The organism is Streptomyces sp. NPDC058796 (genome assembly GCF_042745235.1).
Lineage (GTDB): Bacteria > Actinomycetota > Actinomycetes > Streptomycetales > Streptomycetaceae > Streptomyces.
In genome coordinates this window covers 768,098-1,160,933 of the sequence record NZ_JBHYOP010000001.1, presented here as the reverse complement: position 1 = coordinate 1,160,933, position 392,836 = coordinate 768,098, and the positions used below count along the sequence as shown (strand labels likewise).

Sequence of the window (392,836 nt, the reverse complement as noted above, 5' to 3'; positions counted from 1 at the left end):
GTTGATAGGCCAGATATGGAAGCGCCGTAAGGTGTGGAGTTGACTGGTACTAATAGGCCGAGGGCTTGTCCTCAGTTGCTCGCGTCCACTGTGTTGGTTCTGAAACCACGAACAACCCCGTCCATGGTCACGGACGGTGCGGTTGAGAGTTTCATAGTGTTTCGGTGGTCATAGCGTAGGGGAAACGCCCGGTTACATTCCGAACCCGGAAGCTAAGCCTTACAGCGCCGATGGTACTGCAGGGGGGACCCTGTGGGAGAGTAGGACGCCGCCGAACAATTATTGCGAGAGAGCCCCGCACCGGGAACGGTGCGGGGCTTTCTGCATTTCAGGGGTAAGAACCGCTGGGGTGGCGGGGCGGGAGGGGCCCGCCGTTTCGCCGTTCACAGGCGTCCTGTCGCCTTGAGCTCCAGATAGGCGTCGGCCAGGGCCGGGGCCAGTTCGTCAGGGGTCGCGTCGACGACCGAGACCCCGTGCCGGCGGAGTTGCTCCGCGGTGCGGTACCGCTCTGCCTGTGCCTGCGCCGCCGCCGCGGCTCCATAGACGGCGTCCGTGTCCCCACGGGCCTTGGCCATCCGGGAGATGTGCGGATCGGCCACCGACGCCACGAGGACGGTGTGGCGCTGGGTGAGTTGCGGCAGGACGGGCAGGAGGCCCTCTTCGATCGGGGCCGCGTCGAGTGTGGTCAGGAGGACGATCAGGGAGCGTCGGGGGGCGGACCGGAGCGCGGTGGCGGTGAGACCGCGTGCGTCGGTCTCCACGAGCTCCGGTTCCAGGGTCGCCATCGTGTTGACCAGGGAAGGGAGTACGTCGCCCGCCGTGCGCCCCTGGACGAGGGCGCGTACGCGACGGTCGTATGCGAGAAGGTCGACGCGGTCGCCGGCGCGGGAGGCCAGTGCGGCCAGGAGCAGGGCGGCGTCCATGGACGCGTCGAGGCGCGGGGCGTCGCCGACGCGACCGGCGGAGGTGCGGCCGGTGTCGAGGACGAGCAGGATGTGCCGGTCACGTTCGGGGCGCCAGGTGCGTACGGCGACGGCGGACTGGCGGGCCGTGGCGCGCCAGTCGATGGAACGGGTGTCGTCCCCGGGGACGTACTCGCGCAGGCTGTCGAACTCCGTTCCCTGCCCACGGGTGAGCACGCTGGTGCGGCCGTCGAGTTCACGAAGGCGGGAGAGCTTGGAGGGGAGGTGCTTGCGGCTGGTGAAGGGAGGAAGGACACGCACCGTCCAGGGGACGCGGTGAGTGCCCTGGCGGGTGAAGAGGCCCAGGGGGCCGAAGGAGCGGATGGTGACCCGGTCGGCCTGCCGGTCGCCCCGGCGGGTCGGGCGCAGGCGGGTGGTGACGCGTCGGCGTTCACCGGCGGGCACCGTCACTCGGTGGCGGGAGGCCGCCGTCTCCGTGCCCCGCTGCCAGCTGCTGGGGGGCCAGGCGTCTCGCAGGTGGGCCCGGAGCGGGCGGCTGGACGGGTTGGTGACCGTCAGGGTGACGTCGGCGGTGTCGCCCAGGCGCGTCGAGGTGTCGCCGGAGCGGGTCAGGCGCAGGCGTCGTACGGGGGCGGCCAGAGCGAAGTCGCAGGCGCAGGCGACGGCGAGCGGACCGTTGACGGCGAGGATGCCGGTCCAGCTCGGGTCCCAGATGCCGACCGGGAGGGAGCCCAGGGCCGCGAGGAGCGCGGCGCGTCCGGTGACTGCCATCAGCGGGGGACGGGGACGTGGGCGAGGATCGCGTTGATCACGGAGTCCGTGGTCACGCCTTCCATCTCGGCCTCCGGGCGGAGCTGGACGCGGTGGCGGAGGGTGGGGAGGGCGAGGGCCTTCACGTCGTCGGGGGTGACGTAGTCGCGGCCCGTCAGCCATGCCCACGCGCGGGCCGTCGAGAGCAGCGCCGTGGCTCCGCGCGGGGAGACGCCGAGGGTGAGGGACGGCGACTCGCGGGTGGCGCGGCAGATGTCGACGACGTAGGCCGTGATCTCCGGGGAGACGGACGTCTTGGCGACCTCCGCACGGGCGGCCTCCAGGTCGGCGGCGCTCGCGACGGGGCGTACGCCGGCGGCGCGCAGGTCGCGCGGGTTGAAGCCGGAGGCGTGGCGGGTGAGGACGTCGATCTCGTCCTGGCGGGAGGGGAGGGGGATGGTGAGCTTGAGGAGGAAGCGGTCCAGCTGGGCTTCCGGGAGGGGGTAGGTGCCCTCGTATTCGACCGGGTTCTGGGTCGCCGCGACCAGGAAGGGTTCCGGGAGGAGGCGGGGGGTGCCGTCGACGGTGACCTGGCGTTCCTCCATGGCTTCGAGGAGGGACGACTGGGTCTTGGGCGGCGTGCGGTTGATCTCGTCGGCGAGGAGGAGGTTGGTGAAGACCGGGCCGGGCTGGAAGGAGAACTCGGCGGTGCGGGCGTCGTAGACCAGGGAGCCGGTCACGTCGCTCGGCATGAGGTCCGGGGTGAACTGGACGCGCTTGGTGTCGAGTTCCGTCGCGGCGGCCAGGGCGCGGACGAGGAGGGTCTTGGCGACTCCGGGGACGCCTTCGAGCAGGACGTGGCCGCGGCACAGGAGCGCTACGACGAGGCCGGTGACGGCGGCGTCCTGGCCGACCACGGCCTTGGCGATCTCGGCGCGCAGGGCTTCAAGGGCGGCGCGGGCGTTGCCCGGGTCCCCGGTCTGCCCGGCGTTGTCAGTGGTCGGGTCCATCATGGACGACGTACCTGCCTTTCGAGGGCGTCGAGTTGGTCGGCGAGGACGATGAGGGCCGCGTCGTCGCCGGGCGGCGGGCCGAAGAGGAGGGTGTGCAGGGACTGTCCGTCGCCGTGTTCGCCGTGGAGGTGGGCGGACAGGGCGGGGAGCAGGGCCTCGGGCGTGTGCGCCTGGGCGACGGGGGTGCCTACGAGGGGGGCGAGACGGGTGCGGGTAGCGGAGCGAAGAGCGGTGGCCGCACGGTCGCGGGCGTTGGCCTTGCGGTAGAGACGGGCGCGGCCTTCGGCGGTTTCGGAGGCGCGGATCGCGACGGGGAGTTTTTCGGGCACCAGGGGGCCGAGCCGGCGTGCCCGCCACAGGGCCGCGAGGGCCGCGGCGATGAAGAGTTGCAGGGTGCCCCAGAGCCAGCCGGAGGGGAGCAGGTCGAAGAAGCTGCGTTCGTCGTCCGGGGCCGTGGTGTCGGAGACCGAGGGGAGGTACCAGACCAGGTGGTCGCGGGAGCCGAGGAGTTGCAGGGCGAGCGAGGCGTTGCCGTGCTCGTCGAGGTGGTTGTTGTAGAGGATGTCGGGGGCGCCGAGGACGACGGTGTCGCCCGGGGCGCCCTCCCCGGCCGCCTCTCCCGACGGGTCGGGGACGCGGAGCAGGGTGGCCAGGCGTCGGCTGGGGTAGCAGGCGTCGGCCTCGATGTGGCTGCTGCTGTAGCGGATGCCGCCCGTGTCGGCGGTGCCGGCGCGGCGGGCGGCGGGCAGGTCGCAGGCGGGGGCCAGTGTCGAGTCGAGGCTGAGGGCGGGGTCGGCGGTGACGCCGGGGGCGAGGCGTTCGACGGCGGGGCCGCCCGGGGCCACGAGGAGGGTGCGGCCGCCGGAGCCTTCGGTGGCGGAGTGCAGCTGTGTCTGCTGGCGTTCGGTCAGGAGGTCGGGGACGGCGACCAGCAGGGTGGTGTCGGGGCCGGCGGCGGCGCGGGCGTCGTCGAGGGTGGTGACCACGCGGGTGGACACGCCCCGGTCGGCGAGGAGTTCGGCGACGGCCCGGCTGCCGTAGGGGTCGGCGGAGCGCGGGTCGAGTTCGCCGTGCCGGGCGTCGGAGCGGACGACGGCGATCGCGACGGCGCCGGCGAGCAGGACGACGAGCGCGAGGGCGATGCCCCGGGCGCGGGTCCACACCTGGCGGGCGCTGGGCGAGGCCGAGGTGGTGGGAAGCGTGGCCTCGGTGGTCATTCGGCGGCTCCCGGGCGGGTGTCGCGGTCCGGGGCGTCGGCCGTCCCGCCGGCCGCGCTGGTCGCCAGTTGCGGCTTGCTGCGTTCCAGGTCGCGGTCGAGTTCGGTGAGTCGCCGGTACGACTGCTCGGTGCCGGGACGTCCGCCGTACGTGACGTCGTCGAAGTCCCGGGCGGCGGCGCGCAGCCGCCCGCCGTGGTCTGGCAGGGCGCGGCCCGCCTCGCGGGCGGCCTCGTCGGCGGTACGGCCGGGACGGACGTCGAGGAGGGCGCGTTCCTCCAGGGCGCGGACGATGGCCCGCATGCGTTCCTGGACGGCCTGGTTCCAGTGGCTCTGGGCGGCGTGCGCGTCGGCCGCGGCCCGGTGGTCGGCGGCGCTGCGGGGGCGGTCGTCGAACAGGGCGGGGGCGGAGACCGGCGTGCGGCGGGGAGTGCCCAGGCGCCACCAGAGGGCACCCAGCACGGCCAGGACGGCCACGATGATGACGATCAGCCCGAGTGTTCCACCGGGTGTCGCGGTGGACGCGCGGTTGAACAGCTCGCCGATCCAGTCCCAGAAGGCGTTCAGGGCCCGTTGGAACCAGCTGGGGTCGTTCTCGTGGTACATCCGCTTGGACAGCTCTCGCCGCGCGGCCTCTCGCGCCGGGTCGCGCGGGACGGTCACCGGCGGTTCGTCGCCGGAGTGCGGCAGCGACAGCACGGGGCGGCCGCCGGTGTGCGGCACCGTCCGTGCGGCGGTGCGGGACAGCACCTCCGTGATGATTCCCCCCGCCCGGCTCACCGCATCAGCTCCCCGGGATGGCGCCGGGAGCGCCGTTTCCCTGGGCTCCGGCGGCGCGGGCCAGCTCCAGGTCGAGGGCCTCGCGGCGGATGCGCTGGTCGATGTAGAGCAGCACGGTGACGCCCGCCGTGATCGGGAACGTGATCATCGAGCCGATCACGGAACCGATCCCGCTGACGATGAGGAAGGTCCAGCCGAGGTTCCCGGTGCCTTCGATGAAGCCGCCGACGCCGTCGCCGCTGAGGGCCGCGGCCAGGAAGGCGAAGGGGATCACGATGATCGACGCGACGACGTTCGCGATGATCGTCGCGAGCAGCTGGATGCCGAAGACCCGCCACCAGGAGCCGCGCACCAGCTTCGTGGAACGGCTCATCGCCTTCTTGATGCCCTGCTTCTCCAGCATCAGCGCCGGGGAAGCCAGCGAGAAGCGGACCATGAGCCACACCGCGACGACGCCGCTCGCGAGGAAGCCCAGGATGGTCAGGGCCAGGCCGGCCCCGCCGGCGCCCGTGGCCGCGACCACGAGGCCCGGGGCCATGCCGGCCGTGACGATACCGGCGACGATCAGCAGGAGCAGGACGATCAGGCCGAACAGCCTGAGCACCTGCGGGCGGGCGTCCCGCCAGGCCTCGCCCATGGTCACCTTCCTGCCGAGTACGGCGCGGCTGGTGACGGTCGTCAGCAGGGCGGTGGCCAGGACGGTGCCGATCAGGGAGATCAGGAAGATGACACCCGAGTTGACCGTGGTGTCGGCCATGGCGTCGCCGAGTTCGCTCAGCGTGGCGTCGGGGTCGTTGAGGGCCTCCGAGCCGACGTCGTCCAGGACGAGGCCCTGGAGCAGCACGACGATGATCTCCGTGAAGACCGCGACGGTCAGCGAGATGCCGAGAACCGTGCGCCAGTAGGTGCGCATGGTGGAGACGGCGCCGTCGAGGATCTCGCCGACGCCCAGCGGGCGGAGCGGGATCACGCCGGGCTTGGCCGCGGGCGGGGGACCGCCCCAGCCGCCTCCCCAGCCGCCGTGGCCACCGGGGGGAACGTAACCGCCGTAGCCGCCGCCGTAGCCGCCGCCGGGACCTCCGGGAGGCGGGGTGCCCCAGCCCGCGTTGGGCGGGGGCGGAGGCGGAGCCTGTCCGGGGCCCGAGGGGGCGGACCACTGGCCGGGGGGCGGCTGCTCCTTGGACCACTTCGTGCCGGGGCCCGTCGCCTCCGTGCCCGGCTGGTCCGCGGGCTGCGCGGGCTGGTCGGGGCGGTCGGCGGGGCCGGACGCGCCGGGCTCCCGCCCGTCGGACGGGGCGGATCCGGGCGAGGCCCAGCCCGGAGTGTCGTTCATCGTCGCTCCTTCACGGTGCCCGTCCGCGGTCGCGGCGGCAGGTTGGCAGCCATCGTGCCATGGGGTGCTCCGGTGCGGACCGGGCGCGGTATGGGGTGCGCACCTTCAATTGTCCGCCGGACAGGGGGCAGACTGACCGCATGGCTGATCAGGACGCGCGAAGCGGCGAGGACAAACGGCCGACCGGGATCCCGGCACTGCGCTGGGAGGAACCTCCCGAGGGCCCGGTGCTGGTCCTGCTGGACCAGACCAGGCTGCCGGCCGAGGAGGTGGAGCTGGTCTGCACGGATGCTCCCGCGCTCGTGGAGGCGATCCGTTCGCTCGCCGTGCGCGGGGCTCCGCTGCTCGGCATCGCGGGAGCCTACGGCGTCGCGCTCGCCGCCGTCCGGGGCTTCGACGTGGCCGAGGCCGCGGACGCGCTCGCGGGGACCCGCCCGACGGCGGTGAACCTCGCCGCCGGCGTACGCCGGGCCCGGGCCGCCCACCAGGAGGCGCTCGCCAGGACCGGTGACGCCGGTCGGGCCGCCGCGGCGGCGCTGGCCGCCGCGCGGGCACTGCACCGGGAGGACGCCGAGGCCAGCGCCCGGATGGCCGCGCACGGGCTGGCGCTGCTGGACGAGCTGCTGCCCGCGGGCGGGCACCGGGTCCTCACGCACTGCAACACCGGTTCGCTGGTGTCGGGAGGCGAGGGTACGGCCTTCGCGGTGGCGCTCGCCGCGCACCGGGCGGGACGGCTTCGGCGCCTGTGGGTGGACGAAACGCGTCCGTTGCTGCAAGGTGCTCGCCTGACGGCTTACGAGGCGGCGCGCAACGACATGCCGTACACCTTGCTCACCGACAACGCGGCCGGTTCGCTGTTCGCGGCGGGTGAGGTGGACGCGGTGCTGATCGGTGCGGACCGCATCGCGGCCGACGGTTCGGTCGCGAACAAGGTGGGCAGCTACCCGCTCGCCGTGCTCGCGCGGTACCACCATGTGCCGTTCATCGTGGTGGCACCGGTCACGACGGTGGACCCGGACACGGCGGACGGGGCGTCCGTCGAGGTCGAACAGCGCCCCGGATACGAAGTGACCGAGGTCACAGCACCGCAGGTGCCGGTGACGGGAGCGGGAGGCGGGATTCCGGTGGCACCCCTGGGGACCCAGGCGTACAACCCGGCGTTCGACGTTACTCCGCCCGAGCTGGTGACGGCCATCGTCACCGAGGAGGGCGCGGTCTCGCCCGTGACCGCCGGGGCCCTCGCCGAGCTGTGTGCCAGGTCACGCCAGGTCACGATTAGCTAATGGGATGATGGCGTTTATGAAGGGACGAGTCCTTGTCGTCGACGACGACACCGCACTGGCCGAGATGCTCGGCATTGTGCTGCGTGGTGAGGGTTTTGAGCCATCGTTCGTAGCCGACGGCGACAAGGCGCTGGCCGCCTTCCGGGAGACCAAGCCCGACCTGGTGCTGCTCGACCTGATGCTGCCCGGCCGGGACGGCATCGAGGTGTGCCGCCTGATCAGGGCGGAGTCGGGTGTGCCGATCGTGATGCTGACGGCGAAGAGTGACACCGTCGACGTCGTGGTGGGGCTGGAGTCGGGCGCCGACGACTACATCGTGAAGCCGTTCAAGCCGAAGGAGCTGGTCGCCCGTATCCGGGCGCGCCTGCGGAGGTCCGAGGAGCCGGCACCGGAGCAGCTTGCGATAGGCGACCTGGTCATCGACGTGGCCGGTCACTCCGTGAAGCGGGACGGCCAGTCGATCGCGCTGACGCCGCTGGAGTTCGACCTGCTGGTGGCGCTGGCCCGCAAGCCGTGGCAGGTGTTCACGCGGGAGGTGCTCCTCGAGCAGGTCTGGGGCTACCGGCACGCGGCCGACACCCGACTGGTCAACGTGCACGTGCAGCGGCTGCGTTCCAAGGTCGAGAAGGACCCGGAGAAGCCGGAGATCGTGGTGACCGTCCGTGGCGTCGGTTACAAGGCCGGGCCGAGCTGACATGAGCAGGGACAGTGCCGCTTCGGCGCCCGGCCGGTCCGGGGCCCGCGCCGGACGGCCTGTCGGCCCCCCGCCCGCAGGTTCCCGCTGGAGCCGTCTGCTGGAGGGCGGGCTGCTGAACGGCGGGGTCCAGGGCAGCCCGGTGCTCCGGCTGTTCATGCGCTGGGTGCGCCGGCCGCTGCTGCCCGTCATGCGGCTGTGGCGGCGCAATATCCAGCTCAAGGTCGTCGTCACCACACTGCTGATGTCGCTGGGCGTGGTGCTGCTGCTCGGCTTCGTCGTGATCGGGCAGGTCCGCAACGGCCTGCTGGACGCTAAGGTGAAGGCGTCCCAGAGCCAGGCCACCGGCGGATTCGCGGTGGCCAAGCAGCGGGCCGAGGAAGATGCGGGCGTCACGGGTGACGACGGCGCGCCCGTCGGGGACGGCCGTCCCTCGCAGAACGTCATCCAGTGGATGAGTGAGCTGGTGAAGTCGCTCTCCAGCGGCGGCCAGGGCGCCTTCGACGTGGTCACCCTGCCCATGGGCGGGGAAGGAGGCAGCGGACGCGGCCCGCGCGCCTCCGGTGTGGTCAACTGGTCGGCCAGTGTGCCGGAGGAGCTCCGGGAGCGGATCGACAGCAGCACGGCGGCGGCACAGAGCTACACCCGGATCGTCTACGACTACGGCCAGCCCTCCCAGCCCGGCCTGGTCATCGGCAAGCAGGTCAACGACCCGAACGGTGAGCCGTACCAGCTGTACTACCTGTTCCCGCTCACGCAGGAGGAGAAGTCCCTCAGCCTGGTCAGGGGCACCCTGGCGACGGCCGGGCTCTTCGTCGTCGTCCTGCTCGGGGCCATCGCCTGGCTCGTGGTGCGCCAGGTCGTCACGCCCGTACGGATGGCGGCCGGCGTCGCCGAGCGGCTGTCCGCCGGGCGGCTGCAGGAACGGATGAAGGTCACCGGCGAGGACGACATCGCGCGGCTCGGCGAGGCCTTCAACAAGATGGCGCAGAACCTGCAGTTGAAGATCAGCCAGCTTGAGGACCTGTCACGGATGCAGCGGCGGTTCGTCTCGGACGTGTCGCACGAGCTGCGGACGCCGCTGACGACCGTGCGGATGGCGGCCGACGTCATCCATGACGCGCGCGTGGACTTCGATCCGGTGACCGCGCGGTCGGCGGAACTCCTCGCCGACCAGCTGGACCGGTTCGAGACGCTGCTCGCGGACCTGCTGGAGATCAGCCGCTTCGACGCGGGCGCGGCGGCGCTGGAGGCCGACGCGACAGACCTCCGGGAGGTCGTACGGCGGGTCGTCAGCGGGGCCGAGCCGCTCGCGGAGCGCAAGGGCACGCGGATACGCGTGGTCGGCGACCAGCAGCCCGTCGTCGCCGAGGCGGACGCCCGGCGCGTGGAGCGCGTCCTGCGCAACCTCGTCGTCAACGCCGTCGAGCACGGCGAGGGCAACGACGTGGTCGTCAAGCTCGCCGCGGCCGGCGGTGCCGTCGCCGTGGCGGTGCGCGACTACGGCGTCGGACTCAAGCCGGGCGAGGCCACCCGGGTCTTCAGCCGCTTCTGGCGGGCCGACCCGGCACGCGCGCGTACCACCGGCGGCACGGGGCTCGGCCTGTCGATCGCCCTGGAGGACGCGCGCCTGCACGGCGGCTGGCTGCAGGCCTGGGGCGAGCCGGGCGGTGGCTCGCAGTTCCGGCTGACGCTGCCCAGGACCGCCGACGAACCGCTGCGGGGCTCGCCGATACCGCTGGAGCCGACGGACTCGCGGCGCAACCGCGGGCTGGGGGACGCCGGTCTCGGTGAGGCCGCCGCGCCGCGGGACGCGGAGAAGGCGGCCACCGTTCCGGCACAGACGTCGGCCGGTCAGGCGACCCCGGCGTCCGCGCGGGGCCCGATTCCCTCGCGGCCGGCGACGGCGGCAGCCACCGCGGACCCGACGGCGCTGCCCGGCAACGGCGCACGCGTGGTGCCCCGGCCCCAGGCGGGCGCCCGGAGGCAGGACGACGGGCCCGCGCCGGAGGCGGCGAGCCGCCCGGACGCCGGGCCGGAGGAACCGAGCAGGCAAGGGGAGGCAACTCGTGGGCGCTGACCGCGGGGAAAGCGGCCGGCGGCCGGCACGCGCGGTGACGTACGCGGTCTGCGGCGTCGTACTGCTGGCGGGGTGTGCGTCCATGCCCGACAGCGGGGACCTGCGCGGGGTGGACTCCACGCCGCGGCAGGACCCCCAGGTGCGGGTGTTCGCGATGCCGCCGCGGGAGGACGCCCCGCCCACGGAGATCGTCCAGGGCTTCCTGGAGGCGCTGACCAGCAACGATCCGCAGTACGAGACGGCGCGCAAGTACCTGACGGGTGAGGCGGCCAAGACCTGGCGGCCCCAGCGGTCGACGACGGTGCTGGCGGGCGGGCCGGGAACGGAGACCGACCACTCGGGGAACCGGGAGGAGGCCAACGACTACTCGGTCACCCTGACCGGCACGCGGGTCGCCACGGTGGACGCGCAGCAGTCGTACACGCCGGCGGAGGGGGAGTACCGGGAGTCGGTCCACCTCACCCGGGCGGGCAAGAACCGGCAGTGGCGCATCGACGTGCTGCCGCAGGGCGTCATCATGGGCAAGTCGGACTTCCAGCGCACCTACATGTCCCTCAACAAGTACTTCTTCGCCTCGAACACCTCTCCCACCACGCGGGCCGGCACCAGCCGGCAGCCGGCGGCCGTCGCCGACCCCGTGTACGTGCGCCGACTCGTGGACCCGATGACCCAGGTGGTGGAGTCCCTGTTCAGCGGGCCGACGCGGCTGCTGGGGCCCGTGGTCAGGTCGAGCTTCCCGACGGGTACGGCGCTTGCGAAGACCGCCGACCCGCTGACGCCCGACGACCACAACAAGCTGACGGTGCCGCTGAACGACAAGGCGGCAGGCGTCGGCAGGGACAAGTGCGACGAGATGGCGGCGCAGCTCCTGTTCACCGTGCAGAGCCTCACTCCGGTGGTGGACGAGGTCGAGCTGCGCGCGGGTGGCGAGCAGCTGTGCTCGCTCACCGAGGACCGGGCCGAGACGGTCGCGATGCGCGGCTCGGCCCACCGGCCCGACTACCTGTACTTCGTCGACGACCGGGACCGCCTGGTACGCATCGCCGCCGGCAGCAAGGGGACGCGGGCCGAGCCCGTCCCCGGGGCGCTGGGCGAGGGCGTGGTGGGCCTGCGGTCGGTCGCGGTCTCGCGCAACGAGCACAGCGCGGCCGCCGTCGGCCTCGACAACAAGTCGCTGTACGTCGGCTCCCTGGTGTCGGGCGGCTCGCTCGGTGAGCCCGTGCTCGTCAGCAAGGGCAAGGCGGAGCAGGACCGGCTCACACCGCCGAGCTGGGACGCCCAGGGCGACCTGTGGATCGCCGACCGCGACCCGGCCGACCCCCGGTTGCTGCTGCTGAAGGAGGGCGCGGGCGAGCCGCTGGAGGTGCGGACCCCGGGCCTGGACGGGCGGATCCAGGCCGTGCGGGTGGCGGCCGACGGTGTGCGGATCGCGCTGATCGTGGAGAAGGACGGCAAGCGCTCGCTGCTCATCGGGCGGATCGAACGGGACGGGAAGACGGGCGGTCAGTCCGCGGTCACCGTCCTCGAGCTGCGCTCCGCGACTCCCGAGCTGGAGGAGGTCACGGCCATGTCCTGGGCCGGTGACAGCCGGCTCGTGGTGGTCGGACGCGAGCGCGGGGGCGTTCAGCAGATCGGGTACGTCCAGGTCGACGGATCCACCCCGGAGGTCTCGGTGCCCGCCGCGCTGACCGGGGTGAAGGAGATCGCCGCGACCGAGGACGAGACGCTGCCGTTGGTGGCGTACTCGGAGGACCTGATCGTGCGGCTGCCGTCCGGGCTGCAGTGGCAGAAGGTGACGGAGGGAACGGCGCCGGTCTATCCGGGGTGACGGTCCCCGCGGGTCAATCCCCCGTTTTCCACAGGCCGTTTTCCACAGGCCTGGTGGAGGCGTGCGGGCGTTGGCACAGTGGGGCCGTGCGGGAATGGTGGCGGGACCTCACGGACCTGGTGCTGCCGGCCGAGTGCGGAGGCTGCGGCAGGGCCCGGTCGGTGCTGTGCCCCCGCTGCCGTACGGCACTGAGCGGGGCCGCGCCGAGCCGGGTGCGGCCGGTGCCGGAGCCGCCCGGGCTGCCGGTGGTGCACGCGGCCGCGCGGTACGCGGACGAGGTGCGGGCCGCTCTGCTGGCCCACAAGGAGCGGGGCGTGCTGGCGCTCACGGCACCGCTCGGCGTGGCCCTGGCCGGGGCGGTGCGGGCGGGGCTCGCGGAGGTGTGGACGCGTGGCCGGGGGGCTCGGACCGGTGCCCGTGCGGAGGAGGCGGCCGTACGCGCGCGGTGCCCGGTGCTGCTCGTGCCCGTGCCGTCGCCCCGCCGGTCGGTGCGGAGGCGGGGACACGATCCGGCGCGGCGCATCGCTCTGGCGGCCGCGGGGGAGCTGCGGCGGACCGGGACCCCGGCCCGGGTGGTGCCCGTGCTGCGGCAGCGCCGCCCCGTGGCCGACCAGTCGGATCTCGACGCCCGGCAGCGCATGGAGAACCTGGCCGGCGCGCTCGCGGTGGTCCCCGGCGGTGGCCTGCCGCTGTGCGGCGGGCCGGTCGTCCTCGTCGACGACCTGATGACGACCGGGGCGTCGCTGACGGAGGCGGCGCGGGCCCTGCGCGCGGCGACGGCCGGAAAAGGGCCCCGCCTGTCTGAGCGGACGACGGGTCCGGGAACGTACTGGACGGCGAAATCGGCTGTGTATCCCCCGGCGGCAGGGGAAGGCAGAGAGGAACGGAAGGCCGGGCCCCGAATGGCGGGTCCGAACGGAGGCGGTGGCGTGATCGGTGAAGTGATCTGCGCGGCGGTGGTCGCGGCTTCGCCAGATTCTTTCGAAATAAACCGGAACTGACTGAGAACTTATGTCGTTGCAGGTGATGAGAGGATCAATTCACCGGAACGGAGGTACCCCGCGGTAGAGGGTGACGACATCCGTCCGGGCGAGATATGTTCGGTTGTGAGGCAAAGCAGCAGGCCACACCTCTTGAATCCGAATGCCGTGCTGCGGGTTTTCACCGTCATCACCCGCACTGGTGGAGTGGAGATCCCGCCCACGGGGGAGGAGGTGGACGTCACCGAGTCCGAGGTCCCGGGATAGACCGGGGCCTGGTGCAAAAGGGAGATGCTCCGCCGTCGAAGCGGAGTGATCCGGGAACGGAGTTCTGCGTGGACATCGTCGTCAAGGGCCGCAAGACCGAGGTGCCCGAGCGGTTCCGGAAGCACGTGGCCGAGAAGCTGAAGCTGGAGAAGATCCAGAAGCTCGATGGCAAGGTGATCAGCCTCGACGTCGAGGTGTCCAAGGAGCCGAACCCCCGGCAGGCCGATCGTTGTGACCGAGTGGAGATCACGCTCCGCTCCCGCGGTCCGGTCATCCGGGCGGAGGCGGCGGCGAGCGACCCGTACGCGGCGCTCGACCTGGCGGCGGAGAAGCTCGGTGCCCGGCTGCGCAAGCAGCACGACAAGCGCTTCTCGCGCCGCGGCGCACGCCGGATCTCGGCGGCCGAGGTCGCCGACCACGTCCCCGGCGCTGCGACGCTCAACGGGAACGGCGAGGTCGTCGCAGAGGAGCAGCAGGACGCGGTACCCACCAAGAAGATCGGCTCGCTCGAGGTCCAGGGCGACGGCCCGCTCGTCGTCCGCGAGAAGACCCATGTGGCCGCGCCGATGAGCCTGGACCAGGCGCTCTACGAGATGGAGCTGGTCGGGCACGACTTCTACCTGTTCGTCGACTCCGAGACGAAGGAACCCAGCGTCGTCTACCGGCGGCACGCCTACGACTACGGCGTGATCCACCTCACCACGGACACGATGGTCACCCAGGCGCACGCTCCCGAGGCGGGCGACGCGCTGGGCGGCTGACGACGCCGGACGACAGCGGAACCGGTGCCCCTGGAGCGTGTGTGCGCCCCCAGGGGCACCGGTGTGCGACGGTGCGCGAGGATGTGCGACCCCTTCGTGGCCCGCTGGTCACCCCGGTGTCGGCCGGGCATGGAATCATGGCGGCAACGGCCCAACCGGTGGGGCGTTGCTCTGGGTTGGCGATGGCTCAGGACCACGGGCCGCAGCCTTCAGGGGGAGGAACCATGGCGGAGACTTTCGGACCGATGCGGGGCGAGGGCGTCGACGACGGGATCGACGACCGGGCGGCCGGCACGGGCCCGGACGCGGCCTCCGTGCGCAAGGAGCCGATCAGGGTCCTGGTCGTGGACGACCACGCCCTGTTCCGCCGCGGTCTGGAGATCGTCCTGGCGGCCGAGGAGGACATCCAGGTCGTCGGGGAGGCCGGTGACGGCGCCGAGGCGGTGGAGAAGGCCGCCGACCTGCTGCCGGACATCGTCCTCATGGACGTGCGGATGCCCAAGCGCGGCGGGATCGAGGCCTGCACCTCCATCAAGGAGGTGGCCCCCAGCGCGAAGATCATCATGCTGACGATCAGCGACGAGGAGGCCGACCTCTACGACGCGATCAAGGCAGGGGCGACGGGTTACCTGCTCAAGGAGATCTCGACGGACGAGGTGGCCACCGCCATTCGCGCGGTGGCCGACGGGCAGTCGCAGATCAGCCCTTCCATGGCGTCGAAACTCCTCACCGAGTTCAAGTCGATGATCCAGCGGACCGACGAACGCCGGCTGGTGCCCGCGCCGCGGCTCACGGACCGCGAGATCGAAGTCCTCAAGCTCGTCGCCACGGGAATGAACAACCGGGACATCGCCAAGGAACTGTTCATCTCGGAGAACACCGTGAAGAACCACGTGCGCAACATCCTGGAGAAACTGCAGCTGCACTCCAGGATGGAGGCGGTGGTCTACGCGATGCGGGAGAAGATCCTCGAGATCCGCTGAAGGCCGAGGCCGCAGCGGTCGGCGCGGTCAGGCGAGCAGGCGGGCCAGTTCTGTCGTGAGTGCCTCGCGCAGCTCCGGAGCGTCGACCCGGTCCACCCGTACGTCCGTGCAGTCCACCCAGCCCGCCGCCTCGACCAGGGCCTGCGCCACCGGCGCCGCGGCCTTGGGGCCGTCCAGTGTGACCTGCTTGGCGACCAGGGTGCGTCCCTCGCGCGCCGGGTCCACTCGGCCGACGAGCCGGCCACCGGCCAGGACAGGCATCGCGAAGTAGCCGTGCACCCGCTTCTGCCTGGGCACGTAGGCCTCCAGGCGGTGGGTGAAGCCGAAGATCCGCTCGGTGCGGGCACGCTCCCAGATCAAGGAGTCGAAGGGCGAGAGCAGCGTCGTGCGGTGACGGCCGCGCGGGGGTGTCAGCAGGGCCTCCGGGTCCGCCCAGGCCGGTCGGCCCCAGCCCTCCACCGCGACCGGGACCAGGCCCGAGTCGGCGATCACCGCGTCGACCTGCTCGGCCTTGAGGCGGTGGTAGTCCGCGATGTCCGCGCGCGTGCCGACGCCGAGGGACCGACCGGCCAGCCGGACCAGGCGGCGCAGGCACTCGGTGTCGTCCAGGTCGTCGTGCAGCAGCGCGGCGGGGACGGCGCGCTCGGCCAGGTCGTACACCCGCTTCCAGCCGCGGCGCTCGACGCAGACCACCTCGCCGTACATGAGCGCGCGCTCGACGGCGACCTTCGTGCCCGACCAGTCCCACCACTCGCTGGTCTTCTTCGCGCCGCCCAGGTCCGTCGCTGTGAGGGGGCCCTCGGCGCGGAGCTGCTTGACGACCTGGTCGTAGACCCCGTCGGGGAGGTGGTGGTTCCAGTGCGGGCGGCTGCGGTAGGCGCGGCGGCGGAAGGCGAAGTGGGGCCACTCCTCGATGGGGAGGATGCAGGCGGCGTGGGACCAGTACTCGAAGGCGTGGGCGTCTCTCCAGTAGGCGTCCTCGACGGTCTTGCGGCCCACCGCGCCCAGGCGGGCGTACGGGATGAGTTCGTGGGAGCGGGCGAGGACGGAGATGGTGTCGAGCTGCACCGCGCCCAGATGACGGAGGACGCCGCGGACGCCCGCGCGGCGGTCGGGGGCGCCGAGGAAGCCCTGTGCGCGGAGGGCGATGCGGCGGGCCTCGTCGGCGGAGAGTTCCGTGCTGGGGGGCGGGAGGGTCGTCATACGTCGGCACGATAGGGGGTGGGTCTGACAGTGGGCGGCGCCGCGGCAGGCGCCGGTCAGGTTCGTGCGGGCAGGTACGGGGCCGTCGACGGGAGGGAGAGGTCCGAGGGGAGGAGGGAGCCGATCCAGGCGTCGCGGCGGGTGCCCTTGTTGTTGATCGCGGAGCGCAGCGTGCCCTCCATGGTGTAGCCCGCGCGCTGGGCCACCGCGCGGGATGCCGTGTTGCCGACCTCGGCACGCCACTCCAGGCGGTCGATCGCGCGCTCGGTGAAGGCCCAGCGGGAGACGCGGACGGCGGCCTCCGTGACGTAGCCGTGGCCGCGGTGTTCCTTGGCACCCCAGAACCCGATCTCGCCGACGCCCAGGGAGATCATCGTGACGCCGAGCATTCCCACCAGGTCCCCGGCGGGGAGGAAGAGGCCGAAGGTGAACATCGAGGCGTTCGCCCAGCCGTCGGGGACCATCTGCTCCGTGAAGCTCCGTGCGTGCTCGTGGAGGTAGGGCGAGGGGATCGTGGTCCAGCGCTGGATGTCGGGATCCTGCGCGGCGGCGTACACGGCCTCGGTGTCCTGGGGGCCCACCGTGCGCAGGACGAGGCGGCCGGTGGTGAGCGTGACAGGTTCCATCGGCCGATTCTGCGCGGCGGTCCGCGGTGGGCGCCAACTTTTTGCCGTGCGTGAACAGACGGTCACTTTTCGCGCGATTCGCCGACGGGTGCGGCACCATCCGCGGTGCCCGGACGTTGAACCCGATGACAGCAGACCGGAAGCTGGATGAAGGAGCACACGGTCCCCGTTACAGCGGGCTCCCGGGCCGGCGGGGTCCTCGCATACGATGGCCGTTGCTCAGTACGTCACAGGAAATCGACCGTCCCAGGCCCGACCGGCAAGGAGACCAACCCCCGTGTCCGTCCTCTCGAAGATCATGCGTGCAGGCGAAGGCAAGATCCTGCGCAAGCTGCACCGCATCGCGGACCAGGTCAACTCCATCGAAGAGGACTTCGTCGACCTCTCCGACGCCGAGCTGCGGGCCCTCACCGATGAGTACAAGCAGCGCTACGCCGACGGTGAGAGCCTGGACGACCTGTTGCCCGAAGCCTTCGCCACCGTCCGCGAGGCCGCCAAGCGCGTCCTGGGCCAGCGCCACTACGACGTGCAGATCATGGGCGGCGCGGCCCTGCACATGGGATACGTCGCCGAGATGAAGACCGGTGAGGGCAAGACCCTCGTCGGCACCCTGCCCGCCTACCTCAACGCCCTGTCCGGCGAGGGCGTGCACATCGTCACGGTCAACGACTACCTGGCCGAGCGCGACTCCGAGATGATGGGCCGTGTCCACAAGTTCCTCGGGTTGAACGTCGGCTGCATCCTGGCCAACCAGACGCCGGCCCAGCGCCGCGAGATGTACGGCTGCGACATCACCTACGGCACGAACAACGAGTTCGGCTTCGACTACCTGCGCGACAACATGGCCTGGTCCAAGGACGAGCTCGTCCAGCGCGGCCACAATTTCGCCATCGTCGACGAGGTCGACTCCATCCTGGTGGACGAGGCCCGTACGCCGCTGATCATCTCCGGCCCGGCCGACCAGGCCACCAAGTGGTACGGCGACTTCGCCAAGCTGGTCACCCGCCTGAAGAAGGGCGAGGCCGGCAACACCCTCAAGGGCATCGAGGAGACCGGCGACTACGAGGTCGACGAGAAGAAGCGCACCGTCGCCATCCACGAGTCCGGCGTCGCCAAGGTCGAGGACTGGCTGGGCATCGACAATCTCTACGAGTCGGTGAACACCCCGCTGGTCGGCTACCTGAACAACGCCATCAAGGCCAAGGAACTCTTCAAGAAGGACAAGGACTACGTCGTCATCGACGGCGAGGTCATGATCGTCGACGAGCACACCGGCCGTATCCTCGCCGGCCGCCGCTACAACGAGGGCATGCACCAGGCGATCGAGGCGAAGGAAGGGGTGGACATCAAGGACGAGAACCAGACGCTCGCCACGATCACCCTCCAGAACTTCTTCCGCCTCTACAAGCGTCACGACCACAACGGCAAGGAACTGCCCGGCCTGTCCGGCATGACCGGTACGGCGATGACCGAGGCCGCCGAGTTCCACCAGATCTACAAGCTCGGCGTGGTGCCCATCCCGACCAACCGGCCGATGATCCGCAAGGACCAGTCCGACCTGATCTACCGCACCGAGGTCGCGAAGTTCGAGGCGGTCGTCGACGACATCGAGGAGAAGCACCGCAAGGGCCAGCCGATCCTCGTCGGCACCACCTCGGTCGAGAAGTCCGAGTACCTCTCGCAGCAGCTGAGCAAGCGCGGCGTCCAGCACGAGGTGCTCAACGCCAAGCAGCACGACCGGGAGGCGACGATCGTCGCCCAGGCGGGCCGCAAGGGCTCCGTGACGGTGGCCACCAACATGGCCGGCCGCGGTACGGACATCAAGCTCGGCGGCAACCCCGAGGACCTCGCCGAGGCGGAGCTGCGCCAGCGCGGCCTCGACCCCGAGGAGCACATCGAGGAGTGGGCCGCGGCGCTGCCCGCCGCCCTGGAGCGGGCCGAGCAGGCGGTCAAGGCCGAGAAGGAAGAGGTCGAGAAGCTCGGCGGCCTCTACGTGCTGGGTACCGAGCGGCACGAGTCACGCCGTATCGACAACCAGCTGCGCGGTCGCAGTGGCCGTCAGGGCGACCCCGGCGAGTCCCGCTTCTACCTCTCCCTGGGCGACGACCTGATGCGTCTGTTCAAGGCCCAGATGGTCGAGCGCGTGATGTCGATGGCGAACGTCCCGGACGACGTGCCGATCGAGAACAAGATGGTCACGCGCGCGATCGCGTCCGCGCAGTCCCAGGTCGAGACCCAGAACTTCGAGACCCGCAAGAACGTCCTGAAGTACGACGAGGTCCTCAACCGGCAGCGCGAGGTCATCTACGGCGAGCGGCGCCGCGTCCTGGAGGGCGAGGACCTGCAGGAGCAGATCCAGCACTTCATGAACGACACGATCGAGGCGTACGTCCGCGCGGAGACCGCCGAGGGCTTCCCGGAGGACTGGGACCTCGACCGGCTGTGGGGCGCCTTCAAGCAGCTCTACCCGGTGAAGATCACCGTCGAGGAGCTGGAGGAGGCGGCCGGTGACCGGGCCGGACTGACCGCCGACTACATCGAGGAGTCCATCAAGGACGACATCCTCGAGCAGTACGAGGCACGCGAGAAGCAGCTCGGCTCCGAGATCATGCGTGAGCTGGAGCGCCGGGTCGTGCTCTCGGTCCTGGACCGCAAGTGGCGCGAGCACCTCTACGAGATGGACTACCTCCAGGAGGGCATCGGCCTGCGCGCGATGGCGCAGAAGGACCCGCTGGTCGAGTACCAGCGCGAGGGCTTCGACATGTTCCAGGCCATGATGGAGGGCATCAAGGAGGAGTCCGTCGGCTACCTGTTCAACCTGGAGGTCCAGGTCGAGCAGCAGGTCGAGGAGGTCCCGGTCGAGGACGCGGCGCCGTCGCTGGAGAAGGGCGCGCAGGACGCCGTCCCGGCCCAGGCGGGCGCGCGCCCGGAGATCCGCGCCAAGGGCCTCGACGCCCCGCAGCGCCGGAACATGCACTTCTCCGCGCCGACCGTGGACGGCGAGGGCGGCGTCGTCGAGGGCGACTTCACCACCGACGAGGAGCCCGCGCGCTCCTCGTCCGACGGCCTCACCCGCGCGGAGCGCCGCAAGCAGGCCAAGGGCGGACGCCGCCGCAAGAAGTGACCGTGCGGTGCCTGCGGGCACCGTGGCCGCCGAAGGGCCGGACGCCTCCGTGCGTCCGGCCCTTCGGCCTTTCCCGGTGAGGGGCTCAGCCGTCGCGCAGGGCTCAGTCGTCGTCCGTGCGCGGCCTGCGGGGACCGCCCAGTTCCACCGCCGTGCAGCGCCAGCGCAGGTCCCGGCCCTGCTCCAGGCGGAAGGCCATCGCGCGCAGCTGGTCGCCCGCGCCGATGCGGGCGAATACCTCCAGGGCGCCCGGCCGCGGCTCGAAGTAGCCGATGTCACGGACGACGGGGAGGGTGCCGCGCGTGCGCAGGGGGCCGCGTTCGGCGAGGTGGGCCAGTTCGTCGTAGGCACGTCCGGCGGTGTGGCGGAGCATCGAGTGGACGGGGCGCCGGCCGCTGAGCACGTTGAGCAGCAGCTCGGCGAAGCGGTCGGTCGGGCGGAGCTGCGGTACGGGGCGGCGAGGGGTCTGGGCGGGCACGACCGGCCCTGCCGCGGGCGGAGCCTCCCGTCGTACGGCCGGGGCGGCCGAGCCCGGCAGAGCGGCGCCGGCAGCCGTGCGCGCACCCGTCCTGGAGGCGCGGCCCGGCCCCGTCGAGGGCGGGCGGGTGTCCGCCGGCCGCGTCCGGGCCCGGGGGGACCTGGCCGGGGAGCCCGGCGGACGGCCACCGGCTGCCGTGGACCGTACGGCGCCGCCGCCGGGCCTGCGGGGCGGGGCGGCGCCGGGGAGGCGCGACGCGGACTCCGTGGGGGCGAGTGCCGTGGCGGTCGGCGCCACGGCGGTGGCCGGTGCGAGGCCGAGCGGGCGGGACTGCGTCCTGGTCATGACCTTGCGCATGGGGGCTCCCCGGTTTGACGGCCCGGCTGGTACCGGGCAGTAACTTGCGGTCGAGGATCTTGTACGGCGCGGCGGAACGGTGCGGCAAGGAGGAGCGTGACCCGGTCGGCGGCCCGGCGGGTTCACCTATCCGGGTGGTCGAGGCCTGGCAGGGCCCGGCGTGGTGCGGGGCCACCGGGTGAGTTCCGGGACGGAAGTGGACGCGTCAGACGTCACGGGTGGGGACTCGAAAGGGGACACCCGCACGTATCCTGAAGGCCCTCCCAGGCCCTTCCGGACACTTCCCGGGCACCCCGGCGGAGTCCCCGACCACGAAAGCGGCAGCCTCATGCGCGTCTACGTTCCCCTGACCCTCTCCGGTCTCGCCGAGGCGCACAGGACGGGACAGCTGGGAACCGGGCCGCTCGTCGCCCACGCCGTTACACCGGCGCTGCGCGAGTGGTACCTCTCGGACGACATCGAGGAGCTGGAGTACGCCGCGCTCAACCGGGCCGCGCTGGCCTCGCTGCGGCTGCTGGCGGCCGACGCCGGGGCGCCGCGGCGCCGGGTCGTGGTCGCCGCCGACGTGCCCGACGGGGCGGTCACCGCCGACCCGGACCGCGGGCCCGACCCCGCCGCGCTGGGCGAGGTGCGGGTGGCCGGGCCCCTGCCGCTGGCCAAGGCGGCCTCGGTGCACGTCGACTCCGCCGACGCCGGGGCGGACGTGGCCGCCGCGGCCGGGGCCCTCGCGGCGGCGGACGGCGGGGACGGCGACGCCCAGTTCGTGGTGGACGGGGCGGAGGACCACGAGCTGCTCTGGTACGCGACGCAGGAGATCGCGAGCCTGGTCGAGGGCGCGGGCGACTGACGCCGCGGCGACCGACGTCGCTGCGCCGACCTCCCTGGGCTGACGTCCGTGTCCGAGGCGGCCCGCCTTGATTGTCAGTGGCGGCGGGTACGTTTTCCGGCATGGGGATGCAGACAGGGGCGCACATCGTCTGGGACTGGAACGGGACGCTGTTCCACGACAACGACGCGATCATCGGTGCGACGAACGCGGCCTTCGCCGAGCTGGGGCTGTCGCCGATCACGCTGGAGCAGTACCGGGCGCTGTACTGCGTGCCGGTGCCGAAGTTCTACGAGCGGCTGATGGGGCGGCTGCCCACCGACGCCGAGTGGCAGCTCATGGACTCGACCTTCCAGCGCCACTACACCGAGCACCGGGTGCGGTGCGGGCTCACGGAGGGCGTGGCGCAGCTGCTCGCGGACTGGGGCTCGGCGGGACGCAGCCAGTCGATTCTCAGCATGTACGGGCACGACGAGCTGGTGCCGCTGGTCAAGGGCTTCGGGATCGAGTCGCACTTCATACGCGTCGACGGGCGGACCGGCCCGTCCGGAGGCAGCAAGGCGGAGCACATGGTGCGGCACATCGCGGAGCTGTCCGGTTCGGCGGGCGTCGATCCCGCCCGCACGGTGGTGATCGGGGACGCCGCGGACGACGCGGTGGCCGCGGGGCGGGTGGGGGCGCGGGCGGTGCTCTACACCGGGGGTTCGCACAGCCGGGCGAGTCTTGAGGGGGCCGGGGTGCCGGTCGTGGACACGTTGGCGGAGGCGGTCGTGGAGGCGGCGCGGTTGGCGGCGTGACGTCCGGGATGCGCCGGGTGCGGGTGCCGGTGCGTGTCGTTGGCTGAGCGGTGACCGGCGTCCGTGTGGGCGCGGGGGCGGTGCGCAGCCCGGCGCTGACGGGGTGCCTCCCCCACTCTCGGCTTCTCCCCCACGCTCGGCTTCTCGCGCGGGAGGGGCCCCAGAGCGGGAGGTGCCCCCACCGCCCGCCCGTGCCGCCCCTGGGGTGCCTCCCGAGGCCGTTCAGGCACCGGGGGAGCGCGACTGCCCGCAGCCAGGCGGGCACGGCCGCTGTCCGCAGTTGCGCCGGGGCGGTGTCTCTGTGCAGAACGTCAAAGTCTGGGTCCTGGTTTTGTACACATACGGGTCGTGACGGGAGCCCGGCGGGGGGCGATAGCCTTGTGGCGTGATCAGCGCGATAGCTCGCGGGGGCACCGTTGCCTCCGCCCTGCGCCCGGTGAGCACGGACGACATCCGTGTCCGGGCGGCGGTCGCTGGTCTTCGCGGGCGGGACGGGGCATCGAAGGCCCCCGGTACGACGTCGCGCACTCCCCGGACGGTGACGACGAGAGCGACGTCACACCTGGTGAACGTGGCGACATTGGCTGATATGCCCCCGCTCCTCTCACCTTGCGGCATAGCGTCTGAACGGACCGGACACCCCGTGTCCCGAGGACGTGCCGGAAGGCAGGAGACCGTACTTCCTTCAACGTCACGCAACGGCGCGCGACAGGAGCCAGAGGACAATGCAGACCAAGCTGGACGAAGCCAAGGCCGAGCTGCTCGAAAGGGCCGCGCGGGTAGCTGAGAACAGCCCGGTCGGGGGGCACCTACCGACTGGGACGACGGACGAGGGCACGCCGGGCACCCCGGACCAGGCATCCGTGTTCGCGTTCCTGAGGCGCTACTACCGGCACACCGCCCCGGAGGACCTGACCGACCGCGACCCGGTCGACGTCTTCGGAGCCGCCGTCTCGCACTACCGGCTGGCCGAGAACCGCCCGCAGGGCACCGCGAACGTGCGGGTGCACACCCCGACCGTCGAGGAGAACGGCTGGACGTGCAGCCACTCCGTGGTCGAGGTGGTCACCGACGACATGCCCTTCCTCGTCGACTCCGTGACCAACGAACTGACCCGGCAGGGCCGCGGCATCCACGTCGTGGTCCACCCGCAGATCGTGGTGCGGCGCGACGTCACCGGCAAGCTCGTCGAGGTGCTCACCGGCGGCCCCTCCTCCGACCTGCCGCACGACGCGCACGTCGAGTCCTGGATCCACGTCGAGATCGACCGCGAGACCGACCGCGGCGACCTGAAGCAGATCACCGCCGACCTGCTGCGCGTCCTCAACGACGTCCGCGAGACCGTCGAGGACTGGGGCAAGATGCGCGACGCGGCCGTCCGCATCGCCGAGCGGCTGCCGGACGAGCCGACCCCCGCCGACCTGCCGCCGCGGGAGCTGGAGGAGGCCCGCGAGCTGCTGCGCTGGCTGGCCGACGACCACTTCACCTTCCTCGGCTACCGCGAGTACGAGCTGCGCGGCGACGACTCCCTGGCCGCCGTCCCCGGCACCGGCCTCGGCATCCTGCGCTCCGACCCGCACCACGCGAGTGACGAGAGCCACCCGGTCAGCCCCTCCTTCGAGCGGCTCCCGGCCGACGCCCGGGCCAAGGCCCGCGAGCACCGGCTGCTGGTGCTGACCAAGGCCAACAGCCGGGCGACCGTGCACCGGCCGTCGTACCTGGACTACATCGGCGTCAAGAAGTTCGACGAGAACGGCAACGTCGTCGGCGAGCGCCGCTTCCTCGGGCTCTTCTCCTCCGCCGCCTACACCGAGTCCGTCCGCCGGGTGCCGGTCATCCGGCGCAAGGTGGAGGAGGTGCTGGAGCGGGCCGGGTTCTCGCCCAACAGCCACGACGGCCGGGACCTGCTGCAGATCCTGGAGACCTACCCGCGCGACGAGCTGTTCCAGACGCCGCCCGACGAGCTCCAGTCCATCGTCACCTCCGTGCTCTACCTCCAGGAGCGGCGCCGGCTGCGGCTCTACCTGCGGCAGGACGAGTACGGGCGCTACTACTCGGCCCTCGTCTACCTCCCCCGCGACCGCTACACCACCGGCGTCCGGCTGCGGATCATCGACATCCTCAAGGAGGAGCTCGGCGGCACCAGCGTCGACTTCACGGCCTGGAACACCGAGTCGATCCTGTCCCGGCTGCACTTCGTGGTCCGCGTCCCGCAGGGCACCGAGCTGCCGCACCTGTCCGACGCCGACAAGGAGCGCGTCGAGGCCCGCCTGGTCGAGGCCGCCCGCTCCTGGGCCGACGGGTTCGCCGAGGCGCTGACCGCCGAGTTCGGAGAGGAGCACGCGGCGGAGCTGCTGCGCCGCTACGGCAGCGCCTTCCCGGAGGGCTACAAGGCCGACCACGGCCCGCGCTCCGCGGTCGCCGACCTCGGTCACCTGGAGCGGCTCGACGAGGACCGGACGTTCGCGCTGAGCCTGTACGAGCCGGTCGGCGCCGCGCCCGAGGAGCGCCGGTTCAAGATCTACCAGAAGGGCGGCACGGTCTCCCTGTCCGCGGTGCTGCCGGTGCTCAGCCGGCTCGGCGTCGAGGTCACCGACGAGCGGCCGTACGACCTGCGCTGCGCGGACCGCACCACGGCCTGGATCTACGACTTCGGCCTGCGCATGCCGAAGTCGGTGGCCGGCGGCGCCGAATACCTGGGCGACGACGCCCGCCAGCGCTTCCAGGAGGCCTTCGCCGCGACCTGGAACGGGCAGGCGGAGAACGACGGCTTCAACGCCCTGGTGCTCAGCGCCGGGCTTACCTGGCGGCAGGCCATGGTGCTGCGCGCGTACGCCAAGTACCTGCGGCAGGCCGGGTCGACCTTCAGCCAGGACTACATGGAGGACACCCTCCGCAACAACGTCCACACCACGCGCCTGCTGGTCTCCCTCTTCGAGGCGCGGATGGCCCCGGAGCGCCAGCGCGCCGGGCGGGAGATCGTCGACGCCCTGCTCGAAGAGGTCGACGCGGCCCTCGACCAGGTCGCCAGCCTCGACGAGGACCGCATCCTGCGCTCCTTCCTCACCGTGATCAAGGCGACGCTGCGGACGAACTTCTTCCAGAAGACGAGCGACGGCAGGCCGCACGACTACGTCTCCATGAAGTTCGACCCGCAGGCCATCCCCGACCTGCCCGCGCCGCGTCCGGCGTTCGAGATCTGGGTGTACTCGCCGCGCGTCGAGGGCGTGCACCTGCGCTTCGGCAAGGTCGCGCGCGGCGGTCTGCGCTGGTCGGACCGCCGGGAGGACTTCCGTACCGAGATCCTCGGCCTGGTCAAGGCGCAGATGGTGAAGAACACCGTCATCGTGCCGGTCGGCGCCAAGGGCGGCTTCGTCGCCAAGCAGCTCCCGGACCCGAGCGTCGACCGCGACGCCTGGATGGCCGAGGGCATCGCCAGCTACAAGACCTTCATCTCGGCGCTGCTCGACATCACCGACAACATGGTGGCCGGAGAGGTCGTGCCCCCGGCCGACGTCGTCCGGCACGACGAGGACGACACGTACCTCGTCGTCGCCGCCGACAAGGGCACGGCGAAGTTCTCGGACATCGCCAACGAGGTCGCCGAGTCCTACAACTTCTGGCTGGGCGACGCCTTCGCCTCCGGCGGCAGCGCGGGCTACGACCACAAGGGCATGGGCATCACCGCCCGCGGCGCGTGGGAGTCCGTCAAGCGGCACTTCCGGGAGCTGGGCGTGGACACCCAGACCCAGGACTTCACCGTCGTCGGCATCGGCGACATGTCCGGCGACGTGTTCGGCAACGGCATGCTGCTGTCCGAGCACATCCGTCTGGTCGCCGCATTCGACCACCGGCACATCTTCGTCGACCCGAACCCGGACTCGGCCACCTCGTACGCCGAGCGGCGCCGTCTGTTCGAGCTGCCGCGCTCCTCGTGGGAGGACTACGACACCGCGCTGATCTCGGCGGGCGGCGGCGTCTTCCCGCGCTCGGCCAAGTCGATCCCGGTCAACGCCCACATGCGCGAGGCCCTCGGGATCGAGTCCGGCGTCACCAAGATGACTCCGGCCGAGCTGATGAAGGCGATCCTCAGCTCCCCGGTGGACCTGCTGTGGAACGGCGGCATCGGCACGTACGTCAAGGCGTCCACCGAGACCAACGGCGACGTCGGCGACAAGGGCAACGACGCCATCCGCGTCGACGGCAAGGACCTGCGCGTCCGGGTCGTGGGCGAGGGCGGCAACCTGGGCCTGACCCAGCTGGGCCGGATCGAGTTCGCCCGCACCGGCGGAAAGATCAACACGGACGCCATCGACAACAGCGCGGGCGTGGACACCTCCGACCACGAGGTGAACATCAAGATCCTGCTCAACGGTCTGGTCAAGGACGGCGACATGACCGTCAAGCAGCGCAACAAGCTGCTGGCCCAGATGACCGACGAGGTCGGCGCGCTGGTCCTGCGCAACAACTACGCGCAGAACACGGCGATCGCCAACGCGCTCGCCCAGTCCAACGACATGCTCCACGCCCAGCAGCGCTTCATGCGCCACCTGGTGCGCGAAGGCAGCCTCGACCGGGCCCTGGAGTTCCTGCCCACCGACCGCCAGATCCGTGAACGCCTCGGCGCCGGACAGGGCCTGACCGGCCCGGAGACGGCCGTGCTGCTGGCGTACACGAAGATCACGGTCGCCGAGGAGCTGCTGCACACCTCGCTGCCCGACGACCCGTACCTCAAGGGCCTGCTGCACGCCTACTTCCCGACGGCGCTGCGCGAACAGTTCCTGGACCAGATCGACGGCCACCCGCTGCGCCGCGAGATCACCACGACCGTCCTGGTCAACGACACGGTCAACACGGGCGGTACGACGTACCTGCACCGGATGCGCGAGGAGACGGGCGCGTCGCTGGAGGAGATCGTGCGGGCGCAGACCGCGGCCCGGGCGATCTTCCGCTCCTCCCCGGTGTGGGACGCGGTGGAGGCGCTGGACACCAAGGTCGAGGCCGCCGTCCAGACCCGCATCCGGCTGCACTCGCGGCGCCTGGTCGAGCGCGGCACGCGGTGGCTGCTCAACAACCGGCCGCAGCCGCTGGAGCTGGCCGAGACGGTGGACTTCTTCGCCGAGCGTGTCGAGCAGGTCTGGGCGGAGCTGCCGAAGCTGCTGCGCGGCGCGGACGCGGAGTGGTACCAGCACATCTACGACGAGCTGACCGCCGCCGGAGTGCCGGACGAGCCGGCCACGCGGGTCGCCGGTTTCTCCTCGGCCTTCCCGACGCTGGACATCGTGTCGGTGGCCGACCGCATGGGCAAGGAGCCGCTGGACGTCGCCGAGGTGTACTACGACCTCGCCGACCGGCTGAGCGTCACCCAGCTGATGGACCGCATCAGCGACCTGCCCCGTAACGACCGCTGGCAGTCCATGGCCCGCGCGGCGATCCGCGAGGACCTCTACGCGGCGCACGCGGCGCTCACCGCCGACGTGCTGGCGGCCGGCAACGGCACGTCGACGCCGGAGCAGCGGTTCAAGGCGTGGGAGGAGAAGAACGCGGCGATCCTCGGCCGGGCCCGCACCACGCTGGAGGAGATCCACAACTCGGAGGCGTTCGACCTGTCCAACCTGTCCGTGGCCATGCGGACGATGCGGACGCTGTTGCGCACGCACTCGTGACGGCGTGATGCCGTAGCCGCACGGCTGTGCGAGGCGCCCCGGGTCGAGTGACCCGGGGCGCCTTCATGTCCGGTACGCCCGTTCTCTTCGGAATCTCCGCATAAGGTGACGGGGTGACTGGGCGTCTCTGGACCGCACGCGTCGCCGCGCTCGTCCTCCTGCTGCTCCTGCTCCTGGCCGTCGTCCGGCTGCCCTGGGCCGGCGACCTCGGCATCCACGCGGCCACCGTCGAACGACTGCGTCACAGCCTGACCGACCCCGGCAACCCCCTGGTCGACGCGGACACGCCGAGCCCGTACTACTCGCCGTGGACGGTGCTGCTCGGTGCCCTGGCCAAGCTGACCGGGTTCTCGGTCTTCGTCGTGCTGCGGATCGGGGCGCTGGTGGCGCTCGGGGTGCTGGTGACGGGGGTGTGGCGGTACGTCCGCACGCTGAGCGGGCACCCGGCGGCGCCGCCGCTCGCGTTGCTGTCCCTGGTGCTGCTGTGGGGCACGGAGGAGTTCAGCTGGAGCGGCTTCCTCGGCCTCCACTCCCTGGCCCTGACGGTGGCCTATCCGAGCGTGCTCGCGCTCGGCCTCGCGTTCCACCTGTGGGCGTGGCCGGCGCGTCGGCCGGCCGGCCGGTGGGTCTGGGCCGGGTGCGGGGTGCTGTGGGCGGTGATCCTGCTCGTCCATCAGTTCTCCGGGGTCGTCGCCACGTTGGGCGTGCTCGCCGTGGTGTCCGGCTCTCGGGCGGGGTGGCGGGTCTGGGGCCGGCTGGGCGGGGGCCTGGTGCTGGGGGTGGTGGTGCTGTGGGCCTGGCCGTACTACGACTTCTTCGCCCTGCTCGGCGCGGGCGACGGGATGAACGCGGTGCACCGGTCGCTGTACCGGGATCTGCCCGGGCGGTACTGGCTGGTGCTGGCGGGGGTGGCGGCGCTGGGGGTGCGGTGGTGGCGGGACCGGCGTGACGTACTGGTGCTGTTCTTCGCGCTGGGCGCCGTGGTCTTCGTGGCGGGCGGGGTGAGCGGGCACTGGTCCTGGGGCAGGGCGCTGCCCGCCGCGCTGATCCCGGCGCAGCTCGCGGTGGCGCTGGAGGTGGTCGGGCCGGGGCGGCGGGCGGCGCGGACGGTGTGGGCGTGCGTGCTGGGCGCGGCGCTGGTGGTGGGGGCGTGGGCACAGGCGGGGACGCTGGGGTACGTGGCGGACCGGGGGCTGCTGCCGGGGGTGGTCGAGGCGAAGTACCGGGAGCCCTGGACGGGGTACCACTGGATCACGCCGTGGGTGGGGTACGGCGACGTGGTCATGGCGCGGAAGTTTCCCTCGCGGCAGATTCCGGCGTACGGGGCGTACACCGTGGCTCCCGGGTACCCCGACTTCTTCCTGCGGGACGAGGGGGAGCGGGCGGGGGCGGTGCGGGCGTACTTCTCGCAGGGGGCGGCGGGTGGTGTGCGGCGGGGGATCGTGCGGGAGTACGGGGTGCGGTGGGTGGTGGACCGGGGGGACGGGCTGCGGGGGGCTGAGGGGTTGCGGCGGGTGGCGCGGGGGCCGGACGGGGAGGTGCTGTACGCGGTGGTGGGGTGAGCGGGGTTGGTGTGGCCGTCGGGCGGGTGCGCGGCCCGGCGTTGCGGGGTGCCTCCCCCACTCTCGGCTTCGCTCGGGCGGGAGGCGCCCCCACCGCCCGCCCGTGCCGCCCTGGGGGTACCTCCCGGGCCGTTCAGGCACTGGGGGAGGCACGACTGCCCGCAGCTACGGCAGGATGCTCGCCGCCAGGCGGGCCGCGCGCCGCACGCGGGGTGTGGCCAGGCGGTGCAGGGCCGGGCGGATGACGGCCGCCGTGGCGCCGACCGGCTGCCAGCGGATCTGGAGCCGCCCCGGGTTGTGGCCCTCCGGTTCCACCGTGACCCGGTGGGGCAGGGCGCCCGAGCGGTAGGGGACCCGGGCGGTGAGGGGTGTGAAGCCGAGCGGGGCCAGGAGGATCCCCGTGTGGGTCCGGCCCTGGTGGCGGAGCCGGAGTACGGGATGGCGGACGCCCTCGAAGCCCTGGAGGGGGAGACGGGCCGCAGCCAGGTCCAGGCGCACGCGGCCCTCGAAGACGCCGGGGCGCACGGGTGAGAGGCGGAAGGGGACCGTGAGGCGACGGCGGCCGGGGGACAGGTGGAGGACGGCGCGTTGGGGGCCGACCGGGAGCCGGAAGGCCGGGTCGTAGGTGCGGACGGTCAGGCGGACCGAGGCGCCGGGACCGCGCGAGACGTCCGTGATCTCATGCCGCAGCAGGGCGCCGAAGAAGGGGCGGGTGTCCGGCTCCAGCTCCGTCAGGTCCAGCTCGCGGCGGGCCCGCTGGGAGCGCGGGACCTCCTCGCCCCAGTAGACGCGGCCGGCCGATGCGTCCGGTGTGATGCGGCGCGGGGCCACGCCGTGGCCGAGTCCCCGGGCCGCGGTCCGTACGTCGGGCAGGCGGTGGTCGCGGACCAGCTGGAGCACCACCCGTTCGTCGCGGGGCAGGCGCGCGTACGCGCCCGGGGCGAGCGTGTCGAGGTACGGGACCATGATGTCCGCGAAGGACGCGAGCCACGTGTCGTCCCGGTACGGCAGGTCACCGGCGTACATCCGGAAGTCGTGCTTGAGGAACTTGAAGTCCTTGTCCTCCCGCAGCGACTCGTGCCCGCTCTCGGCCAGGAACCCGTCGATGAGCCGCTGCACGTGGACGCGGTCGCGGACGTTGGTCAGCTTGTGCCGCTGGTTGGAGATGGAGGCCGTCTCGGTGGCGGCGTACGGGGCGATGTACCAGCGGTAGACCGGCTCGGGCACGACGGTGAACGTCTTGGCCAGGCAGTAGGCCTGCGCCGAGAAGAGCTGGTCCTCGTAGTGGATGCCCTCGGGGAAGCGCAGGTCGTGGCGGTCTAGGAAGGAGCGGGCGTACATCTTGCTGGTCGACAGGTGTTCGAAGAACAGGCGCGGGTCGGCCTCGATGCCGTCGAGTGTGCGGCGCTCGGCGACCAGGTGCGGCATCCACGTCGTGCGGCGTCCGCCGTCCACGCGTATGCGGTGCACCGCGCCCATCGCGAAGTCGAGGTCGCGCTCGCGGTGGGCGGCGAGCAGCACCTCGACGGCGCGCTCGGGCAGTTCGTCGTCGCTGTCCAGGAACATCAGGTACGGGGCACGGGCGATTTCCAGGGCGCGGTTGCGCGGGGCACTGCACCCGCCGCTGTTCTCGGGCAGCCGCAGGTACACCACGCGGGGGTCGCGGGCCGCCAGCTCGCGGGCCACCTCCTCGGTCGCGTCCGTCGAGTGGTCGTCGCTGATGACGACCTCGAGGTTCGGGTGGGTCTGGCGCAGCACGGACGCCACCGCGCGCGGGAGGCGTTCGGCGTCGTTGTAGACGATGACCGTGACGGTCACGTCGGGGCTCGGGTACGTCGCCCGGTCGGTGCTCATGACGTGGTCGCCTCCTCGGGGCTGGGGGCCGGGGTGCGTTCCTCGACGGGCAGGACGGGAGGCAGGGTCCGCTCGTCCTCGCCGAGGAAGACCCGGCGTACGACGCGTTCCGCGGCGCGGCCGTCGTCGTACTCGCAGAACCGGCGGCGGAAGGCGGCCCGTGCCTTCGCCGCGCGCTCGTCGCGCCAGGCGCCGGCCGTGAGGATCTCCGTCAGTTCCGCCTGGTCGCGGGCGACCGGGCCCGGGGCCTCGGCCGTCAGGTCGAAGTAGACGCCGCGGGTGGTGCGGTACGTCTCCCAGTCGTCGGCGTGGATGACGATCGGGCGGTCCAGGTTGGCGTAGTCGAACATGATCGACGAGTAGTCGGTGACCAGCGCGTCGGCGGCCAGGCACAGCTCCTCGACCGGGTCGTAGGAGGAGACGTCGATGATCCGGCCGGTGCGCCGCAGGCCCGCCAGGGGTGAGGCGGCGGTCTCGTAGAAGTAGTGGGCGCGCACCAGCAGGACCGTGTCCTCGCCGAGCCGGTCGGCGAGGGCGGCCAGGTCCAGCCGGGGCGTCCAGCCGGCCTCGTAGTCGCGGTGGGTGGGCGCGTACAGGATCGCCCGGCGGCCGGGCGCGATGCCGAGGCGGTCGCGGACCGCGCGGACCTCGGCGGCGCCGGCCGTGTAGAAGACGTCGTTGCGCGGATAGCCGTGATCGAGGGAGACGTGGCGGGACGGGTACGCCCGCTGCCACATGCGCGTGGAGTGGCTGTTGGCGCTGACGCTGAAGTCCCACCGGTCCACCCGCTCCAGCAGCGCCTGGAAGTCGAGGCCGCGGGCGGCGGCCGGGTAGGGCATCTGGTCCAGGCCCATGCGCTTGAGCGGAGTGCCGTGGTGGGTCTGGAGGTGGACGGTGCCGGGGCGTTTGACCACCGCGTCCGGGAAGTTGACGTTGTTGACGAGGTACTTGGCGCGGGCCAGCACCTCCCAGTAGCGGCGGGTGCCGGGGACGACGTGGTCGGTGCCGGGCGGCAGCAGGGCCGCGTTCGCCGCGGTGACCACCCACACCGGACGCACGCTCGGGGCGAGCTCGGCGAGCTTGGCGGCTATCGCGGCCGGGTTGCAGGCCACGCCGCGCGCCCAGTACGCCGAGAAGACGGCCAGGTGCTGGTCGACCGGCTCGGCGAGCGCCCGGCGGTACTGGAGGGTGCGCAGCCGTGTCCCGGCGTGGTGCCTGGCGGTGCGGGCCGCCGACCGCACCCGGCGGCGCGTGCGGTTGGCGGCCTGGAGCGCTCGGTACTCGGCGTGCGCGTCCCGCTCCAGCAGCGACCGGCGTACGCCTTCGAGGCCGGTGCGGGGCCGGTGGCCCTCGGGGCGGTGGTGCCGGGCGGCCAGGGAGGCGCGGTGGAAGAACTCCCGCGCGACGCCGTCCGGCATCCCGGCGCGGGCGTGGGTGCGCAGGCAGTCGCGGACCATCAGGTCGTACAGGGCCGCGTGGACGGCCGGGCGGCCGGCGGACAGGTCGAGGAGCCGCTCGTAGCGCTCGACCAGGGCGTAGTGCGCCTCGGGCGGGACCGGCGGCAGGCTCTCGGGGCGCAGCCGCCGGTCCTCGTACGCGGGGTGGGGCAGGCAGGCGACGCGGTTGGCGAGCAGCAGGGCGGTGTACGCGGCGAACGGCTCGTCGTCGGTGGTGAGCAGCCGTTCGTGCGCCCGCCAGAACGCGGCGCGCACGGCGCGGTTGCCGAGCAGCGGGGCCGTCGCGAGCAGCGCCGTGTGGTCGTCGAGGGCGAGGGCGGAGCCGGCCGCGCGGGCGAGGCGGGGGCCGTCGGGGGAGGGCAGGCCGGAGGTGCGCCAGGTGCCGCGGACGTGGTCGAGGAGCAGGACGTCCACCGTGCCGGGGAGGTCCGCGGTGTGCTCGGCGACCGTGCGCGGGGCGCCGGCGGGTACGCCGTCCTTGGCGTGGACGAAGTGCAGCCACCGGCCCGAGGCGCGCGCCGCCCCGGCCGCGCGGGCCGCGGCGTCCCCCGCCCCGTCCGGCAGCGGCAGGACGGTGAACGCGGGGGTGTGCCGTTCGGCCGCCTCCCGCGCCCAGTCCCCGACGGCGACGACGATCACCTCGACGCCGGTGAGGGGGTGGGCGTCGAGGGTGTCGAGGAGGGCGGGCAGGTGGTCCTGGACGTTGGGGCCGTGGACGATGACGCTGAGGTCGGGGATCTCGGGCATCTCCGGTATCTCGGACATCGCGGGGACTCCTTCGCCGTCGTCGCTCCCGGCACGCTCCTGTTCGTTCGTTCGGCCATAGTGGCACTAATCGGGCAAAAGGGTTAACCGTGCATAGGCCTCCCGGGGGAGGCGGGCGCTCGGCAGGAGGTCAGGCGGCCGCCTTGGCCTTCGGCGCGGGCTTGGCCGACCGGTCCGGACCGCCGGTGAACTTCTCGTACTCCCGCAGGACCTCCTCCGTCGGCCCGTCCATGCGCAGCTCGCCCCGCTCCAGCCACAGCACCCGGTCGCAGGTGTCGCGGATGGACTTGTTGCTGTGGCTCACCAGGAACACCGTGCCGGCGTGCTTGCGCAGCTCCCGGATGCGTGCCTCGGAGCGCTTCTGGAAGGAGCGGTCGCCGGTGGCCAGCGCCTCGTCGACGAGGAGGACGTCGTGGTCCTTGGCGGCGGCGATGGAGAAGCGCAGCCGGGCCGCCATGCCGGAGGAGTACGTGCGCATGGGCAGCGTGATGAAGTCGCCCTTGTCGTTGATCCCGGAGAAGTCGACGATCTCCTGGTACCGCTCCCTGATCTGCGCGCGGGACATGCCCATCGCCAGGCCGCCGAGGTGCACGTTGCGCTCGCCGGTGAGGTCGTTCATCAGGGCCGCGTTGACGCCGAGGAGGGAGGGCTGGCCGTCGGTGTAGATGCGGCCCCGCTCCACCGGGAGCAGGCCGGCGACCGCCTTCAGCAGGGTCGACTTGCCGGAGCCGTTGGTGCCGATCAGGCCGATGGCCTCGCCCCGGTACGCCACGAAGGACACGTTCTTGACGGCGTGCACCCGGCGTACGCCCGCCGCCTTCTCGGTCTTCCTGCGGCGCACGATGCGGTTGAGGGCGGCGGTCGCCGAGCCCCGGCCCGCGCCGGTGCCGTTGACCCGGTAGACGATGTCGACGCCGTCGGCGACGACGGTCGGGACGCGCTCGGCGGGGGTGTTGTCAGCGGGGGTGTCAGCCACGACCGTACGTCTCCTCGGCCTTCCAGAAGTAGATGAAACCGCCGATGCCGGCGACCAGTGCCCAGCCCAGCGCGAGCGCCCACACGTGGGGCGGCAGGTGGCTGGCGTCGAAGGTGTCGATCAGGGCGAAGCGCATGAGGTCGATGTAGACGACGGCGGGGTTGAGCTGGAGCACGGTGCCCACCCAGGACGGCAGTCCGCTGTCCGGGCCGGTCATGTGGTCGATGCTGAACATGACGCCGGAGGCGTACATCCAGGTGCGCAGCACGAACGGCATCAGCTGGGCCGCGTCGGGGATCTTGGACCCCACCCGGGCCATGAACAGCGACACGCCCGCGTTGAACAGGAACTGCAGCACCAGCGCCGGCACCGCCAGCACCCAGGACGGAGCGGGGGGCACGCCGAAGGCGAGCAGGATGACGACGAGGGCGGCCATCGAGAACAGCAGCTGCTGGAGCTGCTGGAGGCAGAACGAGACCGGCAGCGCGGCCCGCGGGAAGTGCAGGGCGCGCACCAGGCCGAGGTTGCCGGAGACGGCCCGGGTGCCCGCCATGATCGAACTCTGTGTGAACGTCCACACGAACACGCCGGTGACCAGGAACGGGACGAAGTCCTCCACGCCGCGGCTGGTGTTCATCAGCACGCCGAAGATGAAGTAGTACACCGCCGCGTTGAGCAGGGGCGTCATCACCTGCCAGACCTGGCCCAGCTTGGCCTGGCTGTACTGGGCGGTGAGCTTGGCGGTGGAGAAGGCGCCGATGAAGTGCCGGCGCGCCCACAGCTGGCGGACGTACTCGGGCAGGGAGGGGCGGGCACCGCTGACCGTCAGGCCGTGGCGGGCGGCGAGGGCCGCGAGGTCGTGCTCCTCGGCGGCGGCCGGGGCCGGTGTCGGAGGCGGTGTGTGGAGGACCTGGCTCACATCCGCTGCTTTCGCTCGGGGGGAGGGGGGTGGCGGCGCCCGGCGTTCACCCGTGTGTCGGAGCGGGTTCATTTACGTCGGGACGGGACCGTATCGTCCTGACGTGAGCGTAGGGCGTGGCGACGTCGGAACGCAACCGTTTCGTCGTAACGCCCTATGCTTGGCCCGCATGACGACCAACGCCGACGAGCCGCAGCCGCAGCCGCAGCCGCGCCCGCGCCGCCGGGCACCCGCCGGGGCGGCGGTGCTCCGCGAGGACGTGACGGAGGCCATCCGGGCGGCGGTCTTCGAGGAACTGGCGGCGGTCGGCTACGCGCGGATGTCCATCGAGGGCATCGCGCGCCGCGCGGGCGTCGGCAAGACGGCCGTCTACCGGCGCTGGCGCTCCAAGCTGCACCTGGTCCTCGACATCGTCTCCGCGCTCGCCGTGCAGGGTCTGCCCGTGCCGGACACCGGTTCCCTGGAGGGCGACCTGCGGCTGCTGTACGAGGTGACGTCCCGGGCCCTGCGCCACCCCGTGGCCTCGCAGGTGATTCCCGACCTCCAGGCGGAGGCGGCCCGCAATCCCGACATCGCGGAGGCCATGCGGAAGACCCTGCGGGAAGGGCAGGACGGCGTCGCCAGCAAGATCCTCGCGGCGGCGACGGAGCGCGGCGAGCTGAGCCCGGCCGTCGACCCCGACCTCGCCCTCGACCTGATCTCGGGCCCGCTGTACTGGCGCTCGGTGGTCATCCGCAGCCCGAAGCTGCCGAAGGGCTACCTGGGGGCGCTGGCACGGGCCACGGCGGAGGGGCTGAAGGCGCTCTGAGGCCCGGGCGACCGGTCAGGCGCCCCGGACGTACGGGAGCGAGGCGGGCGGGAGGAGTGGCCGTCGGTGGCGCGGGGCTCAGTCCCGCGCCGCCCCCGGATGCAGTCGCACCCAGCCCGCCCACGCCGACGTGATCATGTCCTCGACGTCGTACTTGGCCTTCCAGCCCAGTTCGGCGGCGGCGCGGTCGGCCGAGGCGACCACGCGGGCCGGGTCGCCGGGGCGGCGCGGGGTGACCGTCGGGGGGTGGTCGTGGCCGGTGAGGGCGTTGATGCGGTCGATCATCTCGCGGACGGAGACGCCCTCGCCCCGGCCGATGTTGAGGGTGAGGGAGCGGCCCGGGGAGGACCGGAGGGCGCGGGCGGCGGCGACGTGGGCCTCGGCCAGGTCGATCACGTGGATGTAGTCGCGGACGCAGGTGCCGTCCGGCGTCGCGTAGTCGTCGCCGAAGATGCGGGGGGCCGCTGACTCGGTCAGCTTCTCGAAGACCATCGGGACGAGGTTGTGGACGCCGGTGTCGGCGAGTTCCGGGCTCGCGGCGCCGGCCACGTTGAAGTAGCGCAGGGAGGCCGTCGACAGGCCGGTCGCCCGGCCGGTCGCCCGCACCAGCCACTCGCCGGCCAGCTTGGTCTCGCCGTACGGCGACATGGGCAGGCACGGTGTCTCCTCCGTCACCAGGTCCACGTCGGGCATGCCGTACACGGCGGCGGAGGAGGAGAAGACGAAGGACGGGACGCCGGCCGCGGTGACCGCGTCCAGCAGGACGCGCAGGCCCTCGACATTCTCCCGGTAGTACCGCAGCGGCAGCTCGACCGACTCGCCCACCTGCTTCTTGGCGGCCAGGTGGACGACTCCGGTGACGGAGTGGTCGGTGAGTGCGCGGGCGACCCGTTCGCCGTCCAGGACCGAGCCCACCACCAGCGGGACGCCGTCGGGTACGCGGTCGGCGATGCCGGTGGACAGGTCGTCGTACACGACCGTCCGCTCGCCGGCCTCGGTCATCGTCCTCACGACGTGCGCCCCGATGTAGCCGGCTCCGCCGGTGATCAGCCAGGTCATGTGCGGCCGTCCCCTCGTCAGTGGTCCTCGGTGGTCATGATCCGTCATCCCGGCGCCCGACGGGCCCCGCACACGTCAGGACGCGGTGGGGGCCGCTTCGGTGCCGTACGTGTCCAGGGCCGCCGTGAGGCGGTCGAGGCGGGTGCGCAGGTCCTGGACCTCCGCCAGGTCGAGTCCGGTGGCCGCCGCGATCCGGCGCGGTACCCCGGTCGCCCGCTCGCGCAGTGCCACGCCCTCACCGGTGAGCCGGACCTCCACGGAGCGCTCGTCGCGCGCGCTGCGCTCCCGGCGGACCAGGCCGGCCGCCTCCAGCCGCTTGAGCAGCGGGGACAGTGTGCCCGAGTCGAGGCGCAGGTGCTCGCCGAGCTTCTTCACCGGCAGCTCGCCGTGCTCCCACAGCACCAGCATCACCAGGTACTGCGGGTAGGTGAGTCCGAGGTCCTTGAGGACCACGCGGTAGACGCCGTTGAAGGCGCGCGAGGCCGCGTTCAGGGAGAAGCAGATCTGCTGGTCCAGGCGGAGCCAGTCCGTTGCGGGCGTGGTCATGCACTCCAGGGTAGCCGACGGGGTCTTGTGCACTATTTAGTTATCCACCATTTAGTTGTGCTCAACTGAATAGCGTGCTCTACTTGTCGTCGTCAGGCGTCGTCGCGACGCTTCTCCCGCACCGAGAGGGACGGTTCTCCCATGGACGCCATCTACACCGCCGCCGCCACCGCCACCCACGGCCGCGACGGCCGCACCGTCAGCTCCGACGGCAAGCTCGACCTCGCGCTCGGCGTCCCCGTCGAGATGGGCGGCGACGGGCAGGGCACCAACCCCGAGCAGCTGTTCGCCGCCGGGTACGCCGCCTGCTTCGGCAGCGCCCTCGGTCTGGTCGGCCGGCAGGCCAAGGTCGACGTCAGCGACGCCGCGGTGACCGCCGAGGTCGGCATCGGCAAGCAGGGCGAGGGCTTCGCGCTCGCCGTCACGCTGCGGGTCGAGCTGCCCGAGGGCCTGGACGAGGAGACCGGCCGCAAGCTGGTCGAGCAGGCCCACCAGGTCTGCCCCTACTCCAACGCCACCCGGGGCAACATCCCGGTCGAGCTCGTCATCGAGTAGTTTCGGGACACGCCGGTCAGTCCCCGCCCCCGCCCCCGACCCGCGCCAGCACCTCGCCGGTCCGCTCGCTCCACGCCACCACCACCGCCTCCTCGGGCACCGGCTGCCAGCGCGTGAGCAGAAGCCAGCGGACGTCGTAGCGGCGGACGACCGCGGCGCGCTCGGCGCGGGTCGAGCCGGGGGCGAGGTACGCCTCCACGTCGGCCACCCGCCGCCCGCGCTCCCGCTCGTCCAGTGACGGGTCCGGCCAGGCAGGCGCCGCGAGGTTCGGCCCGTACCCGGCGATGGCGTGCCCGGCGTAGTAGCCGTCGGTGATCACGACCTCGCCGGGGCCGATGTGCCGCGCCGCCCATTCGTACGTCGGCCAGCTGGGCGGCTGCTCGAAGCCGACCGGGTCCAGCGCCCGCGGCACCACCGCCCCCGCCTGGACCGTGAGGAAGCCCAGCAGTGCGCCCGCGGCCGCCGCCGAGCCCAGCGCCCTGCGCCACCACCCCCACGGCCGGGGCGCCGCCAGCTCCACCGCCAGCGCGAACTGCAACGGCACCAGCGTCAGTCCGAGGATCCGGCCGTAGGTGTAATGGCTGCTGAACCAGCCGTACGCCACCACCGCGCAGTCCAGCACGAAGAGCAGCAGCAGCGGATCGCGCGCCGACGCCCGGCCGCGCCGCCACAGCGCCGGCAGTCCGAGCAGCGCCAGCCAGAACTCCCCGGGCAGCTCCAGGTAGAGCACGCGGTGCATCCCGTCCACGCTCTCGTCCCCGGCCAGCGCGAACACGTCGAAGTACGGCCACAGCGCCGCCGACGCCACCGCCACCGCACCCGTCAGCGCCCACCGCCCGACGACCGGCCCTCGCCAGCCGCGCTGCCATCCGGCCACCAGCGCCACCGCGCCCAGCGCCGCCGCCACCGCCGTGATCGGGTGGACGAGGAGGACCAGGCCGTAGAGGATGCCGAGCCCGGCATACCCGGGCAGGCCCCGCAGGCCGCTCGGGCCGACGTACCGCACCCCGCGCTCGTCACGGGCCCGCGCGCCCGTCAGCGCCCACGCCCAGAAGGTGAGCCCGATCGCGAACGCCGACGGGTAGCCGAGGTTGCCCGTCATCGACATCAGCCCGAGGTAGCCGCTCCACCAGGCCCGCTCGGTGCCCCACAGCAGCGTCATCGCGCCCAGCGCCAGCACCGGCGCCCACGGCCGCGGACTCAGCACCCGCGCGAAGCGGCCGAGGCCGGTCAGCAGCACCAGCAGGTTCAGTGGCCCGGCGAGCCGCACCACCTCCCAGCCCCCCAGCCCGGTCAGCCGGGCGAACAGGCCCTGCGCGACCGCGTACGGCGAGTAGTAGGCGCTGCCCGCGCCCGGCAGGTCGGCCATCGGGTGGCGGGGACTGAGGAGGTTCGCCTTCAGGCGCTCGACGACGGCCGCGTGCTGGCCGGCGTCGCAGCACAGCGGCACGGCCCAGTACGCCAGCGTCATCACCAGGAAGAACAGGAAACCGACGGCCTGGTACGGGGTGGGACGCCAGGAACGGCCGCCGCGCAGCGCCGTGGCACCGCGCACGGGCCGCCGGACGAGGGCACCGGCGCTCACGGGACGGACGAAGGGTGGGACATTCGGGGCATTTGCCGTATGTTCCCGGCGGCCGCGCCCAGGTCAACGACACGACCACACGTCACCGCATCGAGTGACCGTCAGGCGGCGGCGAGCGTCCGTTCAGTCGGCCACGCGCGCCCGTTCGGCCTGTCCCTGTGCGGGCAGCGCCACCCGGCCGGCCCGCACCACCGGCTCCAGCAGCAGCGGGATCCCCACCACCGGCAGCAGCCAGGCCAGCACGATCAGCCGCTCGCCCCAGATGTTGATGTCCGGATGTCCCGCCTGCGTCAGGACGCCGGTGAACGCCGCCGCGACCAGGAAGACCCCGACCGCGCCGCCGCGGCGCAGCGCCCCCCACGCCCCGGCGCCCAGCGCCGCCACGAACAGCGGCTCCCATGCCTGCCGCCGCACCCACTCCACCCAGAAGTTGCCCTGCAACTGCCAGAACTCCGGCCACGGGTCCTCGCGGTCCGGCCGGGCGAAGTGCCCGGTCAGCAGGTCCTGGAGGCTGTCGGAGACCGACGGGTAGTGCAGCAGCCGCGACAGCACCATGGTGCCGGCCGCGCCCGCCAGGCCGAGGGCCGCGAGCACGAGCACCTCCCGGCCCGGCGGCCGTCCCCGCCGCCGTCGCCGCAGCGCGAGCAGCGCGCCCGCCGCCGCCAGGCACACCCCGAGGAACAGCGCCTGCGAGTGCTTCACGGTGAACAGCGCGAGCAGCGACCCGCCGACCAGCGCGTACCCGGCCCGCGCCCGCCCCGCCCGCAGCACCAGCGCGCACCCCCACACCGCCGCCAGTGTCAGCGCCATCAGCAGCCCCTCGGTCATCGGCCGCATGGCCGTCGTCCCGCACGGCAGCACGTAGTACAGCGCCTGCCCGGTCAGCGCGAGCGGCACCGGCACGGACAGGGTGCGCAGGATCAGGAAGACCAGGACACCGCCCGCACAGGCGATGACCACGCCCGCCGCCCACAGCCCCCACGTCGCCCCGAGGAGCACGACGAAGGGAACCAGGAACAGCGGGTAGCCGGGCCGCGCCTCGAAGATCCGCATGAAGCGCTCCGTCATGTACGGCACGGTGTGCCCGCCGGTCTGCCCGGCCGCCAGCCTCGGCTCCACCTGCCGCCACTCCCGCTCCCGGCAGTCGGCCGTCACCCGGTCGGTGGGGTCGGGCCGGTGGAAGCGGACCACGTGCACGCTCTGGTCGCGGCGGGCCGTCGACGCCTTGCTCGCGCACACGTAGTCGATGGTGTCCGCGGCCACCCCGCGCTTGCTCCCACCGGCCAGACTCAGGGCGTACGACAGGTAGTTCTTGGTGTCGGGGGTGTCCCGGCCGGTGACGTTCGCGAGCTGGAGCACGGCGAAGACCGCGGCCAGGACCAGCACCCAGGTGCGCGGCCTCATGACGAGGCCAGCAGGTCGTGGCCGGGAGTGGCCGGGACGGACCGGGCGCCGGGCACACCGGCGGGCTCCGGCATCGGTTCGCCCAGCAGCAGCGTCCGCACCACCCGCTCGGCGGCCCGGCCGTCCTCGTACTCGCAGAACCGGGCCCGGAAGGCGGACCTGAGCCGCGCCGCCTCCTCGTCCCGCCAGGCTCCGGAGGCCAGCAGCCACGCCAGCTCCCGGTACGAGCGCGACACGTGGCCCGGTGCCTCGGCGGTGATGTCGAAGTAGGCACCGCGGCTCGCCGTGTAGGCGGCCCAGTCGTCCGCGTGGATCAGCACAGGCCGGTCCAGGAGGACGTAGTCGAACATCAGGGCCGAGTAGTCGGTGATCAGCAGGTCGGAAGCGAGCATCAGGTCCTCGACGTGCGGCTCGTCGGTCGCGTCGATCAGCACGCCCCGCCGGTGCAGCTCCGCCAGGCCCATGCCGCGCGCCGGGCCGGTGGCCAGCGACGGGTGCAGCCGCACCACCAGGGTGTGGCCCTCGCCGAGGTCGGCGGCGAGCCGGGCCGGGTCGAACCGCTCCACGTACCCGCCCCGCCGGTACTCGCGCCGGGTCGGCGCGTACAGCACCACGGTGTGCCCCTCGGGGACGCCGAGCCGCTCGCGCGTCCGGCGGCCCGCCTGCGGACCGGCGTTCACCAGCACGTCGTTGCGCGGGCTGCCGGTGCGCGCGGACGCGAAGTGGCAGGGGTACGCCCGCTCCCACATCCGTTCCGCGTACCGGCCCGCGACCAGGCTGTGGTCCCAGCGGTCGGCCCGCCGCAGCATCTGCGGCACGTCCAGGCCGTGCCGGGCGCCGGGCCGGCCCAGCAGGTCGGCGCCCATGTACTTGAGCGGGGTGCCCTGGTGGGTGTGGATGTGGACGCTGTCCGGCCGCTTGGGCACGGCCCAGGGCCAGTTGACGTTGTTGACGAGGAACGCGGCCCGCTCGACCGCCCGGTGGTAGCCCGCGCTGCCGAGGAGCACGTGCTCGGTGTCCGGCGGCAGCGCCGCCGCCTCCTCCTCACCGCGCACCACCCACACCCCGCGCAGGTGCGGGGCGATCTCGCGGGCCTTGCGGTGGATCGCCGCCGGGTCGCCCAGCACGCCCCGGTGGGAGAAGGCCGAATACACGACGAGGTCCGCGTCGAGCGGGCGGCGCGTGTTCACCGCCGTCCGCACCCGCCCCAGGCGCCCGGCGGCCGCACCGCGCGCCTGCCGCGCCCGGCGTCCCAGCTCCCGGCCCGCCCGGCCGGACTCGCGGCGCAGCCGGTAGGCGGCGTACCCGTGCTCCAGCACGCGCAGTTCGGCCGGGATCTCGGCGCCCTCGGGCCGGTACTCCCGGAACATCCGGGCGGTGCGGCGGAAGAACTCCGCCTTGTCCGACGCCGGCAGCCGGTCCGGCTTGGACAGGACGTCCAGGCAGTGTTCGCCCATCTTGACGTGCAGGAACGGCCGCCAGCGGGCCAGCTCCGGGCGGTCGTCGAGGAACGCGAAGACCCGCTCGTACTGCGCGTGCACGTCGAAGTGCTTGCGGCTGGTGGTGGACAGGATGTTGCCCTGGCGGCGCTGCCGGTAGTTCAGGCAGACGCGGTCCAGGGTGGCGATCCGCCCGGCCGCGAACATGACCGGGAAGGTCCAGGGCGTGTCCTCGTAGTAGCCCGGCGGGAAGGTGAAGCCCTCCCGTTCGACGAAGTCGCGCCGGTAGGCCTTGTTCCACACCACCATCAGCAGGTCGAGGATCTCGGGGCGCTCGGCGGCGGTGAAGGTCTCGTCGGTTTCGCCGAGCACGTGGGCGAGGACGTTGCGCCGGGTGCCGCCCCACCAGTAGGTGCGGGCGTAGTCGAAGACCAGGACGTCGGGGTCGTCCGCCTCCGCCAGCCGGTCGGCCACCGCGCGCAGGGCGCCCGGGGTGAGGGTGTCGTCGCTGTCGAGGAAGAAGAGGTAGTCGCCGGTGGCGTGCGGCAGAGCGGCGTTGCGGGCCCGGCCGAGGCCGACGTTGTCCTCCAGGTGCAGTACGCGCACCCGCTCGTCGGCGGCGGCGTACTCGTCGAGGATGGCGCCGCAGTCGTCCGGGGAGCAGTCGTCCACGGCGACGACCTCGATGTCCCGGTAGGACTGGTCCAGCACGGAGTCCAGACACTCGCGCAGGAAGCCCTGCACCTTGTAGCAGGGGACGATGACGCTGAAACGGGGCACGGCGGGATCAGCTCCTCACGAGGGTGGCGGCGGGGGCCGGGACACGCTCGGCGAGCGGGACCACGGGCGGCAGCGACTCGGGCGGCTCGCCCAGCAGCACCCGGCGTACGACGCGCTCGGCGGCCCGGCCGTCGTCGAACTCGCAGAACCGCTCCCGGAAGGCGGCCCGCAGCGCCGCCGACCCACGGTCCGCCCAGGTGCCGTCGCGGAAGACGCGGGCCAGCTCCTCCGGGGTGCGCGCCACCGGTCCGGGCGGGGCCGCCATCAGGTCGAAGTAGACGCCGCGGGTCTCCCGGTAGACCTCCCAGTCGTCGGCGTACACGACGATCGGCCGGTCCAGGTTGGCGTAGTCGAACATGATCGACGAGTAGTCGGTGACCAGCGCGTCGGCGGCCAGGCACACGTCCTCGGCCGAGCGGTGCGCGGTCACGTCGATGATCCGGCCGGTGCGGGCGCGCCTGCCGCCCCGGTCGTAGAAGTAGTGGGCACGCAGCAGTACGACCACGTCCTCGCCCGCCGCCTCGCAGAAGGCCTCCAGGTCCAGGGCGCCCGCTCCGAACCCGGCCGTCCAGTCGCGGTGCGTGGGCGCGTAGAGGACCGCCGTCTTGCCCTCCGGGACGCCGAGTCCGCGCCGGACGCGGGCGACGTCCTCGGCGGTCGCCGTGCAGTAGACGTCGTTGCGCGGGTAGCCGTACTCCAGCTGCTCGTAGGAGCCGGGGTAGGCGCGCTCCCACATCCGGGTGGAGTGGCGGTTGGCGGAGAGGTTGTAGTCCCAGCGGTCCACGCGGCCCAGCAGCTTGGTGAAGCTGCCGCTCGCGGCCGCCACCACCGGATACGTGGACTGGTCGACGCCCATGGTCTTCAGCGGGGTGCCGTGCTGGGTCTGCACGTGCACGGTGCCGGGGCGCTTGACGACGCCCTCGGCGAAGTTGGCGTTGTTGACCAGGTACTTGGCGCGGGCCAGCACCTCCCAGTAGCGGCGGCTGCCGATGACGGCGTGGTCGACGTCCTTCGGCAGGGTGTGCGCCTGGTCCGGCTCGACCAGGAACACCGAGCGCAGGTGCGGGGCGAGTTCGCGGGCCTTGGCGTGGATCGCGGCCGGGTTGCAGGCGTAGCCACGGCCCCAGTACGCGCAGTACACGACGAGGTTCGGGTCCAGCGGACGGCGCAGGTGGCGGCGGTAGCGCAGGCGGGTGCGCAGCCCGTGCGGGCGCGGCAGGAGCCCTAGGACGCCCCCGGCCGCCCGGTTGGCGGCGCGCAGGGCGCGGAAGCCGGCGTAGGACCCGGACGCCAGCAGCCGGTGCTGCACGCCGAGCCGGCCGCCCGGTGTGCGGAAACCGGCGGGGCGGTGGCGGCGGTAGAGGCGGCTCGCCCGGCGGAAGAAGGTCCGGCGCTCCCGGCGGGTCAGGCGCCGCGGATGGGTGGCCGTCTTCAGGATCGCGGCGAAGAGCTGCTCGAACAGCGGTCCGCGCCGCTCGTCCGGCAGCCCCCGCTCGGCCGCGTGCGCGAGCGCCAGCTCGGCCTGGTCCAGGAGTTCCGCGTGGTGCTCCCCGGGCAGGTTCAGCCGGTTGCCCTGCCGCCGGACCCGGTGGCGTACGACGACGGAGCGCAGCACCGTCACCCGCTCGGCGCGCGCCGCGACCAGGGCACCGAAGCCGACGTCGGTGAAGTGCCCGTCGGGGAAGGCCAGTCGCCGCTCGGTCAGGAAGGTGCGGCGGTAGACCGCGCTCCACGCGGGCAGGTGCACGCCGGTCAGGTGCGGGGCGTCCTCCGGGGCGAAGGCGCCCTCCGGGGCCTTGGCCAGCAGCGGGGCCGCCGGATTGGCCGGTTCGCCCTCCCACCAGGGCATCCGCTCGTGCTCGAAGTACAGCACGTCCACGCCGCCGGTGTCCGCCAGCCGCCCGTCCAGTGCCGCCAGCGCGCCCGGGACGAGGACGTCGTCGCCGTCGAGGAACAGCAGGTACGCGCCGGTCGCCGCCCGCATCCCGGTGTTGCGCGCCCCGGCCAGGCCGGCCGACGGCGGCGAGTGCACCGGCGCCACCCGGGAGTCCCGCTCGGCGCGCTCCCCGACGACGTCCGCCACGGCCCGGTCCGCGGTGTCGGTCACCGGGATCAGCTCGAAGTCGCCGAAGGCCTGGGCGAGTACCGAATCCAGCGCCTGGGAGAGCCGCCCCGCGACCCCATGGGACGGGACGATGATGCTGAAGCGGGGCATGCTGCTCTTTCTCTCGTTGTCCTGGTCCGTCGGGAGCCGTCCCGCAGGGCCGGCCGGCCCGGTCGTCCCGAGGGCCGCCGGACGGGCGGCCGGGACGGAGCGGGCCGCGACGAGCCGCGGGGCATGTGGACTCCCAGTGGACAAACGGCGGTCAGAGGCTGTCGGTGACGGTGCGGGGCCCCGCCGGTTGCGGCACGGTGGCCAGCGGGGCGCGGGCGAGGCCGGCCGCCGCGGAGGGCGCGGGACGGCGCTCGGCGAGCGGCACGACCGGGGGGAGGTCCGTCTGCCCGAGCACCACGCGGCGTACGACGCGTTCGGCGGCGCGCCCGTCGTCGTGCGGGCAGAACCGCTCCCGGAAAGCGGCCCTGAGCTGCGCGGACCGGGCGCCGCGCCAGTGCCCGCCGGCGAAGACCCCGATCAGCTCGTCCTCGTCCCGGACGATCGCGCCCGGCGGGAAGCCGCCGAGGTCGAAGCAGGTGCCGCGAGCCGCCTCGTACGCCTCCGGCTCGTCGGCGTGGATCACGATCGGCCGGTCCAGACCCGCGTAGTCGAACATCAGTGCCGAGTAGTCGGTGACGAGGACGTCCGACGCCAGGCACAGGGACTCCACGCTCGGGTGGCCGCTGACGTCGAGGACCCGGCCGGCGGACTCGGCGAGCGGGCCGCCGTGGCGGGGATGGGCGCGGGCCAGCACCATGAAGCGCGGGCCGAGGCGGGTGACGACGCGCTCCAGGTCCAGGGCGGCGCGCTGGGTGCGCCGGTAGTCGCGGTGGGTGGGCGCGTACAGGATCGCGACCGTGTCCTGCGGGATGCCCAGGGCCTCGCGCAGCCGGGCCACGTCCGCGGGCCTCGCCCGCTGGAACACGTCGGTGCGGGGCTGGCCGTACTCCAGTGTGGTGTAGCGGCCGGGGTGGACGCGTTCCCAGGTCAGGGTGGAGTGGCGGTTGGCGGAGACGACGTAGTCCCAGGAGCCGGCCTCGCGCAGCAGCCGCGCGAAGTCGGTACGGCCCGCGGCGGCCGGGCGTTCCCGGAGGTCCAGGCCCATGTGCTTGAGCGGCGTCCCGGCCTGCGTCTGGATCAGGACCTGGCCCTCGCGCCGGACCAGGCCCGCGTCGAAGGCGGCGTTGTGCACCAGGTAGCGGGAGCGGGCCAGCGCCGTCCAGTACGCGGCCGTGCCGGGGGTCAGGCGGCGGGTGCCGGTCGGGATGGTGTGGTGGTGCGCGGGGGCGGCGGCCCACGCCGTGCGGATGTGCGGCGCGAGGTCGCGGAACGCCTCCTCCAGCGCGCCCGGGTTGCAGCCGTGGCCCCTGTCGCCGCCGGCGGCGAAGACGGCACGGTCGCGCAGGGGCAGGCAGCGCTGGACGCGGTAGTGGGCGCGCAGGGTGAGCGCTCGCGCGGCGCGCAGCAGCCGGGCGGTGGCCTTCACCGTCCGGCGGCGCAGGGACGAGGCCAGCCGCAGGGTCCGCCAGGTGCGGCCGAGGCCCAGCCGGAGCAGGGCGTGGCGCAGCCGCACGGGCCGCGGGGCGGGGGCGCCGGGGACCCGGTAGCGGCGGCAGTGGACGCGGGCCCGGCGCAGGAACTCGGCGCGCAGCCGGCGCGGGACGCGGTCGGGGCGGGTGAACACCGTCGTCAGGTGGTCGGCCATGCGGCGGTAGAGCACGGGCCGCCAGCGGGCCAGCTCCGGGTCCGACTCCAGGAACGCGAAGACCCGGTCGTACTGGGCGAAGACGTCCAGGTGACGCTCGCTCGGTGTGCCCAGGATGCTGCCGTGGCGGCGCTGCCGGTAGTGGACGCAGACCCGGTCCAGGGTGGCGATGGACTCCGCCGTCATCAGGACCGGGTAGGTCCACGGGGTGTCCTCGTAGTAGCCCGGCGGGAAGGTGAAGCCCTCGCGCTCGGCGAACTCGCGCCGCACCGTCTTGTTCCAGGCCACCATCAGCAGCTTCAGCAGCTCCGGCCGGTCGGTGAGCCGGAAGGGCGCCGGGCCCCGCTCCGTGAGGTGGGCGGCGGCCTGGTTGCGGACCGCCTCGCCCGGCCAGTAGGTCCGCGCGTAGTCGTAGACCAGGACGTCCGGCTCCCCGGTCTCCTTGATCCGGTCGGCGATCGCGCGCAGCGCGTGGGCGGTGAGGGTGTCGTCGCCGTCGAGGAAGACCAGGTAGTCGCCGCCGGCCCGCTCCATGCCCGCGTTGCGGGCGGGGCCGAGCCCACCGTTGCGCGGCAGGTGCAGGACGCGCACCCGGGCGTCGCGGGCCGCGAACTCGTCGGCGATCTCGCCGCAGGCGTCCGGAGAGCAGTCGTCGACCACGATCAGCTCGAAGTCCGGGTACGACTGGGACAGCACCGATTCCAGGCATGCGGGCAGATACGCCTGCACCTGGTGCGCGGGGACGATGACACTGAACCTGGGCACGGGGACATCCATGGGTCGGCGGGATCGGCGCGGGCGTTCGGCCCGGGAACGGCCAGTGGAGTGACTTGGTTACGGTCCCTGCGGCATTCGGGGGACCACCCGCAGGCCGGAGAGGGGGCGAGCCGGTGACCGGCCCGCCCCCTCAAGGGTGGTTTTCCTCCGCTTACTTGACCGCGCCCGCCATCACGCCGGAGACGAACTGCCGCTGGAACGCGAAGAACACGGCCAGCGGGATCACCATGGAGATGAAGGCGCCCGGCGCCAGGATGTCGATGTTGTTGCCGAACTGCCGTACCTGCGTCTGCAGGGCGACCGTGATCGGCTGGCTCCCGGCGTCCGAGAAGATCAGCGCGACCAGCATGTCGTTCCACACCCACAGGAACTGGAAGATGCCGAGGCTCGCGATCGCGGGCCCGCCGAGCGGCATCACGACCCGCACGAACAGCCGCAGTTCGCCCGCGCCGTCCAGCCGGGCCGCCTCCAGCAGCTCCCTGGGGATCTCCGCGAAGAAGTTGCGCAGCAGGAAGATCGCGAAGGGCAGACCGAAGCCGACGTGGAAGAGGACCACGCCGACGACCGACCCGAACAGTCCGATCTCGCCGAAGAGTTCCGCGATCGGGATCAGGGCCACCTGGACGGGGACGACGAGCAGTCCGACCACGGCCAGGAACCACCAGTCGCGGCCCGGGAAGTCCATCCACGCGAAGGCGTACCCCGCGAGCGATCCGATGACCACGACCAGGACCGTCGCCGGGACCGTGATCAGCGCGGTGTTGAGGAGGGAGGAGGTGATGTCGCCGTTCTTCAGCAGCTCCTCGTAGCTCTGGAAGGTGAGCTGGGACGGCTTGGTGAAGACCTCCCACCAGCCGCTCCCCGCCATGTCCCGGGGCGTGCGCAGCGAGGAGAGCAGCAGGCCGATCGTCGGGACCAGCCAGAACAGGCCGACGACGATCAGGAACACTCGGACCAGCCCGCCGCTGACGCCCTCGGCGAGTCGCGAGCCCAGTGACCGCCTCGCCCTGACGGCGGCGCCGCCGTCGGGCGCCGGTGCCGCCTCGGTGAGGGAACCCGCCTGAGCGGTCATCGCCGCACCTCCCGCCGCAGCCGCCGTACGTTGAACCACATGACCGGGATGACCAGGAGCAGCAGGAACACCGCGATGGCGCTGGCGACGCCAGGCTGGTCCGAGGCGAAGCCCTTGCGGTACAGCTCCAGGGCGAGGACGTTCGCGTCGTCCTGGGAGGAGCCCGGGGCGATGATGAAGACCAGGTCGAAGACCTTCAGCACGTTGATCATCAGGGTGACGACGACGACCGCGAGGACCGGCGCCAGCAGCGGCACCGTCACCCGTCTGAAGACCTGCCACTCGTTGGCACCGTCGACCCGGGCGGCCTCCAGGAGCTCCCGGGGGACGCCGGCGAGCCCCGCCGCGATCAGCACCATCGCGAAGCCCGCCCACATCCACACGTACGACCCGATGATGGCGGGGGTGACGAGGGACGGGCCGAGCCAGCTCAGGCCGTTGTAGGGCTCCTTGAAGTTGTCGGCGGGGAGCCGGAGCTGCGCCCCGTCGGCCGCCGCGGGGAGGGTGAAGGTGCCGTCGCCGGCCGCCGTGGTGGAGGCGACGACCTCGCCGTCCTTCACCGCCTCGATCTTCATCCCGGCGTAGCCGAGTTCGGCGGCGTCGACGCCGTTGAGCTGCCCGACGCCCTTGCCGCGGGTGAAGTCCTGCCAGGTGGTACCGGTGACCTTCCCGTCCTCGGGCTCCGGGGGTACGGCCTTCTCCGCGCCGTCCGGCATCTGGTCGGGTGCGACGCCGACGAGGGGCAGGACGACGGTCCGACCCGTGCTCACCGGCTCCTTGGTGATGAACGCGCCGCCGCCGGCCGGTTCCAGCGGCGACTCGCGGCCCGGGTGCGCCTTCGGGAACGCCGACGACTCGGCGAACGTGTCGTGCACCCCGACCCACACCGCGTTCGCGACGCCCTTGTCGGGATCCTGGTCGTACACCAGGCGGAAGATGATCCCGGCCGCCAGCATCGAGATCGCCATCGGCATGAAGACGACCAGCTTGAACGCCGTGCCCCAGCGCACCCGTTCGGTCAGCACCGCGAAGATCAGGCCGAGGGCGGTGGCGACCGTCGGCGCGAACACCACCCAGATGACGTTGTTCTTCAGCGCGGTGCGGATGCCGTCGTCGGTGAAGAGCGCCTGGTAGTTGTCGAGCCCGGCGAAGGAGTCGCCGGACTGGTCGTAGAAGCTGCGGATCAGCGAGTACCCGATCGGGTACACCACGAGCGCGCCGAGCAGCACCAGGGCGGGGAGCAGGAACAGGGCCGCCACGGCCTTGCGGGTGCCGGTCACGCTCTTGCGCGACTTGGGGGCGGCAGGGCCCCGGGAGGCCCCTGCCGCCGTGGCCGACGCCATCGCGTCAGCCTCCGTAGGCGGCGGCCGCGTCCGCCTCCAACTGGCGCTGCGCGCCCTCGACGTCGGACGGGTTTTTCAGGAAGTCCTGGAGCGCCTTCCACTCGCCCTTGCCGGGCGTGCCGCCGAAGGCCTGCGGGGCCTGGTCCGACATGTCGAAGCGGAAGTCGTCACCGGCCGAGACCAGCGCTTCGGCGATCTTCTTCTGCACCTCGTTCGGGTACGCCGACGTGTCCAGGTTCTTGTTCGGCGAGAGGTAGCCGCCGAGCCCCGCGTGGATCGCCGCCGCGTCCGGGGAGGCCAGCCAGGTGGCCAGCGCCTGCGCCGCCTTCGAGTCCTGGAGGATCACCGCCGCGTCGCCGCCGGAGACCACCGGCGCGGTGTCGCCGACCGCCGGGAACGGGAAGACCTTCGCGTCGGTGCCGACCTCCGCCTCGGTCTCGCCGATGTTGACCTGCACGAAGTCGCCCTCGTAGACCATGGCGGCCTTGGGCTGGTCGCCGCCGGTGAAGGTCTGCGTCACCGAGGCCGGGAAGTCGGTCTGCAGCGCGCCGGTCGCGCCGCCCGCCACGTAGTCCTTCTTGCCCCAGATCTCGGCGAGGGTGGTCAGGGCCTCCTTCACCGACGGGTCCGTCCACTTGATCTCGTGCTTGGCGAGCTGGTCGTACTTCTCCGGGCCTGCCTGGGAGAGGTAGACGTTCTCGAACCAGTCGGTGAGGGTCCAGCCCTCGGCGCCGCCCACGGAGAACGGCGTGACACCCGAGTCGTAGACCGTCTGGGCGGCGGTCAGCAGCTCGTCCCAGGTCTTGGGCTCGGCCGCGCCCGCGTTCTCGAAGACCTGCGCGTTGTACCAGATCAGGGACTTGTTGGCGGCCTTGTAGTAGACGCCGTACTGCTTGCCGTCGACCTTTCCGATGTCCTGCCAGCCCTGCGAGTAGTTCTCCGCCAGCTCCTTGGTGGCCTCGGCGCCCAGCGGCTTGGCCCAGCCCTTCTCGACGGCCTGCTTGACGGCGCCGGGCTGGGGGAGCATCGCCACGTCCGGCGGGGCGCCGCCGGCCACCTTCGAACCGAGGAAGTTGACGATCGGGTCCTGTGCGGGCACGAAGGTCACCTCGGCGCCGGTGCGCTTCTCGAACTCGTCAAGGACCTTCGTGAAGTTCTCCTGCTCGGCGCCGGTCCAGACGGCGGCGACCTCCAGGCTCTCGCCGTCCAGCTTGGGGAGGGAGACGGTGGCGGCCGGGTCCTTGCCGCCGTCTCCCTGACCGTTCTTGTCGCCGCCGCCGCCATCGTCGTCTCCGCCGCACGCGGTGAGCGAGAGGGCGAGGGCTCCGGCGGCGAGGAACGCGGCGGCCCTGGTGGTCTTCCTCGCGGTGCCGTTCCCGGCCTTGTTGACGGTTCTGCGTGTCCGGATGGTGCTGCTCGTGCGCATCACTGCCCCGTTCTTCGTTCCTCGTCGAACGTTCGGCGCTGTCCCGTGCGCTCTGGTGTACGCCAGGGGGGTGAGGGCGGCAAGAGCGCCTCCGCTGTCGAGCGGGGATTCGTGACCGCGTCGTGACCGGGCAACCGGCTCCGGTGCGGGCCTTGCCGGGGGCTGCCGCCCCGGGCCCCCGCTCCGGCCTGGACGGCCTCGTCCTCGAACTCCCGCGGAGGGGCACCCCCGGGACGGGCTGAGAATCACCGGCGTCACAGGAGTGACGGCACTTCCGCCGCCGACACCTCCCGCGCCGCCCGCTCCAACGCACTGGCCAGCAGCGCCAGATCCGTCGGCCCGTTGCCCAGCTCGCGCACCGGCCGCCGGGTGGGAGGGTCACCCATGCGGTGCCACTCCAGCGGGACCACCGTGGGGCGCAGGGTCGCCGTCCGCGGGATGCGGCCGGTGACCCGGCCGCCCTGGAACGCCGTGGTCGGGGTGTCGGGGCGGGCCAGCCGGCCGCGGCCCGGCGCCGGTTCGTCCGGGCCCGGCACCGGTGCGTCGAGGGTGACCCGCAGGGTGGCGCGCAGGGAAGGCTCCGTCTGGGCCGTGCGGCCCCCGGGGGCGGTGGCGGCCACCAGGTGCACACCGAGGCGCTCCCCTTCCCGCGCGACGGCCTCCAGCGCCCGCATCACCGACCCGGCGGCGGGCCGCCCGGGGGAACCGAGCGGGGGAGTGACCAGTGCGTCCAGGTCGTCCACGACCACGACGAGGCGGGGGAGCGGCGGCACGGCGGCGGTGCGGCGCCGGGCGGCGCCCGGCCGCAGGCGCAGGGTGGAGCTGGGCGGGGAGTCGACGTCGCCGGTCTCCGCCGTCGCGCCGGCCGCGGCGCCGCCCGCGTGGGTGCGCTGGGCGATCAGCCGGCCCGACACCTCGCGTCCGGTGTGCCACTCGGCGAAGTGCGAACGGCCCAGCAGCTCGGCGCGCCGTTTCAGCTCCGCGCTCAGGGACTGTGCGAACTCCCGCATGCGGACCGGGTCGTTGGCGGTGAGGTGCGTCGTGACGTGCGGCACGTCCGTGCAGACGCGCAGGCCCTCGCCGTGCCCGCCGCCCGCGCCCACGTTGTCCCGGCCGTCCATCAGGACGATCCCGAGCCGGTCGGGGCGTTCGGCGGAGGCGAGGGAGGCGACGAGCGCCCGCAGCAGCTCGGTGCGGCCGCTGCCGGGCGGGCCCTCGACCAGCAGGTGCGGCCCCTCGGCGGCGAGGTCGACGGTGACCGGACCGCGCGGCCCGGCGCCCAGGACGGCGTGCGCGCGTCCGCCCAGGGCCTGGGCGTCGTCGGCCGCGTCCGCCCACCGTGCCATCAGGGAGGCCGGAGTGGCCCGGGCGAGTCCCAGTTCGTCGAGGAGGCGGGCGGCCTGCGGCAGCGGTGCGGACACGCGCGCGTGCCGCTCGCCGCCGGGCTGGTCGGTGCGCAGCGGTGCCAGGGCCCGCGCGAACCGCTCGGCCCAGGCGAGGGAGACCGCGTCCACCGTGCCGAGGGTGCCGTGGCCGACCGGGCCGCCCCGGCCGTTCGGGGACGCCTCGGTGCGGGCCACGCGCAGCAGCCGCAGGGCCGTCGCCACGTCGCCGCTGAGCAGTGCCACGGCGCCGCACTCCCGGAACACGGGGGACACCGCGCAGGCCGCCTCGTACGTCTCCGCCACCGGGGACGTCGGGGAGGCGGCGGCCGTCTCGGCGAGGCACACGACGTGGACGCCGGCCCGCGGTCCCTCCACGGCCAGCCTCGCCACCGCCTCCCGCACGTCGGCGCCGCCGGGGTCGCCGTCCACGACGACAACCGTGTACGGGCCTGGGAAACGGGATGCCGGGTCGGACCCGTCGTCCGGCCGCGCCCAGGAGGGCCGCCGGGAGCTGCCGGTGTCCGTGTGCGGGTCCGTCCGCGGCAGGGGACCGGGGTGCCGCGTGTCGTGCTCGGGAGCCGTGGGCTGGGCGGGAATCGCGGTCGCGGGGGCCGCCGGGGCGGGTGGGCGCGCGCCGCCGTTCCGGGCGTCCGCCAGGTGGTCCTCCAGGCGGCGCAGCAGCTCGTGGGAGCGGGCCATGGCCTGTTCCCGGTCGTAGGCGAGCAGCAGGCGGCAGTCCTGGCCGTGTCCCGGGCGCAGCTGCGGCAGCCAGCCCAGCCATGACCACTCGGCCGACCGGTCCGCGAGCGGACGGGAACGGTCGGCGCTGATCAGCACGATCTCCAGCACGTCGGCGGAGTGCAGCGCGGCGAGCTGGGCCAGCACCGCGCGGGCCAGCCCGGCGAGCCGCCCGCGCGGACCGGCCAGCCCGAGGGCCCCGACCTCGCGCAGGCCGGCGGTCACCGGCACCGCGGGCAGCGGCGCGTCACCGCCGGGCGCCACCCGGTCGGCCGTACCCAGCCGCACGGTGAGCGCCTCGGGGTGGCCCGGGCCGCGCTCCCACAGCCGGGGGCCCGGTCCGAGCGCGGTCAGCAGCAGCGAGGCGGGGTCGGGCCAGGTCTCCGGCGCGCTGGAGACTCCGGTGGCCGGGGCCGTCGGCGCGGCGGTGGGCGCCTCGGCCTCATAAGGGTGCGGACCGGGCCCGGCCTCGTCCTGGGCACCGCCGCGTCCTCCGGCCAGGCGCCGCGCCCAGGCCCCGAGCCCGCCGCGCCTGCGCACGCCCTGGGGGACGTCCGTGCCGCGCAGGGGCGTGCCCTTGCGCCGCGTACCGCCGTCCGGGGCGAGGGAGCCCGCGTCGGGAGCGCCCGGGCCGGGGACGCTCGGGCGCCGCGCGGCGGCGGACGCGGCCGTACCGTGCGGCTCCGCGTCGTACGTGCCCGTGCCGTACGTGCCCGTGCCGTACGTCGGCGCCCCGGACGTGCCCGCGCCCGGCCCGAACCCGCCGCCATGTGTCTCGTCGGCCGGTGGGGCCGGGCGGGGTCCGCCCGCCACCGGGCCGGTGCCGTGGCTCTCGATGCGCGGTGCGCCGCCCTGGCCGGGCACCTGGGCGGAGCCGTCGGGGGCCGCGCCGGGCCCGGGGCCCGCCGTGCCGTCGGCGTGGTGGGTCGGCCCGGTGGGGCGCGGCCGGTGCGCCGTCGGGGCGTCCGCCGCGCCGGGCGGGTGGGGGAGACCGTGCGTCCCGCCGGGTGCGGCGCCGTCGTGGCCGGTCGCGCGGTTCCCCGCGGCGCCGGGGGTGCTGCCCTCAGGGGCGCCGTCACCTGCCGCGCCCGGCGCCCCCGCCCCGTCCGCCACGCGGGCGTGAGCCACCCGGTCCCCGGCGTCGTACGAGGACGAGGCCAAGGCCGGCACTCGTACGTGCCCCTCGCCGTCCGCGGTCGTGGCCAGCCGCACCTCCGCCGCCGGGCGGGCCGGCACCAGGCGCAGCGCCGACTCGCCGATCCGCAGCAGCGCCCCCGGGATGAGGCGCACCGGGCGGTCGCCCACGCGGGCGCCGTCCAGGGTGGTGCCGTTGGTCGAGCCGAGGTCGGCGACCGAGACGCGGCCGTCGGCGGCGACGGTCACGGCGCAGTGCATCCGGGAGACGTCCGGGTCGTCGAGCGCCACGTCGGCGTCGGCGGAGCGGCCGAGCCGGATCTGCCCGCCGTGCAGCAGGTGGACGCCGCCCGCGTCGGGACCGGCCACCACGTGGAGCTGGGCCGGGGCGCCGGCCGGGTCGGTGTGCGGGTCGGGCTCGCCGGGGCCGCCCAGACAGAGCACGGCACCGTCGATCAGCGGGGGCTCGCCCAGGAGGCTGCGCTGGGCGTCGAGCCGCTGCGCACCCGCGTAGAGCACCACCTGGCCGGTGCCCGGGCCCTCACCGCCCGGGAGCACCGCGGCCAGGGCGGAGGCGACCGCGGCCAGGGCGGTGCCGGCCGGTGCGGTGACCAGCACGTCGCAGCTCGCGGCGCGGTCCCCCTCCGGAGCAGGCGGGCCCAGCGGGTCTACGACGGTCAGCCGGATCTGCATCGCCGTCAGCGGTCCCTTCGCGCGGGCGCCCGCGCGCCGGGGACAGAAGCCGTTCACCACGGTCCCCCACCGCGGACTTCCCCCACCGCCACACGAGCACGTCGGCCAGTACTGCACGCATCCTCGCACCTGCCACTGACAACGCGCCCGCCGCCCGCCGCCAAATGATCTTGATTGGTCGGCTCTGCCCGCAAAAGTGCCTGACAGGTGCCGTCCCGGTGATCGAACGGCGTCCGCTTGAGATCGGTCACGTCCGGGCTCGGCAACCAAGAGACCGGGTCGCGCGTCTTTCCCTCGCACACGCACCTGAGCAGGTGCCGGATGCGGAACGTAAGACGTACCTGCGGACCAATGGGAACCCACAGAACGACGACAGCCCGGTGCCGGGACCACGGCACTACAGTGGGTCCGAACAGCCAGCAAGCAACAGGGAGCGCATGACGTGCGGCCGGTAGGCAGCAAGTACCTCCTCGAGGAGCCCCTCGGCCGCGGTGCCACGGGCACCGTCTGGCGTGCCCGCCAGCGCGAGACCGCGGGCGCCGAGGCCGCCGTGGCCGGACAGCCCGGCGAGACCGTCGCGATCAAGGTCCTCAAGGAGGAGCTCGCGAGCGACCCCGACATCGTGATGCGCTTCCTGCGGGAGCGCTCCGTCCTGCTGCGGCTGACCCACCCCAACATCGTCCGGGTCCGCGACCTGGTCGTCGAGGGAGAGCTGCTGGCGCTCGTCATGGACCTCGTCGAGGGCCCCGACCTGCACCGCTACCTGCGCGAGAACGGGCCCTTCACCCCGGTCGCCGCCGCCCTGCTCACCGCCCAGGTCGCCGACGCCCTCGCCGCCAGTCACGCCGACGGCGTCGTGCACCGCGACCTGAAGCCGGCCAACGTGCTGCTCAAGCAGGACGGCGGCGAGATGCACCCGATGCTCACCGACTTCGGCATCGCGCGCCTCGCCGACTCACCCGGCCTCACCCGCACCCACGAGTTCGTCGGCACCCCCGCCTACGTCGCGCCGGAGTCCGCCGAGGGCCGCCCGCAGACCTCCGCCGTCGACATCTACGGCGCCGGCATCCTGATGTACGAGCTGGTCACCGGCCGGCCCCCGTTCGGCGGCGGCTCCGCCCTGGAGGTGCTGCACCAGCACCTGAGCGCCGAGCCGCGCCGCCCCTCCACCGTCCCCGACCCGCTGTGGACGGTCATCGAGCGCTGCCTGCGCAAGAACCCCGACGAACGCCCCAGCGCCGAGAACCTCGCCCGCGGCCTGCGCGTCGTCGCCGAGGGCATCGGCGTGCACGCGACCAGCGCGCAGATCGGCGCCGCCGAGAACGTCGGCGCGCTCCTCGCCCCCGACCCGGCGCCCGCGCAGGTCCCGGGCGCCCCCGGCGCCGCCGACCCCACGCAGGTGCTCCCGCACAACGCGCCCGGCGCCCAGGACCCGAACGGCGCCTACGACCCGAACGGCGCCACCAGCGTCCTGCCGCACACCGGCGACCCCGCGGGCGCCGCCGACCCCACCGCCGTACTCCCCAACCGCGGCGCGGCCGACCCGACCGCCGTCATGCCGCCCGTGCCGCCGGGACAGCCGGACGGCCCCGGGCAGGGGCAGGGCGGCGGGCCCGAGGATCCGCACCCCTGGCAGAACCAGCTCCGCGCCGCCCGCGACCGCAACGAGCAGACCCAGGTCCAGTACCTCGACCCGGACCAGGACCCGCTGCGCCGCCGCCCCCAGCGGCAGGTCTCCCGGCCGCAGCAGCCGCCCCGCCAGGCCCCGCAGGGACCGCCGCCCGGCTACGGCTACCCACAGCAGCAGCAGCCGCAGCGGTACGCCACCCCGCAGCCGCAGCCGCAGCAGCCCCAGCAGGCGCCCCGGCCCCAGCCGCAGCGCTACGCCCCGCCGCCCACGCCCGAGCCGCAGCCGCCCCGGCGCGAGCCCCGGCCGCCCCGGCAGCGCAGCGCCAACCCGATGCGCATCCCCGGCCTCGGCTGCCTCAAGGGGTGCCTGTTCACGCTCGTCATCCTCTTCGTGGCCGGCTGGCTGATCTGGGAGCTGAGTCCGCTCCAGGAATGGATCGGTACGGGCAAGGGCTACTGGGAGCAGCTCAGCGACTGGTTCACCACCGTGACCGACTGGTTCGGCGAGCTCGGCGGCGGCAGCGGCTCGGGCGGCGGGACGTCGACCGGCGGCTGATCCGGCGACGCCCCCGGCGGCGAGTCTGGAGATTTGTCGACATCCCACGGGTGATTTCGGCCTCCCCGGTGAAGGCCGGCTCCACGGACGCGTACTTTTAAACGCAACACGCGTCGGTAGGAGCAGTCTTGGCACGGAAGATCGGCAGCCGGTACACCGCCCACCAGATCCTCGGGCGGGGCAGCGCCGGCACGGTGTGGCTGGGCGAGGGACCCGAGGGGCCCGTCGCGATCAAGCTGCTGCGCGAGGACCTCGCGTCCGACCAGGAGCTGGTCTCCCGCTTCGTGCAGGAGCGCACCGCCCTGCTCGGCCTGGAGCACCCGCACGTCGTCTCCGTGCGCGACCTGGTGGTCGACGGCAACGACCTCGCGCTGGTCATGGACCTGGTCCGCGGCACCGACCTGCGCACCCGCCTGGACCGGGAGCGGCGCCTGGCGCCCGAGGCCGCGGTGGCCGTCGTCGCCGACGTCGCCGACGGCCTGGCCGCCGCGCACGCCGCCGGGGTCGTGCACCGCGACGTCAAGCCCGAGAACGTGCTGCTCGACATGCAGGGCCCGCTCGGCCCCGGCGGCTCGCACCCGGCCCTGCTGACCGACTTCGGCGTGGCCAAGCTCATCGACACCCCGCGCCGCACCCGCGCCACGAAGATCATCGGCACGCCGGACTACCTGGCCCCGGAGATCGTCGAGGGCCTGCCCCCGCGCGCGTCGGTCGACATCTACGCCCTCGCCACGGTGCTCTACGAGCTGCTCGCGGGCTTCACCCCGTTCGGCGGCGGCCACCCCGGCGCCGTACTGCGCCGCCACGTCACCGAGACGGTCGTCCCCCTGCCCGGCATCCCGGACGAGCTGTGGCAGCTGCTCATGCAGTGCCTCGCCAAGGCGCCGGCCTCCCGGCTGCGCGCCTCCGAGCTGGGCGCCCGGCTGCGCGAGCTGCTGCCCCTGCTGGCCGGCATGGGGCCGCTGGACGTGGACGAGCCCGACGCCGAGCAGGAGCCGGAGGCGTCCGAGGAGGCCACGGTGTCCCCGGGGCCCGCCGCGCCCGCCGGGGAGCCGGTACGGCGCCGGGGAGCGGTGCCGCTGGTCCCGGGCGCGAAACCGGCCGACTCCAACCGCGACACGCACACCTCCATGCGCGTACCGGCCCCCGACGAACTGGCGGGCGGCGCCCGCGGCACCGCCCGCGCCCCGCGCGCGTCCGGCGCCCCGCGACCCGGCTCGGCCCGCAATCGCGCCACCGCGCGGCGCCGCCGGCTGGCCCTGGGCGTCGGCGCGGCCGCCCTGGTGGCGGCGGTCGGGGTCGGCACCTGGCTGACCACGGACGGCGACGAGGGCGACACCGGCCCCCAGGACACGCGGAACTCGGCACCGGCCTCGCCCTGAGACCGGGCGGGCCGCCCTCACCGTGACGACCCGGCGAAGAGCGGTGGACGGAACCGTTACGCTGGATGCGTGGCAGTCGTCGATGTATCCGAAGAGCTGAAGTCCCTCTCCTCGACCATGGAGTCGATCGAGGCCGTCCTGGACCTCGACAGGATGAGGGCAGACATCGCCGTGCTCGAGGAGCAGGCGGCCGCGCCGTCCCTGTGGGACAACCCGGACGAGGCGCAGAAGATCACCAGCAGGCTCTCGCACCTCCAGGCGGAGGTGCGCAAGGCCGAGGCCCTGCGCGGCCGGATCGACGATCTCGCCGTGCTCTTCGAGATGGCCGAGGAGGAGGACGACCCGGACACCCGCGCGGAGGCCGAGTCCGAGCTCACGGCCGTCCGGAAGGCGCTGGACGAGATGGAGGTGCGCACCCTCCTCTCGGGCGAGTACGACTCCCGTGAGGCGCTGGTCAACATCCGCGCGGAGGCCGGTGGCGTGGACGCCGCCGACTTCGCCGAGAAGCTCCAGCGCATGTACCTGCGCTGGGCCGAGCAGCACGGCTACAAGACCGAGGTCTACGAGACGTCGTACGCGGAGGAGGCCGGCATCAAGTCGACCACCTTCGCCGTGCAGTCGCCGTACGCCTACGGCACCCTCTCCGTCGAGCAGGGCACGCACCGCCTGGTGCGCATCTCCCCGTTCGACAACCAGGGGCGCCGCCAGACCTCCTTCGCGGGCGTCGAGATCCTCCCCGTGGTCGAGCAGACCGACCACATCGAGATCGACGAGTCCGAGCTGCGGGTGGACGTGTACCGGTCCTCCGGCCCCGGCGGCCAGGGCGTGAACACCACCGACTCGGCGGTGCGCCTCACCCACATCCCCACCGGCATCGTCGTCTCCTGCCAGAACGAGCGCTCCCAGATCCAGAACAAGGCCACCGCCATGAACGTCCTCCAGGCCAAGCTGCTGGAGCGGCGCCGCCAGGAGGAACAGGCCAAGATGGACGCCCTCAAGGGCGACGGCGGCAACTCCTGGGGCAACCAGATGCGTTCGTACGTCCTGCACCCGTACCAGATGGTCAAGGACCTGCGCACCGAGCACGAAGTGGGCAACCCGGAGGCCGTGTTCAACGGTGAGATCGACGGGTTCCTGGAGGCCGGTATTCGCTGGCGCAAGCAGCGGGAGAAGTAGGGCGGAGCGCGTACGGCGCTTTGTCGACAAGGCAACTGCCCCCATCTAGGGGGCGGTTGCCTTTTCTTTGACGGTGTTGTCCGGCTTTTACGTCACACTCACACCCTTTGTGTCCGGCATACGCCTCTTACCTGGACATCGCGTACGCAACGGCCTTGACGTTGCTTTGAACATTCGTAAGGGTGAGGCGCGGCATGCGTATTTCTGGGGCGCATGTGAACCGGGGGACTTCAGCAGGCAGCTACCCCCGTCGATCACGGCCCCCGAGTGCGGCCTCACTGACTAATCGGCTACTGGGGGTAGCAACTACATGACGAAGAAGACGCGGATTCGTGTCGCGCGCGTTGCAGCTGGTGCTGTGATCGCCGCTGGCGCTTCGCTGACCGCAGCGGGCGCCGCGTCGGCGCTCGAGTTCAACATCGGCATCACCGCGGGCGAAGAGCCGGACCCGGGCTGCGAGATCGGCGCTGGCCCCGAGTGCCCGGGTGAGGGTGGCGAGAACGGTGGCACTGGCGAGAACGGTGGCACTGGCGAGAACGGTGGCGCCGGCGAGAACGGTGGCGGCGACGGTGGCAACACCGATGGCGGCCTGATCGGTGGCGGCGACGGTGGCAACACTGACGGCGGCAACACCGATGGCGGCCTGATCGGTGGCGGCGACGGCGGTAACACTGACGGTGGCGGCGACGGCGGCAACACCGATGGCGGCCTGATCGGTGGCGGCGACGGTGGCAACACCGACGGTGGTGGCGACGGCGGCAACGCTGACGGTGGCAACGAGACCGGCGGCGGCAACGGCAACAACGGCAACAACGGCGGTAACGGCAACACCGGCGGCAACGGCGGCTCGGACACCACCGGTGGCAACACCGGCGGCTCCACCGGAGGTAACGGCGGCTCCATCGGGGGCAACGGTGGCGACACCACCGGCGGCACCACCCCCGACGGCGGCGGCAACGACAACGTCACCCAGGACGAGGGTTCCTCGGCCCTGACCGACACCGGCGAGGAGGCCCCGGCCTCCTCCGACACCGCCGCCCAGGGCAGCGGTGAGGAGCTCGCCGAGACCGGCGCCGCGGAGACCACGTTCCTGCTGGTCGGCGCCGCGACGATGATCGCCGGTGGCATCGGCTTCCGCATGCTGCCGCGTCTGATGAACGGCCGCGGCGCGGCTGCCTGACGGTAGTCACCCGCGTACGCGTCGCGCACGCACACGAAGGGCCCGGAGCGCTGAGCGCTCCGGGCCCTTCCCTGTCTCCTGGCCGCCCTCCGGGGGCGTCAGACGGTCTGGTGGGCCAGCAGGGCCACCGCCGCGATCAGCACCGCCAGCAGCGCGATCAACGTCGTCGGATTCAGGCCCGCGAAGGGATTCCCCTGCTGCAGCCGCTCGCGGTTCGCCCGGCACACCGGGCACCGGCCCTCACTCACGGGCGCCGCGCAGTTCGCGCACACCAACCGGTCGTACGTCATGCGCTCGCCCTCCTTGCCACCGGCTTCGTCGGAACAACGCCCACACCGCCGTGAACGTTCCCCTTCCACTGTGCCAGGTTCCGAGGGGCCCCGCGCGCCCTCCGTTCAGAGGCGGGCGAGGACAAAACGCGCAACTGATGCGCAACCCCGACCGGTGACTGCGGTCCGCTCCCCGCTTCGCGTATGGTCACGCACATCTACCCCCGGCTACCCGTGGTGCATCCGTGATCCGATTCGACAACGTCTCCAAGGTCTACCCCAAACAGAGCCACCCAGCCCTCAGGGACGTCTCCCTGGAGGTCGAGAAGGGCGAGTTCGTCTTCCTCGTGGGGTCCTCCGGCTCCGGAAAGTCCACCTTCCTGCGGCTGATCCTCCGCGAGGAGCGGTGCAGCCACGGCCAGGTGCACGTCCTGGGCAAGGACCTCGCCCGCCTGTCCAACTGGAAGGTGCCGCAGATGCGGCGCCAGCTGGGAACGGTGTTCCAGGACTTCCGCCTGCTGCCGAACAAGACGGTCGGCGAGAACGTCGCCTTCGCGCAGGAGGTCATCGGCAAGTCCCGCGGCGAGATCCGCAAGTCCGTGCCGCAGGTGCTCGACCTCGTCGGTCTGGGCGGCAAGGAGGACCGCAGGCCCGGCGAGCTGTCCGGCGGTGAGCAGCAGCGCGTCGCCATCGCGCGCGCCTTCGTCAACCGGCCCAAGCTGCTGATCGCGGACGAGCCCACCGGCAACCTCGACCCGCAGACCTCCGTCGGCATCATGAAGCTGCTCGACCGCATCAACCGGACGGGCACCACCGTGATCATGGCCACCCACGACCAGAACATCGTGGACCAGATGCGCAAGCGCGTCATCGAGCTGGAGAAGGGCCGCCTCGTCCGCGACCAGGCACGCGGCGTCTACGGCTACCAGCACTGACGACGAGGAACGGAAAGGCTTAACGAGACGCCATGCGCGCCCAGTTCGTGCTCTCGGAGATCGGTGTCGGTCTTCGCCGCAATCTGACGATGACCTTCGCCGTCATCGTCTCCGTCGCCCTGTCCCTGGCCCTGTTCGGCGGTTCGCTGCTGATGAGCGACCAGGTCAACACCATGAAGGGCTACTGGTACGACAAGGTCAACGTCTCGGTCTTCCTCTGCAACAAGAGCGACGCCGAGTCCGACCCCAACTGCGCCAAGGGCGCGGTGACCGAGGACCAGAAGAAGCAGATCAAGTCCGACCTCGACGAGATGGCCGTGGTCGACACGGTGACGTACGAGTCGCAGGACGAGGCGTACAAGCACTACAAGGAGCAGTTCGGCGACTCGCCGCTGGCCAGCTCGCTCACGCCGGACCAGATGCAGGAGTCGTACCGCATCAAGCTCAAGGACCCGGAGAAGTACCAGGTCATCGCGACCGCCTTCGACGGCCGGGACGGCGTTCAGTCCGTGCAGGACCAGAAGGGCCTCCTGGACAACCTCTTCGAGCTCCTCAACGGCATGAACTGGGCCGCCCGCGCGGTGATGGCCCTGATGCTCGTCGTCGCGCTGATGCTGATCGTCAACACGGTGCGCGTCTCGGCGTTCAGCCGGCGCCGCGAGACCGGCATCATGCGCCTGGTCGGCGCCTCCGGCTTCTACATCCAGGCGCCGTTCATCATGGAGGCCGCCGTCGCCGGGCTCATCGGCGGCGGTGTCGCCTGCGCCTTCCTGGTGACCGCCAGGTACTTCATCATCGACCACGGACTGGCCCTGTCCGAGAAGCTGAACCTGATCAACTTCATCGGCTGGGACGCCGTACTGACGAAGCTGCCGCTCATCCTGGCGACGAGCCTGCTGATGCCGGCGCTGGCCGCGTTCTTCGCGCTGCGCAAGTACCTGAAGGTGTGACACATACCAAGAGGGCCGCACGGGCAAGCGACCGTGCGGCCCTCTCGCGTTGTCCTAGACTCACCGGCATGTCAGGTCGTGACCTGTTCTGTCAGCCCCGCCGCCCACGCCGCGGGGCCGCCCTGGCCTTGGTGTTCACGGGCGTGCTCGTCGCGGGCGCGGCGACCGGGTCGCTCCCCGGGTCCGACCGGAAGACCACCTCCGGCACGCCCCGCCCGGCCGTTCCCGCCGAACGGCACGAGGAGGTCGCCCGCGCGGCGGCCGAGGCGATGGCCGACGGCAAGTCCCCCGTGGAGGCCGCCGAACGCGCCGTCAGCCGCAGCGGGGACCGCTGGGGCGCCGTCTACTCCAGCGGCGAGTACGAGGAGTTGGAGGACGCCCTGGACGGCCGGTACACCGGCGTCGGGCTCTCCGCGCGCCGCGAGCGCGACGGCCGCATCGAGGTCACCGAGGTGCGCGCCGACTCGCCGGCCGCCGAGGCCGGCATCCGCGAGGGCGACCGGCTGCGCAGCGTGGACGGCGAGCGGGTCGACGGGCGTCCCGTCACCGAGGTCGTCTCCATACTGCGCGGCGACGCCGAGGACGACCCCGCCGGCACCGCCGTGCGCCTCGGCCTGGAACGCGGCACGCGCGCGTGGACCGAGACGGTGCGGCGGGCCCGGCTGTCGACCGACCCCGTGACGGTGCGCAGGCTCGCCGACGGTCCCGCCGTCGTCCGGGTCACCTCCTTCACCAAGGGGGTCGGCGAGAAGGTGCGCTCCGAGGTGGAGCGGCTGCCGTCCGGCTCCGGTGTCGTCCTCGACCTGCGCGGCAACTCCGGCGGGCTGGTCAGCGAGGCCGTCACCGCCGCCTCCGCCTTCCTCGACGGCGGCCTGGTCGCCACGTACGACGTCGACGGCGACCAGCGGGCGCTGCACGCCGAGCCCGGCGGTGACACCGCCAGACCCCTGGTCGCGCTCGTCGACGGCGGCACGATGAGCGCGGCCGAACTCCTCACCGGGGCCCTCCAGGACCGCGGACGGGCGGTTGTCCTGGGCTCGCGCACCTTCGGCAAGGGCTCGGTGCAGATGCCGAGCCGGCTGCCCGGCGGCTCGGTGGCCGAGCTGACGGTCGGGCACTACCGCACCCCCCTGGGCCGCGGCGTCGACGGCACGGGCATCACGCCCGACCTGGAGGTCGACCCGGCGGACCCGGCCGCCCTGGAGCGGGCGCGGACGGTGCTGAGCGGTCTCGGGCCGACCGCGTAATCGGCTTTCCCCGGCCCCCCTCCGTAGTGCCAAAATGGATCGCACTATGGCTAAGGAAAAAGGGCGCAAGCTGATCGCGCAGAACAAGAAGGCGCGGCACGACTACCAGATCCTCGACACCTACGAGGCCGGCCTGGTGCTGTCCGGGACCGAGGTGAAGTCACTGCGCCAGGGGCGGGCCTCACTGGCCGACGGCTTCGTGCAGCTGGACGGACACGAAGCGTGGCTGCACAACGTGCACGTACCCGAGTACAGCCAGGGCACCTGGACCAACCACAGCGCCCGCCGCAAGCGGAAGCTGCTGCTGCACCGCGTGGAGATCGACAAGCTGGAGGCCAAGTCCCAGGAGACCGGTCACACGATCGTGCCGCTCGCGCTGTACTTCAAGGACGGCCGGGCCAAGGTCGAGATCGCCCTGGCGCGCGGCAAGAAGGAGTACGACAAGCGGCAGGCCCTGCGGGAGAAGCAGGACCGGCGCGAGGCCGAACGGACGATCTCGGCGATCCGGCGCAAGCAGCGGGCCTGAGCCCCTCGGGAATAGGCTGGCACCCGTACGCGTTGGTCACGTACGATGGTGCTCGCACCCCACGCGGGTGCGGTGGATTGAAGTGTTGAAAATTGAATAGCGCAACATGGGGATGATCGGTTTCGACAGCGGCTGTCGAAGCAGGGGAAGCGTGTCGAGGAAGCGGCCATGATCTCGTAAACCACAGGCCGAAAAAAATAATCGCCAACACCAAGCGCGATTCCTCCCAGCAGGCCTTCGCCCTCGCTGCCTGATCTCAGGTAGCAGAGCGAGCCTCCTACTAAAGGGAGTGTCAGCCCGGGGCTGTTCCCGACCCGGATCCTGGCATCAGCTAGGGGACTAAACCTTGATCCCGGTCACGGGGTGAAGAGGGAAACCAAACAGTGACTGAGCCCGTCGGAGACTTGTCCGCGTGATCTCCGGGGCCGAGAAAATCGAAGCGGACTGCACACGGAGAAGCCCTGATTCCGCACCGTTGGACGCGGGTTCGATTCCCGCCATCTCCACGAGACCGAGGGCGACGTGTGCTCGCGTGAAAGCGCGAGCACACGTCGCCCTCGTCGTTTCTACTTTTGCGCCGTCCGCCGGGGCGTCGGCAGGAGGGTGAGCAGCAGGGCCGTCGCTGCCGCCGTGACCGGGATGCCGTACGCGGTGGCGGGGGAGGCGTGCTCGACCAGCCAGCCGCCCATCGCGCTGCCGCAGGCGATGCCACCGAGCAGACCGGTCACCGCGAGGGTCATGCCCTCGTTCAGCCGGCCCCGCGGGGTGCGGTGCTGGAGCAGCGTCATGGTGGTGACCATGGTCGGGGCCGTCGCCGTCCCGGCGACCAGCAGCGTGAGCGCCAGCAGCGGCAGGGAGCCGGTGAGGGACGCCGCGAGCAGCGGCAGGGTCAGCAGGACCGTCATCGCGGCCACGCACCACGGCAGGCGGTGCTCGGCGGACCCGGCCGGCTTCAGCGCGCCGTACAGCAGGCCGGCCGCGCAGGAACCGGCGGCCTGCAGGGCCAGGACCACGCCGGCCGCCGCGCGGTGTCCCTGTGCGTCCGCGAACGCGATCGTGACCACCTCCATCGCCCCGAACACCCCGCCCGTCGCCAGGCAGACGGCCAGCAGCGGAGGGATGCCCGGCACGCGGAGGGGTGCCTTCGCCGTCGGGCGCGGCCGGGCCGGCGGCTCGGTCGAGCGCTGGGCGGCGAACAGCAGCATGCCGCTCACCAGCAGCACCACGCCCACCAGGGTGCCCGCCTCCGGGAACCACGCCGTGCACAGGAACGCCGCCAGTACCGGCCCGAGCATGAAGCACAGCTCGTCGGCGGCCTGCTCGAAGGAGTTCGCTGTGTGCAGGGCGTCGGAGTCGCCCGGCAGCAGGTGCGCCCAGCGGGCACGGGCCATGCCGCCGGTGTTGGGCGTCGTCGCGGTGGCCGCGTACGCGGCGAACAGGGTCCACGCGGGGGCGCCGTGGCGGACGCACAGCACCAGGGCGAGCGAGCCCAGGGCCGCGAGCAGCGTGGCGGGCACCGCCACCCTCGCCTGGCCGTGCCGGTCCACGAGCCGGGCGATCCACGGGGCGACGAGCGCCGTCGCCGCCAGTCCCGTCGCGGTGACGGCGCCGGCGAGAGCGTACGAACCGCGCGTACCGGCGATCATCACGACCGCGCTCACGCTGAACATGCCCATGGGTGTCCGGGCCATGAGATTCCCGATCGTGAACGCTCGGGCGCCGGGTGTGGACAGGAGCCGCCGGTACGGGCCGGGCGGCCGGTCCCGGGTGCGGGGGCGGAAGTCGGCGGCGACCAGGGCGTCACCGGTGACGACGAGGAGGGGGGACTGCGGGGACGGGTGCGCGGTGTTCGATTGCGGCATGGACTCACCGTCGCCCCGTGACGATCACGGGGTCCAACACCTTCTCCGTACCCATTGACGCACTCCCGTTGTAAATTCGCCGGATGCCCGCACCGGCCCACCTCGATCCCCGCCTCCTGCGCGCGTTCGTCACCGTCGCGGAGGAGCTCCACTTCACCCGTGCCGCCGCGCGCCTGTACATCGCCCAGCAGGCGCTCAGCAGGGACGTGCGGCGCCTGGAGCGGGAGCTGGGCACCGAGCTGTTCGTCCGCACCACCCGGCAGGTGACCCCGACGGCCGACGGCGAGCGGCTGCTGCCGTACGCCCGCCGCGTCCTCCAGGCGCAGGACGATCTCCTGGCCGCCTTCGGGCAGGCCCGCCCGCTGCTGGTGGACCTCAACTCCCCAGGTCTGGTCACCGGCCGCGTGGTCCTGGAGCGCGCCCGGGAACTGGCGCCCGGTCAGGAGCTGATGGCGCGTTACGAGAGCGGACTGACGTACGCCGCCGGGGAACTGCTCGCCGGCCGCCTCGACGCCTCCTTCGGCCGCTTCGCGGGCCTCGCCCCGGCGCTGCGGACCGGACTCGCCCACCAGCCCGTCCGCTGCGAGCCGATGGCGGTCGTCCTGCCGGAGGGCCACCCGCTGGCCGCGTTGCCGGAGGTGCCGCTGGCCGCGCTCGCCGGCGAGACCGTGTACGCCGGGGCCGGGAACCCGCGGACGCCGGAGTGGACCGATCTCGCGCACCACCTGTTCGAGGGACGGGGCATTGAAGTGGCCGCACCCGTTCCGCTGGCCGTCGGGGAGGAGGAGTTCCAGCGGATCATGGACAAGGCGGGCAATCCGGTACTCGCCGTGGTGAGCTTTCCGGCCATGGCCGCGACCGTGGTGCGCCCGCTCGTCGGTCCGGTGCCGCTGTCGCCGGTCTCGCTCGTCTGGCGAAAGGGGCTGGTGCACCCCGCGTTGGACGCGCTGCGCCGGGCGGCGTCCCAGGTCGCGGCCGAAAACGGGTGGCTCCGCCGGCCCGCCGGAGGGTGGATTCCGGCCGCCGACGCCGCTGTGATGTGCGTCCGTAACTGACACGCGGCAACCACACATCCTCCGCGTGCGCTACATTCTTGGCCTGAGCACGGTGTGGTACAGGGGGCGCTCGAACCTGGTGGGGGCCGGTTCGACCGACGGGTGCTCGGGGTCGTATGCGCACCCGGAACCGTCCCGTGGGGGAAGTGCGTGCGCGTGAAGAATTGGCAGAAAGACGCCCAACCGGAGGGGACCGAGACTGTGTCCGGGATGCGTGATTTCCCGGAGGCGGGACAGGACGCCGACGCCACCGAGGTGCTTCCGGCGGACCGCCCCTTCCAGGTGACGGACGAGACCCCGACGACCGGAACGGCCTCCGCCGGGTCCGGCGCGGGGTGGTTCGGCGGGAGCGCCGACGACGCCGCGCGCCGCGGCGCGGGTACTGCGGGAGCGGAAACCCGTCGCCCGGGTACGGGGCCCACGTGGGCGGACGCGCCGCGTACCGCCGGCACTCGCCCCCTCGCCCCCCACGGGAGTACCGACGCGGACCCGACGGAGATCCTCGGTGCCCGAATAGGCCAGGACCCGGGCACGGACCGAATAGGCAGGGGCCGAACGGACCGAGACGGCGCGGCCCGGGGGCGCGACCCGTTGGTCCGGGGACGGATCACCTGGGGCGCGAACCAGACCGGTTCCGCACCGGACCCGGCGAAACCGGACCGCGCGAACCCGCCCCGGACGAACCCGGACGAGGCCGACCCGACCGTCGCGCACCCGGGTGGTGCCGGTGCGGTCCGGACGGCCCCTGGTGGGGCGACCGCGGCCGTGAAGCGGCCGGACGGCGTGAACCGCGCCGGGGCGGACTCCGACGGCGCGGACCCGGTCGGTGGTGCGCACCCCGGCCGCGCGTACCCGGTCGGCGCGGACCTCGACAGTGCGAACCCGAACCGCTGGGTTCCGGGCGGCGGCGCCCCGGAGCGTGCCGAGCCGACCCGGGGCGCCGTCAATCCGGACGACGCCAGGACCGACGTCCTGCCCCCGGTCGCCCCGGCGTCCCCGACCCGAGCGTTCCCCGCGGCCGCCCTCCGCGATCCGTGGCAGGACTCCCCGGACGTCGATGCGGGCGCCGACCACACCCACGACCCGCACGAGGTGACGGTCCAGCTCGACGCCGTACAGCTCGGTGACGGCGTGCTGCGCCGGGCCGACGGCCCGCAGCGCGGCAAGAGCGGCGCCGAGGGCTCCGACGGGCCGGTCTTCGTCGACGCGTCCGGCCGCCGCAGCCGCCTCTATCGCCGGCTCGGCATCGCCGTCGGCGTGGCCTGCGCGGTCTACGCCGTCGTCATCGTCTCCACGCTGCTGTCCGGCAACTCCAACGCGCCCTGGCTCCCCGTGGACGGCCAGCAGGAGGGCAAGCCGGCCGGTCAGGTCGACACCACCCCGCTGCCCTCCCAGTCGGCGCGGCCCTCCGCCACCGCCGGTACCGGCCCGCAGACCAGCCCCTCGGCCGGTACCGGCGTGACCACCGCACCGGGCGCCGACGCGCCCGTGCCGGGCATGTCCGGCAGCGCGCGGCAGCCCGGCACCAGCGCCGACCCCGACCCCTCCCAGACCTCGACCGGCACCGAACCGGGCGGCGACGACGGCGCGACCCGTCCGGACCCGTCGCAGTCGAGTCAGGAACCGCCCCCCGCCTCCACCGGCCCGTCGACCCCGGCGGGCGGCGGCGAGCCCACGGGCGACCCGACTGACCCCACCACCGACCCCACCACGGGCACCGACCCGGGCGGCGACGGCGACACCACCGCCAACGGCGCGAGCGATCCCCTCTCCGCCGCCGGACCGGCCGGTCCGGACATCACCCGCACGTCCTCTTCCCTGTCCCCGGAGAACACCCTCTGATGGCATCCCGCAACCGCCGTCACGGGGCCGCGCGCAGCGCCCGTGAGGGCACCCGGCGCCGCCGCCTGCCCCTGCGCCTGCTGCTTCCGCTGCTCGTCCTGGTCGCCCTGTCGGCGATGCTCATGCTGCGCGGATACGTGCACAGCGAGATCCTCGCCGACCACCGCGTCCAGCCGCCCGCCGCCACCGACCAGGTGCCGGAGAAGATCCTCGAGGGCGGCCCGGTCATCGACGCCCGCGGCGGCCGCACCGAGAGCCTGAGCGTGCCGGACCACCGTCTGGTCCTCACCTTCGACGACGGCCCGGACCCCACCTGGACTCCGAAGGTGCTGGACGTGCTGAAGAAGCACGACGCGCACGCCGTCTTCTTCGTCACCGGCACCATGGCCTCCCGCTACCCGGACCTGGTCCAGCGGATGGTCGACGAGGGCCACGAGGTGGGCCTGCACACCTTCAACCACCCGGACCTCTCCTTCCAGTCCAAGAAGCGCATCGACTGGGAGCTGTCGCAGAACCAGCTGGCGATCACCGGCGCGGCCGGCGTCCGCACCTCGCTCTTCCGCCCGCCGTACTCCTCCTTCGCCGACGCCATGGACAACAAGTCCTGGCCGGTCACCGAGTACATCGGCAGCCGCGGCTACATCACCGTCGTCAACAACACCGACAGCGAGGACTGGCAGCGGCCCGGCGTCGACGAGATCATCCGCCGCGCCACGCCGAAGAACGGCGAGGGCGCCATCGTCCTCATGCACGACTCCGGCGGCGACCGCAGCCAGACCGTCGCCGCGCTCGACAGGTTCCTGCCCGACCTGCAGAAGAAGGGCTACGAGTTCGACAACCTCACCGAGGCCCTGGACGCGCCCAGCGCCATGACCCCGGTGACCGGCGCCGAGCTGTGGAAGGGCAAGGCCTGGGTCTTCCTGGTCCAGGCGTCGGAGAAGATCACCGACGGCCTGGTGGCGGGCCTGGCGGTCATCGGCACCCTGGTCATCGGCCGGTTCGTGCTGATGCTGGTGCTCTCCGGCATCCACGCCCGCCGGGTGCGCCGCAAGGGCTTCCGCTGGGGCCCGCCGGTGACCGAACCGGTGACGGTGCTGGTCCCGGCGTACAACGAGGCCAAGTGCATCGAGAACACCGTCAACTCCCTGATGTCCAGCGACCACCCGGTCGAGGTCATCGTCATCGACGACGGCTCCAGCGACGGCACGGCCCGCATCGTCGAGGCGATGGGCCTGCCCAACGTGCGGGTGATCCGCCAGCTCAACGCGGGCAAGCCGGCCGCCCTCAACCGGGGTCTGGCCAACGCCCGGTACGACATCGTCGTCATGATGGACGGCGACACGGTCTTCGAACCGTCCACGGTCCGCGAACTCGTCCAGCCCTTCGGCGACCCGAAGGTCGGCGCCGTGGCCGGCAACGCGAAGGTCGGCAACAAGGACAGCCTCATCGGCGCCTGGCAGCACATCGAGTACGTGATGGGCTTCAACCTCGACCGCCGCATGTACGACGTGCTGCGCTGCATGCCGACCATCCCCGGCGCCGTCGGCGCCTTCCGCCGCTCCGCCCTCGAACCCATCGGCGGCATGAGCGACGACACCCTCGCCGAGGACACCGACGTCACCATGGCGCTGCACCGCGCCGGCTGGCGCGTGGTCTACGCCGAGAACGCCCGCGCCTGGACCGAGGCCCCGGAGACCGTGCAGCAGCTGTGGTCCCAGCGCTACCGCTGGTCGTACGGCACCATGCAGGCGATCTGGAAGCACCGCCGCGCGGTGATCGAGAAGGGCCCCTCGGGCCGCTTCGGCCGCGTCGGCCTGCCCTTCGTCTCCCTGTTCATGGTCCTGGCGCCGCTGCTCGCGCCGCTGATCGACGTCTTCCTGCTCTACGGCATCGTCTTCGGCCCGACCGAGAAGACGATCGTGGCGTGGCTGGGCGTCCTGGCCATCCAGGCCGTCTGCGCGGCGTACGCCTTCCGGCTCGACCGCGAACGCATGACCCATCTGATCTCGCTGCCGCTGCAGCAGATCCTCTACCGCCAGCTCATGTACGTCGTGCTGCTCCAGTCCTGGATCACCGCGCTCACCGGCGGCCGCCTGCGCTGGCAGAAGCTCCGGCGCACCGGCGTCGTCGGCGCGCCCGGCGGCTCCGTGCCGCGGCAGCGCTCGCAGAGCGGCGACGATCGGAGGCCCGTGGCATGACCCACGGATACACGGCCGGCCCGACCGGCACGGGCCCGGAGCCGTACGGCCCGCCCCACGCCCCGGAGCCGGACACGGCCATGGCCGCGGCGACGCCGTACGCCGTCCCGCGGCAGCGCACGACGGAGCCCGCACCGGACGCCGCGCCCCCGCCCGCCCCCGCCACCGGGAAGCCGGGCCGCGACCGGTACCTCGACCTGCTGCGTTCCATCGCGCTGGTCCGCGTCGTCGTCTACCACCTGTTCGGCTGGGCCTGGCTGTCGGTGGTCTTCCCGTCGATGGGCGTGATGTTCGCGCTGGCGGGCTCGTTGATGGCCCGGTCGCTGAAGCGTCCGGCGCTGAGCGTGATCCGCGGGCGGGTGCGCCGGCTGCTGCCGCCGATGTGGGCCTTCGCCGCGGTCGTGCTGGCGATGCTGTTCCTCAACGGCTGGAACCCGGCGAAGGACCCGGACCACGGCGACACCTGGGGCCTTGTCTCGCTGTTCAACTACATCGTCCCGATCGGCGCCCCGCCCTACCCCTGGCACGTCGGCTCCCAGTCCGGCCTGCTGGAGGACACGTGGGCGGTGCAGGCCGCGGGTCCGCTGTGGTACCTGCGCGCCTACCTCTGGTTCGTCATCGCCTCGCCGCTGCTGCTGTGGCTGTTCCGCAAGGCGCCGTGGCCGACCCTGCTCGCGCCGCTGGGCCTGACCGCGATCGTCGGCACCGGCCTGGTGAAGATCCCCGGCGAGACCGGCAACGCGGTCACCGACTTCGCCGTCTACGGCGGCTGCTGGGTCCTGGGCTTCGCCCACCACGAGGGTCTGCTGAAGCAGATCCCGCGGTACGTGTCGGTGTCCTGCGCCGCCCTGGTGATGGCCTTCGGCCTGTGGTGGGCCTCGAACCACCTCGGTCCCGACGGCTGGGACCTCAACGACATCCCGCTGGCCCAGGCGACCTGGTCGTTCGGCTTCGTGGTGATCCTGCTCCAGTACTCGCCGTCCTGGCGGGAACTGCCCGGCCGGCTGGCCAGGTGGGACAAGCTGGTGACCCTGTCCAACAACCGCGCGGTCACCATCTACCTGTGGCACAACCTGCTGATCATGGCGACCGTCCCGATCATCGACCTCGCCTACCGGCTCCCCTTCATGCAGAGCGAGCGCGCGGTCGGCGCCCTCGACGGGGCGTACACGATCTGGATGTTCGCCCTGGTCTGGCCGCTCATCGGCCTGATGGTCCTGGCGGTCGGCTGGGTCGAGGACCTGGCGGCGAAGCGGAAGCCCCGGCTGTGGCCGAACGGCGCGAAGCGCGCCACCGACGCCGGGACCGCCCGGCGCCGGTGACGGAGGCCGGGGTGGACCCCGACGCCCCGCCGGCGGGAGAGCCCGGCCCGCGCGGCACGCGCGGCACGCCGAAGGGCGTCGGCGGTCTCACGACGGCGCGCACCCGCGCGGGGGCCGAGGGCCGCCGCGCGGGGCCGGCCGCGAAGCTCTCACCCCGCACTCGCGCCGAGTGAGACCGACGTTCCCTTCCGGTCACCCGCAGCCCCACAGGCCCGAAACGCGTCCTCCCTACCTTCGGTGTGATCGAGCCGTGGAGCACCGTGGAGGCGTCATGACAGTCCCTGGCGGCCGCTGGATCCAGCACTGGGATCCGGAGGACGAGACCTTCTGGAAGCAGACGGGGGAGCGGGTCGCCCGGCGGAACCTGTTCTTCTCCGTCCTCTCCGAGCACATCGGGTTCTCGGTCTGGACGCTGTGGTCGGTGCTGGTGCTCTTCATGGGCCCGGAGTACGGGCTGACACCGGCCGACAAGTTCCTGCTGACGTCCGTGGTGACGCTGGTGGGCGCGGTGGTGCGGGTGCCGTACACCTTCGCGGTCGCGGTCTTCGGCGGGCGGAACTGGACGGTCGTGTCCGCCGGGCTGCTGCTCGTGCCGACCGTCGCCGCCTTCGTGGTGATGGAGCCGGGGACGTCCTTCTCGACCTTCCTCCTGGTCGGCCTGCTGGCCGGCATCGGCGGGGGCAACTTCGCCTCCTCCATGACCAACATCAACGCCTTCTTCCCGCTCAGGAGGAAGGGCTGGGCGCTCGGCCTCAACGCCGGCGGCGGCAACATCGGCGTGCCGGTCATCCAGCTGGCCGCCCTCGCGATCATTGGGGCGGGCGGCGGGCCGCGGGTGCTGCTCGGGGCCTACATCCCGCTGGTCCTCGTGGCCGCCGTCCTCGCCGCCTGCTTCATGGACAACCTCGCCTCCGTGAAGAACGACACCGGGGCCGCCAAGGGCGCCGCCCGGGACCGCCACACCTGGATCATGGCCGTGCTGTACGTCGGCACGTTCGGTTCGTTCATCGGCTACAGCTTCGCCTTCGGGCAGGTGCTGACGACCCAGTTCGGGCGGACCCCGCTGCAGGCCGCCTACCTCACCTTCATCGGTCCGCTGCTCGGCTCCCTGATCCGCCCGCTGGGCGGCAGGCTCGCCGACCGGTACGGCGGCGCGCGGATCACGCTGTGGAACTTCGTCGCCATGGCCGCCGCCACCGCCGTACTCGTGGCGGCGGCCGTGGCGGAGTCGCTCGTGCTGTTCGTCCCCGTGTTCGTGGTGCTGTTCGTGCTCAGCGGGCTCGGCAACGGGTCGACGTTCAAGATGATTCCGGGGATCTTCCAGAACCAGGCGCTCGCCAAGGGGCTGACCGGCGAGGAAGCCGTGGCGTACGGGCGGCGGCTGTCCGGCGCCTCCATGGGGCTGATCGGCGCGGTCGGGGCCCTCGGCGGAGTCGCCATCAACCTCGCCTTCCGGCAGTCCTTCCTCTCCGTCGGCTCGGGCACCGGCGCCTTCGTCGCCTTCCTCGCCTACTACGCCGTCTGCTTCGCCGTCACGTGGGCGGTATACCTCCGCCGCCCCGCCGCACGGACGCCGGACGGCCCCGGTGGCCCGCAGGAGACGGCGGACCGGCTCGGTTACGCCCGGGTGTGACGTAACACTGGTGACATGAGGCCGAACCGAGCCCGTCACGCGACGTTGACAGGCTCGGTCGGCACGTGAGTACGCACGCACGTGGGTGTGAGCGTGGTGGTGAACGATCGGAGCGCGGCGAGCCATGGACGACGAACAGCAGCGGCCTGACCACGGCCCCCTGGCCGGATTCACGGTGGGCGTGACCGCCGCCCGGCGGGCCGACGAACTGGGCGCGCTGCTGGAGCGGCGCGGTGCCGCCGTCCTGCACGCACCGGCGCTCCGGATCGTGCCGCTGGCCGACGACAGCGAGCTGCTGGCCGCGACGGAGCAGATCGTCGACCGGGCCCCGGACGTCGTCGTGGCCACCACCGCCATCGGCTTCCGGGGATGGGTCGAGGCCGCCGACGGGTGGGGGCTCGGTGACGCGCTGCTGGAACGGCTGCGCACCGTGGAGCTGCTCGCGCGCGGCCCCAAGGTCAAGGGCGCGGTCCGGGCCGCGGGCCTGACGGAGGAGTGGTCACCGGCCTCCGAGTCCATGGCCGAGGTGCTGGACCGGCTCCTGGAGCAGGGCGTCGACGGCCGCCGGATCGCCGTACAGCTGCACGGCGAGCCGCTGCCCGGGTTCGTGGAGGCGCTGCGGGCGGGCGGCGCCGAGGTGGTGGGCGTGCCCGTCTACCGGTGGCTGCCGCCGGAGGACCTCGGCCCCGTGGACCGGCTGCTGGACGCCGCCCTCGCGCGGGGCGTGGACGCCGTGACCTTCACCAGCGCGCCCGCCGCCGCGTCGCTCCTGGCCCGCGCCGAGGAGCGGGGGCTGCTGTCCGGGCTGCTCGCCGCGCTCGGCCGCGACGTGCTGCCGGCCTGCGTCGGCCCGGTCACCGCCGTGCCCCTCCAGGCGCACGGTGTCGACACGGTCCAGCCCGAACGCTTCCGCCTCGGCCCCCTCGTCCAGCTCCTCTGCCGGGAACTGCCGGCCCGCGCCCGCGTGCTGCCGGCCGCCGGTCACCGGCTGGAGATCCGGGGCCACGCGGTGCTGGTCGACGACGAGTTGAGGGCCGTGCCGCCCGCCGGGATGTCCCTGCTGCGGGCCCTGTCCCGCAAGCCCGGCTGGGTCGTCCCCCGCGCGGAACTCCTGCGCGCCCTGCCGGGCACCGGCCGCGACGAACACGCCGTCGAGACGGCGATGGCCCGCCTGCGCACGTCCCTCGGCACCCCCGAACTGATCCAGACGGTGGTGAAACGCGGCTACCGCCTCGCGCTGGACCCGGCGGCCGACGCCAAGTACTCGGACGGGTGAGGTGCCTGATCCGGTCCTGAGGAGCGGGCGGCCGGCCGAGGGCGGCAGGAGGGGTTCCGGGCGCGGGAACGGGCAGGCACTGTAGAGGGAGCGGTTTCCCTGCTCCCCTCTCCGGCCCGCCCCACCGGGCAACCTAGGCGGTGACAGGAACATGGCACTGGGTACGGCCACCGGCCCGTACGAGCTGCGGTTCGACACCGGGCGGATCTGCCTGGACCTCGTCGCCACCACCCACCCCGCCGAACGCCTCGTCTCCGTCGCGGCGCTCGGCGCCTGGATCACCGGGTCCGGACTCGTCCCGCCCGGCACACCGCTGAGCCACGCCGACGCCTCCTGGCTCACAGGCTTCCGCGAACTGCGCTGCCAGACCGCTCGGTTGGTCCGCGCCCGGCCGGGCCCCGGCGTACCCCCGTACGACCACGCGCTGGCCCGCGTCAACGCCCTCGCCGTCGCCGCGCCCCCCGCCCCGCGCGCGGTGCACGGTGAAGACGGGGCGCTGGTACGGGTGCTGACCGGGCCGCCGGAGTGCGCGGCACTGCTCGGCGCCCTCGCCCGGGACGCCGTGGAGCTGCTCACCGACCCCGTCGCGCGGGCGAGCCTCAGGCAGTGCGAGGGCGACAACTGCCCCATCGTGTACGTCGACACCTCCCGCGGTCGCCGCCGGCGCTGGTGCTCCAGCGAGGTCTGCGGCAACCGCGAACGCGTCGCCCGGCACCGCAGGCGCGCCGCCCTCGCCCGGTAAGTCCGGCTGCGTCCCGTTCGGTACGGCCCTCCCGGGAAAACTGTCGGCCCGCTTTGAACACCCCGCACCCCGCGTCCGTACCGGATGGGCGAGCGACCGACTGGGGGAACCCCCGGACATCGGAGGTGGGCGTGCGCAAGGATTCCGTCGTGGCCAATGATCGAGGTGCGAGGGCCCGACATCGCATGTCCCAGTCGTCCTCGGAACCCGACGAGGAGCTGATGCGCGCCCTGTACCGGGAGCACGCGGGCCCCTTGCTGGCGTACGTGCTGCGGCTGGTCGCGGGGGACCGGCAGCGCGCCGAGGACGTCGTCCAGGAGACGCTCATCCGTGCCTGGAAGAACGCCGGTCAGCTCAACCGTGCGACCGGATCGGTACGCCCCTGGCTGGTGACGGTCGCCCGGCGCATCGTCATCGACGGCCACCGCAGCCGGCAGGCCCGGCCGCAGGAGGTCGATCCGTCGCCGCTGGAGGTCATCCCCGCGGAGGACGAGATCGACAAGGCGCTGTGGCTGATGACGCTGTCGGACGCGCTCGACGACCTGACCCCGGCTCACCGGGAGGTCCTCGTCGAGACGTACTTCAAGGGGCGTACCGTCAATGAGGCGGCGCAGACACTGGGCATACCCAGCGGCACCGTTCGCTCCCGGGTGTTCTACGCCCTGCGTTCGATGAAGCTGGCTCTGGAGGAGCGGGGGGTGACGGCGTGATGAGCGGGTACGGGGGAGTTCAGGGATTCGGCGGGGGATTCGGCCCGGGCGATACGGGTAATTCTGTCCCCATGCAGGGATCACCGGCGCCGAACGAGCACGAGACCGTCGGCGCCTACGCCCTCGGCATCCTCGACGACGCGGAGGCCACCGCCTTCGAGGCACACCTCGCCGGCTGCGAGTGGTGCGCCCAGCAGCTCGACGAGCTGGCCGGCATGGAGCCCATGATGGCCGCCCTCGCCGACCTCCCGGGCACCGGCACGCCCGCGATCGCCGAGTCGCTGACGGCGAAGCCGAGCCCGCGGCTCGCGGAGAAGCTCGTCGACGAGGTCGCCGAGCGCCGGGCGGGCAGGCGGCGCCGCAACTTCTACCTGGTGGGCACCGCCGCCGCGCTGATCATCGGCGGCCCGTTCGCCGCCGTGGCGACCACGGGCGGCGACGGCGGTGACGACGGCGGCGGGAAGAAGACCGAGGCGACGCGGCAGGCCGGCAGCCCCGCCGAGTCGGCCTTCGCCGAGATGCCCGACCGGGTCACCGCCACCGACCCCGCCACCCGGGTCAGCGCGACCGTCGCCCTGGAGAAGAAGGCCTGGGGCACCGAGGCGGTCCTGGAGCTGAAGAACGTCAAGGGCCCCCAGAAGTGCTCCCTGATCGCCGTCGGCAAGAACGGCGAGCGCGAGACGCTCAGCTCCTGGACGGTCCCGGACTGGGGCTACGGAATCCCGGACGCCACCACCGACAAGGCGAAGAAGCCGCTCTACGTACACGGCGGCGCCGCCTTCGCACCCAACCAGATCGACCACTTCGAGGTCATGACCTTCGACGGCGAGCGGCTGGTGGAGGTGGACGCGTAAACCTGGCCGGCGGCTCGGACGGCGTCACGCGCCGGACCGGCCGTCGGGGCGTGGGCGGTGACGTGGCCGAGGCCCCGTCGCCCCCGCGCCGTGGCTTCCGGCGCCCCCTTCGCGTACCTTTGACGGCTGCCCAGCACGTCAGAAGGGGGCCCGGTGGCCGCACAGGCGCAACAGGACTCAGCGGTCGACTCGGTGCACGACTCCGTACGGGAGGACTCCGTACGGGACCGAGAGATCAGCGTGGAACAAGCACACCTGGACCGGGTGTACCGCCGCCTCGAGGAGAAGATCCACGAGGCCGAGTTCCTCATGAACGACGCCGCGCAGCGCGGCCAGGTAGGCACGCCCGGCGCGCTGGCCGAGCGCGACGCGCAGGTCTTCCGGGCCGGCGTCCACCTCAGCCGCCTGAACAACGAGTTCGAGGACTTCCTCTTCGGCCGCATCGACCTGCTCCTCGGCAAGGACGGCAAGAAGGGCCCCGACGGCGCCTACACCGCCGTCGAGCCCGCCGAGGGAGCGCTGCGACCCGACAGCACCGCCGACATCGCCGAGACCCTGCACATCGGCCGCATCGGCGTCCTGGACGAGGACTACGCCCCGCTGGTCATCGACTGGCGGGCGCCCGCCGCGGCCCCCTTCTACCGGTCCACGCCGGTCGACCCGGGCCGGGTCGTGCGGCGCCGGGTGATCCGCTCCAAGGGCCGGCGCGTCCTCGGCGTCGAGGACGACCTCATGCGGCCCGAGGTCCGGGCCAGCCTGGACGGAGAGGAGCTTGCCGTCGTCGGCGACGGTGCCCTGATGGCCGCCCTCGGCCAGGCCCGCACCCACTCCATGCGGGACATCGTCGCCTCGATCCAGGCCGAGCAGGACCTGGTCATCCGCGCCCCCGCCGCCTCCGTGACCTACGTGGAGGGCGGCCCCGGCACCGGCAAGACCGCCGTCGCCCTGCACCGCGCCGCCTACCTGCTCTACCAGGACCGGCGCCGCTACGCCGGCGGCATCCTCATCGTCTCGCCGACCCCGCTGCTGGTGGCGTACACCGAGGGCGTCCTGCCCTCCCTCGGCGAGGAGGGCCAGGTCGCCATCCGCGCCATCGGCTCCCTGGTCGACGGCGCCGAGGCCACCCTGTACGACTCGCCGGCCACCGCCCGCGCCAAGGGCTCCTCGCGCATGCTGAAGGTGCTGCGCCGGGCCGCGCGCGGCGCGCTGGAGCCGGAGGGGTCGCCGACGCTGCTGCGGGTCGTCGCCTTCGGCCGCCGCCTCGAACTGGAGGCCGAGGAGCTGGCCGGCATCCGCCGCACCGTGCTGGGCGGCACCGCGCCCGTCAACCTGCTGCGTCCCCGCGCCCGCAGGCTGCTGCTGGACGCGCTGTGGGCCAAGTCCGGCGCCGCTGCCCGGCACACCGACCCGGAGCTCGCCGCCGAGCTGCGGTCCTCCTTCGACGAGGACGTCAGCTCCGAGGACTCCTTCCTCGCCTTCCTCGACGCCTGGTGGCCCGAGCTGACCCCGGCCGCCGTGCTGACGGCGATGGCGGACGAGCGGCAGCTGGGCCGCTGGTCGCGGCGCGTGCTGAACCCGGGCGAGGTCCGCAAGGTGGCCCGGTCGCTGCGGCGCGAGGGGTACTCCGTGCACGACATCGCCCTGCTCGACGAGCTCCAGGCGGTCCTCGGCGCCCCGGCCCGCCCCCGCAAGCGGCGCGAGCTGGACCCGCTGGACCAGCTCACCGGCCTGGAGGAGCTGATGCCGCAGCGCGAGGAGACCCAGCGGGAGCGCGCCGAGCGCCTCGCGCAGGAGCGCACCGAGTACGCGCACGTCATCGTGGACGAGGCCCAGGACCTCACGCCCATGCAGTGGCGCATGGTCGGCCGCCGCGGCCGGCACGCCACCTGGACGGTCGTCGGTGACCCGGCCCAGTCGTCCTGGTCCGACCCCGACGAGGCCGCGCAGGCCCGCGACGAGGCCCTGGGCACCCGCCCGCGGCGCCGCTTCGAGCTGACCGTGAACTACCGCAACCCGGCCGAGATCGCCGAGCTGGCGGCGAAGGTGCTGGCCCTCGCCATGCCGGGCTCGGCCTCCCCGGCGGCCGTCCGCTCGACGGGCGTGGAACCGCGCTTCGCGGTCGTACGGGACGCCCTGGAGGAGACGGTCCGGGCGGAGGCGGCCCGGCTGCTGGACCTCGTCGACGGCACCGTCGGCGTCGTGGTCGCCATGAACCGCCGCGAGGAGGCCCGGCGCTGGCTGGCCGGGCTCGGCGACCGCGTGGTGGCGCTCGGCAGCCTGGAGGCCAAGGGCCTGGAGTACGACGCCACGGTCGTCGTCTCCCCGGCCGAGATCGCCGACGAGTCGCCCGCCGGGCTGCGCGTGCTGTACGTCGCGCTCACCCGGGCCACCCAGCAGCTGACGGTCGTCTCCAGTGAGCGGGACGAGCCGGACGCGGCGGGGGTGCCGGACCTGCTGCGGGACTGAGGACAGGCTCTGGGGACAGGCCCTGGAGATGCGAGAGGCCCGCGCCGTCGGACGGCGCGGGCCTCTCGTCTTCGTTTAGGTGGCACCGACCCGCCATGCTCGCCTCGCGGCAAGTGGTCGCTCGTAGCGACGATGGTTGGGCCCGGGGGCTTGGATCGAGCCGGTGCCACGTCCAAGGTAACAAACGATCCCCGCAAGGCAATTCCCGTCCCGCCGGTTCCTTCGCGGACCTCTCCGCCGGTTCCGGTGGCCTCTTCCCTCGACGCCCTACTTCTCGTATGGTGGAAGTCGTTTTCCGAAACCGACGGTCTTCGGTGTGCACGGCGCGCGAACATAAAGTTCGCAATCCGGGGCGGCTACCACGTACTCGGTGGTAGGTGCGACGATCGGACGGCACAACCCAGTTACACGGTGAAAGCAGAGGAAGTCGGCCATGGCAACGGCGCCCAGCGTCTCCTACTCGATGACGGTCAGGCTGGAGGTGCCCGCCGGCGGAACAGCGGTCTCACAGCTCACCACGGCGGTCGAGTCCTCCGGCGGCTCCGTCACCGGCCTCGACGTCACGGCGTCCGGCCACGACAAGCTCAGGATCGACGTCACCATCGCCGCCGGCTCGACCGCGCACGCCGACGAGATCGTGGAGCAGCTGCGCGGTATCGAGGGCGTCAGCCTGGGCAAGGTCTCCGACCGTACCTTCCTCATGCACCTCGGCGGCAAGATCGAGATGGCGTCCAAGCACCCCATCCGCAACCGTGACGACCTCTCCATGGTCTACACGCCGGGCGTGGCCCGCGTCTGCATGGCGATCGCCGAGAACCCCGAGGACGCCCGCCGCCTCACCATCAAGCGCAACTCCGTTGCGGTCGTGACGGACGGCTCCGCGGTCCTCGGCCTCGGCAACATCGGCCCGAAGGCCGCGCTGCCGGTGATGGAGGGCAAGGCGGCCCTGTTCAAGCGGTTCGCCGGCATCGACGCCTGGCCGATCTGCCTGGACACCCAGGACACCGACGCGATCGTCGAGATCGTCAAGGCCATCGCCCCGGGCTTCGCCGGCATCAATCTGGAGGACATCTCCGCGCCGCGCTGCTTCGAGATCGAGGCCCGCCTGCGCGAGGCCCTCGACATCCCCGTCTTCCACGACGACCAGCACGGCACCGCCATCGTCGTCCTCGCCGCCCTGACCAACGCGCTGCGCGTGGTCGACAAGCCCATCGAGAACGTGCGGGTCGTCATGTCCGGGGCCGGCGCCGCCGGTACGGCCATCCTCAAGCTGCTGCTGGCCGCGGGCGTCAAAAACGCCGTCGTCGCCGACATCCACGGTGTCGTGCACGCGGGCCGCGCCGACCTGGTCGACGCCGCACCGGAGTCGGCGCTGCGCTGGATCGCCGACAACACCAACCCCGAGGGCCTCACCGGCACCCTCAAGGAGGCCGTGCACGGCGCGGACGTCTTCATCGGCGTCTCCGCCCCCAACGTCCTGGACGGGGACGACGTGGCCGCCATGGCGGACGGCGCGATCGTGTTCGCGCTCGCGAACCCGGACCCCGAGGTCGACCCGGCCGTCGCCCGCCGGAGCGCGGCGGTCGTGGCCACCGGCCGCTCGGACTTCCCGAACCAGATCAACAACGTGCTGGTCTTCCCGGGCGTCTTCCGCGGCCTGCTGGACGCCCAGTCCCGCACGGTCAACACCGAGATGATGCTGGCCGCCGCGCACGCCCTGGCGGACGTGGTGACCGAGGACGAGCTGAACCCGAACTACATCATCCCGAGCGTCTTCAACGACAAGGTCGCCGGGGCCGTCGCGGGCGCCGTCCGCGAGGCGGCCAAGGCGGCCGGAGTGGTGGCGTAGGTCTCCTCCGGGGGAGCCGGGCGGTCCGTGCCGCGGTGGTGAGGATCACCTCGGCGGGCCGCCCCGTCGGCGCGTCGCGGGATGGCGGGCCTCCGATCGCCCTCTAGGGTGGCGCAAGGCTCAGGCCCTCTCCATCGTGTGACTCCCAAGGGTGTTCTCACGACTCCTGGGGGTGCCGGATTGGCTTTACCGCCGCAGGTGGAGGCAGGATGCCTCCCTGGGCGCGAGGGTCTGACGACCGACCCGGGTCCGGGGAGTGTCCGAGGCCCCTGGCAGCATCGGCATCGCTGTGCCCATCATGCGGCTCCGCCGCGTGGCACGCCTCAACGGCAAGAAGAACACGGGAGTAACAACATGAACCGCAGTGAGCTGGTGGCCGCGCTGGCCGACCGCGCCGAGGTGACCCGCAAGGACGCCGACGCCGTGCTGGCCGCGTTCGCCGACGTCGTCGGCGACATCGTCTCCAAGGGCGACGAGAAGGTCACCATCCCCGGCTTCCTGACCTTCGAGCGCACCCACCGTGCCGCTCGCACCGCCCGCAACCCGCAGACCGGCGAGCCGATCCAGATCCCGGCCGGCTACAGCGTCAAGGTCTCGGCGGGCTCGAAGCTCAAGGAAGCCGCCAAGGGCAAGTAAGCGCTCCGCTTGGAGTGCCGGGGACTGTGCGGGCCGTTCGTTCGGGCTGCGGCCGTGCGCGGCTGCGGGTTCGTCGTGGCTGGTCGCGCAGTTCCCCGCGCCCCTGTGGGGGCGCACAGCGCAACGCCGATGGGGCGGTCACCCGAGTCCGGGTGACCGCCCCATCGGCGTGTCCGGGGGAGGTCAGCCCAGGGCCTTGCCCGGCAGTTCCACCTTCGCGCCCAGCTCCACGAGCTTCTCCATGAAGTTCTCGTAGCCGCGGTTGATCAGGTCGATGCCGTGGACCCGGGAGGTGCCCTGGGCCGCGAGGGCGGCGATCAGGTACGAGAAGCCGCCGCGCAGGTCGGGGATGACCAGGTCGGCGCCCTCCAGTTTGGTCGGCCCGGAGACGACGGCCGAGTGCAGGAAGTTGCGCTGGCCGAAGCGGCAGTCGGAGCCGCCCAGGCACTCGCGGTAGAGCTGGATGTGGGCGCCCATCTGGTTGAGCGCGGAGGTGAAGCCGAGGCGGGACTCGTAGACCGTCTCGTGGACGATGGACAGGCCCGTGGCCTGCGTCAGGGCGACCACCAGGGGCTGCTGCCAGTCCGTCTGGAAGCCGGGGTGCACGTCCGTCTCCAGGGCGATGGACTTGAGCTGCCCGCCCGGGTGCCAGAAGCGGATGCCCTCGTCCTCGATCTCGAAGGCGCCGCCCACCTTCCGGAAGGTGTTCAGGAAGGTCATCATCGACCGCTGCTGGGCTCCGCGGACATAGACGTTGCCCTCGGTCGCCAGCGCCGCCGAGGCCCAGGAGGCGGCCTCCAGGCGGTCCGAGAGGGCGCGGTGGTTGTAGCCGCCGAGCTCGTCCACACCGGTGATGCGGATGGTGCGGTCGGTGTCCATCGCGATGATCGCGCCCATTTTCTGCAGGACGCAGATCAGGTCCTCGATCTCCGGCTCCACGGCCGCGTTGGACAGCTCGGTGACGCCCTCCGCGAGCACCGCCGTCAGCAGCACCTGCTCGGTGGCGCCGACGGACGGGTACGGCAGCCGGATCTTGGTGCCGCGCAGCCGCTGCGGGGCCTCCAGGTACTGGCCGTCCGCACGCTTCTCGATCTTGGCGCCGAACTGCCGCAGCACCTCGAAGTGGAAGTCGATGGGCCGGCCGCCGATGTCGCAGCCGCCCAGGCCCGGGATGAAGGCGTGCCCGAGGCGGTGCAGCAGCGGGCCGCAGAACAGGATCGGGATGCGCGACGAACCCGCGTGGGCGTCGATGTCGGCGACGTTCGCGCTCTCCACGTGCGAGGGGTCGAGCACCAGCTCGCCGGGCTCCTCACCCGGGCGGACGGTCACCCCGTGCAGCTGCAGCAGCCCGCGTACGACCCGCACGTCGCGGATGTCCGGCACGTTGCGCAGCCGGCTCGGCGCACTGCCCAGCAGGGCGGCCACCATCGCCTTCGGCACGAGGTTCTTCGCACCGCGGACCCGGATCTCGCCCTCCAGCGGGGTCCCGCCGTGGACAAGCAGTACGTCATCAGCGCCGTTGACGGTCATGAATCTCGCGTTCCGTGGGGTTCGGGCAGGGGCCAGAAGGGAAAGGGTAATCGCCTTGTACCCCAGCCCAGTAAGTCCGCGCAGGGTCGGACGATGTCATAGATTTGTCACAACACGTGGCGTTCACCGGCGCGCACGGGGGGTCACGGCCGTGGAGCGTGCGCGGGGTGCGTGTTCACCCCCGTGCCCCCGATTGCCTCCCCACGACGGGGGAACATGCGGGATCATGTCAGGCATGACCGAGGTGTCCTCGCTCACGGGGCGGCTGCTCGTGGCAACGCCCGCCCTGGCGGACCCGAATTTCGAGCGTGCGGTGGTGCTCCTCCTCGACCACGACGAGGAGGGCTCCCTCGGTGTCGTCCTCAACCGTCCCACACCGGTCGACGTGGGCGACATCCTGGAGGGCTGGGCGGATCTGGCCGGCGAGCCCGGCGTCGTCTTCCAGGGCGGCCCGGTCTCCCTCGACTCGGCGCTCGGCGTCGCCGTGGTCCCCGGCGGGGCGTCCGGCGAGCGGGCGCCGCTGGGCTGGCGCCGGGTGCACGGCGCGATCGGCCTGGTCGACCTGGAGGCACCGCCGGAGCTGCTGGCGTCGGCCGTGGGCGCCCTGCGGATCTTCGCCGGATACGCGGGCTGGGGCCCCGGCCAGCTGGAGGACGAGCTGGGGGAGGGGGCCTGGTACGTGGTCGAGTCCGAGCCCGGCGACGTGTCCTGCCCGATCCCGGAGAAGCTCTGGCGCGAGGTGCTGCGCCGCCAGCGCGGCGACCTGGCCATGGTGGCGACGTACCCGGACGACCCGTCGCTCAACTGAAGCGTGTGAGCTTCAGTACCCTTGGCGGTTATGAGCACTCTCGAGCCCGAGCGCGGGACTGGTACGGGGACCCTCGTAGAGCCGACGCCGCAGACCTCCCACGGTGACGGTGACCACGAGCGCTTCGCCCATTACGTCCAGAAGGACAAGATCATGGCGAGCGCCCTCGACGGCACCCCCGTCGTGGCGCTGTGCGGCAAGGTCTGGGTACCGGGCCGCGACCCGAAGAAGTACCCGGTCTGCCCCATGTGCAAGGAGATCTACGAGTCCATGAGCGGTGGCGGGGACGAGGGCAAGGACGGCGGCAAGAAGTAGCCGCCCTGCCCGTGAAGACCCTCTGAACTTCCCGAAGGCCCCCGGAGTGTGCCCGCGCGCACTCCGGGGGCCTTCGCGTTGTCACGAAGTGGTTGAGACCTCTTGTGGACATGTTCATGTACTCCATAACCTCCTGGATGTTGTGCAGAGCGAAACCGTCATTGCATATGTTGCAACGCACGTCCGGAGGATCACTCCATGAAGCTCGCCCCACGCCTTGCCGTACTGCTGGCCGCCGCCGTCGTCACCGCGACCGCCTGCGCCCCCCAGACCTCCGACAACTCCGCCTCCGGCAAGGACGAGAAGAGCGGCACGCTGAGGGTCTGGCTCTTCCAGGAGGTCAACAACAAGCCGAAGGAGCAGGTCGTCGACGCGGTCCTCGCCGGCTTCGAGAAGGCCCACGAGGACACCGAGGTCACCGTCGAGTACATACCGGTCGAGACGCGCGCCCAGCGCATCAAGGCCGCCTTCAACGACCCCGACAGCGCCCCCGACGTCATCGAGTACGGCAACACCGACACCGCCGGGTACGTGAAGGACGGCGGACTCCTCGACGTCACCGAGGAGTTCGAGGCGTGGGACGAGGCGAAGGACGCCGACCCCACCGCCCGCCAGTCGGTCACCGTGGACGGCAAGGTCTACGGAGCCCCCTACTTCGTCGGCGTACGCGCCCTGTACTACCGCACCGACGTCTTCGACGAACTCGGCCTGGAGGCCCCCGAGTCGATGGACGAGCTGGCGGCCACCGCGAAGAAGGTCCGGGCGGAGAAGCCCGGCCTCTACGGCATCGCCGTCGGCGGCGCATACACCTACGGCGCGATGCCCTTCATCTGGGCCCACGGCGGCGAACTCGCCACCGGCAAGGGCGGCTCGTACGCCTCCGCCATCGACAGCGCCGCCGCCCGCGAGGGCATCGAGGCGTACGCGTCCCTGTTCGGCGACGACAACTGCCCCGCCGCCAAGTGCGCCGGCATGGGCGGCAACGACACCGTCACGGCGTTCGCCTCCGGCAAGGCGGCCATGGCGATCGTCGGCGACTTCAGCCGCCAGGCCGTGGAGGCCGGCGAGGTCAAGGGCGAGTACGCGGTCGTGCCGCTGCCGGGCGTGAAGTCCGGCTCGATCGCCCCGGCCTTCGCGGGCGGCAACAACATCGGCGTGCTCAAGAGCACCTCGCACCGCACCCTCGCCGTGGACCTGATGAAGCGGCTCGCGTCGAAGCAGGCGCAGGGCGAGCTGTTCGACGCGATGGGCTTCCTGCCCACCTTCACGGACGTACGGGAGCGGGTGGCGGCCGAGGAGCCGTTCGTGCAGCCGTTCGTCGACACGCTCGCCGCGGGCACGAGGTTCGTGCCGGCCTCGGCGGCGTGGGCGACGATCGACTCGTCGCAGGTGCTGCCCACGATGTTCCAGGAGGTGGTGAGCGGCAAGAAGGACGTCGGCGCTGCCGCGGGGGATGCGGCTCGGAAGATGGACGACGCGTTTGGCTCCGCCGGATGACGGGGGCGCCCTCCGGCTCGGGGGGTGCGGTGGGTCCGCGGGTGCGGGAGCGTCGTGGTTTCTCGCGCAGTTCCCCGCGCCCCTCGGGGGGCGCTTCCCGTACCCCTTGGATCTACCTCGCCCCTGCTCTCGTCGTCCTCGGCGGGTTGCTCGTCTACCCCGTCTACCAGCTCGGGCTCATCTCGTTCCTGGAGTACACGCAGGCGCAGGTCAGCGGTGGGGAGCCGACCGCCTTCCGGGGGTTCGGGAACTATGCCGAGCTGTTCGGGGACGCGCAGTTCTGGCGGGTGCTGGTGGCCACCGTCGTGTTCGCGGCGGCCTGTGTGGTGTCGACGCTGGCCGTCGGGTGTGCGCTCGCCGTGCTGCTCACGCGGGTGCGGGCCGTCCCGCGGCTGGTGCTGATGCTCGCCGCGCTGGGCGCCTGGGCGACCCCGGCGGTCACCGGGTCGACGGTGTGGCTGCTGCTGTTCGACCCGGACTTCGGGCCGGTCAACCGGCTGCTCGGGCTCGGCGACCACTCCTGGACGTACGGGCGCTACAGCGCCTTCGCCCTCGTTCTGCTCGAAGTGGTGTGGTGCTCGTTCCCGTTCGTCATGGTGACCGTCTACGCCGGTATCCGCGCGGTGCCGGGCGAGGTGCTGGAGGCCGCCGCGCTCGACGGCGCCTCGCAGTGGCGGATCTGGCGGTCGGTGCTGGCGCCCATGCTGCGGCCCATCCTGGTCGTCGTCACCATCCAGTCGGTGATCTGGGACTTCAAGGTCTTCACCCAGATCTACGTCATGACGAACGGCGGCGGCATCGCCGGCCAGAACCTCGTCCTGAACGTCTACGCCTACCAGAAGGCGTTCGCGTCCTCGCAGTACAGCCTCGGCTCGGCGATCGGCGTCGTGATGCTGCTGATCCTGCTCGCCGTGACGCTGGTCTACCTGCGGCTGCTGCGCCGCCAGGGGGAGGAACTGTGAATCTTCCGCTGCGTCTTCCGCGCGTGCGGGTGCGCCGTCCGTGGCGGCTGGCGGCCGAGGCGTCGGCGCTCGTCATCGCCGTCGTGGTGGCCTTCCCGCTGTACTGGATGGTGCTGAGCGCCTTCAAACCGGCCGGGGAGATCGAGTCGAGCGAGCCGCGGCCGTGGACGCTGACGCCCACGCTGGATTCCTTCCGGCGGGTCTTCGGGCAGCAGGAATTTGGCCGTTACTTTCTCAACAGCCTGCTCGTGGCCGGCACCGTCGTGGTCGTCTCGGCGCTGATCGCGTTTCTCGCGGCGACCGCGGTGACGCGTTTCCGGTTCCGTTTCCGGACCACCCTGCTGATCATGTTCCTGGTGGCCCAGATGGTGCCCGTGGAGGCGCTCACCATCCCGCTGTTCTTCCTCATGCGGGACTTCGGGCAGCTGAACACGCTGGGTTCGCTGATCCTGCCCCACATCGCCTTCTCGCTGCCCTTCGCGATCTGGATGCTGCGCGGTTTCGTGAGAGCCGTGCCTCAGGCCCTGGAGGAGGCCGCCTACATCGACGGGGCGAGCCGGGCGAGATTCCTGTGGCAGATCCTTTTCCCGCTGGTTTTCCCGGGGCTGGTGGCCACCAGTGTCTTCTCGTTCATCTCGACCTGGAACGACTTCCTCTTCGCCAAGTCGTTCATCATCAGCGACACCTCCCAGTCGACGCTGCCGATGGCGCTGCTGGTCTTCTACAAGCCGGACGATCCCGACTGGGGCGGAGTGATGGCGGCCTCCACGGTGATGACGATTCCGGTACTGGTCTTCTTCGTACTCGTGCAACGACGACTCGTCTCCGGCCTCGGCGGAGCGGTGAAGGACTGACGTGACTGACGTGACTGACGTGATTCCCCAGCCCCGGCAGACCTCCTCTGCCGGCGGCTTCTTCGAACTGGGGCCGGACACCGAGGTGGTGGCGGGCGACGACACGGAACGGACCACGCGCTGGCTGCGCGCCGAGGTGGGTGCGGCCACCGGCCTCCCGCTCGCGCCCGGGGCGGGGGGCCGGGGCAGCGGCGCCATCGGCCTCGCCCTCGACGGCGTACTCGGGCCGGAGGGCTACCGCCTCGACGTCGAGCCGGCGGGTGTGCGGCTCACGGGCGGGGATCCTGCCGGTCTCTTCTGGGGCGCCCAGACACTGCGCCAGCTGCTCGGCCCGGACGCGTTCCGGCGTGCCCCGCTGCCCGGCCGACGGTGGCGGCTGCCGGCGGTCCGGATCGAGGACGCCCCCCGCTTCGGCTGGCGCGGCCTGATGCTGGACGTCGCCCGGCACTTCATGCCCAAGGACGGCGTCCTGCGCTATCTGGACCTGATGGCGGCCCACAAACTCAACGTGCTGCACTTGCATCTGACGGACGACCAGGGCTGGCGGGTCGAGATCAAACGGCACCCCAGGCTGACCGAGGTCGGCTCCTGGCGTTCGCGCACCAAATTCGGTCACCGCGCGTCACCCTTGTGGGAGGACAAACCCCACGGCGGTCACTACACCCAGGACGACATCAGGGAGATCGTCGCGTACGCCGCCGAGCGCCACATCACCGTCGTGCCCGAGATCGACGTACCGGGGCACTCGCAGGCCGCCATCGCCGCGTATCCGGAACTCGGCAACACGGACGTCGTCGACACCACCGCCCTCTCCGTCTGGGACACCTGGGGGGTCTCCCCGAACGTACTCGCCCCGACCGAGGACACCCTGCGCTTCTACGAGGGCGTCCTCGAGGAACTCCTGGAGCTTTTCCCCTCGGAGTTCGTCCACATCGGCGGCGACGAATGCCCCAAGGACCAATGGCGCCGTTCGGCCACCGCGCAGGCCCGCATCCGGGAACTCGCGCTCGCCGGCGAGGACGAACTGCAGGCCTGGTTCATCCAGCACTTCGACACCTGGCTCGCCGAACGCGGACGCCGGCTCATCGGCTGGGACGAGATCCTGGAGGGCGGGCTGGCCAAGGGCGCCGCCGTGTCGTCCTGGCGCGGGTACGCGGGCGGGATCGCCGCCGCGCGCGCGGGACACGACGTGGTGATGTGCCCCGAGCAGCAGGTGTACCTCGACCACCGGCAGCACGCCGGTGAGGACGAGCCCGTGCCGATCGGTTTCGTGCGCACCCTGGAGGACGTCTACCGGTTCGAGCCGGTTCCGCCGGAGCTGACACCGGACGAGGGCAAACATGTGATCGGCACCCAGGCGAACGTGTGGACCGAGGCGATGGAGAACCAGCAGCGGGTGGACTACCAGGTGTTCCCCCGGCTCGCCGCCTTCGCCGAGGTGTCCTGGAGCGCCCTGCCCGCCCCGGCCGAGCGGGACTTCACCGCCTTCGAGCGGCGGATGGCCGCCCACTACCGGCGACTTGACGCCCTCGGCGTCGCCTACCGGCCGCCCGGCGGCCCGCTGCCCTGGCAGCGGCGGCCCGGCGTCCTGGGCCGGCCGATCGACGGACCGCCGCCGAACAAGTAGGACTTACCCGCCTTTTCGTGCTCCTTCCCGCCCCTTCCCGTTCACCTCCGTTACTTTCCCGATGTCCGTAGAAGCGGTGCTAAAACGGGTCATCTCGCCGCTGAGACGGGCGAATGCCTCCTAGCGGGCCCCCGCGTTCGTGCCCTGCGAAGATGTGCCAGAGTTGCCACGTCCGCCCTGTGAGGCCGTACGGTACGGCCACATGGGCGGGACCAGGTGGGACAGCGGGAAGGGGCAGTCGGTTTGACCACGCACGCACCGCAGGCGGCGCAGGCCGTCACGCTGCCCACGACACTGGACGAGGCCGTGGCGGCTCTGGCCGCCATACCCGCCGCCGTGCCGGTCGCGGGCGGCACCGACCTGATGACCGCCGTCAACTCCGGCCAGCTCAGGCCCGCCGCGCTGGTGGGCCTCGGCCGGATCAGCGAGATCCGCGGCTGGCAGTACCAGGACGGCCACGCCCTGCTCGGCACGGGACTCACCCACGCCCGCATGGGCCGCCCCGACTTCGCCGCGCTCATCCCGGCGCTCGCCGCCGCCGCGCGCGCCGCCGGGCCGCCGCAGATCCGCAACGCCGGCACCCTCGGCGGCAACATCGCCTCCGCCGCCCCCACCGGGGACGCGCTGCCGGTGCTGGCCGCCCTGGAGGCGACGCTGATCATCGCCGGCCCGGACGGCGCCCGCCGGGAGATGCCGGTCTCCCACCTGCTGGCCGGCATGGAGATGCTCCGCGCGGGCGAGCTGATCGGCTACGTGCGCGTGCCGCTGCTGCACGCCCCGCAGGTCTTCCTGAAGGCGACCGGCCGCACCGGCCCGGGCCGCGCGACGGCCTCCGTCGCGCTGGTCCTCGACCCCGCCCGGCGCGGGGTGCGGTGCGCCGTCGGCGCCATCGCGCCGATGCCGCTGCGGCCCCTGGAGGCCGAGCAGTGGGTGGCCTCGCTCATCGACTGGGACAACGGCCGCGCGATCGTCCCGGAGGCGCTGCACGCCTTCGGCGAGTACGTCGCCGCCGCCTGCATCCCCGACGCGGCCCCGGCGGAGGACGGTTCCGTACCGCAGCTGCCGCCCGCCGTACTGCACCTGCGGCGCACCGTCGCCGCGCTGGCCCGACGAGCACTGGGGAGGGCGCTGTCGTGACCGACGACCAGCACGGCGATCAGCACGGAGGGGGCACGCCGCCGAGCGGCGGCCGCTGGGACCCGCTGCCCCAGGGCGACTACGACGACGGCGCGACCGCCTTCGTGAAGCTCCCCGAGGGCGGCGTGGACGCGCTCCTGGCCTCCACCGACAGCCCGCTCGCCGCGCCCGGGCACGGCTACGTGCCGCCGCAGATCACGGTGGCGCCCGCCACCACCGCCGGCACCGACCCGGCGGCCACCGGCACCTGGGCGATGCCGGCCGCGCCCGTGGACGGCACCCAGTGGCACGCCCCGGACGCCGGTCAGGAGCCCGCGGATCCGCACGGGCAGGGGTACGGCGAGTACGCGCAGCAGGACCCCTACGGCGGGGCGGCACCGTACGACGCCGGCGCCGGGCAGGGCGACCGGTTCGCCTACCGGCCCCAGACCACCGGCCAGTGGGACTTCTCGCAGGCCGCGGCCGGCACCGGAGCCGGGGCGGCGGAGAGCGCGGCGCCCCAGCCCGGTACCGCGCCCGGCCAGGACGTGACCGGCCAGTGGTCCATCCCCGTCGCCGGCGGCGACCTGCCCGACGAATCGGGCGAGTTCACCCAGTCGTCCCTCGCCGAGCAGTGGGGCGGCACCGCACCCGCCACCCTGCCCGGCGGTGCTCCCGCGCCCTGGGCGACCCAGTCGGCCGGGCACCCGTGGGGAGACCGCGCGGTCACGCCCCCGCCGGGCACCGGGGAGCGTCCGGGCGAGGCGGTTGCGCCAGGCGACGACCCGTACGCGGGAGCGCCCGCCGGCGAGTACCCGTCGCACGACTTCCGGGGCCCCGACGCGCAGGAGCACGACGGCTTCCGGGAACACGGCGAGTACCAGCGGCCCGACGGACCCCGGGAGGCCGACGAGGCCTCTGAGCGGCCCGCAGGGGACCCGGCGGAGGCTGCCGGAGGTCCAGGCCCGGAACGGGTGCGTGAACCCGCTGAGGAGCCCGCGGAGCCCGCGACGGCCCCCGCGCCCGGCGCCCCCGAGGAGGAGCGGTCGCCGGTCTCCGGGCCGGAGCGGGACCGCCGCCTCGGGGACGGCGGTGCGGAAGCAGGGCGGGGGGCCGGTCCCGCCCCGGCACCCGAACCCGCCCCGGCACCCGAACTCGCTCGGGCGCCGGAGGTCGCTGGTGCGCCCGAAGCGGCTGGGGCGCAGGAAACCGGTGAGGCACAGGAAACCGTCGAGACACAGGAATCCGCGCGGGAATCGGCGGACGCCCGCCGGCCCGGTCACACGGCCGTGCCCGACGCGGCACCGGAGGCGCGCCCCGGCGACGACGACCGGTCCGACCCGACCGACGCGGACGCGGCCCCGACCGCTCCGGCCGACGCGACGGTCGTGGCCGACGCGGCCGGGCAGGGTCCCGGCGGTCAGCCGCATGAGCCGGGCCCGTCAGGCTCTTCCGGCCCGAACGAGGAACACCCCCTCGCCTCCTACGTCCTGCGTGTCAACGGCGCCGACCGGCCCGTCACCGACGCCTGGATCGGCGAGTCGCTGCTGTACGTGCTGCGCGAGCGGCTCGGTCTCGCGGGCGCCAAGGACGGCTGCTCGCAGGGCGAGTGCGGCGCCTGCAACGTGCAGGTCGACGGACGGCTGGTCGCCTCCTGCCTGGTACCGGCCGTGACCGCGGCCGGCAGCGAGGTGCGCACGGTCGAGGGCCTGGCCGCCGACGGCCGGCCCTCCGACGTGCAGCGGGCGCTCGCCCGCCGCGGTGCCGTGCAGTGCGGCTTCTGCGTGCCCGGCATGGCGATGACCGTGCACAACCTCCTGGAGGGCAACCCGGCGCCGACCGAGCTGGAGGCCCGGCAGGCGCTCTGCGGCAACCTGTGCCGCTGCTCCGGCTACCGGGGTGTCCTGGAGGCGGTCAGGGAGGTCGTCGCCGAACGCGAGGCGCACACCGCCGCCGAGGCGCCCGAGACGGACGCCGAGGAGCCCCGCATCCCGCACCAGGCGGGTCCGGGAGCGGGCGGCGTCAACCCGTCGGCCTTCGAGCCGCACGACCAGCCCTACGGTGACCAGCCCCACGGCCAGGACGGAGGCCACGCGTGAGCAACGACGCCGCGACTGCGGAGGCCGCGGGAAGCACGGAGACGGCCCCCGCCCCCGAGCCGATTCCGCACGGCATCGGCGCCTCCCTGCCGCCCGCCGACGCCCGCGCCAAGACGGAGGGCACCTTCCCGTACGCCGCCGACCTGTGGGCCGAGGGCCTGCTGTGGGCGGCCGTGCTGCGCTCCCCGCACGCGCACGCGCGCATCGTGTCCATCGACACCACCCACGCGCGCGAGATGCCCGGCGTACGGGCGGTCGTCACGCACGAGGACGTGCCCGGCGACCCGCTGCACGGACGCGGCTCCCGGGCCGACCGCCCGGTGTTCGCCTCCGAGGTCGTACGCCACCACGGCGAGCCCATCGCCGCGGTCGCCGCCGACCACCCGGACACCGCGCGGATGGCCGCGGCCGCCGTCATCGTCGAGTACGAGGTGCTCGACCCGGTCACCGACCCGGAGCAGGCCTTCGAGGCCGAGCCCCTGCACCCCGACGGCAACCTGATCCGGCACATCCCGCTCCGGCACGGCGACCCGGAGGCGGCCGGCGAGGTCGTCGTCGAGGGCCTGTACCGCATCGGCCGCCAGGACCCGGCGCCCATAGGGGCGGAGGCGGGCCTGGCCGTACCGCGTCCCGACGGCGGCGTGGAGCTGTACCTGGCCTCCACCGACCCGCACGGCGACCGCGACACGGCCGCCGCCTGCTACGGCCTGCCGGCCGAGCAGGTGAAGATCGTCGTCACCGGCGTGCCCGGCGCCACCGCGGACCGCGAAGACCAGGGTTTCCAACTGCCGCTGGGGCTGTTGGCGCTGAAGACCGGCTGCCCGGTGAAACTGACCGCCACGCGCGAGGAGTCCTTCCTCGGCCACGTCCACCGCCACCCCACCCTCCTGCGCTACCGCCACCACGCGGACGCCGAGGGCCGGGTCGTCAAGGTCGAGGCGCAGATCCTGCTCGACGCGGGCGCCTACGCCGACACGTCCTCGGACGCCCTGGCCGCCGCGGTGGCCTTCGCCTGCGGTCCGTACGTCGTTCCCAACGCCTTCATCGAGGGCTGGGCGGTACGCACCAACAACCCGCCCTCCGGCCACGTGCGGGGCGAGGGCGCCATGCAGGTGTGCGCCGCGTACGAGGCGCAGATGGACAAGGTCGCCAGGAAGCTGGGCCTGGACCCGGCCGAGGTGCGCCTGCGCAACGTCCTGGCCACCGGCGACGTCCTGCCCACCGGCCAGACGGTCACCTGCCCGGCGCCGGTCGCCGAGCTTCTCCAGGCCGTGCGCGACTTCCCGCTTCCCGCGCTGCCCAAGGACACGCCCGAGGACGAGTGGCTGCTGCCCGGCGGCCCCGAGGGCGCGGGCGAACCGGGCGCGGTGCGCCGGGGCGTCGGCTACGGCATCGGCATGGTGCACATGCTCGGCGCGGAGGGCGCCGACGAGGTCTCCACGGCCACCGTGAAGGTCCAGGACGGCGTGGCGACGGTACTGTGCGCGGCCGTCGAGACCGGCCAGGGCTTCACCACACTCGCCCGGCAGATCGTGCAGGAGACCCTCGGCGTCGACGAGGTGCACGTGGCGCCCGTGGACACCGACCAGCCCCCGGCCGGCGCCGGCTGCCGCGGACGCCACACCTGGGTGTCGGGCGGCGCGGTGGAACGCGCGGCCAAGATGGTCCGCACCCAGCTCCTCCAGCCCCTGGCCCACCAGTTCGGCATGTCGACCGAACTGCTCCAGATCGCCGACGGCAAGATCACCTCGTACGACGGCGTGCTGTCGACCACCGTCGCCGAGGCGCTGGAGGGCAAGGAGCTGTGGGCCACCGCCCAGTGCCGCCCGCACCCGACCGAGCCCCTGGACGAGACCGGTCAGGGCGACGCCTTCGTCGGAATGTCCTTCTGCGCGATCCGCGCGGTGGTCGACGTCGACATCGAGATCGGTTCGGTGCGCGTCGTGGAGCTGGCCGTCGCCCAGGACGTCGGCCGGGTCCTGAACCCGGCCCAGCTCACCGCCCGGATCGAGGCGGGCGTCACCCAGGGCGTCGGCATCGCGCTGACCGAGAACCTCCGCACGCCCCGCGGCCTGATCCGCCACCCCGACCTCACCGGCTACGCCCTCCCGACGGCGCTCGACGCCCCCGACATCCGGATCGTGAAGCTCGTCGAGGAGCGCGACGTGGTCGCCCCCTTCGGCGCGAAGTCGGTCAGCGCGGTCCCGGTGGTCGCCTCCCCGGCGGCCGTCGCCTCCGCGGTACGCGCGGCCACGGGCCGCCCGGTCAACCGCCTCCCGGTCCGGCCGCAGGCCGCGGTGGTGACGGGAAACTGAGCCGCCCGCGCGCGTGAGGCAACGCGCGGGGCGCGGGGCGCGTCTGTAAGGGAGACGGGCGCGTCCGGTGTGCCGGGCCGTTGTCAGTGGTGCCCCCTAGGCTGCGAAGCAGTGGGGGACGGCTGACGCTCCCACCGCACGGAGCGCGCTCACGCACACTCGGGGGAGAAGATGCACGAGGTCACCAGGGACACGGCGACGCGGACGCCCGCGCGCGTGCCGCTGTTCTGGACGTCGGCGGCGGTGATCGGCTGCCTGCTCGTGTCCGCAGGCCGCCGTACGGCCTCCGGACTCGCCCTGGACCTGTCCTACCGCGCGCTGACCGGCGAGTTCGGCCGGGACCGCGTGGCCCGGTACGAGGACATCGACTTCCCGCCGGCCCTCACCCACGAGCCCACCCGCCGCTTCCTGAGCGAGACGGGCCTGCCGGAGGACGCGTTCCCGCTCGCGGCGGACGACGACGGGATACCGCTGCCGACCCTGGTGGAGCGCTACGGCGACGGGGCCCCGGGCGAGGCGGCCGCCCGGCTGGTCCGGCTCGGCGGGCTGCCCGACGGCAGCGACGTGGTCGTGGACGGCCTGACCGGCACGGTCCTGACCTGGCACCCGTCCGACACGAGCCTGCGCCCGCTCACCCCGGACGTCTCGACGCTCGTCTTCACGCTGTGGCTGCTGCGCCGCGCGGGCGCCAGGGGGCCCGTGGCGGGATTCGGGCCCGCGTAACGTCCCCGGGCGAAAGCCGCCGGCGGGCGGTCGTACGACCAAGGTCCCGGTCCCGTACCGCCTCCCGACAGGGGTCACAGCGTGCTTCGGCCCTTACTCTGGCGGCCATGACCGTCCCTGAGCCCCGCGACACCGATGTCGCCGTCCCCGATCCGGCCCCCGCCGGCCCCACGCCGCCCGCCGAGACCGTGCTGAGCCGCACCTACCGTGCCCTGAGCATCGGCATCGTCTCCGTCGTCGTGCTGATCGCCTTCGAGGCGACCGCGGTGGGCACGGCGATGCCGGTGGCGGCGCGGGAGCTGGACGGGGTGTCGCTGTACGCGTTCGCGTTCTCGGGGTACTTCACGACGAGCCTGTTCGGGATGGTGCTCTCGGGGCAGTGGTCGGACCGGCGGGGGCCGCTGGCGCCGCTGACGAGCGGGATCGCGGCCTTCGCGGCGGGGCTGGTGCTGTCCGGGACGGCCGGGGCGATGTGGCTGTTCATCCTCGGGCGGGCCGTGCAGGGGCTCGGCGGCGGGCTGGTCATCGTCGCCCTGTACGTGGTCGTGGGCCGGGCCTACCCGGAGCGGCTGCGGCCCGCGATCATGGCGGCGTTCGCCGCGGGCTGGGTCGTCCCCTCGATCGTCGGTCCGCTCGCGTCCGGCGCGGTCACCGAGCACCTGGGCTGGCGCTGGGTGTTCGTCGGCATCCCGGCACTGGTCGTCCTCCCGCTGGCCCTCGCGCTGCCGCAGATACGCAGCCGCGCCTCCGCCCCGGTGGGCGGCGGTGCGGACGCCCCGGGCTCCTTCGACCGCCGCCGCATCCGCCTCGCCCTCGCCATCTCGCTGGGCGCCGGCCTGCTCCAGTACGCCGCCCAGGACCTGCGCTGGCCCTCCCTGCTGCCCGGCGCGGTGGGCGTGGCGCTGCTCGTCCCGGCCGTCCTCGGACTCCTGCCGCGCGGCACCTACCGGGCCGTGCGCGGTCTGCCCTCCGTGGTCCTGCTGCGCGGCGTCGCCGCCGGTTCCTTCATCGCCGCCGAGTCCTTCGTCCCGCTGATGCTGGTCACCCAGCGCGGCCTCAGCCCCACCCTCGCCGGGCTCTCCCTGGCCGCGGGCGGCGCGACCTGGGCCGCGGGCTCCTGGATCCAGTCCCGGCCCCGCCTCGAACCCCACCGCGAGCGTCTGATGACCCTCGGCATGGCCCTGGTGGCGGCGGCCATCGCGACCGCGCCCAGCGTGCTGATCGACGCCGTACCCGCCTGGACCGTGGCCGTCGCCTGGGGCTTCGGCTGCTTCGGCATGGGCCTGGTGATCTCCTCCACCAGCGTCCTCCTGCTCAAGCTCTCCGCCCCCGAGGAGGCCGGCACCAACTCCGCCGCGCTCCAGATCTCCGACGGCCTCTCCAACGTCGTCCTGCTGTCCGTCGGCGGAGCGGCCTTCGCCGCCCTCGGCGGCGGCACGGTCAGCCACGCGGCGACGGAGGCCACCGGCTCCTCCCACCCGGCGGCCTTCGCCGTGGTGTTCCTGCCGATGGCGGGCGTGGCGCTGGTGGGTGCGTGGGTGGCCACGCGCGTGCGGCAGCGGTGAACCGGGAGCGGCCGGGGCGGGCGGGCCGGCTGTGACGTCCGTCCCACCCGGGGGCGACCCGCCCCGGTGCTGACGCCGCTCGCCTCGGGGCGCCGGTAGGGTGGCCCGGTTGTCATACGTGGCCGAGCCGTTCTACCCCCTTCGGAGACCGTGACTACCACCGCCAGCTCCAGCACCTCGCACCACCTCTCCCCGGCCTTCCCCGGCCGTGCCCCGTGGGGTACCGCCAGCAAGCTGCGGGCCTGGCAGCAGGGGGCGATGGAGAAGTACCTCCAGGAGCAGCCCCGGGACTTCCTCGCGGTCGCCACCCCCGGCGCCGGCAAGACGACCTTCGCGCTGACGCTGGCGTCCTGGCTGCTGCACCACCACGTCGTGCAGCAGGTGACGGTCGTCGCGCCCACCGAGCACCTGAAGAAGCAGTGGGCGGAGGCCGCGGCCCGCATAGGGATCAAGCTCGACCCCGAGTACAGCGCGGGCCCGCTCAGCCGTGAGTACCACGGCATCGCCGTCACCTACGCCGGCGTCGGCGTGCGTCCGATGCTGCACCGCAACCGCTCCGAGCAGCGCAAGACCCTCGTGATCCTGGACGAGATCCACCACGCCGGTGACTCCAAGTCCTGGGGCGAGGCCTGCCTGGAGGCCTTCGAGCCGGCCACCCGGCGCCTCGCGCTCACCGGAACGCCCTTCCGCTCCGACACCAACCCCATCCCCTTCGTCACGTACGAGGAGGGCAACGACGGCATCCGCCGCTCCGCCGCCGACTACACCTACGGCTACGGCTCCGCGCTCGCCGACGGCGTCGTCCGCCCCGTGATCTTCATGAGCTACAGCGGCAACATGCGCTGGCGCACGAAGGCCGGCGACGAGATCGCCGCCCGGCTCGGCGAGCCCATGACCAAGGACGCCGTCAGCCAGGCCTGGCGCACCGCGCTCGACCCGCGCGGCGAGTGGATGCCGGCCGTGCTGCGCGCCGCCGACCAGCGGCTGACCGAGGTCAGGAAGGCCATCCCGGACGCCGGAGCCCTGGTCATCGCCGCCGACCAGGACTCCGCCCGCGCCTACGCCAAGCTGATCCGTGAGATCACCGGCAGCAAGGCCACCGTCGTCCTCTCCGACGACGTGGGCGCCTCGAAGAACATCGACACCTTCAGCCAGAGCACCGACCGCTGGATGGTCGCCGTCCGCATGGTGTCCGAGGGCGTCGACGTGCCGCGCCTCGCGGTCGGCGTCTACGCGACCACCATCTCCACGCCCCTGTTCTTCGCCCAGGCCGTCGGCCGCTTCGTACGGTCCCGCCGCCGAGGCGAGACCGCCTCCGTCTTCCTGCCGACCGTGCCCGACCTGCTCACCTTCGCCAACGAGATGGAGCGCGAGCGCGACCACGTCCTCGACAAGCCCAAGAAGGAGGGCGAGGAGGACCCCTACGCCGAGTCCGAGAAGGAGATGGACGAGGCGAACCGGGAGCAGGACGAGGACACCGGCGAGCAGGAGCAGTTCTCCTTCGAGGCGCTGGAGTCCGAGGCCACCTTCGACCGGGTCATGTACAACGGGGCCGAGTTCGGCATGCAGGCCCACCCGGGCAGCGAGGAGGAGCAGGACTACCTCGGCATTCCGGGGCTGCTGGAGCCCGACCAGGTGCAGTTGCTGCTCCAGAAGCGGCAGGCCCGGCAGATCGCGCACAGCCGCAAGAAGCCCGACGACGAGGCCGACCTGCTCGAACTGCCCGCGGAACGGCGGCCGGTGGTCTCCCACAAGGAGCTGATGGAGCTGCGCAAGCAGCTCAACACCATGGTCGGCGCCTACGTCCACCAGAGCGGCAAGCCGCACGGCGTGGTCCACACCGAGCTGCGCCGCGTGTGCGGCGGCCCGGCCAGCGCCGAGGCCACCGCCGGGCAGCTGCGCCAGCGCATCGCCAAGGTGCGGGAATGGGCCACCCGCATGAAGTGACGGGCGGGGTGCGGGAGGCGCTCCGCGTGCGCTGTACGTACCCGGACAAAGACCGTCAGTCCACGCCGGTCTCCGCCCGGATTCTGGACGGAGCCTTCCGCTGAGCGGACCTGGTCGCTACTGTCCCGCTACGCACACGCCCCGTGGCAGCGCCGCCGCGGAGCGCAGCCGTGAAGCGACTGGGCCGGGCACAGGGCCGGGCCGTCAGCCGATCGGCGGCCTCTGAAGCGCGTCACTGACGGGACTCGGTGACGCATCCGCAGCGAGGGGGCCGCCGACCTCACCACTAAGGAGTGGGCGTCGTGACCGCGGAGACCTCTCAGACGCTCGACCGGGGACTGCGGGTCCTCAAACTGCTGGCCGATACGGACCACGGGCTGACCGTCACCGAGCTATCCCACAAACTGGGCGTGAACCGGACTGTCGTGTACCGGTTGCTCGCCACGCTGGAGCAGCACGCACTCGTACGTCGTGACCTGGGCGGACGCGCCCGGGTCGGACTCGGTGTGCTGGGGCTCGGCCGCCAGGTGCACCCGCTGGTGCGCGAGGCGGCGATGCCGGCGCTGCGGTCGCTGGCCGAGGACATCGGGGCGACGGCCCATCTGACGCTGGTGGACGGGGCGGAGGCGCTGGCCGTGGCCGTCGTCGAGCCGACCTGGACGGACTACCACGTGGCCTACCGGGCCGGGTTCCGGCATCCGCTGGAGCGGGGGGCCGCGGGGAAGGCGATCCTGTCCGCGCGGCAGCAGGCGCAGCCCGCCGAGGAGGAGGGGGAGTGGCCCGGATACGCCCTGACCCACGGGGAGCTGGAGGCCGGCGCCTGCGGGGCGGCGGCGCCGCTGCTCGGGGTGACGGGGGTGGAGGGCAGCGTGGGTGTGGTGATGCTGTCGGAGGTGGTGCCGGAGCGGGTGGGTACGCGGGTGATGGACGCGGCGCGGGAAGTGGCGGAGGCGCTGCGGTGACGTGCTTCGCTCGTGCGGCCGCGTAGGTGCGGGCCGAGGGGTGGGTCGCGTGGCCCGGCGCCGCGGGGCGCCGCCGGTGCCCACCCGTGCCCCTCCCAGCGGCACGACTGCCCGCAGGCGGGGGCGACGGCTGCCCGCCCCCCTGCGCGGCAGCGCCCTCGCGTTAGATTGACCCCGTGCTCTCTCGTCTCACGCGCCCCCAGGCCCTCGCCGTCTGCGCTCTGCCCGTCGTGGCGCTGCTCGCCACCGCCGCCCTCGCGCCGCTGCCCTTCTCCGTGGCGCAGCCGGGGCTGACGGCCGACGTGCTCGGTGAGAACCGGGGTGAGCCGGTGATCACGATCAAGGGCGCGCCGACGCACGAGACGAGCGGCCAGCTGCGGATGACGACCATCGAGGCGACCGGCCCGGACGCGAGCGTCCACCTCGGCGACGTGATCGGCGGCTGGTTCGACACCGACCGGGCCGTGATGCCCCGCGACGCGGTCTACCCGAGCGGCGACGACGTCAGGGAGATCGAGCAGTACAACGAGGAGCAGATGCGGGAGTCCCAGGACGCCGCGACCACCGCCGCCCTGCACCACCTGGACCTGGACCCGGCGGACGTCGACGTCGACCTGCGCCTGGAGGACGTCGGCGGCCCCAGCGCCGGCCTGCTCTTCTCCCTCGGCATCATCGACAAACTGGCCGCCGGCGACCTCACCGGCGGCGAGGTCGTCGCCGGCACCGGCACGATCACCACCGGCGGCGAGGTCGGCCCCGTCGGCGGCGTACCGCTGAAGACGCAGGCCGCCCGACGTGACGGGGCCACCGTCTTCCTCGTACCGAAGGCGGAGTGCTCGGACGCGCGGGCCGAGCTGCCGAAGGGGCTCCGGCTGATCCCCGTCACCACCCTCGACGGCGCGGTCGGCGCGCTCGAGGCCCTGCGCACGGGCAGGGGCGAGGTCCCCGCCTGCTGAGCGGCGTTCGCGAAGGGGCGTTCAGCCCTCCTTCACGAAGCCCTTCTCGACCATCCAGTCCAGCGCCACCTGGTGCGGGTCCTCCCCGTCCACGTCGACCTTCGCGTTCAGGTCCCGCGCGACGTCGTTGTTCAGCGCCTCGGTCACCGGCGCGAGCACCGACGCGATCGCCGGCCACTTCTTCAGGGTGTCGGTGCGGATCATCGGGGCGGCGTTGTAGTTCGGGAAGAACTTCTTGTCGTCCTCCATCACCACCAGGTTCATCGACTTGATCCGTCCGTCGGTGGTGTACACCTCGCCGTAGGCGCAGGCGCCGTCGGCGGTCTGGGTGTAGATGATCCCGGTGTCCATCTCGGTGATGTTCCCGGCCGGGACGTCCATCCCGTACGCCTTCTCCATGCCCGGCAGCCCGTCCGCGCGGTTGGCGAACTCGACCTCCACGCACAGCGTCACCGCGCCCGGGTCCGTCTTGGACAGCTCCGCCACCTCGGAGAGCGTCTTCGTGCGGTACTTCTTGTAGTTGGCCCGGTTCATGGCCAGCGCGTAGGTGTTGTTCAGCTCGGCCGGCGGCAGCCAGGTCAGCCCTTTCTTCAGGTCCTCCTTCCGCACCGCCTCCCACTGCTCGTGCGGGTCCGGGATGGGCTCGCCGTGCCCGAGGTACGTGATCCAGGCGGTGCCCGTGTACTCGTACGTGGCGTCCGCGTCGCCGTTCTCCACCGCCGCCCGGGTGCCCACCGAGCCCTGGATGCCGGTGCGGTCCAGGACCTCCGCGCCGGCCGCCTGGAAGGCGATGCCCATGATCGCGCCGAGCACGAGCTGCTCGGTGAACTGCTTGGACACCACGGTCAGGTCGGCACCCTCCAGCGGCCGCCCCTTCCCGATGGTGCCGGGCTCCACGTCGTCGACCATCGGGGAGCCGCTGGTGAGCCCGCAGCCGGAGGCCGCCACCAGCAGCGCCGCCGTCAGCAGCCACGTACGGCGTCGCCCGCCTCCCGTACCGGGTCGCGCGCTCATGTCCGCACCTCCAGACCCCTGGGCCGCAGCAGCAGCTCGGCGAGCGAGGCCAGCCAGTCCACCAGCAGCGCCAGGGCCACGGTGAGGATCGAGCCGAGCACCAGGACCGGCATCCGCTGGCTGGTGATCCCCGTGGTGATCAGCACGCCCAGGCCGCCGCCCCCGCCGAAGACGGCCAGCGTCGCCGTGCCGACGTTGAGGACGAGGGCGGTGCGCACCCCGGCCAGGATCAGCGGGACGGCCAGCGGCAGCTCCACCCGGGTCAGCACCCCGAGCGGGGACATGCCGATGCCGCGGGCCGCCTCCAGCAGCGTCGGGTCGTTCGCCTTCAGGCCCGCGATGGTGTTGGACAGGACCGGCAGGACGGCGTAGATGATGATGCCGATCAGGGCGGCGCGGCGGCCGATGCCCAGCCAGATCACCAGCAGCGCCAGCAGGCCGATCGCCGGGGTCGCCTGGCCCATGTTGGCGAAGGCCATGGCGACCGGCGTCGCCTTCCGGAACATCCGGCGGGTGAGCAGGATGCCCAGCGGAATGGCGATGATCAGCACGAAGAAGGTGGAGATCACGGTCAGCTGCACGTGCTGCCACAGCGCCTTGGTGACCTGGCCGTCGGCCAGCGCGTTGCGGCTGAGCGCGTCCAGGTCGGCCTGCCGGAACCACAGCCAGGTCGCCAGCAGTACGGCCACCAGGAGCGCGGGCAGGAAGGTCAGCTTCCGCCAGCCGACCCGCCGCCGGGTCGCCGCCGGGGACGGGGGAGGGGGCTCGTGCTCATACTCGTCCCGGTCCGCGTCGTCATAGGCCGGTTCGCCGGTCCCGGGCCCTCGGCCGGACGTACTCACGCCTTCGCCTCCCCTCCGAAGCCCTCCTGCTCCGCGTGCGTCTGTCCGGCCCGGGTCTCCTCCAGGTCGTGCTGGTGCTCCAGCGCGTCCAGCCGGTCGGCCTCCAGCAGCTCGTGCACGGAGTTCAGCAGCGTCTCCATGTCGACGACGCCCTCGTACTCGCCGCGCCGCCCGGTGACCGCCACCCGCCCCGTGTTGTCGGTGAGCACCGCCTCCAGCGCGTCCCGCAGGGTCGCGTCCCGGGTCACCGTGTCGTGGACCAGCGTCCCGGCCCGCGCCAGCGAACCCTTCGCCCGCATCAGGTCGCCGCGCCTGAGCCACTTGTAGGGCCGGCGGCGCCGGTCCAGGAGCAGGATCTCGTTGGTGCCGGCCGCCCGGAGCTGGTTGAAGATGTGCTGGAGCGGGTCCTCGACGGTCACCGTCGGGTAGTCGGTGATGCCGACGTCCCGTACGCGGGTCAGGTTCAGCCGCTTCAGCGCCGCCCCGGCGCCCACGAAGCCGGAGACGAAGTCGTCCGCCGGGTTGGTGAGGATGGCCTCCGGGGTGTCGAACTGCGCGATGTGGGAGCGTTCGCGCAGCACCGCGATCCGGTCACCCAGCTTGATCGCCTCGTCGAAGTCGTGGGTGACGAAGACGATCGTCTTGTGCAGCTCGTGCTGGAGCCGGATCAGCTCGTCCTGGAGGTGGTCCCGCGTGATCGGGTCGACGGCGCCGAACGGCTCGTCCATCAGCAGCACCGGCGGATCGGCGGCCAGCGCCCGCGCCACGCCCACCCGCTGCTGCTGCCCGCCGGAGAGCTGGCGCGGGTAGCGGCCGTGGAACTCCCCGGCGTCGAGACCGACCAGGTCGAGCATCTCCTCCACCCGGGACCGGATGCGGGACTTCGACCAGCCGATCATCTTCGGTACGAGGGCGATGTTCTGGGCGACGGTCATGTGCGGGAAGAGGCCGGAGGACTGGATCGCGTAGCCGACCTTGCGGCGCAGCTTCACCGGGTCGATGTCGGTGACGTCCTCGCCGTCGATGCGGATGCGGCCGCCGGACGGCTCGATCAGCCGGTTGATCATCTTCAGGGTGGTGGACTTCCCGCAGCCCGAGGGGCCGACGAAGATGACCGTCTCGCCCGCCTGGATCTGCATCGACACGTTCTCGACGGCCGGCTGCGGATTGCCGGGGTAGCGCTTGGTGAGCGACTCCAGCTCGATGGTCGCCCCGGTGGCGTTGGCGTGGCCGTTCTCAGGCACGGATCCCCCTCGGGATGGTCAGCCGCCCCAGCAGGACGTACGCGGCGTCGAACAGCAGCGCCAGGACGATGATCCCGAGCGTGCCCGCGAGCACCAGATTGAGCGCGTTCTTGCTGCCCAGCGAGGCGATTCCGCGGAAGATCTCGTTGCCGAGGCCGGGCCCGGAGGCGTAGGCGGCGATCGCGGCGATGCCCATCAGCATCTGGGTGGAGACCCGGATGCCGGTGAGGATCGGCGGCCAGGCCAGCGGCAGTTCCACCCGCAGCAGCCGGGCCGCCCGCGACATGCCGATGCCCTTGGCCGCGTCCACCAGCGCCGGGTCGACCCCGCGCAGGCCGACGATCGAGTTCCGCACGATCGGCAGCAGCCCGTACAGCGTCAGCGCCGTCACCGTCGGCGGCACGCCGAGGCCCACGATCGGGATGAGCAGACCGATCATGGCCAGCGACGGGATCGTCAGGATGGCCGACGTGCCCAGCGTCGCCAGGTTCCCCGCCCACTCGCTGCGGTAGGTGAGGACGCCGATCAGCACGCCGAGCAGCGTCGCCACGACCATGCACTGGAAGACCGCGCTGGCGTGCTGGTAGGCGTCGGCGAGCAGTTGCTGGTGGCGGCTGCCCAGGAACTCCCAGAAGTTCACCTCCGCTCACCTCCCGGAACGTCGAACCGGTCTCAGTCGCGTCTGCCGCTGTCCTGGGCCGCCTGCTCCACCAGCGGGATGATCCGCAGCGGAACGGGGTTCTCCATCACGATCGCCGTGGCGGCCCGGACGATGCCATCAAAACCGACAACCCGGTCGATCACCCGCTGGAGATCGGCGTTCGAGCGGGCCACCAGCCGGCACAGCATGTCCCCGGTGCCGGTCGTGGTGTGCAGCTCCAGCACCTCGGGCACGGTCGCCAAGTGCGCCCGTACGTCGGCTCCTTGGCCCTGCCGGATCTCCAGCGTCGCGAACGCGGTCACCGGGTAGCCGAGCGCCGCCGGGTCCACCTCGGGACCGAATCCGCGGATGACTCCTTTCGACTGAAGCCGGTCGAGACGCGCCTGCACGGTGCCCCGCGCCACCCCCAGCCGCCGGGACATCTCCAGCACCCCGATCCGCGGCTCGCGGGCCAGCAGCCCGATGATCCGCCCGTCCAGCCGGTCTATGCCCATCCCGCACCCCTTCAGGCTGGTCATCCTGTACAGATCGCCTGCCGCGACCGCCACCTCACTGGGCAGGTTGCCCAGTGAACGCGCAAACTATTGCGCACCTTGCAGACGCGGGAGACCCTGCCGCTATGACGCAGACCACACACCACACTCCCGACACCGCCCGGCAGGCCGACCCCTTCCCGGTCAAGGGAATGGACGCGGTCGTCTTCGCCGTGGGCAACGCCAAGCAGGCCGCGCACTACTACTCCACCGCCTTCGGCATGCGGCTGGTCGCGTACTCCGGACCGGAGAACGGCAGCCGCGAGACCGCGAGCTACGTCCTGGAGAACGGCTCCGCCCGCTTCGTCTTCACCTCCGTGATCAAGCCGTCCACCGAGTGGGGCGAGTTCCTCACCCGGCACGTGGCCGAGCACGGCGACGGGGTCGTCGACCTCGCCATCGAGGTCCCGGACGCGCGCGCCGCCCACGCCTACGCCGTCGAGCACGGAGCCCGCTCCGTCGCGGAGCCGTACGAGGTCAAGGACGAGCACGGCACCGTCGTCCTCGCCGCCATCGCCACCTACGGCGAGACCCGCCACACCCTGGTCGAGCGCACCGGCTACGACGGCCCCTACCTGCCCGGCTACGCAGCAGCCGAGCCGATGGTCGAGCCGCCCGCGCAGCGCACCTTCCAGGCTGTGGACCACTGCGTCGGCAACGTCGAGCTGGGCCGCATGAACGAGTGGGTCGGCTTCTACAACAAGGTCATGGGCTTCACGAACATGAAGGAGTTCGTGGGCGACGACATCGCCACCGAGTACAGCGCGCTGATGTCGAAGGTCGTGGCGGACGGCACCCTCAAGGTGAAGTTCCCGATCAACGAGCCCGCCGTCGCCAAGAAGAAGTCCCAGATCGACGAGTACCTGGAGTTCTACGGCGGCGCCGGCGTCCAGCACATCGCGCTGAACACCAACGACATCGTGCAGACCGTCCGCACCATGAAGGCGAACGGCGTCCAGTTCCTGGACACGCCCGACTCGTACTACGACACGCTCGGCGAGTGGGCCGGCGAGACCCGCGTCCCCGTCGAGACGCTGCGCGAGCTGAAGATCCTCGTCGACCGCGACGAGGACGGCTACCTGCTGCAGATCTTCACCAAGCCGGTCCAGGACCGCCCGACCGTCTTCTTCGAGATGATCGAGCGGCACGGCTCCATGGGCTTCGGAAAGGGCAACTTCAAGGCCCTGTTCGAAGCGATCGAGCGCGAGCAGGAGAAGCGCGGCAACCTCTGACACCGGTCTTCGCGCGGCAGACGTCAGCCGGGCGGGTCCTCCACGGAGGGCTCGCCCAGCGCCGCCAGCGCCCGCTTCGCCTCGGGCACCCGCAGCGGCGAGAAGTACGGGTTGATCATCAGCGCCTCCCGCAGATGCCGCCGCGCGGGCCCGTACCGCTCCAGCTCCCGCTCGATCACCCCCCGGTGGAAGACGTACAGCGCGCTGCGCACCCCGCCGCCCTTGTCGCCCTCGGTCGCGACGGCCGCGAACTCCAGCGCCTCCTCGTGCTCACCGGTGCGGTGCAGCGCCCAGCCCAGCGCGTCGGCCACCGCGATCCCCGGCTGCCGCCCCCACTCCTCACGCAGCAGCCGCACCGCCCGGGCCGGGTCCCCGTGGTCCGCCTCGAACCGGCCGAGCACCAGCCGCTCGTTCGCCCCGGCCGCCTCCGCGACCCGCACCCGCTCCCGCAGCAGGTCGTACTGCACCCGCGCGGCCTGCCCGAGCCCCAGCGACTCGTACAGCTCGCCCAGCTCCAGCGCGTACTCCGCGTCCGGCCGCTTGGCCAGCGCCGCCTGGTACGCCGACAGCGCGTCCGTCGTCCGGCCCAGCGCCGCCAGCGCCCGCCCCTGCCCGGCCTGCGCCGCCCGCTGGTCCGGATCGGTGCGCAGCGCCTCCTGGAAGAACCGCAGCGCCTCCTCCCGCTCCCCGCGCTCGAACGCCAGCCGCCCGGCCTGCTCCAGGTACGCGGCCCGCTCGGCCGGCGCCTCGGCGGCCGCCGCCGCGTCGGAGATCCGGGCCTGCGCGTCCTCCCGCCAGCCCCGGTCCCGGTAGACGGCCGCCGCCCGCGCCCCCGTCGCCGGCGCGTGGGGCCGCAGCTTCTTCAGTTTCTCCAGGGCCCGCCCCACGCCCTTGTCGTCGCCCAGCCCGGTGTACGCGTCGACCAGCACCGCGTGCGCCGTCCACCGCTTCGGCGCCGCCTTCACCGCGCTCTCGCCCCACTTCTTCGCCGCCGGGAAGTCCCGCCGCGCCACCGCCAGCGCCGCCAGCCCCTCCAGCGCCTGCGGATTGCGCTCCGCCCCGACCTTCAGCGACGTGCGCAGCGCCTTCTCGGCCTTCGCCCACATCGTCACGTCCGCCGTACGCCGCCCCTGCTCGACGTAGGCCGAGCCCAGCACCGCCCACGACACGCCGTCCAGCGGCTGCGCCCGCAGATGCCGCTCCCGGTCACCGATCAGCACCGCCAGGTCCGGCAGCGCGGCCGGCGTCCCCGTGGTCACCGCACCGCGCGCCAGCGCCGCGGGGCCCGGCGCGGGCGGGGAGGCGCCACCCCCGTCCCACGGCAGCAGCACCAGCACCCCGCCGAGCACGGCGGCCCCGGTGACGGAGGCGATCAGCACCCGGTTCCGGCGGCGGGAGCGCCGCCCGCGTTCGATCTCCATGGCGCCTACTGTGCGCCCGTACGACAAGCACACCGCGGCTTGCGCCGGGTGCCGTCGACGGGGTTCACACCGATGGCCCCGGGTGCGAACCTGTGATCATGAGCCGTATCGAAGCGCCTCGCGACGAAGACGACGCAGCCGCGGCGGTCGACAGCCCCCTCGTCGAGCGGCTGCTCGCCGGACTGCCCGCCGAGTCCGTCCTCACCGACCCCGACGTCACCGCCTCCTACGCCAACGACATGGCGAGCTTCTGCCCGGCCGGCGCCCCCGCCGCGGTCGTCCTGGCGCGCACCGTGGAGGACGTCCAGCACGTCATGCGCACCGCCACCGAGCTGCGCGTCCCCGTCGTCCCGCAGGGCGCCCGCACCGGCCTGTCCGGCGGCGCCAACGCCACCGACGGCTGCGTGGTCCTCTCGCTGACCAGGATGGACCGCATCCTGGAGATCAACCCCGTCGACCGCGTCGCCGTCGTCGAACCGGGCGTCGTCAACGCCACGCTCTCCCGCGCGGTGGACGAACACGGCCTGTACTACCCTCCCGACCCCTCCAGCTGGGAGATGTGCACCATCGGCGGCAACATCGGCACCGCCTCCGGCGGCCTGTGCTGCGTCAAGTACGGGGTGACCGCCGAGTACGTCCTCGGCCTGGACGTCGTCCTCGCCGACGGCCGCCTGATGTCCACCGGCCGCCGCACCGCCAAGGGCGTCGCCGGGTACGACCTCACCCGCCTCTTCGTCGGCTCCGAGGGCTCCCTCGGCATCGTCGTACGGGCGGTGCTCGCGCTGCGCCCCAAGCCGCCCGAGCAGCTGGTGCTGGCCGCCGAGTTCTCCTCCGCCTCCGCCGCCTGCGACGCGATCTGCAGGATCATGGAGGGCGGGCACGTGCCGTCCCTCCTCGAACTGATGGACCGCACCACCGTCAAGGCGGTCAACGACCTCGCCCACATGGGCCTCCCGGAGACCACCGAGGCCCTGCTGCTGGCGGCCTTCGACACCACCGACCCGGCCGCCGACCTGGCCGCCGTCGGCGCGCTGTGCGAGGCGGCCGGCGCCACGCAGGTGGTCCCCGCCGACGACGCGGCCGAGTCCGAACTCCTCCTCCAGGCCCGCCGCCTGTCCCTCACCGCCCTCGAAGCGGTCAAGGGCACCACGATGATCGACGACGTGTGCGTGCCCCGGTCGAGGCTCGGCGACATGCTGGAGGGCGTCGAGCGCATCGCCGCGAAGTACGACCTGACCATCGGCGTCTGCGCCCACGCGGGCGACGGCAACACCCACCCCACGGTCTGCTTCGACGCCCAGGACCCCGGCGAGTCCCGGCGGGCCCGCGAGTCCTTCGACGAGATCATGGGCCTCGGCCTGGAACTCGGCGGCACCATCACGGGCGAACACGGCGTCGGCGTACTGAAGAAGGAGTGGCTGGCGCGCGAGATCGGCCCGGTGGGGCTGGAGATGCAGCGGGCCGTCAAGCAGGTCTTCGACCCGTTGGGCATCCTCAACCCGGGCAAGCTCTTCTGACGCCCGCCGTTCACCGGGCCAGCAGCTCGGCCAGCCCGTCGTCGAGGCCGAGCTGCCCGGCCTCGGCCCCCGGCGGCACCGCCCGCAGCGTCCGCTCCAGCCACGCCGACACCTGAGCCGACGGCGCCTCCAGCAGGGCGTCACCGTCGGGGCTGCTCAGTGCCATCAGCACCACGCTGCGGCCGTCCGCCTTCGACGGCCACACCCGCACGTCCCCGTGCCCGCACGGCCGGAACACCCCTTCCACGAGCAGGTCCCGGGCGAACGTCCAGTGCACCGGGCAGCCGGAGTTGATGTGGAAGGTGACGTGCACGGCGTACGGGTCGTCGGAGTGGTAGGCGAGCCGTGCCGGTACCGGGACGGCGTGCCCGGGCGACAGGATGAGCCGCAGTTCCAGCTCGCGCTCCACGACGGTGGGGTGGTTGGGGTGCATGGCGTGGGTCCTCTCTCGTACGGGTCCGCACGGGCCGCCCGGAACGGGCCCGCACGAGTGAGAGCGACGTGGGCCGTGAGCGTTACGCGGGTTGGCGGAACTTTTTCCCTCCCCTCTGTCCCGGGTGTGAAGGTCCATGCACGAGGTTGCCCGGAAAGGGGTGGGTCCGGCGGGACCGGCGGTGCGGATTGCGCCCGTCTGATAGATGTTGAGCCCCCGAACCAACCCCCGAGCAGATACGGGACGACGGACATGAGCGCCCCAACCCCGGCCCCCGGCGACGACAGGCCCCGCGAAGGGTATTACCCGGACCCGTCCATTCCTGGATATGTCCGGTACTGGAACGGCGCCTCCTGGGTGCCGGGCACCAGCCGGCCCGCCCCCAAGGACGGCGAGCCGCTCGCGCCGCCGCCCGGCGCACGGCCCTCCGTGGAGGAGACCGGCCCGCACTTCTTCGACGAGGACCCGGTCGAGGAGCCGCCGCCCGCCGCCGCGTCCCAGCACGGCAGCCGCCCGGAGCCGGCCGCGTCCTGGGCCGCCGACCGCTCCGGTGCGGCGGGCGCACAGGGCTCGTCCGTCGCCTGGCCGGGCCCGGCCCAGGCCACGGACCCGAGGCTCGCGCACGCCCAGGGCGCGGGACCGGCCGGGGAAGCGGTGCCGGACGCCGGCGCCGGCCGCCCCGGGGCGGGCTCCGGTGCCGGTCCCGCCGCGGGCACGGGTTCGGGTACGGGGCCCGACGTGGCCGGCGCCGCTCGGGACGGGCAGGCCTCCGACCGCGGTGAGGCGGAGGCCGAGTCGGGCAACACCTTCGTCTTCCGGCGCCCGTCGGCGGGGCCCGGGGCCCGCGGTGACGAAACCTCGGGCGGCGCCGCCGACGACGAGGGCACGATGACCTTCCGCGCGGTCTCCCCGCGCGGAAGCACCACGGGCGGTCCGGGCTTCGCCGCCGGCAAGGCCGCCGCGGCCCGTGGCGCCGCGCCGACGGCCCCCTCCGGCCCCCGGCGGACCGCCGGGCCGGCCGTCCCGCACCAGGCAGCGCCCTCACCCCACCAGCCCGCCCCCGCACCCCAGCAGCCGGCCGCCTCACAACCGCAGCCCGCCGCCTCCGCCCCGGTCGCGGCCGGTCCCGGCGGCGGTCAGACCTCCTGGGCGCAGCAGGTGCACCGGCTCGCGGGCGCCGGCGAGGGCGAACAGCCCGTCGCGCCGTGGAAGCCGCCGGTGGAGGACGTCTTCCAGGCCGCCGCCCGGCGCCAGGCGGCCGCCCGTCCCGCCGGGCTCGGCAAGCGGCTGGCCGCCCGGCTGATCGACACCGTCGTCCTGGGCGCCGTCACCGCCGTGGCCGCCGTACCGCTCGGGACCAAGGCGGTCGACCACGTCAACGGCAAGATCGACGAGGCCAGGCTCTCCGGCGAGACGGTCACGGTCTGGCTGCTCGACGGCACGACCTCCACGTACCTGGGCATCGTGCTGGCCGTCCTGCTGGTCTTCGGCGGCCTCTACGAGGCGCTGCCCACGGCCAAGTGGGGCCGCACCCTGGGCAAGAAACTGCTCGGCCTGGAGGTACGGGACATCGAGGCCCACGAGCCCCCGTCCCTCGGTGCGGCCCTGCGCCGCTGGCTGGTCTACAGCGTCCCCGGCCTCCTGGCCGTCGGCCTGGTCGGTGTCGTGTGGTGCCTGTTCGACCGGCCTTGGCACCAGTGCTGGCACGACAAGGCGGCGAACACGTTCGTCGCGGGCTGACTTGGCGGGGGGCTTCGTGGTCGGGGGCGCCGAAGCCCCCGCACCCCCGCCCCCGATGGCGCCGCCCCGGAACGGTCCGTACTCCGGACGGCCGCTCGCCGGATGCGAGGAAAGAGACCCCGGGTTCGACTCGGGACATGAGCAGCGAACCGCCCCCCGGCCCCGGCGGGCAGCCGCCGGAAGACGACCCGTTCAGGAAGCGCCCCCCGTCCGACGGAGCGGGCGGCACGGGCTCGCCGTACGACAGTCCGCCCCCGCACGGCGGCACCGGCCAGCCCCCGCCGTACGGCGGCAGCGCGCCCCCACCCCCGGGCGGCGGCGGTCCCTACGGCGCCCCGCCCCCCAGTGGCGGCGGTCCCTACGGCGCCCCGCCCCCCGGTGGCGGTGACCCCTACGGGGGCGGCTCCTACCCCACGGACCCGCTCGCCGGCATGCCCCCGCTCGCCGACAGCGGCAAACGGGTCCTCGCGCGGATCATCGACATGATCCTCGTGGGCATCGTGGTGTGGCTGCTCAGCTGGGCGTTCAACGTCCAGGAGTACCAGGTGGACGGCGAGGACATCTCGGTCGGCAAGTCGTTCGGGCAGTCACTGATCGCCGCCGTGCTCTACATCGCCTACGACACCTACATGACCGCGAAGACGGGCCAGACCCTGGGCAAGAAGTGGCTCGGTCTGCGTGTGGCCAACCTGGACAACGGCGCCACTCCCACGGTGCAGACGTCCCTGATCCGGGCGCTGGTGCTGTGGATCCCGTTCGCCTTCTGCTGCGCCTGCGTCTGGACGATCATCGCGGGCGGCTGGAGCTTCTTCGACCGGCCCTACAAGCAGGGCCTGCACGACAAGGCGGCCAAGACCGTGGTGGTCAGCACCCGTTGACGGACGGGGCGACCACACGGGAGGCTGCGGCGTCAGGCGGCGCGGTCGCGGGCCGCTTCACCCGCTCCCGCGGAGACCCGGGCCGCCCGTACGGGCTCCCGGACCGCGGGGCGGCCGGAGGCCGGTACGACGGTCATCGTGCGCGTCGTCCTCGGCTGGGGGACCGTCATGGCGACCAGCAGCCCGAGGGCGAGGGCCGCGACGGCGATGACGGCGACTCCGGGACCCGAACTCGTCTGCGACAGCAGGAGCATGGCGAGCGTCGAGAAGATCACGGTGCACGTACCGTAGGCGAACTGTGCGGCAGTCGGACGGGGCATGGCCATCGTGTCCTCGGAAGACAATCTGGGGGTGAGACCGGCTGTCGGCCCGGCTTTCCGCCGGCTTCCGGGCGTTCCGCCAAGCGACTCTAACCCGCTGTGTGCCCGGGGGGAAACAGTGGTAAGCCCGCCCTTACCGGCGGGGCCGATGCACGGGGGGCGCACGGATTCATGGTGCGCCGGAAGCGGACGGTGCCGCGCGCCCGCCGGACGTCCCGCCCGTCCCGCACCGCGTCCGCAAAGCGAACGGCGGCTCCGCATAGTGCAATTGTTCTGCTCAAGTCAAGGTCTGTCTTTTCCGGGGAACCTCTAGTCAAATGTCGTCACTTGAATACACGCGTTGATCACGTGTGCGCGGACTCTGCTCTGTCCTTGTCCCCTCCATCCGCGCGCGTGGACGCGGGGGAGGAACTCAAGTGACCAGAAGATCCTGGACGTTCAGAACGGCGGCGACCACCGTCGCACTCGCCGCCGCCACCGCCACGCTCTCCGCGGCGGGCGTCGCGCAGGCGGACTCGCCCGCCAAGCCGGAGGCCGTGGACCGGCACGATCCGCACCCCGCCAAGGGCATGGACTCCCATGACCTCAAGGGCCCCATGAGCGACACTCAGGCGGCCCAGCGCGAGGAGGCCCTCAAGCAGGTCATCTCCGGCGAGGCCTCGGTGAAGAAGAAGGACGGCTCCAACGTCGTCCAGCTCAAGAGCAAGAAGGGCGACGCCAAGTACGTCGAGCTGGGCCGGGAGAAGACCGACAAGATCTTCACCATCCTGGTCGAGTTCGGCGACGAGATCGACAGCCGCTACGGCGGCGACCCGGGCCCGCTGCACAACCAGATAGCCAAGCCCGACCGGAAGACCGACAACTCGACGGCCTGGAAGGAGGACTACGACCAGCAGCACTTCCAGGACCTGTACTTCGGCTCCGGCAAGGGCGTCGACTCGGTCAAGACGTACTACGAGAAGCAGTCCTCCGGCCGCTACTCGGTCGAGGGCGAGGTCTCCGACTGGGTCAAGGTCCCCTACAACGAGGCCCGCTACGGCAACAACGCCTGCGGCGACACCAACTGCCCGAGCGTGTGGAACGTCGTCAGCGACGGCCTGAACGCCTGGGTCGAGCAGCAGAAGGCGGCCGGCCGCACCGACGCCCAGATCAAGGCCGACGTCGCCCGCTTCGACGAGTGGGACCGCTACGACTTCGACGGCGACGGCGACTTCAACGAGCCCGACGGCTACATCGACCACTTCCAGATCGTGCACGCCGGCGAGGACGAGTCCGCCGGTGGCGGCGCCCAGGGCACCGACGCGATCTGGGCCCACCGCTGGTACGCCTTCGGCACCGACGCCGGCGCCACCGGCCCCGAGCAGAACAGGCTCGGCGGCGCGCAGATCGGCTCCACCGGCATCTGGGTCGGCGACTACACCGTCCAGCCCGAGAACGGCGGACTCGGCGTCTTCGCCCACGAGTACGGCCACGACCTCGGCCTGCCGGACCACTACGACACCGCCGGCGGCGAGAACTCCACCGGCTTCTGGACGCTGATGTCGTCCGGCTCCTGGCTCGGCACCGGTCGCAACGAGATCGGCGACCTGCCCGGCGACATGACCGCCTGGGACAAGCTCCAGCTCGGCTGGCTCAACTACGACACCGCCAAGGCGGGAGTCAACTCCTGGCACAAGCTGGGCGTCGCCGAGTACAACACCAAGCACAAGCAGGCCCTGGTCGTCGAACTGCCGGAGAAGGCGGTCACCACCGAGATCGTCCCGCCCGCCGAGGGCGAGACCCAGTGGTGGAGCGGCAGCGGTGACAACCTCAGCAACACGCTGAGCCGTTCGGTCGACCTGACCGGCAAGTCGAAGGCCGAGCTGACCTACGACGGCTGGTACGACATCGAGGCCAACTACGACTACCTCTACACCGAGGTCTCCACCGACGGCGGCGCCAACTGGACCGCCATCGACGGCACGGTGGACGGCCAGCCGATCCCGCGCGACGCCGCCGACAAGCCGGCCCTGCACGGCACGCTGGACGCCTACTCGAAGTTCGCGTTCTCCCTCGACGCCTACGCCGGCCAGAAGATCGACCTCCGCTTCCGCTACCAGACCGACGGCGGCGTGGCCCAGAAGGGCTTCACGGCCGACTCGATCAAGGTGACCGCGGACGGCGAGGCCCTCTTCACCGACAACGCCGAGACCGCCGACGCCGCCTGGACGGCCGACGGCTTCACCCGCAAGGGCGCGTCCTTCACCGAGGACTACGCGCAGTACTACATCGCCGAGAACCGGCAGTACGTGTCGTACGACAAGACGCTGAAGACCGGCCCGTACAACTTCGGCTTCACGGACCGCCCGGACTGGGTGGAGCACTACGCGTACCAGAACGGCCTGCTGATCTGGAAGTGGGACACCTCCCAGGCGGACAACAACACCAGCCAGCACCCGGGCACCGGCCTGGTCCTGCCGGTCGACTCGCACCCGACCGCGATGAAGTGGAAGGACGGCACCCTGCTGCGCAACCGCGTCCAGGCCTACGACTCGCCGTTCAGCCGCTACCGCACGGACGGCATGACGCTGCACAAGGCGGACGTCGCGAAGTACTTCCCGGGCTCGAAGGGCGTCTCGGTCTTCAACGACCGCAAGAACGACTACTACGACGAGTCGAACCCGACCGGCGGCGTCAAGATCACTGACACCAACACGAAGATCAAGATCCTCAAGGAGGCCAGGAACGGCTCGACGATCGAGCTCGAGGTCGGTCCTGCGGGCAGGTAAATAGCATCTGCCCAGGTCAGAGCATGATCGGCGGCGACCCCCTGGCGGGTCGCCGCCGATCCGTGTTTAGGTGCGTCCTGTGGTTCTCTTATTGACACCTGGTCCGGGAAGCGGACCGGCACCGGCTGACACGGGGGTATGACCGCATGGCCCAGGGAGGCTTCAGCAAGCTGCCGAACGGCACGGTGGTGGTGGCACTCAACCTGCCCAGCCCCGCCACGCCCGAGGGCAGCCTGCGCTTTCTCGTCCACGCCCAGAACCGGGCGCGCGCCCTGACCAGGCTGCGCAACCTGGGGCTGCGGGCGGTCTACCTGCGGGGCAACGCCGCCCCGCCGACCCCGGACGAGATCACCGCGGTCCTGCACCACCCCGACGGCCTGATATGGCGCACCGCCCCGGCGGCCGGCGTCCCGGGCGGCCCGGAGCTCGTCCAGGAGCTGTGGCACCCGATCCGGGCGCTCCTCAGACGCCCTGCGCCGCAGCCGTAGCCGCAGCCCGGCCTGACGGCGGCGGGCGCTACTGGACGACCGGCTTCCCGGACAGCTCCACACCCGCCTCCCGCAGCTCCTCCATCGCCCGCTCGGTGGTCTCGGGGGCCACTCCGGCGGTCAGGTCGAGCAGCACCTGTGTACGGAAGCCCTCGCGGGCCGCGTCCAGGGCGGTGGCCCGTACGCAGTGGTCGGTGGCGATGCCGACCACGTCGACCTCGTCGACCTCGCGGGCCCGCAGCCAGTCGGCGAGCGTCGTGCCGTTCTCGTCGGCGCCCTCGAAGCCGCTGTAGGCCGCCGAGTACGCGCCCTTGTCGAAGACGGCGTCTATCGCCCCGGAGGCGACGGCGGGGGCGAAGTTCGGGTGGAAGCCGACCCCCTCCGTGCCGGCCACGCAGTGCGCGGGCCAGGAGTGGACGTAGTCCGGGTTGTCGGCGAAGTGGCCGCCGGGCGCGATGTGGTGGTCGCGGGTGGCCACGACGTGGCGGTAGCCGGCGGGCGCCTGCCCGATCAGCTCGGTGATGGCGGCGGCCACGTCGGCACCGCCGGTCACCGCAAGGCTGCCTCCCTCGCAGAAGTCGTTCTGCACGTCTACGACGATCAGGGCGCGGCGCATGGTCGGTGTCCTTCGGCTGGGTCGGCTGTGGGGTAGGAGGGACGGAGGTCGCGGGGTGAGGACGGGATCGGCGGGTGGTGCGGCGCCGGTCGGACCGCACCAGCTTTAGCTACCCGAGCCCTCGTGCGCGTACTCCGTCGGAATGACGGGTTCCCCTCGGGAGAGCTGCGTCGCGGACAGCGGGAGGTTGGCCCGGGCGGCCGCGTGCCGGTCCCGGGCGGCGTCCAGCGGCTCGCGGGCGACCACCTCCCCGCCCTTGACCAGCTCGACGAGGAGCTGCCGGTCGGCGAGGTCGTCGGGCACCGGCCCGGTGCCGACCACCTCGGCCTCGGCGTACCCGTAGGAGTCCAGCCGCCGGGCGGCCCACTTGCGGCCGCCGACCGAGGTCTTGCCGCCGCTGGACTTCTTCGCCACCGGCACCAGCGGCGCCCCGTCGTCACCGGACTCGGCTCGGGCGACCAGCTTGTAGACCATGGAGGCCGTCGGGTGCCCGGAGCCGGTCACCAGCTGGGTGCCGACGCCGTACGCGTCCACGGGCGCCGCGGCGAGCGAGGCGATGGCGTACTCGTCCAGGTCCGAGGTCACGACGATCTTCGTCTCCGTGGCGCCCAGCTCGTCGAGCTGCTGGCGCACCCGGTGGGCGACCAGCAGCAGGTCGCCGGAGTCGATGCGCACGGCGCCCAGCTCGGGCCCGGCGACCTCCACGGCCGTGCGGACGGCCTCGGCGACGTCGTAGGTGTCCACGAGAAGGGTCGTGTCCCGGCCCAGGGCGTCCACCTGGGCCCGGAAGGCGTCGCGCTCGTTGTCGTGGAGCAGGGTGAAGGCGTGGGCGGAGGTGCCGACCGTGGGGATGTTGTAGCGGAAACCGGCGGCCAGGTCGGAGGTGGTCGCGAAGCCGCCGACGTAGGCGGAGCGGGCGGCGGCGACCGCGGCCAGCTCGTGGGTGCGGCGGGCGCCCATCTCGATCAGCGGGCGGTCCCCGGCGGCCGAGGCCATCCGGGAGGCGGCCGCGGCGATCGCCGAGTCGTGGTTGAGGATGGAGAGGATCACCGTCTCCAGCAGCACGCACTCGCCGAAGGTCCCCTCGACCCGCATGATCGGCGAGCCAGGGAAGTACACCTCGCCCTCGGGGTAGCCCCAGATGTCGCCGCTGAAGCGGTACCGGGCGAGCCAGTCCAGGGTCTCCTCGTCGACGATGTCCCGCTCGCGCAGGAAGCGCAGGACGCCGGCGTCGAAGCGGAAGTTCTCGACCGCGTCCAGCACCCGCCCGGTGCCCGCCACGACGCCGTAGCGCCGCCCGTTCGGCAGGCGCCGCGTGAAGACCTCGAACACGCTCCGCCGCCCGGCCGTGCCCGCCTTCAGGGCGGCCCGCAGCATCGTCAGCTCGTACTGGTCCGTGAAGAGCGCCGTCGAGGGGACGTCCACCGGCAGCCCTAGGTCCGCTGTGTTCATGCCGAGAATGCTACCCCCATTTCGTCAGTCTGACGATTTGTGGTCCCGTGGCGCCCGCCACAGGCCCGTTTGTGCGGGTGCCCCCCTGTGGTGGCAGCATGGGCCATGTGACGGCAGCCGCACCCATGGAGATCGAGAAGACCGAGTCGGCGGAGGAGGTCTTCGCCGTACCCGAGCCCGACGTGCCCTGGGTGACGATCGTGCACAACGACCCCGTCAACCTCATGAGCTACGTGACGTACGTCTTCCAGTCCTACTTCGGCTATTCGAAGGACAAGGCGACCAAGCTCATGATGGACGTCCACCACAAGGGCCGGGCGGTGGTGTCCAGCGGCTCGCGCGAGGAGATGGAGCGGGACGTCCAGGCCATGCACGGCTACGGTCTGTGGGCCACCCTCCAGCAGGACCGGAAGTGACCGGAAATGATCCACGCCCGCCCGCAGGACGGAAGTAGCTGAATCACCTCCATGCCAGGACAGTTCGAACCGCTCCCCGGCGGCGGCGCGGCCGTCGCCCTCGACGACGTCGAGATCTCCATCATCCGGTCCCTGGCCGTGCAGCTCCTGGAGCTGATCGGCCCCGGCCCCGCCGAGGACGCCTCCGACGACCCGCTCGCCGAGCTCTTCGCCGAGGGTCCGAGCGAGCCGCCCTCCGACCCCGTGCTGCGGCGCCTGTTCCCGGACGCCTACGGCGACCCCGCCTCCGCCCCGCAGGCCGCGGAGGCCGAGGAGCAGCGGGCGTACTCCGCCGAGTTCCGCCGCTACACCGAGAACGACCTGCGGGCCGGCAAGCGCGACAACGCCCTCGCGGTGGTCCGCACCCTGGACGCCCTCTCCTCGGCGTCGGCGGGCGAGGACGGCGCGGTGCTGAAGCTGTCGCCCGAGGAGTCCCAGCAGTGGCTGCGCGTACTGAACGACCTGCGGCTGGCGATCGGCTCCCGGCTGGAGATCGCCGACGAGGACGACGCGGACCTGCTCTACCGGCTCCCCGACGAGGACCCGCGCAAGCCGATGGTGATGGCGTACCTGTGGCTCGGCGGGCTGCAGGAGTCGTTGGTATCGACCCTCATGCCCTGAATGTCAGGCCTGGTGTCCGCTCAGCGGACGCTCAAATCCGGGTAATGATCTCGTCAAGGAGTCATCCCTCTTCGCCCGTCTCGGGTGCCTTTTGTCCCGTTATACCTGTGTGACGCGTCACACTGCGCCCCTGTGATCGACATCGCGGCCGTGGTAAATCTTCACGACCGCCCGGCGAACACCACCCGAATGTTCGGCCGGGTGCGCCACCGAGCCGGCGGACCGCCGGCCAGGCAGAGAGCGGGACGTGAGCCCGCTCAGCTCCATCATCCGGGGGGATCGAGACCCGATCCGCGGCCGACGACAGGCCCGGGTCGGCATGGAGAAAGGCGCACCACACATGACCTCTGCGCAGGTCGACACGGAGAAAGCACCTGAAGAGGGCTACGAGCGCGGACTCAACAGCCGTCAGGTCCAGATGATCGCGATCGGCGGCGCCATCGGCGTCGGCCTCTTCCTGGGCGCCGGGGCCAACATCGCCAAGGCCGGGCCCAGCATCATCCTCATGTACGCCCTCGCGGGCGTGATCATCTTCTTCATCATGCGGGCCCTCGGCGAGCTGCTCCTCTACCGCCCCGTCTCCGGTTCCTTCGCCGAGTACTCGCGGGAATTCCTCGGCCCCTTCTTCGGGTACTTCACCGGCTGGACGTACTGGCTGATGTGGGTGGTCACCGGCATGGCGGAGCTCACCGCCGCCGCCATCTACATCCACTACTGGTTCCCGGAGATCCCGCAATGGGTCTCCGCCCTCGTCTTCCTCGTCCTGCTCTTCGTCGCCAACCTGATCTCGGTCAAGCTGTTCGGCGAGATCGAGTTCTGGTTCTCGATGGTCAAGGTCACCGCCATCATCGGCATGATCGTGATCGGCATCGGCGTCCTCACCCTGGGCTTCAGCCAGGCCGGCGACACCGCCGCCGTCTCCAACCTGTGGGAGTTCGACGGCTTCTTCCCCAAGGGCATCGGCTCGTCCCTGATGACCCTCCAGGGCGTCATGTTCGCCTACCTCGCCGTCGAGCTGGTCGGCGTCACCGCCGGCGAGTCGGAGAACCCGGAGAAGACCCTCCCCAAGGCGATCAACACCCTGCCCTGGCGCATCGCCCTCTTCTACGTCGGCGCCCTCACCGTCATCCTGGCGGTGGTCAAGTGGACCGAGTTCGCCGAGGGCGTCAGCCCCTTCGTGGAGGCCTTCGCGGTCATCGGCATCCCGGCCGGCGCCGGCATCGTCAACTTCGTCGTGCTCACCGCGGCCCTGTCCTCCTGCAACTCCGGCATGTACTCCACCGGCCGCATGCTGCGCACCCTCGCGGACAACGGCGAGGCCCCCGGCGTCTTCAGGCGGCTGTCGTCCACCAAGACCCCGGCCATCGGCATCGGCGTCTCCGTGATCTTCATGGGCATCGGCGTGGTCCTCAACTACACCGTCCCGGAGAAGGCGTTCGGCTACGTCACCTCCGTCGCCACCGCCGCCGGCATCTGGACGTGGCTGATGATCCTCATCAGCCACGTCATGTACCGGCGCAAGGTCGTCGCGGGCCGCCTGCCCGCCTCCTCCTTCCCGGCTCCGGGCGGCTCGGTGTGCTCGTACATCGCCATCGCCTTCCTCCTCTTCGTCACCTGCCTGATCGCCTACGACGCCGACGCCCGCGTCTGCCTGTACGTGATGGCCGGCTGGGCTGCCGCCCTCGGCATCGGCTGGGCCGTGCTCAAGAGCCGCAACCCCGAGGTCGCCGAGCGCCGCGGCGAGCCGGACCCGGAGAAGCTCGAGAAGATCGTCTGACCTTCTGACCTGCGCGTTCTCGCGCACCCGGGACGTCCGGTCACCGGGGACGCTCGTGGCGTCCTCACCGGCCGCCGCTCAGGACGTCCAGCATGTGGGCCGCCCCGTACCACCCACCGGTACGGGGTGGCCCTTCTGCTTATCCTGGGCCGCATGCTGACCATCACCCAGGCCCTGTACGACCAGATCGTCGCCCACGCGCGCGAGGACCACCCCGACGAGGCGTGCGGCGTGGTGGCCGGTCCCGTGGGCGAGGGCCGCCCCGAGCGGTTCATCCCGATGCTCAACGCCGCCCGCTCGCCGACGTTCTACGAGTTCGACTCGCAGGACCTGCTCAAGCTCTACCGGGAGATGGACGACCGCGACGAGGAGCCCGTGGTCATCTACCACTCCCACACCGCCACCGAGGCCTACCCCTCGCGCACCGACATCACCTACGCCAACGAACCCGGCGCCCACTACGTCCTGGTCTCCACCGCCGACACCGACGACGCCGGAGAATTCCAGTTCCGCTCGTTCCGCATCCTGGACGGAGAGGTGACGGAGGAGGAGGTCAAGGTCGTGGACGCCTACTGAAGCTCCCTTCGTATCGCATCGCGGATGAGAGGCGTCCAGCAGGTGAGATCACACTCCGGAAGCGGGTCCGGGAATCGATACGATGAGCCCATGGTTCTTCTCGACGTGAGCGAAAAGGCGCCGGGCACGCTGCTCGTGGCGCGGCTGCACGTCGACCTGTGCAGGCTGAACAGCGCCATCTGTTGATCTTCCGCTGCCGCCGTACGGCCGTCGGCCGCGGCGGGCTGCCGCGTGCCGCCGCGCGCCTCACCGAACCCACGACACCTTCCGACAGGAGCCCTCAGCCATGGCCATCGAGGTCCGCATCCCGACCATCCTCCGCCAGTACACCGACGGCCAGAAGGCGGTGGAGGGCAACGGGGACACCCTCGCCCAGCTCTTCGCCGACCTCGAGACCCGGCACACGGGCATTCAGGACCGACTCATCGACAAGGCGAACGGGGAGCAGTTGCGCCGCTTCGTCAACGTCTACCTGAACGACGAGGACGTCCGCTTCCTCGACGGCATCGACACCAAGCTGTCCGACGGCGACAGCATCACGATCCTGCCGGCCGTCGCCGGCGGTATGGCCTGATCGGGATGCGGTACGACTCCCCGCTGGCCGCGGTGGGCAACACCCCTCTGGTGCGCCTGCCGCGGCTGTCGCCGTCCGACGACGTCCGCATCTGGGCCAAGCTGGAGGACCGCAACCCCACCGGCTCGATCAAGGACCGCCCCGCGCTCCACATGATCGAACAGGCCGAGAAGGACGGCCGCCTCTCCCCGGGCTGCACCATCCTGGAGCCGACGAGCGGCAACACCGGCATCTCGCTGGCCATGGCCGCCAAGCTCAAGGGCTACCGCATCGTCTGCGTGATGCCCGAGAACACCTCCCAGGAGCGCCGCGACCTGCTCGCCATGTGGGGCGCGGAGATCATCTCCTCCCCGGCCGCGGGCGGCTCCAACACCGCCGTACGGGTCGCCAAGGAACTCTCCGCCGAGCACCCGGACTGGGTCATGCTCTACCAGTACGGCAACCCGGACAACGCCGGCGCCCACTACGCCGGCACCGGCCCGGAGATCCTCGCCGACCTCCCGTCCATCACCCACTTCGTCGCCGGCCTCGGCACCACCGGCACCCTGATGGGCGTCGGCAGGTACCTGCGCGAGCACAAGCCCGGCGTGAAGATCGTCGCCGCCGAACCGCGCTACGACGACCTGGTCTACGGCCTGCGCAACCTCGACGAGGGCTTCGTGCCCGAGCTGTACGACGCCTCCGTCCTCACCACCCGCTTCTCCGTCGGCTCGGCGGACGCCGTCACCCGCACCCGGGAGCTCCTCCAGCAGGAGGGCATCTTCGCGGGCGTCTCCACCGGCGCCGCCCTGCACGCCGCGATCGGCGTCGGGAAGAAGGCGGTGAAGGCCGGCGAGAGCGCCGACATCGTGTTCGTCGTCGCCGACGGCGGCTGGAAGTACCTCTCCACCGGCGTCTACACCGCGTCCACCACCGAAGAGGCCATCGACACCCTCCAGGGCCAGCTCTGGGCCTAGGGGGCGTCGTTCGGATCGGGCCGGGGCGCGGGGTCCGGCACGCCCGTCTGCGGCGTTGTCGTCGGTTGCCAGGGCTCCTCCCTGTCGCCCTCCTCCGCCTCGCAGCCGCACGCACCGGACCCCGCTCCGGCCGGCCGCAAGGCGCTGTGACCCGGAGTCGGGCCCGATCCGAACGACACCCCCTGAGCGCCGCTCACCGGGCGAGGTGACGGACCTGGTCCCACAGGGCCGGGTCCACCTCGCCCACCCTGCGCCGGAAGTCCCGCACCGGCACCCGGCGCAGCTCGTCCGTCTCCAGGTAGCTCGTCCGCCCCCGCGCGTCCCCCACGGAGCCCGGCGGCAGCGTGATCACCCCGGCCCGCTCCTCCCGGTACCGGCTGGTGATCTTCGCGACCAGCGCGCGCCGCCCGCGCACCGAGATCACCAGGCACGGCCGGTCCTTCGCGCCCTCCGTGTCCTCGTACGGCACGTCCGCCCACCAGATCTCCGCGGGCCGCGGCCGCGCCGCCCGCCCCCTCGGCCCCGTGGCCCGCCCCGGCGGACGCCGGCTGCCGCCCGGACGCGGCGGCCGTCGCCCCCGCCCCCACCCGTCGACGATCACGGCGACGAAGGCGAGCAGTACCACCGCCGCGAACGCGAGCCACCAGGACGTGTCCATACCAACGACGGTACCGGCGCACACCACGCCCGCGCGCCCCCTCCCCGGCCCCGCGCGCCCCTGGTCCAGCCGAACCGGTGACAGCACAGGTGAGTTCGCCCACAACGGCCCCTGGCGGAGGAGCGACCAAAGGTTTTGCGCCTTACGCTCGACAAACCGCACGACCCCCGTCTCTCCACACGCGCCAGCGGAGGTTTCTGCTTCATGAAGCTCACCGTCGTCGGCTGCTCGGGGTCGTTCCCGTCCGCGGAATCGGCCTGCTCGAGCTACCTCGTCGAGGCCGACGGCTTCCGGCTGCTCCTCGACATGGGTAACGGCGCCCTGGGCGAGCTGCAGCGCCACTGCGGTCTCTACGACCTCGACGCGATCTTCCTCAGCCACCTGCACGCCGACCACTGCATCGACATGTGCGCCTACTTCGTGGCGCGCTACTACCGGCACGACGGCGGCCGCTGCGCCCCCCTCCCGGTCTACGGCCCCGAGGGCACCGAGCACCGGCTCACCACCGCCTACGCCGACACCCCCTCGGCCTCCTCCATGAGCGAGGTCTTCGACTTCCACACGGTCAAGCCGGGCACCTTCGAGATCGGCCCGTTCGCCGTGCACACCGACCGCGTCGCCCACCCCGTGGAGGCCTACGGCATCCGCGTCGAACACGGCGGCCGGTCACTGACCTACTCCGGGGACACGGGCGTCACCGCCGCACTGGACGAACTCGCCCGCGACACCGACCTCTTCCTGTGCGAGGCCGCCTTCACGCACGGCAAGGAGAGCATCCCGGACCTGCATCTCAACGGCCGCGAGGCGGGCCAGACGGCGACCCGCGCCGCCGCGCGGCGCCTGGTCCTCACCCACATCCCGCCGTGGACCGACCCCCGGGTCAACCTCGCCGACGCGCGCGAGGCCTTCGACGGGCCGGTGGAGGTGGCGGCGGCGGGGGCGACGTACGAGATCTGAGTCCGCTACGGCGAAGGCCCCCGAACCGGAAGAGCGGTTCGGGGGCCTTCGCCATGCCGTGCGGGGGAGGCTCACGCCTTCGTGAGGTCCTCGATCTCCTCCTCGGGCTCGCGGCCCGGGGTCTTCAGGTTGAACTTGACGATCGCGAAGCGGAACGTCACGTAGTAGATCACCGCGAAGACCAGACCGATCGGGATGATCAGCCATGGCTTGGTGGCCAGGTGCCAGTTCAGCGCGTAGTCGATGAAACCGGCCGAGAAGTTGAAGCCGGCGTGCACACCCAGGCCCCACGTGACCGCCATCGAGATCGCGGTGAGCACCGCGTGCAGGACGTAGAGGACCGGCGCGATGAACATGAAGGAGAACTCGATCGGCTCGGTCACACCCGTCACGAACGAGGTCGCGGCCAGCGAGACCATCATGCCCATCACGGCCTTGCGGCGCTCCGGACGGGCGCAGTGCGCGATGGCGATGGCGGCGGCCGGCAGACCGAACATCATGATCGGGAAGAAGCCGGACTGGAAGATGCCGGCGTCGGGGTCGCCGGCCAGGAAGCGGGTGATGTCACCGTGCACGACCTCACCGGCGGCGTTGGTGAAGTCACCGAGCTGGAACCAGGCCACGGTGTTCACGAACTGGTGCATGCCGACCGGGATCAGCGCGCGGTTCACACCGCCGAACAGGGCCGCGCCACCGGCGCCGAGGCCGGTCATCCACTCGCCGAAGTCCGAGATGCCCTCACCGATGGGCTCCCAGACCAGACCGAAGAAGACACCGACCACGATGCCGACGAAGGCCATGATGATCGGCACCAGACGGCGGCCGTTGAAGAAGCCGAGCCAGTCCACCAGCTTCTTGCGGTGGTACCGCTGCCACAGCACGGCGGCGAGCAGACCCATGATGATGCCGCCGAGCACCCCCGGGTCGTTGTACGTGGCCGCGACGTCCTCGCCGTTCTTGACCACCGCCTCGGTGACGGGGAAGGCCTCCAGGACCTTGCTGTAGACCAGGAAGCCGACCACCGCGGCCAGCGCGGTCGAACCGTCCGCCTTCTTGGCGAAGCCGATGGCCACGCCTATGCAGAACAGGATCGGCAGCGAGCCGGTGAGGGCACCGCCCGCGTTGTTGAAGACGGCGGCGACCTTGTCCCAGCCCAGGCCGTCCTGGCCGAAGATGTCGTCCTGGCCGAGCCGGACCATGATGCCCGCCGCCGGCAGCACGGCGATCGGGAGCTGCAGGCTCCGGCCGACCTTCTGCAGACCCTGGAAAAGACCAGATCCCCGCTTCTTTGCGGGGGCCGCCTTGTCGGTGGCGGTGCTCATACTTCCTCCATCGGGTGGTGGTCTACACCACTCAGTGGTGTAGACCTGTTGTAGCACGATGAAGGCGGCGTAAGGAACCCGTGATTCCGCTACCGGAGCGCTACGCGCAGTACCCGGCCGGGACCCCCTGGCCGGACCTCGCGAAGGCGTCGCGAAGGCGTGCCGAAGGCCCCCGGACCAAGGGTCCGGGGGCCTTCGCAAGACCACCCCCAAAGGGTACGCGAGGGGTGTGTGAGGTCTACACCTTCGTGACGTCCTCCACCTCGTCCTCCGGTTCCCGCCCCGGCGTCTTCAGATCGAACTTCGTGATCGCGAACCGGAAGATCACGTAGTACACGACCGCGAAGCACAGACCGATCGGAATGATCAGCCACGGCTTCGTCGCCAGGTTCCAGTTGATGACGTAGTCGATCAGCCCCGCCGAGAAACTGAACCCGTCCTTCACGCCCAGCCCCCACGTCACCGCCATCGACACACCCGTCAGCACCGCGTGCACCGCGTACAGCACCGGAGCGATGAAGAGGAACGAGTACTCCAGGGGCTCCGTGATCCCCGTCACGAACGATGTCAGCGCCACCGACAGCATCAGACCGCCCACCTCCTTGCGGCGGTGCGGCTTCGCGCAGTGCGTGATCGCCAGCGCCGCGGCCGGCAGCGCGAACATCATGATCGGGAAGAAGCCGGTGGTGAACTGCCCCGCGTTCGGGTCGCCCGCCAGGAACATGTTGATGTCACCGTGCACCACCGTGCCGTCCGGCTTCGTGTACGAACCGAACTGGAACCACATCGGCACGTTGAGGAACTGATGCAGACCGATCACCAGCAGCGCCCGGTTCGCCAGACCGAACACACCCGCACCCCACGCGCCCAGCCCCGTCAGCCAGTCGCTGAAACTCTCCAGCGCGTCACCGATCGGCGGCCACACCCACAGGCACAGCGCCGCGAACGCGATGGCCACGAACGCCATGATGATCGGCACCAGCCGGCGCCCGTTGAAGAACCCGAGCCAGTCCACCAGCTTCGTACGGTGGAACCGCTGCCAGAAGTACGCCGCCAGCAGCCCCATCACGATGCCGCCGAACACCCCCGGATTCTGGTACGTGAACGCCGTCACCGTCCCCGAACCGTCCGTCAGCTGACAGCCGACCTGCGGAACCGCCTCCGAACCCTCCGGGCAGTCCTCCGGGAACTGCCGCAGCACGTTCCAGTAGACGAGGAACCCCGCCACCGCCGCCAGCGCCGTCGAGCCGTCCGCCTTCTTCGCCATCCCGATGGCCACGCCCACGCAGAACAGCAGCGGCAGCCCCAGCGAGCCGTCCAGCAGCGCACCGCCCGCGCCGGTCATCACCTTCGAGACGTTCGTCCACCCCAGGCCGTCGTCACCGAAGACGTCCGGCTGCCCCAGACGATTGAGAATGCCCGCCGCGGGCAGGACCGCGATGGGCAACTGCAGACTGCGGCCCATCTTCTGCAGACCCTGGAACGCCTTGTTCCAGCGGGCACGGGCGGGGCTGACCGCGCTGTCGGCACTCATCCGGTCTCCATCCGGTCGCCGGTACACTGGTGTAGACCAGTTGACGGACGGCTCCGCCGCCGTGACGCCATCATTCGGCACAAGCCCCACCGATGGCTCGCGAAGATGGGCCAACTGTGGGTTACTGCCACAAAGCGGCTCGGATCAGGGAGAAGAACATGGCCAGCAAGGCTGAGAAGATCGTCGCCGGCCTCGGCGGCTTGGACAACATCGAGGAGGTCGAAGGCTGCATCACCCGCCTTCGCACCGAGGTCAACGACCCCGACCTGGTCAACGAAGCCGCCCTGAAGGCCGCCGGCGCCCACGGCGTCGTCAAGATGGGCACCGCCATCCAGGTCGTCATCGGCACCGACGCCGACCCGATCGCCGCGGAAATCGAAGACATGATGTAAGCGTCCCGCGCGCATCAGGGCGCGCCGGCGCCCACCCGGGCGCCGAAAAGCGCCCCCCGGGGCCCTCCCGCCGCACACCGCGGGAAGGGCCCCTTCCCATGCCCCGCTAGGCTCACCCGCATGTCACGCATCGACGGCCGCACCCCCCAGCAGCTCCGCCCCGTCACCATCGAACGCGGCTGGAGCAAGCACGCCGAAGGCTCCGTCCTCGTCTCCTTCGGCGACACCAAAGTCCTCTGCAACGCCTCCGTCACCGAAGGCGTCCCCCGCTGGCGCAAGGGCAGCGGCGAAGGCTGGGTCACCGCCGAATACGCCATGCTCCCCCGCGCCACCAACACCCGCGGCGACCGCGAATCCGTCAAGGGCCGCATCGGCGGCCGCACCCACGAGATCAGCCGCCTCATCGGCCGCTCCCTGCGCGCCGTCATCGACTACAAGGCGCTCGGTGAGAACACCATCGTCCTGGACTGCGACGTCCTCCAGGCCGACGGCGGCACCCGCACCGCCGCCATCACCGGCGCCTACGTCGCCCTCGCCGACGCCATCAGCTGGGCCCAGCACACCAAGAAGCTGATCAAGCCCAGCCGCAAGCCGCTGACCGGCACCGTCTCCGCCGTCTCCGTCGGCATCGTCGACGGCACCCCCCTCCTCGACCTCCGCTACGAGGAGGACGTCCGCGCCGACACCGACATGAACGTCGTCTGCACCGGGGACGGCCGCTTCGTCGAGGTCCAGGGCACCGCCGAGGCCGAGCCCTTCGACCGCGACGAGCTCAACACCCTCCTCGACCTCGCCGCCGCCGGCTGCACGGAACTGGCCGAACTCCAGCGCAAGGCGCTTGATACCGTCCTGGAAAAGTAAAGAGCGCACCAAGGGCACGCCAAGAAAGGCGGCCGGGACACGCAACTCGACCGCCCGCCACAGCGTCACTAGCAGTACGAGCGGCAGCACAGCAGTTCTACGGGCGTACAGCCGAAGCCGGTTGTGCGCCCGCCGCCGCACCGACCGCACACGGGCCGCCCGGCCCTGTCCCAAGGGGAGGACCGAGACCCATGGCCGCGAGCCGCCACCGCCGCCTTCGCCGCACCACCGTCACCGCCGCAGCCGTGGCGGCCTTCGCCCTGACGGCCGGCCTCACCACCGGGTGCGACGCCGTCGACAAGGCACTCGACTGCGTCCAGACCGCCGACGCCATCGCCGACAGCGTCACCGCCCTCCAGCAAGCCGTGGAGAACGCGTCCAACGACCCGACGCAGCTCGAGGAATCCCTCAACTCCATAGACAAGAACCTCGACAAGATCGGCGACCAGACCGACAACGCGGACGTCAGCAAGGCCGTCGAAGACCTCGGCAAGGCCGTCGACAACGTCCGCACCTCCGTCGAGAACGGCGACAACACCCCCGACCTCAGCCCGGTCACCGACGCGGCCGGCGAACTGACCAAGGTCTGCACGCCGTAGGGACGGCTGAGCGGGACGGACTCATGGGGTCCGGAATACTGGACCCCATGACCCGCCTGATCCTCGCCACCCGCAACGCCGGAAAGATCACCGAACTCAGGGCCATCCTCGCCGACGCCGGTCTGCCCCACGACCTCGTCGGCGCGGACGCCTACCCGGAGATCCCCGACGTCAAGGAAACCGGCGTCACCTTCGCCGAGAACGCCCTCCTCAAGGCCCACGCCCTCGCGCAGGCCACCGGCCTGCCCGCCGTCGCCGACGACTCCGGCCTCTGCGTCGACGTCATGAACGGCGCGCCGGGCATCTTCTCCGCCCGCTGGGCCGGCCGCCACGGGGACGACAAGGCCAACCTCGACCTCCTCCTCGCCCAGATCGCCGACATCGCCGACGAACACCGAGCCGCCCACTTCGCCTGCGCGGCGGCCCTCGCCCTGCCCGACGGCACGGAGCGGGTCGTCGAGGGCCGGCTCCGGGGCACACTCCGCCACGCCCCGGCCGGCACGGGCGGCTTCGGCTACGACCCGATCCTCCAGCCGGAGGGCGAGACGCGGACGTGCGCGGAACTGACGGCGGAGGAGAAGAACGCGATCAGCCACCGGGGAAAGGCGTTCCGGGCGCTGGTGCCGGTGGTGCGGGAGCTGCTCGGCTGAGCGGCCGGAGAAGTACTGGTGCGGCCGGAGGGACTCGAACCCTCACGGGAGTTACCCCACTGGGACCTAAACCCAGCGTGACTGCCAATTCCACCACGGCCGCCCGGCGATGCTGCCCGGCCATGCTACTGGCCGGGCGGCGCCGTCAGATCCCCAAGTCCTTGATGATCTTGGCCACGTGGCCCGTCGCCCGGACGTTGTACAGCGCCCGTTCGACCTTGCCCTCCTCGTCCACCACGATCGTGGAGCGGATGACGCCCATGTAGGTCCTGCCGTAGTTCTTCTTCTCGCCGAAGGCGCCGTACGCGTCCAGGACCTTCTTGTCCGGGTCGGCGAGGAGGGTGACCTTCAGGGACTCGGTGTCGCGGAACCTGGCCAGCTTCTCCGGCTTGTCGGGGGAGATGCCGATGACGTCGTACCCGGCGCCGGCCAGCAGCTCCAGGTTGTCCGTGAAGTCGCACGCCTGCTTCGTGCAGCCGGGGGTAAGCGCGGCAGGGTAGAAGTAGACGATGACCTTGCGGCCCTTGTGGTCCGACAGGGACACCTCGTTGCCGTCGGCGTCCGGGAGGGTGAAGGCGGGGGCCGGGTCCCCGGGCTGGAGTCGCTCGCTCATCGATCCAGCGTAACGGGGGGTCCTGACAGTGCGGAGCGGTGAGTAGCTGACAGACTGTCCGGGACAGTGTCAGATGACTTCGGAGGCGTACGGTGGCGGACACGTCGGACATCAGAACCCCGGCGCAGATCGAGGCGGACATCAAGCGCCGCCGCGAGGTGCTGGCCGAGACGCTCGACGAGATCGGGATGCGGGTTCACCCCAAGACGATCGTGGACGATGCGAAGGCGAAGGTCGCTTCGAGCGTCGATCACACCCTGGGACGTGCGTACGTCCAGGTCAATCGTGTGGTCAGCGATGTGAAGTCGCAGTTCGTGGACGAGGAGGGCGCGCCTCGGATGGAGCGGGTCGTGCCCGTGGCGCTCGTCGTGGTCGGGGTCGTCGGGCTGCTCGCCCTGGGCGGTACCCGGCGGCGCAGGCGTTGAACGGGGACAGGTAGGTTTCTGGGCGTGAGCGCCAAGAGAAACGAGCACCCGCAGGACGACAAGCTGCCGATCCGGATGCTGCACGACCGTGTACTCGTGCGGCAGGACACCGGTGAGGGCGAGCGGCGTTCCGGGGGCGGCATCCTGATCCCCGCCACGGCCGCCGTCGGCAAGCGGCTGGCCTGGGCCGAGGTCGTCGCGGTGGGGCAGAACGTGCGGACCGTGGAGCCGGGCGACCGGGTGCTGTACGACCCGGAGGACCGGGCCGAGGTCGAGGTCCGCGGTGTGGGCTACGTGCTGATGCGCGAGCGCGATCTGCACGCCGTGGCCGCGGACCGGTTCGAGGGGTCGGAGGACTCCACCGGGCTGTATCTGTAGGACTCCCGCGGGAAGGGGCTGGTGACCGAGGTCACCGGCCCCTTTCTCCGGCTTTTGCTACCTTGGGAAGCACCCCGACGAGACGCGCCGTACCGGGTTGAAGGAAAAGACGACGCACCACCGTTCAGTTCGTTCACGGAGGTGCCTGTCATGGCGTGGGTTCTGCTGCTCGTCGCCGGTCTGCTCGAGGTCGGCTGGTCGATCGGGATGAAGTACACCGACGGTTTCACGCGGCTGTGGCCGAGCGTGTTCACCGGTGCCGGGATCGTGGCCAGCATGATGCTGCTGTCGTACGCGGCCCGTACGTTGCCCATCGGTACCGCCTACGGCGTGTGGGTGGGCATCGGTGCGGCCGGCGCGGCGGTGCTCGGCATGGTGGTGCTGGGTGAGCCGGTGACCGCCGCCCGGATCTTCTTCATCTGTCTGCTGCTGGTCGCCGTCGTGGGGCTGAAGGCGACCTCCGGTCACTGACCTCCGCGTCGCGGGTGGGTGGGGAGTCCGGCGATCGTCCCGGTGTCGGAGTCCCCACCGCCGCCGGCGCCGGTGGTGTCCCCGCCGTCGCCGCCCTCGGTGGTGCCGCCGCCCGAGGAGTCGTCCTCGCCGCCGCCGGCGCCGCCCGTGGGGCCGGGTTCGGTGCTGGGGCCGCCCGTGGCGGGACCGCCGGTCGAGGTGTCGCCGTCGCCGCCGGTGTCGCCGGGCGGGGTGCTGGTCGATCCGCCCGGCGTCTCGGTGCCGGTGTCCTCGTCGCCGCTCGACTCGTCGTCCGGGGCGCCGGTGCCGCTCTCCTCGCCGCCGCCCGGTTCGTCGGAGGAGTCGGCGGTGGGGGCCGCGGTGACGTCGGCGCCGGTCTGGAGCCGCAGGTCGAAGGAGGAGACCGGTTCGCCCTCCAGGGCCTCGCGGGTGTACTGGCCCCAGATCTCGGCGGGCGCCCCGCCGCCGTTGATGCGGGGCAGGCCCATCGCGCCGTACAGGGACTTGTGGGCGGCGGTCTCCGGGTCCTGGCCCATCACCGCGACGACGGTGGCGAGCTCGGGGGTGTAGCCGGCGAACCAGGCGGCCGTGTCCTCCTCGGCGGTGCCGGTCTTGCCGGCGGCGGGGCGGCCCGCGGCCTGCGCGGCGGTGGCGGTGCCGTTCTGGACGACGCTGCGCAGGACGGAGGTGGTGGTGTCGGCGGCCTCGCGGCTGACGGCCTGGTGTTCGCGCCGTCCGGGCAGGTCGACCTCGTGCTTGCCGTCCTTCATGACCTTCTCGACCAGCGTGTACGTGCCGTGCCTGCCGTGGTTGGCGAGGGTGGCGTAGGCCTCGGCCATGTCGAGGGGGCTGGCGGTGGCCACGCCGAGGGCGATGGAGGGGGAGGGGGTGAGCTCGGGGGTGTTCTTGGAGAGGCCGAGGTCGATCGCGGTCTGCATGACCTTGTCGGAGCCGACGTCGACGGCCATCTGGGCGTACACGGCGTTCACGGACTTGTCGGTGGCCTCGCGGACGGTGACGTCGCCGTAGTCGCGGTGGTCCTCGTTCTCGGGGGCGTAGCGGCCGCCGCTCCAGCCCTGGACGGGGCGTTCGCTGGTGCCGTCGTAGATCGTGTTCGGGTTGATGGTGCGGCCGTCCTGGGTCTCGGAGTGGTTCTCGACGGCGGAGGTGAACACGAACGGCTTGAAGGTGGAGCCGACCTGGAAGTCGCGGCGGGTGGCGTTGGGCGTGTACTGCTTGACGTAGTCGATGCCGTTGTACATCGCGACGACCTTGCCGGTCTTGGGGTCGACCGAGGCGCCGCCGGCGCGGACGTAGGTGTCGACCTTGCGTTCCTTCTTGTCCAGCCGGGACATGAGCTTGTCGTCGACGGCCTTCACGAAGGCGTCCTGCTTGTCCTTGTGGAGGGTGGTGGTGATGCGGTAGCCGCCGCGGTCGAGTTCCTCCTCGTCGACGATCTCGTTGCTGATCAGGTAGTCCTTGACGATGTTGACGATGTAGCCGCGCTGCCCGGACATGCCGGTGGAGATCGTGGACTCCTTGGGCACGGGGAACTTCTGGGCGGCGCGTTCGGCCGGGGTGAGCCAGTCCTCCTTGACCATGCCGTCGAGGACGTAGTTCCAGCGGGCCTCGGCGGCGGGCCGGTTCTCGGGGTGGGCGACGACGTCGTACTGGCTGGGTGCGTTGAGGAGGGAGGCGAGGTAGGCGCCCTGGGCGGCGGTGAGGTCCTTGGCGTCGACGCCGTAGTACGCCTGGGCGGCGGCCTGGATGCCGTAGGCGCCGCGGCCGAAGAAGCTGGTGTTGAGGTAGCCCTCGAGGATCTCGTCCTTGCTCTTCTCGCGGTCGAGCTTGATCGAGATGAAGAACTCCTTCACCTTGCGGGTGATGGTCTGTTCCTGGGCCAGGTAGTAGTTCTTGACGTACTGCTGGGTGATGGTGGAGCCGGACTGCTTGCCCTTGCCGGTGGCGGTGTTCCAGCCGGCGCGGACCATGGCCGCGGGGTCGATGGCGGACTCGGTGTAGAAGTCGCGGTCCTCGGCGGCCAGGACGGCGTGCTGGGCGTCCTTGGAGATGCGGGCGAGGCCGACGCTCTCCCGGTTGACCTCGCCGTCGCGGGCGATGACACTGCCGTCGGCGTACAGGTAGACGTTGGCCTGTTCGGTGGCGAGGGCGTTGGCGGCGGGGATCTTGACCAGGGAGTAGCCGAGGAAGAAGCCGCCGACCAGCAGCAGGACGCCGACGACGAAGGTGCCGACGACCATGCGCCAGGTCGGGATCAGCCGGCGCCATCCGGTCCGCTTGGGCCGCTTGGGCTTCTTCGTCCTGCCCGTGCCCTCCGGTCCGGCGGCTTGTGGGCCGCCGGCCGCCAGTGACTCTCGGGACGCCCAGCCCGGGGTCTGCGGCTGCGGCTGCGGCTCGTCGCTCATCTCGTGCACGGACTCCTGTTTCACGTCGTACGGTTTTCGCATCGTACGTTTTTCGCGTGGTAATGGTCTTCGCGTCGTACCGTCTGGTCTCGTACGGCCTTGTACGCCTCTGCGCCCTCTGGCGCCCTCTGGCGTCGCCTGAGGCCCTCTGAGGCTCTCTGCGTCGTCCGAGGTCCTCAGAAGAAGACTCTCGCACCGCCCGTTCCGTTCCCACTCGACGGCACACCCGTGAAATTCCGTGGCACGGGCTCGTGCCGTCGCACTAGGCTCCTGCGCTTTGGTGCCGGTCGGAGGGGGAGGGCTGTGGGCGTGGGCTCGGGGCGGCTGTACGCGGCCGTCGCGGCGGGCGGATTCCGACGTTACGCGACGTATCGGGCGGCCACCGCCGCCGGGGTGTTCACCAACACGGTCTTCGGGTTGATCCTCGTGTACACCTATCTGGCCCTGTGGGACGAGAAGCCGCAGCTCGGCGGATACGACCAGGCGCAGGCCGTGACGTTCGTGTGGCTCGGGCAGGCGTTGCTGGCGGCGCTGGCGATCGGCGGCGGCGGGTTCGAGGACGAGTTGATGGAGCGCATCCGAACGGGTGACATCGCGGTGGACCTGTACCGGCCGGCGGATCTGCAGCTGTGGTGGCTGGCGGCGGACGCGGGGCGGGCGGTGTTCCAGCTGCTGGGGCGGGGGGTGCTGCCGTTCGCGTTCGGTTCGCTGTTCTTCCCGGTGGCGCTGCCGCGGGAGGTGTCCACGTGGGCGGCCTTCCTGGTGGCGGTGGGGCTGGGGGCGCTGGTGAGCTTCGCGCTGCGCTATCTGGTGGCTCTGTCGGCGTTCTGGCTGATGGACGGCACGGGGGTGCTGCACATGGCGTGGATCGCGGGGCTGTTCTGCTCGGGGATGCTGCTGCCGCTGAACGTGTTCCCCGGTGCGCTGGGCGAAGTCGTACGGGCGCTGCCGTGGTCGTCGCTGCTGCAGGCGCCGGCGGACGTGCTGCTGGGGGAGGCGGCGCCGCTGGGGACGTTCGTGTTCCAGGCGGCGTGGGCGGTGGCGCTGCTGGCGGTGGGGCGGCTGGTGCAGTCGGCGGCGACGCGGCGGGTGGTGGTGCAGGGTGGCTGAGACGGTGGAGGCGAGGGGCGCGGCCGTCAGGGCGGAGCCGCGCGGGCGGGTCGTCGAGGGGCTGCGGGCGTACCGGCTGATCGCGGCGATGTGGATCCGGTCGACGATGGCGTACCGGACGTCGTTCGCGCTGACGACGTTCGGGAACTTCGCGATGACCGCGCTGGACTTCGTGGCGATCCTGCTGATGTTCTCCCGCGTGGACGTGCTGGGCGGCTGGTCGCTGGGCGAGGTGGCGTTGCTGTACGGGCTGTCGGGGGTCTCCTTCGGGCTGGCCGACCTGGCGATCGGGTCGATGGACCGGCTGGGGCGCCGGGTGCGGGACGGGACGCTGGACACGCTGCTGGTGCGTCCGGCGCCGGTGCTGGCGCAGGTGGCGGCTGACCGGTTCGCGCTGCGGCGCCTGGGACGGGTGACGCAGGGGCTGCTGGTGCTGGGGTACGCGCTGGTGGTCGTGGACATCGACTGGACGGCGGCGAAGCTGCTGCTGATGCCGGTGATGCTGCTGGGCGGGGCGGGGATCTTCGCGGCGGTGTTCGTGGCGGCGGGGGCGTTCCAGTTCGTGGCGCAGGACGCGTCGGAGGTGGCGAACGCCTTCACGTACGGCGGCACGACGATGCTGCAGTACCCGCCGACGGTGTTCGCGCTCGACCTGGTGCGGGGGGTGACGTTCGTGGTGCCGCTGGCCTTCGTCAACTGGCTGCCGGCGTGCTTCGTGCTGGACCGGCCGTACCCGCTGGACCTGCCCGGCTGGGTGGCGTTCACGCCACCGCTGGTGGCCGTGGCCTGCGGGGCGCTGGCGGGCCTGGCGTGGCGGGCGGGGCTTCGTTCTTACCGGAGTACAGGGAGCTGAGCGAGATGGGCGGGTCGGAAACGATGGCCGAGGCGGACACCACGGAGCCCGTGCCTGCGGCTTTCATCGAGCTGGACGGCGTCGAGAAGGTCTTCGACGTGCGCAAGAAGACGGGGTTCCTGAAGCGGGAGCGGCGGCAGGTGCGGGCGGTGGACGGGCTGTCGTTCACCGTGGCGCGCGGGGAGGTGGTCGGCTACATCGGGCCGAACGGCGCCGGGAAGTCGACGACGATCAAGATGCTGACCGGCATCCTCACCCCGAGCGGCGGCCGGCTGCGGGTGGCGGGCATCGACCCGTCCCGTGAACGGACCCGGCTGGCGCACCGCATCGGGGTGGTCTTCGGGCAGCGCACGACGCTGTGGTGGGACCTGCCGCTGATCGACTCCTACCGGCTGATGCACCGCATGTACCGCATCCCGGACGCCCGTTACCGGGAGAACCTGGACCGCTGCGTGGACCTCCTCCAGCTGGGCGAGCTGCTGGACGTGCCGGTGCGGCAGCTCTCGCTGGGGCAGCGGATGCGCGGCGACATCGCGGCGGCGCTGCTGCACGACCCCGACGTGCTGTACCTGGACGAGCCGACGATCGGCCTGGACGTGGTGTCGAAGTCCAAGGTGCGGGGCTTTCTGCGGGACCTGAACGCGGAGCGCGGCACGACGGTCCTGCTGACCACGCACGACCTCCAGGACATCGAGCAGCTCTGCTCGCGGGTGATGGTCATCGACCACGGGCGGCTGATGTACGACGGTCCGCTCGCCGGGCTGCACGAGGCGGGGGAGAGCGAGAGGACCCTGGTGGTGGACCTGGAACGGGAGTTGCCGCCGATCGAGGCGCCGGCGCCCGCGCGGGTCGTGAGGGTGGAGGGGCCGCGGCAGTGGCTGGCGTTCCCGGCGTCGGCGTCGGCGGCGGGGCTGGTGGCGGCGGTCGCGGCCCGGTACCCGCTGGTGGACCTGTCGGTGCGGGAGCCGGACATCGAATCGGTGATCGCGAAGATGTACGCGGAACGCTCGAGCGCGTAGTTTCCGGCGCGGCGACCTCGTAGGCTGCTGTACATGACCGACGACGCCCCGGAGCTGCGCGCATCCGACGCCGACCGTGAACGAGTCGCCGAGGTCCTGCGGGACGCCCTCGCCGAGGGGCGCCTGGACATGAGCGAGTTCGAGGAGCGGCTGGACGCCACGTACAGCGCGCGGACGTACGGGGAGCTGGCGCCGATCACCCGTGATCTGCCGGTCGGTACGGCGGTCGCGGCGCCCAAGGTGTCGATGACGAAGGAACCGGCGGCCGCCGGGGAGTGGGCGGGCCGGATCACCGGTGGCGAGGGTTCGTCGTCGTGGGCGGTGGCGGTGATGTCCGGGTTCCAGCGCAAGGGCCGCTGGACCGTGCCGCGCCGCTTCAACTCCTTCGCCTTCTGGGGCGGCGGGGAGATCGACCTGCGCGAGGCGCTCTTCGCGGACGGCGAGGTCGTGATCAACTGCGTGGCGGTCATGGGCGGGATCGACGTGATCGTGCCGCCGGGCGTCGAGGTGATCGTGCGGGGCGTCGGCGTCATGGGCGACTTCGACCACCGGGAGTCCGGTGTGCCGGGCGACCCGGGCGCCCCGCGGGTGATCGTGACGGGTTTCGCGTTCTGGGGCGGCGTCGGTGTCCGGCGCAAGCTGACCCGGGCGGAGAAGCTGCGGATCAGGGAGGAGCGCCGGCAGGAGAAGCTGGAGCGCCGCGCCGCCCGGCAGGAACTGCGCGCCTCGTCCCGCGACGACGTGGCCGAGAGCCACCGCCGGATGCTGGACGGACACCGGGACATGCTCCGCGAGCACCGCGACGAACGCCGCGAGCAGCGCGAGCTGCGCCGCGAGGAACGGGACCGGCGCAGGCGGGGCGAGGACTGAGCGGGGCGCTGCCGGCGGGAGGGCCGAGGCGGGGTCCGGTGCGGGTTTGGGCACGCGGCGTCGGCGGGCAGCATCGTGCGTCGCCGGGTGCGGGGTCGGCAGTGGTGGGTTGCCGCGAGGGCTGAGCGGGGCGTTGCCCGCCGGGCCGGAGCGGGGCCGGTGTGGGTTTCGGGCGGCGGCGTCGGCGGCAGGGCTGCGCGCGGCGGCTGGGTGCCGGGTCGGCGGCCGGTGGGTGGCCGGGACAGTGCGGGGTGCGGCCGGTGGGGTGGCCGGCAGGACTGCCCGCCCGGGGTGCCGAATGTGACATGCGGCCGGCGGGGTGGGCCCGGTCCTCCCGGCCGGGTCCGTCGCCGGGTGCCAAGGCCGGCGAACCGGGCGGCGGGCAAGGCGTCACGTGCGACGCCGGCGTGTTGGGCGTGGGGTACGGCAATTCGCCGGGCGCCCCGCACGCAGCCCGGTCGCGGACGCGCCCCGCGTCCGTGACGGCGCCGGTCACAGCTGGACCGGTGCCGCGCCCTTCAGGTCGTCCAGGTCGAGGACCCGGCCCATGCGCTGGTACCCCTTGTCGCTGGGGTGCAGGTGGTCGCCGCTGTCGTAGTCGGAGCGCAGCCGGCGCGGGTCGTAGGGGTCGCGCAGCGCCTTGTCGAAGTCGACGACCGCGTCGAACACGCGGCCGGAGCGGATCTCCTCGTTGATCTGCTGCCGCATGTTCTCGCGGGCCTTCGTGTAGCCGCCGTGCCCACCGAACGGCATGATCGTCGCGCCGATGACCTTCAGTCCCCGGCCGTGCGCCTGGTCGACCATGGTGCGCAGGCCGTCGAGGATGCCCTCGCGGTCGGCGAGTTCGGGGCTGTGCAGGATGTCGTTGACGCCGAGGACGATGACCACGGCCTTGACGTTGGTGCGGCCCAGTACGTCCCGCTCGAACCGGCTGAGGGCGCTGGGGTTGTCGGCGGGCCGGCCCGCCCGGCTGGTCAGGATGCGGTTGCCGCTGATGCCCTGGTTGACGACGCTGTAGCGGGGCGCGTCCCGCCCGTTGCCGGCCGCCTCGTGGAGCCGCTCGGCGAGGGTGTCGGTCCAGCGGTTGTTGGCGTTCGTGTCCGAGCCGAAGCCGTCGGTGATCGAGTCGCCGAGGGCGACGACCGTGCCGTCGGCCTCGTGGCTGAGCACGTCCAGGGCGGTCAGGTACCGCCAGACCCGCGTCTCGGCCGTGTACGCGACGGCGGTGACGTCCGCGGTGTGCTCCCCGTCGGCGAGGTAGCTGATCTGCTGGGCGCGCGGGTGGTGGGTGACCGGGCCGGACGGCACGGGGGAGTACGTGGTGACCAGGACGTCCGCGCCGTAGGGGACGGCGAGGCGGGCGATGTCGCTCATCACCCGCCCGCCGGCCGGGATGACGACCCGGGGGCTGCCGCCGAAGGAGAGCCGGCGCATGGTGTCGGCGAGCGCGGCGGCGCTGTCGGGGCCGGCCGACAGGGCGATGGTCGCGTGCGTGATGGTCAGCGGGGACTGCCCGTAGAGGTTGGACAGGGTGATCCGCGCGCTCGTTCCGCTGACGCCGGCGTGCACGACGTTGCGTACCGAGCGGCCCGCCATGCCGGTGGTCTCGGTGCGCGGTTCGGCCGCCGCCGGGGAGGCGGACCAGGCGCCGACCCAGGTGCCGGCGGAGGCGGGAGCGGCGTCGCCGCGCGGGGCGGGGCCGCCGGCGAGGGGCGTGCGGTCCCCGGCGCCGCCGTCGGCCGACACCGAGGCGTATATGGCCGCGGAGATCGCCACTATCAGCGTGACGATCGCGGCGAGCAGGGCACGGTACTTGGCGGGAGGCGCCCCCGCACCTCCGTCACGACCCCGGGTCATGCTGTGCTGTTCTCCTCGGGCGAGGGGAGCCCGAGGCTCCGGTCCGATATACCCATGATGCGGCATGGGTCGGGGAAATGCCGTACGACCCCCGGGCGTTCCCCTCCCGGACAGACGCCGGGAACTTGTGTTCCGTTCCAGGAGTCGGTCAGGAAGGGACAATGTGTGCGGGGCGGATCGGCGAACGGTGGAGTGGATGGAACGCACGAAAGCGGAACTTCCGGACGGACCCGGCGATACCGGGAGCGTCAGGGGGAGCGGGAACGGTACCGCTCCCGGCGCGGCCCGGGACCGCGCGATGACGTCCTTCAGCGCGGCCGACGAGGAGAAGCGGCGCGGCGTGCGCCGCATGAAGCTCACCGCCACCGGCCTGCTGCTGTTCGTCGCCGTGGTCTACGTCCTCGCCGAATGGGCCTCCCACCGGGGCGCGGGCGCCTGGGCGGGCTACGTCTCCGCCGCCGCCGAGGCCGGCATGGTCGGCGCGCTCGCCGACTGGTTCGCCGTCACGGCGCTCTTCCGCCACCCGCTCGGCATCCCCATCCCGCACACCGCGATCATCCCCAAGAAGAAGGACCAGCTGGGCGTCTCGCTGGGCGAGTTCGTCGGCGAGAACTTCCTCTCCGAGGACGTCGTACGGCAGCGGCTGCGCGCCGTCGGCATCGGCAGCCGGCTCGGCGCCTGGCTCGCCGTGCCCGAGCACGCCGACCGGGTGACGGCCGAGCTGGCCGCCGCCCTGCGCGGCGCGCTGACCGTGCTGCGTGACTCCGACGTGCAGGCGGTGGTCGGCGAGGCGATCACCCGCCGGGCCGACGCCCAGGAGATCGCCCCCGGCATCGGCAAGATGCTGGACCGCGTCGTCGCCGACGGCGGCCACAAGCGCGCCGTCGACCTGATCGTCTCCCGCGCCCACGACTGGCTGATCCTGCACGGTGACTCCGTGATGGACGCCGTGCAGGGCGGGGCACCCGGATGGACGCCCCGGTTCGTGGACAAGCGGGTCGGCGAGCGCGTCTACAAGGAGCTGCTGCGCTTCGTCACCGAGATGCGCGACATGCCGGCCCACCCGGCGCGCGGCGCCCTCGACCGCTTCCTCACCGACTTCGCCTCCGACCTCCAGTCCGACACCGAGACCCGCGCGCGCGTGGAGCGGCTGAAGACCGAGGTGCTGGGGCGCGGCGAGGTCCAGGACCTGATCGCGTCCGCCTGGACGGCCGTACGGGCCATGATCGTCTCGGCGGCGGAGGACGAGCGCAGCGAGCTGCGCATGCGGGTGAGGGCCTCGCTGCTGTCGCTGGGCGCCCGGATGGCCTCCGACACCAGGGTCCAGGGCAAGGTCGACGCGTGGGTGGAGGGCGCCGCGGTGTACGTGGTCACCACCTACCGCAAGGAGATCACCTCCCTGATCACCGACACGGTGGCGAGCTGGGACGCCGAGCACACCACGAAGAAGATCGAGGCGAACATCGGCCGCGACCTCCAGTTCATCCGCATCAACGGCACGGTGGTCGGCTCCCTGGCCGGGCTGCTGATCTACACGGTCTCCCGCATCCTGGGGGCGTAGGGCCGCCGCGTGCGGCCCTGCGGCCTCCCGGCGCGGCGGGCGTGTTCTCCCCGGGTGCAGGGCACACGGGAGGCGTTCGCTCGACGGAGAGGGAGCCATGACAGCAGATTCGTCGTCGGCCTCGGGGGCCGCCTCCACCGGCACCGTCACCACGGCCGTCCCCGCCCGCCTGGACCGCCTGCCCTGGTCGCGATGGCACTGGATGATCGTGATCGGCCTGGGCACCGTCTGGATCCTGGACGGCCTGGAAGTCACGATCGTCGGCAACGTCGCCGGACGCATCGCCGAGGAAGGCAGCGGCCTGGACATCAGCGCCGCCCAGATCACCGGTCTCGCCGCCGCCCTCTATGTGGCGGGTGCCTGCTCCGGGGCCCTGTTCTTCGGCTGGCTGACCGACCGTTACGGCCGCAAGAAGCTGTTCATCGCGACGCTGGCCGTCTACCTGGCGGCGACCGCGCTGACGGCGCTCTCCTTCGAGTCCTGGTGGTTCTTCCTCTTCCGCTTCCTCACCGGCTTCGGCATCGGCGGCGAGTACGCGGCCATCAACTCCGCGATCGACGAGCTGATCCCGTCCCAGTACCGCGGCCGGGTCGACCTGATCATCAACGGCAGCTACTGGCTCGGCGCGATCGGCGGCTCGCTGCTGTCCATCGTGATGCTGGACACCGACATCTTCCCCAAGGACCTCGGCTGGCGGCTCAGCTTCGCCATGGGCGTGGTCCTCGGCCTGGTCATCCTCCTGGTGCGGCGGCACGTGCCGGAGAGCCCACGCTGGCAGTTCATCCACGGCCACGGGGAGAAGGCCGACGCACTCGTCGACTCCGTCGAACGCGAGATCGAGGAGGAGAAGGGCGAGAAGCTGCCGCCCCCGGCCGGTGAGATCACCATCCACCAGCGCAAGAGCGTCGGCTTCGGCCTGATCGCCAAAACCGTCTTCCGCCGCTACCCGCGCCGCGCCGTCCTCGGCCTGTCCCTCTTCATCGGCCAGGCCTTCCTCTACAACGCGATCACCTTCGGTTTCGGCACCATCCTCATCACCTTCTTCGACGTGCCGACCGGCTCCACCGGCTACTACTTCGCCGTCATCGCCGCCGGCAACTTCATGGGCCCGCTCCTGCTCGGCCGCCTCTTCGACACCGTCGGCCGCCGGATCATGATCTCGGGCACCTACCTGCTGTCGGGCATCCTGCTCTTCGGCACCGCATGGCTCTTCGACCAGGGCTCGCTCACGGCCTCGACGATGACGGCCTGCTGGTGCGTGGTGCTGTTCTTCGCCTCCGCGGGCGCCTCCAGCGCCTACCTGACGGTGTCCGAGGTCTTCCCCATGGAGACCCGCGCCATGGCCATCGCCTTCTTCTACGCCCTCGGCACCGCCGCCGGCGGCATCAGCGGCCCGCTGCTCTTCGCCGACCTCACCGAGTCCGGCGTGGTCGGCGACACGGTGCTGGCCTTCCAGATCGGCGCCGGGCTGATGTGCGCGGCGGGTCTGGTCGCGGCGTTCCTGGCGGTGAAGGCGGAGCGCCGTTCCCTGGAGGACATCGCGGAACCGCTGTCGGTGGCACGGGCGGGTTCCGCGGACTAGCCGGCCGACTCGGCGGGGAGGAGCCGCACATGACCATTCGCAGGATCGTGCCCGACATCCAGGTCGAGGACGAGGAACAGCTGCACACGAGCCGTGACTTCTACGGCCTGCTGGGCTTCGAGGAGGTCATGGACATGGGCTGGGTGACGACGCTGGCCTCCCCGTCCAACCCCACCGCGCAGATCAGCCTGTTCACCGAGGAACGCACCGCGCCCCTCGTCCCCGACCTCAGCGTGGAGGTCGAGGACGTGGACGCGGTGTACGCGCGGGTGACCGCGTCGGGCGCGGAGATCGTACGGGAGCTGAAGGACGAGGAGTGGGGCGTCCGCCGCTTCTTCGTCCGGGACCCGACCGGCCGGGTGGTCAACGTACTGACCCACCACCGGAACTGAGCCCGCCCGGGACGGGCGCTCAGGCCTTCCTGTCGGCGACCGCCCAGGAGGCCAGCGCCACGGCACCGGCCACACCGAGGACGGACGGCCAGGCGCCCACCTTCCTGGCCAGCGGGTGGGACCCGGCGAAACCGGCGACGTACGCCGCCGTCAGCGCACCCGCGGCCCTCCCGCCGGCCCGCGCCCGCCACTGCCGCGCGGCGGCGGCGCCCGCGACGGCCAGCACGGCCCCGCCCAGCTCCCGCTTCTTCGTCCACCGGGCCACGCCGTACCCGCCGACCAGACCGCCCGCGGCGACCACCGCGCTGGGAACCTGCACCATCTCCGCACCGCCTCCTGCCACAAAGAACCGCTCCGGCCGAGGCTAATCCCCGCCGGACGGCCGGCACGCCGCGGGTCGTACCCACGGCGCACCCCTCCACCGGCCGAACCGCGTGCGCTGCCCCCGACACTCCGGGGTACACGCACAGTCAGGGAATTCGACGCACGGTGATCGGCGAGCGGTGAAGGAGCCGGAAGCGCGATGAGCAGGCAGAGCCCGGGCACGGACCACCAGTCCCCGCCCCGCCCCCGGTCGGTCGCGGTGGACGGCGCCCGCGTGGCCTGCTGGGAGTCGGGACCGCCCGACGCCGAACCGGTCGTCCTCCTGCACGGCTACCCCGCCGACCACCGCTGCTGGCGCCACCAGGTCCCGCCCCTGTCGCGCCGCCACCGGGTCATCACCCCCGACCTCCTCGGCTGGGGACGGTCCGAGCGTCCCCTGCGCCTGTCCTTCGACTACGACACCGAGGTCGCCCGCCTCGGCCGGCTGCTGGACGCCCTGGAACTGGACTCGGTGAACCTGGCGGGCCACGACTACGGCGGCTTCCTCTCCCTGGGCTTCGCCCAGCGCCACCCCGGGCGCGTACGCCGGCTGGCCCTCCTCAACAGCCGCGCCCACGCCACGTTCAACCGCCGCTGGTACGCCGTCTTCACCCTGACCGGCGCAGTCGCCCGGACGCCCGTCCTCCGCCCGGCGGCGCTGCGCCTGCCCTGCGCCGCCATCCACCGCCGTACTCTCGCCCCGCTGGTCCGCGCGGGTCACCTCACCCCGGACCTCCTGCGCGGCTACCTCGACTGGATGGACACGCCGGAGGGCCGCCGCTGGCTGCTCCACTACTTCGCCGACTACCGCACCCCCTCCCGCCCCGGCCTGCGCCGGGACCTGGCCGCCGTCGCATGCCCGACGGCGGTCGTCTGGGGCCGCGCGGACCAGTACCTCAGCCCGGCGATCGCGACGGAACTGGCCGGCACGATCCCCGGCGCCGAGCTGACGATGCTGCCCGGCACCGGCCACTGGGTGATGGAGGAGCGCCCGGCCGAGGTGACGACGGCCCTGCTCCGGCTGCTGTCCCGGCCGACCCGGAACGCGTGAGACGCAGGTCACATCCGTTTGCTCCCGGGCCTGTCACATCCCGCCGCCGCGCTCCGTCGTAGCTGTGTACGCCCACCGATGACCGACACGGAGGAAGTCACCATGGAAGCGCGTCTCAACATGTTCGCCAACCCGATCGCGGGCAAGCTCGTGCGCCACATCAACTCGGCGGGCAAGGTCCTGGCGGACTCGACGCTGCCGCACGCGACGCAGGAGCTGGTGAAGATCCGCGCCAGCCAGATCAACGGCTGCGGCTTCTGCCTCGACATGCACACCAAGGACGCCGCGAAGGCGGGCGAGACCTCGCTGCGCCTCAACCTGATCGCGGCGTGGCGGGAGGCCAAGGTCTTCACCGACGCCGAGCGCGCCGCCCTGGAGCTGACCGAGCAGGGCACCCGCATCGCCGACGCCGCCGGCGGCGTCACCGACGAGGCGTGGGCGGAGGCGGCGAAGCACTACGACGAGGACCAGCTCGCGGCCCTGGTCGGACTGATCGCCGTGATCAACACGTACAACCGGCTGAACGTCATGCTCCAGAACCCGGCGGGCGACTACGAGCCGGGGATGTTCGGCTGAACCCCCCCGGCCCTCCTGCTCTTTGGCCCGGTCCTGCCCGCTCGCCGCTCAGCCGGCGTGCAGCAGGACCGGGAGCCGCTGGTGACCGTTGCTGATCAGGGACGGCACGGGCGGCAGTTCCTCCGCCGGATCGGCGAGGCGGATGTCCGGGAAGCGGCCGAAGAGGCTCTCCAGCGCGAGGGTCACCTCCATGCGGGCCAGCGGCGCGCCCAGGCAGAAGTGGACGCCGTGGCCGAAGGCCAGGTGCTCCTTGACCGTGCGGGTGGCGTCGAAGGTGTCGGCGTCCTGGTGCCAGTCCGGGTGGCGGTTGGCGGCGGCGTACGAGGCGAGGATGGCCTCCCCGCGGGCGATGGTCCGCCCGTCCGGCAGGGGGATGTCCGTGACGGCGTACCGCAGCGGCAGGTGCTTGACGGCCGGTTCGTGCCGCAGCGTCTCCTCCACCACGTCCCCCCAGGTGACCTCGCCCTTGCGGACCAGCTCCAGCTGGTCGGGGCGGGTCAGCAGGGTGTACGCGGCCTGGTCGATGACGTTGACGGTGGTCTCGTAACCGGCGCTGATCATCAGCAGCAGGGTGTCGCGCAGCTCCTCGGGGGAGAGGCGGTCGCCGTCCCCCTCGTCGTCCCGCGCGGCGATGAGCAGGGACGTCATGTCGTCGCCCGGGGTGGCGCGCTTGGCGGCGATGAGCTGGTCCAGGACCTCGTACAGGCGCATGGTGTTGGTCTGCGCCTCGGCCTGGTCCAGCGTGGTGTCGAAGACACCGTCCACGAGGGCGCGGAAGCCCTCCCGCCGCTCCTCGGGCACGCCCATCAGGTGGCCGATCACCGCGATGGGCAGCGGGTAGGCCAGCTCCTGCCGCAGGTCGACCGGTTCGCCGGCGGGCAGTTTTGCGAGCCGGTCGACGAGCCCGGTCACCATCGACTCGACGGCCGGACGCATCGCCTCGACGCGACGGGCGCTGAACGCGGGCGCCACCAGCCGGCGCAGCTTGCGGTGGTCGGGCCCGTACGCGGTGAACATGTTCTCCACCGCCACCCACAGGGCCAGCGGCCAGGTGCCGACCACCTCGCCGAAGGCCGGCCAGTGCGCGCGGGCGTCCTTGGAGACGTCGGGGCTGGTGAGGAGCTGTTTGAGGAGGGCGGGATCGCTGACCGACCAGGCCTGGACCCCGAGGACGTCCACCAGTGTCGCCGGGCCGCGGTCGCGCAGGGCGCGGTGCTCGGCGTGGTGACCGGCGCCGGTCGGGTCGAGGACGAGGGCGGGCTGCTGGATCGCCATGGCCTGGCTCCTTAGTGTGCGGCGGGGTGCGTGACGTGCGGTGCGGCTGCGGAGGTGACGGGGAAGGTGACGGGCAGGGATTCCAGGGCACGGTGGAACGGGCCGGGGCGCCACGTCAGTTCGGAGAGGGGACGGGCGAGGTCGGTCTCCGGGAGCGCGTCCAGGAGGTGCGTGACCGCGGCCTCGGCGATGAGGTAGGCGTGCGAGCGGGCGGGGCAGGTGTGCGGGCCGGTGCTCCAGGCGAGGTGGGCGCGGTTGCCGCCGTGCTGACCCTCGGGCACGCCCTCGGTGAGGGCCGGGTCGTTGTTGGCCGCCGCCATCGAGATCACGACCGGCTGGTCGGCCGGGAGCAGTACGCCCTCCACGTCGATGGGGTACGGGGGATAGGAGATGCAGTAGTTCGCCATCGGCGGGTCGGTGTAGAGGACGGCGTCGAGCGCGTCGCGCACCGTGGACAGCCCGGCGTGCAGATCGGCGGAGAAGTCGTCGTCGGTGAGGATCTTCAGGATCGTGTTGCTGATCAGGTTGGTCAGCGGCTCGATCCCCGCGCCGTACAGCGTGACGAGCTGATGGCTCATCTCCTCGTCGCTCAGTTCGGCGGGGTGCAGGGCCAGCCGGGACGTGATGTCGTCGCCGGGGTCGCGCCGGCGCAGGGCCACCAGGTCGGACACGGCCTGTGCGAGGATCAGGTTGCCCTGCTCGGCGTTGGTGGTGTCGAAGATCTTCGCCATGCCGTCGGCGATGCGCTGCCCGATCTCGTCGGGGCAGCCCAGCAGCGCGCTCAGCACCCGGAAGGCGATGGGGAACGAGTACTGGGTCAGCAGGTCCGCCGACCCGGCCGTACGGAACCCGTCGATGGCACCGTCGGCGACCTTCTCGACCAGGGCGCGCAGCCCGTGCTGGTCGACCTTGTCGATGGCGTGGGTGTTCGCCGACCGGTAGCGGGCGTGCTCGGCGCCGCCCGAGCGCAGCGCGTTGGGCCGCCACTCCATCATCGGCCGGACCGGGCAGGTCGCCGGGATCAGTTTCTCCCAGGCGCGGGGGTCGGCCGGGAAGTGCAGCGGGTCGTTGAGGATGCGGCGGGCCTGGTAGTAGCCGATCACGAGGGTCGCGGGGACGCCGGGCGCCAGGTCGACGGGGACCAGCGGGCCGTGGGTGCGGCGCATGCGCCGGTAGGCGGCGTGCGGGTCGGCGGCGAACTCCGGCGCGTACAGGGCGACACGGCCCGGCGAGCCGTCCGGTGCGGGCTCGGCGGAAGGCAACGTCATCGGCGGGACTCCAGGAGGGCGGCTGAACGGTGCTCGGTGAGGTACTCGGTGAGCGTGATCAGGGCGTGCAGGGAGGACGTGCGGTCACGGGCGTCGCAGTACGTGAGCGGGGTGGCCGGTTCGAGGGCCAGCGCCTCGCGCAGCTCGGCCTCGGGGTAACCCGGGGCGCCGGGGAAGGTGTTGATGGCGACGGCGTACGGGATTCCCGCGCCGTCCAGCAGCCCGAGGGCGTCGTGGGAGGCGTCGAGGTCGCGGGTGTCGGCCAGGACGAGACAGCCGAGGGCGCCCTCGGCCAGGTCCTCCCACAGCGGCTGGAAACGGGACTGCCCCGGCAGCCCGAACAGGTACAGCGCGATCCGGCCGCCGGCCATGTGGATGCGGCCGAAGTCCATCGCCACGGTGGTCGTCGTCTTGTGCGGGGTGCCGCGCAGGTCGTCCACACCGGCGCTGATCTGCGTGATCGGCTCCTCCATCCGCAGCGGCCGTACTTCGGAGACGCTGCCGATGAACGTCGTCTTGCCGACGCCGAAGCCCCCCGCCACCACGATCTTGGCCGACCGGGTCACCGAGGCCGGAACGTAGGTGACGGACGGGGCCGCCGCCCCGTCGGGCCGATCGGAGCGGTCGCCCCGGTCACCCCGGCCGGACCGGTCGCCCCGGTCGGATCCGTCAGACCATGGAGCGAAGTCCACGGAGTACCTCCTGCAGCAGGTCGAAGTCGGGCTGGTCGTCGAGCGCGGCGACCGGGCTGGAGAGGTGGCCGGAGTCCATCAGCGCGGAGACGAGGATGCGCACCGTGGAGGGCGGCAGCTCCAGCGCGGCGGCGATGTCGGCGACGGCCAGGCCGCCCCGGGCGCCGGCGAACAGCCGCATCACCCGGCGGGCGTCCGGGCCGAGGGTGTCCGTGGGACCGTTCGCGGCGACGACCACGCTCTCCAGGCGCACGTCGTCGCGCGCGCGGACCTGGCCCCCGGTCCTGACGTAGGGCCTGACCATGTCGGGGTCGCGCCGCGGCCCGCTCATGCCGGTGAGCCGCCTTCCGCGACCGGCAGGCGCTCCTGGACGCGCTCCCGGACCGGCACCCGCTCCTCGGTGGCCAGCTCGTGCCCCACCCGGGTGGCGAGCCGCACCATGTGGTGGGAGATCAGCCCGACGTCGGCGTCCGGGCCGGTCGTGCACACCGAGAGCATGGTGTTCTTCGCCGCGGTGGTCGTCAGGCCGATACAGCCGACCGACTCGATCAGCAGCTGCCGCATCCCCGCACCGCCGGTGAACTCGTCCCAGGCCTTGCCCGCCGCGCGCAGCGCCGCCGTCAGCGCGGCGAACTTCTCCCCGTCGTCCTGGCCGATCGTCTCGGTACGGGCCTTCAGCAGCCCGTCGCTGCTCATCAGCACGGCGTACCGGACGCCCTCGACGCTGCCGAGTTCCTGGTCCAGGAGCCAGCCCAGGCTGTTGGTGTGTGTGTCTTGCACGATCAGTGTCCTTCGTCGTCTGCGGCGTCGTGGGCGGCGGTTCGGGAGGTTGTGCGGGGGGTCCGGTCGGCGTCGTGGGCGGCGTCGGCGGAGGCCCGCGAGGGCTCCCCCTCCTCCCCCTCCCGGCCGCGGCGGGAGCCGGCCGCCCAGGCCGCGGCGACGGAGGGGCGGCCGGGCTCGGTGTCGTCCGGGGCGGCGGTGCGGCGCGCGGGGGCGGGAGCGGTGGAGCGGCGGCGGACGGTCAGCCCGCTGGCCGTGGTGGTCGAGGGGGTGGTGGAGGGGGCGGCTCCGCCGGACGGGGCCGCGGAGCTGCCCGCGGCGGCGGTCACCGGGGCGGCGGCGGGCGCGGTGGCCGCGTCCGGCGCGGCGGTGACGGCCGGCGCGGCGGGAGACGCGGCCACCGCCTGAGCCGGCAGTGCGGCCGGAGCCGCCTCGGCCGCCGGAGCCGGTGGGGCGGCGGCCCTGGGCGGCGTCTGGGCCGCCGCCGGATCGACGAGGAGCTTCTTCGGCAGGACGACCATGGCCCGGGTTCCCTGGTAGATGTTCGGCGCGGTCAGCTCGACGCGGAAGCCGTAGTTCTCCGCCAGCAGCGACGCCACCCGCAGCCCGGTCTGCGGATGGGCGCCCAGCCGGGTGATGTCGTCGCGCTGCTCGCCGGACATCACGTCGCTGGCCCACATCAGCCGCTCGTCGTCCATGCGCAGGCCGGCGTCGTCCACGATCAGGAAGCAGGCGTGGTGCCCCTGCTCCAGCGACACGTGGACACTGGCGGCGGGCGGCGAGTAGCGCAGCGCGTTGTCCAGCAGCACGGCGAGCGCGTGCACGACCGCCTCCACCGCGCGGCCCTCGACGACCACCGACCCCATCTCGGGGTGCTTGACCCGCTCGTACCCCTCGATCCGGCCCATGGCCGCGCGCACGATGTCCGTCAACGTGGTGGCGGGCCAGCGCCGGGACAGCTTGTCCCCGGCGAGCACGGAGTACCCGGACGCCGTGAGCAGCATCTGCTGCGCGAGGTGGTCGATCTCCACGAGCGTCGCGTAGGCCTCGTCCGAGATGTGCCGCCGTACGCCCTGGCTGACGGCCCGGCCCAGCCTCGCCGACCGGGCCACGATGTTGTTGGCGAAGCCGCGCACGGCGGCCCGGGCCACGCCGACCGACTCGTGCCGCACCTGTGCGATCTGCCGCTCGGCGTCCTGCCGTACCTGGTCGGCGGCGTGGGCCGCGGCCCGTTCGGCGGCGGTCCGCTCCTGCGTCCGCAGGTCCCCCACCGCCGAGGCCAGCGCGCCGGGCACGGCCCGCAGCCGCTCGGCGAGCGGTGTCCCGTCGAGCTGCGCCGGCACGGGCAGCGGCACGCCCTCGGCGCCCTCACCACCGCGCCCGCCCTTCACCGCCGCCGGGATCACGGTGGCCGTGAGGTGCCCCACGCACTGCTCGGCCGCGACGAGTTGCAGGGTGAGCCGGTCGGCGTGCTCGCGCAGCTGCTCGGCCCGGCGCCGGGCCTGCCCGTACTGGCGCCGGAAGTACCACGCGACCCCGACTCCGGCCACCGCCAGCACGGCGGTGGCGGTCACTATCAGTTCAGTCATCAGGTCCTCACGGATGGGAAGCCGTCGGTGTGGGCGAGGGCGGCCGGGGCCGGACGGCGCGAAGAGGTGAGGCGCCGGGGCGGCCCGATGACGACCGGGCTCTCAACAGGCCGCAGCGGACCGGTGTCTCCCATGGCCACCACGTGCCGCGGAGTCGGCGACGCGGACGACGGCGAGGGCGCACGACATGGATCTCCAAGGAACACGCGAGGGCCGGTACGAGCGGACCGGTACGAGCAGAGGGGCGACGACGACGCGGACTCGAAGCGGAACAGGACCGCGCACCATCCCGACCCGCCTCGAACTCCCGTATCCGCGACCGGCGTTCGACGTACGGAAAGGGACCATACCGTTTGTGCTCACGATGCGCTCAAGGGTCGTGTCGCCCTCGTGACCATGGCGCGTAACCGCCGTGGGTTTGACGCGAAAAATGCGCTGATGACCGAGGAACCCTTATGGCTGAAAAGGGAGTTGGAACGTAAGGCCACGCCTGGTAGGTGGCGCCCGGGACGGACGACCCCGCCGCTCCTCGCCCCTTCCCGGATCACCCGGAGGCCAGCTGCTCCGCGATCTCCTTGACCCAGGCGGCCTTCCGCTGCGGGTCGTCGAGGGTCGCCGCCCACGCCTCCGGGGCCAGCTTGTGCTGCTCGGGGCCCGCCTTGAGCGCGACGAGCAGTTCCCGGGCGGACTGCCGCAGCTCGGGCGTGGTGTCGGCGCTCCCGGGGACGCCGGGTCCCGCCGCCAGTTTGTAGATCTTGCGCGCCATGGCCTGGCGTTCGCCCTTGGACACCTTCTTCCAGACCTTCAGCGAGTGCTTCAGCGAGTCCGTCCGTGACTTGGCCTCCACCGGCCCCTCGTCCTCCGCCGCCCAGCGCTCGGGGTGCCGGGCCTCTTCGTAGCGCTTGGTGACCGCGCGACCCGCCTTGTAACCGGCGACGCCGAGGATGAGACCGGCCCCGACCGCGGCGGCGATCCAGCCGCCCGGGTTGCTTCCCAGCACCCCCGCCGCGGTCACCGCCGCCACGATGCCGCCCGCGGCCTTGGCGGGTTCGCCCACCACGCCGCCCACCGTCTCCTTGCCGATCTTGGCGACCTGCTTCTTCTTCGCGTACTTCTGCGTCTCGCCCAGGGTTTCGGTGTCCTGCACGGCGCGCTGGTGGGCGGCCGTGGCGCGGCCGGCGCGCTCGTACTCCTCCCGCAGGGCGTCGAAAGCGGCCTCCGCGGCCGGGTACCACTCCCTGGGCGGGCGCCCCTGGCCGGCCTCCCTGATGGCGTTCAGCCGCTCGAAGGCCTCGTCGACCCGCTGCTCGGCCCGGTTCGCCTCCTCCTGCAGCCGGCCCAGCAACTCCGCGTGCACGGCGCCCGGATCCCCGAGCCGCTTGATCCTCTTGTACTTGCGGGTCGCGCCCCCGACCTTGCCCGCGGCCCTGGCGCCCTTCCACAGGCCGGTGACGGCACTGAAGACGCCGCTCACCTCGGCGGCGGTCGCGGCGTCCGCCGCCCCCTGGACCTTGGTCGCCTCCTTGGCGACGGCGGCGCCGTACCCGCCCGAACTGGCCGTGCCGACGACCGCGTCCGCCCCCTTAGTCTTCCCCTTCCTGCTCGCCGTGTGGTGTGCGGCCCCGGTCCGGTTCCGCTTGGCGTCCCTCAGGTTCTTGAGCGAGTCGTACGCGTTGACCACGACGCCGGTGACCTCGGTGAGGAGGTTCCACGCTCCGGCGGAGGTGCCCGAGGCGGCGGCGTCGTGCTTGAGGGCTCCGTTGCCCGAGGCGGTGGCCGCCTGGCCGAGACCGGCGCTGGTGGGGGCCTGGGCGCCCTTGACGGCGTTGTCCACGGGATCGAGGTTCTTCTTGAACCGGTCCATCAGCTCGGCGGCCCGCTTGGCCAGGTCGTCCACCGGCCTCGCCCCGGCGGCGGCGCCGTCCGCCTCCGGCTCCGGCGCCGTCACGAAGCTCTCCGGGGCGCTCATCGCCGTCACGAAGCTGTCCGGGGTGCCCGGCCGGGACGACACGGTGGACTCCGGAGCCCGTTCCGCCGTCGCGTTCCTGACGCGCTGCACAGTGGCGGACGCGGCCCGGTTGCCGACGGCGGACTGGAACTGGAGAAAGGCAGTCTCCGCCGAGGTCCCGGACGCACTCCCGGCCCGCCTCCCGCCCCCTTGCCGACGCTGCCTGGCCGACGCCGGCGTGGCCACGGACGGCCGGGGCGAGGGGTGATGGACCGGGGTGCTCATGGGGACATACCTCTCCTGCGCAGGACCGGGCGAGGCGAAGGTAGCGGTGCGCGGCCAACGGGAGAGGTGCGGCGGGGAAACTCCCGGGGGACGGTGGGGGACGCGTCGCGGCCGGGAACCCGGACACGCCCCGGAGCCGCAAGGCTGGAGAAGCTCAGTCCTCCCACCAGACGGAGCCCGTGTAGATCCAGCCGCACCAGTCGTTGGTGCGGTTGGAGTACTGGACCTTGAACCACTCGTTTCCGTACTTGTTCCTGACGCTGTCGAAGAAGGCCAGCGAAGCACCCCGGTACACGGTCTTCACCACGGAGGTCGACTGGTAGTAACCAGTCCTGATGTACCCCTTGTCGACGACGACCTCGACCCGGTCGGTGGCCGTGCCGCTGCACATGCCCTGGACGGCGGCCGGCAGTTCTGGCGTGGCGGCGGCAGCGGCGGGTGACGCGCCCATCGTTCCGGTCACGACCGCGGCCGCAGCGGCGGTGCCGGCCAGCCGACGAAGCCTGCTCATCATGTCACTCCCCCTTGAGGATGGGTCGTTCCTGTCCTCGGCCAAGCTAGGGGGAGGGCGTGCCGACCTGGTCCTGCAACTCTTCAGGTTGACTTCGGTACGCCGATGAGTGTGTGCACGCGCCTGCGGAACAAGCCCCTCCGTGATCATTCGTGGCCAGTTCGGGCCTCACACCACCACTCTGTGTGGCCGCTACATTCACCCCCGACCCGACCCACTCGACCAGGGGGGAACAGTCAATGACGCGCTTCGCACGACCCATCAGCCGCATCGGCAGATCACTCATGGCGGTGACCGCCACCGCGGCGGCCGGGGCGGTCACCGCCCTGAGCCTTGCCGCCACACCGGCCGCCGCGGCACCCACCGACACGACGGCGCCCCGGCCCGGCGACAGCTGTACGGCGGCCGGCCTCGGCACGCGCCACCCGTACATCAAGACCACCGAAGTGTCGCCGACGATCACCCACTTCAAGGGCTGGCACGTCACCGAGGGCACCACCGGTGAGCAGACCGTCAGCACCGACACCACGACGGTCATCAAGGTCTCCGTCGGCCTCAACGACACGATCGAGACCAGTTTCGCGGTAGAGGCGCTCAGCAGCGTCAAGGCGACCGTCGGTCTGGACGTGCAGCTCGAGTACACCTCCACCAGCAACGAGTCGAGTTCGGTCACCTGGAACCTGACCCAGCCGGGCTACTACGGTTTCTACAAGGGCACCAAGAAGGTCACCGGCACCTACGGAAGCCTCAACTGCAACCGCGCCCAACAGGACGACGGCAGCTGGGCGCTGGAGTGGACCGAGGGGCCCGGCGGCGGCAGCTTCACCACCTTCACGACCCTTGAGGAAGGCGCGGTGCGCTGCGAGGACAGCGTGCCCGCCGACAGCATCATGGCCAAGGCGCAGGCCCTCCTCGACTGCGGCTCGGCGGCCGCGAAGGCGGACCACCCGGCGGGCGCGGCCGCGCCGGCGGCGCAGCAGAAGCAGGCCCGCCCCGCCCCGGACCCGGCTCCCGCCACCGGCACCTCCGCCGAACAGCCCACGGCCACCGCGCACAGCGCGCGGGCCGCCCTCGACTGCTCGGCCGAGGCCTACAAGATCGCCGTACCCGGCAAGCCCCTGTCCTGGGGCGCCCCGCTCCTGGCGGCCGACGGCGTCCGGCTGCGCCCCTCGTCGATCTTCAGCGCCCACCTGGACAACTGGCGCCTGTGCAACGTGACGGAGCGCGACGGGGTCATCGAGGCGTCCCTGTGGAACTGGGGCAACGGCGGTTGCGCGACCATCGCCGAGCAGAACGCGTCCACCGAGCGGGCGGTCCTGATGACGGTCCCCTGCGCGGAGGACGACCTCCAGCGGTTCTATGTCTACCGCGACGTACCCGGCAGCCCGAAGATCGGTGTGCAGAACAAGTACACCGGCTCCATGATGGGCTACGACCGGTACGCGGACGGGGAGTTCATTCGCCAGTACTCCAGCGGCAGGCAGGACGGCACGGGCACGTTCGACCTGACCGCGGTCTGACGGCGCCCGCACCCAGCGAGCGGCCCGCACGTGAGCCCCGAGTCCCCGAGCTCCCGAACTCCTGGCTCTGTGCGGGGCGCTTCCCTGCCGATCAGTACCCTCGGGGCAGTCGCAGCCGCGGCACCTGTGCGTGCAGCAGCCGTTGCCCGTCGCCGTCCACCCGCAGGGTGTACGTCTCCGGCCCGGGCCGTCCCGCGGCGTCGAAGGCGTCGATGAAGTACTCGACCCGACTCCACAACTTGAGCGGACCGCCTTCCCGGACCCTCCAGTCCCCACCCTCGGGCGTGAGCGTGGCGGCGGATCCGGAGACCACGTCGATGAGGTGCAGCGCCCCGTCGAGGGTGACCATCTGCGCGTCCGGTACGGCACTCTGGGCGAGGAACCGCAGGTGGAAGGCCTCCTCGGCCGCAGCCGTGAGCCGCTCCGGCGCGTGCCGCGCGAACCGGGACCGCTCCTCGCCGAGCCCCGCGACCCAGTCCGCCGGATTCCCGTACGCCGGTGCCGCATCGGTCCGGGCGGGCATGAAGGAGACGGCCCCCGGCAGCAGGGGCCCCTCTGCGGTCCCGTCCCCGGCGACGGTGAGCAGGACGCGGGCGCTGCCGTAGAGCCAGCCCGACAGGGGGAGCAGGACCTTCCCGCCGGGGCGGACCTGCCGGAGCAGAGCGGGCGGCACGGACCGCAACGAGCAGGCGGCCACGACCCGGTCGAACCAGGCCTCGGGCCAGTATCCGTACCGCCCGTCGGCCCGGGCGAGCGTCGGTGTGTAGCCACAGCCGTACAGGGCGTCGGCCGCTCCCGCCAGCCTCGCGGCGTCGACCTCGACGCTGGTCACGTGGGACGAGCCCAGCCGTTCACAGGCCAGCGCCGTGGAGTACCCGGTGCCCGTCCCGACCTCCAGGACCGTGTGCCCCTCGCGGACATCGGCGTCCGACCACATACGCAGCACGAGCGAGGGGAGCGTCGACGACGACGTGGGCGCTCCTCCGTGCCGTACGGCCGGCTGCTCCCAGTCGGTCTCTTCCCCGTCGAACTGGGTGACCAGCGTGGTGTCCGAGTACGAGGCCGCGAGCCAGCGTCCGTAGTCGAGCTTGGACGTCACCGGCTCCCACACCGTCAGCCCGTGTACGTCCGGTTCGTCCGCCGGGAGGTAGAAGCCGGGCACGAAGGCGTGGCGGGGCACCTCCCCCGCGGCCGCGAGCCAGTCCGGGTGGACCGGTTCCCCGGCCTCGGTGAGGTCCTTCACCATCGCCGCGCGCAGCGCCCCCGCGTCATTGTCGAGGTCTGTGGGCAGAGTCATGAGCTGCCGTTTCCTTCCGTGCTCAGAATGTCGGCGAAGGCCTCAGTGATCGCGGGGGCGTCCGGAAGCCAGCCCCACTGACCGTTGGGATTGCACTCGATCGCGTACCAGTCCTCCGGATCACTTCCGTCACCTGTGAGCGCGAAGTCGAAGCACCCGAAAGCCAGGCCGGAGGCGGCCAGATAGCCGTGCAGGGCGGTCTCGACGACCGGGGGTACGGCGACGGGCGCGTGGACCAGGTCGTCCCAGTTCCCGCACCGCCAGTCGACGGCACCCCGCGGGGCAGTGATCCGCTGGGCGAAGACGCGCCGGCCGACCACGGTGATCCGTACGTCGCTGCTTTTCGGAACCTCGGCCTGGAACAGATGAGCCGTCACCGCAAGCGAGTCGTCGAAGTCCTCCGAGTGAACACGCTGAGTCCAGATCGCACCCGCGCGGCCGTCCTCCCCGGGCGGCAGCCCGCGAAAGGTCTTGCAGACGACGGACGGCTGCTCCTCGGCGAACTCCCGCGCCGCCACGTCATCGTTGGTGACGAGCGTCGCCGGAATCCGTAACCCCAGCTCGGCGAAGGTTTGCAGCTGCCCCGGCTTGAACTCCGCGCGGGCCACAGCCGCCGGGTGGCTGACGTACCGAACGGAACGGAGACTCCGCAGGACACCTCCGAGCCCGTGCCTGGCCTCGGCCGCCGCGAATCGCCGCTGCTGTCGCGGCAGCTCTCCGAACCGGTCCAGGTAGGGGGTGGGGCGTCGGTAGTAGACGGCTCCGATCTCCCCGAGGTCCACCTCCCGGCTCTCCGTACGCAGCGGCCCGCTCCAGGCGGGCTCACCGGCCCCGAGGCGGAACCCGAAGGTCAGCCGTCGGCCGATGTCGGCCGGGTCGGCCCTCACCACCGGCACCTCGCGCTCGTTCAGCGCGGCGATGACCCAGTCCGCTGTCACGTCCTCCAGGGCGGTGAGCACGAGAACGGTACGTGTCATCGTTCAGTCCGACTCGTAGTCGGTCGTCGTGTCGTCCTGAGACTGAGGCTGCGGCTGCTGCCCGTCCCCGCCGCCCGAAACGGACGCCGTACTGCTCGTCCGGGACGTCCCGTGCTTGCCCATCTCGACCACCTTGCCGAGGGCGTCGGTATAGCGGGCGGTCTGGGTGGTGGCGTCGAGGGTGACGGATGCGTAGGGGGCGGTGGCAACCGGCAAGCGGTCGGTGACGAGACGCATAGCCCAGGGGGCGTGGGCGGAAGAAGCGGAGTTGAGTACCCGCTCCCGGTGCATGGGTTCCATGAGTTCCATGCCGACCAAGCTAGGAACGCCTGGGAACACCGCTCAACGAACGTGCGCCGACTTGCACGTGTTCACCCGAGCGAGTCGATCGCCGACGTGATCAGCGCGCGAGCGGGGGCGCCGTAGACCGCCGAGTCGGCAAGAGCGGCGAAGGTCCTTGCGTACATGCCGACTTCGTGGGGCTGCGTGATGGTAAGGAAGGCGGAGACCAACTCGACGTTGACCTGCAAGTCGTCGAACACCCAGAAGTCCTCGACCGGCCACAGTGCGGTGCGGTCCGTGCTCAGCGGAATCACGCCCAAACTGACGTTGGGGAGCGTCGCCAGCGACAACAGGTGCCCCAGTTGCCCGGCCATGGTCTCGGGCCCACCGATCAGGTGCCGCAGCGTGCTCTCCTCCAGGACCACGGCGAAGCGGCGTGCCCCCTCGTACAGCACGCGCTGCTTGTTCACCCGGACGTCGACGGCCGCCTCAAGGTCGTCAGGCAGTGCGCGGCGGTCGCGGATCGACGTCAGCAGTGCCCTGATGTACGCGGGTGTCTGGAACGGGCCGGGTATGAGCCACGACGAGTACGCCCGGAAGTGCCGGGTGCGCTCCCACAGTGGAATGACCGATTCCTGGGCACGACGCAGTCCAGCACGCTCCATACGTCGCCACTCGACATAAGCCCCGTCGATGTTACGAGCCGTGGCGACAAGGTCGGCCGTCTGGTCGGCCGCGGCGCAGTGCAGCGTGTACGCGCGCAGATCGTCGTCGGAGGGTGGCGTCCGGCCGTTCTCGATGCGACTGCACTTGCTTTCGTGCCAGCCTGCCCTGAAGGCAAGCTCCCGGGCGGTGAGACCTGAGTCCTTCCGGATCTCGCGCAGCCGCTTGCCCAGGGCCTCGCGGGCCTGCTGAATGCTGGATGACGTCGACATGGGATGTGGCGGGCGGCTCCCGTTAGGTCGGCCTGTATTCCTCGTGTGGGATCGCCCGCTCCCACACGGCAGCGAACGCGGAGGCGCACAGGCTGACGACGCTCTGGTCGGTCGAAAGTTCCTCGCCGGTCATCGTCCCGTCCCCGGCGAAGTGGTTGAACAGGACGGACGTGCCGTCGAAGAGCCAGAAGTCGTTTCCCGGCAGAGCAAGGCCCGAAGCCTGCCTGCGGGGTAGCCAGCGCACGTCTTCGCCGGCCTTGACGTTGTGCCCGCTGGTCAGCTCGTACTCGTAGCGAGCGTAGGAGGACAGCGGTTCGGAAACGACGCGAGCGCGGTGCACGGCCACGCCGCGGGCCACCGCCGAGGAGACGAGCTCGATCCACCAGGGCCAGCGCTCCGCCGGGTCGAACCGGTGGCCCGCTGGCCACTCCCGGTAGTCCTCGTCAAGGCCGTACGCGTCGCGCATTTCCAGGTGATAGGCGCTGTGCCGGGCTGACCGGAAGAGCTCCTCAAACGTCGGCTGCGGCACCGCCGCTCACCTCCGGGAAGAACTGCATCATGCGCCGGGGGAACTCGATCACTGTCTCGTGTCCGGGAATGTCCAGCTGCGCCAGGCGCTCAGCATCTGTGACCCGCCATCCTTGCAGGATGTAGTTCCCCGTCTCGTCGTCCAGCTACACGGTCGGAGAACCGTTATTGGGGCTCTCGGGGTCCTTGCCCAGGCGGTGCAGCGCCATGATGCCCTCCGGTGGCATTTAGGTCTGTCGAGGTGACCAGGCTTGCGCGGCCGCAGTTCTGCGTGCCAGCTACTTGCACGAACTTCTACGGGATCGGGCTCCCAAGGCTCTTCAGCTCTGGTGCAACGCGTCGATGAAGCGACGCCAGGCCTCGGTGTCTACGGACAGCACAGGGCCGTCTGCGCACTTTGAGTCACGTATCAGAGTTCGAGGCGGGGCGTAGGCACACTCGACGCACTCGGTGGCGTTGCCACCACTGTGCGAGGACTTGAACCACACAAGGTCGGAGGCAAGCTTCTGAGCGACGGACATTCACAGCTCCTTGCGGACGCGGTGGATCAGGGCGGACGAGGCTTCCATGTCCAACGCTTGTGCGCGCAGGTACTCGAACGCAAGGCGGTAGCGCTCCAGTTCCTCGTCCTTCTCCAGGAAGAGGGACCCAGTGTGGAAGTCGACGTAAACGACATCGAGCGCCGGCTCAGCGCCGCCAATCATGACGAAGCTTCCGAGGGCCGCCGCATGAGCGCCCTTCGCAAAGGGAAGCACTTGGAGCGTGGTGTGAGGTGATTCGTTTGCCGCGAGCAGCCGGCCCAGCTGCTCCTTCATAGTCTGCGGTGACCCGACAACACGACGGATGACGGACTCGTCGATGATCGCCCACAGGCGCAGCGGCTTCGGACGGGTGAGGATCTCCTGCCGCTTCATGCGGATGTCCACGAGTCGTTCGATCTCATCCGGCGACAAGGGAACCTCGTTGGCCCGCTGAAGGGCGGTGCTGTAGGCACGCGTCTGAAGGAGACCGGGGACGTAGACGCACGAGAAGTGATTCTCGCGTACGGCCTCATCCTCAAGGGTGAGCAGCAGGTTCATGCTCTCTGGGATGGAGTCGGCGAACGAGCTCCACCAGCCCTGCTGCTTGGCGTCCTTGGCCAGTCGTACGACGGCTTCACGCTCAGCGTCGGTCGCGCCGTACTCCCGGCACAGGGCATCGACCACGATCCACTTCGTCGGCCCCGCCTGCGTCTCGTAGCGGCTCACCGTCGCCTTGGAGACCCCGACAAGCCGGCCGGCCTCCTCCAGGGTCAGTCCCTTGCCAGCTCGCAACTTCCTCAGCATCGCGCCCAGCTGGCGGCGACGAGTGGTGGCCCTCACGGTCATGCGGACTTCCTTCTGGGCGTACGCCGGGCGGTCGCTCCGGGCCTGATCAGGCTAGGCAGCGAGGAGACGTTCCACCGCCAGATTCACTCGATGGAGTATCGTGAGAAGTTACACAGCGAGACTTCTCTGTGCCATTCTCACTTACGAACCGCTACGCAGTGCAGCCGGACGGACACGGCGGGCGCAGCATGTGCGTGGCTCGGGAGGGAGGAGTTCGCATGCCGGGCGACGGAGTCAGGGGGCGCGGACATCGGTCTGTTCTGCCCTTCAGGGCGGTGCCGGCCGAGGTACGGCTGCTGCGGCAAGCCACTGCGGCCCAGCTGGGGCGGTGGGGTGTGCCCCATGCCACGGAGGAAACCGAGCTGGTGGTCACGGAGCTGGCGACGAACGTCATCAAGCACGTTGGTGAGGGTACGTCCGCCACATTGGTCCTGGAATGGGAAGGCGAGCGGCTACGTGTGGAAGTCCACGACAAGAGCCACTCAGTGCCGTCCCCGTCAGTAGCGGACTGCGACGCCGAATGCGGGCGCGGCCTGCACTTGCTCACCGCCGTGACGGCGAGCTGGGGGGCCGTGGCAACGGCTCTCGGAAAGGCGGTGTGGTGTGAGATCGAGTTGGCAGATGGCGTCTCGTGTCGACGCGTGGCGCGTGCCGTTGATGCGCTCGAGAACTATTCAGGGTCTGTTGGTGCTGCTCTGCGAGGGCGCCACCGTGACATGGCACTGGAGGAGGCGGCGATTGAGCTGATTGCCGATCTCCTCCACTGGAGCGCCGCTAGTGGCCACGATCCGGAAGAGTTCCTTGATCAAGCTCAGATGCACTACGAGGCTGATGCGCGGGCAGTGTAATTAGCGGCAGGTGTGTGTCCGCAAGTGACGGGAAGGTCCGCCCTTGCCGATGCTGGTCCGTGTCTGGAACTGGTGACGCAACTTGCGGAGCCAGACCCGGAGTCAGTCCTCCTCAATCAGTGCACCGGCCAGCTTCAACATGACGTCGAGCCTGTCGTCTCGCCCCAGTCTGAGCCAGTCGCCGAAGATCAATTCCACCTTGTCCCGCTCGGGGCGGCCTGACTGCATGAGCCGGTACAGTCGGCGCTTGTCTTCCCTGCTGCTGAGTTCGGATGCCTGTGTCAGTACGGCCTCGGGCGTCGGCAAAGCTTTCCCGGCGCCCCTCAGCCCAGCGTTGCATCGCTGACACTCCACGCGAAGGTTCGACAACTCGGTGTCGGCAGGAGAAGTGGGATCGACAAGGTGAACGCTGAGCACGGCGCTGTGGTCATCGTCAGGGTAGACCTCGCCAGCCCTCATGCCGCAGGTCTGACAGGCGTAGTCGGCCCTATCAAGAGCCTCTCGGCGACGCGTTGCTGAGATTCTTGGGCGCGACGCTTCCTTAGGCTGCTCACCGAGGTCGATCCGCGTTCCGATCTCCGTCAGTCGGTACTCGTCTGGCTGGAGCCGTGGGTCAGTCTTGTAGTTATCGATTTTCCAGCCCAGCTCCCGCAGATCGCGCATGCGGCGGTCCGCCTGGGCCACGCCAGGAACGCCCTCGAATAGTTGAAGCTTGGTGAAGACCTTCCCTGCACCGAGGGACGCCAAAAACTCGGCGACCTTTACCTTCGAGGACCGGCGCACAGGGCGTCCGTCTTCCATCCCATCCTCCTGATCGGTGCTGTCCGCTGGGCGCCGTCGTAACCACTGGTGATGACGGCTCGAACTAGTGTACCGTCGGCGACGCCCAAGGTGTTGCCGTCAGCGTTCGGCAGCGTCCGGCAGAAACCTTACCCAAGCTCAGGAGGTCAGGCGAGACTGATGGAAGCCGCTGGCTGGACTACCGCAGTGTTGGCAGCAGGTACTGGTGCTGTCTTGGTGCTTGGCTATGCCTTGGATCAGATCCCCGCTCTGTCTATCAAGGCTGAGAAGGCAATCGCAGCGTTGCGCAGCTTGCGTGCGGCCTGGCGCGGGGACGACGAACAGAAGCGCATGGGTCGGCATGACGACGAGCAGTGAACCTGCCGCACAGGCGTAGGTCTCAGTTGCTACTCGCGAGATTCTGCGGCTGCGGCAGCTTGCCCACATGCCCCAGCTGCGTGTTCATGCAGCGCGTCACGATGGGACGGGTGACCGAGCAGGGGCGAAGGCTGCGGCGTCGTATGCATGTGGGGAGACGGCACTCCTCCGGGGCAAGCTTCAGCTGAGCGGCTCGACGCGGCCTTGCGTCAGGCTGAGAAGGGGGAAAGCCGGGATCAGCTGATCCTGGTCCGGTGCTGGATGAACAAGTCGTGACGCTGGTGGTCCTCCTGGCCGACGAATGCCTTGAAGTTCCCCAGACTGTAGGCGAGTTCGCCGCTCTTGCGTTCTGTCTTCTCCACCTCGAAGTCGTGACCCAGATGGTTCAGGCGGCGCTCTACCTCGGGCTGGTCCATCGCCAGGCCGTTCTTCGCCAGCTTGGTGATGATCTGCTCGGTGGTGAGAGGGCGACTCTGCTCGCGGAGCAGCTTGTACACCGGGTCGTGGACAGTGCTGGAGGTCTCGACAAGCGGTTGGGGCTCGCCCTTCTGGAGGAGGGCGTCCTTGATTGACTCACCGAGCGCCTTGGCGACGGGCGGGGGGAAAGCGTTGCCAATCTGCCGGTACACGGAGGTCTTGCGTCCCAGGAACTCCCACTCCGCGAACTCGTCGTGCCAGCCCTGGAGCCTTGCGACCATCTTGGTGGTCAGCTTGGGACCTGTAGCGCCCTTGAGGGGTCTGAACCCCGCTGCCGGCGCTTCGTTCGCAATCCCCATGGCGTCGACGCCCAGCTTCGACCAGGCCTGCTTCGCCCGTGTTGGGCCGAGGTCGGCACCCCCGTGTTTCTTGGAGCCACCCACGATGGTTGGAGCGATGTCGTTTGCCTTCTCTACCCAGTGGGCGACTTCTTCGTCACCCCAGCCGTTTTCTCCCATCAGGTCAACGAGCACTTCGCCGACTGTGGGCGCTTCGCCAGGACGCGTTTCAGGCCAAGAGAAGTACTTCGCGTACTCGGGCAGCAGCGCAACGAGCACAAACCTGGGGCGCAGCTGCGGAACGCCATAGTCGGAAGCGTTGAGTAGCTTCCAGAAGGCGATGTACCCGAATTCATGCAGCTTATCGAGAACCGCCTGCCGGTATCCCGCGAAACGATTCGTGCTGAGGCCGCGCACATTCTCCAGGAGTAGAGCTTTAGGCCTCATCCGGCCACAGAGTTCAATGGCCCATGCAAACAGATCACGCTCGTCACTTGAACCCAGCTGCTTCCCCGCGATGCTGAAGGGCGGGCACGGCACGCCTCCAGCAAGAAGGTCGATTTCTCCCTTCTTGTAAGCATCTGGGTTCCAGACATTGGGATCCGCCACGTCGCCTACCCTCACGAGGTCGTGGTCCACATCCACGCCATCGTCTTTGAGTACTCGCCGCAGGTTCTGTTCGAGAGTGTGGGCTGCCTGTCCGTCCAGTTCAACAGCGAGCCGGTGAGTGAACCCCGCGCGATGCAGCCCGAGAGACTGACCGCCGGCGCCGGCGCAGATCTCGATGACTTCGAGTCTCCGCTGGTGCTCCGCCGCCGACATGTTGATCTCCTTCCGAGCGCGCTGGCCCGTGTCCAGCACAGGGGAGTGGGAGTGCTGCACACACCCGCCCCAGACATAGCAAGTGTCCAGTTACACATGAACCCGGCAGCACACTAGCGGCTGGCTACCATTCGCAGGAGGCCCCTGGCTGGTGAGCCGGACAAGATTGTGAAGTCTACGGTGCGCGGCTGACAGTGCTGGACACGGGTTATGCCTGCACGCCGAAAATCGCCAAGCGATCACGGCTGGAGTGCGGACCTCAGCTCGCCCCGTGCATCCGCTGGCAGTCGCCGGTAGGTATTCCAAGCGCGCTCCAGGGGCGTCGTGCCGCGACGGCCCCGTTCCATCCACCGGAGCAGACGGCGCTGGTCTCCAGGATCCAAGGCCCTGATCTCCGCGAGCGCCTCGTCGGCATGTGCGATGACCCCGGCGGAGCCGGAACGGCAGCGCTTGCACTCCGTTGTGAGCAGTGTCTCCTCGGTCCCGTCGGGCAGAACCGTTTTGCGCCGAGTAGCCGAGAGTACGGCCGTCTGGTTGCTGTCGTCGTGGTACGACTCTCCTCCAGCAATGCCGCATACGGTGCACATGTAGTGATCGCGGGCCATGACTGCCTGCTTTTCCTTGGCGGAGAAAGTCTTCTGTGGCGCGGCGGCCCGTCGCGCCACAGGGTCCCAGACGGGGACGCCGGCCTTCACGAAACGCTGGTCCTCGGCGGTCAGGGTCGCGTCTTGGGCGTTGGTCAGAATGACCCAGCCGAAGTCACGCAGGTCCCTTATGCGCCGGTCCGCCTGCGCGACGCCCGGGAAGACGCCACGGACCTCCTCCTTGGTGAAGGTCTTACCCTCACCGACCACCTGGACGAGCCAGAGCGCCCCGCGGACCATGGTTCCAGCCTTGAGCTTCGGGTCGTCCCAGGCAGGCATCGTCACCGCGTGCTCCGTTCTCCGAGTGGTCGAGATCTTGATTGTGGGCTATTGCGGCACCTCCTGTCACCGGTCCCTGCCATGATGCTGGAGCACGCAGTGTCTGTTCATTGGAGGTTCTGGTCATGGCTGTGAAGTTCGGCGTCCCGCCCGAGGGCGAGAAGATTCGCTCGCTGGTGGACGAGCGACTGAAGCAGGCTATGGCCGATGATGGCGCGAAGGTCACTGTGGAGTGGCGCGGGGAGCAGAAGCACCTCCACGTGATCTCCATGCCGGTTGACATGCTCTACTTCAACCCGGACACCCACCGTATCCGCGCCCAGCGCACTCTGGACCTGGAGCGTAACCGGGTCTTGGAGGAAAATCCTTGGAGCGAGCCCGCCCAAACGTATCTGCATCACCTGCTGCGCTGCCGCCCCTCGAATCCCAGTCAGACCGACCCGGACTACCTGGCATTGCAGGACGAACTGGACGATGTGGGGCAGCGGGAGCCGGGGATCATCAGCCCTGACGGCATCCTCGTCGACGGAAATACCCGTTGTGCCGCGCTCAAGGACCTGGGCATCAGGGACATCCGGGTGGGTGTGCTTCCCGCCGACACCTCCCGCCGAGACATCAACAGCGTCGAACTCGCTCTGCAGCTGCGCCGCGACAAACGTCGCGAGTACTCCTACATCAACCGTCTCATCGCGATCGAGGATGAGCTCGCGGACGGGCGGCGCGAAGAGGATGTGGCTCGTGACTTCAACATCAAAAAGACCACGCTGCAGCAGGACCGCTGGGTCTACCAGTTGATCCAGGACGCCATCGACCGCAGCGACACCGCGAACGGCGCGGTGCTGCGACTCGTCGACTTCGAAGACCATCAGGAGAAGCTGCGCGAGCTTCATCGCGACTACACCAAGCTTGCCAAGACTGATCCGGACGCCGCGGAACAGCTCAAGGAGTCACGCCTGGCGATGGTGGTGCTGAACTACGCCAAGACGACAGTGCGCCTGGCTGAGTCGGACTTTCACAGTCGTTACCTTGAGGAGCGTCTGCCTGATGATCTGCGTCCGGCAGCGCAGCAGTCCGCCGCGGTATCGATTCCGGGGCTCGAGGGCGTCGCGATCCCGGACGCTACCGCAGCGGTGAAGACCACTCGCGCGCTCACGGATGCCCTGCTTCGAGCCAAGGCAGCCGCACAGGCGGGTGAGAAGCTGGATGCCCAGGACGTCGCTCGTGCTGACGCGCTCATCAAGTCGGCACGCAGAACCTTCGACGTGGCCGTGAAAATGGCCGGTGCGAACGCCGAACTCCAGAAGCGGCAGGTCGCAGTCCCGGCTCGTCTCACCGACGCCGCTGACTATGTCAATCAGTGTGCCGCCGAGTTCGCGGAGGCAAGGGCAAAGCGTGCGCTTGACGAGGACGCGTTTGACGATGCGCTGCTCACATTGAAGGCCAGTCTCGCCCGACTGGCGAAGCAGGCGGGCCGCACTTTCAGCTCGCCGGGCGACGGCGTGGCCTGGCTGCTCGACGCGACGCGGGAGAACTGATGCCGGAGCGGTCTTCTCCGCCCAGCTTGGAGATCGGTTTCGGAGACGGCGTGACCCAGGCGCGCCTTCGAGCTGCAGGGGGTTACGAGGGCGACTTGCGGCGCCTCGCCCTCCGGTTTCGGAGCAGTGTGCAGCGCTCTCCTGGAAGCATGGAGGTCGAGATCGACGACCTCTTGACCAACATGGTGGCGCTTGCCTCCTGGCCGGACTCCGAAGGAGTAGCTTGGGACGCGCAGCTGGCGGCACTGGCCAGCGACTCGGCAGTCGACGCTCAGACTGTCGCCAAGCGTCTTGACCCGGCGACCAGCAGAGACGGAGAAGTTGAGCCCGAAGAGGTTCCCAAGCTGCTGGGCCCCGGCTGGGTAGCGGATCTTACGGCTTTCCAGCGCAGGGACATCGCCAAGCTGGTGTCCCTGCGTCATGGCGCGAACTTTTCTGTGCCAGGTGCTGGGAAGACCCGGGTGGGACTCGCCGTCTTCCACTATCTGCGACGTGCGAAAGGCATTGAGCGGCTACTGGTCGTAGGGCCGAAGTCGTGCTTCGAGTCGTGGCAGTACGAGAACCAGACATGCCTGAGTGACCCCCTCAGTGTGGACATCTTCTCCAGGGACGCGACCCCGGCAGCTGACGTTCTCATCGTCAACTACGAAAGGCTGCGTCAAGACGGCGTCGTTAACGAGCTCGGTCAGTGGCTGGCAGCCCGGCCGTCCATGCTGCTGCTTGACGAGGCGCACAGGATGAAGCGCGGAGCTGATGGCACGGACGGTGCAGCTTGCCTCGCTCTCGGGCCTCGTAGTAGGCATAGGCTGATCCTGACCGGGACGCCGGCGCCGAACGGCGTCAAAGATCTGGAGAACCTGTTCGGGTTCGTGTGGCCTGGTCATGGCCGCCAGAAGGTCGTTCAGGCTGTGGCAGGCGGAAATCTTGCTCAGGCAAGTCAGGCGTTGCGTCCACTATTCACGCGCACCACCAAGGCGGAGTTGGGATTGCCGCCTGTGTCTACGAACCTGCGTACTGTCGCGATGCCACCCCTCCACCAAGAGGTGTACGAGGCGCTTGTCGGCCGCTTCTCCGCACGCGCTGCCGGTTCTGAGGAGGACTTCGTCGCGCTCGGTAAGATCATCGTCTACATGCTTATGGCTGCGACGAGTCCCGCGCTACTCGCCGTGGGAACGACGCGTCATGAACCGCTCTCGTACAGGGTCCCGCCTCTTCCAGTACCTGAAGGCACACCGCTCTTCGACTTGATGCGAGACCTTCCGAGCTACGAGATGTCGCCGAAGTACCGCGAGGTACTTGCGATCGTCAGCCAGAACGCAGCTCAAGGGCGGAAAACGCTTGTCTGGTCCACCTTTGTGAGGAGCCTCAATACGCTGGAGCGTATGTTGCGCGAGTTCTCCCCCGCACTGGTCTATGGCGCGATGGGAGACACTGATCGGAAGGCCGCCATCAGGCGTTTCCGATATGATCCCGACTGCATGGTTCTTTTGTCCAACCCAGGCACGCTCGGAGAGGGCATTAGTCTTCATCACCACTGCCACGACGCTGTCTACGTTGACCGAGACTTCGCAGCGGGCCGGTTTCTCCAGAGTCTGGATCGCATTCATCGTCTTGGCCTCGACCCTGACACGGAGACACGGATTACGGTCCTCGCCTCGGAGGGAACGATCGACGAAGTCGTTGACCAACGGCTCGGCGACAAGTTGCAGTTCATGGGGAGCATCCTGGACGACCCGGCAGTTCAGCAACTGGCAGATCTTGAGGAGGAGCCAGAGGTTGGCGGTGGCTTGGACCAACGTGACCTTAGAGCGCTGATGGGCCACCTCCATGCCCGTGCCGCCTGAGCCGGTACTGCGAGCGGCAGTCCGCTGGCTGGATAGACTGACGGTCAGCGGATTCGCGCGGTCACGGGCCTTGTTTCTGACACACAGCGACTTCAGTGATCTCACCCCCACCCAATATGACGTCGCCTACGCGTGGATCAGGGAGGCAGGACTCCTGGACCAGCCGGAAGGTGGGACTCCTGCTCGCTACAGAGTCTTTGACGCGGCTATGTCCCACAGCGGGATGCCGTGGTTCCAGGATGCGGACTCGCTCATTCGTAGTCCAGACGAACTTCCTGAAGATGCCCTGCGAGCGGCGGAGTGCCTCGGTCTTTCTTCTGTAGAGGCGTACGTGCGACTGGGGACCACCTGGGGCAAGGTGGACCTGGAGGAGCGCGCTCGCATCGGCTCAGCCGGCGAACTCGCACTTCTCGAAATGCTGCACGAGTCAGCGAGAGCTCGAGTTGAGCACGTAGCCGCGTGGTCGGATGGCCATGGCTACGACATCTTCGTTGATTCCGGACACCGCGCTGCCCACTTGGAGGTGAAGACGACCGTCCGAATGGGGCGGCTCACCATATACATCTCGCGCAACGAATACGAGACCATGCTGCGTGACCCGGCTTGGGAGCTCGTAACGGTCAGCCTCACGCGGGAGCTGCAACTCAGGGCAGTGGCCGCAGTGCCCAAGGTGTGGATCGCGGACCACGTTCCCTCAGATCGCACGGCTTGGGGGCGCTGGGAATCCTGCCGACTTGACGTCCCCCCAGAAGTGCCCGTTCCCGGAATTCCGAGCATCACGCCCATGCTTGTTGAGGCTGCTCCTGAAATTCTCAGGGGGTCATGACCGAGCTGTATTGATCACAAGCGGTAATAATGCTCGTGATCAATACGGCTAGCTAGACCGGCTTCTGTGTCCTGGCATTCGAAAGAAGAAATTCTTCAGGTTCCTTCGACCAGGGGGTGTCATTGGGTTCCGGGCACTCTGCCACGGGTTGTGCGTCCTCGAACGCGTCTTTGACCGTCGTCCTCCACTGATCCAGCGTGCCCCGGATGGTGAAAGGTCCTAGGGTGAACGTCACCACCCCTTCATCGTCAATGCGCAGCGGTGCTGCTTCGTCACCAACGGGCACGTCGCTGGCAAGTCCAGTCGAGGCGGCATCAAGGGCCGCCTCGAAGTCTGCTGGATCGAGCCATCCTGTCCACTGCTGACCGTGGGCCTCCGCTTGCGCGGTCAGAACCCTTCGGCCGGCTCCGGCGAAGCCGACGAACGTCAGGGAGTGCACGGCCCGAGACTCATGTGCCGCGGTGCCTGTGGTCAGAAATCCAGGGCGGAAGCGATTGAGGAGGCCCGTGATCAGACCAGCCAGTAGAGCCCTTCGAGCAGCCAGGAAGCTTTTGTAGCCTTCGGGTTCAAACGTGGAGGGATCACTGGGCAGCGCGTGCGCGGTGCGGTCGCTGGCGCCGACGTGCTGCATGTATGCGACTGGAGCCTGGTTGCCGATGATGTTCTTCGCCGTCTGCTCTGAGACGAAGACGATGTTCGCCAGCTCGTTGATCTCAGTGGACGTGTACTTGCTGTCACAGCTGCGTAGCTTCGCGGCTGGATGCACCAGGCTGTACTGCGGCTTACCGGACTTGCCGACACTTCCTGAGATAGGGCTGCCGTCCCACCAGTCAGTGGCATCGGCGTGAGCCGCTGCGAGGTAACAGAACATCAGATACGGGCTTTGGTGGTTACGCCCGGCCAGATCACTGGCTGTGACAGAGATACCGCCAGCACGGATGCCCAGGTTTGAGAGGAGTGCTGCCACCGGGTCTTCGGAGTCGAGTACCCGGATGTCCTGAGTCAGCGTGGTGTCCGCAGCACCGCCGTACCGGTTGCGGGCGGTAGCTGCCAGGAACCAGTAGAGGAGTCCGTTCTCCACCTCTTCGGGGACCTCTGCACCTTCCGTCTGCCGTCCGTAGTACTGAATCAGCGGATGGAGTGCGGCGAGCGATGGGATCAGAGCTGTGGTCGGGACCAGGAGCCTCTGTTCAAGCAGGGGCACGACACGCTCAAGCCCGTGCCGAACCTGAGCCCAGCCTGTTTCGACTGTCTCTTTACTGGCGGCGGTGAGTTTGGCCACGGAGGCCAGGCGCTTGCCGGTAGTCGACAGGCTCAAGGTCAAAGCCTTGATGAGGAAGTTGACGTCGAGGCCACCATAGCCACGGGCGGCCCAGTGAGCCGACTCTGCTTCCAGTTGCCCTAGAAAGCCAGGTGCGCGCGCTGACAGCGTCGCAAGCGCGAGGTCCGTGGTCCTGAGGGCGCGTCCGCCACTGTTCACACGTACAAAGATGTCGGCGACTTCTTCGTACTCGAAGCCGTGAAGCACTTCCATGTGGAAGTCGCGCTGGGTGATGTCCTGAAGCGCACTCAGGCGTCGTCCGATCTCAGAGTCCGGGATTGCGAGCCCGGCCTCCTTGAGAACGCCATGGATCGCGAAGACGTCGGAGTCAGGTCCGACAACGTCATAGACCTTGATCCACTTCTTGTTCCGCCGGGTAGCGGCACTCTGGTTCTGGAAGGCTTCAGTCTCGATGTTGAAGACGACCTGAGCGTCCGGGTGGTTGGTGAGAACGCGGAAGAGAGAAGTAAGCCTCTGTTGACCGTCGAGCAGGTACAGCGGCATAACGCTTGGCAGCGACTGCCGGACGCCAATCGCTGCCCCTCGGGTTTCGGCAGGCTGTCCGGTCTTCCAGAAGAGTAGGGAGCCGGCCGGATACCCGCGATAGAGCGACTCGATGAGCCTGGCCACCTGCGACGCCTTCCACACGTACCCACGCTGGATCTCAGGGAGCATGATCTCGCCCCCCGAGACCTGTGTGATGAGTGTCCGGACATCGCGGTTCGTGCGCTCAACCGCCACTTCGCCCCCAAACCTTCCGCGCGGTGCGGCCCGACCGCCCACCAGCTGTGCCTTGACGCGAGCCTGGCCAGACAGCGTCCCCCCCACAGAAGCCGCTCATGATGCCGAACTCATAGCAGACAGGGTAAGGGAGCTGGGAAAGGTCTTGGTTTTGGCCTGCATCTTCCCCTGAGTGAGAAGACGTCGCGAGGCGTTGAGTCAGGGACGCTGCGCAGCCTGAGAGCTGGAGCTCGAGGCCTTCTCCACGTGTGCCTTTCGGTCGGAGACCGCCTTGCATACGGCTAGGGAGCACTCCTCAGCCGACTCGTGCTCCCAAAAGCGCAGCACCAGCCATCCCGCCTCCCTGAGTCGCTGGTCAGTGTCGCGGTCGCGGTCCATGTTGCGCAGGACCTTCTCTGACCAGTAGCCCGCATTGGTTCTCGGCGGAACGTAGTGCTCGGGGCATCCGTGCCAGTAACAGCCGTCAATGAAGACGGCGACCTTGGTTGGGCGGAAGACCATATCCGCGGTCCGGCGGAGGTCAGGCAGGGGCCGGGTGGCCACGCGAAACCGCAGCCCCTGGGCATGAACTAGTCGCCGGACAAGCTTCTCGGGCTTCGTGTCCCGGCTGCGAATCGCCTGCATATTGCGACGGCGGGCCGCAGATGAAGCCCACGAGCCGTCCGGTGGTTCCCACACGGCGTTCTCTGACACCCTAGAGAGGGTAGTCCCGGAGAGGGACGAGTGTCAGCGGGGGCAAGGAGCGAAGCAGTCCCAGCGAGAGGTGCGCGCCGGCTCCCGCGTTGCCCTCAATTCGATGAGGGGCGGTAGGCACATCGTGTGCCTACGCTGGCTCCGGCCCGTATCAAATGAGCGGGCCGTGAACACTTCCCCGGAAAGTGTTCACGCCCCGCGAGGTCGATGTCCCGTCGGCAGGCGCGGGTCGGGAACGGTACTCAGCCCCGTGCCCCGTCCGCCAGAAACCCTTCCAGCCCGTCCAGCAGCATCCCGCTCCCCTGCTCCGCCATGTCCCGCTCCTCCTCCGTCTCGCAGGTCTGGCTCAGGACGATCACCGTGTTGCGGGGGCCCTGCTCCCTGAGTTCCACGGTCATCAGGGTGGGATCGGGGCGGCCGGGGATGTCCATGCCGACGACCAGGCGGCTGTGGTGGGCGACCTCCACGTATGAGCCGGTCAGGGGGAACTCGGCGCCGTCGGGGGTCTGCATCGTGGCCTTCCAGGCGCCGCCGGGGCGGACGTCGAGTTCGACGGAGCCGGGGACGGCGTGGGCCCACTGGGCGTACTGGTCGGGGGTGGTCCAGGCCTGCCAGACCCGGGCCGGAGAGGCGTCCAGGGTGCGGGTCAGGGTGTAGGAGAAGCCGTCGGCCGGGGCGGAGGTCTGGTCGGTGCTCATGGTGTCCGTCTCCTCGAGGCAGTCGGGGCGGGGGGCGGTCGTGCCCCGCGTCGTGCGTATCGCCTTCGCACCTATAGACGTCCGGCGGCGCCGGTTCTCATCGGTCCGTCGGTGTGTCCTCTCCGTGGCACCCCGCGTACGGGCGGTCCGAGCCGCACCAGCAGGCCGCGCCCCGCTGCGGCGGCCACGCCACCGCGCGGCCCCGGGCCGCCAGCGTCGTCGCGTACTGGGGGAGGAGGGCCGCGTCGGCCGGGGAGGTGCCCTCCGAGGCGGCGAAGGCCTCGTAGGAGGGGACCGTGCCGCGGACCACGCCCAGGTTGGGGGTGCCGGAGGAGGCCAGTTCGCGCAGGGCCGCCTCCGTCGCCGCCAGGTGGTCGTCGTAGGAGGGGTACTCGGCGGAGAGGGACGGGTACGCGTCCAGGAGTTCCGTCAGCTCGTCGGCCGGCCAGTGGAGCATGGCCACCGGGAAGGGGCGGGAGAGCGCCTCGCGGTAGGCGCCCAGTTCGGCACGGAGGCGGGAGATCTCCGCCTCCAGGTCGGCCGGGTTGTCCGAGCCCAGGGACCAGACGCGCTTCGGGTCGTGCAGCTCGTCCAGGGAGACCGGCATGGTGTGGAGGGTGTCGGCCAGGGTGTCCCACTCGTCGTGGGCCAGGCCGAGCATCCTGCGGACGCGGTGGCGGCCGTAGAGGAGGGGGTGGGTGGAGTACGGGGGTTCCGGGACGTCCGTCAGGAGGAGGCGGGCGCCCTCCGTGAACGTCTCGTGCGCCGCCTCCAGCTCGTCGTGCGCCTCCAGGGCCTCCGCCGCGATCACCCAGGGGGCCGGATCGCGCGGCGACGCCGTGCGGACGCCGTCGATGATGGCCCTGGCCTCCGCCTCGTGGCCGTACTCCCACAGGTTCGACGCCTTCAGGGCGCGGACCAGGGACGGGTTCTCCAAGGGGGCGGGGCCGGAGGCGAGCAGGCGGTCGTAGAGCTTGCTCGCGGCGGGGCGGTCGCCGGACAGCTCCAGGTGGGCCGCGGCGCGCAGGAGCAGGGCCTCGGCGTCCTCGGGATAGAGGCCGGCGGTCCGTTCCAGGCGTGCCGCCTCGGCGGCGTGGTCGACGTTTTCGGCGGGCGTGTCGGGGCGCATGGAGGACACCGTACTGCCGTGGGGTGGCGATGGTGAGGGGCCCCGGGGGCACGGGCCGGGGATGTGCGGTCGGGCTCCGGGGGCGATACCGGCCTGCGTACGGCTCCTGTATAACTGGGGCAAACGTGTGTACGCGAGCGGGTGGAGGGGAGGGGCGCCGATGAGCCGGGGACGGGCCGTGGTTCGGGTGTCCCGTGCGGTGCTCGTGCTGCTCCTCGTGGTTGTCCCCGTCGCCTTCGTCGACGTCGGCAGCCTCTCCGCCACCGTCGCGCTCGCCGCGACGGCCGCGGTCGGTTCCGCGCTCGCCGTCTGCGCCGTCATCGCCGCGCGCTGCGCGCCCGTCGTGCCGCGCACCCGGGTACGCACGGCCATCAGGGACCGGGACCTGCGTACGGCCTTCCTGCCTCAACGCGATCCCGACGCCCCCGGCCGCCGTCGGCCCCGAGCACCCGGACACGCCCTCCCGGCGACCGCCGCGTAGGGCACTTCCCCTCATCCAGGGCACATCCCCGCGCGGGTCGTGTCGTCATGCCGCCGTCTCCACCCCACCCCGGCACGACGAGACCCCCGGAGGGCTCACCCACCCATGTCCGTTTTCGCCAGCCTGGTCGAGCGCCTCGCCGACCTGCTCCAGCCGCTGTTCGGCGCGTCCGCCGCGGCCGCCGCCATCGTCCTGTTCACCGCCCTCGTACGGCTCCTCGTCCACCCGCTGTCCCGGGCCGCCGCGCGCGGGCAGAAGGCGCAAACCGCGCTCCAGCCGAAGGTCGCCGAGCTGCGCCGCAAGCACGCCAAGAACCCCGAGAAGCTCCAGCGGGCCGTGCTCGAACTGCATGCCGAGGAGAAGGTGTCGCCGCTGTCGGGGTGCCTGCCGAGTCTGTGCCAGATCCCGGCCTTCTTCCTGCTCTACCACCTCTTCTCCAGCTCCACGATCGGCGGGCAGGCCAACGAACTGCTCTCGCACCGGCTCCTCGCCGCTCCGCTCGGCGGGCGGTGGACGGACGTCCTCGGCGACGGCGGGGTGTTCGGCGGTGCCGGAGTCGTGTACGTGGTGCTGTTCGCCGTGGTCGCGGGGGTCGCCGCCTTCAGTTACCGGCTCACCAGGCGGACGATGGCCGACCGGCCGGTGCTGCCGGCGGCCGGTGACGGCGCGCCCGTGCCGGGGCTCGGCGCGGTCACCAAGGTCATGCCGTTCATGTCCTTCTTCACGCTCGTCACCGTGGCCGTCGTACCGCTGGCCGCCGCGCTGTACGTGGTCACCAGTACGACGTGGAGCGCCGTCGAGCGGGCCGTGCTCTACCGCTGAGCGGGCGGCGGTCCGCCCGGGGGGCGTGGCTACGGTCCAGTACGTGAACGGGGTATTGCGGAGTGGAACGGGACCTTGGAGGATCGAACAGTCCTCCGATGGTTGTCGCGTTACTGCCGCACCCAGGTCGCACTCATCGGGCGGGCCGGCCCGCGAACGAGGAGTTGGGGATATGAAGCTGTTGCGAGTCGGTACGTCGGGGTCCGAGCGGCCCGCGCTGCTCGGCGCCGACGGAACCCTGCGAGACCTGTCGGGCGTGGTGACGGACGTCGACGGGGCGCTGCTCGCCGACGATGCCGCGCTGGAGCGCGTGCGGTCCGCCGCGGCGGCCGGTGAGCTGCCCGTCCTGGACGCCACGGGACTGCGCGTCGGTCCGCCTGTGGGGCGCATCGGGAAAATCGTGTGCATCGGGCTCAACTACCACGACCACGCCCGGGAGACCGGGGCCGAGCCGCCCGCCGAGCCCGTCGTCTTCTTCAAGGCGCCGGACACCGTGGTCGGGCCGGACGACACCGTGCTCGTGCCGCGCGGCTCCGTCAAGACCGACTGGGAGGTGGAGCTGGCGGTCGTGATCGGGCGTACGGCCCGCTACCTGGAGTCGGCCGAGGAAGGGCTCGCGTGCGTCGCCGGGTACACCGTCTCGCACGACGTGTCCGAGCGGGAGTTCCAGATCGAGCGGGGCGGGACCTGGGACAAGGGGAAGAACTGCGAGACGTTCAACCCGCTGGGCCCGTGGCTGGTGACCGCCGACGAGGTACCCGACCCGCAGCGGCTGCCACTGCGGCTGTGGGTGAACGGGGAGCTGAAGCAGGACGGGACGACGGCGGACCAGATCTTCCCGGTGGGGGAGGTCGTGCGGTACGTCAGCCAGTTCATGGTGCTGCGTCCCGGTGACGTCATCAACACCGGGACGCCGGCGGGGGTGGCGATGGGGCAGCCCGAGCCGAAGCCCTATTTGCGTGCCGGGGACGTCGTGGAGTTGGAGATCGAAGGGCTGGGGCGTCAGCGGCAGGAGTTGAAGAGCGCCTGAGGGGCGTGGGGTGCTTGGGCGGCTTGCGGTGCGCCGTCGGCGCGTCTCCTCACGCCAGTAGAGAAGCCAGCCTGCGCCAGCCCTCCCTCGGGAGAGTGGTCATGTCGTCCTCCACCAACTGGAGGGCGACGTGGTCCGCGCCCGCCTCGTGGAACGCGTCGATGCGGGCGCGGATCGTGGACTCGTCGCCCCAGGCGAAGACGGCGTCGATGAGGCGGTCGCTGCCGCCGCCGGTGACGTCGGCGTCGGTGAAGCCGAGGTTGAGGAAGTTCCTGGTGTAGTTCGGGAGCTCCAGGTAGCGGCCGAGGTAGGCGCGGGCGGTCGCGCGGGCGCGGGACGGGTCGGAGTCGAGGACCACCTTGAACTCCGGGGCCAGCAGCGGGCCCTCGCCCAGCCGCTCGCGGGCCCGCGCCGTGTGCTCGGGCGTGACCAGGTACGGGATCGCGCCCGCAGCCCGGTCCCGGGACAGCTCCAGCATCTTCGGGCCGAGCGCCGCCAGCACGCGGTGGCCGGGCCGCACGCCCGCCCTGTCGAGGTCGTCGAGGTGGCCGACCATCGTCGAGTACGGGCGGCTGTAGCCCTCCACGCGGGGGCCGTGGCTCACGCCGAGGCCGAGCAGGAAGCGGCCGGGGTGGGCCACCTCCAGCTCGGCGAAGCGGGCCGCGGTCTCCGAGGCCTGGTGCTCCCAGATGCTCTGGATGCTGGTGCCGACGACGATGCGCGCGGTCGCCTCGATCAGCGGGGCCGCGTCCTGGGCGGAGGTGTTGCCGCCCAGCCACACGGCGCCGAACCCGAGCCGCTCCAGCTCGGCGACGGCCGCGGCCCGTTCGTCACGACGGTCCGGGTCCTCGGCGCGCAGGGCCGCGCTCCAGACGCCGTACCGTCCGACCGATTCCTTGAGGCCCTTCGGTGAGGCCGTCGCGTCGTGCGTCGCGTCGTTCATCGGTTGACATCCCTCCGGTGGGCACCGTGATCACCTGCGTACCTGCCTGCCAACCACGGGTACCCACCGCTGATTCCCCGACTACGCGGGGAGAGGTCCCGGGGGAGACGCCCTACTCGCCCAGGAAGCGTTCCAGCGCTTCCACCACCAGCCGGTGGTCCTCCACCTGCGGCAGCCCGGACACCGTCACCGCGCCGACCACTCCGACGCCGGCCACCGTGACCGGGAAGGAGCCGCCGTGCGCCGCGTACGTGTCGGGGGCGAGGCGCGAGGACTCCTCGAACGTCGTGCCCTTGGCCCGGAAACGGGAGCCGACCAGGTACGAAGCGGAACCGTACCGCTCCACGACGCGGCGCTTGCGGGCGATCCAGGCGTCGTTGTCGGGGGTCGAGCCGGGCAGGGCCGCGTGGAAGAGCTGCTGGCCCGCCCGGTGGATGTCGATGGCGACCGGCGCCTCGCGCTCCCGGGCCAGCTCGACCAGGAGGGAGCCCAGCGCCCACGCGTCGTCGTGGGTGAACCGGCGGAAGACCAGGCGGCGTTCCTGCGCCTCCAGTTCGTCCACGGTCGGGACGGCGGTGTCGGGGGAGGGGCTCACAGGGTCACCACCAGACCGTCGCGGGCGGACCTGCGGGCCGCCTCCAGTACGTCCAGGGCGGCGGCGGCCTCGCGGACGCCGACCGGGTTGGGGCCGCCCTCGCGCAGGGCCTTCGCCACCGCCGCGTAGTACGCGGGGTAGTCGCCCGGCACGGTCGCCTCCACGCTTCCGCCGCCGGTCGCCGGGGACTCCCCGGCGCCCACGCGGCCCCACAGCGACTCGTCCTCCTCGCCCCAGCCGGGGCCGGGCCGCTTGCCCTCGCGCAGCGCCGCCTCCTGAGGGTCCAGGCCGTGCTTGACGTACCCGGCCTTCGAGCCGAGGACGCGGAAGCGCGGGCCGAGCTGGGCGGCCGTGGACGAGACGTAGAGGTGGGAGCGGACGCCGTTCACGTGCGTGATCGCGATGAACGTGTCGTCGTCCGCCTCGGCGCCCGCGCGCCGGACGACCGACTCGGCGTACACCTGCGTGGCCGGGCCGAACAGCACGAGGGCCTGGTCGACGACGTGGCTGCCGAGGTCGTACAGGAGACCTCCGATCTCCGCCGGGTCGCCGGACTCGCGCCAGCCGCCCTTGGGCTTCGGCCGCCAGCGCTCGAAACGGGACTCGAAGCGCCATACGTCGCCCAGCGCGCCCTCGGTGAGCAGCTTGCGCAGGGTGAGGAAGTCGTTGTCCCAGCGGCGGTTCTGGAAGACGGAGAGCAGCAGGCCGCGCTCCTCGGCCAGCGCCGCGAGCTCCCGCGCCTCGGCCGCCGTGCCCGCGACCGGCTTGTCCACCACGACCGGCAGGCCGGCCTCCAGAGCCCGCGTCGCGAGAGGCACGTGCGTCTTGTTCGGCGACGCGATGACGACGAGGTCCAGCTCGGCGGCCCGGTCGAACAGCTCGTCGGGGGTGGCGACGGTCCGTACGTCCGGGAACTCGGCGCGGGCCTGCTGCTGCCGGTCGGCGTTCGAGGTGACCACCGTGTCCAGCACCAGGCCCTCGGTGGCGGCGATCAGCGGGGCGTGGAAGACGGAGCCCGCGAGTCCGTAGCCGACGAGGCCGACGCGCAGGGGGCTGTCGGTAGGAGTACCAGTCATGGCACCCACTTTCGCAACGGTGTTGCCAAAGTGCAAGCGCCGGGGACAATGGGGGCGTGAAGAGGATCAGCGGAGGAGGAACGGGTACGGGCGCGGTCCCCGGGGCGGCCGGGGGCGGGGTGCTGGGCGCCGGGGGCGGGGCCAATCTGCTCGCCCTGCGCAGCCACAACACCGCGCTGGTGCTCGACCTGCTGCGCACCGCCGGTGCCGGGGGGATCAGCCGGCTCGAGCTCGCCGAGCGGACCGGGCTCACCCCGCAGGCGGTCAGCAAGATCACCGCCCGCCTCCGGGAGGACGGCCTCGCCGCCGAGGCGGGACGCCGCGCGTCCACGGGAGGCAAGCCGCGCACGGTACTGCGCCTGGTCCCGGAGGCGGGCCATGCGATCGGCGTGCACCTGGACCGGGACGAGCTGCGGGCGGTGCTGGTCGATCTCGACGGTGCCGTGGTGGGGGAGCGGCGTTCCGCGCTGGATCTGGGGGCGGGGGCACGGGCCGTGGTGGAGGGGGTGGCTCGGGCGGCGCGGGAGCTGGTCGCGGGCGCGCTGCGGCTGCCGGAGGGCGCGGTGCCGTCGTCGGAGGGGGCGATGGGGGCGCCGTCTGGGTCGCTTGGGGTGGCGGAGGGGGCGATGGGGTCGCCGTCGAGTTCGCCGGGCACGACGGAGGATTCGCCGGGGCCGGCGTGGGGTGCGTCGCGGTGGTCGGACGGGACGGTGGGGCTGCCGGAAGGTGCCGAGCGGGCGTCGGGTGGTACCCCGCGATCGACGGGTGGTGCTCCGCTGCCGTCGGGAGGCCTCCCGCTGCCGTCGGGCGGTGCCCCGCCGCCCCCGGGCGGCCTGCCGCGATCGAAGCCCGGCACCCCGCCACCGCCCGACGGCGTGCTCGCCGGCGTCCCCGGTCTGCTCGGTCTCGGTGTCGCGCTCCCCGGCCCGCTCGACCACGTCCGGGGCGTGCTGCACCGCGTCACCGGTTTCCCGGAGTGGGACGGGTTCCCGCTGCGGGACGCGCTGGCGCGGCGGCTCGGGCTGCCGGTCGTCGTCGACAAGGACACCAACGCTGCGGCGCTCCGCCTCGCCGTCGGCGGCGAGGGCGGCTCGTTCGCCTACCTGCACCTCGGTACGGGACTCGGCGCCGGTCTCGTGATCGGCGGGGGCGTGCACCGGGGCGCCCGGACCGGCGCGGGCGAGTTCGGGCACCAGGTGATCCAGCTGGACGGCCCTGACTGCACCTGCGGCGCCCGAGGCTGCATAGAGGCCCTGTGCCTGGCCGCCGTCGCCCGCGGTGACCTCGCGGAGGCGGCCAGGGTGCTGGGCGCGGGCGCCGCGAACCTCGCCGGGTTGCTGGACATCGACCTGGTCCTGCTCGGCGGCCGTACCGTCGCCGCCGCACCCGGGGCCTTCGTCCACGGGGTCGGCGCCGTCCTGGACGCCCGCGCCCGGCGCGAGGGCGGTGAGGACGGCGCCGTACCGGTGCGGGTCGCGCCCGGCGGGACGCGCGGGGTGGCGGAGGGCGCCGCCCAGTTGCTGCTCGCGCCGCTCTTCGGGCGGGGCGACGCCTGACGGGCCGCGGCCGGCGCCCCCGTGCCTGTGAACCCCGGGAGGCGGCGCCGGCCCGGACCGATGCTCAGCGGCCCACCGCGCACGCGTCCCCGTTGAGCGTGAACCGCGGTGGCGGCGACGCGTCGCCGGTGTGCTCCGCCAGGTAGCCCAGCGTGACGCTCGCGCCCGGCGCGATCGTGGTGTTGTGCGGGGCGTTGGCCGCCGAGACCGTGTTGCCGCCCTGGGTCAGCTCCGTGTTCCAGTCGGAGACGACCGTCTGCCCGAGGGCCAGCGGGAACGCGAGCGTCCAGCCGCCGACCGGGGTGCCGCCCGTGTTGGTGACGGTGAGGTCGACCGTCGTGCCGGTGCCCCAGGCGGTCACCGTCCGGTCCACCCGGCAGGTCGGCTCCTCCCGTGCGAACGACACACGGTGCAGGCCGCCCGGCAGGTCGTTGACCACGTAGAACTCCCCGTCGACCGTGGTGCCGACCGACGTCACCTGTGTGGGCATCTCCCCGATCTCGGCCTGCTCGTAGCCGCCCCGGCCGTCGGGACGCAGCGCCCAGACGGTGGACGAGCAGTAGTCGGTGGCGATGTACACGCCGCCCACCAGGTCGGCGTACTCCCGGCCCCGGTAGACGTGCCCCCCGATGACCGAACAGCCGCCGGTGTACGGGGAGTAGGTGAAGACCGGCTCGGTGTACCGCCCGCCGGGCGCGCAGTCGCCGCCCTCGAACCTCTCCAGGCCCTCGTAGCAGGACCAGCCCAGGTTCAGCCCGCCCTGCCCGGGGGCAAGGTGGTCGATCTCCTCCCAGCGGCCCTGGCCGACGTCGCCGATCCACATCGAGCCGTCGGCGCGGTCGAAGGAGAAGCGCCAGGGGTTGCGCAGGCCGTACAGCCAGATCTCCGGGCGGGCACCGGGGGTGTCGACGAAGGGGTTGTCGTCGGGGACGCAGTACGCGAGCGGAGCGCAGGCGCGGCTCACGTCGATGCGCATGATCTTGCCCAGCAGGGTGTCCAGCCGCTGGCCGGAGCGGAACGGGTCCCCGGAGCCGCCGCCGTCGCCGATGCTCCAGTACAGGTGGCCGTCGGGGCCGAAGGAGAGCTGACCGCCGTTGTGGTTGCTGTACTCGGCGTGCGGCTGGGCGAGCAGGGGCTCCAGGCGGGACTCGTCGAGCCGGTAGCGGGCGAGGGTGACCGCGCCGTCGGGCAGCGCGGTGTACGCCAGGTACAGGTCGCGGCTGTCGGCGAAGTCGGGCGGGAGGGCGATGCCGAGCAGGCCGCGCTCGTTGCCCGACTCGTCCACGGCCGAGGTGATGTCGAGCAGCGGGGCGGAGGCGAGACCGGTGTCCGGGTGGTAGACGCGGACCCTGCCGGGCTTCTCGGTGATGAAGAGCCGGTCCGTGCCGTCGTCGGGAGCGACGAGGGCGGTGGGCCGTCTCAGGCCGGAGGCGACCTGGGTGGTGGTGGCGCTGAGGGAGGGGAGGGGGACCGTGGACGTGGACGTGGACGCGGACGTGGACGCGGACGCGGCGGGCGCAGGGGCGAGGGTCGTCAGCAGAAGGGCCGGGACGGCCAGGAGGAGGGTGCTCAGGAGTAGCGCCAGACGGCGCCCCGGCCGCCCGGGATGGCGAACATGACGATCATGTATATGACAAGACTGCATGGAGGTCCTCTCGGGGTATGGGAGCGCTCCCGCCCCTCAGGCTGGGGGCTCACGACGCAGGGCGGCAACACGCGATCGCGCCACTTTCGCGCCGTCTGGCGCAAACGGTGCCGGGCGACTCACGGGACGCTGCCGCCGGTCGAGGGATGTCCGTCCGCCGTCCGGGCGTCCTGGCCCGAATGGCGGTGTCCGCGACCGCGATCCACCGGCACGCTCATGTGCTTATGCGACTGTTCACGCCCGTGTCCCCCTGCCTGGTGGCGACAGCCGCCCTCCTCGTCGCCTCCGCGCCCGCCACTCCCGCGCACGCGGACCCGCAGGCCCCGCTGCCCGCCTGCACGGCCCCGGACGACCACACCTTCCCCCTCACCACCCGAATCCACGGCGGCCCCGCCGCCTACGAGGCGGGCGGCGGCTACGGCACCTGGTACCTGGACCTCACCAACACGACCTCCCGCACCTGCGAAGGCATCCACCCGGTCGTCGTCCTGGTCGACGAGGAGCGGACACTGAAGCCGTCGCAGCCCCGCCTGGAGTTCTACGACGGGGGCCGGCCGCACCCCGTCGCCTTCGAGCCGACCGACCGGGACGAGCTGATCGGCGCCTTCGGCGAGAGCGAGAAGGAGGGCGGGATCGAGGGCGGGAGTGGGAGTGGGAGCCCCTCCGGCTTCCCCGGCTTCACCGTCGGTCCCGACGAGACCCTCACCGTCAAGGTGCGGCTCGCGCTCACCTCGGACGCCGAAGCCGACGAGGTCACCGCCAACGCCGCCGTGGTCCAGCGTCGTGGCGGCGACGGCGAGTGGATCGGCCAGTCGAACGACTACCGCTTCCGCATCCGCGACGGCGAACCGGCCGGCCCCTCGCCCAGGGACCCGGACGGCGAGCCGTCGACCGGCCCGAGCGCCGACCCCGCCACCCCCTCCGACCCCGCCACCCCCTCCGTCGCCGCCACCCCCGACGACCAGGGCACCGGCCTGCCCTTCGCCGACGAACTCGCCGGTACGGGTATCGGCCGCGTCGACGCGGCCCTGGGCGCCACCGTCCTGCTCGTCGCCGCCGGCGGCGCGGCGGTACTGCTGGCCCGCCGACGCCGCTGACCGGCACTCCCCGGCCACCTCCCGACACCCTTGTCTGCGAACATCCCTCCGTGGACTACCCGAACGACCAGGCCCCGGGCGCCCCCGTCCGCTCCGGGATCCCGGAGCACGGACGCGTGCCGAAGTACTACGCCGTCAAGGCGCGGATCGACCGACTGGTCGGTGAGCTGGGGGAGGGCAGCGCCATCCCCACCGAGCGGGACCTCTCCGAGCGGTACGAGGTCGCCCGCGAGACCGTGCGGCAGGCCCTGCGCGAACTCGTCCTGGAGGGCAAGCTGCGCCGGCAGGGACGCGGCACCGTGGTCGCGGGCCCCAAGCTGGAGCAGCCGCTGTCCCTGGCCAGCTACACCGAGGGCGTCCGGCGCCAGGGCCGTACCCCCGGCCGCGCGCTCGTCACCCTCGACCGCTTCCCCTGCCCCGACGCGCTCGCCGGCGAGACCGGCCTCACGCGCGGGGAGCCGGTCTGGCACCTGGAGCGGGTGCTGCTCGCCGACGACGAACGGGTCGGCCTGGAGAGCACCTACGTCTCCGTGGCCCGCGTCCCCGACCTGGACACCGCCTTCGACCCGGACTCGTCCTTCTACGCCTTCCTCTCCGGGCAGGGCATCGCCTTCGGCGACGCCGACGAGCGCATCGAGACGGTGCTCGCCACCCCGCGCGAGGCCCTGCTCATCGGCACCCCTCCGGCCCTCCCGATGCTGCTCATCCACCGTGTCTCCCGTGACACGGAGGGCCGCCCGCTGGAACGCGTACGGACGCTGTACCGGGGCGACCGCTTCTCTTTCACGACCCATCTGCGCGGCTGAAAAGCGCCGCTCCACACTCCCGCGCCGTAGTAACGGAAAGATAACGGGTCTAGCCCAAACGTGACGACCAGTTCACGCTCTCGTTGTCAGCCGGATTCCTCCGGTTCCCCGATGGCAAGGAGCGTGGCGGTCGTGAGAGTGATAGTCGTCGGAGCCGGCGTGGTGGGAACCATGCACGCCTGGCACGCAGTGAACCGCGGCCACGAGGTCGTACAGATCGAGCGCGAGACCGAGGCCCGCGGCGCCTCACTGCGCAATTTCGGCCAAATCTGGGTCAGTGGCCGCGCGGGTGGTCAGGAGCTGGAGACCGCGCTGCGGGCCCGGGAGCTGTGGGAGGGGATCGGCACCCGCGTCCCGGCCCTCGGCTTCCGCCCGAACGGCTCCCTGACCCCCGTACGCGGCGACCTGGAGCAGGCCGTCGCCGAGGCGGCCGTGGCCCGCCCGGACGCCGCCGCCCGCGGCTACAAGCTGCTCACCCCGGGCGAGGCCCGCGCCGTCAACCCAGCCCTGCGCGGCGACTTCGACGCGGCCCTGTACTGCGAGCGCGACGCAGCCGTGGAACCGCGCACCGCCCAGCTCGCCCTGCGCGCCGAGCTGCTGAAGTCACCGGGCTACACCTTCCTGCCCGGCCGCGAGGTCCGCGAGGTCGTCGGCGAGAGAGCCGTCCGCGACGACCACGGCGACACGCACACCGGCGACGCCGTCGTCCTGTGCACCGGCGCCTGGCTCGGCGGCCTCGTCCGCGAACTGGCCGGGCCGGACCTGCCGGTGCGCAGGGTCCGCCTCCAGATGATGCAGACCGACCCCCTCGGTGAGCCGCTGACCACCTCGGTCGCCGACGCCGACAGCTTCCGCTACTACCCGGCGTACGCCTCACCCGCCCTGGACGAGCTGAACGACCGGCAGCCGCAGCCCGCCACGGCCGCGGAGCACGCCATGCAGCTGCTGATGGTGCAGCGCGCCGACGGCGGCCTGACCATCGGCGACACCCACGAGTACGAGCACCCCTTCGCCTTCGACACCGTCGAGGACCCCTACGACCACCTCACCGGCGTCGTCGAGTCACTCCTCGGCCGCCCGCTGCCGAAGATCCGGCGCCGCTGGGCCGGGGTGTACGCGCAGTGCACCGACAAGAGCCGGGTCGTCCACCGGCAGCGGGTGCGCGAGGGCGTCTGGCTGGTCACCGGGCCCGGCGGGCGCGGCATGACCTGCTCGCCCGCGACAGCCGAGACCACCGCGAACGAACTGGGCTGGTGACACCCCCATGACCTCCGTGACCCCGATCGACATCCGCCTCGTCGTCCTCGACATGGCCGGCACCACCGTCGCCGACGGCGGCCTCGTCGAGCGCGCCTTCGACACCGCCGCCCGCGAACTGGGCGTCGAGCCCGGCACCGGCGACCACACCGCCAAGCTCGCGTACGTCCGCGCCACCATGGGCGAGTCCAAGATCTCCGTCTTCCGGCACCTGTTCGGCGACGAGGACCGCGCGCGGCAGGCCAACGCGGCCTTCGAGAAGGCGTACGGCGAACTCGTCGACGGCGGCCTGATCGCCCCCGTCCCCGGCGCCCGCGAGGCCGTCGGGGAACTGGCCGCCGACGGCCGCACCGTCGTCCTCACCACCGGCTTCGCCCGCGTCACCCAGGACGCCGTCCTCGACGCGCTCGGCTGGCGCGACCTGGTGCCGCTCACCCTGTGCCCCGCCGACGCGGGCGGGCGCGGACGGCCGTACCCGGACATGGTGCTGGAGGCCTTCCTGCGCACCAAGGCCGCCGACGGCGTACACCAGGTGGCCGTCGTCGGCGACACCTCGTACGACGTGCTCAGCGGCGTACGGGCCGGCGCCGGTCTGGTCGCCGGGGTGCGCACCGGAGCCCACGGTGACGACGCGTTCCGCGAGGCGGGCGCCGGCCACGTGCTGGACTCCGTCGCGGGCCTGCCCGCCCTCCTGCGGGGAGCAGCCGGCCGATGAGCACCACAGGCAGCGGCATCCGCTTCGACTCGGTCACCGTCGCCTACGACGGCAACGTCGTCCTGGACGCCCTCGACCTCACCGTCGGACCGGGCGAGGTCATGGCGCTGCTCGGGCCGTCCGGATCCGGCAAGACCACCGCGCTGCGGGCGGTCGCCGGGTTCGTGAGGCCCGCCTCCGGGCGGGTGTACCTCGGCGACCGCGACGTCACCGACCTGCCCCCGCACCGGCGGGGCATCGGCATGGTCGTCCAGCAGTACGCCCTGTTCCCGCACATGCGGGTGGAGGACAACGTCGCCTTCGGCCTGAAGGCCCGCAAGGTCCCCAAGGCCGAGATCCGCACCCGCGTCGCCGAGGCGCTGGAGATGACCGGCATGGGTGCCTACGCCCGCCGCCACCCGCGCGAGCTGTCCGGCGGCCAGCAGCAGCGCGTCGCCATCGCCCGCGCCCTGGCCATCCGCCCGGACGTCCTCCTCCTCGACGAACCGCTGTCCGCGCTCGACGCGCAGCTCCGCTCCGGCATGCTCGCCGAACTGGCCCGCCTGCACCGCGAGCTGCCCGACGTGTCGATCCTGTACGTCACCCACGACCAGGTCGAGGCCCTCACCCTCGCCGACCGGATCGCCGTCATGGACAGGGCGAGGCTGCGCGCGTGCGGGACGCCGAGGGAGCTGTACCGGGAGCCGGCCGACGCGTTCACGGCGTCCTTCGTGGGCGGCGCGAACCTGCTGCCGGTGACCGTCGGGGCCCAGGGAGTGACCTTCGGGGACGCGGAGATCAAGGTCGACACGGGGGACGCCGCGCGGGGTGCGTCGGCCACCCTGTGCGTACGGCCGCATCTGGTGGGGCTCGGTGACGGGCCCAACCGGCTCACCGGGACGGTGGGGGAGATTCAGTGGCGGGGGTCCACGCACCGGCTCTTCGTCGACGTGGGCGGACACCGGGTGATGGCGGACCTGCGCGAACTGAAGGCTCCGCCGGTGCACGGGGAGCCGGTGAGTCTGCATTTCTCGTCCGAGGATGCGGTGCTGCTGCCCGCGGGGGTGAGCGGTGACTGAGGTCGCAGCCAGCCTGCGGGCCGGTGGGGGCTTGTCGCGCCCGCCCGGCGGCAGCCGGAAATGGAGCGCGGCCCCGCGCCCCTCCGGGGCGCTCCTCTGGGCCCTGCCTCCTGTCGCCCTCCTCGCCCTCTGTTTTCTCTACCCCCTCGCCCTCGTCGTCCAGCAGTCCTTCCAGCCCGACGCCGGCGGCACCTCGACCCAGCCGTACGCCGACGTCCTCGCCTCGCACGCCTTCCGCGAGGCGCTGTGGACCACCGTGTGGCTGGCGGTGGCGGCCACCATCGGCTGCCTGGTGCTCGGGTTCGTCCTCGCGCTGGTCATCGCCTTCGTGCCGTTCCCGGGGGCGAGGGCGGTGGCCCGCTTCATCGACGTCTTCCTGTCCTTCCCGTCCTTCCTGATCACGCTCGCCCTGCTCTTCGTCTACGGCACGGTCGGCATGGCCAACGGGGCGTGGACCGACGTGACGGGGGCCGCCGAGGGGCCGTTCCAGTTCCTGACCACACCGTGGGGTGTGCTGCTCGCCGAGATCACGTACTTCACGCCGTTCGTGATGCGCCCGCTGCTCGCCGCGTTCTCGCAGCTGGACACCGGCCAGCTGGAGGCCGCCAGTTCGCTGGGCGCCCGCGCGCCGCGCATCATCGGGCGGATCATCCTGCCCGAGGCGCTGCCCGCGCTCGCGGCCGGCGGCAGCCTGGTCCTCGTCCTGTGCCTGAACGAGTTCGGCATCGTGCTCTTCACCGGCGCCAAGGGGGTCACGACCCTGCCGACGCTCGTCTACGGCAAGGCCATCCTGGAGTCCGACTACCCGGGCGCCTGCGCGGTCGCCGTCGTCAACGTCCTGATCTCCGCGGGCCTCTACGGCCTCTACCGGGTGGTGAGCCGCCGTGCTGGTGCATAGCCGCGGGGCGAGGTGGGCCGTGTGGGCGGCCTTCCTCCTCCTCTTCGTCCCCCTCTTCGCGCTCCCGCTGCTCGTCGTACTCGGCGCCTCCTTCGCCACCAACTGGTCCAGCGTCCTGCCCTCCGGCTTCACCACCGCCCACTACGAGGCGGCCACCCGCGGCGAGGCCCTCGAGGCGCTCACCACCAGCCTGGTCACCGCCGTCACCGCCAGCCTCCTCGCGCTCGCGACCGGCTCCTGGGCGGCGCTCGCGGCGTCCGCCCTGCGCAGGCGGCACCGCAAGGTGCTCGACGCGCTGTTCGTCCTGCCCGTCGCCGTGCCCTCGGTCGTCGTGGGCCTCGCCACCCTGGTCGCCTTCTCGCAGCCGCCGATGCTGCTCAACGGCACCCGCTGGATCGTGATCATCGCCCACTCCGTCCTGGTCACCGCCTTCGCCCACCAGTCGGTGTCCGCGGCGATCACCCGCCTCGACCCCGCCTACGAACAGGCGGCCGCGTCGCTGGGCGCCTCACCGGCGTACGTCCTGTGGCGGGTGAAGCTCCCGCTGCTGCTGCCGTCCCTGACCGCCGCCGCCGGCCTCTGCTTCGCCCTGTCCATGGGCGAGCTGAGCGCCACGATGATGCTCTACCCGCCGGACTGGACCCCGCTGCCGGTCCTGATCTACGCCTCCACCGACCGGGGCGCCCTGTTCACCGGCTCCGCGATCGCCGTCGTCCTGATGGCGGCGACCCTGCTGGTGCTGCTCGCCGTCTCCCGGATCCGCACCCGAGCCTCCTACCGCTGAACCCGCCTCCCACCGACCCGCAAGGAGTTCACCTCGCCATGCCCAGGAACGCCCTCAAGCCGCTCGCCGCCCTCGCCGTGCTCGCCGTCCCGCTGACCGCCTGCTCCGGCACCTCCGCCGCCTCCGACGAGAACGTCGTCACCGTCTACAGCGCCGACGGCCTCAGGGGAGAGAACGGCGACGGCTGGTACGACCAGGTGTTCAAGGACTTCGAGAAGAAGACCGGCATCAAGGTCGAGTACGTCGAAGGCGGCTCCGGCGAGATGGTGCAGCGCGCCACCCGCGAGAAGCGCAACCCGCAGGCCGACGTGCTCGTGACCCTCCCGCCCTTCATCCAGCAGGCCGACGGCAAGGGCCTGCTCCAGAAGTACGTCCCCGAGGGCGCCGACCAGGTCAGCGGCGCCGACAAGGCCGCGAACGGCACCTGGACCGCCGTCGTCAACAACTACTTCGGCTTCATCCACAACCGGAAGGAGCTGAAGCGGGCCCCCGCGACCTGGGAGGACCTGCTCGACCCGGAGTACAAGAACAAGCTGCAGTACTCCACCCCCGGCGTCGCCGGCGACGGCACCGCCGTCCTCATCAAGGCCATGCACGACTTCGGCGGCGAGCAGCCCGCCATGGAGTACCTGAAGAAGCTCCAGGCCAACAACGTCGGCCCGTCCGCCTCCACCGGCAAGCTCGCCCCCAAGGTCGACAAGGGCGAACTGCTCGTCGCCAACGGCGACGTCCAGATGAACTTCGCCCAGTCCAAGTCCATGCCGAACCTCGGCATCTGGTTCCCGGCCCGCGAAGGCGGAAGGCCCACCACCTTCGCCCTGCCCTACGCGGCCGGGCTCGTGACCGACGCCCCGCACACCGAGAACGGCAGGAAGCTCCTCGACCACATGCTCAGCCGGCAGGCGCAGCGGCAGGTCAGCGAGATCGGCGGCGGGTTCGCGGCCCGTCAGGACGTCAAGGCCACCGACGCCAACGCCATCGCCCTGACCAAGCTGATGGACGGCGTCGAGGTCTTCGAACCCGACTGGGACGGCATCGAGAAGAACCTCACCTCCTACATCGACGCCTGGAAGGAGGCCACCGGAAGCTGAGAAGCCTCCGGAAGCTGAGACGGCCGTTCCCACAAGATCCCGCGCTGTCTAGGCTGGGGCGCACGCCGGACCACGCAGTCAGGAGATCCCGGACATGGCAGACCGCAAGCCCATCGAGTCGTGGCTCACCGACATGGACGGGGTCCTCATCCACGAGGGTGTGCCGATCCCCGGCGCCGACGCCTTCATCAAGCGGCTCCGGGAGTCCGGCAAGCCCTTCCTGGTCCTCACCAACAACTCCATCTACACCCCGCGCGACCTGCACGCCCGGCTGCGCCGCATGGGCCTGGAGGTGCCGATCGAGTCGATCTGGACGTCGGCGCTGGCCACCGCCAAGTTCCTGGACGACCAGCGGCCCGGCGGCTCGGCGTACGTCATCGGCGAGGCCGGACTGACCACCGCCCTGCACGACATCGGCTACATCCTCACCGACCACGACCCCGACTACGTGGTCCTCGGCGAGACCCGCACGTACTCCTTCGAGGCCATGACGAAGGCGGTCCGGCTGATCAACGCGGGCGCCCGTTTCATCTGCACCAACCCCGACGAGACCGGCCCCTCCACCGAGGGGCCGCTCCCGGCGACCGGCGCGGTGGCGGCGCTGATCACCAAGGCGACCGGCAAGCAGCCGTACTTCGCGGGCAAGCCCAACCCGCTGATGATGCGCACCGGGCTCAACGCGATCGGCGCCCACTCCGAGACCAGCGCGATGATCGGCGACCGCATGGACACCGACGTGCTGGCCGGCATGGAGGCCGGGATGCAGACCTTCCTGGTCCTCACCGGGCTGACCCGGCCGGAGCAGGTGGAGGACTTCCCGTACCGCCCGTCCAAGGTGGTCGACTCCATCGCGGACCTGGTCGAACAGGTCTGAGCCCCGTGCGGCGCCGGTAAACCCGCCCGGCCCCGCCGTAACCCGTTCGGAGCAGTGCGGCCCCCGCGCAGGATGCGTGGGCCGCTCCCGCGGGGGAGTCTCCAGGTAACTGGAGGTGCACGATGGGCTCACTGAAAGTCACTCTCTGTGCCGGCGCCGCGGCGGCCGCGGTGCTCGCACCGATCGCCCCGATCGCGGTCGCACCGGCCGCGTACGCGGTGGACGGGGGAGGCGTCTCGGTGTCACCGTCCACCCCGGCCCCCGGCAGCGACGTCGAACTCCGCGTGGCGGACTGCACCGAGAAGACGGCCGTCGCCGTGTCGGCGGCGTTCGTCTCGGACGCCAAGCTCACCCTGGCCGCGAAGGACGGCGTCCTCGTCGGGGCCGGCACGGTCCGCTCCACCCTGGAGGCCGGCGCGTACGCCGTCCGGGTCAAGTGCGGTGACGACGCACGCAAGGGCACCGTCACCGTCGCCGAGCGACAGCGCCCGGCCGCACCCGCCTCGCCCGTCGCCCCCGTCGACGCGGGCGGTGGCGGCACGGCACAGCTCGCCGCCTCCGACAGCCGCGACGAGGCCCGGCCCGAGCCTCCCGGCACGGCGCACACCGTGACCGGTCTGGTCCTCGCGGGCATCGCCGCCGTCGCCGTCGCGCTGCGCGGGGTCCGCAGCCGGAGCCGCGGGACGGACTGACCATGTCCGGAACGGACGAACGCGACCGGCGACAGGACCAGCAGCAGGACGGGCAACGCCCCGTCGGCCCCGGTGGCCGCCTGGTGACCGGCATCGCCTGGACGGTGCTGCTGCTCGGGCTGTGGCTGTGGGGCCGCGAGGCCACCGACGTGCGCGAGGGCATATCCGTACCGTCCACCGGCGACATGGCGGCGGCGGGCCGGCCACCCGACATACCCCTGCCCCCCGCCCACGCCCCCCTCGGCGACGCCCCGCCGCAGCGCCTCGACATCCCCGGGCTCGACATCAGCGCCCCCGTCCTGGCCAGCGGCCTGGACACCAAGGGCGCCATCGAACCACCGCCCTTCGACCGCCCCGGCTCCGTCGGCTGGTACGCGGACGGCGTGACGCCGGGAGCGGCCGGGACCGCGCTCCTGGTCGGCCACGTCGACACCGACACGAAGCCCGCCGTCTTCTACGAGGTGAGCACCCTGGAACCCGGCGAGACGATCCGGGTGGTCCGCGAGGACGCCGAGGCCGCCGAGTTCACCGTCGACGACGTCCAAGTGCTCACCCGCGACGGCTTCGACGCCCGGCAGGCCTACGGCCCGCGCGACACCGGCCGCGCCGAGCTGCGCCTGATCACTTGCGGCGGCACCTTCGACCGCGCCACGAACAGCTACACGGCCAACGTGGTGGTCTCGGCGTACCTCACCGGGACGGGCGGCACGTAGGCGCTGCCCTGCGGCCCCCTGGGTGCCGGAGGCGTATGTCAGGATTGAGCCTCGGAACAGTGCACCCAGGGGGGGTTGGATGTACGGCAGCAGGGGGGCCGGAACGATGTCCACGAGGCGGGCGTCCGCGGTGGTGCTGGGGGCGGCGCTGCTGCTCGCGGGCTGCTCCTCGTCGGGAGACGGGGACGACGAGGACAAGGCCAAGGGCGCGGGGGCCGGGATCACGCAGCAGCCGAAGGAGGCGGACCCTTTCTGGGTCAACCCGGACGGCAACGCGGCGCAGCAGCTGGCGGCGCTGGAGGAGGCCGGCAAGAAGGACCAGGCCGCGCAGATCCGCAAGATAGCCCAGCAGCCGACCGGTGAGTGGATCAGCCCGGAGAACCCCGAGGAGCAGGCCCGCGGCTTCACCGAGGCCGCCGACGAGGCCGGCCGCACCGCGCTGCTCGTCCTCTACAACATCCCGCACCGCGACTGCGGCCAGTACTCGGGCGGCGGCGCCGCCGACGGCGACGCCTACCGCGACTTCATCGACGGCGTCGCCAAGGGCATCGGCGACCGCTCCGCGACGGTCGTCCTGGAGCCGGACGCGGTGCTCCACCTGGTGGACGGCTGCACCCCGGAGCAGTTCCACGAGGAGCGCTACGACCTCCTCAAGGGCGCCATCGCCAAGCTCTCCGCGCTGAAGAACACCAAGGTCTACCTGGACGCGGGCAACGCCGGGTGGGGCCATCCCGACCAGATCTTCGAGCCGCTGAAGTGGGCGGGCATCGACCAGGCCGACGGCTTCTCGGTCAACGTCTCGAACTTCTACACCACCGAGGACTCCATCGCCTACGGCAAGCAGCTCTCCGCCAAGGTCGGCGGCAAGCACTTCGTCATCGACACCAGCCGCAACGGCAACGGCCCCTACACCGAGGGCGACCCGGGCGAACGCTGGTGCAACCCGCCGGGCCGAGCCCTCGGCGAAACGCCGACCACGAAGACCGCCGACCCCCTGGTCGACGCCTACCTGTGGGTCAAGCGCCCCGGGGAGTCGGACGGCGAGTGCAAGGGCGGCCCCAAGGCGGGCGAGTGGTGGCCGGAATACGCCTTGAAGCTGGCGCAGGGATAAGCGCCCCAGGGGCGCGGGGCTGTGACATGTGCGGCTACCGCCGCGTGGGCGCGATCACCCACGACGCTCCCCGCGCCCGACAACGCACCCGCGGGAGCACTACGGCACGTGCACCCACTCCGCCTTGCTCGGCGTCCCTTCCCCGTCAGTCACGAACATCATGTACCACCCCGACTGAACCAGGTTCTTGTTCTCCGGCACCGTCACCGTCAACTGATCCCCCTCCGTCCTGAAGTCCAGCGCGATCGACCGCTGATCCACGTCGGTGACGTGTGTGGACGCGCTCGGCCGGATCAGCCGCACCTTCTTGACCGACTTCGCCGCCCGGGACGTGAACGTCCCCGACTCACCACGCTCGATGGTCTGCGGCCCCCCGGAGAGATCCGGCCGCGAGTCCCGGTACAGGTACGGCGGCGTATAGATCTCGATGCGCTGCTCGAACTTGCCCGGCTTGGTGTTCGCCTTGTCGGCGTAGAGCGAGTCCGACCCGAAGAACATCACGCGCCCGTCGGGCAGCAGGATCGAACCGGAGTGGTAGTTCCGGCCCACCAGCGGATCGGCGATCCGCTCGAACTCGTTCGTGTCCGGGTGGTACAGCCGGGCCTGGAGGATGTTGGAGTCGCTGCGGCCCCGGTAGTCCTCCGAGCCGCCGGAGACCAGCACGCTGTCGTCGGGCAGGACGGAGGCCTGCGGATAGCGCGTGCCCTTCTCCAGTGACGGCCCGTCGACGAACTTCGGTTCGTCGGCCTTCAGGTCGGCGATCCGGGTCTTCTCGCTGGACTTCCTGGACTCGCCGACCCCGCCGCCGCCGATCACCATGTACTTCTCGTCCTGCGCCGGCGGCAGCAGCACGGAGTTGGCGGTCTCCAGCATGTCGGGGTCGCTCATGCCGGGTACCTCGGTGAACTTGTTGGTCTCCAGGTCCCAGATGCCCGGGTCGCGGCCCACGTCGGCGGGGCCGTAGCCGGCGTTCGCACCCGAGTAGAAGATCTTGCCGTTCTGCATCAGGAACAGCGCCGGGTACGTCGGGAACTGGCGGATCTTGCCGGTGTAGTCCCACTTCTTGGTCTTCGGGTCGTAGACCTCGCTCTTGCCCGGCACGATCTGGCCGATGTCGTCGAGGCCGGAGACGCTGAGGATCCTGCCGTCGCTCAGGGTGGTGAGCGTCGGGTACCAGCGGGCCTCGTGCATCGGGTCGACCTTGATGTACTTCTCGGCGACCGGGTCGAACTCGAAGGCGTCCCGGATGCCCTGGAAGTCCTTCTTGTCGAGGGCGAGCTTCTCGGCGATGCCGTACGTGTTGCGCGCGTCGGCGCCCGACAGGCCCTGGACGGTGTAGTTGTCCTGGGTGCCCGTGGCGTACTTCTGGCCGCTCTTCTCCGCCTCGACGTAGATCCGGCCGAGGCCCGGGTCGTTGCGCAGGAACTTGCCGGTCTCCTTGTCGAAGACCTTCTCGGCGCGCGGCACCAGCACCGGGTCCTTGGAGACGAACGTCTTGCCGTTCTCCTTGCCGGTGAACTTGGTGCCCGCCGGGAGGGTGATCGGCTTGTCCGGGTTCTCGTTGTGGACGATCATCAGGCCGCCGGCCTTGGTGACGTCGCCCTTGAGCTTCTCGTACCGCTTGGTGCCGCCCGCGATCAGCAGGTTGCCGTTGGCGAGCTGGGTGTGGCCGGTGCAGAACAGGTCGGTCGGCGTCGGCACCTTCTTGACGGTCCCCTTGACCGGGTCCCAGATCCGGGTGTCGTACTGCTTCGCGTCGAAGTTGTCCTGGTTGTTGCCCGACCCCGCGACGAGCAGCACCTTGCCGGTGCGCAGCAGCGCCGCGTGGATGGTGTTCTGCCGGTACTCCTCGGGAAACTCGACGATCTCCCACTTGCCGTTGGCGGCCTTGTACTCCGGCTGGTTGATCTTGTACTGGTGGTATTTCTCGGTTCCGAAGCGGTAGAGCCACGGCCCGTTCATCCCGGCCAGCGCGACTACCACCGCCGTGCCTATCGCGAAGCGACGGGCCCGGCGGCGGCCGGCACGGTCCTTCATTCCTTACGTCCCCCAAGTCCACCAAGGGCGATCTGCATGGTCTGGTCGTTGCCCCCGTCGGCGGAGGCTGCCCAGCTGGGCTTCTGCTGCGGCGCGTGCGAGGCGTGCGGCGCGTACGCCTGCTCCGGCGCCGGCTGCTGCGGCGGAACCCGGGGCTCGGGCTCCGCCGCCACGGCCGGCGGTTGCTTCTTCGCCTTCCGCAGTTCGTGGCGCCACGCGAACATCGGCGAGGCGGTGATCAGCAGCGCGAACGTCGCCCAGATGATCATCGCGGGGTGCGAGTGGCCGAAGACGAAACCGGCGGCGATCGAGGCGCCGAAGATCACGATGAAGTACCAGTGGTACCGGAAGGTCCCGAACCACGTGTCCGGGCTGGCCGAGTCGCCCTTCGGGGTCACCACGAACTTGCTCTTGCGGCGCAGCACCGAGTCGATGAGCGCCTTCGCGTACAGCGGCGCCGAGAGCGCGGACATCACCATGCCGGCCACGCCGCCGGAGCCCTCCGGCTCGTGCGGGGAGACGTTGTGGCGGCGGTTCCAGACGTACAGGCCGATCTGCAGGGCGGAGGCGTTGCCGTAGAGCATCAGCCAGACGGCCGGGTCGATGTTGACGCCCGACGCGCCCAGGCCCAGGAACAGGGCGCAGCTGAGCGCCGCCAAAATCCAGTTCAGGGCCGACATCGGATAGAAGATGATCATCATCGTGTAGTTGAAGAGCTTGCTCGGCGGGAGCGAGTACCAGCCCTTCCAGTACTGCTTGAGGATCGTCTCGTACGTCCCTCGGGACCAGCGCATCTGCTGGGTGAAGAAGTCCGTCCAGGCGTTCGGGCCCTCGCCGACGGCGAGCACGTCCGGGGTGTAGACCGAGCGCCACTTGCGGCCGGTGGCCGGGTTCTTGTGGCGGTGGATCTCGAAGCCGGTCGCCATGTCCTCGGTGATCGAGTCGTACAGACCGCCGATCTGCTTGAGCGCCTTGATGCGCACCGCGTTCGAGGTGCCCACGAACATCGGGGAGCCGTAGCGGTTGCCGGCGCGCTGGATCAGGGCGTGGAAGAGGAACTGCTGGGACTCGGCGGCCTTGGTGATCGGGTTGTCGTAGTTGCCGTAGACCTGGGGGCCGATGACGAAGCCGACGTCCGGGTCGCGGAAGAAGCCGAGCATCCGCTCCAGGTAGTTCGGCAGCGGCACGTGGTCGGTGTCGACGGAGGCGAAGTAGTCGTAGTCGTCGCCGTGCGCGTCCAGCCAGGCGTTGTAGTTGCCGTGCTTGGTCTTGGCGCGGTGCGGGCCCTTGGGCATGTTCCACTTGGCGACGCCCTTGCGGGAGAAGTGGTGCACGCCCAGGCGCTCGCAGACCGCCTTCACCTCGGGGTCGTCGCCCTCGTCGAGGAGCCAGACGTGCATCAGACCGCGGTGGCGGATCTTGACGGCCGCCTCCAGGGTCTTCGTCACCATCTCCAGCGGCTCCTTGCCGGGCACGAAGGAGGTGAGGAAGGCGACCCGGGTGCCGGTCTCGGGCACCACCGGGATCGGGTCCCGGGCGACCAGGGTCGCGTGCGCGTTCGACAGCACGTTCAGGCAGCGGAACAGCTCGATCAGGCCGATCGCCACGAGCATCACGATGTCGAGCGTGGGCAGCCAGTCGAAGGCCGGGTAGTCGCGCTCGGTCCAGTGCGTGGGCTGGAGCAGCCAGACCAGCAGCACCACCGACAGCAGCGGGGCGGCGGCCAGCATCAGGGCGACCCGGATGCGGTGCGGCTCCTGGGAGATCAGCGAGCGGTACTGCACCTTGTACGGCTTGTGCGGGTCGGGCTGGGTGAGGGGGCCCGCGAGCCGGCTGTAGTGCTCGTAGTCGTACCTCGGCAGGGTCTTCTTTATCCGGCGGAAAGAGCCGGTGTTCCAGTTCCGATGCGCAGGGACCCTGAGCTGCGTGGTCTGGGACGGGTCGTGGTCCTGCCCGGCGCCCGTCGGCGTCGACGTCATGAGTCATCCCCCCACACGCGCGTCACGCGTGTTTCGTCGCTTCCATCGTCCGCTCGGGTCCCCCTCGACCTTCACGGACGTAACAGTGGTGGGTTGCGGTCACCACGGCATCCACACCTTATATAGACATGGAACAGCGACCCCCGGTTGCATGATGCCCCCCTCGGCATCCCCTCGGCACCCGGCCCCCCAGCCGGACCAGGGTTCTACGGTGTTCGTCATGATCGCAAGATGCCCGGAGGCCGGGCACGCCGAAGGCCCCCCGTGCGCTACGGGGGGCCTTCGGCCGTCTGTGCGCCGCCAGGGACTCGAACCCCGGACCCGCTGATTAAGAGTCAGCTGCTCTAACCAACTGAGCTAGCGGCGCCTGCTGACCTGCACAACTTTACCCGATGCCGACCGGTGCTCCGGACCACCCCGAGAGCCCCCGGCGCGAGCACCGCGGCGCCCGTGTACATCATTCGGACCGTCAGCATGCGCGCGAGGAAGACAGTTGAGAAACTGTCCGGCATGTACCGAAGTGTACCGTCGCGGACGTTTTCGCCGGGAGTGTGAGAGGAATCGCATGGAGACTGCTCCCGTGTTCGAGGAATTCGAGCCGGCGGACGACTGCGACTGCGCCGGCTGCCGGCACTGGCGCCGGGTCCTGCCGCACTCCCGGACCGGCCGCGCCGGCGGCCATCCGGCCGCCCGCCGTGCGCTGATCGTGGCCACCGCCGCGGCCTCCGCACTAGGCACGGGCGTCGCGGCCGCGGTCCCGGCCGCCGCCCACGCGGCCCACCGGCCCGGCGTCGCGGCGGACGACGTGCCCGACACCCCCCAGGGGCCGCGGGCGCCGCTGCACGGCCCGGCCGGGCTGCCGTCGGTGCCCCCGGCGGGGACGGCCCTCGCCGCGATCACCCGTACGGAGATCATCGAACGGGCCCAGACCTGGGTCACCGCGAAGGTCCCCTACAGCATGACCTCCTACTGGTCCGACGGTTACCGGCAGGACTGCTCGGGCTATGTGTCGATGGCCTGGAAACTGCCCACCAACGAATGGACCGGCAGCCTCGGCACCTTCGCCGACCGCATCACCAAGGAGGAACTCCAGCCCGGCGACATCCTGCTCTTCCACAACGCCGCCGACCCCCAGAAGGGCTCCCACGTGGTCATCTTCGGCGGCTGGACGGACGGCACGCACACCTCGTACCTCGCCTACGAGCAGACCCCGCCGCACACCCGGAAGCAGTCCACGCCCTACGCCTACTGGAGCGACTCGGCCAAGTACCTGCCGTACCGCTACAAGGGGGTCACCACGACCACCGCCGGGGCCGAGGCGCAGGGAGCGGTCCCCGCCTCGCACGGAGTGGCCGGATACCCGGGGCGGGCCATGTTCCGGCCGGGCGCGGACAACCCGTACGTCACCCGGCTCGGCAGGCAGCTGGTGAAGAAGGGATTCGGCACCTACTACACGACCGGACCGGGTCCGCGCTGGGGCGAGGCGGACCGGCGGGGCGTCGAGGCCTTCCAGCGCGCCCAGGGCTGGCGCGGCGGCGCGGCGGACGGCTACCCGGGCCCGGAGACCTGGCGGCGGCTCTTCTCCTGACCGCCCGCCGCGGTGATCACCCGTTCATGACGCATCTGGCGCGGAGGCTGGAGCACGCATGAGTACGAGCTCTTCCATGAACCCGGACACGGGCGGCCCGGCGGAGACCGGCCACCGGTCCGTCCGGCTCATCCACAACGAGGCCACCACCGAGATCCCCGTCCACCTCCTCTTCCGCGACGATCCCGCCCCGGCGCCGGTGCCCCTGCGGCCCGCGGTCGTCGGCCACCGGCAGGGCACGGGGGAGCAGCCCCGCACCCGGCGCCCGGTCGCCGCGCGCACGGTGCCGGCGGTGCGGATCGACCCGGAGCTGACGGAGCGCCCGGCGCGGGTGCTGCCCGGTGCCGCGGGTGTGGCCGCCGGTGCCTGCGGCGCGGCGGGCTGCGCCGTCACCTCCTGGTGGGCGGGGCTGGTGCCGCCGCTCGCGGCCCAGGCGCTGGGACTGCCGGCGCACGCCGGTGCCGGGCTCGGGCCCGCGCAGTGGGCGGCGTACGCGGCCGCCGGGGCGCTGGGGCTGTTCGGCTTCGGCGGGCTGGCCCGGGGGCGGACCGGGCGGGCCTGGGTGCTCGGTCTGTTCGGCCGTTACCGGGGGACGGTGCGGCGCACCGGTCTGATGTGGGTCAACCCGCTGCTGCTGCGCCGCCGGGTGGACGTGCGGCTGCGGCACTGGCGCAGCGAGCCGATGCCCGCGGCCGACGCCAACGGGGTGGCGCTGAGGGCGGTGACGCTGGTGGTGTGGCGGGTGCGGGACACCGCGAAGGCCACGCTGGGCGTCGAGGACCACGAGGCGTATCTGCGCGAGTGCGTCGAGGCGGCGCTCGCCCGGGTCCCGGTGGAGCCCCTCGGCACGGTCCGCAGCTCGGCGGACGTGGCGGGCGAGACGCTGACCCGGCTGGTCGCGGCGGACGCGGCGCCGGTCGGCCTGGAGGTGTTCTCGGTGCGGCCGGTCCGGGCGGAGTACGCCCCCGAGGTCGCCGCCGCGATGCACCGGCGCCGGATCGCCGCGCTGGACGCCGCCCAGCGGGCCAGTGTGCTCACCTCGGTCGTGGACTCGGTGGAGGACACGGTGACCCGGCTGACCATGCGCGGGCTGGTCGAACTCGACGACTACGAGCGCAAGGTGCTGGTGAAGGACCTGACGGTGGCGTTCTGCGCCGGGCGGGGGGAGACGGGGGCGTGACCCGCCCGCGGGGCCGGGGGCCGGGTTCCGCTATTGGTATGGACATGTTCAACTAACGGCAATAATCTGAGACTTGGTCTAGACCTGCAAGGCTCACTGAACCTCCCCCACGTCACAGGAGCAGCAGCATGCGCACAAGGACCAAGTTGTATGCAGCCGCGGTGGGCATGGCGACCACCGGAGCCCTCGTGCTCTCGTCCGGCGGCGCCACCGGCCACGGCTACACCGACCTGCCGGTCAGCCGGCAGAAGCTCTGCCAGAACGGCGGCGTCAGCAACTGCGGCGCCATCCAGTGGGAACCGCAGAGCGTCGAGGGGCCCAAGGGCTTCCCGGCGGGCGGACCGGCCGACGGCCGGATCTGTTCCGCGAACAACGGCCGGTTCTCCCAGCTCGACAGCCCGAAGACGCCGAACGGACAGGCGTGGCCGACCACGAGGGTGAACGGCGGGCAGAGCTACACCTTCCGCTGGCAGTTCACCGCCCGGCACGCCACGACCGACTTCCGGTACTACGTCACCAAGCCGGGCTGGAACCAGAACCACAACCTCACCCGCTCCGACCTCAACCTCACCCCGTTCTTCACGGTGCCCTACGGCGGCAAGCAGCCGCCGGCCACGCTCTCCCACACCGGCACGCTGCCGTCCGGGCTGAGCGGGCACCACGTGATCCTCGCCGTGTGGACGGTCGCCGACACGGGCAACGCGTTCTACGCGTGCTCGGACGTGACCTTCTGACCGGGACCGGTCCGGCAACGCGCGAAGGCCCCCTCGCCTGGGCGAGGGGGCCTTCATGCTGTGCGCCGCCAGGGACTCGAACCCCGGACCCGCTGATTAAGAGTCAGCTGCTCTAACCAACTGAGCTAGCGGCGCATGACTCTCGCCTTCCGCTTCCCGCGGTCGGCGACGACGAAAATACTACCCGGTCCCGGGGGGTGCTCGTGACCACCGGGGTGTGAGCCGGGCCGCAGCTCCAGGGCGCGACCCGCCGGACAGCCCCTAGATCGCCAGCGACAGCAGCACCGGTGCCGCGCTCCGGTTCAGCTCGTCCGCGGCCCGCCGCAGCCGGTGGGCGTGCTCGACCGGCAGGGACAGCGCGAGACAGCCCACGGCGGACCCGGCCGTGATCGGTACGGCCGCGCAGACCGTGCCCACCGCGTACTCCTGGAGGTCGAGGACGGGCACGGTGGGCGGCTGGGACTCCAGCCGGGAGAGCAGCAGGCGGTCGCTGGTGATGGTGCGCGAGGTCAGGCGGGCCATCTTGTGCCGGGCGAGGTGGTCGCGGCGGCCCGCGTGGTCCAGCTGGGTCAGCAGGCTCTTGCCGACCGCGGTGGCGTGCGCCGAGACCCGGAAGTCCACCCACTCGTTCACCTTGGGCGTGGCCGGGCTGTCCGCGTACTGGGTGACGCTGACCTCACCGTCCACGTACCGGCTGATGTAGACGGCCGCGCCCACCGAGTCGCGCAGGCGGTCCAGGGTGTGCTGGAGCTTGTCGCGCAGGGCCTGCTCGCGGCCGTGGGCCGAGCCCAGACGCGCCAGCGCCTCCCCGGTGACGTACGTCCCGTCGGCGGTCTGCTCGACGTACCCCTCCCGGCGCAGCATGCGCAGGAGCGGGGTCAGCCGCTCCCGGACCAGGCCGCTCTGCCGGGCGATCCCGGAGTCGGTGACCCCGGTGGTGTGCCGCGCCACTGTCTCCAGGACGCGCAGGGCGTCCTGGGCCGAGTGGTGCGGCGCGGTCGGCTTGTGCTGCAGCGCCACGGTGGTCTCCCCCTGCGCTTCGCTGGTAGGCCCCTGCCCCTGTCCCTGCCTGTGCCCCCGACCGGACAGCGGATCCCTTTCACGATAGCCGCCAAAAGGTCTGACGTGACGGGGTGTTGACGAAGTTTCGCCGCCCTGGTCTGCGGCGCTGACCCGCTGGCATATGCCAGCGGCGTGCCCCACAGTCCCGACCTCGGGTGTTGGGACACGCCGCCTGTCGTCAGGGCGTCACAGCACCGCGCTGAGGAACTCCCGCGTCCGGTCGTGCTCCGGCTCGCTGAAGATCTTCTCCGGCGGACCGGCCTCGATGACCCGGCCCGAGTCGAACATCAGGACCTGGTCCGAGATGTCGCGGGCGAAGTTCATCTCGTGGGTCACGCACAGCATGGTGATGTCCGTGGTGCGGGCGATGTCCCGCAGCAGGTCGAGGACGCCCGCGACCAGCTCTGGGTCCAGCGCCGAGGTCACCTCGTCGAGGAGGAGGACCTTCGGGCGCATCGCCAGCGCCCGGGCGATCGCCACACGCTGCTGCTGGCCGCCGGAGAGCTGCGCCGGACGGGCGTCGCACTTGTCGGCCAGGCCCACCATGTCGAGCAGCCCCTTGGCCCGCTCGACCGCCTCGTCCTTGGACATCCCGAGCACCGTGACCGGCGCCTCGGTGATGTTGCGCAGGACGCTCATGTTCGGGAACAGGTTGAACTGCTGGAACACCATCCCGATCTGCTTGCGGACCTCGCGCCGCTCCTTCTCGGTCGCCGGGAAGAGCTTCTGCCCGTCCACGGTGATCGTGCCCTCGTCGGGCTTGAGGAGCGTCATGAGCAGCCGCAGGATCGTCGTCTTGCCCGACCCGGAGGGGCCGATCAGGGTGACGTGCTTGCCGGCGTCGACGGAGAAGTCGAGGTGGTCGAGGACGGTGTTCTCCCCGAACCGCTTGGTGACCTGCTCCAGGCGTATCAGCTCGCCGGAGCTGCGCTCGGGGCTCTTTTCGGGGTTGGGAAGAGTGTCAGTGGGCAAGGCGTCGCTCCAGGGCTCGCAGGGCAAGGGAGGCCAGGTAGGAGATGACGATGAAGGCCACGCCGATCACCGTCAGGGGCTCGGTGAACTGGAAGTTCTGCTGCGAGAACAGGCGCGCCTCGCCGAGCATCTCCAGCACCGTGATCGCCATCAGCAGCGGCGTGTCCTTCAGCATGGAGATCACGTAGTTGCCGAGGGCGGGCACCACACGGCGGATCGCCTGCGGCAGGATCACGGCCGTCCAGGTCCGCCCCACCGGCAGGTTCAGCGCCGTCGCGGCCTCCCACTGGCCGACCGGCACCGCCTCGATGCCGGCCCGGTAGACCTGCATCGTGTACGTCGAGTAGTGCAGGCCGATGGCGATCACACCGGTGGTGAGCGCCGAGGCGGTCACGCCCCACTCGGGCAGCACGTAGAAGAGGAAGAACAGCTGCACCAGCAGCGGGGTGTTGCGCACGAACTCGGTGACCACCCCGACGGGCCAGGTCACGAAGCGGGACGGCACCCGCATCAGCAGCGCCCACACCAGTCCGAGGGCGAACGACACCAGCGACCCCAGGACCAGGATCTGCAGGGTGACCAGCAGACCGTCCCAGAAGTGCGGCATGAAGTCGGAGACCGCGCTCCAGTCCCACTTCATCAGACGGCACCCCCCACGTTGGTCGCCTCAGGGCGCTTCAGTTCGGTGTCGGGCTTGCGCACGGGGGCCTTCCCGACGCCCGCCTTCAGCTTCTTCTCCAGACCGCGCATCACCCGCGTGAGCAGGAAGGCGATCACGAAGTAGATGAGCAGGATGTACGTGTAGATCTCCGCGCTCTCCTGCAGCGCGAGGCGCACCAGGTTGCCGCTGAACGCCAGGTCGCCCATACCCATGATCGACACCAGGGCGGTGCCCTTGAGCAGCTCGATCAGCAGGTTGGAGAAGGGCGGGATCATCTCCGGCACCGCCTGCGGCAGCAGGATGAGCTTCATCCGCTGCCAGGGCGTGAAGCTGAGGGCGATACCGCCCTCCTTCTGTGCCGGGTCGACCGCGGCGAGCGCGCCGCGCACGATCTCGGAGCCGTAGGCCCCGTAGGTCAGGCCCAGCGCCAGCGTGCCCGCCCACATCGGCACCAGCTGCCAGCCGAAGGCCGGCGGCAGCACGAAGAACACCCAGAAGATCATCACCAGCGCCGAGGTCCCGCGGAACACCTCGGTGTAGAAGCCCGACAGGAAGCGGACGATCCACAGCCGGTGGGTGCGGCCGACGCCGATCACGAAGGACACGGCGGTGGCCAGCAGCGCGCTGAAGAAGAGCAGCTGAAGGGTGACCCAGGCGCCCTGGAGTACGAGTTCCCACAGTCCCGAGGTCATCCGCCGCACAGCTCCTTCGCGGTCAGATCGGTCATCTCGTTCTCGGTGAAACCGAAGGGCTTGAGGATGCGCAGCAGTTCGCCGCTCTTCTTGAGCTTCTGCAGCTCGACGTTGAAGGCGTCCCGCAGGTTGGTCTCGTTGGGCCGGAAGGCGAAGCCGCCGCCGTCGACCTTCGGCTTGCCGTCGATGATCGGCGAGAAGGGCTCGGTCGCCTCGGCCTTGGTGGACTTCTTCACCACCTCGCGGACGGTCAGCGCCGTTCCCGCGAAGACGTCCACGCGCCCGGACTCGACGGCGTTGAGTCCGGCCACCTGGTCGGGGACGATCAGGATGTCGTCCTCCTTGATGCCGTGCTCCACCGCGTAGGCGATCTCGGCGTAGCCGGTGCCGGTCGCGAACTTGGCCTTCTTCTCGAAGACGTCCTTGTAGTTGTGCAGCCCGAGCGGGTTGCCCTTGCGCACGATGTACGCGTCGAGCATCTGGTAGTCGGGGTCGGAGAAGATGACCTGCTGGCAGCGCTCGGGGTTGATGTACATCCCGGCCGCCACGACGTCGAACTGCTGCGACGCCAACCCCGGGATGAGGGAGCCGAACTCCGTCGGCACCGGCTGCACCCGGTCCACTCCCAGCCGCTTGAAGATGACCTTCGCCAGCTCCGGCGCCTCGCCGGTCAGCTCACCGTTCTTGTCGATGTACCCGAAGGGGATCTCGCCCGCGATGCCGAGCCGGGCCACGCCCTGTGCCTTCAGCCGGTCGAGGAGGTCGCCGCCTTCCACGCCGGACCCGGCGGCCACCCGCGAGCAGCCGGCCGCCCCCAGCGCGCCGAGCGCCGCGACCCCCGCGAGCAGCGACCGGCGAGTGGGTCCGGCTGTTGTGGACCTTTGGTCGGATATACCCCGTAGAGGGGTTCTGTGTGGTGGAGCCATGGGCGCGCAGCTACCCGAAGCCGGGCCGGTTATGCCGATCTTTTTCAGTCCGATACCTCGGCCCGGCGCCCTTGACCGCGGCGCCCCGGGGCACTGCCATGGAGGGCATGGCTGATCGCTACATCGAAGTCTCGCTGGTCAAACGCGGAATCACCTGCCGGGCCCAACTGCTGGACGACCGGGCCCCGATCACCTGCGCGGCGGTCTGGGACGCGCTCCCCCTGGGCGGCGACGTGTATCACGCCAAATACGCCCGTAACGAGATCTATGCCCTCTTTCCGCCTTTCGCGGCATCCGAACCGCCACTAGAGAACCCGACCGTGACGCCCATTCCGGGCGACCTGTGCTATTTCGCCTTCGCGGGCGCCGAGTTGGGCACCAAGGCGTACGGCTACGACCGCGAGGTCCGGCCGGGCACCACCCTCGTCGACCTCGCCCTGTTCTACGAGCGCAACAACCTGCTCCTCAACGGAGACGTCGGCTGGGTGCCCGGCACCGTCTGGGGCCGCGTCACCGAGGGCCTCGACGCGATGGCCGAGGCCTGCAACGACCTGTGGCGCACGGGAGCGGCGGGCGAGACCCTCAGCTTCCGGCGGGCGTAGGCGAAGCCGGACGCGAGGCGGGCAGGCCCGTCTCGTACAGCGCGTGCGCGGCCCGCAGGACCAGGTCGTCCCGGTGGCGGGCCGCCACCAGTTGCAGACCGATCGGCAGCCCGTCCCCGTCGGTGCCCACCGGCACGGTCGCCGCGGGCTGCTGGGTCAGGTTGAACGGGTAGGTGAACGGCGTCCACCCCGTCCACCGCCGGTGCCCCGAGCCCTTGGGCACCTCGGCGCCCGCCTCGAACGCCGTGATCGGCAGCGTCGGCGTGACCAGCACGTCGTACGCCTCGTGGAAGCGGCCCATCCGCCGGCCCAGCTCCATGCGGACGTCCACCGCGGCCAGGTAGTCCAGCGCCGAGTACCGCGCCCCCGCGCCGACGACGTCCCGCAGCCCCGGGTCGAGCAGCTCCCGCTGCCCCGCCCTCAGGTGCTGCACCACCCGGGCGGCCCCGCTGAACCACAGGGTGTGGAAGGCGTCCACCGGGTCCGTGAAGTCCGGGTCGGTCTCCGTCACGTACGCACCCAGCTCCGCCAGCCGCTCCACGCCGCGCCGCACCGCCCGTGCCACCGCGGGGCGCACCGCCACCTGCCCGCCGAGCGAGGGCGAGTACGCCACCCGCAGGCCCCGCACCCCTCCGGCGAGCGCGTCCGTGTACGACCCGGGCGCCGGGCCCAGCGCCGACCAGTCCCGGGCGTCGGGCGTGCCGATCACGTCCAGCATCAGCGCCGCGTCCGCCGCGTCCCGGGTCATCGGGCCGACGTGCGCGAGGGTGCCGAACGCGCTCGCCGGGTAGAGCGGCACCCTGCCGTACGTGGGTTTCAGGCCGAAGATCCCGCAGAAGGACGCCGGGATGCGCACGCTGCCCCCGCCGTCCGTACCGAGCGCCAGCGGACCCGCCCCGCGCGCGACGGCCGCCCCCGCGCCCCCGCTGGAGCCGCCCGCCGTGCGGCTAGGGTCGTGCGGGTTGCGGGTCACGCCGGACAGGGGTGAGTCCGTGACGCCCTTCCAGCCGTACTCGGGCGTCGTCGTCTTGCCGACGAACACGGCGCCGTGCTCGCGCAGCCGGGCGACGGAGGGCGCGTCCTCGTCCCACGGACCGTCCGGTGACACCGCCCGGGAGCCGCGCAGGGTCGGGTGGCCCCGCGTCAGCAGGATGTCCTTCACGGTGACCGGCACCCCGTCCAGCCGCCCGCCCGGCTCCCCGCGCCGCCACCGCTCCTCGGACCGCCGGGCCTGCTCCAGCGCCTCCTCGCCGGTCAGCCGGACGAACGCGTTCAGCTCCGGCTGGATCCGTTCGGCCCGCTCCAGGGCCGACCGGGTGACATCGACAGGGCTGAAAGCACCCTTGCGATAGCCGTTGACGAGCTGTACTGCGGTCAGCTCCGTGAGGTCGGTCATGCACCCTCCGTTTCCAGGGACGTCAGTGTCCGGGCACGTATCCGCGCTTCTTGTCGACCACGTTCGCCAGTGGCTCGCCGGCCGCCCAGCTCTCGAACAACTCGACGAACTGCGCCCCGAGTTCGTCCCGCCAGCCGATGGTGTCCCCGCTCATGTGCGGCGAGATGACCAGGTCCGGTACCTCCCACAGCGGGCTGTCGGCGGCGAGGGGCTCGTGGCTCAGCACGTCCAGGGCGGCCCCCGCGATCCAGCGGCTGGTCAGCGCCTCGGCGAGATCGTCCTCGACGACCAGCTGCCCCCGCCCCACGTTGACGAACCGCGCGGAGGGCTGCATCACGCCGAACCGCCGGGCGTCGAACATGCCGCGCGTGTCGTCGGTCAGCGGCGCCGCCGCGATCACCCAGTCGGCGCGGGCCAGCAGCCGGTCCAGCTCGCCGGGTCCGTGGACACCGGGGCGGGCGGTGCGGCCGACCAGCGCGACCGTGATCCCCAGCGCCTTCAGCGTCTGTGCGATCGCCCGCCCGATCGGCCCGGAACCGACCACGCAGGCGCGGGTTCCGGCCACCCGGAGGGACTCGCGGTGCCGCCAGGTCCGCTCGCCCTGCAACCGCAGCGTGGTGGGCAGGTCCTTGGCCATCGCCAGGACGAGCGCGGCGACGTACTCGGCGATCGGCTGGTCGAAGACACCCCGCGCGTTGGTCACCACCGTGTCCGACTCGGCCAGCTCCGGGCACATCAGGTGGTCCACGCCGGCGCTCGCGGTGTGCACCCAGCGCGGGCGCGGGCCGTCCCCCGGCCACGCCTTCCGTACGGCGTGCGAGGTGAAGTCCCACACGAGCAGCACGTCGGCGTGCGGCAGCCGCTCGGCGAGCGTCGACTCGTCGGCGTGCTCGATCCGCGCCCGGCCGGTCAGCCGACCCAGCCGGGGCGGCGGCTCGGCGTCGAGCACGAGGACGGTGGGCGCGGACGAGCGCGTGGCCGGGTGCGGGTGCGGGTGCGAGGGAGTGGTCATCGGCGGGTCTGTCTCCGGGGGTCGCACGGGAGGTCGCACGGGTGCGTCGCACGGGGTTCGCGAGAGCGCGTCGCACGGGTGCTCGGAACGGGTTGACGGGGGACGGAACCGGCTGTTGACCTGGGAATGACGCGGGCGGATTGACCACGCTCGCACCAGAACCTACCTTCGTCAACACGGCCGTGCGTACGGTGCGTTGTCGTCCCCTCTCACAGTGTGAGGTCGGTGCGTGCCATGGACATCTCCTTTCTGGGCGGACCAGCTCCGCAGCGCGGGGTCGGCGTGGTCGCCCCGTTCGACTTCGCACTCGATCGCGAGCTGTGGCGATGGGTGCCCGACGAGGTCTCGCTCCACATGACCCGAACCCCTTTTGTGCCCGTCGAGGTCAGTCTGGACCTCGCGCGCATGGTCAGCGAACACGAGACGCTCGGCGAGGCGGTGCGCACCCTCAACGCCATCGCCCCCGAGGTCGTCGCCTACGCCTGCACCTCGGGCAGCTTCGTCGGCGGCGTCGCCGGTGAACGCGCGATGTGCGAGGCGATGACCTGGGCGGGCGCGGTCCCGTCCGTGACCACCTCCGGCGCCCTCCTGGACGCGCTGGCCGAGCTGGGCGTACGCCGGGTCGCGCTGGTGACGCCCTACACCGTCTCCGTGACCCGGGCGCTGGAGGCGTACGTCGCCGAGGCCGGCGTCGCCGTCACCGGCTGCGCCTTCATGGGCCTGACCCGGCACATCTGGAAGGTCCCGTACCGCGACGTGGCCGACATGGCGCGCCAGGCGGTGCCCCGCGAGGGGGCGGCCGACGCCCTGTTCATCTCCTGCACCAACCTCCCCACGTACGACGTCATCCCGCAGCTGGAGGCCGAGCTGCGGATCCCGGTGATCTCGGCCAACCAAGTGACGATGTGGGCGGCGCTGCGCCGACTGGGTACCCCTGCGGTGGGGCCGTACCAGGCGCTGACCGACCCGTCGGCGCGCACCGGTCCCGTGGTGCCGGGGCCGGCCGGTCCCGCCGTGGCGGGTCCGGTCGGACCCGTGGTGGCGGACATGCCGGGCGTCTCGGACGGCCCGGACACGGATCAGCAGCAGGAAGGGTGGACATGACAGCACTGGGATTCCTGTACCCGGGCCACTCCGGCGAGGACGACTATCCACGCATCGAGCAGCTCCTGGGCAGCGACATCCGGGTGGACCTGGTGCACACGGACATCGGTGAGGACGCGCACCGGGTGGACGCGCTGCTGGAGATGGGCTCACCGCGGCGGCTGGCGGCCGGCGTGGAGGAGCTGCGGCTGTCCGGCGCCGACGCGGTGGTGTGGGCCTGCACCAGCGGCAGCTTCGTGCACGGCTGGGAGGGCGCCCGGGAGCAGGTGCGCACGCTGGCCCAGTCGGCGGGTCTCCCGGCCTCCTCGACCTCCTTCGCCTTCGTGCACGCGGCGAAGGAGCTGGGGGCGGGGCGGGTCGCGATCGGCGCGACCTACCCGGACGACGTGGCGCGGCTCTTCGCGGACTTCCTCGGCGCCGCCGGCATCGGGGTGACCGACGTCGTCAGCTCCGGGATCATCACGGCGGCGGAGGTCGGTACCTGGGGCGAGCCGGAGGTGCTGGCCCTGGCCCGCTCCGCCGACCGCCCGGACGCCGAGGCGGTCCTCCTGCCGGACACGGCCCTGCACACGGTGGCGCTCATCCCGGCCCTGGAGAAGGAGCTGGGCAAGCCGGTCCTCACGGCCAACCAGGTCACCGTCTGGGAGGGCCTGCGCCTGGCGGACCGCCGGGTCAACGCCCCGGAACTGGGCGCGCTGTTCACGCGGGAGCCGGTGGTGCAGGCCTGAGCGGCGAACGTGCGGGGGCCGGGCCGCGGCGCCACCCGAAACGGTCCGGCCCCCGACGCGGTGTCGCGTGGTGCGGTCAGGGTGTGCGCTGCTGCCCCCAGGTGTGGGGACCGACGATGCCGTCGTCCGCGAAGTGGCCGTCGATCCCGCGGTACGTGTCTGCAACGCGCGGCGGACACGGAAGAACCCCGGTCCCGCCGAGGCGGTGCCGGGGTTCTCGTCGAGCGCTGGGCAGGCCTTGCACCTGCATTTCCCCACGGGAAGTGGGGCGTCTTTCCTTGGACCACCAACGCACTGCCGGTTCTTGGGGGTTGACCCCCTTGATCAGGCAGCTTGAGCGTACCGCAGCTCTGTTCGGGGCGCACATCGGCGGCGGTACCGTTCATGTGGATGTTCAGTATGCGGCTACCTGAACTCAACTGAACCCTTGTCAGGTGTTGGGGTGCGCCCTATTCTCACGCTCAGAAAGCGCTTTCCCATGTGTCGTATTGACATGATCGCGACAAGCGTGCCGGTTCTGGCATGTGAAACCGAAGGGAAGACGAGGATGAGACGACCAGTCGCGCTGCGACTCCACGCCGCGCTGGCCACGTTGGCCGTCGCGGCGGCGACCGGTGTGGTGCTGACCATGCCCGAGGCCGCGGCGGCGGCCCGCGGTGCCACCGGGTACGCGACCCAGAACGGAGGCACGACCGGCGGCGCGGGCGGCCAGACGGTCCGGGCGACCACCGGGACCCAGATCCACGAGGCCCTGTGCGGCCGTGCCAGCAGCAGCACCCCGATCACCATCCAGGTCGAGGGCACCATCAACCACGGCAACACCACCAAGGTGTCCGGCGACAGCTGCAGCACCGCGGCCGACAAGATCGAGCTCAAGCAGATCAGCAACGTCACCATCGTCGGTGTCGGCAGCGGCGCCGTCTTCGACCAGCTGGGCATCCACATCCGGGAGTCCAGCAACATCATCATCCAGAACGTGACGGTCCGGAACGTCAAGAAGTCCGGCTCGCCCACCTCCAACGGCGGCGACGCCATCGGCATGGAGAGCGACGTCCGCAACGTCTGGGTCGACCACACCACCCTGGAGGCCTCGGGCGGGGAGTCGGAGGGCTACGACGGCCTCTTCGACATGAAGGACAACACCCAGTACGTCACCCTGTCCTACAGCACCCTGCGCAACTCCGGCCGCGGCGGACTGATCGGCTCCAGCGAGTCCGACCGCTCCAACGGCTACGTCACCTTCCACCACAACCTGTACGAGAACATCGACTCCCGCGCCCCCCTCCTGCGCGGCGGGATCGCCCACATGTACAACAACCACTACAAGAGCCTGAACGAGTCCGGCATCAACTCCCGGGCCGGCGCCAAGGCCAAGGTGGACAACAACTACTTCGAGGACTCCAAGGACGTCCTCGGCACCTTCTACACCGACCAGGCCGGCTCCTGGCAGGTCAGCGGCAACATCTACGACAACGTGACCTGGTCCGAGCGGGAGGGGGACAACAACCCGGCCGGCCCCGACCCGCAGTCCAACACCACGGTCTCCATCCCGTACTCCTACACCCTCGACGACGCCTCCTGCGTGCCCGGCGTGGTGAGCGGCACGGCGGGCGCGAACAAGGGCCTGAAGGTCTCCGACGGCGACTGCACGCCGCAGACGCCCGACCCGACGCCGGACCCGACGGACCCGACGCCGGACCCGACGGACCCGACGCCGGACCCCACCGATCCGCCCAGCGGGACCAACCTCAGCATCGGCGCGGGCTCCGACGGTTCCAGCAAGGCCGACGGCACCAGCTACGGCGACGTCCGCGACGGTGACCTGAGCACCTACTGGTCGCCGACCGGCACCACCGGCTCCGTCTCGGTCAAGTGGGGCACCGCCACCACCGTCTCGAAGATCAACATCCGGGAGGCGGCCGGCTCCGAGGGAACCATCGGCTCCTACCGGGTCGTGAACCACCACACCGGCGCCGTCCTGGCCTCCGGCAGCGGAGCGGGCGTCATCACCTTCCCGGCGGTCACCCTGGAGAAGATCACCTTCCAGATCACCGGCGCCTCGGGCACCCCGAAGGTCGCCGAGTTCGAGACCTACGCCGGTTAGCGGCGGCGTCCTCGTCCCCTCCGCGTCCGGTCCGGCAGCCGCCGGGCCGGACGCCCACTTGCGCGGGCGCGGGACAATGGACGGTGGCCCACTCCACCGGGGTGCCCCCGTCCACGCGGGGAGGGCCGTCGCACCGTACGAGGAGGAGAAGACATGGCGGAGCCAGCGCCGCGTCGGAACGAACCGCGGCTACGCCCCGCGCCCCTGCTCTTCGAGCCGGCGGAGGCCTCCGCCGACCCGGAGCACTTCTTCGACCTCGAGTCGATCGACGACCCCCGGGCGCTCCTCGACCGGGCGACCGAACTGACCCAGGCGTTCCGCGCGGCGGCCGACCGGGCGATGGAGTTCCAGGCGGTCGCGGCGGCCCAGCTGGCCGACCCGCGCCGCTTCGACCGGCTGACGGCCGCGGACATCGCCGAGCGGGCCGAGTGGACCGAGGACTACGCCAAGAAGATGGTGGAGTTCGGGCGGGACCTGATGCGCGGCGGCGCCCACTCCGACTAGCGCGGACCGGCGCGGACCGGCGCGCACTGCGCGGACCGGCACCGACTAGCACAGCCGCATATGCCGCGCGGGTGGGCAAGATACTCCTCGCCCCGCCTTCCTGTCCCGGTTTCCCGCAACCCGCCGGAGCCGGGTCCTCACGCCGGGTAGATGTATGCGTCATGAGCAGCAGCACGCGCAACGTCACCCTCAACGCAGTGCCCCACGCCTCGGACGTCACCGCTGACGGCGCCGCCTGGCTGGCCTCGGCGGGTGCGTACCCGCGCAGCACGCTCGCGCTCTGGGAGGAGCGGCCCGCGGCCCCGGTCGTCCTGCCCTGCGGCTCCGCCTTCGACGTGGTGAGCGTTCCCGCGGTCTTCGGCCGCCGGATGCTGGACCGCCTGTGGGAGGAGGGGCCGGGCTCGGGCCCCGTGGCGGAGTTCCGGGGGCGGACGCTCCTGTTCGCCGCGCCCGGCACGGCCCAGCGGCTGCCGTCGCTGCTGGAGTGGGAGGAGTGGAGCGCGCGGGGCCGGGAGGGCGGCCGTACGGGCACGGTGCCGCCGCTGCTGTGCCACGGCGCCGGGGACGCGGTGACGGTACCGGCCCCGGCCGGCGGGCCCGCCCGCACCGGCTCCCGCTGGCTGGTGGCACCGGACACGCGTATGCCCTGGCTGCCGGGTCCGGAGGTGCTGCTGTGGGCGGCGGTACGGGCCGCTCGCGCCGCCGTACGTATTTCGATTTTTCCCTCCGCCGACCAGGATGCTAATGTCTACGACGTCAGCAGGCGCCGCTAGCTCAGTTGGTTAGAGCAGCTGACTCTTAATCAGCGGGTCCGGGGTTCGAGTCCCTGGCGGCGCACAGACGACGAGAAGGCCCTCCGCTCAGGCGGAGGGCCTTCTCGCACGCTCAGGGGCCTTTCCGGTCACCCCGGCGTGACCTGTACCGTCCAGGCCCCCGACACCGTCCGCCCCTGCACCTGGACCCGTACGCCCTCGCCCGGCACCGTGAAGCTCTCGCCGAGGGCGACCGGGGCGTCGGCGAGAGGCGGGTACACGGAGTCCTCCCAGCACGCCTCGGTGTCCGGGTGGGCGTCGACGACCTCGATCGGCCCGTCCCCGGACCGGGTCCCGCTGTGCACCCGGTACACCAGCACCCCCGCCCGGCAGGCGGCGGCGTCGTTGCCGACCGGGCCCCGGGCCTCGAAGGCGAGCACGGTGTCCGTCCCCGTCCGCACCACCGCCAGCTTCGTACCGCGGCCGAGGCCGAAGGCGGGCGCTCCCGCGGCGCCGGTCACCACCACCCCCGGCCCCGCCCCCAGCGGCTCCAGCGTCAGCCGGACCGGCTCACCGCCCCGCACGCACGCCACCTGCCGGGGCTCCAGCCAGCCCAGCTTCCACTTGTGCCAGCCGAAGAGGTCCGGGGCCAGTCCGAACTGGCTGCCCATGAGGTCCCAGTCGCCGACGTGGGTGTCCCAGTCGCCCTCGTCGTCGGCGGGCCGGTGGTACAGGTCGGGCAGGTCGAAGACGTGCCCCGTCTCGTGGGCCAGGACCAGCCGGTCCGGCGGATGGTTCTCGAAGACGGTGACGACCCGCCGGATGTCGGTGCCGTCGGCCCGCAGGGGGGTGTCGAAGTTGACGACCTTCGTGGCGTCGGAGTCCACGCCGGGCGCGTCCGGGTCGGCGACGAAGTACACGATGTCGTAGCGGGAGAAGTCGACGTGACGGTCGGCGGCGTCGATGGCGTCGCGCAGGTAGGCGGCCCGGTGCCGGGGGCTCCAGTCGCGCCGTATGTCGTACGCCGTCGAAGGGCGCGGCATGCGGATCCAGCCGGGCAGCGGGTGCGGGCGCAGCGTGAACCTGCCGTAGGAGGCGCGCTGGAAGAAGCGGCTGGTGGCCGGGAAGTGGTCGGCGGCGAGCTCGGCCGGCGCGGTCAGCGGCTGGGAGTCGGGAAAGGACAGGAAGACCATCACCGCGTCCAGAGCCCGTACGGGCTTCGGGTAGGCGGCGTTCCAGGTGCTCAGGCCCTCGGAGTGGTGCACCTCGGTGCGCTGGAGGGCGCAGGGCTCCGGGGAGAAGGGCTCGGCGGCCGACGGCGCGGTGATCAGGGAGGTCGCGGCGAGCGCGGACATCGTGGTGCACACCGCCGCCGTACTGCGCAGCCTGGAGCGGGGCGCTCCCGCCGCGCCGCGGCCCGCACCGAGCCCCTTGAGGGCCTCCCTCGGAAGTCGCCTCAGGGGGAGCTGGCGCGGCACATGGACCTCCGGGTGCGGTTGACGGGACACCGCACCCAGCTTGTGGGCGATTGTCGTACTACGCCCTGTTCGCCTGGCCCGGACGGGTGAGCCGTCCGGAATTCCGATGGACGTCACCGGGCCGGCAACCGTGAGTCACTCACGCAACGTCACAACTGGTCGGGGGCGTGAAGAACTCGTCCAGGTGCGAGCAGAAACGATCTGGCACGGGGGTCGGCCGGTCGGGAACGCGGGGCGGCGGCTGGAAGGGGTCCGTGCCAGCCTCTATGATCGGCACACTTTCCTGCACGAACAGAGCACGAACAGAGATCGAGGCACTGCGGGAGCGAGCGGTGAACGGAACCTCCGAAGGGCCGGCGCCCGCGGCAGACTTCGACCGGCCGACCGTCACAGAGGGTGATGTCGGCCTGGCTCCTCGTGCGCCGTGCGCGGGGTCCCCGGCCTACCGGTCGGCCTTCACGGCCGCGCCCCTCGCCATGGCCGTCGTCGACGCCGACGGCCTGGTGGCCGGTGCCAATGACACGCTGGGCACCCTCCTCGGCACCGGCCCCGACGCGCTGACCGGCCGTGCGGCGGCCGACCTCGTCGACCTCGCCTCCGACGCCGGCACCTGGCAGGCGTACCGCGAGGTGCTGTCCGGCCGCCGGACCCGACTGCGCTGCACCCGGCGCCTGAAGGGGGCCGACGGGCGCTCCCTGTGGGTGCAGGTGACGGTCGAGCCGCTGGCCGGGACCGAGGGGGAGGGCGCGCCGGGGTTGCTGCTGTCGGTCGCCGACATCAGCGCCCGGCGCGAGCTCCAGGCCCGGCTGCGCCACCTCCAGATGCACGACCCGGTGACCCGGCTGCCCAACCGCGCCCTGTTCTTCGAGCGGCTGACGGCGGCCCTGGAGGCGGAGTCGTACGAGCACGGCGGCACCGGCCGGATCGGCGTCTGCTACTTGGACCTGGACGGCTTCAAGGCCGTCAACGACACCCTCGGCCACCGCGTCGGCGACCGGCTGCTGGCCGCCGTCGCCGAACGTCTCACGCGCTGCGCCGAGGAGGCCGCGCACGCCCGGTCCGGCGCGCCGCTGGTCGCCCGCCTCGGCGGCGACGAGTTCGCCCTCCTGGTGGAGGACTCCACCGGCACCGACCAGCTCGCCGACCTGGCCGAATCCGTGCTGGCGGCCCTCCAGGCGCCCTTCGAGGTGGCCGACCGCCGCCTCTCGGTCACCGCCTCCGTCGGCGTCGTGGAACGCCACACCGCCGGGACCACGCCCACCGCCCTGATGCAGGCCGCCGACACGACCCTGTACTGGGCCAAGGCCGACGGCAGGGCCCGCTGGACCCTGTTCGACCCCGAACGCAACGCCAGCCGCATGACCCGCCAGGCGCTGGCCGCCACCCTCCGCCCCGCCATCGACCGGGGCGAGTTCGCGCTGGAGTACCAGCCGCTGGTGGGCATGGAGGACGGCCGGGTGCGCGGCGTCGAGGCGCTCATCCGCTGGAATCATCCTCAGTTCGGCGTACTGGCGCCGAATCGGTTCATCGCACTGGCGGAGGAGGACGGTTCGATCGTTCCCCTCGGCCGCTGGATCCTGCGCACCGCCTGCCGGCAGGCCCGCCGCTGGCAGCTGGCCCACCCGGACGACCCGCCGATCTTCGTCAGCGTCAACGTGGCGGTCCGCCAGGTCTGGGACTCCGACCTGGTGGCGGACGTGGCGGCGACCCTGGAGGAGACGGGCCTGGCCCCGCACCTGCTCCAGCTGGAGCTGACCGAGTCGGCGGTCATGGGCTCGGCGGGCCGCCCCCTCCAGGCGCTCAAGGCACTCAGCGACATGGGCGTCCACATCGCCATCGACGACTTCGGCACCGGCTACTCGAACCTGGCCTACCTCAGCCGGCTGCCGGTCTCGGTGCTGAAGCTGGACGGGGCGTTCGTACGGGGCTTCCAGTACGACGCGGGCCGCGACGGCGGGGTCCCGGACGCCGGAGCGGCCGCCTCCGAGGCCGACGCGGCGACCGCGAGCCCCGCCGACGAGGTCATCGTCGAGGCGATGGTCCAGCTCGCCCACCGACTCGGCCTCACCGTCACCGCCGAGTGCGTGGAGACCTCCGACCAGGCGACCCGGCTGCGCCGCATCGGCTGCGACACCGGTCAGGGCTGGCTGTACTCCCGGCCGGTGGCGCCGGACCGCATCTCCGCCCTGCTGGGCTCCGCCGGGCCCGGCGCGGCCGGGGTTCAGGCGGGCGTCGGCAAGCCGTAGGCGTCGGCGATCAGCTCGTAGGAGCGCAGGCGCACGTCGCCGCCGTGGGCGTTGGCGGTGAGCATCAGCTCGTCGGCACCGGTGCGCTTCTGGAGGTCGTCGAGGCCGGACCGCACCTCGTCGGCGGTGCCGTGGATGACGTTGGAGTTCCAGGACTGGACGAACTCCTGCTCCATCGGGCTGAAGTCGTACGCCTCCGCCTCCTCGGGCGTCGGCACGAGTCCCGGGCGCCCGGTGCGCAGCCGGACCATGTTCAGCGCGGCGGCCAGCACCTGGCGGCGGGCCTCCTTCTCGTCGTCGGTGGCGAGCGCGGAGACGCCGATCAGGGCGTAGGGCGCGTCCAGGACGGCGGAGGGCCGGAACGACTCCCGGTACAGGTCCAGCGCGGGGACCGTGTTCTGCGCGGAGAAGTGGTGCGCGAAGGCGAAGGGCAGACCGAGGGTGCCGGCCAGCCGGGCGCTGAACCCGGAGGAACCGAGCAGCCACACCGGCGGCCGGTGGGCCGACTGCACGCCGCCGGGAGAGGTGGCCTGCACGGGGCCGGGGACGGCGTGGATACGGCGGTAGGGGTGCCCGTCGGGGAAGTCGTCGTCCAGGAACCGGATCAGCTCGGCGAGCTGCTGCGGGAAGTCGTCGGCGCCCTCGTTCAGGCGGTCGGTGCGGCGCAGGGCGGCGGCGGTGGCGCCGTCGGTCCCGGGGGCGCGGCCGAGGCCGAGGTCGACGCGGCCGGGGGCCATGGCTTCGAGCGTGCCGAACTGCTCCGCGATGACGAGCGGGGCGTGGTTCGGCAGCATGACGCCGCCCGAGCCGAGCCGGATGCGGTCGGTGTGGGCGGCCAGGTGGGCCAGGATCACAGCCGGGGAGGAGGAGGCGACGCCGGGCATCGAGTGGTGCTCGGCGACCCAGTACCGGTGGAAGCCGCGGTTCTCTGCGAGGCGCGCGATGTCCACGCTGGTCCGCAGGGCGTCGGTCGCGGTGCGGCCGGCGCCGACGGTCACCAGGTCCAGTACGGAGAGGGGGACGGGGGCGGTGCCGTGGGCGGTGCCCCGGATCTCCTCTGCGGTGCCTGTGCCTGTGCCTGCGGCGGCGTCTGGAGCCATGGTGGGGTGCCTCCCGGGTGTCACGTTCGGTGTCGTTCGCTGCGCGACGTAACAGGAGGCGGTCTCCGGTTATTCCCCGGCGGGGGCCTCGAGGGCGGTGACGAAGACGGTGAAGGGGGTGGGGAAGGCGTGAATGCCGGGTGCCGGGGGCGCGGTGGGGCCCGCGTCCCCGGCCCGTGCGCCTAGTCGACCGGTGCCACCCGGATCATGTTGCCGTCCGGGTCCGCGACGACGAAGGTGCGGCCGAAGACCTCGTCGTGCGGCGCTTCGACGACGGTGGCGCCCTTGGCGGTCCACGCGGTGTGGAGGTCGTCGATGGCGGAGGCGGGGCCCGGGAGCATCAGGCCGGTCTCCGAGGTGCGCGGCGTCCGGGGGCGGAGCTGGTCGGTCTGGCCGCTCCAGAGGGCGAACACCACTCCGGGTGCGACCTCGAACGGGATGTAGCGCGGGGTGACCATGATCGGTTCCATGTCGAACAGGTCCGAGTAGAAGGCGGTCGAGCGCTCGGCGTCGGTGACGTAGACGAGGAAGAGGTTGGGCGCGGGCATGGGTGGCTGACTCCTTTCGGGCCGGACTGTTCCGGCCGTCGGTGTCAGCCTCGCGTGGGAACATGACAGGGTCTGTCCTGTTCAGATGAGGAAGGGCTTCGCGTGGGGCGACCGCAGCGTTTGATCGAGCTGCTGGCGGCGTTGCAGGCGCACCCCCGGACCACCGCCGAGGCGCTGGCCCGGGAGCTGGGGGTCTCGAAGCGGACGGTGTTGCGGGACGTGCGGGCGCTGGTCGACGCGGGCATTCCCGTCTTCACCGAGCGGGGGAAGTACGGCGGCATCAGCCTGCTGCCGGGTGATCAGGCCGACCTGTCGAAGCTGACGACCGGTGAGGCGGACCTGCTGCGGGCCGTCGGGCTCGATCCCGAGCGCGCCCGTCGTGTCGGCGGGGAGGCGGCCGCCCGGTCGGCGCTGCGCAAGCTGACGCCACGCCGGTCGCCACCACCGCCCGCCCGGGACGACCTGCCGCTGGCCCTGGCTGACGTGATCGCCGTCGACAACCGGCCCTGGTTCGGGGAGGCCGCACCGCTGCCCGACGTCGCGGCGCTGGTGCGGGACGTGCGTACGGGGAGGCGGCTGCGGATCGGCTACCGGCGCAGTGGGGCGGCGGCCGCCGAGGACTTCGTGGTCGACCCCTACGGGCTGGTGGAGCGGGCCGGGCGGTGGTACCTCGTGGGTGATCGTGACGGGTGTCCGCGTATGTTCGCCCTCACTCGCCTGGGGGGCTGGAAGGTGATGGACGCCGACCGGCGGCTCCGGCCCGGCGCCGACCTCGTGGGCACGGCGCGGGAGTTGGGCGAGGTGTTGGAGGGCAGGCAGGACGTTCTCGTCACGGCACGTGTCGACGCCGGGAGCATCGACCTGGCCCGCCGCATCCTGGGAGCCCGGCTCCGGACGGTGGGTGACCGGCAGGACGAGGACGGGCGGGTCGAGATCACCGTGGCTTACGGCCACCTGGACGGGGTGCGGCAACTGCTTCAGTTCAGCGACCACATCGAGGTCGTGGAACCGGAAGCGGCCCGACGACTCGTGCACCGGCTCGCGACCCGCATCGCCCACACCCACCACCCGCCGCCGTGAACACTGCGGCCGAATCTGTTCACCCACCGCTCATATGAGCCCCCCGAGGGCAGAACCCCCCACTCCGTCCTCGCCGTGCCGGAGGGCCCCCGCCCTCCCGGCTCCGCGGCGCCCCTACGGCGCGACGTCCTCCAGCGTCCGGCCGCTCGTCTCCTCCGCGCCGACCGCCGCCGACAGGGACCCCGCGAGGGCGACGGCCGCCAGGGTCACGAACACCGTGCCGATGGCGCCTCCCGCGTAGATGGCGCCCACGACGATCGGGCCGAGGATGACGCCCAGGCGGTTCATCGCGCCGCCCACGCTGGAGCCCAGCGCCCTGATCCGGGTGGGGAAGAGCTCCGGCGTGTAGAGGTAGAGGCAGATGTTGGAGCCGAAGAGGAAGACCGCGGCCAGAGACGTCCAGGCCAGGACGCCCGTCGCCGAGTCGCCGCCCGCCAGGCCGAGGAGGAGCAGGCAGAGCGCGGCCGCCGCCATGCACCAGATCACCGTGTTGCGGCGGCCGACCCGGTCGACGGTGAGGGCGACGATCAGGCAGCCGGCCAGTCCCGCGCAGCTCGTCACCGTCGAGTAGAGGAGCGCCGTGGACAGGTCGAGGTCGAAGTGGTCCTCGTAGATGGTCGGCAGCCAGGACGTGATGCCGTAGTTGGCGAAGTAGCCGGTGAACCACAGCAGGCCGATGACGAGGGTGCGTTTGCCGTACCTGCCGGTCAGGAGTTCGCGCAGGCCGCTCTTGTGCGGTGCGGGCGGGGCGGGGCGCGCCGGGGCGGGCTCGGGCAGCGGGGTGCCGGTGATCCGCTCGACCTTCTCCTCGATCGACGCCATCGTCTCCAGGGCCTCGTCGTGCCTGCCGTGGTCGGCGAGCCAGCGCGGTGACTCCGGCACCCAGCGGGCGAGGGCGAAGCAGAGCAGGCCGGGGATCGCCGCCAGGCCGAACACCCAGCGCCAGCCGAGCACCGGCACCAGCCACGCGGCGAGCAGGGCGCCCGCGGTCAGACCGGCCGGGAAGACCAGTTCGTACAGGAGGACGAAGCGGCCGCGCTGGTGGGCGCGGGTGATCTCGGCGATGAAGGTGGCCGCGATCGGCACCTCGCCCCCGATGGCCATGCCCTGGACGAAGCGGATCGCCATGAAGGGCTCGGGGGAGGTGCACAGGGTCAGGGCCAGGTTGCAGACGCCGGACAGCGCGATGCAGCCGGCGATGACCTTCACCCGGCCGATCCGGTCCGCGAGCCTGCCCGAGGCCAGCGCGCCGATCAGCATGCCGATCGAGCCGACCGTCATCAGGGCGGTGACCTGCGTCGTGCCGAGGTGCCACTCGTCGCGCAGTTCGGGGAGGGCGTACGCGATCAGGAGCTGGTCGAACGCCTCGAAGAAGGTGACGGCGCCGACGACGAGCCGGACCATCACCTGCCAGCGGCACAGCGGCAGGCGTTCGAAGCGGGCGCCGATGGCGGCCGCGAGCGCGGCCGAGTCGCCCTGTGGGCCCGGGGTGGCGCGGGCTGCGTCGATCGTCATGGGTGTGGTCTCCGGTTCGGGACGCACGGCACGGCGGAGCAACCGCGTGCCGGGCGGCGATGAGGGCTGGAGAGGTGCGGCGAGGACGAGACGGGGCGGGCCGTGCGGGCGGTGCCGACGGCCCACTTATGTAGGCGCTGAATGTCTCAGGTCTTAAGTTCTATCGGTAGTCGGTCGAGGTTAGGCAAGCCTTAGTCCTGACGTCGTAAAAAATTCGTCGCGCCCGGTCCCTTGCGGGCCAATTACTTAAGCCCTTAGATTTCTAGCGCCTAGACACAGCGGTTCGGGCAACCCCCGCGCCGTGTCCGCGAGTTCCCGCACCGTCCCTTCCCGGAGGCCCCCATGCCGCGCGTTCCAGCCGACGAGATCCTCATCGCGGGGCACTGGCGGCGCGGCGGCGGGCTGCCGATCCGCACGGTGGATCCCGCCGACGGCAGTGTCATCACCACCGTCCACGCCGCTTCCCCGGACGACGTGGAGGAGGCCGCGCACGCCGCCGCCGCGGCGGCCGCCGCACCCGAGTGGCGGGACCTGCCGCCGCACCGGCGGGCCCGTGTCCTGCACAGGATCGGCGACCTGGTCGAGGAGCACGCCGACGCGCTGTCCGCCCTCCAGACCGCCGACACCGGCAAGACCCTCGGCGAGACCCGCGCCCTCGCGCTCAGCGCCGCCGCCACCTTCCGGTACACGGCCGCCGCCCTGGAGACCGCCGAGGACGCGCTCACCCCCTCGCGCGGCCCCTACGTCACGATGAGCACGTACGAACCGATCGGCGTCGTCGGGGCGATCAACCCCTGGAACTCGCCGATCGCCTCCGACGCCCAGAAGGTCGCCCCCGCCCTGGCCGGCGGCAACGCGGTCCTGCTCAAGCCCGCCGAGTGGACCCCGCTGGTCTCCCTCGCCTTCGGACGCCTCGTCCACCAGGTCCTCACCGAGGAACGGCTGCCCACCGCATTGCTCGCCGTCCTGCCGGGCAAGGGCCGGATCGTGGGCGACGCGATCGTCCGGCATCCGCTCGTCGGCCGGATCGGCTTCACCGGCGGCACCGCCACCGGACGCGCCATCGCCCGCGCCGCCGCCGGCAAGCTGGTCCCCGCCTCGCTCGAACTCGGCGGCAAGTCACCGACGATCGTGCGCGAGGACGCCGACACGGAACAGGCCCTCGCGGGCGTGATGTACGGGATCTTCTCCTCCAGCGGCCAGTCCTGCGTCGCCGGCTCGCGGCTCTTCGTCCACGCCTCGCGCTACGACGCCTTCGTCGGCGAACTCGTCGAACGGGTCCGGAAGCTGCGCGTCGGACCGGGCACGTCCCCCGACACCCAGGTCGCCCCGCTCGTCCACCACGCCCACCGCGACACCGTCGCCGCGGCCGTCGACCTCGCCCGCGCGGAGGGCGGCCGGGTGCTGTGCGGCGGCTGTGCGCCGGAGGGGGAGCGGTACGCGAAGGGCGCCTACTACCTGCCGACCGTCATCGACTCCCTGCCCAACTCGGCCCGCGTCTGCCAGGAGGAGATCTTCGGCCCGGTCCTCGTCGCCCTCCCGTACGACGACGAGGACGAACTCGTGGCCCAGGCCAACGACTCCGTCTACGGCCTCGCCTGCGGCATCTGGACCCGCGACGCGCGGGCCGCCTGGCGGCTCGGGCGGCGGATCGAGGCCGGGACGGTGTGGATCAACACCTACAAGCAGTTCTCCATCTCCACCCCCTTCGGCGGGATGAAGGACTCCGGGCTCGGCACCGAGAAGGGCCGCGACCTGATCCGCGCCTACCAGCGGCAGAAGTCCCTGTACTGGGGCACCGACGCCACGCCCCTGCCCTGGGCCAACTGACCCACCTTCCCGGGAGATTCCGCCATGACCCACCCCCCGATCGGCCGGCTGCGCGCCCTGCGCTCGGTCGAGCTGCTCACCCCGAACTTCGCCGACGCCGTCGACTTCTACGAGGAGGTCTGGGGCCTCCAGGTCGTCGAGGCCGAGCACAGCGCGAGCTGGCTGCGCGGCACCGGCGAGGAGCACCACGCCCTGCACCTGACCCGCTCCGACCGGATCGGCCTCGGCCGCCTCGTCTTCGCCCTCGCCACCCCCGCCGAGATCGACGAGGCCGCCCGGCGCCTCCGGGCCCGCGGCATCGCGCTCGTCACCGAACCCGGCCCCCTCGACCAGGTCGGCGGCGGCTACGGCCTGCGCTTCCACGACCTCGACGGAAGGCTGGTCGAACTGTCCGCCGACACCTGGGCGGTCACCGAACGCAGCCGGGACGCGGCCCTGCCGGTCGGCGTCACCCACGCCGTCCTCAACACCCCCGACATCGACGCCTCCGTCGCCTTCTACCGGGACGTCCTCGGCATGCGCGTCTCCGACTGGTCCGAGCACCAGATGGCGTTCCTGCGCTGCGGCAGCGACCACCACTGCGTCGCCTTCAACCAGGCGCCGTGGGTCTCCCTCAACCACGTGGCCTACGAGATGACCTCGATCGACCATTTCATGCGCGGCCTCGGCCGGCTCCGGCACCACGGGATCAGCCCCGAGTGGGGACCCGGCCGGCACGGCCCCGGCAACAACACCTTCTCCTACTTCACCGATCCGACCGGCCTGGTGTGCGAGTACACGACCGAGGTCGCCCAGGTCGTCGAGGACACCTGGATCTGCAAGGTGTGGCGGCGCACGCCCGAGCTGTCCGACCTGTGGGGGACGGCCGGCCCGCCGTCGCAGCGGATCCGCGCCCACATGACGGGCACGCCCGACGGCAGCCCCGTCACCCCGCCCGTGGACGCCGTCACCGGCCCGGAAGGAGCAGCGGCATGAACAACGGCACCCGCAAGGTCGCCCTCATCGGCTGGGGCGCCATCGGCCGGACCGTCGGCGGCGCGCTCGCCGCGGCCGAGGTACCCGGCGCGGAGCTGACGGGCATCGTCGACAACCGCCCGCTCGGTGACGCCGTCCCCGCCCCGCAGCTCACCGTGGAACAGGCCCTCGCCACCTGCGACCTGATCGTCGAGGCCGCGGGCCAGGGCGTCGTACGGGAGTGGGGCGAGACGATCCTCGCCTCCGGCACCGACCTGCTCGTGGCGTCCACCGGAGCACTGACCGACGAGGACCTGTCCAAGCGGCTCCTCGCGGCCGGACCCGGCCGGGTGTACTTCACCGGCGGCGCGGTCGGCGGACTCGACCTGCTCCAGGCCGTACGCGCCATGGGACCGCTCGGCGAGGTCACGCTCACCACCACCAAGCTGCCGTCCACCCTCGAACAGCCCTGGATGGACGAGGAGACCCTCGCCCGGCTGCGGTCCACGACCACACCCGTCGAGATCATGTCCGGCACCGCACGCGACGTACCGGTCAGGTTCCCCAAGTCCACGAACGTCGCCGCCTCGGTGGCGCTCGCGGTCGGCGACCTCGACGCCGTACGGGTCCGCGTCGTCGCCGACCCGGCGGCCGCGCACACCTCCCACGTGATCGAGGCGAGCGGCCCGCAGGGCTCGTACCGCTTCGAGGCACGGCACGTCCCCGATGCCGCGAACCCGGCCACCAGCAGGGTCGTCCCGTACGCCGTGCTGCGTTCGCTCGCGGCCCTGACCGGACGCCGGGGGCAGATCCTGTGACCGCCTACGACCCCGCCGGGCTGCACCTGGAGGAGAACGGCGACGACGGGCCGCTGGTGCTCTGCCTGCACGGCATCGGCTCCTCGTCCGCCGCCTTCGCCCCACAGACCGAGGCGCTCGCGGTCCGCCACCGGGTGGTCGCCTGGGACGCCCCCGGCTACGCCGAGTCGGCCGACCCGGACCGCGACCTCACCCTCGACGACTACGCCGACACCGCCGCCGAGGTCATCCGCGCCCGCGGCACCGACGCCCACGTCGTCGGCGTCTCCTGGGGCGGCGTGATCGCGCTCCGGCTCGCCACCCGCCACCCGGACCTCGTCGCCTCCCTCACCGTCGCCGACTCCACCCCCGGTTCCGGCACCAGCCCCGAGAAGGCCGCCGCGATGCGCGCCCGCGTCCCGGAGCTGGAGAGTCTCGGCCCGCGCGCCTTCGCGGAGAAACGCGGCCCCCGGCTGCTGTCCGAGGCCGCGCCGCCCGAGCTGGTGCGGCGGGTCGTCGACACCATGGCCGACTCGGTCCGGCCCCCCGGCTACCGGTCGGCGGCCGAGTCGATGGCCCGCACCGACCTGCGCGGCGAACTCGGCCGGGTGACCGCGCCCGCCCTCGTCCTGTGCGGTGACAAGGACCGGATCACCGGCCCCGACGCCTCACAGGCCCTGGCCGGCGGACTCCACAAGACCGCCTACGTGATCGTCAAGGACGCCGGTCACCTGGCCAACCAGGAGCAGCCCGAGCACTTCAACGCCTGGCTGCTCTCCCACCTGCACATCGTCACCGACACCCGCACCACCACGAAGGGCTGACCACCATGCCGCTGACCACCACCGACTACGACAACGGCGGGGACCTCGCCAAGTACACCGACTCCCTGATCGCCTCCAAGGACTCCCGGGAGCCGGACTGGGGCACCCTCTCCTTCCAGGAGAAGGCGGGCCCGCAGTACAAGCGGGCGCAGATCCGCTACGTCGGTTCCGGCGCCACCGGCAACCACGAGAACGACGGCCGCATCCTCCCCTCCGGCGGCTTCACCTTCTCCAACATGCTGCTGCCGCCCGGCGCCGAGGGTCCCGCCCACACCCACCACGACGTCGAGGAGGCCTTCTTCGTCCTGGAGGGCCAGGTCCGCGTCGGCATCCACCGCGGCCCCGACGAGACCGAGTACCGCACCCTCGGCTACCGCGACATGATCGTGGTCCCGGCCGGCGTGACCCGCTCGCTGAAGAACGAGGGCGACACCGACGCGCTGTTCTGCGTGATCATCGGCACCCAGAAGCCGCAGGTGCCGACCTACCCCGAGTACTCCCCGCTGTACGGCGTCACCCGTGACTGACCCGGCGACCGGGCGCCGCACGGTCGTCGTGACCGGCGCGGGCCGTGGCCTGGGGGAGGCCATGGCCCGCCGGGCGGCGGCCGACGGGTACCGGGTCGTGGTCGCCGAGCTGAACGAGGAGTGGGGCTCCCGTACGGCGGCGGCGATCCGCGAGGCGGGCGGCGCGGCCGAGTCCGTCGCGCTGGACGTCGCCGACCCGGCCTCCGTCGAGGCGCTGGCCGCCCGCCTCGCACCCGGCGGCCCGGTGTACGGGCTGGTCAACAACGCGGCCCTCGCCAACGGCGTGGGCGGCCGGGAGTTCCAGGACATCGACGTGGAGACCTGGGACCGGCTGATGACCGTCAACGCGCGCGGCCCCTGGCTCGTCGCCAAGCACCTGCTGCCCCTGATGTCCGGCCCCGGACGGATCGTCAACATCGCCTCCGACGCGGCGCTCTACGGCTCCCCGCGCCTCGCCCACTACATCGCCTCCAAGGGCGCCGTCATCGCCCTGACCCGGGCGATGGCCCGCGAGCTGGGGGAGCGCGGCATCACCGTCAACGCGGTGGCGCCGGGTCTCACCGAGGTCGAGGCGACCGAGACCGTACCGGCCGAGCGGCACGCCCTGTACGCGGCGAACCGCGCCATCGCCCGGCCCCAGCGGCCGGACGACCTGGTGGGGCTCGTCTCCCACCTCCTGGGCGAGGAGTCCCGCTACCTGACCGGCCAGGTGATCGCCGTCAACGGCGGCTTCACCATGCACTGAACCCCCCTCTCCTCCGTCCCCACCGTCAAGGAGCACCCATGGATCTCGGCCTCGCCGACCGCACCGTCCTGGTCACCGGCGGCAGCTCCGGCGTCGGCCTGGCCACGGTCCGCGCCCTGCTCGCGGAAGGCGCCCGCGTCGCGACCTGCGGGCGGGACGCCGACCGGCTCGCCAAGGCGGCCGCCGGCCTCGGCGCCGGTACGGACCGCCTCTACACCGGCGTCTGCGACGTCCGGGACGCCGACGCCGTGCGGGACTTCACCGAGCGCGCCGCCGACCGCCTCGGCGGACGCCTCGACGGCCTCGTCAACAACGCGGGCCAGTCGCGGATGAAGTCCCTCGACGAGACGTCCGGGGACGACTGGCGCGACGAGCTGGAACTGAAGTTCTCGGGCGTCCTCAACCCCCTCGCCGCCGCCCGCGCCCACCTCCGCGCCTCCGACGCCGCCGCGATCGTCAACGTCAACGCCGTCCTCGCCAAGCAGCCCGAGACCCGGCTGATCACGACGAGCGCCGCCCGCGCCGGCATCCTCAACCTCTCCGCCTCCCTGGCCCGCGAACTCGCCCCCGAGGGCGTCCGCGTCAACTCCGTCTGCCTCGGCCTGGTCGACACCGGCCAGTGGACCCGCCGCCACGCCGCGGCGGACAGCGGACTGACGTACGAGGAGTGGCAGGCGGAGATCGCCGCCGACCGGGGCATCGCGCTCGGGCGGCTCGGCCGCGCCGAGGAGGTCGCCTACGCGATCGTCTCGCTGCTCTCCCCGCGCGCCTCCTACATCACCGGAACCAGCATCGACGTCTGCGGCGGAGTCGGCCGCGGCATCCTCTGAGGAGTACGCATGCGTTACGACCACGGTGGCGGACTCCTCGCCGCCCACCTCAAGTCCCTCGGCGTCGACACCGTGTTCGGCATCGTGTCCGTGCACAACCTGCCGCTGGTGGAGGCCGTCGAGGCCGACCCGGAGCTGCGGTTCGTGCCGGTGCGCCACGAGGCGAGCGCCGTCAACGCCGCCGACGCGTACGGCCGGGCCCGCGGCTCCGTCGGCTGCGCCCTCACCTCGACCGGCACCGGCGCGGGCAACGCCGCCGGGTCCCTGATCGAGGCCCTGTCGTCCGGGACGTCGGTGCTGCACGTCACCGGGCAGGTCGAGTCGGCGTACCTGGGCAGCGGGCGCGGCTTCATCCACGAGACCAAGGACCAGCTCGGCATGCTCGCCGCGGTCTCCAAGTACGCCGCGACCGTCACCTCCGCCCGGGACGCGGGCCGCGTCCTGCGCGAGGCGTCGACCGCCGCGCTCACCGCGCCGGGCGGGCCCGCGAGCGTGGAGTGGCCGATCGACCTGCAGTACGCGGTCCAGGAGGACGACGGGGACGACGCCCCGGTCGTCGGCCTCCCGGTGCCGGACGCGTCCCGGCTGGCCGCGGCACGCGACCTGCTCGCCACCGCCCGGCGCCCGCTGATCTGGGCCGGCGGCGGGGCCAACACCGCCCGCGACCAGCTCCTCGCCCTGCTGGAGGCGACCGGCGCCGGTCTGCTCACCTCCAACTCCGGCCGGGGCTCCGTACCCGAGGACCACGACCAGGTCATCGGCAACTTCGCCACCACGCCCGCCGCCCGCGCCCTCCTCGCGGACGCCGACGTCGTCGTCACCGTCGGCACCCACTTCCGCTCCAACGAGACCGCCGACTACGGCCTCGGGCTCCCCGAGGCGCACATCCAGATCGACGTCGACGCCGCCGCCCTCGGCCGCGTGTACCCCGCGCCGTACGCCCTCCAGGGCGACGCGGCCGCGGTCCTGCCGAGGCTCACCGAGACGGCCGTACGGGCCGACACCGAGTGGACGGACCGGGTCCGGCGGGTGCGGGAGCAGGTGCGGGCCGCCCTGCACGACGGCATCGGCCCCCAGGCGGCGATCTGCGACGCCCTCGCCGCCGCCCTGCCGCGCGGAGCGGTCGTCGCGCGGGACGTGACCATCCCCTCGTCGGCCTGGGGCAACCGCCTCCTGCCCATCCACGACCCGCGGGCCAACGTCTTCCCGCGCGGCGGCGGCATCGGCCAGGGCCTCGCCATGGGCATCGGCGCCGCCCTCGCCCGCCCCGACGAGCCGGCCGTCGTCATCGCCGGGGACGGCGGGCTCGCCGTCCACCTCGGCGAACTGCTCACCCTCGCCCAGGAACGGCCCCGGCTGACGCTCATCGTCTTCAACGACGGCGGGTACGGGGTGCTGCGCAACATGCAGGCCACCTACACCGAACGCCGCTCCGGCGTCGACCTGTTCACGCCCGACTTCGCGCGGCTCGCCGCCGCCTGCTCCCTCCCGTACGCGCGGATCGGCGACGCGAGCGAGGCCGCGAAGGTGATCGACGCGGCCGTCGCCTCCGACGGGCCGACCCTCGTCGAGGTCGACCTGGCCGCGCTCGGCCCGATGAAGAACCCGTTCACCCCGCCCGTCAAGATCCCCGCCCGGTAGGGAGGCCCGCCGACATGAGCACCACCGAAGAGCAGGAACTGGACCTCCTCGTCCACCGCACGACCTGGGAGGCGGAGGGCGTCCTCTCCGTCGAACTGGTCCACCCGGACGGCAAGCCGCTGCCCGCCTGGACGCCGGGCGCCCACCTGGACCTGCACGTGGGCGGCCACGTACGCCAGTACAGCCTGTGCGGCGACCCGGAGGAGACGGGTGTGTACCGGCTCGGCATCCTCAACGAGCCGGCGTCGCGGGGCGGTTCGCGCCACGTGCACACCAAGGTGCGGCCCGGCCAGACTGTGCGGGTGGCCGGGCCGCGCAACCACTTCGCCCTCGAACCGGCCCCCTCCTACCTCTTCGTCGCCGGCGGCATCGGCATCACCCCGATCCTGGCGATGGCCCGCCGCGCCGACCGGGACGGCATCCCGTACCGCCTGGTCCACGGCGGCCGCACCCGCGCCTCGATGGCGTTCGGCGGCGAACTGGCCGCGCTCGGCGGCGAGGTGACCCTCGTCCCGCAGGACGAGCAGGGGCACATCGACGTGGCGGGCGTCCTCGCGGACCTCCAGCCCGGCGCGCTGGTGTACTGCTGCGGTCCCGAGCCGCTGCTGAAGGCCGTCGAGGAGGCGGCGCCGCAGGGGCGGCTGCGCACCGAGCGGTTCGCCGCGCCCGCCGCGGCACGCGACGACACAGACGACAGCGCCTTCGAGGTCGAGTGCCGCACGTCGGGCGTCACCCTGAACGTCGGCCCCGGCACCTCCATCCTGGAGGCCGCCGAGAACGCCGGGCTCAGCGTCGCCTCCTCCTGCCGCGACGGCATCTGCGGGTCCTGCGAGACCCGCGTCCTGGCCGGCACCCCCGACCACCGCGACTTCCTGCTCAGCGACGCCGAACGCGCCACCGGCGAGACGATGATGATCTGCGTCTCGCGCTGCGCCTCGGACCGCCTCGTCCTGAACCTCTGACCACCTACGGAGTACGCCGTGCCCGAGACCACCTGGCCCTACCTGGAACCGCACCAGACCCGCGACCACGAGCCCACCCCGTACGAGACGAAGCTCGCGCGCACCCTCGAGGACATCTTCACCAAGGACGGCCACGGACTGTCCGACGTGATCGACGGCCTCAACTCCCGCCAGCTGCGCACGCCCACGGGCGAGCCGTGGACCGAGGAGTCCTTCCGCGCCGAGATGCACCGACTGGGAGCCTGACATGACCCTCTCCACCCGCGACACCGCCGACCACATCTACGCCCACGGCCTGCGCAACCAGTGGCACCCCGTCGTACCGTCGAGTTTCGTCGATCCCGGCGGCATGCGCAGGGTGACCGCCCTCGGCGAGAACTGGCTGCTCTTCCGCAAGTCCGACGGCGGCCTCTCCATGCTCGCCGACCGCTGCCCCCACCGCGGGGCGCCCCTCTCCCTCGGCAAGCACCTCGGCGACCGGGTCGCCTGCTGGTACCACGGCGTCGAGGTCGACGGCACCGGCACGGTCACCTCGGTCCCCGGCCTGCCCGGCTGCAATCTGGAGGGCAAGACCCTCGTCAGCTCGCTGCCCGTCCGCGAGGCCGGCGGCGCGATCCTCGCCTACTTCGGCGACGAGGAGCACCCGGAGCCGGTGGAGCTGACCCTCCCCGAGCCGCTCGCCGACGAGGAGATCTCGGCCTTCCTCTGCTACGCCGAGTGGGACGTGCCGTGGCGGTTCGCCATGGAGAACCTGCTCGACCCGATGCACGGCGCGTTCCTGCACTCCGAGTCGCACACGATGTTCGCCGGCGACACGTCCGCCAAGTTCCGCATCCGGGAGACCGAGCGGGGTTACTTCTTCGAGAAGACCGACCAGCGGGGCGTCAACTTCGACTGGGTGGAGCTGTGCCACACCGGTGTCGACTGGGTGGACCTGTCCATCCCCTACCCGCCGTCGGCGGGCCCCGGCGGCCCCTTCGGCATCGTCGGCATGGCCTGCCCCGTCGACGCGGGCCGCACCGGCGTCTTCTTCTGGCGCTACCGCAAGGTGAGCGACTGGCAGCGCGACACCTGGCGGTTCCTCTACAAGACCCTCATCGAGGCCCGCCACTGGGAGGTCCTGGAACAGGACCGGGTCATCCTCGAAGCCATGCCCGCCGACGCCGACCAGCGGGAGAACCTCTACCAGCACGACCTGGGCGTGGTCCGCCTGCGCCGCCTCTACCAGGCCCAGGCGGGGCGGCAGTCGAAGGCTCAGCCGGTCTCGGCGCGCTGAGCGGGGATGTCGTCGGAGTCCACGATGGAACGCTCCAGCTTGGACAGCAGCCGGCCCAGCTGACGGCGCTCGGCGGGTGAGAGCCCGCCGAGCATCCGGCGCTCGTTCTCCAGGTGCTCGGCGAACACCTCGTCCACCTTCGCCAGCCCGGCCTCGGTGAGCCGCGAGTACACCACGCGCCGGTCACCGGCATCGCGCTCGCGCACCAGAAGGCCGTCCTTCTCCAGCCGGTCCAGCCTCAGGGTCACCCCGGCCGAGGAGATCAGCCCGGAGTCCGCGAGCTGCCCGGCGGTCAGCCGGTACGGGGCGCCGGCCCGGCGCAGCGCGGTGAGCACGTCGAACCCGGCGACGGACACGCCGTGCTCGTCGAGCCGCGAGGTCATCCGCGACTGGTACTGCAGGTACGACCGGTGCAGCCGGGCCAGCACCTCCAACGGCGACGTGTCCAGCTCGGGTCGCTCCCGCGCCCAGTCCTCGACGATCCCCGCAACGGCGTCCGGCCGCTTCGCCGCCCTGCCCTGAGCCATGTCTTCCCCTCGCGGCATGTGTTCGGTATTGAAATCTTAGCCCTAAGGGATACGGCGAACAGGCCCCGGAGCGAAGCCCTCAGGGCCGCCAGGCGACCCGGTGTTCGGCCAGGTGCGCCAGCACCGCGTGGTTGGCCTCCCACCCGTCCGGGAACTTCACCAGCGTTCCCAGCTGGACCGGCTCCGTGGACGGGTAGTCGTCCAGCAGCTCGCCGATCCCTTCCCGGCAGACCACGACGCACGCGTGCCGGTGCCGGGAGGTCAGGACGCACAGGCGGCCCGTCTCCAGGTGGAAGGCGGTGGCGTCGGGGCGGCCCGACAGCGGGTGCAGGACGACGGTGACGTCGTACTCGCGGCCCTGGAGCCGGTTCGCCGTGTCGACGGTCACCTCGGTCACGCCCAGGCCGGCCAGCGCCGCCCGCACCGCCGCCGCCTGGTCGCGGTGCGCCGTGCCTACGGCGACCCGGTCGGCGGTCAGGGGGACGGGGTCCGGCGCGCGTTCGGACGTCGCCGCGCCCTCCCGGTCGAGGAGCCGCCGGACCACCTCCGCCACCGCCCGCACCGCCTCGGGGTCGGTGCGCGGCGTGTGCCGCGCGGGCAGCTCCAGCAGGCCCCAGCCCGAGCGGGCGGCCTCGTCGATCACCTGGTCGGGGCCCGAGCCGTCCGAGGGGACGGAGAAGGCGAGACTCCGGTCGCCGTGACCGGTGCCGCTGCGGAACGGCGTGTACGGGTAGAACGCGTCGGAGACCAGCGGCGCCGCCGAAGCGGGGAGCCGCCACGACACCGGCAGCCGGTGCTGCGGCAGGGCCGGATTGTGGGCCAGCAGCGTCGTCACGGCCGAGGCGGACGGGTCGTGGGACAGGCCCGCCCACTGCTCGCTGCCGACCGTCGCGAACGGGTCCAGCTGACCCGGGTCGCCCACGAACAGCGCCCGCTCGAACAGCCCGGCGACCGCCAGCAGCGAGTCGGAGCGCATCTGGTACGCCTCGTCGACGATCGCGTGCCGCCACGGCTCGTCCACCTTGACGTGCGCCCACTTCGCCGCCGTCGACAGCACGACGGCCAGCCCGGCGAGATCGGCGGCCTTCGCCGACTTGCGTACGTTGTCCAGGCCGTCGAGCGCCTTGTCGTAAGGGTCGGCGTCGCTGCTGTGCAGGCGGCCCACCGGCAGGTCCGGGTTCTTCTCGGCGAGGCGCAGGACGAGGTCGTCGACCTGGGCGTTGGTCTGCGCCACGACCATCAGCGGGCGGCCCGCCTCGGCCAGCTCCAGCGCGGCCCGTACGACGAGCGTGGACTTGCCGGCGCCGGGCGGGGAGTCGACGACGACGCCGCGCTCGGCGCCGTGCAGCGTGTCGTGGAGGATCGCGGCGGTCGCGCGGGCGGCCTCGGCGCCCGGGTCGAAGGCCGGGGCGGCGGCGGGGACGACGGGGGCGGTGTCGGTGGTCACAGGAGGTCCTCCTCCGTCTGGGCGTCCGCGGCTTCCGGCACCGCGGCCGCCTCGCCGGGCGGCCCGCCGTGCGTCCACGGGGTCTGTTCCGGGTCGGGCAGCTTCGCCCCGCCCCGCTGCTCGTGCTCGAAGAGCGTGAAGCAGACCCGGTCGCCCTTCTCCGGCACCGAACCGGCCCCGGGCTCCCTGCCACGCCCCATCCTGTCCACGACGCGCAGCACGAGGACCCCCTCCTCCTGCTGCCCGACGAACTCGGCCGCCTGCGGCTTGCCGCCCAGCGACCGGTAGACCTTCACGCGCTCGCCCAGGTGCGGCCGGTCGTCCGTGCGGACCGTCACCAGCGGGCGCGGGCTCGGCCGCTTGCTCTCGCTGTACGCCATCACGACGTCGGTGACCTCCCCGGCGAACGCCTCCCCGGCCAGCCGCCGCCCGGCCATCACCAGCGGATCGTCCAGGGCTTCCTGGGCCTCCAGGCGGGCCTGCTCCCGCTCCCGCGTGGCGAGCTTGTTGGCGGCGGTCACCGCGTCGTCGCGGCGCGGCTGCGGGGGCTCGCCGGACAGGATGCGGTCGCGGTGGGAGGTGAAGGACCAGCGGTCGCGGGTCCAGCGGTCCTCGACATGCGCGCCGGGCGGCAGCTCCCGCAGCAGGTCCAGCCCCCGCCACACCGCGTCCCAGGTGGGGCGCGTACGGCTCTCGACGAGCGCGCGGATCTCCCGCTCGGCGGCGGTGAGCGCACCGAGCCGGTCGTCGGCCTCCACACCGTCCTCGGCGGCGGCGAACGCGGTGCGGGCTCGGTCGTAGCGCTCGACGGCGGGCGCGAGCAGCTTGTTGTCGAAGGCCGGGTCGGTGGCCGGGCCCGCGGGCGGGCACAGCAGCTGGCCGTCGGCGTCGCGGGCCAGCTCGGCCCGGCGGGCGGCCTCCGCACCGGTCCGTCCCGCCTCGTCCGGGGCGATCCAGGCGAGCAGCGCGCCCAGGTGCTGGTCCTCCAGCGTGGACTGACCGGTCGCCCAGTGCCGGCCCAGCAGGTCGGTCATGGCGAGGAGCAGGGAGGAACCGGGGACCCGGGCCCGCTCGCCGTAGTGGGTCAGCCACCGGCCGAGCAGCGGCACCCTCGGCGGCGCGGGGTGCGGAGTCTGCGGATCCTGCTCCGCCGTACGCCGGAACCGCATCGACCGGCCCAGCAGCCGCACGAAGTCGACACCCCCGCGGGACGGCACGATCAGCTGCGCGGCGTCCGCGCACAGGTCGACCTCGACCTTGACCCGCTTGCCCGTCTCCGGGTCGGTCTCGGTGCGCTCGGCGGCCTCGACGCCGTCCGCGTACGCCTCCACGTGCGGCAGCACGATGCCGGCCAGCTCGGCGAGGAACGCGAACCGCAGGTCGCGGTCGCGGGGCTGCGGAACGACCAGCAGGTGCGGCGCGTCCCGGTCGGTGCCGACCAGGGCGCCGAGCGGGGCACCGGCCTCACCGGCGGTGGTCAGCGGCACGAAGACCAGCGGGCGGTCGGACAGGTGCCGGTGCCGGACGGTGGCGGCGGGCTGGGCGCGGCCGGTGCGCACGGCCTCCAGCCGGGCCAGCGTGGTGATCAGGGACATACGGCCGCCCCCGGCGTCCCGGTACCGGCCGTCGCGAGGGCCTCCGCCCGCAGCTCCGCAGCCCGGCGCAGCGCGGCCACCACCGGATCGTCCGGGTCACCGGCCTCCCCGCGGGCCGCCGCCAGCACGTCCTCGACCGTCGACAGGCCGCCCAGCTCTGCCCGCACCGGCCGGCCCAGCGAGGTCACCGCGCCGGCCTCGCGGGACCGGGCACGGCAGTGGAAGGCCAGCTCGCAGGCGGACAGGCACTCGGGCGCGTACGTCGCAGGCACCGCCTCCACGGCGGCCGTCAGCTCCTCGGCCGGCAGCCCGGGGGAGAAGCAGACGCCCTCGGGCAGCGTGTCCGCGATGTCCTCGACGCGGGTCAGCCGGGCCAGCTGCCGGCCGGTGACCGCGCGCTGCTTGCGCACGTCGACGGCGGAGGCGGTGGGCAGGTTGGAGAAGTCCTTCGGGCAGACCAGCAGGACGCGGTGGCGCACGCGCGGGGCGGGGTCCAGCCGGGCGGCGACCCGCTCCAGGGCCAGCACGTACACCGCGGCCTGGCGTGCGGCGGCGCCCACCTTGGCCGGATCGGCGGAGCCGTCCAGCACGGGGAAGGACTTGATCTCCACGACCGTCCAGCTGCCGTCCGGATGCACCACCACGGCGTCCGGCTCCAGGAAGGCGGGGGAGCCGGCGACGTCCAGGGCGAGCATCGGGTGGTCGAGGAGCGTCCACGTACCGGGGGCGCCCGGCGCCTTCGGAGTGCCGCCGGGCGCGTCCGCGGTGGCGGCGGCGGCCTCCCGCAGCGCCAGCGCCGTCCGGGCCGCGCGGCCCTCGGGACCGGTCGCGGACAGGTCGGGCACGTGCGCGCCGGCGGGCGGCTCGGCGCCCCGGTCGAGCTTCTCGTGCACCAGCCTCAGCAGCTCGGCACCGCCGTCCGCCTTGACCCGTGCCTCGAAGGCGTTGCCGCGCGTGAAGGCGAACTGCGACTGCCCGAAGACCGACGGCGAACCCAGCGCGCTCGCCAGCGAGGCCTTGTCCACCCCGGCACCGTCGAGGATCGCCCGCCGCCGGCAGCCCGGGTTGGCGGCGAGGGCGGCCAGCGCCCGTGCGTCCAGCGCCTTGGCCGGTACGTCCGGGCCGCGCAGCTCAGCGAGCCGGTGCCGGAGTCTCGTCCCCCGCGTCCGAGGGGGAGGGGTCCGGCTCGGCTCCTCGTGCCGGCCGCTGCTCGCGCTGCCGTGGAAATCGCTCACCCGCGGAAGTCTGGCATCCACCACTGACAACCGGGGAACCCGCGCCCTCGGTGACCGGTGCGTCGGAGGAGCCGAGCGCGTCCGGTGCGGGGGCGGAGCCGGATGCGGCGCGCGTCGCGAAGCGTGCCGCGACCAGGGCCCGCGCCCGGTCCGAGGTTCGCATCACATACGGCGTGAGCAGCAGCCCCGCGCCCATCACGGCCGCGCCCGCGACCGCGTCGAGGAAGTAGTGGTTGGCGGTGCCCATCACCACGATCGTGGTCACCAGCGGGTAGACGACGCCGGCCACCTTCGCCGCGCGCGTGCCGCCGTGGCGCCACAGCATCACCCCGCACCACAGCGACCAGCCCACGTGCAGGCTCGGCATGGCCGCGTACTGGTTGGTCATCCCGCCCAGACCGCGCGGCGCGCTCGCCTCGCCGCCCCACCAGCCGTACGAGCTGTACTGGGCCATGGTGTCGACGAACCCGTGGCTCGCCTCCAGCAGCCGGGGCGGGCAGGTGGGCAGGAGCGTGAAGCCGATGAGACCGATGAACGTGGAGGTCATCAGCCAGGTCCGGGCGGCCCGGTAGCGCACGGCGCGGGAGCGGAAGATCCAGATCAGGAGCACCGGGGTGACCAGGTAGTGCAGTGACGCGTACCAGAAGTCCGCCGGGACGCCGATCCACGGCTCACTGGTGAAGAGACGGTTGAGAGGGTGCTCCGCGTTGAGGTACAGCGCCTTCTCTATGCGCAGGACGGCCAGACCGTGGTCGACCGCGTCGGAGACGTCGCCCCGCACGAGGAGGCGGCCCGCGGAGTAGCAGGCGTAGACGAGGAGGATGAGCGGCAGCTCGGTCCACCAGCGCAGCCGAGTCTTCGGGGTCGCCGGGGTCGCCTCGGTGCCCGGTGCCTCGGTGTGCGGCAATCCGATCGCCCTCCCCCTTCGTCCTCGCTTGCGCCTCGTTGACACGGACGTGCCACTCTACGGCCTGTGCGCGTCCGCTTCACGGAGCGCCCTCGGCCCTGATAGACGCGGGCATCGCCCCCCGGGTTGCCCGTGCGGGGCGTGCGCGATGATGGAGATGTCCGCTCAGACATTTCTCCCGGAAAGGCCCCCTTCATGGCACCGCGCATCCTGCTGGCCCGGCACGGACAGACCGAGTGGTCGCTGTCCGGCAAGCACACCGGCAGGACCGATGTGCCGCTCCTCGAGGAGGGCCGGCGCGGCGCGAAACTGCTCGGCGAGCGGCTGCACCGCGCCCCGCTGGAGGGACTGCCCGGCGTCGAGGTGCGCACCAGTCCGCTCGCCCGCGCGCGGGAGACCTGTGAACTCGCCGGCTTCGGCGAGCGCGCTCAGGTCTGGGACACGCTGATGGAGTGGGACTACGGGGCGTACGAGGGCATGACGCCGACCGAGATCCAGGCCGTCCGGCCCGGCTGGCTGATCTGGCGGGACGGGGTGCCGCAGGGGGAGAGCCTCACGGACATCACCGCGCGTGCGGACGAGGTCGTCGCGTGGGCGCGGGAGGCGGACCGGGACGTCCTGGTCTTCGCCCACGGGCACATCCTGCGGTCGATCGGCGCGCGGTGGCTGGGCCTGCCACTGGACTTCGCGGCCCGGATACGGCTGAACCCGACGTCGCTGTCGGTGCTGGGGTGGGCGTACGGGGAACCGGCGCTGGAGAGCTGGAACGACTTGGGGCACCTGGCTGGCTGAGCGCGTGGGCGGTGCGGATCTCCCCTCCGGGGCGAAGCCGCGGGCGGGGAGGGCGCCCCGCGGCGCCGGGTCGCGGCACCGCCCGTCGGCCCGCACCGACGCGGGTCATGCTCACGCAGACCGCGGCAGCGCCCCGTGGCGGTCCAGGAAGGCCGACACCCCCGACGCCCGCCGGTGCGGCAGCAGCACCCGGGCCGTGCCCGCCAGCATCGTGTGGATGCGGGAGGACTGGACCTCGCCCAGGAGGTCCAGGACCCGCAGCCCCGCCCCGGCCGCCTCGTCGGGGCGGCCGCCGCGGGCCAGGTCGTCGGCCAGTTCCGCCGAGTACAGCGCGAGGTTGCGGGTGAAGTGCGGGTCCTGCAGTCCGGCCGCCCGGCGAGCGTGCCGGGCGGCCCGGGGCCAGTCGCCCAGGGTCGACCAGCACTGCGCCTCCAGGCCTTCCAGCTCGGCCTCCCCGTAGAAGCTCATCCACTCGGGGTCGGCGTCCGAGGGGCCCCGCCCGAACAGCGCCTGTGCCCGGGCCAGCGCCTGCTCGCAGCCCACCCGGTCGGCGAGTCCCGCCCAGCCGCCCGCCTCGCGCAGCGCGAGGAGCGACATCAGCCGGGCCGAGCCCAGCGGGCGCGCGGCGCGCTGCGCGGCCTGGGCCGCCCGGACCGCCTCACGCGGACGCCCGGCGTCGCGGGCCAGGAACGCCATGTTGCAGAAGGCGTGCGCCTCCAGCGCGGGATCGCCGGTCATACGTGAGGTGGCGAGCGCTTCGGCGTAGTGGGAGCGCGCGTCGTCGAAGCGCCCGGAGTCGTGCGCCAGCCAGCCCACGGAGATCGCCAGTTCCCCCGCGCCCGCGTACAGCCGGTCCGCCGTCGCCTGCCGGGTCGCGCCCGCGTCCAGCAGCGCGTACGCCGTGCGCAGCGGGGCCGCCGCGCGCCGGTAGAGGCCGTCCGCGCCGTGCCGGTCGTCGAGCAGCCTGATCCGGCGGACGGCTTCTTCCAGAGCGCCCGCGTGACCCGCCCCGGCCCTGCGCGGGGGGCGTCCGGCCGCCGCGGCGTCGTGGGCGAGCCCCAGGGGGCCCAGCGAGGCGGCGGCCACCGTGGCACCGCTCGTCATGAATGCGCGACGCAGCACGTCGCTCTCCTCGTTGTTGTCGTGCGTGTCGTACGGGTACTGCCGGTCCTGCGTGTCCCGCGTCTCCTGCGTGTCATACGGCTCCCGCGCCCCCGGCGTCTCACTCGCGGCGCGCGCCCGGCGCCCGCGCACCGACGAGCGGGGCGCGAACCCCAGGTCGGTGAGCGTGCGGCCGGGGAACATGTGCAGGAACACCCGCTCGTACGCGTAGTTGGGGCAGCGGATCTCGCCCGCCTCGACCCGCCCGATGTAGCGCGCGTCACAGCTGACCCGTTCGCCGATCTCGCGCGCGGCCCGGCGCACGGCCGCCGCGAACTCGGCCGGCGAGCGCTTCCCGCGCAGCCGCCGGAAGGCGAGGTTGGGCCGCGGTGGCCGGTCGGGCTGGGCGGAGGTCACCGTTGACGACGCCATGGCCGGGTCCTCTCGTGCGAACCGTCGAACCATGCCGGGGCAGGAGGGGACGCGCGGTCGTTCCTCCGTCCGTCAGCCCTGTTCCCGGCGAGCAAGAACGTACCGGCTGTGACGGAACGGCCACGCGGTGTTTGGCTACAAACCGGATATCTCATCCACGATCTGCCATGAAGTGCCATCCTTTGCGGCTGACTTGCGCCGTAGCCGTTGACGTTCCGCCGCGTTGAACCTGGTGGACCGGGAGGCCCCCCGACTCCCGACCCGCTCGTCCAAGGAGGAGTTCCGTGGTGGAGGCCGGGATGGATACCAGACGGATCAGCGAACCCGCCTGCGATGCCTGCGACGTCGTCACCGTGCCGACCCGGCAGGGCCTGGAGGCGGTCGACATCCTCAGGCGGGGCACCGGTGACGGGGTGGGCCCCGTGATCCACGACGACGGCTGCGACACCCTGGGTTTCCTGGTGCCCTCGGGCACGGCCGCCGCCTGGGACGTACCCGGCAGCACCTGCACGGAGACGGACGGCCGCGGACTGCGCCTCGCCCCGGAGCCTCCGGTGGAGGGCTCGGACTGGCTGCTGCCGCCCGGGGAGGCGGACCCGGCCACCGACCCCGCCGTACTGCGGGCCGCGCTGGGCGAGGCGGCCCGGCTGATCGAGGCCGCGGACAGCTGCCGCTGAGCCGGATGACGGCCCGCTCCCGGCGTCGTCCGATAATGGGCCGATGGGAAGGTCCAGGAACACCCGCTGCGGGCGCGCGGCCGTCGAAGCCGTCGTCGAGGACGTCGACGGCGGGCGCGCCGAACTGGTCCCCGACCGGGAGCGGCCCCGGGCCTGGACGCTGCTGATCGACGGCGCCCCGCAGTCGCACGTCGACCTCGACGACCCGGCGCACCTGTCCTTCGAGTACCAGCGCCGCATCGGTCACGTCATCGACCTGGCCGCCCCGCCCGGCAGGCCCGTGCACGCCGTGCACCTCGGCGGCGGCGCGTTCACCCTCGCCCGCTACGTCGCCGCCACCCGTCCCCGTTCCACCCAGCAGGTCGTCGAGCGGGACGCCGGTCTCGTCCAGCTGGTCCGCCGCGAGCTGCCCCTGGACCCCGGTGCCCGGATCCGGGTGCGCTCCGCCGACGCCCGTGCCGGGCTGGCCAAGGTGCCCGACGGCTGGGCGGACCTGCTCGTCGCGGACGTGTTCGGCGGGGCCCGCACACCGGCCCACCTGACGTCCGCCGAGTTCCTCGACGAGGTCCGGCGCGCGCTCGCGCCCGGCGGGGTCTACGTCGCCAACATCGCCGACGGCCCTCCGCTGGCGCACCTGCGCGGCCAGATCGCCACCGTCGCCGCCCGCTTCCCGGAACTCGCCCTCGTCGCCGACCCGGCCGTACTGCGCGGCAGACGCTTCGGCAACGCGGTCCTCGTCGCCGCCGACCACCCGCTGCCCGTCGCCGAGCTCACCCGGCGGGCCGCCTCCGACCCGCACCCCGCGCGCGTGGAACACGGCCGTGCGCTGAGGGACTTCACCGGCGGCGCCGCACCCGTGACGGACGCGGCGGCGGTGGACTCGCCCGCCCCGCCGGACTCCGTGTTCCGGTGAGCCGGCCGAACCGGCGCCGGAAAGCTCCTCAGTAGCTGCCGATCTCCACCCTCGGCGGCCCGTCGTGCCACGTGCAGAAGACCGACACCCGGTCCGCGCCCGAGGTGAACTCCACCCGGATCCACGACTCCGTCTTCCACACCTGCATCGACCAGCCCGCCCCCGGCGTCGCCGACACCAGGGACGCGGACGACGTGCCGAGGTCGAACACCGCGCGGCCCCCGTCGGTGTCGTAGCCCCGGACCCGGCCCGACGTCGCGGGCGCGGGGCTCGTCGGGTCCCCGGGCGGCGCGGTGGACGGCGCGGTCCGCGACGGAGCGGGGCCGGGATCGCGGGGCGTTCCGCCCGGCGCGGCCGACGCGCTGACCGACGGTGAGGGCGAGGGCGACGGCCGGCTGGTGGACGACGCGAGCGATTCCCCGCCGTCACCCTCGCCGTCGTCGTCCTTCCCGTCCCGGACGCTCGCGTCGGCCGCCGTGATGGGCAGCGCGCGGGGGGCGTCGTAGGCCGTGCCCGCCATCACCGTGTGGACGCCCCACCACGACAGGGTGACCGCGGCGCCGGTGGCGAGCAGCCAGGCGATCACGTGGACGAGTCCTCTGCGCATCGCGGCCATACTGCCTCACCCGTCCCACGCGTGTCGCGCGAACGTGCTGTGACGCGGGCCCGGCCGGAGTTGTCCACAGGCCCGCACCGGGCCTCTTCGCATGGCGTACGGTGCCGCCCATGGCAAGTGTGCTCGTGGTCGAGGACGACCAGTTCGTACGCTCGGCGCTCATCCGGCAGCTGACCGACGCCTCGCACACCGTGCGCAGCGTCGGTACGGCACTGGAGGCGCTGCGCGAGGTCGCCCATTTCCGTTTCGACGTGGTGATCCTGGACCTCGGACTGCCCGACCTGGACGGCTCCGAGGCGCTGAAGATGCTGCGCGGCATCACCGACGTGCCCGTCATCGTCGCCACCGCCCGCGACGACGAGGCGGAGGTCGTACGGCTGTTGAACGCGGGCGCGGACGACTACCTCACCAAGCCGTTCTCCGTGGAGCACCTGTCGGCCCGGATGGCGGCCGTGCTGCGCCGGGCCCGGTCCGGTCCCGCGGAGGCGGCGCCGGAGACCGTGATCCGGGTCGGCGGTCTCACCGTCGACCCCCTGCGCCGCCAGGCCGAGCTGGACGGCGCCCGGCTCGACCTGACCCGCCGGGAGTTCGACCTGCTCGCCTTCCTGGCCGGACGGCCGGGAGTCGTCGTCCCGCGCAAGGAGCTGCTCGCCGAGGTCTGGCAGCAGTCCTACGGCGACGACCAGACCATCGACGTCCACCTGTCCTGGCTGCGGCGCAAGCTGGGCGAGACCGCTGCCCGGCCCCGCTATCTGCACACCCTGCGCGGTGTCGGTGTGAAGCTGGAGCCGCCCGCCGCCCCCTCGCCCGGTGCGGAGCCCCCACGATGAGGTGGGCCCTGGTCAAGGTGTCGCTGGCGGTCACCGCGATGGTCGTGGTCGCCTTCGCGGTCCCGCTCGGCCTGGTCATCCGCGAGATGGCCCGGGACCGCGCCTTCTCCAACGCCGAGCGCGAGGCCGCCGCCGTCGCCCCCGCGCTGTCCATCACCACCGACCGCGACCAGCTGGAGCGCGTCGTCGCCTCCGCGGGGTCCGATGCCGGGATGGCCGTGCACATACCGGGACTGGACGCGCGGACCGACGCCGCCGGCATCGGCCGGCAGCGCGCCACCGACCAGGACATCACCGCCGTGCGCGAGATGGGCCGCGCCTCCACCACGGAGGTCGAGGGCGGTTCCACCCTGCTCCAGCCGGTCGCGCTCAGCTCCGGTGAGATCGCCGTCGTCGAGGTGTACGTCCCGGAGTCCGAGGTCACCAACGGCGTCGGCACGGCCTGGGCGGTGCTGGCCGCCGTCGGCGCCGCCCTGATCGTCGGCTCGGTCGCGGTCGCCGACCGGCTGGGCGTACGGATGGTGCGGCCCGCGCAGCGCCTGGTCGAGGGCGCGCACGAACTGGGGGAGGGGAGACTGGGCGCCCGGGTGCCGGAGGAGGGGCCGGACGAACTGCGGCGCGCGGCCGTCGCGTTCAACTCCATGGCCGACCAGGTGGTCCAGCTGCTGGCCAACGAACGGGAGCTGGCCGCCGACCTGTCCCACCGTCTGCGCACCCCGCTGACCGTGCTGCGGCTCAACGCGGCCTCGCTCGGCGACGGGCCGGCCGCCGACCAGACCCGGGCCGCCGTCGAGCAGTTGGAGCGCGAGGTCGACACGATCATCCGCACCGCGCGGGACGCCAAACCGCAGACGGCCGCGGCCGGTCCCGGCGCCGGGTGCGACGCGGCGGAGGTGGTCCGGGAGCGGATGGCGTTCTGGTCCGCGCTGGCCGAGGACGAGGGCCGCAAGTGGCGGGTGGCCGGCGCCGACCGGCCGGTGCGGACACCCGTGGCCCGCGCCGACCTGGCCGCCTCCCTGGACGCCCTGCTCGGCAACGTCTTCCGGCACACCGCCGAGGGCACGGCCTTCGCGGTCGACCTGCACAACGGCGAGGACGCGGTGATCGTCCTCGTGTCGGACGCGGGCCCCGGCATACCCGACCCGGAGGCGGCGATGGCCCGCGGCCGGGGATCGGGCAGCGACGGGTCGACCGGGCTCGGCCTGGACATCGTGCGCCGGCTGGCGGAGTCGACCGGCGGCGACGTACGGATCGGCTCCTCCGTGCTGGGCGGCACCGAGGTGCGGATCTGGATCCAGCTGGACGGGCGGGCGGCGCCGGAGCGGCGGCGCGGGCACCGCGGCAGCGTGCGGCGCCGCCGCAACCCCCGGCCGATCTCCTCCTTTAATCGGTCCCGATCCCTCCCTTAAGCGCACCCTAAGATCGTCAACCCCCGCCCGGATCCGTCCCTTTGCCCGTTTCCGGCTCGCTAGCGTGCTGCCGCACCCACCCCCCCACACGTCCCCCACGGGGCTCCGTGAACAGCGAAAGCAGGCACGCGATGAGCACGCACCGGCGCAGGATCAGTGGCAGGAACAAGGCGATCGGCTCCGTCGTCGCCGCGGCCGTGGCCGGCGGTGGGGCGCTGATGTTCACCGGCTCCGCGCAGGCGGCCGCGGTCGGAGCCGCGTACACCAGGACCAGCGAGTGGTCGACCGGCTACACCGCCCAGTACGTCGTCACCAACAACAGCGGGCAGTCGGACCAGGACTGGACGCTCGAGTTCGACCTGCCCTCCGGCGCGAAGCTCGGCTCACTGTGGAACGCCGAGTCGAGCGTCAGCGGCCGGCACGTCACCGTGACCCCGCCGAAGTGGGACACGGACGGTCTGAAGGCCGGCGAGTCCGTCACCGTCGGCTTCGTCGTCGACGGCACGGGCGACCCGGCCGGCTGCCTCGTCGGCGGTGCCGCCTGCTCGGCGGACGACGGCGCCACTCCCGAGCCCAGCGGCCGCCCCGCCACCGAGCCCCCCGCCCCGACGCCCACGCCGACCCCCACCACCCCCGCCCCCACCGAGACCCCCGGCACCGGCACCGGCAGCGGTTTCGCCCCCTACGTCGACACCTCCCTCTACCCGGCCTTCGACCTCGTCGCGAGCGCCGAGGCGACCGGCGTGAAGAACTACAACCTCGCCTTCGTCACCGACGGCGGCGGCTGCACCCCGAAGTGGGGCGGCGTCACCGATCTCGCGAACGACGCGGTGGCCGGCCAGATAGGCGCCCTGCGCGCCGAGGGCGGCGACGTACGCGTCTCCTTCGGCGGCGCGGCAGGCTCGGAGCTGGCCACCACGTGCACCTCGGCGGAGGCGCTCGCGGCGGCCTACGGCAAGGTCGTGGACACCTACGGACTCACCAAGGTCGACTTCGACGTCGAGGGCGGCGCCCTGCCGGACACGGCCGCCAACACCCGCCGCTCCCAGGCCGTCGCCGCACTGCAGAAGCAGCACCCCGGCCTCGACGTCTCCTTCACCCTCCCGGTCATGCCCGAGGGCCTGACCCAGGCCGGCGTCGACCTCCTCGCCGACGCGGAGCGGAACGGCGTGCGGATCGACGCCGTCAACATCATGGCGATGGACTACGGCCCCGCCTACAGCGGCGACATGGGCACCTACGCCGAACAGGCCGCCACCGCCACCCAGGCCCAGCTCAAGGGCGTACTCGGCCTCTCCGACGCCGAGGCCTGGAAGACGGTCGCCGTCACCCCGATGATCGGCGTCAACGACGTCGTGACCGAGGTCTTCGAGGTCGACGACGCGACGCAGCTCGTGGAGTTCGCCGAGTCCAGGGGCCTCGGCTGGCTGTCCATGTGGTCCGCGACCCGCGACAAGGCCTGCCCGGGCGGCCCGAAGCCCGCGGCCGACGCCACGTGCAGCTCCGTCGACCAGCAGCAGCACGCCTTCACGAAGGCCTTCGCCACCTACGGCTGACCCGGCGCACACCCCACGAGCAGGGGCGCGGCATCCCCCGTGGAGTGCCGCGCCCCGTCTCCGTCCCCGGGGAACAGCGGCCTACTCGGCCGACTCCACCGGCGGCAGCGTCCCCGTGCGGGCCGCCCGTCCGTACCACAGGGCGCTCGACTTGGGCGTCCGCTGCTGGGAGACGTAGTCGACGTACACCGCGCCGAACCGCTTCTCGTAGCCGTAGGCCCACTCGAAGTTGTCCAGCAGGGACCACAGGTAGTAGCCGCGCACGTCGGCGCCGTCCGCGATGGCCCGGTGGACGGCCCTGAGGTGGCCGTCCAGGTAGGCGACCCGCTCGGGGTCGTGCACCGTGCCGTCGGCGCCGGGCTTGTCGTCGTAGGCGGCGCCGTTCTCGCTGATGTACAGCGGCAGGCCGGGCGCCTCCCGGTGGTAGCGCATGATCAGCTCGTGCAGGCCGGTCGGGTCGACGCTCCAGCCCATCTCCGTACGCTCGCCCGGCGGCTGGTGGAAGGCCACGTCGTCCGCGGCGGGCCACGGGGAGTGGTCGCTCTCGCCGTGCCCGTCGGCGCGCGGGGCGCGCGAGTCGGCGTCGGCGGCCGAGACGACGGTGGGCGTGTAGTAGTTGAGACAGACGGCGTCGAGGGGCTGGCGGATCTGCCCCAGGTCGCCGTCCTGGACGAACGACCAGTCGGTGACCGGTGCGGTCGCCTCCAGCAGGGTCCGCGGGTAGGCGCCGTGCAGGATCGGGCCGTGGAAGATGCCGCCGGACAGGTCGTCGATCTTCTGCGCGGCCGCCAGGTCCGCCGGGCTCTGCGACAGCGGCCGGACCACGGAGGTGTTGAGGCTGATCGCCACCGAGTTGCGGGCCGGCATCACCGAACGCAGGGCCACGGTGCCCAGGCCGTGCGCCAGGTTCAGGTGGTGCGCGGCCCGCAGCGCGGCCGCCGGGTCGGTGCGGCCGGGGGCGTGCACACCGGAGGCGTAGCCGAGGAAGGCCGCGCACCACGGTTCGTTGAGCGTGATCCACTGTTCGACGCGGTCGCCGAGCGCCTCGCCGACGATCTGCGCGTACTCGGCGAACCGGTACGCCGTGTCCCGCTCGGGCCAGCCGCCCGCGTCCTCCAGCTCCTGCGGCAGGTCCCAGTGGTAGAGAGTGACGGCCGGCTTGATCCCGGCGGCCAGCAGCTCGTCCACCAGGCGCCGGTAGAAGTCCAGGCCGCGCTGGACGGCGGGGCCGCGGCCGGTCGGCTGGACCCGGGGCCAGGAGACGGAGAAGCGGTAGGCGCCGAGCCCCAGCTCCTTCATCAGCGCCACGTCGTCGCGGTAGCGGTGGTAGTGGTCGACAGCGATGTCACCGGTGTCGCCGCCGGCCGTCTTCCCCGGGGTGTGGCTGAAGGTGTCCCAGATCGAGGGGGTGCGGCCGTCCTCCCGCACCGCTCCCTCGATCTGGTACGCCGAGGTCGCGGCGCCCCAGAGGAAGGCAGGGGGGAAGGTCACCGGGGTCACCGGCGTTGCGGACTCAAGCATGGAAGCGCTCCCATAGAGGGGTCGTGGCGGCCGCCCGGGTCGTGGGAGACCGACGGGCGGATCGTGGAAGACCGACGGGTAGGAAGTACGAGGGGGGAAGGCGGGGCCGGGACGGCGGTGGCCCGGCCCCCGGGACGGTGTCAGCCCTTGACGGCACCCTGCATGATGCCGCCCACGATCTGCTTGCCGAAGATCGCGAAGACCAGCAGCAGGGGCAGGGTGCCCAGCAGCGCGCCGCCCATGATCAGGGCCTGGTCCGGGGTGAAGCCGCGGCCGAGGCCCGCCACCGCCACCTGCACGGTCGGGTTGCCGTTCTGCGTCAGCACGAGGAACGGCCACAGGAAGTCGTTCCACACCTGCACGAAGATCAGCATGCCGAGGACGGCCATCGCGGGCCGGGCCGCCGGGAACACCACGTGCCACACCACGCGCCAGCTGCTCGCGCCGTCCACGCGGGCGGCCTCGATGATCTCGTCGGGCAGCGCCTGCAGCAGGTACTGGCGCATGAAGAACACGCCGAACGCGCTGACCAGCGACGGGAAGATCACCGCCTGGAGCTGGTCGGTCCAGTCGAGCTTGGCCACCATCATGTACAGCGGGATGATGCTCAGCTGCGGCGGGATCATCATCGTGCCGACCACGATCAGCATCAGCGCGTTGCGGCCCCGGAACTTCAGCTTGGCGAAGGCGAAGCCGGCGATCGTCGACAGGAAGACGACGGTGACCGCCGAGATGCCCGCCACGATCGTGGTGTTGAGGATCGCCTCGCCCATGTTGGCGTCGGTCCAGGCGATCTCGATCTTGTCGAAGAGGTTGCCGCCGAACCAGAACGGCGGCGGCGTCTGGGCCAGGCGCTGGTTGTCGCGGGAGGCGGCGATCGCCGTCCACACCAGCGGGAACAGCGAACCGACGGTGAACAGGGCGAGGATGATGTACGCGACGGGGCCGGCGTGCATCTGTCCGCCGGCGCGGGCCGACTTGGGCCCGCGGCGGCTCCGCCGGGGCGGCTCGGGCACCGGCTCGGCCGGGGGTTTGGTCAGGGTCGTCGTCACGGCCGGTTCTCCTTAACTACTGGCGCGCAGCCGGCGCGAGATGACGTAGTTGACGATCCCGATCACGATGAGGATCAGGAACATCGTCCAGGCGATCGCCGAGGCGCGGCCCAGGTGCTGGTTGATCCAGCCCTGCTCGTACAGGTACAGGCCGAGCGTCTGGAACTGGTGCTGGGAGCCGCCGGAGGCACCCTTGTTGGCGTCGAACAGCAGCGGCTCGCCGAACAGCTGCGAGGCGCCGATGGTCGACACGACGACGGTGAAGAGGATCGTGGGACGCAGCTGGGGCAGCGTGACGTGGATGAACTGCCGCCAGCGGCTGGCGCCGTCCAGGGCCGCCGACTCGTACAGGTCCTGCGGGATCGCCTGCATCGCCGCCAGGTAGATCAGCGCGTTGTAGCCGGTCCAGCGCCAGATGACGATCGACGAGACGGCGATCTGGGACGGCCACTTGTCGCTCTGCCAGTCGATCTTGTCCAGGCCGACCAGGTCGAGGGCCCAGTTGATCATGCCGTAGTCGCGTCCGAAGAGCAGGACGAAGACCAGCGAGGCGGCGGCGATCGACGTCGCGTACGGCGCGAGCATCACGACGCGGTAGAACGTGGAGCCGCGCAGCCTGTAGTTGAGGATGTGCGCCAGGCCCATCGCCATCAGCAGCTGCGGCACCGTGGAGATGATGCCGATGGTCAGCGTGTTCTGCGCGGCGTTCCAGAAGAAGTCGTCGTCGAAGATCCTGGTGAAGTTGTCCAGGCCCGCCCACTCCATCTCGGTGGGCGCCGTCAGCTCCACCGTGTGCAGCGAGGCCCAGCCGGTGTAGAGCAGCGGGAACAGGCCGAAGGCGGCGAACAGCAGGAAGAACGGGGAGACGAACGCGTACGGGCTCCAGCGCAGGTCCCGCTGCCAGCGGCGGGACAGCCGGGCCCGCTTCCTCGCCTCCCCCGGGGAGGCGGCGCCGCCGGGCCCTCGGCCCGGGGCCGCGCCCCCCTTCGCGGGGGGCGCGGCGGTGTCGTGCCGGGTGGTCATTCCGGTCACTTCTCCAGGTTGTTGTCGATGGTCTTGGTGGCGTTCTCCCAGGCCTCCTTGGGCGACTTGCCCTGGGTGACGAGGATGACGCCGTTGTCCGTCAGACCCTGCTGGATGATCTGGTCCTTCGGGCCGATCACCTGGGCCGGGATGGACTCGGCGGCCTTGGCGAAGATGGCACCGATCGGCGAGTCACCGGTCATCTCGTTCTTGGCGTCCGTCACCTGCGGCAGCTTGTACGCGGCCGGCGCGCTCGGGAAGCTGCCCTGCACGGCGAACAGCTTGGCCTGCTGCTCCGGAGCGGTCAGCCAGGCGACGAACTTCTGCGCCTCCTCGACGTTCTTGCCGCTCTTGGGCACGCCCAGGAAGGAGCCGCCCCAGTTGCCGGACTTCGGCGCCGCGGCCACGTCCCACTGGCCGGCCGCCTCGGGCTGGGACTTGGCCTTGATGGTGCCGAGCATCCACGGCGGGCAGGCGACGGTGGCGAAGAGGTTGTTGGAGATGGTCTGTTCCCAGGCCGGCTGGAACTGGGTCTGCGCCTGGACCAGGTCCTTCTCGGCGGCCTCGGCGGTCAGGTCGAAGGCCTTCTTGACGGCGGGGTTGGTCTTGTATATGACCTCGCCGGAGGCGTCGTAGAACTTCTCCTCCTCACTGCTGAGGATGGCGTTGATCAGACCGCCGGGCGAGTCCATGAAGTAGGTGTCCTTGCCGGCGCCCTCCTTGTACTTCTCGCCGGCCTCGATGAACTTGCTCCAGTCGCCCGCCCACAGCGCGCTGACCTCGTCGCGGTCGGTCGGCAGACCGGCCTTCTCGAAGAGGTCCTTGCGGTAGCAGATGGCCATCGGGCCGATGTCGGTGCCGAGGCCGACCGCCTTGCCGTCCTTGGTGACGCCCTGCTTCCACTTCCAGTCCAGCCAGCTGCTGGGCTGGACGCCCTCGACCTTGGCCATGTCCACGAACTTGTCGGCCTGGGTCTCGACGACCTCGGCGATGTTGCCGACCTCGATGGCCTGGACGTCCTGGAGGCCGCTCTCGGTGGTGAGGTGGTTGACCAGAGCGGGGTAGTAGTTCTCGTTCCGCTCGGTGACCGTCTCCTCGATGTTGATGTCCGGGTTGAGCTTCTCGTACTCCTCGTAGAGCCCGGCCTCCTTGAAGCCCATGGTGCCGAACAGGCCGAGGGTGATGGTGGTCTTGCCGCTGCTGTCGCCCGACGACGTGCCGTCCTCGTCCTTGCCGTCGTCGGCACAGCCGGCCAGCAGCCCGGCGCCCAGCGACGCGATGGCCGCCACCACCACCGCTTTGCGGGCCGATCCTCTGCGTGCTGCTCGCATTGCGTCCTCCTGTTGCCCTGACGTGCCGACCCCCCGGCCAACTGCATGGTTGGACCCGCTGCTTCATGTCGTTCGTTCGTCGCTGCGGCTCGGGCGGGGAACGTGCGGGATGTGTAAGTGCCAGGTAGTGTGGGAGCGCTCCCACAAGTGATGTCTTGAAGAGTCGCGGCTCCGGGCGGGGGTGTCAAGGGAACGGACGCGACGAACTGCGTTCAGTTATCTGCCTGTTAACTGGACGCGGCGAACGGCGCGGAAGGCCCTCCGCAGGGCGGGTGGCGGTCCGGAGCCGGTCATTACACCCGACCGGCCTGTTAAATTCCAGGCCAGCCGCAGAGTGCGGGGGTGTCGACGGGAGGCGGAGCCGATGGCAGGCCACGGAGCGCGTGGGCGGAGCGGTGGCCGGCCCACCCTCGAAGAGGTGGCGGTACGGGCGGGCGTCGGCCGCGGCACGGTGTCCCGGGTGATCAACGGCTCGCCCCGGGTGAGCGACGCGACCCGGGCGGCCGTCGAGGCGGCGGTCGCGGAGCTCGGCTACGTCCCGAACACGGCGGCCCGCGCGCTGGCCGCCAACCGCACGGACGCGATCGCGCTGGTGGTGCCCGAGCCGGAGACCCGCTTCTTCGCGGAACCGTACTTCTCGGACATGCTCAAGGGCGTCGGCGCGGAGCTGTCCGAGACCGAGATGCAGCTGCTGCTGATCTTCGCGGGCAGCGACCGGGAACGGCGCCGGCTCGCCCAGTACCTGGCCGCGCACCGCGTGGACGGCGTCCTGCTGGTCTCCGTGCACGCCGACGACCCGCTGCCCGACATGCTGTCCCAGCTGGAGATCCCCGCGGTGATCAGCGGCCCGCGCTCGGCCGCGGAGTCGCTGGCGTCGGTGGACTCGGACAACTTCGGCGGCGCCCGCTCCGCCGTCGAGCACCTGCTCGCGCGCGGCCGCCGCAGCATCGCGCACATCACCGGGCGCCTCGACGTCTACGGCGCCCAGCGGCGCGTCGACGGCTACCGCGCGGCCCTGCGCGACGCCGGCCACGAGGTGGACGAGCAGCTGATCGAGGCGGGCGACTTCACCGAGGAGGGCGGCCGCCGCGCCATGGCGGAGCTGCTGCGCCGCCGCCCCGACCTGGACGCGGTCTTCGCCGGTTCGGACGTCACCGCGGCCGGCGCCCGTCAGGTGCTGCGCGAAGCCGGCCGGCGCATCCCGGACGACGTGGCGCTGATCGGCTACGACGACTCGGCCATCGCCCGTCACATGGAGCCGCCGCTCACCAGTGTCCGCCAGCCCATCGAGGAGATGGGCCGCGCGATGATAGACCTCCTGCTGACCGAGATCGCCGACCGCCGCCCGGCGGCCTCCCGGGGGCTGGACCGGCACCAGGTGGTGCTGCCGACGGAGCTGGTGGAGCGCGCGTCGTCGTGACGCGGCGGCCCGCGCACCGGGCCGTCCACCGGGGAGCCCGGGGCGCGGGTCCGTGCGCTCGCACCGGGCGAACTGTGCCCGGAGGCCCGGAACGCGATCAAGGGCCGACTCGTTACCGAGTCGGCCCTTGATCATTCAGGGTGAGTGACGGGACTTGAACCCGCGGCCACCTGGACCACAACCAGGTGCTCTACCAACTGAGCTACACCCACCAAGGCCGGTGCTGGAATCCCGCGAGGCGGGTTTTCCCGACCGGCTGAGAAAAAGTGTACAGGGTCCGAAGGGGTGCTCGCGCACGCCTTTCCGGGCGCCGCGCGTCCCTACCCGGCGGGCAGGACGTGCTTGGCGGCGATCGCCTTCGCGGTGTCGGTGTCGGGGCCCGGCTGCGGCACGAAGACGGCCTCCCGGTAGTAGCGCAGTTCGGCGATGGACTCGCGGATGTCGGCGAGCGCGCGGTGGTTGCCGTTCTTCTCGGGGCTGTTGAAGTACGCCCGCGGGTACCAGCGGCGGGCCAGCTCCTTGATGGAGGACACGTCGACGATGCGGTAGTGGAGGTAGTTCTCCAGCGTGGGCATGTCCCGCAGCAGGAAGCCGCGGTCGGTGCCGACGGAGTTGCCGCACAGCGGGGCCTTGCCGGGCTCCTTCACGTGCTCCTTCACATACGCCAGGACCTGCGCCTCGGCGTCGGCGAGCGTCGTGCCGCCGTCGAGCTCGGCGAGCAGGCCGGACGCGGTGTGCATCTGACGCACCACCTCCGGCATCGTCTCCAGGGCCCGCTCCGGCGGGCGGACGACGATGTCGACGCCCTCGCCGAGGACGTTCAGCTCGGAGTCGGTGACGAGGGCGGCAACCTCGATGAGCGCGTCGTCGGACAGCGAGAGGCCGGTCATCTCGCAGTCGATCCACACCATGCGATCGTTCATGCGGCCACCCTACGGCCGACCCGTGCCGTATGGTCCCCCGGCGTCGGTGCGGACGTCACAGGGCTGCCGCCCCCGGCCCCCCGCTTCGGCCTGGACGGCCTCGTCCTCGAACGCCGGACGGGCTGTTTCAGCCCGTCCGGCGTTTCGAGTGTCACCTCACGGCGCGCTGCGCTGTCCCGGCAGGCTCGCCGCCGCGGCCGGCACCGGTGCCGCCGTGCGGCGGGACTGGAACGGGACCGCGTTCTCCGCCGACAGCGGGACCGGCTCCGGCGGTGCGCTGGGCCGCGGGCCACCGGCCGACTCCGGGTCCACCGCACGGTCGCCCTGGGGGCGGCGGGCCCGGTACGCGGCCCGGTAGGCGGCCGGTGACGAACCCAGCTGGCGGCGGAAGTGGCCGCGCAGCGCCACCGGCGACCGGAAGCCGCAGCGGCCCGCGACCTCGTCCACCGAGTAGTCGGACGTCTCCAGCAGCCGCTGCGCCTGGAGCACCCGCTGGGTGATCAGCCACTGCAGCGGGGCGCTGCCCGTCAGCGAGCGGAACCGGCGGTCGAAGGTGCGGCGGCTCATGTACGCGCGGGCCGCCAGCGTCTCCACGTCGAACTGCTCGTGCAGGTGCTCCAGCGCCCAGGCGACGACCTCGGCGAGCGGGTCGGCGCCGATCTCCTCCGGTAAAGACCTGTCGAGGTAGCGCTCCTGGCCGCCCGAGCGGCGCGGCGGGACCACCAGGCGGCGGGCCAGCGCGCCGGCCGCCTCGTTGCCGTGGTCCGTGCGCACGATGTGCAGGCACAGGTCGATGCCGGCCGCGGTGCCCGCCGACGTCAGCACGTCGCCGTCGTCCACGAACAGTTCGCGCGGATCGACGTGCACCGACGGATAGCGCTTGGCCAGGGTCGGCGCGTACATCCAGTGGGTGGTCGCGGGGCGGCCGTCCAGCAGGCCCGCCGCCGCCAGTACGAAGGCGCCGGTGCACAGCCCGACTATGCGGGCGCCCTCCTCGTGCGCCCGGCGCAGGGCGTCGAGCGCTTCCTCCGGTGGCGGCGAGGTGATCGACCGCCAGGCGGGCACGACGACCGTGCCCGCGCGTGAGATCGCCTCCAGGCCCTGCGGCGCGGTGAGTTCCAGGCCTCCCGTGGTCCGCAGCGGACCGTCCTCGCCGGCGCACACCAGCAGCCGGTAGCGCGGCACGCCGGCGTCCTGGCGGTCGATCCCGAACACCGACAGCGGTATGGAACTCTCGAAGATGGGGCCGCCACTGAACAGCAGCACCGCGACGATCTCCTTGCGGCGTCGCCCGGAGAGCTTCCGGGCCGCGGTTTCCGGCGCGGCAGCGGTGTCGTGGCTCATAACTGCTAAGCCCCCCTCGGTGGTCGCGGCGCCCTGATCCTTTCGGGTCTGTCGCTCCAACACGTTTCCCCTCGGTCCTGCACGAGTCCCCCGCCGTAGACAGTCAAGATCGAATCTACTGTGTCCCGTCGCACCGAGGTGGCCGGTTCGGCACTTGGGACATTGTCGACATGGCAACTTGGCGTGAAGCAGTCGATCACGAAGCGTTGCACTCCGGGGCGCCCCAGGGAAGTGCGCCTTGTCGCAGTGGCCAATCCCCGTAGGGTGCGCGGGGCCCGTCAGACCCTTTCCGTGCAGGTGGAACGGGGGTTTGGGGGTGGTGAGGGCCAGGGATGAGCCACCCGGAGAAGTTGGCCGAAAAGATGCGGACGCGTGCGCGGAAACCGGTCAGTCGACCGGTGTGTTCTACCCAGTGTGCCGTCCGCCCCTGTGACGTGGCGAGCCGGCCCGGTGCCGGCGCCCGGCCGGCACCGCGTGCTGCGGGCCGGCCGGCCGGCCCGCGACACGCTCGGAGCGGCGCAGCAGCAGACGGCAGGCGCCGGTGACGGCGGCCAGGCCCAGGGCCGTTCCGGCGGTCCCGGCGAGCGAGGCGCCGTAGTAGAGGAGGACGACGGGGACCAGGACGACGCTGAAGGCCGCCCAGCGGACGAGATCGGTGACGCCGTCGCGGGCCGGTGCGGCCGGACCGGCCCCGGGCGCACCGGACGGCGGCTGGGCGTGCTGGTGCGGTCCGGACATCGGTGCTCCGTGCTCCCTCGGGGTGGCGGCAAGAAGATCAACGCCCGGACGGCGCGTCGGTCACGACTGATCACGGACAGTTGAATCCCGTGCAAACCGCCTGTACAGCGCAGCAACCATTGCGTTACGGGCGCCCCCTCGTGCATGCTCCGGTGAACCCCGCGGCGGACCCTGCGCGGGATCTGGGCGAAGGAGGCGTGCCGCCGTACCCTTGGGGGTATGGGGTTGGGAAGACCATTCCCGGACACACACCGGACACAGCTCCACCGCACACTGTTGTCCCCCATAGAGGATAAAAACGCCGAGACAGCCATGGCCGGTCACGAATTCTTCGAACCCGCGGACCGCAAGCGGCCCGTCGCCGAACCTACGGCGGCCGAGCCCCTGGCGGCCGAAGAGCCCCGCCAGTCGTGCGACCCAGCCTTCAAGCACGGTGTCGTCGTCGGCTTCGACGGCTCCACCTCCAGCGAGCGCGCCCTCGCGTACGCGATCGGCATGGCACGCCGGCTCGGCTCGGGCCTGGTCATCGTGCACGTCGCCAACCGTCTGCCGACCACGGTGTGGGCGGGCTGCGAACCTCCCGTCTTCGTGGACGTGCCGGACCACCGCACCGAGGTGCTGGGGCTGGAGCTGGCGTGCGCGGACTACCTCACCGAGGTGCCCTGGATCCTGGTCGAGCGAGGCGGCGACATCTGCCACGAACTCGAAGAGGTGGGCCGGGAGTACGAGGCGGACGCCATCGTCGTCGGTTCCAGTCACGGACTGGTGGGCCGCCTCTTCGGCTCCGTCGCCGGCCGGCTCGCCAAGCGGGCGCAGCGGCCCGTCGTCGTCATCCCGTAGCGGCCCCGCCACCGGGTCGCCCTTTCGTCATGCTGCGTGAACCTACCGGCGCGTAGAGGTGTTTGTGCCCTTGTGAAGGGCATATACCGGTCACCGCACAACCGCACATGCATGAAGGGAGCCCGCCGTGGACAACGACGTCTCCGCGGGAAGCACCACCACCACGATCGTCGGCCGACTCGCGCTCGGCATCACCCTGCTGGCCTTCGGCCTCGGTCACACCCGCGTGGTCGACGGCGTGACGGCGGCGGACGCCGTGACCGTCGCCCAGTACGTCGGGGGTGTAGCGCTCTTCGTCGCCGGACTGCTGGCGCTGCGCGAGCGGGACACCGCCTCCGGCACCGCCTTCACCGTGCTCGGCGCGCTCTGGTTCACCTGGGCCGTCTCGGCCGGCGGCCAGGTCTCCGCCAACGCGGCGGGACTCTTCCTGCTGCTGTTCGCCCTCGTCGCCCTCTCCCTCACGTTCGCCGACGGCGACACGCTCGGACAGGGCGTGTACGGGCTGTTCGCCGTCTCCCTGCTGCTGCTCGCCCTCGGTGCCTTCGCCGACAGCGAGGTGCTGGGCAAGGCGGGCGGCTGGTTCGCCGTCGTGGCGGGGGCGGTCGCCTGGTACGCGGCGACGGCGGTGCGCGCGCAGTGGCCTACGGCGTTTCGGCGGCGGGCTGCGGGGCGGGGCGCGACGGCATAGCTGCCGCGGGCTGGGGGGTTGGGCGGCTCCCCGGCACGGGACGGCCCCCCGCGTGTGTGGTGGCACACGTGGGGGGCCGTTCGGTTTGTTCTCCCTGTACCGGCGCGTCGTGGCTGGTCGCGCTCACGCGGCGGAGCCGCACATCAATACAGCCCCGCGCCCCTGGAAGCCGCAAACGGGGCGCTTCTACTCCACCGTCACGGACTTGGCGAGGTTCCTCGGCTTGTCGATGTCCCTGCCCAGGGACAGGGCCGTGTGGTAGGCGAGGAGCTGGAGGGGGATGCCCATCAGGATCGGGTCCAGCTCGTCCTCGTTCTTCGGGACGACGATCGTGTGGTCGGCCTTCTCCTGCTCCCGGTGGGCCACGGCGAGGATCTGGCCGCTGCGAGCCTTGATCTCCTCCATCGCGGCGCGGTTCTTCTCCAGCAGGTCGTCGTCCGGCACGATCGCGACCGTCGGCAGGGCCGGCTCGATCAGGGCGAGCGGGCCGTGCTTGAGCTCGGAGGCGGGGTAGGCCTCGGCGTGGATGTAGGAGACCTCCTTCAGCTTCAGGGAGGCCTCGCGCGCGACCGGGTAGCCCCGGACGCGGCCGATGAAGAGCATCGAGCGGGCGTCGGCGTACTGCGCGGCCAGCTTCTTGATGTCCTCCTCCTGCTTCAGCATCTCCTCGATCTGCGCGGGCAGCTTGCGCAGGCCCTCGATGATCCGCTTGCCGTCGCGGACCGACAGGTCGCGGGTGCGGCCCAGGTGCAGGGCGAGCAGCGCGAAGGCGACGCAGGTGTTGGTGAAGCACTTGGTGGAGACGACGCAGACCTCGGGCCCGGCGTGCACGTACATGCCGCCGTCGGCCTCGCGGGCGATGGCCGAGCCGACCACGTTGACGATGCCGAGGACGCGGGCGCCCTTGCGCTTCAGCTCCTGCACGGCGGCCAGCACGTCGTACGTCTCGCCGGACTGGGAGACGGCGATGTACAGGGTGTCGGGGTCGACGACCGCGTTGCGGTAGCGGAACTCGGAGGCGGGCTCCGCGTCCGCGGGGATGCGGGCCAGCTCCTCGATCATCTGTGCGCCGATCTGGCCCGCGTGGTACGAGGTGCCGCAGCCGAGGATCTTCACGCGGCGCACGGCGCGCGCGTCGCGGGCGTCCAGGTTGAGGCCGCCGAGGTGCACGGTGGAGAAGCGGTCGTCGATCCGGCCGCGCAGTACGCGGTCCACGGCCTCGGCCTGCTCGTGGATCTCCTTGTGCATGTAGGTGTCGTGGCCGCCCATGTCGTACGAGGCGGCCTCCCACTCCACGGTGGTCGGCTCGGCGGTGGTGCGGGTGCCCTCGGTGGTGTACGTGCGGAAGTCGTCGGCCTTGAGGGTGGCCATCTCGCCGTCGTCGAGGGTGACTATCTGGCGGGTGTGGGTGACCAGCGCGGCGATGTCCGAGGCGACGAACATCTCCTTCTCGCCGATGCCGAGGACGACCGGCGAGCCGTTGCGGGCGACGACGATGCGCTCGGGGAAGTCGGCGTGCATCACGGCGATGCCGTACGTGCCCTCGATCACCCGGAGCGTCTCGCGGACCTTGTCCTCCAGCTTCTCCGCCTCGGAACGGGCGATGAGGTGGACCAGGACCTCGGTGTCGGTCTCGGAGAGGAACTCGACGCCGTCCGCCTCCAGCTTGCGGCGCAGGTCGGCGGCGTTGTCGATGATGCCGTTGTGGACGACGGCGACCTTGTTGTCGGCCGACATGTGCGGGTGGGCGTTCACGTCGGAGGGGGCGCCGTGGGTGGCCCAGCGGGTGTGGGCGATGCCGGTGGTGCCCTTGAAGCGCGCCGGGACCTTGGCCTCCAGGTCGCGGACCCGGCCCTTGGCCTTGACCATCTTCAGGCCGGCCGCCTTCGGGGACGTCACGACGATGCCCGCCGAGTCGTAGCCGCGGTACTCCAGGCGCTGGAGACCCTCCAGGAGCAGGGGCGCGACGTCACGCTTGCCGATGTATCCGACGATTCCGCACATGTATACGTAGACCTCGTGTCTCTCTCCGGCTTCTCAGCCGTGGACGACGGCTTCTCAGCCGTAGACGATGCGGCGCAGCTGACGGAGCGACAGCTCCGGCGGAGCCACCGCGCGGTACTTCAGTTCCGCCTCGATCCGCTCGAAGATCGTCGCGTTCACCTGGCCCTGGGCCTGGAGCTCGCGGTGGCGGCGACGGACGAATTCCTCGGTCGTCTCGTCGAAGTAGGCGAGCACGTCCTGGATCACGCGCAGCGCCTCGCCCCGGTTGAGGGGGGTGGACCGCGTCAGATGATCAACGAGTTCGTCGTGCACCCGGTAGATCCTGGAGTACGGGACGCACTTGTGCAAGAATCCTGCCCGATTTCGGGCAGGCGACCGGAGGTGCGGGTCTACATCCGCTTCAGCACCGCCTGCTTCGCCAGGGTGAACTCCTCGTCGGTCAGCACCCCCGAGCGGTGCAGTTCGCCCAGCTCGCGCAGCCGCCGCAGCAGCGCGTCGTGGTCGTCCTCGGCGGCGGGCGCCGGTGCGGACGCCTGCTCGGCCGGCCGGGCGTCCTCCACGGCGGCCGGCGCGGACGGATGCGGGAGCCGGGCCTGCACGGCCGCCGCGACCAGGGCCATCAGCGGGTCCCGCTTGAAGCCCCACAGCTCCACCGCGTTCGGGTCGTACTTGGGCGGCACCTTGCTCGGCGCCGCCCGCACGGTGAAGCGGAGGTGGCCGTTCTCCAGGCCGACCGTCGGCTGCCACTCCACCGCCACGATGTCGGCCAGGGGCAGGGTGCGCGGGCCTGCGGCCGACTTGGCGTCCTCCGCCTGCCACTTCCACTCCAGCCGCACTCGCTCGCCGTCGAAGCTCGCGACCCCGTCCCCGGCGGAGACCGACAGCGGCACGGAGGGGCCCGGCAGCAGGTAGGAGCCGACCGGGCCGGACGGGACCTGGTCGAGGAGCAGGGCGTTGCGCACCTCGTCCACGAAGTACTCGGCGACGCCGTACCGGTCGGACTCCACCGTCAGCTGGTACGGGTCGTGCGGCTCGGTCAGCCGGCCGCCGGTCGCGTGCAGCAGGGGGTCGGCGCCGTCCCGCAGCCGCAGCCGAAGCCGCCCCGACTTCTTGCCCTGCTCGAACGATATGCCCGCCAACGCCGTCAGGGGGACGAGCAGTTCACCCAGTTCTCTGCGGAGCAGGCTGACGTTCTTGTCCCGACCGGGGGTCAGCCGCAGGGTGTCGCCGTCGAAGACCCACGTTCCGTCCTTCTGGATGATTTCCGCCATGCGGGGATTGTTCCACCGACGCCCGACGGGCACCCCGGAGGACCGTCTCCGAGGTGCCCGCCCGTCCGTGGGGGCCCGGCCTACAGGCCCGCTATGGGGTTCTTCAGGCTGCCGATGAGCTGGAGCGCGCCGGACGGGTCGGCGAGGTCCACCATCTGCTTGTTGTTGCGCAGCTGGAGCCGGTTGAGGCACGACAGCGCGAACTCGGGCGCGAACATGTCGTACCGGTCGAACTTGTCGGCCAGCTCCGGCACCGACTCCTGGTACTCGCGGGTGACCTCCGCGACCGTCCGCCAGAAGCCGTCCTCCTCGAGGATCCCCTCCTCCGCCAGGTTCGCGGCGAGGAAGCGGAAGAAGCAGTCGAAGACGTCCGTGAAGATCGACAGGAGCTTCTTGTCCTCGGGCACCTCGACGGCGATGCGGGAGACGTCCGGCGGCAGCACCGCGTCCGGGTCCATCACCGCGATCTCCTCGGCGATGTCCTTGTAGACCGCCCGCTGCACCACCCCGTCCCTGAGGACCAGGATCACGTTCTCGCCGTGCGGCATGTACACCAGGTCGTAGGCGTAGAAGCTGTGCAGCAGCGGGACGAAGTAGGCCCGCAGGTAGTGCCGCAGCCACTCGGTGGGCGCGAGGCCCGACCGCTCGATCAGCGCGCCCGCGAACGACGCGCCCTCGTGGTCGACGTGGACCAGGGAGGCCATCGTGGCGAGCGTCTCGCCGTCCTGGAGGGACGGGACGGGGCTCTCCCGCCACAGCGCCGCCAGCATCTTGCGGTACGGCGAGTAGCGGTCGGTGGCCTGCTCGTACTCCAGGTGCCGGTAGCCGACGGCCGCCCGCTCCCGGATGATCGTCAGGCCCGTCGACTTCAGCACCGGGTCGGACTCGATGAGCTGCGCCAGCCAGTCGTTGATGGCCGGGGTCGCCTCCATGTACGCCGCCGACAGGCCGCGCATGAAGCCCATGTTGAGGACGGACAGGGCCGTCTTCACGTAGTGCTTCTCCGGGTGCGAGGTGTTGAAGAAGGTGCGGATGGACTGCTGGGCCAGGTACTCGTCGTCGCCCTCGCCGAGGCAGACCAGGTGCCCGCGGGCGACTTCGGCGGCGAAGGTGACGGTGAGCTTGTTCCACCACTGCCAGGGGTGGACCGGGATGAAGAGGTAGTCGGCAGGGTCCAGGCCACGGTCGCGCAGGACGCCGTGGAAGCGGTCGACGGTCGCCCCGCCCAGCTCGTCGCGCACGAAGGACTCGTACTCGATGCCGACACCGGCCGTGAACGCCGCCCGCGAGCGGTGCGCGGCCAGCCACACCAGCCGGACGGGGCTCGCGGTCTCCGGGGCGTACGACAGGTACTCGTGGATGCCGAAGCCGAGCCGCCCGTTGTTGGCGACGAAGCAGGGGTGGCCCTCGGTCATGCCGGTCTCGACCGCCTGGAAGCCCGCGTTCACCAGCTCGGCGGAGGTCACCTTCGGCTTGGTGAGCTTGTAGCAGGTGCCGGAGAGGGTGGAGGAGATCTCCTCCAGGTAGACCGGCAGGATCTCGTCGCTCAGGCCCAGGGACTGCTTCAGCTCGATGAAGAAGTCCAGCGCGGCGAGCGGCAGCTCGGTGCCGTCGCGGTGGCGGGTGATCGAGGCGGCGTCCACCTGCCAGTGGTCCAGGGCGCGGACGGTGGCGGTGAAGCGGTACTCGGTCTTGCCGTCGTCGGAGCGGACGGCGTACGCGTCACCCGCGGACCGCTCGGGCGTGATCAGCCGCTCGTGCGTGAACTCGGCCAGCGCCTTGCGGACCAGGAGGCGGTTGGCCTGCTCCCAGCGTTCGGGGGACAGGTGGGCGACGGTGTCGGCGAGGCTCATGCGGACACCGCCTTCTCGAACTGCTCGCGGGTGCAGAAGCTCAGCAACGCCTTCTTCTCCGGCTTCTGGATCTCGCGCTCGGGCACGAATCCGACGGCTGCGTTCAGGGCGTGGACGGCCTTGTTGCCGACGTCCGGCTCGACGACGACGCGGGCGGTCGCCGGGTCGGCGAACAGTTCGGCCATCACGGCGGTGATCACGGCGCGGGTGAAGCCGTGCAGCGGGCGGTCGGTGGGGGCGACCAGGAAGTGCATGCCGACGTCTCCCGGCTGCGGCTCGTACAGGCCGGTCAGCTCGCGGTGGGCCGGGTCGTACTTCTCCATCAGGAAGGCGGGGACGCCGTCGTGCAGGCCCAGGTAGGCGTGGTGGTGCTCGTCGGCGGCTATCTCCATGTAGGCGCGCTCGACGTCGACCAGCTTCGCGTCCTGCATCATCCAGAACGCGGACTTCGGGTGCGTGACCCAGCTGTGCAGCAGTACCGCGTCCTTCAGGGGGTCGAGGGGACGGAGGGTGAGGGCGCCGATGCCGGCGGCCGTGGGGGTGGTGGTGCTCATGCGCTGAACTCCTGGAACGCGATCGTCTTCTCGACCGGGTAGTACTCGGTGCCGAGCAGCTCTCGGATGATGTAGCTGTTGCGATAGGCACCCATGCCCAGATCGGGACTGGTGATGCTGTGTGTGTGGACACCCGCGTTCTGCAGGAACACGCCACTGCCCGTGACGTCGACGGCGTAGTTGCGGGCGACGTCCAGGTTGCCCCGGGAGTCGTGGCGCAGCCGGTCGCGGACGGGCTTGAGGAACTCCGGCTCGGTGTACCGGTAGCCGGTGGCCAGGATCAGGCCGTCGGTCTCGATCTCGAAGTCGGTGCCCTGCTCCTCCTGGCGGAAGCCGAGCGTGTACGTGCCGTCCGCGTACCTGGCGTCGGTGAGCGCCGAGTTGGTGAGCAGGCGGGTGGGGACCGGGCCGCCGAGCCTCTTCCGGTAGAGCAGGTCGAAGATCTCGTTGATCAGGTCGCCGTCGATGCCCTTGAACAGGCCCTTCTGCTCGGCGGTCAGGCGGTAGCGGGTGTCCTCGGGGAGCGCGTGGTAGTAGTCCACGTACTCCGGGGAGGTCATCTCCAGGGTGAGCTTCGTGTATTCGAGGGGGAAGAAGCGGGGGGAGCGGGTCACCCAGTTGAGCTGGTAGCCGTGGATGTCGATCTCGCCGAGCAGGTCGTGGTAGATCTCGGCGGCGGACTGGCCGCTGCCGACCAGCGTGATCGACTTCTTCTTCATCAGCTCCGCCCGGTGCTGCACGTACCGGGAGTTGTGGATGAAGTCGCCCGCCAGGCCCCGGCAGGCGTCGGGGACGTGGGGCGGGGTGCCGGTGCCGAGGACGAGGCGGCGGGCGCGGTAGGTGTCGCCGGAGGTGGTGGCGACGGCGTACAGCTCCTCCGTCTCGTCGTACGTCACCTCGGTGACCGTCGTGGAGAAGCGGACGCTGCTCAGTCTGTTCGCGGCCCAGCGGCAGTAGTCGTCGTACTCGACGCGCAGCGGGTAGAAGTTCTCGCGTATGTAGAACGAGTAGAGCCGGCCCTTCTCCTTCAGGTAGTTGAGGAAGGAGTACGGGGACGTCGGGTCGGCGAGGGTGACCAGGTCCGACATGAACGGGGTCTGGAGGTGGGCGCCGTCCAGGAACATCCCGGCGTGCCACTCGAAGTCCGGCTTGGACTCCAGGAAGACGCCGTTCAGCTCGGCGATGGGCTCGGTGAGGCAGGCGAGGCCGAGGTTGAAGGGGCCGAGGCCGATGCCCACGAAGTCGTAGGTCTTCATGGTGGCTTCAGGAAGCGCGGTCAAGGGACTCTCCCAGGTACTGCTCGGCGTGGCCGGCGATCAGGTCGAGGACGGCGGCGATGTCGGCCGTGGTCGTCTCGGGGTTGAGCAGGGTGAACTTCAGGTAGTGGCGCCCGGCCACCTTGGTGCCCGCGACCACGGCGTCGCCGGAGGCGAACAGGGCCTTGCGGGCGTACAGGTTGGCGCGGTCGATCTCGGCGGGGTCGGTGACGGCCGCCGGTATGTAGCGGAAGACCAGCGTGGACAGCGACGGCTGGACCACGACGTCGAAGCGGGGGTCGGCGGCGAGCAGTTTCCAGCCCTCGGCGGCCAGGTCGCACACCTCGTCGAAGAGCTCGCCGATACCGTCGGCGCCCATCACGCGCAGCGTCATCCACAGCTTGAGGGCGTCGAAGCGGCGGGTGGTCTGAAGGGACTTGTCCACCTGGTTGGGGATACGTTCCTGCACCATGCGGCGCGGATTGAGGTACTCCGCGTGGTAGGTGGCGTGGCGCAGCGTGGCCGCGTCCCGGACCAGCACGGCGGACGAACTCACCGGCTGGAAGAAGGACTTGTGGTAGTCCACGGTGACCGAGTCGGCGCGCTCGATGCCGTCGATGCGGTCCCGGTACTTCAGGGAGGCGAGCAGCCCGCAGCCGTAGGCCGCGTCCACGTGCATCCACACGCCGTACTGCTCGCACAGCCCGGCGATCTCCGGCAGCGGGTCGATGGAGCCGAAGTCGGTGGTGCCGCCGGTGGCGACGACGGCCATGGGGACCAGGCCGTCCTGCGCGCACCGCTCCAGCTCCCGGGCGAGGGCGACGGTCTGCATGCGCTTGTCGTGGTCGACGGGGACCGGCACGACGGCGTCGGGGCCGAGGCCGAGCAGCTTCGCCGACTTCTTCACGCTGAAGTGGCTGACCTCGGAGGCGAAGACGCGCAGTTTCGCGAAGGAGTCGGTCTTGGCCTCCTCGCGGGCCAGCAGCAGGGCCTGGAGGTTGGACTGCGTGCCGCCGGAGGTGAACACGCCGTCGGCGGCCGGGCCGAGGCCGATGCGGGCGCAGGTCCAGTCGATGAGCTTGCGCTCGATGAGCGTGCCGCCGGCCGACTGGTCCCAGGTGTCCAGGGAGGAGTTGACGGCGGAGAGCACCGCCTCGCCGAGTACGGCCGGGATGACGACCGGGCAGTTGAGGTGGGCGAGGTAGCGGGGGTGGTGGAAGTAGACCGCGTCGCGGAGGTAGACGTCCTCCAGTTCGTCGAGGACCGCGGCCGTGTCGTGCAGCGGCTGGTCGAGGTCGATCTCGTCGACGCGGGGGGAGAGGGCGTCGACCGTGACGCCGGTGAACGGACGGTCGGTGGTGGCGAGTTTGGCGGCCACCCGCTCGACTCCTTCGGTCACCAGGCGGCGGTACTGCTCCGCGGTGGTGTCGTTGAGCAGGTGCGAGCGCATGTGGGGGTCCTCCGGTGGGGACGGTCCGAGAGGGACGGGAGAGGGCGGAGCCCTGACTTCGACTTAGGTTAGCCTAACCTAATCTCAATCGGTCAAACGCATACCGCTACGTGACTGCCGTCACTCACACCTCATCCGTGCGCCACGGACGGTGAGTTCGGGTGCCGTCAGGGCGCGGAGCGTCAGCCCTGCTCGCGGAGCTGTTCCTCCGTCAGGCCCCGGCGCCAATAGCCGACGAAGGTGACGCGACGGCGGTCGATGCCGCGTTCGGCGACGAAGTGCCGGCGGAGCTGCTTGACGCAGCCGGATTCGCCGGCGATCCAGACGTACGGGTTCGCGGCGGACGGCAGTTCGGCCGCGCGGAGGGTGGCGAGGGTGGCCTCGGGGCCGGCGGCGGCGTCCTTGACCAGCCAGGTGACCTCGGCGTCCGCCGCGGTCCTGAGGTCCTGCACGTCGTCGGCGTGCGGCACCTCCAGCCAGACCCGGGCGCGGGTGCCGGGCGGCAGGGCCTCGGCGATGGCGCAGGCGGCCGGTACGGCGGTCTCGTCGCCCCAGATCACCACCAGGTCGGTGTCCTCGGGCGGCCGGAAGCGGATCGCCCGGTTGTCGGCGATCGCCGGGCCGAGCAGGACGACGCGGTCGCCGGGGGCGGCGTCGGCGGCCCAGCGGGCGGCGGGGCCCGCCTGGACCGGCGAGTCCGGCTCGACGCCGTGCAGGACGAAGTCGATGTCGATCTCGGCGGTGTGGCCGTCGGCGTCCCGGCGCAGGGCGCGGAGCGTGTACGAGCGCATCACCGCGCGTACGTCGTCGGGCAGTTCACGCCATCCCTGCCACCAGCCGTCCCCCAGCTCGACGGGCACCGCGGGTTCCGGCTGTCCCGGGTGCGGCAGGAACAGCGACAGGGACTGGTCCCGCCCGTCGGAGTGGAAGGCGTGCAGGTCGGGGCCCGCGAAGGTGACCCGGGCCAGAGACGGGCCGAGCCGCCTCGTCCGTACGACCTGGAGGGAGAAGAAACGGAACGGGGCGGCCACGGCCGTCGTCATGAAGGGCTCCGGAAGGAGGAGGGGGGGAAGGGGGAGGGTCAGCCGACCTTCTCGGCGTTCTCGATCGCCTCGGCCAGGTTGTCGAGGAGCGGCGTGCACTTGTCGTAGGACAGGATCGGCTCGGGGGAGCGGGCGATGACCTGACCGGCCTTGACCGCGGGGAGCTGCTTCCAGGTGCCCTCGGTGATGTCCGCGGGCTGGATGGTGGAGGCGCGGTCGTCCATGATGATGATGTCGGCCGGGTACTTGTCGACGTTCTCCCAGCTCAGGGACTCGAACCAGCCGCCGGTCGCCTTCTTCGCCTCCTCCGAGGGCTCGACGAAGTTCACGCCGAGGGCCTTGAAGTACTCCAGGTCGACGGAGAGGTTGGTGCCGGAGACGTAGAAGAGTTCGGCGCTCGCGGACCCGGCGAGCACCCGGATCCCGGGCTTGGCCTTCGCCGCGGCGCGCAGCCGGGCCGCGGCCTTCTCGAAGGCGGCCTTCGCGTCGGTGACCTTCTTCGCCCTCATGTCGCCGCCGAGGGACTCGGCCAGCTCCCACATGCGCTGGAGCGGCTGGGTGAGCTGGCGGTCGAAGACGGAGACCGCGACGCTCGGGGCCAGCTTGGCGATCTTGTCCTTGGAGTCCTCGGGGACGGACCACAGGGTGCCCGCGGTGTCGAACGTCGTGGTGACGAGCAGTTCGGGGGCGAGGGCGGCGTACTTCTCGACGTTGAGCTTGCCCCACTCGTTGCCGAGTACGGTGACCTTGTCGACGTCGAGGTCGCCGGCCTGGACGTCGGGCTTGCCGTCCTTCGTGGTGGTCGGGCCGAAGACGCCCTTGACCTGAACGCCGTAGTCCCAGAGGGCGGCGGCCACGCCGGTGAAGGCGACCAGGTTCGCCGGGACCTTGTCCAGCTCGACGGTCTTGCCGCGGTCGTCCTTGAAGGACCAGGGGCCGGACTTGGCGGCGCCCGTCCCGCCGTCCGAGCCACCGCTTTTCGCGTCGTCGTCACCGCAGGCCGTGAGCACGGCTCCGAGGCCGAGTGCGCCGCCGGCGGCGAGTATTCCGCGGCGGGAGAGGGTGGCGGTTGTGCGGTTCGGCATGGCTGGGCTCTGCTTTCGTACGTACGGGGCCGCTTGGGCGTACCAAGGGAGCGGAAGCGCGCTTAGGCTAGCCTAACCAAAGGTTTCGGGCCAAGGGGGTGCCGGGGTGGGGCCGGGCCGGGTCCCGTCACCCCGCGCCGGAGAGGGCGTCTCAGTCCCGTACCCAGCCGGCCACGACGAGGGCGAGCGTCGGCGCGGCGGTGGCCGCGGCGCTCAGCAGCCGGTATCCGCCCGGTGTCAGCGGTGTCCAGCGCCGCAGGGGACGGTTGGCCAGCCACCACACGAGGCCGAACAGGGTGAGCACCGGCGTCGCGAGCACCACCCAGGGGAGGACCCCGTCGTTCTCGGTGGGTTCACGATCGGTCCACCCCAGGGCGGCGAGTGGCCAGTTCGAGGCGAAGTACCAGAGCAGGAACGCCGGGACGACGGCCGGTACCCCCAGCAGCACGTTCACGGCCAGGGGCAGGCACAGCCGGAGCCGTGAGGGTGCGGCGCTCGTCTTCACCCGGTCCCGCCTCACCTGGTCCCGCCCGGTCCACTGGCACGTGATCCTGAGTCCTGCGCACCCTACCCGGCCGTGCCCGGCGCCCGCCCCGGCGTCACGGTGCCGTGCGGCTCAGCCGGCCAGGCCCAACTCCCGCGCGATCAGCATCCGCTGGACCTCGCTGGTGCCCTCGCCGATCTCCAGGATCTTCGCGTCCCGCCACATGCGGGCCACCGGGTACTCGTTCATGAAGCCGTAGCCGCCGTGGATCTGCGTCGCGTCGCGGGCGTTGTCCACGGCCACCGTCGACGAGTACAGCTTCGCCAGCGCCGCCTCCTTCTTGAACGGCTCGCCCGCCACCAGCCGGGAGGCCGCGTCGCGCCAGGCGAGGCGGGAGGTGTGGGCCTTCATCTCCATGTCGGCGACCTTGAACTGGATGGCCTGGTTGGCGCCGATGGGCCTGCCGAAGGCGTGACGTTCCTTCGCGTACTTCACCGACTCGTCCACGCAGCCCTGCGCCAGGCCCGTGCCCAGCGCCGCGATAGCGATCCGGCCCTCGTCCAGGATGCGCAGGAACTGCGCGTAGCCGCGGCCCTCCTCACCCAGCAGGTTCGCCGCCGGGACCCGGACGTCGGCGAAGGACAGCTCACGGGTGTCCGAGGCGTTCCAGCCGACCTTCGAGTACGGGGCGGCGACCGTGAAGCCCGGCGTGCCGGACGGGACGATGATCGCCGAGATCCGCGGACGGCCGTCCGCCTTGCGGCCGGTGACCGCCGTGACCGTCACCAGGCCGGTGATGTCCGTGCCGGAGTTGGTGATGAAGCACTTGGTGCCGTTGATGACCCACTCGTTCGTCGCCTCGTCCAGGCGGGCCGTCGTGCGCGTCGCGCCCGCGTCCGAGCCGCCGTCCGGCTCGGTCAGGCCGAAGGCGCCCAGGATCTCCCCGGAGCACAGCCGGGGCAGCCACTGGCGCTTCTGCTCCTCGGTGCCGAACAGGTGGACCGGCATGGCCCCCAGCGAGACGCCCGCCTCCAGCGTGATCGCCACCGACGAGTCGACGCGGGCCAGCTCCTCCAGCGCGATGCCGAGCGCCAGGTAGTCGCCGCCCATGCCGCCGTACTCCTCCGGGAACGGCAGGCCGAACAGGCCCATGCGGCCCATCTCCCGGACGATCTCGTACGGGAACTCGTGCCGCTCGTAGAAGTCGCCGATCTTGGGTGCCACGACGTCGTGGGCGAACTCCTCCACCGTGCGGCGGAGCTCCTCGAGTTCGGGGGAGAGCTTGTGGTCCATGGCTGTCACTTCTCCTGGTCGGAGTCGTCGTCCGGGCCCGCGAGGGCCCGGACGGTGCGGGACGGGCTGGGTCGGCCCAGGCGGGCGGCCATCCAGACGCTGGTGGCGACGAGAGAGCCGAGGTCGACCCCGGTGTCGATGCCGAGGCCGCGCAGCATCCACACGAGGTCTTCGGTGGCGAGGTTGCCGGTGGCGGACTTCGCGTACGGGCAGCCGCCCAGCCCGCCGGCGGAGGCGTCCACGGTGGTCACACCGTGCTGGAGGGCGGCGTAGGTGTTGGCCAGGGCCTGGCCGTACGTGTCGTGGAAGTGCACGCCGAGCGCGTCCACCGGAACGCCGGCGTCGGTGAGGGAGGTGAGCAGGGCGCTCACGTGGCCCGGGGTCGCCACCCCGATGGTGTCGCCGAGGCTCAGCTCGTCGCAGCCCATGTCCAGCAGGGCCCGGCAGACCTTCACCACCTGCCCGACGGGGACCGCTCCCTCCCACGGGTCGCCGAAGCACATCGACAGGTAGCCCCGTACGTGAACGCCGCCCGCGTCCTTCGCCCGCGCCACCACCGGCTCGAACATGGCCAGCGCCTCGTCCACCGTGCGGTTGAGGTTGGCCTTGGCGAAGGACTCCGTGGCGCTGGCGAAGACCGCGACGCGGCGGGCACCGAGCGCGAGGGCGCGGTCGAGGCCGCGTTCGTTCGGCACCAGGACGGGCAGCTCGACCGGCAGGTCGGCGACGGCGGGGAACAGCTCCTCCGCGTCCGCCAGCTGCGGCACCCACTTGGGGTGCACGAAGCTCGTCGCCTCGATGGTCGTCAGGCCCGTGCCGGCCAGGCGGCGGACGAACTCCGCCTTCACCGCCACCGGCACCGTCGCCTTCTCGTTCTGCAGGCCGTCGCGGGCGCCCACCTCGTGGATGCGGACGCGGGCGGGCAGGCCCTTCGCCGGTACGGCCATGGGCAGGCCCAGTTCGGAGGTGTTCACGCCGTCTCCTGTTCGCCGTCGTCCGTGGGTGCGATGACCGCGAGCACCTGGTCCATGGCCACGGTCGTGCCCGGCGCCACGTCCAGCTCGGCGACCGTGCCCGCGTGCGGGGCGGAGATGACGTGCTCCATCTTCATCGCCTCCACCACCAGCAGGCTCTGCCCGGCGCTCACCTCGTCGCCGACGGCCACCTTCACCACCGTCACCGTGCCCGGCATCGGCGCGGTCAGCGAGTCGGCACCCGCGTGGGCGGCGCCCGACAGGGAGGCGGCGACCGGGTCGTGGTCACGCACCTGCCAGGCGTCGCCGTCGCGGCCCAGCCAGTCGGCGGCGCGGTGGAAGGTGTGCCGGACGCCGTCCAGCGTGACGGCGACCCGGTCGTCGGTGACGGTGTGCGTGCCGCGCGGGGCGTGCTCCACCGGGTCCGTGACCCGCAGGTGGAAGGCGACCGGCTTCGGCTCGCCGCCCATGCGCCAGCCGTTCGGCACCGAGAAGGGGTCCGTCCAGCCGTCGCCGCGCGGACGCAGCGCGTCCAGCCGTACGGCCGCCGCCGCCTCGTACACCTCCTCCGGTACGTCCGTGCAGACCAGGGCGTCGACCTCCCGCTCCACCAGCCCCGTGTCCAGCTCGCCCGCCACCACCGCCGGGTGCGCGAGCAGCCGCCGCAGGAACCCGGCGTTGGTCTGCACGCCCAGCGTCACCGTCCGGGCCAGGGCCGCCCGGAGCTTGCGCAGAGCGGTCGCGCGGTCGGGGCCGTAGGCGATCACCTTGGACAGCATCGGGTCGTAGAGGCTGCCGACCTCGGTGCCCTCGCTGAGCCCGGAGTCGGTGCGCACGCCGTCGCCCTCGGGCTCGTGCAGCCTGAGCACCGTGCCGCCGGACGGAAGGAAGCCGCGGGCGGGGTCCTCGGCGCACAGGCGTGCCTCGACGGCGTGCCCGGTCAGCCGCACGTCCGTCTGCGCGAAGCCCAGCTCCTCGCCCGCCGCCACCCGCAGCTGCCACTCCACCAGGTCGAGGCCGGTGACCAGCTCGGTCACCGGGTGCTCCACCTGGAGGCGGGTGTTCATCTCCATGAAGTAGTACTGCGAGGGGTCCTCGCCCGGCACGATGAACTCCACCGTGCCCGCGCCCCGGTAGCCGCAGGAGCGGGCCGCCTGCACGGCCGCCTCGCCCATCGCGGCCCGGGTCGCCTCGTCCAGCAGGACGCTCGGCGCCTCCTCGATCACCTTCTGGTGCCGGCGCTGCAGCGAGCACTCGCGCTCGCCCAGGTGCACCACGTTCCCGTGGCCGTCGGCCAGGACCTGGATCTCGATGTGCCGGGGCCGGTCGATCCACCGCTCCACCAGCAGCGTGTCGTCGCCGAAGGAGGCGCGGGCCTCGCGGCGGGCGGCGGCGATCTCGTCGGCCAGCAGGGCCGCGTCCCGCACCAGCCGCATGCCCTTGCCGCCACCACCGGCCGACGGCTTCAGCAGCACCGGCGTCCCGATCTCCCGGGCGGCCTCGGCGAGCTGCGCGTCCGTCAGGCCGCTGCCGCTGGAGCCGGGCACCACCGGCACCCCGGCCGCCTTCACCGTCTCCTTGGCGCGGATCTTGTCGCCCATCAGGGCGATCGCGTCGGCGGACGGACCGATGAAGACCAGCCCCGCCTCCTCGCAGGCCCGCGCGAAGGCGGCGTTCTCGGCGAGGAAGCCGTACCCCGGGTGGACGGCCTGCGCGCCGGTGCGGGCGGCGGCCTCCAGCAGGCGCTCGACGGAGAGATAGCTCTCCGCCGCCGGCGCCGGGCCGATCCGTACCGCCTCGTCGGCCTCCCGCACGTGCCGCGCGTCCGCGTCGGCGTCGGAGAAGACCGCCACCGAGCGCACGCCCATCGAGCGCAGGGTCCTCACGACCCGCACCGCGATCTCGCCGCGGTTGGCCACCAGCACCGTGTCGAACATCAAGCTCCCCATCGCGCTCCCCATCGAAGTCCCCTCCTCACATCCGGAAGACGCCGAACTGGGGCTCGCCCAGCGGCGCGTTGGCACACGCGGTCAGGGCCAGGCCCAGCACCTGCCGGGTGTCGGCGGGCTCGATCACCCCGTCGTCCCACAGGCGGGCGGTCGCGTAGTAGGCGTTCCCCTGGTGCTCGTACTGCGCGCGGATGGGCGCCTTGAAGGTCTCCTCCTCCTCGGCCGGCCACACCTCGCCCCGGGCCTCCAGCTGGTCCCGCTTGACCGTGGCCAGCACGGACGCGGCCTGCTCGCCGCCCATCACCGAGATCTTGGCGTTGGGCCACATCCACAGGAAGCGCGGCGAGTACGCCCGCCCGCACATCGAGTAGTTCCCCGCGCCGTACGACCCGCCGATGACGACCGTCAGCTTCGGGACCCGCGTGCACGCCACCGCCGTCACCATCTTGGCGCCGTGCTTGGCGATGCCGCCCGCCTCGTAGTCCTTGCCGACCATGAAGCCGGAGATGTTCTGCAGGAACACCAGCGGGATGCCGCGCTGGTCGCACAGCTCGACGAAGTGGGCGCCCTTCTGGGCCGACTCGGCGAACAGGATGCCGTTGTTGGCGACGATGCCGACCGGGTGGCCGTGGACGCGGGCGAAACCGGTGACCAGGGTCTGCCCGTACTCGGACTTGAACTCGGCGAACCGGGAGCCGTCCACCACCCGCGCGATGACCTCGCGGACGTCGTAGGGGGTGCGGGAGTCGACCGGGACCGCGCCGGACATCCCCTGCGGGTCGACCTTCGGCTCGACGGCGGGCTCCACGCCCCAGGGGAGCCGGCCGCGCTCGGGCAGCGTGGAGACGATCTGCCGCACGATCCGCAGCGCGTGCGCGTCGTCCTCCGCCAGGTGGTCGGTCACGCCCGACACCCGCGAGTGGACCTCGCCGCCGCCCAGCTCCTCCGCCGTGACCACCTCGCCGGTGGCCGCCTTCACCAGCGGCGGACCGCCCAGGAAGATCGTGCCCTGATTGCGGACGATCACCGCCTCGTCGCTCATCGCCGGGACGTACGCCCCGCCCGCCGTGCAGGAGCCGAGGACGGCGGCGATCTGCGGGATGCCGGCGCCCGACATCCGGGCCTGGTTGTAGAAGATCCGCCCGAAGTGCTCGCGGTCCGGGAAGACCTCGTCCTGCATCGGCAGGAAGGCGCCCCCGGAGTCCACCAGGTACAGGCACGGCAGCCGGTTCTCCAGCGCCACCTCCTGCGCCCTCAGGTGCTTCTTCACCGTCATCGGGTAGTACGTGCCGCCCTTGACCGTGGCGTCGTTGGCGACGATCACGCACTCCCGGCCGCTGACCCGGCCGATCCCGGCGATGACGCCGGCGGCCGGCGCCTGTCCGTCGTACAGCCCGTCGGCCGCGAGCGGCGCCAGCTCCAGGAACGGCGAGCCCGGATCGAGCAGCGTGTCCACGCGGTCGCGCGGCAGCAGCTTGCCGCGGGCGGTGTGCCGGGCCCGGGCCCGCTCCCCGCCGCCGAGCCGGGCCGCCGCGAGCTTCGCGCGCAGCTCCTCCACGAGGACGCGGTGCGCCTCCTCGTTGGCCCGAAAGGCCTCGGAGGCGGGATCCGCCGCCGTCGTCAGCTCCGGTGCCTCGTGCATCCTGCGGTCCCCTCACCCGATGGTCGATCGGTCGATCGGTTAATGAGCGTTAACGCATTTCCCTCAGGTTAACGACCGCTAACCGCCCTGTCTAGAATTGATCCCATGGCCACCAGAACCGACGCCCCCACCCGCCGCGAGCAGATCCTCAAGGAGGCCGCCCGGCTCTTCGCCGAGCGCGGGTTCCACGGCGTCGGCGTCGACGAGATAGGGGCCGCGGTCGGCATCAGCGGCCCCGGCCTCTACCGGCACTTCGCCGGCAAGGACGCGATGCTCGCCGAGCTGCTGGTGGGGATCAGCGACTCGCTGCTGACCGGGGCGAAGCGGCGGCTGGCCGAGGCCGACGGGGTGACCGGCTCCGGCGCGGGTCCCGAGGCGGTGCTCGACTCGCTCATCGAGGGTCACATCGACTTCGCGCTCGACGACCGCCCGCTCATCACCCTGCACGACCGCGAGCTGGACCGCCTCCGGGACGCCGACCGCAAGATGGTCCGCCAGCTCCAGCGGCAGTACGTCGAGCTGTGGGTCGGGGTGCTGCGCGAGGTCTACCCGGCGGTCCCGGAGCCGAGCGCCCGCTCGGCCGTCCACTCGGTCTTCGGCCTCCTGAACTCCACCCCCCACCTGGGCCGCCCCGGTTCCCTGCCCGGACGCGCGGTGACGGCGGGGCTGCTGCACCGGATGGCTCGGGGCGCGTTCGCGGCGGTCGCCGCCGGATGAGGGGGCGCGGGGAGTGACGAGGGTTACCCGCGCCCGGCTCTGGACGCTCCTCCCTACCCGCCGGTACGGTGAGGTCTGAGCAAGCGCTTAGATACATACCCCTGGAGGTGGCGCGGTGCGCCGTACGGTGTTCAACGAGGACCACGAGGCGTTCCGGGAGACCCTCCGCGCCTTCATCGAGGCCGAGGTCGTCCCCGTCTACGACGAGTGGTTCGCCGCGGGCCAGGCGCCGCGCGACTTCTACTACAAGCTCGGCGAGCTGGGCATCTTCGGCATCAACGTGCCCGAGGAGTACGGCGGCGCGGGCATGGACAGCCACAAGTTCGAGGCCGTCCACTACGAGGAGACCGCCCGCGCGGGCGTCACCTTCGGCGGCTCCGGCGTGCACGTGCTGCTCGCCCTGCCCTACATCAAGATGCTGGCCACCGACGAGCAGAAGAAGCGCTACCTGCCGAAGTTCGTCACCGGCGAGGAGATGTGGGCCATCGCGATGACCGAGCCGGGCACCGGCTCCGACCTCGCGGGCATGAAGACCACCGCCAAGCTGAGCGAGGACGGCACCCACTACGTCCTCAACGGCGCCAAGACCTTCATCACCGGCGGCGTCCACGCCGACAAGGTCATCGTCTGCGCCCGCACCTCCGCGCCCACCGCCGAGGACCGCCGCTTCGGCATCTCCCTGTTCGCCGTGGACACCAAGTCCGAGGGCTACTCGGTGGGCCGCAAGCTGGACAAGCTCGGCCTGCGCACCTCCGACACCGCCGAGCTGGCCTTCGTCGACGTCAAGGTCCCCGTCGAGGACCTCCTCGGCGAGGAGAACAAGGGCTTCTCCTACCTCGGCCACAACCTGGCCTCCGAGCGCTGGGGCATCGCCTACGGCGCCTACGCGCAGGCCAAGGCCGCCGTCCGCTTCGCCACGCAGTACGTCCAGGAGCGCACCGTCTTCGGCAAGCCGGTCGCCCACTTCCAGAACACCAAGTTCGAGCTGGCCGCCTGCCAGGCCGAGGTGGACGCCGCCGAGGCCGTCGCCGACCGCGCCACCGAGGCCCTGGACGCCGGCGAACTCACCCCCGCCGAGGCCGCGAGTGCCAAGCTGTTCTGCACCGAGGTCGCCCACCGCGTCATCGACCGCTGCCTCCAGCTCCACGGCGGCTACGGCTACATGAACGAGTACCCGATCGCCCGCCTGTACGCGGACAACCGCGTCAACCGCATCTACGGCGGCACCAGCGAGGTCATGAAGATGATCATCGCGAAGAACATGGGCCTGTGACCCTCGGGGCATGAGCGAAGCACTCCAGTCCCTCCTCGACCTGCTCGACCTCGAGCGGATCGAGGAGGACATCTACCGCGGCCACTCCCGCTCCGCCGTCGTCCCCCGGGTCTTCGGCGGGCAGGTGGCCGCCCAGGCCCTGGTCGCCGCGGGGCGCACGGTCCCCGCCGACCGGCACGCGCACTCCCTGCACGCGTACTTCCTGCGCCCCGGCGACCCCGGCGCCCCCATCGTCTACAACGTCGACCGCCTGCGCGACGGCCGCTCCTTCACCACCCGCCGCGTCGTCGCCGTCCAGCACGGCAAGCCGATCTTCGGCCTGTCGGCGTCCTTCCAGACGTACGAGGAGGGCCTGGACCACCAGGCCCCGATGCCGGACGCCCCCGACCCGGCGACCCTCCCCACCGGGGAGGAGCGGCTGCGGAGCTATCCGCACCTGCCCGCCGAGACCGTGGAGCGGTTCCTGGAGGCGCGGGCCGCGGTCGACCTGCGTTATGCCGACGACCCGCCCTTCGGCGACTTCGGCACACCCCGCGAGCCGCACTCCCAGGTGTGGTTCCGCACCAACGGCAAGCTCTCCGACGACCCCCTCCTGCACGTCGTCCTCGCCACCTACGTCTCCGACATGACCCTCCTCGACTCGGTCCTGCTCGCGCACGGCCGCGGTGGCTGGGCCGTCGGCGACGTCGTCGGGGCCTCGCTGGACCACGCGATGTGGTTCCACCGGCCCTTCCGCGCCGACGAGTGGCTGCTGTACGACCAGCAGTCCCCGTCCGCGTCCGGCGGCCGGGGCCTCGGCCAGGCGAGGATCTACACCCAGGACGGGCGGCTCGCCCTGTCGGTCATCCAGGAAGGCGTGGTGCGCGTCCCTCGGGAACACTGAGGGGCATGGCGCAACCTCAGCGGCACGAGACCGGTGGCGGCGAGAGCACCTTCACGGTGCTGGTCGCCGCCTTCGCCAACCTCGGCATCGCGATCGCCAAGGCGGTGGCCGGTGTGATCAGCGGGTCCAGCGCGATGCTGTCGGAGGCCGCGCACTCGGTCGCCGACACCGTCACCGAGGTCCTGCTGCTGACCTCCCTCAAACGCAGCGCCCGCCCCGCCGACGAGGACCACCCCCTCGGCCACGGCCCCGAGCGCTACATCTGGGCCCTGCTCGCAGCCGTCGCCACCTTCGTCGGCGGCGCCGTCTTCTCCCTCTACGACGGCGTCCACACCCTCACCCACGGCGAGGAAGTGGGCGACCCGCTGATCGCCTACCTCGTCCTCGCCGTCGCCTTCCTCCTGGAGGGCTACTCGCTGCGCACCGGCCTCAGGCAGGCGCGCGGCGAGGCCCGCCGCCACAAGGTGCCCTTCGGCCGCTACCTGCGCCGCACCCCCGACACCGCCGTCAAGGCCGTCGTCCTGGAGGACTCCGCCGCGCTGGCCGGCCTGCTGCTCGCCGCGGGCGGACTCCTCGGCGGGCAGCTCACCGGCTCCGGCGTCTGGGACGGCGTCGCCTCCCTGTGCATCGGCGCCCTGCTGCTGTACGTCGCCTGGGTACTGGGCCGCTCCAACGCCGAGTTCCTCATCGGCCGCCCGCTGCCCCGCACCGTGCGCGAGCGCGTCCGGGCGGAACTGGTGGCCGTCGAGCACATCGAAGCCGTACTGGAGCTGACCACCCTCGTGCAGGGGCCGCGGGAGGCGCTGGTCGCCGCCAAGGTCGACTTCCGGGACGTGGCGACGGCGGCGCAGATCGAGTGGGCGAGCGAGCGGGCCGAGCAGCGGCTGCGCGAGGAGTTCCCGATGATCCGCCGGGTCTACCTGGACCCGACGCCCGGGTTCGCGCAGCGCCGCTCGGAGGGGCTCAACCCCTGGCCGTGACCGGCGCCGGTCAGCCGACGAGGCCCGCCTCGCCCAGCAGGTACGCCGTCATCGGGTCGTAGTGGCGCGGGCTGACCACGTGGTCGTCCAGCGGCACCGCGACCTGGAGGGTGCCCTCGGACTCGGCGAGGAAGAGCGCCGGGTCGTTGCAGTCGGCGTAGCCCACGGAGTCGACACCGTGCTGGGCGGCGTAACCCGCCCAGCCGTGGTCGGCGACCACCAGGTCGGGCAGCGGGCGGCCCTCGCGCTCCAGCCCCGTCAGGATGGCCCTCATCGGCTCACCGGAATGGGTGTGCCACAGCGAGGCGCCGTGCTCCAGCACCGCCACGTCCGCGAACTGCTGGACGTACCCCTCCTCCGTCGTCAGCCCCTCCGGGATCACGACGATCTCGCAGCCCGCCGCCCGCAGGGCGTTCGCGGTGGCCCGGTGCACGTCGAGCAGACCGCCCGGGTGACCGGTCGCGAACAGTACCCGCTGGCCGCCGTCCGCCGCCTTGCGCAGCCGGCCGGCCATGCGCTCCAGCGCGGCCACGGTCAGCTCGGGGTCGATGGTGTCCTGGCCGTACCGGTACTCCGGGTCGTCGTTGACGCCGACCCGCTCCGCCATCACCGCGAGGACGTCCTGCTCGTCGCTCCACCGGTCGCCCAGCTCCAGGCCGAGCCAGAAGCCCCGGTCGCCGTTGGCCAGTTTGCGGTAGTGGGAGAGGTTGTTCTCGCGGGGCGTGGCGACGTCGCCCGCGATACGGGTTCTGACGAGGTGTTCGGCCAGTTCGGCGCGGCTGGGTGTCCCGGGTATCGGCATGGCTCCATTGTGTAGCAGCCGCCCGTGGGCGTCTTCGGCATGCCGCAGGCTGGGACGCGGGTCACGGTGTGGTCCCTCACAGGTGCCGCAGCGCGAACCACAGCTCCATCCGTACGTCCGGGTCGTCGAGGTCGGCCTCCAGCAGGGCGGCGCAGCGGGCGACGCGCTGCCGGACGGTGTTGCGGTGCACGGACAGGGCGACGGCGGTGCGGTCCCAGCTGCCGTGCAGCGACAGCCAGGCGCGCAGCGTCTCGGCGAGCGCCGGAACGGTGGTGATCGGCGCGAGCAGCGCCCGCGCGTGCGCCTCGGCCTCACCGGCCGGCACCAGGTCGGCGAACGCCGGCCGCTCGGCATGCCGGACCAGCGGGGCCCGCAGGGCCCTGGCCCGCGCCAGCGCCCGCGCCGCCTGCGCGTCGGCGGTCGGCCACCCGGCAGGGGCGGCGGGGGCGCTCACACCGATCGTCCAGCCGGGCTGCGGGGCGGGGCCGGGGCTGGTGGGGGGTTCCGCCGGGGCCGGGACCGCGAACGCACCGGGGCGGTCTTGGCCGGTGGAGGCGCCCCGGCCTGCTTCCGGCGTGACCGCAGTGACCTTCCCGACGGCCGGACCGTCCGCCGTCGCCCCCGCGTCGCGCCGCGGACCTTCGACCGTCCCGCCCTGTGAGCCGCCGCCCCGACCGGGCTCCCGGCCCGCCGGCACCAGGACCCGTACGACGTCGTCCCGCGCGTCGACCAGGGGAGAGCCGAGGGCCGCGCCCAGGGCCGAGGCGGACACCGCGTCGGGGGTGCCGGTGTCCGGGCGGGCGTGGACGACGTACCAGCGGGTGACGGCGCCGCCGCTCAGCAGCGGGGCGACCTCCTCGCGCCGGGCTCCCAGCAGCAGCCGTACCAGTGCCGAGGAGCGGGCCGCGCCCGTGCCGCTCTGGTGCTCGCCGGTGAGCAGGGAGAGCAGCACGGCGGCGACCGACGCGATGGTGTGGTCCCCGGACTCCCGGTGCGGGGCGGCGACCCCGAGGACGAAGCCCTGCCCGGTGCCGAGGGCGTACGCCGCGAGACGGGTGCCGGCGACCGTGTCCGTGGCGGTGCTGGAGGCGTGCCCGGTGACGAACCGGGCCAGCTGCGCCAGCGCCCGCCGCACCTCGTCCCCGGGCTCCCGTCCCGCCGCCGCGATCTCCGTGCCCTCCGGCCCGTACAGCACCGCCCGCCCTTCGAGCCGGCCGGCCAGCCGGCGCAGCACCGACGGCACCGGATCGGGACGGGAGGCCGCCGCGGCCAGGCCCTGCTGCGCCTCCGAGATCCGCCGCAGCTCGGCCAGCCGGGCCTGCGCCATCAGCTGCCACACGGCGCGGGCCACGCCGGAGAACGTCGTCCGCGGCGGCACCTCCACCAACGGCAGCCCGTACGCCTCGCAGGCCGCGACCAGCGCCCCGGGCACCGTGTCGTGCACCGGCGCCACCCCGAAGCCGAGGGCCGCGCCGCCCGCCGCCACGATCCGGGCGACATAGTCGTCGAAGTAGGAGGCCCCCGCGCCCCCCGCATCCGGAATGTGCACGCCCGCCGTCAGCAGCAGCTCACCGCCCAGCAGGTACGGGTAGGGGTCGGACATCTCCGAGGTGTGCGCCCCGTGGAGCGTGACGTCCGCCGCCGGGGGCCCGGTGATCTGGCGGAGCCCCAGGTCGTCGCGGGACAGCAGGGCCGCCAGCGAGACCGGGGGAGTGGGCGGGACGGGCGGGACGGCCGATTCCTGCACGATGGACGATTCCTCCACTCAGATGGCCCCCGCTGGATGAAACGTACACTTCGCAGCCGCTTTCCAGCCACCTAATGTCAACCCGAACCGGAATCCACACCGGCAGCCGCGGGTACGGGCGGATGTCCCCGCGGCGCCACCGGAGAAACCCATCGCACGACACGCCACCGAGAGTGCGCGAAGGAGGGCCCCATGGCCGTCGACTACATCGTGATCGTCGTCTATCTCGCCGGCATGCTGGCCATGGGCTGGTGGGGCATGCGCCGCGCCAAGTCCAAGAGCGAGTTCCTCGTCGCCGGACGGCGCCTCGGCCCCGGCATGTACTCCGGCACCATGGCGGCCATCGTCCTCGGCGGCGCCTCCACCATCGGCGGCGTCGGCCTCGGCTACCAGTACGGGCTCTCCGGCGCCTGGATGGTCGTCACCATCGGCCTCGGCATCCTCGCGCTCTCCGTCTTCTTCTCCGCGCGCATCGCCCGCCTGAAGGTCTACACCGTCTCCGAGATGCTCGACCTGCGCTACGGCGGCCGGGCCGGCGTGATCTCCGGCGTCGTCATGTGGGCGTACACCCTGATGCTGGCCGTCACCTCCACCATCGCCTACGCCACGATCTTCGACGTCCTCTTCGACGTGAACCGCACCCTCGCCATCGTCCTCGGCGGTTCCATCGTCGTCGCCTACTCCACGCTCGGCGGCATGTGGTCCATCACCCTCACCGACATGGTGCAGTTCGTGGTGAAGACCATCGGCGTACTGCTCCTGCTGCTGCCCGTCGCGGTCGTCAAGGCCGGCGGCTTCGGCGAGATGAAGGCCCAGCTGCCCACCGAGTACTTCGACCCGCTGGGCATCGGCGGCGAGACCATCTTCACCTACGTGCTGATCTACACCTTCGGCATGCTCATCGGGCAGGACATCTGGCAGCGCGTCTTCACCGCCGGCAGCGACCGCACCGCCAAGTGGGGCGGCACCGTCGCCGGCACCTACTGCCTCGTCTACGCCGTCGCCGGCGCGGTCATCGGCACCGCCGCCAAGGTGCTCTACCCCAAGCTCGCCAGCCCCGACGACGCCTTCGCCACCATCGTCAAGGACGAACTGCCGATCGGCGTGCGCGGACTGGTGCTGGCCGCCGCCCTGGCCGCCGTGATGTCCACCTCCTCCGGCGCCCTCATCGCCTGCGCCACCGTCGCCAACAACGACATCTGGTCCCGCCTGCGCGGCGCGGTCCGGGGGCCGGAGGGCGAGGGCGCGGACGGGCACGACGAGGTGAAGGGCAACCGCGCCTTCATCCTCGCCATGGGCGTCGCGGTCATCCTCATCTCCATCGCCCTCAACGACGTCGTGGAGGCCCTCACCGTCGCCTACAACCTCCTCGTCGGCGGCCTCCTGGTCCCCATCCTCGGCGGCCTCCTGTGGAAGCGCGGCACCGCGCAGGGCGCCCTCGCCTCCGTCGCCGTCGGCGGACTCGCCGTCGTCGGCCTGATGGCGGCCTGCGGCATCCTCGCCAACGAGCCCGTCTACTACGGCCTCCTGGCCTCCCTCGCCGCCTACGTCGCCGTCTCCCTGGCGACCCGCCCCACCGACGAGGCGACCCTCACCGCCTGGCGCGAACGCCTCGCCGGCCGGGCCCCCGAACCCCAGTCCGAACCGGCGGTCCCGACTCACCAGTAGAGTCGGACAGCAGTAGTGCATACGCGACGAAGCGTAAGAAGGAAGGCAGTACATGAGCAGCAACGAGACGCCCCGCGGCCCCGTCGACTCCTCCCGGATCCCGCGCTACGCGGGCCCCGCGACCTTCGCCCGGCTGCCCCGCCTCGACGAGGTCACCGCCGCCGACGTCGCCGTGGTGGGCGTGCCGTTCGACTCGGGCGTCTCCTACCGGCCCGGCGCCCGCTTCGGCGGCAACGCCATCCGCGAGGCCTCCCGCCTGCTGCGCCCGTACAACCCGGCCCAGGACGCCTCCCCCTTCGCCCTCGCCCAGGTCGCCGACGGCGGTGACATAGCCGTCAACCCCTTCAACATCAACGAGGCCGTAGAGACCGTGGAGGCCGCCGCCGACGACCTCCTCGGCACCGGCGCCCGCCTCATGACCCTCGGCGGCGACCACACCATCGCCCTGCCCCTGCTGCGCTCGGTCGCCAAGAAGCACGGCCCGGTCGCCCTGCTCCACTTCGACGCCCACCTCGACACCTGGGACACCTACTTCGGCGCCGAGTACACGCACGGCACCCCCTTCCGCCGCGCCGTCGAGGAGGGCATCCTCGACACCTCCGCCCTCTCCCACGTCGGCACCCGCGGCCCTCTGTACGGCAAGCAGGACCTCACCGACGACGAGAAGATGGGCTTCGGCATCGTCACCTCCGCCGACGTCTACCGCCGCGGCGCCGACGAGGTCGCCGACCAGCTCCGCCAGCGCATCGGCGACCGCCCCCTGTACATCTCCATCGACATCGACTGCCTGGACCCCGCCCACGCCCCCGGCACCGGCACCCCCGAGGCCGGCGGCATGACCTCCCGCGAACTGCTGGAGATTTTGCGCGGACTCGCGTCCTGCAACCTGGTGTCGGCCGACGTCGTCGAGGTCGCCCCGGCCTACGACCACGCGGAGATCACCTCGGTCGCCGCCTCCCACACCGCGTACGAACTGACCACCATCATGTCCCGCCAGATCGCAGAGGCCCGCGCGAAGTGACCCACGACCACGACCTGGTACTCCGTCCGACCGCCGCCCAGACGGAGGCCGCACTGAATCCTCCCCCCGGCCGCAACGGCGGAGACCTGGTCGTGGAGACCCTGGCCGGGCTCGGCGCCACCACCGTCTTCGGCCTGCCCGGCCAGCACGCCCTCGGCATGTTCGACGCCCTGCGCCGCTCCGACCTGCGCTACATCGGCCTGCGGGTGGAGAACAACGCCGGTTTCGCCGCCGACGCCTACGGCCGCGTCACGGGCGAGGCCGCACCGCTGCTCCTGTCGACCGGCCCGGGGGCCCTCACCTCGCTGGCCGCGCTCCAGGAGGCGCGGGCGGCCTCCGCGCCCGTCCTCGCGATCAGCAGCCAGGTCCCGACGGCCGGCCTCGGCGGCGGACGCCACGGCTACCTGCACGAACTCCCCGACCAGGCGGCCTCCTTCCGCGGCGTGGTGAAGTCCGTCCACACGGTCCGCACCCAGTCCCAGATCCCCTCCGCCATCGCGGAGGCCTGGACTTCGGCGCTGACCGTCCCGCACGGCCCCGTGTGGGTGGAGATCCCGCAGGACGTCCTCCTGGCCGAGACGCCGATCCCGGTCGTGACCGGCGGCGACACCTTCCCCGAGGAACTGCCCCCGCGCCCCGAACTGACGGCGGTCGCCGCCGACCTGCTGACGCGCGCGGAGCGCCCCGCGATCATCGCGGGCGGCGGAGTCGTCCGGGCCGACGCGTCGAAGAAGCTCCGGCAGCTAGCGGAACGCCTCCAGACCCCCGTCGTCACCACCTTCGGCGGCAAGGGCGCCTTCCCGTGGACGCACCCGTTGTCCCTCCAGTCCTGGCTGGAGGACCGCCACACCACGGACTTCCTGGAGGACGCCGACGTACTCCTCGTCGTCGGCTCCGGCCTCGGCGAACTCTCCTCGAACTACCACACCTTCAAGCCGCGCGGCCGAGTGATCCAGATCGAGGCCGACCTCGGCAAGCTCGAGTCCAACCACCCGGCCCTCGGCATCCACGCCGACGCCCGCCTCGCCCTCCAGGCACTGCTGGAGACGGTGGGGGAGCGGACGGACCCGGCGGCCCCGGAGCGCGTGCGCGCGGTACTGGACAAGGTCCGCGAACGCATCGCGTCCCAGGAACTCACCCTGGAGCAGGACGTCCTCGCCGCCGTCCGAGGGGCCCTGCCGCCCGGCGCGCCGTCCTTCTGGGACATGACCATCCTGGCGTACTGGGCCTGGTCGGCCTTCGACGCCAAGGCCCCGAACACCATGCACTCGGCCCAGGGCGCAGGCGGTCTCGGCTACGGCTTCCCGGCGGCCCTCGGAGCGGCGGCGGCCGACCCCACCCACCCGGTCCTGGCGGTCTCCGGCGACGGCGGCGCCCTGTACTCCATCGCCGAACTGGCCACCGCCCGCCAGTACGACCTGAACGTCACCTGGCTGATCGTCGACGACGGCGGCTACGGCATCCTGCGCGAGTACATGACCGACGCCTTCGGCGAGCCGACGGCGACGGAGCTGACCCGCCCCGACTACGTGGCCCTCGCCGAGTCGTTCGGAGTGCCGGGCGTGCGGACGTCCCCTCAGGCCCTGGAGGCCGACCTCGCGAAGGCCCTGGCGACACCGGGGCCCTCGGTGGTCGTCCTCCCCGCCGTACTGCGCATGTTCGCGCCGACGCACCTGGACTGACGGCGGCCGGGCCTACCAGATCGCCTCGACCCACTCCGGGTGGTCGACGAACGGGTTGCGGTTGTGCTGGTACTCGTCGTAGATGACCTGGTTGCGGCGCTCCTCGAAGGCGTCCGGCGGGTCCTCGTCGTTCCACTGCTTCAGCACGTCGAGCTTGCCGATGTACGGGCTGCTGCCGTTGTCGACGCTGCCGTTGACCTCGAGGTCGGCCCAGCCGTCGCCGCCCTCGTAGCGGACCGCCATGTAGAAGATCATGCGGGCCACGTCGCCCTTGACGGCGTCGCGGGGTTCGAAGGAGTCGGAGTCGGTGAGGCTGCCGCCGCTGTCGGTGAAGCCGCTGCCGCCGTTGTCGAAGTCCTTGTTGCCCCGGACGCCGTTGACCCGCACGTCCTCGGGACGCAGGTGGTGGATGTCCGTGCCGGGTCCGGTCGAGGTGCCGAAGTCGCCGTGGGACTTGGCCCACACGTGCTCGCGGTTCCAGTCGCCGGTGTCCCCGCCGTTCAGCGACTTGCTGCGGGAGATGCCGGAGTAGACGAGGATGACGTTGCCGCTGTCGGCCGGGTCCTGGTCGGTGACCTTCAGGGCGTCCCAGACCGCCGAGTAGGAGAGCTTGGTCTGGTCGCTGATGATGGTGTGCAGGGAGGACTTGAGGCTGTCGCCCGTCTTCCCGATCGCGTCCTTGTAGTACGTCGAGTCGTAGTCCGGTGCCGTGGCCGGCGCCGTCGCCGGGTCCGCGGTGGCCGGGGTCGCGGTCAGCGAGGGGGCGGCGAGGGCGGCGAGGGCGGCGGCCGTGGCGAGGGCCACCGCTTTCCGGCGCCGGGTGCGTATCGCGAGCATGTGGGGTGTCCGATCTACGCGTGTGGAGTGGAGCGGTGATTCGAGCGTGACATGGACATGTTGGAGGTGGGGTGTACGCAGGGTGGCGATTGCGTGACGGCGGCCCCCGACCAGGGTGGTCGAGGGCCGCCGTGTCACTGAGGAGGCGTCAGGTGACGTCTGAGGGGTCCAGCCGGTAGAGGTCCGAGGAGGACCCCGACGTGGACGAGGCGCCGTAATCGCTCGCCTCCACGGCCGTGCCGTGCTCCTGCAGCCACCGGGTCACCTCGGAACCGGTCCCGGAGCCGCCGCCCGTGCCCCCGCCGACCTGGACGTAGTGCAACTCGCCCTGCTCCACCAGCTCCTTGAGCCGGGCGAGGGTCATCGCGTTGTCGCTGCCCGACCAGCCCCACATGGAGATGACCGGTTCGCCGCTGCCGAGGATGAGCTGGGCGGCGCTCTGCGAACTGGGGACGGCCAGCAGCCACTTGGCGCCGTCTTGGTGCTTCTTCAGGTAGGCGACCAGCTCGGTGCTCGCGCTGCCCGGCTGCCCGCCCGCGCCGGTGCCGCCGGACGCCCCCGCGTCCTGGCCCGTGTCGTCATTCATTTCCGTGTCGCCGTTCGCTGCGGTGCCGGTGCCTGGCGGTGTGCCGTTCGGGGCCGAGCCGGTCGCGCCTCCCGGAGCCTGGTCCTTCTCGCCGCCGCCCGGGGAGTAACCGCCGCCGGGGCCGCCCTGACCGGCCTGCGGCTGCCCGCCGGGCGCCTCACCACCCGGCCGGCCCTCCCCGCCGCCCGGGAGCCGGCCCCGGCCGCCTCCGCCGCCCGGCCCGCCCATGCCGCCGCCCGTCGAAGGACCGGCGGTCGGGTTGGTCCCGCCCATGCCGCCGCCCGAACCGGACGGCACCGACCAGGCGTACGCCGCCGGGCCCGCGACCCCGGCGACGACGGCCGCAGCCACGGACACCGCCAGCAGCCGCACCCGGCGCCCCGAACGGAAGACGAGCAGGCCCGTGACCGCCAGCGCCATGACCACCGCGATGGCCGGCCACAGCCAGGAGTTCCAGTCCGGGGCCCGGCGCAGCAGCACGACCGCCCATACGCCGGTGACACCGAGGGCGAGCGGCAGCACCCACACCCAGCGCCGGTCGGCCCGGAAGGCGCGCAGCAGCATGACGCCGCCGCCCCCGCACAGCGCCGCGACGCCCGGGGCGAGCGCGGTCGTGTAGTACGGGTGCATCGTGCCCTCGGCCATGCCGAACGTCAGGTAGTGCAGCACCGTCCAGCCGCCCCACAGCACCAGCGCGGCACGCGTGAGGTCGGTGCGGGGCGCCCGGCCGCACAGCACCAGGCCGCCGACGAGCGCGACGCCCGCGAAGGGGAGCAGCCACGAGATCTGGCCGCCGAGGACGTCGTTGAACATCCGCCCGATGCCCGCCGCACCGGAGAAGCCGCCCCCGCCGCCCCCACCTCCTCCGCCCATGTTGCCGTCGCCGCCGAAGATCCTGCCGAGCCCGTTGTAGCCCGTGATCAGGTCCCAGGCCGTGCCGTCCGTCGAACCGCCGATGTACGGTCGCTCGGACGCGGGGACCAAGGACACCGCGGCCGCCCACCAGAAGCTGGACACCACCAGAGCGACGGCTGCGAGCACCAGGTTCCTGATCCGCTTGGCCCAGCCCAGGTTCGTCGCGTACACGTACACGACGAAGATCGCCGGCAACGCGATGTAGCCCTGGAGCATCTTGGTGTTGAACGCGAGCCCGAAGCAGACCGCCGAGCCGACCAGGGGCAGCAGCCGCCCGTTGCGGGCCGCGCGCAGGCTGAGGGCAGCCCCGGCCACCATCAGGAAGACGAGGAGCGTGTCGGGGTTGTTGTCGCGGTTGATGGCGACCGTGATCGGCGTGAGGGCCAGAACGAGCACCGCGATCGCCGCGGCGGCGTGGCCCCACACACGCTTCACGGAGGAGTGCAGGACCCAGATCGTCGCCAGCGCGGCCAGAATCAGCGGCAGCATCATCTGCCAGGTGCCGTAGCCCAGGAGGCGGCAGGACAACCCCATGACCATCAGGGCGAAGGGTGGCTTGTCGACGGTAAGGAAGTTCCCCGCGTCGAGCGAGCCGAAGAACCACGCCTTCCAGCTCTCGGTGCCGCTGAGCACGGCGGCGCTGTAGAAGCCGTTGAGACCGGACCCGGACAGGTTCCAGGAGTACAGCCCCGCCGCCAGGGCGAGGATGGCGAGCAGCGCCGGCAACGACCAGCGTGGCGCGCTGGGCGCGGGAGACGGCACGGGCGGCGGCTCGGGGGCCGCTTGCGGGAGAGCGGTGGCAGATGTCACCACGCCACCGTCTCCGTCGGCGTTGGGCGGGAACTGTGCTCCGACTCGGGGCGAGCTGTGAATCCCGGGCCGTGCTCAGTCCGCCGTGGCCCAAGGGGCGAGCAGATCGCGCAGCAACTCGGCGAAGGCCCCGTCCAAGGTGTCCTCCCACTCCTGGTCACCGACGGCCTCGGGACAGAGGGCGGCGGGACGGGCGATCCACAGGACCTTCCAGGGCCTGGAGAACAGGGCGGCATCGCTCCACACGCCGCCGCGGGGGGCGAGGGGGTGCAGCAGATCGCTGACGCGTCCGGTGACCGTCTGCACCAGGGGGCCGTCCGTCGCGGCATGCGCCCGGGGCAGCGCCGTGCGCGAGGTTCGGGCGACGGCGGCCGTCGTCGGATGACGCCGGACGATGCGTACGACCTGTGTCAGGTGCCGCACGATTCCGTCGACGGTGCCGTCGCTCGGGTCGGTACGGTCCGCCTCGTCGAAGGCTCGGGCGAGTTCCGTCTGAAGCGCGCGCAGGTGAAGCCTGGAGGCGCGGGCGATGGCGGTCACGGACACGTTGGCCGTCGGTGCGCATGAGGGTGCGCACCGTGCTGATCACGTTTCCGGTGCCGAGGGGGTTGCGGTAGGGCCAGGAGGCGGGGCTCATGGCCCCATGGCCGGGAAAAGGCGTGAGCAGTTGGGGGGTGAATGTCATCTGGGCACTCGTATGAGCGAGCGGAGGACAGTTGAGGGTGAAGTGTTCACGCTTTGGAGGGAGGGGGGTCTTCCTTGAGGGACGTGATGAACGACGTCCAGCCGGAAGTAGAGAGGAGCAACGCCGGCCCGTCGGGAACCTTCGAATCCCGCACCGGTATCCCCTCAGGATGACCGTCCACCACCTCCAGGCAACTTCCGGCCTCATTGCCGCTGTAGCTGGACTTGCGCCAGCCCACAAGCTCGGCCGCGTTCGGGATCACAGGCTCAGGCATCGTCTTCGTAGTCCTTCGCTGTCGACTTGAGCAGGGCGACCGTTTCGCGGAGCGACAGTGCGTCGCTCAACGCGTGATAGTAGGCGCCCTGCAATCGGTCGACGACGGCCGGACTGTCGTGGATCTTGGCTACGTGGATGCCTTCCGAGTACGCCACGGGCGGCTGGTCTTCGAACCACATCAGGCTCAGCATGCTCTGCATCACCGGATAGGCGCCCCGGTCCCGGGGCATCACGTGCACTCGCACACGCCCTGCCTCCGCGAGACCGGCGATGTGTGTCAGTTGCCCCGCCATGACTTCTCGATCACCCACGACGCGGTGCAGCAGCGCCTCGTCCAGCAACGCCCAGAAGACGGGTGTGACCGGGTCGTCAAGGAGCCTCGCCCGTTCGAGGCGTGTGACAAGGCGCCTGTCACATTCCTCGGCGGTCAACGGAGGATACGTCGTGCTGAGGACTGCACGCGCGTACGGCCGGGTCTGGAGGAGCCCGGGCACGAACGTCACAGCCGACTCCCGGATGGTCACCGCCTGCGACTCCAACTGCCTTGCCGCCTCGAAGTAGTCCGCGACCGCCGCGTCCTCTTCCGGGAGGAAGCTGCTCAGCACATTCCCCGTGTTCAGGGCGCGGTCCAGCCGTCGCGCGTCCTCCTTCGACGGCACCCGGCGCCCCGCCTCGATGTGCGCGATGTGCGACCGCGTCATGATGGCCATGTCGGCCAGCTGCTGCTGCGTCAGGTCGGCCGCTTCGCGCTGCTGCTTGAGCCAGTCGCCGTAGATGTTGCTCATCCGTTCGACTCCCGTGTGACAAAGGCGCCGTCACATCCGCACCCCTGGCGAGCCTAGCTCCGCTCGTCTCACTCTGTACGCGCATCGCTACGGAAAGCGAGACCCCCGCGACCGTCGCACCGGTCCGGGGGCGTGGTCACCGATCTCCACGGAGCCGACGACATGCGTCACCGTATCGCCCGCCTCGCCGGGCTGCCCCTGCTTCCACTGCTCGCCCTCCTGCTGCCCGGCTCAGGGCGGCGCCGCCGCCGACGTCCTCCCGCGACGGAATCCGCCGAACCCTCGTACACCCCGGACATGACCGTCCGCCGCACCGGTATGCCGGCCCTGCGGGGAGAGGACAACGTGCTCGTACGCCCCTACCTGCTCGCCCACGAACGGCAGGAGGAGGCCCGACGGCGCCAGGCCCGGCGCCGCGCGCTCCGGTTCGCGGTGCACGGCATCGACCTCGGCCCGCGGGTGCCGCACGGCGTGGAGGTGGCGCGGTGAAGTACGGCGCGCGTCCGGCCCGGCTGCTGCCCTGGGCCGGCTCCGAGGGCAAGCCCTGCTACCTGCTGACCGACGGCGACGGCCCGCTGTCGCGGATCGCCGACGTCGTCGAGACCACCCACCTCGACATGGCGGAGGAGCTGTTGGACCACGCCGCCGCCCTGCTCGCGGACGCTCGGGCGACGCCCGAACAGCTCCGCTTCACGCTGCACCGCATGCGCGAGGCGCTCACCGAGGTGCACCGCGTCGCCCAGAGCCGGGGCATGAGGTCGCGCTGAAGGTGAGCCGTCACTCGACCAGTTCCGGAAAGGCCTCCTTGAACTCGGCGAGCTGAGCGCGATAGCCGGCGTTGAATTCGGCCAGTCCGTGCACGCCGAGGTTCTTCTCGAAGGCGACACTCTGCCTGGGCACCAGGGCGGGTATCGCGCGGAACACCTCACCGGCCGCCTTCGCGTGCCTGCCCTTCTGGAGGGTGACCACCAGGTCCTTGAAGAGGTCCAGTTTCAGGTCCTGGATGCGTTCGCTCGGACTGTCCTGCCCTGTGAGTTCCTCATCGGCGACCGGCTTCGGCTCGGAGGGCTTGGTGAGGAACTTCAGTACTCGCATCGTCGCGTACAGCCGACCGGCCAGTCTGTGGCCGCTCTCGTTCTGGTCTGGCATGGCTCATTACTTGCCACCTGTACCCCGCCGAACCCTGTCCTTCGGAAAGCGGTCAACTCTCGGCCATTCCCCCGGCCTAGGGTTTCGGCCATGCGCCCGAGAATGCTCCGCACCTCCCTCGCCACCCTCACCGCCGGCCTCGCGGTGGCCGGCTGCCTGGTCACCGCCGGACCGGCCGTCGCACAGGAACGTCCGCAGGGGAACGCCTGCTCGCCCGCCGTCTCCCTCGCCGGCTACTCCGACGCCCTCGACAAGACCACCCACGACGGCACCTACGTCGGCAACTTCTCCGCACTCGCCCCCGACCGCCGGGGCACGGTCGCCGCCCTCTCCGACCGGTCCGCCCTCTTCCGGCTGGATGCCCGCTCCCTCCAGCCACGGGACGTCGTCCCGCTCACCGACGAGAACGGCGCCGCCCTCGACGCCGAGGGACTGGTAACCGACCGGGACGGCACCTACCTCGTCTCCTCCGAGACCGAGCCGTCCGTCCGCCGCTACTCCCGTACCGGCGAGATCCTCGGCCGCCTCCCCGTGCCGGAGGCGCTGCGCACCGCCCCGGAGGGCCGCGCCCGGGCCAACGGCAGCTTCGAGGGGCTGACCCTCCTGCCCGGCGGCCGGACCCTGATCGCCTCCATGGAGTACCCGCTCGCCGGGGACCCCGCCGACCTCGTCCGCTTCCAGACCTGGCGGCGGGCCGGGCACGGCGACTTCCGGCTCGGCACCCGGTTCGCGTACCGGACGGACCCCGGCCTGGGCGTCTCCGAGGTCACCGCGACCCCCTCCGGCCGCCTGCTCGTCCTGGAACGCGGCTTCACCTCGGGCGTCGGCAACACCGTCCGCCTGTACCTGACCGACCGGCACGGCGGCGGCGCCGCACTCGGCAAGACCCTCCTCGCCGACCTGGCCGGCTGCCCCACCCTCGGCGCCACCGCCAAGCAGCCCCAGCCCAACCCGCTCCTCGACAACTTCGAGGGGATGGCCGTCACCGGCCGGAGCAAGGGCCGCCTGGACGTCCTGATCGTCAGCGACGACAACCAGAACGCCGTGCAGACGACCCGCTTCCTGCGGCTCCGCGTGCGCGCCTGAATCGTCGCTGCGGGATGAAATCCCCGCTCGCCCGCGTTGGTGCCTTCCGGTAGATCAGGTGAGCAGGACGACCGACGGACGACCGGAGGGCACGGCGTGGACGCGCAACGGGGATGGGCACGACGACTGGCGGGTTACGCCTGGCGCTATCCCAAGGACGTGATCCTCGCCCTCGGCGCGTCGCTGGGCGGCATGGCCGTCATGGCCCTGGTCCCGCTGATCACCAAGGTCATCATCGACGACGTGATCGGCGCGAAGACCAGGGACATGGCCGTCTGGGCCGGTCTGCTGATCGGCGCCGCGGTCGTGGTCTACGTCCTGACCTACATCCGGCGGTACTACGGCGGCCGGCTCGCCCTCGACGTCCAGCACGACCTGCGCACCGACATGTACGGGACGATCACCAGGCTCGACGGGCGGCGACAGGACGAACTGTCCACGGGACAGGTGGTCGGAAGGGCGACCAGCGACCTCCAGCTGATCCAGAGCCTGCTCTTCATGCTCCCGATGACCATCGGGAACGTCCTGCTCTTCCTGATCTCCCTCGTGATCATGGCGTGGCTGTCCCCGCCGCTCACCCTGGTCGCGCTCGCCGTGGCGCCCGCCCTGTGGTTCATCGCCCGTCGCAGCCGCACCCGCCTGCACCCGGCCACCTGGTACGCGCAGGCGCAGGCCGCCGCCGTGGCCGGTGTGGTCGACGGGTCGGTGAGCGGCGTACGCGTGGTGAAGGGCTTCGGGCAGGAGGAGCAGGAGACGGGCAAGCTCAGGGAGGTCGGGCGCAGGCTCTTCGCCGGGCGGCTGCGGACGATCAAGCTGAACGCCACCTACACCCCCGCCCTCCAGGCCGTCCCCGCCCTCGGGCAGGTCGCCATGCTCGCCCTCGGCGGCTGGCTGGCCGTGCGCGGCAACATCACCCTCGGCACCTTCGTCGCCTTCTCCACCTACCTCGCCCAGCTCGTCGGACCGGTCCGCATGCTCGCCATGGTCCTCACCGTCGGCCAGCAGGCCCGCGCCGGCACCGAGCGGGTGCTGGACCTGATCGACACCGAACCGGCGATCGAGGACGGCGCCAAGGAGCTGCCCGCCGACGCGCCGGCCACCGTCGAGTTCGACGACGTGTCCTTCGCCTACGGGAACGGGAACGGGAACGAGGCCGGTGACGGCTCCGGCACCCCCGTCCTCGACGGTCTGTCCTTCGAGATCCGGCCCGGCGAGACCCTCGCCGTCGTCGGCTCGTCCGGCTCCGGCAAGTCCACGGTCTCCCTGCTCCTGCCGCGCTTCTACGACGTGACGCGCGGCGCCGTCCTGGTCGGCGGCCACGACGTGCGCGAGCTGACCCTCGACTCGCTGCGGGCCGCCATCGCCCTGGTGCCCGAGGACTCGTTCCTCTTCTCGGACACCGTGCGCGCCAACATCGCCTACGGCCGCCCCGACGCCACCGACGAGGAGATCGAGGCCGCGGCGCGGGCCGCGCAGGCCCACGGGTTCATCACCGAGCTGCCCGACGGCTACGGCACCACGGTCGGTGAGCACGGACTGACCCTCTCCGGCGGCCAGCGCCAGCGCGTCGCGCTCGCCCGCGCCATCCTCACCGACCCCAGACTGCTGGTCCTCGACGACGCCACGTCCGCCGTGGACGCCCGCGTCGAGCACGAGATCCACGAGGCGCTGAAGGAGGTCATGCGGGGCCGCACCACCCTCCTGATCGCCCACCGCCGCTCCACCCTCGGCCTCGCCGACCGCATCGCCGTACTCGACCGGGGCCGCCTCGCCGACCTCGGCACCCACGAGGAGCTCCAGGAGCGTTCCGCCCTCTACCGGCGTCTGCTGACCGACCCCGACGAGCTGGGCGGGGTCTCCCCGGGGCACGCCCGGCCCGCCGCACCCGCCGAGGACACGTCCGTACGCGACGAACTGGACGCCGAGTTCGACGCCGAGCGCGGGATCACCCCGCGGCTGTGGACCGGCGACCGCACGCCGCGGGACGCCGCCCTGGCCGGCACCCCGGCCACCCCGGAACTGCTCGCCCAGGTCGACGCGCTGCCCCCGGCCGACGGGAAGCCGGAGGTGGACGAGGCGCGGGCGGTCGAGCCGGAGGAGTCGTACGGGCTGCGACGGCTGCTGCGCGGCTTCCGCACCCCGCTGCTGATCAGCCTCGCCCTGGTGGCCGTGGACGCCGGCATGGGGCTGCTGCTGCCGGTGCTGATCCGGCACGGCATCGACGAGGGCGTCACCCAGCTGGCCCTCGGCGCGGTCTGGGCGGCCTCGCTGCTGGGCCTGCTGGCCGTGCTCGCCCAGTGGACGGCGCAGACCGGCGAGATCCGCATGACCGGCCGGACCGGGGAGCGGATCCTGTACTCGCTGCGGCTGAAGATCTTCGCCCAGCTCCAGCGGCTCGGCCTGGACTACTACGAACGCGAGCTGACCGGCCGGATCATGACCCGGATGACGACGGACGTGGACGCGCTGTCGACGTTCCTGCAGACGGGACTGGTCACCGCCTTCGTCTCGGTCGTCACCTTCTTCGGCATCATGGTCGCCCTGCTGGTGATCGACGTGCAGCTGGCGCTGGTCGTGTTCGCGACGCTGCCGCCGCTGATCATCGCCACGTACTTCTTCCGCCGGGCCAGTGTGAAGGCGTACGAGCTGGCCCGCGAGCGGGTGTCCACGGTCAACGCCGACCTCCAGGAGTCGGTGGCGGGGCTGCGGATCGTGCAGGCGTTCCGGCGTGAGCGGGACGGCGGGCGGCGGTTCGCAGAGCGCAGCGACAGCTACCGGCAGGCCCGCATCCGGGGCCAGTGGCTGATCTCGGTCTACTTCCCGTTCGTGCAGCTGCTGTCCTCGGGGGCGGCGGCGGCCGTGCTGGTCGTCGGCGGTGTGCGGATCGACAACGCGACGCTGACGACGGGCGCTCTGGTGGCGTACCTCCTCTACATCGACCTGTTCTTCGCGCCCGTCCAGCAGCTCTCCCAGGTCTTCGACGGCTACCAGCAGGCGTCCGTGTCCCTCGGACGCATCCAGGAACTGCTGCGGGAGCCGACCTCCACCCGGGCCGCCGAGAAGCCGTCGGAGGTCACGTCCCTGCGCGGCGAGATCGCCTTCGAGGACGTGCGCTTCCAGTACGGGGACGACGAGGAAGCCCTCACCGGCATCGACCTGCGCATCCCTGCCGGGCAGACCGTCGCGTTCGTCGGAGAGACCGGCGCGGGCAAGTCGACGCTGGTGAAGCTGGTGGCCCGGTTCTACGACCCGACCGGCGGCCGGGTCACGGTCGACGGGCAGGACCTGCGCGACCTCGACCTCACCTCCTACCGGCACCGGCTCGGCGTCGTCCCGCAGGAGGCGTACCTGTTCCCCGGCACCGTCCGCGACGCCATCGCGTACGGACGCCCGGACGCCACCGACGCCGAGGTGGAGGCGGCGGCGCGGGCGGTCGGCGCCCACGAGATGATCGCCCGGCTCACCGGCGGCTACCTCCACGAGGTCGCCGAGCGGGGCCGCAACCTCTCCGCCGGGCAGCGGCAGCTGATCGCGCTGGCCCGCGCCGAGCTGGTCGACCCGGACGTCCTGCTCCTCGACGAGGCGACGGCGGCCCTGGACCTGGCCACGGAGGCGCAGGTCAACCAGGCCACCGACCGCATCGCGGGCCGCCGCACCACGCTCGTCGTCGCGCACCGGCTGACCACGGCCGCCCGCGCGGACCGCGTCGTCGTCATGGACCACGGGCGGGTCGCCGAGGACGGCACGCACGAGGAGCTGCTGGCGCTCGACGGACGGTACGCGCGGCTGTGGCGGACGTTCGTCGGCGCCGCCGAACCGGAGGAGCCGGTCGGCGCGCTGCACTGAGCCCGCGCAACCTTCGACAGGGGCCGTGCGTCCGTACACCCGTACGACGGTGATCGCCGTACGGGGGTCGGACGGGACGGAGAGGACCACGGTGGGACAGGGTGGAGCCGGCATACGCCGGCGGCTGGCACTCGGCACGGCCGTGCTGGCGGCGGCCGGGCTGCTCGCCGTCGCGGTGCCGCAGGAGGCGCAGGCCGCGGCGGCGTGTCCGGGGCGCAAGGTCCGTACGCTTCCGTTCGCCACCGGTGCGGTCCTCGTGTATCAGCGCGGCGGTTACGTGTGCGCCGTCACCGTCCCGAAGAAGACCGGCACCAAACGGCAGATGTCCGTCAGTGTGCAGGCGCGCGGTGGCCGGCCGGTCGTGGACTCGGGGCGGTTCGCCCACCGGGCGGGGCCGGTGACGGTGCACGCCGGGAACCGCTGCGTGTGGGTGCGGGGCACGGTGTCGGGGCGCTCGGTCAGCTCCGGCTGGATCCTCTGCTGAGCCCGTCCCCGGCGGCCACCGCCGCCGGCCATTTCGCGATCTCCCCTGGTGTACGGGTGACTTGCTCCGATAGCTTCCGGCGCACATCTGTTTCACAGGGAGGGTGCATGCGCAAGGCGCTCAGATGGCTGCTGGCGCTCGTGGTGCTCATAGGCACCGTCAGCACGGCGGGCGCGGCCACCGCCGCCGAGCCGAAGGCCGTCGACATCAAGGACCGGCTGCTGTCCATACCGGGCATGAGCCTGATCGAGGAGAAGCCGTACACCGGTTACCGCTTCTTCGTCCTCAACTACACCCAGCCGGTCGACCACCGGCGCCCGTACAAGGGCACGTTCCAGCAGCGGATCACCGTGCTGCACAAGGACGTGAGCCGCCCGACGGTCTTCTACACCGGCGGCTACAACGTCTCGACGAACCCCGGCCGCCGCGAGCCGACCCAGATCGTGGACGGCAACCAGGTCTCCATGGAGTACCGCTACTTCACCCCGTCCCGGCCCGAGCCGGCCGACTGGTCGAAGCTGGACATCTGGCAGGCGGCCAGCGACCAGCACCGCATCTTCAAGGCGCTCAAGCCGGTCTACTCGGAGAACTGGATCTCCACGGGCGGCTCCAAGGGCGGCATGACCGCCACCTACTACGAGCGCTTCTACCCGCGCGACATGGACGGCGTCGTCGCCTACGTCGCCCCCAACGACGTCGTCAACCGCGAGGACTCGGCCTACGACCGCTTCTTCGCCCGCGTCGGCACCGAGGAGTGCCGCGACCGGCTGAACGGCGTGCAGCGCGAGGCACTGGTGCGCCGGGCGCCGCTGAAGGAGAAGTACGAGGCGTACGCCGCCGAGAACGGGTACACCTTCGACACCATCGGCAGCCTCGACCGCGCCTACGAGGCCGTCGTCCTGGACTACGTCTGGGGCTTCTGGCAGTACAGCACCGTGAAGGACTGCGCGGACATCCCGGCGGACGCGAAGAACGCGACGGACGACGAGATCTGGAACTCCGTCGACTCGATCTCCGGTTTCTCCTTCTACACGGACCAGGGGCTCGCCCCGTACACGCCGTACTATTACCAGGCGGGCACACAGCTGGGCGCGCCGACGATCCACTTCCCGCACATCGAGAAGAAGTACATCCGCTACGGCTACCAGCCGCCGCGCAACTTCGTGCCGCGCGACATCGACATGCGGTTCCAGCCGTGGGCGATGCGGGACGTCGACCGCTGGGTGCGGCACAACGCCGACCAGATGCTGTTCGTGTACGGCGAGAACGACCCGTGGGGCGCCGAGCCCTTCCGCCTCGGGCACGGCGCGCGCGACTCCTACGTCCTCACCGCGCCCGGCATGAACCACGGCGCCAACGTCGCCGGTCTGGTGCCCGAGGAGAAGGCCCTCGCCACGGCCCGGATCCTCGACTGGGCGGGTGTCGCCCCCGCCGAGGTCCAGGAGGACCCGTCGGCGGCCAGGCCGCTGGCGACGTTCGACGCCAAGCTGGACAAGCGGGACGTGCAGCGCGAGCCGGCGCTGCGCCCGTAGGACGGTGGTTGCGCCCGGCCGGTCGGGTGTGAGCCCCTGAGGTGCTCACAGCGGCCGGGCGCAGCCCACCGGGCGTTCGCCGCCGAGGCGGACGTAGAGCCCGGTCGAGGCGGGGCAGTCCGCCCGGGCGGCGACCGCCTCGACCACCTTGAACTGGGGCTTCTTCTTCCCGGAGCCGTCGCAGGCGGTCTCGCGGACCTTGCCGTCGCCGGCGTCGTAGACGCAGTCGCCGACGATGGTGCGCGGGCCGCCCCCGCCGCCCGGGTCGCCGGGGTGCGGGGGCTGGAGCCTGCGCATGCAGGCGTAGCCCTGGGGCACGGCCCCGTCGCCGTCCTCGTCGGCGGAGGGGCGCTGTTCGCTGATGTGCAGGACGAAGTCGGTGGTGGCGGGGCACGGCGGCCCGTCGGCGGCGCGGCCGTCCTCCCGGGCCACGACCCGCGCCGCCGCCCGCTCGCTGGCGCACGGTACCTCGGTGAAGCTGACCGTCCCGAACGAACTGCACTCGTCGATCGCGAGGAACACCGCCCCGTACCCGGAGGGCCGCACGGCCGCCGGGCCCGACGCGGTGGCCCCACCGGGCGCCCCGTCGCCACCGCTCCCGTCCGTGGCGCCGCCGCCCGCCAGGCCCGCCGGGCTCTGGCATCCCGTCAGCAGCACGGCGCACAACGCCGACAGGGCGCACAACGCCCGCACGGCCGATCTCCCACGCATCGCCATCCCCCCGGATCCCCCGTCCAGCGTGACCCGCCGCAGCGGGGCACGCCAGCGGCGCGGGGTGCATTGCGCAGGGGTGACGGGGGCGCCCCCGGCGCGTGACGTAGGCGGGCTACGGACGGCGACCGGCCGCGACCGCCTACGAGCGGTACGACAGCCCGTGCCCGAGCGGGTACAGCACCGTCTCGGGATCGTCCGCCCGCACCACCGGAACCGGCAGCTTGCCGCGCGGCCGCACCCGCCCGGCGATCACCCGGGCGGCGGCCCGCACCTCGACGTCCGTCCAGGAGTAGGCGGCGAGGAAGGCGGGAACGCCCGGGAGGTGGGCCACGTCGTACGGGTTGCGGATCGCGACCGCGACGACCGGCCTGCCGGTCTCCAGCAGCCGCGCGACCAGCGTGCGCTGACTGCTGCCCGCCGTCACGTTGTACGTCGCGACCACCACCGCGTCGGCGTCCCCGGCCGCTGCGACCGCGCGGTCGATGACGGCGGCGGAGGGCGCCGTGCCGGTGGACAGGGCGGTGGCGGAGAAGCCCAGCTCGGTCAGCGCGCCCGCGAGGACGCCGGTCGGCGGCCCGGTGGTGCCCGAGGGGGAGGCGGGATCGGCGCCGACCACGAGCACCCGGCGGTGTTCCCGGCGCGACAGCGGCAGCAGCCGGCCCTCGTTGACGAGGAGCGTGGTGGAGCGTTCGGCGATCCGGTCCGCCGCGGCCAGGTGACCGCGGGTGCCGACGGTGCGGTCGACGTCCCGGCGGCTGGTGTACGCGTCCCGGAACAGGCCCAGCTTCGCCTTCAGCCGCAGCACCCGCAGGATCGATTCGTCGAGCCGCGCCTCGGTGAGCTCGCCCTCGCGCACGGCCGTCAGGACCGCGTTCCAGGCGAGCGGCAGGTCCGGCGGGTTGAGCAACTGGTCGACGCCGGCCTTCAGCGCCAGCACCGGCACCCGTTCGTCGCCGTACTTGGTCCGCACGCCCTGCATGCCGAGGGAGTCGGTGACCACGACCCCGTCGTAGCCCAGCTCCTCGCGCAGGATGCCGGTGAGGATGGGGCGGGAGAGGGTGGCGGGGTCGCCGGAGTCGTCGAGCGCCGGGACCATGAGGTGGGCGGTCATGATGGCGTCGATGCCGGCCTCGATCGCGGCGCGGAAGGGCGGCGCGTCCAGTTCCTCCCACTGCTCGCGGCTGTGGGTGATGACCGGGAAGCCGGTGTGGCTGTCGGTGGCGGTGTCGCCGTGCCCGGGGAAGTGCTTGGCGCACGCGGCGACCCCGGACCGCTGGTACCCCGTCACCTCGGCGGCCACCAGCTCCGCCACCGCGTCCGGGTCGGCGCCGAAGGACCGTACGCCGATCACCGGGTTGGCCGGGTTGACGTTCACGTCGGCGACGGGGGAGTAGTCCTGGCGGATGCCCATGGCGTGCAGCTCGGCGCCCGCGATCCGCCCGAGGGTGCGGGCGTCGGACCGCGACCCGCCCGCCCCGACGGCCATCGCGCCCGGGAAGAGGGTCGCCGGCTCGCCCACGCGGGCGACGATCCCGTGCTCCTGGTCGGTGGAGACGAGCACCGGGAGGCCGCGCGGGAGTTCGAGTGACGCCTTCTGGATGCCGTTGGACAGGTCGGCGATCTGCTGCGGGTCGCGGGTGTTGTGCGCCCAGGCGAAGTAGATGATGCCGCCGACCCGGTACCTGGCGATCAGCTCGGCCGCGGTGCGGACGCCGATCTCCTTGAGGTTTGCGTCGATGTCGGCCTGGTCGGGGTCGGTGGCGGAGTGGCCGTAGACGCGCATGACGAAGAGCTGGCCGACCTTCTCCTCCAGCGTCATGCGGGAGATGAGGGCGCGCAGCTTGTCGTCGTCGGGCCTGCGGGCGTCGGCGTACGCGGTGCCGCCGCCGGCGGCCAGGGCCGCGCCGACGACCGCGGTGGCGGCGAGGACGGTACGTCTGGAGGGGGGTGCGGTGCTTCCCGTGCCGGCCGTGCTGCTGTGGTGCACGTGCGCTCCTTCCGGAGTGATCCGCTGGGAATCGCTGGAGAGCTGCTGAAGGAAACTTCCAAGGAGTCACCAATATCCGGGAAGTTTCTGCCAGTCAAGGGAGCGCACAGGCATCGCCGGAAGCGGCGGGCGGGGCCGGAGGGGCCGCCGCCGGCGCTTGGGAGGGGGGCGCGCCGACGGCGGCGGGCTGCCGGCCGCGGTGCGGCTGGAGAGGGTGGTCAGCGATCGCAGCCAGCAGCGAGGCCGACACCGCACCACGGAGACTCGTCCGGCAGCGCGGGTTGGACGCGCCCGGCCGCGCCGGGGTTCCCGCCCGGCGCCGGTCTCCGCCGAAGTCGGGGCGCGTGCGAGTTGTGGGGCGGGAGGGGCGCGCAAGCGCGTGGTGGCGCGCTTCTCCGCGAACGGACCGAGACGTGGCGTCTTGCTTTCCGGCCGCGTCCGGCGTAAGGTCTTCGATGTAACGAGACGAGACGTATCGTCTACTTCCTTGGCAGTCCACCGAAGGGCCCCACTTGTTCCCAAGCGCCGCAGCACCCGCCACCGCCCGCCCCGCCGCCTCCCAGCTGACCGTCACCGACGTCACCAAGCGCTACACCCACCACGTCGTCCTGGACCGGGTGTCGTTCACCGTCCGGCCCGGCGAGAAGGTCGCCGTCGTCGGGGACAACGGCTCCGGCAAGTCCACCCTGCTCCGCCTCCTGGCCGACGCCGAGCGCCCCGACAACGGGGAGGTCACCGTCGTCGCCCCGGGCGGCGTCGGGCACCTGGCGCAGACCCTGGACCTGCCCGGCTCGGCCACCGTCGGGGACGCCGTCGACCTCGCCCTGAGCGACCTGCGCCTCCTCGAACGCCGTATCCGCGAGGCGGGCGCCGCCCTGGACGGCGACGAACCGGCCGCCTGCGAGCGGTACGCCGCACTCGTCGCGGAGTTCGAGGCACGGGGCGGATACGACGCCGACCGCCGCGTCGACGTGGCCCTGCGCCACCTCGGCGAGCCGGCCGGCCTGGACCGCGCCCGGCGGCTCGGCACCCTCTCCGGCGGCCGGCGCTCCCGGCTCGCCCTGGCCGCCACCCTCGCCTCGGCGCCCGAACTCCTGCTGCTCGACGAGCCCACCAACGACCTGGACGACGAGGCCGTGGCCTGGCTCGAGGGACGGCTGCGCGCACACCGGGGCACCGTCGTCGCCGTCACCCACGACCGCGCCTTCCTCGACCGGGTCACCGACGTGGTCCTCGAGGTCGACGACCACACCCGCTCGGTACGCCGCTACGGCGACGGCTACGAGGGCTACCTCACGGCGAAGGCCGCCGAACGCGCCCGTACGGCACGGGAGTACGAGGAGTGGCGGGCCGAGGTGACCCGGCAGTCCCGCCTCGCCGACTCCCACATCGGACGCCTCGACGCGATCCCGCGCAAGGGCCCCTGGGCGTTCAGCGGCGCGGGCGCCTTCCGGGCCCGCTCACGGGCGCACGGCGCGATGGGCCGCGTCCGCAACGCCCGCGAGCGCCTGCACCGCCTCACCGAGAACCCGGCGCCCGCCCCGCCCGAACCTCTGCGGTTCACCGCCGTGCTCCGGGGTGCGGCGGACGACGGCGGCGTGGAGCTGGCCGGCCTGCGCGTGCCCGGCCGCCTGGCCCTGGACGCCCTGCGCGTCCCGGCGGGCGGACGGCTGCTGGTCACCGGCCCCAACGGCGCGGGCAAGACCACCCTGTTGCGGGTCCTCGCCGGCGAACTGACCCCCGAGCCCGGCGCGACGGTACGACGCCCCGCGCGGGCCGGTTTCCTGCGCCAGGTGGCCTCGCCCCTGACCGCCGAGGAGGCGCGTCGGCCGGTGCGGGCGGCCTTCGGGGAGGACCGCGCCGACACGCTGCTCGCCCTCGGCCTGTTCCGCGCCGCGGACCTGGACCGGCCGGTCGGGGACCTCTCCACCGGGCAGCGGCGCCGCCTGGAACTGGCCCGCCTGGTCGCCGAACCGCACGGTCTGCTGCTGCTCGACGAGCCGACGAACCACCTCTCGCCCGCCCTGATGGAAGACCTCCAGGCCGCCCTGGCCTCCTACCGGGGCACCCTCGTCGTCGTCTCCCACGACCGGCGCCTGCGGGCGTCCTTCGACGGGCCCGTCACGGAACTGGCGCCCGCCGGGTGAACCCGGCCCCCGTCAGGCCGACTCGTTGAGCAGCCGCACCAGGTGCTCGCGTCCCGCGTCCAGCAGTCCGGGCAGCGGTGCGGCCGCCTCGTACCACCGCTTCTCGTACTCCCAGCACAGCCAGCCGTCCCAGCCCTCGCGGGAGAGCATCTCGACGCACTCGCCCAGCGGCAGCACACCGGCGCCGAGCGGCAGCGGGGTGGTGTCGTCGGCGGAGGCGATGTCCTTGACCTGGACGTACCCGAGGTGCGGGGCGAGGGCCAGGTAGCTCTCCGGCGGTTCCTCGCCGCCCAGCCAGGTGTGCATCACGTCCCACAGCGCACCCACCTGCCGGTGCCCGACCAGACCGAGGACGCGCATCGCGTCGGCGCCGGTGCGGTGCGAGTCGTGGGTCTCCAGGAGGATGCGCACGCCGAGGTCGGCGGCGTACTCGGCGGCCGTGCCCAGCCGCCGGGCGGCCGTCGCGTCGGCCTCCTCGGGGCTCTGCTCACCGCCCCCGCCGGGGAAGACCCGGACGTACGGGGCACCGAGGTCACGGGCCAGCTCCAGCAGGCCGCGCACCTCGGCGAGTACGGCGTCGTCGTCCCCCGGCGCGGCGACCCGCGCGTACCCCGCCACGCCCAGCGGCTCGATGCCCGCCGCCTCGAACCCGGCCACCACGGCGGCCCGTTCGTCGGGCGTCAGGCCCGGATGCACCGGTTCCTCCGGGTGGGCGCGCAGTTCGACACCGTGGTAGCCGTGCGAGGTCGCGAGGTCCAGCACGTCGCGCAGGGGCAGGCCGGGGACACCGAGGGTGGAGAACGCCAGCTTCATGGTGACGGAGCGTACCCGTCCGCACCGCTCCCACTCCTCCATTCACTGCCCGACGCGGGCCTTCTCGGCCCGTCCGGCGTTTGAGGACGAGGCCGTCCAGGCCGAAGGGGGGTCTGGGGGCGGCGGCCCCCAGCGACGCCCGCACCCACGCGGGTCACCGCGAAACCGGCCGCGCGTCTCACCCCCGGGGACCCCCGGAGGACCCCCGTACCATCAATTCCCCCCGCACCGCCGCGATCTCCCCGATCGGCGCCTCCTCCCGCCCCATCGCGATCCGCCCCGCCCGCGCCCCCGCCTCCGCGAGGGGCAGCCGGACCGTCGTCAGCGCGGGCACCGCGTCGATGCTGAACGGCAGGTCGTCGAAGCCGGCCACCGAGACGTCCTCGGGGATCCGCAGCCCCGAGTCCCGCAGCGCCGCGCACGCGCCCAGCGCGACGGTGTCGTTCGCGGCGACGACGGCGGTCAGCGTCGGGTCCCGGCGCAGCAGTTCCAGCGTCGCCTCGTAGCCGGACTGCCGGTCGTAGCGGCCGTGGACCGTCCAGCGGGGGTCCTCCTCGACGCCGTGCGCCGCGAGCGCCGCGCGGTGTCCCTCCAGCCGGTGCCGGGTGGTCGTCCGTTCCTCCGGGCCCGCGATGTAACCGAGCCGCCGGTGGCCGAGGCCGATGAGGTGCTCGGTCAGTTCACGGCCGCCCCCGCGGTTGTCGAAGGTCAGCGCGATCGCCCCGGTCTGCGGCGCCGGCGGCCGCCCGCACAGCACCACCCGCGTCCCGGCCTCCGTCAGCTTGCGCAGCTTCGCCGCCACCGCCGCCTGGTGCGCCGCGTCCTCCATCGCGCCGCCGGTCAGCACGACGGCCGCCGCGCGCTGGCGCTGGAGCAGGGTGAGGTAGGTCAGCTCGCGTTCCGGTGTGCCGCCGGTGTTGCAGACCACGGCGAGTCTCTCGCCGCCCGCCCTGCCGCCCGGCCCGCCGATCTCGGACTGGATCGCGCCGGCCATGATGCCGAAGAAGGGGTCGGCGATGTCGTTGACGAGGATGCCCACCAGGTCGGAGGTGGCCGCCGCCAGCGCGCTCGCGGGCCCGTTGAGGACGTAGTCCAGTTCGTCGACCGCCTTGAGCACCCGCTCGCGCGTGGAGGCGGCGACGGGATAGTTCCCGTTCAGCACGCGCGACACCGTCGCGGGGGAGACCTGGGCGCGGGCCGCCACGTCCGCCAGGGTCACCGTCATGTCCTCGTCCTCCGCCTCGCGCCTGTGCCGTACACCGGCCGTGCACCGCCGTCCCGTCCCAGGTGACCTTACGGCCACGGCCCGCCGCTGTTCGTCCCCTCGAACAACTCGCCAGGGCCTCCGGTCTTGTCCAGACCACCGTCCACAGGCTAGCTTCGTATGGCATAGAAAGCGCTTGCTGTACCGCACTACCTCCACCTCACCGCCCGTACGAAGGGAACGACGTGACACGCAAGACGGTGCGAATCGCCATGAACGGTGTGACCGGGCGCATGGGCTACCGCCAGCACCTCGTCCGCTCCATCCTGGCCCTCCGTGAACAGGGCGGCCTCGACCTCGGCGACGGCACCGTGCTGTGGCCGGAACCGGTCCTGGTCGGCCGCCGCGAGCACGCCCTGAAGGCGCTCGCCGAACGGCACGGCCTGGAGCACGTCTCGACGGACGTGGACGCGGTCCTCGCCGACCCGTCCGTGGACATCTACTTCGACGCCCAGGTCACCTCGGCCCGCGAGGAGGCGATCAAGAAGGCGATCGCCGCGGGCAAGCACGTCTACACCGAGAAGCCCACCGCCACCGGCCTCGACGGCGCCCTGGAACTGGCCCGCCTGGCGAACGCCGCCGGCATCAAGCACGGCGTCGTGCAGGACAAGCTCTTCCTCCCCGGCCTGCTCAAGCTCAAGCGCCTCATCGACGGCGGCTTCTTCGGCCGCATCCTGTCGGTGCGCGGCGAGTTCGGCTACTGGGTCTTCGAGGGCGACTGGCAGGAGGCCCAGCGCCCCTCCTGGAACTACCGCGCCGAGGACGGCGGCGGCATCGTCGTCGACATGTTCCCGCACTGGGAGTACGTCCTGCACGAGCTGTTCGGCCGCGTGAAGTCCGTCCACGCCCTGGCCACCACCCACATCCCGCAGCGCTGGGACGAGAACGGCAAGCCCTACGACGCCACCGCCGACGACGCCGCCTACGGCGTCTTCGAACTCGACGGCGGCACGATCGCCCAGATCAACTCCTCCTGGGCGGTCCGCGTCAACCGCGACGAACTGGTCGAGTTCCAGGTCGACGGCACCGAGGGCTCCGCCGTGGCGGGACTGAGGGGCTGCCGCGTCCAGCACCGCTCCGCCACCCCCAAGCCGGTCTGGAACCCGGACATCCCCGCCACCGAGGCCTTCCGCGACCAGTGGCAGGAGGTCCCCGACAACCAGGAGTTCGACAACGGCTTCAAGGCCCAGTGGGAGCTGTTCCTCAAGCACGTCTACGCCGACGCCCCCTACCACTGGGACCTGCTGGCCGGAGCCCGCGGTGTCCAGCTCGCCGAGCTGGGCCTGAGGTCCTCGGCCGAGGGCCGCCGCCTCGACGTGCCGGAGATCGCGCTGTGACCCTCCGCCTGCCGAACGCCGACGGGACCGTCCGCGCCCACGAGCCCCGCACCGAGCCCCTGACGCTCTCCCGGGGAAGCGCTTTCACCTCCCGTACGGTGTTCTCCGCGGCGCACGTCGTCGCCGACCCGTACGCCGACACCACCCCCGACTCGCCCGCCGCCGTCGACTGGGACACCACCCTCGCCTTCCGCCGCCACCTGTGGTCCCACGGCCTCGGCGTCGCCGAGGCGATGGACACCGCCCAGCGCGGCATGGGCCTGGACTGGGACGGCGCCGCCGAACTCATCCGCCGCTCCGCCGCCGAGGCGAAGGCGTGCGGCGGCCGCATCGCCTGCGGCGTGGGCACGGACCAGCTCACCGCCACCACCGCCCCCAGCTCCCTCGCCGAGGTCCGGGCGGCCTACGAGGAGCAGCTCGCCCTCGTCGAGGAGTCCGGCGCCCAGGCCATCGTGATGGCCTCCCGCGCCCTCGCCGCCACCGCGCAGGGCCCGGACGACTACCTGGAGGTCTACGGCCACCTCCTGCGCCAGGCCGCCGAGCCGGTGATCCTGCACTGGCTGGGCCCGATGTTCGACCCGGCCCTGGAGGGCTACTGGGGCTCGTCCGACCTCGACGCGGCGACCGGCACCTTCCTGGAGGTCATCGCCGCCCACTCCGACAAGGTCGACGGGATCAAGGTCTCCCTCCTGGACGCCCGGCGCGAGGTCGACCTGCGCCGCCGCCTCCCGCAGGGCGTGCGCTGCTACACCGGCGACGACTTCAACTACCCCGAACTGATCGCCGGTGACGACCAGGGCTTCAGCCATGCCCTGCTCGGCATCTTCGACCCGCTGGGCCCGCTGGCCGCGGAGGCGGTCCGCGTCCTCGACACGGGGAACACGGAGGGCTTCCGCGCCCTCCTCGACCCCACCGTCGAACTCTCCCGCCACCTCTTCCAGACCCCCACCCGCTACTACAAGACGGGCGTGGTGTTCCTGGCCTGGCTCGCGGGCCACCAGAGCCACTTCACGATGGTCGGCGGCCTCCAGTCGGCACGCTCCCTGCCCCACCTCGCGCGCGCCTACGAACTCGCCGACGGCCTCGGCCTGTTCCCGGACCCGAAGAGGGCCGAGGAGCGGATGCGGACCCTGCTGTCGCTGTACGGAGTGGACCAGTGAGCGATCTCGCGCGTTTCAGCATCAACCAGATGACGGTCAAGCAGCTCTCCCTGCCCGAACTGACCGCCGCCTGCCGCGAACTCGGCGTGGGCAACGTCGGCCTGTGGCGCGAACCCGTCCAGGCGTACGGCGTCGAGGCCGCGGCGAAACTGGTCCGCGACGCGGGCCTGACCGTCACCACCCTGTGCCGCGGCGGCTTCCTCACCGCCGTCGACCCGGCCGCACGCGCGAAGGCCCTGGCCGACAACCGCCGCGCCGTCGACGAGGCCGCCACGCTCGGCACCGACACCCTGGTCCTGGTCTCCGGCGGTCTCCCGCCCGGCGACAAGGACCTGCGCGCCGCCCGGGAGCGCGTCGCGGACGCGCTGGCCGAGCTGGGCCCGTACGCGGAGCGGCACGGCGTACGCCTCGCCATCGAGCCCCTGCACCCCATGTACGCCTCCGACCGCTGCGTGGTCTCCACCCTCACCCAGGCCCTGGACCTCGCCGAACGCTTCCCGGCCCACCAGGTCGGCGTCACCGTCGACACGTACCACATCTGGTGGGACGACCGGGCGCCCGAGCAGATCGCCCGGGCCGGCGCGGGCGGCCGCATCCACACCTTCCAGCTCGCCGACTGGACCACCCCGCTGCCCGAGGGCGTCCTCAACGGCCGCGGCCAGATCGGGGACGGCGCGATCGACATGCGGGAGTGGCAGGGGTACGTGGAGGCGGCCGGATACACCGGCGCCATCGAGGTCGAGCTGTTCAGTGACGGGCTGTGGGCCCGGGACGGGCGGGAGGTGCTGGCCGAGACGGCACAGCGGTTCGCCGCGCACGTGGACCTGGACCTGGACCTCGCGGACACCGGCAAATAAATCCCGCGGTCCGTGCAACCGTTGCGCGGGTCCGCGGGTCGTACATGTCGTCAGAACCCCGTTGGGGGGTCCCGGGGGGGACCGAGGGGTTCTGACGGGGAGGGAAAAAGGGGAGGGAAACCCGAGGGGGCCCGGTCGGCGACCGGACCCCCTCGAAGTTCTCCGGGCCTTCCCCGTGCGCGTCGGAAGGCCTCCGTCAGAAGAAGACCCCGCAGCGCAGCAGCACGTTCGCGTACGGCCGGGCCTCCCCGGTCCGCACCACCAGCCGCGCCTTTGCCGACAGCTCCTTCAGCCGCTCGTGAGGGACGAGCCGGAGAGCGGGGAAGTGCCTGTCGAGCAGGGCGGCCGCTTCCGCGTTGGCGCCCCGGATTTCCGCCGCCGCCGTCGCCGCCTCGACCACCAGCTCGTCGAGCAGCCCGCCCAGCACCTCCGCGAAGGAGGGCACGCCGGCCCGGAAGGCGAGGTCGACGACGCGGGGACCACACGGTCCGTCCGGTATCGGCATGCCCGCGTCGCACACCAGGACGCCGTCCCCGTGGCCGAGTTCGGCGAGGGCTCCCGCGAGGTGCCGGTTCAGTATCCCCGCCCTCTTCACAGCGCCTCGGCCTCCGCAGCCGTCGGGTACGACGCCTGCGCGCCCGCCTTCGTGACCGCCGCCGCGCCCACCCGGGCCGCGTAGGCCGCCGCGTCCGCGAGTGACTCGCCGGTGCCGAGGCGCCAGGCCAGCGCCGCGGTGAACGCGTCGCCGGCGCCCGTGGTGTCCACGGCGTCCACCTTCACGGACGGCACCCGCGACACCTCCGCCCCCGACGCCACCAGCGCGCCCTCGGCGCCCAGGGTGACGACCACCGAGCGCGGCCCCTTGGCCAGCAGGATGCGGGCCCAGTCCTCGGGGCGGTCGCTCACACAGGCGTCGCCGAGGATGACCTTCGCCTCGTGCTCGTTGACGATCAGTGGGTCGCAGGCGTCCAGCACCTCCCGCGGCAGCGGCAGCGGCGGCGACGGGTTCAGCACGAAGCGGCTGCCCGGGGCCAGGCTCCGGACCACCTCCTCCACCGTCTCCAACGGCACCTCCAACTGGGTGGAGACCACGCGGGAGGCGTGGAAGAGGCTGGCGGCGGCGCGGATGTCGCCCGGTGCCAGCCGGCCGTTGGCGCCCGGCGAGACCACGATGCTGTTGTCCCCGGACGGGTCGACGGTGATCAGCGCGACGCCGGTCGGGGCACCGCCGACCAGGACGCCCACCGTGTCGACGCCGGCCGCCCGCTGCGAGTCCAGCAGCAGCCGTCCGTAGTCGTCGTCGCCGACCCGGGCCAGCAGCGCCGTACGGGCGCCGAGCCGGGCGGCGGCCACCGCCTGGTTCGCTCCCTTGCCGCCCGGGTGGACGGCCAGGTCGGTGCCGAGCACCGTCTCGCCGGCCCCCGGCCGCCGCTCGACGCCGATCACGAGGTCGGCGTTGGCCGATCCCACGACCAGGAGGTCGTAGTCGTACATGAGTCGCTCTCCGATCCCAATGAACCCGAGTGAGTCCCGGTGAACGTGTCAGCCCTCGAAGCCGGCCACGTTCTCCTTGGTGACCACCTTCACCGGCACCTTCACCATCTTCTCCGTCTTCTCGCCGTCGGCGGCGCGCAACGCGTTCTCCACGGCGATCCTGCCCAGTTCCCTGGGCTGCTGCGCCACGGAGGCGTACAGCGCGCCCTCCTGGACCGCCTTCAGCCCGTCCGGCGTGCCGTCGAAGCCGACGACCTGCACGGACTTCCCGGCCTTGGAACCCAGCGCCTTGATCGCGCCGAGCGCCATCTCGTCGTTCTCCGCGAAGACGCCGTCGATGTCGGGGTGCGCCTGGAGCAGGTTGGTCATCACGTCCAGGCCCTTGGTGCGGTCGAAGTCCGCGGGCTGCTTGGCGACGACCTTGATGCCCGGGTACTCCTTGAGCCCCGCCGCGAAGCCCGCCCCGCGCTCCCGGCTGGCGGAGGTGCCGGCCTGGCCCTGGAGGATGACGATGGTGCCCTTGCCGCCGAGCTTCTCGGCGAGCGCCCGGGCGCCCAGCTTGCCGCCCTCGACGTTGTCGGAGGCGACCAGCGCGGCCGTCTCGGCCTTGTTGACGCCGCGGTCCACGGCGACGACGGGGATGTCGTCCTTGTTCGCCGAGCGCACCGAGGGGCCGGCCGCGTCGGAGTCCACCGGGTTGACGATGATCGAGGACAGGCTTCCGCTGACGAAGTTCTGCAGCTGGTTGGCCTGCTGGGAGGCGTCGTTCTGGGCGTCCGTGACCGTCAGGTCCACGCCCAGCTTCTTCGCCTGCTCCTCGGCGCCGGCGCGGATCTGCACGAAGAACGGGTTGTTGAGCGTGGACAGCGACAGCCCGATCTTCTGCGTCTTCCCGTCCGAGGACCCGCTGTGCAGCAGCGAGGTCGCGCCGACCACGGCGACGGCGACGACGGCCGCGATGACGTACGTCAGTGCCTGCTTGCCCCGGTTCCCGCCGCCGGACGCCCCGGCCGCCGGAGTCGTCGCGCCCGCCTTGCGCCGCAGCGTGTCGAAGAGGACGGCCAGCGCGATGACGACACCGATGACGACCTGCTGCCAGAACGCGGAGACGGACAGCAGGTTGAGGCCGTTGCGCAGCACCGCGAGGATCAGCGCGCCGATGAGGGTGCCGGACGCCTTGCCGGTGCCGCCCGCGAGGGAGGCGCCGCCGATGACGACGGCGGCGATGGCGTCGAGTTCGTAACCCTGCGCGGCCTGCGGCTGCGCGGAGGAGAGCCGGGAGGCGAGCACGATGCCCGCGGCGGCGGCGAACAGGCCGGAGAAGGCGTAGATGGCGAGCTTCTGACGCTTCACGCGCAGCCCGGACAGCCGGGCGGCCTCCTCGTTGCCGCCGATGGCGTACATGGAGCGCCCGATGTAGGTCCGCCCGAGGACGAACGCCGTGATCAGCCCCATGACGACCATCACCAGCACCGGCACGGGCAGCCACCCGCCGAGCGTGTCACCGAGGTGGGAGACGGACTCCGGGAAAGCGATCGGCGAGCCCTGCGAGATGACCAGCGACAGACCGCGCCCCACCGACAGCATGGCGAGCGTCGCGATGAACGGCGGCAGCTTCCCGTACGAGATGAGGAAACCGTTCACCAGGCCGCAGGCGATGCCCGTCGCGACGGACAGCAGTACCGCGAGCACGACCGGCATCCCGGCCTCGGTGGCGCTCCACGCCAGCACGGTGGCCGACAGCGCGGCGACCGATCCGACCGACAGGTCGATGCCGGCCGAGACGATGACGAAGGTGACGCCGAAGGCGAGGATCGCGGTGACGGCGGCCTGGACGCCGACGTTCAGCAGGTTGTCGGCGGTCAGGAAGTCCCCGGACAGCGCCGACATGGCGATGACGAGGACGATGAGCGCCGTCAGGGCGCCGTTGTCGAGCAGCAGGCGGCGCAGGCCGCCCGTGGCGCCGCCCCGCGCGCCCGGCTTGCTCTTGAGCGTGTCAGTGGCCACGGGAGGCCTCCGTTCCGGTTCCGGTCTCGTCGGTGTGGGGGGTGCTGACGGCGAGCGCCATGACGGCGTCCTGGGTGGCACGGTCGGCGGGGAGTTCCCCGGCGACCCGTCCCTGCGCCATGACGACGACCCGGTCGCTCATGCCGAGCACCTCGGGCAGGTCGCTGGAGATCATGAGCACGGCCGCACCGGCCGCCGTCAGCTCGTTGATCAGCTGGTAGATCTCGACCTTGGCGCCGACGTCGATGCCGCGCGTCGGCTCGTCGAGGATGAGCACCTTGGTGTCCGCCAGCAGCCACTTGCCGATGACGACCTTCTGCTGGTTGCCGCCGGACAGGGTGCGCACGTGCTGCCCGAGCCCGGCCATCCGCACGCCGAGCTGCCCGGCGACCCGCTCGGCCGCCGCGCGCTGCCCCTTGAGGTCGACGAGCCCCGCGCGGGCGGACGACTTCAGCGTCACCAGCCCGAGGTTCTCCTCGACGGAGGCGTCGAGCACGAGCCCCTGCCCCTTGCGGTCCTCGGGCACGAGCCCGATCCCGGCGGCCATGGCGGCGTTCACGTCGTGCCGCCGCAGCGGCGCGCCCGCGACGTGCACGGTCCCGGAGTCGTAGGGGTCGGCGCCGAACACGGCCCGCACGACCTCGGTCCGTCCGGCCCCGACGAGCCCGGCGACGCCGACGACCTCACCGGCCCGCACCTCGAACCCGACGTCGTGGAAGACCCCGTCCCGCGTCAGCCCTTCCACCTTGAGCAACGCCTCACCGGCGTCGGCGCGTTCACGCGGGTACTGCTGCTCGATCGACCGCCCGACCATGAGCCGTACCAGCTCGTCCTCCGGGGTGGAGGCGGGCACCTGCCCGACGCTCCTGCCGTCCCGGATGACGGTGACGCGGTCACCGAGGGCGGCGATCTCCTCCAGGTGGTGGGTGATGAAGACGATCCCGACGCCGTCCTCGCGCAGCCGCCGCACGATCGCGAACAGCTTGTCGACCTCCTCGGAGGTGAGCACGGCGGTCGGCTCGTCCATGATGAGCACGCGCGCGTCCAGGCTGAGCGCCTTGGCGATCTCGACCATCTGGAGCCGCGCGATGCCCAGTTCACGCACCCGCGCGCGCGGGGACACCTTGACCCCCACCCGCTCCAGCAGCACCGCCGCGTCCGCGTCCATCTTCTTCCGGTCGATCATCCCGAACCGGCGGGGCTGGCGCCCCAGGAAGATGTTCTCGGCGACCGTCAGGTCGGGAACGAGGTTGAACTCCTGGTAGATGGTGGCGATCCCGAGCCGCTCGGAGTCCTGCGCACCGTGGATGCGCACCTCCTCGCCGCCGGCCAGGATCCGCCCGGCGTCGGGCGTGTAGGCGCCGGAGAGCATCTTGATGAGGGTGCTCTTGCCCGCGCCGTTCTCACCGAGCAGCACGTGCACCTCGCCCCGGCGCAGGTCGAAGTCGACGCTGTCGAGCGCGACCACGCCGGGGAAGGTCTTGCGGATGCCCTCGATGCGCAGCAACTCGTCCGGACTGCGGCTGCTCACGGCGTACTCCTTCGTACGGGGGAGGGGGACGGGGGTTGTTCGCGGGCGGAGGGGGACTCCCCGCACGAGCGGCGGACGACGAGCCGCGCCGGCAGGGTGACGGACTCACCGGTCCGCCCCGCGATCCGGTCGACGAGCGCGCGTACGGCGGCCCGGCCGAGGTCGCCCGTGGGCTGGGCGATCGCGGTGACGGGCGGGTCGGTGTGCACGAACCAGCGGATGTCGTCGAACGCGGCGAGCGCGATGTCCTCGGGGACACTCAGACCCCGCGCGCGCACGGCGTCCAGCGCGCCGAGCGCCATCAGGTTGTCGGCGGCGAAGACGACGTCGGGCGGCTCGGGCAGGTCGAGGAAGCCCTCGGTGACCCGGCGCCCGCTCTCCGCCTGGAAGTCGCCCTGGCCGATGTACGCGTCCGGGAGGGGAAGCCCGTACGCGGCGAGCGCCTCGCGGAAGGCGCCGACGCGCTCGCGTCCGGTGGTGGTGGCGGCGGGCCCGGCGATGATCGCGAGCCGCCGGTGCCCGAGCCCGTGCAGGTGGGCGACGAGGTCGCGCACGGCACCCCGCCCGTCCGACCGGACGACGGGCACGTCCACGCCGGGAATCCACCGGTCGACGAACACCATCGGCGTCCCGGCCCGCGCGGCGTCCAGCATGCGCGGGGAGCCGCCGTCGGTGGGGGAGACGAGGAGCCCGTCGATACGGCGGTCCAGCAGCGTCGTCACGTGGTGGTCCTGGAGATCGGGCCGCTCGTCGGCGTTGCCGATGATCACGCTGTAGCCGAGCGCGCGGGCCTCTTCCTCCACGGACCGGGCCAGTTCGGTGAAGTACGGGTTCATGACGTCGCTGATGACCAGGCCGAGGGTGCGGGTCTGATCGGTGCGCAGCGACCGGGCGACGGCGTTCGGGCGGTAGCCCAGCGTCTCCACGGCGGCCAGCACGCGGGCGCGGGCGCCGGGGCTGACGGACGGGTGGCCGTTGAGGACGCGCGAGACCGTCGCGACGGACACGCCCGCCTCGACGGCGACGTCCTTGATGCTCGCCATCGCCGTTTCCACCTCCTCGTGGAATCGATTACACGGAGGATTGGAAACGATTACACGAGTGATGACAAGGGGGTGAGAGGTACCCGAGACTCAATCGTGACTCGGCGTGCGGAGGCGTATGCCGAGTACGTCTTCGGGGCCGCCTGCTGTTGGGTGGCCGTGGGGCCGCCCGCTTCTTGGTCAGTGTCGTGCTTCCGCGAGCCGAGTAAAGGGCGCTTCCTGCGGTCGCGTCGCCTTCGGCGATGACCCTTCGGGTCACCCTTGACTCGGCTCGCTCCAGCACGGGTGAGAAGCGTGCGGGCGGCCGGAGGAAGGCGGGTGGCCGGCGTATGTCGGTCCCTTCCGTCGGCTGCGTACGCGCCGGGCGTGCGGGGCGCGTCCGCGTCTCGCCGGCACGCCGCGTGGGTTTAGCGGCGACCGCTGGGTGGGTGGTGGGGAGTAGTGGGTGATGGTGGGTGGGGGTCTGGGGGTGGTCTGGGAAATGGATGACACTTCGGGGTGAAGTGTCATCCGTTTTTGGAGGGTGGTCCGGGGGGTGGTTCTGTGGTGCCCGCTCGGGTTGGCCGCTGGGACGGTGTGGCGTGCGGCTACGGTGCTGGGGCGGCGCATGTGACCGGTACCGCCCACCGGGGGTGAGCCGCTGAGCCGAGGTGGCGTGCTGGCGAGGCGCTGGTGCGTTCCGCCGTCGCCGGGTGGGTACGCAGGGGGCGGTTGATCGTGAACCCGGCTCGGCCACCCGTGTTTCCGGGCCGCTCGCTCGCTTCTGACCCGTGGTGGAGCGAGCCGAGTCAAGGGTCGGCCGCAGGCCGATCGCCGAAGGCGACGCGCAGCGCCCTTTACTCGGGTCGCGGAGGCACGACACTGGCAAGGAAGCGGGCGGCCCCAACGGCCACCCACCAACCCGGCCCCGCGCCGACGCCCGCGCGTCAGCTCATTGCCGCCTCGAACATCCCCGCCTCGTAGGAACCGCCCTTCTGGTGCGTGATCACGGCGAGCCGGTTGGCCGCGTTGATCAGGGCGACCTGGCAGATCAGCGCGGCGATCTGGTCGTCGTCGTAGTGCTTGCGCACCTGAGCCCAGGTCTCGTCGGACACGCCCTGGTGGGCGTCGGCGAGCCGGGTGCCCTCCTCGGCGAGTGCCAGCGCGGCCCGCTCGGCCTCGGTGAACACGGTGGACTCGCGCCATACGGCGACCAGGTGCAACCGCACCGCGCTCTCCCCGGCGGCGGCCGCCTCCTTGACGTGCATGTCGACGCAGTGGCCGCAGCCGTTGATCTGGCTGGCCCGCAGGGACACCAGCTCCTGCGTCGACTTCGGCAGCGCCGACTGGTGGACCAGCATCCCGGCGCCCGCGAACCGCTTGGCGAACCTGCCGCCGAACTCGTTCTCGAGCAGGTTGAATCGGAAGTCCATGATCCCGTCCTCGTTCTCGGTGTCTCGGTGTCTCGGTGACGAACACGAGACGCCGCCGGCCCGGTCCCTGTGACGGGCCGCCGGTGTGACGTGGCCCACCGGCGGCGGGTGTCACAGGACGGCGGCGGCCGGTGTCCTGTGCGCGGGACGACACCGACAGGACCGAGCCGAACGAACGGGAGAAGCCGGTGACCAGCGAGAACGGCGGACGCGACCAGGACGGCGCCACCGAGGCCTTCGTCGCCCACCGCAACCTGCTCTTCACGGTCGCGTACGAGATGCTCGGCTCGGCGGCGGACGCCGAGGACGTCCTCCAGGAGACCTGGCTGCGCTGGGCGGACGTCGACCTCGGCGCCGTACGCGACCGGCGCGCGTACCTCGTCCGCATCACCACCCGCCAGGCCCTGAACAGACTCCGCGCCCTCGGCCGCCGCAAGGAGTCCTACGTCGGCTCCTGGCTGCCCGAGCCGCTGCTGACCACGCCCGACGTGGCGGAGGACGTCGAACTGGCCGACAGCGTGTCGATGGCGATGATGCTGGTGCTGGAGACGCTGACGCCGACCGAGCGGGCGGTGTTCGTGCTGCGCGAGGTGTTCGACCTCGGCTACGACGAGATCGCCGAGGCCGTGGAGAAGAGCCCGGCCGCCGTCCGGCAGATCGCCCACCGGGCCCGCGCCCACGTCGCGGCACGCCGCCCGCGCGGGGTGGTCTCGGCGACCGAGTCCCGGAAGGCCCTCGCGGCCTTCCGGCGGGCCGTGGAGACGGGCGACCTCCAGGGCCTGCTCGACATCCTCTCCCCGGACGTCGTCCTGCTCGGCGACGGCGGCGGCATCAAGCAGGCCGTCCTGCGCCCCGTCACGGGGGCCGACAAGGTGGCCCGCCTGGTGCTCGGCGGACTGGCCAAGCACAACGTCACGCCGTCGATGGAACCGGCCCAGGTCAACGGCTACCCGGCGCTGGTCGTCCACCTCGACGGCGAGCTCGACACCGTGGTGGCGGTCCGCTTCGACGAGGGCCGCATCAGCGGCCTCTACGCCGTCCGCAACCCGGAGAAGCTGTCGCACATGCACCGGGAGACGGCCCTGCGCCGGTGACCGACCGGCTCACTGGGGCTCCGGCAGCGTCTCGCCGGTCTCCAGCAGCGTCTTGAGGCCGGACAGGAGGGCCGGCCAGCCGTGCTGGATCATCTCGCGGACGGTGCTGCCGGGCTCGAAACCGTCGTGGACGACGGTGAGCCTCACCAATCCCTCGCCGAGGTCCTCGATCTCGAACGTGACCTTCGACCGCCGCTCGGCGGCGACCTTGGCGAGGGTCTCGTCGTCGATCGCGTTGGCCTTCGCCCACTCGGGGGCGAAGGTGTGCCAGGTGTACGACAGGCGCCGGAAGGGCTCGGACTCGAGGACGACCTGCTGCGGGTCGGCGGTCTCCGTCTCCCGCTCCCTCCACACCACGGACGACCCGGCCGCCCAGTCGGTGCCGAACTCGACACCCCAGTAGCGCCGGGTGAAGGCCGGATCGGTCAGGCCCTGCCACAGCTGTTCGGGCGTGGTCCTGATGTAAGTCGTGTAGACGAACGCGTTGCTGTCCATGGCGGTGTTCTCCAGCACGTGCTTGAGGTCGGCGAGTGCGCGCACCCGCTCCCGGTCGTAGCGGCTGATCCAGCGTTCGGCGATGGCGTTGACCGGCTCGGCGTTGAGGTAGTGCAGCTTCTCCCGGCCCCGCCGGACGGTGGTGACCAGGTGGGCCGCCTCCAGCACCGCCAGGTGCTTGCTGACCGACTGCCGGGCCATGTCCAGCCCGGCGCACAGCTCGCGCAGGCTCTGCCCGTTGCGCGCGTTCAGGCTGTCCAGCAGCCGCCGCCGGCTGCCGTCGGCCAGTGCCTTGAAGACCTCGTCCATCTCCGCCCCTCTGACATGCAGCCCATTGGCTGCCTATTACGTTAGGCAGCCGACAGGCTGCACGTCAAACGGACGGAACCGCGTTATTCGCTACCGCGCCGGACTCCGAGGGCGGAGACTCGACCCATGGCGGACATGGCATCGTTCCGGGACGCGGTCACGGCGTGGGCGGCGGGCGGACCCGAAGACCCCGCACGCGTCCTCGCCGGGCGCCTGTCCGTCCGCACGGCGGTGCTGCTCGAAGGGCCGAGCGACACGGCGGCCGTCGACGCACTGGCCGCGCACCACGGCCGGGACCTGGCGGCGGAGGGCGTCTGCGTCCTGCCGATGGGTGGCGCGATGAGCGTCGGCCGCTTCGCCGGCCTCCTCGGCCCGACCGGCCTGGACCTGCGCCTCACCGGCCTGTGCGACGAGCGAGAACGCGGCTACTACGTCCGCGCCCTGGACCGCGCGCAAGCCTCCCCCGACGACCTCTTCGTCTGCACGGCCGACCTGGAGGACGAGCTCATCCGCGCGCTCGGCGAGGAGCGGGTGGCGGAGCTCATCGAGGCGGAGGGCGACCTCCGCCCCCTGCAGACCTTCCTCCGTCAGCCCGCCCAGCAGAACCGCACCGCCCGGCAGCAGCTCCGCCGCTTCTTCGGCACCAAGAAGGGCCGCAAGATCCACTACGGCCGCGTCCTGGTCGAGGCTCTGGACCCGGCCCGCACGCCCGCCCCGCTGGCAGGGCTGTTCGCCAGGCTGTGACCACCGTGGTCGGTGCCGGCTCCGAGCAGACGCCAGGCCAGTGCGCGCAGTTCCTCGTCCTCGTGGCACTCGGAGAAGGGCGTGGCGCCGAGCAGACGGAGCGGCGAGAAGGCGAAGGCGCGGAGTGCGGGGCGCAGTTCCTCGGGTGTCCGGCCGATCGAGGCCAGGGCCTTGAGGGCGCGGAGCCCGACAGGGCTGGGGCCGACCAGTTCGGTGAGGACGGCGACGGCACTCTCCGCGGAGCCGGTGATCCAGTAGTGCGCCTCGGCGGACGTCACTCGCGTCCACTCGTATCGGGCCGCCCGCATCGGTTCGATGAGGGGGAGCAGGGGTGCGGCGGCGCTGCCGAGGGGTTGGAGGCGGTCCAGGTGCCAGTGCACCGGGCCCTGCGCCGCCGAGAGCAGTTCGCGGAACGTTCGGAGTGCCGGGGCGGCGTCACCGGACAGCCGGAACAGGGCGACGGCCGCCGAGGCGCGGAGCGAGGCATCGCTGCTCTCGTCGGCCTCCCGCAGAGCGGTGCCTACTTCGTCCGTCAGGATGCCGCCCAGGCCGAGCTGCCGAGCGGCGGGGACGGCAGCGCGGCGGGTCCGCAGGCATTCCACCAGCTCGGGCCGGGCCTGCCGGGCGAGGGTGCCGAGCGGCTCCAGCGCCGTGATCAGAGCGGCAGCCGCGTTCCCGGTGGCGCCCGCCGCCAGCTCCCGGCGGATGACGGACACGAGCTCCCCCGCCGCATCCGGGAACGACAGCGCCGCCGCGCGAACCGCCTCCGCGTCGGGGCGGCGCAGTACCGGGGCGAGGGCGCGTGGGTCGCGGCAGCGGACCAGGGCAAGGAGCGCCGGGCGTGCGGTCTCCGGCTCGGTGCGGGCGCAGTCGTACAACGTGTCCCGCAGACGGTCGCCGGGGTTCGGCAGACGGTCGGCCCAGCGGCTGATGAAGCCCAGGACCCGGGCGCGTGCGGCGGTGTCCCGCTGGTGGGACAGAGCCGTGACCAGGAGCTCCAGCACCTCGGGCTCCCGGTCGCGCCAGACCTCCGTGATCTCCCGGGCCAGCCACGAGCCGCGCGAGCCCAGGTCCCCGGCTTCGATCCAGCGGGCGGCCACGGCGAGGGCGGCGTCCGGGTCCTCGGCCAGCAGCCCGGTCAGGTGGGAGTCCGGGTCGCTGGTGCCCGCCCAGGGGAAATCGTCGTCCCCGGGGTCGGGCTCGGCCCCGTCGTCGCCGAGGACCTCTATCAGCTCCGCCGGGTACGGCGGCCCGCAGCGCTCGGCCAAAAGGGTGGCCGCCGCCATCCTGACCTCGGGGAACGGGCTGTCGAGCGGCAGCGCTTCCCGCCCCATGCGGTCCAGCACGACCAGCGCGTCCGCGCGCACGGCCGGGACCGGATCGTCAACGTGCAGCCGGGCCACCTGATGCTCGACCTGGGCCCGCAACCCGGTGGGGAACAGTTCCGCGACGGCCCCGACCACCCGGAGCGCCGCCCGGCGCACCGGGCGCTCACCGTCCGACAGGCAGGGCAGCAGCTCCGGAAGCACCCGGCACAGCTCCGCGCAGACCTCGGCGACCGAACTGTCCGGCCAGTGCGCGGACTCGGAGTCCGAGCGGTCGTGGTCGGCGAGAGTGGCGAGCAGCATCAGCAACTTGGTGCGTCTGCCGGGGATGTGCCGGGCGGCGTGGGCGAGGAAGGGCACGGAGGGTGCCGACGCCGGGTACACCGTGCCCTGGTGGTGGATGTTGCCGTACAGCTCGTGGATCGCCGCGTCGGCGGCCTCTTCGTCGTCCCGGTAGAGCGACCTGATCAGCTCGGGCACGTCCTCGGCCGGCCCGTAGGCGTGGTCCAGGTTCTGCCACGGGACGGTGTCCAGTTCGGCCGGGGACTTCATCGGCGATGCTCCTTCGAGTGATCAAGTGCGCCGACCCTGATGATCCCCACTGACAGCGCCGGGTCAGGCTGCCGCCGGCCCGCGCCCCGAGACTCCCGGCGATGGCGCGCGTCCTCGCGTACTCCACGCCGCGAGCGTACTGAGAAGCCGGTCCCGGCCACCCCTGTCACACCCCACCGGTACCGTCGGACCATGCCCACCCAGTCCCCCGCGGCCCCCGGCGAGCGGCGGCTCGCCACCCTCGAAGGCGTCCTGGAGCGCGTCACGTACGCCAACGAGGAGAACGGCTACACCGTCGCCCGCGTCGACACCGGCAGAGGAGCCGGCGACCTGCTGACCGTCGTCGGCGCGCTGCTCGGCGCGCAGGTCGGGGAGTCGCTGCGGATGGAGGGCCGCTGGGGCTCGCACCCGCAGTACGGCAAGCAGTTCCACGTCGAGAACTACACGACCGTCCTGCCCGCCACCGTCCAGGGCATCCGGCGCTACCTCGGCTCCGGCCTCGTCAAGGGCATCGGGCCGGTCTTCGCCGACCGCATCACGCAGCACTTCGGCATCGACACCCTCACCGTCATCGAGGAGGAGCCCAAGCGGCTCATCGAGGTGCCCGGCCTCGGTCCCAAGCGGACGAAGAAGATCGCCGACGCCTGGGAGGAGCAGAAGGCGATCAAGGAGGTCATGCTCTTCCTCCAGACCGTCGAGGTGTCCACCTCGATCGCCGTGCGCATCTACAAGAAGTACGGCGACGCGTCGATCTCCGTCGTGAAGAACCAGCCCTACCGCCTGGCCGCCGACGTCTGGGGCATCGGCTTCCTCACCGCCGACAAGATCGCCCAGTCCGTCGGCATCCCGCACGACAGCCCGGAACGGGTGAAGGCGGGCTTGCAGTACGCCCTCTCGCAGGCGACCGACCAGGGGCACTGCTACCTCCCCGAGGAGAAGCTGATCGCCGACGCGGTGAAGCTGCTCCAGGTGGACACCGGGCTCGTCATCGAGTGCCTCGGTGAGCTGGCCGCCGAACCTCAGAGCCCGGAAGACGATCCCGGCGTCGTGCGCGAGAAGATCCCCGGCCCGGAGGGCGGCGACCCCGTCACCGCCGTCTACCTCGTCCCCTTCCACCGCGCCGAGCTGGCCCTGGCCGGACAGCTGCGCCGCCTCCTGCGCACGGACGAGGACCGGATGCCCGCCTTCCAGGGCGTGGCCTGGGACAAGGCGCTCGGGTGGCTCAGGCGGCGCACGGGCGCCGATCTCGCGCCCGAGCAGGAGGCGGCCGTCCGTCTCGCCCTCACCGAGAAGGTCGCCGTCCTCACCGGCGGGCCCGGCTGCGGCAAGTCCTTCACCGTCCGGTCGGTCGTGGAGCTGGCCCGCGCGAAGAAGGCGAAGGTGGTACTCGCCGCGCCCACCGGGCGGGCCGCCAAGCGCCTCGCCGAGCTGACCGGCGCCGAGGCCTCCACCGTCCACCGCCTGCTGGAGCTGAAGCCGGGCGGTGACGCCGCCTACGACCGGGACCGGCCCCTCGACGCCGACCTGGTGGTGGTGGACGAGGCGTCGATGCTGGACCTGCTCCTCGCCAACAAGCTGGTCAAGGCCGTGCCTCCGGGCGCCCACCTGCTCTTCGTCGGGGACGTCGACCAGCTGCCCAGCGTGGGTGCGGGGGAGGTGCTGCGGGATCTGCTCGCCCCCGGCAGTCCCGTCCCCGCCGTCCGGCTCACCCGGGTCTTCCGGCAGGCCCAGCAGTCGGGGGTGGTGACCAACGCGCACCGGATCAACGCCGGGCAGCACCCGCTCACCGACGGGATGAAGGACTTCTTCCTCTTCGTCGAGGACGACACCGAGGAGGCGGGGCGGCTCACCGTCGACGTCGCCGCGCGGCGCATCCCGGCGAAGTTCGGGCTCGACCCGCGACGCGACGTGCAGGTGCTGGCGCCGATGCACCGGGGACCCGCCGGCGCCGGGACGCTGAACGGGCTGCTCCAGCAGGCCGTCACCCCCGGCCGCCCGGATCTCCCCGAGAAGAGGTTCGGCGGCCGTGTTTTCCGGGTCGGCGACAAGGTCACCCAGATTCGCAACAATTACGAGAAGGGTGAGAACGGTGTCTTCAACGGCACCGTCGGCGTGGTCACCTCGCTCGACCCGGTGGACCAGCGCCTCACCGTGCTGACGGACGAGGACGAGGAGGTTCCGTACGAATTCGACGAACTGGACGAACTGGCCCATGCCTACGCGGTGACCATCCACCGGTCCCAGGGGAGTGAGTACCCGGCGGTCGTGATCCCCGTGACCACCGGCGCCTGGATGATGCTCCAGCGGAACCTGCTCTACACCGCGGTCACCCGGGCCAAGCGGCTGGTCGTCCTCGTCGGTTCCCGCAAGGCGATCGGGCAGGCGGTGCGCACGGTGTCGGCCGGCCGGCGCTGCACGGCGCTCGACTTCCGGCTGGCGGGCCCCTGACCCCGCAGACCTTCCGGCAAACCTCCCCGCCCCTGTGAAAAAATGATCGATCAAATGAGTCGGGAAGGTCACAGAGCACTTCCGGATGGGGAGGAGAGGGGGCAGGATGAGCTGGTTGGCGGCACTGAGTGCCGCCAATAGGCCCGATGGTCGACCCCGAGTGCACTCTCCTGAGCCAAGTGGGGGATGGTAGAGACAGTCAGGGCACCTCGAAGATGAGGCACTACGTCGGTGAGGGAAGACGTGAGCGACAACTCTGTAGTACTGCGGTACGGCGACGGCGAGTACACCTACCCGGTGATCGACAGCACCGTCGGCGACAAGGGCTTCGACATCGGGAAGCTCCGCGCCCAGACCGGTCTGGTGACGCTGGACAGCGGTTACGGCAACACCGCCGCCTACAAATCCGCCATTACCTACCTGGACGGCGAAGCCGGCATCCTCCGGTACCGCGGCTACCCGATCGAGCAGCTGGCCGAGCGTTCTTCCTTCGTGGAGGTCGCCTACCTGCTGATCAACGGCGAGCTGCCGACCGTCGACCAGCTGGCCGCCTTCAAGGGCGAGATCACGCAGCACACCCTGCTGCACGAGGACGTCAAGAACTTCTACAAGGGCTTCCCGCGCGACGCCCACCCGATGGCCATGCTGTCGTCGGTGGTCTCCGCGCTGTCGACGTTCTACCAGGACAGCCACAACCCGTTCGACGAGCGTCAGCGCAACCTCTCGACGATCCGGCTGCTCGCCAAGCTCCCGACGATCGCGGCCTACGCGTACAAGAAGTCGATCGGTCACCCGTTCGTCTACCCGCGCAACGACCTCGGCTACGTCGAGAACTTCCTGCGCATGACCTTCTCGGTCCCCGCCCAGGAGTACGAGCTCGACCCGGTCGTCGTCTCCGCTCTGGACAAGCTGCTGATCCTGCACGCGGACCACGAGCAGAACTGCTCGACCTCCACGGTCCGCCTGGTCGGCTCCTCCCAGGCGAACATGTTCGCGTCGATCTCGGCCGGCATCAACGCGCTGTGGGGTCCGCTGCACGGCGGCGCCAACCAGTCGGTGCTGGAGATGCTGGAGGGCATCCGCGACTCCGGCGGCGACGTCGACACCTTCATCCGCAAGGTGAAGAACAAGGAGGACGGCGTCCGCCTGATGGGCTTCGGCCACCGGGTCTACAAGAACTTCGACCCGCGCGCCAAGATCATCAAGGCCGCCGCGCACGACGTGCTCTCCGCCCTCGGCAAGTCCGACGAGCTGCTGGACATCGCCCTGAAGCTGGAGGAGCACGCGCTCTCCGACGACTACTTCGTCTCGCGCAGCCTCTACCCGAACGTCGACTTCTACACCGGCCTGATCTACCGGGCCATGGGCTTCCCGACCGAGATGTTCACGGTCCTGTTCGCCCTCGGCCGGCTGCCGGGCTGGATCGCCCAGTGGCACGAGATGATCAAGGAGCCGGGCTCCCGCATCGGCCGCCCGCGCCAGATCTACACCGGCGTCGTCGAGCGCGACTTCGTGCCGGTCGAGGAGCGCTGAGCGTCTCCTTCCCCGGGCCGGTGGGTCCCGTACCCGACGACGTGAGGCCGTCGGGTACGGGACCCCTCTGCGCGTTCCGCACCGGGACAGCAGAAGGCGCCCTGGCGCCGGTCCCCCCACGGGCCGACGAACCAGGGCGCCTTCCCATGTCCCGGTGCGGATTCCCCCCACGGGATCCGGCCGGGCGTCTGTGAGGACAGCGCCTGAATCGCTGTGTATGAGCACAACGGGCCGAGCCCGCCGTACGTGTCGTGCGGTCTGCCGGGACAGCGCACCCGGGAGGGCCGCTCAAAGCTTCCCGGTGTACGTGTCCCGGCAACGCAGCTCTGGGAAAGTCCCCCAAGACATCCCCAGATGCCAGGTGGCGCCCCCCAAGACGCTGCCTGACATCGCCAACTTAGACCTTCGAACCCCTTCAATGGTTACGTTCGCATCACTGTGATCTGCGTCTCTTGCATATGTCCCTTAGGTGCGCAAGAGCCCCGATACGTCGACCGGGACCCAAGCGTAAGGAAGATGCGCGAGCCTTGTGAAGAGCTTATGTGAGGTGCGTGCCGGACTCCAGAGGGCTCCGGTCATCGAGACCTCAGCGAAACGCGCGCAGGCGCAGGCTGTTGGTCACCACGAAGACCGAGGAGAAGGCCATCGCCGCTCCCGCGATCATCGGGTTCAGCAGCCCGGCGGCGGCCAGCGGCAGCGCGGCCACGTTGTAGCCGAAGGCCCACACGAGGTTGCCCTTGATCGTGGACAGGGTGCGCCGCGACAGCCGGATCGCGTCCGCGGCGACCCTGAGGTCCCCGCGCACCAGCGTCAGGTCGCCCGCCTCGATGGCCGCGTCCGTCCCCGTGCCCATCGCCAGGCCCAGGTCGGCGGTGGCGAGCGCGGCCGCGTCGTTGACGCCGTCGCCGACCATGGCGACCGTACGGCCCTCGCGCCGCAGCCGCTCTACCACGGCCACCTTCTCCTCGGGCAGCACCTCGGAGATCACCTCGTCGATGCCGACGGCGCGCGCGACCGACTCGGCCACCCGCCGGTCGTCGCCGGTCAGCAGGACGGGGGTCAGGCCCAGCCGGCGCAGCTCGGAGACCGCCTGTGCGCTGGTCTCCCTGACGGTGTCCGCGACCGCGACCACCCCGCGCGCGACGCCGTCCCAGCCGACCACGACGGCCGTACGGCCGTCCCTGGCGGCCTCGTCGCGAGCGCGGGCAATCCCGGGCGGGAGCGTCTCGTAGAGGCGCCCCACGGCCACCTCACGGCCCTCGACGCGCCCGCGTACGCCCTGTCCGGGGAGGCTCTCGAAGTTCTCGACGCCGGGCAGCGTGCCGGTCCGCTCCTCCGCGCCGGCGGCGACCGCGCGTGCCACGGGATGCTCGGAGGCGTGCTCGACGGCGCCCGCGAGCCGCAGCAGCTCCGCCTCGTCGGTGCCCTCGGCGGCGTGCACCTCGTGCAGGGTCATCCGGCCCGTGGTGACGGTGCCGGTCTTGTCCAGGACGACCGTGTCGACGCGCCGGGTGGACTCCAGCACCTCCGGGCCCTTGATCAGGATGCCGAGCTGGGCGCCGCGGCCCGTGCCCACCATCAGTGCGGTCGGTGTCGCCAGGCCCAGCGCGCACGGGCAGGCGATGATCAGTACGGCGACGGCGGCGGTGAACGCGGCGGCCGTGTCGCCGGTGGCGCCCAGCCAGCCGCCGAAGGTCGCCAACGCGATCAGCAGCACCACGGGGACGAAGACCCCCGAGATCCGGTCGGCGAGCCGCTGCACCTCGGCCTTGCCGCTCTGCGCGTCCTCGACCAGCTTCGCCATCCGCGCCAGCCGCGTGCCGGCGCCGACCCGGGTGGCCTCCACCACCAGCCGGCCCCCGGCGTTGACCGTGGCGCCGGTGACGGTGTCGCCGGGTCCGACGTCCACCGGGACCGACTCGCCGGTCAGCATCGAGGCGTCCACGGCACCGGCACCCTCGACCACCCTGCCGTCGGTCGCGATCTTCTCGCCGGGCCGGACGACGAACCGGTCGCCGACCACCAGCCGGCCCACCGGCACCCGCACCTCGCGCCCGTCCCGCACGACGGAGACGTCCTTGGCCCCCAGCTCCGTCAGCGCCCGCAGCGCGGCCCCGGCGCGGCGTTTGGAGCGGGCCTCCAGCCAGCGGCCGAGGAGGAGGAAGGCGGTGACTCCGGCGGCGGCCTCCAGGTAGATCGCCGAGGCGCCGTCGGTGCGGGAGACGGTGAGGTCGAAGCCGTGCCGCATGCCCGGCATGCCCGCGTCCCCGAAGAACAGCGCCCACAGCGACCAGCCGAACGCCGCGAGGGTGCCCAGCGACACCAGGGTGTCCATGGTGGCGGCGCCGTGCCGGAGGCTGGTCCAGGCGGCGCGGTGGAACGGGAGGCCGCCCCACACCACCACGGGCGCGGCCAGGGTGAGCGAGAGCCACTGCCAGTTGTCGAACTGCAGCACCGGGACCATGGCCAGCAGTACGACGGGGGCGGCGAGGAGGGCCGAGACGCGCAGGCGGTGGCGCAGGGCGGACAGCTCGGGGTCGTCGTCCGCGCCGGCGGCCTCGGCGGCGGTGGCCTCCGAGTCGGCGGCCGGCTCCGGCGGCGGCGCCGGTTCCTCCGCGGTGTAGCCGGTCTTGACGACGGTGGCGATCAGGTCGGCGACGCTGGTGGCCGCCGGGTGGGTGATCCGGGCCTTCTCCGTCGCGTAGTTCACCGTCGCGGTGACGCCGTCCATGCGGTTGAGCTTCTTCTCGACGCGGGCCGCGCAGGAGGCGCAGGTCATCCCGCCGACGATCAGCTCGACCTCGGCGAGGTCCGGCTCGGTGGCCGTGGCGTCCGTGGGCGTTTCCGCGGTGGTGCTGGTCATGGTCCGAACTCCCGTCCACCCCCGGCGGGGCCGCTCAGGCCCTGCCGACCAGCTCGAAGCCGGCCTCGTCCACGGCGGCGCGCACGGCCTCGTCGTCCAGGGGCGCCTCGGAGACGACGGTGACCTGGCCGGTGGAGGCCACCGCCTGCACCGAGCCGACGCCCGCGATCTCGGAGATCTCGCCGGAGACGGCGCCCTCGCAGTGTCCGCAGCTCATTCCGCTCACCTGGTAGACGGTGGTGACGGAGCCCTGGGTGTCGGTCTGGGCGGTCATGTCGTTACTCCTCGTCGGGGCGTGCATGGTGGTCTGTGCGTGGCCGGCGTGGCCCCGCACCTCCCACTGTACCCCTAGGGGGTATGACTGCGGATGGGCCTGCCGTGAGATGGGGGACGGGAGGCGGAAACCCCGCCACGGAACTCCCCACGAGGGTGCGGGAAGCACGGGAGTGAGGGTGACGGATGCGCGCAGTCGTGTTCGAGCGCTTCGGAGAGCCGGCCGAGGTCCGGGAGGTCGCCGACCCGGAGCCCGCGCCGCACGGCGTCGTGGTGCGCGTCGAGGCCACCGGGCTGTGCCGCAGCGACTGGCACGGCTGGCAGGGCCACGACCCGGACATCACACTGCCGCACGTGCCCGGTCACGAACTCGCCGGCGTCGTCGAGGCGGTCGGCGACCGGGTGGCCGGGTGGCGGCCCGGCGACCGGGTGACCGTGCCCTTCGTCTGCGCCTGCGGGAGCTGCGCCGCGTGCGCGGCGGGGGACCAGCAGGTGTGCGAGCGCCAGACCCAGCCGGGCTTCACGCACTGGGGGTCCTTCGCCGAGTACGTGGCGCTCGACCACGCCGACGTCAACCTCGTCGCCGTCCCCGAGGGCATGTCGTACGCGACCGCCGCCTCGCTCGGCTGCCGGTTCGCCACCGCCTTCCGGGCCGTCGTGCAGCAGGGCCGCGTCGCGGCGGGGGAGTGGGTGGCGGTGCACGGCTGCGGGGGCGTCGGTCTGTCCGCGGTGATGACCGCCGCGGCCTCGGGCGCCCGGGTGGTCGCCGTGGACGTGTCGGCGCGGGCGCTGGAGCTGGCGCGCGCCTTCGGCGCGGTGGAGTGTGTGGACGCGTCCCGGACGCCGGACACGGCGGCGGCCGTCCGCGGCCTCACCGGCGGCGGCGCCCACCTCTCCCTCGACGCCCTCGGCTCGCCCGTCACCTGCGCCGCGTCCGTGGCCGGCCTGCGCCGCCGAGGGCGGCACGTCCAGGTCGGGCTGCTGCCCTCGGCGGACGGCACCACACCGGTGCCGATGGCCCGCGCCGTCGCCCTGGAGCTGGAACTCCTCGGCAGTCACGGGATGGCCGCGCACACCTACCCGCCGATGCTGGAGCTGGTCCGCGGCGGAGTGCTCCGGCCCGACCTGCTGGTGACGTCCGCCATCGGGCTGGAGGCGGTCCCGGCGGCCCTCGCGGCGATGGGGACGGCGCCCGGCGCGGGCGTGACGGTCATCGAGCCGTGACGGCTGCCCCCGGGGCGCCCGCGGTGGACGGCCCACTCGTGGTCGAGGACGGCCATCAGCACCTCGTCCACCCACGCGCCGTCCCGCAGCTCCACCTGGCGCCGCACGCCCTCGCGCACGAACCCGACCTTCTCGTAGACCCGCAGCGCCCGGTGGTTGTAGGCGTAGGCGTCCAGCTGGACGCGGTGCAGGCCGAGTTCCTCGAAGGCGTGGCCGACGACCAGCCGGGTCGCCTCGGTGCCGATGCCGCGGCCGCGCCCGCGCGCGCCGATCAGGGTGCGGAAGGTGCAGGAGCGGTCCGCGGGCACCCAGTCGTGGAGCACGACCTCGCCGAGCAGCTCCCCGTCGGCGGGGTCGGTGACGGCGAGGTCGAGACGGTCGGGCTGTGCGCTGCGCGAGCCGTACCAGGTGCGCAGCACCTCGGGTGTGAGTTCGTGCCCCGGCGAGCCGGTGAAGCGCCGCACCTCGGGGTCGTTGATGATGTCCCACATGCGCCCGGCGTCCGCCTCGGTGAACGGTCGCAGAACGGTCCTGTCGCCGGTCAGGACGGGTTTCACGGAGAAGTCCATGAACGGCACTGTGCCCGACCGGGCGACGGGACTCCCAACGGATTTCCGGCCTACCGCTTCCGGTTGCGCGGCCGGGACGCCACCCAGGCCCGGACCGTGTCCGCGTACCAGTACGGCTTCCCGCCCTCCACGTGGTCGGGCGGGGGCAGCAGCCCGTGCTTGCGGTACGACCGCACTGTGTCCGGCTGTACCCGGATGTGGGCCGCGATGTCCTTGTAGGACCAGAGCCTTCGGTCGGTCACCAGTCGCACCTCCCTGCGCGCACCACGGCGGCGGCCGGGGTCGGCCGCCGGGGGGAGCCGGGGTGCTGCGTCGGCGATCACCAAGCGTGTTACGGGTGAACGACACCGGGTGACGGACGGTCAGGGGCCGTTCCCGGATGTGACGGAAGTCCCGTGCACGCGTGACATGCGTGACGGAACCGGGCCCTTTGTGACACGAGTGCCACGAAGGCGTACGCCCGGGCCCGGGCGTGGCGCGTTGACTCCGGGCCGGGCGGGTGCGGCTCGTGCGTGCGGACGGGCGGTTGTCCCGACCGTGTCGTCCGAATGTCCGGACAAAACATTGACAGGCTGGACCCGCGGGGCTAGAAACCGGGGGAGACGCAACGGCGGGCACGGGAACGGCGGGCACGACGCCCGGCACGAAGACGGGCACCAGGACGCGCACGAAGGGGAACGCGATGGCGCACGACCCGATCGCCGGGGGCCGGCCCCGGAGCGCGCGCCCGCCGTCGCCGGTTCCCCCACCGAACGCCTCCGGCGCGGGACGGCCGACTCGCCCTGGCAGGAGCGAGGCGTGAGCGCCGACTCCCCGCTCGCACCGGCACCGCGCCGGAGGTCCCCCCGTCCCGTCGGGGCACCGGGCGCCGACACTGCCCCACGTGTCTACGCGGACGCCCAAACCGCATACACAGTGTCGGGCGCGCCCGGAGCGCCCGGCTGCTGGGATGGACCCATGGCAGTGACCGCGACCCGACCGTCGGCGGTCACCGCCGGTGAGCTGGACCAACGGCACGTCTCGACCCGTCGCCGCCATCTGTGAAGGAGTTCTCGGTCATGACGAACATCGTCAACCACTGGATCGGCGGCAAGACCGCCGAAGGCGCCTCGGGCACGTACGGGCCGGTGACGAACCCGGCGACCGGCGCGGTGACCACCAAGGTCGCCTTCGCCTCGGTCGAAGAGGTGGACGCCGCGGTCGCCGCCGCCCAGGAGGCCTACCTGACCTGGGGTCAGTCCTCGCTGGCGCAGCGGACGTCGATCCTCTTCAAGTTCCGGGCGCTGCTCGACGCCCACCGTGACGAGATCGCCGACCTGATCACCGCCGAGCACGGCAAGGTGCACTCCGACGCGCTCGGCGAGGTCGCGCGCGGCCTCGAGATCGTCGACCTGGCCTGCGGCATCAACGTGCAGCTGAAGGGGGAGCTGTCCACGCAGGTCGCCACCCGCGTGGACGTGTCCTCGATCCGGCAGCCGCTCGGCGTCGTCGCCGGCATCACGCCGTTCAACTTCCCGGCGATGGTGCCGATGTGGATGTTCCCCATCGCCATCGCCTGCGGCAACACCTTCGTGCTCAAGCCGAGCGAGAAGGACCCGTCGGCCGCCGTGAAGATCGCCGAGCTGCTCTCCGAGGCCGGCCTGCCGGACGGCGTCTTCAACGTCGTCCACGGCGACAAGGTGGCCGTGGACCGCCTCCTGGAGCACCCGGACGTCAAGGCTGTCTCCTTCGTCGGCTCCACCCCGATCGCCCGCTACATCCACACCACCGCCTCCGCCAACGGAAAGCGCGTCCAGGCGCTCGGCGGCGCCAAGAACCACATGCTGGTGCTGCCCGACGCCGACCTGGACGCGGCGGCCGACGCCGCCGTGTCCGCTGCCTACGGCTCGGCGGGCGAGCGCTGCATGGCGATCTCCGCGGTCGTCGCGGTCGGCGCGATCGGTGACGAGCTGGTCCAGAGGATCCGCGAGCGCGCCGAGAAGATCAAGATCGGCCCCGGTGACGACCCGGCCTCGGAGATGGGTCCCCTCATCACCAAGGCCCACCGCGACAAGGTGGCGTCCTACGTGGCGGGCGCGGCGGCCGAGGGCTGCGAGGTCGTGCTCGACGGCACCGGCCACACGGTCGACGGCCACGAGGACGGCCACTGGATCGGCATCTCGCTGCTGGACCGGGTGCCGACCACGGCGAAGGCGTACCAGGACGAGATCTTCGGCCCGGTGCTGTGCGTGCTGCGCGCGGACACCTACGAGGAGGGCCTGGCGCTCATCAACGCCTCCCCGTTCGGCAACGGCACCGCGATCTTCACCCGGGACGGCGGCGCCGCCCGCCGCTTCCAGCTGGAGGTCGAGGCCGGAATGGTCGGCGTGAACGTGCCGATCCCGGTCCCCGTCGGCTACCACTCCTTCGGCGGCTGGAAGGACTCGCTCTTCGGCGACCACCACATCTACGGCAACGACGGCACGCACTTCTACACCCGCGGCAAGGTCGTCACCACCCGCTGGCCGGACCCGGCCGACGCCCCGGCGGGCGTGGACCTGGGCTTCCCGCGCAACCACTGAGCGCGACCACCGAAACCCGGTGCCCCGGCCCGCCCGTGCGGGCCGGGGCACCGTCCCGCGGTCTCAGCCGGTCATCGCCCCGGAGTCCTTCACTTCCTCGGTGAGGTCCCCGACCTCCTGGGCGGGCGGTGTCACGATCTCCTTCGTGGCGCCGAACTTGTCGAAGTCCATGGTGACCGTCATGGCGCCGAACTCCTGCGTCAGGCGCACCGGCAGGTCCTTCTCGCCCACCCAGATGTCCATGGTGATCGAGTCGCTGCCGGCGGAGTTGAGCATGCTGTCGGCGCCGCTGAAGGCGTCCTTGAACTTGCCCATGTCCTCCCCGTCGAGCACAGCGCGGTAGTGCGTCGTGGGCTTGCCGTTGACGGTCTCCGGGCCGAGGTCCTCGACGTCGCTGGCGTACTTCAGACCCTTCATGGAGTCCGCCGGGCTGGCCCCGCCGCCGGCCCCGCTGAACGCGGCGGCGCCGGACTCGCCGAAGATCGCCGATCCGTCGATCTTCATCCATTCCTTGCCCGCGAGCGGGCCGGCGGGCTGCGGGGCGATGTCGTAGTAGTAGGCGCCGTCCACGAACAGGGTGCGCACGGTCGGGGAGTCCGTGAGGTCCTGCATCTGCACGGCCTCGGTGTCCATCTCGACGTCGAGCGCGTAGCCGTCGCCCCAGGAGTACGTGCCGTCCATGGCGATCGGCTCGCCGGTGCCCAGGTCGGTCGTCGTCCTGACCTCGGCGGAGCCCAGCTCCTCGGTCCGGTCGGTGGCCCGCGAGAGCGCCGCCATGATCGTGTCGGCCTTGCTCACCGCCGTGTCGGCCGCCTTCTCGGCGCCCTCGGCCGCCGACTTGGCGCCCTCCGAGCCGCACGCGGTCGCCGCGACCATCGCCGCCGCCGTCAGCCCCACCCAGGCCGCGGTGTACTTCACCTTCATGAGTCCCCACCCGTTGCCGTGTTCCTGTGATTCACCTGTGCCCAGGACTCTACCGGGCGCCACCGACAGCGCCCGGAGAGCGGGCGGCGGCCCGCTTTTTCGCCCCGGTCCCTGCGGTTCCCGTACGCCTCAATGGGCCCGTCCCTGAAGGAGCGTGATGCGCTTTCCGGGTGTTCCATGGGTCCTGCTCAACGGTTTCCGTAGGTAAACACCCATTGACGCAGCGGTTTTCGTCGGTATTCCATCTGGCGTCGGGAGCGGACGAGAACCACGTACGACCAAGCCGCCGGAGGCGATAGCGCTCCCGCCCGAACCACGCCGCACGAGTCGATCGGAACCGCTCCATGACCGACACGCTCCGCCCCGCCGAGACCGCCGCCGCGCCCCCGGACGTCCCGGCCCCTCCGGAGTCCCGGACCCTCAAGCGCTCCATCGGCGTCGTAGGCGGCACCCTGCTGACGCTCTCGTGCGTGACTCCCGCATCCACGCTCTTCGTGGTCGTGCCCGACCTGTTCGGCTCCCTCGGCACCGCCACCGCCCTGACGATCGCCATCGGCTCCCTCCTGTGCGTCGCCGTGGCCTTCTGCTACTCCGAGCTGGGCACGCTCATCCCCAGCGCGGGCGGCGAGTACGCCATGGTGTCGACGATGGCCGGGCGGCTGGCGGGCTGGCTGGTCTTCGTGCTCTCCCTGCTGGTCGTGATGGTCGTGCCGCCGGTCATCGCGATGGGCACCGCCGACTACCTCGAACCGGTCGTGCGCCTCGACCCGTCCCTCGCGGGCGCCGGCGTCATGCTGCTCGCCACCCTCGCCGGGCTGCTCGACCTGCGCGCCAACGCCTGGATCACCGGCGTCTTCCTGGTCCTGGAGGTCATCGCCGCGGCCGTCGTCGCGGTGCTGGGCTTCGCCCACGCCGAGCGCGGCCCGGGCAGCCTCGCCTCCATGGAGGTGGCCGGCGCGGACGGCGGCGCGGACCCCGTGACGGCCTTGCTGGTCGTCTCCGGGCTGGCCATCGCCCTCTTCGTCACCCAGGGCTTCTCCACCGCCGTCTACCTCTCCGAGGAACTGGAGGACCCGCGCCGCAACGTCGCCCGCACGGTCCTCGCCACCCTCGGCATCTCCGCCGTGATCATCCTGGTCCCGGTCGTCGCCATCACCCTCGGCGCCTCCGACCTCGCGGAACTGTCCGGCGGCGACATCGGTTCGATGGTCACCGCCTGGTCCAACTCCGCCGTCGGCACCTTCGTCAGCCTCTGCGTGGCCCTCGCGATCGTCAACGCCGGCATCGTCATGGTCATCCAGAACTCCCGCGTCCTGTTCGCCTCCGCCCGCGACAAGGCGTGGCCCCGGCCGGTGAACACCGTCTTCGCCAAGCTCGGCCGGTTCGGCTCCCCGTGGGTAGCCACCCTCGCCGTCGGAGTGCCCGGCGCCGCGCTGTGCTTCGTGGACCTCGACACCCTGTACGGCGTCACCGGAGTCTCCGTCACCGGCATGTACCTGCTGGTCGCGGTCGCCGCCCTGCTCGCCCGCCGCGGCTCCCACCGGCACGCGCACGCGTGGCGCATGCCCCTGTGGCCCGCGGTGCCGGTTCTGCTGATCGCGGTGCTCGCCTACATCCTGACCCAGCAGGAGACCAGCCACCTGCTGTGGACCGGCGGCATCACCGCCGTCGCCACCCTGTACTGGGCCCTGTACCTGCGCCCGCGCCGCGACACCCGCTGGCTGGTGACCGTCCCCGAGGACGTCAGGGAGCCGGAGCCGTCCCGGCCGTGACCGCCGCCGTCCCGGAACCCCGGTCCCGCGACCGCCCGGACGTGATCCGGCCGCAACTCCCCCTACCGCGTCCGCGGTACGCGACGCCCGCCGCGTACTTCCCCGGGAGGGGCGGAGGTTCGGCCCCGGGGCTGCCCCCGATGTCGGCGGCGGCCCGTACCGTTGACGCATGGATCTTCGACTGCCCCGCGTGCGAGGGCTGGTACGGGGGCCGCGGCGGATGCTCGCCGCCGCGGCCGCCGTCGTCGTGCTCGCCGGCGCCGGGACCTGGACGGCCGTCGCCGGTGACGAACCGCCCCCGGTGCACCGCTCGGACCGGGTCGTGGCCGTGGGCGACGGAGTGCGCCTGGACACCTCGTACTTCACGGCCGGCTCCGACGGCCGCCGCCCGGCCGTCCTGCTCGCGCACGGCTTCGGCGGCAGCAAGGCCGACCTGCGGGACCAGGCGGAGGACCTGGCCCGCGACGGGTACGCGGTCCTGACCTGGTCGGCGCGCGGCTTCGGCGAGTCCACCGGGAAGATCGGGCTGAACGCCCCCGACGGCGAGGTCGCCGACGTCTCCCGGCTGATCGACTGGCTGGCCGAGCGGCCCGAGGTCCGGCTGGACGGGAAGGGCGACCCGCGCGTGGGCGTGGCCGGCGGCTCCTACGGCGGCGCGGTCTCGCTGCTGGCCGCCGGGTACGACGACCGGGTCGACGCGATCGCCCCGGCCGTCACCTACTGGAACCTCTCGGACGCCCTCTTCCCGAACGGCGTCTTCAAGAAGCTCTGGGCCGGCATCTTCGTCAACCTGGGCGGCGGCTGCGACCGGTTCGAGGACCAGCTGTGCCGCATGTACCAGCGCGTCGCCGAGTCCGGGAAGCCGGACGCCGAGGCCACGGCTCTCCTCGACGAGCGCAGCCCGCAGGCCGTCGCCGACCGCATCGACGTGCCCACCCTGCTGGTGCAGGGCCAGACCGACTCCCTCTTCCCGCTGGGCCAGGCCGACCTGGCCGCCGAGGCGATCCGGGACAACGGCGCCCCGGTGGCCGTCGACTGGATCGCGGGCGGGCACGACGGCGGCGACCTGGAGACCGACCGCGTCGAGGCCCGAATCGGGGCGTGGTTCGACCGCCACCTGAAGGACGACGCGTCGGCCGGCACCGGTCCCGCCTTCCGCGTCACCCGCACCGTCGGCACCGGCAGCGGCGACGGCGAGCCCCGCCTGGAGGGCGTGAGCGCCGACTCCTACCCCGGTCTGGACAGCGAGCCGCGCGCGATCGGACTGCGCGGCCGCGAGCAGTCCTTCGACAACCCGGCCGGCGCCAGCCCGCCCGCCGTCTCCGCCCTGCCCGGCATCGGCGGGTCCGGCGGGCTCTCCCAGCTCTCCTCCCTCGGCATCGGCGTCTCCCTCGACTTCCCCGGCCAGCACGCCGCCTTCGAGTCGGCGCCGCTGGAGGAGGACCTCCGGATCACCGGCTCGCCGACCGCGACCGTGCACGTGGAGTCCACCCGGGACGAGGCCGTGCTCTTCGCCAAGGTGTACGACGTCGGACCCGGTGGCGCCCAGCCGGTGCTCCCCTCCCAGCTGGTCACGCCCGTCCGGGTGGACGACATCGGCGACGGCGGGGACGTGAGGCTCACCCTGCCCGCGATCGACCACGAGGTGGAGCGCGGCCACCGACTGCGCCTGGTCCTGTCCTCCACCGACCTCGGCTACGCCTCCCCGGCCGCCCCCGCCACGTACACCGTCTCCCTGAAGGGCGGCCTGTCGGTCCCGGCGGGCCTCGGCGACACCGGCCAGGTGGCCGGGCTGCCCGCCTGGGTCTGGTGGGCGCCGCTCGCGGGCGCGGCGCTGGCCGCGGCCCTGCTGCTGACCGCCCGCCGCCGCACCACGGCGCCGCCGCCCGACCCCGCGCTGTCCGGCGTACCGCTCCAGATCACCGGCCTGACCAAGCGGTACGGCAAGTCCGGCGACCGGTATGCCGTCCGGGACCTGTCCTTCCGCGTGGAGCAGGGCCAGGTGCTCGGCCTGCTCGGGCCGAACGGGGCGGGCAAGACGACCACCCTGCGCATGCTGATGGGCCTGATCACCCCGGACGGCGGCGAGATCCGCGTCTTCGGGCACGCCATCGCGCCCGGCGCCCCGGTGCTCTCCCGCGTCGGCGCGTTCGTCGAGGGCGCGGGGTTCCTGCCGCACCTGTCCGGCCGGGAGAACCTGGAGCTGTACTGGCGGGCCACCGGCCGCCCGCCCGAGGACGCCCACCTCGACGAGGCCCTGGAGATCGCCGGGCTCGGCGACGCGCTCGCCCGCGCGGTGCGCACCTACTCCCAGGGCATGCGCCAGCGCCTGGCCATCGCCCAGGCCATGCTGGGCCTGCCCGACCTGCTGATCCTGGACGAACCGACCAACGGCCTGGACCCGCCGCAGATCCGCGAGATGCGCGAGGTGATGATCCGTTACGCGGCGGCCGGCCGCACGGTGATCGTCTCCAGCCACCTGCTGTCCGAGGTCGAGCAGAGCTGCACCCACCTGGTGGTCATGGACCACGGGCGGCTGGTGCAGGCGGGCCCGGTCGGCGAGATCGTCGGCTCCGGCGACACGCTGCTGGTGGGCACCTCGGCGGCGGTCGACGCGCCCCTGGCCGACAAGGTGGCCGCGCTGCCGGGCGTGTCCTCGGCGGCGGTGGCCGACGGCGGCCTGCTGGTCCGCCTCGGACCGGACGGCACCGCCCGGGACCTGATCGCCGAACTCGTCCGCCTGGACGTGCCCGTGGAGTCGGTGGGCCCCCACCGACGCCTCGAGGACGCCTTCCTCACCCTGATCGGAGACTGAGCATGAGCACGCTGGCCGATCGCGCCGCGCCCGGCGGCCCCCGGGAGGTCGCCGAGGGCTACCGCGCGGGCCGCACGCTGCCCGTGCGGGTGGAGCTGGTCCGGCAGCTGAAGCGGCGGCGCACGCTCGTGATGGGCGGCATCCTGTTCGCCCTGCCGTTCGTCCTGCTCGTCGCCTTCCGGATCGGCGGGGAACCGGGCGGGGCGAACAACCAGATCAGCCTCATGGACTCGGCCACCGCGTCGGGGGCGAACTTCGCCGCGGTGAACCTGTTCGCCTCCGCGGGTTTCCTCCTCGTCGTGCCCGTCGCCCTGTTCTTCGGGGACACGGTCGCCTCGGAGGCCGGCTGGTCCTCCCTGCGCTACCTGCTGGCGGCGCCGGTGCCCCGCGCCCGCCTGCTCTGGTCCAAGCTGGTCGTCGCCCTCACCCTCAGCCTGGCCGCGATGGTGCTGCTGCCGCTGACCGCGCTGGCCGTGGGCACGGCCGCCTACGGCTGGGGGCCGCTGGAGCTGCCCACCGGCGGCAGCCTGTCCACCGGCACCGCGGCCGAGCGCCTGGCCATCACGGTGGCGTACGTCTTCGTCTCGCAACTGGTCACCGCCGCGCTGGCGTTCTGGCTGTCCACCAAGACGGACGCCCCGCTCGGCGCGGTCGGCGGCGCGGTCGGCCTGACCATCATCGGCAACGTCCTGGACGAGGTGACAGCCCTCGGCGGCTGGCGCGACCTCCTGCCCGCGCACTGGCAGTACGCCTGGCTCGACACGGTCCGTCCCGAGCTGGACTGGACCCGTCTGATCCAGGGCACGTCGCTGTCGCTGACGTACGCCCTGGTCCTCTTCGCCCTGGCCTTCCGGGGCTTCGCCCGCAAGGACGTGGTGTCCTAGCGCCCGACTCCCACGCCCCGGCAGGACGGGCAGACCTCGGCGAGGTCACCGGAGGATCACCCACCGGTCTCGGCGGCCCGTCGCCGTGCCCGCTTCGAGACGCACCCGTGACGTCCCGTGCCGCACGTTCCGCCCTCCCGCGCCGTCACAGTCACGTACACCGGCGTCAACGGGACCAGGGGGCACGGAAGATGAGGCGTCACCGGACACGAGGGCCGATCGGCGCGCTGCTCGCGCTCACCGCGGCGGGCGGCCTGCTGCTCACCGGCTGCGGGGGAGGCGACGACGCGGCGCGGGGCGCGAAGGACACAGCGGTGGACTCCCGGGGCGGGAACTCCGCGCCGATGCCCGCACCCGACCGACCGCGCGGCGAGGGCGGACAGCGCTACGACGGGGGCGCGAGCACCGGCGGGACGGGAGACTCCCGGGAGATCGCCCCCGAGCCGGACCTCCTCTCCACCTTCGCCCTGGACGTCGACACCGCTTCCTACGGTTACGCCCGCCGCACCCTGGCCGAGGGCCGGCTGCCCGACCCGTCGACGGTCCGGCCCGAGGAGTTCGTCAACAGCTTCCGCCAGGACTACGACCGCCCCGACGGCCACGGCTTCACGGTGACCGTGGACGGCGCCCGCACCGACGAGGAGGACTGGTCCCTGGTGCGCGTGGGCCTGGCCACCCGGAGCGCCGAGCAGGAGGGCGAACGCCCGCCGGCCGCCCTGACCTTCGTCATCGACGTCTCCGGCTCCATGGCCGAGCCCGGCCGCCTCGACCTCGCCAAGGAATCCCTCGGCACGATGACCGACCGCCTGCGCGACGACGACTCGGTCGCGCTGGTCACCTTCAGCGACGAGGCCGAGACCGTCCTGCCGATGACCCGGCTCGGCGAGCGCCGCGGCCGGATCCACGACGCCGTCGACAGCCTGGAACCCGCCCAGTCCACCAACCTCGGCGCGGGCGTGGAGGCCGGCTACGACACCGCCGTCGAGGGCCGCCGCGAGGGCGCCACCAACCGCGTCGTCCTCGTCTCCGACGCCCTCGCCAACACTGGCGACACCGACGCGGACGCCATCCTCGAACGCATCGCGGACGAGCGCCGCGAGCACGGCATCACCCTCTTCGGTGTCGGCGTGGGCAGCGACTACGGCGACGCCCTGATGGAACGCCTCGCCGACAAGGGCGACGGCCACACCACGTACGTCTCGACCACCGAGGACGCCCGCGAGGTCTTCTGCGAGCAGCTCCCGCGCCACATCGAGCTGACCGCCCGGGACGCCAAGGCCCAGGTCGCCTTCGACCCGGAGACGGTCGCCGAGTTCCGCCTCGTCGGCTACGACAACCGCCGGGTCGCCGACGAGGACTTCCGCGACGACCGCGTCGACGGCGGCGAGACCGGCCCCGGCCACACCGTCACCGCCCTGTACGCCGTCCGCGTCCGGCCCGGCGCCGACGGCCACCTCGCCACCGCCACCGTCCGCTGGCTCGACCCCGACAGCCGCGCACCGCACGAGGAGTCCGGCGACGTGGAGGCCGGCGACCTCCAGGCCTCGGTGTGGGGGGCGGACCGCGGCCTGCGGGTCACCGCGACCGCCGCCTACTTCGCCGACGCCCTGCGCTCCCCGTACGACGGCGACGGCGCCCTGCCCGGCGCTCCGCGCCTCGGCGAACTCGCCGAACGCGCGGACGCGCTGGCCGACCGGACGGAGGACCCGGAGATCGGCCGGCTCGCCGAGGCCGTCCGGCAGGCGGACCGGCTGACCTGACCCGTACGCCGGTCGACCCCGTTGACCCCTTACGCATGAGTAAGTTTACTCTCAAGTAAGTAAGGGGAACAGGCAGCGCAACACCACTCCGATCCGCGACCGGGAGCCGACATGGGCGTACGCAGGGACCTGAAACGGGCGAGGCAGCGCGGGGACCTGGTCTCCCGGACGCGGACCGAGACCGTCCGGGACGCGCACGGCACCGTCCGCGAGGCCCGCACCGCGCCCCTGGCGTCCCGCCCCACCACGGGCAGCACCGCCGACATCCCGTTCACCAACGCGGCCGAGGCGCCCGGCGCCGTCGTCCTGCGCCGCGAGGTGAACGGCGTCTGGGAGCCGGTCACCGCGGCGGAGTTCGCCCGCGAGGTGACCGCCGTCGCCAAGGGCCTGATCGCCGCCGGTCTGGAACCCGGCGGCCGGGTCGCCGTCATGTCCCGCACCCGCTACGAGTGGACGGTCCTCGACTTCGCGATCTGGACGGCCGGCGGCCAGACCGTCCCCGTGTACGCCACCTCCTCCGCCGACCAGGTCGAATGGATCGTCCGCGACTCCGGCGCCCGCCACGTCGTCACCGAGACCGCCGCGGGCACCGCCACTGTCGTGGCCGCCACGGCCGGACACGACGAGCGCCCGCGCGCCTGGGAACTCGACGCCGGCGCCCTCGCCGACCTCACCGCCCTCGGCCTGGGCGTCACCGACGAGGAGGTCACCAAGCGCCGTACCGCCCTGACCCCGGAGTCGGTGGCGACCGTCTGCTACACCTCCGGCACCACCGGCCGCCCCAAGGGCTGCGTCCTCACCCACGCCAACCTGCACGCCGAGGCCGCCAACACGGTCGAACTGCTGCACCCGATCTTCAAGGAGGTCACCGGCCAGACCGCCTCGACCCTCCTTTTCCTGCCCCTCGCCCACATCCTGGGCCGCACCATCCAGATCGCCTGCCTGCTGGCCCGCATCGAGCTGGGCCACTTCCCGAGCATCAAGCCCGACGAACTCCGCCCGGCGCTCAAGGAGTTCCGCCCGACCTTCCTGGTCGGTGTTCCCTACCTCTTCGAGAAGATCCACGACACGGGCCGCGCGACCGCCGAGAAGATGGGCCGCGGCGCCTCCTTCGAACGCGCCCACCGCCTCGCCGTCCGCTTCGGCGCGGCCCACCTGGAACGCTTCCTCGGCCGCGGCAAGGGCCCCGCCCCCGCCCTGTGGGCCGGCTGGGCCCTGTACGACCTGCTGGTCTACCGCCGGGTCCGGTCGGAGCTCGGCGGCCGGATGCGCTACGCCATCAGCGGCGGCTCCCCGCTGGAGCGCGACCTCAACCTGTTCTTCTACGCCGCCGGAATCATGGTCTACGAGGGGTACGGCCTCACCGAGACCACGGCCGCCGCCACCATCGTCCCGCCGCTCGGCCCCCGCCCCGGCACCGTCGGCCCGCCGATCCCCGGCGCGGCCGTGCGCATCGCCGACGACGGCGAGGTGCTGGTCAAGGGCGGCATCGTCTTCGGCGCCTACCGGAACAACCCCGGGGCCACCGACGCCGCCCTCACCGACGGCTGGTTCGCCACCGGCGACCTCGGCTCCCTCGACGACGACGGCTACCTCACCATCACCGGGCGCAAGAAGGACCTCCTGGTCACCTCGGGCGGCAAGAACGTCTCCCCGGCCGTCCTGGAGGACCGCCTGCGCAGCCGGCCGCCCGTCGCGCAGTGCCTCGTCGTCGGCGACAACCGGCCCTTCGTCGCCGCCCTGGTCACCCTCGACCCGGACGCCGTCGCCCACTGGCTGGCGGTCCGCAAGCTCCCCGCCGACACCCCGCTGTCCGAGCTCGTCCGGGACGTGCGGATGCGCGCCGACGTCCAGAAGGCCGTCGACCACGCCAACGCCGCCGTCTCCCGCGCCGAGGCCATCCGCGCCTTCCGCATCGTCGACGGCGAGTTCACCGAGGAGAACGGCCTGCTCACCCCGTCCCTGAAGGTGAAGCGGCAGGCCGCGGTGGCCGCCTATGCCGACGAGATCGAGGCGCTGTACGCCGCGCCGGGGCACTGACGCTCGCGGCACCGGCCGACAGCCGGGCACGCGAAAGGGGCGGGCCGCCGATGCGCCCGGCGGCCCGCCCCTCGACCGGTGTCAGCCCTCGCCGTTGGAGGAGAGGATCGAGACGTCCTCCAGCAGGTGGGCCAGCGCGCCGTCGCGCTTGGACTGCGTGGAGTTCTCGGCGCACTGCTGGGTCAGCTCGTCCGACAGGATCGGCACGTCCTGGATCGGCACGAGGCCGATGACGCTGACCGGGATGTCGCTGACCGCGATACAGGGCTTGTTGAACGAGCCCTGGATGAGCGCCATCTGCGGGCTCATGTTGCCGTGGGTCGCCGAGTTGCCGAAGTACTGCGAGGCGCCGTTGCCGTTCGCGGAGACGGGGCCGCTGTCGTCGCCGATCGCCATCGCCTGCGGGGCCGCGGCAGCGGAGGCGCCCATGACGGAGGCGGCGATCGCCGCGTAGGCGACTACCTTCTTGATCATTTGGCCAGTCCTTTCTGAAAAACCCCGTCCACCGGAGCGCCCTGGTCAACTCCGTGTACGCGGCCGGGTTTCTCCCGTTCACTCTGTCGGCGGACACGGGGAAATGTGTACGGGTCCGTGTTTCCCCGCCATTTCCCGGCGTCCTTTCCAGGGGTTTCGAGATGCCGTGCGGGCCAACCGGGTGAACGCCCGCAACCAATCACTCCGCACCGGGTTGATGAGGCCGTAGGACAGTGCGTCGCTACGACGAAAGGAACGCGAAGTGCTCAAGAAGGCAATGGTCGCCGCGGCGGCTGCCGCTTCTGTGATCGGCATGTCCGCTGCTGCCGCCCCTCAGGCCCTGGCCATCGGGGACGACAACGGGCCGGCCGTGGCCAACGGCAACGGCGCCTCGTCGTCGTTCGGCAACTCGGCGACCGACGGCGACATGAGCCCGCAGCTGTCGCTGGTCGAGGGCACGCTGAACAAGCCGTGCGTCGGCCTCGAGGACATCAACGTCGCCGTCATCAACATCGTGCCGATCCAGGACGTGCCGATCCTGTCGGACGACCTGGCGCAGCAGTGCGCGGACAACTCCACGCAGGCCAAGCGGGACGGTGCGATTTCGCACGTCCTGGAGGACCTGTCGGTGCTGTCGGCGAACAGCGAGGGCTGAGCCGTACCCCGCCCGGCACGGGCGGCCCGCTGACTTCCCCGCGGGCCGCCCGTGCCGTGACCGGGCCGGGCTTTTCGCCGGGCGAGCGGAATGACGTCGTCGCTCTCCTGGGGGAACGGTCGGACTGTGTCGTGATGCATCCGGGTGAATTTTCCGGTGTCCCACGTTCGGTAGTTTCCCCGGCCGTCAATTCCTCGTTTGCAGGCTGCAGGTCATGGTGCGAGCCGTCAATGCTGTGCTCGCGCGGTTTCGGCCGTCATTCAGGCATGACCGCAGAGAAGGGAAAGTTCATGAAGAAGAGCGCTGCTGTCGTCGCGGGCGCCATCCTGGCCCTCGGTATGGCCGCCCCGGCCTTCGCCGACGCTGGTGCCGAGGGCGCCGCCGTCGGTTCCCCGGGTGTCCTGTCCGGCAACCTCGTCCAGGTTCCCGTACACGTTCCCGTCAACGTGTGCGGCAACACGGTGGACGTCATCGCCGCCCTGAACCCCGCGTTCGGCAACGCGTGCGAGAACGACTGACGTCGTTCCGCACGGACCGGCTGCGTCACGGCCGGCCTTGACCAACTCGCTTGGTTCGGGGCCGGCTTTCCCTCTTTCTCAAGGCTTGTCCGCAGCCGGTACTCCAGCCATCTCTACCAGCAGGAAGACAACCAGAGTGCGACAGACCCTGAGCAGGGGGATGGTCGCGGCAGCCGCCGCGACGGGCATCCTTTCCCTGTGCGGCAGCCCCGCCCTTGCCGACTCGCATGCGGACGGAGCCGCCAAGAACTCGCCGGGCGTCGCGTCCGGCAACGCCGTCCAGGTCCCGGTCGACGTGCCGGTGAACGCCTGCGGCAACACCGTCGACGTGATCGCCGCACTGAACCCGGCCTTCGGCAACGAGTGCGAGAACAGCTCGGACGAGCACACCGGCGACTCCGGCTCCGGATACGGTTCGGACCAGGACGGCGGGTACGGCGGATCGCACGCCGACGACGTCGGCACCGCCTCCGGCGCCGTCGCGGACGGCGAGGCCGTGGGCTCGCCCGGCGTCGGCTCCGGCAACGCCGCGCAGGTGCCGGTCGACGTGCCGGTGAACCTCTGTGGCAACACCGTCGACGTGATCGCGGCGCTCAACCCGGTCTTCGGCAACTCCTGCGACCAGCAGCAGGAGGAGGAGCCGCCCGGATACGGCGAGGAGGAGCCGCCGCCCCCGACGACTCCGCCCACCGAGGAGAAGCCGCCGCCCCCGGCCGAGGAGGAGGAGCCCCCGCCGTCCGGCGAGGAGGAGACCCCGCCGCCCGCGGGCGAGGAGGAGACCCCGCCGTCTCCGCACGAGGAGCAGCCGCCGGTCCTCGCGGAGACCGGCAGCGAGGCCATGGCGGGCATGGCGGCCGCCAGCGCCGGGCTGATCGCCGCCGGCGCGATCCTGTACCGGCGCAGCCGCCCGGCCGCCCGCCGCTGACCCGCCCCCGACGCCCCCGGCCGACCCCGCACGGTCGACCGGGGGCGCGGTGCTGCCCGGGTGGCCGGGCGCCTCAGTGGCTGCCCGCCCTGTCCTCCTCCGCACGGTCCGCGCGGTCGGGGGAGGGCGCCGGCGCCTGGCGTACGACGCGTGGGTGGGCCGGTGCCGGGGTGCCCGGGTGGGGGCGGGGCCGGCGGTGCGGGCGGGTCAGGAGGCGGGCGGCCACGTGGCGCCCCCACAGGGTCCACAGGGCCCGGCCGGGCGCCCGGTCGTCCGGGGCGTGCCAGGCCAGTTCGCGTCCCTCGGGTGTGGGACGCAGGGCGCTCAGCGGCGCGTAGTTCTCCACCACGAAGGCCCGCCCCGGACGGGGCGCCCCGTCCGGCAGCGGGCGGTGGCTCAGGTCCAGGTGCAGGGCGCGTACGACGTCCAGCCCGGCGGTGTCGGTGAACAGCCGGAACTGGGCGCCCGGACGCGGGTTGAAGTCGAGCAGGTGGTAGCGGCCCGTCGTCCCGCAGCGGCGGAAGTCGAGGTCGAGGATGCCCCGGTAGCCCAGCTCGCCGGTGATCCGCTCGGCGAGCGCCTGCACCCGCGGGTTCGGCGTCCAGCGCCCGACCGCCGTCAGACCGGCGCCCCGCGGCCTGGCGCGGGTCTTGCGGCCGGGCCCGCCCGCGCGGAGCGCGCCCGAACGGTCGGCGTAGCCGTGGAAGAACCAGTCGCGGTCCGGCCCCGGCGGCAGGAACGCCTGGAGCAGCAGCCGGCTGCCGGCCTCCTCGGCCCGTGCGTACAGTTCCCGCGCCTCCCGCGCCGACCGCACCAGCGCGGTGCTGCGCAGGCCGGCGCCCGGCGGCACCAGCCAGGGCCGGCTCCACTTGGCCACCACCGGCAGCCCGAGCCGCCAGGCGGCGCGGGCGGCGTCGTCCGGCCCGTCCGGCACCAGCGTCTCGGGGTGCGGCACGTCCAGCGCCGCGCACACACCCGCCAGCTCCGCCTTGTCGGCCACCCGCCCGGGCAGCGCGCCGGGCAGGTCCGGCAGCAGGTACCGGGGCGCCAGCTCGGCCCGAGCCAGCCCCACCGCGACCGCGCACGCGTCGTCCATCGGAATCAGCACCGCGGGCCGGGCGACCCGCGCGGCGACCCGGCGCAGCGTCGCCACGACGTCGGCGGGCGACGCACCGGGCGGCGGGGGAGTGTGCAGCCGGCTCAGATAGCGGGAGGCTCCGACCGGGCTCCCGGCGCAGTCGGCGACCAGGTGCACCTCGATGCCCGCGCGGCCGAGCGAACGCACGGCACCCAGTGTTCCGTGGTGAAAGGGATTCCGGTCGGTCCGCAGCAGAACGGCGGGGACGCGGGTGTCGAAAAGCGACACGGGAGACTTCCTTCGTTTTCGTTCCGGGTCACCGAAGCGGGCGATCGGCCCACTCGAAAGCCGTAACCGCGGTGGCGTGATGGCATTTCATATGACTGAGTGTCAGTAATGCGTTCACTCAAGGCGAGGAAAGGAGCCGGCATGGCCGTACGTCGGACACGGACCCGGCCGGGGCGGCCGGCGTACGCGGTGGCGGCGGTGCTCGCGGCGGCGGCCCTGCTGGCCGCGGGCCCCCAGGTCGCCGCCGGAGAACCGCCGCCACCCGCACCGGCCCCGCCGGCCGCCCAGGCACCGGCGGCGGCCGCCGCCCCCGCCTTCGGCGCCTACCTCGACTACGGCCCGCGCGGCGTGGCCCGGATGGCGGAGCTGAGCCACTGGCTGGGCGGCGCGGAACTGAGCGTCGGGCACACCTACCTGCCCGGCGACCGCTGGAGCAACATCGCGGGCGCCCCCGGTTTCCTCGACGTGTGGGCCGACTGGCGCACCCGCGAGGCCGACCGGATGCTCGTCCTCAACGTCCCCATGATGGCGCGCAACGAGGAAGGGCTCGACGACGACGAGGTGCGCGCCCTCCTGCGCCAGGGCGCCGCCGGCCGCTTCGACCACCACTACCGCGCCCTCGCCGAACGGCTGGTCGAACTGGGCGTGCCGGACACGGTCCTTGTGCTCGGCTGGGAGATGAACGGCACCACGTACAGCCACCGCTGCGGGCCGGACCCCGAGGCCTGGAAGACGTACTGGAACAGGATCGTCACCACCATGCGCGCGGTGCCGGGACAGAAGTTCCGCTTCGACTTCACGCCGAGCCGCGGCCGGGACGCCATTCCCTGGACCGAGTGCTATCCGGGGGACGCCACGGTCGACATCATCGGCATGGACTCCTACGACCAGCCGCGCGGAATGCCGTTCGACGAACAGGTGACGGAGCCCTACGGGCTCCAGGCGCACGTCGATTTCGCCAAGGCGCACGGCAAGCCCATCTCCTATCCGGAATGGGGACTGTTCCGCAACGGCGACAACGCCGAGTACATGCGGCGCATGCTCGCCTGGATGGACGAGCACAAACCCGTGTACAACACGCTCACCGACTACTGCCCGCACGGCGTGTGGCAGTGCGACGACAACCCCCGGTCCACGGCCGTCTACCGGTCCGTGCTCTTCGGCCGCACCGACGAGCCCGCGCCCGAGGCCCCGGAGCCGACCACCCCCACGGCGCCCACCGCGCCCGAGCCCGCCGCCGACTGCTCGCCGCTGAACCTCGGCGACTGGGTCGAGTACTGGCTCGGCGGGAAGCTCTGCATGCGCCTCGACTGGTACTCGCGCCACAAGTAGCCGCCCGCACCGGGGGCGGCGGGGCCGGTCAGTTCCCGCCGCCACCGGTGCCCTCCTTCCGCTCCCGCCACAGCCGCAGCAGCTCCTTGCCCCGCCGGCGCGCGGCCGCGTCGCACAGGGCCGCCGTGAGCAGCGGGGCCGTGGGCCGCCGGGCCAGCAGCAGCCGCTGGTTCGCCACCGGCTCCGGACGCCAGTGATGCTTGTACGCCTCGTCGCCCCGCAGCAGGCTCAGCGTGGAGCGCCCCGGCGCCCGGGCGTGCTCCGCGCACGCGTCCAGCAGCATCACGGCCACGTCCGCCTTCCGTTCCCGCAGCCGGGGATGGGCGCCGTACAGGTAGCCGCCCGCCAGCCGCCGCGACAGCAGTGTCACGTCCACGGCCACCACCTCGCCGTCCATCCGGAACTCGGTGACCACCGCGTCCCCGGAGCGCACCATCGGCCCCACCGCCCGCACCAGGTGGTCGCGGAACCGCGTCCGCAGGTGCTCGCCGGTCACCTTCCGCCCCTGCCACTGGAGCTGGTGCAGTTCCAGCAGCCGGCGCAGCGCCGGGTCCACCTCGCCGGGCGGGACGGTGCGGCTGACGACACCGAGCGCGTCGAGCCTGCGCAGCTTGGCGCGGACCCGCTGCCGGGACTTGGCCGAGGGCAGCCGGGCGATCAGCTCGGGCAGGGGCGCTGCGGGCAGTTCCAGGCACAGTGAGTCGGGCACCCGGCGCCGCGGCCCGCGCCAGCGGTCCCAGACCCGCTCGGCGGCGGCGCCCGGCCGTACCTCGCGCAGATCGATCAGCGCGGTGCGGGCCGCCCGGGACAGCGCCCCGGCGAGCGCGGCCACCGCGGCGTCCCCGCGTCCGTCGTCCAGCAGGACGTCCCCGTAGTCGGAGATCGCCCCGCCCAGCGGCACCAGCGCCGGGACCGGGCGCCGTACGAGGGTCAGCGGCGCGGCGGCGACCAGTTCGCGGCCGTCGCGGACCAGCAGCACCCGCAGCCGGCCGGGCACCCCGTACGACCGCCACCACGCGTGCAGCCAGGCATGGCTCTGGAACGGGGTCGCCGCCGCGCACCGGTGGTACAGCCGGCCCCAGTCCGCGGCCAGCGCGCCGAAGCGGTCCTCGTCGGTGACCAGTTCCGTCGTGTACACCGGCGGCGGGCACGGCGGCGGGTGCGCGCTCGGGCACGGCGCCCGGTGCGTCGCCGGGTACGTCGTCACAGCTGTCCGCGGACGTCGGCGGCCGGGGCGGGACCGGGCACGGGCGCCGCCGCGCGGCCGGACTCCCGCGCGGCCCGGCGCGGGCGGACCAGCAGCGCCAGGCCGCCCAGCAGCCCGCCCGCGCTCGCGCCGACCAGCCCGGTCACGGCGGCCGGCGCCGATGACGGCTCGGCCGGCTCGGTGGCGCGCGCGAACTGCCGCAGCTCCACGTGGGTGTCGTCGGCGGACGCGGCAGCGTGCCGGGTCAGCGCGAGGGCGACCGCGTTGGCCATGTCGGCGGCCTCCACCGGGCGGGAGGAGGTGGCCGTCACCGAGACCATCGGCGCGTCCGGCGAGGTCGCGGTGCGCACGCTCTCCTCCAGGGTCGCCACCGGCACCCCGGCGTGCATCTGCGCGTCCCCGAGCACCGCGAGCTGGGTGGCGACCCGGCCGTAGGCCTGCGCGAAGCCCAGCGCGGACGCCGGGTCGGACGCGTCGGCGGGGACGGCGACGACGTAACTGGTCGCCGAGTACTGCGCGGTGGTGACCAGGCCGTAGCCGGCGCCGAGCAGCCCCCCGCCGAGGACCCCGGCCACGAGCGCGGACCACGGCGGCAGGGCGCGGACGCGGCGCAGGACGGGACGCAGGGCGGCGAGCGCGCGGCGGGGACGGGAGGGCGGGGCGGCCTCCTCGTCCGGTGCCGCGGGTGCCGCGGCCTCGGCCGGGGGACGGGTCATGGACTCGGTCATGCGGAACTGACTCCCTTCAGTGCCGGGGACAACGGGTGCGTCAGGGCGGCCGCGTACACGTCCACCAGCCGGGCGGCGCTGCGGGTGACGCAGTAGTGGCGGGCGGCCTCGGGCGCGGAACGCGGCCCCGGGCCCGGTCCGGCGGCGGCGCGTACCCCGGCGAGCGCGCGGGCGTAGTCCTCCGCACCGCCGGTGACCCGCCGGGCCGTGGGCGCGGCGTCCGGGGGCAGGTCCTCGATCGCCGGGCAGGACGAGTAGAGCACCGGCAGCCCCGACGCCAGGCCCTCCACGACCGCCAGGCCGAAGGCCTCCTCGGCCGACGGCGCGGCGAGCACGTCCATCGCCGAGGCGAGCGAGGGCAGGTCGGGACCGGGGGAGCCGTCGGGGACGTAGGGGCGTTCGCCGGTGAGCAGGACGCGGTCGGCGACCCCCGCCTCGCGGGCGGTACGGCGCAGGACGTGCTCCTCGGGGCCGCCGCCGACCAGCAGCAGCCAGCAGTCGTCCGGGAGCCGGGCCAGCGCGCGGACCAGCACGTCGAACCGCTTGCCCGGGGTGAGCCGGCCGACGCCGCCGACGACGTACGCGTCCTGGGGCAGGCCGAGGCGGCGGCGGGTGCGCAGGCGGGCGACCGGATCGAAGCGGAAGCGGGCCAGGTCGATGCCGTTGGGGACGACCTCGATGCGGGGCGCGGGTACGCCCCACCGCTTCAGCCGGTCGGCGACGGTGGGCGAGACGGCGACCGTGGCGCTGCCCAGCCGCTCCCCGGCCAGGTACAGCGCGCGGACGCCCGGGGTGAGCGGGCGGCCCTCCATCTGGGAGTGACCGAGGGAGTGTTCGGTGGCGACGACGGCGCGTACGCCGGCCAGGCGGGCGGCGAGGCGGCCGTAGAGGCAGGCCCGGTAGAGGTGGGTGTGGACCAGGTCGTAGCCGCCGGTGCGGATCAGCCGGGTCAGGCGGGGCAGCGCGGCCAGGTCGCGGTTGCCGGCCATGCCCAGGTGGACGACGTCGACGCCGTCGGCCGTCAGACCGTCGGCGACCGGGCCCGGGTTGGTGAGCGTCACGACGTCGCAGTCGACGGGGAGGTGGCGCAGGAGCAGCCGCAGCTGCTGCTCGGCGCCGCCCACGCCGAGGCCGGTGATGACGTGCAGGGCCTTCACCTCACACCCCCGTCGCGGCACGGCGGCGCAGGCGGTGCAGCCGGGTCTTCAGCAGCAGCCGTACGGCCGTGTCCCGCTGCCCCACGTGCACGCGGGGCAGCGCGTGCGGGCCGGTCAGCGGTCCGGGGTCGATGGCGCAGGCGTAGGTGTACCCGGCGGCCCGTACGGCGTCGGCGGCACGCGCGTCGACCGTGCCGTAGGGGTAGCAGAAGCCGGTGACCGGGGCGCCGGTCAGCTCGGTGAGCAGGGCCCGGCTCCCGGCGGTCTCGGCCTTCAGCGTGGCGCCGTCCGCCTCGGTCAGATCGATGTGGGTGAGGCCGTGCGAGCCGATCTCGACGCCCTGGGCCGCGGCGTGCCGGATGCCGTCGGCGGTCAGCAGGGGCTTGCGCGGGCCCAGCGGGTCCCACGCGTTGTCGCCGCCGAGCCGCCCCGGCAGTACGAACAGGGTGGCCCCGCAGCCGTGGCGGCTCAGACAGGGCAGGGCGTGCTCGACGAAGTCGGCGTACCCGTCGTCGAAGGTCAGCCCGACCAGGCCCCGGCCCTCGCCGCGGGCCCGCGCCGCCAGCAACTCGGCCACGGACACCCCCCGCAGACCGCGCCGGCGCAGCCAGCCGAGCTGCGCGTCCAGCCGCTCGGGCGTGACCGTGACGCGGTACGGGTCGTCGGAGACGTCGCCTACGGAGTGGTACATCGCCACCCAGGGAACGGTGTCGGGGCGGGTGGCGGCTCCGGTGCGCGTACGGGGGCCGGTGCGGGCGCGGAAGTCAGCGGTACCGGCGGAGACGGCGGAGGCGGGAGCCGGGACGGAGGCGGAGACGGAAGCGGAAGCGGAAGCTGATGCGGCCATGCGGGAGCCTTCGTGTGACGGGGCGGAGGGAACGGCGGACAGAACCCAGGGCGGGAGCGACGCCCTGGACGCCCAGGGCCAGGCCGAGGACGGCGAAGACGCCGGCGACGGCCGCGGCACCGGCGGCCAGGGCGACGGCGGGGGAGCCGCCGGGACCGGTGAACCGGTCCGCGACCAGCGCGCCCACGACCGTCGCCCCGACCGCCGCCGGTACCGGCCGGCCCAGGTCGCCGAGGACGCGCGGCACGCGCACGGGGACGCTGCGCGGACCCATCCCGGCGAGCAGCAGGGCGGCGGTGACGGTGATGCCGACGGCGTTGGCGGCGGCGATCCCGGCCACGCCCCACGGGACGACGGCGAAGGCGCCGATGCCGGCGGTGGCGGCGATGCCGGCGGCCATCGCGCCGAGCGGGTACCAACTGGCGCGGCCCGCCGAGAAGTAGGAGCGGGCCAGCGCGCCCACCACCGTCTGGCCGAGCAGTCCGAGGGCGTACACGCGCATCACGCCCGCCGTCGCGGCCGTGTCGGCGGCCGTGAACGCGCCGCGCTGGAAGAGCAGCTGGATCATCTGCGGTGCGCAGGCCACGACCGTGGCCGTGCCCAGCAGCACCAGCCCGGCGGCCAGCGCCACGTCCCCCTCCACCCGGTCGCGGGCCCGCTCGGTGTCACCGTCGGCCACCGCCCGCGCCACCACCGGGAAGGTGACCGTGCACAGCATCAGCGACAGGGTCATCGGGATCTGGGCCACCTTCTGCGCGTAGTTCAGGTGCGAGATGGCGCCGGAAGGGAGCCCGGAGGCGAGGAAACGCTCGATGACGACCTGGGACTGCCGGCACAGGGCGAAGAGCAGGACGGTGCCGAACAGGGCGAGGGCGAGGCGGCGGGCCGGGGCGGGGCCGTCCGTGGCGGTGATCGCGGTCCGGGCCGTGCCGGTGCCGTCCCGGTGGCGCAGCTGCCCCAGCAGTGACGGCAGTTGCGCCGCCACCATCAGCACGCCGCCGACCGCGACCCCGACGGCCGCCGAGCGCACCCCCCAGCGCCCGCCGAGCACGAACATCGCGGTGATGATGCCGGTGTTGTAGGCGACGTAGATCGCCGCCGGTGCCAGGAACCGGCGGTGCGCGCGCAGGGCGGCGCTGCAGTACCCGGCCAGCCCGAAGCTCACGACGCAGGTGGCGGTCAGGCGGGTGCAGTCGACGGCCAGGGCGTGGTCGGGCAGGCCGGGGGCCAGGGCCCGCACCAGCACCGGCGCCGCGACGACGGCCAGCGTGCCGGCCGCGGCGAAGGCGAGCGCCAGCCGGGGCAGGGTGGAGGCGACCAGCGCGCGGACCGGGTCGCCGGGGGCGGTGCCCTGCGCGCGGCGGGCCAGGGCAAGGCTGAACATCGGCACCAGCGCGAAGGCCAGCCCGTCCTCGATGAGCAGCGTCGCCGCGAACTCCGGCACCGTCCAGGCCACCAGGAAGGCGTCCGTCTCGCGCCCGGCCCCGAACAGCCGGGCCAGCGCCTGGTCGCGGACCAGCCCGAGCACCGACCCGGCCACCGACAGCACGGCCGTGAGCAGCGCGGCACGGGCGAGGAGGCCCGAGGAGGGCCGGCCCTCGGCGGGCACGGCGGCCTCGGTCTCCTGAGTGTCGACGCTCCGGGCCGCGGGCACCGCCGCCTCGTCCGGGGGGTTTACTGCGGAAGTCTTCACGGGGTCGGCACCTCCCCGGGGCCCGGGCCGGGGCGGTGGCGGCGCGCGCCGGTCCTCGCTCCCAAGACGGCGCGGAGAACCGGACCCACCGCGGGCCACCGTCCCGACCGGGGCTTCCCACCGGGCCGGCGGCCGGCGCGCGGCACTGCTTCGGCGCGCGGCACGGGCTCCGCGCTCGGGGTGCGGGGTGTGCCGGTGCCGCGTCTCGCACCGGGACCGCGTTCCTCGCCCGGGCCGTGTTCCGTACCCGGGCCGTGTTCCGTACCCGGGCCGTGTTCCGTACCCGGGTCGTCTTCCGTACCCGGGCCGTGCTCCGTACCCGGGCCGTGTTCCCGACTCGGCCCGCGTTCCGCACCGGCCCGCGGCACCGTCGCGAGCCCGGGGTCCGCGGCTGCTCCGGCCCAGGTCCCCGCCCCGTCCCCGGCGCCGGCCCGCGTCCCCGTTCGGGCCGCGGTTCCCGCACCGTCCCCCAGCCCCCACCACGCCGCCAGCCCGAAGCACACCGCCGTCAGCACGGTCGAGGGCCCGCCGATGTCGGCGTACGCGAAGTCGGTCAGCTGCCACACCAGCAGCCCGCAGGCGACCAGCGCGCAGTCCTGCCCCGCCCGCCCGGAACGCCGCGCCGCACGCAGCCTCCGCAGCCCGAGCACGAGCAGCGCCAGCCAGCTCCCCGCGAGCGCGAGCAGCCCGATCAGCCCCTGCTCGGCCAGGACCAGCAGGTACATGTTGTGCGGGGACAGCAGCGGCTGCCTGCGGTAGCCCGCGCCGGCGCCGTCGGTCTCGCTGCCCGAGGACAGCGCCAGCGAGGCGTGCCCGTCGCGGTGCTCGGGGAAGCCCTTCAGCCCGACGCCCGTCAGCGGCCGCTCACGCCACATGCCGACGGCCGCCGCCCACATGGTGTACCGGTCGGTCACCGACTGGTCCGGCGCGTCGGCGACCCGGGTGATGCTGCCGAGCCGTTCCTGGAGCATCACCGTGCCGACCCCGAACCCGCCCACCAGCACCACGCCCGCCGCCACCACGGCCGCGCCCACCGCCAGCGCCCGGCGCACCCCGGCGCACAGCAGCTGCGCCGCGCACGTCACCGCCGTCGCGATCCACGCCCCGCGGCTGAACGACAGGGCCAGCGGCAGCAGCAGGACGAGCGCGCACCCCGCGGCGAGCAGCCGCTGCCGCACCGGCGTCCGGCCCAGCGCCAGCCCCACCGCACAGACCAGGCCCAGGGAGACCACCGTGGCCATGCCCATCACGTCCTGTGGCCCGAAGGTGCCCACGGCCCGGACCTGCTCGCCCTGGTAGGAGGCCCCGGTCCCGGTGACGTACTGGTGGACGCCGACCGCTCCCTGCCACGCCGCGAGCCCCACCATCGACCAGGCGAGCAGCCGCACGTCACCGCGGTCCCGGACCAGCAGCAGCACGGCGGCGGGGACGAGGACGAAGACCTGGAGGCAGCGGCCGAGGCCGGTGAACCCCGCCCCCGGCGACAGCGCGCCCGCGGCGGCGACGGCGAGACCGAGCACCGGCAGCCCCAGCACCGCGGCCGCCCTCCCGGACAGGGGGCGCCGCCGGTCCCGTACCAGCCGGACGGCGCAGTACAGCACCGCCAGCCCCGAGGCCGCGTCCGCCGGGTGCGCGCCGTCCGCGCCGTCACCCGCGACCGGCAGGGCGAGCAGCGCGACGACCGCCACCACGGCCAGCACGGGCGGCAGCCGCCGTCGTACGCGCGCCGTGGACGCCAGGGGCAGGGCGTGGGCCACCTCGCTCAGCTCCCCGTCGGACGCACGAGCGCGACGGCCGTGCGCAGGAGGATGCAGACGTCCTGCCACAGCGACCAGTCGTCGATGTAGGCGTTGTCGAAGCGGGCCCGGTCCTCGATGGAGGTGTCGCCGCGCAGCCCGTTGATCTGGGCCAGCCCCGTGATGCCGGCCGGAACCCGGTGCCGGGCGGCGTATCCCGGGTAGGTCTGGCTGAACCGCGCCACGAAGTACGGGCGTTCGGGACGGGGGCCGACCAGGCTCATGTCGCCCCGGAAGACGTTCCACAGCTGGAGCAGCTCGTCGAGCGAGGTACGGCGCAGGAAGCGGCAGAACCAGGGCATCCGCCGCTCGTCCGCCACGCTCCACCGGGTGGCCGACTCGTGCGCGTCGGCCGGGCGGTGGGTGCGGAACTTCAGCAGCGTGAACGGCGCGCCGTCCTTGCCGACGCGCTCCTGCCGGAACACCACGCCCGGACCGCCGACCACCCTGAGCACGGCCGCGCAGACCAGCAGCAGCGGGCTCAGCAGCAGCAACAGCGCCCCGGACACCGCCACGTCCAGCACCCGCTTGCCGGCGCGCCCCGGCCGCCGGGCGTCCGGCTCCAGCCGCCGGCAGGCGAATCCGGCGAGCCGGTCCCGGCCCGCGGACGAGAGGGCGGGGGTGTCGGTGCAGGACGGGGCGTCCGCCTCGACCTCCCACACCACGCACCCCGACTCGGCCAGCGCCCGCAGCATCGCGCCCTGACGGCCGCGCACGGACGGGTGCACGGCCAGCACGTCCCGTACGCCGTTCTGCACGACCGCCCGCCGCACCTCCTCGCCCGTGGTCAGCACGGGCAGGCCGCCCGGGGCGGCGCCGGGCTCCTCGGCCACGAGCCCGACCGGGCGCACCCCGCAACGCGGCTCGCGCAGCACGGCCGAGGCCACGCGCTGCGCGGTCGCCACGGGGCCGACGACGAGGGCGGCGCGCGGGCGGGCCCGCAGCGCGGTACGCCGCCGCCGGTGCACGACGCCCCGGCCCGCGCAGCCCGTCGCCGCGTGCAGGAGGAAACCGAGGAGCAGGGTGCGGGCGGACAGCGCGTGCGGTGGGGCGTACGCCGCGACGAGCGCCCCGAGCGACAGCCAGAGCACCGCGACACGGCCGCACAGGGCGGGCAGGTCGTCCAGCACGCCCGGCAGCCGCCGGGCGGGGCGCGGGCACAGCAGCACTGAGGCGGTGACCAGCAGCACCGCGAGCAGCGGCTGGTGCGGGGCGCCGGTCAGGACCAGCGAACCCGGCAGGGCCGCCGTGCCGTCCGCCACGATCAGCGGCAGCGGGGAGTCCGGCCGCGGAGCGGGACGCCCGGCGGGGAGCCGGAAGCCCGCGGCGCCGGTGCGCCGCGGCAGTAGCGAGACGGGGGAGGCGCCGAGGTCGCGCGGCTGGCCGGCGGGGGTGGGGACGGTGCTTTCCGCGGTCACGGGTGTGTGGACTCCCTGTACTCGGTGGACGCGACGACCGGCCGGCCCACGGGTCTGGGGAGGATGCGCGCCTCGCCCGCCGCCCCGTGTCCGGCCGCTCCGGCCCCGCCGAGGAGGTCGGCGTACACCGCGGCGACCGCGGCGGCGGTGTGGCGTACGTCGTGCGCGGACCGGACGTGCGCGCGCCCCCGCAGTCCCAGCGACGTGCGCAGCGGCGCGTCGAGCAGCAGCCCGCTCACGGCGTCGGCCAGCGCCACCGCGTCCCCGGGCGGCACCAGGCAGTGCGGGACGAGAGCGGGCGGCAGCACCTCGCGGGCCCCGTCCACGCCGGTCATCACCACGGGCCGGCCACAGGCCATCGCCTCCAGCGGGGCCAGCGCCATGCCCTCCCAGCGCGACGGCAGGACGACCAGGTCGGCGGCCCGGTACCAGGGAGCGGCGTCGGCGACGGCACCAGCGAACAGCACCGGAGCGGGGGCCCGTTGGCCCGTCCGTGCCCCGCCACCGGGGACTGCCGCGACGCCGAAGCCGTACGCCGAGGCGCGTGCCGCGAGACGGGCGCGGTCCGGGCCCTCACCGACCAGTGCCAGCCTGGCACCCGGGACCCGGGCGAGCACCGACCCCCAGGCGGCCAGGAGGACGTCCTGGCCCTTCTGCCGGCACAGGCGGCCCACGCACACCACCAGCGGGGCGTCCGGGCCGGCGCCGCACCGCAGCCGGACGGCGTCCACCTCCTGCGCGGTAACGGTGCCGAAGCGGCCGGGGTCGACGCCGTTCGGGATCACCGTCCACCGCCCGCCGATCCCGGCCCGCGCCCCGCGCGACCGCTCCGCCTCGCTCACGCACACCGTGCGCGCCGCCCAGCGCGCGCCCCACCGCTCCCAGCCGAGCGCGAGCGCCGCGGCGGCCCCGCCGACCGCCTCGAACGACCAGGCGTGCGGCTGGAAGACGGTCGGCACCCGCCCCCGTACGGCGAGCCGCACCGCGAGGCCGGCCTTCGAGCTGTGCGCGTGCACGAGAGCGGGCCGCACGTTCCCGATCACGCGGGCGAGCCGCCGTACCTCCGCCGGCAGGGCCGGGCCCGGCGACCGCGTCGCCGGCCAGTGCCGCACGTCGGCGCCCAGCGAACGGAGTCCGGCGGCGAGAGAGCCCCCGTCCGGACAGGCGACCGTGACGCGGAGTCCCGCGGCGAGCTGGGCCCGTGTCAGGTCGGCCACGACTCGGGCGACCCCGCCGTCCACCGGCTGGGTGACGTGCAGAACCCGTGACCGGGAGTCGGTCGGTGGCAGGTGCATACGCGTTTCCTCGCTCACGGAAAATGCTCGGGACGGGCGGAAACGCGCCTCACCGCAGGGAACCGGCTGGTCACCGCCACGTCCGGAGCTCTCGGAGAGTGCCCTCGGTCGATGCCCCGCAGTGGTGCACCGGGATGCGTCGGATGGTGTGGGACTCTAGCCGCTATCCGTACTAATACGGTGAAACCGGGTAAGTGTGTTGGAATCGTGAACGCCGATTTCCGTGAGATCACCCTTTCGGCGGCACAACTCACGCGCGTGCCACGCGTTGACACTGCGCCGGGCACCCGCCCGGATGTTTGTGTCAACCCCAAGGAGCACTTCTCCATGTCGCGTATCGCGAAGGGCCTGGCCCTGACCTCCGTCGCCGCCGCCGCGGTGGCGGGCACCGCCGGTGTCGCCGCTGCCGACGCCGGCGCCCAGGCCGCCGCCGCTCACTCCCCGGGCGTCCTGTCGGGCAACGTCGTGCAGGTCCCGGTCCACATCCCGGTCAACGTCTGCGGCAACACGGTCGACATCATCGGCCTGCTGAACCCGGCGTTCGGCAACGAGTGCGAGAACGACTGACCATCGGCTCGACCCCCCCGCACCGGCCGTCCGTACCGCGGTTCCTCCGCGAGCGGGCGGCCGGTTCGCGTTGCCGCACGGACGGCGGTGTGCTGCCCCGAATGGGGGGTGTGTACGCCGACACGGCGGGCGGACCTTGACAGGCCGTCCCACCAGGCAGGACGCCGACGCGGGGAGAGGCGGGTGCGGACGTACGGTCACGGATCGGTTGCAGAGCGGCACGGGCGCTTCCACGGTGGGCACAAGATCCGAGCACCACCGAAAGGAACCCCTCATGCGTCTGCCCGCACGGCGAATCGCCACCACCGCCCTCACCGCCGGCCTCCTGATCGGTCTTTCCGGGCCGGCGGTGATGGCGGCCGATGGCGAATCGGTCCGGGAACGCACCCACGCGGCGTCCCACGCCCCCCTGCCCGACGCCGCCGAACTGCAGGACCAGGTCGTTAGCCTGGCCGGCCTGGGCGGCGTGCTGACGCCGGTGACCGACCTGCTCAGCGCCGTACTCAAGGCCGACAACGGCAAGCTCGCCGCCACCGACGCGGACCAGCTCGCCGCCGCCGTCAAGGACGCCCTCGCCAAGGCCGACGCGGCGGACGCGGACGCCGACGACACGGCGACGACCACGCCGGGCACGACGACGCCCGGCACCACCGCGCCCGGTACGAGCACCCCGGCCCAGCCGCCGGTCGTGACCGCGCCGGAGGCCGAGACCCCGGTCACGCTGCCGGCGCCCGTCGTGGCGCAGGACAGTGACGCGACCGCGGCGGCGGCCGACCTGACCGCCTCCGCCTACGCCGAACTGCAGAAGCAGATCGACGCCCTGATCAAGGCCAGCACCTCCGGCACCGCCGAACAGGTGAGCCCGGCCGTCAAGGACGTGGTGACCGGCGTCGTCAACGTCGTCGCCGCCACGCTGGTCGGTGGTGGGCTGCCCGCCGCGGACCTGGCCGGACTGCCCGCGCTGCCGGCCGCTCCGGAGGCCGTCGCTCCGGAGGCCGCCGCCCCGGCCGCCCCGCTGCCGGCGAACCCCTCCTGACGCCCTCGGCGTTCCGGGCCGCCGCGCCACCCCCTGTTTTCAGGGGCGGCGCGGCGGCCCTTTCCCCGTTTCACCGCCGAGCGTGTTTCCGCAGCCGGGCATTCCGTCATCAAGGGATCTCATATGTCTTCCGGACGCGGGGTTTCCGTGCCTGGTACAGGTCGTTAGGCAGGGCGTCAGCATTTCCTCCGGTGACGCGTCGAGTCGCCGAAGAAAGGAACACGATGAAGTCCCTCAAGGCCGCCGCCGTGGTCGCCGGTTCCCTGGTCGCCGCCGGCTCCGCCGCCCCCGCGTTCGCCTACGACCCCGCCGACATCACGCCCACCAGCCTCAACGGCGCCGTGAACGCGCTCACCGCTGAGCCCATCGACGTGATGCCGCTCAAGCACCAGTCGGACGCCCTGGACACCGAGAACAAGGACTCCGTGCTGCACACCGTGAAGGGCGCGACCACGCGACTGAACTCCGAGGGCGGCCTGCTCGGCGGCCTCCCGCTGGGCGGCTGAACCGGACACCCGGTGCCGAATTCACCGGGTCGCGCTCTTTCCGCCCGTCTCCTTCCGCATTCGCCAGCCCTCCCGCAATCCTGAAAGGGACCGTGCCTGACATGAAGTCGACCACCAGACGAACCCTGGCCGCCGTCGTCACCGGTGTGGCGGCCGCCGTGGGCGCGGCCGCGAGCCCCGCCGCCGCGGCCGGCGCGGTCCCCGTGCCGGTGCCGCTGGGCGGCGCGGAGACGGCCCTGGGCATGGAACTGCCCGAGGTGGCCGGCGAACTGCCCGTGCCGACGCCGGGCGCGCCCGAGGGGCCGCGGTACGTCGAGGGCCGGCTGCTGCCGGAGCGGACCCTTCCGCAGTTGCCGGTCAGCAGCGGCCTGCCGGGCGTCGACCTGCGCCAGCCCCTGCCGCAGGTCCTCGGGGACGGTTTCGACCACGCCGCCGTCGACGCTCCCGCCGCCGAACTGCGGGCGCTGGCGCCGGGACTGTCGCTGGACGCCCCGCTGAGCGCGCCCGACGGCGGGGGCTTCGGCCTGCCGACCGCCAAGCTGCCCCAGGCGGGCGTGCTCACGCCGGTGGTGCAGACCGTGCCGGCCGCCGACCTCGGGGTCGGCCCGGGTCTGTAGCCCGTACCGCTCACGTCCGCACCCGTGTGGCCCCGTGTGCGGTGACCGCGGGGCACACCGCTCGGTTACCGGTACGGACCACCGAACCGGACGAGGAGCGAGCCATGGTCGTCAACGCGGACAGAACAGTGGACGGAAGGGCGGACGGACCGGCAGGCGGAGCGGCCGGCGGAGCGGCGGACGGACCGGCACCGGTGCTCGGGACGCGGCGGCAGGTGATGCGGGGGCTGATCGCCCCGGCCCTCGCCGTGGCCCTGGCGCCGCTGGTCGCGGCCTCCCGGCCCGCACGGGCCGCCGCCACCGGGGCGGACGCGAACCCCGCCCGTCCCGAACCGCGCGTCGACGCGGACTCCCCGGTCGAGGGCACCTCGTTCGACGAGACCTACCGCGGCCGCCGCATCCGCGGCATCCGGTCCGCAGCGGGGCGCGCCGTCGGCGCCGGGACCTGGCACGTCACCGTGGACGGCCGGCCGCTGCACCTGATGCGCCGGGCCGACGGCAGCTGGCTGAGCATGATCGACCACTACCGGTCGTACCCCACCCCCCTCGCCGCGGCCCGTGGCGCCGTCGACGAACTCGGCCCCGGCGAGCACCTGCGCGACACGCCGGCCGCCGCGGGGCACGACCACCACTTCGGGGGGCGGCATGGCGTACACGCGTAAAGACGTCAGCACGCTGACCCGTACCGAGAAGCGGCGGTTCGTCAAGGCGCTGCTGGAGGTCAAACGGCGCGGCGAGTACGACGAATTCGTGCGGACCCACATCGAGTACTACGTCTCCGACGGCGAGGACGGGCTGCGTACCGCCCACATGGCGCCGTCCTTCCTGCCCTGGCACCGCCGGTTCCTGCTGGACCTGGAGGAGGCGCTGCGCCGGGTCGACTCGTCGGTCACCGTGCCGTACTGGGACTGGACGAAGGACCGCACCACCAGGTCGGCGCCGTGGACGGCCGACTTCCTCGGCGGCACCGGACGGCGCTCCGACCACCGGGTGACCACCGGGCCGTTCGCCCACTCCGAGGGCAACTGGACGCTCAAGGAGAACGTCACCGACACCGAGTACCTCACCCGGGACCTCGGCCGCGCCGCCGACCCCATCGGCCTGCCGACGAAGAGCGACCTGGAGTGGGCGCTCGACGACCCGGCCTACGACACCGCGCCCTGGGACTCCACGGTCCGCAAGGGCTTCCGCAACAAGCTGGAGGGCTGGGGCACCGGCCGCGGCAGCGTCTCCTGGCGCAACCACAACCGCGTGCACCGCTGGGTCGGCGGGGCCATGGTCGGCGGCGCCTCCGTCAACGACCCGGTGTTCTGGCTGCACCACGCCTTCGTCGACCTCCAGTGGTCCCGCTGGCAGGCCCGGCACAAGAACACCCGCTACCTGCCCGCCGAGCCGCCCGGCCGGGGCAGCGCGCAGCACGGCCGGGTGGTCGCGCGGCACGAGCGGCTGCCGCCGTGGGACGTGACACCGGACGAGCTGGAGGACCACAGCCGGATCTACCGGTACGCCTGACCGGCGGCCGCCGGTCAGGCGGCGCGGGCAGCGGACACGGGGGAGCCCCGGCCGGGATGACCGGGGCTCCCCTGGCGCCTACGGGACTCAGCCGCCGTAGCCGCCGTTCTTGCCGTCCTCGCCGTGCTTGTCGCTCTCGTCCTTCTTGTCGTCGTCGCCGTTTTCGCAGGCGTTGCCGAAGGCCGGGTTGAGCAGGCCGATCACGTTGATCGTGTTGCCGCAGACGTTGACCGGCACGTGGACCGGGACCTGGACGATGTTGCCGGACAGGACGCCGGGCGAGCCGATGGCCGCGCCCTGGGCGCCCGCGTCCGCCATGGCCAGGCCGGTGCCGCTGAGGACCACGGCGCCGGCGCCGAGCGCGACACCGGCGGCCTTCGCGATGCGAGACATCACGTTCTCCTTCTGACTCGGGGAGCACGGTGGCAGGACGCGCCACCGCACTGCCGGTTCAACGCCGCTGGTCGGAGAGGGGACACGGGGGGAATGTGAGGATCACCCTTTTTGAACAGGAGGGCGGAGCCGGGGCGTCGGGGGCTCGGCCGGGGTGTGGGCGGGGCACGGGCGGGGCCGAAAACCGTTCCGCTCCGGGCCGGGTCGTCCACTAGCCTCCCGGCATGGTTAACGACCGACCCCACCCGTCCGACCCGTCCGTCTCGTCCGACTGGTCAGTCCGGCCCGACCACGCCGACCGGTCGGGCGCGGCCGCGCTGCCCGGCCTGTTCGCCGACGAGGGCCGGGTGCGTGCCTTCGCGGCCGTGGCCCTGGGGGCGGGCAGCGCGCGGGACGTGGCCCGGGCGGCAGACCTGTCCGCGAAGGAGACCGCCGCCGCGCTGCGCCGGCTGCGGCAGCAGGGCGTCGTGACGTCCGGGGACGGCGGCGGCCTCGTCGTCGCCCACGAACGCTTCGTGGAACTGGCCCGCGCGGGCCGCCCGGCGGCGGAGACCGCCGGACACACCGGGGCGGACGACGACCGGGCGGGCCTGATCGTGCGGACCTTCGTCAAGGACGGGCGGCTGGTGCGGCTCCCCGCGCGCTGGACGCGCAAGAAGGTGGTGCTGCGGCACATCGCCGAGCAGACCTTCGCGCCCGGCGTGGAGTACCCGGAGCGCGCCGTCGACGAGAAGCTGCGCGCCTGGTGCGACGACGGCGACGTCGACCATGTGACGCTCCGGCGCCACCTGGTGGACCTGGACCATCTGCGCCGCAGCGGCGGAACGTACTGGCGGCCCGGTCAGTCCGTCCGTGCCGGGATCGCCTGAGCGTCCCGGGCCGGGGCGGGGTCACGGGCCGGGGGCGCGGGCAGGCGGCGTACGGGGGAGCCCGCGAGGTAGGCCCGGATCGCCTCGACCGCCTGACCGTAGTACGTGGCGTAGTTGGCGCGTGAGACGTACCCCAGGTGCGGCGTCGCGAGCAGGCGCGGGGCGGTGCGCATCGGGTGACCGGCGGGCAGCGGTTCGGTGTCGAAGACGTCCACGCCCGCCCCGGCGATCCGGCCCTCGTGCAGGGCGGCGAGCAGGGCGTCCTGGTCGACGATCGCGGCGCGCGAGGTGTTGACCAGGTAGGCGGTCGGCTTGAGGAGGGCCAGTTCGGCGGGGCCGAGCAGGCCGCGGGTGCGGTCGCCGAGCGCCAGATGGACGGAGACGAAGTCGGCCGTCGAGAGCAGGTCCTCCTTGGAGGGGGCGAGTTCGACGCCCACCTCGTCGGCGCGCTCCCGGGTGAGGTTCTGGCTCCAGGCGCTCACCTTCATGCCGAAGGCGAGGCCGACCTGGGCCACCCGGCCGCCGATCTTCCCCAGGCCCAGCAGCCCGAGCCGGCGCCCGTGCAGGTCGGCGCCGACCGTCTGCTGCCAGGGGCCGCCCCCGCGCAGCGCGTTGTTCTCCTGGACGATGCCCCGGGCCAGGCCCAGCAGCAGGGCCCAGGTCAGTTCGACGGGCGGGGTCGAGGAGGAGGCCGTACCGCACACGGTGACGCCGTGCGCCTCGGCTGCGGCGTAGTCGATCACGCTGTTGCGCATGCCGGAGGCGACGATCAGTTTCAGCCGGGGCAGCCGGGTGATCAGCGACGCCGGGAAGGGGACGCGTTCGCGCAGCGTGACCACGATGTCGACGTCGGCGAGCGCCGCGGCCAGGGCGTCCTCGCCGTCGAAATGGGTGTCGAAGGACACGACGTCCACGTCCCCGGCGACCGGGGACCAGTCGGCGATCTCGGTCGCCACCTGCTGGAAGTCGTCGAGCACCGCGCAGCGCAGTCGCACGTCGTCCGGTCCTCCGGTCCCTCCGCCAAACGGGCAGTGGCGCCCCCGGCAGGACTCGAACCTGCGGCCAAGCGCTTAGAAGGCGCCTGCTCTATCCACTGAGCTACGGGGGCCTGGTGTGGTGGCCTCGGTCGTGGTGCCCGGGTGTGGGCCGATCCGTGACGTCGCCGGGGACAAGGATAGGGCTCCCGGCTCCATGTCCCTGATGCTTCTCCTCCGTGGCTCGATGTGGAGGTTCGGTGAAGCGGTTCCGATAATCGCAGGCAGGTACGAATCGTGCATCGCTTTTGGCGTCTCGCGCACCGGGTGTTGTGCACTCGTTATGCCTGCGCTGTGCTCGCGTCCCAGTAATCCCTTCCGCCTGAAGTGTCCGGTCGGCGCGCAGGCATACTCATATGCTTCAGAATTCCCCTGAAATTGGGCATTCTTCACATGTGGTGACCTTGGACGTACGGCCTCAGCTGCTCGACGCACTCTCCGCGCTGCGCGACCGTGTCGCGGCCGCACGCTTCCCGCTGCCCCTGGCGGGGGCCCCACGCGCGCGTGCCAACCGCGACGAACTGCTCGCCCAGCTCGACGACTACCTGGTGCCCCGGCTGAAGGAACCGGAGGCGCCCCTGCTGGCCGTCGTCGGCGGTTCCACCGGCGCGGGGAAGTCCACGCTGGTGAACTCCCTGGTGGGCCGCCGGGTCAGCGAGGCGGGCGTACTGCGGCCCACGACCCGCACACCGGTGCTGGTCTGCCATCCGGAGGACCACCACTGGTTCAGCGGCATGCGGGTGCTGCCCGACCTCACGCGCGTGTGGATGCCCCACCAGGACCCCGACGACGACCTGCTGCTGCCGGGCGAGAACCCCGCGCGCGTACTGCGCGTCGAGACCGCCGACAGCCTGCCGCCCGGCATCGCCCTCCTGGACGCGCCCGACATCGACTCCCTCGTCGCCGACAACCGCGTCCTGGCTGCCGAACTGCTCTGCGCCGCCGACATCTGGGTGATGGTCACCACGGCCGCCCGGTACGCCGACGCCGTCCCGTGGCACCTGCTGCGCACCGCCAAGGAGTACGACGCCACCCTCGTCACCGTGCTCGACCGGGTGCCCCACCAAGTGGTGGCCGAGGTGTCGAGGCAGTACGCCGCGCTGCTCACCAAGGCCGGACTCGGTGACGTCCCCCGGTTCACCGTCCCGGAGCTGCCCGAGTCGGCCTGGGGCGGCGGGCTGCTGCCGGCCAGCGCGGTGGCGCCGCTGCGGACCTGGCTCGCGCACCGGGCCCAGGACCTCGGCGCCCGCCACGACGCCATGGCCCGCACGGCGCACGGCATCCTGGACTCCCTCAAGTCCCGGATGCCCGAACTGGCCGGCGCCACCGCCGCGCAGTACGCCGCCGCGCTCCGGCTCACCGCGGCCGTCGACGGCGCCTACGACGCCGAGCAGGCGCGCGTACGGGGCAGGTTGCAGGCGGGGGCCGTGCTCGCCGGGGACGCGCTGAAGCGGTGGCGGGCGTTCCCCCTCGACTGCACCCCCGAGGAACTCCTCGACTCGCTGGTGGAGAGCCTGACCGCCCTGCTGCTGTGCTCCGTGACCGCCGCCGACGAACGGGTCGACGAGGCCTGGCGGCGCGAACCGGCGGCCACCGCCCCGGAACTCGCCGGCCGCGACCCCGCGCCGGAGAGCGCCGAGCACCGCATCGGGATGGCCGTCCGGCGGTGGCGCCGGGAGCTGGAGGAGTACGCCGAGGACGAGGTCCGCGAACTCGACCGGAACCTGGCCCCGGACCCCGCCGTGGTGGCCGCCCTGGTCGCCACCGTGCTGCTGGGCGGGCGGCGCGGCCGCAGCGCCGGGGAACGGCTCGCCGAGCGGATCGGCGCCCACGGCGCGCTGCGGCTGCGCGACCGGGGCGGGCGGCTGCTCGAAGAACACGTGGACCGGGTCGTGCACGTCGAGCGCGAACGCCGGCTGGCACCCCTCGACGGGCTCGACGTCCATCCCGAGCCCCAGGCCGAACTCATCGCCGCGCTGTCCGTACTGCAGAAGGAGAGGTGACCGGTGACCGCCGTCACTGACCAGGACCCCACCGAGCACACCGGCCACACGACCGGGGAGGCAGGCCAGGCAGGTGAGCCGGACCGGGGAGGCCGGGTGGACCGGGCAGACCGGGCAGACCGGGTGCACCGGGCGGAGCGGTCGGATCAGTCGGCCGAGTCGGGCCCGGGCGCTGCGGAAGGCGCCGCCGCGCGGGAGGACGCCGACGGGGACGCCGAGCAGGGCGGGTCCGAGCGCGGACGCGAGGGTGAGCGCCGCCGTCGCGGGTTCCACGCGCGCGTGAAGGACGCGGCGTCACGTCGTACGGAGCATGCGAAGTCGTCCGGAGAGCGGGACGGCGGAGCGGGCCGGGACCGTCCAGCCGTCGTCGCGGAGCGCGGGGCCTCCGTGCCCGCCATGCCCACCGCGCCCACTGTGCCGTCTGGAACCCCGGTGCCCGCGGGGACCCGTGGGGCGGACTCGGCACGCCGCACGACTGCGGAGCGTCCGCCGGGCAAGGAGCGCGGCGCGGGCGGAGCACCCGGCTCCGGGGACGGCGGCGACGGCGCCTGGGGCGACGGGCTGATCGCGCGGCGGGTGGACGAGAAGAACGGCGGACCGGACCCGTACTTCGTCGTGCCGAGCAGGCCCGCCGCTTCCTCGGCCGCCCTGATGCCACTGGCGTACGACGGGCAGCTCAGGTCGCGGCTCGACGCGCTGCGAGAGCTCGTGGGCCTGTCCCGCACCCGGCTCGACACGAGCACGCTCTCCGAGGCGGGCCGGGTCCTGGACGAGGCCGCCGCGCGGCGCAGGCTCTCCGGGCAGCACACCGTCGTCGCCATCGCGGGTGCCACCGGCAGTGGCAAGTCGCAGCTGTTCAACACCCTGGCCGGGGTGACGATCTCCGAGACGGGCGTGCGCCGCCCGACCACGGCGGCACCCATCGCCTGCAGCTGGAGCGACGGCGCGGCCAGCCTCCTGGACCGGCTGAGCATCCCCGGCCGCCTGCGGCGCCGACCGATCCAGCACCCGGACTCCGAGTCGCCGCTGCGCGGGCTGGTCCTGATCGACCTGCCCGACCACGACTCGGCGGCCGTGCAGCACCGCGAGCAGGTGGACCGCATCCTGCGGCTCGTCGACGCCGTCATCTGGGTCGTCGACCCGGAGAAGTACGCCGACGCCGTCCTCCACGAGCGCTATCTGCGGCCGATGGCCGGCCACGCGGAGGTCACCTTCATCGTCCTCAACCAGGTGGACCGGCTGCCCGGGGAGGCCGCCGAACAGGTCCTCGACGACCTGCGGCGCCTGCTCGACGAGGACGGCATCGCCCTCGGGGAGTACGGCGAACCCGGCGCGACCGTGCTCGCCCTGTCCGCGCTGACCGGCGAGGGCATCGGCGAACTGCGCGAGACGCTCGGCCAGTTCGTCTCCGAGCGGCAGGCCCCGGCGCGCCGCATCGCGGCCGACGTGGACGCCGCCGCGCGGGAGCTGCGGCCCGTGTACGTCACCGGACGGCGGACCGGGCTCAGCGAGGAGGCGCGGGAGGAGTTCGCCGACCGGCTCGCGGACGCGGTGGGCGCCACTGCGGCGGGCGAGGCGGCCGAACGCGCCTGGCTGCGCAACGCCAACCGCGCGTGCGGCACACCCTGGCTGCGACTGTGGCGCTGGTACCACGACCGGCGTGAGCCCGCCACGGGACGGCTCCCGTCGCGCGCCCAGGCCGACGAGGAGGCCACGGCCCGCCAGCGCGTCGAGCAGGCGGTGCGCACGGTCTCCGACCGGGCGTCGGCCGGGCTGCCGGCGCCGTGGGCGCAGGCGGTGCGCGAGGCCGCGGTCCGCGGCGCCCAGGGGCTGCCCGAGGCCCTGGACGAGCTGACCGTGCGCACGGGGCTGCCGCCGGGGCGCCCGCCGCGGCCGGGCTGGTGGCCGGTGGCGGTGCTGGCCCAGGCGACGATGACCCTGCTTCAGGTGGTGGGCGGACTCTGGCTGCTGGGGCAGATCATCGGGTTCGTGCCCCCGAACCTCGGCGTGCCGGTGCTGCTGATGCTGGCCGGGATCATCGGCGGCCCCCTCATCGAGTGGAGCTGCCGTGTCGCGGCGCGCGGACCGGCACGGCGCTACGGCCACGAGGCGGAACGCCTGCTGCGGGAGGCGGCCGCGGGGTGCGGCCGTGCCAGGGTGCTGGACCCGCTGGCGGCGGAGCTGTTGCGGTACCGGGAGGTGCGGGAGCAGTACGGGCGGGTCACGGGGGCGGGTGCCGCGGCGAGGTAGCGGCGGGACAGCGGGGGAGTGACGGAGTTTTCCACAGACCCGGGGACGGTCCACAGCGCTCAGCGGGCCGGCCCGGACGGAGGCAGTCTGACCTCGGGCGGTCGCGACGGACGCGATCGCACCGGCTAGGGCTGCGGCGGGACCACGCGGACGTGGCGCCCTCCGCGCCGGAGCAGCCGTACGGGAGCCGCCCGTACGGGGAGGGAGGACTCGCGATGAACGAGACGATGATCTGCGCGGTGGGCAACGTGGCGACGCAGCCGGTGTACCGGGAACTGGCCAACGGCCCGTCGGCACGCTTCCGGCTGGCGGTCACCGCACGCTACTGGGACCGGGAGAAGAGCGCGTGGACGGACGGTCACACCAACTTCTTCACGGTGTGGGCCAACCGGCAGCTCGCCACCAACGCGTCGTCGTCGCTGGCGGTGGGTGATCCGGTCGTGGTCCAGGGCCGGCTGAAGGTGCGCGCGGACGTGCGCGAGGGGCAGAACTGGACCTCGGCGGACATCGACGCGATGGCGATCGGCCACGACCTGGCCCGCGGCACGGCGGCGTTCCGGCGCGCCGGCAGGTCCGAGACGTCGGCCGCCTCCCCGCCTCAGCCGGATCCCAACTGGGAGACACCGGCCCCGGAAGCGGCCGTCCCGGCCGACTCGCCCGCACCGGCCGCCGGGCAGCGGCCGGAGCCCGCGACCGTGGCATGACACGGACGTCCCACGGGAGCTGACCGAAGTGCGGCTTATCGACGGAGACGCCTTGGATGCCCCTGGGTTGATTTGTCGATAAGCCCTGCTCACGACCGTGTCGGCGATAACGATTCCGATTCGGATCACCTCGCGGGCGAACTTCACCGGCGGACGCGGTGCGTCATGTCCTTAGGATGCCGAACGAGCCCTGCGGGGCTGCTGATTCTGCTGGTGGGACCGTGCCCCCCACGTCAACGGGTCCTGCTCGAAGGGGAATTTGGTGTTTTCTTCGTTCACTGCGCTGTCCCTGCCAGGCCGAGGAGCGGCACGACTCGCCGCCGGGGCACTGGTGTCCGCGGTCGCCGCCGCGGGCGTGGTCACCAGCGCGGGCCCGGCAGCCGCGGCACAGGACGGGGCGGCGCAGGGGCAGGGCGGGGCGACGGCCACCATAGGCGGCCTCAAGACGCACGGCACCGCGGTCATCCACGGGGCCACCGGTGACCAGGAGGTGCCGGCGGGCCTGTTCGAGATGTCCGTCGACGGCGGCGGCATGCTGCAGACGTACTGCGTCGACGTCCAGAACCCCACGCAGAAGGACGCCAAGTACCGCGAGACGCCCTGGAGCGGTACCTCACTGGGCACCAACGACGACGCCGGGCGCATCCGCTGGATCCTCCAGAACTCCTACCCCCAGGTCAACGACCTGGCCGCACTCGCGAAGAAGGCGGGCGTCCGCGGCGGCCTCACGGAGCAGGACGCGGCGGCCGGTACGCAGGTCGCCATCTGGCGCTACTCGGACGACACGGACGTCGAGGCCACCGACCCCGAGGCCGAACGGCTCGCCGACTACCTGGAGAAGAACGCCCGCGACCTCGAGGAGCCGGCCGCTTCCCTCTCCCTCGACCCGCCCGCGGTCTCGGGCCGCCCCGGTGAGCGGCTCGGCCCGGTGACGGTCCGCACCAACGCCGACGGCGCGACGGTGACCCCGCCGGTCGACGCCACCGCGGGCGGTGTGCGGATCGTCGGCAAGGACGGCGCCCCCGTCACCTCCGTCACCAACGGCACGCAGATCTTCTTCGACGTGCCGGAGGAAGCGGACCCCGGCACCGCCGGACTGACCGTCCAGGCCTCGACCACCGTGCCGGTCGGCCGGGCCTTCGCCTCCGAGAGCCGCAGCCAGACCCAGATCCTGGCCGGCTCCAGCGAGTCGACGGTCACGGCGACGGCGACCGCCACCTGGTCCGACGAGGGCGCGATACCCGCCCTGTCCGCGAGGAAGAACTGCGCCGAGGGCGCCCTGGACATCACCGCCTCCAACAAGGGCGACGAGGACTTCACCTTCGAGCTGCTGGACACCGAGTACACCATCGCGGCCGGCGAGTCCCGCACGGTGACGGTCCCGCTGCCGGAGGACCGGCCCTACGACTTCACCGTCCGCGGCCCGGCCGGCTTCGAGCAGCGCTTCTCCGGCGTCCTCGACTGCCGCACCCGGACCGCCGCCCTCGACGACACCACCCACACCCTCACCGAACCGGCCCCCTCCACCCCGGCCGTCACCCCCGCCCCCGACACCAACCTCGCCGACACCGGCAGCTCCGGCGTGACCCCCCTGATAGGCGGCACGGCCATCGGCCTCGTCGTGATCGGCGGCGCGGTCCTGCTGTTCGTCCGCAGGCGCGGCGAGGGCGGGGAGAGCTGACCCACCCGCCCGTCGGCGCACGCGCCCGGCGGCCTCAGTAGCGGTGACCGGGCCAGTGCGGGTCCGACCAGCGCTCCTCGTCGGTGAGCGACAGCAGCCGTATGCGGTGCCGCAGGTCCGCCGGAGCGCCCGACTCGCGCAGCCGCGCCGCGCCGTGGCCGAGGAGCCAGGCGACCAGGTCGGTACGGAGTCGTTCCTCGTCGTTCTCGTACCAGTCGACGCACCACGGCAGGCTGTCCCCCAGGAGCTCGTACTCCCACTCCGCCACCGCTTCGGCGAGGCGCCGGTCGCTGAGGGGCCCGGTCTGCCGCTCCCACTCGGCGAGCCAGGGGCCGACCGTCCCGGACGCCTCGGCACACAGCGCGAAGACCTGGTGCGCCGGTACGGCCGCGTCCGGATCGGTGAGGCTCTGCACCCACCAGGCGCGCAGGAACTCGCGCACCGCACCGGCGTGATCGTCGGGCCATTGCTGCCAGCGACCGCGGGCCAGGGAGTACCCGGCCGCTTCCAGCCCGAACAGGGGATCCGCGAGACCGGCGACCAGGACCCTGGCGAACTGGGGCAGGACGCGGCGCAGCACGGCCGCGTGATCGGTCCAGTCGGTCGCCTGCCAGGTCCGGCGCAGGAGGTCCGGCTCCAGCTCCACGTCCGGTGTCTTCAGCAGCGCGAGTTCCTCCGCGCTGCCCCAGTGGCAGTCGCAGTTGTGCTCGTCCGGGCGCGCGGTCATGCCGCGGAAGGTGACGGCGAGCCCGTCCAGGGCGGCGGCGAGGCGCCGGTCCGCGGGACGGTGGTCGGTGAGGTGCATGAGGTGCCCGGCCTTCGAGGACTCCGGCCGGCTCCGCCGACCGAAGATCGCCACTTTACCCGGGCGGCGACCGGCGGTCACGGGCGAGGCTCCGCCGGCGTCCGGGGAAACCCCAGGTCAGAGCCCCCGGACGGAACGCGTTTCCTCCCAGGGGTGGCGGTGCGGCAAGATGGGGTGTATCTGCCCACTGCCTGATCAAGCTGCCGGACGGTTTCTCTTGGCTGAGTTCATTTACACCATGCGCAAGGCGCGCAAGGCGCACGGCGACAAGGTGATCCTCGATGACGTCACCCTGAATTTCCTTCCTGGCGCCAAGATCGGTGTTGTCGGTCCGAACGGTGCGGGCAAGTCGACCGTTCTGAAGATCATGGCGGGGCTGGAGCAGCCGTCGAACGGTGACGCGTTCCTGTCGCCGGGCTACACGGTCGGCATCCTGCTGCAGGAGCCCCCGCTGAACGAGGAGAAGACCGTCCTGGAGAACGTCCAGGAGGGTGTCGCCGAGGTCAAGGGCAAGCTCGACCGGTTCAACGAGATCGCCGAGCAGATGGCGACCGACTACTCGGACGCGCTGCTGGAGGAGATGGGCAAGCTCCAGGAGGAGCTGGACCACGCCAACGCCTGGGACCTCGACGCCCAGCTCGAGCAGGCCATGGACGCGCTGGGCTGCCCGCCCGGCGACTGGCCGGTGGTGAACCTCTCCGGCGGTGAGAAGCGGCGTGTGGCGCTGTGCAAGCTGCTGCTGGAGGCGCCCGACCTGCTGCTCCTCGACGAGCCCACCAACCACCTCGACGCCGAGTCGGTGAACTGGCTGGAGCAGCACCTCGCCAAGTACGAGGGCACCGTCGTGGCCGTGACCCACGACCGGTACTTCCTGGACAACGTGGCCGGCTGGATCTGCGAGGTCGACCGCGGCCGCCTGCACGGCTACGAGGGCAACTACTCCAAGTACCTGGAGACCAAGGCCACCCGCCTCAAGGTCGAGGGCCAGAAGGACGCCAAGCGGCAGAAGCGTCTGAAGGACGAGCTGGACTGGGTGCGGTCCAACGCCAAGGGTCGTCAGGCCAAGTCCAAGGCGCGACTGGCGCGGTACGAGGAGATGGCCGCCGAGGCCGACAAGATGCGGAAGCTGGACTTCGAGGAGATCCAGATCCCGCCGGGCCCGCGGCTCGGCAACGTCGTCGTCGAGGTCAACAACCTCACCAAGGCCTTCGGGGAGAAGGTCCTCATCGACGACCTCTCCTTCACGCTGCCGCGCAACGGCATCGTCGGCGTCATCGGCCCGAACGGCGCCGGCAAGACCACGCTCTTCAAGATGATCCAGGGCTTCGAGGAGCCGGACTCCGGCTCCATCAAGGTCGGCGACACGGTCAAGATCTCCTACGTCGACCAGAGCCGCGAGAACATCGACCCGAAGAAGACCCTGTGGGCCGTCGTGAGCGACGAGCTGGACTACATCAACGTGGGGCAGGTGGAGATGCCCTCGCGGGCCTACGTCTCCGCCTTCGGGTTCAAGGGTCCGGACCAGCAGAAGCCCGCCGGGGTGCTCTCCGGCGGTGAGCGCAACCGCCTCAACCTCGCGCTCACCCTCAAGCAGGGCGGCAACCTGCTGCTCCTCGACGAGCCGACCAACGACCTCGACGTCGAGACCCTCTCCAGCCTGGAGAACGCGCTTCTCGAGTTCCCCGGGTGCGCCGTGGTCGTCTCCCACGACCGCTGGTTCCTGGACCGGGTGGCCACCCACATCCTCGCCTACGAGGGCGAGTCCAAGTGGTTCTGGTTCGAGGGCAACTTCGAGTCGTACGAGAAGAACAAGATCGAGCGGCTCGGGCCGGACGCGGCGCGTCCGCACCGGGCCACCTACAAGAAGCTGACCCGGGGCTGATCGATCTTGCGGCACATCTACCGCTGCCCGCTGCGCTGGGCGGACATGGACGCGTACGGCCACGTCAACAACGTGGTCTTCCTCCGCTACCTGGAGGAGGCCCGTATCGACTTCCTGTTCCGCCCCGAGAAGGACTTCAAGCAGGGGTCGGTGGTGGCGCGCCACGAGATCGACTACAAGCGGCAGCTCGTCCACCGGCACCACCCGGTCGACATCGAGCTGTGGGTCACGGAGATAAGGGCGGCTTCCTTCACGCTCACCTACGAGGTGAAGGACGGGGACGTGGTCTACGTCCGCGCCTCCACGGTGATCGTGCCGTTCGACTTCGAGGCGCAGCGGCCCCGGCGGATCACCGCCGAGGAACGGGAGTTCCTCCAGGAGTACACGGACACCAAGGAGGAGGCCGTCGTCGCATGACGGTCCTCCACCTCACCGACGAGGGGGAGGCCGCGGACCTCGCGGCCTTCCTCTCCCGGCTGCTCCACTACGACCGTTCCGCCGCGGTGCGCCTGCAGGGGGCCGGCACGGCCCTCGCCGTCTTCGGGCGGCCCCCCTCCTTCGAGGTGCTCGCCGTGCGCGCGGTGCGGCTCGCCAAGCCGTACGAGAACGGGCTCGACGCCACGCTGGACGTGACCGTGTCCGCCGGTGAGCTGCTGGAGACGGTGGACGAGCAGGCGGCAACCGCAGCCGTACCGGGCGCGGTGACCGGGCCGCCCTGGGCCGGGGTACTGCCCCCGCGCGGCGGCTGGCGGCCCGAGCCGGGGCTGCCCGCGCCGGACGCCCTGCGCGCGCTCGTCGCCGCGGCGGTGGCGGAGTTCCGCTCCCGCACGGCGGAGCTGGCGCCCGAGGCGCGTACGCGGGCCGAACTGGACCGGATCGGGCGGGAGATATGGTCCCGGACGGTCGGGGACACCGGGCTGCCGGTGCGGGCCGTGCACGCGGCCCAGTCACTGGGATTCCTGCGGGCGACCGCCTCCGGGGGCGACGCGCCCGGGCTGTTCTCCTCGGGCGCGTGGCTGCGGCTGCGCACGCCCTACGGGTCCGTCGCCCTGCGGCGGGCCGGCACCGGGGCGCTGGGCATCAGCGTGCGCTGAATCCGGCGGGCCCGTGCCCGCCCGGCGGGTCAGCCGCCCTCGCTGTCGTCCGGGCGTACGGCGATGTGGTCGGATTCCAGTTCCAGGGCCACGCGGTCGCGCATGTCCAGGGCGCGCGTGTACTCGGCGGGCAGTTGGAGCCGGCCCGCGCGGTCGAGCATGGCGTACTCCCGGGCCACCACCCTCTCGTCGCCGGTCGCGGCGTCCACCTCGCTGCGGCGCAGGACCTCCGTGGAGGTGCGGCCGTCGCGGATGGCGACCGTGCGGCTGACCTCGTCGGCCACCGCCTGGTCGTGGGTGACGATGACGACGGTGGTGCCCAGACGCTCGTTCGCGGTGCGGAAGGCGGCGAAGACCTGTTCCGCGGTGTGGGAGTCCAGCTCGCCCGTGGGCTCGTCGGCGAGCAGCACCGCGGGGTCGTTGGCGAGGGCCACGGCGATGGCGACCCGCTGCTGCTGCCCGCCGGACATCTGGTGCGGGCGGCGGTCGCGGCAGTCGGCGATCCCCATCAGGTCCAGGAGCTCCAGCGCCCGTTCGGCGCGGGCCGCGCGCCGGCCGCCGGTGCCGGCCAGCTGCATCGGCAGGGCCACGTTCTGCGCGGCCGTCAGGTAGGGCATCAGATTGCCCGACGTCTGCTGCCAGACGAAGCCGACCACCGTACGGCGGTAGGCCAGCCGGTCCTTCGCCGTCATCGCGAGCAGGTCCCGCCCCGCGACCCGGGCGGCGCCGGCGGTGGGGGTGTCCAGACCGGCCAGGATGTTCATCAGTGTCGACTTGCCGCTGCCCGAGGCGCCCACCAGCGCCATCAGTTCGCCCTCCCGGACCAGCAGGTCGAGGCCCTGGAGGGCCTGCACCTCCACGCCGTCCGCGCTGAAGACGCGCACGACGCGGTCGCAGGTGATCAGGGCGTCGTGGCCGTATGCGGGACGGTGACGGGACGCGGTGGCGCGGTCGGCCAGTTCGGCGAGGGTGGGGTTGGTGGTCGTCATCGGTGCCTCCGTCGTCTCCTGCGCGTCGCGTCGCTCCGTCGTCTCCCGGCACGTGCCGTCTTCCGCGGGCGGCACCCCGTGCGGACCGCTTCGCCCGCCGGCGCCGAGGCCGTCACCGCGCGTCCCCCGCCCGCAGTTCCGCGACCGCGCCGCGCCGGCCCGACCACCACGCCTGCCCGGCCGCCACACCCACCGTCAGCACCAGCACCGCGACCGCCGGAACGGCCAGCGACCACGGGTCCGTGCGCAGCTGGGCCGGGACCGTCGAGGGCGACGAGGCCGCCAGGGCGATCGCGGTCAGGTCGATGCCGGGGGAGAGCAGCCGGATCGCCGCCCAGCCGGTCAGGACGCCGCCCGCGACGGCCGGTACGGCCTGGGGCAGGGACTCCAGGACCAGCAGGCGGCGGCCCTGGGCCGGGGTGAGGCCCATGGTGCGCAGGCGGGCGAGGAGGGCGGCGCGTTCGGGGGCCGCGCGGGCCAGGGACAGCAGCAGGGCCAGGGCGGCGTAGCCGGCGCCCGCCCCGACGGCGGCCGTGTAGACGTGCTCCGCGCCGGACTGCAGGGGCGAGTCGACGTACCGGGCCCGCTCCTCGGACCGCAGGTGCACGGACGCCCCGTCGCCCGCCGCCCGCCGCAGGGCGTCCCCGTCCAGGCCGTCGCCGGTCAGCAGCAGTACGGACGGCCGGGCCGCCCGCGCGGAGAGCCCGGCCCGGTCAACGACCAGGAAGTCGTCGCGGAAGACGGCCGGTGTGCGGTCGCGGACGACGGTGATCCGGAGGGTGACGAACGTGCCGTCCTCCATCCGGACCGGGAAGGGCGCGGTGCCGAACCGTTCGGCGACCATCGGCGAGGCCAGCGCCGGCAGCGGGTCCTCGGAGCCGCCCCGTCGCCTCAGCTCGCCCGGCGCGAACGCACCGAGGCCCGTCCGCGCCGCCAGCGCCGCGTACGCGTCCGGGGCCACGCCCGCGACCGGCAGCGACTGGCGGCCGTCCGAGGTCTTGGCCTGGTAGGCGACGCTCACCTCGGTGAGGCCCCGCACGCCGGGCGCGTCCGCGAGACGGCCGGGCAGGCCGGACGGCAGCGGTCCGGCCATCGCCTCCACGCGGGCGTCGGCGCCGACGGCGAGCACTGCGGCCCGGTCCCGGGCGTCCGAGACACCGGCCAGGACCGAGCCGCCGAACGCGGCGGTGGTGAACGCCGTCAGCAGCGCGAGGAGCGGCAGCACGGCGGAGACGGACGTACGGCCCGCCCGCGCCAGCGCCAGATGCCCCACCGCGCCGCGCAGCCGTCCGGCCGGGCGGGCCAGGCGGCGCAGCGCCGGCGGATGGAGGCGGACCAGCACCAGCGCGGCGATCGCCCCCACCAGCACCGGCGCCAGGGACACCAGGTCCCCGGAGCCGCCCGTCGCACCGCGCCGGCGCAGCAGCTCGACCGCGCCCAGCGCCAGCGCCACGGCCGTCAGCTCGGCGACCGTACGGCGCCGGGACGGGCGCGCGGTCGCCAGGTCCTGACGGCCGCCGTGCACCCGTACGGCACGGTGCGCGGCGGCGGCCCGCAGCGGCAGCGCGAGGCAGGCCACCGCGGTGACCGCCCCCGCGGCCCAGAGCGCGGGCAGCAGCCGGGCGCCGGGCAGGACGAGGACGGCCACGGCGAGACCGAGTACGCCCGCGGGCAGCGCCACGACCGCCGTCTCCGCCAGCAGCCGGCCCGTCAAGCCCTTCAGTGACGCGCCGCGGGACCGGAGCAGCGCTAGTTCGGCGCGGCGGCGCCCGGCGGCCAGCCCGCCCGTCATCAGCAGCACGACGGCGGCGACCGTGCCGGCACCCGACGCGGCGACGGCGACCAGTGGAGCGATGTCCCCGCGGAGCCGGTCGTACGTGGTGAACACGGCGTCGAGGCCGGTCTCGGCCTCGGCGAACGGGCTGAGCATCGAGCGCAGCTGCTCCGTGCCCGGCCCGGACTCCAGCGAGGCCACGGAGGCGCTGAGCCGGTCCAGGTCCCGGCCGTGCAGCGCGTCCGTGTCGGGCGCCAGGTGCCAGTAGCGCATGGGGCTGCCGTCCGTGCCCAGCAGCGCGGGCGCCGCCTCGGGCGGGAGCAGCAGGCCGCCGCGCCAGAACCTCGGGGCGTTCGGGTCGCCGCCGGGCGCGCTCACCAGGGACGGGGTCCGCAGGACGGACCAGACGGACCAGTGGACGCCGTCGGGATCGCGTGGCGCGACGACCCCGGTGACGTGGACGGCGAGTTCGGCGCCGGGGCCGCGTACGTGGATGACCGAACCCGCCTCGATGCGCAGCGTGCGGGCCGTCTCCTCGGTCACCGCCGCCTCCACCCGGCGGGTCGACGCGGTCACCGGGCCGCCGGTCACCCTGGGCAGCCGCCCGGAGCGCAGGCGGGCATGGCCGGCGAGGTCGTTCGGGGTGGCGAGGACCATCCGCGCGGGCAGCCCGTCCGGCCGGGGCAGCCACTCTTCCGCCGCGATCAGCTCGGACGTGCTGCGCACCCCGTACGCCGACCGGGAGCCGTCGACGGCCAGCGGGCTCTCGACGGTGTCCACGATGGACTTGTAGGAGCCGGCGACGCTCTTGGGACGCAGCGCGTCCTCCTGGTCCGCCGTTTCCAGACCCAGGCCCGGATCGGCACTGACCTGGACGCTGCTCTGCCCGGGGTGGACCTGCTCGACGGCCCGGCTCAGGCCGGCGTCCTCGTACCGGTCGAGCGCCCGCGGGAACGCGGCGGCGAGGCACGCCGTCAGCGCCACCAGCAGCGCCAGCGCGCCCGCGGCACCGGGGGCGGCCCGCAGCCGCGTGCGTATCCAGGGGGCGGGCACCCGGCTCACCCGGCTCACCCGGCTGACCGGGTTCGGCGGATTCACCTTCCGTCACCTCCGCGGTCCTTGAGCGTCACCGTCGGATCCGCCCGGCGCAGTGCCAGTGCCGCCGTCACCAGCAGCGGGACCAGGGCCGTCGCGGCCAGCAGCACGGCGACCCGGTCGTACGGAAGCGTGACGTGCACGCCGGGTACGGGCCGGGTGGCCTGCTGGGTCAGCACGGTCAGCGGGATCACCGCCCGGGTCAGGACCGCCCCCAGGGCGGCGCCCGTCAGCAGCGCCAGGCCGACCAGCACGCCCTGCTCGACGGCGACCGCGCGGGCCAGCCTCAGGCGCGAGGCGCCCAGAGCCCGCAGCACGGCGAACTCCGTGCCCCGCTCGCGCAGCGACCCCGCGGCGCTCACCGCGAACCCGACCGCGGCCAGCGCCGCCGCGACCCCGGCCGCCGCCGCGAACGCGGCGCCGGGACCCGCGCCGAACGGGTCGTCGCGCAGCCGCTCGGCGACCTCGTCGCGCACCATGACCTGGGACGGCGCCGTGTCCGGGAGGGCGCGCAGCGCCGCGACGGCCCCGTCCGCCTCCTCCGGCGTGGTCCGCAGCCACCACTCGGTGGGCGGCAGCGCGGTGCCGTGGCCGCTTTGGAGCTCCTGGTTCACCGTGCGCAGGTCGACCAGCAGGGCCCCGCCGAACCGCGCCGGGTCGGTCTCCTCCGGAGCGGTGGTCGGCAGTTCCCGCACCGAGCGCACGATCCGCACCCGGACGCGTTCGCCGCCGAGGTTCACGTTGACGCGCTGTCCGACGCGGGCGCCCGCCGACTCCAGGAAACGGTCGGTGGCGACGGCGGTCACGTCGGGCGGCGGCGGTCCGCTCACCCTCAGCCGGAGGGTCAGGACCGAGGAGGGCCGGGCCGGGGCGTTCTCGGAGTGGCCCGTGGCGTACTCGACCGTGAACGGTTCCGTCCGCAGCACCCGCGGCGGGGCCGAGGCGGCTCCGTCGGCCGGTCCGAGCGACGGCCCGGTGACCTCCGACAGCCCCGTCCAGTCGCCGGGCAGCCGGACCTGCCGAGCGGTGCCGTCGGCGGACGTGGCGGTCACCTCGCGCACGGTCAGCCGGTGCCGCTCCCCGTCACCGGCCGGCCGGGTCATGACCAGCTCCACCCCGGTCAGGGTCAGCGGGCCGGCCGACACCTCCATGGTGAGGACGTGTTCCCGGCCGTCGGCGGCCAGCCGGCCGGCCCGCAGCCCGTACGGGGTTCCCCAGCGGTCCTCGACGGTCACCGTGACGTCGGCCGCCATGCCGGCGGGGGACCGGCCGGAGCCCGGCACCGCGGCGCCGGTGTCGCCGGGGCCGCCGGGCGGTGTGCCGACGGCCCGGCCGGACAGGGTCGCGGCCAGTGACAGCGTCGCCGTCCCCGCGGGGACCGGCGCGCCGGCGGACACCTGCCCGGGTGCCAGGCCCGACAGCAGTTCCGGCGGCGGCTCGTCGGCCAGGTCGGAGCGCAGCAGCACCGTGTCCGCCGCGCGCGAGGTGTCCAGCGCCAGCACGGTGGCCGTCCGGTCGCCGGACAGCGACACCGTGGTGCGGGCCGCCGGGGCCACCTCCGCCACGCCGGGCACGGCCGCGTACCGGTCGGTGCGGCCGGGGACCGACTCGGCGGGGGCGGTCACCCGTACCGGCGCGCCGGTACGGAAGTCGGCCTGGTCGTCCTGGGAGCGGGACCAGGAGGCGCTCTGCCCGATCGCCGTCGTACCGAGCGCCACGGCGAGCACCAGCAGCAGTACCGGGCCCGCCCCGCGCATCGGCCGGCGGCTCAGCTGCCAGCCCGCCAGCGCCCCAGCCAGCCCGCGCCCGCTCGCCGCCCGCCGCTCGGCCGGCCGCGCCACCAGCGGCAGCAGCCGCAGCGCGAGGACCGTCCCGGCCAGCAGGGCCAGCGCGGGCGTCACGACGAGCAGCGGATCGACGCCCAGCGTGCCGGGGTCCCCGACGGGGCCGGTGGCTCCACCGGTCCCGGTTCCGGAAGCCGTGCCCGTGCCCGCGTCTGCGTCCGTGCCGGACGTCTGCCGGTCCAGTTGCCAGTAGGCGACGCCGGCCAGCACCAGCAGTGCCACGTCCGCGCCCGCGCGCAGCGGGGCGGGCAGCGTCCGCGCCCGGCCGCCGACGCCCGTCGCGGAGGTCAGGGCCGGCAGCGTCACGGCGAGGGTGCAGCCGAGCGCCGCGAGGGCGGCCACCAGCCACACCGCGCCGCTGCCGTCGGCCGCGGGCTCCCACCGCAGCCCGATCCGGGCCAGCGGCCCCTGCCCGGCCAGCAGCCGGATCAGCGGTCCGGCGAGCAGCGGCGCGCAGACCAGCGCGGGCCCGGCCAGCAGCAGCGCCTCCAGGGCGCAGACGCCCACCAGCCGGGCCCGGGAGGCGCCGCGCGCCCGCAGCAGCCGCAGCTCACCCGCGCGTTCGACGCTCAGCAGCCGGGCCACCAGCAGCAGCGCGCCGCCCGCGAGCAGGGCGAGCTGGAGCGCGACGACCAGGACGGTGGACCGGGCGACCACCAGCGAGCGGTCGAGCCGGTCCAGAATCCCGGCCAGCCCGGTCCCCGCCTCGGTCGTGCCGCTGAGCACCGGCCTGCCCCGCAGCCACGCCGTTCCCTCGTGCGCCGCCTCGCGCAGGGCGTCCGTCCGGCCCACCGTCAGCGACGAGTAGTCCGCCGACGCCAGCCACCCCGACGAGCCCGCGCTGACCCTGCCGCCGCTCAGTACGCCGGCCGGGGCGAACAGCGGCCCGTACGTCGTGAAACCGCCCTGCCCGACGCCGCGCCCGTCCAGGTCGTCCAGCCGCCAGTACGGTGCCGCGTCGTCGACCGGGCGGTACAGGCCGGTGACGACCACCCGGACCGCGGGGCCGCCGAGGCGGTCGGTGAGCGTGAGCCGGTCGCCGGGCCGCACGCCCAGCTGCTCGGCCGCGGTCACCGGCAGCGCCGTCTCCACGGCCTCGCCCGCCGCCTCGCCGGGCATCCGGCCCTCGACGATCCGGACCTGCGTGGGGTCGAGCGCGGCGAAGTACGTCAGATCGGGGCTGCCGGACGACTCGCTCCGCGGCGCGGAGGAGGACGGCAGCGCGTACGGGCCGGAGCGGACCAGGGTCCGTACCGTGTACGGCAGGCCGTCGAAGGTCCTCGCGGCCCCCTCCCGCACCGTGGCGTCGGCGTCGGAGCGCTGTGCGGCCGGTACGTCCGCCTTCACGACCAGCGCGGCGTCGGCGGCGTTGCGCGGGCCGGCCAGGGCGTGCCGCAGGGCAGCGTCCCCGACGGCGCCGGAGAACGCGGTGAGGGTGGCCAGCACCGTCGTCGTCAGCAGGACGGTGAGCAGGGCCGCCGCCAGCAGCAGGCGGTGCGCCCGCGCGCGCAGCACCACGAACCCCGCCAGTCCCCCGAACCCCGCCACCCGGCTCCCCCGACACCCGTTGTCCAGACCTCCGGGCGAGGATGGCAGAGGGGAAGGGCCGCTGGTAACCGTTCGAAAGGCGGACTTGACCGGATCGTGATCGGATACCGACGTCGAACGACCGGAATCCGTTCATCGGCCCCCGCGCAGGGGAGGGGCCGCGCTCAGCCCTGCGTGTTGATCATCGAGGCGGCCGCGTACGTCAGGTACTTCCACAGCGTCTGCTCGTGCTCCTCGGAGAGCCCCAGCTCGTCGAGGGCGACCCGCATGTGCTTCAGCCAGGCGTCGTGCGCCGCCCGGTCGACGGCGAACGGGGCGTGGCGCATCCGCAGCCGCGGGTGCCCGCGATTGTCGCTGTACGTCGTCGGACCGCCCCAGTACTGCATCAGGAAGAGCGCGAAACGCTCCTCGGCCGGGCCCAGGTCCTCCTCCGGGTACATCGGCCGAAGGATCGGATCCTCGGCGACCCCTTGGTAGAAACGGTGGACGAGCCGGCGGAAGGTCTCCTCCCCGCCGACCTGCTCGTAGAAGGTCTGCTCCTGAAGCGTGCCGCGCCGAATCTCATTCACGTCGTCCATGGTCTCAGACGTGTGGACATAGGACTTGAGGATTAGGACCCGCCGGGGGCCCTACTGTGGGGGTATGGGCGGGCACCCGGACCTGGACGGCCTCGCCGCCTCCGCGCGGGCGGAGCTGGTGCGGGAGATCGAGCTGAGCGGTGCCTGGAGGGCCGACCCGGTCTGGCGGGAGGTCTTCGCGGCGGTGCCGCGCCACCTTTTCGTGCCGTACTACTACGTCGGCGTCCGGGGCGGCTACGAACGCCGCTGGTGCGAGCATCCCGACCCGGACGCCCGTGAGCGCTGGCTGCGCGGCGCGTACACCGACGCCCCGCTGGCCACCCGGCTGCGCGACGGCGAACTGCTCTCCTCCAGCAGCCAGCCGTCGCTGATGGCCGAGATGCTGGTGGAGCTGGGCGTGACGGACGGCGACCGGGTCCTGGAGATCGGCGCGGGCACCGGCTACAACGCCGCCCTGCTCGCCCACCGGCTCGGTGACGACGACCTGGTCACCACCGTCGACCTCGATCCCGAGATCACGGAGTCGGCCCGCCGGCACCTGGCCGCCGCCGGGTACCACCCGGCCGTCGTCACCGGAGACGGCGCCCGCGGCGTGCCCGAACGCGCCCCCTACGACCGGGTCCTCGCCACCTGCGCGCTGCCCTCGGTCCCGCGCGCCTGGCTCGCCCAGTGCCGGCCCGGCGGCCGGGTCCTGACGCCGCTCGCCACCGGCCTGGCCGTCCTCACCGTCCACGACGCCGGGCACGCCGAGGGACGCTTCCTGCACACGCCCGCGTACTTCGTGCCGCTGCGCGGCGGCTCCGACCGGGCCGGGGCGGAGCCGCCGGGCCTGGGCGGGGTGCCGCGCCGGGCCCGCGAGGACGACCTCTTCCGCTTCCTGCTGGCGCTCAGCCGGGGCAGCCTCGACCCGCAGGAGGCGTACGCCCTGTGGGCCCGGGAGGACGCCCCGCGCCGCGAGCGCTACGGCATCACCGTCAGCGGCGAACGGGCCTGGGCGTGGCTGGACGACCCGGAGGGCCCGTACGCCTGGCCGTTCGCCTGACGGCGGCCCCTCTCAGCCCCGGCGGATCGTGATCGTCGTCCAGGCGCCGACGTGCACCCGGTCGCCGTCCTGGAGCGGCACCGGCACGAAGGGCTGGATCGGCTCCTCGCCGCCGTTGACCGTGGTGCCGTTCGTCGAGTTCTGGTCGACGACCGCCCAGTTCCCGTCCGGCTGCTGCACCAGCACCGCGTGCTGGTGCGAGACGCCCGGGTCCTCCGGCGGCACGGCCAGGTCGATGTCCGGGGTGTCGCCGGTGGAGTGCCGGCGCCGGCCGATCGTGATCTGGTTGCCGGTGAGCGTGCGCTGCTGCTCGGGCGAGTACGCGGGCAGGTTCAGGCCCGCGGCCTCGGGGCCGGAGCGCTGCATCATCGCCATGAAGTACTCGCGGTCCGGGCCGATGGTCGCGGTCCACGTCGCCGGTCCCTGGGGCCGCTGCGGCTGCTGCGGGAACCCGTAACCGCCGCCGGGCGGGGGCGGCGGGGCCTGCGTCGCGCCCGGCTGCGGGTAGCCGTAGCCACCGCCCGGCGCCTGACCCGGGCCGTTCGGGCCGCCGGACGACGGTGGGGAGAGCACCCAGTCGTCGTCCCCGCCGCCGAAGGACGGGCCGCCCTGCTGCGGGCGGTTGGTCTCCTGCGGGAAGGCGGGCGGGGCCGGCGGGCCGGACTGCTGATACGCCTGCGGAGCGCCCCCCGGACCACCGGGGCCGGGCGGCGGCGGCACCGGCCGCGACGGGTCGGCACCGAAGGCGGGCGGGGCGGGCGGCCCGGACGGGCCGTTGGGTCCGCCAGGACCGCCCGGGCCACCAGGACCGCCGGGACCGTTGGGGCCGCCAGGGCCGCCGGAGCCGAAGGGGCCTCCGGGGCCACCGGGACCGCGGCCGCCGGGGCCGCCGGGTCCGTTGGGACCGCGGCCGCCGGGACCGGACGGATCGCCCGGACCACCGGAGCCGAAGGATCCGCCGGGACCACCCGGGCCGTCGGGCCCACCAGGCCCACCGGAGTTGAACGGCCCGCCGGGGCCACCAGGACCGCCGGGCCCCCCGGGACCATCGGGCCCACCAGGCCCGCCGGGGCCGAACGGGCCTCCCGGTCCTCCTTGGCCGCCCGTACCGTCAGGGCCCCCGGAGCCGAAGGGACCACTGGGGCGGCCGGGGCCGCCGGGACCCCCGGAGCCGAAGGGGCCACCAGGCCCGCCCGGGCCGCCGGGTCCGCCGGGCCCGCCAGGACCAGGTCCGCCGGAAGCACCAGGCCCGCCGAATCCGCCGGGAGCACCAGGTCCACCAGGTCCACCAGGTCCGCCAGATCCACCGGCACGACCACCGGGTCCGCCCGGCCCCTCAGGACCGCCGCCCTGTCCACCCTGCCCCGACGGGTCGCCGCCGAAGGGCGGGCCCGGCGGGATCGGCTCCGCGGGACGGTTCATCTGGGACGGGCGGGAGCCCTGGTAGTCGTACGAGTCACCGCCGCCGTACGACGGGCCCGACGGGGGCTGCGGGAAGCGCGGCCCCGGGTTCCCGGACGCCGGCGGGCGCGGGGCGGCCGGCGTGTAGGAGGTGGCGGTGTTGGTGAGGAAGTTCCACCGGCACTCCTCGCAGAACGGCGCCCCGCCCTCACGCGGCGTACGGCACTGCGGGCACAGCTGCGGCTCGGCACCGGGACCGCCCGCCGGACCACCGGGTCCACCGGGACCGGCGGGCGGCGGGAAGCCGTAGCCGCCGCCCGGGGGCGGAGGCGGGGGAGGAGGCGGCACGGCACCGGCCATGCGGTGACCGCAGACCTCGCACCAGTCGTCGGAACCCGACTGGTGTCCGTTCGGGCAGGTCGGCATGTCGGTGCTTCCCCCTCTTGCGGGCTTGTTGGACTCTGTTGTCCTGCGTCACTTCTTCACGCGAACAGTCTTCGTCGACCGGGTCTCGAGAGTCATCTCGTCGGCCTCCTCGACCTTCGCTTTGAGTCGCACAGTACCTGCCGCCGCGTCGACCACGTCCACCACCTTCGCAAGCAGTTTCGCCGTATCCGCGTTTCCGGAGGCCCCCGCGAGCTGAACGGCGCGGCCCAGTTTGGCCGTTGCTCCGTCGATGTCTCCCACCTTGCGCAGGTCGAGCCCTTGCTGGATGACTTGTGCCAGTTCGGCCTGCCCGGTGTAGTGGGCGACCTGAGGGTTGATCGACGTGGAGGCGGCCATGTCGTCGGTCCACACGGCGCGTACCAGGCCCTGGGCGCCGAGGTTCTGGACCGTGCCACCGGGCTCCGGAATCACCAGGGAGACACGGGCGGCCAGCATCTCCTGGCCGAGGCCCGCGGCCGGTACCTCGACGCAGACGTGATAGTCGCGGGACTCGTCGCCCCAGGAACCGGTGGGGTAGTCCCCGGCGCGGGGGCCCGCCTCGGTGCGGCGGCCGGTCAGCTCCTCGACCGTGGGGGCGACCTGTTTGACGAACTTCACAGTGGTGCCGACGGGGGTCCACAGGCGAAGTGCGACGTCCGCGACCTCCTTGCCCATGGCCGTCTCCATCATCCGCGTGAAGTCGGCGGCGAGACCGGCGGGGTCGGCGACGATGTCGGCGGTGCCGAGCAGGGCGGAGGCGATCCCTGTGACTTCTTTCACTTCCCAGTCGGTGCCCACACCCCGGGCATCGCAGGTGAAACGCCCGGCGCAGGCGTCGAGCGCCGCCTTCAGGCCGTCCGGTGACTCGTGTTCGTTGCGGCCGTCCGTGAGCAGGATGCCGTGCCGGATGGCGACGTCCGCGGTGGCCAGCAGCCGGTCGGCCAGCCGCAGCCAGGCGCCGATGGCGGTGCCGCCGCCCGCGCTGAGCCGGCGCAGCGCCTGCTTGGCCTGGTCCCGGGTGGTGGCGTCGGCGACCGCGAGCCGGCCGTCGCCCGGGTAGACCTCCTTGGCCACGTGGGTGCCGCCGATGACCGTGAAGTGCACGCCGTCGCGCAGGGTGTCGATCGCGGCGGCCGTCGCGTCGCGGGCGTTGCGCATCTTGGTCGGCGGGTAGTCCATCGAGCCCGAGCAGTCGACCATGACCGCCACCGCCGCGGACGGGCCCTGGCCCGGCGAGTACAGGTGGGGCGCGGTGACCGCGCTCCCGATGGTGCCGCCGCCGGTCGCGGTGACCGTCACGATGGCGTTGACCTCACGGCCGCCCTCGGGCAGGTACTCGTTCTGGTAGACGTCCACCGAGAACTGCGGCACGTTCGACTTCGAGAAATTGGCCATGCCCGATCGCATCCCCCTCTACGTCCCCACACCGGTGGGGTGAACGGCTGGTGGCGGGCCGCCCCCTGCGGCCCGCGAGACCGCCCCGCGCGCGTCCCCGCCCCGCGGGGGCCTCAGGCCGATCCTGCCCCCTGCGGCGGTGCCGGGAACGGCAGAAGGGCCACTGTTACGTTGTCGTGGCCCCCGCCGTCGAGAGCGTGGCCGACCAGGACGCGGGCGCTGTGCAGGGGCCGCGCGGCGGCGTCCGGGGGCACGGCGTCGGCCATCTCCTCGGCCGACTCGGCGTAGTTCCACAGGCCGTCCGTGCAGACCACGACCACACCGGGGCGGTCCGGCTTGAACGACGCGGTGTGCGGCTCCAGTTCGTAGGCGTCGGCGCCGAGCCAGCCGGTGATGGCGTGGGCGCGCTCGTCGGCGTAGGCCTCGGCCTCGCTCATCAGGCCGGCGGCGACCATCTGCGCGGCCCACGAGTCGTCCTCGGTGAGCCGGGCGGGCCGGGTGCCGCGGTCGGCCGGCACCCAGTAGACGCGGCTGTCGCCGACCCAGCCGACGACCAGCAGACCCGAGGCCACCACGGCGCCGACCAGGGTGCAGGCCGGCGCGTTCTGGTGCGGGGCCTGCTCCAGGGCCGTCCGAGGCTCCTCGGCCAGCGCGTTGACGGCGTGCGAGGCGGCGAGGATGGCGTCGTGCATGGCCTGCTGCGGGTGCGTTCCGCGCGGCAGGGCGGCGAGCAGGGACTCACCGGCCGCCCGGGACGCGGCGAGTGACGCGTCGTCGGGCCGGGTCGCCGAGGAGACGCCGTCGCAGACGATCGCCACGGTCGCGGGGGCGCCGTCGGGCAGGGTGGCGCAGCCGACGGAGAACGCGTCCTCGTTGCGGTGGTGGCGCAGACCGCGGTCGCTCACCGCGGCGACCGGGCCGGACTCCTGCTCCATGTGGTCGCGTTCGCGGGGCTGGGCGTGCCCGCAGTTCTCGCAGTAGCCGTCGTCGTCGACCCGGCCCGTGCGGCAGGCCACGCACACCTTCTCGGAGGCGGCGGGCGCGGCGGGCGCGGCGGGTGCGGCCGGCGTGGGCACGGCGGCCGAGCGGGGGTCGGGCGCCTGCAACGGGTACTCGTCGGGCTCCCGCCCGTCGGCCCGGTGGTCGAACCGCACGCCCGACGCGGCCGGTTCGGGCGCGGCCGACGGCATCGGCGGCGCGGCGGGCGGCGGTGGCGGGGGCGGCGACAGCGGGGCGCCTCCCGAGTCGGTGCCCGGCACCTCGGCGGCCGCGTGGACGGGGGCGGGCCGGCCGAAGCCGTCCGAGTCCCGGGCCACGGGCCAGTCCACGCCTTCCACGCCGTCCGGCGCCGACGGCGGCGGGGGCACCGCGCCGTTCAAGGCGATCGTCGGGCTGCCGTCGGGCCGTGCGGGCACGGCGGACAGGTCGTATCCGCACGCACCGCAGAAACGGTCACCCGGCTCGAGGGGTTCCTCGCAGCTCGGGCACTTCGACACAGCGGCCTGCTGGGGCATCTGCGACATCAACTACACCCACGTCCGGGGGCGGTAACGATTGGCACGTTCCACCAGGTCGATCCTCTCCTCGCCGCCCCGCGCCAGCCGAGCCAGCGTGCGGTACGAACGCTCCAGGCCGAAACGCAGACCGCGTTCGTCCAGGCCGCTGCCGAGCAGCGTCCGTCCCCCGGCGGCGGGAGGGACGGAACCCCGACCTCCGGAGAGTACCCAGTCCAGCGCGCAGCCGAGGACCTCGGCCGACAGCTGCTCGCGCCGCGCCGGGTCCAGACCGTACACGTCCAGCGCCTCGACCTGCCGCGCGGAGGCGGTCAGATCGTCCAGGAACCCCACGTCGCCCGCCACCGCGGTGCGCCGTCGCAGCCGGGCCCGTACGGCCGCCACCCGCGCGGCGGTGCAGTGGACGGAGGACTCCGGCACCGACTCCAGCGTCCGTACGGCCCCGGCCCGGTCGCCGCCGGCCAGCTGCACCCGGGCCAGCGCGAACGCCGCGCTGACGTGGCTCGGGTCGGACGCCCACACCAGGCGGTAGTACTCGGCGGCGTTGTCGAGCTGGCCCAGCACCTCGGCGCACAGGCCGAGTGCCAGCTTGGGCGCGACCTCTCCCGGGAAGGCGTCGTAGATCGCGTCGAAGGCCAGCGCGGCACCCTCGTGGTCGCCGGTCACCAGCGCGGCCAGCCCCCGGTACCACACCACCCGCCAGTCGTCGGGCCGTTCACCCTCCAGTGTCCGCAGACCCTCCAGGGCGCCGGGCGCGTCGCCGCTCTCCAGGCGGGCCCGGACCTGCCGCAGCCGCGTCTCGGTCGACGGCGCGGGTGCCGCGGCCAGCGCGGTCAGCAGCTCGGCCGGCGCGGACGCCATGAGGCCCGCCAGGAAACCCGCGTTGGGGTCGCCGGCGTCGACCCGCGGCACCGGCAGCGCCAGGGCCGCGGCGGGCGCGTCGGCCGGCTTGACCAGTCCGGGAACGGCGCCGCCGGGGTCACCGCCCGCGCCGGCCGTGCTCACCGCCCCCGGCAGCCCGGCGCTCGCGCCCGTCCCCGCGGGCGGTACGACGCCCGCCCCCGACGGGCCGAAGGCTCCGACGGCCGCGCCCGTCCCGCCGGGCGCCCCGACCGCCGCGCTCGTCCCGCCCGGCAACGCGGGGCCGGCACCCGCACCGTCCGGCGGCCCGGCCGCCGCCCTGCCGCCGCCGCGCCGCCCCGTCCGCACCGACCGCGCCCCGAGCCGCGACACGTCACCGTCCAGTCGCGGGAACAACTCCGTGTCCGTCACCCGGACCTCCGGTCCGAAGAGGGTGGAGACGGCGGGCCGGGCGCGGCCCGTCTGGAGCGAGACCACCTCGCGCAGCACGCCCGTCAGCTGCTCCGCCATCTCCTGCGCCGAGGCGAACCGGCGGGCCGGATCGGGGTCGGTGGCCCGCACCAGCAGCCGGTAGAAGGACTCGTACCGCCGGAACACGTCGATGGAGTCCGGATCCGGCAGCGAGTCGGCGTAGACGGTCGTGTAACCCTGGAAGTCGAACGTCAGCACGGCGAGCGTGCGGCCGACCGTGTACAGGTCGGACGCCACCGACGGGCCGACGTCGGCGACCTCCGGCGCCTGGTAGCCGACCGTGCCGTAGATGGCCGACTCCTCGTCGTCCATCCGGCGCACCGCGCCCATGTCGATCAGCTTCAGCTGGTCCTCGGACTGGATGGCGTTGTCGACCTTGAAGTCGCAGTAGAGCAGGTTGCGGCTGTGCAGGTGACCGAGGGCCTCCAGCGTCTCGATGCCGTACGCGCAGGCCTGCTCCACGGGCAGCGGATCGCGCCGCCCCTCGGGCGAGCGCCGGCCGTTGGCGATCTCCTTCAGCGACTTGCCGCCGACGTACTCCATGACGATGTACCCGTCCAGCGAACCCGTCCGCTGGTCCAGGTGCTCGACGAAGTTGTAGATCCGCACGATGTTGGCGTGCTCGATCTCCGCGAGGAAGCGCCGCTCCGAGATCGCCGCCGCCATCGCGTCCTGGTCGCCGGTGTCCAGCAGGCCCTTGAGGACCACCCAGCGGTCCGAGACGGCCTTGTCTACGGCGAGGTAGATCCAGCCCAGCCCACCGTGCGCGAGGCAGCCCACCACCTCGTACTGGCCGTGCACGACGTCCCCGGCCCGCAGCTTGGGCACGAACGAGTACGGGTGGCCGCACTTGGTGCAGAAGCCCTCCGTGCGCCCCGGCCGCGCCCCGCGCGCCCGCCCGACCGGCGCCCCGCAGTCCGACCGGGAGCAGAACCGCTTGCGCTCCGGGACCTCCGGGTCGTCCAGCACCATCGCGCGCGGGTCGGGGCGCGGGATCGCCGGGACCTCGACCAGCCCGGCACCGAGCCGCCCGCGCGCGGAGGCACCGGCGCCCGAGCCCGAGCTGCGCACCGACACCGAGCGCCCCGTGGACCGGCCCGACACCGACCGCGAGAGCCGCCCCGACACCGACCGCCGGGACTTCGAGGACTGCGACGACGTACGCGGACCGCGCCCGCCGGACCGGGAGCTTCCGCTGCCCGCGGAGCCGCGCGAGCCCCGCCCGCCGCCCCCGGTGACGCCGGTCGGCGACGAGCCGATCATGCCGCCCGCGGCGACGACCGGCGCGAGACCGCACGTGTCGCAGTACAGCTCGCCGCCGCCCACGTCCTCGTAGCTCCCGCCGCAGCCGGGACGCTGGCACGTCCGCCCCGCCTCATTCATGACGCTGCCTCCCCCTCGTCGCTCACGCGCCGGGCCCCCGCCCCGTCCGGTCCGCCGGCCCGCCCTGACCGGGCACGCGCGGGACGGACGCGAGCAGTTCGGCCGCCGCGTGCTGGTAGCGCAGCACGGCCTGCTCCGCGACGCGCAGGTCGCAGGGCGCGCTCCACAGC

333 protein-coding genes, 6 tRNA genes, 1 rRNA gene, 1 other RNA gene, 5 pseudogenes and 1 riboswitch (1 of these 347 only partly in view) are annotated in these 392,836 nt (G+C 72.4%); of the genes and pseudogenes, 183 read left to right on the top strand and 163 right to left on the bottom strand.

Annotated features, from left to right (window positions below; translation table 11 throughout):
- Positions 1–160: 160 nt before the first annotated feature.
- Positions 161–277, top strand: a 5S ribosomal RNA gene (gene rrf, locus ACFW47_RS05145).
- A 106-nt stretch (positions 278–383) separates the two neighbouring features.
- Here rrf and ACFW47_RS05140 read toward each other — a convergent pair.
- From ACFW47_RS05140 to ACFW47_RS05120, 5 genes are read right to left on the bottom strand one after another with little or no spacing between them, the layout of a single operon-like run.
- Positions 384–1,694 carry a DUF58 domain-containing protein gene (locus ACFW47_RS05140; protein WP_386288477.1) on the bottom strand — a complete coding sequence of 437 codons (1,311 nt, stop codon included), beginning with the start codon at positions 1,692–1,694 and terminating at the stop codon, positions 384–386.
- Positions 1,694–2,683: an AAA family ATPase gene (locus ACFW47_RS05135; RefSeq protein WP_386288479.1), complete on the bottom strand. Its 990-nt coding sequence runs from the start codon at positions 2,681–2,683 to the stop codon at positions 1,694–1,696. Before ACFW47_RS05135 ends, ACFW47_RS05140 begins: the two co-directional genes overlap by 1 nt.
- Positions 2,683–3,903, bottom strand: coding sequence for a DUF4350 domain-containing protein (locus ACFW47_RS05130; protein ID WP_386304804.1), 1,221 nt, complete (start codon positions 3,901–3,903; stop codon positions 2,683–2,685). The genes ACFW47_RS05135 and ACFW47_RS05130 overlap by 1 nt, the downstream gene beginning before the upstream one ends.
- Positions 3,900–4,682, bottom strand: a complete 783-nt coding sequence (locus ACFW47_RS05125) for a DUF4129 domain-containing protein (protein ID WP_386304803.1) — start codon at positions 4,680–4,682, stop codon at positions 3,900–3,902. Before ACFW47_RS05125 ends, ACFW47_RS05130 begins: the two co-directional genes overlap by 4 nt.
- Before the next feature lie 4 nt (positions 4,683–4,686).
- Positions 4,687–6,015: a glycerophosphoryl diester phosphodiesterase membrane domain-containing protein gene (locus ACFW47_RS05120; protein WP_386304801.1), complete on the bottom strand. Its 1,329-nt coding sequence runs from the start codon at positions 6,013–6,015 to the stop codon at positions 4,687–4,689.
- A 140-nt stretch (positions 6,016–6,155) separates the two neighbouring features.
- On the opposite strand from ACFW47_RS05120, the gene mtnA reads away from it, so the two are divergent.
- From mtnA to ACFW47_RS05085, 7 genes are all read left to right on the top strand, one after another.
- Positions 6,156–7,298 carry an S-methyl-5-thioribose-1-phosphate isomerase gene (gene mtnA / locus ACFW47_RS05115; RefSeq protein ID WP_386288485.1) on the top strand — a complete coding sequence of 381 codons (1,143 nt, stop codon included), beginning with the start codon at positions 6,156–6,158 and terminating at the stop codon, positions 7,296–7,298.
- 4 nt (positions 7,299–7,302) lie between these two features.
- The gene (gene mtrA / locus ACFW47_RS05110) at positions 7,303–7,992 is read left to right on the top strand and encodes a two-component system response regulator MtrA (RefSeq protein WP_191862447.1); all 690 of its coding nucleotides are present in this window, start codon (positions 7,303–7,305) and stop codon (positions 7,990–7,992) included.
- A gap of 1 nt (position 7,993) precedes the next feature.
- Positions 7,994–10,072 carry an MtrAB system histidine kinase MtrB gene (gene mtrB / locus ACFW47_RS05105; RefSeq protein ID WP_386288487.1) on the top strand — a complete coding sequence of 693 codons (2,079 nt, stop codon included), beginning with the start codon at positions 7,994–7,996 and terminating at the stop codon, positions 10,070–10,072.
- Entirely contained in the window at positions 10,062–11,900 is a 1,839-nt protein-coding gene (locus ACFW47_RS05100) for an LpqB family beta-propeller domain-containing protein (RefSeq protein ID WP_386288489.1), read from the top strand. The genes mtrB and ACFW47_RS05100 overlap by 11 nt, the downstream gene beginning before the upstream one ends.
- 86 nt (positions 11,901–11,986) lie before the next feature.
- The gene (locus ACFW47_RS05095) at positions 11,987–12,901 is read left to right on the top strand and encodes a ComF family protein (RefSeq protein WP_386304799.1); all 915 of its coding nucleotides are present in this window, start codon (positions 11,987–11,989) and stop codon (positions 12,899–12,901) included.
- A 314-nt stretch (positions 12,902–13,215) separates the two neighbouring features.
- Complete coding sequence (gene hpf / locus ACFW47_RS05090) at positions 13,216–13,908, top strand: ribosome hibernation-promoting factor, HPF/YfiA family (RefSeq protein ID WP_386288493.1); 693 nt, start codon at positions 13,216–13,218, stop codon at positions 13,906–13,908.
- A 224-nt stretch (positions 13,909–14,132) separates the two neighbouring features.
- Positions 14,133–14,891 carry a response regulator gene (locus ACFW47_RS05085; RefSeq protein WP_386288495.1) on the top strand — a complete coding sequence of 253 codons (759 nt, stop codon included), beginning with the start codon at positions 14,133–14,135 and terminating at the stop codon, positions 14,889–14,891.
- 27 nt (positions 14,892–14,918) lie between these two features.
- Here ACFW47_RS05085 and ACFW47_RS05080 read toward each other — a convergent pair whose 3' ends face one another.
- Together ACFW47_RS05080 and ACFW47_RS05075 are read right to left on the bottom strand one after the other, a co-directional pair.
- Positions 14,919–16,094: a winged helix-turn-helix domain-containing protein gene (locus tag ACFW47_RS05080; RefSeq protein WP_386288497.1), complete on the bottom strand. Its 1,176-nt coding sequence runs from the start codon at positions 16,092–16,094 to the stop codon at positions 14,919–14,921.
- A 56-nt stretch (positions 16,095–16,150) separates the two neighbouring features.
- The gene (locus tag ACFW47_RS05075; protein WP_386288499.1) at positions 16,151–16,720 is read right to left on the bottom strand and encodes a GNAT family N-acetyltransferase; all 570 of its coding nucleotides are present in this window, start codon (positions 16,718–16,720) and stop codon (positions 16,151–16,153) included.
- 277 nt (positions 16,721–16,997) lie between these two features.
- Here ACFW47_RS05075 and secA point away from each other — a divergent pair, with 277 nt between their 5' ends.
- Positions 16,998–19,844, top strand: coding sequence for a preprotein translocase subunit SecA (gene secA, locus ACFW47_RS05070; protein ID WP_386288501.1), 2,847 nt, complete (start codon positions 16,998–17,000; stop codon positions 19,842–19,844).
- A gap of 103 nt (positions 19,845–19,947) precedes the next feature.
- Here the strand turns inward: secA and ACFW47_RS05065 are convergent, their stop codons facing one another.
- On the bottom strand, positions 19,948–20,679 hold the full coding sequence (locus tag ACFW47_RS05065) for an Rv3235 family protein (RefSeq protein WP_386288503.1): 732 nt from the start codon (positions 20,677–20,679) through the stop codon (positions 19,948–19,950).
- A 328-nt stretch (positions 20,680–21,007) separates the two neighbouring features.
- Between ACFW47_RS05065 and ACFW47_RS05060 the strand changes: the two genes are divergently transcribed.
- The 4 genes from ACFW47_RS05060 (at position 21,008) to ACFW47_RS05045 (ending at position 29,530) form a co-directional block, all read left to right on the top strand.
- Positions 21,008–21,526, top strand: coding sequence for a DUF6912 family protein (locus tag ACFW47_RS05060; protein WP_386288504.1), 519 nt, complete (start codon positions 21,008–21,010; stop codon positions 21,524–21,526).
- 101 nt (positions 21,527–21,627) lie between these two features.
- Entirely contained in the window at positions 21,628–22,302 is a 675-nt protein-coding gene (locus tag ACFW47_RS05055) for an HAD family hydrolase (protein WP_386288506.1), read from the top strand.
- 725 nt (positions 22,303–23,027) lie between these two features.
- Positions 23,028–27,968, top strand: a complete 4,941-nt coding sequence (locus ACFW47_RS05050; RefSeq protein WP_386288508.1) for an NAD-glutamate dehydrogenase — start codon at positions 23,028–23,030, stop codon at positions 27,966–27,968.
- A gap of 113 nt (positions 27,969–28,081) precedes the next feature.
- Positions 28,082–29,530, top strand: coding sequence for a hypothetical protein (locus ACFW47_RS05045; protein WP_386304797.1), 1,449 nt, complete (start codon positions 28,082–28,084; stop codon positions 29,528–29,530).
- 165 nt (positions 29,531–29,695) lie between these two features.
- Here the strand turns inward: ACFW47_RS05045 and ACFW47_RS05040 are convergent, their stop codons facing one another.
- The 4 genes from ACFW47_RS05040 to ACFW47_RS05025 all read right to left on the bottom strand — a co-directional run bounded on the left by ACFW47_RS05040 (position 29,696) and on the right by ACFW47_RS05025 (position 35,501).
- Positions 29,696–31,384 carry a glycosyltransferase family 2 protein gene (locus ACFW47_RS05040; protein ID WP_386304795.1) on the bottom strand — a complete coding sequence of 563 codons (1,689 nt, stop codon included), beginning with the start codon at positions 31,382–31,384 and terminating at the stop codon, positions 29,696–29,698.
- Positions 31,381–33,579 carry a CDP-glycerol glycerophosphotransferase family protein gene (locus ACFW47_RS05035; protein ID WP_386304840.1) on the bottom strand — a complete coding sequence of 733 codons (2,199 nt, stop codon included), beginning with the start codon at positions 33,577–33,579 and terminating at the stop codon, positions 31,381–31,383. The genes ACFW47_RS05040 and ACFW47_RS05035 overlap by 4 nt, the downstream gene beginning before the upstream one ends.
- 157 nt (positions 33,580–33,736) lie before the next feature.
- The gene (locus ACFW47_RS05030; protein ID WP_386288513.1) at positions 33,737–34,582 is read right to left on the bottom strand and encodes an ABC transporter ATP-binding protein; all 846 of its coding nucleotides are present in this window, start codon (positions 34,580–34,582) and stop codon (positions 33,737–33,739) included.
- Complete coding sequence (locus tag ACFW47_RS05025; RefSeq protein ID WP_386288515.1) at positions 34,575–35,501, bottom strand: ABC transporter permease; 927 nt, start codon at positions 35,499–35,501, stop codon at positions 34,575–34,577. The genes ACFW47_RS05030 and ACFW47_RS05025 overlap by 8 nt, the downstream gene beginning before the upstream one ends.
- Before the next feature lie 169 nt (positions 35,502–35,670).
- Here ACFW47_RS05025 and ACFW47_RS05020 point away from each other — a divergent pair, with 169 nt between their 5' ends.
- Positions 35,671–36,309: a TetR/AcrR family transcriptional regulator gene (locus ACFW47_RS05020; RefSeq protein ID WP_386304793.1), complete on the top strand. Its 639-nt coding sequence runs from the start codon at positions 35,671–35,673 to the stop codon at positions 36,307–36,309.
- A 78-nt stretch (positions 36,310–36,387) separates the two neighbouring features.
- Here ACFW47_RS05020 and galE read toward each other — a convergent pair whose 3' ends face one another.
- Both galE and ACFW47_RS05010 read right to left on the bottom strand, forming a co-directional pair.
- Positions 36,388–37,368 (bottom strand): UDP-glucose 4-epimerase GalE, encoded by a 981-nt coding sequence (gene galE, locus ACFW47_RS05015; RefSeq protein WP_386288519.1) that lies wholly within the window; start codon positions 37,366–37,368, stop codon positions 36,388–36,390.
- Between the two features lie 75 nt (positions 37,369–37,443).
- Entirely contained in the window at positions 37,444–37,914 is a 471-nt protein-coding gene (locus tag ACFW47_RS05010; RefSeq protein ID WP_386288521.1) for a MarR family winged helix-turn-helix transcriptional regulator, read from the bottom strand.
- A gap of 141 nt (positions 37,915–38,055) precedes the next feature.
- Between ACFW47_RS05010 and ACFW47_RS05005 the strand changes: the two genes are divergently transcribed.
- Positions 38,056–38,469 carry an organic hydroperoxide resistance protein gene (locus ACFW47_RS05005; protein WP_386288523.1) on the top strand — a complete coding sequence of 138 codons (414 nt, stop codon included), beginning with the start codon at positions 38,056–38,058 and terminating at the stop codon, positions 38,467–38,469.
- A 16-nt stretch (positions 38,470–38,485) separates the two neighbouring features.
- Here ACFW47_RS05005 and ACFW47_RS05000 read toward each other — a convergent pair whose 3' ends face one another.
- From ACFW47_RS05000 to ACFW47_RS04960, 9 genes are all read right to left on the bottom strand, one after another.
- Positions 38,486–40,054, bottom strand: coding sequence for a hypothetical protein (locus ACFW47_RS05000; RefSeq protein ID WP_386288525.1), 1,569 nt, complete (start codon positions 40,052–40,054; stop codon positions 38,486–38,488).
- Positions 40,055–40,177: 123 nt separating this feature from the next.
- The gene (locus ACFW47_RS04995; protein WP_386288527.1) at positions 40,178–41,458 is read right to left on the bottom strand and encodes a hypothetical protein; all 1,281 of its coding nucleotides are present in this window, start codon (positions 41,456–41,458) and stop codon (positions 40,178–40,180) included.
- The gene (locus tag ACFW47_RS04990; RefSeq protein WP_386288529.1) at positions 41,455–43,677 is read right to left on the bottom strand and encodes a CDP-glycerol glycerophosphotransferase family protein; all 2,223 of its coding nucleotides are present in this window, start codon (positions 43,675–43,677) and stop codon (positions 41,455–41,457) included. The genes ACFW47_RS04995 and ACFW47_RS04990 overlap by 4 nt, the downstream gene beginning before the upstream one ends.
- A 7-nt stretch (positions 43,678–43,684) precedes the next feature.
- Positions 43,685–45,892: a CDP-glycerol glycerophosphotransferase family protein gene (locus ACFW47_RS04985; RefSeq protein ID WP_386288531.1), complete on the bottom strand. Its 2,208-nt coding sequence runs from the start codon at positions 45,890–45,892 to the stop codon at positions 43,685–43,687.
- A gap of 151 nt (positions 45,893–46,043) precedes the next feature.
- Positions 46,044–48,302, bottom strand: coding sequence for a CDP-glycerol glycerophosphotransferase family protein (locus ACFW47_RS04980; protein WP_386304791.1), 2,259 nt, complete (start codon positions 48,300–48,302; stop codon positions 46,044–46,046).
- 163 nt (positions 48,303–48,465) lie between these two features.
- Complete coding sequence (locus tag ACFW47_RS04975; RefSeq protein WP_386288535.1) at positions 48,466–49,386, bottom strand: carbohydrate ABC transporter permease; 921 nt, start codon at positions 49,384–49,386, stop codon at positions 48,466–48,468.
- Positions 49,383–50,729 carry a carbohydrate ABC transporter permease gene (locus ACFW47_RS04970; RefSeq protein WP_386288536.1) on the bottom strand — a complete coding sequence of 449 codons (1,347 nt, stop codon included), beginning with the start codon at positions 50,727–50,729 and terminating at the stop codon, positions 49,383–49,385. Before ACFW47_RS04970 ends, ACFW47_RS04975 begins: the two co-directional genes overlap by 4 nt.
- Before the next feature lie 4 nt (positions 50,730–50,733).
- Positions 50,734–52,155, bottom strand: coding sequence for an ABC transporter substrate-binding protein (locus tag ACFW47_RS04965; RefSeq protein ID WP_386288538.1), 1,422 nt, complete (start codon positions 52,153–52,155; stop codon positions 50,734–50,736).
- Between the two features lie 254 nt (positions 52,156–52,409).
- Positions 52,410–56,105, bottom strand: coding sequence for an FHA domain-containing protein (locus ACFW47_RS04960; protein WP_386304838.1), 3,696 nt, complete (start codon positions 56,103–56,105; stop codon positions 52,410–52,412).
- A 442-nt stretch (positions 56,106–56,547) separates the two neighbouring features.
- Here ACFW47_RS04960 and ACFW47_RS04955 point away from each other — a divergent pair, with 442 nt between their 5' ends.
- The 4 genes from ACFW47_RS04955 to ACFW47_RS04940 all read left to right on the top strand — a co-directional run bounded on the left by ACFW47_RS04955 (position 56,548) and on the right by ACFW47_RS04940 (position 62,028).
- The gene (locus ACFW47_RS04955; RefSeq protein ID WP_386288540.1) at positions 56,548–58,290 is read left to right on the top strand and encodes a serine/threonine-protein kinase; all 1,743 of its coding nucleotides are present in this window, start codon (positions 56,548–56,550) and stop codon (positions 58,288–58,290) included.
- A gap of 128 nt (positions 58,291–58,418) precedes the next feature.
- Positions 58,419–59,672 carry a serine/threonine-protein kinase gene (locus tag ACFW47_RS04950; RefSeq protein WP_386288542.1) on the top strand — a complete coding sequence of 418 codons (1,254 nt, stop codon included), beginning with the start codon at positions 58,419–58,421 and terminating at the stop codon, positions 59,670–59,672.
- A 69-nt stretch (positions 59,673–59,741) separates the two neighbouring features.
- Entirely contained in the window at positions 59,742–60,848 is a 1,107-nt protein-coding gene (prfB, locus tag ACFW47_RS04945) for a peptide chain release factor 2 (protein ID WP_382721213.1), read from the top strand.
- Positions 60,849–61,158: 310 nt separating this feature from the next.
- Complete coding sequence (locus tag ACFW47_RS04940; protein ID WP_386304789.1) at positions 61,159–62,028, top strand: hypothetical protein; 870 nt, start codon at positions 61,159–61,161, stop codon at positions 62,026–62,028.
- 98 nt (positions 62,029–62,126) lie between these two features.
- Here the strand turns inward: ACFW47_RS04940 and ACFW47_RS04935 are convergent, their stop codons facing one another.
- A complete protein-coding gene (locus ACFW47_RS04935; protein ID WP_386288546.1) occupies positions 62,127–62,318 on the bottom strand; it encodes a hypothetical protein in 192 nt (63 codons plus the stop codon).
- A gap of 224 nt (positions 62,319–62,542) precedes the next feature.
- On the opposite strand from ACFW47_RS04935, the gene ftsE reads away from it, so the two are divergent.
- From ftsE to ssrA, 5 genes are all read left to right on the top strand, one after another.
- Complete coding sequence (gene ftsE, locus ACFW47_RS04930; RefSeq protein WP_043372426.1) at positions 62,543–63,232, top strand: cell division ATP-binding protein FtsE; 690 nt, start codon at positions 62,543–62,545, stop codon at positions 63,230–63,232.
- A 32-nt stretch (positions 63,233–63,264) separates the two neighbouring features.
- Positions 63,265–64,182: a permease-like cell division protein FtsX gene (gene ftsX, locus ACFW47_RS04925; RefSeq protein WP_043372428.1), complete on the top strand. Its 918-nt coding sequence runs from the start codon at positions 63,265–63,267 to the stop codon at positions 64,180–64,182.
- A gap of 68 nt (positions 64,183–64,250) precedes the next feature.
- Positions 64,251–65,429, top strand: a complete 1,179-nt coding sequence (locus ACFW47_RS04920; RefSeq protein ID WP_386288548.1) for a S41 family peptidase — start codon at positions 64,251–64,253, stop codon at positions 65,427–65,429.
- Positions 65,430–65,475: 46 nt separating this feature from the next.
- On the top strand, positions 65,476–65,955 hold the full coding sequence (smpB, locus tag ACFW47_RS04915; protein ID WP_272586117.1) for an SsrA-binding protein SmpB: 480 nt from the start codon (positions 65,476–65,478) through the stop codon (positions 65,953–65,955).
- A 108-nt stretch (positions 65,956–66,063) separates the two neighbouring features.
- Positions 66,064–66,464: a transfer-messenger RNA gene (ssrA, locus tag ACFW47_RS04910) on the top strand.
- A 57-nt stretch (positions 66,465–66,521) separates the two neighbouring features.
- Here ssrA and ACFW47_RS04905 read toward each other — a convergent pair.
- On the bottom strand, positions 66,522–67,817 hold the full coding sequence (locus tag ACFW47_RS04905; protein ID WP_386304788.1) for an MFS transporter: 1,296 nt from the start codon (positions 67,815–67,817) through the stop codon (positions 66,522–66,524).
- A gap of 83 nt (positions 67,818–67,900) precedes the next feature.
- Between ACFW47_RS04905 and ACFW47_RS04900 the strand changes: the two genes are divergently transcribed.
- The 12 genes from ACFW47_RS04900 (at position 67,901) to ACFW47_RS04845 (ending at position 84,400) form a co-directional block, all read left to right on the top strand.
- The gene (locus ACFW47_RS04900; RefSeq protein WP_386288971.1) at positions 67,901–68,872 is read left to right on the top strand and encodes a LysR family transcriptional regulator; all 972 of its coding nucleotides are present in this window, start codon (positions 67,901–67,903) and stop codon (positions 68,870–68,872) included.
- 765 nt (positions 68,873–69,637) lie between these two features.
- Positions 69,638–70,714, top strand: a complete 1,077-nt coding sequence (locus tag ACFW47_RS04895) for a hypothetical protein (RefSeq protein ID WP_386304786.1) — start codon at positions 69,638–69,640, stop codon at positions 70,712–70,714.
- Positions 70,714–72,912, top strand: a complete 2,199-nt coding sequence (locus ACFW47_RS04890; protein ID WP_386288968.1) for a polysaccharide deacetylase family protein — start codon at positions 70,714–70,716, stop codon at positions 72,910–72,912. The genes ACFW47_RS04895 and ACFW47_RS04890 overlap by 1 nt, the downstream gene beginning before the upstream one ends.
- Positions 72,909–74,234, top strand: coding sequence for an acyltransferase (locus ACFW47_RS04885; RefSeq protein ID WP_386288966.1), 1,326 nt, complete (start codon positions 72,909–72,911; stop codon positions 74,232–74,234). The genes ACFW47_RS04890 and ACFW47_RS04885 overlap by 4 nt, the downstream gene beginning before the upstream one ends.
- 271 nt (positions 74,235–74,505) lie before the next feature.
- The gene (locus ACFW47_RS04880; RefSeq protein ID WP_386304785.1) at positions 74,506–75,867 is read left to right on the top strand and encodes a nitrate/nitrite transporter; all 1,362 of its coding nucleotides are present in this window, start codon (positions 74,506–74,508) and stop codon (positions 75,865–75,867) included.
- A 124-nt stretch (positions 75,868–75,991) separates the two neighbouring features.
- Positions 75,992–77,143, top strand: coding sequence for a uroporphyrinogen-III synthase (locus ACFW47_RS04875; protein WP_386288962.1), 1,152 nt, complete (start codon positions 75,992–75,994; stop codon positions 77,141–77,143).
- A gap of 151 nt (positions 77,144–77,294) precedes the next feature.
- Positions 77,295–77,885, top strand: a complete 591-nt coding sequence (locus ACFW47_RS04870) for a CGNR zinc finger domain-containing protein (protein ID WP_386304784.1) — start codon at positions 77,295–77,297, stop codon at positions 77,883–77,885.
- Between the two features lie 185 nt (positions 77,886–78,070).
- The gene (locus ACFW47_RS04865) at positions 78,071–78,595 is read left to right on the top strand and encodes a sigma-70 family RNA polymerase sigma factor (RefSeq protein ID WP_007450155.1); all 525 of its coding nucleotides are present in this window, start codon (positions 78,071–78,073) and stop codon (positions 78,593–78,595) included.
- A gap of 71 nt (positions 78,596–78,666) precedes the next feature.
- The gene (locus ACFW47_RS04860; protein ID WP_386288958.1) at positions 78,667–79,449 is read left to right on the top strand and encodes a zf-HC2 domain-containing protein; all 783 of its coding nucleotides are present in this window, start codon (positions 78,667–78,669) and stop codon (positions 79,447–79,449) included.
- Between the two features lie 153 nt (positions 79,450–79,602).
- Positions 79,603–81,915 (top strand): HelD family protein, encoded by a 2,313-nt coding sequence (locus ACFW47_RS04855; RefSeq protein WP_386304782.1) that lies wholly within the window; start codon positions 79,603–79,605, stop codon positions 81,913–81,915.
- A gap of 433 nt (positions 81,916–82,348) precedes the next feature.
- Entirely contained in the window at positions 82,349–83,764 is a 1,416-nt protein-coding gene (locus tag ACFW47_RS04850) for an NAD-dependent malic enzyme (protein ID WP_386288955.1), read from the top strand.
- 354 nt (positions 83,765–84,118) lie between these two features.
- The gene (locus ACFW47_RS04845) at positions 84,119–84,400 is read left to right on the top strand and encodes an HU family DNA-binding protein (protein WP_003990598.1); all 282 of its coding nucleotides are present in this window, start codon (positions 84,119–84,121) and stop codon (positions 84,398–84,400) included.
- Positions 84,401–84,583: 183 nt separating this feature from the next.
- Here the strand turns inward: ACFW47_RS04845 and murA are convergent, their stop codons facing one another.
- Positions 84,584–85,930: a UDP-N-acetylglucosamine 1-carboxyvinyltransferase gene (murA, locus tag ACFW47_RS04840; RefSeq protein WP_386288951.1), complete on the bottom strand. Its 1,347-nt coding sequence runs from the start codon at positions 85,928–85,930 to the stop codon at positions 84,584–84,586.
- Between the two features lie 235 nt (positions 85,931–86,165).
- Between murA and ACFW47_RS04835 the strand changes: the two genes are divergently transcribed.
- The 14 genes from ACFW47_RS04835 (at position 86,166) to ACFW47_RS04770 (ending at position 103,676) form a co-directional block, all read left to right on the top strand.
- A complete protein-coding gene (locus ACFW47_RS04835; RefSeq protein ID WP_386288949.1) occupies positions 86,166–86,738 on the top strand; it encodes a YqgE/AlgH family protein in 573 nt (190 codons plus the stop codon).
- Positions 86,739–86,768: 30 nt separating this feature from the next.
- On the top strand, positions 86,769–87,053 hold the full coding sequence (locus ACFW47_RS04830) for a DUF3039 domain-containing protein (protein WP_073723657.1): 285 nt from the start codon (positions 86,769–86,771) through the stop codon (positions 87,051–87,053).
- Positions 87,054–87,251: 198 nt separating this feature from the next.
- Positions 87,252–88,550 carry an extracellular solute-binding protein gene (locus ACFW47_RS04825; protein ID WP_386288947.1) on the top strand — a complete coding sequence of 433 codons (1,299 nt, stop codon included), beginning with the start codon at positions 87,252–87,254 and terminating at the stop codon, positions 88,548–88,550.
- Positions 88,547–89,512 (top strand): carbohydrate ABC transporter permease, encoded by a 966-nt coding sequence (locus tag ACFW47_RS04820; RefSeq protein WP_386288945.1) that lies wholly within the window; start codon positions 88,547–88,549, stop codon positions 89,510–89,512. The genes ACFW47_RS04825 and ACFW47_RS04820 overlap by 4 nt, the downstream gene beginning before the upstream one ends.
- Positions 89,509–90,366 carry a carbohydrate ABC transporter permease gene (locus ACFW47_RS04815; protein WP_386288943.1) on the top strand — a complete coding sequence of 286 codons (858 nt, stop codon included), beginning with the start codon at positions 89,509–89,511 and terminating at the stop codon, positions 90,364–90,366. Before ACFW47_RS04820 ends, ACFW47_RS04815 begins: the two co-directional genes overlap by 4 nt.
- A 1-nt stretch (position 90,367) precedes the next feature.
- Complete coding sequence (locus ACFW47_RS04810; protein ID WP_386288942.1) at positions 90,368–91,993, top strand: beta-N-acetylhexosaminidase; 1,626 nt, start codon at positions 90,368–90,370, stop codon at positions 91,991–91,993.
- 243 nt (positions 91,994–92,236) lie between these two features.
- On the top strand, positions 92,237–93,130 hold the full coding sequence (locus tag ACFW47_RS04805; RefSeq protein ID WP_386288940.1) for an FAD binding domain-containing protein: 894 nt from the start codon (positions 92,237–92,239) through the stop codon (positions 93,128–93,130).
- A complete protein-coding gene (locus tag ACFW47_RS04800) occupies positions 93,127–95,208 on the top strand; it encodes a 2Fe-2S iron-sulfur cluster-binding protein (RefSeq protein WP_386304781.1) in 2,082 nt (693 codons plus the stop codon). Before ACFW47_RS04805 ends, ACFW47_RS04800 begins: the two co-directional genes overlap by 4 nt.
- Positions 95,205–97,523, top strand: a complete 2,319-nt coding sequence (locus ACFW47_RS04795) for a xanthine dehydrogenase family protein molybdopterin-binding subunit (protein WP_386288936.1) — start codon at positions 95,205–95,207, stop codon at positions 97,521–97,523. The genes ACFW47_RS04800 and ACFW47_RS04795 overlap by 4 nt, the downstream gene beginning before the upstream one ends.
- A 171-nt stretch (positions 97,524–97,694) precedes the next feature.
- A complete protein-coding gene (locus ACFW47_RS04790) occupies positions 97,695–98,246 on the top strand; it encodes an SUKH-4 family immunity protein (protein ID WP_386286113.1) in 552 nt (183 codons plus the stop codon).
- Positions 98,247–98,353: 107 nt separating this feature from the next.
- Positions 98,354–99,811, top strand: a complete 1,458-nt coding sequence (locus tag ACFW47_RS04785; protein ID WP_386304780.1) for an MFS transporter — start codon at positions 98,354–98,356, stop codon at positions 99,809–99,811.
- 150 nt (positions 99,812–99,961) lie between these two features.
- The gene (locus ACFW47_RS04780) at positions 99,962–101,758 is read left to right on the top strand and encodes a DEAD/DEAH box helicase (protein WP_386286111.1); all 1,797 of its coding nucleotides are present in this window, start codon (positions 99,962–99,964) and stop codon (positions 101,756–101,758) included.
- Between the two features lie 302 nt (positions 101,759–102,060).
- The gene (locus tag ACFW47_RS04775) at positions 102,061–102,720 is read left to right on the top strand and encodes an IclR family transcriptional regulator (RefSeq protein WP_386286110.1); all 660 of its coding nucleotides are present in this window, start codon (positions 102,061–102,063) and stop codon (positions 102,718–102,720) included.
- A 176-nt stretch (positions 102,721–102,896) separates the two neighbouring features.
- Positions 102,897–103,676, top strand: a complete 780-nt coding sequence (locus tag ACFW47_RS04770) for a S16 family serine protease (RefSeq protein ID WP_386286109.1) — start codon at positions 102,897–102,899, stop codon at positions 103,674–103,676.
- Between the two features lie 21 nt (positions 103,677–103,697).
- On the opposite strand, the gene ACFW47_RS04765 is transcribed toward ACFW47_RS04770, so the two are convergent.
- From ACFW47_RS04765 to ACFW47_RS04745, 5 genes are read right to left on the bottom strand one after another with little or no spacing between them, the layout of a single operon-like run.
- On the bottom strand, positions 103,698–104,690 hold the full coding sequence (locus ACFW47_RS04765; RefSeq protein WP_386304778.1) for a glycine betaine ABC transporter substrate-binding protein: 993 nt from the start codon (positions 104,688–104,690) through the stop codon (positions 103,698–103,700).
- A complete protein-coding gene (locus tag ACFW47_RS04760; RefSeq protein WP_386286107.1) occupies positions 104,687–105,532 on the bottom strand; it encodes an ABC transporter permease in 846 nt (281 codons plus the stop codon). Before ACFW47_RS04760 ends, ACFW47_RS04765 begins: the two co-directional genes overlap by 4 nt.
- The gene (locus ACFW47_RS04755; protein ID WP_386286106.1) at positions 105,529–106,776 is read right to left on the bottom strand and encodes a betaine/proline/choline family ABC transporter ATP-binding protein; all 1,248 of its coding nucleotides are present in this window, start codon (positions 106,774–106,776) and stop codon (positions 105,529–105,531) included. Before ACFW47_RS04755 ends, ACFW47_RS04760 begins: the two co-directional genes overlap by 4 nt.
- Positions 106,769–107,416, bottom strand: a complete 648-nt coding sequence (locus ACFW47_RS04750) for an ABC transporter permease (RefSeq protein WP_386286105.1) — start codon at positions 107,414–107,416, stop codon at positions 106,769–106,771. The genes ACFW47_RS04755 and ACFW47_RS04750 overlap by 8 nt, the downstream gene beginning before the upstream one ends.
- A gap of 32 nt (positions 107,417–107,448) precedes the next feature.
- Positions 107,449–107,931, bottom strand: coding sequence for an Lrp/AsnC family transcriptional regulator (locus ACFW47_RS04745; RefSeq protein ID WP_386286125.1), 483 nt, complete (start codon positions 107,929–107,931; stop codon positions 107,449–107,451).
- A gap of 125 nt (positions 107,932–108,056) precedes the next feature.
- On the opposite strand from ACFW47_RS04745, the gene hppD reads away from it, so the two are divergent.
- Complete coding sequence (hppD, locus tag ACFW47_RS04740; RefSeq protein ID WP_386286104.1) at positions 108,057–109,202, top strand: 4-hydroxyphenylpyruvate dioxygenase; 1,146 nt, start codon at positions 108,057–108,059, stop codon at positions 109,200–109,202.
- Between the two features lie 23 nt (positions 109,203–109,225).
- Here the strand turns inward: hppD and ACFW47_RS04735 are convergent, their stop codons facing one another.
- Entirely contained in the window at positions 109,226–110,623 is a 1,398-nt protein-coding gene (locus ACFW47_RS04735; RefSeq protein WP_386286103.1) for a tetratricopeptide repeat protein, read from the bottom strand.
- Between the two features lie 92 nt (positions 110,624–110,715).
- On the opposite strand from ACFW47_RS04735, the gene ACFW47_RS04730 reads away from it, so the two are divergent.
- Positions 110,716–112,140: an FAD-binding oxidoreductase gene (locus tag ACFW47_RS04730; protein WP_386304776.1), complete on the top strand. Its 1,425-nt coding sequence runs from the start codon at positions 110,716–110,718 to the stop codon at positions 112,138–112,140.
- Between the two features lie 10 nt (positions 112,141–112,150).
- On the opposite strand, the gene ACFW47_RS04725 is transcribed toward ACFW47_RS04730, so the two are convergent.
- Positions 112,151–112,573 (bottom strand): SsgA family sporulation/cell division regulator, encoded by a 423-nt coding sequence (locus tag ACFW47_RS04725; RefSeq protein ID WP_386286101.1) that lies wholly within the window; start codon positions 112,571–112,573, stop codon positions 112,151–112,153.
- Positions 112,574–112,825: 252 nt separating this feature from the next.
- On the opposite strand from ACFW47_RS04725, the gene ACFW47_RS04720 reads away from it, so the two are divergent.
- Both ACFW47_RS04720 and ACFW47_RS04715 read left to right on the top strand, forming a co-directional pair.
- Positions 112,826–114,313: an RDD family protein gene (locus tag ACFW47_RS04720; protein ID WP_386286100.1), complete on the top strand. Its 1,488-nt coding sequence runs from the start codon at positions 112,826–112,828 to the stop codon at positions 114,311–114,313.
- Positions 114,314–114,450: 137 nt separating this feature from the next.
- The gene (locus ACFW47_RS04715) at positions 114,451–115,191 is read left to right on the top strand and encodes an RDD family protein (protein WP_386304775.1); all 741 of its coding nucleotides are present in this window, start codon (positions 114,451–114,453) and stop codon (positions 115,189–115,191) included.
- 32 nt (positions 115,192–115,223) lie between these two features.
- Here ACFW47_RS04715 and ACFW47_RS04710 read toward each other — a convergent pair whose 3' ends face one another.
- Positions 115,224–115,511: a hypothetical protein gene (locus tag ACFW47_RS04710; RefSeq protein WP_386286098.1), complete on the bottom strand. Its 288-nt coding sequence runs from the start codon at positions 115,509–115,511 to the stop codon at positions 115,224–115,226.
- A gap of 416 nt (positions 115,512–115,927) precedes the next feature.
- Between ACFW47_RS04710 and ACFW47_RS04705 the strand changes: the two genes are divergently transcribed.
- Entirely contained in the window at positions 115,928–118,279 is a 2,352-nt protein-coding gene (locus ACFW47_RS04705; protein ID WP_386304773.1) for an immune inhibitor A domain-containing protein, read from the top strand.
- A gap of 146 nt (positions 118,280–118,425) precedes the next feature.
- Entirely contained in the window at positions 118,426–118,767 is a 342-nt protein-coding gene (locus ACFW47_RS04700) for a hypothetical protein (RefSeq protein WP_386304771.1), read from the top strand.
- Positions 118,768–118,795: 28 nt separating this feature from the next.
- Here ACFW47_RS04700 and ACFW47_RS04695 read toward each other — a convergent pair whose 3' ends face one another.
- Both ACFW47_RS04695 and ACFW47_RS04690 read right to left on the bottom strand, forming a co-directional pair.
- Positions 118,796–119,383 (bottom strand): nicotinamidase, encoded by a 588-nt coding sequence (locus ACFW47_RS04695; RefSeq protein ID WP_382712856.1) that lies wholly within the window; start codon positions 119,381–119,383, stop codon positions 118,796–118,798.
- A 105-nt stretch (positions 119,384–119,488) separates the two neighbouring features.
- Positions 119,489–120,835 carry a nicotinate phosphoribosyltransferase gene (locus ACFW47_RS04690; protein WP_386304770.1) on the bottom strand — a complete coding sequence of 449 codons (1,347 nt, stop codon included), beginning with the start codon at positions 120,833–120,835 and terminating at the stop codon, positions 119,489–119,491.
- 98 nt (positions 120,836–120,933) lie between these two features.
- Between ACFW47_RS04690 and clpS the strand changes: the two genes are divergently transcribed.
- The 7 genes from clpS to ACFW47_RS04655 all read left to right on the top strand — a co-directional run bounded on the left by clpS (position 120,934) and on the right by ACFW47_RS04655 (position 125,794).
- Entirely contained in the window at positions 120,934–121,251 is a 318-nt protein-coding gene (gene clpS, locus ACFW47_RS04685; protein ID WP_073723603.1) for an ATP-dependent Clp protease adapter ClpS, read from the top strand.
- 51 nt (positions 121,252–121,302) lie between these two features.
- Positions 121,303–121,911, top strand: a complete 609-nt coding sequence (locus tag ACFW47_RS04680) for a DUF2017 domain-containing protein (protein WP_386304768.1) — start codon at positions 121,303–121,305, stop codon at positions 121,909–121,911.
- Positions 121,912–122,251: 340 nt separating this feature from the next.
- Positions 122,252–123,688, top strand: coding sequence for an amino acid permease (locus tag ACFW47_RS04675; RefSeq protein ID WP_386304766.1), 1,437 nt, complete (start codon positions 122,252–122,254; stop codon positions 123,686–123,688).
- Positions 123,689–123,841: 153 nt separating this feature from the next.
- A complete protein-coding gene (locus tag ACFW47_RS04670; protein ID WP_382712845.1) occupies positions 123,842–124,264 on the top strand; it encodes a Mov34/MPN/PAD-1 family protein in 423 nt (140 codons plus the stop codon).
- Positions 124,265–124,354: 90 nt separating this feature from the next.
- Positions 124,355–124,450 (top strand): putative leader peptide, encoded by a 96-nt coding sequence (locus tag ACFW47_RS04665; RefSeq protein WP_310873142.1) that lies wholly within the window; start codon positions 124,355–124,357, stop codon positions 124,448–124,450.
- A 100-nt stretch (positions 124,451–124,550) separates the two neighbouring features.
- Positions 124,551–124,838 (top strand): MoaD/ThiS family protein, encoded by a 288-nt coding sequence (locus ACFW47_RS04660; RefSeq protein WP_386286092.1) that lies wholly within the window; start codon positions 124,551–124,553, stop codon positions 124,836–124,838.
- Between the two features lie 5 nt (positions 124,839–124,843).
- Entirely contained in the window at positions 124,844–125,794 is a 951-nt protein-coding gene (locus ACFW47_RS04655; protein WP_386286091.1) for a PLP-dependent cysteine synthase family protein, read from the top strand.
- A gap of 193 nt (positions 125,795–125,987) precedes the next feature.
- On the opposite strand, the gene ACFW47_RS04650 is transcribed toward ACFW47_RS04655, so the two are convergent.
- On the bottom strand, positions 125,988–126,452 hold the full coding sequence (locus ACFW47_RS04650; protein WP_386304765.1) for a type II toxin-antitoxin system PemK/MazF family toxin: 465 nt from the start codon (positions 126,450–126,452) through the stop codon (positions 125,988–125,990).
- Between the two features lie 204 nt (positions 126,453–126,656).
- Here ACFW47_RS04650 and ACFW47_RS04645 point away from each other — a divergent pair, with 204 nt between their 5' ends.
- Positions 126,657–127,409, top strand: coding sequence for an MBL fold metallo-hydrolase (locus ACFW47_RS04645; RefSeq protein ID WP_386286089.1), 753 nt, complete (start codon positions 126,657–126,659; stop codon positions 127,407–127,409).
- Positions 127,410–127,480: 71 nt separating this feature from the next.
- Here the strand turns inward: ACFW47_RS04645 and ACFW47_RS04640 are convergent, their stop codons facing one another.
- Together ACFW47_RS04640 and ACFW47_RS04635 are read right to left on the bottom strand one after the other, a co-directional pair.
- Entirely contained in the window at positions 127,481–128,731 is a 1,251-nt protein-coding gene (locus tag ACFW47_RS04640; RefSeq protein ID WP_386304763.1) for a PTS transporter subunit EIIC, read from the bottom strand.
- Between the two features lie 238 nt (positions 128,732–128,969).
- Complete coding sequence (locus ACFW47_RS04635) at positions 128,970–130,265, bottom strand: PTS transporter subunit EIIC (RefSeq protein WP_386304761.1); 1,296 nt, start codon at positions 130,263–130,265, stop codon at positions 128,970–128,972.
- A 92-nt stretch (positions 130,266–130,357) separates the two neighbouring features.
- On the opposite strand from ACFW47_RS04635, the gene ACFW47_RS04630 reads away from it, so the two are divergent.
- The 4 genes from ACFW47_RS04630 (at position 130,358) to rdgB (ending at position 132,767) form a co-directional block, all read left to right on the top strand.
- Positions 130,358–130,657 carry a glucose PTS transporter subunit EIIB gene (locus ACFW47_RS04630; protein WP_386286087.1) on the top strand — a complete coding sequence of 100 codons (300 nt, stop codon included), beginning with the start codon at positions 130,358–130,360 and terminating at the stop codon, positions 130,655–130,657.
- Positions 130,658–130,777: 120 nt separating this feature from the next.
- Complete coding sequence (gene rph / locus ACFW47_RS04625; RefSeq protein WP_386286086.1) at positions 130,778–131,518, top strand: ribonuclease PH; 741 nt, start codon at positions 130,778–130,780, stop codon at positions 131,516–131,518.
- A gap of 191 nt (positions 131,519–131,709) precedes the next feature.
- On the top strand, positions 131,710–132,117 hold the full coding sequence (locus ACFW47_RS04620) for a hypothetical protein (protein WP_386286085.1): 408 nt from the start codon (positions 131,710–131,712) through the stop codon (positions 132,115–132,117).
- Between the two features lie 47 nt (positions 132,118–132,164).
- A complete protein-coding gene (rdgB, locus tag ACFW47_RS04615) occupies positions 132,165–132,767 on the top strand; it encodes an RdgB/HAM1 family non-canonical purine NTP pyrophosphatase (protein ID WP_386286084.1) in 603 nt (200 codons plus the stop codon).
- A 16-nt stretch (positions 132,768–132,783) separates the two neighbouring features.
- Here rdgB and ACFW47_RS04610 read toward each other — a convergent pair.
- Both ACFW47_RS04610 and bcp read right to left on the bottom strand, forming a co-directional pair.
- A tRNA-Leu gene (locus ACFW47_RS04610) sits at positions 132,784–132,870 on the bottom strand.
- Positions 132,871–132,912: 42 nt separating this feature from the next.
- Positions 132,913–133,380: a thioredoxin-dependent thiol peroxidase gene (gene bcp, locus ACFW47_RS04605; RefSeq protein WP_386304759.1), complete on the bottom strand. Its 468-nt coding sequence runs from the start codon at positions 133,378–133,380 to the stop codon at positions 132,913–132,915.
- A 92-nt stretch (positions 133,381–133,472) separates the two neighbouring features.
- Between bcp and ACFW47_RS04600 the strand changes: the two genes are divergently transcribed.
- From ACFW47_RS04600 to ACFW47_RS04590, 3 genes are all read left to right on the top strand, one after another.
- Complete coding sequence (locus ACFW47_RS04600) at positions 133,473–133,805, top strand: DUF3618 domain-containing protein (RefSeq protein ID WP_386286082.1); 333 nt, start codon at positions 133,473–133,475, stop codon at positions 133,803–133,805.
- Between the two features lie 75 nt (positions 133,806–133,880).
- Positions 133,881–134,183, top strand: a complete 303-nt coding sequence (locus tag ACFW47_RS04595; RefSeq protein WP_167307483.1) for a co-chaperone GroES — start codon at positions 133,881–133,883, stop codon at positions 134,181–134,183.
- Between the two features lie 51 nt (positions 134,184–134,234).
- Positions 134,235–134,302: riboswitch (guanidine-III (ykkC-III) riboswitch) on the top strand.
- Positions 134,303–134,333: 31 nt separating this feature from the next.
- A complete protein-coding gene (locus ACFW47_RS04590; protein ID WP_217249282.1) occupies positions 134,334–134,654 on the top strand; it encodes a multidrug efflux SMR transporter in 321 nt (106 codons plus the stop codon).
- On the opposite strand, the gene ACFW47_RS04585 is transcribed toward ACFW47_RS04590, so the two are convergent.
- Complete coding sequence (locus ACFW47_RS04585) at positions 134,648–137,080, bottom strand: transglycosylase domain-containing protein (RefSeq protein ID WP_386286123.1); 2,433 nt, start codon at positions 137,078–137,080, stop codon at positions 134,648–134,650. The genes ACFW47_RS04590 and ACFW47_RS04585 overlap by 7 nt on opposite strands.
- A gap of 303 nt (positions 137,081–137,383) precedes the next feature.
- Between ACFW47_RS04585 and ACFW47_RS04580 the strand changes: the two genes are divergently transcribed.
- Genes ACFW47_RS04580 through ACFW47_RS04565 form a run of 4 tightly spaced genes read left to right on the top strand, consistent with a single transcriptional unit; the run spans position 137,384 to position 140,932 of the window.
- A complete protein-coding gene (locus ACFW47_RS04580) occupies positions 137,384–138,190 on the top strand; it encodes an ABC transporter permease (RefSeq protein ID WP_383285438.1) in 807 nt (268 codons plus the stop codon).
- Positions 138,183–139,043, top strand: a complete 861-nt coding sequence (locus ACFW47_RS04575) for an ABC transporter permease (protein ID WP_386304757.1) — start codon at positions 138,183–138,185, stop codon at positions 139,041–139,043. Before ACFW47_RS04580 ends, ACFW47_RS04575 begins: the two co-directional genes overlap by 8 nt.
- 5 nt (positions 139,044–139,048) lie before the next feature.
- Positions 139,049–140,062 carry an ATP-binding cassette domain-containing protein gene (locus ACFW47_RS04570; RefSeq protein ID WP_386286079.1) on the top strand — a complete coding sequence of 338 codons (1,014 nt, stop codon included), beginning with the start codon at positions 139,049–139,051 and terminating at the stop codon, positions 140,060–140,062.
- Between the two features lie 33 nt (positions 140,063–140,095).
- Positions 140,096–140,932 carry a DUF1707 domain-containing protein gene (locus ACFW47_RS04565; RefSeq protein WP_386286078.1) on the top strand — a complete coding sequence of 279 codons (837 nt, stop codon included), beginning with the start codon at positions 140,096–140,098 and terminating at the stop codon, positions 140,930–140,932.
- 492 nt (positions 140,933–141,424) lie between these two features.
- Here ACFW47_RS04565 and ACFW47_RS04560 read toward each other — a convergent pair whose 3' ends face one another.
- Complete coding sequence (locus ACFW47_RS04560) at positions 141,425–142,789, bottom strand: GDSL-type esterase/lipase family protein (protein WP_386304755.1); 1,365 nt, start codon at positions 142,787–142,789, stop codon at positions 141,425–141,427.
- A gap of 196 nt (positions 142,790–142,985) precedes the next feature.
- Between ACFW47_RS04560 and ACFW47_RS04555 the strand changes: the two genes are divergently transcribed.
- From ACFW47_RS04555 to ACFW47_RS04545, 3 genes are all read left to right on the top strand, one after another.
- Entirely contained in the window at positions 142,986–144,350 is a 1,365-nt protein-coding gene (locus ACFW47_RS04555; protein ID WP_386286076.1) for a DUF445 domain-containing protein, read from the top strand.
- 97 nt (positions 144,351–144,447) lie between these two features.
- Positions 144,448–145,932, top strand: coding sequence for an MFS transporter (locus tag ACFW47_RS04550; RefSeq protein ID WP_386286075.1), 1,485 nt, complete (start codon positions 144,448–144,450; stop codon positions 145,930–145,932).
- Between the two features lie 29 nt (positions 145,933–145,961).
- Positions 145,962–146,324 carry a VOC family protein gene (locus ACFW47_RS04545; RefSeq protein ID WP_386304754.1) on the top strand — a complete coding sequence of 121 codons (363 nt, stop codon included), beginning with the start codon at positions 145,962–145,964 and terminating at the stop codon, positions 146,322–146,324.
- Between the two features lie 19 nt (positions 146,325–146,343).
- On the opposite strand, the gene ACFW47_RS04540 is transcribed toward ACFW47_RS04545, so the two are convergent.
- Positions 146,344–146,646 (bottom strand): hypothetical protein, encoded by a 303-nt coding sequence (locus ACFW47_RS04540; protein WP_386286073.1) that lies wholly within the window; start codon positions 146,644–146,646, stop codon positions 146,344–146,346.
- 201 nt (positions 146,647–146,847) lie between these two features.
- Here ACFW47_RS04540 and ACFW47_RS04535 point away from each other — a divergent pair, with 201 nt between their 5' ends.
- Positions 146,848–147,738: an alpha/beta fold hydrolase gene (locus tag ACFW47_RS04535; protein ID WP_386286072.1), complete on the top strand. Its 891-nt coding sequence runs from the start codon at positions 146,848–146,850 to the stop codon at positions 147,736–147,738.
- Positions 147,739–147,840: 102 nt separating this feature from the next.
- Positions 147,841–148,314 (top strand): carboxymuconolactone decarboxylase family protein, encoded by a 474-nt coding sequence (locus tag ACFW47_RS04530; RefSeq protein WP_386286071.1) that lies wholly within the window; start codon positions 147,841–147,843, stop codon positions 148,312–148,314.
- A gap of 48 nt (positions 148,315–148,362) precedes the next feature.
- Here the strand turns inward: ACFW47_RS04530 and ACFW47_RS04525 are convergent, their stop codons facing one another.
- From ACFW47_RS04525 to ACFW47_RS04490, 8 genes are all read right to left on the bottom strand, one after another.
- The gene (locus tag ACFW47_RS04525; protein WP_386286070.1) at positions 148,363–149,589 is read right to left on the bottom strand and encodes a cytochrome P450; all 1,227 of its coding nucleotides are present in this window, start codon (positions 149,587–149,589) and stop codon (positions 148,363–148,365) included.
- A gap of 11 nt (positions 149,590–149,600) precedes the next feature.
- The gene (locus ACFW47_RS04520) at positions 149,601–150,857 is read right to left on the bottom strand and encodes a cytochrome P450 (protein WP_386286069.1); all 1,257 of its coding nucleotides are present in this window, start codon (positions 150,855–150,857) and stop codon (positions 149,601–149,603) included.
- Positions 150,854–151,549 (bottom strand): ATP/GTP-binding protein, encoded by a 696-nt coding sequence (locus tag ACFW47_RS04515; RefSeq protein ID WP_386286068.1) that lies wholly within the window; start codon positions 151,547–151,549, stop codon positions 150,854–150,856. The genes ACFW47_RS04520 and ACFW47_RS04515 overlap by 4 nt, the downstream gene beginning before the upstream one ends.
- Positions 151,527–151,880 carry a DUF742 domain-containing protein gene (locus tag ACFW47_RS04510; RefSeq protein WP_073723548.1) on the bottom strand — a complete coding sequence of 118 codons (354 nt, stop codon included), beginning with the start codon at positions 151,878–151,880 and terminating at the stop codon, positions 151,527–151,529. Before ACFW47_RS04510 ends, ACFW47_RS04515 begins: the two co-directional genes overlap by 23 nt.
- Complete coding sequence (locus ACFW47_RS04505; protein WP_386286067.1) at positions 151,877–152,329, bottom strand: roadblock/LC7 domain-containing protein; 453 nt, start codon at positions 152,327–152,329, stop codon at positions 151,877–151,879. Before ACFW47_RS04505 ends, ACFW47_RS04510 begins: the two co-directional genes overlap by 4 nt.
- Positions 152,330–152,331: 2 nt before the next feature.
- Positions 152,332–153,918, bottom strand: a complete 1,587-nt coding sequence (locus ACFW47_RS04500; RefSeq protein WP_386304752.1) for an ATP-binding protein — start codon at positions 153,916–153,918, stop codon at positions 152,332–152,334.
- 544 nt (positions 153,919–154,462) lie between these two features.
- The gene (locus tag ACFW47_RS04495) at positions 154,463–155,929 is read right to left on the bottom strand and encodes a hypothetical protein (RefSeq protein ID WP_386304751.1); all 1,467 of its coding nucleotides are present in this window, start codon (positions 155,927–155,929) and stop codon (positions 154,463–154,465) included.
- 376 nt (positions 155,930–156,305) lie between these two features.
- The gene (locus tag ACFW47_RS04490) at positions 156,306–156,662 is read right to left on the bottom strand and encodes a hypothetical protein (RefSeq protein ID WP_386304749.1); all 357 of its coding nucleotides are present in this window, start codon (positions 156,660–156,662) and stop codon (positions 156,306–156,308) included.
- A gap of 284 nt (positions 156,663–156,946) precedes the next feature.
- On the opposite strand from ACFW47_RS04490, the gene ACFW47_RS04485 reads away from it, so the two are divergent.
- Complete coding sequence (locus ACFW47_RS04485) at positions 156,947–158,182, top strand: hypothetical protein (protein ID WP_386304837.1); 1,236 nt, start codon at positions 156,947–156,949, stop codon at positions 158,180–158,182.
- Positions 158,183–158,273: 91 nt separating this feature from the next.
- On the opposite strand, the gene tgmC is transcribed toward ACFW47_RS04485, so the two are convergent.
- The 8 genes and pseudogenes from tgmC to ACFW47_RS04445 all read right to left on the bottom strand — a co-directional run bounded on the left by tgmC (position 158,274) and on the right by ACFW47_RS04445 (position 163,568).
- Positions 158,274–159,479 carry an ATP-grasp peptide maturase system methyltransferase gene (tgmC, locus tag ACFW47_RS04480; protein WP_386286063.1) on the bottom strand — a complete coding sequence of 402 codons (1,206 nt, stop codon included), beginning with the start codon at positions 159,477–159,479 and terminating at the stop codon, positions 158,274–158,276.
- A complete protein-coding gene (gene tgmB / locus ACFW47_RS04475) occupies positions 159,476–160,456 on the bottom strand; it encodes an ATP-grasp ribosomal peptide maturase (RefSeq protein WP_386304747.1) in 981 nt (326 codons plus the stop codon). The genes tgmC and tgmB overlap by 4 nt, the downstream gene beginning before the upstream one ends.
- A gap of 3 nt (positions 160,457–160,459) precedes the next feature.
- Positions 160,460–160,765, bottom strand: coding sequence for a putative ATP-grasp-modified RiPP (locus tag ACFW47_RS04470; RefSeq protein ID WP_382712765.1), 306 nt, complete (start codon positions 160,763–160,765; stop codon positions 160,460–160,462).
- 62 nt (positions 160,766–160,827) lie between these two features.
- On the bottom strand, positions 160,828–161,673 hold the full coding sequence (locus ACFW47_RS04465; protein WP_386286061.1) for a helix-turn-helix domain-containing protein: 846 nt from the start codon (positions 161,671–161,673) through the stop codon (positions 160,828–160,830).
- 22 nt (positions 161,674–161,695) lie between these two features.
- Positions 161,696–162,139 (bottom strand): DUF6879 family protein, encoded by a 444-nt coding sequence (locus ACFW47_RS04460; protein ID WP_386304836.1) that lies wholly within the window; start codon positions 162,137–162,139, stop codon positions 161,696–161,698.
- Positions 162,140–162,182: 43 nt separating this feature from the next.
- Positions 162,183–162,410: pseudogene (locus ACFW47_RS04455) on the bottom strand (hypothetical protein).
- A 111-nt stretch (positions 162,411–162,521) separates the two neighbouring features.
- The gene (locus ACFW47_RS04450; protein WP_386304745.1) at positions 162,522–162,722 is read right to left on the bottom strand and encodes a DUF397 domain-containing protein; all 201 of its coding nucleotides are present in this window, start codon (positions 162,720–162,722) and stop codon (positions 162,522–162,524) included.
- Complete coding sequence (locus tag ACFW47_RS04445) at positions 162,723–163,568, bottom strand: helix-turn-helix domain-containing protein (RefSeq protein WP_386304744.1); 846 nt, start codon at positions 163,566–163,568, stop codon at positions 162,723–162,725.
- Positions 163,569–163,756: 188 nt separating this feature from the next.
- On the opposite strand from ACFW47_RS04445, the gene ACFW47_RS04440 reads away from it, so the two are divergent.
- Positions 163,757–164,416 (top strand): ATP-binding protein, encoded by a 660-nt coding sequence (locus ACFW47_RS04440; RefSeq protein WP_386304834.1) that lies wholly within the window; start codon positions 163,757–163,759, stop codon positions 164,414–164,416.
- Between the two features lie 102 nt (positions 164,417–164,518).
- Here ACFW47_RS04440 and ACFW47_RS04435 read toward each other — a convergent pair whose 3' ends face one another.
- Positions 164,519–165,217 (bottom strand): HNH endonuclease, encoded by a 699-nt coding sequence (locus ACFW47_RS04435; RefSeq protein WP_386304743.1) that lies wholly within the window; start codon positions 165,215–165,217, stop codon positions 164,519–164,521.
- Positions 165,218–165,376: 159 nt separating this feature from the next.
- Between ACFW47_RS04435 and ACFW47_RS04430 the strand changes: the two genes are divergently transcribed.
- Positions 165,377–165,574, top strand: coding sequence for a hypothetical protein (locus tag ACFW47_RS04430; protein WP_386304741.1), 198 nt, complete (start codon positions 165,377–165,379; stop codon positions 165,572–165,574).
- A 236-nt stretch (positions 165,575–165,810) separates the two neighbouring features.
- Here the strand turns inward: ACFW47_RS04430 and ACFW47_RS04425 are convergent, their stop codons facing one another.
- On the bottom strand, positions 165,811–167,151 hold the full coding sequence (locus ACFW47_RS04425) for a DNA cytosine methyltransferase (RefSeq protein ID WP_386304739.1): 1,341 nt from the start codon (positions 167,149–167,151) through the stop codon (positions 165,811–165,813).
- Positions 167,152–167,390: 239 nt separating this feature from the next.
- Complete coding sequence (locus ACFW47_RS04420) at positions 167,391–168,080, bottom strand: hypothetical protein (RefSeq protein WP_386304737.1); 690 nt, start codon at positions 168,078–168,080, stop codon at positions 167,391–167,393.
- 119 nt (positions 168,081–168,199) lie between these two features.
- On the opposite strand from ACFW47_RS04420, the gene ACFW47_RS04415 reads away from it, so the two are divergent.
- The 3 genes from ACFW47_RS04415 to ACFW47_RS04405 are packed head-to-tail and all read left to right on the top strand — an operon-like array spanning position 168,200 to position 172,279.
- Positions 168,200–169,609, top strand: a complete 1,410-nt coding sequence (locus tag ACFW47_RS04415; RefSeq protein WP_386304734.1) for a transcriptional regulator — start codon at positions 168,200–168,202, stop codon at positions 169,607–169,609.
- On the top strand, positions 169,609–171,453 hold the full coding sequence (locus ACFW47_RS04410) for a DEAD/DEAH box helicase (RefSeq protein ID WP_386304731.1): 1,845 nt from the start codon (positions 169,609–169,611) through the stop codon (positions 171,451–171,453). Before ACFW47_RS04415 ends, ACFW47_RS04410 begins: the two co-directional genes overlap by 1 nt.
- On the top strand, positions 171,437–172,279 hold the full coding sequence (locus tag ACFW47_RS04405; RefSeq protein ID WP_386304730.1) for a DUF3883 domain-containing protein: 843 nt from the start codon (positions 171,437–171,439) through the stop codon (positions 172,277–172,279). Before ACFW47_RS04410 ends, ACFW47_RS04405 begins: the two co-directional genes overlap by 17 nt.
- A gap of 52 nt (positions 172,280–172,331) precedes the next feature.
- On the opposite strand, the gene ACFW47_RS04400 is transcribed toward ACFW47_RS04405, so the two are convergent.
- The 4 genes from ACFW47_RS04400 to ACFW47_RS04385 all read right to left on the bottom strand — a co-directional run bounded on the left by ACFW47_RS04400 (position 172,332) and on the right by ACFW47_RS04385 (position 176,861).
- Positions 172,332–174,341, bottom strand: a complete 2,010-nt coding sequence (locus ACFW47_RS04400; RefSeq protein ID WP_386304727.1) for a DUF262 domain-containing protein — start codon at positions 174,339–174,341, stop codon at positions 172,332–172,334.
- 198 nt (positions 174,342–174,539) lie between these two features.
- Positions 174,540–174,965 (bottom strand): very short patch repair endonuclease, encoded by a 426-nt coding sequence (locus ACFW47_RS04395; protein ID WP_386304833.1) that lies wholly within the window; start codon positions 174,963–174,965, stop codon positions 174,540–174,542.
- Positions 174,966–175,276: 311 nt separating this feature from the next.
- Positions 175,277–175,732 carry an SRPBCC domain-containing protein gene (locus tag ACFW47_RS04390; RefSeq protein WP_386304725.1) on the bottom strand — a complete coding sequence of 152 codons (456 nt, stop codon included), beginning with the start codon at positions 175,730–175,732 and terminating at the stop codon, positions 175,277–175,279.
- 97 nt (positions 175,733–175,829) lie between these two features.
- Positions 175,830–176,861 (bottom strand): SEC-C domain-containing protein, encoded by a 1,032-nt coding sequence (locus ACFW47_RS04385; RefSeq protein WP_386286050.1) that lies wholly within the window; start codon positions 176,859–176,861, stop codon positions 175,830–175,832.
- Positions 176,862–177,021: 160 nt separating this feature from the next.
- Between ACFW47_RS04385 and ACFW47_RS04380 the strand changes: the two genes are divergently transcribed.
- The 3 genes from ACFW47_RS04380 to ACFW47_RS04370 all read left to right on the top strand — a co-directional run bounded on the left by ACFW47_RS04380 (position 177,022) and on the right by ACFW47_RS04370 (position 179,194).
- Positions 177,022–177,342: a DUF6412 domain-containing protein gene (locus ACFW47_RS04380; RefSeq protein ID WP_386304722.1), complete on the top strand. Its 321-nt coding sequence runs from the start codon at positions 177,022–177,024 to the stop codon at positions 177,340–177,342.
- Between the two features lie 105 nt (positions 177,343–177,447).
- Entirely contained in the window at positions 177,448–178,164 is a 717-nt protein-coding gene (locus ACFW47_RS04375; protein WP_386304720.1) for a YidC/Oxa1 family membrane protein insertase, read from the top strand.
- 172 nt (positions 178,165–178,336) lie between these two features.
- Positions 178,337–179,194 carry a fumarylacetoacetate hydrolase family protein gene (locus ACFW47_RS04370; protein ID WP_386286047.1) on the top strand — a complete coding sequence of 286 codons (858 nt, stop codon included), beginning with the start codon at positions 178,337–178,339 and terminating at the stop codon, positions 179,192–179,194.
- 49 nt (positions 179,195–179,243) lie between these two features.
- On the opposite strand, the gene ACFW47_RS04365 is transcribed toward ACFW47_RS04370, so the two are convergent.
- The 3 genes from ACFW47_RS04365 to ACFW47_RS04355 form a co-directional block, all read right to left on the bottom strand.
- Positions 179,244–180,137 (bottom strand): LLM class F420-dependent oxidoreductase, encoded by an 894-nt coding sequence (locus ACFW47_RS04365; protein ID WP_386304718.1) that lies wholly within the window; start codon positions 180,135–180,137, stop codon positions 179,244–179,246.
- A gap of 112 nt (positions 180,138–180,249) precedes the next feature.
- Positions 180,250–180,732, bottom strand: coding sequence for a heme-degrading domain-containing protein (locus ACFW47_RS04360; RefSeq protein ID WP_386304716.1), 483 nt, complete (start codon positions 180,730–180,732; stop codon positions 180,250–180,252).
- Positions 180,729–181,808 carry a Gfo/Idh/MocA family oxidoreductase gene (locus ACFW47_RS04355; RefSeq protein WP_386304713.1) on the bottom strand — a complete coding sequence of 360 codons (1,080 nt, stop codon included), beginning with the start codon at positions 181,806–181,808 and terminating at the stop codon, positions 180,729–180,731. Before ACFW47_RS04355 ends, ACFW47_RS04360 begins: the two co-directional genes overlap by 4 nt.
- A 56-nt stretch (positions 181,809–181,864) precedes the next feature.
- On the opposite strand from ACFW47_RS04355, the gene ACFW47_RS04350 reads away from it, so the two are divergent.
- The gene (locus ACFW47_RS04350; RefSeq protein WP_386304712.1) at positions 181,865–183,364 is read left to right on the top strand and encodes an ROK family protein; all 1,500 of its coding nucleotides are present in this window, start codon (positions 181,865–181,867) and stop codon (positions 183,362–183,364) included.
- A gap of 64 nt (positions 183,365–183,428) precedes the next feature.
- On the opposite strand, the gene ACFW47_RS04345 is transcribed toward ACFW47_RS04350, so the two are convergent.
- Positions 183,429–185,009: a PQQ-dependent sugar dehydrogenase gene (locus ACFW47_RS04345; RefSeq protein ID WP_386304709.1), complete on the bottom strand. Its 1,581-nt coding sequence runs from the start codon at positions 185,007–185,009 to the stop codon at positions 183,429–183,431.
- Between the two features lie 224 nt (positions 185,010–185,233).
- Here ACFW47_RS04345 and ACFW47_RS04340 point away from each other — a divergent pair, with 224 nt between their 5' ends.
- From ACFW47_RS04340 to ACFW47_RS04285, 12 genes are all read left to right on the top strand, one after another.
- Positions 185,234–186,106, top strand: a complete 873-nt coding sequence (locus tag ACFW47_RS04340; protein WP_386286042.1) for a hypothetical protein — start codon at positions 185,234–185,236, stop codon at positions 186,104–186,106.
- A gap of 50 nt (positions 186,107–186,156) precedes the next feature.
- Positions 186,157–186,912, top strand: coding sequence for a GntR family transcriptional regulator (locus ACFW47_RS04335; RefSeq protein ID WP_386304707.1), 756 nt, complete (start codon positions 186,157–186,159; stop codon positions 186,910–186,912).
- A gap of 132 nt (positions 186,913–187,044) precedes the next feature.
- Entirely contained in the window at positions 187,045–188,169 is a 1,125-nt protein-coding gene (locus ACFW47_RS04330) for a TIGR03364 family FAD-dependent oxidoreductase (protein WP_386304705.1), read from the top strand.
- Between the two features lie 7 nt (positions 188,170–188,176).
- Positions 188,177–188,884 carry an HAD family hydrolase gene (locus ACFW47_RS04325; RefSeq protein WP_386286039.1) on the top strand — a complete coding sequence of 236 codons (708 nt, stop codon included), beginning with the start codon at positions 188,177–188,179 and terminating at the stop codon, positions 188,882–188,884.
- The gene (locus ACFW47_RS04320; RefSeq protein WP_386304702.1) at positions 188,881–189,942 is read left to right on the top strand and encodes an ABC transporter ATP-binding protein; all 1,062 of its coding nucleotides are present in this window, start codon (positions 188,881–188,883) and stop codon (positions 189,940–189,942) included. Before ACFW47_RS04325 ends, ACFW47_RS04320 begins: the two co-directional genes overlap by 4 nt.
- A 31-nt stretch (positions 189,943–189,973) precedes the next feature.
- On the top strand, positions 189,974–190,840 hold the full coding sequence (locus ACFW47_RS04315; RefSeq protein ID WP_386286119.1) for a 2-aminoethylphosphonate ABC transporter permease subunit: 867 nt from the start codon (positions 189,974–189,976) through the stop codon (positions 190,838–190,840).
- On the top strand, positions 190,827–191,624 hold the full coding sequence (locus tag ACFW47_RS04310) for an ABC transporter permease (protein ID WP_386286037.1): 798 nt from the start codon (positions 190,827–190,829) through the stop codon (positions 191,622–191,624). The genes ACFW47_RS04315 and ACFW47_RS04310 overlap by 14 nt, the downstream gene beginning before the upstream one ends.
- 38 nt (positions 191,625–191,662) lie before the next feature.
- Positions 191,663–192,715 carry a 2-aminoethylphosphonate ABC transporter substrate-binding protein gene (locus ACFW47_RS04305; RefSeq protein WP_386304700.1) on the top strand — a complete coding sequence of 351 codons (1,053 nt, stop codon included), beginning with the start codon at positions 191,663–191,665 and terminating at the stop codon, positions 192,713–192,715.
- A 94-nt stretch (positions 192,716–192,809) separates the two neighbouring features.
- On the top strand, positions 192,810–193,589 hold the full coding sequence (locus ACFW47_RS04300; protein ID WP_386286035.1) for an HAD-IIA family hydrolase: 780 nt from the start codon (positions 192,810–192,812) through the stop codon (positions 193,587–193,589).
- Positions 193,590–193,711: 122 nt separating this feature from the next.
- Positions 193,712–194,281, top strand: coding sequence for a hypothetical protein (locus ACFW47_RS04295; RefSeq protein WP_386286034.1), 570 nt, complete (start codon positions 193,712–193,714; stop codon positions 194,279–194,281).
- 2 nt (positions 194,282–194,283) lie between these two features.
- Entirely contained in the window at positions 194,284–194,994 is a 711-nt protein-coding gene (locus ACFW47_RS04290; protein ID WP_386286033.1) for a class F sortase, read from the top strand.
- A gap of 79 nt (positions 194,995–195,073) precedes the next feature.
- Positions 195,074–196,105 carry a glycoside hydrolase family 6 protein gene (locus ACFW47_RS04285; protein WP_386286032.1) on the top strand — a complete coding sequence of 344 codons (1,032 nt, stop codon included), beginning with the start codon at positions 195,074–195,076 and terminating at the stop codon, positions 196,103–196,105.
- 99 nt (positions 196,106–196,204) lie between these two features.
- On the opposite strand, the gene ACFW47_RS04280 is transcribed toward ACFW47_RS04285, so the two are convergent.
- The 3 genes from ACFW47_RS04280 to ACFW47_RS04270 form a co-directional block, all read right to left on the bottom strand.
- Complete coding sequence (locus ACFW47_RS04280) at positions 196,205–198,142, bottom strand: galactose oxidase-like domain-containing protein (RefSeq protein ID WP_386304697.1); 1,938 nt, start codon at positions 198,140–198,142, stop codon at positions 196,205–196,207.
- The gene (locus ACFW47_RS04275; RefSeq protein WP_386304695.1) at positions 198,139–200,121 is read right to left on the bottom strand and encodes a glycosyltransferase family 2 protein; all 1,983 of its coding nucleotides are present in this window, start codon (positions 200,119–200,121) and stop codon (positions 198,139–198,141) included. The genes ACFW47_RS04280 and ACFW47_RS04275 overlap by 4 nt, the downstream gene beginning before the upstream one ends.
- A gap of 293 nt (positions 200,122–200,414) precedes the next feature.
- Positions 200,415–200,488, bottom strand: a tRNA-Lys gene (locus ACFW47_RS04270).
- Positions 200,489–200,686: 198 nt separating this feature from the next.
- Here ACFW47_RS04270 and ACFW47_RS04265 point away from each other — a divergent pair.
- The 3 genes from ACFW47_RS04265 (at position 200,687) to ACFW47_RS04255 (ending at position 203,623) form a co-directional block, all read left to right on the top strand.
- The gene (locus ACFW47_RS04265) at positions 200,687–201,709 is read left to right on the top strand and encodes a peptidoglycan-binding protein (protein ID WP_386286029.1); all 1,023 of its coding nucleotides are present in this window, start codon (positions 200,687–200,689) and stop codon (positions 201,707–201,709) included.
- A gap of 58 nt (positions 201,710–201,767) precedes the next feature.
- Positions 201,768–202,889 carry an SPFH domain-containing protein gene (locus tag ACFW47_RS04260; protein ID WP_386304692.1) on the top strand — a complete coding sequence of 374 codons (1,122 nt, stop codon included), beginning with the start codon at positions 201,768–201,770 and terminating at the stop codon, positions 202,887–202,889.
- A gap of 128 nt (positions 202,890–203,017) precedes the next feature.
- A complete protein-coding gene (locus ACFW47_RS04255) occupies positions 203,018–203,623 on the top strand; it encodes a lytic polysaccharide monooxygenase (RefSeq protein ID WP_386286027.1) in 606 nt (201 codons plus the stop codon).
- Positions 203,624–203,684: 61 nt separating this feature from the next.
- Here ACFW47_RS04255 and ACFW47_RS04250 read toward each other — a convergent pair.
- From ACFW47_RS04250 to ehuB, 6 genes are all read right to left on the bottom strand, one after another.
- A tRNA-Lys gene (locus ACFW47_RS04250) sits at positions 203,685–203,758 on the bottom strand.
- Positions 203,759–203,884: 126 nt separating this feature from the next.
- On the bottom strand, positions 203,885–204,643 hold the full coding sequence (locus ACFW47_RS04245) for an IclR family transcriptional regulator (RefSeq protein WP_386286026.1): 759 nt from the start codon (positions 204,641–204,643) through the stop codon (positions 203,885–203,887).
- Positions 204,644–204,871: 228 nt separating this feature from the next.
- Positions 204,872–205,657 carry an ectoine/hydroxyectoine ABC transporter ATP-binding protein EhuA gene (gene ehuA, locus ACFW47_RS04240; RefSeq protein ID WP_073723449.1) on the bottom strand — a complete coding sequence of 262 codons (786 nt, stop codon included), beginning with the start codon at positions 205,655–205,657 and terminating at the stop codon, positions 204,872–204,874.
- Positions 205,647–206,297 (bottom strand): ectoine/hydroxyectoine ABC transporter permease subunit EhuD, encoded by a 651-nt coding sequence (gene ehuD, locus ACFW47_RS04235; protein WP_382712676.1) that lies wholly within the window; start codon positions 206,295–206,297, stop codon positions 205,647–205,649. The genes ehuA and ehuD overlap by 11 nt, the downstream gene beginning before the upstream one ends.
- Positions 206,297–207,010, bottom strand: a complete 714-nt coding sequence (gene ehuC, locus ACFW47_RS04230; protein ID WP_386286025.1) for an ectoine/hydroxyectoine ABC transporter permease subunit EhuC — start codon at positions 207,008–207,010, stop codon at positions 206,297–206,299. Before ehuC ends, ehuD begins: the two co-directional genes overlap by 1 nt.
- Entirely contained in the window at positions 207,007–207,936 is a 930-nt protein-coding gene (gene ehuB / locus ACFW47_RS04225) for an ectoine/hydroxyectoine ABC transporter substrate-binding protein EhuB (RefSeq protein WP_386286024.1), read from the bottom strand. The genes ehuC and ehuB overlap by 4 nt, the downstream gene beginning before the upstream one ends.
- 107 nt (positions 207,937–208,043) lie before the next feature.
- On the opposite strand from ehuB, the gene ACFW47_RS04220 reads away from it, so the two are divergent.
- Entirely contained in the window at positions 208,044–208,538 is a 495-nt protein-coding gene (locus tag ACFW47_RS04220; RefSeq protein ID WP_383278563.1) for a DUF3830 family protein, read from the top strand.
- Here ACFW47_RS04220 and ACFW47_RS04215 read toward each other — a convergent pair.
- A complete protein-coding gene (locus ACFW47_RS04215; protein WP_386286023.1) occupies positions 208,519–209,934 on the bottom strand; it encodes an amidase in 1,416 nt (471 codons plus the stop codon). The genes ACFW47_RS04220 and ACFW47_RS04215 overlap by 20 nt on opposite strands.
- Positions 209,935–209,956: 22 nt before the next feature.
- Positions 209,957–210,946, bottom strand: a complete 990-nt coding sequence (locus tag ACFW47_RS04210) for a D-2-hydroxyacid dehydrogenase (protein ID WP_386286022.1) — start codon at positions 210,944–210,946, stop codon at positions 209,957–209,959.
- 234 nt (positions 210,947–211,180) lie between these two features.
- Between ACFW47_RS04210 and ACFW47_RS04205 the strand changes: the two genes are divergently transcribed.
- From ACFW47_RS04205 to ACFW47_RS04180, 6 genes are all read left to right on the top strand, one after another.
- Positions 211,181–212,050 carry a decarboxylase gene (locus ACFW47_RS04205; RefSeq protein ID WP_386286020.1) on the top strand — a complete coding sequence of 290 codons (870 nt, stop codon included), beginning with the start codon at positions 211,181–211,183 and terminating at the stop codon, positions 212,048–212,050.
- Complete coding sequence (locus ACFW47_RS04200; protein WP_386286018.1) at positions 212,047–212,778, top strand: aspartate/glutamate racemase family protein; 732 nt, start codon at positions 212,047–212,049, stop codon at positions 212,776–212,778. Before ACFW47_RS04205 ends, ACFW47_RS04200 begins: the two co-directional genes overlap by 4 nt.
- Before the next feature lie 547 nt (positions 212,779–213,325).
- Positions 213,326–214,882 (top strand): pectate lyase, encoded by a 1,557-nt coding sequence (locus ACFW47_RS04195; RefSeq protein WP_386304689.1) that lies wholly within the window; start codon positions 213,326–213,328, stop codon positions 214,880–214,882.
- A gap of 153 nt (positions 214,883–215,035) precedes the next feature.
- A complete protein-coding gene (locus ACFW47_RS04190; RefSeq protein ID WP_386286015.1) occupies positions 215,036–215,386 on the top strand; it encodes a hypothetical protein in 351 nt (116 codons plus the stop codon).
- Positions 215,387–215,547: 161 nt separating this feature from the next.
- Positions 215,548–216,159 carry a bifunctional DNA primase/polymerase gene (locus ACFW47_RS04185; RefSeq protein WP_386286013.1) on the top strand — a complete coding sequence of 204 codons (612 nt, stop codon included), beginning with the start codon at positions 215,548–215,550 and terminating at the stop codon, positions 216,157–216,159.
- A tRNA-Lys gene (locus tag ACFW47_RS04180) sits at positions 216,150–216,223 on the top strand. The genes ACFW47_RS04185 and ACFW47_RS04180 overlap by 10 nt, the downstream gene beginning before the upstream one ends.
- 64 nt (positions 216,224–216,287) lie before the next feature.
- Here the strand turns inward: ACFW47_RS04180 and ACFW47_RS04175 are convergent.
- Positions 216,288–217,646, bottom strand: a complete 1,359-nt coding sequence (locus ACFW47_RS04175) for a M6 family metalloprotease domain-containing protein (protein ID WP_386286012.1) — start codon at positions 217,644–217,646, stop codon at positions 216,288–216,290.
- A gap of 302 nt (positions 217,647–217,948) precedes the next feature.
- Between ACFW47_RS04175 and ACFW47_RS04170 the strand changes: the two genes are divergently transcribed.
- On the top strand, positions 217,949–219,862 hold the full coding sequence (locus tag ACFW47_RS04170) for a putative bifunctional diguanylate cyclase/phosphodiesterase (protein ID WP_386286011.1): 1,914 nt from the start codon (positions 217,949–217,951) through the stop codon (positions 219,860–219,862).
- Here ACFW47_RS04170 and ACFW47_RS04165 read toward each other — a convergent pair.
- Together ACFW47_RS04165 and ACFW47_RS04160 are read right to left on the bottom strand one after the other, a co-directional pair.
- Entirely contained in the window at positions 219,838–220,962 is a 1,125-nt protein-coding gene (locus tag ACFW47_RS04165; RefSeq protein ID WP_386304687.1) for an LLM class flavin-dependent oxidoreductase, read from the bottom strand. The genes ACFW47_RS04170 and ACFW47_RS04165 overlap by 25 nt on opposite strands.
- 182 nt (positions 220,963–221,144) lie before the next feature.
- Positions 221,145–221,510, bottom strand: a complete 366-nt coding sequence (locus ACFW47_RS04160) for a VOC family protein (RefSeq protein WP_386304686.1) — start codon at positions 221,508–221,510, stop codon at positions 221,145–221,147.
- 102 nt (positions 221,511–221,612) lie between these two features.
- Between ACFW47_RS04160 and ACFW47_RS04155 the strand changes: the two genes are divergently transcribed.
- Entirely contained in the window at positions 221,613–222,590 is a 978-nt protein-coding gene (locus ACFW47_RS04155) for a helix-turn-helix transcriptional regulator (protein ID WP_386286005.1), read from the top strand.
- Between the two features lie 114 nt (positions 222,591–222,704).
- Here ACFW47_RS04155 and ACFW47_RS04150 read toward each other — a convergent pair whose 3' ends face one another.
- Complete coding sequence (locus tag ACFW47_RS04150; protein WP_386286003.1) at positions 222,705–224,105, bottom strand: MFS transporter; 1,401 nt, start codon at positions 224,103–224,105, stop codon at positions 222,705–222,707.
- A gap of 342 nt (positions 224,106–224,447) precedes the next feature.
- Between ACFW47_RS04150 and ACFW47_RS04145 the strand changes: the two genes are divergently transcribed.
- The 11 genes from ACFW47_RS04145 to ACFW47_RS04095 are packed head-to-tail and all read left to right on the top strand — an operon-like array spanning position 224,448 to position 234,491.
- Entirely contained in the window at positions 224,448–225,935 is a 1,488-nt protein-coding gene (locus tag ACFW47_RS04145; RefSeq protein WP_386286001.1) for an aldehyde dehydrogenase family protein, read from the top strand.
- A gap of 24 nt (positions 225,936–225,959) precedes the next feature.
- Positions 225,960–226,910, top strand: a complete 951-nt coding sequence (locus tag ACFW47_RS04140) for a VOC family protein (protein WP_386285999.1) — start codon at positions 225,960–225,962, stop codon at positions 226,908–226,910.
- A complete protein-coding gene (locus tag ACFW47_RS04135) occupies positions 226,907–227,707 on the top strand; it encodes an aspartate dehydrogenase domain-containing protein (RefSeq protein ID WP_386304684.1) in 801 nt (266 codons plus the stop codon). The genes ACFW47_RS04140 and ACFW47_RS04135 overlap by 4 nt, the downstream gene beginning before the upstream one ends.
- A complete protein-coding gene (locus ACFW47_RS04130; protein WP_386304682.1) occupies positions 227,704–228,510 on the top strand; it encodes an alpha/beta fold hydrolase in 807 nt (268 codons plus the stop codon). The genes ACFW47_RS04135 and ACFW47_RS04130 overlap by 4 nt, the downstream gene beginning before the upstream one ends.
- Before the next feature lie 5 nt (positions 228,511–228,515).
- The gene (locus ACFW47_RS04125) at positions 228,516–229,037 is read left to right on the top strand and encodes a cupin domain-containing protein (protein ID WP_386285993.1); all 522 of its coding nucleotides are present in this window, start codon (positions 228,516–228,518) and stop codon (positions 229,035–229,037) included.
- Positions 229,030–229,782: an SDR family oxidoreductase gene (locus ACFW47_RS04120; RefSeq protein ID WP_386285991.1), complete on the top strand. Its 753-nt coding sequence runs from the start codon at positions 229,030–229,032 to the stop codon at positions 229,780–229,782. Before ACFW47_RS04125 ends, ACFW47_RS04120 begins: the two co-directional genes overlap by 8 nt.
- Positions 229,783–229,820: 38 nt before the next feature.
- A complete protein-coding gene (locus tag ACFW47_RS04115) occupies positions 229,821–230,612 on the top strand; it encodes an SDR family oxidoreductase (RefSeq protein ID WP_386285989.1) in 792 nt (263 codons plus the stop codon).
- Between the two features lie 9 nt (positions 230,613–230,621).
- Complete coding sequence (locus ACFW47_RS04110; protein WP_386304680.1) at positions 230,622–232,253, top strand: thiamine pyrophosphate-binding protein; 1,632 nt, start codon at positions 230,622–230,624, stop codon at positions 232,251–232,253.
- A gap of 14 nt (positions 232,254–232,267) precedes the next feature.
- Complete coding sequence (locus ACFW47_RS04105) at positions 232,268–233,215, top strand: PDR/VanB family oxidoreductase (protein ID WP_386285985.1); 948 nt, start codon at positions 232,268–232,270, stop codon at positions 233,213–233,215.
- An 18-nt stretch (positions 233,216–233,233) separates the two neighbouring features.
- The gene (locus tag ACFW47_RS04100) at positions 233,234–233,461 is read left to right on the top strand and encodes a recombinase-like helix-turn-helix domain-containing protein (RefSeq protein WP_386285983.1); all 228 of its coding nucleotides are present in this window, start codon (positions 233,234–233,236) and stop codon (positions 233,459–233,461) included.
- A gap of 1 nt (position 233,462) precedes the next feature.
- Complete coding sequence (locus ACFW47_RS04095) at positions 233,463–234,491, top strand: Rieske 2Fe-2S domain-containing protein (RefSeq protein ID WP_386285980.1); 1,029 nt, start codon at positions 233,463–233,465, stop codon at positions 234,489–234,491.
- Here the strand turns inward: ACFW47_RS04095 and ACFW47_RS04090 are convergent.
- From ACFW47_RS04090 to ACFW47_RS04070, 5 genes are all read right to left on the bottom strand, one after another.
- Positions 234,470–235,018, bottom strand: coding sequence for a MarR family winged helix-turn-helix transcriptional regulator (locus ACFW47_RS04090; protein ID WP_386285978.1), 549 nt, complete (start codon positions 235,016–235,018; stop codon positions 234,470–234,472). The two genes, ACFW47_RS04095 and ACFW47_RS04090, sit on opposite strands and share 22 nt — an antisense overlap.
- 79 nt (positions 235,019–235,097) lie before the next feature.
- Positions 235,098–236,465, bottom strand: a complete 1,368-nt coding sequence (locus tag ACFW47_RS04085; protein ID WP_386304677.1) for an AAA family ATPase — start codon at positions 236,463–236,465, stop codon at positions 235,098–235,100.
- Positions 236,462–238,060: a hypothetical protein gene (locus ACFW47_RS04080; RefSeq protein ID WP_386304675.1), complete on the bottom strand. Its 1,599-nt coding sequence runs from the start codon at positions 238,058–238,060 to the stop codon at positions 236,462–236,464. The genes ACFW47_RS04085 and ACFW47_RS04080 overlap by 4 nt, the downstream gene beginning before the upstream one ends.
- Complete coding sequence (locus ACFW47_RS04075; protein WP_386285972.1) at positions 238,051–239,295, bottom strand: hypothetical protein; 1,245 nt, start codon at positions 239,293–239,295, stop codon at positions 238,051–238,053. The genes ACFW47_RS04080 and ACFW47_RS04075 overlap by 10 nt, the downstream gene beginning before the upstream one ends.
- Complete coding sequence (locus ACFW47_RS04070) at positions 239,192–240,202, bottom strand: phosphatase PAP2 family protein (protein ID WP_386304674.1); 1,011 nt, start codon at positions 240,200–240,202, stop codon at positions 239,192–239,194. The genes ACFW47_RS04075 and ACFW47_RS04070 overlap by 104 nt, the downstream gene beginning before the upstream one ends.
- Before the next feature lie 195 nt (positions 240,203–240,397).
- On the opposite strand from ACFW47_RS04070, the gene ACFW47_RS04065 reads away from it, so the two are divergent.
- Positions 240,398–240,994, top strand: coding sequence for a histidine phosphatase family protein (locus ACFW47_RS04065; protein WP_386304671.1), 597 nt, complete (start codon positions 240,398–240,400; stop codon positions 240,992–240,994).
- A gap of 111 nt (positions 240,995–241,105) precedes the next feature.
- Here the strand turns inward: ACFW47_RS04065 and ACFW47_RS04060 are convergent, their stop codons facing one another.
- Positions 241,106–242,527 carry a hypothetical protein gene (locus ACFW47_RS04060; protein WP_386285966.1) on the bottom strand — a complete coding sequence of 474 codons (1,422 nt, stop codon included), beginning with the start codon at positions 242,525–242,527 and terminating at the stop codon, positions 241,106–241,108.
- Between the two features lie 299 nt (positions 242,528–242,826).
- Between ACFW47_RS04060 and ACFW47_RS04055 the strand changes: the two genes are divergently transcribed.
- Positions 242,827–243,204, top strand: coding sequence for a hypothetical protein (locus ACFW47_RS04055; protein ID WP_386285964.1), 378 nt, complete (start codon positions 242,827–242,829; stop codon positions 243,202–243,204).
- Between the two features lie 43 nt (positions 243,205–243,247).
- The gene (locus tag ACFW47_RS04050; RefSeq protein WP_386304670.1) at positions 243,248–244,117 is read left to right on the top strand and encodes a spermidine synthase; all 870 of its coding nucleotides are present in this window, start codon (positions 243,248–243,250) and stop codon (positions 244,115–244,117) included.
- Positions 244,118–244,145: 28 nt separating this feature from the next.
- Here the strand turns inward: ACFW47_RS04050 and ACFW47_RS04045 are convergent, their stop codons facing one another.
- Positions 244,146–244,724, bottom strand: a complete 579-nt coding sequence (locus tag ACFW47_RS04045) for a hypothetical protein (RefSeq protein WP_386304669.1) — start codon at positions 244,722–244,724, stop codon at positions 244,146–244,148.
- A 119-nt stretch (positions 244,725–244,843) separates the two neighbouring features.
- Here ACFW47_RS04045 and ACFW47_RS04040 point away from each other — a divergent pair, with 119 nt between their 5' ends.
- The 3 genes from ACFW47_RS04040 (at position 244,844) to ACFW47_RS04030 (ending at position 248,528) form a co-directional block, all read left to right on the top strand.
- Positions 244,844–245,563: a response regulator transcription factor gene (locus ACFW47_RS04040; protein ID WP_386285958.1), complete on the top strand. Its 720-nt coding sequence runs from the start codon at positions 244,844–244,846 to the stop codon at positions 245,561–245,563.
- Positions 245,560–246,972 carry a sensor histidine kinase gene (locus ACFW47_RS04035; RefSeq protein WP_386285956.1) on the top strand — a complete coding sequence of 471 codons (1,413 nt, stop codon included), beginning with the start codon at positions 245,560–245,562 and terminating at the stop codon, positions 246,970–246,972. Before ACFW47_RS04040 ends, ACFW47_RS04035 begins: the two co-directional genes overlap by 4 nt.
- 131 nt (positions 246,973–247,103) lie before the next feature.
- Positions 247,104–248,528 carry a cellulose binding domain-containing protein gene (locus tag ACFW47_RS04030; protein ID WP_386285954.1) on the top strand — a complete coding sequence of 475 codons (1,425 nt, stop codon included), beginning with the start codon at positions 247,104–247,106 and terminating at the stop codon, positions 248,526–248,528.
- Positions 248,529–248,609: 81 nt separating this feature from the next.
- On the opposite strand, the gene ACFW47_RS04025 is transcribed toward ACFW47_RS04030, so the two are convergent.
- From ACFW47_RS04025 to ACFW47_RS04010, 4 genes are all read right to left on the bottom strand, one after another.
- Positions 248,610–250,049 carry a GH1 family beta-glucosidase gene (locus ACFW47_RS04025; protein WP_386285952.1) on the bottom strand — a complete coding sequence of 480 codons (1,440 nt, stop codon included), beginning with the start codon at positions 250,047–250,049 and terminating at the stop codon, positions 248,610–248,612.
- Positions 250,050–250,189: 140 nt separating this feature from the next.
- Positions 250,190–251,101 carry a carbohydrate ABC transporter permease gene (locus ACFW47_RS04020; RefSeq protein ID WP_386285950.1) on the bottom strand — a complete coding sequence of 304 codons (912 nt, stop codon included), beginning with the start codon at positions 251,099–251,101 and terminating at the stop codon, positions 250,190–250,192.
- A 12-nt stretch (positions 251,102–251,113) separates the two neighbouring features.
- The gene (locus ACFW47_RS04015) at positions 251,114–252,124 is read right to left on the bottom strand and encodes a carbohydrate ABC transporter permease (RefSeq protein ID WP_386286118.1); all 1,011 of its coding nucleotides are present in this window, start codon (positions 252,122–252,124) and stop codon (positions 251,114–251,116) included.
- 5 nt (positions 252,125–252,129) lie between these two features.
- Positions 252,130–253,455 (bottom strand): extracellular solute-binding protein, encoded by a 1,326-nt coding sequence (locus ACFW47_RS04010; RefSeq protein ID WP_386304666.1) that lies wholly within the window; start codon positions 253,453–253,455, stop codon positions 252,130–252,132.
- Between the two features lie 364 nt (positions 253,456–253,819).
- On the opposite strand from ACFW47_RS04010, the gene ACFW47_RS04005 reads away from it, so the two are divergent.
- Complete coding sequence (locus ACFW47_RS04005) at positions 253,820–254,875, top strand: LacI family DNA-binding transcriptional regulator (RefSeq protein WP_386285946.1); 1,056 nt, start codon at positions 253,820–253,822, stop codon at positions 254,873–254,875.
- Between the two features lie 139 nt (positions 254,876–255,014).
- On the opposite strand, the gene ACFW47_RS04000 is transcribed toward ACFW47_RS04005, so the two are convergent.
- From ACFW47_RS04000 to ACFW47_RS03985, 4 genes are all read right to left on the bottom strand, one after another.
- A tRNA-His gene (locus ACFW47_RS04000) sits at positions 255,015–255,087 on the bottom strand.
- 108 nt (positions 255,088–255,195) lie between these two features.
- Complete coding sequence (gene orn / locus ACFW47_RS03995) at positions 255,196–255,798, bottom strand: oligoribonuclease (protein WP_386285944.1); 603 nt, start codon at positions 255,796–255,798, stop codon at positions 255,196–255,198.
- Positions 255,799–255,954: 156 nt separating this feature from the next.
- Entirely contained in the window at positions 255,955–257,142 is a 1,188-nt protein-coding gene (locus ACFW47_RS03990) for a helix-turn-helix domain-containing protein (protein ID WP_386285942.1), read from the bottom strand.
- 405 nt (positions 257,143–257,547) lie between these two features.
- Positions 257,548–257,880 carry a hypothetical protein gene (locus ACFW47_RS03985; protein ID WP_386285940.1) on the bottom strand — a complete coding sequence of 111 codons (333 nt, stop codon included), beginning with the start codon at positions 257,878–257,880 and terminating at the stop codon, positions 257,548–257,550.
- Positions 257,881–258,192: 312 nt separating this feature from the next.
- Between ACFW47_RS03985 and ACFW47_RS03980 the strand changes: the two genes are divergently transcribed.
- Together ACFW47_RS03980 and ACFW47_RS03975 are read left to right on the top strand one after the other, a co-directional pair.
- Positions 258,193–258,720: a universal stress protein gene (locus tag ACFW47_RS03980; RefSeq protein ID WP_073723318.1), complete on the top strand. Its 528-nt coding sequence runs from the start codon at positions 258,193–258,195 to the stop codon at positions 258,718–258,720.
- Positions 258,721–258,847: 127 nt separating this feature from the next.
- Positions 258,848–259,408 carry a GPR1/FUN34/YaaH family transporter gene (locus ACFW47_RS03975; protein WP_386285937.1) on the top strand — a complete coding sequence of 187 codons (561 nt, stop codon included), beginning with the start codon at positions 258,848–258,850 and terminating at the stop codon, positions 259,406–259,408.
- A 186-nt stretch (positions 259,409–259,594) separates the two neighbouring features.
- On the opposite strand, the gene glmS is transcribed toward ACFW47_RS03975, so the two are convergent.
- The 14 genes from glmS to ACFW47_RS03905 all read right to left on the bottom strand — a co-directional run bounded on the left by glmS (position 259,595) and on the right by ACFW47_RS03905 (position 276,266).
- A complete protein-coding gene (glmS, locus tag ACFW47_RS03970) occupies positions 259,595–261,412 on the bottom strand; it encodes a glutamine--fructose-6-phosphate transaminase (isomerizing) (protein WP_386285935.1) in 1,818 nt (605 codons plus the stop codon).
- Between the two features lie 54 nt (positions 261,413–261,466).
- Positions 261,467–261,724, bottom strand: a complete 258-nt coding sequence (locus ACFW47_RS03965; RefSeq protein ID WP_073723312.1) for a hypothetical protein — start codon at positions 261,722–261,724, stop codon at positions 261,467–261,469.
- Between the two features lie 77 nt (positions 261,725–261,801).
- A complete protein-coding gene (locus ACFW47_RS03960; protein ID WP_386285933.1) occupies positions 261,802–262,683 on the bottom strand; it encodes a DUF4429 domain-containing protein in 882 nt (293 codons plus the stop codon).
- Positions 262,684–262,763: 80 nt separating this feature from the next.
- Positions 262,764–264,536, bottom strand: a complete 1,773-nt coding sequence (locus ACFW47_RS03955) for an IucA/IucC family protein (protein ID WP_386285931.1) — start codon at positions 264,534–264,536, stop codon at positions 262,764–262,766.
- Positions 264,533–265,090, bottom strand: coding sequence for a GNAT family N-acetyltransferase (locus ACFW47_RS03950; protein WP_386304665.1), 558 nt, complete (start codon positions 265,088–265,090; stop codon positions 264,533–264,535). The genes ACFW47_RS03955 and ACFW47_RS03950 overlap by 4 nt, the downstream gene beginning before the upstream one ends.
- Positions 265,087–266,370, bottom strand: coding sequence for a lysine N(6)-hydroxylase/L-ornithine N(5)-oxygenase family protein (locus tag ACFW47_RS03945; RefSeq protein ID WP_386304664.1), 1,284 nt, complete (start codon positions 266,368–266,370; stop codon positions 265,087–265,089). The genes ACFW47_RS03950 and ACFW47_RS03945 overlap by 4 nt, the downstream gene beginning before the upstream one ends.
- Complete coding sequence (gene desA, locus ACFW47_RS03940) at positions 266,354–267,796, bottom strand: lysine decarboxylase DesA (RefSeq protein WP_386285924.1); 1,443 nt, start codon at positions 267,794–267,796, stop codon at positions 266,354–266,356. Before desA ends, ACFW47_RS03945 begins: the two co-directional genes overlap by 17 nt.
- A 182-nt stretch (positions 267,797–267,978) precedes the next feature.
- Positions 267,979–268,839: a siderophore-interacting protein gene (locus tag ACFW47_RS03935; RefSeq protein ID WP_386304661.1), complete on the bottom strand. Its 861-nt coding sequence runs from the start codon at positions 268,837–268,839 to the stop codon at positions 267,979–267,981.
- A 38-nt stretch (positions 268,840–268,877) separates the two neighbouring features.
- Positions 268,878–269,924 carry an ABC transporter substrate-binding protein gene (locus ACFW47_RS03930; RefSeq protein ID WP_386285920.1) on the bottom strand — a complete coding sequence of 349 codons (1,047 nt, stop codon included), beginning with the start codon at positions 269,922–269,924 and terminating at the stop codon, positions 268,878–268,880.
- 151 nt (positions 269,925–270,075) lie between these two features.
- Positions 270,076–270,429, bottom strand: a complete 354-nt coding sequence (locus ACFW47_RS03925; RefSeq protein ID WP_386285918.1) for a hypothetical protein — start codon at positions 270,427–270,429, stop codon at positions 270,076–270,078.
- 111 nt (positions 270,430–270,540) lie between these two features.
- Positions 270,541–271,701 carry an acyl-CoA dehydrogenase family protein gene (locus ACFW47_RS03920; RefSeq protein ID WP_386285916.1) on the bottom strand — a complete coding sequence of 387 codons (1,161 nt, stop codon included), beginning with the start codon at positions 271,699–271,701 and terminating at the stop codon, positions 270,541–270,543.
- A gap of 5 nt (positions 271,702–271,706) precedes the next feature.
- Positions 271,707–272,675: a hydroxymethylglutaryl-CoA lyase gene (locus ACFW47_RS03915; protein ID WP_386285914.1), complete on the bottom strand. Its 969-nt coding sequence runs from the start codon at positions 272,673–272,675 to the stop codon at positions 271,707–271,709.
- Positions 272,672–274,612, bottom strand: a complete 1,941-nt coding sequence (locus tag ACFW47_RS03910; protein ID WP_386304832.1) for an acetyl-CoA carboxylase biotin carboxylase subunit — start codon at positions 274,610–274,612, stop codon at positions 272,672–272,674. The genes ACFW47_RS03915 and ACFW47_RS03910 overlap by 4 nt, the downstream gene beginning before the upstream one ends.
- Positions 274,613–274,649: 37 nt before the next feature.
- Complete coding sequence (locus ACFW47_RS03905; protein ID WP_386304659.1) at positions 274,650–276,266, bottom strand: carboxyl transferase domain-containing protein; 1,617 nt, start codon at positions 276,264–276,266, stop codon at positions 274,650–274,652.
- Positions 276,267–276,371: 105 nt separating this feature from the next.
- Between ACFW47_RS03905 and ACFW47_RS03900 the strand changes: the two genes are divergently transcribed.
- The 4 genes from ACFW47_RS03900 to ACFW47_RS03885 all read left to right on the top strand — a co-directional run bounded on the left by ACFW47_RS03900 (position 276,372) and on the right by ACFW47_RS03885 (position 280,119).
- Positions 276,372–276,983, top strand: coding sequence for a TetR/AcrR family transcriptional regulator (locus ACFW47_RS03900; RefSeq protein ID WP_386285910.1), 612 nt, complete (start codon positions 276,372–276,374; stop codon positions 276,981–276,983).
- A 115-nt stretch (positions 276,984–277,098) separates the two neighbouring features.
- On the top strand, positions 277,099–278,256 hold the full coding sequence (locus tag ACFW47_RS03895; protein WP_386285908.1) for an acyl-CoA dehydrogenase family protein: 1,158 nt from the start codon (positions 277,099–277,101) through the stop codon (positions 278,254–278,256).
- A 10-nt stretch (positions 278,257–278,266) separates the two neighbouring features.
- Positions 278,267–279,139: an acyl-CoA thioesterase gene (locus ACFW47_RS03890; protein WP_386285906.1), complete on the top strand. Its 873-nt coding sequence runs from the start codon at positions 278,267–278,269 to the stop codon at positions 279,137–279,139.
- A 5-nt stretch (positions 279,140–279,144) separates the two neighbouring features.
- Positions 279,145–280,119 carry a cation diffusion facilitator family transporter gene (locus ACFW47_RS03885; protein WP_386285903.1) on the top strand — a complete coding sequence of 325 codons (975 nt, stop codon included), beginning with the start codon at positions 279,145–279,147 and terminating at the stop codon, positions 280,117–280,119.
- 10 nt (positions 280,120–280,129) lie between these two features.
- Here the strand turns inward: ACFW47_RS03885 and ACFW47_RS03880 are convergent, their stop codons facing one another.
- Both ACFW47_RS03880 and ACFW47_RS03875 read right to left on the bottom strand, forming a co-directional pair.
- On the bottom strand, positions 280,130–280,921 hold the full coding sequence (locus ACFW47_RS03880) for a phosphatase (RefSeq protein WP_386285901.1): 792 nt from the start codon (positions 280,919–280,921) through the stop codon (positions 280,130–280,132).
- A gap of 76 nt (positions 280,922–280,997) precedes the next feature.
- The gene (locus tag ACFW47_RS03875) at positions 280,998–282,668 is read right to left on the bottom strand and encodes a helix-turn-helix domain-containing protein (RefSeq protein ID WP_386304657.1); all 1,671 of its coding nucleotides are present in this window, start codon (positions 282,666–282,668) and stop codon (positions 280,998–281,000) included.
- Positions 282,669–282,860: 192 nt separating this feature from the next.
- Here ACFW47_RS03875 and ACFW47_RS03870 point away from each other — a divergent pair, with 192 nt between their 5' ends.
- The 3 genes from ACFW47_RS03870 to ACFW47_RS03860 are packed head-to-tail and all read left to right on the top strand — an operon-like array spanning position 282,861 to position 287,039.
- On the top strand, positions 282,861–284,336 hold the full coding sequence (locus ACFW47_RS03870) for a sodium:solute symporter (RefSeq protein ID WP_386285896.1): 1,476 nt from the start codon (positions 282,861–282,863) through the stop codon (positions 284,334–284,336).
- Between the two features lie 52 nt (positions 284,337–284,388).
- Positions 284,389–285,357 (top strand): agmatinase, encoded by a 969-nt coding sequence (gene speB / locus ACFW47_RS03865; RefSeq protein WP_386285894.1) that lies wholly within the window; start codon positions 284,389–284,391, stop codon positions 285,355–285,357.
- A complete protein-coding gene (locus tag ACFW47_RS03860; RefSeq protein ID WP_386285892.1) occupies positions 285,354–287,039 on the top strand; it encodes a thiamine pyrophosphate-binding protein in 1,686 nt (561 codons plus the stop codon). The genes speB and ACFW47_RS03860 overlap by 4 nt, the downstream gene beginning before the upstream one ends.
- Positions 287,040–287,051: 12 nt before the next feature.
- On the opposite strand, the gene ACFW47_RS03855 is transcribed toward ACFW47_RS03860, so the two are convergent.
- The 5 genes from ACFW47_RS03855 to ACFW47_RS03835 form a co-directional block, all read right to left on the bottom strand.
- Entirely contained in the window at positions 287,052–287,876 is an 825-nt protein-coding gene (locus tag ACFW47_RS03855) for an endonuclease I family protein (RefSeq protein ID WP_386285890.1), read from the bottom strand.
- 148 nt (positions 287,877–288,024) lie between these two features.
- Positions 288,025–290,187 (bottom strand): ArnT family glycosyltransferase, encoded by a 2,163-nt coding sequence (locus ACFW47_RS03850; protein ID WP_386304830.1) that lies wholly within the window; start codon positions 290,185–290,187, stop codon positions 288,025–288,027.
- 75 nt (positions 290,188–290,262) lie between these two features.
- Complete coding sequence (locus tag ACFW47_RS03845; protein ID WP_386304656.1) at positions 290,263–290,727, bottom strand: hypothetical protein; 465 nt, start codon at positions 290,725–290,727, stop codon at positions 290,263–290,265.
- A 191-nt stretch (positions 290,728–290,918) separates the two neighbouring features.
- On the bottom strand, positions 290,919–291,146 hold the full coding sequence (locus ACFW47_RS03840; protein WP_386304653.1) for a DUF397 domain-containing protein: 228 nt from the start codon (positions 291,144–291,146) through the stop codon (positions 290,919–290,921).
- A complete protein-coding gene (locus ACFW47_RS03835; RefSeq protein WP_386304651.1) occupies positions 291,139–291,933 on the bottom strand; it encodes a Scr1 family TA system antitoxin-like transcriptional regulator in 795 nt (264 codons plus the stop codon). The genes ACFW47_RS03840 and ACFW47_RS03835 overlap by 8 nt, the downstream gene beginning before the upstream one ends.
- A 162-nt stretch (positions 291,934–292,095) precedes the next feature.
- Here ACFW47_RS03835 and ACFW47_RS03830 point away from each other — a divergent pair, with 162 nt between their 5' ends.
- Together ACFW47_RS03830 and ACFW47_RS03825 are read left to right on the top strand one after the other, a co-directional pair.
- Positions 292,096–292,422 (top strand): hypothetical protein, encoded by a 327-nt coding sequence (locus tag ACFW47_RS03830; RefSeq protein ID WP_386304650.1) that lies wholly within the window; start codon positions 292,096–292,098, stop codon positions 292,420–292,422.
- Positions 292,419–292,700 (top strand): hypothetical protein, encoded by a 282-nt coding sequence (locus ACFW47_RS03825; protein ID WP_386285881.1) that lies wholly within the window; start codon positions 292,419–292,421, stop codon positions 292,698–292,700. The genes ACFW47_RS03830 and ACFW47_RS03825 overlap by 4 nt, the downstream gene beginning before the upstream one ends.
- Before the next feature lie 10 nt (positions 292,701–292,710).
- Here ACFW47_RS03825 and ACFW47_RS03820 read toward each other — a convergent pair whose 3' ends face one another.
- Positions 292,711–293,082: a hypothetical protein gene (locus tag ACFW47_RS03820; RefSeq protein WP_386285879.1), complete on the bottom strand. Its 372-nt coding sequence runs from the start codon at positions 293,080–293,082 to the stop codon at positions 292,711–292,713.
- Between the two features lie 90 nt (positions 293,083–293,172).
- On the opposite strand from ACFW47_RS03820, the gene ACFW47_RS03815 reads away from it, so the two are divergent.
- From ACFW47_RS03815 to ACFW47_RS03800, 4 genes are all read left to right on the top strand, one after another.
- Positions 293,173–294,168 (top strand): esterase-like activity of phytase family protein, encoded by a 996-nt coding sequence (locus ACFW47_RS03815; protein ID WP_386285877.1) that lies wholly within the window; start codon positions 293,173–293,175, stop codon positions 294,166–294,168.
- A gap of 96 nt (positions 294,169–294,264) precedes the next feature.
- Positions 294,265–298,014, top strand: coding sequence for an ABC transporter ATP-binding protein (locus ACFW47_RS03810; protein ID WP_386285875.1), 3,750 nt, complete (start codon positions 294,265–294,267; stop codon positions 298,012–298,014).
- 91 nt (positions 298,015–298,105) lie between these two features.
- Positions 298,106–298,498, top strand: a complete 393-nt coding sequence (locus ACFW47_RS03805; RefSeq protein ID WP_386285873.1) for a hypothetical protein — start codon at positions 298,106–298,108, stop codon at positions 298,496–298,498.
- 107 nt (positions 298,499–298,605) lie between these two features.
- Entirely contained in the window at positions 298,606–300,030 is a 1,425-nt protein-coding gene (locus ACFW47_RS03800; protein WP_386285871.1) for a S28 family serine protease, read from the top strand.
- Between the two features lie 45 nt (positions 300,031–300,075).
- Here the strand turns inward: ACFW47_RS03800 and ACFW47_RS03795 are convergent, their stop codons facing one another.
- Both ACFW47_RS03795 and ACFW47_RS03790 read right to left on the bottom strand, forming a co-directional pair.
- A complete protein-coding gene (locus ACFW47_RS03795) occupies positions 300,076–300,741 on the bottom strand; it encodes a hypothetical protein (protein ID WP_386285869.1) in 666 nt (221 codons plus the stop codon).
- 142 nt (positions 300,742–300,883) lie between these two features.
- Entirely contained in the window at positions 300,884–302,731 is a 1,848-nt protein-coding gene (locus tag ACFW47_RS03790; protein WP_386285867.1) for a glycoside hydrolase family 3 protein, read from the bottom strand.
- A gap of 512 nt (positions 302,732–303,243) precedes the next feature.
- Between ACFW47_RS03790 and abc-f the strand changes: the two genes are divergently transcribed.
- Positions 303,244–304,878 carry a ribosomal protection-like ABC-F family protein gene (gene abc-f / locus ACFW47_RS03785; protein WP_386304648.1) on the top strand — a complete coding sequence of 545 codons (1,635 nt, stop codon included), beginning with the start codon at positions 303,244–303,246 and terminating at the stop codon, positions 304,876–304,878.
- A 12-nt stretch (positions 304,879–304,890) separates the two neighbouring features.
- Here the strand turns inward: abc-f and ACFW47_RS03780 are convergent, their stop codons facing one another.
- Positions 304,891–305,691, bottom strand: coding sequence for a sugar phosphate isomerase/epimerase family protein (locus tag ACFW47_RS03780; protein WP_386304645.1), 801 nt, complete (start codon positions 305,689–305,691; stop codon positions 304,891–304,893).
- Positions 305,692–305,869: 178 nt separating this feature from the next.
- Positions 305,870–306,916 carry a LacI family DNA-binding transcriptional regulator gene (locus ACFW47_RS03775; protein WP_386285861.1) on the bottom strand — a complete coding sequence of 349 codons (1,047 nt, stop codon included), beginning with the start codon at positions 306,914–306,916 and terminating at the stop codon, positions 305,870–305,872.
- A 224-nt stretch (positions 306,917–307,140) separates the two neighbouring features.
- Between ACFW47_RS03775 and ACFW47_RS03770 the strand changes: the two genes are divergently transcribed.
- From ACFW47_RS03770 to ACFW47_RS03760, 3 genes are read left to right on the top strand one after another with little or no spacing between them, the layout of a single operon-like run.
- Complete coding sequence (locus tag ACFW47_RS03770; protein ID WP_386285859.1) at positions 307,141–308,292, top strand: Gfo/Idh/MocA family protein; 1,152 nt, start codon at positions 307,141–307,143, stop codon at positions 308,290–308,292.
- On the top strand, positions 308,289–309,452 hold the full coding sequence (locus ACFW47_RS03765) for a dihydrodipicolinate synthase family protein (protein WP_386285857.1): 1,164 nt from the start codon (positions 308,289–308,291) through the stop codon (positions 309,450–309,452). The genes ACFW47_RS03770 and ACFW47_RS03765 overlap by 4 nt, the downstream gene beginning before the upstream one ends.
- Complete coding sequence (locus ACFW47_RS03760) at positions 309,449–310,309, top strand: sugar phosphate isomerase/epimerase family protein (protein ID WP_386304643.1); 861 nt, start codon at positions 309,449–309,451, stop codon at positions 310,307–310,309. Before ACFW47_RS03765 ends, ACFW47_RS03760 begins: the two co-directional genes overlap by 4 nt.
- Before the next feature lie 196 nt (positions 310,310–310,505).
- Here ACFW47_RS03760 and rbsD read toward each other — a convergent pair whose 3' ends face one another.
- From rbsD to ACFW47_RS03730, 6 genes are all read right to left on the bottom strand, one after another.
- Positions 310,506–310,904 (bottom strand): D-ribose pyranase, encoded by a 399-nt coding sequence (gene rbsD / locus ACFW47_RS03755; protein WP_386304641.1) that lies wholly within the window; start codon positions 310,902–310,904, stop codon positions 310,506–310,508.
- Entirely contained in the window at positions 310,901–311,803 is a 903-nt protein-coding gene (locus ACFW47_RS03750; RefSeq protein ID WP_386304640.1) for a ribokinase, read from the bottom strand. Before ACFW47_RS03750 ends, rbsD begins: the two co-directional genes overlap by 4 nt.
- 48 nt (positions 311,804–311,851) lie before the next feature.
- Positions 311,852–313,810, bottom strand: a complete 1,959-nt coding sequence (locus ACFW47_RS03745; protein ID WP_386285848.1) for a substrate-binding domain-containing protein — start codon at positions 313,808–313,810, stop codon at positions 311,852–311,854.
- Positions 313,800–315,341, bottom strand: a complete 1,542-nt coding sequence (locus ACFW47_RS03740) for a sugar ABC transporter ATP-binding protein (RefSeq protein ID WP_386285846.1) — start codon at positions 315,339–315,341, stop codon at positions 313,800–313,802. Before ACFW47_RS03740 ends, ACFW47_RS03745 begins: the two co-directional genes overlap by 11 nt.
- The gene (locus ACFW47_RS03735) at positions 315,338–316,384 is read right to left on the bottom strand and encodes a LacI family DNA-binding transcriptional regulator (protein WP_386304637.1); all 1,047 of its coding nucleotides are present in this window, start codon (positions 316,382–316,384) and stop codon (positions 315,338–315,340) included. Before ACFW47_RS03735 ends, ACFW47_RS03740 begins: the two co-directional genes overlap by 4 nt.
- 926 nt (positions 316,385–317,310) lie before the next feature.
- Positions 317,311–317,796 carry a carboxymuconolactone decarboxylase family protein gene (locus ACFW47_RS03730; protein ID WP_386285842.1) on the bottom strand — a complete coding sequence of 162 codons (486 nt, stop codon included), beginning with the start codon at positions 317,794–317,796 and terminating at the stop codon, positions 317,311–317,313.
- A gap of 188 nt (positions 317,797–317,984) precedes the next feature.
- Between ACFW47_RS03730 and ACFW47_RS03725 the strand changes: the two genes are divergently transcribed.
- On the top strand, positions 317,985–318,890 hold the full coding sequence (locus ACFW47_RS03725; protein ID WP_386286115.1) for an RNA polymerase sigma-70 factor: 906 nt from the start codon (positions 317,985–317,987) through the stop codon (positions 318,888–318,890).
- Positions 318,891–318,899: 9 nt separating this feature from the next.
- On the opposite strand, the gene ACFW47_RS03720 is transcribed toward ACFW47_RS03725, so the two are convergent.
- Positions 318,900–319,694 carry an ArsR/SmtB family transcription factor gene (locus tag ACFW47_RS03720; protein ID WP_386304635.1) on the bottom strand — a complete coding sequence of 265 codons (795 nt, stop codon included), beginning with the start codon at positions 319,692–319,694 and terminating at the stop codon, positions 318,900–318,902.
- Between the two features lie 126 nt (positions 319,695–319,820).
- Here ACFW47_RS03720 and ACFW47_RS03715 point away from each other — a divergent pair, with 126 nt between their 5' ends.
- A complete protein-coding gene (locus ACFW47_RS03715) occupies positions 319,821–320,438 on the top strand; it encodes a TOPRIM nucleotidyl transferase/hydrolase domain-containing protein (protein WP_386285838.1) in 618 nt (205 codons plus the stop codon).
- Here the strand turns inward: ACFW47_RS03715 and ACFW47_RS03710 are convergent.
- Complete coding sequence (locus ACFW47_RS03710; RefSeq protein ID WP_386304633.1) at positions 320,360–322,315, bottom strand: hypothetical protein; 1,956 nt, start codon at positions 322,313–322,315, stop codon at positions 320,360–320,362. The genes ACFW47_RS03715 and ACFW47_RS03710 overlap by 79 nt on opposite strands.
- Positions 322,316–322,507: 192 nt before the next feature.
- Between ACFW47_RS03710 and ACFW47_RS03705 the strand changes: the two genes are divergently transcribed.
- Positions 322,508–324,763 (top strand): ATP-dependent RecD-like DNA helicase, encoded by a 2,256-nt coding sequence (locus tag ACFW47_RS03705; RefSeq protein WP_386304631.1) that lies wholly within the window; start codon positions 322,508–322,510, stop codon positions 324,761–324,763.
- Positions 324,764–325,006: 243 nt separating this feature from the next.
- On the top strand, positions 325,007–326,296 hold the full coding sequence (locus ACFW47_RS03700) for a citrate synthase (RefSeq protein WP_272585894.1): 1,290 nt from the start codon (positions 325,007–325,009) through the stop codon (positions 326,294–326,296).
- A 586-nt stretch (positions 326,297–326,882) separates the two neighbouring features.
- Here the strand turns inward: ACFW47_RS03700 and ACFW47_RS03695 are convergent.
- Complete coding sequence (locus ACFW47_RS03695) at positions 326,883–329,159, bottom strand: heavy metal translocating P-type ATPase (protein WP_386304629.1); 2,277 nt, start codon at positions 329,157–329,159, stop codon at positions 326,883–326,885.
- A gap of 34 nt (positions 329,160–329,193) precedes the next feature.
- Positions 329,194–329,433 (bottom strand): heavy-metal-associated domain-containing protein, encoded by a 240-nt coding sequence (locus ACFW47_RS03690; protein ID WP_386285829.1) that lies wholly within the window; start codon positions 329,431–329,433, stop codon positions 329,194–329,196.
- Between the two features lie 185 nt (positions 329,434–329,618).
- On the opposite strand from ACFW47_RS03690, the gene ACFW47_RS03685 reads away from it, so the two are divergent.
- The gene (locus ACFW47_RS03685) at positions 329,619–330,656 is read left to right on the top strand and encodes a zinc-dependent alcohol dehydrogenase family protein (protein ID WP_386304626.1); all 1,038 of its coding nucleotides are present in this window, start codon (positions 329,619–329,621) and stop codon (positions 330,654–330,656) included.
- Between the two features lie 29 nt (positions 330,657–330,685).
- Here the strand turns inward: ACFW47_RS03685 and ACFW47_RS03680 are convergent.
- Together ACFW47_RS03680 and ACFW47_RS03675 are read right to left on the bottom strand one after the other, a co-directional pair.
- A pseudogene (locus ACFW47_RS03680) lies at positions 330,686–331,225 on the bottom strand (GNAT family N-acetyltransferase); the annotation flags it as partial.
- Between the two features lie 50 nt (positions 331,226–331,275).
- Positions 331,276–331,467 carry an AlpA family transcriptional regulator gene (locus tag ACFW47_RS03675; protein WP_073723204.1) on the bottom strand — a complete coding sequence of 64 codons (192 nt, stop codon included), beginning with the start codon at positions 331,465–331,467 and terminating at the stop codon, positions 331,276–331,278.
- Positions 331,468–331,979: 512 nt separating this feature from the next.
- Between ACFW47_RS03675 and ACFW47_RS03670 the strand changes: the two are divergent.
- The 3 genes and pseudogenes from ACFW47_RS03670 to mmsA all read left to right on the top strand — a co-directional run.
- Positions 331,980–332,097, top strand: a pseudogene (locus ACFW47_RS03670) (5-deoxy-glucuronate isomerase); the annotation flags it as partial.
- A pseudogene (locus tag ACFW47_RS03665) lies at positions 332,084–332,269 on the top strand (hypothetical protein); the annotation flags it as partial. The pseudogenes ACFW47_RS03670 and ACFW47_RS03665, both read left to right, overlap by 14 nt.
- A 14-nt stretch (positions 332,270–332,283) precedes the next feature.
- Complete coding sequence (mmsA, locus tag ACFW47_RS03660) at positions 332,284–333,786, top strand: CoA-acylating methylmalonate-semialdehyde dehydrogenase (RefSeq protein WP_386285823.1); 1,503 nt, start codon at positions 332,284–332,286, stop codon at positions 333,784–333,786.
- Between the two features lie 63 nt (positions 333,787–333,849).
- On the opposite strand, the gene ACFW47_RS03655 is transcribed toward mmsA, so the two are convergent.
- On the bottom strand, positions 333,850–334,710 hold the full coding sequence (locus tag ACFW47_RS03655; protein ID WP_386304624.1) for a hypothetical protein: 861 nt from the start codon (positions 334,708–334,710) through the stop codon (positions 333,850–333,852).
- A 344-nt stretch (positions 334,711–335,054) separates the two neighbouring features.
- Here ACFW47_RS03655 and ACFW47_RS03650 point away from each other — a divergent pair, with 344 nt between their 5' ends.
- From ACFW47_RS03650 to ACFW47_RS03630, 5 genes are all read left to right on the top strand, one after another.
- Positions 335,055–336,482: an APC family permease gene (locus tag ACFW47_RS03650; protein ID WP_386304622.1), complete on the top strand. Its 1,428-nt coding sequence runs from the start codon at positions 335,055–335,057 to the stop codon at positions 336,480–336,482.
- 169 nt (positions 336,483–336,651) lie between these two features.
- The gene (locus ACFW47_RS03645) at positions 336,652–339,297 is read left to right on the top strand and encodes an alpha/beta fold hydrolase (protein ID WP_386304619.1); all 2,646 of its coding nucleotides are present in this window, start codon (positions 336,652–336,654) and stop codon (positions 339,295–339,297) included.
- A 2-nt stretch (positions 339,298–339,299) separates the two neighbouring features.
- A complete protein-coding gene (locus ACFW47_RS03640) occupies positions 339,300–340,181 on the top strand; it encodes an ABC transporter permease (RefSeq protein ID WP_386285815.1) in 882 nt (293 codons plus the stop codon).
- Between the two features lie 191 nt (positions 340,182–340,372).
- On the top strand, positions 340,373–341,941 hold the full coding sequence (locus ACFW47_RS03635; protein WP_386304618.1) for a von Willebrand factor type A domain-containing protein: 1,569 nt from the start codon (positions 340,373–340,375) through the stop codon (positions 341,939–341,941).
- A gap of 111 nt (positions 341,942–342,052) precedes the next feature.
- On the top strand, positions 342,053–343,981 hold the full coding sequence (locus ACFW47_RS03630) for an AMP-dependent synthetase/ligase (RefSeq protein ID WP_386304615.1): 1,929 nt from the start codon (positions 342,053–342,055) through the stop codon (positions 343,979–343,981).
- Between the two features lie 81 nt (positions 343,982–344,062).
- On the opposite strand, the gene rdlB is transcribed toward ACFW47_RS03630, so the two are convergent.
- On the bottom strand, positions 344,063–344,455 hold the full coding sequence (gene rdlB, locus ACFW47_RS03625; RefSeq protein ID WP_210964599.1) for a rodlin RdlB: 393 nt from the start codon (positions 344,453–344,455) through the stop codon (positions 344,063–344,065).
- Positions 344,456–344,717: 262 nt separating this feature from the next.
- Here rdlB and rdlA point away from each other — a divergent pair, with 262 nt between their 5' ends.
- From rdlA to ACFW47_RS03610, 3 genes are all read left to right on the top strand, one after another.
- The gene (gene rdlA / locus ACFW47_RS03620) at positions 344,718–345,110 is read left to right on the top strand and encodes a rodlin RdlA (protein WP_386285808.1); all 393 of its coding nucleotides are present in this window, start codon (positions 344,718–344,720) and stop codon (positions 345,108–345,110) included.
- Positions 345,111–345,400: 290 nt separating this feature from the next.
- Positions 345,401–345,628, top strand: a complete 228-nt coding sequence (gene chpD, locus ACFW47_RS03615; RefSeq protein WP_386286114.1) for a chaplin ChpD — start codon at positions 345,401–345,403, stop codon at positions 345,626–345,628.
- Between the two features lie 136 nt (positions 345,629–345,764).
- Positions 345,765–346,553, top strand: a complete 789-nt coding sequence (locus ACFW47_RS03610; protein WP_386285806.1) for a chaplin — start codon at positions 345,765–345,767, stop codon at positions 346,551–346,553.
- Between the two features lie 73 nt (positions 346,554–346,626).
- On the opposite strand, the gene ACFW47_RS03605 is transcribed toward ACFW47_RS03610, so the two are convergent.
- On the bottom strand, positions 346,627–347,919 hold the full coding sequence (locus tag ACFW47_RS03605; protein ID WP_386304614.1) for an ATP-grasp domain-containing protein: 1,293 nt from the start codon (positions 347,917–347,919) through the stop codon (positions 346,627–346,629).
- Between the two features lie 141 nt (positions 347,920–348,060).
- Here ACFW47_RS03605 and ACFW47_RS03600 point away from each other — a divergent pair, with 141 nt between their 5' ends.
- Positions 348,061–349,251, top strand: coding sequence for a glycoside hydrolase family 26 protein (locus ACFW47_RS03600; protein WP_386304613.1), 1,191 nt, complete (start codon positions 348,061–348,063; stop codon positions 349,249–349,251).
- Between the two features lie 28 nt (positions 349,252–349,279).
- On the opposite strand, the gene ACFW47_RS03595 is transcribed toward ACFW47_RS03600, so the two are convergent.
- The 8 genes and pseudogenes from ACFW47_RS03595 to ACFW47_RS03560 all read right to left on the bottom strand — a co-directional run bounded on the left by ACFW47_RS03595 (position 349,280) and on the right by ACFW47_RS03560 (position 359,392).
- Positions 349,280–350,389 (bottom strand): GNAT family N-acetyltransferase, encoded by a 1,110-nt coding sequence (locus ACFW47_RS03595; protein ID WP_386304611.1) that lies wholly within the window; start codon positions 350,387–350,389, stop codon positions 349,280–349,282.
- Between the two features lie 65 nt (positions 350,390–350,454).
- Positions 350,455–351,186, bottom strand: a complete 732-nt coding sequence (locus ACFW47_RS03590; protein WP_386285798.1) for a lipopolysaccharide biosynthesis protein — start codon at positions 351,184–351,186, stop codon at positions 350,455–350,457.
- Positions 351,183–352,343 carry a glycosyltransferase gene (locus tag ACFW47_RS03585; RefSeq protein ID WP_386285796.1) on the bottom strand — a complete coding sequence of 387 codons (1,161 nt, stop codon included), beginning with the start codon at positions 352,341–352,343 and terminating at the stop codon, positions 351,183–351,185. The genes ACFW47_RS03590 and ACFW47_RS03585 overlap by 4 nt, the downstream gene beginning before the upstream one ends.
- Position 352,344: 1 nt before the next feature.
- Entirely contained in the window at positions 352,345–353,034 is a 690-nt protein-coding gene (locus ACFW47_RS03580) for a polysaccharide deacetylase family protein (protein ID WP_386285794.1), read from the bottom strand.
- A 73-nt stretch (positions 353,035–353,107) separates the two neighbouring features.
- Complete coding sequence (gene murJ, locus ACFW47_RS03575) at positions 353,108–354,883, bottom strand: murein biosynthesis integral membrane protein MurJ (RefSeq protein ID WP_386304609.1); 1,776 nt, start codon at positions 354,881–354,883, stop codon at positions 353,108–353,110.
- A 449-nt stretch (positions 354,884–355,332) separates the two neighbouring features.
- Positions 355,333–356,640: pseudogene (locus tag ACFW47_RS03570) on the bottom strand (O-antigen ligase family protein); the annotation flags it as partial.
- 5 nt (positions 356,641–356,645) lie between these two features.
- Positions 356,646–358,097: an exopolysaccharide biosynthesis polyprenyl glycosylphosphotransferase gene (locus tag ACFW47_RS03565; protein WP_386285791.1), complete on the bottom strand. Its 1,452-nt coding sequence runs from the start codon at positions 358,095–358,097 to the stop codon at positions 356,646–356,648.
- Positions 358,094–359,392, bottom strand: coding sequence for a glycosyltransferase (locus tag ACFW47_RS03560; protein ID WP_386285789.1), 1,299 nt, complete (start codon positions 359,390–359,392; stop codon positions 358,094–358,096). Before ACFW47_RS03560 ends, ACFW47_RS03565 begins: the two co-directional genes overlap by 4 nt.
- A 327-nt stretch (positions 359,393–359,719) precedes the next feature.
- Between ACFW47_RS03560 and chpG the strand changes: the two genes are divergently transcribed.
- The 6 genes from chpG to ACFW47_RS03530 all read left to right on the top strand — a co-directional run bounded on the left by chpG (position 359,720) and on the right by ACFW47_RS03530 (position 363,630).
- A complete protein-coding gene (gene chpG / locus ACFW47_RS03555; protein ID WP_073723170.1) occupies positions 359,720–359,959 on the top strand; it encodes a chaplin ChpG in 240 nt (79 codons plus the stop codon).
- 274 nt (positions 359,960–360,233) lie between these two features.
- Positions 360,234–360,995 (top strand): hypothetical protein, encoded by a 762-nt coding sequence (locus ACFW47_RS03550; protein WP_386285787.1) that lies wholly within the window; start codon positions 360,234–360,236, stop codon positions 360,993–360,995.
- A gap of 224 nt (positions 360,996–361,219) precedes the next feature.
- On the top strand, positions 361,220–361,501 hold the full coding sequence (locus tag ACFW47_RS03545) for a hypothetical protein (protein WP_386285785.1): 282 nt from the start codon (positions 361,220–361,222) through the stop codon (positions 361,499–361,501).
- Between the two features lie 101 nt (positions 361,502–361,602).
- Positions 361,603–362,118: a hypothetical protein gene (locus ACFW47_RS03540; protein ID WP_386285783.1), complete on the top strand. Its 516-nt coding sequence runs from the start codon at positions 361,603–361,605 to the stop codon at positions 362,116–362,118.
- 104 nt (positions 362,119–362,222) lie between these two features.
- Complete coding sequence (locus ACFW47_RS03535; protein WP_386285781.1) at positions 362,223–362,780, top strand: tyrosinase family oxidase copper chaperone; 558 nt, start codon at positions 362,223–362,225, stop codon at positions 362,778–362,780.
- Positions 362,764–363,630 carry a tyrosinase family protein gene (locus ACFW47_RS03530; RefSeq protein ID WP_386285779.1) on the top strand — a complete coding sequence of 289 codons (867 nt, stop codon included), beginning with the start codon at positions 362,764–362,766 and terminating at the stop codon, positions 363,628–363,630. Before ACFW47_RS03535 ends, ACFW47_RS03530 begins: the two co-directional genes overlap by 17 nt.
- Before the next feature lie 87 nt (positions 363,631–363,717).
- Here the strand turns inward: ACFW47_RS03530 and ACFW47_RS03525 are convergent, their stop codons facing one another.
- Positions 363,718–364,023 carry a chaplin gene (locus tag ACFW47_RS03525; protein WP_383278267.1) on the bottom strand — a complete coding sequence of 102 codons (306 nt, stop codon included), beginning with the start codon at positions 364,021–364,023 and terminating at the stop codon, positions 363,718–363,720.
- Between the two features lie 224 nt (positions 364,024–364,247).
- Between ACFW47_RS03525 and ACFW47_RS03520 the strand changes: the two genes are divergently transcribed.
- Entirely contained in the window at positions 364,248–364,892 is a 645-nt protein-coding gene (locus ACFW47_RS03520; RefSeq protein ID WP_386285776.1) for a DUF2087 domain-containing protein, read from the top strand.
- On the opposite strand, the gene ACFW47_RS03515 is transcribed toward ACFW47_RS03520, so the two are convergent.
- On the bottom strand, positions 364,865–365,887 hold the full coding sequence (locus ACFW47_RS03515) for a D-2-hydroxyacid dehydrogenase family protein (RefSeq protein ID WP_386304606.1): 1,023 nt from the start codon (positions 365,885–365,887) through the stop codon (positions 364,865–364,867). The genes ACFW47_RS03520 and ACFW47_RS03515 overlap by 28 nt on opposite strands.
- Before the next feature lie 37 nt (positions 365,888–365,924).
- Positions 365,925–366,000, bottom strand: a tRNA-Arg gene (locus ACFW47_RS03510).
- Positions 366,001–366,321: 321 nt separating this feature from the next.
- Between ACFW47_RS03510 and ACFW47_RS03505 the strand changes: the two genes are divergently transcribed.
- From ACFW47_RS03505 to ACFW47_RS03490, 4 genes are all read left to right on the top strand, one after another.
- A complete protein-coding gene (locus ACFW47_RS03505) occupies positions 366,322–367,929 on the top strand; it encodes a dynamin family protein (RefSeq protein WP_386304605.1) in 1,608 nt (535 codons plus the stop codon).
- 3 nt (positions 367,930–367,932) lie between these two features.
- On the top strand, positions 367,933–370,179 hold the full coding sequence (locus tag ACFW47_RS03500; RefSeq protein WP_386304604.1) for a GTPase: 2,247 nt from the start codon (positions 367,933–367,935) through the stop codon (positions 370,177–370,179).
- A gap of 215 nt (positions 370,180–370,394) precedes the next feature.
- Positions 370,395–370,883: a single-stranded DNA-binding protein gene (locus ACFW47_RS03495; RefSeq protein WP_386304601.1), complete on the top strand. Its 489-nt coding sequence runs from the start codon at positions 370,395–370,397 to the stop codon at positions 370,881–370,883.
- A gap of 262 nt (positions 370,884–371,145) precedes the next feature.
- Positions 371,146–372,564, top strand: coding sequence for a Cys-Gln thioester bond-forming surface protein (locus ACFW47_RS03490; protein ID WP_386304600.1), 1,419 nt, complete (start codon positions 371,146–371,148; stop codon positions 372,562–372,564).
- A 34-nt stretch (positions 372,565–372,598) separates the two neighbouring features.
- Here ACFW47_RS03490 and ACFW47_RS03485 read toward each other — a convergent pair whose 3' ends face one another.
- Entirely contained in the window at positions 372,599–373,369 is a 771-nt protein-coding gene (locus ACFW47_RS03485) for a hypothetical protein (protein ID WP_386285764.1), read from the bottom strand.
- A gap of 217 nt (positions 373,370–373,586) precedes the next feature.
- Here ACFW47_RS03485 and ettA point away from each other — a divergent pair, with 217 nt between their 5' ends.
- From ettA to ACFW47_RS03470, 3 genes are read left to right on the top strand one after another with little or no spacing between them, the layout of a single operon-like run.
- Complete coding sequence (gene ettA, locus ACFW47_RS03480) at positions 373,587–375,251, top strand: energy-dependent translational throttle protein EttA (RefSeq protein WP_386285762.1); 1,665 nt, start codon at positions 373,587–373,589, stop codon at positions 375,249–375,251.
- Positions 375,252–375,257: 6 nt separating this feature from the next.
- A complete protein-coding gene (locus ACFW47_RS03475) occupies positions 375,258–375,668 on the top strand; it encodes an acyl-CoA thioesterase (protein ID WP_386285760.1) in 411 nt (136 codons plus the stop codon).
- Positions 375,665–376,345, top strand: a complete 681-nt coding sequence (locus ACFW47_RS03470) for a hypothetical protein (protein WP_386285758.1) — start codon at positions 375,665–375,667, stop codon at positions 376,343–376,345. The genes ACFW47_RS03475 and ACFW47_RS03470 overlap by 4 nt, the downstream gene beginning before the upstream one ends.
- Positions 376,346–376,374: 29 nt before the next feature.
- Here ACFW47_RS03470 and ACFW47_RS03465 read toward each other — a convergent pair whose 3' ends face one another.
- From ACFW47_RS03465 to ACFW47_RS03450, 4 genes are all read right to left on the bottom strand, one after another.
- On the bottom strand, positions 376,375–377,334 hold the full coding sequence (locus ACFW47_RS03465; RefSeq protein ID WP_386285756.1) for an ABC transporter ATP-binding protein: 960 nt from the start codon (positions 377,332–377,334) through the stop codon (positions 376,375–376,377).
- 112 nt (positions 377,335–377,446) lie between these two features.
- Complete coding sequence (locus ACFW47_RS03460) at positions 377,447–380,206, bottom strand: FtsX-like permease family protein (protein WP_386304597.1); 2,760 nt, start codon at positions 380,204–380,206, stop codon at positions 377,447–377,449.
- On the bottom strand, positions 380,203–383,595 hold the full coding sequence (locus tag ACFW47_RS03455) for an FtsX-like permease family protein (protein ID WP_386304595.1): 3,393 nt from the start codon (positions 383,593–383,595) through the stop codon (positions 380,203–380,205). Before ACFW47_RS03455 ends, ACFW47_RS03460 begins: the two co-directional genes overlap by 4 nt.
- A gap of 164 nt (positions 383,596–383,759) precedes the next feature.
- Positions 383,760–384,173 carry a globin gene (locus ACFW47_RS03450; protein ID WP_100048829.1) on the bottom strand — a complete coding sequence of 138 codons (414 nt, stop codon included), beginning with the start codon at positions 384,171–384,173 and terminating at the stop codon, positions 383,760–383,762.
- 64 nt (positions 384,174–384,237) lie between these two features.
- Between ACFW47_RS03450 and ACFW47_RS03445 the strand changes: the two genes are divergently transcribed.
- On the top strand, positions 384,238–385,215 hold the full coding sequence (locus tag ACFW47_RS03445; RefSeq protein WP_386285750.1) for a methyltransferase domain-containing protein: 978 nt from the start codon (positions 384,238–384,240) through the stop codon (positions 385,213–385,215).
- A 12-nt stretch (positions 385,216–385,227) separates the two neighbouring features.
- On the opposite strand, the gene ACFW47_RS03440 is transcribed toward ACFW47_RS03445, so the two are convergent.
- The 5 genes from ACFW47_RS03440 to ACFW47_RS03420 all read right to left on the bottom strand — a co-directional run.
- The gene (locus tag ACFW47_RS03440; RefSeq protein WP_386304592.1) at positions 385,228–387,042 is read right to left on the bottom strand and encodes an FHA domain-containing protein; all 1,815 of its coding nucleotides are present in this window, start codon (positions 387,040–387,042) and stop codon (positions 385,228–385,230) included.
- Between the two features lie 48 nt (positions 387,043–387,090).
- Complete coding sequence (locus ACFW47_RS03435; RefSeq protein ID WP_386304590.1) at positions 387,091–388,437, bottom strand: VWA domain-containing protein; 1,347 nt, start codon at positions 388,435–388,437, stop codon at positions 387,091–387,093.
- Between the two features lie 113 nt (positions 388,438–388,550).
- Positions 388,551–389,960, bottom strand: a complete 1,410-nt coding sequence (locus tag ACFW47_RS03430) for a PP2C family serine/threonine-protein phosphatase (RefSeq protein ID WP_386304588.1) — start codon at positions 389,958–389,960, stop codon at positions 388,551–388,553.
- 3 nt (positions 389,961–389,963) lie between these two features.
- A complete protein-coding gene (locus tag ACFW47_RS03425; RefSeq protein WP_386304587.1) occupies positions 389,964–392,666 on the bottom strand; it encodes a tetratricopeptide repeat protein in 2,703 nt (900 codons plus the stop codon).
- Positions 392,667–392,688: 22 nt separating this feature from the next.
- On the bottom strand, positions 392,689–392,836 hold the 3' portion of the coding sequence (locus tag ACFW47_RS03420) for a hypothetical protein (RefSeq protein WP_386285740.1). Its footprint extends 1,190 nt past the window's final position; only the last 148 of its 1,338 coding nucleotides appear in the window; the start codon falls outside the window, past its right edge; the stop codon is at positions 392,689–392,691.

Excerpts from the sequence above, each read along its gene's own strand:
- ACFW47_RS04105 (WP_386285985.1), top strand. The coding sequence starts at position 232,268 with ATGAGCACCACCGAAGAGCAGGAACTGGACCTCCTCGTCCACCGCACG.
- ACFW47_RS04485 (WP_386304837.1), top strand. The coding sequence starts at position 156,947 with ATGGCGGTGACCGCCACCGCGGCGGCCGGGGCGGTCACCGCCCTGAGC.
- ACFW47_RS04560 (WP_386304755.1), bottom strand. The coding sequence starts at position 142,789 with ATGACCCGGGGTCGTGACGGAGGTGCGGGGGCGCCTCCCGCCAAGTAC.
- ACFW47_RS03730 (WP_386285842.1), bottom strand. The coding sequence starts at position 317,796 with ATGGACTTCCGATTCAACCTGCTCGAGAACGAGTTCGGCGGCAGGTTC.
- ACFW47_RS04880 (WP_386304785.1), top strand. The coding sequence starts at position 74,506 with ATGACAGTCCCTGGCGGCCGCTGGATCCAGCACTGGGATCCGGAGGAC.
- ACFW47_RS03705 (WP_386304631.1), top strand. The coding sequence starts at position 322,508 with ATGCCCACCCAGTCCCCCGCGGCCCCCGGCGAGCGGCGGCTCGCCACC.
- ACFW47_RS04720 (WP_386286100.1), top strand. The coding sequence starts at position 112,826 with ATGAGCGCCCCAACCCCGGCCCCCGGCGACGACAGGCCCCGCGAAGGG.
- ACFW47_RS03955 (WP_386285931.1), bottom strand. The coding sequence starts at position 264,536 with ATGAGCCTCGCCGACACCGTCGCCCACCTGTCCCCCGAACGCTGGGAG.
- ACFW47_RS04150 (WP_386286003.1), bottom strand. The coding sequence starts at position 224,105 with ATGACGATCGACGCAGCCCGCGCCACCCCGGGCCCACAGGGCGACTCG.
- ACFW47_RS04375 (WP_386304720.1), top strand. The coding sequence starts at position 177,448 with ATGTCCGTTTTCGCCAGCCTGGTCGAGCGCCTCGCCGACCTGCTCCAG.
- ACFW47_RS03530 (WP_386285779.1), top strand. The coding sequence starts at position 362,764 with ATGGCGTACACGCGTAAAGACGTCAGCACGCTGACCCGTACCGAGAAG.
- mtrB (WP_386288487.1), top strand. The coding sequence starts at position 7,994 with ATGAGCAGGGACAGTGCCGCTTCGGCGCCCGGCCGGTCCGGGGCCCGC.
- ACFW47_RS04030 (WP_386285954.1), top strand. The coding sequence starts at position 247,104 with ATGAGCACGCACCGGCGCAGGATCAGTGGCAGGAACAAGGCGATCGGC.
- ACFW47_RS04215 (WP_386286023.1), bottom strand. The coding sequence starts at position 209,934 with ATGACCGACCTCACGGAGCTGACCGCAGTACAGCTCGTCAACGGCTAT.
- ACFW47_RS04555 (WP_386286076.1), top strand. The coding sequence starts at position 142,986 with ATGGAACGCACGAAAGCGGAACTTCCGGACGGACCCGGCGATACCGGG.
- ACFW47_RS04115 (WP_386285989.1), top strand. The coding sequence starts at position 229,821 with ATGGATCTCGGCCTCGCCGACCGCACCGTCCTGGTCACCGGCGGCAGC.
- ACFW47_RS04965 (WP_386288538.1), bottom strand. The coding sequence starts at position 52,155 with ATGCGCACGAGCAGCACCATCCGGACACGCAGAACCGTCAACAAGGCC.
- ACFW47_RS04530 (WP_386286071.1), top strand. The coding sequence starts at position 147,841 with ATGGAAGCGCGTCTCAACATGTTCGCCAACCCGATCGCGGGCAAGCTC.
- ACFW47_RS04900 (WP_386288971.1), top strand. The coding sequence starts at position 67,901 with ATGCCCGCACCGGCCCACCTCGATCCCCGCCTCCTGCGCGCGTTCGTC.
- galE (WP_386288519.1), bottom strand. The coding sequence starts at position 37,368 with ATGACCTGGCTGATCACCGGCGGAGCCGGCTACATCGGGGCGCACGTC.
- ACFW47_RS03640 (WP_386285815.1), top strand. The coding sequence starts at position 339,300 with ATGAGCACGCTGGCCGATCGCGCCGCGCCCGGCGGCCCCCGGGAGGTC.
- ACFW47_RS05130 (WP_386304804.1), bottom strand. The coding sequence starts at position 3,903 with ATGACCACCGAGGCCACGCTTCCCACCACCTCGGCCTCGCCCAGCGCC.
- ACFW47_RS04055 (WP_386285964.1), top strand. The coding sequence starts at position 242,827 with ATGGATACCAGACGGATCAGCGAACCCGCCTGCGATGCCTGCGACGTC.
- ACFW47_RS03715 (WP_386285838.1), top strand. The coding sequence starts at position 319,821 with ATGGCGGACATGGCATCGTTCCGGGACGCGGTCACGGCGTGGGCGGCG.
- ACFW47_RS03590 (WP_386285798.1), bottom strand. The coding sequence starts at position 351,186 with ATGACCGAGTCCATGACCCGTCCCCCGGCCGAGGCCGCGGCACCCGCG.
- ACFW47_RS04290 (WP_386286033.1), top strand. The coding sequence starts at position 194,284 with ATGTCCGGAACGGACGAACGCGACCGGCGACAGGACCAGCAGCAGGAC.
- ACFW47_RS05080 (WP_386288497.1), bottom strand. The coding sequence starts at position 16,094 with ATGACGACCCTCCCGCCCCCCAGCACGGAACTCTCCGCCGACGAGGCC.
- ACFW47_RS04635 (WP_386304761.1), bottom strand. The coding sequence starts at position 130,265 with ATGAGTGCCGACAGCGCGGTCAGCCCCGCCCGTGCCCGCTGGAACAAG.
- ACFW47_RS03735 (WP_386304637.1), bottom strand. The coding sequence starts at position 316,384 with ATGGCGAGCATCAAGGACGTCGCCGTCGAGGCGGGCGTGTCCGTCGCG.
- ACFW47_RS04040 (WP_386285958.1), top strand. The coding sequence starts at position 244,844 with ATGGCAAGTGTGCTCGTGGTCGAGGACGACCAGTTCGTACGCTCGGCG.
- ACFW47_RS04905 (WP_386304788.1), bottom strand. The coding sequence starts at position 67,817 with ATGCCGCAATCGAACACCGCGCACCCGTCCCCGCAGTCCCCCCTCCTC.
- ACFW47_RS03440 (WP_386304592.1), bottom strand. The coding sequence starts at position 387,042 with ATGCCGACCTGCCCGAACGGACACCAGTCGGGTTCCGACGACTGGTGC.
- chpG (WP_073723170.1), top strand. The coding sequence starts at position 359,720 with ATGTCGCGTATCGCGAAGGGCCTGGCCCTGACCTCCGTCGCCGCCGCC.
- desA (WP_386285924.1), bottom strand. The coding sequence starts at position 267,796 with ATGCGCTCGCACCTGCTCAACGACACCACCGCGGAGCAGTACCGCCGC.
- ACFW47_RS03980 (WP_073723318.1), top strand. The coding sequence starts at position 258,193 with ATGGCCGGTCACGAATTCTTCGAACCCGCGGACCGCAAGCGGCCCGTC.
- ACFW47_RS04550 (WP_386286075.1), top strand. The coding sequence starts at position 144,448 with ATGACAGCAGATTCGTCGTCGGCCTCGGGGGCCGCCTCCACCGGCACC.
- ACFW47_RS04875 (WP_386288962.1), top strand. The coding sequence starts at position 75,992 with ATGGACGACGAACAGCAGCGGCCTGACCACGGCCCCCTGGCCGGATTC.
- ACFW47_RS03445 (WP_386285750.1), top strand. The coding sequence starts at position 384,238 with ATGGGCGGGCACCCGGACCTGGACGGCCTCGCCGCCTCCGCGCGGGCG.
- ACFW47_RS03990 (WP_386285942.1), bottom strand. The coding sequence starts at position 257,142 with ATGAGCCACGACACCGCTGCCGCGCCGGAAACCGCGGCCCGGAAGCTC.
- ACFW47_RS03425 (WP_386304587.1), bottom strand. The coding sequence starts at position 392,666 with ATGAATGAGGCGGGGCGGACGTGCCAGCGTCCCGGCTGCGGCGGGAGC.
- ACFW47_RS04490 (WP_386304749.1), bottom strand. The coding sequence starts at position 156,662 with ATGAGCAGGCTTCGTCGGCTGGCCGGCACCGCCGCTGCGGCCGCGGTC.
- ACFW47_RS03820 (WP_386285879.1), bottom strand. The coding sequence starts at position 293,082 with ATGCCAGACCAGAACGAGAGCGGCCACAGACTGGCCGGTCGGCTGTAC.
- ACFW47_RS03950 (WP_386304665.1), bottom strand. The coding sequence starts at position 265,090 with ATGAGCACCACCACCCCCACGGCCGCCGGCATCGGCGCCCTCACCCTC.
- ACFW47_RS04450 (WP_386304745.1), bottom strand. The coding sequence starts at position 162,722 with ATGTCCGTCGCTCAGAAGCTTGCCTCCGACCTTGTGTGGTTCAAGTCC.
- ACFW47_RS04670 (WP_382712845.1), top strand. The coding sequence starts at position 123,842 with ATGCTGACCATCACCCAGGCCCTGTACGACCAGATCGTCGCCCACGCG.
- ACFW47_RS03485 (WP_386285764.1), bottom strand. The coding sequence starts at position 373,369 with ATGCACCTCACCGACCACCGTCCCGCGGACCGGCGCCTCGCCGCCGCC.
- ACFW47_RS04415 (WP_386304734.1), top strand. The coding sequence starts at position 168,200 with ATGGCTGTGAAGTTCGGCGTCCCGCCCGAGGGCGAGAAGATTCGCTCG.
- ACFW47_RS03830 (WP_386304650.1), top strand. The coding sequence starts at position 292,096 with ATGCGTCACCGTATCGCCCGCCTCGCCGGGCTGCCCCTGCTTCCACTG.
- orn (WP_386285944.1), bottom strand. The coding sequence starts at position 255,798 with ATGAACGATCGCATGGTGTGGATCGACTGCGAGATGACCGGCCTCTCG.
- ACFW47_RS04735 (WP_386286103.1), bottom strand. The coding sequence starts at position 110,623 with ATGGAGATCGAACGCGGGCGGCGCTCCCGCCGCCGGAACCGGGTGCTG.
- ACFW47_RS04220 (WP_383278563.1), top strand. The coding sequence starts at position 208,044 with ATGGCTGATCGCTACATCGAAGTCTCGCTGGTCAAACGCGGAATCACC.
- ACFW47_RS04090 (WP_386285978.1), bottom strand. The coding sequence starts at position 235,018 with ATGGCTCAGGGCAGGGCGGCGAAGCGGCCGGACGCCGTTGCGGGGATC.
- ACFW47_RS04205 (WP_386286020.1), top strand. The coding sequence starts at position 211,181 with ATGGACATCTCCTTTCTGGGCGGACCAGCTCCGCAGCGCGGGGTCGGC.
- ACFW47_RS04500 (WP_386304752.1), bottom strand. The coding sequence starts at position 153,918 with ATGACTGAACTGATAGTGACCGCCACCGCCGTGCTGGCGGTGGCCGGA.
- ACFW47_RS04680 (WP_386304768.1), top strand. The coding sequence starts at position 121,303 with ATGCCAGGACAGTTCGAACCGCTCCCCGGCGGCGGCGCGGCCGTCGCC.
- ACFW47_RS04865 (WP_007450155.1), top strand. The coding sequence starts at position 78,071 with ATGTCCCAGTCGTCCTCGGAACCCGACGAGGAGCTGATGCGCGCCCTG.
- ACFW47_RS04275 (WP_386304695.1), bottom strand. The coding sequence starts at position 200,121 with ATGACGTCGACGCCGACGGGCGCCGGGCAGGACCACGACCCGTCCCAG.
- smpB (WP_272586117.1), top strand. The coding sequence starts at position 65,476 with ATGGCTAAGGAAAAAGGGCGCAAGCTGATCGCGCAGAACAAGAAGGCG.
- ACFW47_RS04160 (WP_386304686.1), bottom strand. The coding sequence starts at position 221,510 with ATGCCCGCGCCCAACCTCTTCCTCGTCTACGTCACCGACGCCGAGCGC.
- ACFW47_RS04390 (WP_386304725.1), bottom strand. The coding sequence starts at position 175,732 with ATGAGCACCGACCAGACCTCCGCCCCGGCCGACGGCTTCTCCTACACC.
- ACFW47_RS04570 (WP_386286079.1), top strand. The coding sequence starts at position 139,049 with ATGGGCGGGTCGGAAACGATGGCCGAGGCGGACACCACGGAGCCCGTG.
- ACFW47_RS03525 (WP_383278267.1), bottom strand. The coding sequence starts at position 364,023 with ATGTCTCGCATCGCGAAGGCCGCCGGTGTCGCGCTCGGCGCCGGCGCC.
- ACFW47_RS03840 (WP_386304653.1), bottom strand. The coding sequence starts at position 291,146 with ATGCCTGAGCCTGTGATCCCGAACGCGGCCGAGCTTGTGGGCTGGCGC.
- ACFW47_RS03635 (WP_386304618.1), top strand. The coding sequence starts at position 340,373 with ATGAGGCGTCACCGGACACGAGGGCCGATCGGCGCGCTGCTCGCGCTC.
- ACFW47_RS04325 (WP_386286039.1), top strand. The coding sequence starts at position 188,177 with ATGACCTCCGTGACCCCGATCGACATCCGCCTCGTCGTCCTCGACATG.
- ACFW47_RS04785 (WP_386304780.1), top strand. The coding sequence starts at position 98,354 with ATGACCGTCCCTGAGCCCCGCGACACCGATGTCGCCGTCCCCGATCCG.
- ACFW47_RS04590 (WP_217249282.1), top strand. The coding sequence starts at position 134,334 with ATGGCGTGGGTTCTGCTGCTCGTCGCCGGTCTGCTCGAGGTCGGCTGG.
- ACFW47_RS04395 (WP_386304833.1), bottom strand. The coding sequence starts at position 174,965 with ATGCAGGCGATTCGCAGCCGGGACACGAAGCCCGAGAAGCTTGTCCGG.
- ACFW47_RS04520 (WP_386286069.1), bottom strand. The coding sequence starts at position 150,857 with ATGACGTTGCCTTCCGCCGAGCCCGCACCGGACGGCTCGCCGGGCCGT.
- ACFW47_RS04940 (WP_386304789.1), top strand. The coding sequence starts at position 61,159 with ATGACGAAGAAGACGCGGATTCGTGTCGCGCGCGTTGCAGCTGGTGCT.
- ACFW47_RS04995 (WP_386288527.1), bottom strand. The coding sequence starts at position 41,458 with ATGAGGCCGCGCACCTGGGTGCTGGTCCTGGCCGCGGTCTTCGCCGTG.
- ACFW47_RS04545 (WP_386304754.1), top strand. The coding sequence starts at position 145,962 with ATGACCATTCGCAGGATCGTGCCCGACATCCAGGTCGAGGACGAGGAA.
- ftsX (WP_043372428.1), top strand. The coding sequence starts at position 63,265 with ATGCGCGCCCAGTTCGTGCTCTCGGAGATCGGTGTCGGTCTTCGCCGC.
- ACFW47_RS03655 (WP_386304624.1), bottom strand. The coding sequence starts at position 334,710 with ATGAAGGTGAAGTACACCGCGGCCTGGGTGGGGCTGACGGCGGCGGCG.
- ACFW47_RS05055 (WP_386288506.1), top strand. The coding sequence starts at position 21,628 with ATGGGGATGCAGACAGGGGCGCACATCGTCTGGGACTGGAACGGGACG.
- ACFW47_RS04960 (WP_386304838.1), bottom strand. The coding sequence starts at position 56,105 with ATGCAGATCCGGCTGACCGTCGTAGACCCGCTGGGCCCGCCTGCTCCG.
- ACFW47_RS04935 (WP_386288546.1), bottom strand. The coding sequence starts at position 62,318 with ATGACGTACGACCGGTTGGTGTGCGCGAACTGCGCGGCGCCCGTGAGT.
- ACFW47_RS03795 (WP_386285869.1), bottom strand. The coding sequence starts at position 300,741 with ATGCGTGGGAGATCGGCCGTGCGGGCGTTGTGCGCCCTGTCGGCGTTG.
- ACFW47_RS04460 (WP_386304836.1), bottom strand. The coding sequence starts at position 162,139 with ATGCGCGACGCGTACGGCCTTGACGAGGACTACCGGGAGTGGCCAGCG.
- ACFW47_RS04920 (WP_386288548.1), top strand. The coding sequence starts at position 64,251 with ATGTCAGGTCGTGACCTGTTCTGTCAGCCCCGCCGCCCACGCCGCGGG.
- ACFW47_RS04025 (WP_386285952.1), bottom strand. The coding sequence starts at position 250,049 with ATGCTTGAGTCCGCAACGCCGGTGACCCCGGTGACCTTCCCCCCTGCC.
- murA (WP_386288951.1), bottom strand. The coding sequence starts at position 85,930 with ATGACCGTCAACGGCGCTGATGACGTACTGCTTGTCCACGGCGGGACC.
- ACFW47_RS03780 (WP_386304645.1), bottom strand. The coding sequence starts at position 305,691 with ATGAAGCTGGCGTTCTCCACCCTCGGTGTCCCCGGCCTGCCCCTGCGC.
- ACFW47_RS04860 (WP_386288958.1), top strand. The coding sequence starts at position 78,667 with ATGCAGGGATCACCGGCGCCGAACGAGCACGAGACCGTCGGCGCCTAC.
- ACFW47_RS03750 (WP_386304640.1), bottom strand. The coding sequence starts at position 311,803 with ATGTACGACTACGACCTCCTGGTCGTGGGATCGGCCAACGCCGACCTC.
- ACFW47_RS03935 (WP_386304661.1), bottom strand. The coding sequence starts at position 268,839 with ATGACGACGGCCGTGGCCGCCCCGTTCCGTTTCTTCTCCCTCCAGGTC.
- ACFW47_RS04410 (WP_386304731.1), top strand. The coding sequence starts at position 169,609 with ATGCCGGAGCGGTCTTCTCCGCCCAGCTTGGAGATCGGTTTCGGAGAC.
- ACFW47_RS04665 (WP_310873142.1), top strand. The coding sequence starts at position 124,355 with ATGGTTCTTCTCGACGTGAGCGAAAAGGCGCCGGGCACGCTGCTCGTG.
- ACFW47_RS03450 (WP_100048829.1), bottom strand. The coding sequence starts at position 384,173 with ATGGACGACGTGAATGAGATTCGGCGCGGCACGCTTCAGGAGCAGACC.
- ACFW47_RS04280 (WP_386304697.1), bottom strand. The coding sequence starts at position 198,142 with ATGAAGGACCGTGCCGGCCGCCGCCGGGCCCGTCGCTTCGCGATAGGC.
- ACFW47_RS04595 (WP_167307483.1), top strand. The coding sequence starts at position 133,881 with ATGCTGCACGACCGTGTACTCGTGCGGCAGGACACCGGTGAGGGCGAG.
- ACFW47_RS04745 (WP_386286125.1), bottom strand. The coding sequence starts at position 107,931 with ATGGGCATAGACCGGCTGGACGGGCGGATCATCGGGCTGCTGGCCCGC.
- ACFW47_RS04200 (WP_386286018.1), top strand. The coding sequence starts at position 212,047 with ATGACAGCACTGGGATTCCTGTACCCGGGCCACTCCGGCGAGGACGAC.
- ACFW47_RS04195 (WP_386304689.1), top strand. The coding sequence starts at position 213,326 with ATGAGACGACCAGTCGCGCTGCGACTCCACGCCGCGCTGGCCACGTTG.
- ACFW47_RS03520 (WP_386285776.1), top strand. The coding sequence starts at position 364,248 with ATGGTTAACGACCGACCCCACCCGTCCGACCCGTCCGTCTCGTCCGAC.
- ACFW47_RS05040 (WP_386304795.1), bottom strand. The coding sequence starts at position 31,384 with ATGAGCACCGACCGGGCGACGTACCCGAGCCCCGACGTGACCGTCACG.
- ACFW47_RS03630 (WP_386304615.1), top strand. The coding sequence starts at position 342,053 with ATGGGCGTACGCAGGGACCTGAAACGGGCGAGGCAGCGCGGGGACCTG.
- ACFW47_RS04380 (WP_386304722.1), top strand. The coding sequence starts at position 177,022 with ATGAGCCGGGGACGGGCCGTGGTTCGGGTGTCCCGTGCGGTGCTCGTG.
- ACFW47_RS05005 (WP_386288523.1), top strand. The coding sequence starts at position 38,056 with ATGGACGCCATCTACACCGCCGCCGCCACCGCCACCCACGGCCGCGAC.
- ACFW47_RS03690 (WP_386285829.1), bottom strand. The coding sequence starts at position 329,433 with ATGACCGCCCAGACCGACACCCAGGGCTCCGTCACCACCGTCTACCAG.
- ACFW47_RS04295 (WP_386286034.1), top strand. The coding sequence starts at position 193,712 with ATGGGCTCACTGAAAGTCACTCTCTGTGCCGGCGCCGCGGCGGCCGCG.
- ACFW47_RS04440 (WP_386304834.1), top strand. The coding sequence starts at position 163,757 with ATGTGCGTGGCTCGGGAGGGAGGAGTTCGCATGCCGGGCGACGGAGTC.
- ACFW47_RS03650 (WP_386304622.1), top strand. The coding sequence starts at position 335,055 with ATGACCGACACGCTCCGCCCCGCCGAGACCGCCGCCGCGCCCCCGGAC.
- ACFW47_RS03470 (WP_386285758.1), top strand. The coding sequence starts at position 375,665 with ATGACGGTCCTCCACCTCACCGACGAGGGGGAGGCCGCGGACCTCGCG.
- rdlB (WP_210964599.1), bottom strand. The coding sequence starts at position 344,455 with ATGATCAAGAAGGTAGTCGCCTACGCGGCGATCGCCGCCTCCGTCATG.
- ACFW47_RS03910 (WP_386304832.1), bottom strand. The coding sequence starts at position 274,612 with ATGTTCGACACGGTGCTGGTGGCCAACCGCGGCGAGATCGCGGTGCGG.
- ACFW47_RS04045 (WP_386304669.1), bottom strand. The coding sequence starts at position 244,724 with ATGCGCAGAGGACTCGTCCACGTGATCGCCTGGCTGCTCGCCACCGGC.
- rph (WP_386286086.1), top strand. The coding sequence starts at position 130,778 with ATGTCACGCATCGACGGCCGCACCCCCCAGCAGCTCCGCCCCGTCACC.
- tgmC (WP_386286063.1), bottom strand. The coding sequence starts at position 159,479 with ATGACTCTGCCCACAGACCTCGACAATGACGCGGGGGCGCTGCGCGCG.
- ACFW47_RS04845 (WP_003990598.1), top strand. The coding sequence starts at position 84,119 with ATGAACCGCAGTGAGCTGGTGGCCGCGCTGGCCGACCGCGCCGAGGTG.
- ACFW47_RS04080 (WP_386304675.1), bottom strand. The coding sequence starts at position 238,060 with ATGTCCCTGATCACCACGCTGGCCCGGCTGGAGGCCGTGCGCACCGGC.
- ACFW47_RS04405 (WP_386304730.1), top strand. The coding sequence starts at position 171,437 with ATGCCCGTGCCGCCTGAGCCGGTACTGCGAGCGGCAGTCCGCTGGCTG.
- ACFW47_RS03890 (WP_386285906.1), top strand. The coding sequence starts at position 278,267 with ATGAGCGAAGCACTCCAGTCCCTCCTCGACCTGCTCGACCTCGAGCGG.
- ACFW47_RS05010 (WP_386288521.1), bottom strand. The coding sequence starts at position 37,914 with ATGACCACGCCCGCAACGGACTGGCTCCGCCTGGACCAGCAGATCTGC.
- ACFW47_RS04010 (WP_386304666.1), bottom strand. The coding sequence starts at position 253,455 with ATGCGAGCAGCACGCAGAGGATCGGCCCGCAAAGCGGTGGTGGTGGCG.
- ACFW47_RS04005 (WP_386285946.1), top strand. The coding sequence starts at position 253,820 with ATGGCAGGCCACGGAGCGCGTGGGCGGAGCGGTGGCCGGCCCACCCTC.
- ACFW47_RS04830 (WP_073723657.1), top strand. The coding sequence starts at position 86,769 with ATGAGCACTCTCGAGCCCGAGCGCGGGACTGGTACGGGGACCCTCGTA.
- ACFW47_RS04255 (WP_386286027.1), top strand. The coding sequence starts at position 203,018 with ATGCGCACAAGGACCAAGTTGTATGCAGCCGCGGTGGGCATGGCGACC.
- ACFW47_RS03930 (WP_386285920.1), bottom strand. The coding sequence starts at position 269,924 with ATGCCGAACCGCACAACCGCCACCCTCTCCCGCCGCGGAATACTCGCC.
- speB (WP_386285894.1), top strand. The coding sequence starts at position 284,389 with ATGAGCAGCAACGAGACGCCCCGCGGCCCCGTCGACTCCTCCCGGATC.
- ACFW47_RS04365 (WP_386304718.1), bottom strand. The coding sequence starts at position 180,137 with ATGAACGACGCGACGCACGACGCGACGGCCTCACCGAAGGGCCTCAAG.
- ACFW47_RS04525 (WP_386286070.1), bottom strand. The coding sequence starts at position 149,589 with ATGGCGATCCAGCAGCCCGCCCTCGTCCTCGACCCGACCGGCGCCGGT.
- ACFW47_RS04970 (WP_386288536.1), bottom strand. The coding sequence starts at position 50,729 with ATGGCGTCGGCCACGGCGGCAGGGGCCTCCCGGGGCCCTGCCGCCCCC.
- ehuD (WP_382712676.1), bottom strand. The coding sequence starts at position 206,297 with ATGAAGTGGGACTGGAGCGCGGTCTCCGACTTCATGCCGCACTTCTGG.
- ACFW47_RS03905 (WP_386304659.1), bottom strand. The coding sequence starts at position 276,266 with ATGCACGAGGCACCGGAGCTGACGACGGCGGCGGATCCCGCCTCCGAG.
- ACFW47_RS05120 (WP_386304801.1), bottom strand. The coding sequence starts at position 6,015 with ATGAACGACACTCCGGGCTGGGCCTCGCCCGGATCCGCCCCGTCCGAC.
- ACFW47_RS04765 (WP_386304778.1), bottom strand. The coding sequence starts at position 104,690 with ATGAGCGCGCGACCCGGTACGGGAGGCGGGCGACGCCGTACGTGGCTG.
- ACFW47_RS05085 (WP_386288495.1), top strand. The coding sequence starts at position 14,133 with ATGGCGGAGACTTTCGGACCGATGCGGGGCGAGGGCGTCGACGACGGG.
- ACFW47_RS04885 (WP_386288966.1), top strand. The coding sequence starts at position 72,909 with ATGACCCACGGATACACGGCCGGCCCGACCGGCACGGGCCCGGAGCCG.
- ACFW47_RS03535 (WP_386285781.1), top strand. The coding sequence starts at position 362,223 with ATGGTCGTCAACGCGGACAGAACAGTGGACGGAAGGGCGGACGGACCG.
- ACFW47_RS03720 (WP_386304635.1), bottom strand. The coding sequence starts at position 319,694 with ATGGACGAGGTCTTCAAGGCACTGGCCGACGGCAGCCGGCGGCGGCTG.
- glmS (WP_386285935.1), bottom strand. The coding sequence starts at position 261,412 with ATGTGCGGAATCGTCGGATACATCGGCAAGCGTGACGTCGCGCCCCTG.
- rdgB (WP_386286084.1), top strand. The coding sequence starts at position 132,165 with ATGACCCGCCTGATCCTCGCCACCCGCAACGCCGGAAAGATCACCGAA.
- ACFW47_RS04385 (WP_386286050.1), bottom strand. The coding sequence starts at position 176,861 with ATGCGCCCCGACACGCCCGCCGAAAACGTCGACCACGCCGCCGAGGCG.
- ACFW47_RS04700 (WP_386304771.1), top strand. The coding sequence starts at position 118,426 with ATGGCCCAGGGAGGCTTCAGCAAGCTGCCGAACGGCACGGTGGTGGTG.
- ACFW47_RS04790 (WP_386286113.1), top strand. The coding sequence starts at position 97,695 with ATGCACGAGGTCACCAGGGACACGGCGACGCGGACGCCCGCGCGCGTG.
- ACFW47_RS04825 (WP_386288947.1), top strand. The coding sequence starts at position 87,252 with ATGAAGCTCGCCCCACGCCTTGCCGTACTGCTGGCCGCCGCCGTCGTC.
- ACFW47_RS03960 (WP_386285933.1), bottom strand. The coding sequence starts at position 262,683 with ATGGCGGAAATCATCCAGAAGGACGGAACGTGGGTCTTCGACGGCGAC.
- ACFW47_RS03550 (WP_386285787.1), top strand. The coding sequence starts at position 360,234 with ATGCGTCTGCCCGCACGGCGAATCGCCACCACCGCCCTCACCGCCGGC.
- ACFW47_RS04340 (WP_386286042.1), top strand. The coding sequence starts at position 185,234 with ATGCGACTGTTCACGCCCGTGTCCCCCTGCCTGGTGGCGACAGCCGCC.
- ACFW47_RS04985 (WP_386288531.1), bottom strand. The coding sequence starts at position 45,892 with ATGCCCCGCTTCAGCATCATCGTCCCGTCCCATGGGGTCGCGGGGCGG.
- ACFW47_RS04355 (WP_386304713.1), bottom strand. The coding sequence starts at position 181,808 with ATGACTGGTACTCCTACCGACAGCCCCCTGCGCGTCGGCCTCGTCGGC.
- ACFW47_RS03430 (WP_386304588.1), bottom strand. The coding sequence starts at position 389,960 with ATGTCGCAGATGCCCCAGCAGGCCGCTGTGTCGAAGTGCCCGAGCTGC.
- ACFW47_RS03775 (WP_386285861.1), bottom strand. The coding sequence starts at position 306,916 with ATGACGGTGACCCTGGCGGACGTGGCGGCCCGCGCCCAGGTCTCCCCC.
- ACFW47_RS03855 (WP_386285890.1), bottom strand. The coding sequence starts at position 287,876 with ATGCTCGCGATACGCACCCGGCGCCGGAAAGCGGTGGCCCTCGCCACG.
- ACFW47_RS04110 (WP_386304680.1), top strand. The coding sequence starts at position 230,622 with ATGCGTTACGACCACGGTGGCGGACTCCTCGCCGCCCACCTCAAGTCC.
- ACFW47_RS03540 (WP_386285783.1), top strand. The coding sequence starts at position 361,603 with ATGAAGTCGACCACCAGACGAACCCTGGCCGCCGTCGTCACCGGTGTG.
- ACFW47_RS03560 (WP_386285789.1), bottom strand. The coding sequence starts at position 359,392 with ATGCACCTGCCACCGACCGACTCCCGGTCACGGGTTCTGCACGTCACC.
- ACFW47_RS04190 (WP_386286015.1), top strand. The coding sequence starts at position 215,036 with ATGGCGGAGCCAGCGCCGCGTCGGAACGAACCGCGGCTACGCCCCGCG.
- ACFW47_RS05065 (WP_386288503.1), bottom strand. The coding sequence starts at position 20,679 with ATGCGCAAGGTCATGACCAGGACGCAGTCCCGCCCGCTCGGCCTCGCA.
- ACFW47_RS04470 (WP_382712765.1), bottom strand. The coding sequence starts at position 160,765 with ATGGAACTCATGGAACCCATGCACCGGGAGCGGGTACTCAACTCCGCT.
- ACFW47_RS04675 (WP_386304766.1), top strand. The coding sequence starts at position 122,252 with ATGACCTCTGCGCAGGTCGACACGGAGAAAGCACCTGAAGAGGGCTAC.
- ACFW47_RS04535 (WP_386286072.1), top strand. The coding sequence starts at position 146,848 with ATGAGCAGGCAGAGCCCGGGCACGGACCACCAGTCCCCGCCCCGCCCC.
- ACFW47_RS04835 (WP_386288949.1), top strand. The coding sequence starts at position 86,166 with ATGACCGAGGTGTCCTCGCTCACGGGGCGGCTGCTCGTGGCAACGCCC.
- ACFW47_RS04695 (WP_382712856.1), bottom strand. The coding sequence starts at position 119,383 with ATGCGCCGCGCCCTGATCGTCGTAGACGTGCAGAACGACTTCTGCGAG.
- ACFW47_RS04135 (WP_386304684.1), top strand. The coding sequence starts at position 226,907 with ATGAACAACGGCACCCGCAAGGTCGCCCTCATCGGCTGGGGCGCCATC.
- ACFW47_RS03800 (WP_386285871.1), top strand. The coding sequence starts at position 298,606 with ATGCGCAAGGCGCTCAGATGGCTGCTGGCGCTCGTGGTGCTCATAGGC.
- ACFW47_RS04300 (WP_386286035.1), top strand. The coding sequence starts at position 192,810 with ATGGCAGACCGCAAGCCCATCGAGTCGTGGCTCACCGACATGGACGGG.
- ACFW47_RS04620 (WP_386286085.1), top strand. The coding sequence starts at position 131,710 with ATGGCCGCGAGCCGCCACCGCCGCCTTCGCCGCACCACCGTCACCGCC.
- ACFW47_RS04185 (WP_386286013.1), top strand. The coding sequence starts at position 215,548 with ATGAGCAGCAGCACGCGCAACGTCACCCTCAACGCAGTGCCCCACGCC.
- ACFW47_RS04820 (WP_386288945.1), top strand. The coding sequence starts at position 88,547 with ATGACGGGGGCGCCCTCCGGCTCGGGGGGTGCGGTGGGTCCGCGGGTG.
- chpD (WP_386286114.1), top strand. The coding sequence starts at position 345,401 with ATGAAGAAGAGCGCTGCTGTCGTCGCGGGCGCCATCCTGGCCCTCGGT.
- ACFW47_RS04435 (WP_386304743.1), bottom strand. The coding sequence starts at position 165,217 with ATGGAAGACGGACGCCCTGTGCGCCGGTCCTCGAAGGTAAAGGTCGCC.
- ACFW47_RS03835 (WP_386304651.1), bottom strand. The coding sequence starts at position 291,933 with ATGAGCAACATCTACGGCGACTGGCTCAAGCAGCAGCGCGAAGCGGCC.
- ACFW47_RS04510 (WP_073723548.1), bottom strand. The coding sequence starts at position 151,880 with ATGAGCGGGCCGCGGCGCGACCCCGACATGGTCAGGCCCTACGTCAGG.
- ACFW47_RS04320 (WP_386304702.1), top strand. The coding sequence starts at position 188,881 with ATGAGCACCACAGGCAGCGGCATCCGCTTCGACTCGGTCACCGTCGCC.
- ACFW47_RS03885 (WP_386285903.1), top strand. The coding sequence starts at position 279,145 with ATGGCGCAACCTCAGCGGCACGAGACCGGTGGCGGCGAGAGCACCTTC.
- ACFW47_RS04015 (WP_386286118.1), bottom strand. The coding sequence starts at position 252,124 with ATGACCACCCGGCACGACACCGCCGCGCCCCCCGCGAAGGGGGGCGCG.
- ehuC (WP_386286025.1), bottom strand. The coding sequence starts at position 207,010 with ATGACCTCGGGACTGTGGGAACTCGTACTCCAGGGCGCCTGGGTCACC.
- ACFW47_RS03695 (WP_386304629.1), bottom strand. The coding sequence starts at position 329,159 with ATGACCAGCACCACCGCGGAAACGCCCACGGACGCCACGGCCACCGAG.
- ACFW47_RS04095 (WP_386285980.1), top strand. The coding sequence starts at position 233,463 with ATGACCCTCTCCACCCGCGACACCGCCGACCACATCTACGCCCACGGC.
- ACFW47_RS04265 (WP_386286029.1), top strand. The coding sequence starts at position 200,687 with ATGGAGACTGCTCCCGTGTTCGAGGAATTCGAGCCGGCGGACGACTGC.
- ACFW47_RS04050 (WP_386304670.1), top strand. The coding sequence starts at position 243,248 with ATGGGAAGGTCCAGGAACACCCGCTGCGGGCGCGCGGCCGTCGAAGCC.
- ACFW47_RS04650 (WP_386304765.1), bottom strand. The coding sequence starts at position 126,452 with ATGGACACGTCCTGGTGGCTCGCGTTCGCGGCGGTGGTACTGCTCGCC.
- ACFW47_RS04165 (WP_386304687.1), bottom strand. The coding sequence starts at position 220,962 with ATGGCTCCAGACGCCGCCGCAGGCACAGGCACAGGCACCGCAGAGGAG.
- ACFW47_RS05140 (WP_386288477.1), bottom strand. The coding sequence starts at position 1,694 with ATGGCAGTCACCGGACGCGCCGCGCTCCTCGCGGCCCTGGGCTCCCTC.
- ACFW47_RS03985 (WP_386285940.1), bottom strand. The coding sequence starts at position 257,880 with ATGTCCGGACCGCACCAGCACGCCCAGCCGCCGTCCGGTGCGCCCGGG.
- ACFW47_RS04145 (WP_386286001.1), top strand. The coding sequence starts at position 224,448 with ATGCCGCGCGTTCCAGCCGACGAGATCCTCATCGCGGGGCACTGGCGG.
- ACFW47_RS03600 (WP_386304613.1), top strand. The coding sequence starts at position 348,061 with ATGGCCGTACGTCGGACACGGACCCGGCCGGGGCGGCCGGCGTACGCG.
- mmsA (WP_386285823.1), top strand. The coding sequence starts at position 332,284 with ATGACGAACATCGTCAACCACTGGATCGGCGGCAAGACCGCCGAAGGC.
- ACFW47_RS03900 (WP_386285910.1), top strand. The coding sequence starts at position 276,372 with ATGGCCACCAGAACCGACGCCCCCACCCGCCGCGAGCAGATCCTCAAG.
- ACFW47_RS05135 (WP_386288479.1), bottom strand. The coding sequence starts at position 2,683 with ATGGACCCGACCACTGACAACGCCGGGCAGACCGGGGACCCGGGCAAC.
- ACFW47_RS03545 (WP_386285785.1), top strand. The coding sequence starts at position 361,220 with ATGAAGTCCCTCAAGGCCGCCGCCGTGGTCGCCGGTTCCCTGGTCGCC.
- ACFW47_RS04430 (WP_386304741.1), top strand. The coding sequence starts at position 165,377 with ATGGAAGCCGCTGGCTGGACTACCGCAGTGTTGGCAGCAGGTACTGGT.
- ACFW47_RS04345 (WP_386304709.1), bottom strand. The coding sequence starts at position 185,009 with ATGCAGTCTTGTCATATACATGATCGTCATGTTCGCCATCCCGGGCGG.
- ACFW47_RS03580 (WP_386285794.1), bottom strand. The coding sequence starts at position 353,034 with ATGTACCACTCCGTAGGCGACGTCTCCGACGACCCGTACCGCGTCACG.
- ACFW47_RS04725 (WP_386286101.1), bottom strand. The coding sequence starts at position 112,573 with ATGCACCCCAACCACCCCACCGTCGTGGAGCGCGAGCTGGAACTGCGG.
- hppD (WP_386286104.1), top strand. The coding sequence starts at position 108,057 with ATGACGCAGACCACACACCACACTCCCGACACCGCCCGGCAGGCCGAC.
- ACFW47_RS04260 (WP_386304692.1), top strand. The coding sequence starts at position 201,768 with ATGAGTACGAGCTCTTCCATGAACCCGGACACGGGCGGCCCGGCGGAG.
- ACFW47_RS03815 (WP_386285877.1), top strand. The coding sequence starts at position 293,173 with ATGCGCCCGAGAATGCTCCGCACCTCCCTCGCCACCCTCACCGCCGGC.
- ACFW47_RS04640 (WP_386304763.1), bottom strand. The coding sequence starts at position 128,731 with ATGAGCACCGCCACCGACAAGGCGGCCCCCGCAAAGAAGCGGGGATCT.
- ACFW47_RS04370 (WP_386286047.1), top strand. The coding sequence starts at position 178,337 with ATGAAGCTGTTGCGAGTCGGTACGTCGGGGTCCGAGCGGCCCGCGCTG.
- mtnA (WP_386288485.1), top strand. The coding sequence starts at position 6,156 with ATGGCTGATCAGGACGCGCGAAGCGGCGAGGACAAACGGCCGACCGGG.
- ACFW47_RS04445 (WP_386304744.1), bottom strand. The coding sequence starts at position 163,568 with ATGACCGTGAGGGCCACCACTCGTCGCCGCCAGCTGGGCGCGATGCTG.
- ACFW47_RS04035 (WP_386285956.1), top strand. The coding sequence starts at position 245,560 with ATGAGGTGGGCCCTGGTCAAGGTGTCGCTGGCGGTCACCGCGATGGTC.
- ACFW47_RS04210 (WP_386286022.1), bottom strand. The coding sequence starts at position 210,946 with ATGACCACTCCCTCGCACCCGCACCCGCACCCGGCCACGCGCTCGTCC.
- ACFW47_RS04850 (WP_386288955.1), top strand. The coding sequence starts at position 82,349 with ATGGCAACGGCGCCCAGCGTCTCCTACTCGATGACGGTCAGGCTGGAG.
- ACFW47_RS03435 (WP_386304590.1), bottom strand. The coding sequence starts at position 388,437 with ATGGCCAATTTCTCGAAGTCGAACGTGCCGCAGTTCTCGGTGGACGTC.
- ACFW47_RS05020 (WP_386304793.1), top strand. The coding sequence starts at position 35,671 with ATGACGACCAACGCCGACGAGCCGCAGCCGCAGCCGCAGCCGCGCCCG.
- ACFW47_RS04890 (WP_386288968.1), top strand. The coding sequence starts at position 70,714 with ATGGCATCCCGCAACCGCCGTCACGGGGCCGCGCGCAGCGCCCGTGAG.
- ACFW47_RS03645 (WP_386304619.1), top strand. The coding sequence starts at position 336,652 with ATGGATCTTCGACTGCCCCGCGTGCGAGGGCTGGTACGGGGGCCGCGG.
- ACFW47_RS04065 (WP_386304671.1), top strand. The coding sequence starts at position 240,398 with ATGGCACCGCGCATCCTGCTGGCCCGGCACGGACAGACCGAGTGGTCG.
- ACFW47_RS04645 (WP_386286089.1), top strand. The coding sequence starts at position 126,657 with ATGAAGCTCACCGTCGTCGGCTGCTCGGGGTCGTTCCCGTCCGCGGAA.
- ACFW47_RS04125 (WP_386285993.1), top strand. The coding sequence starts at position 228,516 with ATGCCGCTGACCACCACCGACTACGACAACGGCGGGGACCTCGCCAAG.
- ACFW47_RS03870 (WP_386285896.1), top strand. The coding sequence starts at position 282,861 with ATGGCCGTCGACTACATCGTGATCGTCGTCTATCTCGCCGGCATGCTG.
- ACFW47_RS04630 (WP_386286087.1), top strand. The coding sequence starts at position 130,358 with ATGGCTCGCGAAGATGGGCCAACTGTGGGTTACTGCCACAAAGCGGCT.
- ACFW47_RS03465 (WP_386285756.1), bottom strand. The coding sequence starts at position 377,334 with ATGACGACCACCAACCCCACCCTCGCCGAACTGGCCGACCGCGCCACC.
- bcp (WP_386304759.1), bottom strand. The coding sequence starts at position 133,380 with ATGAGCGAGCGACTCCAGCCCGGGGACCCGGCCCCCGCCTTCACCCTC.
- ACFW47_RS05075 (WP_386288499.1), bottom strand. The coding sequence starts at position 16,720 with ATGGAACCTGTCACGCTCACCACCGGCCGCCTCGTCCTGCGCACGGTG.
- ACFW47_RS04565 (WP_386286078.1), top strand. The coding sequence starts at position 140,096 with ATGACCGACGACGCCCCGGAGCTGCGCGCATCCGACGCCGACCGTGAA.
- ACFW47_RS03495 (WP_386304601.1), top strand. The coding sequence starts at position 370,395 with ATGAACGAGACGATGATCTGCGCGGTGGGCAACGTGGCGACGCAGCCG.
- ACFW47_RS03685 (WP_386304626.1), top strand. The coding sequence starts at position 329,619 with ATGCGCGCAGTCGTGTTCGAGCGCTTCGGAGAGCCGGCCGAGGTCCGG.
- ACFW47_RS05060 (WP_386288504.1), top strand. The coding sequence starts at position 21,008 with ATGCGCGTCTACGTTCCCCTGACCCTCTCCGGTCTCGCCGAGGCGCAC.
- ACFW47_RS04285 (WP_386286032.1), top strand. The coding sequence starts at position 195,074 with ATGTACGGCAGCAGGGGGGCCGGAACGATGTCCACGAGGCGGGCGTCC.
- ACFW47_RS04140 (WP_386285999.1), top strand. The coding sequence starts at position 225,960 with ATGACCCACCCCCCGATCGGCCGGCTGCGCGCCCTGCGCTCGGTCGAG.
- ACFW47_RS05050 (WP_386288508.1), top strand. The coding sequence starts at position 23,028 with ATGCAGACCAAGCTGGACGAAGCCAAGGCCGAGCTGCTCGAAAGGGCC.
- ACFW47_RS04870 (WP_386304784.1), top strand. The coding sequence starts at position 77,295 with ATGGCACTGGGTACGGCCACCGGCCCGTACGAGCTGCGGTTCGACACC.
- ACFW47_RS04425 (WP_386304739.1), bottom strand. The coding sequence starts at position 167,151 with ATGTCGGCGGCGGAGCACCAGCGGAGACTCGAAGTCATCGAGATCTGC.
- ACFW47_RS03710 (WP_386304633.1), bottom strand. The coding sequence starts at position 322,315 with ATGAAGTCCCCGGCCGAACTGGACACCGTCCCGTGGCAGAACCTGGAC.
- ACFW47_RS04690 (WP_386304770.1), bottom strand. The coding sequence starts at position 120,835 with ATGAACACAGCGGACCTAGGGCTGCCGGTGGACGTCCCCTCGACGGCG.
- ACFW47_RS04060 (WP_386285966.1), bottom strand. The coding sequence starts at position 242,527 with ATGGCGTCGTCAACGGTGACCTCCGCCCAGCCCGACCGGCCACCGCGG.
- clpS (WP_073723603.1), top strand. The coding sequence starts at position 120,934 with ATGGGCCATGTGACGGCAGCCGCACCCATGGAGATCGAGAAGACCGAG.
- ACFW47_RS04540 (WP_386286073.1), bottom strand. The coding sequence starts at position 146,646 with ATGGTGCAGGTTCCCAGCGCGGTGGTCGCCGCGGGCGGTCTGGTCGGC.
- tgmB (WP_386304747.1), bottom strand. The coding sequence starts at position 160,456 with ATGACACGTACCGTTCTCGTGCTCACCGCCCTGGAGGACGTGACAGCG.
- ACFW47_RS04660 (WP_386286092.1), top strand. The coding sequence starts at position 124,551 with ATGGCCATCGAGGTCCGCATCCCGACCATCCTCCGCCAGTACACCGAC.
- ACFW47_RS04655 (WP_386286091.1), top strand. The coding sequence starts at position 124,844 with ATGCGGTACGACTCCCCGCTGGCCGCGGTGGGCAACACCCCTCTGGTG.
- ACFW47_RS03880 (WP_386285901.1), bottom strand. The coding sequence starts at position 280,921 with ATGCCGATACCCGGGACACCCAGCCGCGCCGAACTGGCCGAACACCTC.
- ACFW47_RS04715 (WP_386304775.1), top strand. The coding sequence starts at position 114,451 with ATGAGCAGCGAACCGCCCCCCGGCCCCGGCGGGCAGCCGCCGGAAGAC.
- mtrA (WP_191862447.1), top strand. The coding sequence starts at position 7,303 with ATGATGGCGTTTATGAAGGGACGAGTCCTTGTCGTCGACGACGACACC.
- ACFW47_RS04585 (WP_386286123.1), bottom strand. The coding sequence starts at position 137,080 with ATGAGCGACGAGCCGCAGCCGCAGCCGCAGACCCCGGGCTGGGCGTCC.
- ACFW47_RS04305 (WP_386304700.1), top strand. The coding sequence starts at position 191,663 with ATGCCCAGGAACGCCCTCAAGCCGCTCGCCGCCCTCGCCGTGCTCGCC.
- ACFW47_RS04465 (WP_386286061.1), bottom strand. The coding sequence starts at position 161,673 with ATGTCGACGTCATCCAGCATTCAGCAGGCCCGCGAGGCCCTGGGCAAG.
- ACFW47_RS03920 (WP_386285916.1), bottom strand. The coding sequence starts at position 271,701 with ATGGACCACAAGCTCTCCCCCGAACTCGAGGAGCTCCGCCGCACGGTG.
- ehuB (WP_386286024.1), bottom strand. The coding sequence starts at position 207,936 with ATGGCTCCACCACACAGAACCCCTCTACGGGGTATATCCGACCAAAGG.
- ACFW47_RS04975 (WP_386288535.1), bottom strand. The coding sequence starts at position 49,386 with ATGACCGCTCAGGCGGGTTCCCTCACCGAGGCGGCACCGGCGCCCGAC.
- ACFW47_RS04710 (WP_386286098.1), bottom strand. The coding sequence starts at position 115,511 with ATGCCCCGTCCGACTGCCGCACAGTTCGCCTACGGTACGTGCACCGTG.